At 36.9% G+C, this 397,214-nt stretch carries 383 protein-coding genes, 6 tRNA genes and 1 other RNA gene (1 of these 390 running past the window's edge); 115 read left to right on the top strand and 275 right to left on the bottom strand.

Annotated elements, in window-relative coordinates; translation table 11 throughout:
- Positions 1–240: the final stretch of a phosphoribosyltransferase gene (locus ABMA78_RS04115; protein ID WP_392857314.1), read on the top strand. Its footprint begins 471 nt before the window's first position; the window shows 240 of its 711 coding nt (coding positions 472–711); the start codon falls outside the window, past its left edge; it ends in the stop codon at positions 238–240.
- A gap of 41 nt (positions 241–281) precedes the next feature.
- On the opposite strand, the gene ABMA78_RS04120 is transcribed toward ABMA78_RS04115, so the two are convergent.
- A complete protein-coding gene (locus ABMA78_RS04120; RefSeq protein WP_392857316.1) occupies positions 282–2,144 on the bottom strand; it encodes a CheR family methyltransferase in 1,863 nt (620 codons plus the stop codon).
- A 170-nt stretch (positions 2,145–2,314) separates the two neighbouring features.
- On the bottom strand, positions 2,315–2,947 hold the full coding sequence (locus ABMA78_RS04125) for an NAD(P)H-binding protein (protein ID WP_392857318.1): 633 nt from the start codon (positions 2,945–2,947) through the stop codon (positions 2,315–2,317).
- 92 nt (positions 2,948–3,039) lie between these two features.
- Between ABMA78_RS04125 and ABMA78_RS04130 the strand changes: the two genes are divergently transcribed.
- Entirely contained in the window at positions 3,040–5,874 is a 2,835-nt protein-coding gene (locus tag ABMA78_RS04130; RefSeq protein WP_392857319.1) for a hypothetical protein, read from the top strand.
- A 32-nt stretch (positions 5,875–5,906) separates the two neighbouring features.
- On the opposite strand, the gene ABMA78_RS04135 is transcribed toward ABMA78_RS04130, so the two are convergent.
- The gene (locus ABMA78_RS04135) at positions 5,907–7,286 is read right to left on the bottom strand and encodes a M48 family metallopeptidase (protein WP_392857321.1); all 1,380 of its coding nucleotides are present in this window, start codon (positions 7,284–7,286) and stop codon (positions 5,907–5,909) included.
- A gap of 178 nt (positions 7,287–7,464) precedes the next feature.
- On the opposite strand from ABMA78_RS04135, the gene ABMA78_RS04140 reads away from it, so the two are divergent.
- The 4 genes from ABMA78_RS04140 (at position 7,465) to ABMA78_RS04155 (ending at position 16,614) form a co-directional block, all read left to right on the top strand.
- Positions 7,465–7,938 (top strand): hypothetical protein, encoded by a 474-nt coding sequence (locus ABMA78_RS04140; protein ID WP_392857323.1) that lies wholly within the window; start codon positions 7,465–7,467, stop codon positions 7,936–7,938.
- Positions 7,938–8,735, top strand: a complete 798-nt coding sequence (locus ABMA78_RS04145) for a hypothetical protein (protein ID WP_392857324.1) — start codon at positions 7,938–7,940, stop codon at positions 8,733–8,735. Before ABMA78_RS04140 ends, ABMA78_RS04145 begins: the two co-directional genes overlap by 1 nt.
- A gap of 140 nt (positions 8,736–8,875) precedes the next feature.
- The gene (locus ABMA78_RS04150) at positions 8,876–13,042 is read left to right on the top strand and encodes a tail fiber domain-containing protein (protein ID WP_392857326.1); all 4,167 of its coding nucleotides are present in this window, start codon (positions 8,876–8,878) and stop codon (positions 13,040–13,042) included.
- A complete protein-coding gene (locus ABMA78_RS04155) occupies positions 13,039–16,614 on the top strand; it encodes a fibrinogen-like YCDxxxxGGGW domain-containing protein (protein WP_392857329.1) in 3,576 nt (1,191 codons plus the stop codon). Before ABMA78_RS04150 ends, ABMA78_RS04155 begins: the two co-directional genes overlap by 4 nt.
- 1 nt (position 16,615) lies before the next feature.
- Here the strand turns inward: ABMA78_RS04155 and ABMA78_RS04160 are convergent, their stop codons facing one another.
- Positions 16,616–17,359 carry an acyl-[acyl-carrier-protein] thioesterase gene (locus ABMA78_RS04160; protein ID WP_392857330.1) on the bottom strand — a complete coding sequence of 248 codons (744 nt, stop codon included), beginning with the start codon at positions 17,357–17,359 and terminating at the stop codon, positions 16,616–16,618.
- 144 nt (positions 17,360–17,503) lie between these two features.
- Between ABMA78_RS04160 and ABMA78_RS04165 the strand changes: the two genes are divergently transcribed.
- The 3 genes from ABMA78_RS04165 to recJ all read left to right on the top strand — a co-directional run bounded on the left by ABMA78_RS04165 (position 17,504) and on the right by recJ (position 21,014).
- Entirely contained in the window at positions 17,504–18,853 is a 1,350-nt protein-coding gene (locus ABMA78_RS04165) for a hypothetical protein (RefSeq protein WP_392857333.1), read from the top strand.
- 147 nt (positions 18,854–19,000) lie between these two features.
- Entirely contained in the window at positions 19,001–19,246 is a 246-nt protein-coding gene (locus ABMA78_RS04170) for a hypothetical protein (RefSeq protein ID WP_021265840.1), read from the top strand.
- A gap of 46 nt (positions 19,247–19,292) precedes the next feature.
- Positions 19,293–21,014, top strand: a complete 1,722-nt coding sequence (gene recJ / locus ABMA78_RS04175) for a single-stranded-DNA-specific exonuclease RecJ (RefSeq protein ID WP_392857336.1) — start codon at positions 19,293–19,295, stop codon at positions 21,012–21,014.
- 32 nt (positions 21,015–21,046) lie between these two features.
- On the opposite strand, the gene ABMA78_RS04180 is transcribed toward recJ, so the two are convergent.
- The 5 genes from ABMA78_RS04180 to rsgA all read right to left on the bottom strand — a co-directional run bounded on the left by ABMA78_RS04180 (position 21,047) and on the right by rsgA (position 25,071).
- A complete protein-coding gene (locus ABMA78_RS04180; protein WP_392857338.1) occupies positions 21,047–21,583 on the bottom strand; it encodes a peptidylprolyl isomerase in 537 nt (178 codons plus the stop codon).
- 9 nt (positions 21,584–21,592) lie between these two features.
- Positions 21,593–22,336 carry a hypothetical protein gene (locus ABMA78_RS04185; protein WP_392857340.1) on the bottom strand — a complete coding sequence of 248 codons (744 nt, stop codon included), beginning with the start codon at positions 22,334–22,336 and terminating at the stop codon, positions 21,593–21,595.
- A gap of 19 nt (positions 22,337–22,355) precedes the next feature.
- A complete protein-coding gene (locus ABMA78_RS04190) occupies positions 22,356–23,444 on the bottom strand; it encodes a hypothetical protein (RefSeq protein WP_392857342.1) in 1,089 nt (362 codons plus the stop codon).
- Positions 23,445–23,489: 45 nt separating this feature from the next.
- The gene (locus ABMA78_RS04195) at positions 23,490–23,951 is read right to left on the bottom strand and encodes a PilZ domain-containing protein (RefSeq protein ID WP_392857345.1); all 462 of its coding nucleotides are present in this window, start codon (positions 23,949–23,951) and stop codon (positions 23,490–23,492) included.
- A 133-nt stretch (positions 23,952–24,084) separates the two neighbouring features.
- Entirely contained in the window at positions 24,085–25,071 is a 987-nt protein-coding gene (gene rsgA, locus ABMA78_RS04200) for a ribosome small subunit-dependent GTPase A (RefSeq protein WP_392857346.1), read from the bottom strand.
- Between the two features lie 115 nt (positions 25,072–25,186).
- On the opposite strand from rsgA, the gene ABMA78_RS04205 reads away from it, so the two are divergent.
- The 3 genes from ABMA78_RS04205 (at position 25,187) to ABMA78_RS04215 (ending at position 26,374) form a co-directional block, all read left to right on the top strand.
- Positions 25,187–25,263 (top strand) — tRNA-Arg (locus tag ABMA78_RS04205).
- Positions 25,264–25,281: 18 nt separating this feature from the next.
- A complete protein-coding gene (locus tag ABMA78_RS04210; protein ID WP_392857349.1) occupies positions 25,282–25,920 on the top strand; it encodes a hypothetical protein in 639 nt (212 codons plus the stop codon).
- 82 nt (positions 25,921–26,002) lie between these two features.
- Positions 26,003–26,374 (top strand): hypothetical protein, encoded by a 372-nt coding sequence (locus tag ABMA78_RS04215; protein WP_392857351.1) that lies wholly within the window; start codon positions 26,003–26,005, stop codon positions 26,372–26,374.
- Between the two features lie 18 nt (positions 26,375–26,392).
- On the opposite strand, the gene ABMA78_RS04220 is transcribed toward ABMA78_RS04215, so the two are convergent.
- From ABMA78_RS04220 to ABMA78_RS04240, 5 genes are all read right to left on the bottom strand, one after another.
- Positions 26,393–28,696 carry a hypothetical protein gene (locus ABMA78_RS04220; RefSeq protein WP_392857353.1) on the bottom strand — a complete coding sequence of 768 codons (2,304 nt, stop codon included), beginning with the start codon at positions 28,694–28,696 and terminating at the stop codon, positions 26,393–26,395.
- Positions 28,697–28,823: 127 nt separating this feature from the next.
- On the bottom strand, positions 28,824–29,555 hold the full coding sequence (locus tag ABMA78_RS04225; RefSeq protein ID WP_392857356.1) for a tRNA-uridine aminocarboxypropyltransferase: 732 nt from the start codon (positions 29,553–29,555) through the stop codon (positions 28,824–28,826).
- A 3-nt stretch (positions 29,556–29,558) separates the two neighbouring features.
- The gene (locus ABMA78_RS04230) at positions 29,559–29,891 is read right to left on the bottom strand and encodes an arsenate reductase family protein (protein WP_392857359.1); all 333 of its coding nucleotides are present in this window, start codon (positions 29,889–29,891) and stop codon (positions 29,559–29,561) included.
- Positions 29,888–30,529 carry a class I SAM-dependent methyltransferase gene (locus ABMA78_RS04235; protein WP_392857360.1) on the bottom strand — a complete coding sequence of 214 codons (642 nt, stop codon included), beginning with the start codon at positions 30,527–30,529 and terminating at the stop codon, positions 29,888–29,890. The genes ABMA78_RS04230 and ABMA78_RS04235 overlap by 4 nt, the downstream gene beginning before the upstream one ends.
- A 12-nt stretch (positions 30,530–30,541) precedes the next feature.
- Positions 30,542–31,183, bottom strand: a complete 642-nt coding sequence (locus ABMA78_RS04240) for a YkgJ family cysteine cluster protein (protein WP_392857362.1) — start codon at positions 31,181–31,183, stop codon at positions 30,542–30,544.
- A gap of 268 nt (positions 31,184–31,451) precedes the next feature.
- Between ABMA78_RS04240 and ABMA78_RS04245 the strand changes: the two genes are divergently transcribed.
- From ABMA78_RS04245 to ABMA78_RS04260, 4 genes are read left to right on the top strand one after another with little or no spacing between them, the layout of a single operon-like run.
- Positions 31,452–32,936: a TolC family protein gene (locus ABMA78_RS04245; RefSeq protein WP_392857364.1), complete on the top strand. Its 1,485-nt coding sequence runs from the start codon at positions 31,452–31,454 to the stop codon at positions 32,934–32,936.
- The gene (locus ABMA78_RS04250; protein ID WP_392857367.1) at positions 32,933–36,130 is read left to right on the top strand and encodes an efflux RND transporter permease subunit; all 3,198 of its coding nucleotides are present in this window, start codon (positions 32,933–32,935) and stop codon (positions 36,128–36,130) included. The genes ABMA78_RS04245 and ABMA78_RS04250 overlap by 4 nt, the downstream gene beginning before the upstream one ends.
- Entirely contained in the window at positions 36,130–36,738 is a 609-nt protein-coding gene (locus ABMA78_RS04255) for a TetR/AcrR family transcriptional regulator (protein WP_392857369.1), read from the top strand. The genes ABMA78_RS04250 and ABMA78_RS04255 overlap by 1 nt, the downstream gene beginning before the upstream one ends.
- Before the next feature lie 32 nt (positions 36,739–36,770).
- A complete protein-coding gene (locus ABMA78_RS04260; RefSeq protein WP_392857371.1) occupies positions 36,771–37,619 on the top strand; it encodes a class II glutamine amidotransferase in 849 nt (282 codons plus the stop codon).
- Here ABMA78_RS04260 and ABMA78_RS04265 read toward each other — a convergent pair.
- Positions 37,612–39,042 carry a hypothetical protein gene (locus ABMA78_RS04265; protein WP_392857374.1) on the bottom strand — a complete coding sequence of 477 codons (1,431 nt, stop codon included), beginning with the start codon at positions 39,040–39,042 and terminating at the stop codon, positions 37,612–37,614. The two genes, ABMA78_RS04260 and ABMA78_RS04265, sit on opposite strands and share 8 nt — an antisense overlap.
- A complete protein-coding gene (locus ABMA78_RS04270) occupies positions 39,039–39,947 on the bottom strand; it encodes a YihY/virulence factor BrkB family protein (RefSeq protein WP_392857376.1) in 909 nt (302 codons plus the stop codon). Before ABMA78_RS04270 ends, ABMA78_RS04265 begins: the two co-directional genes overlap by 4 nt.
- 246 nt (positions 39,948–40,193) lie before the next feature.
- Here ABMA78_RS04270 and ABMA78_RS04275 point away from each other — a divergent pair, with 246 nt between their 5' ends.
- Positions 40,194–40,622, top strand: a complete 429-nt coding sequence (locus tag ABMA78_RS04275) for a hypothetical protein (RefSeq protein WP_392857379.1) — start codon at positions 40,194–40,196, stop codon at positions 40,620–40,622.
- Positions 40,623–40,645: 23 nt separating this feature from the next.
- Here the strand turns inward: ABMA78_RS04275 and ABMA78_RS04280 are convergent, their stop codons facing one another.
- Positions 40,646–41,290, bottom strand: coding sequence for a hypothetical protein (locus ABMA78_RS04280; protein WP_392857381.1), 645 nt, complete (start codon positions 41,288–41,290; stop codon positions 40,646–40,648).
- 163 nt (positions 41,291–41,453) lie between these two features.
- On the opposite strand from ABMA78_RS04280, the gene ABMA78_RS04285 reads away from it, so the two are divergent.
- Complete coding sequence (locus ABMA78_RS04285; protein ID WP_392857382.1) at positions 41,454–42,200, top strand: hypothetical protein; 747 nt, start codon at positions 41,454–41,456, stop codon at positions 42,198–42,200.
- Positions 42,201–42,227: 27 nt separating this feature from the next.
- Here ABMA78_RS04285 and ABMA78_RS04290 read toward each other — a convergent pair whose 3' ends face one another.
- The 4 genes from ABMA78_RS04290 to ABMA78_RS04305 all read right to left on the bottom strand — a co-directional run bounded on the left by ABMA78_RS04290 (position 42,228) and on the right by ABMA78_RS04305 (position 46,246).
- Positions 42,228–44,147, bottom strand: coding sequence for a serine/threonine protein kinase (locus ABMA78_RS04290; RefSeq protein WP_392857384.1), 1,920 nt, complete (start codon positions 44,145–44,147; stop codon positions 42,228–42,230).
- A 61-nt stretch (positions 44,148–44,208) separates the two neighbouring features.
- Complete coding sequence (locus ABMA78_RS04295; RefSeq protein ID WP_392857386.1) at positions 44,209–44,730, bottom strand: hypothetical protein; 522 nt, start codon at positions 44,728–44,730, stop codon at positions 44,209–44,211.
- Positions 44,720–45,448: an alpha/beta hydrolase gene (locus ABMA78_RS04300; protein WP_392857387.1), complete on the bottom strand. Its 729-nt coding sequence runs from the start codon at positions 45,446–45,448 to the stop codon at positions 44,720–44,722. The genes ABMA78_RS04295 and ABMA78_RS04300 overlap by 11 nt, the downstream gene beginning before the upstream one ends.
- Before the next feature lie 6 nt (positions 45,449–45,454).
- On the bottom strand, positions 45,455–46,246 hold the full coding sequence (locus tag ABMA78_RS04305) for a GYF domain-containing protein (RefSeq protein WP_392857390.1): 792 nt from the start codon (positions 46,244–46,246) through the stop codon (positions 45,455–45,457).
- Positions 46,247–46,410: 164 nt separating this feature from the next.
- Here ABMA78_RS04305 and ABMA78_RS04310 point away from each other — a divergent pair, with 164 nt between their 5' ends.
- Positions 46,411–48,021 carry a hypothetical protein gene (locus ABMA78_RS04310; protein ID WP_392857392.1) on the top strand — a complete coding sequence of 537 codons (1,611 nt, stop codon included), beginning with the start codon at positions 46,411–46,413 and terminating at the stop codon, positions 48,019–48,021.
- Here the strand turns inward: ABMA78_RS04310 and ABMA78_RS04315 are convergent.
- On the bottom strand, positions 48,018–49,082 hold the full coding sequence (locus tag ABMA78_RS04315; protein ID WP_392857395.1) for a Crp/Fnr family transcriptional regulator: 1,065 nt from the start codon (positions 49,080–49,082) through the stop codon (positions 48,018–48,020). The two genes, ABMA78_RS04310 and ABMA78_RS04315, sit on opposite strands and share 4 nt — an antisense overlap.
- 44 nt (positions 49,083–49,126) lie before the next feature.
- Positions 49,127–50,293 carry a thiolase family protein gene (locus tag ABMA78_RS04320; RefSeq protein ID WP_392857397.1) on the bottom strand — a complete coding sequence of 389 codons (1,167 nt, stop codon included), beginning with the start codon at positions 50,291–50,293 and terminating at the stop codon, positions 49,127–49,129.
- A 119-nt stretch (positions 50,294–50,412) separates the two neighbouring features.
- On the opposite strand from ABMA78_RS04320, the gene ABMA78_RS04325 reads away from it, so the two are divergent.
- Positions 50,413–50,847, top strand: coding sequence for a hypothetical protein (locus tag ABMA78_RS04325; protein ID WP_392857398.1), 435 nt, complete (start codon positions 50,413–50,415; stop codon positions 50,845–50,847).
- A gap of 94 nt (positions 50,848–50,941) precedes the next feature.
- Complete coding sequence (locus tag ABMA78_RS04330; protein ID WP_392857399.1) at positions 50,942–51,283, top strand: hypothetical protein; 342 nt, start codon at positions 50,942–50,944, stop codon at positions 51,281–51,283.
- Positions 51,284–51,320: 37 nt separating this feature from the next.
- Here ABMA78_RS04330 and aspA read toward each other — a convergent pair whose 3' ends face one another.
- The 26 genes from aspA to ABMA78_RS04460 form a co-directional block, all read right to left on the bottom strand.
- Positions 51,321–52,739, bottom strand: a complete 1,419-nt coding sequence (aspA, locus tag ABMA78_RS04335; protein WP_392857401.1) for an aspartate ammonia-lyase — start codon at positions 52,737–52,739, stop codon at positions 51,321–51,323.
- Between the two features lie 90 nt (positions 52,740–52,829).
- A complete protein-coding gene (locus ABMA78_RS04340; RefSeq protein WP_392857403.1) occupies positions 52,830–54,110 on the bottom strand; it encodes a flagellar hook protein FlgE in 1,281 nt (426 codons plus the stop codon).
- A 132-nt stretch (positions 54,111–54,242) separates the two neighbouring features.
- Entirely contained in the window at positions 54,243–54,710 is a 468-nt protein-coding gene (locus tag ABMA78_RS04345) for a TIGR02530 family flagellar biosynthesis protein (protein ID WP_392857404.1), read from the bottom strand.
- Positions 54,711–54,720: 10 nt separating this feature from the next.
- Entirely contained in the window at positions 54,721–55,584 is an 864-nt protein-coding gene (locus tag ABMA78_RS04350) for a flagellar hook assembly protein FlgD (protein ID WP_392857405.1), read from the bottom strand.
- Complete coding sequence (locus tag ABMA78_RS04355) at positions 55,584–57,140, bottom strand: hypothetical protein (protein WP_392857407.1); 1,557 nt, start codon at positions 57,138–57,140, stop codon at positions 55,584–55,586. The genes ABMA78_RS04350 and ABMA78_RS04355 overlap by 1 nt, the downstream gene beginning before the upstream one ends.
- A gap of 80 nt (positions 57,141–57,220) precedes the next feature.
- A complete protein-coding gene (locus ABMA78_RS04360) occupies positions 57,221–57,754 on the bottom strand; it encodes a hypothetical protein (protein ID WP_392857410.1) in 534 nt (177 codons plus the stop codon).
- A gap of 1 nt (position 57,755) precedes the next feature.
- Positions 57,756–58,214 (bottom strand): flagellar FliJ family protein, encoded by a 459-nt coding sequence (locus tag ABMA78_RS04365; RefSeq protein WP_392857411.1) that lies wholly within the window; start codon positions 58,212–58,214, stop codon positions 57,756–57,758.
- A 5-nt stretch (positions 58,215–58,219) separates the two neighbouring features.
- Positions 58,220–59,590 (bottom strand): FliI/YscN family ATPase, encoded by a 1,371-nt coding sequence (locus ABMA78_RS04370; RefSeq protein ID WP_392857413.1) that lies wholly within the window; start codon positions 59,588–59,590, stop codon positions 58,220–58,222.
- A complete protein-coding gene (locus tag ABMA78_RS04375; protein ID WP_392857414.1) occupies positions 59,577–60,392 on the bottom strand; it encodes a FliH/SctL family protein in 816 nt (271 codons plus the stop codon). The genes ABMA78_RS04370 and ABMA78_RS04375 overlap by 14 nt, the downstream gene beginning before the upstream one ends.
- Before the next feature lie 28 nt (positions 60,393–60,420).
- Positions 60,421–61,452, bottom strand: a complete 1,032-nt coding sequence (gene fliG, locus ABMA78_RS04380) for a flagellar motor switch protein FliG (RefSeq protein ID WP_021266524.1) — start codon at positions 61,450–61,452, stop codon at positions 60,421–60,423.
- Between the two features lie 42 nt (positions 61,453–61,494).
- Entirely contained in the window at positions 61,495–63,156 is a 1,662-nt protein-coding gene (gene fliF / locus ABMA78_RS04385; RefSeq protein ID WP_392857416.1) for a flagellar basal-body MS-ring/collar protein FliF, read from the bottom strand.
- A gap of 68 nt (positions 63,157–63,224) precedes the next feature.
- Positions 63,225–63,587 (bottom strand): flagellar hook-basal body complex protein FliE, encoded by a 363-nt coding sequence (fliE, locus tag ABMA78_RS04390; RefSeq protein WP_392857418.1) that lies wholly within the window; start codon positions 63,585–63,587, stop codon positions 63,225–63,227.
- 23 nt (positions 63,588–63,610) lie between these two features.
- The gene (flgC, locus tag ABMA78_RS04395; protein ID WP_021265925.1) at positions 63,611–64,054 is read right to left on the bottom strand and encodes a flagellar basal body rod protein FlgC; all 444 of its coding nucleotides are present in this window, start codon (positions 64,052–64,054) and stop codon (positions 63,611–63,613) included.
- Between the two features lie 14 nt (positions 64,055–64,068).
- A complete protein-coding gene (flgB, locus tag ABMA78_RS04400) occupies positions 64,069–64,476 on the bottom strand; it encodes a flagellar basal body rod protein FlgB (RefSeq protein ID WP_021266076.1) in 408 nt (135 codons plus the stop codon).
- A 9-nt stretch (positions 64,477–64,485) separates the two neighbouring features.
- Positions 64,486–65,418, bottom strand: coding sequence for a sigma-54-dependent transcriptional regulator (locus tag ABMA78_RS04405; protein ID WP_392857420.1), 933 nt, complete (start codon positions 65,416–65,418; stop codon positions 64,486–64,488).
- A gap of 40 nt (positions 65,419–65,458) precedes the next feature.
- Positions 65,459–68,134, bottom strand: coding sequence for a tol-pal system YbgF family protein (locus ABMA78_RS04410; protein ID WP_392857423.1), 2,676 nt, complete (start codon positions 68,132–68,134; stop codon positions 65,459–65,461).
- 237 nt (positions 68,135–68,371) lie between these two features.
- Positions 68,372–69,913 (bottom strand): sigma-54-dependent transcriptional regulator, encoded by a 1,542-nt coding sequence (locus tag ABMA78_RS04415; RefSeq protein WP_392857426.1) that lies wholly within the window; start codon positions 69,911–69,913, stop codon positions 68,372–68,374.
- 153 nt (positions 69,914–70,066) lie between these two features.
- Entirely contained in the window at positions 70,067–70,297 is a 231-nt protein-coding gene (locus tag ABMA78_RS04420; protein WP_392857429.1) for a hypothetical protein, read from the bottom strand.
- A 187-nt stretch (positions 70,298–70,484) separates the two neighbouring features.
- Positions 70,485–71,651, bottom strand: a complete 1,167-nt coding sequence (metK, locus tag ABMA78_RS04425; protein ID WP_392857430.1) for a methionine adenosyltransferase — start codon at positions 71,649–71,651, stop codon at positions 70,485–70,487.
- Positions 71,652–71,770: 119 nt separating this feature from the next.
- On the bottom strand, positions 71,771–73,465 hold the full coding sequence (locus ABMA78_RS04430) for a hypothetical protein (RefSeq protein ID WP_392857432.1): 1,695 nt from the start codon (positions 73,463–73,465) through the stop codon (positions 71,771–71,773).
- The gene (gene murC / locus ABMA78_RS04435; protein ID WP_392857434.1) at positions 73,449–74,873 is read right to left on the bottom strand and encodes a UDP-N-acetylmuramate--L-alanine ligase; all 1,425 of its coding nucleotides are present in this window, start codon (positions 74,871–74,873) and stop codon (positions 73,449–73,451) included. The genes ABMA78_RS04430 and murC overlap by 17 nt, the downstream gene beginning before the upstream one ends.
- Before the next feature lie 72 nt (positions 74,874–74,945).
- On the bottom strand, positions 74,946–78,782 hold the full coding sequence (locus ABMA78_RS04440) for a hypothetical protein (protein ID WP_392857435.1): 3,837 nt from the start codon (positions 78,780–78,782) through the stop codon (positions 74,946–74,948).
- A gap of 23 nt (positions 78,783–78,805) precedes the next feature.
- A complete protein-coding gene (locus ABMA78_RS04445) occupies positions 78,806–80,488 on the bottom strand; it encodes a hypothetical protein (protein WP_392857436.1) in 1,683 nt (560 codons plus the stop codon).
- Between the two features lie 86 nt (positions 80,489–80,574).
- Complete coding sequence (locus ABMA78_RS04450) at positions 80,575–81,462, bottom strand: hypothetical protein (RefSeq protein ID WP_392857437.1); 888 nt, start codon at positions 81,460–81,462, stop codon at positions 80,575–80,577.
- A complete protein-coding gene (ppdK, locus tag ABMA78_RS04455; RefSeq protein WP_392857440.1) occupies positions 81,462–84,113 on the bottom strand; it encodes a pyruvate, phosphate dikinase in 2,652 nt (883 codons plus the stop codon). Before ppdK ends, ABMA78_RS04450 begins: the two co-directional genes overlap by 1 nt.
- 63 nt (positions 84,114–84,176) lie before the next feature.
- Positions 84,177–85,496 (bottom strand): glycine--tRNA ligase, encoded by a 1,320-nt coding sequence (locus ABMA78_RS04460; RefSeq protein WP_392857442.1) that lies wholly within the window; start codon positions 85,494–85,496, stop codon positions 84,177–84,179.
- Positions 85,497–85,800: 304 nt separating this feature from the next.
- Between ABMA78_RS04460 and ABMA78_RS04465 the strand changes: the two genes are divergently transcribed.
- The 6 genes from ABMA78_RS04465 to ABMA78_RS04490 all read left to right on the top strand — a co-directional run bounded on the left by ABMA78_RS04465 (position 85,801) and on the right by ABMA78_RS04490 (position 90,789).
- On the top strand, positions 85,801–88,254 hold the full coding sequence (locus ABMA78_RS04465; RefSeq protein ID WP_392857444.1) for a DUF3656 domain-containing protein: 2,454 nt from the start codon (positions 85,801–85,803) through the stop codon (positions 88,252–88,254).
- On the top strand, positions 88,254–88,514 hold the full coding sequence (locus tag ABMA78_RS04470; RefSeq protein ID WP_392857446.1) for a GIY-YIG nuclease family protein: 261 nt from the start codon (positions 88,254–88,256) through the stop codon (positions 88,512–88,514). Before ABMA78_RS04465 ends, ABMA78_RS04470 begins: the two co-directional genes overlap by 1 nt.
- Before the next feature lie 64 nt (positions 88,515–88,578).
- Positions 88,579–89,100 carry a redoxin family protein gene (locus tag ABMA78_RS04475; protein ID WP_392857447.1) on the top strand — a complete coding sequence of 174 codons (522 nt, stop codon included), beginning with the start codon at positions 88,579–88,581 and terminating at the stop codon, positions 89,098–89,100.
- A gap of 2 nt (positions 89,101–89,102) precedes the next feature.
- Entirely contained in the window at positions 89,103–89,489 is a 387-nt protein-coding gene (locus tag ABMA78_RS04480; protein ID WP_392857449.1) for a hypothetical protein, read from the top strand.
- Positions 89,489–89,920: a FixH family protein gene (locus tag ABMA78_RS04485; RefSeq protein ID WP_392857451.1), complete on the top strand. Its 432-nt coding sequence runs from the start codon at positions 89,489–89,491 to the stop codon at positions 89,918–89,920. Before ABMA78_RS04480 ends, ABMA78_RS04485 begins: the two co-directional genes overlap by 1 nt.
- Complete coding sequence (locus tag ABMA78_RS04490) at positions 89,902–90,789, top strand: hypothetical protein (protein ID WP_392857453.1); 888 nt, start codon at positions 89,902–89,904, stop codon at positions 90,787–90,789. Before ABMA78_RS04485 ends, ABMA78_RS04490 begins: the two co-directional genes overlap by 19 nt.
- Here ABMA78_RS04490 and ABMA78_RS04495 read toward each other — a convergent pair.
- Together ABMA78_RS04495 and ABMA78_RS04500 are read right to left on the bottom strand one after the other, a co-directional pair.
- Positions 90,784–91,581, bottom strand: a complete 798-nt coding sequence (locus ABMA78_RS04495) for a DNA repair protein RecO (protein WP_392857455.1) — start codon at positions 91,579–91,581, stop codon at positions 90,784–90,786. The genes ABMA78_RS04490 and ABMA78_RS04495 overlap by 6 nt on opposite strands.
- Positions 91,569–92,513: a DEAD/DEAH box helicase gene (locus ABMA78_RS04500; RefSeq protein WP_392857457.1), complete on the bottom strand. Its 945-nt coding sequence runs from the start codon at positions 92,511–92,513 to the stop codon at positions 91,569–91,571. The genes ABMA78_RS04495 and ABMA78_RS04500 overlap by 13 nt, the downstream gene beginning before the upstream one ends.
- Positions 92,514–92,592: 79 nt before the next feature.
- Here ABMA78_RS04500 and ABMA78_RS04505 point away from each other — a divergent pair, with 79 nt between their 5' ends.
- Entirely contained in the window at positions 92,593–93,297 is a 705-nt protein-coding gene (locus ABMA78_RS04505; RefSeq protein WP_392857458.1) for an RsmE family RNA methyltransferase, read from the top strand.
- 1 nt (position 93,298) lies between these two features.
- Positions 93,299–93,553, top strand: coding sequence for a NifU family protein (locus ABMA78_RS04510; RefSeq protein ID WP_021266260.1), 255 nt, complete (start codon positions 93,299–93,301; stop codon positions 93,551–93,553).
- Here ABMA78_RS04510 and ABMA78_RS04515 read toward each other — a convergent pair whose 3' ends face one another.
- From ABMA78_RS04515 to ABMA78_RS04530, 4 genes are all read right to left on the bottom strand, one after another.
- Entirely contained in the window at positions 93,554–94,441 is an 888-nt protein-coding gene (locus ABMA78_RS04515) for an alpha/beta fold hydrolase (protein WP_392857461.1), read from the bottom strand. It lies immediately after the preceding gene.
- Positions 94,442–94,512: 71 nt separating this feature from the next.
- Positions 94,513–94,695, bottom strand: coding sequence for a hypothetical protein (locus ABMA78_RS04520; RefSeq protein WP_392857462.1), 183 nt, complete (start codon positions 94,693–94,695; stop codon positions 94,513–94,515).
- 96 nt (positions 94,696–94,791) lie between these two features.
- Positions 94,792–95,598, bottom strand: coding sequence for a nitrilase-related carbon-nitrogen hydrolase (locus ABMA78_RS04525; RefSeq protein WP_392857464.1), 807 nt, complete (start codon positions 95,596–95,598; stop codon positions 94,792–94,794).
- Positions 95,598–96,911: a UDP-glucose dehydrogenase family protein gene (locus ABMA78_RS04530; RefSeq protein ID WP_392857466.1), complete on the bottom strand. Its 1,314-nt coding sequence runs from the start codon at positions 96,909–96,911 to the stop codon at positions 95,598–95,600. Before ABMA78_RS04530 ends, ABMA78_RS04525 begins: the two co-directional genes overlap by 1 nt.
- 80 nt (positions 96,912–96,991) lie before the next feature.
- Between ABMA78_RS04530 and ABMA78_RS04535 the strand changes: the two genes are divergently transcribed.
- On the top strand, positions 96,992–97,987 hold the full coding sequence (locus ABMA78_RS04535; RefSeq protein WP_392857468.1) for a lysylphosphatidylglycerol synthase transmembrane domain-containing protein: 996 nt from the start codon (positions 96,992–96,994) through the stop codon (positions 97,985–97,987).
- A gap of 6 nt (positions 97,988–97,993) precedes the next feature.
- Here the strand turns inward: ABMA78_RS04535 and ABMA78_RS04540 are convergent, their stop codons facing one another.
- From ABMA78_RS04540 to ABMA78_RS04560, 5 genes are all read right to left on the bottom strand, one after another.
- Complete coding sequence (locus ABMA78_RS04540) at positions 97,994–98,614, bottom strand: hypothetical protein (RefSeq protein WP_392857471.1); 621 nt, start codon at positions 98,612–98,614, stop codon at positions 97,994–97,996.
- A 2-nt stretch (positions 98,615–98,616) separates the two neighbouring features.
- Entirely contained in the window at positions 98,617–100,440 is a 1,824-nt protein-coding gene (lepA, locus tag ABMA78_RS04545; protein ID WP_392857473.1) for a translation elongation factor 4, read from the bottom strand.
- A 155-nt stretch (positions 100,441–100,595) separates the two neighbouring features.
- Positions 100,596–101,828 (bottom strand): HAMP domain-containing protein, encoded by a 1,233-nt coding sequence (locus tag ABMA78_RS04550; protein ID WP_392857475.1) that lies wholly within the window; start codon positions 101,826–101,828, stop codon positions 100,596–100,598.
- Positions 101,829–101,858: 30 nt separating this feature from the next.
- Complete coding sequence (locus ABMA78_RS04555; RefSeq protein WP_021266154.1) at positions 101,859–102,554, bottom strand: TrkA family potassium uptake protein; 696 nt, start codon at positions 102,552–102,554, stop codon at positions 101,859–101,861.
- A 20-nt stretch (positions 102,555–102,574) separates the two neighbouring features.
- A complete protein-coding gene (locus ABMA78_RS04560; protein WP_392857476.1) occupies positions 102,575–104,305 on the bottom strand; it encodes a TrkH family potassium uptake protein in 1,731 nt (576 codons plus the stop codon).
- A gap of 65 nt (positions 104,306–104,370) precedes the next feature.
- Between ABMA78_RS04560 and ABMA78_RS04565 the strand changes: the two genes are divergently transcribed.
- The 3 genes from ABMA78_RS04565 to ABMA78_RS04575 all read left to right on the top strand — a co-directional run bounded on the left by ABMA78_RS04565 (position 104,371) and on the right by ABMA78_RS04575 (position 107,556).
- The gene (locus ABMA78_RS04565) at positions 104,371–105,519 is read left to right on the top strand and encodes a class I SAM-dependent RNA methyltransferase (RefSeq protein ID WP_392857479.1); all 1,149 of its coding nucleotides are present in this window, start codon (positions 104,371–104,373) and stop codon (positions 105,517–105,519) included.
- Between the two features lie 97 nt (positions 105,520–105,616).
- Positions 105,617–106,420: a tetratricopeptide repeat protein gene (locus ABMA78_RS04570; protein WP_392857481.1), complete on the top strand. Its 804-nt coding sequence runs from the start codon at positions 105,617–105,619 to the stop codon at positions 106,418–106,420.
- A 20-nt stretch (positions 106,421–106,440) separates the two neighbouring features.
- Complete coding sequence (locus tag ABMA78_RS04575) at positions 106,441–107,556, top strand: helix-turn-helix domain-containing protein (protein ID WP_392857482.1); 1,116 nt, start codon at positions 106,441–106,443, stop codon at positions 107,554–107,556.
- On the opposite strand, the gene ABMA78_RS04580 is transcribed toward ABMA78_RS04575, so the two are convergent.
- Entirely contained in the window at positions 107,553–108,734 is a 1,182-nt protein-coding gene (locus ABMA78_RS04580) for an LptF/LptG family permease (protein ID WP_392857484.1), read from the bottom strand. The two genes, ABMA78_RS04575 and ABMA78_RS04580, sit on opposite strands and share 4 nt — an antisense overlap.
- Before the next feature lie 101 nt (positions 108,735–108,835).
- On the opposite strand from ABMA78_RS04580, the gene ABMA78_RS04585 reads away from it, so the two are divergent.
- Positions 108,836–110,344, top strand: coding sequence for a leucyl aminopeptidase (locus tag ABMA78_RS04585; protein ID WP_392857486.1), 1,509 nt, complete (start codon positions 108,836–108,838; stop codon positions 110,342–110,344).
- Between the two features lie 12 nt (positions 110,345–110,356).
- A complete protein-coding gene (locus tag ABMA78_RS04590) occupies positions 110,357–110,833 on the top strand; it encodes a tRNA (cytidine(34)-2'-O)-methyltransferase (RefSeq protein ID WP_392857488.1) in 477 nt (158 codons plus the stop codon).
- Here the strand turns inward: ABMA78_RS04590 and ABMA78_RS04595 are convergent.
- From ABMA78_RS04595 to ABMA78_RS04640, 10 genes are all read right to left on the bottom strand, one after another.
- A complete protein-coding gene (locus tag ABMA78_RS04595; protein WP_392857489.1) occupies positions 110,830–111,816 on the bottom strand; it encodes a hypothetical protein in 987 nt (328 codons plus the stop codon). The two genes, ABMA78_RS04590 and ABMA78_RS04595, sit on opposite strands and share 4 nt — an antisense overlap.
- Positions 111,817–111,909: 93 nt before the next feature.
- The gene (locus ABMA78_RS04600) at positions 111,910–112,890 is read right to left on the bottom strand and encodes a hypothetical protein (protein ID WP_392857492.1); all 981 of its coding nucleotides are present in this window, start codon (positions 112,888–112,890) and stop codon (positions 111,910–111,912) included.
- Between the two features lie 62 nt (positions 112,891–112,952).
- Entirely contained in the window at positions 112,953–113,948 is a 996-nt protein-coding gene (locus ABMA78_RS04605; RefSeq protein ID WP_392857494.1) for a hypothetical protein, read from the bottom strand.
- Positions 113,949–114,050: 102 nt separating this feature from the next.
- Complete coding sequence (locus tag ABMA78_RS04610) at positions 114,051–115,013, bottom strand: hypothetical protein (protein WP_392857497.1); 963 nt, start codon at positions 115,011–115,013, stop codon at positions 114,051–114,053.
- Between the two features lie 161 nt (positions 115,014–115,174).
- On the bottom strand, positions 115,175–116,224 hold the full coding sequence (locus ABMA78_RS04615) for a hypothetical protein (protein ID WP_392857499.1): 1,050 nt from the start codon (positions 116,222–116,224) through the stop codon (positions 115,175–115,177).
- Positions 116,225–116,361: 137 nt separating this feature from the next.
- On the bottom strand, positions 116,362–117,312 hold the full coding sequence (locus ABMA78_RS04620) for a porin (RefSeq protein WP_392858014.1): 951 nt from the start codon (positions 117,310–117,312) through the stop codon (positions 116,362–116,364).
- 178 nt (positions 117,313–117,490) lie between these two features.
- Positions 117,491–118,672, bottom strand: a complete 1,182-nt coding sequence (locus ABMA78_RS04625; protein ID WP_392857500.1) for a hypothetical protein — start codon at positions 118,670–118,672, stop codon at positions 117,491–117,493.
- Positions 118,673–118,823: 151 nt separating this feature from the next.
- Complete coding sequence (locus ABMA78_RS04630; RefSeq protein WP_392857502.1) at positions 118,824–119,996, bottom strand: hypothetical protein; 1,173 nt, start codon at positions 119,994–119,996, stop codon at positions 118,824–118,826.
- A gap of 97 nt (positions 119,997–120,093) precedes the next feature.
- Positions 120,094–121,623, bottom strand: a complete 1,530-nt coding sequence (locus ABMA78_RS04635) for a transglycosylase SLT domain-containing protein (RefSeq protein WP_392857505.1) — start codon at positions 121,621–121,623, stop codon at positions 120,094–120,096.
- A 156-nt stretch (positions 121,624–121,779) separates the two neighbouring features.
- The gene (locus ABMA78_RS04640; protein WP_392857506.1) at positions 121,780–123,036 is read right to left on the bottom strand and encodes a dicarboxylate/amino acid:cation symporter; all 1,257 of its coding nucleotides are present in this window, start codon (positions 123,034–123,036) and stop codon (positions 121,780–121,782) included.
- Between the two features lie 47 nt (positions 123,037–123,083).
- Here ABMA78_RS04640 and ABMA78_RS04645 point away from each other — a divergent pair, with 47 nt between their 5' ends.
- Complete coding sequence (locus ABMA78_RS04645; protein WP_392857508.1) at positions 123,084–123,626, top strand: hypothetical protein; 543 nt, start codon at positions 123,084–123,086, stop codon at positions 123,624–123,626.
- Here the strand turns inward: ABMA78_RS04645 and ABMA78_RS04650 are convergent.
- Positions 123,623–124,432, bottom strand: a complete 810-nt coding sequence (locus tag ABMA78_RS04650; RefSeq protein ID WP_392857511.1) for a hypothetical protein — start codon at positions 124,430–124,432, stop codon at positions 123,623–123,625. The genes ABMA78_RS04645 and ABMA78_RS04650 overlap by 4 nt on opposite strands.
- Before the next feature lie 244 nt (positions 124,433–124,676).
- Between ABMA78_RS04650 and rplU the strand changes: the two genes are divergently transcribed.
- The 5 genes from rplU (at position 124,677) to ABMA78_RS04675 (ending at position 127,296) form a co-directional block, all read left to right on the top strand.
- Positions 124,677–124,982, top strand: a complete 306-nt coding sequence (gene rplU, locus ABMA78_RS04655; protein ID WP_021266313.1) for a 50S ribosomal protein L21 — start codon at positions 124,677–124,679, stop codon at positions 124,980–124,982.
- Positions 124,983–125,008: 26 nt separating this feature from the next.
- A complete protein-coding gene (gene rpmA / locus ABMA78_RS04660; RefSeq protein ID WP_021266471.1) occupies positions 125,009–125,263 on the top strand; it encodes a 50S ribosomal protein L27 in 255 nt (84 codons plus the stop codon).
- Between the two features lie 89 nt (positions 125,264–125,352).
- Entirely contained in the window at positions 125,353–126,354 is a 1,002-nt protein-coding gene (gene obgE / locus ABMA78_RS04665) for a GTPase ObgE (RefSeq protein WP_392857512.1), read from the top strand.
- Between the two features lie 3 nt (positions 126,355–126,357).
- Complete coding sequence (gene rsfS, locus ABMA78_RS04670; protein ID WP_392857514.1) at positions 126,358–126,822, top strand: ribosome silencing factor; 465 nt, start codon at positions 126,358–126,360, stop codon at positions 126,820–126,822.
- A 6-nt stretch (positions 126,823–126,828) separates the two neighbouring features.
- Complete coding sequence (locus ABMA78_RS04675; protein WP_392857515.1) at positions 126,829–127,296, top strand: 23S rRNA (pseudouridine(1915)-N(3))-methyltransferase RlmH; 468 nt, start codon at positions 126,829–126,831, stop codon at positions 127,294–127,296.
- A 6-nt stretch (positions 127,297–127,302) separates the two neighbouring features.
- Here the strand turns inward: ABMA78_RS04675 and ABMA78_RS04680 are convergent, their stop codons facing one another.
- Together ABMA78_RS04680 and ABMA78_RS04685 are read right to left on the bottom strand one after the other, a co-directional pair.
- Positions 127,303–128,310: a tryptophan--tRNA ligase gene (locus ABMA78_RS04680; RefSeq protein ID WP_392858015.1), complete on the bottom strand. Its 1,008-nt coding sequence runs from the start codon at positions 128,308–128,310 to the stop codon at positions 127,303–127,305.
- A gap of 111 nt (positions 128,311–128,421) precedes the next feature.
- Positions 128,422–128,724 (bottom strand): hypothetical protein, encoded by a 303-nt coding sequence (locus ABMA78_RS04685; protein ID WP_392857517.1) that lies wholly within the window; start codon positions 128,722–128,724, stop codon positions 128,422–128,424.
- Between the two features lie 143 nt (positions 128,725–128,867).
- On the opposite strand from ABMA78_RS04685, the gene ABMA78_RS04690 reads away from it, so the two are divergent.
- From ABMA78_RS04690 to ABMA78_RS04700, 3 genes are all read left to right on the top strand, one after another.
- A tRNA-Met gene (locus ABMA78_RS04690) sits at positions 128,868–128,943 on the top strand.
- A 193-nt stretch (positions 128,944–129,136) separates the two neighbouring features.
- The gene (locus ABMA78_RS04695; RefSeq protein ID WP_392857519.1) at positions 129,137–130,348 is read left to right on the top strand and encodes a sensor histidine kinase; all 1,212 of its coding nucleotides are present in this window, start codon (positions 129,137–129,139) and stop codon (positions 130,346–130,348) included.
- 52 nt (positions 130,349–130,400) lie between these two features.
- Positions 130,401–131,627 (top strand): sensor histidine kinase, encoded by a 1,227-nt coding sequence (locus ABMA78_RS04700; protein ID WP_392857521.1) that lies wholly within the window; start codon positions 130,401–130,403, stop codon positions 131,625–131,627.
- Here ABMA78_RS04700 and ABMA78_RS04705 read toward each other — a convergent pair.
- The 3 genes from ABMA78_RS04705 to alaS all read right to left on the bottom strand — a co-directional run bounded on the left by ABMA78_RS04705 (position 131,624) and on the right by alaS (position 135,049).
- Entirely contained in the window at positions 131,624–131,923 is a 300-nt protein-coding gene (locus tag ABMA78_RS04705; RefSeq protein ID WP_392857523.1) for a hypothetical protein, read from the bottom strand. The genes ABMA78_RS04700 and ABMA78_RS04705 overlap by 4 nt on opposite strands.
- Positions 131,924–131,988: 65 nt before the next feature.
- Positions 131,989–132,342 carry a hypothetical protein gene (locus tag ABMA78_RS04710; RefSeq protein WP_392857525.1) on the bottom strand — a complete coding sequence of 118 codons (354 nt, stop codon included), beginning with the start codon at positions 132,340–132,342 and terminating at the stop codon, positions 131,989–131,991.
- A gap of 136 nt (positions 132,343–132,478) precedes the next feature.
- Positions 132,479–135,049: an alanine--tRNA ligase gene (gene alaS / locus ABMA78_RS04715; RefSeq protein ID WP_392857527.1), complete on the bottom strand. Its 2,571-nt coding sequence runs from the start codon at positions 135,047–135,049 to the stop codon at positions 132,479–132,481.
- Between the two features lie 231 nt (positions 135,050–135,280).
- On the opposite strand from alaS, the gene ABMA78_RS04720 reads away from it, so the two are divergent.
- The 8 genes from ABMA78_RS04720 to ABMA78_RS04755 all read left to right on the top strand — a co-directional run bounded on the left by ABMA78_RS04720 (position 135,281) and on the right by ABMA78_RS04755 (position 143,496).
- Positions 135,281–136,864, top strand: a complete 1,584-nt coding sequence (locus ABMA78_RS04720; RefSeq protein ID WP_392857529.1) for a phosphoenolpyruvate carboxykinase (ATP) — start codon at positions 135,281–135,283, stop codon at positions 136,862–136,864.
- Positions 136,864–137,400, top strand: a complete 537-nt coding sequence (locus ABMA78_RS04725; RefSeq protein ID WP_392857531.1) for a CopD family protein — start codon at positions 136,864–136,866, stop codon at positions 137,398–137,400. Before ABMA78_RS04720 ends, ABMA78_RS04725 begins: the two co-directional genes overlap by 1 nt.
- Positions 137,400–137,645, top strand: a complete 246-nt coding sequence (locus ABMA78_RS04730) for a DUF1653 domain-containing protein (protein WP_392857533.1) — start codon at positions 137,400–137,402, stop codon at positions 137,643–137,645. Before ABMA78_RS04725 ends, ABMA78_RS04730 begins: the two co-directional genes overlap by 1 nt.
- Positions 137,642–138,436 carry a 2-oxo acid dehydrogenase subunit E2 gene (locus tag ABMA78_RS04735; protein ID WP_392857536.1) on the top strand — a complete coding sequence of 265 codons (795 nt, stop codon included), beginning with the start codon at positions 137,642–137,644 and terminating at the stop codon, positions 138,434–138,436. The genes ABMA78_RS04730 and ABMA78_RS04735 overlap by 4 nt, the downstream gene beginning before the upstream one ends.
- Before the next feature lie 83 nt (positions 138,437–138,519).
- Entirely contained in the window at positions 138,520–140,355 is a 1,836-nt protein-coding gene (locus tag ABMA78_RS04740) for a phosphatidylserine/phosphatidylglycerophosphate/cardiolipin synthase family protein (protein WP_392857537.1), read from the top strand.
- A 40-nt stretch (positions 140,356–140,395) separates the two neighbouring features.
- Positions 140,396–140,950, top strand: a complete 555-nt coding sequence (locus ABMA78_RS04745) for a hypothetical protein (RefSeq protein ID WP_392857539.1) — start codon at positions 140,396–140,398, stop codon at positions 140,948–140,950.
- 94 nt (positions 140,951–141,044) lie between these two features.
- The gene (locus tag ABMA78_RS04750) at positions 141,045–142,130 is read left to right on the top strand and encodes a hypothetical protein (RefSeq protein ID WP_392857541.1); all 1,086 of its coding nucleotides are present in this window, start codon (positions 141,045–141,047) and stop codon (positions 142,128–142,130) included.
- A gap of 1 nt (position 142,131) precedes the next feature.
- Complete coding sequence (locus tag ABMA78_RS04755; protein ID WP_392857543.1) at positions 142,132–143,496, top strand: hypothetical protein; 1,365 nt, start codon at positions 142,132–142,134, stop codon at positions 143,494–143,496.
- On the opposite strand, the gene ABMA78_RS04760 is transcribed toward ABMA78_RS04755, so the two are convergent.
- Positions 143,497–145,233: an ABC-F family ATP-binding cassette domain-containing protein gene (locus ABMA78_RS04760; RefSeq protein WP_392857545.1), complete on the bottom strand. Its 1,737-nt coding sequence runs from the start codon at positions 145,231–145,233 to the stop codon at positions 143,497–143,499. It lies immediately after the preceding gene.
- 64 nt (positions 145,234–145,297) lie between these two features.
- Between ABMA78_RS04760 and typA the strand changes: the two genes are divergently transcribed.
- Together typA and ABMA78_RS04770 are read left to right on the top strand one after the other, a co-directional pair.
- Positions 145,298–147,139 (top strand): translational GTPase TypA, encoded by a 1,842-nt coding sequence (gene typA / locus ABMA78_RS04765; protein WP_392857548.1) that lies wholly within the window; start codon positions 145,298–145,300, stop codon positions 147,137–147,139.
- Between the two features lie 233 nt (positions 147,140–147,372).
- Entirely contained in the window at positions 147,373–148,074 is a 702-nt protein-coding gene (locus ABMA78_RS04770; protein WP_392857551.1) for a response regulator transcription factor, read from the top strand.
- Here the strand turns inward: ABMA78_RS04770 and ABMA78_RS04775 are convergent.
- From ABMA78_RS04775 to ABMA78_RS04855, 17 genes are all read right to left on the bottom strand, one after another.
- Entirely contained in the window at positions 148,063–149,130 is a 1,068-nt protein-coding gene (locus tag ABMA78_RS04775) for a glycosyltransferase (RefSeq protein ID WP_392857554.1), read from the bottom strand. The two genes, ABMA78_RS04770 and ABMA78_RS04775, sit on opposite strands and share 12 nt — an antisense overlap.
- A gap of 7 nt (positions 149,131–149,137) precedes the next feature.
- The gene (locus tag ABMA78_RS04780; protein ID WP_392857556.1) at positions 149,138–150,295 is read right to left on the bottom strand and encodes an NAD(P)/FAD-dependent oxidoreductase; all 1,158 of its coding nucleotides are present in this window, start codon (positions 150,293–150,295) and stop codon (positions 149,138–149,140) included.
- Positions 150,296–150,299: 4 nt separating this feature from the next.
- The gene (locus ABMA78_RS04785; RefSeq protein WP_392857558.1) at positions 150,300–152,090 is read right to left on the bottom strand and encodes a DEAD/DEAH box helicase; all 1,791 of its coding nucleotides are present in this window, start codon (positions 152,088–152,090) and stop codon (positions 150,300–150,302) included.
- Between the two features lie 169 nt (positions 152,091–152,259).
- Positions 152,260–152,952: a hypothetical protein gene (locus ABMA78_RS04790; protein WP_392857560.1), complete on the bottom strand. Its 693-nt coding sequence runs from the start codon at positions 152,950–152,952 to the stop codon at positions 152,260–152,262.
- Positions 152,953–153,014: 62 nt separating this feature from the next.
- Entirely contained in the window at positions 153,015–153,404 is a 390-nt protein-coding gene (locus tag ABMA78_RS04795) for a hypothetical protein (protein ID WP_392857562.1), read from the bottom strand.
- 160 nt (positions 153,405–153,564) lie between these two features.
- Entirely contained in the window at positions 153,565–153,954 is a 390-nt protein-coding gene (locus ABMA78_RS04800) for a hypothetical protein (protein ID WP_392857564.1), read from the bottom strand.
- Positions 153,955–154,081: 127 nt separating this feature from the next.
- Positions 154,082–154,945, bottom strand: coding sequence for a hypothetical protein (locus ABMA78_RS04805; RefSeq protein WP_392857566.1), 864 nt, complete (start codon positions 154,943–154,945; stop codon positions 154,082–154,084).
- Positions 154,887–155,606 (bottom strand): hypothetical protein, encoded by a 720-nt coding sequence (locus ABMA78_RS04810; protein ID WP_392857567.1) that lies wholly within the window; start codon positions 155,604–155,606, stop codon positions 154,887–154,889. The genes ABMA78_RS04805 and ABMA78_RS04810 overlap by 59 nt, the downstream gene beginning before the upstream one ends.
- Before the next feature lie 48 nt (positions 155,607–155,654).
- Positions 155,655–156,704, bottom strand: a complete 1,050-nt coding sequence (locus ABMA78_RS04815) for a hypothetical protein (protein ID WP_392857568.1) — start codon at positions 156,702–156,704, stop codon at positions 155,655–155,657.
- 205 nt (positions 156,705–156,909) lie between these two features.
- Positions 156,910–156,993 (bottom strand) — tRNA-Leu (locus ABMA78_RS04820).
- An 83-nt stretch (positions 156,994–157,076) separates the two neighbouring features.
- Entirely contained in the window at positions 157,077–159,122 is a 2,046-nt protein-coding gene (locus ABMA78_RS04825) for a hypothetical protein (protein ID WP_392857570.1), read from the bottom strand.
- On the bottom strand, positions 159,123–159,953 hold the full coding sequence (locus ABMA78_RS04830) for a hypothetical protein (RefSeq protein ID WP_392857573.1): 831 nt from the start codon (positions 159,951–159,953) through the stop codon (positions 159,123–159,125).
- 108 nt (positions 159,954–160,061) lie between these two features.
- Positions 160,062–160,934, bottom strand: coding sequence for an ABC transporter permease (locus ABMA78_RS04835; RefSeq protein WP_392857575.1), 873 nt, complete (start codon positions 160,932–160,934; stop codon positions 160,062–160,064).
- An 8-nt stretch (positions 160,935–160,942) separates the two neighbouring features.
- Complete coding sequence (locus tag ABMA78_RS04840) at positions 160,943–161,884, bottom strand: ABC transporter permease (protein WP_392857578.1); 942 nt, start codon at positions 161,882–161,884, stop codon at positions 160,943–160,945.
- 114 nt (positions 161,885–161,998) lie between these two features.
- On the bottom strand, positions 161,999–163,762 hold the full coding sequence (locus tag ABMA78_RS04845; protein ID WP_392857581.1) for an ABC transporter substrate-binding protein: 1,764 nt from the start codon (positions 163,760–163,762) through the stop codon (positions 161,999–162,001).
- A gap of 106 nt (positions 163,763–163,868) precedes the next feature.
- Positions 163,869–164,567 (bottom strand): hypothetical protein, encoded by a 699-nt coding sequence (locus ABMA78_RS04850; RefSeq protein ID WP_392858022.1) that lies wholly within the window; start codon positions 164,565–164,567, stop codon positions 163,869–163,871.
- A complete protein-coding gene (locus tag ABMA78_RS04855; protein ID WP_392857583.1) occupies positions 164,486–166,357 on the bottom strand; it encodes a tetratricopeptide repeat protein in 1,872 nt (623 codons plus the stop codon). The genes ABMA78_RS04850 and ABMA78_RS04855 overlap by 82 nt, the downstream gene beginning before the upstream one ends.
- A gap of 492 nt (positions 166,358–166,849) precedes the next feature.
- Here ABMA78_RS04855 and ABMA78_RS04860 point away from each other — a divergent pair, with 492 nt between their 5' ends.
- Genes ABMA78_RS04860 through ABMA78_RS04885 form a run of 6 tightly spaced genes read left to right on the top strand, consistent with a single transcriptional unit; the run spans position 166,850 to position 172,308 of the window.
- The gene (locus ABMA78_RS04860) at positions 166,850–167,239 is read left to right on the top strand and encodes a polyhydroxyalkanoate synthesis regulator DNA-binding domain-containing protein (protein ID WP_021265786.1); all 390 of its coding nucleotides are present in this window, start codon (positions 166,850–166,852) and stop codon (positions 167,237–167,239) included.
- Between the two features lie 45 nt (positions 167,240–167,284).
- Complete coding sequence (locus tag ABMA78_RS04865) at positions 167,285–167,941, top strand: outer membrane protein (protein WP_392857586.1); 657 nt, start codon at positions 167,285–167,287, stop codon at positions 167,939–167,941.
- Complete coding sequence (locus tag ABMA78_RS04870; RefSeq protein ID WP_392857587.1) at positions 167,941–168,753, top strand: ArsA-related P-loop ATPase; 813 nt, start codon at positions 167,941–167,943, stop codon at positions 168,751–168,753. Before ABMA78_RS04865 ends, ABMA78_RS04870 begins: the two co-directional genes overlap by 1 nt.
- 8 nt (positions 168,754–168,761) lie before the next feature.
- Complete coding sequence (locus ABMA78_RS04875; protein WP_392857589.1) at positions 168,762–169,763, top strand: ArsA family ATPase; 1,002 nt, start codon at positions 168,762–168,764, stop codon at positions 169,761–169,763.
- Positions 169,760–171,142 (top strand): pyridoxal-phosphate dependent enzyme, encoded by a 1,383-nt coding sequence (locus ABMA78_RS04880; RefSeq protein WP_021265745.1) that lies wholly within the window; start codon positions 169,760–169,762, stop codon positions 171,140–171,142. Before ABMA78_RS04875 ends, ABMA78_RS04880 begins: the two co-directional genes overlap by 4 nt.
- Positions 171,142–172,308 carry a trans-sulfuration enzyme family protein gene (locus tag ABMA78_RS04885; protein WP_392857592.1) on the top strand — a complete coding sequence of 389 codons (1,167 nt, stop codon included), beginning with the start codon at positions 171,142–171,144 and terminating at the stop codon, positions 172,306–172,308. Before ABMA78_RS04880 ends, ABMA78_RS04885 begins: the two co-directional genes overlap by 1 nt.
- Here the strand turns inward: ABMA78_RS04885 and ABMA78_RS04890 are convergent.
- Positions 172,305–172,967: a hypothetical protein gene (locus ABMA78_RS04890; protein ID WP_392857595.1), complete on the bottom strand. Its 663-nt coding sequence runs from the start codon at positions 172,965–172,967 to the stop codon at positions 172,305–172,307. The two genes, ABMA78_RS04885 and ABMA78_RS04890, sit on opposite strands and share 4 nt — an antisense overlap.
- Positions 172,948–174,018, bottom strand: a complete 1,071-nt coding sequence (locus ABMA78_RS04895) for a hypothetical protein (RefSeq protein ID WP_392857596.1) — start codon at positions 174,016–174,018, stop codon at positions 172,948–172,950. The genes ABMA78_RS04890 and ABMA78_RS04895 overlap by 20 nt, the downstream gene beginning before the upstream one ends.
- Positions 174,019–174,204: 186 nt before the next feature.
- Between ABMA78_RS04895 and ABMA78_RS04900 the strand changes: the two genes are divergently transcribed.
- Entirely contained in the window at positions 174,205–175,017 is an 813-nt protein-coding gene (locus tag ABMA78_RS04900; protein ID WP_392857599.1) for an HD-GYP domain-containing protein, read from the top strand.
- On the opposite strand, the gene ABMA78_RS04905 is transcribed toward ABMA78_RS04900, so the two are convergent.
- From ABMA78_RS04905 to ABMA78_RS04920, 4 genes are all read right to left on the bottom strand, one after another.
- Complete coding sequence (locus tag ABMA78_RS04905) at positions 175,014–176,441, bottom strand: hypothetical protein (RefSeq protein WP_392857601.1); 1,428 nt, start codon at positions 176,439–176,441, stop codon at positions 175,014–175,016. The genes ABMA78_RS04900 and ABMA78_RS04905 overlap by 4 nt on opposite strands.
- Positions 176,442–176,534: 93 nt before the next feature.
- Positions 176,535–177,425 (bottom strand): hypothetical protein, encoded by an 891-nt coding sequence (locus tag ABMA78_RS04910; RefSeq protein ID WP_392857602.1) that lies wholly within the window; start codon positions 177,423–177,425, stop codon positions 176,535–176,537.
- Complete coding sequence (locus ABMA78_RS04915) at positions 177,422–178,249, bottom strand: DUF455 family protein (protein WP_392857603.1); 828 nt, start codon at positions 178,247–178,249, stop codon at positions 177,422–177,424. The genes ABMA78_RS04910 and ABMA78_RS04915 overlap by 4 nt, the downstream gene beginning before the upstream one ends.
- A gap of 5 nt (positions 178,250–178,254) precedes the next feature.
- Complete coding sequence (locus tag ABMA78_RS04920; RefSeq protein ID WP_392857605.1) at positions 178,255–180,918, bottom strand: helicase-related protein; 2,664 nt, start codon at positions 180,916–180,918, stop codon at positions 178,255–178,257.
- A 106-nt stretch (positions 180,919–181,024) separates the two neighbouring features.
- On the opposite strand from ABMA78_RS04920, the gene ABMA78_RS04925 reads away from it, so the two are divergent.
- The 3 genes from ABMA78_RS04925 to ABMA78_RS04935 are packed head-to-tail and all read left to right on the top strand — an operon-like array spanning position 181,025 to position 184,344.
- Positions 181,025–182,011: an NAD(P)H-dependent flavin oxidoreductase gene (locus ABMA78_RS04925; RefSeq protein ID WP_392857608.1), complete on the top strand. Its 987-nt coding sequence runs from the start codon at positions 181,025–181,027 to the stop codon at positions 182,009–182,011.
- A 2-nt stretch (positions 182,012–182,013) separates the two neighbouring features.
- On the top strand, positions 182,014–183,261 hold the full coding sequence (locus ABMA78_RS04930) for an MFS transporter (protein WP_392857610.1): 1,248 nt from the start codon (positions 182,014–182,016) through the stop codon (positions 183,259–183,261).
- A gap of 21 nt (positions 183,262–183,282) precedes the next feature.
- A complete protein-coding gene (locus ABMA78_RS04935) occupies positions 183,283–184,344 on the top strand; it encodes a saccharopine dehydrogenase (RefSeq protein WP_392857612.1) in 1,062 nt (353 codons plus the stop codon).
- A 24-nt stretch (positions 184,345–184,368) separates the two neighbouring features.
- Here ABMA78_RS04935 and ABMA78_RS04940 read toward each other — a convergent pair whose 3' ends face one another.
- The 5 genes from ABMA78_RS04940 to ABMA78_RS04960 all read right to left on the bottom strand — a co-directional run bounded on the left by ABMA78_RS04940 (position 184,369) and on the right by ABMA78_RS04960 (position 189,112).
- Positions 184,369–184,620, bottom strand: a complete 252-nt coding sequence (locus ABMA78_RS04940) for a hypothetical protein (protein ID WP_392857613.1) — start codon at positions 184,618–184,620, stop codon at positions 184,369–184,371.
- Positions 184,621–184,707: 87 nt separating this feature from the next.
- A complete protein-coding gene (locus ABMA78_RS04945; RefSeq protein WP_392857614.1) occupies positions 184,708–186,741 on the bottom strand; it encodes a M3 family metallopeptidase in 2,034 nt (677 codons plus the stop codon).
- A gap of 31 nt (positions 186,742–186,772) precedes the next feature.
- Positions 186,773–187,990, bottom strand: coding sequence for an Npt1/Npt2 family nucleotide transporter (locus ABMA78_RS04950; protein WP_392857616.1), 1,218 nt, complete (start codon positions 187,988–187,990; stop codon positions 186,773–186,775).
- Positions 187,990–188,445 carry a hypothetical protein gene (locus ABMA78_RS04955; RefSeq protein WP_392857618.1) on the bottom strand — a complete coding sequence of 152 codons (456 nt, stop codon included), beginning with the start codon at positions 188,443–188,445 and terminating at the stop codon, positions 187,990–187,992. The genes ABMA78_RS04950 and ABMA78_RS04955 overlap by 1 nt, the downstream gene beginning before the upstream one ends.
- Before the next feature lie 94 nt (positions 188,446–188,539).
- On the bottom strand, positions 188,540–189,112 hold the full coding sequence (locus ABMA78_RS04960) for a metal-dependent transcriptional regulator (protein WP_392857620.1): 573 nt from the start codon (positions 189,110–189,112) through the stop codon (positions 188,540–188,542).
- A gap of 273 nt (positions 189,113–189,385) precedes the next feature.
- Between ABMA78_RS04960 and ABMA78_RS04965 the strand changes: the two genes are divergently transcribed.
- Together ABMA78_RS04965 and ABMA78_RS04970 are read left to right on the top strand one after the other, a co-directional pair.
- On the top strand, positions 189,386–191,095 hold the full coding sequence (locus ABMA78_RS04965) for a hypothetical protein (RefSeq protein WP_392857622.1): 1,710 nt from the start codon (positions 189,386–189,388) through the stop codon (positions 191,093–191,095).
- Positions 191,096–191,113: 18 nt separating this feature from the next.
- A complete protein-coding gene (locus ABMA78_RS04970; protein ID WP_392857624.1) occupies positions 191,114–191,500 on the top strand; it encodes a thiol-disulfide oxidoreductase DCC family protein in 387 nt (128 codons plus the stop codon).
- On the opposite strand, the gene ABMA78_RS04975 is transcribed toward ABMA78_RS04970, so the two are convergent.
- Genes ABMA78_RS04975 through ahcY form a run of 3 tightly spaced genes read right to left on the bottom strand, consistent with a single transcriptional unit; the run spans position 191,501 to position 193,976 of the window.
- The gene (locus ABMA78_RS04975; RefSeq protein ID WP_392857626.1) at positions 191,501–192,181 is read right to left on the bottom strand and encodes a hypothetical protein; all 681 of its coding nucleotides are present in this window, start codon (positions 192,179–192,181) and stop codon (positions 191,501–191,503) included.
- A 4-nt stretch (positions 192,182–192,185) separates the two neighbouring features.
- Entirely contained in the window at positions 192,186–192,626 is a 441-nt protein-coding gene (gene rpiB, locus ABMA78_RS04980) for a ribose 5-phosphate isomerase B (protein WP_392857629.1), read from the bottom strand.
- Between the two features lie 54 nt (positions 192,627–192,680).
- Complete coding sequence (gene ahcY / locus ABMA78_RS04985) at positions 192,681–193,976, bottom strand: adenosylhomocysteinase (RefSeq protein WP_392857631.1); 1,296 nt, start codon at positions 193,974–193,976, stop codon at positions 192,681–192,683.
- A 185-nt stretch (positions 193,977–194,161) separates the two neighbouring features.
- Here ahcY and ABMA78_RS04990 point away from each other — a divergent pair, with 185 nt between their 5' ends.
- Positions 194,162–195,397 (top strand): class I SAM-dependent RNA methyltransferase, encoded by a 1,236-nt coding sequence (locus tag ABMA78_RS04990; protein WP_392857634.1) that lies wholly within the window; start codon positions 194,162–194,164, stop codon positions 195,395–195,397.
- A 2-nt stretch (positions 195,398–195,399) separates the two neighbouring features.
- Here the strand turns inward: ABMA78_RS04990 and ABMA78_RS04995 are convergent, their stop codons facing one another.
- The 3 genes from ABMA78_RS04995 to ABMA78_RS05005 form a co-directional block, all read right to left on the bottom strand.
- Complete coding sequence (locus tag ABMA78_RS04995; RefSeq protein ID WP_392857635.1) at positions 195,400–196,212, bottom strand: hypothetical protein; 813 nt, start codon at positions 196,210–196,212, stop codon at positions 195,400–195,402.
- A gap of 30 nt (positions 196,213–196,242) precedes the next feature.
- Complete coding sequence (locus tag ABMA78_RS05000) at positions 196,243–197,967, bottom strand: acyl-CoA dehydrogenase (RefSeq protein ID WP_392857636.1); 1,725 nt, start codon at positions 197,965–197,967, stop codon at positions 196,243–196,245.
- 168 nt (positions 197,968–198,135) lie between these two features.
- Positions 198,136–198,900, bottom strand: coding sequence for a hypothetical protein (locus tag ABMA78_RS05005; RefSeq protein WP_392857638.1), 765 nt, complete (start codon positions 198,898–198,900; stop codon positions 198,136–198,138).
- Between the two features lie 202 nt (positions 198,901–199,102).
- Between ABMA78_RS05005 and gpmI the strand changes: the two genes are divergently transcribed.
- From gpmI to ABMA78_RS05020, 3 genes are read left to right on the top strand one after another with little or no spacing between them, the layout of a single operon-like run.
- The gene (gene gpmI / locus ABMA78_RS05010) at positions 199,103–200,626 is read left to right on the top strand and encodes a 2,3-bisphosphoglycerate-independent phosphoglycerate mutase (protein WP_392857640.1); all 1,524 of its coding nucleotides are present in this window, start codon (positions 199,103–199,105) and stop codon (positions 200,624–200,626) included.
- A 38-nt stretch (positions 200,627–200,664) separates the two neighbouring features.
- Positions 200,665–201,642, top strand: a complete 978-nt coding sequence (gene pfkA, locus ABMA78_RS05015) for a 6-phosphofructokinase (RefSeq protein ID WP_392858016.1) — start codon at positions 200,665–200,667, stop codon at positions 201,640–201,642.
- Between the two features lie 16 nt (positions 201,643–201,658).
- Positions 201,659–203,230 (top strand): ArnT family glycosyltransferase, encoded by a 1,572-nt coding sequence (locus ABMA78_RS05020; RefSeq protein WP_392857642.1) that lies wholly within the window; start codon positions 201,659–201,661, stop codon positions 203,228–203,230.
- On the opposite strand, the gene ABMA78_RS05025 is transcribed toward ABMA78_RS05020, so the two are convergent.
- The 11 genes from ABMA78_RS05025 to ABMA78_RS05075 all read right to left on the bottom strand — a co-directional run bounded on the left by ABMA78_RS05025 (position 203,212) and on the right by ABMA78_RS05075 (position 212,643).
- Entirely contained in the window at positions 203,212–203,964 is a 753-nt protein-coding gene (locus ABMA78_RS05025; RefSeq protein WP_392857644.1) for an alpha/beta fold hydrolase, read from the bottom strand. The genes ABMA78_RS05020 and ABMA78_RS05025 overlap by 19 nt on opposite strands.
- Positions 203,965–203,967: 3 nt before the next feature.
- On the bottom strand, positions 203,968–204,924 hold the full coding sequence (locus ABMA78_RS05030; RefSeq protein WP_392857645.1) for a DUF2817 domain-containing protein: 957 nt from the start codon (positions 204,922–204,924) through the stop codon (positions 203,968–203,970).
- Position 204,925: 1 nt separating this feature from the next.
- The gene (locus ABMA78_RS05035; protein WP_392857647.1) at positions 204,926–205,606 is read right to left on the bottom strand and encodes a hypothetical protein; all 681 of its coding nucleotides are present in this window, start codon (positions 205,604–205,606) and stop codon (positions 204,926–204,928) included.
- A gap of 74 nt (positions 205,607–205,680) precedes the next feature.
- Positions 205,681–206,952, bottom strand: coding sequence for a Y-family DNA polymerase (locus tag ABMA78_RS05040; RefSeq protein WP_392857649.1), 1,272 nt, complete (start codon positions 206,950–206,952; stop codon positions 205,681–205,683).
- 7 nt (positions 206,953–206,959) lie between these two features.
- The gene (locus ABMA78_RS05045) at positions 206,960–207,355 is read right to left on the bottom strand and encodes a LexA family protein (protein ID WP_392857652.1); all 396 of its coding nucleotides are present in this window, start codon (positions 207,353–207,355) and stop codon (positions 206,960–206,962) included.
- A gap of 78 nt (positions 207,356–207,433) precedes the next feature.
- On the bottom strand, positions 207,434–207,949 hold the full coding sequence (locus ABMA78_RS05050; RefSeq protein WP_392857653.1) for a hypothetical protein: 516 nt from the start codon (positions 207,947–207,949) through the stop codon (positions 207,434–207,436).
- A 47-nt stretch (positions 207,950–207,996) separates the two neighbouring features.
- On the bottom strand, positions 207,997–208,482 hold the full coding sequence (locus ABMA78_RS05055) for a hypothetical protein (protein ID WP_392857656.1): 486 nt from the start codon (positions 208,480–208,482) through the stop codon (positions 207,997–207,999).
- 53 nt (positions 208,483–208,535) lie between these two features.
- Positions 208,536–209,798, bottom strand: coding sequence for a Glu/Leu/Phe/Val dehydrogenase (locus ABMA78_RS05060; protein ID WP_392857658.1), 1,263 nt, complete (start codon positions 209,796–209,798; stop codon positions 208,536–208,538).
- Positions 209,799–209,911: 113 nt separating this feature from the next.
- Positions 209,912–210,730 (bottom strand): hypothetical protein, encoded by an 819-nt coding sequence (locus ABMA78_RS05065; RefSeq protein WP_392857660.1) that lies wholly within the window; start codon positions 210,728–210,730, stop codon positions 209,912–209,914.
- Between the two features lie 150 nt (positions 210,731–210,880).
- Positions 210,881–211,762 carry a ParB/RepB/Spo0J family partition protein gene (locus ABMA78_RS05070; RefSeq protein WP_392857661.1) on the bottom strand — a complete coding sequence of 294 codons (882 nt, stop codon included), beginning with the start codon at positions 211,760–211,762 and terminating at the stop codon, positions 210,881–210,883.
- Between the two features lie 107 nt (positions 211,763–211,869).
- A complete protein-coding gene (locus ABMA78_RS05075; RefSeq protein WP_392857663.1) occupies positions 211,870–212,643 on the bottom strand; it encodes a ParA family protein in 774 nt (257 codons plus the stop codon).
- Positions 212,644–212,852: 209 nt separating this feature from the next.
- On the opposite strand from ABMA78_RS05075, the gene ABMA78_RS05080 reads away from it, so the two are divergent.
- The 4 genes from ABMA78_RS05080 to ABMA78_RS05095 are packed head-to-tail and all read left to right on the top strand — an operon-like array spanning position 212,853 to position 216,571.
- A complete protein-coding gene (locus ABMA78_RS05080; RefSeq protein WP_392857665.1) occupies positions 212,853–213,170 on the top strand; it encodes a rhodanese-like domain-containing protein in 318 nt (105 codons plus the stop codon).
- A gap of 28 nt (positions 213,171–213,198) precedes the next feature.
- Positions 213,199–214,305, top strand: a complete 1,107-nt coding sequence (gene nadA, locus ABMA78_RS05085; protein ID WP_392857667.1) for a quinolinate synthase NadA — start codon at positions 213,199–213,201, stop codon at positions 214,303–214,305.
- A 37-nt stretch (positions 214,306–214,342) separates the two neighbouring features.
- A complete protein-coding gene (locus ABMA78_RS05090) occupies positions 214,343–215,491 on the top strand; it encodes a cysteine desulfurase family protein (RefSeq protein ID WP_392857668.1) in 1,149 nt (382 codons plus the stop codon).
- A gap of 51 nt (positions 215,492–215,542) precedes the next feature.
- Positions 215,543–216,571 carry a hypothetical protein gene (locus tag ABMA78_RS05095; RefSeq protein ID WP_392857670.1) on the top strand — a complete coding sequence of 343 codons (1,029 nt, stop codon included), beginning with the start codon at positions 215,543–215,545 and terminating at the stop codon, positions 216,569–216,571.
- On the opposite strand, the gene ABMA78_RS05100 is transcribed toward ABMA78_RS05095, so the two are convergent.
- The gene (locus ABMA78_RS05100; protein WP_392857673.1) at positions 216,566–217,357 is read right to left on the bottom strand and encodes a hypothetical protein; all 792 of its coding nucleotides are present in this window, start codon (positions 217,355–217,357) and stop codon (positions 216,566–216,568) included. The genes ABMA78_RS05095 and ABMA78_RS05100 overlap by 6 nt on opposite strands.
- Positions 217,357–218,526 (bottom strand): hypothetical protein, encoded by a 1,170-nt coding sequence (locus ABMA78_RS05105; RefSeq protein WP_392857674.1) that lies wholly within the window; start codon positions 218,524–218,526, stop codon positions 217,357–217,359. The genes ABMA78_RS05100 and ABMA78_RS05105 overlap by 1 nt, the downstream gene beginning before the upstream one ends.
- Before the next feature lie 81 nt (positions 218,527–218,607).
- Between ABMA78_RS05105 and ABMA78_RS05110 the strand changes: the two genes are divergently transcribed.
- Together ABMA78_RS05110 and ABMA78_RS05115 are read left to right on the top strand one after the other, a co-directional pair.
- On the top strand, positions 218,608–220,806 hold the full coding sequence (locus ABMA78_RS05110; RefSeq protein ID WP_392857676.1) for a hypothetical protein: 2,199 nt from the start codon (positions 218,608–218,610) through the stop codon (positions 220,804–220,806).
- Positions 220,807–220,889: 83 nt separating this feature from the next.
- On the top strand, positions 220,890–221,975 hold the full coding sequence (locus ABMA78_RS05115; protein WP_392857679.1) for an RluA family pseudouridine synthase: 1,086 nt from the start codon (positions 220,890–220,892) through the stop codon (positions 221,973–221,975).
- Here ABMA78_RS05115 and ABMA78_RS05120 read toward each other — a convergent pair.
- Together ABMA78_RS05120 and ABMA78_RS05125 are read right to left on the bottom strand one after the other, a co-directional pair.
- A complete protein-coding gene (locus tag ABMA78_RS05120) occupies positions 221,938–222,666 on the bottom strand; it encodes an HAD family hydrolase (RefSeq protein ID WP_392857681.1) in 729 nt (242 codons plus the stop codon). The genes ABMA78_RS05115 and ABMA78_RS05120 overlap by 38 nt on opposite strands.
- A gap of 70 nt (positions 222,667–222,736) precedes the next feature.
- The gene (locus ABMA78_RS05125; RefSeq protein WP_021266294.1) at positions 222,737–223,339 is read right to left on the bottom strand and encodes a hypothetical protein; all 603 of its coding nucleotides are present in this window, start codon (positions 223,337–223,339) and stop codon (positions 222,737–222,739) included.
- Between the two features lie 162 nt (positions 223,340–223,501).
- Between ABMA78_RS05125 and ABMA78_RS05130 the strand changes: the two genes are divergently transcribed.
- Positions 223,502–223,577: transfer RNA gene (locus ABMA78_RS05130), tRNA-His, on the top strand.
- A 153-nt stretch (positions 223,578–223,730) separates the two neighbouring features.
- Here the strand turns inward: ABMA78_RS05130 and ABMA78_RS05135 are convergent.
- From ABMA78_RS05135 to ABMA78_RS05150, 4 genes are all read right to left on the bottom strand, one after another.
- Positions 223,731–225,311, bottom strand: a complete 1,581-nt coding sequence (locus tag ABMA78_RS05135) for a hypothetical protein (protein ID WP_392857683.1) — start codon at positions 225,309–225,311, stop codon at positions 223,731–223,733.
- The gene (locus ABMA78_RS05140) at positions 225,304–226,050 is read right to left on the bottom strand and encodes a TIGR02147 family protein (protein WP_392857684.1); all 747 of its coding nucleotides are present in this window, start codon (positions 226,048–226,050) and stop codon (positions 225,304–225,306) included. Before ABMA78_RS05140 ends, ABMA78_RS05135 begins: the two co-directional genes overlap by 8 nt.
- A 483-nt stretch (positions 226,051–226,533) precedes the next feature.
- Positions 226,534–227,508, bottom strand: a complete 975-nt coding sequence (locus ABMA78_RS05145; protein ID WP_392857687.1) for a hypothetical protein — start codon at positions 227,506–227,508, stop codon at positions 226,534–226,536.
- Between the two features lie 174 nt (positions 227,509–227,682).
- On the bottom strand, positions 227,683–228,432 hold the full coding sequence (locus tag ABMA78_RS05150) for a hypothetical protein (protein WP_392857690.1): 750 nt from the start codon (positions 228,430–228,432) through the stop codon (positions 227,683–227,685).
- A gap of 325 nt (positions 228,433–228,757) precedes the next feature.
- Between ABMA78_RS05150 and ABMA78_RS05155 the strand changes: the two genes are divergently transcribed.
- Positions 228,758–229,177, top strand: a complete 420-nt coding sequence (locus ABMA78_RS05155) for a hypothetical protein (RefSeq protein WP_392857692.1) — start codon at positions 228,758–228,760, stop codon at positions 229,175–229,177.
- A gap of 68 nt (positions 229,178–229,245) precedes the next feature.
- Here ABMA78_RS05155 and ABMA78_RS05160 read toward each other — a convergent pair whose 3' ends face one another.
- Positions 229,246–231,228, bottom strand: coding sequence for a methyl-accepting chemotaxis protein (locus ABMA78_RS05160; protein ID WP_392857695.1), 1,983 nt, complete (start codon positions 231,226–231,228; stop codon positions 229,246–229,248).
- 279 nt (positions 231,229–231,507) lie between these two features.
- Between ABMA78_RS05160 and ABMA78_RS05165 the strand changes: the two genes are divergently transcribed.
- Positions 231,508–232,068 (top strand): hypothetical protein, encoded by a 561-nt coding sequence (locus ABMA78_RS05165; protein WP_392857697.1) that lies wholly within the window; start codon positions 231,508–231,510, stop codon positions 232,066–232,068.
- A 19-nt stretch (positions 232,069–232,087) separates the two neighbouring features.
- Positions 232,088–233,659 carry a flotillin family protein gene (locus tag ABMA78_RS05170; protein ID WP_392857700.1) on the top strand — a complete coding sequence of 524 codons (1,572 nt, stop codon included), beginning with the start codon at positions 232,088–232,090 and terminating at the stop codon, positions 233,657–233,659.
- 58 nt (positions 233,660–233,717) lie between these two features.
- Here the strand turns inward: ABMA78_RS05170 and ABMA78_RS05175 are convergent, their stop codons facing one another.
- From ABMA78_RS05175 to ABMA78_RS05210, 8 genes are all read right to left on the bottom strand, one after another.
- A complete protein-coding gene (locus tag ABMA78_RS05175; RefSeq protein WP_392857702.1) occupies positions 233,718–234,650 on the bottom strand; it encodes a hypothetical protein in 933 nt (310 codons plus the stop codon).
- A gap of 250 nt (positions 234,651–234,900) precedes the next feature.
- Complete coding sequence (locus ABMA78_RS05180; RefSeq protein ID WP_392857705.1) at positions 234,901–236,529, bottom strand: methyl-accepting chemotaxis protein; 1,629 nt, start codon at positions 236,527–236,529, stop codon at positions 234,901–234,903.
- Positions 236,530–236,748: 219 nt separating this feature from the next.
- Positions 236,749–237,708 (bottom strand): FAD:protein FMN transferase, encoded by a 960-nt coding sequence (locus tag ABMA78_RS05185; protein ID WP_392857707.1) that lies wholly within the window; start codon positions 237,706–237,708, stop codon positions 236,749–236,751.
- Position 237,709: 1 nt separating this feature from the next.
- Positions 237,710–238,147 (bottom strand): TlpA disulfide reductase family protein, encoded by a 438-nt coding sequence (locus tag ABMA78_RS05190; RefSeq protein ID WP_392857708.1) that lies wholly within the window; start codon positions 238,145–238,147, stop codon positions 237,710–237,712.
- A gap of 9 nt (positions 238,148–238,156) precedes the next feature.
- Complete coding sequence (locus tag ABMA78_RS05195) at positions 238,157–239,338, bottom strand: DUF3570 domain-containing protein (protein WP_392857711.1); 1,182 nt, start codon at positions 239,336–239,338, stop codon at positions 238,157–238,159.
- Positions 239,307–239,510: a DUF4266 domain-containing protein gene (locus ABMA78_RS05200; protein ID WP_392857713.1), complete on the bottom strand. Its 204-nt coding sequence runs from the start codon at positions 239,508–239,510 to the stop codon at positions 239,307–239,309. The genes ABMA78_RS05195 and ABMA78_RS05200 overlap by 32 nt, the downstream gene beginning before the upstream one ends.
- A gap of 33 nt (positions 239,511–239,543) precedes the next feature.
- A complete protein-coding gene (locus ABMA78_RS05205) occupies positions 239,544–240,893 on the bottom strand; it encodes a hypothetical protein (protein WP_392857716.1) in 1,350 nt (449 codons plus the stop codon).
- Between the two features lie 3 nt (positions 240,894–240,896).
- A complete protein-coding gene (locus tag ABMA78_RS05210; RefSeq protein ID WP_392857719.1) occupies positions 240,897–242,291 on the bottom strand; it encodes a hypothetical protein in 1,395 nt (464 codons plus the stop codon).
- 132 nt (positions 242,292–242,423) lie between these two features.
- Between ABMA78_RS05210 and ABMA78_RS05215 the strand changes: the two genes are divergently transcribed.
- The 3 genes from ABMA78_RS05215 to ABMA78_RS05225 all read left to right on the top strand — a co-directional run bounded on the left by ABMA78_RS05215 (position 242,424) and on the right by ABMA78_RS05225 (position 244,047).
- Positions 242,424–242,798, top strand: a complete 375-nt coding sequence (locus ABMA78_RS05215; RefSeq protein ID WP_392857721.1) for a VOC family protein — start codon at positions 242,424–242,426, stop codon at positions 242,796–242,798.
- A gap of 243 nt (positions 242,799–243,041) precedes the next feature.
- Complete coding sequence (locus ABMA78_RS05220; protein ID WP_392857724.1) at positions 243,042–243,794, top strand: hypothetical protein; 753 nt, start codon at positions 243,042–243,044, stop codon at positions 243,792–243,794.
- A gap of 10 nt (positions 243,795–243,804) precedes the next feature.
- Positions 243,805–244,047 carry a DUF6868 family protein gene (locus tag ABMA78_RS05225; protein ID WP_103218807.1) on the top strand — a complete coding sequence of 81 codons (243 nt, stop codon included), beginning with the start codon at positions 243,805–243,807 and terminating at the stop codon, positions 244,045–244,047.
- A gap of 5 nt (positions 244,048–244,052) precedes the next feature.
- On the opposite strand, the gene ABMA78_RS05230 is transcribed toward ABMA78_RS05225, so the two are convergent.
- The 7 genes from ABMA78_RS05230 to ABMA78_RS05260 form a co-directional block, all read right to left on the bottom strand.
- Entirely contained in the window at positions 244,053–244,796 is a 744-nt protein-coding gene (locus ABMA78_RS05230) for a hypothetical protein (protein WP_392857727.1), read from the bottom strand.
- 44 nt (positions 244,797–244,840) lie between these two features.
- Entirely contained in the window at positions 244,841–245,758 is a 918-nt protein-coding gene (locus tag ABMA78_RS05235; RefSeq protein ID WP_103218805.1) for a spore coat protein U domain-containing protein, read from the bottom strand.
- Position 245,759: 1 nt separating this feature from the next.
- A complete protein-coding gene (locus ABMA78_RS05240; RefSeq protein ID WP_392857729.1) occupies positions 245,760–248,174 on the bottom strand; it encodes a fimbria/pilus outer membrane usher protein in 2,415 nt (804 codons plus the stop codon).
- Positions 248,164–248,853 (bottom strand): fimbria/pilus periplasmic chaperone, encoded by a 690-nt coding sequence (locus ABMA78_RS05245; RefSeq protein WP_103218803.1) that lies wholly within the window; start codon positions 248,851–248,853, stop codon positions 248,164–248,166. The genes ABMA78_RS05240 and ABMA78_RS05245 overlap by 11 nt, the downstream gene beginning before the upstream one ends.
- Before the next feature lie 59 nt (positions 248,854–248,912).
- Positions 248,913–249,152 carry a hypothetical protein gene (locus ABMA78_RS05250; protein WP_392857733.1) on the bottom strand — a complete coding sequence of 80 codons (240 nt, stop codon included), beginning with the start codon at positions 249,150–249,152 and terminating at the stop codon, positions 248,913–248,915.
- A gap of 39 nt (positions 249,153–249,191) precedes the next feature.
- Positions 249,192–249,662 carry a fimbrial protein gene (locus ABMA78_RS05255; RefSeq protein ID WP_103218801.1) on the bottom strand — a complete coding sequence of 157 codons (471 nt, stop codon included), beginning with the start codon at positions 249,660–249,662 and terminating at the stop codon, positions 249,192–249,194.
- A gap of 241 nt (positions 249,663–249,903) precedes the next feature.
- Positions 249,904–250,101 (bottom strand): DUF1232 domain-containing protein, encoded by a 198-nt coding sequence (locus ABMA78_RS05260; RefSeq protein ID WP_103218800.1) that lies wholly within the window; start codon positions 250,099–250,101, stop codon positions 249,904–249,906.
- Between the two features lie 176 nt (positions 250,102–250,277).
- On the opposite strand from ABMA78_RS05260, the gene ABMA78_RS05265 reads away from it, so the two are divergent.
- The 3 genes from ABMA78_RS05265 to ABMA78_RS05275 all read left to right on the top strand — a co-directional run bounded on the left by ABMA78_RS05265 (position 250,278) and on the right by ABMA78_RS05275 (position 253,201).
- Positions 250,278–251,867, top strand: coding sequence for a cache domain-containing protein (locus ABMA78_RS05265; RefSeq protein ID WP_392857736.1), 1,590 nt, complete (start codon positions 250,278–250,280; stop codon positions 251,865–251,867).
- Positions 251,868–252,246: 379 nt separating this feature from the next.
- A complete protein-coding gene (locus ABMA78_RS05270) occupies positions 252,247–252,558 on the top strand; it encodes a hypothetical protein (RefSeq protein WP_392857739.1) in 312 nt (103 codons plus the stop codon).
- Positions 252,559–252,631: 73 nt separating this feature from the next.
- On the top strand, positions 252,632–253,201 hold the full coding sequence (locus ABMA78_RS05275; protein WP_392857741.1) for a hypothetical protein: 570 nt from the start codon (positions 252,632–252,634) through the stop codon (positions 253,199–253,201).
- On the opposite strand, the gene ABMA78_RS05280 is transcribed toward ABMA78_RS05275, so the two are convergent.
- Together ABMA78_RS05280 and ABMA78_RS05285 are read right to left on the bottom strand one after the other, a co-directional pair.
- Positions 253,183–253,788: a hypothetical protein gene (locus ABMA78_RS05280; protein WP_392857744.1), complete on the bottom strand. Its 606-nt coding sequence runs from the start codon at positions 253,786–253,788 to the stop codon at positions 253,183–253,185. The genes ABMA78_RS05275 and ABMA78_RS05280 overlap by 19 nt on opposite strands.
- On the bottom strand, positions 253,778–254,572 hold the full coding sequence (locus tag ABMA78_RS05285; RefSeq protein WP_392857746.1) for a transglycosylase domain-containing protein: 795 nt from the start codon (positions 254,570–254,572) through the stop codon (positions 253,778–253,780). The genes ABMA78_RS05280 and ABMA78_RS05285 overlap by 11 nt, the downstream gene beginning before the upstream one ends.
- Before the next feature lie 205 nt (positions 254,573–254,777).
- On the opposite strand from ABMA78_RS05285, the gene ABMA78_RS05290 reads away from it, so the two are divergent.
- A complete protein-coding gene (locus ABMA78_RS05290) occupies positions 254,778–255,620 on the top strand; it encodes a hypothetical protein (protein WP_392857748.1) in 843 nt (280 codons plus the stop codon).
- A gap of 16 nt (positions 255,621–255,636) precedes the next feature.
- Here the strand turns inward: ABMA78_RS05290 and ABMA78_RS05295 are convergent, their stop codons facing one another.
- From ABMA78_RS05295 to dapF, 4 genes are read right to left on the bottom strand one after another with little or no spacing between them, the layout of a single operon-like run.
- Positions 255,637–256,167, bottom strand: coding sequence for a TIGR00730 family Rossman fold protein (locus ABMA78_RS05295; protein ID WP_392857750.1), 531 nt, complete (start codon positions 256,165–256,167; stop codon positions 255,637–255,639).
- Between the two features lies 1 nt (position 256,168).
- A complete protein-coding gene (locus ABMA78_RS05300) occupies positions 256,169–256,954 on the bottom strand; it encodes a TlyA family RNA methyltransferase (protein ID WP_392857751.1) in 786 nt (261 codons plus the stop codon).
- Positions 256,954–257,343, bottom strand: coding sequence for a hypothetical protein (locus tag ABMA78_RS05305; RefSeq protein WP_392857753.1), 390 nt, complete (start codon positions 257,341–257,343; stop codon positions 256,954–256,956). The genes ABMA78_RS05300 and ABMA78_RS05305 overlap by 1 nt, the downstream gene beginning before the upstream one ends.
- Complete coding sequence (gene dapF / locus ABMA78_RS05310; protein ID WP_392857755.1) at positions 257,336–258,124, bottom strand: diaminopimelate epimerase; 789 nt, start codon at positions 258,122–258,124, stop codon at positions 257,336–257,338. The genes ABMA78_RS05305 and dapF overlap by 8 nt, the downstream gene beginning before the upstream one ends.
- Before the next feature lie 133 nt (positions 258,125–258,257).
- Between dapF and ABMA78_RS05315 the strand changes: the two genes are divergently transcribed.
- A tRNA-Ile gene (locus ABMA78_RS05315) sits at positions 258,258–258,334 on the top strand.
- 384 nt (positions 258,335–258,718) lie between these two features.
- Here ABMA78_RS05315 and ABMA78_RS05320 read toward each other — a convergent pair.
- Positions 258,719–259,318: a GNAT family N-acetyltransferase gene (locus ABMA78_RS05320; protein WP_392857757.1), complete on the bottom strand. Its 600-nt coding sequence runs from the start codon at positions 259,316–259,318 to the stop codon at positions 258,719–258,721.
- Positions 259,319–259,736: 418 nt separating this feature from the next.
- Here ABMA78_RS05320 and ABMA78_RS05325 point away from each other — a divergent pair, with 418 nt between their 5' ends.
- The gene (locus tag ABMA78_RS05325; protein WP_392857759.1) at positions 259,737–260,204 is read left to right on the top strand and encodes a GNAT family N-acetyltransferase; all 468 of its coding nucleotides are present in this window, start codon (positions 259,737–259,739) and stop codon (positions 260,202–260,204) included.
- Positions 260,205–260,431: 227 nt separating this feature from the next.
- Here ABMA78_RS05325 and ABMA78_RS05330 read toward each other — a convergent pair whose 3' ends face one another.
- Positions 260,432–261,091: an FMN-dependent NADH-azoreductase gene (locus tag ABMA78_RS05330; protein WP_392857761.1), complete on the bottom strand. Its 660-nt coding sequence runs from the start codon at positions 261,089–261,091 to the stop codon at positions 260,432–260,434.
- A 96-nt stretch (positions 261,092–261,187) separates the two neighbouring features.
- Between ABMA78_RS05330 and ABMA78_RS05335 the strand changes: the two genes are divergently transcribed.
- Positions 261,188–262,015 carry a LysR family transcriptional regulator gene (locus ABMA78_RS05335; RefSeq protein ID WP_392857762.1) on the top strand — a complete coding sequence of 276 codons (828 nt, stop codon included), beginning with the start codon at positions 261,188–261,190 and terminating at the stop codon, positions 262,013–262,015.
- Positions 262,016–262,114: 99 nt separating this feature from the next.
- Here the strand turns inward: ABMA78_RS05335 and ABMA78_RS05340 are convergent, their stop codons facing one another.
- The 5 genes from ABMA78_RS05340 to ABMA78_RS05360 all read right to left on the bottom strand — a co-directional run bounded on the left by ABMA78_RS05340 (position 262,115) and on the right by ABMA78_RS05360 (position 264,928).
- Positions 262,115–262,390: a DUF4242 domain-containing protein gene (locus ABMA78_RS05340; protein ID WP_392857765.1), complete on the bottom strand. Its 276-nt coding sequence runs from the start codon at positions 262,388–262,390 to the stop codon at positions 262,115–262,117.
- A 124-nt stretch (positions 262,391–262,514) separates the two neighbouring features.
- On the bottom strand, positions 262,515–262,943 hold the full coding sequence (locus ABMA78_RS05345; RefSeq protein WP_392857767.1) for a hypothetical protein: 429 nt from the start codon (positions 262,941–262,943) through the stop codon (positions 262,515–262,517).
- 34 nt (positions 262,944–262,977) lie between these two features.
- Positions 262,978–263,775 (bottom strand): hypothetical protein, encoded by a 798-nt coding sequence (locus tag ABMA78_RS05350; protein WP_392857769.1) that lies wholly within the window; start codon positions 263,773–263,775, stop codon positions 262,978–262,980.
- A 48-nt stretch (positions 263,776–263,823) separates the two neighbouring features.
- Positions 263,824–264,189: a cupin domain-containing protein gene (locus ABMA78_RS05355; protein ID WP_392857772.1), complete on the bottom strand. Its 366-nt coding sequence runs from the start codon at positions 264,187–264,189 to the stop codon at positions 263,824–263,826.
- Positions 264,190–264,229: 40 nt separating this feature from the next.
- Positions 264,230–264,928, bottom strand: a complete 699-nt coding sequence (locus ABMA78_RS05360; protein WP_392857774.1) for a type II CAAX prenyl endopeptidase Rce1 family protein — start codon at positions 264,926–264,928, stop codon at positions 264,230–264,232.
- A 342-nt stretch (positions 264,929–265,270) separates the two neighbouring features.
- Between ABMA78_RS05360 and ABMA78_RS05365 the strand changes: the two genes are divergently transcribed.
- The gene (locus ABMA78_RS05365; protein ID WP_392857776.1) at positions 265,271–266,128 is read left to right on the top strand and encodes a trypsin-like peptidase domain-containing protein; all 858 of its coding nucleotides are present in this window, start codon (positions 265,271–265,273) and stop codon (positions 266,126–266,128) included.
- Here the strand turns inward: ABMA78_RS05365 and ABMA78_RS05370 are convergent.
- Complete coding sequence (locus ABMA78_RS05370) at positions 266,125–266,409, bottom strand: hypothetical protein (protein ID WP_392857778.1); 285 nt, start codon at positions 266,407–266,409, stop codon at positions 266,125–266,127. The genes ABMA78_RS05365 and ABMA78_RS05370 overlap by 4 nt on opposite strands.
- Before the next feature lie 175 nt (positions 266,410–266,584).
- On the opposite strand from ABMA78_RS05370, the gene ABMA78_RS05375 reads away from it, so the two are divergent.
- A complete protein-coding gene (locus ABMA78_RS05375; protein ID WP_392857779.1) occupies positions 266,585–268,177 on the top strand; it encodes a GMC oxidoreductase in 1,593 nt (530 codons plus the stop codon).
- 25 nt (positions 268,178–268,202) lie between these two features.
- Here the strand turns inward: ABMA78_RS05375 and ABMA78_RS05380 are convergent, their stop codons facing one another.
- Entirely contained in the window at positions 268,203–269,747 is a 1,545-nt protein-coding gene (locus ABMA78_RS05380; protein WP_392857782.1) for a GNAT family N-acetyltransferase, read from the bottom strand.
- A 124-nt stretch (positions 269,748–269,871) separates the two neighbouring features.
- Here ABMA78_RS05380 and ABMA78_RS05385 point away from each other — a divergent pair, with 124 nt between their 5' ends.
- Positions 269,872–270,474, top strand: a complete 603-nt coding sequence (locus tag ABMA78_RS05385) for a radical SAM protein (RefSeq protein WP_392857783.1) — start codon at positions 269,872–269,874, stop codon at positions 270,472–270,474.
- Here ABMA78_RS05385 and ABMA78_RS05390 read toward each other — a convergent pair.
- Positions 270,471–271,667, bottom strand: a complete 1,197-nt coding sequence (locus tag ABMA78_RS05390; RefSeq protein ID WP_392857784.1) for a nucleotide sugar dehydrogenase — start codon at positions 271,665–271,667, stop codon at positions 270,471–270,473. The genes ABMA78_RS05385 and ABMA78_RS05390 overlap by 4 nt on opposite strands.
- A 4-nt stretch (positions 271,668–271,671) precedes the next feature.
- The gene (locus tag ABMA78_RS05395) at positions 271,672–273,252 is read right to left on the bottom strand and encodes a tail fiber domain-containing protein (protein WP_392857785.1); all 1,581 of its coding nucleotides are present in this window, start codon (positions 273,250–273,252) and stop codon (positions 271,672–271,674) included.
- A 117-nt stretch (positions 273,253–273,369) separates the two neighbouring features.
- Between ABMA78_RS05395 and ABMA78_RS05400 the strand changes: the two genes are divergently transcribed.
- Genes ABMA78_RS05400 through ABMA78_RS05415 form a run of 4 tightly spaced genes read left to right on the top strand, consistent with a single transcriptional unit; the run spans position 273,370 to position 276,448 of the window.
- Entirely contained in the window at positions 273,370–274,326 is a 957-nt protein-coding gene (locus tag ABMA78_RS05400) for an NAD-dependent epimerase/dehydratase family protein (protein WP_392857786.1), read from the top strand.
- Positions 274,319–274,888: a polysaccharide deacetylase family protein gene (locus ABMA78_RS05405; RefSeq protein WP_392857788.1), complete on the top strand. Its 570-nt coding sequence runs from the start codon at positions 274,319–274,321 to the stop codon at positions 274,886–274,888. Before ABMA78_RS05400 ends, ABMA78_RS05405 begins: the two co-directional genes overlap by 8 nt.
- Positions 274,878–275,789, top strand: coding sequence for a radical SAM protein (locus tag ABMA78_RS05410; RefSeq protein ID WP_392857791.1), 912 nt, complete (start codon positions 274,878–274,880; stop codon positions 275,787–275,789). The genes ABMA78_RS05405 and ABMA78_RS05410 overlap by 11 nt, the downstream gene beginning before the upstream one ends.
- Positions 275,786–276,448 (top strand): PIG-L deacetylase family protein, encoded by a 663-nt coding sequence (locus tag ABMA78_RS05415; RefSeq protein ID WP_392857793.1) that lies wholly within the window; start codon positions 275,786–275,788, stop codon positions 276,446–276,448. Before ABMA78_RS05410 ends, ABMA78_RS05415 begins: the two co-directional genes overlap by 4 nt.
- Here ABMA78_RS05415 and ABMA78_RS05420 read toward each other — a convergent pair.
- The 17 genes from ABMA78_RS05420 to ABMA78_RS05500 all read right to left on the bottom strand — a co-directional run bounded on the left by ABMA78_RS05420 (position 276,441) and on the right by ABMA78_RS05500 (position 290,707).
- The gene (locus ABMA78_RS05420) at positions 276,441–277,514 is read right to left on the bottom strand and encodes a DegT/DnrJ/EryC1/StrS family aminotransferase (RefSeq protein ID WP_392857794.1); all 1,074 of its coding nucleotides are present in this window, start codon (positions 277,512–277,514) and stop codon (positions 276,441–276,443) included. The genes ABMA78_RS05415 and ABMA78_RS05420 overlap by 8 nt on opposite strands.
- Complete coding sequence (locus tag ABMA78_RS05425) at positions 277,514–278,191, bottom strand: hypothetical protein (protein WP_392857797.1); 678 nt, start codon at positions 278,189–278,191, stop codon at positions 277,514–277,516. The genes ABMA78_RS05420 and ABMA78_RS05425 overlap by 1 nt, the downstream gene beginning before the upstream one ends.
- A complete protein-coding gene (locus tag ABMA78_RS05430) occupies positions 278,191–279,030 on the bottom strand; it encodes a hypothetical protein (protein ID WP_392857799.1) in 840 nt (279 codons plus the stop codon). The genes ABMA78_RS05425 and ABMA78_RS05430 overlap by 1 nt, the downstream gene beginning before the upstream one ends.
- Positions 279,031–279,035: 5 nt before the next feature.
- Complete coding sequence (locus ABMA78_RS05435) at positions 279,036–280,130, bottom strand: hypothetical protein (protein WP_392857800.1); 1,095 nt, start codon at positions 280,128–280,130, stop codon at positions 279,036–279,038.
- On the bottom strand, positions 280,127–281,032 hold the full coding sequence (locus ABMA78_RS05440; RefSeq protein ID WP_392857803.1) for a radical SAM protein: 906 nt from the start codon (positions 281,030–281,032) through the stop codon (positions 280,127–280,129). Before ABMA78_RS05440 ends, ABMA78_RS05435 begins: the two co-directional genes overlap by 4 nt.
- Positions 281,032–281,961, bottom strand: coding sequence for a radical SAM protein (locus tag ABMA78_RS05445; RefSeq protein WP_392857806.1), 930 nt, complete (start codon positions 281,959–281,961; stop codon positions 281,032–281,034). The genes ABMA78_RS05440 and ABMA78_RS05445 overlap by 1 nt, the downstream gene beginning before the upstream one ends.
- Positions 281,951–282,889: a radical SAM protein gene (locus ABMA78_RS05450; protein WP_392857808.1), complete on the bottom strand. Its 939-nt coding sequence runs from the start codon at positions 282,887–282,889 to the stop codon at positions 281,951–281,953. Before ABMA78_RS05450 ends, ABMA78_RS05445 begins: the two co-directional genes overlap by 11 nt.
- A complete protein-coding gene (locus tag ABMA78_RS05455; protein WP_392857810.1) occupies positions 282,889–283,830 on the bottom strand; it encodes a radical SAM protein in 942 nt (313 codons plus the stop codon). The genes ABMA78_RS05450 and ABMA78_RS05455 overlap by 1 nt, the downstream gene beginning before the upstream one ends.
- A gap of 7 nt (positions 283,831–283,837) precedes the next feature.
- On the bottom strand, positions 283,838–284,869 hold the full coding sequence (locus ABMA78_RS05460; RefSeq protein ID WP_392857811.1) for a radical SAM protein: 1,032 nt from the start codon (positions 284,867–284,869) through the stop codon (positions 283,838–283,840).
- The gene (locus tag ABMA78_RS05465; RefSeq protein WP_392857812.1) at positions 284,859–285,779 is read right to left on the bottom strand and encodes a hypothetical protein; all 921 of its coding nucleotides are present in this window, start codon (positions 285,777–285,779) and stop codon (positions 284,859–284,861) included. Before ABMA78_RS05465 ends, ABMA78_RS05460 begins: the two co-directional genes overlap by 11 nt.
- Before the next feature lies 1 nt (position 285,780).
- Positions 285,781–286,470, bottom strand: coding sequence for a hypothetical protein (locus tag ABMA78_RS05470; protein WP_392857815.1), 690 nt, complete (start codon positions 286,468–286,470; stop codon positions 285,781–285,783).
- A 97-nt stretch (positions 286,471–286,567) separates the two neighbouring features.
- Positions 286,568–287,176: a hypothetical protein gene (locus tag ABMA78_RS05475; protein ID WP_392857816.1), complete on the bottom strand. Its 609-nt coding sequence runs from the start codon at positions 287,174–287,176 to the stop codon at positions 286,568–286,570.
- 19 nt (positions 287,177–287,195) lie between these two features.
- Positions 287,196–287,747 (bottom strand): hypothetical protein, encoded by a 552-nt coding sequence (locus ABMA78_RS05480; protein WP_392857819.1) that lies wholly within the window; start codon positions 287,745–287,747, stop codon positions 287,196–287,198.
- A complete protein-coding gene (locus ABMA78_RS05485; RefSeq protein ID WP_392857822.1) occupies positions 287,737–288,960 on the bottom strand; it encodes a radical SAM protein in 1,224 nt (407 codons plus the stop codon). The genes ABMA78_RS05480 and ABMA78_RS05485 overlap by 11 nt, the downstream gene beginning before the upstream one ends.
- Positions 288,960–289,175, bottom strand: a complete 216-nt coding sequence (locus ABMA78_RS05490; RefSeq protein ID WP_392857824.1) for a hypothetical protein — start codon at positions 289,173–289,175, stop codon at positions 288,960–288,962. The genes ABMA78_RS05485 and ABMA78_RS05490 overlap by 1 nt, the downstream gene beginning before the upstream one ends.
- Complete coding sequence (locus ABMA78_RS05495; protein ID WP_392857826.1) at positions 289,165–290,169, bottom strand: radical SAM protein; 1,005 nt, start codon at positions 290,167–290,169, stop codon at positions 289,165–289,167. Before ABMA78_RS05495 ends, ABMA78_RS05490 begins: the two co-directional genes overlap by 11 nt.
- A gap of 13 nt (positions 290,170–290,182) precedes the next feature.
- The gene (locus ABMA78_RS05500; RefSeq protein ID WP_392857827.1) at positions 290,183–290,707 is read right to left on the bottom strand and encodes a hypothetical protein; all 525 of its coding nucleotides are present in this window, start codon (positions 290,705–290,707) and stop codon (positions 290,183–290,185) included.
- A 57-nt stretch (positions 290,708–290,764) separates the two neighbouring features.
- Between ABMA78_RS05500 and ABMA78_RS05505 the strand changes: the two genes are divergently transcribed.
- A complete protein-coding gene (locus tag ABMA78_RS05505) occupies positions 290,765–291,139 on the top strand; it encodes a hypothetical protein (RefSeq protein ID WP_392857829.1) in 375 nt (124 codons plus the stop codon).
- Here the strand turns inward: ABMA78_RS05505 and ABMA78_RS05510 are convergent.
- The 3 genes from ABMA78_RS05510 to aroC form a co-directional block, all read right to left on the bottom strand.
- A complete protein-coding gene (locus ABMA78_RS05510; RefSeq protein ID WP_392857830.1) occupies positions 291,090–291,854 on the bottom strand; it encodes a hypothetical protein in 765 nt (254 codons plus the stop codon). The genes ABMA78_RS05505 and ABMA78_RS05510 overlap by 50 nt on opposite strands.
- A 127-nt stretch (positions 291,855–291,981) precedes the next feature.
- On the bottom strand, positions 291,982–294,168 hold the full coding sequence (locus ABMA78_RS05515; RefSeq protein ID WP_392857833.1) for a hypothetical protein: 2,187 nt from the start codon (positions 294,166–294,168) through the stop codon (positions 291,982–291,984).
- Between the two features lies 1 nt (position 294,169).
- Positions 294,170–295,162: a chorismate synthase gene (gene aroC / locus ABMA78_RS05520; protein WP_392857835.1), complete on the bottom strand. Its 993-nt coding sequence runs from the start codon at positions 295,160–295,162 to the stop codon at positions 294,170–294,172.
- Between the two features lie 83 nt (positions 295,163–295,245).
- Between aroC and ABMA78_RS05525 the strand changes: the two genes are divergently transcribed.
- Entirely contained in the window at positions 295,246–295,959 is a 714-nt protein-coding gene (locus tag ABMA78_RS05525; protein WP_392857836.1) for a zinc ribbon domain-containing protein, read from the top strand.
- Positions 295,960–295,963: 4 nt separating this feature from the next.
- Here ABMA78_RS05525 and ABMA78_RS05530 read toward each other — a convergent pair whose 3' ends face one another.
- Positions 295,964–297,352 (bottom strand): TolC family protein, encoded by a 1,389-nt coding sequence (locus ABMA78_RS05530; RefSeq protein WP_392857838.1) that lies wholly within the window; start codon positions 297,350–297,352, stop codon positions 295,964–295,966.
- Between the two features lie 134 nt (positions 297,353–297,486).
- Here ABMA78_RS05530 and rnpB point away from each other — a divergent pair.
- Positions 297,487–297,849: RNase P RNA component class A (gene rnpB, locus ABMA78_RS05535), an RNA gene on the top strand.
- Between the two features lie 59 nt (positions 297,850–297,908).
- Complete coding sequence (locus tag ABMA78_RS05540; protein WP_392857839.1) at positions 297,909–299,927, top strand: S9 family peptidase; 2,019 nt, start codon at positions 297,909–297,911, stop codon at positions 299,925–299,927.
- Positions 299,928–299,930: 3 nt separating this feature from the next.
- Here the strand turns inward: ABMA78_RS05540 and ABMA78_RS05545 are convergent, their stop codons facing one another.
- The 4 genes from ABMA78_RS05545 to ABMA78_RS05560 are packed head-to-tail and all read right to left on the bottom strand — an operon-like array spanning position 299,931 to position 302,802.
- Complete coding sequence (locus ABMA78_RS05545) at positions 299,931–300,359, bottom strand: hypothetical protein (protein WP_392857841.1); 429 nt, start codon at positions 300,357–300,359, stop codon at positions 299,931–299,933.
- Positions 300,359–301,384, bottom strand: a complete 1,026-nt coding sequence (locus ABMA78_RS05550; protein WP_392857844.1) for a hypothetical protein — start codon at positions 301,382–301,384, stop codon at positions 300,359–300,361. Before ABMA78_RS05550 ends, ABMA78_RS05545 begins: the two co-directional genes overlap by 1 nt.
- 21 nt (positions 301,385–301,405) lie before the next feature.
- Positions 301,406–302,176, bottom strand: a complete 771-nt coding sequence (locus tag ABMA78_RS05555) for a hypothetical protein (RefSeq protein ID WP_392857845.1) — start codon at positions 302,174–302,176, stop codon at positions 301,406–301,408.
- The gene (locus tag ABMA78_RS05560) at positions 302,176–302,802 is read right to left on the bottom strand and encodes a helix-turn-helix domain-containing protein (RefSeq protein ID WP_392857848.1); all 627 of its coding nucleotides are present in this window, start codon (positions 302,800–302,802) and stop codon (positions 302,176–302,178) included. Before ABMA78_RS05560 ends, ABMA78_RS05555 begins: the two co-directional genes overlap by 1 nt.
- A gap of 221 nt (positions 302,803–303,023) precedes the next feature.
- Between ABMA78_RS05560 and ABMA78_RS05565 the strand changes: the two genes are divergently transcribed.
- Entirely contained in the window at positions 303,024–303,551 is a 528-nt protein-coding gene (locus ABMA78_RS05565) for a pentapeptide repeat-containing protein (protein ID WP_392857850.1), read from the top strand.
- 186 nt (positions 303,552–303,737) lie between these two features.
- Here ABMA78_RS05565 and nadB read toward each other — a convergent pair whose 3' ends face one another.
- A complete protein-coding gene (nadB, locus tag ABMA78_RS05570; protein WP_392857852.1) occupies positions 303,738–305,303 on the bottom strand; it encodes an L-aspartate oxidase in 1,566 nt (521 codons plus the stop codon).
- Positions 305,304–305,307: 4 nt separating this feature from the next.
- The gene (nadC, locus tag ABMA78_RS05575; protein WP_392857853.1) at positions 305,308–306,156 is read right to left on the bottom strand and encodes a carboxylating nicotinate-nucleotide diphosphorylase; all 849 of its coding nucleotides are present in this window, start codon (positions 306,154–306,156) and stop codon (positions 305,308–305,310) included.
- 42 nt (positions 306,157–306,198) lie between these two features.
- Here nadC and ABMA78_RS05580 point away from each other — a divergent pair, with 42 nt between their 5' ends.
- On the top strand, positions 306,199–307,227 hold the full coding sequence (locus tag ABMA78_RS05580) for a ComEC/Rec2 family competence protein (RefSeq protein ID WP_392857854.1): 1,029 nt from the start codon (positions 306,199–306,201) through the stop codon (positions 307,225–307,227).
- On the opposite strand, the gene ung is transcribed toward ABMA78_RS05580, so the two are convergent.
- The 5 genes from ung to ABMA78_RS05605 all read right to left on the bottom strand — a co-directional run bounded on the left by ung (position 307,162) and on the right by ABMA78_RS05605 (position 314,006).
- Positions 307,162–307,833, bottom strand: a complete 672-nt coding sequence (ung, locus tag ABMA78_RS05585) for a uracil-DNA glycosylase (RefSeq protein ID WP_392857856.1) — start codon at positions 307,831–307,833, stop codon at positions 307,162–307,164. The genes ABMA78_RS05580 and ung overlap by 66 nt on opposite strands.
- Positions 307,834–307,850: 17 nt before the next feature.
- Entirely contained in the window at positions 307,851–310,028 is a 2,178-nt protein-coding gene (locus ABMA78_RS05590; RefSeq protein WP_392857857.1) for a thiamine pyrophosphate-dependent enzyme, read from the bottom strand.
- Positions 310,029–310,144: 116 nt separating this feature from the next.
- Positions 310,145–311,236 carry a hypothetical protein gene (locus tag ABMA78_RS05595; protein ID WP_392857860.1) on the bottom strand — a complete coding sequence of 364 codons (1,092 nt, stop codon included), beginning with the start codon at positions 311,234–311,236 and terminating at the stop codon, positions 310,145–310,147.
- Positions 311,237–311,306: 70 nt separating this feature from the next.
- Positions 311,307–312,557, bottom strand: a complete 1,251-nt coding sequence (locus ABMA78_RS05600) for an alkaline phosphatase (protein WP_392857862.1) — start codon at positions 312,555–312,557, stop codon at positions 311,307–311,309.
- A gap of 342 nt (positions 312,558–312,899) precedes the next feature.
- Positions 312,900–314,006, bottom strand: coding sequence for a Glu/Leu/Phe/Val dehydrogenase dimerization domain-containing protein (locus ABMA78_RS05605; RefSeq protein WP_021265862.1), 1,107 nt, complete (start codon positions 314,004–314,006; stop codon positions 312,900–312,902).
- 117 nt (positions 314,007–314,123) lie between these two features.
- Between ABMA78_RS05605 and ABMA78_RS05610 the strand changes: the two genes are divergently transcribed.
- On the top strand, positions 314,124–314,432 hold the full coding sequence (locus ABMA78_RS05610; RefSeq protein ID WP_392857863.1) for a 2Fe-2S iron-sulfur cluster-binding protein: 309 nt from the start codon (positions 314,124–314,126) through the stop codon (positions 314,430–314,432).
- Here the strand turns inward: ABMA78_RS05610 and ABMA78_RS05615 are convergent.
- The 6 genes from ABMA78_RS05615 to ABMA78_RS05640 all read right to left on the bottom strand — a co-directional run bounded on the left by ABMA78_RS05615 (position 314,410) and on the right by ABMA78_RS05640 (position 319,649).
- A complete protein-coding gene (locus tag ABMA78_RS05615; protein WP_392857865.1) occupies positions 314,410–315,246 on the bottom strand; it encodes a hypothetical protein in 837 nt (278 codons plus the stop codon). The two genes, ABMA78_RS05610 and ABMA78_RS05615, sit on opposite strands and share 23 nt — an antisense overlap.
- An 86-nt stretch (positions 315,247–315,332) precedes the next feature.
- Positions 315,333–316,334, bottom strand: coding sequence for an NAD(P)/FAD-dependent oxidoreductase (locus tag ABMA78_RS05620; protein ID WP_392857868.1), 1,002 nt, complete (start codon positions 316,332–316,334; stop codon positions 315,333–315,335).
- 101 nt (positions 316,335–316,435) lie between these two features.
- Entirely contained in the window at positions 316,436–317,782 is a 1,347-nt protein-coding gene (locus ABMA78_RS05625; RefSeq protein WP_021266350.1) for a hemolysin family protein, read from the bottom strand.
- 208 nt (positions 317,783–317,990) lie between these two features.
- A complete protein-coding gene (locus ABMA78_RS05630) occupies positions 317,991–318,470 on the bottom strand; it encodes a hypothetical protein (protein WP_392857871.1) in 480 nt (159 codons plus the stop codon).
- Complete coding sequence (locus ABMA78_RS05635; protein WP_392857873.1) at positions 318,467–319,243, bottom strand: hypothetical protein; 777 nt, start codon at positions 319,241–319,243, stop codon at positions 318,467–318,469. Before ABMA78_RS05635 ends, ABMA78_RS05630 begins: the two co-directional genes overlap by 4 nt.
- Entirely contained in the window at positions 319,236–319,649 is a 414-nt protein-coding gene (locus ABMA78_RS05640) for an NUDIX domain-containing protein (RefSeq protein WP_392857876.1), read from the bottom strand. The genes ABMA78_RS05635 and ABMA78_RS05640 overlap by 8 nt, the downstream gene beginning before the upstream one ends.
- A gap of 81 nt (positions 319,650–319,730) precedes the next feature.
- Here ABMA78_RS05640 and ABMA78_RS05645 point away from each other — a divergent pair, with 81 nt between their 5' ends.
- On the top strand, positions 319,731–320,732 hold the full coding sequence (locus ABMA78_RS05645; RefSeq protein WP_392857877.1) for a tRNA dihydrouridine synthase: 1,002 nt from the start codon (positions 319,731–319,733) through the stop codon (positions 320,730–320,732).
- Here ABMA78_RS05645 and ABMA78_RS05650 read toward each other — a convergent pair.
- From ABMA78_RS05650 to ftsY, 5 genes are all read right to left on the bottom strand, one after another.
- Positions 320,650–321,114, bottom strand: coding sequence for a hypothetical protein (locus ABMA78_RS05650; RefSeq protein ID WP_392857879.1), 465 nt, complete (start codon positions 321,112–321,114; stop codon positions 320,650–320,652). The genes ABMA78_RS05645 and ABMA78_RS05650 overlap by 83 nt on opposite strands.
- 72 nt (positions 321,115–321,186) lie before the next feature.
- Positions 321,187–322,740, bottom strand: coding sequence for a ribonuclease Y (gene rny / locus ABMA78_RS05655; RefSeq protein WP_392858018.1), 1,554 nt, complete (start codon positions 322,738–322,740; stop codon positions 321,187–321,189).
- Positions 322,741–322,758: 18 nt separating this feature from the next.
- On the bottom strand, positions 322,759–323,361 hold the full coding sequence (locus ABMA78_RS05660; RefSeq protein ID WP_392857881.1) for a 5-formyltetrahydrofolate cyclo-ligase: 603 nt from the start codon (positions 323,359–323,361) through the stop codon (positions 322,759–322,761).
- Positions 323,333–323,638 carry a cell division protein ZapA gene (gene zapA, locus ABMA78_RS05665; RefSeq protein ID WP_392857883.1) on the bottom strand — a complete coding sequence of 102 codons (306 nt, stop codon included), beginning with the start codon at positions 323,636–323,638 and terminating at the stop codon, positions 323,333–323,335. Before zapA ends, ABMA78_RS05660 begins: the two co-directional genes overlap by 29 nt.
- A 42-nt stretch (positions 323,639–323,680) precedes the next feature.
- The gene (ftsY, locus tag ABMA78_RS05670) at positions 323,681–324,916 is read right to left on the bottom strand and encodes a signal recognition particle-docking protein FtsY (RefSeq protein WP_392857885.1); all 1,236 of its coding nucleotides are present in this window, start codon (positions 324,914–324,916) and stop codon (positions 323,681–323,683) included.
- Between the two features lie 82 nt (positions 324,917–324,998).
- On the opposite strand from ftsY, the gene epmA reads away from it, so the two are divergent.
- The gene (epmA, locus tag ABMA78_RS05675) at positions 324,999–325,961 is read left to right on the top strand and encodes an EF-P lysine aminoacylase EpmA (protein WP_392857886.1); all 963 of its coding nucleotides are present in this window, start codon (positions 324,999–325,001) and stop codon (positions 325,959–325,961) included.
- Here epmA and ABMA78_RS05680 read toward each other — a convergent pair whose 3' ends face one another.
- On the bottom strand, positions 325,962–326,738 hold the full coding sequence (locus ABMA78_RS05680; protein WP_392857887.1) for a hypothetical protein: 777 nt from the start codon (positions 326,736–326,738) through the stop codon (positions 325,962–325,964).
- A gap of 206 nt (positions 326,739–326,944) precedes the next feature.
- On the opposite strand from ABMA78_RS05680, the gene ABMA78_RS05685 reads away from it, so the two are divergent.
- Positions 326,945–330,736: a putative Ig domain-containing protein gene (locus ABMA78_RS05685; protein WP_392857888.1), complete on the top strand. Its 3,792-nt coding sequence runs from the start codon at positions 326,945–326,947 to the stop codon at positions 330,734–330,736.
- 5 nt (positions 330,737–330,741) lie between these two features.
- On the opposite strand, the gene rimO is transcribed toward ABMA78_RS05685, so the two are convergent.
- Positions 330,742–332,127 carry a 30S ribosomal protein S12 methylthiotransferase RimO gene (gene rimO, locus ABMA78_RS05690; protein WP_392857890.1) on the bottom strand — a complete coding sequence of 462 codons (1,386 nt, stop codon included), beginning with the start codon at positions 332,125–332,127 and terminating at the stop codon, positions 330,742–330,744.
- Positions 332,128–332,270: 143 nt separating this feature from the next.
- On the opposite strand from rimO, the gene ABMA78_RS05695 reads away from it, so the two are divergent.
- Positions 332,271–334,229, top strand: coding sequence for a transglycosylase SLT domain-containing protein (locus ABMA78_RS05695; RefSeq protein ID WP_392857893.1), 1,959 nt, complete (start codon positions 332,271–332,273; stop codon positions 334,227–334,229).
- Here the strand turns inward: ABMA78_RS05695 and ABMA78_RS05700 are convergent.
- Together ABMA78_RS05700 and smc are read right to left on the bottom strand one after the other, a co-directional pair.
- A complete protein-coding gene (locus tag ABMA78_RS05700) occupies positions 334,210–334,800 on the bottom strand; it encodes an outer membrane lipoprotein carrier protein LolA (RefSeq protein WP_392857895.1) in 591 nt (196 codons plus the stop codon). The two genes, ABMA78_RS05695 and ABMA78_RS05700, sit on opposite strands and share 20 nt — an antisense overlap.
- Positions 334,800–338,483 (bottom strand): chromosome segregation protein SMC, encoded by a 3,684-nt coding sequence (gene smc, locus ABMA78_RS05705; RefSeq protein ID WP_392857897.1) that lies wholly within the window; start codon positions 338,481–338,483, stop codon positions 334,800–334,802. The genes ABMA78_RS05700 and smc overlap by 1 nt, the downstream gene beginning before the upstream one ends.
- A 229-nt stretch (positions 338,484–338,712) precedes the next feature.
- On the opposite strand from smc, the gene ABMA78_RS05710 reads away from it, so the two are divergent.
- Positions 338,713–339,846 (top strand): HD-GYP domain-containing protein, encoded by a 1,134-nt coding sequence (locus ABMA78_RS05710; protein ID WP_392857898.1) that lies wholly within the window; start codon positions 338,713–338,715, stop codon positions 339,844–339,846.
- A gap of 26 nt (positions 339,847–339,872) precedes the next feature.
- Here the strand turns inward: ABMA78_RS05710 and ABMA78_RS05715 are convergent, their stop codons facing one another.
- Positions 339,873–340,466 carry a LysE family translocator gene (locus ABMA78_RS05715; protein ID WP_392857899.1) on the bottom strand — a complete coding sequence of 198 codons (594 nt, stop codon included), beginning with the start codon at positions 340,464–340,466 and terminating at the stop codon, positions 339,873–339,875.
- A gap of 74 nt (positions 340,467–340,540) precedes the next feature.
- Between ABMA78_RS05715 and ABMA78_RS05720 the strand changes: the two genes are divergently transcribed.
- Positions 340,541–340,993 carry an Lrp/AsnC family transcriptional regulator gene (locus tag ABMA78_RS05720; protein WP_392857901.1) on the top strand — a complete coding sequence of 151 codons (453 nt, stop codon included), beginning with the start codon at positions 340,541–340,543 and terminating at the stop codon, positions 340,991–340,993.
- Between the two features lie 16 nt (positions 340,994–341,009).
- Here ABMA78_RS05720 and ABMA78_RS05725 read toward each other — a convergent pair.
- The 3 genes from ABMA78_RS05725 to rph all read right to left on the bottom strand — a co-directional run bounded on the left by ABMA78_RS05725 (position 341,010) and on the right by rph (position 342,439).
- Positions 341,010–341,086: transfer RNA gene (locus tag ABMA78_RS05725), tRNA-Pro, on the bottom strand.
- A 70-nt stretch (positions 341,087–341,156) separates the two neighbouring features.
- Positions 341,157–341,732 (bottom strand): RdgB/HAM1 family non-canonical purine NTP pyrophosphatase, encoded by a 576-nt coding sequence (rdgB, locus tag ABMA78_RS05730; RefSeq protein ID WP_392857903.1) that lies wholly within the window; start codon positions 341,730–341,732, stop codon positions 341,157–341,159.
- Positions 341,732–342,439 carry a ribonuclease PH gene (gene rph / locus ABMA78_RS05735; protein WP_392857904.1) on the bottom strand — a complete coding sequence of 236 codons (708 nt, stop codon included), beginning with the start codon at positions 342,437–342,439 and terminating at the stop codon, positions 341,732–341,734. Before rph ends, rdgB begins: the two co-directional genes overlap by 1 nt.
- Positions 342,440–342,483: 44 nt before the next feature.
- On the opposite strand from rph, the gene ABMA78_RS05740 reads away from it, so the two are divergent.
- The gene (locus ABMA78_RS05740; protein ID WP_392857906.1) at positions 342,484–343,152 is read left to right on the top strand and encodes a biotin--[acetyl-CoA-carboxylase] ligase; all 669 of its coding nucleotides are present in this window, start codon (positions 342,484–342,486) and stop codon (positions 343,150–343,152) included.
- Here the strand turns inward: ABMA78_RS05740 and ABMA78_RS05745 are convergent, their stop codons facing one another.
- The 19 genes from ABMA78_RS05745 to ABMA78_RS05835 all read right to left on the bottom strand — a co-directional run bounded on the left by ABMA78_RS05745 (position 343,153) and on the right by ABMA78_RS05835 (position 365,516).
- A complete protein-coding gene (locus ABMA78_RS05745) occupies positions 343,153–344,466 on the bottom strand; it encodes a response regulator (protein ID WP_392857908.1) in 1,314 nt (437 codons plus the stop codon).
- 73 nt (positions 344,467–344,539) lie between these two features.
- Positions 344,540–345,283 carry a PP2C family protein-serine/threonine phosphatase gene (locus ABMA78_RS05750; RefSeq protein ID WP_392857910.1) on the bottom strand — a complete coding sequence of 248 codons (744 nt, stop codon included), beginning with the start codon at positions 345,281–345,283 and terminating at the stop codon, positions 344,540–344,542.
- Positions 345,280–347,535, bottom strand: coding sequence for an FHA domain-containing protein (locus ABMA78_RS05755; RefSeq protein WP_392857913.1), 2,256 nt, complete (start codon positions 347,533–347,535; stop codon positions 345,280–345,282). The genes ABMA78_RS05750 and ABMA78_RS05755 overlap by 4 nt, the downstream gene beginning before the upstream one ends.
- A complete protein-coding gene (locus tag ABMA78_RS05760) occupies positions 347,516–348,514 on the bottom strand; it encodes an FHA domain-containing protein (RefSeq protein WP_392857916.1) in 999 nt (332 codons plus the stop codon). Before ABMA78_RS05760 ends, ABMA78_RS05755 begins: the two co-directional genes overlap by 20 nt.
- Positions 348,515–348,520: 6 nt before the next feature.
- Positions 348,521–350,092, bottom strand: coding sequence for an FHA domain-containing protein (locus ABMA78_RS05765; RefSeq protein WP_392857918.1), 1,572 nt, complete (start codon positions 350,090–350,092; stop codon positions 348,521–348,523).
- The gene (locus ABMA78_RS05770) at positions 350,080–350,418 is read right to left on the bottom strand and encodes a DUF192 domain-containing protein (protein ID WP_392857920.1); all 339 of its coding nucleotides are present in this window, start codon (positions 350,416–350,418) and stop codon (positions 350,080–350,082) included. The genes ABMA78_RS05765 and ABMA78_RS05770 overlap by 13 nt, the downstream gene beginning before the upstream one ends.
- Positions 350,418–351,602 (bottom strand): type II secretion system F family protein, encoded by a 1,185-nt coding sequence (locus tag ABMA78_RS05775; RefSeq protein ID WP_392857922.1) that lies wholly within the window; start codon positions 351,600–351,602, stop codon positions 350,418–350,420. The genes ABMA78_RS05770 and ABMA78_RS05775 overlap by 1 nt, the downstream gene beginning before the upstream one ends.
- Positions 351,603–351,699: 97 nt before the next feature.
- Positions 351,700–352,761 carry a beta-N-acetylhexosaminidase gene (gene nagZ / locus ABMA78_RS05780; protein WP_392857923.1) on the bottom strand — a complete coding sequence of 354 codons (1,062 nt, stop codon included), beginning with the start codon at positions 352,759–352,761 and terminating at the stop codon, positions 351,700–351,702.
- A complete protein-coding gene (locus tag ABMA78_RS05785; protein WP_392857925.1) occupies positions 352,762–353,589 on the bottom strand; it encodes an ABC transporter permease in 828 nt (275 codons plus the stop codon).
- Entirely contained in the window at positions 353,589–354,485 is an 897-nt protein-coding gene (locus ABMA78_RS05790; RefSeq protein WP_392857928.1) for an ABC transporter permease, read from the bottom strand. The genes ABMA78_RS05785 and ABMA78_RS05790 overlap by 1 nt, the downstream gene beginning before the upstream one ends.
- Positions 354,482–355,237 (bottom strand): hypothetical protein, encoded by a 756-nt coding sequence (locus ABMA78_RS05795; RefSeq protein WP_392857930.1) that lies wholly within the window; start codon positions 355,235–355,237, stop codon positions 354,482–354,484. The genes ABMA78_RS05790 and ABMA78_RS05795 overlap by 4 nt, the downstream gene beginning before the upstream one ends.
- 3 nt (positions 355,238–355,240) lie before the next feature.
- Complete coding sequence (locus ABMA78_RS05800; protein WP_392857932.1) at positions 355,241–356,032, bottom strand: hypothetical protein; 792 nt, start codon at positions 356,030–356,032, stop codon at positions 355,241–355,243.
- Between the two features lie 19 nt (positions 356,033–356,051).
- Positions 356,052–357,092: a rod shape-determining protein gene (locus ABMA78_RS05805; RefSeq protein ID WP_392857934.1), complete on the bottom strand. Its 1,041-nt coding sequence runs from the start codon at positions 357,090–357,092 to the stop codon at positions 356,052–356,054.
- 21 nt (positions 357,093–357,113) lie between these two features.
- Positions 357,114–358,160 (bottom strand): AMP nucleosidase, encoded by a 1,047-nt coding sequence (locus ABMA78_RS05810; RefSeq protein WP_392857936.1) that lies wholly within the window; start codon positions 358,158–358,160, stop codon positions 357,114–357,116.
- A 318-nt stretch (positions 358,161–358,478) separates the two neighbouring features.
- Positions 358,479–360,482: an ABC transporter substrate-binding protein gene (locus ABMA78_RS05815; protein WP_392857937.1), complete on the bottom strand. Its 2,004-nt coding sequence runs from the start codon at positions 360,480–360,482 to the stop codon at positions 358,479–358,481.
- Positions 360,483–360,608: 126 nt separating this feature from the next.
- Complete coding sequence (dnaJ, locus tag ABMA78_RS05820; protein WP_392857939.1) at positions 360,609–361,751, bottom strand: molecular chaperone DnaJ; 1,143 nt, start codon at positions 361,749–361,751, stop codon at positions 360,609–360,611.
- A gap of 63 nt (positions 361,752–361,814) precedes the next feature.
- Positions 361,815–363,731, bottom strand: a complete 1,917-nt coding sequence (gene dnaK, locus ABMA78_RS05825; RefSeq protein WP_392857940.1) for a molecular chaperone DnaK — start codon at positions 363,729–363,731, stop codon at positions 361,815–361,817.
- 19 nt (positions 363,732–363,750) lie between these two features.
- Complete coding sequence (gene grpE, locus ABMA78_RS05830) at positions 363,751–364,308, bottom strand: nucleotide exchange factor GrpE (RefSeq protein WP_392857942.1); 558 nt, start codon at positions 364,306–364,308, stop codon at positions 363,751–363,753.
- Positions 364,309–364,415: 107 nt separating this feature from the next.
- Complete coding sequence (locus ABMA78_RS05835; RefSeq protein WP_392857944.1) at positions 364,416–365,516, bottom strand: coproporphyrinogen-III oxidase family protein; 1,101 nt, start codon at positions 365,514–365,516, stop codon at positions 364,416–364,418.
- Between the two features lie 60 nt (positions 365,517–365,576).
- Here ABMA78_RS05835 and ABMA78_RS05840 point away from each other — a divergent pair, with 60 nt between their 5' ends.
- Positions 365,577–368,162 carry a M16 family metallopeptidase gene (locus tag ABMA78_RS05840; RefSeq protein ID WP_392857946.1) on the top strand — a complete coding sequence of 862 codons (2,586 nt, stop codon included), beginning with the start codon at positions 365,577–365,579 and terminating at the stop codon, positions 368,160–368,162.
- Here the strand turns inward: ABMA78_RS05840 and ABMA78_RS05845 are convergent.
- On the bottom strand, positions 368,146–368,544 hold the full coding sequence (locus ABMA78_RS05845) for a hypothetical protein (RefSeq protein WP_392857948.1): 399 nt from the start codon (positions 368,542–368,544) through the stop codon (positions 368,146–368,148). The genes ABMA78_RS05840 and ABMA78_RS05845 overlap by 17 nt on opposite strands.
- A 223-nt stretch (positions 368,545–368,767) precedes the next feature.
- Between ABMA78_RS05845 and ABMA78_RS05850 the strand changes: the two genes are divergently transcribed.
- From ABMA78_RS05850 to meaB, 3 genes are read left to right on the top strand one after another with little or no spacing between them, the layout of a single operon-like run.
- Positions 368,768–369,415: an HAD family hydrolase gene (locus ABMA78_RS05850; RefSeq protein WP_392857949.1), complete on the top strand. Its 648-nt coding sequence runs from the start codon at positions 368,768–368,770 to the stop codon at positions 369,413–369,415.
- Positions 369,416–371,539 (top strand): methylmalonyl-CoA mutase, encoded by a 2,124-nt coding sequence (gene scpA / locus ABMA78_RS05855; RefSeq protein ID WP_392857952.1) that lies wholly within the window; start codon positions 369,416–369,418, stop codon positions 371,537–371,539.
- Positions 371,539–372,498 (top strand): methylmalonyl Co-A mutase-associated GTPase MeaB, encoded by a 960-nt coding sequence (meaB, locus tag ABMA78_RS05860; protein WP_392857954.1) that lies wholly within the window; start codon positions 371,539–371,541, stop codon positions 372,496–372,498. The genes scpA and meaB overlap by 1 nt, the downstream gene beginning before the upstream one ends.
- Here meaB and ABMA78_RS05865 read toward each other — a convergent pair.
- The 40 genes from ABMA78_RS05865 to ABMA78_RS06060 all read right to left on the bottom strand — a co-directional run.
- A complete protein-coding gene (locus ABMA78_RS05865; RefSeq protein WP_392857956.1) occupies positions 372,484–372,786 on the bottom strand; it encodes a hypothetical protein in 303 nt (100 codons plus the stop codon). The genes meaB and ABMA78_RS05865 overlap by 15 nt on opposite strands.
- A gap of 8 nt (positions 372,787–372,794) precedes the next feature.
- Complete coding sequence (locus ABMA78_RS05870) at positions 372,795–374,234, bottom strand: hypothetical protein (protein ID WP_392857958.1); 1,440 nt, start codon at positions 374,232–374,234, stop codon at positions 372,795–372,797.
- A 104-nt stretch (positions 374,235–374,338) separates the two neighbouring features.
- The gene (locus tag ABMA78_RS05875) at positions 374,339–374,965 is read right to left on the bottom strand and encodes an L-threonylcarbamoyladenylate synthase (RefSeq protein ID WP_392857959.1); all 627 of its coding nucleotides are present in this window, start codon (positions 374,963–374,965) and stop codon (positions 374,339–374,341) included.
- Between the two features lie 3 nt (positions 374,966–374,968).
- Entirely contained in the window at positions 374,969–375,910 is a 942-nt protein-coding gene (gene hflC, locus ABMA78_RS05880; protein ID WP_392857962.1) for a protease modulator HflC, read from the bottom strand.
- Entirely contained in the window at positions 375,907–376,899 is a 993-nt protein-coding gene (gene hflK / locus ABMA78_RS05885; RefSeq protein ID WP_021266388.1) for an FtsH protease activity modulator HflK, read from the bottom strand. Before hflK ends, hflC begins: the two co-directional genes overlap by 4 nt.
- 21 nt (positions 376,900–376,920) lie before the next feature.
- Positions 376,921–377,427, bottom strand: coding sequence for an acetyl-CoA carboxylase biotin carboxyl carrier protein subunit (locus ABMA78_RS05890; protein WP_392857963.1), 507 nt, complete (start codon positions 377,425–377,427; stop codon positions 376,921–376,923).
- A 1-nt stretch (position 377,428) separates the two neighbouring features.
- Positions 377,429–378,880: an acetyl/propionyl/methylcrotonyl-CoA carboxylase subunit alpha gene (locus ABMA78_RS05895; protein ID WP_392857966.1), complete on the bottom strand. Its 1,452-nt coding sequence runs from the start codon at positions 378,878–378,880 to the stop codon at positions 377,429–377,431.
- The gene (locus ABMA78_RS05900) at positions 378,877–380,451 is read right to left on the bottom strand and encodes an acyl-CoA carboxylase subunit beta (RefSeq protein WP_392857967.1); all 1,575 of its coding nucleotides are present in this window, start codon (positions 380,449–380,451) and stop codon (positions 378,877–378,879) included. Before ABMA78_RS05900 ends, ABMA78_RS05895 begins: the two co-directional genes overlap by 4 nt.
- Positions 380,452–380,648: 197 nt before the next feature.
- Entirely contained in the window at positions 380,649–382,220 is a 1,572-nt protein-coding gene (locus ABMA78_RS05905) for a sigma-54 interaction domain-containing protein (protein WP_392857968.1), read from the bottom strand.
- A 138-nt stretch (positions 382,221–382,358) separates the two neighbouring features.
- On the bottom strand, positions 382,359–382,916 hold the full coding sequence (locus ABMA78_RS05910) for a TlpA family protein disulfide reductase (RefSeq protein ID WP_392857969.1): 558 nt from the start codon (positions 382,914–382,916) through the stop codon (positions 382,359–382,361).
- An 82-nt stretch (positions 382,917–382,998) separates the two neighbouring features.
- Positions 382,999–383,355, bottom strand: coding sequence for a 50S ribosomal protein L17 (gene rplQ / locus ABMA78_RS05915; RefSeq protein WP_021266273.1), 357 nt, complete (start codon positions 383,353–383,355; stop codon positions 382,999–383,001).
- Between the two features lie 26 nt (positions 383,356–383,381).
- Complete coding sequence (locus ABMA78_RS05920) at positions 383,382–384,392, bottom strand: DNA-directed RNA polymerase subunit alpha (RefSeq protein ID WP_392857971.1); 1,011 nt, start codon at positions 384,390–384,392, stop codon at positions 383,382–383,384.
- 29 nt (positions 384,393–384,421) lie between these two features.
- Positions 384,422–384,808 carry a 30S ribosomal protein S11 gene (gene rpsK, locus ABMA78_RS05925; RefSeq protein ID WP_021266246.1) on the bottom strand — a complete coding sequence of 129 codons (387 nt, stop codon included), beginning with the start codon at positions 384,806–384,808 and terminating at the stop codon, positions 384,422–384,424.
- A 16-nt stretch (positions 384,809–384,824) separates the two neighbouring features.
- Positions 384,825–385,208, bottom strand: a complete 384-nt coding sequence (gene rpsM / locus ABMA78_RS05930) for a 30S ribosomal protein S13 (RefSeq protein ID WP_021265934.1) — start codon at positions 385,206–385,208, stop codon at positions 384,825–384,827.
- Positions 385,209–385,229: 21 nt separating this feature from the next.
- Entirely contained in the window at positions 385,230–385,343 is a 114-nt protein-coding gene (rpmJ, locus tag ABMA78_RS05935; RefSeq protein ID WP_021266475.1) for a 50S ribosomal protein L36, read from the bottom strand.
- 21 nt (positions 385,344–385,364) lie between these two features.
- Entirely contained in the window at positions 385,365–385,589 is a 225-nt protein-coding gene (infA, locus tag ABMA78_RS05940) for a translation initiation factor IF-1 (RefSeq protein WP_021266177.1), read from the bottom strand.
- Positions 385,590–385,662: 73 nt separating this feature from the next.
- Complete coding sequence (locus ABMA78_RS05945; RefSeq protein ID WP_392857976.1) at positions 385,663–386,298, bottom strand: adenylate kinase; 636 nt, start codon at positions 386,296–386,298, stop codon at positions 385,663–385,665.
- A 3-nt stretch (positions 386,299–386,301) separates the two neighbouring features.
- Positions 386,302–387,615, bottom strand: coding sequence for a preprotein translocase subunit SecY (gene secY / locus ABMA78_RS05950; protein WP_392857978.1), 1,314 nt, complete (start codon positions 387,613–387,615; stop codon positions 386,302–386,304).
- Positions 387,616–387,631: 16 nt separating this feature from the next.
- Positions 387,632–388,087, bottom strand: a complete 456-nt coding sequence (rplO, locus tag ABMA78_RS05955) for a 50S ribosomal protein L15 (protein WP_392857980.1) — start codon at positions 388,085–388,087, stop codon at positions 387,632–387,634.
- Between the two features lie 27 nt (positions 388,088–388,114).
- Positions 388,115–388,297 (bottom strand): 50S ribosomal protein L30, encoded by a 183-nt coding sequence (rpmD, locus tag ABMA78_RS05960; protein ID WP_021266070.1) that lies wholly within the window; start codon positions 388,295–388,297, stop codon positions 388,115–388,117.
- An 11-nt stretch (positions 388,298–388,308) separates the two neighbouring features.
- The gene (gene rpsE / locus ABMA78_RS05965; protein WP_040313879.1) at positions 388,309–388,797 is read right to left on the bottom strand and encodes a 30S ribosomal protein S5; all 489 of its coding nucleotides are present in this window, start codon (positions 388,795–388,797) and stop codon (positions 388,309–388,311) included.
- A gap of 111 nt (positions 388,798–388,908) precedes the next feature.
- The gene (gene rplR, locus ABMA78_RS05970; protein WP_392857982.1) at positions 388,909–389,286 is read right to left on the bottom strand and encodes a 50S ribosomal protein L18; all 378 of its coding nucleotides are present in this window, start codon (positions 389,284–389,286) and stop codon (positions 388,909–388,911) included.
- 54 nt (positions 389,287–389,340) lie between these two features.
- Positions 389,341–389,877 (bottom strand): 50S ribosomal protein L6, encoded by a 537-nt coding sequence (rplF, locus tag ABMA78_RS05975; RefSeq protein ID WP_392857984.1) that lies wholly within the window; start codon positions 389,875–389,877, stop codon positions 389,341–389,343.
- A gap of 13 nt (positions 389,878–389,890) precedes the next feature.
- Positions 389,891–390,271 (bottom strand): 30S ribosomal protein S8, encoded by a 381-nt coding sequence (rpsH, locus tag ABMA78_RS05980; RefSeq protein WP_040313878.1) that lies wholly within the window; start codon positions 390,269–390,271, stop codon positions 389,891–389,893.
- 22 nt (positions 390,272–390,293) lie between these two features.
- Positions 390,294–390,599, bottom strand: a complete 306-nt coding sequence (gene rpsN, locus ABMA78_RS05985) for a 30S ribosomal protein S14 (RefSeq protein ID WP_021266310.1) — start codon at positions 390,597–390,599, stop codon at positions 390,294–390,296.
- Between the two features lie 14 nt (positions 390,600–390,613).
- Complete coding sequence (gene rplE, locus ABMA78_RS05990; RefSeq protein ID WP_392857986.1) at positions 390,614–391,153, bottom strand: 50S ribosomal protein L5; 540 nt, start codon at positions 391,151–391,153, stop codon at positions 390,614–390,616.
- 14 nt (positions 391,154–391,167) lie between these two features.
- On the bottom strand, positions 391,168–391,479 hold the full coding sequence (gene rplX / locus ABMA78_RS05995) for a 50S ribosomal protein L24 (RefSeq protein ID WP_021265798.1): 312 nt from the start codon (positions 391,477–391,479) through the stop codon (positions 391,168–391,170).
- A gap of 22 nt (positions 391,480–391,501) precedes the next feature.
- A complete protein-coding gene (gene rplN / locus ABMA78_RS06000) occupies positions 391,502–391,870 on the bottom strand; it encodes a 50S ribosomal protein L14 (protein WP_021265914.1) in 369 nt (122 codons plus the stop codon).
- Positions 391,871–391,900: 30 nt separating this feature from the next.
- Positions 391,901–392,149 (bottom strand): 30S ribosomal protein S17, encoded by a 249-nt coding sequence (gene rpsQ / locus ABMA78_RS06005; protein WP_392857990.1) that lies wholly within the window; start codon positions 392,147–392,149, stop codon positions 391,901–391,903.
- 2 nt (positions 392,150–392,151) lie between these two features.
- Positions 392,152–392,349, bottom strand: a complete 198-nt coding sequence (gene rpmC, locus ABMA78_RS06010) for a 50S ribosomal protein L29 (protein WP_021266478.1) — start codon at positions 392,347–392,349, stop codon at positions 392,152–392,154.
- Positions 392,350–392,366: 17 nt separating this feature from the next.
- A complete protein-coding gene (rplP, locus tag ABMA78_RS06015) occupies positions 392,367–392,786 on the bottom strand; it encodes a 50S ribosomal protein L16 (protein ID WP_021266311.1) in 420 nt (139 codons plus the stop codon).
- Positions 392,787–392,825: 39 nt separating this feature from the next.
- Positions 392,826–393,455 (bottom strand): 30S ribosomal protein S3, encoded by a 630-nt coding sequence (gene rpsC, locus ABMA78_RS06020; RefSeq protein WP_021265986.1) that lies wholly within the window; start codon positions 393,453–393,455, stop codon positions 392,826–392,828.
- Positions 393,456–393,463: 8 nt separating this feature from the next.
- Positions 393,464–393,799, bottom strand: a complete 336-nt coding sequence (rplV, locus tag ABMA78_RS06025; protein WP_021266204.1) for a 50S ribosomal protein L22 — start codon at positions 393,797–393,799, stop codon at positions 393,464–393,466.
- A 31-nt stretch (positions 393,800–393,830) separates the two neighbouring features.
- Positions 393,831–394,115, bottom strand: a complete 285-nt coding sequence (gene rpsS / locus ABMA78_RS06030; protein ID WP_021266332.1) for a 30S ribosomal protein S19 — start codon at positions 394,113–394,115, stop codon at positions 393,831–393,833.
- Between the two features lie 12 nt (positions 394,116–394,127).
- Positions 394,128–394,952 carry a 50S ribosomal protein L2 gene (gene rplB, locus ABMA78_RS06035; RefSeq protein WP_392857994.1) on the bottom strand — a complete coding sequence of 275 codons (825 nt, stop codon included), beginning with the start codon at positions 394,950–394,952 and terminating at the stop codon, positions 394,128–394,130.
- A 19-nt stretch (positions 394,953–394,971) separates the two neighbouring features.
- Positions 394,972–395,262, bottom strand: a complete 291-nt coding sequence (gene rplW, locus ABMA78_RS06040) for a 50S ribosomal protein L23 (RefSeq protein ID WP_392857995.1) — start codon at positions 395,260–395,262, stop codon at positions 394,972–394,974.
- A gap of 3 nt (positions 395,263–395,265) precedes the next feature.
- Positions 395,266–395,883 carry a 50S ribosomal protein L4 gene (rplD, locus tag ABMA78_RS06045; RefSeq protein ID WP_392857997.1) on the bottom strand — a complete coding sequence of 206 codons (618 nt, stop codon included), beginning with the start codon at positions 395,881–395,883 and terminating at the stop codon, positions 395,266–395,268.
- A gap of 22 nt (positions 395,884–395,905) precedes the next feature.
- Positions 395,906–396,580: a 50S ribosomal protein L3 gene (gene rplC / locus ABMA78_RS06050; protein ID WP_392858000.1), complete on the bottom strand. Its 675-nt coding sequence runs from the start codon at positions 396,578–396,580 to the stop codon at positions 395,906–395,908.
- 72 nt (positions 396,581–396,652) lie between these two features.
- The gene (rpsJ, locus tag ABMA78_RS06055) at positions 396,653–396,961 is read right to left on the bottom strand and encodes a 30S ribosomal protein S10 (RefSeq protein ID WP_021265868.1); all 309 of its coding nucleotides are present in this window, start codon (positions 396,959–396,961) and stop codon (positions 396,653–396,655) included.
- Positions 396,962–397,128: 167 nt separating this feature from the next.
- Positions 397,129–397,214, bottom strand: an 86-nt coding sequence (locus ABMA78_RS06060; RefSeq protein WP_392858019.1) for a hypothetical protein, incomplete at its 5' end; no start/stop codon positions are given.

Here is a 397,214-nt window from a genome sequence, read left to right on the forward strand (position 1 = left end):
GCTCCAGTGTGTTCAAGAGAGGCATGGAGTAATATCACAAATTTAGTAGACGATATGCTTATACTTGAAACACCTCACAATTTTCTTTCAGTTGGTGAATTCTATCTAGAGTTTCCACAAGTAACCAATACACAAGCTCGAGAGTTCTTGAATGAGATTTACTCCTTAACTCAAGAGAAACGCAAACAAGAACAACTTGAAAGATTTGAAAATGAGGGTGGCCCAGCAAGAAAGGTATGAGAACGAACTATTTTTGGCCCACCTTAGTAGATTGAGATTATTTATTCATCGTCAGCAAGATATTCAGTTCCAAGGTGAGCAAAACTCGTCCATGGGAAAATATCTGAAGCGACCTCTTTAACACTTTCGTTAATACTTTCAGTATCTTCGATAAGAATTTGAGTATTCTTTAAATCAAAGAATGAATTCTCTACTTGTTTTGAAACGATACCAAATACCGATAAGCTTTTCTTTCTTGAAGATGTTTTTGAGTTAACAGCTGCAAAATGATTCTTGAAGTCGCAAATATAGACAGCGTTATTCACAACGGTAGTCAGTTGAGAAAAGACTTCAACATTTGGGACAGACTTAAACTCTTCACTAATCATCTCGAGGAAATTTCCATTACCTTCAAAGAATAAGAATGTTGGCGGTTGATTTCCTCTTAATTCATCAAGAGTTGCAACGATCTTCTTCTTATCACTAAAGCTACCAACAAAGAAGCGCGCCTTCGTGTCTGGTGACTTAATATCAAAGCTCTTTTGGAATGAGCGGTCAATGCGAGTCATCGCTGTTCCAGAGTTAAGGAATGACATTTTAATTTTGTTCTTAATCTCTTCCGCTCTTTCAGAAAGATTATTAAGAGCAGGTTTTTCAACAAAGTCACATGCACCATTGTTAAGAGTTTCTTGGGCGTAGCGAGTATCTTCTCGACTGGCACTTGAAACAACAATGACATTTGGGTGACCCATACGATAGTTCTTTTTAAGGTATTCAACACCATCCATCTCAGGCATGTGAATATCAAGCGTCATGGCATCGACCTTATTACTTCTAAGAAATTCTTGTGCCTCAACACCATTAGCGGCCGTTCCAACAACTTCAAAGTCCTCGTCTTTTTCAAAGATTTTTGTCAGTAGCTTCACAACTGAAGAACTATCATCCACAATTAGCATACGAATAGGCTTTGGAATGGATGAAAGAATTGAACTCGGTCTTGAAGTCGTTCTCGTAATTGGTGTACCACCATCTTTAACAAGGCTAAGAGTTCTCTCAGTTTTAGCTGGTACTGACGGATCAAGACAGTAAACACTAGGTGCTAATGTTTGAACTTTTAAGCTAGTCCCTTTAAGAGACTCGCTAATCCCCGTGACAAATAAAGCATCCTTATGAAGATACTTCTTAAAATTTACGACGATATTTTCAATTGATTTTTGGTCGAAATAGATAAAAACGTTGCGACAAAAAATCACATCAAATTTCTTACTTCCTAAGAACTTCTCAGGTGAAAGTAAATTCATAACACCAAATTGACAGTTATCCTTGATATTAGCGTTCACTTTTGCGAACTTTGAGATTTCACCAGAGCCACGCATCCAATTTCCAGTTAAGTATACTGTAGGAATTGATTTAATTTCACGGTAGCGATAGACACCATTCTTAGCAATCTTTACACTTTCCGGATCAATATCAGTTCCGATAATTTCAAAGCGCATACCTGGGTAATTCTTTAGGTGGTGATTGAAGAACATTCCAAGAGAATATACTTCTTGTCCACGACTACAAGCGGCCGAAAGAATTCGAATTGTTGAATCTCCACGCTTCTTAGCATTTGCAACAATGCTATCAATATTTTTTAGGAGATATTCAAAGTGTGAAAACTCTCTAAAGAAGTAAGTATGGTGAGTCGTCAGCATCGAAATGAGATGAGACGATTCCTTATTATAATTCTTCGTAAGGTAACTATAGTAATCTTCCGGAGTCGAACAACCTAAGGTCATCATTCTCTTTTTTAGACGACTTGTTACCATCGATTGTTGTGCTGGCCCTAAAATGTTTCCACTTTCTTTTGAAACAATTTCTGACACATAATTAGCAAGACTGATAATATCCCACTCAATACCTTTCTTAAAAGCTTCGCTCACATAGTTCTCCGAAATATAAAAAATCCCCATAGATGAAAAATCTATATCTCTACTTATCGACAACTATTACGATTTCTTAACAGTAATTTCAGATAGTTAAATTATAAAATGTAATCGGAACAAAATTTATATCAATCTCGAACTAAGATATTGAAAACTCATTTTTGAATTTAAGTTAACCTGTCAGATGTCATGATTTCAACTCCACATTTTCCCTCAATTGCGGCCATTAACATGGCATTTGCAATTGATGAAGCAGGGTTAATACGCAACTTTTTTGGTAAGACATAGTGTAGTGACTTTAAAATTATTTTCCCAAGAAGCTCACCAGGACGAAACTCTTTTCTCTCTCCACCAATGAGGCCAGGCCTTATGAGATAGAGAGATCTGAACTTTAATTCTTTTAAGGCATTTTCTATTCTCCCCTTAACTTGGTTATAGAAGAATCTTGAGTTTTCGTCTGCACCCATTGCTGAGTTTAAAACAAAGATTTCAACACCGGCCTCTTTTGCACATTTTGCAAATGAGAGAAGGTATTCATAATCGACTTTTGAAAAAGCTTCCCTACTCCCGGCCACTTTAATGGTTGTCCCAAGAGCACAAATGACTGCATCAATATTCCATTCCTTAAACATAGCTGTCGTTATATGATCAAAGTCGATAATAGGTGCACTTAGTTTAGTGTGTGAACCAATTTCTCGGCGTACGGGTGCAACCACTAAATCAACACTTTGGTTCTCTAATGCTTGTTTTAATATTTGGCCGCCAACCAGTCCTGTAGCACCTAAAAGAAGTATTCTCATAAACTATCCTTATCAGCATTTCGTTTACATATTCACGACAATAAAGTTTAATTTATATAAACAAAATTAGACTTAAACATAGCGAGACATTAATGCAAAGATTTGCGCTTTTAATTGCCTTTACATTATCAACATCTTTTCACACATTGGCCCAACATAATTGGGCAAATACTCAAAGCCCCCCTCAAAATTGGTCAACCGTAGAAAATGAGTTTGTTCAAGTTATCTATCCAACAGGCTTTAAAGATAATGCAATTTATATGGCAAATCTTATGGAGCACTACTCAAAATATGTTGGACTTTCATATGGCCTGCAAAAACCAAAGCAAGTTAGCTTAATTTATCGTCCACAGATGGGTGATCCAAATGGTTTTGTTACTCTTGCACCTAGAAGAACAGAGTGGTTCGATTCAACGAACTTTTTTGCTCACGTTAGTACAGTTGAATGGCACGAAAATTTATCCATTCATGAGTATCGCCACATTATCCAGCAAGATATTTTCAACAAGAAAACGGTTAAAGCTTTTGATGTACTGATGGGAGATTCTGGCCAAGCGATATTAAGTTATGTAGCTAGAAAACCATGGTATATGGAAGGTGACGCCGTTTACGCTGAAACAAAATATACTCAGTCAGGGCGTGGACGCTCTTCTCGCTTTATGGCAAGACTTAAAGCAATCCTCTTAAAAGGAGAAACACCAACATATGACCAATTTGTAAATGGTACATACAATGACCAACTCGTGAGTTGGTATATTTATGGTTATGTTCTTATTTCTCATGGTTACAAAAAGTACGGTGATAATTTTTGGGACGTTGTTATGGACAATGTGACAGCAAGGCCATATCCAAATGGTATTGTTGGTGCAATCGAAAACGCTTCTGGTGTCGACTTTTACGACTTCTACTACGAAGCATTTGAAGAACTTAGAAAGAAGTGGAAAAAAGATAGCTTTCCAGAATTAAAAACAACAGAATTTAAGATTAAGACTAACCAATTTAAAAATGGTGATGATTTATATTACTTAGAATATGACCTTAATAGCTTCTATCGTTTAATTAGAGAATCTAATGGGGAAAAAGAAGTTCTTACAGATATCCCCTACAGCGAAGATTTAACACGACTTGATTATAGTAAGACTCATGCTATTCAGTCTCACTTTTTACCACATTGGCGCTATGGATTTAAAAGCTATTCTGATTTAAGTCTTATCGATTTAAAAGATGGCAGCAAAAAATATATTACTTCAGGACAGCGATTATATAACCCTCATTTTAATAAAGCTGGAGATAAAATCACTGCGATTAATTTTGACTCAAAAAACAAGTGGCTTGTCCAAGAGATTGATCTTGCGGGAAATATGTTACGTCACATTAAAAATGAGAAGTATAAATTTCTTGAAGCAGTGGCCATTAACAGCAATGAAGTTATCGCTCTAGTAACAGTCGACACAGGTGGAAAGGGAATTGTAAAAGCAAATTTTGAAACACAACAAGTAACACCTTTAATACCAATTAGTTTTAACAATCTATACTGGCTACAATCAGATTTTAAAAATAATATTTTATTTGAAGGGCAATACAACGGTGCGGTAGAAGTTTTCAAATTCAATTTTGATACCAACTCATTAGCGAAGTGTACAACTTCTAAAATCGCGACCTACGCACCGACAATGACTAATGGTGAAATTCTATTTTCTGAACAAACAATCAATGGAAAAAGAATTAGTAAAGTGACAACAGATAATTGTCAGTCCATTCCTATTTCATACCTTACAGATCCCAATAAATACTACTCTAAAGATAGTCCTAGTGATCGTTTAAATAACTTTGAAAGAGTTGATTTTAAAGATCGTAAAGAAGTCGCAACTAAGAACTATGAACAATACAAAGAAAAAGATTACTCAGGATTTGATTGGAGGGCCTTCACACCTCACTCATGGAGCTTCTTTGTTGGACAAGGTTATGGCCTATCCCTGTGGGCAGACAACTATCTAAGAGACTTTGGTTGGAATGTTAACCTTGGCTATGAAGCTGCTGAGAATACACCTTATTCTTCACTACAAATAGACTTTAAGAGGTATTGGCCAATCTTTAGCTTACTTGCTGACTTAAGAGAAAGAGAAGTAAGTCGTCTCGGTACAGATAATGATGATTACGGTTGGGATGAGAATGCTGTTGGAGCTCAAGTACAACTCCCATTTGTTTCTCGCCATAACTTATACAATCTAAATATTACATTGGGTTACAGCGCAGAGTACGTGCAAACAAAAGACTATAACTCAAATGATATTGATATCAGTGGTGAGGCCGATTTAATTCGTCAAACGACATCGCTGAATATTGAACTTTATAAAGACTTCACTGCAAGATCAATTATTTCTCCATGGAGTTTCTCGCTACTAGGTATGTATCAAGATGCAAGCACGGATGATACGACTGGTCTTGTTGGAGATTATCGCTGGTTTGGTGATATCACACTAACAACGCCAGGCCTGTTTAGAAATAACGGATTTAAATTTTCAGTCACTGGGGAAGAATATGGAAATGGAACGAGTTATCGTTTCCAACCAACATCACAAGAGATTATGGGATATGTATTTTCTCGTGGATATGATTATTTCGCATCAAAGAGATATATTAAAACAAGTTCAAATTACCTATTCCCTCTTTTCTATCCGGACTATAATATTGCAGCTCTTATCTACTTTAAGCGTATCTATATGAATCTCTTCTATGATAATACGAAAGTCTATCCTATTTCAGCAGACAATGGATTTCATATCAGTAGCTATGGGGCAGAGCTTGTCTTTAATACGTCTATCTTCAGGGCAATCCCTGTCGACTTTGGTTATCGTTTTGTTAGAACACATGAAACTGAAGAAAGTATTAATGAAGTATTCTTAGGAATTGGACTTACATTCTAAAATAAAAAGGCCCTCTTTTGAGGGCCTCTTTTTTATCGCTCTTCTAATTTATGATTTAGTTTTAGCTTCTTACGTACACTCTTTTTAATACTTGATTCAACAAGGGCGCCCATCGAAACCATTAGTTGTCTAACAACATATGGTGGCATTGCCTGTAGTTCATCAATCGACTCTTTTGCTTTTTCGTACTCAGTACTTGTAACAACAAGAGAAGAGTCATATGGAATGTAGTTAAAGATTAATTCTTCAATTTTTTCAACACGAGTTGATGATTTTGGGTGACTCGAAGTAATTGCTTGAAAGAAAGTCTCATCATAATCAGGAACCGATGAGAAGTACTTTCCAAGCCCGTAAGGAGAATATCCTGCTTTATACGCATATTGAACACCTAGCTTGTCGGCCTCGAGTTCCTGAATACGGCTAAATCCCATAAGTGGAATATCTTCTAACTTGTCATAGACATAGTAAGTTGCAGCTCCACCAAGAATTCCGAAGTTTGCCCAAACAAAACCAGCTCCAACAAACTTAGTAGCAATTGACTTTAAGTTTCTTGTCACAGATTCTGTACCGTGTCTTTCAGTTACGTGCGCCCATTCGTGTCCTAAAACACCTGCAAGCTCTGCTTCTGTTTCTAGAGAATCAACGAGACCTCTAAAGACAAATACATAACCACCAGGAAGAGCAAAAGCATTTTCGATTGGTGCATTAATAAAGAAGACCTTTGGTTCAACTTCAGGCATATCTGATGCCTTAGCAATTTTTGTGATCATTGTTTTTAAGTATTCCGCCATTTCACCATCTTGATAAATATAGCGCGAAAAATTATTTACGATTTCATAAGCCGCTTCTTTCCCAAACTGAGAGTCAGTTGCAAACTTAAAGAAGTTTCGTCCAAAACCATTGTGTAGACGACCTTCTTCACCAATACGATTATAATTTTTGTACTTTCCTACAACTTTACAAGATGCAAGACTTTTGAATTTTGACATATCAACGATAAGCTCACTTCCATCAACTTTGAAATCAACTGTATTAGTACAATTTGTTAATTTTAGTTTATCACCTTGAAGTTTTACAGATCCTGCTTTTCTAAGATCTACACTTCCCTCTTCAGAATCGTAGTTACGTACTTCAAATTCCATATTAATTTCAGTTGCTGAAAGCTTATTAAGCTCAGGCCCATGATTATAGTCTAGCTTTAGCTTTAACTTTCTTGGATACATCGGCTTCACTTCAAATGACTCTTCAGCTGATCCAGATAGATTTAACTCTTGCCCGTTAATTTTCATTTCACCAGAAAGAGATTCCCCCTCTAGAGCATGGACAAATTTAACCTTTGATATTTTCTCGGCATTACATGACACAAGTAGTGCAAGTGTCATCAACGTCGCAATATTGACCATTTTTTTCATACGCTTCTCCCATTTTTGTAATAGTCATTACTACCAATGAAAGCCTGTATATGTCATAGAGTGTGTAATAATGAACACAATACTTAGGCCACATAATTATTGATGAGGAAATCTTGTCTCCTAAATGCCCTAACCCCTTATAAAATGGTATAATTCGAGTGGTAATAAGAGGACTAGTATGATTAAGATTTCAACTATAAGTATCTGTAAAGTGGTGGCGCTTTTAGCTCTTCCAACAATGGTAATGGCCGCTTCAGCAAATGACTTCATCTCCACGATGAAAAAGCACGTTGGTGAATACAAAACCCTAGTAAGAAACTCTGACTTTTGTGATGCTTCAGATATTCAATTTGTTGATGAAAAATCACCAAAGAAAGGTCTTAGAATTGGCCATCGAATTTTTATCGGTCCCCTTAAAGATAAGAAAGAAGTTGAGAAATCGGATTGTACCTACACTTCAACATTCGCTTATACAAAGACAAAAGTAACTCAAATTAGTGAAGTAAAGAACTGTAAAGTTTCTGCAAAACAGAAAGACTCAATCAGCACACAATCTATAGAAATCAAAAAAGATACGATCAACTATGAATCAAAAGAAAGTGGTATAAAGTGCGTCTATAAGAAAGTTCAAAAGAATAAGGAGGCAAAATAATGAAGTCTCTCATTCTTCTTTCGACTCTATTTTTAAATTTTAATTCTTATAGTAACGATCTCAATTCAAGAAAGACCGATTTCTTGAATGAACTCAATAGTGTTATCAATAGTGTCACGAACCCTCCCGATGGGAATTGCCACAATTGCCAGGTGGAAGACAATACAATCTCTCAAGGAGATCCTCTTCCTACTGAACACCGCAGAGATGGAAAGTACTTCAACAAGGGCTGTGAGATGTTCATTACTGAAGATGGTAATGAAGGTGTTTGGGGACAGATGATTACGGAATATATCGATAACGAAAAAGGTGCTTCAGAGATGTTTCTCTATGATGAAATCAAGGGAATGACTGCAAGGCCATATACGTGTCCAAATTGGTATAATCTTAATAAAGAACAAAGAAAGAGATTTTGGGTTTGGATGTTCGCTTCCATTGCCCAAGTAGAATCTTCATGTGATCCAACAAAAGTAAATACTGGACGAGTCCCAGATGCTACAGATCGCCCTACTGGCCTCTTCCAATTAAATCGAAAAAGAGATGCGCGTTATTGGCGCGGAAAGAATTGTCAATTTGCCTCAGGATATGAAACAACAATCGAGCCTATCAATCAAATTCGCTGCAGTATGGATATTATGTACAACATCCTTCTTGGTAAGAAAGGTATGTATAAGGCGAATGGTAAGATTTTTCCAACGAACTCTTATTGGGAAAAGCTAAGACCGAATCATAGCCAGACTGGTGGGCCTATTGGAGAGCTTGCTCGTATGTATCCACCATGTAATGCAACCCCTTAATAATTGGAGGGTAAGCCCAATATAATTGGCACCTCCAGGCCCTAAATTGGAAATATTGTCCACTTAACTACCTAAATTTCATTTCTTTAATGTTTCGTAATAATATGACGATATGCCACTGTAAACACAGGGGAACTTTGTTGTACGTTAGTAGAATCTTTACATTCATTTTAGCGTTTAGTTTAAGCTTCTTATCCTTAAACCTGCACGCTTCGACAAGTAAGCTCGGTTACTCGGGACGTCTTGTGCAAAGTAATGGAACTCCTATTACAGGAACTCCTAATCTTCAATTTGACCTCTTCTATTCAAATGATCTTTCTACAGTTGTTGCAACCCAAACGATTAATAACGTTCCACTCTCTAATGGAATTTATACCGTTGAATTAGATTTTGCCGGTATTGCAACAGTTATTAATACTATTCCTGTAGGAGAGACCTTAGTTATTCGTGTGACAGATACGACGAACTCAATCGTTTTTGATTATCAAAATATTCTTGCAAATCCAATTGCTATTTATGCAAATCACGCAGCCCTTGCCGAGACGATTGCAAATGATGCGATCACTCCTGATAGCGTTGATTTTACTGGCGCATGTTCGACTGGACAGGTCGTTTCTGTAAATGCATCAAATGAATTTGAATGTGTGGATCAAACGGCAGCAGTTAGCGTTGATTCGACTCTTGTTGATAATACGGGAGTTATTGGTCAAGCAAACATTGGGTCTGCCGGAACATACACATCGGTAACAGTTGATAACTTCGGACGTGTAACCAGCGGTTCAAGTCCAGAAATTGATTCAAGTGGAATCCAAGATGGCTCGATTATGGATGCAGATATTAATGCATCGGCAGCTATCAGTTGGTCAAAAATCAATGCACCAACAATTGATAAAACTTACGTAGGACTTGGTAATGTTGCCAATGTCGCGCAAATTCCAGCAAGTGATCTTGATAACTCAGGAACTTTAGATTCTGCAACTCAAGTTCCAAGTGAACTTGCAGTAAAAGGCTACGTCGATACGACGGCACAATCCATGGCCGATGCAAAAGTTGTTAACTCGATGGCAGGAACACAAACGGATACTGCTCCTTCTGTTGATTCAGTAAAAAATTATGTAACGGCCCAAACTGGTGCTATCACGTCATCTCAGTGGACAACTAGTGGCAGCGATATTTATTATTCGACAGGAGAAGTTGGTATCAATATCAACGCTCCAACATCGCAACTTCATATCAAAGAAGTTGATGATACTTGGGCGAGCTCTTTTAGAATGGATCGTTCATGGGATAGTACAACTGATTACTTTCAAATGATGTATGACTATCAAGGGCTAAAGATTAGAACAATGGCCAATGATGCTGATGAAGCACATATTATTTTCAAGCCACTAAACTCTGAGGCCATGAGAATAACTGAATCAGGAAATGTTGGTATTGGAATCGACACACCTACTGAAAAACTCGACGTTGCAGGAAAGGTAAAAGCAACAGAGCTTTGTATTGGGGCTGACTGTCGTGCCGCATGGCCAACAGGTAATGCTGGAACAGTTACTTCTATTACAGGTGGAACAGGACTAACAGGTGGAACGATCACGTCATCTGGAACTCTTGCAGTAGATATTGGAACAACTAATGGTAAAATTGCTCAAGTTGGAGCAGGAGATAAATTAGCAGATTCAATTATTAATTATAATCCTGCCATTGATGTTGCCTTAACAGGGTTTACAACAGGTGCAGCTTCAAGTGTACTTGCGACAGATACTGTCCTTCAAGCATTTCAAAAAGTTCAAGGTCAACTTAATTCTCATGCCTCAAACCTTGCAGCAATTTCTGCTTATGACACTGATGATATTCCAGAAGGTTCAACAAACCTCTATTATACTGACGCTAGAGTAAAAACAGCAGCAGTTGTGAATTCGACAGTAGGAAGTGAAACAGACCAAGCGCCTTCAGTTGCTGCTATTAAGTCATATGTTGATAATCGTGCAACTCAGTGGACGACAGCAGGAAGTGATATTCACTATCCGACAGGAAATATTGGAATTGGTGTAACAACACCTTATTCGCTTCTTGATATTAATGGTGTGGATAAAACCGTAAGCCTTGCAGCAGGAAGAGATTTTCCTGCGATGCTACGTTTAAACTCGACTGATCCAGCAATTGGCGCTGAAACTAATATTCTTTTTACATCTAACTACTCGGGATCTTCAAAAGTTGCCAACGCTTCCATTGCTTCAATCCAAGAAACTGATGGTGCGAATGCAAATTACGGACAAGCGGCCCTTGTCTTTAGAACGAGTGGGTCATTAATTGCAGATCTTAATAAAGAAAGAATGCGAATTGATGGTGCAGGTAATGTTGGGATTGGTGTTGCATCTCCAGGCCACAAGCTTACCGTAAATGGTGGTGCAAACTTTGCAACAGCATCTGGTACTCAACCATTCTATATTTCAAGAGCGGGTGCTACAGTAGAAGCCTTTTCTCTGACTGTTGGTGATACCGCATCTTTCTTTGATTTAATTGAAGATAATGGTGAACCTGACTTTCAAGATATGAATTTTCGCCTAATCTATGAAGGTGGTGATACTCATACATATCTTAGGACATTTGCCTCAGGACCTAATGCTGGTGATGTTGATGTTTATCTACAGTCTTCTGGTGGAAATGTTGCCATTGGAAATATCGCACCAACACAGAAGCTTACAGTTGATGGTGGGATGAATGTCACAACAGGCAATGATATCTGTATTGATGGTACAGGCTGTTTATCAACAGTTGTAGCAGCTAGTGGAGAACAAAACACGGCCTCAAGTGCAGCTGGGACTTCTCTTTATAAGACAAAGACTGGAACTGACTTAGTATTCAAAGGCCTAACAGCTTCTAGTGACCTAACGCTAACGGCGAACACTGATGATGTGAATATAGCTGTTAATACTTCAAATGGTGCCAATGAGCTTTTAAGACTTGATGGAAGTGGACGTGTACCAGCATCAAATGTGATGAGCACACCTCTTACAGGATATACCGTTGGAGCAAATTCGGTGCTAGCGCCTACGGATTCTATATTAAGTGCCTACGGTAAACTTCAGGCTCAAATCAATGCCAACTACACAGCAATTACAGGATTAGCAGACACTGATGACCTTGCGGAAGGTGCGACAAATTTATATTTTACAAATGGGCGTGCTCAAACAGCAGCAGTTGTTAACTCAACAGCTGGAACTCAAACAGTACAAGCTCCTTCAGTTAGTGCGATGAAAAGTTATGTAACGACTCAAATTGGTGGAGTTAATCAATCTCAATGGACAACAACAGGGAGTAATATCTATTATAACTCTGGTAACGTAGGAATAGGAACGACTACACCACAAAATCAACTACATGTAAGTGGAGCTCTTAATTCTTATATTTACCTAGAAGATCGTTCCGGTGGAGTCGATAACAAGATCTGGTCTTTCAATAATAACGATGGCTTCCTATATCTTGGCCAAAGAAATGATGATGCCTCTTATAAAAATACACATATGACAATTACCCCTGCTGGAAATGTCGGAATTGGAGATACAAGTCCAACCTCTAAGCTCACGATTAGAGGAAATGATGATGCAATTACTGGTCCAAATATAACTCTTTCAGGAGATGCAATTAATCAATTTGAAGGTGGACGAATTCGCTTTACTGAAGCGAATGGAACCTTCCAAGGTGGATTTATCCACTACGATGGAACAGGCCCAGATTATCTTCATATTGGAGTTCATGAAACTGCAGACTCAAATATCTTGAATGATGTAAATTCAATTAGTATTCGTCGTAATAATGGTAATGTTGGTATCGGTATCTCAGCTGCAACAGAAAAACTACATGTTGCTGGAAACGTTCTTGCAGCAGCTTACCTTTATACTTCAGATGAAAGATTTAAAGAAAACGTGGAAACGATTATTGATCCACTTCACAAGGTAAACTCTCTACGTGGGGTAACTTTTGATTGGAAAACGGATGAATTTCCAGAAAGAAATTTTCCAAAAGAAAAGACTGTAGGTTTTATCGCTCAGGAAGTTGAAAAAGTTCAACCAGAGTTAGTAAAGACAGGACAAGATGGATATAAATCTGTTCAGTACGGAAATATCACGGCACTTTTAGTCGAAGCAGTAAAATCAATTTCAAATAAAATTGATAAGCTCTTTAGTAGTGATGAAGAAGTTAAAAGAGAGATTGCTTCACTTAAAGAAGAAAACGAGCAACTTAAAGCAGATATGCAAGAGATGCGCAAAGCAATTAAAGAGTTACAAAAAGCAAATAAGAAATGAAAATTCAAATAGGTTTTCTATTTACTCTACTCTTCTCGCAAGCTGTTCTTGCGATCAATACTGTTGATACTGGTTTTAAACTAGCAACCAATGAACTTAAAACAATTGTGGCCCATAATACTTGTAAGAAAGTATGGAATACATCAACAACAAATGAACACTTTGTTTCAACAAAGACAAATCCAGAGTGGATGAATTTCTATGCCAATGCACCATCTGATATTGTCGTTCGCGACTGCCAGGTTTCATGCTCGACATTAAATAAAACTGGAACATATCCAAGTGGTCTTTACACAATTGATATAGATGGCGCAGGACCTCTTGCTGCCTTAAGTGTTTACTGTGATATGGATAATAATGGCGGTGGCTGGACGAGGATCTATAAACATGATGTCGCCGGTGGATTCTTCCCTACTACGAATTCAGCTCTACTCTATAATCAAGCAGCACCGACTGGTGACCTCTATTCTATCGTTCAGTATATTGATGAATTTGAAAATCTTAATCGCTTCACTTTTTGGATTAACTACCCAAATGAAGGTAAGAAAAATATTTGGTCACAATTTACAAATCCAATTTACGACACTCCTGTACGTGGCTATCGAGGAATTGATATTGAAATGAATAGTCAAAGATGGGGTGGCCTAGAGCTTGGGAATAATAGTTTTGGTTACTCAAATGGCGATGCTTCATTATTAGATGGCTCAGTTAATCATTCAAATTGGTACTTTGCAATCGGTTCAGATCAAGTTTATAAAACAGGAATTCCTTCAGATCATAATAATGACGTGGGGACACAATTAGTAGAGCTCTATCTTCATGATGAAGGGATGAGACCGATGTCATGCCAACATCTCGTTGAGCTTGGTGAGTCCAAAGGCTCAGGTCTCTATACAGTATACCCTGATCAAGTAACAGCTACTCAAGTTTACTGTGAAATGGATATTGATAATGGTGGCTGGACTCTTTTCTATGCCAACGCAGCAGATCCTACAATGACGACAAAAAAGTCATACAACACGATGAAAAACGAATTTGCTGGCATCAATATCAATAGTACAAATTATGCGGATATGAATACAATTGGTATGCATAATTTCTATAATTTCTCGGCAACCCAAATGATGGCCCGTGATATCGGTAACTGGGGAGCAACTGACTACTCGACAGTTGAGTTCTTTAACCCAGAGGACTTTAATCTTGTTGTTGATATTAAAGCAGGACCAAGTAGGACTACTCCAGGAGATTGTGACATGTTAACTGGTGGCTCACAATTTCGTTTTAGAAATAGCAATGGAACAAATTACTATTTAGATAGGCAAACGAATTGGGCCGGCGTTGGCTTTGGTTGGGGAGACTGTCTTCCTGCATATACTCAAACAGGAACATCTGACGTACACGATCAACCACGACACTATATATATCATACAAATGGTAGTGATGACCTTAACCGTGTTCGTGGCGTTGGAGGTTTCAACACAGGACAAGCAACTGTTAAGGCACGCTACTTTTTAAGAGAGAAATACGACCGACCAAAGAACTGTATGGATATTCTCTTAAGTGGTAAGTCACGTGGAAACGGTTCTTATACGATTTATCCAGAAGGAACGGCAGTTACAGTTGACTGTGATATGACGACAGAAGGTGGTGGCTGGACAAAAGTATGGCACGGCTACCCAACTCACGCTGCACGAGGAGAGACTTCAGCAGAAGTTTACTCAAAATCAAATTCAATTGCTTTTAATCAAATGCGCATCGAAAGCGTAAATACTGGTTTAAGTATTACAGATAACACTTGGGAGACAGCTTACCTCGATAAGACTATTCCAGATTATTTTCAACAAGTAATTTCACAGGCAGATGCGACAAGTCCTCAAGTTAAATTTGCAGATATGGATGGTACAGAAGATGTAGAACTTGTTGGGAAGTATTTCTTCCATGGTTACGGAAACAACTGGCGTGTCTTTTATTCATGTGTAAATGTGGATCCAAATACTACAGACAGAATCTTCATTGGTGGAGGTTACGGAAAGAGATGTACACCTAGAGACTCAATGGTTCGAAGTGATTTTTCTACTTGTACTTCTACCGCTAATAGCTATTGTACGAATGCTTATAATAGTACAGAAGTTGAATCAGGCCTTGGGCTTACTCTTAAACAATATCAAGAGACACGTGTTTGGGTACGCTCACTTCCTTCCATGAAGTCATGTCGAGAAATTCTTGATCGTGGCTATTCAAGTGGAACGGGTATTTACATAATTGATCCAGATAGCCCACTTGGCGCAACTCCTCCTTTTCCAACAATATGCGATATGACAACTCACGGTGGAGGATGGACTCTTGTTTGGGGAAATACTCGAGAGGGAACAAATAAGCCAACGACAAATCTTACATATGCTGATTCAATTAATACGACTCCGCGTTGTTCATATGATCGATCAGCATCAAATGACTTCACGGGAAAATGTTCACCAATCTCTAGGCCAGGAATGCCAGAGGCACAGACAATAAATTATTACTTAGAATATTTCAATTACTTCGTAGGTCTAAAACACTGGGATTCGATCTCTGGAAATAATGACTTTCAACTCCTCTACTCTTGGTCACCTGATTACGAACAACCGATTTCACAACAGGCCATGATGACAGTAAAAAATTTTGATCCAGCTGATAGTTACCGATTAAATATCGAATCCTACACTCAATTAATAGGAACAGTGAATGCTGCAATTGCTACAAGTCATGATGGGATGATGTGGTCGACTTCAGATCAAGACAATGATAATCACACAGGAGTTTGTGCTACCTTCTACACTGATACTCCGTTTTGGTATGCAAATTGTTGGAATGGAAAAATAAATGGTGGTGGTGAAGGAACTGAAGGTGGCTATTTTAACGGTGCCTACTGGAATGGAACGGCCAAACAATGGGCAACAGATCCAGCGACAGCAATTGGTGCAGGGAACGGTTGGTTTATGATTCGTGAATCAAACTCATACGGAAATTATAAATCTTCTTGTAAGCAAATCCTTGAAGAAAATCCAAATGCTCCTTCAGGAAATTACACGATCAACTTCTACCCTGGACAAAATGCCCTACGTACAGTCTATTGTGATATGACAACAGATGGTGGTGGCTGGACTTTAGTCGTCCGCTCAAGTGGTGTTACTGATCTTGATAACTCAATCATGGTAAGTACTATTGCTGATAACCTTATAACTGAAAGAACTCTTCCTGCAACTAGAGCTTCAATTAATCCTGAATACTTCTCACGTGCCAATGGAACAACTGATGCCATGTTCATTTCACCTTCATACAATGCAGGTGCTCCAATAATTGAAAATGGCAATGGAACTTGGGATTATGACTATGTGGACTGTACAGGGAATCTGCGCCATACAAGCCGAACAGCAGGATGTTCAGGCCAGAATGCCAATGATAACTATAATGGTGTTGATGCCTATAATATAACATTCAATGGTGGTAACGAAGGTGTCGTGCCAGCTTATGGAACAGAAGTCTGCTATTCAGGAAAAGGTGCATGTAGCTTTGAGTTCTACCTACGTTAATTTAGTCTGCTAAAAGCTTTGCTAAGAAACAGGTCTTGCCATCTGATTCCCTAATACCTTTATAGACAATATCGTGAGTAACCTCACCTTCCTCATTACGTGCTCGTAAGATATCAATTTTATCACCAAGGTGTGTTTCGGCCATAAAGTTAATTTCAAAGTCATTTAACTTTGCAGTTTTATGAAGCTCTATTGGAATTGAATCAAGAATCCACTGAGAATACTTCGTATTATTAACGTGCATATTTAAATCCAGATCACTATTTCGTACTGTAATGGTATTAACTTTTTCAAAGTTATCCCTCACCTCAACTTTATGAGCGATATAATCAAGATGATAATCTGTACGAGGATTAATTCTCTCCATTGGGAAATCAGGCTTTTTAACCTTTCTTGTCACACCGTCTAAAATCATCCATACAGTTGAGCAATCTCCAATCTTTTCACCATCAAGGAAAATCTCAAATTCGCGAAAGGCATACATACCTTCTGGCGGTCTCGACCACGTCTTAATCTCAATAATTTCGTTCCAATGAGGAAACCTGTCCATGCGAAGTTTTTGTCTAACTAGAACCCAAAATGATTGATCTCGAATCATATCTTCTAAACCAAAGCCCATCTCTTCGGCATGAACTGTTGCAATATCTTGCAGATAACCTAGCATTCCAAAGAGTCCAAGACGCTTGTTGATATTCACATTATTGATACTGACCTGATAAGTCTTTTGATAGATTGAATTTTTCATAGAGATATTAAAGCAAAAGCGCATTGGTTTTGGCCAGTGTCTAAAATATGAACAGTATCCATGGCATTTTTGCATGGTTTTTGGCCTTTTTCTTGGCATAGCAGTTGCATCTAATAAATTGAATCAAATTCTTGGGAGGAATTTATGAAAGCTTGTTACAAAAAGCTATTTATTATGAGTGCATTATTTCTATCGAGCACTTACGTGCAAAATGAAATGTCTATCACTGATAGCTCATATCAAAATGGCCATTACCGCGAGATAGCTGGAGAAAAGCAAGTCTCTGTAACATCTTATCAAGTCCACCAAAAAGGTATTTTTGATCTTTGGTTTGATACTGCTAAGCTATTTGGCAAGGTTGAAAATATTGTTAAAATTGAAATTAAAGACGTCGATGAAAAGCTTGTTAAAGACTTCAAAGACTTATCAAAAAGATATGAGGACCTACAAGGTAAATCTGACACTCTATCACAAGAGCTTGCAAAAAGCAGTGAAGAGATCTCTAGCCTAAAATCAAAATTAGCAAACGTACAATCATCTGATCCAGTTGATGATAATATTCGCCAAGAAAAAATTAAGGCACTCGAAGAATTAATCGAGCAAAGAACGGCCGAACTTGATACGGCAAAAGAGGCAATTTCTAAATTTGATGAAACAAGAGAAAAGCTTCAAGAGATTAGTGAGAAACTCTCAACACTAGAATTAGAGAATGAAGAATTAAAGAAAGAGAATGCGATCTTAGTTTGTGAACTGGAGAATGCAAAATCAAAAGTCGATACTGATGAAATTAAAAAGCTTCAAGAAGAACTAGCAAAGATTACGGCAGAACTTGAAGACTACAAGAATGATTCAGCTGATTTAGAAGAAAAGGAAGTTATCGCTGAAGCAGATAGCAAAGAAATTGATAAAGATAAGCTAAAAGCAAAGAAGAAAGATAAGAAAGAAGATAAAAAAGAAGACGACGAACTATCAGAAGCTGAGCTGGCCCTAGTTGAATATATCAGAGAAATGAAGGAGCAAGCTGAGTACCAACGCCAACAACAGCAAGAGGCCATGGCCATGCAACAATTTGTTAGCATGCTTACTTCTCAGTTTACGCAACCACAGGTGAATTCATACTTTGGTACATACGATGCTCTTAACCAGAGACAAGAGAGCTTCTCAAATATGGTGCGCGATTTTAGAGAGCAATCTTATATGATGCAAGATATGAATCGTCTCAATAATTGGAACTATAGTTACAATGATTACTACGGAGCGAATGCACCAATGCTGAGAGTAAGTGAATCAATGCCTTGGGGTAACTACTACACTCCAGAGCAATCAATTCAGGTACAAAATTTTGATTACTCTCGACATGGTTATAATTGGAGTAGCGATATTCCAAATCAGAACTTTAATATGGGAATCAATACTGCAAACAGTAACCCAATTCTTAATAATTACACGACTGCTTTAGACGCTACTAATAGCGCTAATATAAAGCTTTTTTAATACCCCTCCCCCCCTTTTATTTGATGACAAAGGCCGAGTTACATACTCGGCCTTTACTTTTTTTCGGTAATTATTGCCGATTTCTCTAAACTTATTCACCTATCTTTCGAAGAGGTATGTACTACATCTAAAGGAATTAAGGTTAGAATGATGAAAGAAATTAATATGGAAGTTGCTAAAAAAAGAATTATTAAAAAGTGTCATGTTTGTGGCCACGTGCACGATACGGCAACAGAAGTTCAAAAATGCCAAAGCTGCAAGAAATCATTCTTACCAACAAAATACTTTGATAAGGTCCACGCAAAGAACTCTTCTGACTTTAAGCTACTGTTTTCAGATGTTAACGAGCTGCACGAAGAAGATATTATTAAGGGTATTACCGTACTTTGGTAAGACTTTATTAATTCTCGATCAAGTTCCAACGTGATATCGTTCTCTAATGGAGAACACAACACACGCAACTCAGAATTTTAATTTACATCCAGTCGTTCAAAGACTCTTTCACAAAAGAGGAATGGGCGTTGAAGAAATCCAAGAGTTTCTTTCTTGGGATCTAAAAGCATTGCCAAATTTTGGTGAGCTCATCGATATTGATATTGCCGCAGATGAAATCATCAAGGCCATCGATAATAATGAAAAGATCGCTATCTATGGAGACTACGATGTAGATGGAACGACGTCTTGTGCTCTCTTCTACCAATTCTTTCAAAAGCTAAATTTAGAAGTTGATCTTATTCAACCTTCTCGCTTTGTCGAAGGATATGGCCTTCACAATTGTTCAATTGATCGTGCTATTGAAGAAGGCATTGATCTAATGATTACAGTTGACTGTGGTATTTCAAATGTTGAAGCTGCAGCTTATGCAAAAGAGAAAGGCCTAAAGCTTATTATCACAGACCACCATAAGGATGGACGTGAGACGATGCCAGAAGCGGTTGCCGTAGTTAACCCTTCTCGTCGCGATGAGCCTGTTGACTCTGAAATGAAACCTCTTGCAGGTGTTGGAGTTGCCTTTGCTATTTGTGTGGAAATTAGAAAGAAATTATTAGCGCGTGGACAAGAGATTCCATCTGTTTACGATCTCCTTCAATATGTCGCCATTGGTACAATTTGTGACCTTGCACCACTTAGTCCTATGAACTTAAAACTCGTTCGTCATGGAATGAGACTGATTAAGAATACCCAATATGAAGGGATTAAGGCCTTCTTTGACCCTACAGATCGTGGAAAAGATATTATTCCAAGTGAGAAATTATCTTTTAATGTTGGGCCACTAATTAACTCAAAAGGTCGACTTGACCACCCTGAGGTGGCACTAAAACTTCTCATCTCTAAAGATTATAACGAAGCTCGTGAATACTACCACCAGCTTGTTAACTGTAATACTGAACGCAAGGCCATTCAAAGAGAAGTTTTTGAAGAGGCCAAAGAACAAGTCATTGATGAACTTAAAAGAGATGGTGAGTTAGATATTGCTATTGTCTATGCTCCACACTTTCATGAGGGTGTAATTGGTATTGTCGCTTCAAAACTTGTTGAAACTTTTAAAGTTCCGGCCATCGTATTTAGTGACGCTGAGGACGAAGGTGTAATTAAGGCATCTGCTAGATCTGCAGGCGAGCTTGATATTTATAAACTCCTAGATGAGCACCGTGAACTTTTCTTAAAGTTTGGTGGCCACAAGGCTGCGGCCGGTCTTTCAATGCCAGTTGAAAACCTTGAGACATTCAAGGCCTCAATGAATGAAAAGCTTCAGGCCATTCCATTAATTGAAAGAACTGTGCAAGATTTCTATGATCTTGAAATCACACCAGATGAAATTGATCCAAATCTTCTTAGAGGACTTGATGCTCTTGAACCTTTTGGAATGGGTAATGCGAAGCCTATCTTTAAATTAAAAGGTGCAAAACTTAAGAGCTTTGATCTTTTAAAAGATGTTCACGTAAGATGGAATTTTACTTCGATGACAAATCAGAAAATTAATCTGAAAGGGATTAGTTTTAACTATATGTCTAAGTGGGGAGCGCTTACACCAAATGAAATCTTTGAGCGCCAAAATGATCCAAGTGTTGAAATGGATGTTTTCTTCACGCTTGCTCTAAACTACTTCAATGGAAATAAGTATATTCAACTCATGGTTGAAAGAGTGGACCTTAACTAAGGTCCACTTTAGATTATTTCTTATCTTTCGAATTATCTTTCAATCGTCACTTTTTCCATAACGATGTCGTGCATTGGACGATCGTGCATTCCAGTGCGAACTTCACCGATCTTCTCAACAACATCCATACCTTCAATAACTTTACCAAAAACAGTGTGGCGTCCATCTAAGTGTGGTGTTGCACCAAGAGTGATAAAGAATTGAGATCCATTTGTTCCTGGCCCAGCATTTGCCATTGAAAGAATCCCTGCACCGTCGTGACGAAGATCTGGACGACACTCATCTTCAAATTTATAACCTGGTCCACCCATTCCTGTTCCATCAGGGCATCCACCTTGAATAACAAAACCAGCAATAACTCTGTGAAAAATTAAACCATCGTAGTATGGCCCTTCTTTCGCTGGAGTCTTTTGTCTACCTTCAATAAGGTTGGCAAAATTCCATACTGTTTCTGGACATTCTTTTGCATAAAGTTCTACTTTGAAATTCCCCATATTTGTTTCAAAGTTTGCGTATAGGCGATCTAGATCCTCTTTGTGGGCATCTTTCTTAGTTCCAAAACCGAACATAATTACTCCTTAATAATTGATATATTTAAAGCGTCCCTTTATAAAGTCTGGGCGTTTTTTATGAGAATAGACACGACGTCTTTTTACACCTGAGCTTAGATATTGATCTAAGTAGAAATTCTCTTCTGAAGACAACTCTCCTTTAGGTGTATAATAAGTTAAATAGCGATAGTCGACAAAGTAAGCACCTTCAAAATTAACACTGGCCTCTTTAAGCGCAGCTTTTACTTCATTGTCTTTAAGACATAGAGAAACAAATACAGGCCTTCCTTCTAGCATTGATTGTGAAGACATGAGTTTCTTCAGTTGGGCCATATTATCGCGGTAGCTATCAAACCAAATGATATTAACTTGCGAAAACTTTGGTTGTTTTAAATAACCACCAGTGGCGGTAACAAAGTCGTTAGCACTAAAGAAGATTTGCTCAACTTCTTTTAAAGTTGGACTTCTCTCCATATTTTGAGCACGCTCTAAGTACAAGCGATTAAAAGCAAATTGAATTTGAGAAGCACTTTGGTGATCAATTGAGAAGCTATCCATAAGGTTTAAAATATTCAAATACCTCATGTCACTTGTGCGTTTACACTGCCCTTCACCTGAGAAATTTCTCCACTCAGGAAGAATTGGAAGCATATAAACAGCGGCACCAGAATCGCGGTAGTACTCATCTGTTTGCACTCTTTTGTACTCGCGATCAACGGCCGTCGTACAAGAAAGAAGTGCTAATATGAATACGATATAAAGTAGTCTCAATATAAAACCTAGTTTTCAATTATTGCTTAGAAAAATATTTTAACATATTTTCTTTAATTTCTTCTAACGCCATCTCATGAAGAGAATAGAATCCCTCTTCATCACTCGTTAGACCTTTTACCTTACTAGACTCAACACTCACGCCTTGATCGACGCAAATACGGTCGCAGGCAAGAGTTTTAAGCTGTTCAGCACCACCCAGTAGATCACTTCCCTCGATCGTTACAAATAAACCTTTACGATCTAAGAGCTTATCGACAGATGAAACAACAGCGCTGTTATAAATCATAAGCCTTGGCTTCGGCTCAGCAGGCGTCGGAGTCTTTGCCTTAATATGTGGCTCAAGAGCTCTCCACTGCATAATCTTTTCTTCGAATTCTCTTTTCTCATCGTCAAATTGCTGGCGATCCTTCGCTAAAAGGTCACTAAATTGAGAAATTTCATCTTTATATTCTTTAACTTGTGCTGAAGTTAGGTTTCCAAATGGAACTTCTTCAGAAGTGATAATCTGTAGGGTCTTAGTTAGATCTTCAAGATAGTCTTCTTTTATTAAACTTAGAAGCTTAAGGTTTTCAACTCCTGTTCCTACTAAGCACAGGTTTCTCGCGGCCTTAATAGCAGAAAGAGATGCTTCGTGCTCACTGTGATAAGTGATTCTTTCATCATCAGCAAGAGCAAGTTCATTTAAAGCATGAACTTGAGCGGCACCCATTGGGTTTGCCATCGTTAATTCGTTTGAATAGCAAATGAAGTCAAAGTCCTCAAAAGACTCAATTGAATTCTTAAGGGAATCAAGAACATCCTTACCAAGCTTTTCAAAGATCTCAGGGTTCTCTAGTTTTTGGCGCTCAATTTCAGGTGTTGCATCTACCTTAAACACAACACGAAAAGTATCGGCCACGCGAGAGCGATTTTCTAAAACAGAAGATGGTGCAAGGAAGCGTTTATGAACACGAATTACCTCCACATTACGATGGGCAATTTCTCGAAATCCCTCAAGGGATTCACTTGGAATTTGACCAATAATCTTAACGTGGACACCTAAGTCTTCAAAAAAACGATAAGCGGCAAGGGCCTGCTTATCACTACCTAAAATCGCGATTTTCATGGCCCGATCTTATAAGCTTAAAGGCTTAATGACAATTAGATACCATTAAATAAAAAGAGATTTCATCTCTCCATTATCCACTACTGAGTACTCAGAGAATGTATAAATGAAGTTGATAAATTGCTCCATGGCCTTGAATGAGTGCATCGACTTATCGAACTCACAACCATATTGCATATAAGTGACACCGTCGGCACCTTCAACTAGTGCACTGTGACGAATATTAACGATAACAGGGATATATGATCCTTTTGTGAAGTAGAATTTAAGCTTTAGCTCATCCCCTTCCTTAAGCTTTGCATCTGTCTTATCTGTCCACGGAACATTAAATGATAGTCCATCGTGAGAGATATCAACCATATTGATTGCATAAGAATATCCATCTGACTCAATTACCGAGTAAGCTCCCATAAAGTTATTAAAGCAAATACGCTCAAAGCTTCTACGCTTCTTCTCGATATTCTCTTCTCTCTTTGCTTGGAAGTTAATTACTTTGTTATCAGACATTATTACCCCTTATTACAGATATTTTAGCTGTCTGACTTATCGTCAAAAGAGCAGAAATCATGAGGTAAATAAGAGATAAATCTCGCGCTAGGCAAGAAGGTCCAAATGTTAAAAACTAAATAAAATTGAACACTTAGCGGTATTTCTTCTTTTTCTGCCAAAATGGCGTCGAAGAAATTTCAGAGTGAATAAGCTGATAGCTTTCAAGCCTTGAGTGAACCATGAGCCCCTCTTCAGTCTCTGGATCGTATTCCTCAGAATAGAAGGCACAACCTCGGTTCTCTGGCTCGTGGTTACAATTTGAAAATTGGCAGTGGCGAGCAATCTCTTCAAGATCAGGAAAAAGCTCCAACAAGTCGTCTGGATCAATATCATCAAGAGAGAACGAACGAATTCCTGGAGAATCAATAAGATAGAAGTCACCAAGATCGACAATTTCTGACCAAGTTGTCGTATGTGAACCTTTACCTACTTTTCCAACCTGCTTCGTCTTAAGCTCGACTTCTCCCTCTGAGAGACATGAAATCGTTTGCGACTTTCCTACCCCAGACTGGCCAACGAAAAGAGCTGTCTTCCCCTTAAGGGCCTCTCTGAACTCACTCATTCCACCCTTTAGGTATTGAGTCTCGTAATCTTTATCCAGAGCGCAGATCTCAAAATACTTAACCCCTAGCTCTTTAAGGCGTAGAACTTCGTATTGAATATCAAATTCATCAGGATCGTATTGATCCATTTTATTGAAAACAACAATGGGTTCCACTCCCCACTGGAAGGCACGCACAAGAAAGCGATCAATAATCCCACGCTTAAACCTAGGCCTTGCAGCTGATGAGAGGATCACAAGGTAGTCACAATTAGCGGCCGTTACCTTGCGTTTTGAAGTTCTCACTAGAATTCGAAAGATTTCATTGTGGCGAGGCATGGCCTCCTTGATGATAAATTCCCCTGTTTCAGCTATCGTATCTAAATAAACATTATCGCCAACGACCAGAGTTTCCCCCTTCTTAAGAAGATTCCCAAGCGCCGTAGCCTTGACTACTTCCTTAGTTTCGTCGATGAGGCAATCGAAGTCGCGTTGGTGCGAGCGAATAATTTTAGCTTTTAGTACGTTATCTGACATAGAATTCCACTGTGTAAACTTTCTATAAACTTTACCATCTCTTCAACATTTTTACATCTTATATTGACAAATGTGGCGTGTGCCATTATTTTAACTGAACACAAAGTCCAAGTACGCACTCGTAGCTCAGCTGGATAGAGCATCCGCCTTCTAAGCGGACGGTCTCAGGTTCGAATCCTGACGAGTGCGCCATTTTCTCAACGACTTTCTATGAAACAACAATCTCTTAAATTTACAATTATCGTGGGCAGCTTCTGGATGCTTATCATGGGTATTATAAACCTTGTGTTTAAGCCTTATGGAATTGATTATAATTCAGGCTGGGCCCCGACATCAGCTTTCTTCATTGCCAGTGCTCTGATCTTTAATTACATCACAAGTTCAATAAAAATATCTAAAGAGCATATAAGGTCTTACTTAGCTGTGTGTATCACCTTTTTAGCAATGGCCGTTTCAATTAATTACTTATTTCCTATTTCATTGATTAAGAAATTTGAAATTATTAATTCAGAAATTCTCTTTCCACTTTTTAATTGGAATGTTTTTATTTCGAAGTCTGCGGATATTATCTTTCAACAGCTACTAATTAATATTTTAATTGAACACTATCTGAAAATTTATAACCGAAGAGATAGTGTGAAATACTTTGGGATTTTTTTCGCTATCATTCACTTTCCTCTATTTTATATTTTTGGAATGAATGCCCTTTACTTCATCCTGCCATCAATTGCAGGAGGACTGCTCTTTGCTTACCTCATTTCTTATTTCTATCGTGGCTACCTTCTATCCCTTGGTTTTCACTTCGCATTTTATTTAGCCTTAGGTCTATTTTTAAGATATTTAAATTAATTTAATCGTCTAAACTATTTAATTTACTTAAATAAAACTTTGACAGTTAAAGGAATTTTCATGAGCTGACGATAAGTAGGACATGAAACGAATCACTCTAGCGCTACTTTCAATTTCCTTCCTGGCCTCGTGCTCACCTAGCTATCACGTAGCATATGATGTGGATACATGTGTGAAGGAAGTGGATAATCGCTATGCCGGGACAAACCGTTCCCCAAGTTCAATCTACAGAGTTGATGACGTGACAATAAATCAAAAGAGCAAAGAGCCAGAGATCAAGGTAAGCTCGTGGTCTCACTCCCAATGGTTTTACCAAGGTAAGAAACCACACTACTTTTTCAAAGATACAAAATTATTTTCTTATCAGGAAGTTGATTGTCCAAAGAGATTCGGTGAAGAATATCGTAAGAAGAATCTTGGTATAGATAAGCGAATCAAAAAGATCGACCTGTAGTCGACCTTTTTAAAATCCTTATTCAATTCGTTTTAATAATCTATCGTATGCTGTTTTCTTATAACGAACAGAGATTGCTTTCCAAATATCAACATTTGAATCTTCAATAATCTCACCTTCGCCTTCTTCATCCATTGCTGCAACAGCATCTGCATTTGCTGCAAATTCTGAATTCTTTTGAAGCGCGTATTGATCAGCACCACTCTCACCAAAGTCAAACTTAAATCCACCATTCTTAGCACCAGATGCATCAAGACCTTCTCCACCTTTAGCATCAACAGCTAGGCCATCTTGTAATTCCTCTTCATCTTCATTCTCATCAAAGCTTGAACCTTGATTTGGTTGAGAAAGATATGGCAGAGCTGACATAAGTCCACTTGAACCACCAGCTCTCTTGTTTAAGTTTCCAAACTTCCTACCAAATGAAGCAAGTAAACTCTTAGCTACAGGTTTCTTCTTATTTGCCTTTTGTGCGCGCTCAAGTGTTTTCTTCATAACAGCATTTGCTTTCTTATTAAGAGCATTAGCAGATGAACCAAGAGCATCGAATGCCTCTTGCGTTGTTGGTGAAACAGAAGTTGTATCTTGAATACCATTAGCTGCATTAACAAGTGATCCCACTAAACTATCTGGCATCTTAAATCCAGCAGCGTTTAATTTATCAGTTCCACTTACAATATACTTCTTCGCATTTGGACACGCTTTAGAACCATTATTTGTCGCAATCTTAGGAAGGCCACCAATACACTCAAACTTCTCACCAATTTGTTGAGGCGTATAAGCACTTAACATTGTCGTCTTCTTCTGCATTGTTTTTGCTTGGGCACTTGTTACAGAATCAGCAGATCTAAACTTCGCTAAAATTGCATCAATCTTATCGATATTTTTTTGAATCGCATCTGCTTCCTTATCCATTGCTTTCGATGAAGCTAAAGAAGTCCCACTCATTGCAAGCCATAGAGTTCCTCTTTTCATACTTGAAAGCATAAACGTATCCATTGCTGTTCCAACAGGTAGTTTATAAGCAGCAATCAATCCACCAAGGGCGCCTATAAGGCTTCCATAACCAGCGTGAGCTTTATTAATAAGCAGTTTAAGAATAGATGCATAGAAACCAGCTTTAGTACTTGGTTTTATTTCTGATACCTTATCAATCCCTTTCGATTGACCTGAATTTTTTACTGTTTCTTTTGTATGCATTAAACATGCAGACTCAAGAGTTGCCTTCGTACCAACAAGTGCTCCATTAGCTGTTTGAATTGTTGCATAGGCAGCTTTTAACTTAACAAGAAGTGCTGCAGCAGCTGCGGCGCCAGGCCCTGTTGCAGCGGCTGCTTTAGCAGTAGCCTTAATCTTAGCTTCACACTCTTTTATTTGAGTAGCGGCGTAAGTATCTCCACCTAAAGTACATGTTTGTTTACTTGATTCTTTCGTCGTAATCAGCTCCGTTAAGAGAGTATATTGAGTAGCTGATTCTCCTGGCTGTAATTTTAAAGCCTCAATACTTTCGGTTGTTACTGCAGTAGCCTCACATGCTACCATTGGAGCTTTAGCACCTGCCGCCGTTGAATTGAAACACGCGGCTGCACCACCTTCTAGGGCCATAATTGTTTTCGCTCTAGCGTTTACGGCCGCAGCACATGCTTGTGCCTGAATTTGCTCGCCATTGCCTTGAACAAATGCGATCCCAGAAGCTACAGCAAATGCCGCGGCAGCTGCCTTTTGATATTTTGACTTATCTTCGGCCGTTCCTTTAATTTCTTCTAGAGCAGCTTTTTCTTCTTCAAGCATCTGCTTTTGAGAAACATCAATTTGCCCGTCTTCATCAAGACCTTCATATTCAATTCGATCCTTACGATCTTTAAGTGACTCGTTTTGCTTAAAGGCACTCATCACTTCATTTAGTAATAAGATACCTGCACCTAGAGCTGCTGCATATACGTCATAAGGCTTACTTGGTTTAAAGAAAAGCCAGATCTTTGCAACTAAGAAAGCAATTGTAAGCATAATAAGAGGTGCAAAAAGTTGATTACTGAAGATTCCAAGTAGTCCCCCTCCACCTTCTTCCTTAGTGTAGGTCCCACTATTTTGCTGACGCTTACGGGCCATACTATCGCTATCAGATTCTTGAGCATTCTTTAACTTGAATGAGCCATCCCCTGACATCGAACGATCTTCTTTAGGAAGTGTACTTTGTGCCATGGCCTGCTGGCCTGTGATATTAAAACGCGCTTGCTCGATATTGATGGCAATATTGAGGTTGATCATCGTGAAGATGATGGTCGCCGTTAATAATTTATTGAGTACGTTTAAGCTTCTCATAAGAATCCCTCTTTAATAATTTATATTTTATTATAGGGCCTTAAGAGTTCCTAAAAAAGCCGGAACTTAAGTGCATTCTCTTTAATATTAAACACTTAGCTATATCTATTGATGCCAAAAAAATGGGTTATTTGAGAATAAAAGAGCGGTTTTTCTTCTCTCTTACCAGAGCGACTCTCTGCTTATCCATTTTTCGTCCACGATATGTCGGAACATTGGGATCTGAGGCGATATCGATTTGTTTTTGAACCATGGCCTTAAACGCATCAATCATCGAATCTTCATTGCCATCGAGATCTTCAACTCCATATTTCCCGAGTTCTTTGATTAACACATGAACAGACTCAACAGTTGAAAGGGCCTGCTTATGAGGTTGGTGCTTAATGAGAAACGCTGATTCCTTGTCAGATGAAAATGAAATTCGAGGAAGTTCGTTAATATTTGTCGATAACTTCATCATCTTCTTAGCACACGGCCAAGTTCCATCAATGACAAAAATCAAAGGGACTTTATTCTTTAGTAATTCCACTTCGTCACTTGAAGGAGCAGAAATATTAAGTGCGTCTTCACCTGGGTAAAGAACCATTGGATAGTATCTTTCATCATTTAAAAGATCATTTACCTTCTTATCATTAGTAAAATCAATTCCCATGATTAATTCACTATTTGCTAATCCAGTATGAGTAATTCGACCTGTTCCGAGTTTCTCTTTCTTCGCTTCCATTGGATGAATCAGAATCACAATCTTTGAACGAATTTGAGAAGTCTTAATTAGGCTGCATACACAAAGTGTTTTGGGCCTAGAGCAGCCCATACACTTTATGCGATATGAATTTGTATCTTTTAAATCTTTAAGCATAAATTAGAATAACTGATCCCACTCTTCTTGTGTGAATCCTCTAAGAGTTTTCTTACCTTTTTCAAGAATAGGTCTTTTGATTGCAGATGAGTTTTCAATTAAAAGAGAAATTTGTTTTGCTTTTGTAGCACCTTCAAATTCTTCTTTAATCTTTCTAAAAGTTGGACCGCGCTTATTTGCAGGAAGCTCACCAAACGCCTCATCCCATCTCTTTAGATCATCTTTTGTTGGAGGTGTTTTCTTATAATCAATGAACTCATAAGTTGCACCTTTTGCTTCAAGGTACTTAAGAGCTTTTTTTACAGTATCACAATTTTTAATTCCGTAAATTTTCATGATAAATCCTTTTTTAAAATAACAACTTGGCGACTCAAGATCTCTAAGCTCGCCCCTAGTTCCTTAGCAATATAGCTAAAGACTGCTTCGTTGTAAAAACCTACATGAGTCTCATCACGCAGATACCACCAGTTTGAAAACTTCTCTTTATCTTCAGGGATAAAGTAAGTCATCACTCCGAGGTGTCCACCAGGTTTCACGAGATCCCAGCACTTCTTAATATCTTTTGCTGGTTCGTAGAAATGTTCCCAAACTTCTGTTGAAGTAACAAAGTCGTACTGCTTTTCTAATAACTCAGGTTTGTTGGCGTAATAAATATCGTAGTCTTCAACATGATGACCACGCTTCTTCATTTCTTTAGAAATTGTAGGCCCTGGGCCACAACCAAAATCTAGGCCATAACTATTTTCAGATAGTCTTTCACTCAACGGTAAAATAAGTCGATTTAAGAAATCAACGTATCCCTGATCTTCACTATTATTCTCATGAGTATCATAGCGAGATTTTTCAATATCACTTGAAAGTAATTTAGTGCGATCCTTAAAAACATAAGAGCAGTTCTTACATTCAAAGTAGTCACTACCTAAAGTATTGGCATACAGATGAATTGAGTTACTATGACATAATGGACAGTGCATGAAGTATTTTTATTACATCGCACTACTAATGAAAAGCTCTTTTAGCCTTTTAAAGCTATTCTTTTTGAAGTTCTTCTTCATTGATTTAGATAATTTTTGTTCCCCTAATTTATTTAGAGACTCGACAAGCATTAAAGGTAATGCCCCACCCTTAGAGCTTAGATTAAAGGCGGCCATTGTCACAAAGTCGGCCTTACTTGTTTTTAATATTCTAATGGTCTTGTACTCACCATTTGACGTATCACAATGTCTAGCATCACTTACAACATAATTTGAACGACAAACACTTGGACGGTCAGAATAAACTCGACATGCACCCTTATCATCTAAGAAGACACAGCCTCTTTGTTCATATGGAATTGCAAACCATGCAGCAGAGTCATTACCAGCAGCAAATTGTGTTGCCAATGAATCGATATCAATCCTTATTCCATCTTCTAAGATACGAGTTGCCAAAAGCTCCGCCTCGTCTTGATTTACCGACACCTGAGTATGGCAGCAGGCCGAACACCCTTTGCGACATGAAATCATGGATTCAGCAGTAGGATCTGACTTAGCTTCATTAGTAAATTGATCAACTAGTTCATGAGATAGTTGTGCCCTTTCAACAGGATTTGCCCTTTTCTGAAGACGATTGTAGAGAGCAAGATACAACTCTCTAAACTCATTTAATTGTGAGTATTTCTTAAAAGTTTCAAGTGCTCTTTGTGGATAATTCAGCTCGACCTCCGGTCACGGCTTACTCTCAAATACCATTATATCTCACTCTCAAACTATATCTTGGCGATAGGCAACAATGTTCATTTATAAAGAGAAACCGTTCGGCCATAAAAATGTTTGGCACATAAACCAAACTGTAGTAAATTTCAAACAAGCGTTTGAATCAAACAATCGTTTGAACATATAAGGGAGTAATTTAATTATGAACAAGTACTTACGCCACGGACTTAAATTCTCTGTCCTCATGGTACTAATCACTGGCACTTCGTATAGTTGGGCCAATTCCCTTCCCGTCATGCTCAATGAAGATCAACTCATTCAGTGGGCCGAGGAAGAAAACTTTAACCAGTTAAGAATCTCTTTAGAGGAGCTTGCTAAGAAGCAAGAAAGAGCAATGTATGATGAAAACTTTGGTTTCAAATTAGATGCTCAAGCTAATTACCAAGAAACCAAAGAGAAATCTTTTGCACAATTCATTCCTGTAACCTCCCCTCTAGCAGACTTCCAAATGAAATTAAGTAAGAATTCTAAATACGGACTTTCTTACGGAGTCATGGTTAATTCAAACCAGTACTCAAATAATTTCGTTAAGGATGGAACGACTTCTTCTGCTGGGGCCTTTCTAGCTCTAGATATCTACAAAGACTTCCTTGGTTCGACTTCAAGAGCACAGGATGCAAGCCTTATGGTGCAAGAAGAAATTGCTAAGAGACAAAGAACTATTTCTTCTCATGCCTTTGTTCAAGAAGTAAGAAAGCTATATTGGAAGATCGTTGCTAATAATGAATCGACTAAGATTGCCAAGGCCCTTTTAAAAACAACAAAGGAGCTACAAAAAGATACAAGAAAGCGTTACCGCAGCAATATTGCAGACAAGGGTGATCTTTCACGTATTAGCTCTCAAGTAGAGGCCAGAAATGGGCAGCTTTATCTTTTAGAATTTGAAAGAAATGAGCTTTTAAAAACACTAAAGTCTCTGTTCCCACAAAAGCTTGGTGGAAAAACTGTTCAACTAGCAGCGTATAACCTCGATCGTACAGTTGATGATGTAATGGGATGCACACAAACAATTGCACAACACTCATCATCACTACCACTTGAGTACACAGAATATGATGAAGTATTAGGACTTCTTCAAAAAGACTTAGAGCTTTCTCAAAAAGTTAATAATAACTATGATAAGTCGGATCTAAAACTAACAACTCAATTCGAAGTTGTTGGAAAAGAGTATAGCTATTCAAACAGCTTCCAAGAGCTGACTGATAATGGAGACAATCGCTTCTCAGTTGGTATTCAATGGACAATGCCGATTGGTGGAGAAAAAGATAAGACTAGAGAGATCCAAGACCAGATCATCAAACGTCAAAATCTTGCACAAGCTCAAGAAGTAAAAGGTAAGCTTGATGCCTTCCATGCCCAAACTCTTAGATCAGTTCTAACTCTACAAAATGTTATTAGAGCACAAAAGAGAAACGAAGTTCATTTAAGAGATACTTTAAAAGATTCAAAGAGAAAATTTAAACAAGCACGTGTGACGTCACAAGACCTACTTATTGATGAGAACCAGCTTCTAAACTCAAATCTTGATGAAATCAGCACAAAGTATCAAGTAATAGAAACTATTATTAATTACTTCACAGTTTTTAACCAAACACCGTGTAAGTTAAATAGAAGAGCGAAACTATGAATCAATTATCGAAATTCTTTATAGAGAATCATAAGTTTACAATTGTTGTAACGTTTTTCCTTTTAATCTATGGATTAATGGGACTTAATAAAATGACGTCTGAGTCATACCCTACCGTTTCATTTGCAACAGCTGTTGTAACAACTGTATACGACGGTGCTTCGGCAAATGATATCGAGATTAAAATTACCAAGCCAATAGAAGATGAAATTAGAACTGTTTCAGGTGTGAAAGATGTTAAGTCAACTTCACAAGCAGGGCTTTCAAAAATTATCATTCGTGTCGATATGGATAATGTCGACAGTGTTGATGATGTTATGAGTGATCTTCAAAAAGCAGTTGACCGAGTATCAGATCTTCCACAAGACCTTCAAGATGCTCCACTTTTCCAAGAGATTAACTCGGATGAAATTCCAGTATATCAAATTGCACTAGTTGGCCCTAATACGATTCGTGAAAGAGATGAAGTTGCAGATATCTTAAAAGAAGATATTGAAGACATTAAGGCCGTAAAAGGTGTTACTCTTGATGGTTTTGCTAAGAGAAAGTTTGAGATTATTCTCGATTTACAAAAACTTGAAAGACAGCATATTGGTATTGACGAGGTATTAAATAAGCTACGCCTTAGAAATGTAAACGTTCCTGGTGGAACTTTAAAAACTGTTGATGATCAAAAGCTTGTTCGTATTGAAGCGAAAGTTAGAGATGTTCAAGAACTTAAGAATATTCTAATCCGTTCAAACTTTTCAGGAGCTAATATCTTCCTAGAAGACGTTGCTCAAGTAATTGATGGGAAAGAAGAGAAGAAAGTCATCACATCATATAATGGTGAAGAAGCAACACTCATTACGATCTCTAAAAAATCAGGTGAAGACACTATTGCCATGGTTGAAGAGATTAAAGCTCACATGGAGAAGTTTGAAAAACGTTATCCAGAGTATAAATTCTACGTCTACAATAACGAAGAACTTAAAGTTGTTAACAAACTAGAAGTCCTAGCTTCAAACGCTGTATCAGGACTACTTCTTGTTATTTTCTTCTTATTCATCTTCCTACCAGGACGTATTGGACTACTTGCTAGTATGTCGCTACCACTTGCAGTATTTGGAACACTTGGTTTCATGCCAGACTATGGACTTACACTGAATGCCATGACTGTTCTAGCTCTTGTAATTGCGCTAGGTATGCTTGTTGATAATAGTGTTGTTATCAGTGAGAACTTCACACGTCTAATGAATGAAGAAGGATATAGTGCAAAAGAAGCTGCCCTTTCAAGTGTTAAGTCTCTGTGGCTTCCAATTACTGGTACGGCAATGACGACAATTGCGGCCTTTATTCCGATGCTTGTAACAAAAGGAATCATGGGGCAATTCATCATGGCCATTCCTATTATTGTGACAATGTCCCTTATTCTTTCTCTAGTTGAATCATTCTTCCTATTACCAATGAGACTTGCAAAGTACTCAGGTTCAGCGAAGAAAACTGGAGCAGAGAAGAAGGCCGATTGGTTTACAAAATTTCAAACGAAGTTTGAATCTCTTATGAGAGTTGCGATTAGACATCGTTATATCTCTGCATTTTTCTTCACAAGTATTATCATTGGTTCTCTTGTTTTCATGGCCGTTGGTAATAAGTTCATCCTCTTCCCAGCTGACCAAACAGAAATCTATCTTTCTCGTTTTGAAGCAAAGAGAGGAACACCAGTTGAGATGACAGAAGAGTATATGCTTGAAGTAAGTCGCAAGATCAAAGAAAAGATTGGAGACCAAGCTAAGCATATCGTAGGATTTGCCGGAAAGGCCGCCATTGGTTTCTCTGACCCTAAAGACAAAGAAGGTAATAACGTTGGCCTTCTATTCATTTACGTAAACGATTACGCTAAGTTTAATATTGCTGAAACGCAAATGCTTAAGAAGCTACGTGAGATTAAAATCCCAGAGCTTAAGTCGTTAACATTCGAATCTCAAGTTAACGGCCCGCCTGTTGGTGAAGATATTCAAGGTACTTTTAGAGCAAATAGCTTTGATCAGCTTGATGCTATTATCGGAGAGATTTCAGCAGAGCTTGGAAAGATCGATGGTATTCTCGATCTTAAGACAGACGATGTTTATGGAGACGAAGAAGTTTACGTTGATATCGACTACGTTCGTGCAGATCAATTAGGTGTTTCAGCATCACAAATTGGTACGGCCATTAGGGCAGCTATTGCAGGTAGTATTGCAAGTACAGTGACACTAGATAATAAGGACGTTGACCTAGAAGTGCGTTTTAAGAAAGCACTAAGAGGAAAGCCAAATGATATCCTTAATATTCAAGTCATGGATAATCGTGGAAACCTTATTCCATTGAAGTCACTTGCTAAGATTCGTAAAGAAAATGGGACACCAAATGTAAAACGTTATGACTTCAAAAGGTCTAAAACATTAATTGGTTCTGTTGATAATATTAACGCTACATCTGCCATGGCCAACTTTAAGCTTAAGCAAATCTTTGACAAGGTATCTTCTAAGTACCCAGGTGTTTCACTTCGTTTTGGTGGGGCCGCAGAGAGTACGAAAGAGTCTCTTGAATCACTAGCACAAGCAGGGGTCCTAGCGGTTATTGCAATCTTTGCAATTCTCGTATTCCTATTTAAGAGTTTTCTACGTCCAATGATTATTATGATGACAATTCCTCTTGGGTTCATCGGTTTCTCAATTGCCTTTGCAACACCGATTCTAAGTGGTTATCCAGATCGTTCACGTCCGATCAGCTTCCTTGCCCTAATTGGGATTATTGGTCTAGCTGGTATCATCGTAAACTCTGGTATTGTCCTTATCAGCTTCATTGATGAGCTTAGAGCAGAAGGGAAACTTAGTTTAAATGAGATCCTTGTAAAAGCTTCAGGACTAAGGCTAAGAGCCGTACTTGTAACATCTCTTACAACAGTATCAGGACTTCTACCTACTGCTTACGGAATTGGTGGATCAGATGCCATGCTTGTTCCAATGACAATGTCGATGGCCTGGGGCCTTACATCAGGGACAATAATGACTCTGATCTTTATTCCTTGTGCCTATGCGATTATCGAGGATTTCGTTGAGTTCACAGATAAGATTGCAAATAAAATCTTTAAAAGAGATGCTGCTAGTGCTTCAAATAATGAAGATGAAGCACCTACTGAGATCGTGGAAACGAAAGAGGTAGAAGCATAATGAGCAAAACAACAAGAGATTTAATATTAGCAACTGCGAGTCGGCTATTTGCCGACCGCGGTTATGATAATACCTCAATTCGTGACATCGCCAAGGAAGCAGATGCGAATGTTTCGGCCATCAATTACCACTTTAAGTCGAAGGCCGGGCTTTATGCAGAAGTATTAAATGAAAATGTTTTACGTATGCGTGAAAAGTTAGACGAGATTAAAGGTAAGATTACTTCAACAGAAGACCTGGCCATTGAAATCTACAAGTACTTCATGGATGAAAGTAATACCTTCTTTAATTCCATGAAACTCTTTCTTATGAATACACTACCGCTCGATGAAGCAATTATGCCTCCAACGTGTCTTGAGGAACCAATGGGCCCTCCTGGGACGCATGTTTTAATGGAGCTCATTCAGAAAGAAATTGATTACACTGGTGATGAAGAGAAGCTTATTTGGGCCGCCAGAAATATCATGCATAATATCATTATTATTTCTCTTGTTGCCCAGTCTTCTTTTATAAAACTCATGAAAGAAAAGGTTTGCAACTTCTCTGAAGAGGAAAAAATTGAGTCTATCAAAAGAAATGTTCGTTCAACTTTAAATTTTATTAGATAAAACCGATCAGACACATAGAAGGAATATTTTCTATGTGTCGATTATTTGGATTTAGATCAGTTATATTAAGTCAAGTTCACCAAAGCCTTGTTCAAGCAGACAATGCCCTTGAGGTTCAAAGCCGAGAGCACCCACATGGTTGGGGTGTTGCCTATTATGTGAGAAACTCTCCCCATATCATTAAATCGACTTGTGCAGCCCTTGAGGATAAGATCTTTAAAAAAGTATCAGGTGTTGTCTCATCGCAAACTGTCCTTGGGCATATCCGTAAAGCGACGGTTGGGGAAACAAATATCCTAAACACTCACCCATTTCAGTATGGCCATTGGACTTTTGCACACAATGGAAATATTAAAAACTTTGATGAATGTCGTGATAAGATCCTAGAGCATATCCCTGAATATTTTCAGAAATTTATTCTAGGAACAACTGACAGTGAAGTTCTCTTCTACTTTCTCCTTTCAAAGATCTCAAAAGAGATCAATTTAAGTGAAGAAGAAATTGATATCGAATTTGTCACAAATATTATCAACAGTGCGATTAATGAGCTCATTGAAATTATTGGAGATCTCAACTTTGATCCCAAAGCACCACCAACAGATAATTTTATTTCATTTATCCTAACAAATGGGAACCTAATGCTGGCCTTTAATGGCGGTAAAAAGCTCTTTTATTCAACTTACAAGAATAAATGTCTCGATCGCGATACTTGTAGTAGCTTCTCTCCAGAGTGTGAGGCGCCAACACAAACAGGATTCGTCAATCACCTGATCTTTTCAAGTGAGCCACTATCGGGAGATAATATCTGGATTGATCTAAAACCAATGGAGATCATGGGAGTTGATTTTAAGATGAGATTATTTAATAAGAATCTTAAATAGCTCGATAGAACTTACCTGAGTTTAGATACTCATGGTAATCATCCATTTTATAGACTTTCATTTTACAGATTGAATAATCATAAATAACAGATTGAAGCATTTGTGGGTTTAGACGAGATGAAGCAAACGCTTCCCACAATGCCTTATACTCATTTCCGTCAATAGTTTCATCGGCAAAAAGGATATGACAAATGGCCAAGTATTTTAGCTTTGAGTCCTCCTTCTTTATCCCTTTAAAAACTCTTTCAATATAGTTCTTATTTAAGAAACCATTTATTTTTTCAAGATCATAGCGATCGTTTAGAACGAGGTTGATGATCAGAAGAATCTCCTCCTCAACAACTTTTCCAGATAAGATCTCATCAATACCTTCAACGATCTCTTTTTTTCGTCCAGATTTAATAAAGTCCGCAAATGTTGTTAACCTATTCTCATCTAACCTTAGAAAGTGTTTGGCAAATGTTAAAAATAACATATTGGCCATATCATAGAGCGGCTTTTGATCATGCCACACTTTACGAATGAATGAACGATTCTTCTTAAAGACAGTTGGGACTTGAATTAAGACACTGAATAACCAAAAGACTTGCTCAATATTATTAACAATAAAATTTTCATCGTAGTGTTCAAAGAACCACTTCTCTTCTTTTTCCGTTAACTCGTGATCTGCAAGTAGGACAATGAGAGAGATAAATGGTGAAACAACTTCCCAGCTGTCATCATGAAACTCTCCAAGGTGCATCTTCTTAACAACTGATTTCACAGCTGCAATTTCTTTCTTATTTACCTCTCCATCAGATTTCACGGCCTCCACAACCTCACTTCTCATTTTTAGAATTTCTTCCTTTGAGTAAGCGTTTACGGCCAAGACATTTTTTATATCAAATGAATGGATCGGAACCTTCGGCATATGTCCGCTAATGTGACGTAAGATCTTTCTTAAGCTTTCAAACTCGGCTTGATCGAGAATACCGTCATTTGAATATGAGATCATTAATGAAAACAAAAGCGCATTAGAATAATCTCTTAGGCCCGCTTGATTAAAATATTGAGTGCGATAAAAGCTATCTCTAATATATTCAAGATCAGACTCTTCGATCTCTAGATGTTCATAGGCTTCACGTAAAATATGAGGTGCCTTCTTATTTCTTATCTTAGTGCTAAAGATATCAAATAGACGAAAGAAGACCTGCTTCTTTTCTTCATAGCTAAACTTAGCATTCATATACTTAAATGAACTCTTCCAACGATTAAAAAATGATTGATCATTATCGATATCGCTAATAAGTTTTTCTACTTGATTATATGAACTAAAAGACCATGAGTAGAAATAAGCAAAGAAGTTCTTACGAAGTACCTTATCAATATGTAAGTCTTCACATATCTCATGGCACATCAATAGGATGACATCTTCTTTAATCAACGCTTACCTCTTTTCTTTCCGTTGAAAATCTTTATCTTCGGAACATACGTATAACAGGCCCCTAAATAAAAGGAACATATAATATAATAAACCCAAATCATCGCCACGAGTAGGTTATAAAAACTTCCGTAATCACTAACTAAATCATCTTTAAAATACTTAAGATAAACCCAATAAGTCGACTTCCCAATGAAGAAGCACATAACGAAGACACATGCTCCACAAAGAGCATCTTTATAACTTACCTTGATTTGCGCTGAAACCTTATAGACAAGAGCAAAGGTTGTGATGGTAAAAGGTAGTAAAAGTAATTCGATAAGGTAATAGAGTTCATTAGAATGATTGGTTATATTTGATAATAGGCCAACGATGACATTCTTTTCCATAAGAAAAGACACCACTAGAAAAAAGAGAGCTAAAACGATGCCAAAAATAGCAGACCTAAGATCGTCTTGAATCATCCCACCGTCGATATCGACTTTTGAAAGAGTGTTAATTCCAAAAATAAATGAGGTGCTAATTCCTAGACAGGCAAAGAACCAGAGTCCTAGTTGGTGCCAATCGACAAATGAGCCCTTCACCTGCTCTTCAACCAAATGCTTAATTGCATTTAAAACAGACGTATCGATTTGTGGAAAATTAGAGAAGATCATAGAGATAATATGTTCTTTGGCCGTATCACTATCACCTAAGTAAGCACCAATAATAGAAATTAAGATCATGATGGCCGGGCCAAAACTTAAGATGGTAAAGAACGTTGTCGCCCCAGCAAGAACCTCGCCCTTTCTCTTCTTAAATAAGAAAATAGAAGCAATTAAGCGAAGTACGAATGTCTTACAAAATTCAAGAAAGTCTTTTTCAATTTTGTCAGGATCGAGCCTAACGGCGTTCATATACTTTTTCATTTTCTATTCAGGTACGAATACCCGACTCCCCATCTCTACTTTTCATCGATTCCTATATATATTCATCGGTTATAAATCCCTGAATTTTAGTCTGTTCATTCTTTTTTTTAGCGCAATTTTAAGTACCTATGAAAATCAGCCGATAAGTAAGATTAGCTGATGGTCAAAGATTACCATCTCAAACTGCCTTTAAAATGGTGGTAAAATACTAAGGTGGCCATCGCCACTTCTAGGATGGAGAAAATAATGGGTAAGTTAGTAATCGCAATTTCATTAATGTATTTATCGTCACAATTTTCTTTTGCAAGAAAGCCAGCGGTAGAAGATACATACTCTTCTTCAATTGAAGAATATAAAGAAGTTGAACCTTCAAAAGCTAAGGGTTACGATTTTTCTCCAACAAGGAAGCCTTCGACAGCAAAGACTGAAAGAGTCCATAGCCCAGAACTTTTAAAAGTAGAAAGCTATACAGAAAGTAATGCTTCAGAAAGTCTACTCTACCTTTTCTTTATTCTTCTTCCTATTGCTGTTAGTGCCTATACATTCTTTAGAGCGAATAAAGACTCTTACGCAAATAGTTTAAAACGTGAAGAGTCAACTGATCACTCTAATGTAACTCACCTATCAGATAAGAGAAGCTCTAAAGAATCTGATGAAGTTAAGAAAGCTTCATAAGAATCATTCCAAAGATTTCAATTTTATTTTTTATATGTTTGAGACCACTTACTCCCATTAATATGGGAGTAAGCTTTATAGACTGAACCACTAGAGATAACGACATCCAGTTGTCCATCTTTGTTAACATCCATGAAGTTTACGAGATGTGCTCGTTTATAAAGGCCATAATTATCTTTATTCTCTTGCCAGATTTGGCCAAAATTATGAATTTTAATATTATCTAGCTGACCATCTTCAACAACAATTCCCCATAAATTAGATGAGCCATAAGTATTGATATAATTAGTGCTGCCGTTGAATTGATAAAAGAGTGTTGCTGTCTTATTATCAGCAATCTTTCTTTTTTTGATTCGATAGAGATGAGAGTTAAATCCTGAGATTGGAAATTTATAACTAAAGATAAGTCGCTTCTGTACGTCATAGATCTGAAGAGTTGGTATTCCATCAACAATTGATGTCCCAATATACTCTCTTACGATATCCCCATTAATATCAACTTGATATAAGGCCGAATCTTTCTTGTAATGTACCTTCTCTTTTTTCTGCTCAACTTCCTTAGTCCCTTGAGTATAGAAATCATCGAGAAGCCAAGCATCCTGAGCAATACTATTTGTTGAAAATAATAAGATCGGGCAAAGGCCAATCATCCACTTTAATGACAACATATGTTAATTATAACATTGAGTTCAAATATCCACAGCACTATGCTCTTTTATTCCCCTATTTAACCAAAAACAGCTACAAACCTTGTTCCTGCGGGCATACAGCATTGACGTATGCTCGACTAATTCGATAATATTTTGCAATAGGACACACAGAGGGGACATAATGCAACGCCAGATTGGTTTTATTAAAAATCAGAATCAAATTATTATCAGAGATCTAAACAGCACGACTAAGAGCAAAATTGCTGATGTATCAGAAGTGTCTGAAGAGAACTTTGACTGTATTTTCTATTCTCCTGAATTATTAGAAGAAGAGAGCGTCCACAACTTTCTAAAGAAAGAATCAAAATATACTCCCCTTCATGAACTCGGTACGTTCTTTGAAAACTCTGAACAATTTGAAGCGGAGTCAAATGAGAAGCTTGAACAAGTATTTAATAAGATCTCAAGTAATTGGATCCTTCAAAATAATATCGTTCTCTTAGAAGAACTTTTTGAAGTTGTTGATCACCTTAAAGCTTTATGGCCAAATGATAGAACTGCTTTCTTTGAAGAGCTATGGCATATCTTTAAAATCAACCTTGGTGCTAACAAGTTAAAGCTTATTTATAATGATATTGAAGACGTTTCAAAAAATAGCGACAAGAAAGCATTAGTTCACATCACGATCGATGGTGACAAGAAGCCAAATCCTGTCAAAGGTAAAGATTTTGAAGCAAAGCTTATGAAACACTTTGAAGAAGAATTCGTGAATGCTTTCCAAATAGTCGAGTATAACGAAGATAAGGGTGAGCTAACAATTTGCGGAAATATTCTAAAAAGCCCTTTTATTATCATGGCAAATATCGGCCAAATTACAAAGCTTCAAGAGTCAGTTCTTGCAACACTAATCAAAGCATTATCAAGATAAAAAAAAGGCCCGTTTAACGGGCCTTTTTTATAATAATTTACAAAGATCAACAACTTTAGAATTCTGAATCTCAAAGCTCACCTTGTGTGGCACAGAGCTCTTTGAGTCTTTAATGACGACTTCATACTCTTTTGGAACACTATCACCTTGCGAGTTCATACCTGTCGCAAAAGGAATTCCCGGAACAAAGCGAATTGGTAATTTTTCTTCTCTTTGCTCTCCAAATAATTCAAAGCTAATCGATCCACGGATACATGCAGAGCTTGTCTGTAGGTAACCATAATATGCCTTGGCCATCGACTCAACTTGAATATTGCGAGACTCGCCTTCCTGAACAGAAATATCTTGTGCAATAAAGTGCTCACGTCCTGTCTTTTCAACTCGAATTGTCAGTAGTTCATTTGCACGAACTTTTAATCGGTTTAGAACATCAACACTTTGTTCAACACCATTGATATATAACTTATCTTTATTTCTACTGAAGTTTTTAAGCGTAATCGTTCCATTTTGATTACTTGTTGGAGCGCGCTTAGTTTTCGCTTTTTCACCTGGCGCCTCTACAACCTCTGTCGGAGCTGACGACGAGTCTTTTAAGAATGGAATATGATCCTTAGCGAAGTAAACTCCTGCTGCAATCGCTGCAATAGAAGCAACATGAATGAAGTAATTCTTCTTCTTTGTTTCAACTTTCTTCTTTTTCTTTATACGCTTAATTTTTGTACTCGCACTTGTTTTATTAGAACGAATATCAATCTTATTAATCTTTGTTTTTGCCGATCTTGATGCCATATCAAGCTTAGGTATTGAACCTTCAACTTGGATATCTGTTTGTTCATCAATATCAAGCTCAAAAAGGGCCTCTTTCTCTTTTCTCTTCTTAGCATCAGAAGATTGAGTTGCATCAACGCTAGCATTTGAAGTAGGCTTGCCTTCTGTTTCATTCTTATAGTCTCTAATATATGGGCCTAGTTCAATTTGACCAAACTCATACATTCTTTCGCGATCTACTTTAATCTCGTCTTTAAATAGTTCTTTCGCGAAGTACGAAAGATCTGAAGAGTTAAAGTCTGGATACGTTGAGTATAGGAACTTATTAAGAGCGCGAGCAAACTCTTCAAGGGATTGATAGCGCTTATTACGATCTTTATGAAGTGCTTTTAAAATGATCTTATCAAGTTCTTTTGGAACCATTGGATTGATTGAAGAAGGAACTGGAATTTTACATTCCTGAATCTTCTTTAAAACAGCTAGATCATTTGAAGCTTTAAATAATTTTCTTGAGCACAGCATTTCCCAAAGAGTAATTGCCGTTGCAAATAAGTCATAACGTGGATCAAGGTCTAATCCATCTAAGTATTCAGGAGCAAGGTAAGATAACTTCCCTTTGATTGTTCCCGCTTGAGTCGCTTCAGAGTTTGTTTCAGACTTTGCAATACCAAAGTCAATAACCTTAACAGAGCCATCAAAAGTTAACATGATATTGTGAGGTGAAATATCACGGTGAATGATATTAGCAGGCTTCCCTGTCAGCTTGTCTGTAAATGTGTGAGCATAGTGAAGACCTTGAGCGGCCTGAATCGTAATGAAAGACGAAATTTCTACTGGAAAAACATAATTATGTTCCTTCAGTTTATCGATATATTGTTTTAGGTTTCTCCCATCACAATATTCCATTGCAACGAAAAGCTGGCCATTATGAAAACCATAGTCATAGGTCTGAACAATATTTGGATGTAGTAAACCAAAGGTCGTTTTAATTTCATCCATAAACATTGTCTGAAATGCTTCATCAGATGAGAATTGTGGTTGAACCATTTTAATGGCAACAATTTTATCGGCCTGCTCCCCCAGAAAGCGCGCTCGACAAATCTTGGCCATACCACCATCAACTAAGTGATCTAGAATAAGGTATCGACCAAATCTTTCAAATTTCTTTTCTTCACTCATTACTAAAGCTCCTCGCATTTTTATCGGAGCTTTTAAGTTCAAACTTTAGATAAGTTTTTGACTAAAAATGCAGAGTTCTCGTTCTGAAATTAGGAAATTTGATCTCTAAATCACCGATATCAGATGTCGCACAGAGTGTTTTACTCTTGTATAAAGACAAAAAGAATTTATTGAAGTCAGGATGATTAGCAATGGCCAAATCAAAGTCATTTGTTACGACTGGCTGAAGCTCTTTCGATAAAACTTGATTATAAAACATTGCATGTGAAATTCGGTCAGAGTCTAAACTAAATGTAATGGAAACATAGACCGCTTTACACTCTTTTAGACGTCTTGATTCACTTTCAGAAAACCACTGCCAAAATGGAGAGCTTGGTTCCATTTTTGTTAAGAAAACATCATACATAAGATTTAGTTCTGAGTACCAAGATAGACGTTGAAATGTTAGTGCTTCATTCCAAGGCTTAGCGCCAGCAGTACCACCCTTGATAATTGATTCACCACTTTTGACAAAGTTCTTTGTCATATTTCCGCATGAAGTTAATAAAAACAGGGCAAAAAGAGCTAAAATTTTAGTTTTCATGTATCCAATTATAAGTTTCTTTGAAAATAATGTCTTGTTTTTTTATGGTCTTTACAGAATTAAACTCTGGGATCTCTATTTCATCTCTAAACTCACTCATAATCGTCTCAAAGATAATACTATCCTTATTACTACTAAAGATTAAGTTTCTACATTCCATGAAATAGACGTCTAATTGAACTTTTTTCAAGATTTGGTTAAGAACGATTAAGGTTCTCTTTGTAACAAAGTTATTAGCTGTTAAATCATTACTCTGCTTTGATAACTTAATATGAGAACGTGACAGAAAGTTTGGTTGCCAAGGTATTTTGGAAATCAATTCATTTTTAAGATTCTTATTAAACTCTGTGCGAATCTTTGGATTTAAAAAGATATTACCTTTTACATTATCGAATAAAGTAGAAAAAAGTAATGATATCAATGCCCCCTGATTAACGGACAAAGTATAGACCTCATCGCCTTGAGCAAGTTTACTATGGTGATAAAGTTCATTTAAAAAGTTCTTAACTTGATTGATACTTTCAAAGTGTCCACGTGTCCCAGAGCTTAGTCCATGGCCAAGATAATCAAAGGAAACAACATTAACTCCTTCTTCGACAAGCAAAGGAATCAAACTATCATAGGTATAGTGGCCACCACCAATATCATGAAAAAGAATGAGGGTTTTAGCACCCTCTTTATCACAGCGATACTCACGAATATAGATCGAAGTATCCATCTGAGATTAACCGATATAGCTTTTGATCGAGCTTTCTGCTTCATCAGATAAATTAACAAAGCGTAGAGCAAAACCTTGGTTTTCATTTAAGTGACGAACCACAAGTCCAGAAGCAATAAAGTGGTAATCAGTATTTTCAGGGTGAACATTTAACGTTACTTCATCCCCTACATTGAATGGAAAGTTTGAAACAAGAACTTGCATTCCACCAATTGAGATATCGCGACAAACACCTTCAAATACTTGTTGAGAATCATGGAAGAACATACGTGCCACAAATGGCTTGCGTTGATTAAGTCTTCTTTCATCGTCAGTAATTAAAGGAGGAACAGAGCCCATGACTCTTTTTGCGATTGGAGTTTCTGCAAGGAAAACCCATTCATTCTCACCTGGAATATAAGCGAGAGTTTTTTCATTGATACGATTTTGTTGATAGGCCTTTTGTAAATCAATCACACTAAATGGGCCATACTCTACTTCATCTGTACCGCGATCAAGTCCAATTTTTATGGTAATGATTTTTTCATCATCTTTGATATCGTCCCATGAATAGAGAACAACATGCTGATCATCAATAACAGGAGGCATATCAAGCTCAGGAGGTAGCTCATCGACTACTCTTTTATTTAACAAGTGTCCTAGCTCAGTGGCCTCAGAAATTAACTTCCAATTATCAAAACCCTTTGTCCAAACATAGCTATCAGGTGTGAGCTTCCCCTTTCCAAATAGAACTTCAACCTCTTCCAATTCGACAGGTCCTACTCTTTCACCTTTTTCAACGTAATACCATTGTGCCATATTCTTCTCCGTTTGCTTTGACCTTCCTATTTTAACCTGTTGATATCATTAACAAAATTAATGAAAAATATTGCCCCTAAGAAGCATCAAATGGGAATAATACTTTAGTAAAAAAGGCCGAATTATATTTAAGTTTTATTTTTTCTTAACCGAAGAGTTAATTGATGAAAAAGATCTTAATCGTTTTGACATTATTATTTATGGCCTCATGTGCGAAAGAAGAATTTGCGACTCGCAAGAATTCAGACTCATTTGGGACAGATCCTACTCAAACAGTTAACAGTGAAATGTGTTCTAGATTTACCTATATTAGGCCACCTGTTGATCTTCTCTTTGTATGGGATAATTCAAAAAGTACGAGCTTTATTAGCAACCAAACGAAGACTGCATTAAATAATGTTGTTAATGATATTGCGGATCGATTCGACTACCAAGTTCTTATGGCGCCACTTATCGGTTCGGGCAATAGTGAAACCTACTTCTTTTCTCGTGAAGGAATTAGTCCTTCAGGGGTGACGACAGTTTCTCGCTATGCCGCTTCAAATGTTATCTCAAATTTCAGTCCGGGATCAGGGACTCGTGAAGGTGGACTGTCACGAATTAATGAGTTGGTAAAACTTAATCAATTAAATGGTGCTCTTAGAAAGAATGCCCATACAATTATTGTCATCATGTCTAACGAAGATGATAACTCTTGGAACACAACAGGAACAAATTTATCAAATAATCACGCACTCGCTGTTAAGTATCGTAAGGCCATGGCCCACGACCTTCTTTGTATGCGTGGTAATTATAATGGAGCGCTATACTCTCAGTCTCTTTACTCGAGTTTTGACAAGCAAATGCTAGGAACAACTCGCAATACAGCGGCAACTTTTAATGAGTCATGTAGTAATGTCGGAAGCTATGAGCTTAACTCATCAATGCTAAGACTTATCTCACTTGCACCATCTGTTGACCCAGAGTCTTATAGCTGTCCACAGATCTCTAAAGGTGAGAAGAACTTTAATTATCATGGTGCTAGTGACCTGATCTATAATCAGCCTTATGAAAACTTAAGTGGAAGTAATCCATATCCATTCCCACGTTCTAATAATTCATACAATGGCTTTGGTTACAACGATAATGTCGATGTTTGTACTCAAAAAACAAGCTTCAATAATGTTTTTGACCATGTCTATAACTCAATTCAAGATGCAATCTTACACCATAAGTATAACTACTGGAAAGTTGCTGAACCAGGAGCTCGTATTGATACGAACTCTCTTATTATTACAAAGTATGTAAGAGGGAGCTCTCAAGCTGGAACACCAATTCTTGAAGGTACAAGTAATGGCTATACATATATTGGAGAGAGAGGAAATTTTGCGACGAGATACTCTCCTTCAGTTGGAGAGGAGCATTCTGGTCACTTCATTCGTCTTAATGGGAATGCCATTGTGGAACATCCAGAATGTTTAGTTGTCAGTTACCAAACACCACAAAACTTCTATGGATATGTGAAGCTTAATAGTAAGCCTGTTGAAAGCTCGATTACACTTAAGATTAATGGCCAGACTATTAATAAGAGTTCAACGAATGGTTGGCAGTTAATGAAGTCAGGATCAAATCCTGCTTACTACTCTAACTTCAATATTAAGATTACAAGTCCGACAGATGACACACCAGCAATTCCAGTCATGAATGAGACAGGATATTTCCTAAAACTTTTTGGAAATGCTGTTTACAGTGATGGAGCAAACGTTGAAGTAAACTTCTATCCAACAGGAAATTAATAACTATTGCCGGCCTTTTCTTCATTGATACGTTGCCAAGCAACTTGAAAGATTAGGCCCGGTAGAGTTTTAATTAACTTATCGATATCTACCATATTCGTCATATTACCTTTATCATCCACAAAAATATCTTCCACAATTCCAGTAAGGATAGCGGGACGAATATCTTCAGGACTGACAATGGCCTCACCTTCTTTTAGCTCAGCTATAATTGCAGTTAAGTCGGCAGATGCTTTTCCTTTAGTAATACCTTTAGCAAGGAGTTGATTCTTCATTCGAGAAAGAATGAGATTACATTTCTTTGATGTTTTTGTTTTCTTATCATCTGTTTTTATTTTTTCTGCATTAACAAAAGCAACAATACTTCGAAGATTTTCTAAGTTAGGAATCTTAACAAGTTTTGGTTGTCCATCCTTATCATCTTCCATGCTAATTAAGCCTTCTCTTTTTAGAAGTTCAATCATCTCTTCAAACTTGATTTCTGAAACACCAAAAATATCGAATAAGTAATAACGAATAGAGCTGATATGAATGCGGTGGGCACCGTCCTCACCTTTTTGAGCGTGTACTTTTGATGAAAGATAAATTCCTGCAAGAATTCTTAGTACATCAGTTGTATGAAAGAAAACATACTCACCAACTTTACCATCTTTACCAAAACCAACAGAGTTGGTCTCAAGTGCTTTTACACGATCATTCGTCTTCCTCAAGCGTTCAGCAAGAGTATTAACGATTGTTTTAAACCACGGATTAAGTCCCTGCATCGTCTTATCGAACGCAGAAAATGTGACACGAACAACATCTGTAGGAACAATGGCCGCAGCAGAACAACTTCTTCTTGAACCTTTATTATCAAAATAGGCCATCTCACCAATTACTTCACCGGCGCGAAGAATAGCGATTTCAACAAAGCCCTGCCCTTTTGGGATATAGAGTCTAATTTGTCCTTTTTGAATAATATAGAGAGAATCTGCTGGATCGTTTTGGTTGAAAAGAACTTCACCCGCCTTGAAACGTACGATACCAGATTTATGTTGTTTTTGTGTTTGAGCTTGGGCCATCCATAGTCCTACTTAAAAAGCAGGACTACGAAAGTCCTGCTTATTTATTTAATTTTTTCTAATATCAATGATAACGCTTCACCGCCACCGATGCAAATAGAGGCCAAACCGTACTTTGCATTTTGGTTTTTCATGGCAGTCATAAGAGTTACAACAATACGAGTCCCTGAAGTTCCGATTGGGTGACCAAGAGATACACCTGAACCGTAGATATTAAGTTTTGCGTGATCAATTCCCATCTCTTCCATTGCGGCCATTGGCACAGCTGCGAAAGCTTCGTTGATTTCAAAAACATCAATATCTGAAAGTTTTAGTCCAGTTTTCTCTAAGTTCTTTTTCATTGCTTCGATTGGAGCAGTCGTAAACCAAGTTGGCGCTTGAGCGTGTGATGCCCAACCAACGATTTTAAAATCTGCTTGGTCTTTATACTCTTCACCAGCAAGAACAACAGCAGCTGCTCCATCATTAATTGTTGAAGCGTTAGCAGCAGTGATTGTTCCATCTTTTTTGAAAGCTGGTCTTAGACCTGGAATCTTATCAAATTTTGCTTTGAATGGTCCTTCGTCTTCAGAAACAACAGTGTCACCTTTACGGCCTTTGATTGTTACTGGAGCAATTTCATCTTTAAAGATCCCTGCTTCAATTGCAGCTTGAGCTCTTTTAAAAGACTCAATTGAGTATGCATCTTGTGCTTCACGAGTAAGGTTATATTTTTCAGTACACTCTTCTGCACAATTTCCCATTGCTTGGTCAGAGTAAACATCCCATAGTCCATCCCATTGCATAGCATCTTTAACTTCTGCTGCACCAAATTTTGCAACACCAGTTCTAGAATTCATTAGTAAGTGTGGAGCTTGTGACATATTTTCCATACCACCAGCAACAACAACTTGGTTGTCTCCTGTCATAATTGACTGAGCACCAGAGATGATTGTTTTCATTCCTGATCCACAAACTTTATTAATTGTTGTACATGGAGTTGCTTCACTTAGACCTGCAAAAATCGCAGCTTGGCGAGCTGGAGCTTGTCCAACACCGGCCTGAACAACGTTACCCATAAATACTTCATCAACTTTATCTTTAGCGATTCCTGCTTTTTCAACAGCAGCTTCGATTGCAGTTGCACCTAAACGAGTTGCTCCAACTTGAGAAAGTGAGCTTAGAAAACTTCCACTTGGTGTTCTTGCACCTGATAAAATATAAACGCTCATTATTTACTCCTTTTATTTAGTCTTAATTAAAGTCCAGATATATTGACACACAAACGGTGGCTTGTTAATTATCTTCTACTTCTATATAGATTTTCACAGCGTTAAAAAGGATATTGCGAATGCTTTCAAGAACAAACGGGCCATTTTTAATTGATCTTCCAAACGAGTGGGCAGATTCGGTACTTGAACTTCTTCAAGATACATATCGCAACGAGTTATTTGACGCAAATAAAGTGTTCGAGATCTATGGAAGACTCTATAAAGGTGAAGTTCTTGTTATGGCCTCTCTTGTTGATACATCAAACGATGCAGCCGCAGCAACAACTTACTTCGCATCAATGGACCTTGAAGAAAATGGGGACCACACAAAGCTTCTTGAAGGCCTAGTAGACTCAATCGGTGCTTTCTTCGATCAATTCTTTGCAGACGAAAACTGGGACGACTACCAGGACATGTGGAAGGAAGAAACTTTCAAGGGAACAACTCTATACTGCAAAGTGACAAGAGAGAATGTTGGCCTCACAATCCAGGCCGATAGACTTCTCAATCAATAACACACAGCACCCACAGCTTAACTCACGTTAACTTGCCAGAGCCACTTATCTCTAATAGCATTTTTATATAAATATTCATTAGAGAGGGATTTTTATGAAGAAGCTACTTTGTTTAGCGCTGCTACTTTTTCTAACTCAAAAGATTTGGGCACAAGAAGAAAGACACCGCACAGTGGAAGGTCAAATTAACTGGGGACCTTTTGTTAATTGTGAGATCTACAATAACTCACATCGACGTATGACAGTTCTTGATTATCAATACACGATTACATACACAAATGGATTTCAAAGAACTTTTAATTACCTTTGCCAGCATGGCTGCAACGTAAGAAGTTTTGATTTCACAAGGTTCTCAGGGCCAACGAATCATCCAAATATCATGGCCGCAACTTGCCGTGCCCATGTTTTTAAAGAAAGAAGAAATCGTCGTCATTAAAATAACGAAAAAGAAAGCCTCCATAATGGAGGCTTTTTTATTTATATAATTTTGCTCTGTACTTAGGCTTAATTAAGTTTTCAACAGATAAGACTTCATCAAGCTCTTCTTCAGATAGTAGCTTCTTCTCAAGAACTAACTCACGAATCGACTTTCCAGTTTTAACCGCTTCCTTTCCAATAACATCACCCATATGGTGACCAATAAATGGATTTAAATACGTAATGATCCCAACTGAGTTAAGAACCATATTTGTCGTATGTTCTTCATTGGCAGTAATCCCCTCGATACATTTCTCTTTTAACGTCGTGGCCGCATGGCTTAGAAGATCAACTGATTCAAAAAGAGACTGAGCAATTACTGGCTCCATTACATTTAGCTGAAGTTGTCCGGCTTCAGCTGCCATCGTTATTGTCATATCATTTCCAATGACCTTGAAACAAACTTGATTAACAACTTCAGGAATAACTGGATTTACCTTTGCTGGCATAATTGAAGAACCGGCCTGAAGCTCAGGAAGATTGATTTCATTTAAACCACAACGAGGTCCAGAAGATAGAAGTCTTAGGTCATTACAAATTTTTGAAAGCTTAACGGCTGTTCTTTTAAGTGAGCCCGAAATCATGACATAAGCTCCACAATCTGAAGTCGCTTCAATAAGGTTTTCAGATTTTACGAAATTTCCATCTGTAAATTCGGAAAGAAAACCAATGGCCAAGTCAGAATAACGATCGTGAGCATTGAGTCCTGTACCAATTGCAGTTGCTCCCAGATTAACTTCAAGAACTAAGTCACGACAACGAGATAGTGATCTTACCTCTTCTCGAAGGTTAACCGCCCATGAGTGAAATTCATCACCTAGAGACATTGGAACAGCATCTTGAAGTTGTGTTCGTCCCATCTTTAGAACCTTTTCAAATTCAATACCTTTCTTTTCAAAGCTATCTGAAAGTCCTTGGATGCGCTCAATTACTTTAGTCATATAAAAGTAAACTGCGACACGAAAACCTGTTGGGTAAGCATCATTAGTTGATTGTGACTTATTGACGTGATCATTTGGATTTAGAACGCCATATTCACCACGCTTATGTCCATTCATCTCAAGTGCTACGTTAGCAATAACTTCATTAGTATTCATATTTACTGAAGTACCTGCTCCCCCTTGAAAGACATCAGTTGGGAAATATTTAAGATAATTATCTAAGTTGGCAAGGATCTCATCACAAGCGGCAATAATCATGTCGCACTTATCATCTTCCATTGTACCAATTTCTTTATTAGCAGCGGCCGCAGCCTTCTTAGTAAGTACCATTCCCTTAACAAAGTTAGGATAGTCCCCAATTTTAGCATTTGATATTTGAAAATTATTTAGGGCCCTTTGAGTGTGAATCCCGTAGAGCATTTCGTTATTTATTTCTAATTGTCCTAGTAAATCTTCTTCGATTCGATTCTTCATATAAATCTCCTATAGGAGTATTTAAACACAAGAACATAAAAAAGGCCCTCAAAAGAGGGCCTTCAAAAGCATAGGAGTATGAGTTATTTATTAACCCTTAATTCTGAAAATCTCTTGCATCATTTTATCTGCTGTAGAGATCGTCTTAGCATTAGCTTGGAAGTTTCTTTGAGACGTCATTAGATTAACGAACTCACTTGCGATATCAACGTTTGAAAGCTCGATCGATTTAGAAAGAACTTGTCCACGTCCCGCTTCACCTGGTTTCCCCATTGCTGGTTGACCAGAGTTTTTAGATTCTTTGAAAAGGTTTTTCCCCATTTTGAAAAGACCTTCGTTATTATCGAATTTTGCAATAGCGATTTGAGCGATATCTCTTGTCTCACCATTGTCATATACTGCTGTAAGGATACCATCATCATTGAATGATAGAGATCCAAGAGTTGCGGCAGAAGCACCATCTTGAGTGTGTCTAGCAACTGCAGAACCTGAACCATACTGAGTTGAAGCATCAGTACCATCTCCACCTTCAGAGATTGATTCACCCCAAGAGAACTCAATTTTTTGACCTTGTTGTGCACCTTTATTGAAGTTGAAAGAGTTTGAAGACTCGATCTCTTCTTGAAGTTGACCCTTATCGTTGAAGACAAGTTGACCTTGTGCCATTTCAACCATCTTACCAGCTTCACCACCTTGAGCATCAGCACCATCGGCCATGATTCTATAAGTCCAGTTATTATCAGCTGTTTTGTTATAGTATGCAGTTACAAGACGAGCCGTACCTACGTTGTCATATACTGTAATTGAAGAAGAAAAGTTTGAAGTTTCTTCTGGATTATTTGGATCGAATTGTTTTACAGAAACTCTTGAGTCAAGGTTCATTGAAAGCTTAACTTTTTCAGTTGCTTGAGCTGGAATTGTCGTGTTCCCTAGCTTAATTTCACCTTCTTTATTAGTAAGTGTTCCATCTTCATTTGATTTGAAACCAATTACTTTATATCCGTCACCGTTAACAAGCTCACCGTCTTTGTTAAAGTGCATTGAACCATCTCTCGAATATCCATTTCCGAATGGAGCTTTTACTTTGAAGAAACCATCACCTTGAATTGCAAGGTCAGTGATTGATTCAGTTCTTGCAACATCACCTTGAGTCATGATCGGCTTAATGTGAGCTAGTTTTGTACCAGCACCGAATTGATCCCCACCTTCGATCCCTTTTAGAGAGACTGCAAGTACATCTTGGAATTCTGCTCTTGAAGCTTTAAAACCGTTAGTTCCAGCATTTGAAATGTTATCTGAAACAACGTTCATTCCCGCTCCTGAAGCGCTTAAACCAGATACACCAATGTTAAATGATCGTAAAATACTCATTCGTCCCTCCTAGACTAAAACCAAATCTAAATTTTTAGATCTAAAAACGACTAAATGGAATAAGGATTTTAAAAGGTGTGTTTACAACGACAGGCAAACACAAAGCTTCCGTTAGGACCAGCTAATTAAATCTTAAACCAATACAGTCGAATCAATTTTTGTAAAAACGTTACTCTCTATACTTCCCTTATCTATGGCCGTAACCACCTTCTTGGCCGGCACGTCCACGATATAGGCTGCTTTATCTGTAATCACTAAAGAATCTCTTCCCCCCTTACTTTGAAGTTTCTGGAAAGCATCCTTTAGCTTAAAAAATTCATTACTATCAATATCAATATTTCTCTCTTGCAGCCTCTTCGCCGCATGAGTCGAAAGTTGAATTCCGTGTTCTCTTTGAGTTTGCGCTAACTGATCTAAGTGATGCGCTTTATTGATCTTCTCATTCGAGATCTGATCATTCAGAAGATTCTTAAATTCTGACTGAGCAGCTTCATTACCACCACTAACGTTACCAAGACGATTACGAAGATCAACTTTCTTCGAACCAGGAACCTGGCTTACATTTGGAATATGAAAATTTGAAATATCTTTAGTTCCCATTTATTTCCAATTATTGGTTAGCGGAATTGTTAATATTATTATAGTTTTGAGCCGCCCTCTTTTGCAATGCGGCAATATTTTTATCGTTCATTTCTGAACCACCATTAGAAGCTTGTTTGAAGCTATCAACGTCACGAAGAAAAACTTTTTTTCCATTTTCTAGTGTGAAAATTGTTTCTCCATTATCAAAATCAACAGCGTTAACAACACCTGTCGACTTTGTTTCACCCTTAAATTTATTCATGTCCTTATCAAAGGCCCAAACCTCAAGAGTGTAATCACCTTTTGCAGCTCTGGTATTATCAAGTTGACGTCCATTCCAAGTAAGAGTGTGTTGTCCTCTTCCTAGGTTTTCAGCTTCAACCTTACCAATTAGTTGGCGATTTTTATCATAGATATTAACCATAACATTCTTAGCTTCTTTATCTAAGAAGAATGGAACATCTTTTCTGAAAGATTGACCATCATAAGTAACTGATGAACCTTTCGTTAAAATTTCTTTTCCTAAGAAACTTGCACCAAAAAACTTTAATTCTTGTGGGTCATTCTTCCCCATATTTTCAAGTTTTTGATTCATATTTGTCATCTGCTCTAATTGAGAAAATTGAGCTAGATCTGCAGAAAGTTGCTTTTGATCCATTGGCTTCATTGGATCTTGATGTGTAAGTTGGTGAGAAAGAAGTTTTAGGAAACCTTCTTGTCCCATTTTATTATGATCTTTAGCATCAACGAATTTTTGATCAGCGATATTATTACCAGCAATACGGTTTAGTTCTTCACCAACTGAACCTTTTCCATTCCCCTTCGTCTGGCGAGGGGCCATACCGATTTGTGAAAATGAATTTCTCTGTTGTGGTTTTCCGATTCCTGGCATTATGCACCTATGCGTTCGCTATATTCTTGCCATCTTCTTTGACGGCCCTCTCTTGCATCTTGAAAACTATCAAATGCAAAAGAATCTTCATTATCTAATTGTCTCGCATAATCAGAATCATTTCCAGTCATTTTTGAAGTGGAGATTTTGTCCGATTGTCTTTCACTATTACGCTTTTCATTTTTGAAGCTCTCAGACTGAGATGCCGTATCACTCATTTGACCAGATGTTGCCGTATGAATTTTAAAGTCAGCAACTCTAACACCTTTCATATCAAGGTTCTTTAATAACTTAACTTCGTTTTCTTTAAAGAACTCTTTTGCTTCAATCGTTGTCGCTTCGATATTTAGTGCGATCATACCATTAGCATCTTTATTGGCAGTAACATTAAAATGTCCTAGCTCATTATGCTTAACTAGTACTTGTAAAGACTTACCGTTTTCAATACGATTCATCTCAATATAGTTAGTTACTTCTTTGATCATTTGATCTGCATTAGATACATTTGAAAGATCGAGAACTTCTGGAGCTTTGCCTAAATTGATTTCTGCTTTGAAGTCATTTGTTGCATTAGTATTTCCAAGAGCACCAATTAAATTATTTTGAACTTGCGGAGCTCTTCTATCGCCTTTTGTCGCAATATCAGATGAGAAGTCCTCAACTTTTGGTTCACTCTTCATACGAATAATTGAGTTATTCTTATGAGATGCTTCCTTGGCAAACTTATTCATATGAAGACTATTTGAAGTTTTCATATCATTTGCAACTTGGTTATTTAAAACTTGGCGATTTGCCAAGAAGTCTGCACCACTTGCAAGATTTTTATTATTTGTAGCAACTGACTTCTTACCTTTAAACAGGTTTGTCGAGGCCATTCTTAAAAGATTATTATCCTTCGTCCCCTCAACAGTTTTTTCAGGTGTCGCCTGTGCTGAATCAATAATAGCTTGAGTATTCTTTCCTAAAAGAGCATTTGTCTTAACACCCTCTGCAGCAAGTTTTGGAGCTTGTTTACTCTCAAAAGTTGACTCAAGTTTAGAATTAGCAAGCGATGTCTTCGCTTTTTGTAATTCAACAATATTCTTAGTCCCAAGAATATTATCAATATCACTATGCTTACCTACTGGAGTTTTTTCTGCTGAACTTAGAGTTGATATTAAAGAAGTCGGCGCTGTGTGCTTGGCCATGGCCTTTGCCATCTTTGGACTATGTGATTCTTTAATAAGGGTATTTGTATTTGCTTTTCCCTCTTTAAGAAGATCTCTAACTTCTTGATGAGAGATCTTTTCGTTAACTGGGTTTTTAAGGTTTTGCTTATCTTGCTTAAGTAACTTTGAATTTGACTTTGACAATAATCCCTCGGCCACATTCGTAGTCTGAAGTGATTTTTGTCCTTTGGACTCCCCACCTAGAAGTAGTTTACTAAACTCTTCCTTTTGTCCTTTTGAAAGCTTCTTATTGGCATGACTTGTAAGTAGGTTATCAACAGAGCTAGCTTTGGCCTGCTCTTTTGTCCCCTTTGCTTTTAAGTTATGTCCAATTAAGTTTTTAAGCATTACTCTTTGTCCCTTTCTTTAACGCCTTGCAATATCTTTACATAAATTTACAAAAAAATTAACCATGGAAAAGTTTACCTCTACTTCTTCATCGTCATATATTGCTTTTGTAAGCGTGCTGAGATCTCTTTATCCATCATATTAAAGATCTTTGAAACCTTTACTGGATCGAGCTCTCCAAGAATCTTAATCGAGATTGATGGGTCCTGTTGAGATAATAAGTTTGCTGCTGTTTGTGGCCTCATATTGGAAACGACGTCAACCATATGAATGACGCGTTTTTGTTCATCAGAGTCTTTCTTATCAAGACATGATAGAAAATTCGTTTGATAGGCCTTAAATTCTTTAATTCGCCCCTCAAGTTCCTGTTGGTTAACAACAACTTGTTCTTGTTGATTCTTTAAGGCCTTTTCACGAGTGGCCAGCTCCTCTTCTTTTTTAAGAAGTTCTTTTGAGAACTCAATCAACTTTGAGCGGCCTACTTTCTTCATCTTCTTTTCAAGGGCCACTTCAAGTGCCTTATCAAATTCTTCTTGCGAATAAATCTTCTTCTCTTCTGCTGTGGCAGTTAGTGAAGATGATAATATTAATACTAAAAGAAATAACCTTTTCATTTTAAGCTTCCCCGGCCAATTTTCGAGCATGCCTCTTTGCCATCATTAATTCATCAATAGCTTCCTGGCGCTTCTTTTCAATGACCCTATTTTGTTCTGTTTCAAATTCATTTTTTAAATTATCAATTACTTTCACTTCACCTTTAGCAACAGAAAGTTCTTTGACCTTCTCTTGATATTGTCTCTCAACTGCATGTAATTGATTTTCTAAGACCTTAATTTCGTCTCTTTTAGATTGAATAAACATTGGAAAGAATTGAGCATTTCTTCCTGACGTATATGTATCAAAGAAGGCTTCTTGTGCCTTATATGTTTCTTCAATATCTTGGTGACACTTGGCAATTGCTTCGTTCAAACGGCCTTTTTCGATATTAATCTGCCCGAGTTCAAGTTTCACTTTTTGTTCTTTGAACTCTCTTAACTTTAATAGGCCTTGTAGTTTAAACTTTTCTCTACGCAATTATATTACTCCTCATATGAGTTATATGCTTCTTCTGCATACTTTGCGAGGCCAACCATTGAATCATATAGTTCATCAATCGTTTGGTAATGGTCCTCACCTTGCATTTGCTTTAATAAGTCGTTTAGTTGATCGATAATGATCATGGCCTTATCAACCTTAGGGTTCGAACCTTTAGAGTAAGCACCGACATTAATAAGATCTTCGTTATCACGATAAGCAGACATAAGATCACGCATATGTCCTGCAACAACTCGATGTTCGCTAGAAACAACTTTATTCATTACCCTCGATAGTGATTGTAGAACATCAATCGCAGGGAATTGGTTCTTTGAAGCAAGAGCACGAGATAAAATAATGTGTCCATCACTAATCCCCCTTACGGCATCAGCAATCGGCTCATCCATATCTCCCCCTTCAACAAGAACAGTATAAATACCTGTAATGGAACCAGCGTCAGCCTTTGTTCCCGCGCGCTCCATTAATTTTGGAAGCTGTGCAAATACAGTTGGTGTATAACCTTTTTGGCCTGGAGGATCTCCAGCACTTAATGAGATCTCACGAGATGCCATGGCAAAACGTGTAATTGAATCCATCATTAAGAGTACATCATTATTCTGATCTCTAAAGTATTCAGCAAATGTTGTGGCCACATAAGCGGCCTTCATACGAATAAGGGCGGAAGTATCGGAAGTTGCAACCACAACTATTGATTTCTTTAAACCTTCCTCACCAAGGTCGTGTTCAATAAATTCACGAACCTCACGTCCACGCTCTCCAATTAGAGCAATAATATTAACGTCAGCAGATGACTTCTGTGCAACCATCCCAAGCGTTACAGACTTACCAACACCAGAACCGGCCATAATAGCAAGACGCTGTCCCTTTCCTGCTGTCATAAAGGCATTAATAGCATTAACACCAGTATCAAGCATTTCACAAATCGGTGGACGCTCTAGTGGGTTGATTGGTTCTCCAAAGATTGATCGAACTTCATTTGATCTTTTAATTGGCCCCTTGCCATCAATTGGATTTCCTTGGAAATCGATAACACGTCCAAGGTATTGCTCACCAACATTGACTTTTGTGACAAGCTCTTTTAGAAATACTTTTGTTTCTGAATTGATTCCCGCTATCTCTGAATAAGGCATTGTTAAACACTTTGGCCCATCAATAGCAACAACTTCACCTAGACAACGATCACCAAACTCCGTTAAGAATTCAACATTAGAACCAATAACTGCGCGAGAAAGGTTTACTTCATAAAGCATCCCTTTTGAGGCACATACCTTCCCTACTTTTTGGTAAGGAGTGGCGTATTCATATGCCTTATGAATTGCTTCTAGATCTAATGTAGAGAAATTATTGTGATTCATCCGAGTCGTCCTCTGAACTTGCTAATCCTACTGCTTCAAATAACTTATCAAGACTATCGAGTTGCGTCTTTAAGCTACCATTGACAATACCGTTTTGAGATTCAACGACAATACCTGGTGCTTCTATATCATAGTCAATTTCAACACGAGTGTTAGTAAGTTCCCCAAGTTTACCTTGAACAACTTCTAAGACTTCAGGCATTTGTTCAAAATGCTTCTCATTGACACGAATTAGAAGGTTTTCTTTTGTTTGCGCTTCCACAATAAGCTTTTCAAGAAGACGAATAATATATTCACCATCATCTTTAAGCTCTTTAAGAACAATCCATTTTGCAATTGTTCTAAGCAGTGTATATGTTTGCATTTTTTGAGCAGAAAGAAGTCCTACTTGAGTACTTAAAACTTCTGAAACCATATCGTTTAAAAGAAGTATCTTCTCTTCCGCAGCTCCAGCAAGCTCAACCTTTACTTCTTCTCTTCCCTGCTCGCGTCCTAACTCAAGTCCTTCACGGTATGCATCTTCTTTGATTGCTTCAATTTGACGTGCAACCTCTTCATGGACAGCTTGAGTAAAGTCGCTCTCTTCTTGTGCACGTACACCTCTGTGTTCGTGTACGATAGGGTTTAGATCAAAACCAGTATCTTTGGCCATTTCTCTTTCAACGCGAATAATCTTCTGCTTCTCTTCAATTTCACGAATCGACATACCTTCGAAATCTTGAAACTCAAATTCCTCAACACTAGAGTTAAGTGGTTTTTGAGAGAAAGAGTGAAATTCATATTCTTTTACATCACGAGTCATACTACGGCCATCAACCTATTATTAAATATTAAACAAGGGCATCGCCATCTCCACCACGAGAGATAAACGCCTTACCTTGTTGTTCAAGTTCTTTACACTTATGCACAATTTCAGCTTGAGCTTTTTCAACATCAGAAAGTTTTGTTGGCCCAAGAGCATCAAGGTCTTCCTGTAGAAGAGTTGCTGCACGATTTGACATATTTCTAAATAGCTTCGCTTTAATCTCTTCAGGTGCTGTCTTAAGAGCAATAACAAGCTTCTGTTGATCAACTTCCTTAAGAAGTGCCTGGATACCACGATCATCAACATAAACAAGGTCTTCGAAAACGAACATAAGCTTACGAATTTCTTCTGCAAGTTCAGGATCTTTTTCCTCAACTCGCCCCATAATATTCTTCTCAGAATTCTTATCCATAAGGTTAAGCATATCTGCGATTGGCTCAACACCACCAAGTTGGTTTGTATCGATAGTTCCAAGAGTTGAAAGCTCAGTCTTAAGAACATCATCAAGTTGCGCGATAAGCTCAGGAGATACGAAGTCAAGGTTTGCTACCCTTAGAACAACTTCGGCCTGAAGACCTTCCGGAAGACGTCTAAGAACATCAACCTTACGCTCTGCTGATAAGTGCGCAATGATAAGCGCGATTGTTTGAGGGTGCTCGTTAATTAGGAAGTTTGCAAGTGTTCTGGTATCAACTAGCTCCAGTGACTCTAGTGTCTGGTTGGCACCAACATCAATAATTTGACCAAGAAGTTGCTTAGCTCGATCTTCCCCTAGAGCGTTTACAATAAAGTCTCTTGATGAGTTATCAGAGAAAAGTAGATCATTTTCTTCGTTAAGTTCAGAATAGAATTCTTCAAGAACACGCTTGATCATCCAAATTGGCGCTTTCTTAACATTAGACATCGCATTGATAAGACGCTTTACGTCGTTATCGCGCATATGTGCGAATATAAGTTGTGTCGTACTCACACCAAGAGAACTAAGCAGAAGTGCTGCTTTGTCTTGTCCTGATAGTAGCGAGTATTCTACATCTGGGTCTAATGATTGATCGGCCACTTTTCTCTCCTCTTCCTTAAAGGGCTCTATTACTTATTATCATTACGCAATCTGCTTATCAGATTCCGTACTATGAATCATATCATGCACAATCTGTGCCGCTTTTGCAGGGTTTCCTTCAACCAGTGAGATGATCTTCTCACGTAGCATATTCCCTTCAATTTTCTCTGGATTAAGTTTCTCTTCAATCTGTGGAAGAGCATCCTCAAGTCCAGGTAGCTTTTGATTTGCTTGTACTTTTTCAAGTTCTTCAAGAGTTCTAGGTAAGAAGTCTTCTACTGTCTCTACCGCGTTGTCTGTTACCCATTGAATAAACGGACGAACAACAACGAAGAAGAATAGAGAAATCGTTAAACCAATTGCAAGATACTTAAAGATATTCTTGATCAGCTCTCTATTTTCACGCTCACGCATAAGAGCATCAATAGCTTCAAGATCTTCTTGTTGGAACTCCATATTCTTAATTGTGATAACATCACCACGACGGTTATCAATTCCAAGAGTTGAAGCAACGATCGCTTGAAAATTAGCGATATCAGCTTCTGACCATGGCTCATACTTAGTTACCGTCTTACCATCTACAGTCTGAGTCACATGCTTACCATCGACCATAACTGCTGCTGAAATCTTTCTCACTGATGCAGTCGGAGACTTTGAGCGAGTCACTTTCTTTGGTACGTTATAGTTTCGAGTTGCTAGCTCTTTCTTAACATCATTTCTTGTTTCAGGTACACCTGGTTGAGGTTGCTCTCCAGGTAAATTTGAACGTGCCCCAGGAATTCCTTGCGGAGAAGGACGTGATCCCTGTAGGTTTTGAGTATTTGTTACTTCAGAAAGAACAGCTTTGTTTTCAGAATCATAAGTTGTTTGAGTTGATACACTTTCAGTAAAGTCCATATCAACCGAAACCTTGGCGATAACTTTTCCTGCCCCAACTACTCTCGTTAAGATATCTTCGATTTGCTTTTCATACTTTCTATTAAGCTTTGACTCAAGAGCAAGACGATTTGCCGTATTGGCTGTCATTGCATCACCAATATTCTCAGAAAGTTTCTTCCCTCTGTGATCAAGGATAACAACACCCTCACCTCTCATTCCTTCAACAGATGAAGCAACAAGTGAAGAGATCCCTTTAATTTCTTGCTCAGTAAGAGTTACACCACGGTTAAGCTCAAGAACAACTGATGCTGTTGGTGGTTTCTTTTCAGAAACAAATGGTGAAGACTCAGGGATATTTAAGTGAACTCGAGCTCTTTTAACACCTCTTAGGTGCTTAATTGTTTTAATGAGCTCGCCTTCGAGTGCTCTTTGCTTATTTACCTTTTGAACAAAAGAAGTTGTTCCAAAAGATTGATTATCAAAAACTTCATAACCTACAGTTCCAGAAAATGAGAAACCTGAAGTCATCATTTTAAGACGTACAGTTTCAATCATATCCTCAGGGATACTAATTGTTTTCCCATCTGCAGAAGTTTTCTTCTCGACGTTATTCTGACTTAAGAAGACCTCAACCTTTGTCATATCTTCTTTATTAAGATCAGAATAAAGAACTTTATAATTAGTGTGAGTGGCCCAAAGGACAACACCTAGTAGGAAGACTAGAATAACCCCAGTAACAGCAAAGAGAGAAATCTTCTTTCCTGCATCAAGTTCTCCATAGAACTCTTTGAAGTTTCTAAGCATTTTATCGAAAAAATCTTTCACGTATCCTCCTGACACCTGAAACTCTTAATTCATCCTAAATTAAGAGATCATTAACAACTAGTTATTAACTAGACTTGCATTCTCATTACTTCTTTATAAGCGTCAATTACTTTGTTACGAACTTGGTTCATTGTCTTAAAAGCAATTTCAGCTCTTTCAACAGCTAACATAGTTTCGTGGATATTCTTACTCTCACCACTAACTAACTTCTCAATAGCTGTGTTAGCTTCTTTTTGTAAATTGTTAACATCCATAATCTGATTTGCTAAAAGTTCAGAAAACGACTGACTCTTCTCAGATGGTGCTACTTTAGAGAGCTCATCAAAGCCTTCTAACTTAAATTCTTCCGCGCCACCAGTTGGACTAGTCCACTCGCGCATTTTATGTGAGTTAAAGACGTCATTCATTGTAGTAATATTATTGATCGCCATGATTTAACCCCTTTCCTTTATTCTTAGTTTCCACTTCCAATTTCAAGCGCTTTCATCGCCATACTCTTAGTTGTATTCATTACGTTAATATTCGCTTCATAACTTCTTGAAGCTGAAATCATATCTGCCATCTCTTCCATTACATTGATATTTGGATAGGCAACATACCCTTGCTCATTTGCATCAGGGTGATTTGGTTCATACTTTAGGATTGGTGGTTTATCGCTTGATACAACTTCTGTTGCATGAACAGATTGAGCAACCTCACCCATCTCACCTTCTAAAATATCCGAAAAGCTTTCACGAGCAGGCTCGCTTCCAAAAGCAACTTCTTTCTTACGATATGGACCACCTTCGGCCGTTCTTGTCGTCTGAGCATTTGCAATATTTGAAGAAATCGCTGCCATGCGCTTCTTATTTGCTGCAACACCTGATGAACTAATTTTTAAACTCGTTAGTAAATCCATTATCTCCCCCTACTCTATTTTTCAGAGTTAATTGTATATTTAAGCATCCCTAGTTTCTTATTTAGTAACTTTACCGATGCATCATACAAAATTTTATTTTCTGCCATTTTGGCCATTTCAGCGTCTCTGTCGACAGTATTCCCATCTTCAGAGACGATGCCATTTGGATCATCATAAATTTCAGGTTGAAGATTTTCAAAACCACCATTGCCAACGTCAAAGTGTTTCTCTTCAGAGGTCAACATTTCAAGATTCCCATCGACGTCTAAAGCTCTTGCAAGTGCTTCTTCAAAGTCAACTCGCTTGGCCTTATAACCAGGTGTATCTGCATTAGCGATATTTGAAGTTAAGACCTCATGTCGGATCTGTCTTAAATTCAAAGATGCAGCTAGTGCTTTTAATGTCTTATCCTCAACCCTCATGATGAAACCTTATCTTAAGTTAACAAAGTATGAGTTTCCGTCTCCACGGTACTCATTGATTTTGTTTCTTAGTGTTCTAATTGATACACCAAGAATCTTTGCTGCTTGAGTTCTATTTTCAGAAGTATGGATAAGTGCCTTCTTGATAAGTAGCTTCTCAGCTTCTTTAAGAGACATTAATCTAATTCCTTCTGAATCATCTTCAGAGATAACATTTACTGCTTTCTTCTCACCGATCTCAAGGTGCTCAGCTGAAACTTCATTTCCTTCAAAGTTAGCTAGTGCATTTTCGATAACTGCCTTAAGTTCTTTTACATTGTGAGTCCAGTAGTGAGAAAGAATCTTATTCATTGCTTCTTCTTGAACAGAAACTTCAGCACCACCAAGAGTTGTCTTGATAATATTTTTTGCGATGTACTCTAGGTCACCAACTCTTTCTCTTAGTGGAGTTAGAGTGATTGAGTTAGATGAAATGAAAGTATATAGGCCACGGTAAAAACGACCAGCTCCAACAAGCTTAGAAAGGTTCTTAGTTGTTGTTGCAACCATTCTTACATCAATTTCATAGTCAGTTAGTTCACCAAGGATTTTGTGAAGCTTTTTTTGAAAAGTATCTTCTAGTCCATCTACGTTTACTAGAACAACAGTACCACCATTTGCGTTTTCGAATGCACCTTTAATGAAACGTCCTGTTTCTGGGTCTCTATAACCTAAGATCTCATTCTCAACTTGGTTTGCGTCTGCTGCACAGTCTACAGTTACAAATGGTTTTCCCTGTCTTGTTGAATTTTCATGGATAAAACCAGCTAGTGTCTTCTTACCAACACCTGCTTCACCAACAATAAGAACTGGTGCTTTTGTAACAGCAACGTTGTTTGCAACTTTAAGTGCCTTAACTATTTTAGGATCCTGTCCAAAAATTTCCGCTGTAAACGTATTCATCTGACCTCCTGTCTGTCGTTTGCCCGATCCGTGGGCTAAATTATAGTGTACGTTTTTTTAAGTTAACTAGTGTTAGCTCTGTCCTGGCCAACTCTTTCAGATAATCCTTTGCTTCGCTATCTGAAAGTATTTCATTTAATAACTTTTCACCTGTTGTGAAATCGTTTTGTCTTAGGCTTTCCTTTCCTAATAAAAACTTCACGCGGTTCTTATAAAGTGATTTTTCATAATCGTTTAAGAATGCTCTTGCTTCATCTGATGCAATTTTATTTGCTTTCTTAAATAAGATTTCAATTCTTTGGTAGTTAACTCTTTCTCTTAATCCTTCAACAACAGTATCAGCGATTTGGAATGAGCTTGCGTCTTTTAGAAGAGCTGTTGATACTTTTAAGTACTTATCAAATTTCTTACTCTCATAAATTGACTCAAGGTAAAATTGGATTGAATCAACAAGATCTTTAGCATCAATTGAGTTCGCATTTGCATCACTTGCATAGAATTTTTCGTACTCTTTTTCGGCCTTTGTAAACTCTCCTCTCTTATAGTGAGCAAGAGCTTTGTAAAATGTGATTTTTTCAAATCCTGGGTAGTCTTTTTTTGTACTCGCGATGATGCGATCTACTGAAGTGTAATTTTTTAGCTTTAGATTTCTTAGAATTTGTAGCTCGTTCTTATACAAGTCCAACTTCTTAACTTCCTTGCGAGAAACCCATAAAGGGAAAGTATGAGCAGTTTCCTTTTTGCTCGCTATCATTTTCTCATACATTTTCTGAAATCCGTCCCACAGTGTAAGATTTATATACGATTTCGCGATAATAAACTGAATTTCAGGATCAGCACCGATCTTTGCAAAATAAGTATCTTTGTAAATTTCCCAAGCGCGGATAGCACGGGCAAACTTACCTTCTTCAAAGTTTGTCTTGATAATTCCGTAAACAATTTCGGCTCCATCAGCTTCAAAAACCTTCTTTTCACTAATTTTCATGGCCGCAATTGGTAGTGCAGTCAAGAATGTTAGGGCCTCTTCATATTGCCCATCAACAATGAATGTTCTTAAACGAGTTTGCCACAGAAGCATTTCAAGATCTTTGTTTAGCTTCTTATCAGTTCCCTTATCAAGGAAAACTCTTGTTTCAATATCTTTTGTATCTGGCTTAATCTTTCTAATAGTACGAACACCAACATAACGGATACGTGCCTCTAGACTCACCTCTTGATTCTGAGCTCTGTTGATTGCATTCTTATAAAGCTCTAACACTTCATTCTTTGGACGATCCTGAAGATCAGCAATTAGCGCCATACGTAGTCTTGCCTGAGCAGATTCACTTACGTAAGAGTACTTAGAAATAAAAGTATCATAAATTCTGAATGCTTTCTCATATTGTGATGTTCTAAAGTATGCTTCTGCAGCATTGTAGTAGATCGATGGAAGGTACTCACCTTTAGTCGTTTTAGCGAATGCCTCGTAAGCACCGATCACTTTTTCTTCATCATTTTGTCTTAGATAAGTATACATTTCATAGGCCTTAAGCTTTTGCTTAGAAATGATCTTAACTAAAGTCTTATCTTTGATTAGGTTTTCAACCTTCTCTACTTGATTTAAGTTTGCAAGAGATGAAAGGATATACTCACCCATATACTCTAGTTCTTCGTAATCAAAATTCTCTTTTGCATCACTAAAAAATCTCTTGGCATATTTAAGGGCCTTAACAAAGTCTTTCTTTTCACGGTAGAACTGAACGAGGTATTTGTAGATACCTTTTCTTAGGTCATAAATATCAGTTCTCTCAAGGATATTCGTATACATTGAAACGGCCGTATCAACTGGCTTGATATCACCTTTTTCAAGAGTTTCTCTTAAAAGAGCATTGGCCTTCATGTAGTCATTGTAAGGATTGTAAGACTGTGAAAATTTCTTCTCATAAAGCTTAATCGACTTATACATAAGTCCCCACTTACCTTTTCTATAAAGATTAAGAGTAAGTTGCATATGAGCTTCTTTTTCATTCTTATTGTAATCAAAATTCTTAATTGGAAAGAAGTACTCTGCTGTCTTTCTATTCGTTAGAATTTGTGTTTTTAACTCTGGTGCAAGTGCTTGGTAGTCCCAGATAAAAGAGGCTCCATATCTAAAATCACGATATGGATTCGCTTTCTTAGCAGGAGCCTTTTTAACAACATTTTTTCTAACTATCTTTGGAGCTGGTTTAACAGCTTTAGACTTTTTTACAAACTTTGGTGTCGACTGTTGCGCTGATGCTTCATTCTTCTTTACCAGAGTTGAAATATCTTTGATCGCTGCTTGCTTATTTGTTACTGCACCATCTTTCCAGAAGTCGACAAAGTAAGCACGGTCACGATTCTTATAGAATGAGAAAACTTCTACATTCTTTTTAAGCATTAAAGAGATTGTGAAAACATTATTTCCAGACGTTGGCTCAGTATAAGAGATTCTCTTAATATACTTTGATGAAGAGAAATTCTTCAGCCCATCTTTTACCTTTGAGTAAATATCACCATCTAAAGTCGAGAATGATACCTCTGAGTTAGATTTTGTTACATTAACTAGTTTCTTATCAATAAAGAACTTAACACGTAAGAAGTCATTGTGAGCTTCGGGTGTAACAATTGATGCTGATGCAATATTTAGGAAGGCAGTACTAAAAATAAGTACGATAAAAGATAATAAATTTTTTGAATTAAAATCTATCTTCATTTGGTAGAAACTTCCTGTTTCAAATTTAATAACGTCAATTATTTGGCAATTTCTTCGTCCTAAAGCATGCCGTGAATCTATTTTACAATATTTTGAAATATTTCAAAGGAAAATTTTTCTCATGGGACGTTTTTTCCATGTCAAAGTTTTTACACAACAGGATATTAGGCATTTAAAAAGCCGACTGTGAAAGTCGGCTTAAGTATTGGTGTCATATTGGCTATGTTAAGAAGAAATTTATTGTTGAATATTAACGTCTAAATTTCTCTTCTTCATTTTTTCAATAAGCGTTGTACGATTCATCTGTAGCAGCTTTGAAGCTTGGTTCTTATTACCATTCGTTTTAATAAGGGCCTGCTTAATTAAAGACTCTTCTACTTCATTCATAAAATCTTTTAAATTGATACCATTATCTGGAAGACTGACAAGATCATCAGTATCAATTGTCGAGCGATTAGTAAGAGCTAAAATCTTTGGTGGCAGATCCTGAGGTCTAATTTTATTTCCACCTCTTAAGATAACAAGTCTTTCAATTAAATTTTCTAGTTCACGAACGTTACCAGGCCATTCATAAGACATAAGAATTTCAAAAGTCTCATCATCTAATTCAATATCATTTCTTCCATCGGCACTTACAAAGCGCGATAGGAAGTATGAAATTAAAAGTGGTATATCCTCTCTGCGATCTTTTAATGCAGGAATCTTTATCGGAATAACATTAAGTCTATAGTAAAGGTCTTCTCTGAAGTTACCTTGCTGAACAGAGTCTTCAAGATTTCTGTGTGTTGCTGTAATGATACGTACATCAACTGGAGTTGTTGTTGAAGAACCAACGCGCTCAATTTCTCTTTGTTGGAGAACTCTAAGAAGTTTAACTTGTAAAAGTAGTGGCATATCACCAATTTCATCTAAGAAGATTGATCCACCATCAGCAGCTTCAAAACGTCCCATTCGACTTGATACAGCGCCAGTAAAGGCTCCCTTCTCATGTCCAAAGAGTTCACTTTCTAGAAGCTCACCAGGGATGGCACCACAATTTACATTAACAATTTTATTATGATTACGATTTGAAGATAAGTGAATTGCCTTTGCTACAAGCTCCTTCCCCGTTCCAGAAGGGCCTCCAATTAAGATCGTTGAACTCGAAGCTGCAACTTTCTTTATGCGCTCAAAGATTTTTCTCATTGGCTTAGAGCGGCCGATCATCCCACAAAACATATCATCTTCAGTAGGCATCTCTAGCTTATACTTAGTTCCAAACGAGCGCTTATCACTGGCAGAACTTGTTCCAGCATTAATCTCAAGGCTTTCTCGATATTCAAGCTTATGAACAAGGGCCCTAACCACAAGGTCTTTAAGAGCTTCAAGTTCGAAAGGCTTAGTTAGATAGTGAAAAACACCTTTCTTAGTTGCCGCAATTGCTGTTTCAATAGAGGCAAAGCCTGTCATAGCAATAGAGCTAAAAGTTAGGCCACGCTCTTTTAATAAGTCGATTAGATAGAGTCCATCAGACGAGTTATCTTCAAAGCTAATGTCTGTAATTAAACAAAAGCGATCAACTTGATTCTTAGTAATATGCTCGATTGCAGGTGTTGGAGAAGAGAAACTAATAACTTCTAGATTTATCTTCTTACTTAGATACTTCGTTATCATTGCGGAAAGAGTTTGATCATCTTCCACGACAATAATCACTGGTTTTCTTCCTTGATCGATTTTTACTTCATTTTCTGATTCATCATTTGAGAATGTATCAGTTAGAAAATTAAAATCATTCTTCATGTGTTGTTGCCTCTCATCGTGTGAGGTTAAAAATTGTCCCACTAAAATGGTATCGAATAAATCGTGGACGTGTCAATTTTTTAACACCATGATAAAACTTCCGAAACTAGCATAAATAGCTAATATCACAGGTTTATATATAAATATTAGTGTCTAAAAGTTTCTTACAATATCTAAGAAATAATGAACAACTTTGTCTGGCCCACCGGCCATTATCCAAATAAAGAGGAAGAAGCTTGAGATAGCTGAGCAAAGAGCAAAGAAGATTGGAGGAAGAGTGTAGCCTCTTAACCAATAGTAGTACGCAAAGCGGCCACCAATGATCATAATTGGAATTGACCAGAATGGTGTGTAGCGTAATGTGAACATGAGGAATTCATTCATAGGATAAGTATAGTCGCATTTGAAAAAAAAGAAAGGCTCCTATTACTTTCAATGACTTTCCCATTGGCCTTGAAACAACAAAGCCGGGCTTGAACCCGGCTTGTTGAATATATTCTTTAATTTCATTGCGAAGTGGCCTAGCACCGCAAACAATAGCCCGCCTTAGGGCGGCCAATTTCGCGGATGCTTATAAGCAAAGAGCTTTTAACTTCTCTACGTAAGAAAGCTCTTCCCAAGGGAAGAAACCATCTTTAGTTCTACCAAAGTGCCCGTAAGCAGCAGTTGGAGAATAGATTGGTCTAAGTAGATCAAGTCTTTCGATGATAGCCGCTGGCTTCATATCAAAGATTTGGTTAACAGCATTGTTAATCTTAGCAACGTCTACTTTCTCTGTACCAAAAGTATCAACAAGAAGTGACATTGGCTCAGCAACACCAATTGCATATGCAACTTGTACTAGAGCTTTATCAGCAAGACCTGCAGCAACGATGTGCTTAGCAATTTGTCTTGTTGCATAAGCTGCTGAACGGTCTACCTTAGTTGGATCTTTACCAGAGAATGCTCCACCACCGTGAGCACCGTGACCACCGTAAGTATCAACGATAATCTTTCTACCAGTTAGACCACAGTCCCCCATTGGTCCACCGATAACAAATTTACCAGTTGGGTTAATGAAGTATTTCGTGTTGTTATCAACAAGTGATGCTGGAACAACTTTATTAACAACTTCTTCTCTCACTGCTTCTTGAACTTGTGAAAGAGTCATATTGTCAGAGTGTTGAGTAGAAACAACAATTGCATCGATACGAGATAGCTTACCATCTTCGTACTGTGCAGAAACTTGTGTTTTACCGTCAGCTCTAAGCTCACCTAGAGTTCCATTCTTTCTAACTTCTGAAAGTCTTTCAGCAAGTCTGTGTGAAAGATCAATTGTCATTGGCATGTAGTTATCAGTTTCGTTACAAGCGTAACCAAACATTAGACCCTGGTCACCAGCACCTAATTCTGTATATGTACCTTCACCAACGTTTACACCTTGAGCAATATCTGGTGATTGCTTATCAAGAGCAACCATCACACCACAAGTATTAGCATCAAAACCTTTATCAGAGTGATCGTATCCAATCTCTCTAATTTTATTTCTTACTGTTTCTTGGAAATCGATATTAGCTGTAGAAGTAATCTCACCTGCAAGAACAACTAGACCTGTTGTGATCATAGTTTCACAAGCAACACGAGATTTTGGATCTTGTTCTAACATCGCATCAAGTACCGCATCACTGATTTGATCCGCAATTTTATCAGGGTGCCCTTCTGTTACTGATTCAGAAGTGAATGTAAAATCTTTTAGCACTGCCTCATCTCCTAGCTATAAATAATTAATACACTAATAATTGTATGAATATACTGCTATTAGCGCGTTTTAACAACTAGTTTCAACTACTATTTTCAATAGCTTATACTCAATAAAAATTAGTAATCATCGTTCTTTACGAAGTATTTGAAATAATGAGGATTACGGTATTGATAGAACTTACCGCTTTTGGCCGAATGTACATAAACTTTATTTTTATAGCGATATACATCGTAATTATGTTCACCACTATCTTTAAAAGAATATAAGTAGTTCAAGTTCTTTCGAGTAAGCAATGTTTTTAATCGCTTCGTATTGTGAATCAAAGGCCCCGGACGCTCTTCCATACTAGAGTACTCATCCCACAAAGAAGACATATCCATTCTTCCAAGCATTGAAGCTCTTGAGAAGTAACGTGTTGCCTTGAAGTCTTTATCTGGATTATGTAATTCATCCAAAATCATTTTTAAGTTCTTACGCATTAACTTTCGTGCAGACTTTGATTGGTCAGGACAAAAGATTCCCTTCGAAGCAGGAATAAAAAAGTATGTAAATGAAAACTGGCCTCTTTTAAAGAGTACATTAAGCCACGGATACTTTTCAGTATTCTTTACACCTGCTTTAACAAGAGATTGATAGAATGGTTCATCACTTTCAATCGTATTATAGCCAGGATTTGTCACTCGATTAATTACAACCTTGGCCACATCTCTTCTTTCACTTCCATAGTTATCATCGAGGCGTCCAACTTCATGAATCAAAATCGTTTCAAGTGCATATAGCTTGCGATAAATCTCTTTTTGTCTTTTCCAAAATTTATAAACCAAGGCCTCTTTGTCATAGATATACTGGCTTAAGGCGTAGCGGGCCTGATTCTTATCTTCGAAGATTTTCTTTAAGATATCATCTTTTGTTTTACTCTTATTAAGTAGGTCAACGTAATAGTCTTCACGTTCAATGATCTTTTTTTGCCAGTACTTTGTTCTTGCATAAGTCTTCTTATGACCTTTCCTTAAGACCCCATCAAGACGAGAAATTAAATCAGAAATATCATAACGAAGATCTTCAGTTAAGAATGGTTGGTCAAAGCCAACAATACGTAAGTAGACAGAGTCAATCAGAGAGCGAAGACTTAAATCAGAGCGGCCTTTTTTTGGATCAACACTTCCGTCTTCAACAATTTTTCTCAGTAAGTATGCAGAGTTTGACTTCTGTTTTCCTTCTGCTGTTTCTAGGTCCTTAACCTTGTCGTACTCACTTCTTAAATGTAGGTGATCAACAGGGAAGTTAAAAGACTGTAAGAAAAAAAGGCTATTTAGATATCTTTCAAGATCTTTGAGAAATTGTTTGATCTCTTTTTTTGATTCAAGGGCCACGTGAGACTTAGCCTTTAGATCCTTGAAATAGCGATACTTATAATTGTGACGCATGGCCTTTTCAAATTGACTTTGGATCTGACGATTGCGGGCCAGGACATTTCTAAAAGAGCGCATTTTAGAAAGGCGTTCATTAACACCTTTAATCCACTCTCTCTTCTTTTTCATTAAAGGAACGTATTCTTTGATTGTTCCTTCATCGAGATCTCCACTTAATTGAAAAGGAATAAAGATTCCATTCCCTAAGAAATTCTTATAAAGCTTTTGAGACTCGTTATAAATTTTCATCGAGCACGTCGTTTTATACTGCTTGCGATGAAGCTTCATATACTCATTGATCACTTGTGCATCTGATAAGTTCTTTGCGTGAGCAAACTGCCCAGAGAAACTTGTAAAAGCGATGAAGAATGGAAGAGTTGTCTTAAAGTGTTTTAACAAACTCGCTACTCCATAAACCTAGACAAGAACTATTACTCATAACAAGCTGAACACTCTGCTCACTGCTATTTTCTTTTATTAACGTAATCAAAGGTTCTAACTCTGTTACAATATTAGTTCTTATTCCACTTTTTTCTAAGTCAGACTTTAGTTTATCAACATCAAGATCACCTTGGCCCTTTGCCGTTGTAGGACGTGATGGTTTGATAATTGTTGCACTGGCCGCGCCTTTTAAAGAGTCCGCAAATCTTTCTTGGAAAAGATCACTTCGTGCAGTTGCTGAGCCTGGTTCAAGATAAGCATGTATTTTCTTTCCTGGATATTTCAAAGAAATTGCATGCAAAGTTTCTTGGACGGCAGTTGGATGGTGAGCAAAGTCATCAATAATAGGCGAAGAATTGAACTCACCTTTTACTTCCTGCCTTCTTTGCACCATTCTAAGATCTAAGATGCCGGCCTGAATTTCTTCTGGAGTCTTTCCAGCTTTTAAAGCGACAATAATAACTGACGCTAAATTAAGAATATTATGATGGCCCATTAGGTTTGTTTTAAACTCATGCTCACCAACTGAACATTTCATTGAAAACGAAGTCAGGCCATTATCGACATTAATGATTTTTACATTTTCACGATCATACTCTGACCAAGACTTATCCGTGACCTTTAGATCATTGATACTTTGCCACTCTGAGCAAGCTATCACTTCGTCGACACTTGGAAGAATTGCTTTAAACTCATTTTTAATATCTTCAATTGACTCAAAAATATCAGCATGGTCAAACTCAAGTGATGTGATAATTAATTTATTGATATAGTAAGAGCGAAACTTTGAGAATTTTTCAAAGTATGCAGAATCGTATTCGTCAGATTCAATAAAGAAGTAATCACCTTTTCCCACTCTAGCAGGTGGACGCTCATCCATTACCCCACCAATTAGATAACCAGGTTCCATTCCTAGTTTTTCAAAAAGTTGAACACCAAAGTATGTTGTTGTTGTCTTTCCATGAGTTCCAGAAATACCAACAACGGTTTTATCTTTTAAAACTAAGGCTCCTATTGCCGCCGGAAATGAACAAAATGGAAGGCCACTTTCTTCAATAAATTTTGCATCATCAGAATTTCTTGCGACGACATTTCCTACAACGATTAAATCGTAGTCTTTAATAATCTCTTCAATATTGTGTTCTTCAAATTTATAAACATCAATACCCGAGTTATCTAGATAGGTACTCATTGGTGGATAGAACATGCGATCCGCACCAGCGACCTCAAACCCAGCTTCCTTAAGAAGGCATGCAGCCGCTCCCATTCCCGTCCCGCAAATACGGTAAAAGAACACCTTTTTAAATTTATTTGATTCTTTCAATGCAGATAGTGCATTTATATCTTTGTAATTTTCTAAATTCATAACTTACCCTTTATCCGTCAATTTTAACCGTTTTTCGGACAAAGGGTAAGGGTAAATATTATGATCAACTAATTACTGTTGAGATAAGAACATCTTAATTACATCCTTACAAGTCTTGGTAGAATTTGTTGGCGTGATACCGGTTGGATCAATTTGTTTCCACCACTCAAGCGTTGCTCTAACTTTGTAATCACTATCGGCCTGCACCGCTGATCTTTCAAGCTCTGTTTCTTTAAGAAGACGTCCTATTTTTTCTTCTACTGAATCCTGAATTGCTTCAATATCTCCTGCTGGTTCAATTGAAATAATCTCATCAGGGAAGACGATCAGTGGGATCATTTCTTCTAGTTCATTATAATTTGAAACAAGATTTAATAAGCTTCTATTTTGAGACATCTTTAATGCCGCTATTTTTTGGCCGTGGTATTCACTAGCAAAATTATCCGCAACAGAAAGAACTGATCCCGATAAATAAGGAGAACCTAATGGCTCAACACTATGCCCTTTGAAAACACCAGCAAGAGACTGAAACTCAACTGGCATATGTACACCTGCTTTCTTGCTAATTTTCTTATCAAAGTAGGTTTTTAACGAACGCAGTCTTCTCGTGTAACTCCCCTGGTTCTTTGTTAGAAGCTTGGCCATTAAGAAGTGGCCACCATCATTGGACTCACGAACAAGGTCATCTCCTAAGCCTCTAAAGCTCACAAAGAAGTCATCACTAGGATTTTCAATTTCCTTTACCCATCTTTGCCATGCTGCAATCTCAGTTGGCTCCATTTGTTCCCATGGCATATACGCTTCAATTAACTCGGCCACTTTTTTGCGATTATTAGAAGCAATATAATCATCTAGTTTGAGATCTTGCGCCTCAAGCGCCTTATGAAGAGCTTTCCATTGTTTAGCTAAACCATTACGAATCGTTTTTTCAGCACGTACCTTCTTCTTAAGATTATTTGCAATCTTTGCTGCATGTGCCTTTCTAATTTCTGCATATTGTTCAATTTTACTAAGTGCTGCATCTGCATTTCCGGCAAATTTACTTCTCATTAGATTAGATAATTTATCCATTGCATCCACTTCTGCTCGTGCTAAGAACTCACGAGAACGCATTGATCCATGTTTTGCATTTAAAGCGGCTTCGGCCCAAAAAACGGGATGCTTTAAAAAGTCATCTCCACGTGTAATTTGATTCACGTGAATGGCCTCTTCTAAGAGGACAAGTGGATTATTATACCCTTCTTCCGTAAGGCGCACCTTTACAAGAAGTCCCTTCTCAGGATCAATATCTGGAACAATTTCAGCAAGCTTTCCATCTTCAAGAGTCGCATTCTTTTCAACAACAACTTCAAAGCTATAATTTGTTTGTGTAATTTGATTTGCCCTTTTAATCATTTCATTGAACATCTCAACTGGATCTTTATTAAATTGTGCTTTGAATTTTGTGTGTGAGTCAAAATCAACTAATAAGTCTTTTGTCGCCTGATCCGGTTTAAAGAATGAAAGATGGCAGAATTTTTCATCAACACAAACATCTGAGTTATTAACAGTTGGTAAGAAATTAAATTTTAAATTACCGTTATAAGTAACTTGGGCATCAAGACCAGCTTGTTTAAATGCTGATTGTGAATAAAGATTTACAAGGAAGTCACTATCAAGACCTACGTATTTTGGAATTGTAACATATTCCTCAGAAGGAGGTCCTCTTATGAAATTGATTTCACAAAATTTAGAAACCTTTGCAATTTCATTTTCAAAATCTTTAGCAGCTTCTTTATACTGATCCACTAATTCTTGTGTGTCAGCATGAATATTAATAATAATCTTATCAGTTTTTGGGTGCCACTTTCCGTCGACAAATTCTTTATCAACAGAAATCTTAGGCATATGCCCAAATTCTTCTAATTTCCTTAGAACATAACTCGAGACCTCAGAAGACTCTGTAATTCTCTTTGTAAAATAGTTGTCGCTAAAATTATCAACAGAATCTACTGCCGCTTGAATCTCCGCCTCAGAGACATTCTTACTATCCTTTAGCATAGAGAAAATATAGTATTTTAGAGTGTTGGCCTTATTTCCAAGTACTTTATCGATTGTACTTCTTAGAATTCCAATATGGTTATCAGCAGTATTTACACCTTGTGGAATCCCAACCTTATCTCTATCAAGCATTGCATAGAGAAGTTTATTAAGAGAGTTTCTTCTTTTAGCTCCAGTTGCAGAAGCAAGAGTCTCACCTTCAGACTTAAGAACATCTGATATTAGTAGATAGGCTTGAAGATCGTCATCTTGGCCATTTAATATTTTTCTTAAGTGACTTACTTCAACTTCGACAAAATCAGAATGACTTGAACTTTCTTCTAACCACTCATTTGTTTCAATAAATGGAGAATATACATGATCAACAGTACCACCAACTTTGGCACCATCAATATCCATAATTGTTCCACGAAGCTTCTTACTCTCACCATCTAAACGCGTATGTGAAGGGATAACAAGATCACCTACACTATACCCTTTCTCTGGGAATGCTCCAGCTGTTCCAATATATGTAATATTCTTATGACCTGTATTTTTCAGTGCCTTTGCAAGTGGCGAAATTTCATCTCCCCAACTATTTGCAACAACACGCCATACAACGTCTTCTCCTTCAGAGTTTTTAAAGACAATGTCTGACATCGAAATAACATAATTATCATAGTCATATTTCTTAAACTCAAAGGGCTCAATTCCTTTGCCCTTGATTGTCTTTTCTAGCTTCGTAAAGGCCGTTTCAATATCTTTTTTATTTTTGAAAATATCGTATTTCTTGATATCTCCATCGGCCATGAGATCTTTAAAAGAATCTTTTAACTTATCTGAGATGTGAGATAGAACCAAGTCTGGCTCGTCATCGTATAGGTTTTTAAGAGCACGAACTTTCCACAGCGTTTCAAAAGTTCTCTCAATAGCACCTTTCTGTCCGATAATGACTCTTTCAGACTTTGGTAGGTGTCTAAAAATTCCAGAGAGCTCATCTTCCATCATCTTATGAGTGTCATCAAGATCACCAAAGATACGAACCTTATTTGTTACTGTATGTCCTCTCTTAGATAGACCAAATTGTAGCATTAGGTGATTTAGTCGATCTTTTCCACCGATTGCTGTAATCGCATAACGATAAGTAGACTCACCAGGGTATTGAACGGCATAGATTTTATTGTAATTATTTGCAAATGGACGAATTTCTTTAAGTATCTGACCACCATTGGCCTGTAGATTCTTTAAGAACTCTCTAGAGTTTTCAAGGTGAAATTCAACATCACGATTACTTTCAACTGCTTCCCAGAAAACAGCACGTGTCGTACGATTTGAAATATAGTGATCAGCATCTAATGTCAGCTCACCATTTTTAATTCCTTGATCAGGAAGAGTAAACTCAGACCTTGGTTCTACTTTAGTAATAGCAGAGTCATCTTTTGGTTTTATTTTAGAATCAAGAAGAGTAAAACCTTCATTTAATTTATTTTTAAAGAAGTTATAACCCCACTCATAACTAGCCTTTGTCCCAGAAGGCTTCTTACCTAGACGATCTTTTAAGATATCATAAATAATTGCATCGTATTTCTTTGCATCAAAAATTCGAGAGTCAGTTGAGTACTTATCAATAATATAATCAAGCTCAACTTTCTTAAGTTCTCCTAGTGCTTCATCATCAATCTTCTTACCAAAATTATTGATATATTCACCGATATAGTAATCGAGTTTATCAACAGCTAGTAACGTCTCTAAACGTTCCATATCAGCAACGGAAGCAGGTGCTCGAGTGCTGAAGTATGAATACTCAGAACGATCTACTTGCGAATACTGTGTAAGAACAGTAAGTGTTAGAAGTAAGACGGAAAGTAAACCAAATGCTTTCTTATGCATGAATTCCTCTTTTATTGCCTCTTTTACTGTAAGAAGCTCTTAATAGCGTATAAACAATTATTAATTTTAGGCATTTCATCGATCACTTTAACTTTCCCCTTACTAGAAGAAGAAAACTTATTCTTTAAATTACTAAAGAAGTTACTAATCTTCTTTGCAATTCCGACATTCTCATTAGTTGCCCCAGTTAAGTTTGTTTTTAATTTTGGAACAAGATATGCCTTTTCATAATCATTAAATTCACTTGAACGAGAAAGGATTTCATCAGCGATTCCCGGACCTTGTGCATCTCCATAAATCCTAACCATTTCTTTCTTAAGGCCATCATGAAGTGCATCTTTGATTGCTGAACGATTAACCTTTTCCATATAGTCTTCATCATAGAAGCCGACCATTTCATCAGGAAACGTAATTAATGGTGCTAAGTATTCCATCTCAGATTTAAACCCAGACATTTGATTAAACATCAGAAGTTCTGGATCAATTAAGAATGCCCCCATGGCCCCTTTAGCGTCGGCAACTGTTTTGTCATCCGCTATTGAAAATCCAAAGGTATAACCTGTATCAAAGTTTGAAGTGAACGAAAGGAATGGACTTCCCTGCGCTTCAATAGAGTGTTGCCTAAGCATTGTTGTTAGGCGTGCAGTTTCAACAAATTTAGAATCTGTATTACTTGGATTAGAAGCAATTTTCTTTCCATACATTGTTTGAAGAGAGCGAAGTCTACGATTATAAGTTCCTTGATTTCGAGTTAAGATAGTAGACATCGAACCAAGGTTTGCTTTCTTTACAGCATCTTCATACTCAAGCTCTTGGCCATCAACAATCTGAGGAAATAAGCGGTCACCGTATGTTCCACGGTAAACCAGAACCTTATCTTTTGCAGGAATTGGGTTTCTCATGCGCTTAAGAATATGATTCCAATATGAATCTTCAATTGGAGTCATCTGTTCCCAAGGAAGATATTTCTCTAAAAGATCTGCAACACCTTTGCGATCATTATTTTGAATTAATACCTTTAACTGATGATTCTCAGCAGCTTTATCAAGTGTGGCCATTGCACTCTTACGAGCTGTTTCTTTGGCCTTCATTTCTTTTTTTACAACCTTAAAATCGCTTTCTAGTTCAGAGATACCTTCTTCAATAATTTTGCGATCTTCATCATAAATTGCAGAATCACCTAATGCCTTCATCTTTAAATTTTCTAAGGCAATCTTTGCACGAAGATCACCTGCTTTAGCATTGTGAGCAATTTCAAAGAATGAATAGATATTTACAATATTCTTCCTTTCATTAATTTCAGAAAGAAAGTTGAAGAGTAAACTTTTAGATGACTTAGTCATGGCCTCATCATTTGTCGAACGAATAACTTTTAAGACATGAACACCATTACCTTCAATTGTTGTATCAATTGCAAAAGCCTGTCCCTCTGGAAGCTCCATTGACTCTAGCGAGATCATAACTGCCCTCGTTTCACTCGAGTCATAAGCTCGTTTTTGAAGATTAACATTATAATGTGCAACTAACTCTTCGAGATTTCGGTCAAATAGATCAGGTGCTTCTGTAATCGTATTCAAATAAAGCGCCGGTTGATTATCAACCTGGTCTTCGATACTAGAAATTGATCTTTTCGTTTGCTGGCAAGAAACCAGTAAGAACGAAAGTACTAAAAATAATAATTGAAATCGCTTAAGGACGAGTCCCATTTTTCATCTCCGATAAAATACTTGATATTTATCGGCAATTATTAACAATTTCTTAATTTAAGGTGTAAGACAAAGAGTAAAATCAATCACTTACAAAAGAAAGTATTTGCAATTTCCTTTCGTATTTCGCTCAATTTCTTTCGATCATACCAATATTTAATGACCTCATTTGCTAGAATCACGACACCTTTTTGTGAATGGGGCTCGATCCAAATTGATGTCCCAGTAAAACCAAGATGACCAAAAGTATCTTTATTGGAACACTTACCAGCAAGAGAAGTTTCAGGGTTTGTCACGCTATCCCAACCATTAATAAATCGCTGATCGCTTTCACGCTTCGTTTTACTAATTAACTGGTATTCACCATTTGCTTTTAAGAGTGTTTTACAAACACCATCAATTGTTCCAAAAAGTCCTGCATGAGAAACTTTCTCAGCGATAACAAAGGCGTTATCATCGTGCACTTCTCCATCGATGATCTCTCTATTTCTACGGCCAGTAGGAACACAAACCTCATCTTCAATATCTAGCCAGTGCTTAATCTCTTCATCCCACATTGGTGAGACAAGATCATAGAGCCCATGCTTCTTTTCAATTTCAAGCTGAAGCCTTAGAGCACTGAAGTCAGAATAAAGAGTCTCACTTTCTTTAACTGGATAAGAAAGAATTTGTTCTCGCCAATTATCGAAAGAAAGCCTTCCCCAAGAGTTTAATCCACCTCGATGATTTAAAAGAAGCTTCATCTCTTCAGAAAATATTTCAGGTTTATTTAAATAGGCAAAACCAAGTGTTAACGGCTTTGTCAGAGAAGCAAGATCAAAGTAAACTCTTTGACCTTTTAAAAAAGGATTTTCAAAAAATGAAAATGATTCATAAGATTCATTTTTAAAATCAATATAGGCAAAAGCAAGGCAGTTAAAATTATAACTGCCAAACTCTGCTTTTATTTTTTTTGTTAATTCTTCTATCGACATTACTTGTTACGAATTACGGCCTGAGCAGCTGCCAGACGAGCGATAGGCACTCGATAAGGCGAACAAGATACATAGTCTAATCCAATTCGATGACAGAAGTCGATTGACTGAGGCTCACCTCCGTGCTCACCACAAATTCCAACGTGAATTTCTTTGTTAGCACTTCGTCCTTGCTCAGTTGCAAACTTAACAAGATAACCAACACCTTCTTGATCAAGTGAAACAAATGGATCATTTGGAAGAACTGATTTTGAAATATACTCAGTTAAGAAACGTCCAGCATCATCACGAGAAAGACCAAAAGTTGTCTGAGTTAAGTCATTTGTTCCAAACGAGAAGAAGTCTGCATGATCAGCAATCTCTGCAGCAGTAATCGCTGCACGTGGAAGCTCAATCATTGTTCCTAGCTTGTACTTAAATTCCTTATCACCTTTTGTCTTATCAATTGTTGCCTCTAAGATTTCTCTAAGAATTGATAATTCTTTAGCTGTTGCTACAAGAGGAACCATAATCTCAGGTCTCACATCAATGCCTTCGGCAAGAGATTCTAGAGCAGCTTGAGTAATAGCAGTAACCTGCATTGTATAGATCTCAGGATAAGTGATACCTAAACGACAACCACGGTGACCAAGCATTGGATTGAACTCGTGAAGTCTTTCACATCCATCTTCAATAGTTTTTACTTCTACATCAATATACTCAGCAAGTTCTTTTTTCTCTTCATCAGAATGAGGTAAGAACTCGTGTAAAGGCGGATCAAGAAGTCTGATATTAACAGGCATACCATCAAGGGCCTTAAAGATTCCCTTAAAGTCTTCTTTCTGATACGGAAGAAGTTTTGCAAGTGCCTTTTCTCTTTGAATCGTTGAATCAGCAAAGATCATCTCACGAACAGCAAGGATTCTTTCTGGCTCAAAGAACATATGTTCTGTACGACAAAGACCAATACCTTCTGCACCAAACTTTACGGCCGTTTCACTATCTTCAGGGTTATCAGCATTAGTACGAACTTTTAGCGTTCTAATCTCATCTGCCCAAGACATGAACTCAGCAAAGTCAGCATTGATTTCAGCATCAAGAGTTGGTACTTCACCTTCAATAACTTCACCTGTTCCACCATCAAGTGTAATGAAGTCACCTTCAACATATTTTTTATCGCCAACAATCATTGTACGATTTTTACTATCAACTAAAATTTCAGAACATCCTGCAACACATGGTTTCCCCATTCCACGAGCAACAACGGCCGCGTGAGAGGTCATCCCACCACGTGCAGTTAGAATCGCTTGAGCTGCTGCCATTCCCGCAATATCTTCAGGAGAAGTTTCCTGGCGAACAAGAATAACTTTCACCCCATTTTCATGCATACTAGTTGCATCGTCTGAGTGGAAAACAATTTTCCCAGCACCTGCACCAGGAGAAGCTGGAAGACCTTTAGCGATAATATTCTTCGTTGCATCTGGATCAAGTCTTGGGTGAAGAAGTTGATTTAGTGCTTCAGGATCGATTTGCATAATTGCTTCTTCCTTCGTCACAATCCCTTCTTTCTCAAGATCAACAGCAATCTTTAAAGCGGCAGCTGCTGTTCTCTTTCCATTACGAGTTTGTAGTAGATAAAGCTTATCTGCTTCAATCGTAAACTCGATATCTTGCATATCTTTGTAATGTTTCTCTAGTTGCTGATAAAGATCTGTAAGTTCAGCAAATGCCTTAGGCATATATTCTTCAAGAGTTTTTTCATTTCTATTTGAATCATTCTTTGAACATTCATTAATTGGTGCCGGTGTTCTAATCCCTGCAACAACGTCTTCACCTTGAGCATTAACAAGATACTCACCAAAGAATTTCTTATCTCCAGTCGATGGATCACGAGTGAAACAAACACCTGTTGCACAGTCATCACCCATATTACCAAAAACCATGGCCTGTACATTTACTGCAGTTCCCCAGTCTCCAGGAATATTATTCAGCTGACGATATTTAATTGCTCGTGGGTTATTCCAAGAACCAAAGACGGCCTCAATTGCTAGCCATAATTGTTCCATTGGATCAGTAGGAAATTGCTTTCCAGTTTCTTGAGCAATAATTTGCTTATAAACCTTAACTAAGTTTTTAAAGTCTTTTGCATCTAATTTTGTATCAGAATCAACGCCCTTTGCTTCTTTTAAGTCTTCTAGAGTTGACTCAAGAAGAGAGTGGCTCATTCCCATAACAACATTGGCATACATCTGAATGAATCTTCTATATGAATCCCAAGCAAATCTTTCATTATCAGATTTCTTTGCAAGGGCCTCTACTGTTTCATCATTTAAACCTAAGTTAAGAACAGTATCCATCATCCCAGGCATTGAGACTCTTGCTCCAGAACGAACAGAGAAAAGAAGTGGATTCTCTCCACCACCAAATGTTTTCTCAGTTGATGACTCGACTAGTTTTAAGGCCTCAACAACTTGTGACTTAATTTCTTCATTTATAGTGTTTGCTTTTTGATAATCGATACAGGCTTCAGTTGTTACTGTAAAACCTGGAGGGACTGGTAATCCAAGAGCAGACATTTCAGCTAGGTTGGCACCTTTACCACCTAGAAGATTTTTCATGCTTCTATTACCTTCAGTTTTTTCTTTTGAAAACGAGTAAACCCATTTACTCATAACTGCGCTCCTTGCTTAGTATAGAAAAAAGGCCACGAATCTGTGGCCTTTCAAAAAAATATTTTAAATGTAGATTCTATCTCTTAAATAGTTTTTAACTTGATCGAGGGCGATACGCTCTTGATTCATGGAATCTCTGTCACGAATTGTAACAGCGTTATCATCTAATGAATCGAAGTCAAAAGTGATACAGAACGGAGTTCCAATCTCATCTTGACGACGGTAGCGCTTACCAATTGATCCTGCTACATCGTATTCAGCAGCAAATTCTTGCTGAAGTTCATTAAATAGTTTTGTTGCTGGCTCATTTAACTTCTTTGTTAATGGAAGAACAGCAACTTTAACAGGAGCAAGAGATGGGTGGAACTTCATTACCACTCTTTCATTCTCTTTATCACCTTCGTTTTCAATTCTAAAAGCATCACACATAATTGCTAGAAGTGAACGATCACAACCAACAGATGTTTCTAGAACGTATGGAAGGAATTTTTTATTCCCATCCTGTAGATCAGTATACTTTAAGTTCTTCCCTGAGAACTCTTCGTGTTGACGTAGATCGAAGTCTGTTCTTGAGTGGATCCCTTCCATCTCATCCCAACCATGTGGAAATTTATACTCAATATCTTCCGCAGCATCAGCGTAGTGAGCAAGCTCATCTCCTAAGTGTGGATGCCATCTTAAGTTTTCAGGACGTAGTCCATTTGATAAGTGCCAATTCCAACGAATCTCTTTCCACTGCTCCATGGCCTCCATTTGAGTACCTGGCTTAATGAAATATTGCATTTCCATTTGTTCAAATTCACGAGTTCTAAAAATAAAGTTACCTGGAGTAATTTCATTTCTAAACGCTTTACCAATTTGAGCAATACCAAATGGTAGCTTCTTTCTCATTGTTGATTGTACATTTAGGAAGTTTACGAAGATCCCCTGAGCTGTTTCAGGTCTTAGGTAAACTTTAGCTGATGAGTCTTCTACTGGACCCATTTGCGTATTAAACATTAGGTTAAAGTCACGTGGTTCAGTGAACTCACCTACTGCTCCACAGTTTTGACATGGAGCTGATGTATCAATTTTATCTTCGCGGAAACGTGACTTACATTGCTTACAATCAACCATAGGATCATTGAAGCCATCAACGTGACCTGAAGCTTTCCAAACTTGTGGGTGCATGAAGATCGAAGCATCAACACCAACGATATCTGAACGTAAAGTCATGGCCTTCCACCACTTATTCTTTAAGTTTCTTTTTAACTCAATTCCGTATGGGCCGTAATCCCAACAAGAAGATAGACCGCCATAAATTTCCGAACTTTGGAAAATAAATCCACGGCGTTTAGCTAGACTAACAATTTGCTGCATGTCCTTAATATTACTTTCTGACACAATGCCCCCTACTATGGTAAATAATTGCACAAAGTATACCTTTTGAAATGCCGAACGGCTAATTATTTTCCCATTAAGGTACGCGCCACCTTTTTGTAATATTACTAACTTATGCGTCAATTTTTATTGAAATTAATAGAAATTCGACTAGTTTATAAGTACTGCCTAATAACGAAACTCGACTTGGATAAGTAGTCTTTATAATTGCGAAGAATTTGCATGAATTTACTTATTTTCTATATATAAATTACTGAAATCACGATTTGGTATCGCGTACCTTTTGCTCTCGTGCTAAAAGCAGGTCATGAAAAAATCAGAAATTCTCGCCCCTGTGGGCAATATGCAAATGTGCCTAGCGGCAATTCACGGTGGTGCGGATGCCATCTATGTTGGAATGCCAGGATTCAATGCTCGTGGGAGAACTCACGATCACTCCGTTAATGAATTAAAAGAGATTATCGACATGTGCCATCTCTATGGAGTTAAGGTGCACGTCGCATTTAATATTCTCATCTTTGAAGAAGAAATTTCTGATGCTATTGAAAGATTAAACGAAGTTGTGGCCCTAGGCCCTGATGCCCTAATCATTCAAGATATCGGACTAGCAAATATCGTCCGACAATTATATCCAGAGCAAGTTATTCACGGCTCGACTCAAATGACAGTGACCAATCACGATCATATTACATTTCTTGAAGACCTTGATATCAAGCGATTTGTACTAGGACGTGAAAACTCAATTCCAGAAATTAAAGAGATCAGATCAAATACGCAGCGTGAGCTTGAAGTCTTCACTCACGGAGCTTTATGTGTCGCCTACTCTGGCCAATGCTTTACTTCAGAAAGTATTGGAGGGCGTTCTGCGAATCGTGGTCAATGTGCCCAAAGTTGTCGCTTCTCTTACGAGATGTTTGTGGATGGAGAAAAACAAGACCTCACAAAACACGGACGAAAGATGAGCTACCTAGTTTCGCCACAAGACCTTTGCGGAATCGAAGAAGTCAATGAGCTTCAAGACATGGGAATTGATTCTTTTAAAATTGAAGGACGTCTTAAAGGGCCGGCCTATGTTTCGACTGCGGCAAGTGCATTTAAAGCAAAACTTGAAGGAAAGAAAGTTGGCCAAAAAGAGCTCGACAATATGGCCCTTACATATTCACGAGGACTCTTTTCAGGATGGCTTCACGGTGTTGACCACCAACAACTTGTTAAAGGTCACTACGGCGCTCACCGAGGAATAGAACTTGGAAAAGTAAAAAAAGTTTCTCCTCCATTTTTAGAAATCGACACTGATCGTGAATTAGAGAATGGAATGGGTGTTGCAATATGCGACGACAATAAGGGCCTTGAGGTTGGATCTTCAATCTTTGGTGTAAAAAGAAAAGGAAAGCGCGTAAGCCTTTCACTTGCTCACGATTTTAAGTGGAAGCAAGTTCGCCCAGGTATGGATATCTATTTGAACTCGGATCCAAAAGTTGCAAAAGAGAGCGAGTCCTTAATTAGTGATATCAACAAACAAAAGCGTATTCCAATCCAAGTAACACTTATTGCAAATGTTGGAGAGAAGCTCACATATAAAATTAGCGATGGTTTTAACCAAGTTATAATTGAAAGCGAAGACTTAGTTGAAGAAGCAAGAAAGCCAGCAGATTTAGAAAAAGTTGAAAAAGATGCATGTGCCCTATCTCGTACAATCTATGCTGTTTCAAATTTTGAATTGATAACAAATGAGAAGTCTCCCTTCATTCACTCGAAATCATTAAAGAAGTTGAGACAAGAAGCCGTCGAAGAATTAAATAACAAGCGAGTCTTTGTTAAGGCCCCTCAGACCCAATCTTTTAATCTTTCAAAGAAAGAAGTTTCTGAAAACGATATTACTCTAAACTTCCTACTTAGAGATATAGATCAAGTAAAAGAAGCATTTGAAGTTTTAAAAAGCTGTGAATACGAAAGACTATTAATTACATTAGACTTTGAATTTGGTAAGGACTACAAGCCTTCACTAGAGCTTTTAAAACAACTTCCAAAGTGCCAAGTTGGTATTGCTACGAATAGAATTTTGAAACCAAAAGAATATCATCACTTAAATGTTCTAACTCGATTAGAGCCTGATTTTATTCTTTGTCGTAACCTTGGTTCTTACCAATACTTAAGGTCTAAATGTGACATTCCACTTAAAGGTGACTTTTCTTTAAACGTCGCAAATTCACAAACGGCCAATTACTTACTAGATAAAGGTTTTGAAACCTTAACATCATCATATGATTTAAATGCAAAGCAATTGGAAAACCTTCTTGCAAGTACTGATGCTGGGAGAATTGAAGTAAATATCCACCAATATATGCCAAGCTTTCATATGGAGCATTGTGTGTATGCTGCCTTCTTATCGGAAGGATCATCATTTAAAGACTGTGGGAAGCCATGTGAAAAGCATCATGTGGAACTTAAAGACCAATTTGGAAATATGCACTTTATTAAGGCCGATCAAGAATGTCGAAATACAATGTTTAATGCTATTGCACAGAGTTCGACAGACTTAATTGACGAATTAATTGCAAAAGGTGTTTCTCAGTTTAGAGTCGAACTTTTAAACGAACACGGAGAGAAGCTCAAGAGTAAACTTGAAAGTTACCTTAACTTCTTTAATGGAAAGATTTCCACGAATGAGTTAAAGTCTATGTTAGGCACTCAAGAGAAGTACGGAATTGGTACAGGAATGCTTATGAAAGAAGACACATATCAAGCGAGAAAGAATTAATGGCAAAGGCCGACAAGTGGTTTGTCTACATTATCGAAACAAAGAATGGGAAGCTCTACACAGGAATTACAACTGATGTAGAGCGAAGATTTGAAGAACATAAGAATGATCCTAAAGGTGCAAAGTTCACCAAGGCCAATCCACCTAAAAAAATTCGTTTTACAGAAGAGCATCCAGATCGCTCAAGCGCAAGTAAGCGAGAAGCTCAAATAAAGAAGCTTACTCGTCCTCAAAAGCTGACTTTAATCAAGGAGTCGTAAAAATTAATACCTACTAGGGTATTGATTTCTTGTGCTTCAATTAGAGATTTTATAAATAACACCTATGAAATTACTAATTGCACTCCTCATCACAAGCGCAACGTTTGGGGCATTTACTGAAATACGCTACGATTTATCAACTCATCAAGAGAAACAAATTTCTGTTACTAAAAAGAAGAAAGTTCTTATTTTCCTTTCGCCTAGTTGTCCTTGTTCACAAAAACAATTCGACTATATTAACTCTCTTGCAAAGAAGTTTAGCAATATTGAATTCATTGGTTTTAGCTCGAACAAACATATCAGCAAGAAGAAGGCTCTTGAGTACTTTGACCAATTCAAAATCAACTTTCCTATCTTCATTGATAAAGACTTAAAGTACGCAAATAAAATGAATGCCCTAAAGACTCCTCATGTCTTCTTATTAAATGATAAAGAGGAAGTTATTTACCAAGGGGCCGTAACAAATAAGAGAAGCCCTGAGCTATCTTCAAAATTCTATTTAAATGACGTGCTTACAGCACTACAAAATAATAAAGAACTGCCATATAAAGAATCAAAGGCACTTGGGTGCTATATCGCGAGGTAAATATGTTAAATACATTTAAAACATTAATTGTACTAGTTATCACTGCTTCTGTAATGGCGTGTCCATTTCAAATCGAATCACAAAATCTATGCGTTGATATGGAGTGGACTAACGGGCCATTTGATGGAAAGCCTTCAACATTTGAAGCAATTGTTTATGACAAAGACTCAGGAGAAAGAGTCTCTCCGAAAGAGCTTAAAGTTTATGTATGGATGATGATGGCAAACGGTCACCAACACGGTGGACCAGCTATTTCTTGGTCATATGATGAAGATCAGATCATCAATGGGAATGCAAAATTCTTTATGGGACATATGAAAGGTTACTGGCAAGTTCGTTTTGAACTAGATGGTGACATTGCTGCAATTGATGTGGAGCTTAAGAAGTAATGAAGTTATTATCACTGACACTTTTATTCTTATTATTCACAAGTTGTGGAAAATCTCCATTCTCTGGCGACCTAAAAGAATTAGTTGGTGGACGTGATAATATAACAAATCAATTAGAATTTAATACAGAGGCCCTGACAATTTCTCGTCAATGGGAAAAAGGGCCACTGCTCTACGATAGCTCAACGATCACGATCACATTTAAAGATTCAGCAGATAACCTAAAAGATCCAATTGGTGATTTTTCGGCCTATATCTGGATGCCAGATATGGGGCATGGTTCCTATCCAATTACTGTCACGAAGGTTGCGACGGGAATCTATGAACTAACTGATATCTACTTCACAATGGGTGGTCTTTGGGACTTTCACTTACAATTAAAAGATAACGGAAACTTATACGACACTGTCTCATGGCCACTTACGCTCTAATTTTACTTACATTCTTCTTTTCACTAACGACTCAAGCATCTTCATGCTGCGGTGGTGGCGCAAATATTCCTAATATTATTTTAGGCGACCACCAGTGGGAAGCAAAAATCAACTATGCAAACTCTGCAGTAACAAGTGAAGCGGGGGTTGACGGCAAGATTCATAATATTAATTCTAAGAATGAAGTAACTGAGACTATCGCGTTTCAAGGTAGCTACCTCATTGACAGTTATTTTCAAATCGCCTTTGATATTCCAGTTAAAAAAAGAACAGTTGAGTCTTCAATAAAAGAAACAAGTACCACTGAAGTTGTCGATCCAAGCTTCCAACTGACATGGGAGTTTCTACCTGAGCTGACTTATAATCTTTTAAAGCCTCGTGGCTTTCTATTCTTTAAGCAACTAATCCCAAATGGTAATTCTATTTACAGCTATGACGATCCCCTCTTATCAGACTCACTAAGCCGAGGAGTCTACGAATCAACTCTAGGACTTGCCCTATTTAAGGTTGTTTACGACTACGACTACTCTGTGACATTAGAGGGACACTACGGTTTTAAAAGTACGATTGATAATAAAGAAGTTGAGCCAGGATTTGGATATTCGTCTTCTTTGGGCCTTGGTTACAATCCCAATGCGAAGATGCGCTTTGGTACTTCACTAACCTATTGGCAAGATAGTGCCGTTAAGATCGATGGTATTGAAGGTGAAAATAAGTACTATCTTTCAACAAGCTTTAACTACTCGTATATGTTTACTAGAAGTTCTCTCGTTTTAAATTATTCAGATGAGACCATCCTAAACGTAGCAAAGAATACAAATCTAGCAAAAGCCATCTCACTTACTTACAAAGTATTTGAAGACCTATAAGAGTAAGCTTAAGGACTTGTAGTGCTCACGTTGAACGTGCTGATGATAACAAATATAATTAACAAGTTGGTTTAGCTCAGATTTTTGAACCTGTGTTCCTACTTGATATTCTGAATACTTGCTTGCTGCAACCTTTAGCATTTCACTTCTAAGGTCCTTACCTTCTTGTCCATTTACTAATCTTTGCTCTTCTAAGCTTAGATGAGAGAAGTGAATAAACCCACCTTGCTCAATTGATAATGAAACAAAATCATTATCACCAATTTCAACCCCTGAGACAGCACAGGTTTCTGTTCGAGGAAAAATCCCAAGCTCAACCATTGCCTTCACAAGAAAAATGAAGAGTTCATGATTAGCATTAAAGTCACTCGCTAGAACTCGGCTTTCTAAGCGAAAGATAGCATTTGAAAGAAGGCGAAAAATTCCTTCATGACTTTTCTCACTTAAATCAAGATCGTCTTTATGTGTAATTTGTGGAGCAAACGACTGACAAAATTCACAGAAGAAACAAAGTAAGTAGAAGGCCATTGGACTGTGGGAAATATTCTTATGGCACCATTTTTCGACATGGTCCTTACTCGTTAGAATTTCAAAACTATTTTTAACTCGACCGAAACCGACTTTAAAAAGGTAACCAACTTGTAAGATAGAAGAAACTTTCTTCTTTCCTCCTCCTTGTCCACCATAGAACATCACAGAAATTTTATTTCCGTTTCTAAGGAGTAAGTTTCCAATCAAGTGCTTGTCTTGATATGGAATCTTGTTAATGAGAATGCCTTCTAATTCAACCATAATAATAAGTCCTGACTCATTATAAAGAGATAATTACATATCTTGTAGTGAATTCTTTCCCACCACTTCCTCCCTTTCTCTAAGACCCCAATATATTGAAATTCTTCTCCAAAGCGACCACCACGACCGATCATTTGAAAATTTGTGGACTCACTAGGTTTATAACTAATATAAATATTTTCAATTCCATGTAAATTAACTCCATGGCTCAAAGCACTAGTAGCAATGATCAGATTTGCAGGATTTAGATTCTCTCTGGCCACAAAGTCTTTAACTTGTCCTCCTACACAGTAATCACATGAAATGCCTAATCTTAGAAAGAACTTATGCCAGAAAAAGACTTCTTTTCGTGACGAACAAAAAAGAATGGTTCTTCCCCTTTCAAAGAGTAATTGTTCAAAGATAAGCTTTAGTAGAAGAAGTGGGCGAATCAACATACGCTTCTTCTTATACATATTCTTCTTTTGAAAGTTTCCAATATTAAGAAAACAGAAATGCCTAAAGTTATTTTCGACATCCCTTTCGATCACACGATATAGCTCATCTGTAATAGTTGCACTCAGTCCTATCACTTTGGTACTTTTAGAAGATGAGATTTGATAAAGGAAATCAAGTAATCTAGGACGAAAGGACTCTCCCCATTCATAAAAGAGATGAAATTCATCTAACACAAAAAGAGAGTTGGATTTTAAAGCAAAATCGAGATCATCTTTAGAAAGTGACTCCACAGTTGTTAAAAAGATTCCCTTGTCAGTAATATTATCCACAACACATTCCCTCTCCTTCAAATCTTCCAGAATTGAACGCAACGGAGAGACAATAATAATCCTTTCAAAGTCTTCTAATAATTGCCAAATAAGTCTTGTTTTCCCCCAGCCCATTGGTGCCATAAATAATGTGAATGAATGCTCTCTATTGACGATCTGTGACAAAGTTGCTTTAAAATCCATACCCAAGAGGTGCAAGAAGTGGTAAAAGAATTAAAGCTATAACTCATTAAAATTAAAGAAGATGAACTCTGTCATAATTAGAAAAGATCAAATTCGCGACTCAAAAGTTGTTCTCACGCAAGAGCAATCGAGACATTTACGTGAAGTTGTAAAGGTAAAGGTTGGTGATGAACTCAAGGGAACGATTCTTGAGCAAGGGCTAACGACTCTTAAGGTAAGCAGTATTATCGACGCAATTGTCGAAGTGGAAGTTGGCCTAACTCGCCCGGGACTTCACTACCCTATCGAGCTAATTATTGCGGCATCAAGGCCACCTACGATGAAGAAAGTTTTCGAGCATTGTAGTGCAATGGGAGCGGACAGCTTTCATATCTTTAAGGCCATTCTAAGTGATAAGAGTTACCTCACTTCTAAAGTTTACGAGCGTTTTCAAGAACTATCTGAATTGGGTGTAAGCCAGTCAGCTGTTTTCTACAAGGCACCTAAGCTTAAGAAGACTTATCAATACGAAGACATGCAACCACAAGGTGTTCAAAGATTTATTCTCTCACCTTATGCCACAACCAAGTTAAAAGATGTTAAAATAGATATCGAAAGACCATTACAATTGGCCATTGGACCAGAACGAGGATGGACTAACCAAGAGATTAACGAATTTAAGAATCTTGGTTTTAAAGAGATAAGCATTGGCCCTTCAATCATGAGAGTGGAGAATGCTTCAATCGCAATCCTTGGCCATTTAAACCAATTAATGGATAGGAATTAATATGCTTAGAAAAATTGAAAAACTTTTTGATGAACAAGTAAGGCCAGCACTAGCTGCCCACGGTGGGAATATCGAATTAATTGATTACGATAATGATAAGCTCTACGTAAAGATGACTGGTGGTTGCCAAGGCTGTTCTGCTTCACAAGCAACTCTTACGGATGGTGTTGCAAGACTTGTAAAACAAAATTTTCCAGACATTGTTGAAGTTGTTGATGTAACAGATCACTCAAAGGGTGATAATCCATTTATGTAATTAGTGCTGTTTAAAGTACTCTATTACGATTTCAGCAACTTCATCTGGTTGCTCACTAGTTAGAGCATGCCCAGCATGCTCGACTTCTTTATAAGTTACCTGATCCTCAAGCTCTTTAGCTAATACCTTTCCGGCCAACTCGGGAGGAGCAATAAAATCTTCACTGGCCTGAACAATCAAAAATTTCTTTCCTGCTGCCATCTTGTATTTATTTGCATCAATGGTAGAGGTCGCATGAATTTGAGCGGCTGCAAGTTGTGGGAACCATCCATTTAACCAAATGGAAGCATCATTACCTTTTGCAAAGAATGCACAACTAATCATTTCTAATCGCTTATCTTTTTCTAGTCGCATATTAAAAGAATTCTTCAAACAATTCTGTGCTTCATTAGTCATTTGAAAATTGCCGCCAGCTGCAAGAAGAGCAAGCCCCTTAACATACTTAGGGTAATATGTTGTAAAGCTTCGTGCTAACCTATTTCCAAAAGCATGGCCCACAAGCCAAATCTCTTTAATTCCTAACTGATCAAGAGTATCCCTTATGTCATCAACAAGCTCTAGCATAGTCGTACTTTTTCCACTTAGCTTGCCAGTGCTTCTACCGATACCACGTGGCTGAATTAAAACAACTTGATAACCTGCCTCGACAAAACGATTTGTCAGAGTCGATTTATATTTCTCAGTGTAATCTTCAACCCCTCTGCCAAGCGAAGGTAGGATAACGAGGTACTCGCCAACTGATGCCTTTTCACTGAAAATTCTTACGTGATTTGAAGAATACTTATGTTTAATGATCGTTTCTTTTTGAAGGTATTTAACTGTTGGTGCTTGTGTCGTACTACTACAAGAAAATAGAACGAAATAAAGTAAGATAAAAACTAAACGCATTGAAACTCCTCGATAAGCTTTTTACTACTTATCGAGAAGTCTACTTATACAAGAACTTAATTAAGTTTAAATTATGCAACTTTAGTGTGTTCTTCTAGTTCTGACTCGCGCATACCATAGTCTTCATTGGCATGAGAAATTGACCTTCTTACCCTATCTTCAGTCTCCCAATAACTTAGTCCTGAAAGAATAATATTTCCGCTGGTGGCAAATGCCATGACTGTAGTCACGAGTATAATTTCTAGTAATTCCATATTTGCCTCCTAAATCTAATCATAAAGACTTATCGGCAGGTAATTATGAAATACCTCCAAATTCTACTCAATTTTCAATAAATTTAAACAGTTAGACTATAGGATAACTCGTGAACGTGTGTTAGAAATTTGCTCTTTATTGAGTCTTACAATCGAAATTCCCTCAGCATTCTTTTGATCAGAAAGAACTTCTCCCCATGGATTAATAACTAATGAGTGTCCATAAGTATGAATTCCTGGATTATTTTCTCCACACTGTGCACTGGCCACAACAAAGCACTGTCCTTCAATTGAACGTGCTCGTAATAAAGTATGCCAATGGGCCTGTCCTGTTGGAACAGTGAATGCCGAAGCAAAGGTGATCAGATCAACTTTATTATCGTAGTAATATTGGAGGAAGCTTGGGTAACGAAGATCAAAGCAAATTGCGATACCAATCTTCCAGCCAAGTACATCAATAATTAAAGGATCTTTTCCAGCGGTATAGATATCGGCTTCATTAATTTTTTTTCGTTTCGTTTGCCCTTGTTCATCTACAGTTGTGATGTCACAAGAAAATAGATGGCACTTGTCGTAGCTACCAATAACACGACCTTGAGGATCCAAGTTAATGGCCTTATTAAGAATACCTGTATCAGTTTTAAAAGCAACAGAGCCCCCAATAAGGAAGAGCCCAGAATCAACGGCCAATTGCCTGATGTTATCAAAGTGTTCATTGTCCCACTCCACAAGGTACGGGCTTGGCTCACGGCCATTAGAGATTGAATAAAAACATTCAGGCAAGAAGGCCACTTGGGCCCCCTCTCTTTTTGCCTGAGATAAGTATGTTTTAATTTTTTCTAGATTTGATTTGTAATCAAGAGATGAAGAAATCTGAATATTGGCGATAACCAATTCATTCATTAAATTTTCTTCCCAATCGCGTAGTAAGTGAAACCTTCACCTAAAACTTTTTCAGTCTTAAATAGGTTTCTCGCATCAAAGATTACCTTTTCATTTAAACGTGTAGCGATTTCTGCAAAGTCAGGAGTTGAAAACTCTCTCCACTCAGTTACAGTAACCATTGCATCACAACCACTTAAGCAATCGTACTTATTTGATACTTCTTCTAAAGATGCGTGATATTTTTCACCTACCGCTTTCATGAAGTTTGGCCCACCTTCAGGGTCAAAGAAACGAATTTTTGCACCAGCATCAATTAGATCTTTTGCCATATAGATCGCTGGAGACTCACGTACATCATCAGTATTAGCTTTAAATGCGACTCCCCAGAATGCAAAAGTTTTTCCACTTAAGTCTTCTCCGAAGTGCTTTTTTATTTTTGTTGCCATGTAAAGCTTTTGCTCATCATTCACATCTTCAGTTGCTTCAACAATTCTTAAAGAATGACCGTGCTCTTTGGCCGTATAAATTAAGGCCTTCACATCCTTTGGAAAGCAAGACCCACCATAGCCTGGCCCAGAATATAAGAAGTGAGAACCGATTCTTCTATCACTAGCGATCCCTTTACGTACTTCATTAATATCAGCACCTAAAGTGTCACACAGTCTTGCGATATCATTGATGAAAGAAATTTTTGTAGCAAGGAAACAATTTGATGCATACTTTGTCATCTCCGCTGACAAATTCGACATCATAAAGATAGGGTTTCCTTGTTTTAGTAATGGCTCATAAAGTTCTTCCATGGCCTGAGCAGCTTTTTCATTATTGTGTCCAATAACAACACGGTCTGGTCTCATAAAGTCTTCAATCGCCGAACCTTCTTTTAAAAACTCTGGGTTGTTAACGATATGAAATTTCTTATCAGTATTCTTAGCAACAATCTCTCTTACTTTTTCACAAGTTCCGATTGGTACAGTTGATTTAATAACGATGATTGCATCATCAGAGATATTCTTTGCCACATCTTCGGCAGCTTGAAATAAGTATGTAAGGTTAGCACTACCATCATCACCAGAAGGAGTTCCAACTGCTAGAAAAATTGACTTGGAATCTTTAACTGATTCAAGCCCCGTCGAAAAAGCTAGTCTTTCGGCCTTAATATTTCTTTTTAAGAGATCATTAAGTCCTGGTTCGAAAATTGGTGATTCACCACGTCTCATCATGGCCACCTTATTTTCGTCAATATCAACACAAGTTACCTTGTGACCAATTTCTGCAAAACAAGTTCCGCTCACTAAACCAACGTATCCCGTTCCAATTACTGTAATTTTCAAGCTTTTATCCTTTTTAAAAATTGGTACTAGATTAGCACCTTTTATGCTAAGTTTTAAGCCTAAATAAGGAATTTAACTATATGCACAAAGCGTCAATTCAGACAATTCTCAAGGTTATTTTTGCAGCTGCAATTCTCACATGGCTTGCAAAATCAGATAAACTTGACCTTAGTCTGATCGGACAGGTACTTGAGAATGGGCCTTGGGCCTTAATCTCACTTGCACTTTTAATATGCAGTTCATTTATTGCAGCATTTCGTTGGTCACTACTTCTTAAAACAAAGAGTGATAAAATTCATATTAAGAAAATCTACCCAATTAATTTAATAGGACAATTCTTTTCAACGTTTCTCCCAGGTATTGTCACGGGAGACTTTTTAAAACTTCTCTACGTTAGGGATTGTGACAAGAATTTAAAGAGATCTTTTCTCTTAAGTACCGCACTTATTGATCGTATTATTGGCCTTATCGGACTTCTCATTGTTGGTGGGCTATCTTCGATCTATTTTTATTCAGAGTTAACTATATTATCACCAAAGGTTAAGCCGCTTATCTCATTTAATATTATGTTGTTACTTGGTGCCCTTGGATTCGTTCTTGTGCTTTTTATGCCAGTAAGAATTAAGATACATGTGATTGAGCTAATTAAAATTCTTCCATTTGTTGGAGATAAGATTGCTAGCATCACTGAGACTTTTTGGAAAATTGGAGAAAGCAGAGCAGTTATCCTAAAGTCCATTGGCCTTTCAGTTATTGTCCACATCTTTGCCATCACGGCTTTTTGGAGTCTAGTTCACTCATTCCTTCATGCTAATATTGGAATCAAGCAGCTCTTTAGCATTATCCCAGTGGGGCTTATCTCAATAGCTATTCCTATCTCACCTGCTGGAGCAGGAGTTGGTCACCTTGTTTTTGAAGAGCTTTTTAAAGCGCTAGGCCAAGATAAGGGTGCTTCATTCTTTAATCTCTACTTCTTAGTAGCAATTTCAGTGAATCTTCTAGGTGTGATTCCATACGTTCTTTGGAAAAAGAAGCACACATTCAAAGAAGCTGAAGCACTGGAAGAAGTTCAGTAGTATTATTTAATTAAAAACAAAAATCTTTTTCGGATCGATATGACCGTATTGGCGCCACTTTGTTTTAAGGGCCTCAATTCTTAAAAGAAATTGCATATCTCTTTTGCGATCATTTAGTTTTCTGACTTTCTTTGATTCCTTAACGAGTGGCCCTCTTGCATCATATGGAAGAACAGAGATGTCATCAAGTAACATCGTCTTTCCCTCGTGGCTAATTGTGCGGGCAATGAATAAGTCATCCTTTACAAGTTGTAATGTAAACTCATTCTTAGGAATGTAGAATTTTGTATTGTGAAGAATGTCTTTAAAGACATGCTTTTTAAAAAGGTTTTGTCCACGGTACTCAAAAAGAGAATGGTTAATACTTAACATTGAATCTTTTTGATTTTCTTCAATTGAGATTTCATTAACAAATTTCTTAATTAACGGGCCATTATCATCGAAGTCACGTTGAGTGATATACCAATAGACGAAACCATTCATACGAGATTCGTAATCATCATCTTCTTCAGATAATTTTCCAGCAAGCTTGAAATACTCTTCTTTTGCTGACCTTAATTTGTCATAGTATTCATTTGATGAAAACTTCGTTACAGCATCATCTAAAATACTTCTCAATTCTTCCATGTTTATTTTTTCCCACCACTACTGTCTTCATCTACAGCAAGTACGGCCAAGAATGCTTCCTGTGGAACCTCAACAGATCCAACCATCTTCATTCTCTTCTTACCTTCTTTTTGTTTTTCAAGAAGCTTTCTCTTCCTTGAAACGTCACCACCATAACACTTGGCAAGTACGTTCTTACGAAGTGCCTTAACAGTTTCACGAGCAACAATTTTAGCACCAATTGCGGCCTGGATGGCAATATCAAATTGTTGACGGTCAATAATCTTTCTTAATCGTCCAACAAGATCACGTCCCTTATAATATGCATTATCAGTGTGACAAATAATTGATAGAGCATCAACTTTTTCACCGTTAAGTAAAACATCAACCTTAACTAACTTCGAAGGCTCGTAACCTTTAAAGTCATAGTCCATTGATGCATATCCTTTAGTGTAACTCTTTAACTTATCGTAGAAGTCAAAAACCATTTCACTAAGTGGAAGATCGTAAGTTACTTGTACACGCTCTTCCGTAATATATTTCATATCAGTTTGAATACCGCGTTTCTCTTCACAAAGACGAATGATCTTACCAACGTACTCATTTGGTACGTGAATAGAAATTGAAACGATTGGCTCAGTAATCTCTTCAAACTTACCAGGCTCTGGCATCGTAGAAGGGTTATCAACTTCAACAATCTCACCATCATTCATCTTAACTTTATAAGACACAGAAGGCGCTGTTGAAATTAAATTTAAACTAAATTCACGCTCAAGTCTTTCTTGAATAATATTCATGTGAAGAAGGCCAAGGAAACCACAACGGAAACCAAAACCTAGGGCCTGAGAAGTTTCAGGCTCATATGTAAATGAAGAATCGTTAAGAGCTAGTTTTTCTAGTGCATCTTTTAAAACTTCATAGTCGTTAGACTCAACAGGGAAGATACCACAGAAAACCATTGGCTTTACTTCTTCGTATCCACCTAAACTCGGTGTATCTTTCTTTTTGGCATTAATAACTGTATCCCCAACTTTTACGTCACGGATATTCTTAATCCCACAAATTACCATCCCTACTTCACCGGCACCTAGCTCTTTCACTTCAGTAAAGAACGGAGTATTAACCGCAAGCTTAAGAACTTCATACTCTTGATCAGAGTTCTTAAGATAGATCATATCTTTCTTTTTAATTGTACCTTCAACAACTCTCAGTAAGAAGATAACACCTTGATACGGGTCAAACCACGAGTCAAAGATTAGACCTTGAAGGTCCTTATTAGGATCACCTTTTGGGTGAGGAATTTTTTCGATAATTGATTCTAGAAGATCTTCAACTCCTAGACCTGACTTTGCAGAAACTTCATCAGCATCTAGTGCTTCAATCCCTACAACATCTTCAATCTCTTGCTTAACACGATCTGCGTCCGCATGAGGAAGATCGATCTTGTTCAGAACAGGCATAATCTCAAGATCATTTTCAATGGCCATATAAACGTTAGCAAGAGTCTGGGCCTCAACACCTTGAGAGGCATCAACTACAAGTAGTGCACCATCACAAGAAGCAAGAGATCTTGATACTTCATATGAGAAGTCAACGTGACCTGGAGTATCGATGATATTTAGGTAGTAAGTCTGTCCATCACGGGCCTTGTAATTCAAGCGTACAGTTTGGGCCTTAATTGTAATCCCACGCTCTTTTTCAAGTTCCATATTATCGAGAATACGATCAGATTTCTCACGATCAGTAATTGAACCTGTTTTTTCAATTAATCGATCCGCAAGTGTCGACTTCCCGTGGTCAATATGGGCAATAATGGAAAAATTTCGAATTAGTTTCCTATCAATCATTGTATCTATAACTCCGCTAAATTCCACGAATCATAGCACAGAAATCAATGGATAACTATAAGCTTCGACTGGTTCCAGCAGACTTTTACGTAAGCGATGCATCATTTCACAACGCTGCGCTTACGTAAAAGTCTGCTGGAACCTACTAAAAATCATTAAGATGCCTGAACTTCTTTTGACATTACCATCAAGTAATAATCGAGTGACGAATCGCGTCCACGAATTGGAATAACTGACGCGTAGCCTTCATAAATATATTCAACAACTTCTTCGGCCTCTTCATGCCCCTCGGCACCCTCATCACCTTCAATATCAACCTTTACAGAAATCTTATCTCCAACCTCTTTATCTGATTTAGTTGAGTCATCGCGCTTAGCGATTTTGATTTCCTGGTTTTCAATCTTTGAACGACGCTTAATGGCAAGTTCATATGTTTCAATGATGCACTGAGGAATAATTGAGTCTGTCATCACCTTACCAATCGTATCCTCAGACTGAACCTGAAGAAGTTGGTAAATCTGATTATTCATATACATCAGTTCACCCTTAGCATTCGTTAAGAGAACTGGCCTCTTAACCATATTGGCGAGTACATCAAATTTTCTATTTTCAACTACGATCTTATCCGCGCGCAGCTCTTCGAATTTCTTAAATGAGTGAATCATCTTATTCATCTCTTGAGCAATTTCACCAATCTCGTCATCTTGGGAGTAGTAGATGGAAACGTCGAAGTTACAATCTTGAAGCTCGCGAATCGCATCCTTAATTTTTTTAAACGGCAGGGCAATCTTTCCAGGGATAACTAAACCTAAGATTATTGTCCATAGAAAAGCGATAATAAGAGTGATCATCATCTTACGTTTTGTTTCGTTGATAATTCCCTTAATCTTCTCTTCTCTTTCAACATTTTGATAATACTGAATATCTTGAAACTCGGAGAAAGCATCAAGAATCTTATCCGCAAGTTCCCCAATGGAAGTCATTCCAATATTATTTCGATGAAATAAAGATGCCTTACTTAGGATAACTTTTAGAGAGTCGGTATAGGAGAGCATCTGCCCGATAATCTTTTTTACTTCCGGCTCATCGTAGTGAGTGTCGAGTCTTTGAAGTTGCGATGTGAATGATTCACAAAGATTTAGGATCCTTTCAACCATCTCAGGAGTAGGCTTCTTCGTTAAAATTCTTCTTTGGTTTTTAAGAATTGCAACCGCTGAAATCCTAACCTCATCTGTAATGAGAGTTACTTTATTAGAACGATCTGTAATCGACTCGATCTCTTTATTGAGATTATTTAAATGATAAAAAACGATGAACGCAAGTAGGATTACCACAGCTGCGGCAAACGAAAAACTCCATGCGACTCGGTTTCTTAGTGATAAATTCAAAGTTATTCCCCTTTATGCGACGTTAAAGACTTATGCATCCTCAAGATCAGCAAAAAGTTTATTAAAGTTTTTCTCACTTCCTACAAGAACAACGATGTCATCTGACTCGATAATATCCATCGGCATCGGACAATCATTAATCTCCATACGATAAGCGGACTTACCGTCTTCAGTGATATATGGAACCTTCTTTTGAAGGGCAACAATATTAAGTGAATAGTTTTGACGAATTTTACTCTCGACAAGAGTTTTACCTTCAAACTTCTTCCCAAGCTTTAGCTCGACAATTGAATAACCTGCTGCAAAGTTGTAGCGCTGGAGAACGTGTGGAGCGATGATCTTAGAAGCAACAATCTCCCCCATCTCCTCTTCAACTTTAATAATTTCAGAAGCACCAATTTCATGTAAAACGTGCTCGTGAAGCTTAGAAGTAGCACGGGCAATGACTCGACCAACCCCAAGCTTTCGAAGCATTGTTACGGCCATAATCGACATTTGGATATTATCCCCGATGGCCACAACTGCTGTATCAACGTCAGAAATATTTACTGATCGAAGTGATCTCTCATCTGTTACATCAAGAGCAACAGCGTGAGTTGTACGGTCTTTAATTTTATCAACGAGCTCATCATTCTTATCAATAGCAATTACCTCGGCACCTTTTTCGAAAAGTCCTACCGCAGTTTTTGCTCCAAATGTCCCTAGCCCGATAACAGCAACTAGCATATAAAATCCTTTATTTAATTTTAACCAATCATTATTCGTCCGTCAGGATAGTCTAATTTACCTGAGTATTTCTGTCTCTCTCCAATAGCTAAGATTAGTGTGAGAGGCCCAATACGTCCAATAAGCATTAGCATCGAAATTGCGATCTTTCCTGCGACAGTTAAAAATGGAGTAACTCCAAGTGTAAGCCCAACAGTCCCCCCGGCACTCAGCACTTCAAAGAAGAGAGGCAGGAAGTTTTGGTTTGGCTCTATTTTCATCATGACAAAAATAAATGATGTTGAAACAACAATAGAAATGAACATTAGGGCCGTTGCCTTAACAACTACAGGGCCTGCGATCTTGCGATCAAACATCATAACGTTCTTATCACCTTTAAGAGTTGAAATAATAGATTGAACTAAAATTGCCAGAGTTGTTGTCTTTACCCCACCGGCCGTCGAACCTGGAGACCCACCAATGAACATAAACATGGCCATCATATAAATCGTATATGAGTGGAGGTTTGTCAGAGGAATCGTATTAAACCCGGCCGTTCTTAAAGTAATGGACTGGAAGACAGATATTTGAATTTTCTCCCAAAGGTTATAGCCATCAAGAGCACCTAAGAACTCTCCAAAGAAGATGAAAATTGCTCCACCAACAGTTAGTGCAAGTGAAGTAATAAGAACAACTTTAGTGTGCATTCCAAGTCGTACGATAGTCTTTTCTCTTGTGACAACTTCCTTTAATTCCTTAAGGGCAATAAATCCAATCCCACCAAGAGAGATTAGAATGGCAATCGTTCCGTGAATTAGTGGATTGGTTGCATAGTTTTCAAGAGAGTTATCAAAGAGAGCAAAACCTGCGTTACAAAAAGCAGAAACACTATGAAAGAATCCGTAGTACATTGCCTGACCAAATTCAAAGCCTTCAAAAGTAAAACCAATCGTTAGAATGATTGCACCCCAAAGTTCAATAATGAAAGTGTACTTAACAATATTGATAATCATGGCAAAGAGTTCTTCAAGTGATGAAACATCGAGAAGGTCTTGCATGATGATACGATCTTTCATCTTCATCGATCGCCCAAGAACGATGGCCATCGAAGAGTATAAAGTCATGATGGAAAGCCCACCAATTTGAATCAGTCCTAAAATAACAAGTTGGCCGACAATACTAAAACTTGTATTTGTTCCAAGTGTAGAAAGGCCGGTTACACATGTTGCGGAGGTTGCGGTAAAGAGAGCGTCCACAAAGCTAATACTAACTCCATCCGCAGCAGATAGAGGAAGCATAAGTAATAATGTTCCAGCTAAGATAACCCCACCGAATGTGAAGAGTACAAGCTGAGCAGAAGTTAATTTTATTTTACTAAAGAGCGTATCAAATCGGTTCTTATATTCCCGATTTGTTGTCTCTCCCCCATCATCATATAAAGACAAGATTGTTGAGAGTAAGTGAGCACTCGCTAGTAGATAAGTAAATTTTAAGTCACCCCAAGTAATAAGTGTCGGGATAAAGACTAATAACGAAAATGAATAGCGACGGAAAAAGTCTTCACCATTCTTTGCTTCAATCATGTTCTTAATAACCGTTAAAGCAATGGCAATTGGGACTACCCAAACCATTAAGTCTAGGGTATTCACGATAAACTTTTGATTCCAAGTGGCAGGTATCTTCTTATTATCAAAGAGAGTGAATAAGAGGATAAAACTACCGTTGAAAAAAAGTTCAAACAGGAATGACAATTTTTGTAATAATGATGCCATATTATTTAATAATATTACTAATTTAGCTAAGTTGATACTTATAGCAGATTGAGACATATTTTCCTATGACTAAAAAGAAGAAACCAAACAAACAGATCAAGTTTCCCCTAGATTTCCCAGTGGACTTCAAAGTCGAACACCTCGACTCTCTTGGTCAAGGCGTTTCAAAACTAAATGGAATTACCTTTATCCAAAAAACTCTCCCAGGAGAAGAAGGCAAGGCCCTTGTCTACAAGTCTAAGAAGAGCATTCAATTTGCAAGCTTAACTGAGTTAACTAAGAAGTCCCAATTACGTACCGATTCGAAATGCCCTTACTATAGTGAATGTGGTGGCTGCCATTTCCTGCATACTAGTTATGAGAATGAAATTGAATTTAAGAAGAAAGCTTATCTCGACAATTTCAATCGACAATTTAAAATTGATTTAAGTGATTCACTTATTATTCATAAAGCAAGTGATCGCTATCATTATCGAAATCGTATTCAGCTTCATTATAATAAGAAGGATAATTCACTTGGCTTCTTTAATGACTCTAATTCAAAAATCACTTCAATTAAAAATTGTTTAATGGCCAACGATGATATCAATAATGAATTAGCTAAGTTGCATGACAATTGGCAAGGTGAAGCAAAGAAGACAAAGGGACATGTTGAGTTATTCCAGCGTGATGCAACGATCTTAAAAACTTTTGACTCTTATTATTCCGCGGAGGGATTTCTACAAGTAAACCCACCAATGAATGAGCTTTTATTAAATCTAGTTAATGAAAAAATGAAAAGTGTCACAAATGACTCTTCAACAACAGTCGACCTTTTTGGAGGAAATGGGAATATCACAAAGGCCCTTTCTCATCGAACAATTGTTATGGATGCAACTCCGACAAAATATATCAAGTTACAAAATAAAGAGTATCAAGAATATAGTGAACTCGATATTTATGACCAATCGGCCATTAATAAACTTGAGGCCTTCAATATAAAAGATATCGACCTACTCGTTATTGATCCTCCTCGCAGCGGCCTGAAAAATATTGATGAATTTACTAAAGTACTTAATCCAAAATATATCGTCTATGTAAGCTGTAACAACCAAACACTGGCCCGAGATACTCATAAGATTCTTGAAGATTATCTCATTGAAGAAGCGCACATGTTCGACTTCTTCCCAGGTACCCGACATTTTGAATCGGTTATCTTCTTTAAACATAGGTAACGATTGTAAGCTCTTAGATTAACATTGTAATGGGCGCTGAAAGCCATTACAATTAAAGAGTATATTCTCTTTTTAATCTAACGTTTTTGGTGAAATGATGAAACGAACTACAGTTACTTTTCTATTTGCAACATTAATTGGAATCATGACAACTTCTTGTTCTTCAAGTCAGAAAACGGAGCAGTTGAGAAAAGCAGAACTCTTCTATACATATGGAACTCAAAAGATGATTGATAAGGATTACTCTCAAGCACTTGAGGCCTTAGAGAATGCCAATCAATTAAAGCCGAATGATACAAAGACGCTAAACAATCTTGGACTTGCTTATTATTTCAAAAACAGACCTGAAAAAGCTAAGTTCTATTTCAAGCAAGCAATCAAAGTTGATAATAAGAACTCTGATGCCAGAAATAATCTCGCTTCAATTTACTTCAAGGAAGGTGACTACAATAAGGCCGAAGAACAGTACAAAGTTGTTCTTAAAGATCTTATCTATCGCTACAACTACCGAGTAAAGTACAACCTATCTCTAATTGAACTGAAGAGAGGAAATAAAGATGCGGCCATCAAATATCTTCAACAAGTAACAGGCTACACTTTAGACTATTGCCCGGCCCCGTATCAACTGGCCATGATTTATAAGAAAGATGGAAATATTAAAGATGCCATTAAAAACTTAAATATTGCAACAAGTGGTGAGTGTAAAAAAGAAATTGCACCAAAATTTGAACTTGCTGAAATTTATCGCTCTCTTGGAGAAAGTAAAAAGGCACTACCTCTTTATAATCAGATCATTGAGCAGTTCCCAAGAACTGATTATGCAAAAAGAAGTTTAGTAATAAAAAATAACCTAATGAAGAACGTATATTATTCGAACAAGTTTGAAACTGATAATTTATAATTAATTAAAAAGGCGTAATAATGGAACAGGAAGTTGCAAAAGAAGCCCCAAACCTATCTCTAGGTCAGTACCTACAAAAGGCCAGAGATAAAAAAGATTTAAGTATCGAAGCAGTAAGCAGACATACAAGAATCAATCTTACCAATCTATCAGCACTTGAAGCAGATGATGTTAAAAGGCTTCCCAATATTGCATATGTCAGAGGGTTTGTTAAAACTCTTGCAAAGACTTACGATATCGATGCAGAGGAAGCGACAAGAAAGCTTGAAGAACTTTATGGTGCAGTCGCCCCCGAGAAGTCACAACCCCTTGAAGCAGATGACTTCCCTCAGGCAAATGTTGAAAAGAAACAAGACCTTGTAAAACAAGAAGTTCAGATTTCTGATTCATTAAAATACAAATTACTTGGCGTTGTAGCGGCCTTTTCAATAGGTATCTTTATTTACATAAATCTTGATAAATCAAAAGAAGTAGATACTGGAGAAGATACTAAAGAAGTTGTTGTTGAGGCCCAGGTGCTAGATGAAAGCACTCCTATGCAAGACACGGCCGAAGAAGAAACGACTAAAGAAGTAGTGGCCGAAGAAGCTCCTGCCCCAGTGGTTGAGGAAAAAAAGCCTGAAGTAGTCGTTGAGACAAAAAAAGAAGAAGAAAAGCCTGTTGAGGAAAAAAAGGAAGAGGAAGAGGAAAAAGAACTTAACTTCTACAACCTACCTTCCCCTCTCTTTGCCTTCAAAGATATCTCTGAAGAAGAGAAGAATGAAATCATTCCTGCAAATATCAGGGCCGCTTTTGAAGAAGGAAAACAAAACATTTTCCTTAAGGCAATGACTGGTGACTCTTGGATCGTTTATCAAAGTGATAATGACCCAATTAAGAAGTTCACACTAAAAGAAGGACGCTACCTACTAATTAAAGGCGACCAAGTTCTTCTTCGTCTTGGAAATATTGATGCCTTAAATGTTTTCTATAATGGGGAATTACTTGGAATGTCTTCACGCTCTGGCGTTAAAAGCTTAGTCTTCCCTGTTGAGATCGCAAAAGATCACAAACTGCCACTTTTCATTTTTGATAAAAATGGTGGCGTCCAAACTTCTAAGCAATACTTAGAAGAAAAAGAAAACTCTCAAAACTAAGAATTCCAATCTAATTTTTTATAATAACTAATTCCGATAGCTCCTGTAATTACCGCTGGTAAGAACAGGACTAGAGGGATTGGGATATTATTCTTCTTTGCTAAAGATACCCCTGAGAAATAGAGTGCGTAGTAGATAATCGTCACGAGAAGCGCCAGAGCACTTGTATTTCGAGTCGCACCACGTCCCTTCTTTACACCAAAGACAAAGCCTAGAAGTGCAAAAATAATACATTGAATTGGAATCGTATAACGTCCCCAATACTCAATACTCCCCTTTCTTATATCATCTTCGAGATTATCTTTAATTCTTTTCGTCTTAGCTTTCTTAACTTGCCCTTTTAATTTTCTAATATGCCTTCTAAGTTCATTAGATGACATCATGCTGGCCTTATTAACAGTTGAAAAACTTTGACTGGTTACAATTGGATACTCATATGTTTCAAAAAGAATCTTTTCTATCTCATGGCCTTCTTTATCAATTGAAATAATACTGCCATTAAAGAAGTCAAAACGAATATTGAGGCCGATGGAATCTCCGTCTACTTTCGGTTTATTTAAAACTCCTCTTTTTGCCATAATCACTTTATCAACATTATCTTTTGATGAAATCCTTAAGAATACATTTTCTAGAACTTTCCCTTCATCTTTTACATCTTCAGCAAATAGAATAACTCCTGGAATCTCAGTAAAGAATTGCTCCTTTTTAATGTCTGTAAGGATCCCCTTTGAACCAAGCTGCTTGAAAGTATTTCTAAAAATCTTCTTAGATGTCGGAATCATATTCGTATTCAAAGAGACAACCGAAGCTGCAATTAGAATTGAAATAATGAAAAATGGAGAAAAGATACGATGCTTATTGATCCCCATGGCCCTTAGGGCAACAATCTCAGAGTCTTCACTTAATTTATTTAGTGTATAAATCATGGCAAAGAGAATTGATAAGGGAGTCGCCATTGGGATGAAACTAATTGAAATATGGCCAAGTATTTCTAGGAATTGCAAAATTCCTACACCTTTTTTCGTCACAAGCCTCATGAATCTGAACAATTGTGTCGTTAAGAGGAAAGCAACAAAGAAAGTAAGACTCATCGTAAAGGGTACGATAAAATTTGACGCAAGGTATCTTTGAAATATCTTCGTTGGGATTAAATCTTTGATCTTTTTGACTGCGTCCATGAAAACCCTTGCCGACTTTTGTCATACTTTGTCTTTTTGTGTACTTACTGTTAGTTTATACCCTCTTAAATCACTTTGAAACCCCCTTTTAAGGAGCAAATATGAAATTCACTTTGAATTTAAATTCTAAAGAAAGTTCAAGTGCTGATTGCTATGTAATTGGTGCTTACTCGACAATGACAAAAAAAGGTAAAAAAGAAGTTGCAACTGTAGCACTTACAGGTTGGCCAAAAGAGCTTAAAGCTACTTTTGAATCAATGAGCAGCTCAGAAGACTACACTGGTGCGAAAGGAACAACTTACTCTTTCAACCACTACGGTAGCGATGTTCTAGTTGTTGGTCTTGGTGATAAGACTAAAGTAACAACTGAAGATATTAGAAAAGAGTTAGCAAAAGCTTACAAAACTGTTTCTAAGTACAAGAAAGTAGCAGTAGCTTTTGATACTTTCACTTACAAGTCAAAGAAAGAAGAGTCTCTAGCTGTTCTAGTTGAAGCTTTCGAAATGACTGCATACAAGTTTGATAAGTATCTTTCAGACTCAAAGCCAGCAAAGCTTAAAGAAGTAATCATCGATACTGCTGAAAAAGCAGCTAAGAAGAAAGATTTTGATAAAGCGATCAAGAACGCACAAATCGTTGCTGAGTCAGTAAACGTTGCACGTGACTTCGTAAACGAGCCACCAAACGTTCTACGTTCAACTGAATACGCTAAGCGTGTTAAGAAAGATGTTGAAGGTATGGCCGGTGTTAAGTGTAAGATTATGGGTAGAAAAGAACTTAAGAAAGAAAAAATGGATCTTTTCCTATCTGTTAACGACGGTTCTGCATTTGATGCTCAACTAGTTCACCTAACTTACACTCCTTCAAAAGCAACTAAGAATACTAAGCACATCGCTTTCGTAGGAAAGGGACTTGTTTTTGATACTGGTGGATACTCACTGAAGCCAGGTGGATCAATGATGAATATGAAGTTTGATATGGCCGGTTCTGCAACTGTTTACGCTGCATTTAGAGCTGCTGCTAAAATGAAACTTCCAGTTAAAATCACTTGTATCCTAGGTATGACTGATAACGCTGTTAACTCTAAAGCAACAATGCCAGATTCAATTGTTAAAGCTAGAAATGGTAAAACAGTTGAAATTCTAAACACTGATGCTGAAGGACGTTTAGTTCTTGCTGACTGTCTAGACTATGCTTGTGACCAAAAACCAGATGCAATCATCGACGCTGCAACTCTTACAGGAGCATGTCTAATGGCACTTGGTACTGAAGTTTGTGGTCTAATGTCAAATGACAAGAAACTTGCTTCTAGCCTACTAAAAGCTGCAGACTCTGCAGATGAGTATATGTGGGAACTTCCAATTATCCCTGAGTGGCAAAAAGATATGAAAGGTACTATTTCAGACCTTAAGAATATCGGTGGTTCACGTTGGGGTGGAACAGCTAAAGCAGCTGCATTCCTACAAGAATTCATTAAGAATGACATTGCTTGGGCACACCTTGATATCGCAGGTGTTGGTGATTCTCAATCTCACCTTCCATACTGTCCACCAAAAGGTGCTTCAGGAACTGTGATTAGATCTCTTGTTGAGTACTTAAAGCAAAACTAAGAAGTCATCCCAGTGAGTAGTAACGCAATTTTTAACATTGTTCTATATGCGCCAGATATTCCCGGAAATACCGGGAGTATTGGGCGTACTTGCATCGCTCTAGGTGCAAGACTTGTCCTTATTAAACCTTATGGCTTTGATCTTTCAGAGAAGGCCGTAAGACGAGCAGGTCTTGATTACTGGAAACACGTTGAAGTTGCCGAATATGAAAACTGGGAAGAGTTTCTTGAAAATGAAAGGCCACAAGAAGAAGATCTATTCTTCTACACTAAGACAGCTAAAGAAAATCACTTCTATGGACGTGGTTACACAAAGGGTTGTTACTTAGTCTTTGGCTCAGAAACGAAAGGGCTACCAAAGCATATCTTTGATAGCTACACTAATCGTTTATTTTGTCTTCCGATGTTTTCAGAACATGTGAGATCGTTAAATCTCTCAAATGTGGCCACGGCCGTGGCCTACGAAGCATTAAGAGTAATTCAATACTAGAATTGGTATCCCATTCCTAAAGTTACGCGATACTGATCAAGCTTAATATCTTGATTTGCAATCTCTAGATTTCCGTCTGCAAGATAATCGAATGCTAGTGTAATATCCATTCCTGCTTCACGATAACCAAAATCAACAGACGTATAAATTTGCTCAGATGAAGAGTTGTTAATCTCAAGATTTCTATATTCAATCCCTGGAGTTACGTATAGGTATTTTGTATAAAGAACTTCAAGATCAAAGTTAAACTTCATTCTCTTATAATCTCCAGTCTCGTAACCATTGTCTCCTGACTCATATTCAAAATCAGTATCAAATTCTAAGTTACTATACTTTCTCGTTCCACCAATAAAGAATTCTTTGCGAGTTCCGCGATTAAGCTCTTGGCTCTTCGTCTTAACACTTAACCCAGCTTCAGCAGAAAGAACCTCATCTAAGTATCCCCCAGCAAGAGTTAAGTCTGCATAGTAACCATGTCTTTGTGAGTTTGGTTTTACATACTTATAAGCACCACCAAAGCTTACGCGATTAATATTAAACATTGTTGAAGCTTCAACTTCAAAAGTATTAATATTCTTATTTTGCATATCTCTTTCAATATTGCGGTAACCGAAACCAAAAGAAACTAAATCAACAGGTCTAAACCCCATTAGAAGAACGGCCTCTCTATTATGACCAACTTCAGTAATGATTGGCCTAGTCTGTGCGAAACCAACATTGTCGTTATAAGAAAATTCCGCTGAAAAGACACGATTTCCAAAAGCACCATTGATATCAAAATCAGAGCTATCTAGAGTATCGATATCTTGAATCTCAGCACTCCCACCTTCGAATTGAGTATTAAAAAATTGTCTGCGGTCATTTGCCACGGCCATTGAAGAGCTGTGTCTCGTTTTACCATCTTTAGAAATTTCAGGCATAACTCGGTTTGCAAATGCAGTTGATGATAATAGTAGTGATAGTGCAAAAATTTGTTTTTTCATAATCCCTCTTAAATAATTTGATTTTATTCTAGAGGATATAAAAAGGGAGGTCAAAGCCTCCCTTCTTACAAATTATCAATTTCTATATATCAATTAGAAATTATAACCAACGTTTAGCTTAAATCCTAATCCATCGACATCAATACTTTGAAGTTCACCTGTCGAGTAACTAAGCCCAAATGTAGCATCAAGCTTATTAGCTCTATATCCAAAATCTGTTTTAGCAACAAATACACTAGTATCTGCATCGAAAGCATCAGGTAGCGTAATACTCATATATTCAAGTCCCGGTGTTATATAAAAAGTTTCTCCCATTAAGAATTCTGCATCCATCTCTAAGCTTAAAGAAGAGTAATCATTATCGCTTCCACCATTTTGTACATAATCACCGTACTCAAATGAGAATTTTCCATCTAATTCAATAGAGTTTACAATCGTTGTTCCATTAGCAAAAACACCTAAACGAGAATCAGTATTTACTGCATCATTTCCTTTAGTTGTATATTTAATTCCTGTTTCCCATGACAATGACTTATCTTGCTTACCAAATCCCATTGTTAGAACTGTATAATCACCTTCAACTAAGAAATCATTTAAAGTATGATGAGCAAGTGAAGCACCAAGAGTTGTCCCATTAACAACAATAGTTCCACCAGCTTCTATAATTGTATCGTCTAGAGTATCTGATAGTTCATTTACAGATAGACCAAGACCAAGGGTTAAACTTCCACCAGCTCTAATCCCCGCTAGTAGATCTACTCTTGCAAGTTCTTGATCAGAACCACCAGATTCAGTTTCTGATTTTTGATATGAACCTTCAAAAGAAAATGATTCATTTGAAAATGCTCCAAATAAACTAGGTACAGTAATATCAAGGTCAAATGAAGGAGTCGTATCTGTTTCAAGAGATTGAGAAATATATTGGCCAGCAATGAAGCTTCTCTTTTCTTGAGAAACAGCAAGTACTGATGTGTTTCTTGTTTTACCATCGCGTGAAATTTCTGGCATTAAGACATTAGCGTATGCTGATGTTGAAAGTGCTGCAAGCGCAACTGCACTAATTAACTTCTTCAAATCTTCCTCCTTGAAGCAATAAAAATAAATATTAAGATTTATTATACTTTAAATAGAATTAATTAAAACAAATATCCTACATTTAGTGACCAACCAAGGCCATCGTAGTCAATATCGTTTTCCTCACCGACAAAGATATAGCTCGCACCAATTGTTGCATCTAGTCTTTTTGTGCGATAACCGAAATCAGTCTTTATTCTAACGTCAGAAGTATCACTTGAAACACCCGGCGCGTTTTCGGCAGAATAATTAATTCCTGGAGTAATATAGAAGTTTGAACCTACGAGGAATTCTGCATCGAATTCAAAGTAAAGTGCATTATAGTTATTTCCATCTAGAGAATTACCTTCATCTTTTAGGTAATTTCCAAATTCATATGTGAAGCTACCATCAATCTCAATTCCATTAACAACTTTTGTCATACTACTAAAGAGAGTAAAACGCTTTCCAGTTGTTAAATCATCAGAACCTTCTGTCATTAACTGCACACCTGCTTCAACACTATTCTTTGCATCTTGCTGACCAAATCCTGCACTTAGAACAAAGAAGCCACCTTTTGTAGCAGAAGTTTTATTTTCAACATATTCAACAGAACCACCTAAAACCTTGTCATTAACTTTAAGACTTCCTCCCGCCGCAATGACGCTTTCGTCTGTTGAGATATCTAATTCAGACTTAGTGTAGCCAAGCCCTAAAGTTAGCTTCTTATTTATCTGGTATCCACCGAGAAATGAGAAGTTGGTTGCATGATTTTTTACCCCTTCCATATCATAAGTCGGTATTTCCATATTTAACTGGCCACTAAAGCTATTAGTCGAAAATCCACCAAAAATACCTGGAGAGCTTTGTTTGATTTCAACTGCTGGAGTCGTATCACTTTCAACACTTAAGTATTCATACTTAGCTGCCGCGAAATTTCTTTTTTCTTGTGAGACTGCGATGACAGATGTGTTTAAGGTTTTACCATCACGTGAAATTTCAGGAAGAATAAAATTTGCAGATACATTAGTACTAATAAGTGAAAGTGCACTTAGACATAAGATTTTTTTCGACTTCAACTCGAACTCCTAGGGCGTATGAATATTGTAATAGATTATACAAAGAGAAAAGGGAGATGAAAATCTCCCTTTTTATGACATTGATAAGTTTAAAATCAGTTTTTAAAATAAGTAAGCGACATTAACCTTCCAGGCCATTTCATCGTAATCGACAGTTCCAACTTCTCCAATAACTGCATAATCAACACCGAATGTCGCATCAATTCCGTTCATACGATATCTAAAGTCTGCAGAAAGATCGAGCTGTTTAGTGTCTGTTCCATCATTGTCTGTAAGAGTATATTCAATACCTGGAGCGATAAAGAACATTTTATGTAGCATGAATTCAGCATCAAAATTTAAGTGAAATTGAGAGTAGTCACCACCTGCTGTTGTAAAATCACCAGTTGTGTAGTCAATATCACCATCAAGTTCTGTGTTATTTAGTACCGTTGTCATACCTGCAAAGATTTTAGTACGACTTGGAGACTTAATATCATCATCTTTTTCTTCAAGATCAAATTGAAGGCCAGCTTCCCAAGACATATTATCCTTATTTGACCCTAGTCCAAGAATAATACGATTATGAGAACCATCAATTGTTCCGTTATCTTCATCCACAAGACTGAATGAACCACCAAAAATTAAGTCATTCATATTGAATGATGCCGCAAACTCTATTACAGAGTCCTCGCTATTTGGATCTGTATCAACCATCTGATAACCAAGGCCTAAGGCAAATTGTTTGGTTAATCTAAAACCGGCCTTAATATCATAAACTGTAAAGTCTGTATCTGTTGCACCAGTATCGACATTCCCAAAGTCTAAGTCCGCTTCAATCGAAACCATCTTATTTGACCAAGCACCGTAAAAGTCAAAGTTAGTTGTATCGATATCACCACCTGTGTCAGGCTCTACATTTGAAGAATTATACTCGGCCGCAACAAAGGTTCTCATTTCTTGTGTTACTGCTATTGTTGAATTGTTTTTGGTTTTACCGTCACGTGACGTTTCAGGAACTATCGTATTCGCAAACGCTGTTGTTGTGAGCCCAACTAGAGTTGCGGCCATAAAGATTTTATTCATTTCTTCCTCCATTAAATTTGTATATGCAAATTTTCAACTAAGAAGAAAAAAATAAAAACTTAATTTAATTTAAAAAAATGATGGCTTGAATGAGTTAGTTAGAAATAAAAAAGGGAGATCTAAGTCTCCCTTCACGTATATTCTAAATTTTAAAATTAAAATTAGAAGTTGTAAGCTACGTTAACTTTCCAAGCCATTTGGTCAGTATCATATGCGCCAGTACCATCTATATACTCACCTGATAATTGATAATCTACTCCTAAAGTAGCATCAAAACTATTTGCACGATAACCAAAATCAGCAGAAAGACCTAGCGAGTCTTCTTCAACTGGTCCAACAACACGATCATTATAATAAAGTCCAGGTGTTACATAGAACATTTTACCAATTAAAATTTCAGCATCAAGATTTACGTTTAATTTCTTATAGTCGTTACTACTTAAATTTGTTTCTACTAAGTTATCACCAGTTATATAAAATATATCTGCATCAAACTCTATATCGTTAATTACTTTAGTAATACCAGCAAATACTCCAAACTTTGAATCACGCTTTGTAGTATCAGAACTCGAATCTCCTTCAGCATTATATTCAATACCAGCTTCCCATGACATGTTATTTGCGTTTGAACCAACACCCAAACGATATCCATACCAATCACCTTCAGTTTCTCTAACTAAGCTAATTGACTTTATCGTAGTTTTTCTATCGCTTGAATGATGCGCAATTGATGCTCCAATAACTAAATTATTTAACTTATAAGATAAACCAAATTCTGTTTCAGGGAGTTGTGAGTCAGTATGAACGACTGCAGAGTCAATAGCTTCTTTGTCAACAGTATGAGCTAGACCTAATGAGAGTCTCTCATTTAAACGGTAGCCAATAGCGATATTATAATAATCATAATCATAATCAGCGACTTGATGATAGTCGCCTTTTCCATCTCTTAAATCAGCAGCAAACGTAAACATTGAATTTGACCATTCTCCATAAATATCAATACTATTTCTATCTAGCTCACTGTCAACGTTGTCCTTTTCAAAAGTTGAAGAATTATATTCAACAGAAACAAATTTTCTCTTTTCTTGTGAAGTAGCAATAACTGAAGAGTTTCTTGATTTACCATCTCTAGAAATTTCAGGAACTATAATATTTGCATATGTAGAAGATGAAAGCATAATTACGGCAACAGAACTTAATATTTTTTTCAATGTTTACTCCTTAAAAAACTAACTACACTAAACATTTTCCACATACAGCAATAAAAACACAAGCAAATATTTTCAATGTAAAAAAAAAGGGAGACCTAAGTCTCCCTTCACGTATATTCTAAATTTTAAAATTAAAATTAGAAGTTGTAAGCTACGTTAACTTTCCAAGCCATTGAATCAAAGTCAACATCGTTTTCTTCAGCCATTACAGCATAGTCAATACCAAAAGTTGCATCGATTTTGTTAGCTCTGTAACCAAAGTCAGCAGATAGATCAAGTTGGTTTGTTTCTGAACCAGCTTCATCTTCGCTTGAGTAGTTAAGACCTGGAGTGATGTAGAACATTTTCCCAACTAGGAATTCTGCATCAAAGTTAAGCTCTAGGTTAGTGTAGTCACCACCAGCTGAAGTTACATCACCAGTCTTGTATGAAAGATCTCCATCAAGTTCGATGTTGTTAACAACTTTAGTCATACCAGCAAATAGACCAATTTTTGATCCAACGTCTAGATCAGTATCTTCTTCCATATCGTAAGTAAGACCAGCTTCCCAAGACATGTTGTTTGCGTTTGAACCAACACCAACAGTTAGAGTGTTGTAAGAACCATCAGTTGTACCTTGCTCATAAGAGTTGATTGCAAATGAAGCACCAATTACTAGGTCATTCATATTGTATGAACCAGCAATTTCAAGAACTGACATATCTGTTTCTGGAGTTGTATCTTGAGACATCATTGTGTAACCAAGACCAAGAGCAAATTGCTTGTTGATTCTGTATGCAGCTTGTACACCGTAAGATTCGTTATCTGTATCAGCAAATTCACCCATGTTGATATCTGCTTCTACAGAGATCATTTTGTTTGACCATGCACCGTAAACATTCATGTTAGTTGTATCAACTTCTTGTGCACCAGCAGTATCAGCTTCTGTAGTTTTTGAGTTATACTCACCAGCTACGAAAGTTCTCATTTCACCAGTTGTAGCGATAACTGAAGCGTTCTTAGTTTTTCCATCACGTGAAGTTTCTGGAACGATTGTGTTTGCAAATGCTGCAGAAGAAAGTACTGCCATTGCGATAATACCTGTCATTTTTTTCAAAACTTACTCCTTGTTTTGTTTTATTTAAACTAGCGTTCTAGTTCGATTTTAAAAAATAATTTACTAAATTATACCCTTTTTGTTTTTGTGTGCAATTTTTTTTTACTTTTTTTTAAGAAAGGCCGTGGTTACGCTTCCACGGCCTTCTGTATATAATCAAAAATTTTAATTAGAAGTTGTACTTCATTGCAACTCTTGAATCAGTGTTTTCACCATCTGCACCAAAGTATAGATCTAGATCAACAGTTTTATAAGTAAGTGTTGCACCTAAGTTAACACGTGTAGTGTTTTCAAAAGAAGTCTCACCATCAGTCAGTGAACCGTGATAGCTTTCAACAACAGCAACAGCAAGTGGATCATTTCCAGCAGCTGTGTAAGCATTTAATCCTTTAGAATCTGCATTTGAGAATATAGATTGAGATACTGAACCTCTAAGAGTAAGCCATTCAGTTGCTTTCCCTTCAGCACCAATAACAACAGGTAGATTCATCGTTTCTAGTTTTGCTTTTCCAGCAGTAGCATCTACTTCAACATTGATTACTTGAAATGCAGTTCTGATGAATGCCATACCACCATCGATCTTATATTCTTTACCAACACCAAGATCTAGACGAGAAAGTTTTCCATCCTCATCGTTACCACCTCTAATTTGATCCCAAGTAAATGTTTTATAAGAAGCATAAGTTTTTAAGTCTTGATTGAATGTATAAGAACCACCAACTTGTACACCAAGCGTTCCGTCAAATTTATTTCCTGTATCTTTATTTTCAGACTCAGAGTTTAAAGAAATATTTGAATAAGCATCCCAATTGTCCTTGTTAACACCAAGTTTAACAGCCATTGCAGAATCTTCTGTTTCATATGATGCTACAGGAAGAGGAGCTGCTGTATTAACTCTTCTTTCCGATGAAGCATAAATGAAAGATGCACCCCAGTTAACACCGGCTTTTCCACCAATAAATAGGTCAATTTGGCTATCTGATGATGGTAAGTAACCTGTTGTAAAATCAGATGAAAGAATTCTTAGAGATGTAGAAATATTAGATTCGTTACCTAGGTAAGCACCATAAGTAAAATTCCCAACCTTCTTAAAGAATCCACCCATTGCTTTTGGGGCATCATCAGTATCTAAAGTTGTTGAATTTCCACCAACTCCTTCTGCACCATACTCAAGAACAACCATATCTCCGTAGTTGTTTACGAATGAAGCATTTGTGAAGATATAACGATCATCCATTGTGTAGTAGTTGTCTTCAACTTCATCACCTAGAGCAAGAAGTCTCGCTTTAGTAGCATAAGCACTTGTACTTAGTAGAGCTAAAGTAGCGGCACCTAAAAATACCTTTTTCATATTCGTCTCCTTGAACGAGTAAATCCTTGAGCTTAAAAATTAAACTCTTCTAAAAAATGTTAGTTCTTAAATTTTCAAAGGAGATGAGATGAATGTCAACACCCCGAAATTGCTAAAGAATTCGTAATTTCGGGGTATGTATAAGTATTTTTTATTTTATCTTTGCTTGGACGGCCATGCCACGTGCCAGGAATTTTGACGACATCCAGGAATCTACGAATGTAGTATTTTTTGTCGCCGCCTGCTTCAAAGGAGCGTTGAAACTAAAGAAGATTAGATGATCTTCATTTAAAGTTCCGTCTGCAATTGAAGAATCGTCAATATCTGGACAATAAGAATAATCTCTTAAAACCACGCGCTCCTTTGACTTATTCTCATCAAAAGCGTCAAAATTCTTAGCTAGGTTTTTCTTCAAAAGATTGATTTTTTTAGAAATATCTTCTTCTGTGCTCTCTTCTTTATCCACAAAAGTAACAAATTTCGCTGTTTGAGCATATCCTTCACTCTCAGAATCACAGATTTCACCGATAAAATGTCCCCAATCGTGAGTAAACGAAAGAGGAAAAAAGTAAGTCTGTTCTGCATCCTCATCCTTAGTAATCTTCTCTTCTAAGTCTAAGTGAACATATAAAGAACAAGGAGTTGTCGTGCTTTCACAGAATTCGATAAACTCACTAGAAAGAGTTTTCTTTTCTTGAAATAGCTCTAAGAATTTAGATGGAGACTCTCCCCAATAAAGATTTTCACATTCAATTATTAGCCCATTTGTCAGGCATACTTTCCAGAAGGCTTGATCAATTAACTCTTCAGGAGTTGTGCGGAAAATTTCTTTGATTCTTAGGCCATAACTATTTTCTTTAATTCGCTCGAGAAGCCCTTCTTTATTAAGAGATGGAAGAATTTCAGATGGTGACAATTGAATATGATTATCAATATAACTTTCTTCTCCCCAAAGTAGTGGCATTGGTTTTGTACGTGATCCAAAAGCGTGAAACTTTGAATCTTTATAAAAACAAGAGCTACTAATTTGAGCTTCTTCAACTAATCCAAGCTCTTTAAAAATTGAAATATTTTCTTCACCGCGAATTAATGATGGCCCCATCAGTTTGAAATTATCTTCAGTAATTTCTTCCTCTGAAAGGAGCTTTACACTTGTCGCATCTAAGTTATTTAAATGGTCAAATAAGTCGATCGCAAAGATATCATTTCCAACAATTAAGTTTTTAATAAATGTCTTCTCTTCTTGTTTAACTTCGACTTTTTTAAGCTTTAGAATATCGCTATAGGCCATGGTACCAAATTCCTTGTGTGTTGTGTTTGGCAATACAATAGCTTATTTTTTTTGGAATTTAAATAGCGAAACCACGCATTAAAGCGTGGTTTCAGGTATTTTCACTATTTTTTTCTTACATTTTTTTAGATTATTTAATGACGAGTCTGTCACCTGCTCTAATTTGTCTCTTCTTAATGATCTTTAAGTTAGAAACAATTAGAGTATCAAGACTAACTCCAGTTTTGCGTGATACCGACCATAAAGAGTCACCACGTTGTACTGTATAGTACTTCGTTGGGTTGTTAATTTTCTTTCCACGCTGTTTAGCTAGTCTAATACGATTGCGATACTTTCTCTTTCTCACAACTGACTTACGTGGCTTATCATAAAGGTCAGCATACATATTATCTTTCTTACTCTGACCAATTCTAAAAGGAAGAGTTACATATGACCCACGCTTAACTCTGGAACGATGTGATTTGAAATCATCGTTTAACCAAGTAAGAACTTCTTTATCTTTAATTTTGAACTTTCTTGCAACATCATCAAGGCGAGTTCTCTTTCCTCTTACGCGGTACTTTTGAAAAACTTCCTGGCTTGCAACGTAGTTCTTCTGTGTACAACAAGCTGCCCACTGCTCTCTTTTTCCAACAGGAACTCTTAATGTATAAGTCTTATGAGTCGGTGGCGTAAACCATCTTTGAATCTCAGGGTTCAAGTAGTGTAGATCATCAAATTCAACATTTAAGTCTTTTGCAATCTCAAATAAATCTGCTCCACCAGGAACAGAAATTTCTTGAAAGTCTAAAGGCTCATGCCAATCAATTTCTTCAAAACCAAATGACTTAAGGTTCTTCCCAATGATAGCAAGGGCCATAATTTTTGGAACATAATTTTTAGTCTCTGGCTTTAGGTAGCGACCTTTTCTAATTTTCCAAAAGTTCTTTGTACGATAGCGACGAATCGCTCGAGACATCTTTCCTTCACCAGCATTATATGAAGCAGCGGCAAGTTCCCAAGAACCAAATTGCTTAAATAACTTTCTTAAGTATTTCGATGCTGCATATGAAGACTTAATTGGGTCACGTCTTTCATCAACATACCAATTAACTTCAAGTCCATAACGACGTCCTGTGTACGGCATGAATTGCCAAGGACCAACAGCTTTTGCCCAAGACTTGGCCTTCGTTTGAAAACCTGACTCGGCCATTGCTAAGAAAATTAGATCCTGTGGAAGTCCGTTGTCTTTTAAGACTTTAGAAAGAATTGGTGCATATCTTCCAGCTCTCGCAGAGTATCTTTCAAAGAAGCCACGGCCACGAGTTGTAAAATACTTAATCCACTTCTTAACAGCAGCATTGTAAACAACAGGGATATCAAAATAATTATTTTCAAGATTTAAGTGCTCAGCTCCATATAAGAAGTAAGTCTTAAGTTCGTGAGATGTCGGATGCTCAATCTTTGCAGACCCAACAATTTGATCACTTGAGAACTCTGCACCGTGCTTAGCGCTACGTGCAATGATCTTTTCTTCTGAGAATTCCGCATCTGCTTCAATTTCAGCATCTGTCTCAACTATTTCAGAAATGTCCTTCGGGCTCGGGACATCTTTCTCAACAGAGATACATGAAAAGAGCAGTTGGGAGGCTACCAGTAAAATTAATCCATTAATTCTCATCGATCATCCTTAACTATATATGTGTATTCAGCGTTCATAAATATAAGAGAACCCTAAATTTAGGGTTCTCATATTTTTTCAAATTGTCGTGTCTGAGTCAACGAGGAAAAGATTTTTTCGGTTAAGTTCCGTACTAAAATCAATACTTTGTGTTGTTTATTCTTTATTTTTCAGCATAGAGTCAACAACAACTGTTCCCATGGCATCGCCAAATACGTTAACAGCAGTTCTGAACATGTCCAGAATTCTATCAACTGCTAGAATAAGACCGATCCCCTCAATAGGGAGACCTACTGCCGAAAGAACAATCGACATTGTAATGAGTCCAGCTCCAGGAATTGCTGCAGCACCAATGGCCGCAAGAGAAGCTGTCATAAAAATGATAATTTGTTGTGTAAGACCTAAGTCATAGCCATAAGCTTGTGCAATAAAGATGGCCGCTACTGATTCGTATAAAGCAGTTCCATCCATGTTAACAGTTGCACCAAGAGGAAGAACAAACTTTGCAGTGTCCTTATCAACTCCGAGATTTTCTTCAACATTCATCATTGTAATCGGTAGAGTTGCCGCTGAAGAAGCTGTTGAGAATGCTGTGATAATGGCCGGCCCAATACCTTTTAAAATTTCAAAAGGTGAAGTCTTGCTGCGAACACTTCCTACAATAAGAAGGAAAATACCGTGACAAATAAGACCTAAAATTACTGTAAGCATATATTTTGAAAGTGATACAATCGCACCAAATCCAGACTTAGCAAGTACACCTGTCATTAGAACAAAGATCCCATAAGGAGCTAAGCTCATTACACCCATTGTTAACTTATTTGAAAGGGCCTCAAGAGAGCCAACAACTTTAACAAATGGCTCACTATCTTTTGGAATAAATAATGCCGTCATTCCCATGAGAATTGAGAAGACAATTACTTGAAGGATATTTCCATCGGCCATTGAGCCAAATGGATTAGTAGGTATAGCACCTAGAAGAACTTCCTTAATTGAAGCAAATAGTGAAGCCCAACCGCCGGAGCTACTTGCAACTTTAGATTGCATCGCTTCTGATAAACCTTGTACACCGGCGGCCCCAAGATCAGCGCCAATACCAGGGTTGATTAGGTTTACAAAAATGATACCAAATAAAACCGCAATACATGTTGTTACAAAGTAGTATGCAACAGCTCTTACACCCATTCGACCTAAAGACTCAGGAGTACCTAAGTGATACATGGCCATAAAGATTGAAGAGAAAACAAGAGGAATGATTACCATTTTTAAAAGGGAGATAAAGGCATCTCCGACAGGAGAAATAAATTTTACGTATTCACCCTTTCCAAAATAATGTAACAGAAGACCCAAAATTAATCCGAGTACCATTGCAATACCAATCTTCTGCGCTTCCTTCTTTGCTGCTGGTTGCATTAAATTCCCCTTTTAACTATAAAAATTCAAATCGTTTAAAATAACGTATGGTTGAAAAAAATCTTAACAAAATTCTAACATGTTCATTTATTCTCTTATCATTTTGCATATTTATCAATCCGGCAAAAGCTAAGGTGGAAGAACCAAATTACGATTTTACCTTCGATAAATTCAGGCCATTTCACCCCGGACAAAAACTGTCGGATATAAAGAAAGAGTACAAAGCAATTAGGCTTATTAATGATAAGAAACCAGTGGCAACGTATGAAATTCAAATTCGCCACCAAAGCTACTTCTTTCCAGTTTTTATTCATGTACAAGATGAAATCGTATTAGACTTCTATGCAAGACTTCCAAATTATTTTCTTCACAATACTTTTCATCAATCACTTATCAATCGTTATGGTAAGCAAGATAAATTTATCAATAATGACGGCACATCTGTCTATATCTGGAACGATGAAGCCGGATTCGCCATAACATATTCAGGAGCATGTACAATTACATGCTTCCCGATATTCATTCATATGATTAAAAAAGATGATGTGAAAAATAAGGACTCTTTTCTCATTAAACTTTTAAAAAATTAACTTAACTCTTTTGCAATATCATTTACTGCAAACTTATAGCTCATAATATTCTTGGCAAGAGTGGCCACCGCTTGTCTTGTTGCCATTGGCATCCCATTGGCACCAAAATAGGCCGAATGAATTGCTAGAAATGCTTGAGCATCTTCAAATCTCATCTTTACTGGCCCTAATTTATGAAGGGCATCTTGTTTGATGAATATTTCTGATTTTCTAAGCTTATAAACTTCACTCATTGTAAATATATTTTGATTACGATAATCAATATAGATCACCTCACCTTTTACTTCGGCCATACGACCTAAGATAATTCCCTGCTTTGTCTTTCTTCCCCACAGGCCAATAATTCCCATTGGTGCCAGTGCCCATGTAAGAAAGCGATTAATCACCACACGACTTTCAAATTCTCTTTCAGTGTGACCAAGTTCTGGAAATGTTCCCATAAGCCACTCATTTGAAGCCAGAGAGAGAACAATCATGGCCATATTCTTATAGCGGTAAACATTGTAGCCAGGCTTTTGAACGATAGATTCTTTCCCGTACTTATCGTTATCAAAATTTGATCTGATTTGAGCAGCAACCATCGGTGTCGCCTCATCAATTGTCATAACCTTGGCCAGCTGATTAGACGCTAAATTTTGTTGGGCCAACTCACTTTCTTTTTCACCTAGTTCGGTAAAGTTCATGATTTGTAAAAATCCCGCGATCTCAGGATCAAACTCCGCAACGCGCAGTCTAATATAAACAGGTAGTGCCTGCTCTTTAGCATATTGATAATATGTGTATTTTTCAGTACTTACAGATTGCATTAGTGCCTCCATTCAACTTAATTTTTCGGTATTTTTTCCGACAAAATAAGCTCGGAAGCATTTCCGCTTAGCGCTAGGCAAAAAATCCTCAAATAAAGGAGTGTAATTGCGTCTTAGTCCTTGACAACAGGCCCAATTATTAATAAAAATCCTAGTTTCATAAAGTTAATTTCAGTCCGAGGGAAAAAAGAGTTCGCGATATAATATAGCAACCCCCAAAGACTGCCTTTCATTAGGAGAAAGTATGTACGGAGTAGTAGAGATCTCAGGTCACCAGTACAGAGTAGAAGCTGGTATGACTATTGATGTTCAGAAATTAGATCAAGAAGCTGGTTCAACAGTAGAATTCGATAAGGTTCTATTTGTTGGTGGTGAAAGCGCAAAAGTTGGTGCTCCAACTGTTGCAGGTGCTAAAGTTGTTGCTGAAGTAGTAAGACATGATCGTTCAAGAAAAGTTATCGTTTCTAAAAGAAAGCCAGGTAAGTACATCAAGAAGAACGGACACAGACAACACTTTACAACTTTAAAAATCAAAGAAGTTAAAGCTTAATTAATTATCAATTTTAGGAGTTAGATATGGCACACAAAAAAGCCGGTGGTTCAACAAGTAACGGTCGTGATTCAAACCCAAATATGTATGGTGTTAAGAAGTTTGGTGGTGAAGCAGTTGTTCCAGGAAACATCATTGTAAGACAAGCGGGATCTAAGTTCCACGCTGGTAAAAACGTAAAAGTTGGAAAAGACTTTACTCTATTCGCTACGAAAGAAGGTAAAGTACAATTTGGTTTCTATAACAAGAAGAAACAAATCGTTTCTGTTGTTGAAGCTTAATTAAAATTACCATTTTACGCTATTAATTAGTTGTAAATATTAAAGGGAGCCTATACATAGTGCTCCCTTTTTTTATATAAGACCTTATTATGAAATTTATCGATGAAGTTAAAATTACAGTAATTTCCGGAAACGGAGGAAACGGATGCGTAAGCTTTCGCCGCGAAAAGTATATCCCATTTGGTGGACCAGATGGTGGTGACGGTGGTGATGGTGGAAGTATCTACTTTGAAGCCGACGAAGGAATGAACACTCTTGTTAACTTCAGAGGGAAAAAGCACTACCGTGCTGAACACGGACAACAAGGTGGCGGCCGTCAAATGTGTGGAGCATTTGGTGATGACCTCACAATTAAAGTTCCTGTTGGAACGATTGTTCGTCATGCAGAAACAAATCAAGTTATCGCGGATCTAACTGATCACGGAATGAGATTGATGGTTGCCCAAGGTGGACGTGGTGGCCTTGGAAATATTCACTTCAAAACTGCAACTAATCAGGCGCCACGAAAAGCAACTGCCGGAAAAGAAGGTATTGAACTTGAAGTAGAACTTGAGCTTCGCCTACTTGCAGATATTGCACTAGTGGGACTACCAAATGCTGGTAAGTCGACACTTATCTCTTCTATCTCTGCGGCAAGACCAAAAATTGCAGATTATCCTTTTACGACTCTTGAGCCAAATCTAGGTGTTGTTACACTTGGTGAAGATGACTCATTTGTTGTTGCCGATATTCCAGGGCTAATTGAAGATGCCTCGGAAGGAAAAGGACTTGGGATTAAATTCCTTAAACATATTGAAAGAACAAAATCTCTTGTTCACTTAGTTGATGTTTCTTGGTGTCTTGATGAATACGAAGCATTTGAGCAATACGTAATTATTCGCCAAGAACTTGGTCGCTATAGTGAAGATCTTTTAAATAAGAAAGAGCTTATTTGTTTAACAAAAATTGATGCTATGACAGATGAAGAAATTAAGAAGTTCCAAGACTTCTTTGAAGCACAAGTTGATAGAAAGTGTCTTCCGATCTCTTCAGTATCTGGACTTAATATAGACTTACTTAAATCTTTAATGCTTAAAACGATAAAGGACTAACCAATGTCACAAAATGAATTTATCACAAAAAACGTAGATGAAATTACAGATAATTCAAAATTAGAATTCCCTCTAAATATCGCAATGGCCAGTGCTTGGATCCTAGGAAACTTTAAAGGTATCAACCTTAAAGTTCTTGATATGAGAAAGACGACTGCACTTGCTGATTACTTCATCCTTGCTTCGGCTACAAACTCTTCAATGGCAAATGCTATGTCTGATGAGATTGCAAAACAAATGAAGAGAAAGGGACAAACAGTCATCTCTAAAGAAGGTCTACACCAACAAACAGACTGGATTCTAATTGACCTTGGTGACATTATTGTTCATATCTTTGATGAGTCAGCTCGCGAAGCATACGATATTGATAATCTATGGTCAGTACCAACAGTTGAAATTCCAAATGAGTACTACTACTCTTCTGATGAAGCAGAAAGTTCTGCAGACTCAGACAAAGGTTACTTCTAGTAATCTATGAAAGACAATCACGTTATTGTCATTGGGAAGTTAAAAGATAAGCATCTTATCGCGCTTGAAAATGAATACTTAAAGCGCATTAACTTCCCAAAACTTCACATCCACGAATGTAAAGGTCATCAAGAAAATATCGACCTTGAACTCAAAGAACTTCTTAATAAAGTCGAATCCATTAAAGCAAAGTTTGGAAACCAACATATTGTTGCCATGACAGAACATGGAAAGACTTGTGACAGTGAAAAGCTAAGTCATTACATCTATAATGTTATTGAGAATCAGCAAAAGGGTGTTTGCTTTTTAATTGGTGGAGCAGCAGGCTTTCCTAAAGAATTCTTAAAGACAGTTGATTACCAACTCTCCCTGTCACCAATGACATTTCCACACAAAATTGCACGACTTGTTCTTATCGAACAAATATATCGTGCTCAGACGATCAAACAAGACCACCCTTATCATAAGAATTAAATAGAATTAATTAGAAACGCCAATGGCCTTTTTAATACGTCTTAGGTTCTCTTGAGCAATTGGACGAACCTTTGCAGCACCTTCAGCTAGAATCTTATCAATCTGAGATTTATCTGCCATAAGCGCATCGTATTTTTCACGAGCTTCTTTCATCTCACGATTTACGATTTCAAAAAGCTCAAGCTTTGCATAACCCCATCCAATTCCATCTTGATAGCGTTTTGCTAAGGCATCTTGCTCTTCTTTTGTGGCAAAGAATTTATAGATATCAAAAATAAGAGAATCATCAGGATTCTTTGGAGCTTCAGGAGGAGTTGAGTCTGTCGTGATTTTATTAATCATCTTCTTCAGTTTCTTCTCAGGAACAAAACAAGGAATATGATTATTATACGACTTACTCATTTTACGTCCATCAAGACCTGGAAGTAGCTTCACTTCTTCCTTGCTAACAATAGCTTCTGGAAGCGTTAGAAGATCACCATATTTGTGATTAAAGCTTGAAGCGATATCACGAGCAATCTCAATATGCTGAAGTTGATCCTCACCTACCGGAACATAATTAGTATTCATAAAAAGAATATCTGCGGCCATAAGAACTGGATACGAAAATAATCCCATATTAATACCAAAGTCCTCATCGCGATTTTCTTCAGCATTCTTATCTTTCTTAGCCTTGTATGCGTGAGCACGATTCATTAAACCTTTAGAAGCAAAACAAGAAATAATCCAGTTAAGTTCTGTAATCTCTGGAACGTCACTTTGCTTATAAAGAACGGCCTTTTCAGGATCAAGACCTGCCGCTAACCAAGTTGCAGCAACTTCGTAAATATCGTTACGAAGAGTCTCACCATCATGAACAGTGATTAATGAGTGGTAGTCTGCAATAAAGAAGTAGCCTTCCATTTCAGAATTATTAACATTATCAATTGCTGGTTTGATGGCGCCAATATAGTTTCCTAAATGTGGCATTCCTGTTGGTTTAACACCTGTAAGACAAATTTTCTTTTTACTTATGTCACTCATATTTCAAGCCTAATTCTTAAAGTTCACAGTCTTTTATAGCTAAATTTTGCACAAAAAAAAAGGGCCCAGTTAAGGCCCTTTTCTAACAAAATATCTACTCTCTTAATTATCGTATTTTACTACAGAAGATGATTCCATCAGCTCTGTTAATAACTCAATTGAAAACTCTAGTGCTTGATCACCATATGGAATCGATGAGTTGCCTTGGCAAAATTTTGACTGTTTAACTAGTGAAGCACAAATTCTCATAACTTCAGCAGTCCCATCAAAAAAATCCGCTTCATCTTCCGTCGTCACAATATGTGCCATAAGCATATTAATTGTTTTAATCGCGCGAAGTTGTGCAGGCGTAAGCTCTGAAGTGTCGATATCAATCGTTAACTTACTATGATTTTGCATTTCCATCTTCTAAACTCCAAAAATTTTATTTTTTAACATCCCTCATACAGAGTTCATATCGGAGCGTCTTCTAGAAATTTTAGTAATTTATGTCTGACAAATTTAATTTGACATAAGACCTTTCTGATAATATATTGATTTTACTTTGTCGCGGGGTGGAGCAGTTGGTAGCTCGTCGGGCTCATAACCCGAAGGTCGTTGGTTCGAATCCAGCCCCCGCAACCAATTCCTTACTTAAAAAACCCCAGTCATTTACCATACTTACCGTCATTTAAAAACTGGCGCTAACGCTTGTTTTAAAATTTTGCATATTAAGCTCCTCAGCGTCATAAAGCCAACCTTTGCACTTTTACATCTTCAAAACTAAATAAAAATTCGTCATAGCCGAGAAACTTTTATATATAAATATTTAATTATTATGAAAGATCGTCTCAATACAATTCTTATTCACTTTACTAATGTGATGGCAATGCTCTCACTGGTTAGCTACGCCTTTAGGCATCATGATTATATTAATGATGCTGTTTTACATTATTTTGTTCTGCCGATCTCGACTCTCTATCTGGCCTTCTATTATTTTGACTATAAAGGGCAACATCTCCTTAGAAACCTATCAAGTCTCTTTCCATCTTTTGCAATTACCTTAGTTCTAATTACTTCTTTTGGAGGAATTCATGCACCGGGAGTATTTTGGATAGCAGGTTTTCCGATTTTCTTTGCAATATTTTTTAGAAAGAGGGGTATGATCATTGGTATCTTACTCATGCTCGCTATCTACGCTGTTTACTACACATTTGAAGCTCAGATACTTTCGATGACAGTAGAAGTTCCACACGAGCTATATATGGCCGAGAAGAGAATGAATGTTATTCACTTCTCAATAGTTATTACCCTCTTCTTTCTCTACTACACTTGGCTGGAGCAAAGAACGCGAGATGAAATTGAAAATTCAAAGGAGCAGCTCGATACCCTTTTACACGTCGTACTCCACGACCTTTCAAATCCTATAACAATACTAAAACTTAAGCTTGAAAGTTTAAAAAGACGTTTTCATATAAAGGAAGTAGAAACAAGACAGATAAAGAAAGCTTTCACAAAGATCGAAGAAATTATTCAAAATGTTAGAAGCTTTCAATTAAGCTCCGAGGGCCTTCAAGAAGATAGAAAATTAATCAGCTCTTCAGAAGTGAGAACTTATTTAAGTGAGCAATTTAAAGAAATGAATAAGAAGCATCTAAAATTAGTTTTTAACGACTTAGGTGGGTTTTACATAAAGTTTTCACCATCTATCCTAAAAGACCATATCTTAAGTAACCTCCTTTCAAATGCAATTAAGTTTAGTCATATTGAAGGAGTCATTGAAGTTACATTTAAGACCCAAGATGATGCGGCCATCTTAAGTTTTCGCGATGAAGGGGTTGGCATACCTGAGGATATTATCGATGAAATCTTTGATTTTGATAAGAAGACATCGCGACTTGGTACAATTGGAGAAACTGGTACAGGTTATGGGCTACCAATTGTTCGCTACTTCACTGAGTTATCAGGGGCCAAAATATCTGTTCACTCACCTACAAGTGCTGGAAAAGGCACGGAATTTACTCTTAGTTTTCCATTAAAAAAACCATAAATAAATTTCACTTTGCTAGTATAAGATTTCATTTTGAACTAATGTGGCCCAAATGAAATTAAATTTTAAACGCGAATTCCTTATTCAGCGCTACCTGATTATTTTCACTCTGATTATGGTTTCGATAACAGTTTGTTATTACTACGTAGCATACCCACAGGTTCTCTTTCACAAAATCCCAAAAGAGTTCTTTTACACGTATACAACAAGTCAGGTCTTACTTTTCGTCGTTTCATGCTTCTTGGGTAAGCATAGACTGGCCAGGGCCATCTGTGTTCTTCCTTCAGTCTTTATCATGATCATCATTGTATTTACATTTGGAGGAGTTAAGTCACCAGGAATCCTCTGGATTACAGGAACACCAATTTTCTTTGGGGTCTTTTATAAGCGCTCAGGTCTTCTCTTTGGTGTACTTGTTATGATCTCAACGTTTGCATCTTTTTTTATGCTCGATCATACCATTAGCTCTCTTTCTTACCCTCTAACTTCTAAGCAGTACTACACGCTTTTAAAATTTAATATTGTCCAATTTTCAATTCTCACAACGATTTATTTCTTCTTCTACGTTTGGCTAGAATCGAATTCACGACTAAAATTAGCGCTTTCTAATAAGCAGCTCGATACACTACTACATGTTGTCTTACATGACCTTTCAAATCCTGTCACAATTCTAAAACTTAAGATTTCAAGCTTACTTAGAAAGAGTGTTATTGATGATTCTTCGTATACACAAATCAATAACTCCCTTAGGAAGGTACAGGAGATTATTTCAAACGTTAGAAGCTTTCAGCTGGACTCTGAGAGTCTTCTGACAGAAAAGAGTATGATTCATCCGCAACTAATTAAGGACTACTCTGAGCAACACTTTAAGCTTTTAAATGATAAAGACCTTAAACTCCATTTTGATATTCATACAAATAGTGGCTTCTTTTGCGAACAGAAAATTTTCTTCGATCATATACTTAGTAACTTAATTTCAAATGCCATTAAGTTTAGTTATGAAGGACAGGACATTCTCATTAAACTTTATGATGATGCTGGCCGTGTCTATATCGACATCGTTGATAAAGGGATAGGGATACCTAAAGATATCATTGAGGGCCTCTTTCACTTTGAAAGAAAAACTAGTCGCCTCGGAACCAAAGGTGAAATAGGTACAGGTTACGGACTTCCTATTGTTAAGTACTTCACAGACTTTTCAAATGGTAAAATTAATGTCAGTTCAGACGTCAACATCGGAACGAGGGTCTCTCTCTCATTTCAAGTCGCAAAGAATTAATGCATACTCTCATTTGGTAGCATTAGTAATTCGCTCCAAAAACTTAAATGCTCCTTGGCCTTATCATTTAAGCTAAAAGACTCTTGGCTAATGCTCTTATAGCACTCAACCCATACCTCACGTATTTTCTCAGCAATATCAACTGGTATAATATTGGCGTCAAGATAGGCCTTATCTAAGTGTTTTAGTGAAGAAAAGTAAAAGACATCGTTTACACGCGAGCGTTGTTCTCGCGTGTAGTGAATGGCCACAACCACCTTCTGTGCAAATGAAACTCTAGGATCATAATCTCTCATAATTTACTCCAAATCTCTCAAGATTATTTCGGAGCAAAGTTAACAAATACTTAATTATGAACAGGTTATGCAGAAATATTATTGAATCGGTGAACAACACCATCAAAACGATCTTTGATCACTTTTAGGCGTAATTCATTCTTTTGAGGAAAACGGCCAATTCCCTTACCTAGTAAGTTAATTTCGGCCTGAACGAAGCGTTTCTTTAAAGTTGTTTTTCTAACTCCCTTAAGTTTACCAAGGTAGTTTATATTTGATGAGGTCATATCACTCATCTTAAGAATAATGGACTTTTCAACAAGCTCTCTTTTCTCTTCGATTTCAGCAGCATCTAGATGATTCTCAATAATATCAAGTTGCATTGTTAAACGACGAAGCTCACGAGAAAGAGCATCTGTTGGTAAATTAGTTTTAATCACGTCTACACTCCATAAATTTAAGACAGATTCTTTATACACCAGAATTTGTTGCTAATGACTATGGAGTGAAATTAAGTATAGGGATGTTAGGAAATTAGACACAGGCTCTTTGAACCTGTGTCTATTATAAGAAGGATTACATTTTCTCAATAAATTCAAGCACTTGAGAACCTGAGTTTACATCAGGAGCTCCACCTTGAGCAAAGTTAGGGCGTCCACCACCACGGCCAGATACTGGCTCGAGGATCTTTTTAAGGAGGTCACCGGCCTTAACGTCTGAGTTAGACCATACAAATGACTTCATTCCTTTATCGTCTTTAGAAAGGAGACACACAATTTGTACCTCGCCCTTATTAATTAAGTTATCACCTAATTCTTTTACGGCCTTAGCATCTGCTTCAAGTGTTGCAGCTAGCATTTTAAAGCCTTCATAGTCGCGCTTAACTTCTTTTGTGAAGTTAGTTGAGCCACCTTTTGCGGCCTTCTCACTCGCCTCTTTAATCTTCTTCTTCATCTCTGAGCGAAGATCTTTAATACGCGCTGGAACATCTGAAGGCTTTGTACTTAGCTCTTTTGCAGCAGCATTTAAAAGCGCCGACCTTTCTTGCATAACTCTTACTGCGGCCGTTCCTGTTACGGCCTCAATACGACGAATTCCTTTTGCAACAGATGTCTCTGTTGTAATAACGAATAGTCCAATATCTCCAGTGCGGCCAACGTGAGTTCCTCCACAAAGCTCAACACTATCTTTTCCAAAAGCGATAACACGAACGTCACTATCATACTTTTCACCAAATAGTGCCATTGCTCCACTATCAATTGCTTCTTCATATGAGCAAAGCTTAGTCGTACGTGAGTCGTTTTGCATAATCCACTTATTAACAAGTGCTTCAACTTTGGCAAGTTCATCCGCAGATACAGCTTGTGGGTTTTGGAAGTCAAAACGTAAGCGCTCCGCCGTAACCATTGAACCTTTTTGGATTGCATGCTTGCCAATAACTTCGTGAAGAGCTGCATGTAGTAAGTGTGTTGCCGAGTGGTTTCTCATCGATGCCTTTCTATTTTCACCGTCAACGATTAATTCTATTTTCTCACCTGTCTCAATTTCACCAGAAATAATCTTAGCGATATGAACATGTGTATTCTTCACTTTCATTGTATCGATAATCTGAAGCTCACCAGTTGAAGTTCTGGCCGTTCCAATATCACCGGCCTGTCCACCTGACTCTCCGTAGAATGGAGTCTCTTTTGTTGCAAAGTAAACTTCATCTTCTGTACGGTAGATCTTTAGAATTTCACTATCTGTTTCTAGTGAGTCGTAACCAGTAAACTCAGTATCGGCAACTTCAATAAACTCAAGTTCAATTCTTTCTTGGTCAGCACCAACAGAGCTCTTACGAGAGATTACACGAGAAGCTTTTCTGTGAGCTTCATAACACTCGTTATATTCAATTTCTGCAAATTCAATATTCTTAGAAGCAAGCTCAGCTTTAATTACTTCCAAAGGAAGCCCATGAGTTGTTACAAGTTCAAAGGCTACATGCCCTGGGAATAATTCTTTTGATTTTGAATTTGAAGATAGTTCTTCTTCAATCTTCTTAAGTCCATTTTCAACGATTGGAACAAATTCATTAATCTCTTGTTCCATATTGTAGATAATTGCTTCACGTGCAGACTTAAGTTGAGGGTAAAAATCTCCAAGCATTTCAATAGTTTTTTGAATATGATTTTTAAAGTTTGGCTTAACACCTCTTGAAATACATGCAGCAACACACTTACGAATTAGACGACGAGGAATATACCCTTGCCCTTCATTTCCTGGCATTACACCTTCGGCAAGAATCATAATACTTGCACGCATGTGATCAGAGATCATACGCTCTGTTTGCACATCAGTATTTTTTCCTAGAAGTTCTTTTGAAAGTTTCATCAGTGGTGCCAGTAGATCTGTTTCATAAACAGAGTCACAACCATTCATCACCATTGCAAGTCTTTCAAGACCAGAACCAGTATCAACAGACTTAAGTGGAAGCGGTTCAAATGTTGCATCCTTCTTCTTATTAAGTTCCATGAAAACACCAGCATTCCAGATTTCAATGTAGCGACTTACATCATCAAAGTGTCCACCTGGTTTATACTCTGGCCCATACTCTGCTCCAGTATCATAGAATACTTCAGTACATGGCCCACATGGCCCATGATCTCCAGCTGGCCCCCAGAAGTTATCTTCACCTAGAACAACGATATGATCTTCAGGAACACCACACTTCTTCCATGCTTCAATTGATTCAGTATCTGGCTTGATACCTAAGTCTTCATTTCCACCATAAACTGTAAAATAAAGTCTTTTTGGATCAAAGTTTAACTCGTGAACAAGTAGGTCATAAGCAAGCTTACATGCTCTTTCCTTGTAATAGTCACCAATTGACCAAGAACCAAGCATTTCAAAAATTGTTAAGTGGTGGCGATCACCAACATCATCAATATCTTTTGTACGAATACACGGTTGGTAGTTTGCTAACCTTGGAGACGGAGGAGTCTCCTTCCCAAGAAAGTAATTCTTTAATGGGGCCATCCCAGAGTTGATAAAAAGTAGCGTCGGATCGTTTTGAGGAACGATTGAAGATGCACTAATTTTTAAGTGATCCATCTTTTCAAAGTAATCTAGGAATCTCTCTCTGATCTCGCGAGATGATAATGGCTGCATATTTTCTTCCTTATAATTCAAAGCACAACTAAGTGCATCATATCTATTGTGTATAAGTCTCCAAAATATACTATAAAATCGCTGTTCCGACTACTTCTAGCGTTAAAAAATATGAGCTGAATTAGAATAAAAATGGTTATCAATACAGTTTAAAAAGCATATATTTAGAGGCATAAAAAGAACTAAGAACAAGAACAATTATGGACTGTAAAATCGAACCGGAGATGATGTATGACGCAATTTTATACAGACATGGGAATTAACATGGAGCGACCAAATAATAAGATATTTGTAAACTCTGCAAGAAGTTTCTTAATCCAAGAAACAGTAGCTCGTGGCATTGGAAAACTAACGAAAGATGGTGCCCTAGTTGTTGAGACAGGAAAACATACGGGGCGCAGTGCCAATGACCGTTATATCGTCCGCGATGAAACAACTGAAAATACGATCTGGTGGGAAAATAACTTTAAATCAATGACACCAGAAACTTTTGCTAAGCTTAAGTCACATGTAACAAATTATCTAAATAAAGATCGTGATCTATTCATTACAGAAAGAAGTGTAGGAGCTGATGAAGTACACAACCTTGGAGCAAGGCTTGTGACAACAAACCCAAATCACGCACTTTTCTCAACTCACCTTTTCCGTGAGAAAGTAAGAGACTTTAACGAAAATGACTTCACAATCCTTCACGCGCCAGAGCTTTTACTTGATCCGGCGGAGTTTGACCTAAGATCAGAGACAGCAGTCGTTACTTGTCTTAAGTCTAAGATCACTATTATTGCAGGTACACTTTATGCGGGTGAAATCAAAAAGAGTATGTTTGCAGCAATGAACTATCTTTTACCTGAGTCGAATATTATGCCAACGCACTCTGGAGCATCTCGCCTAGATAACGGTGAAGTTTCAATCTTCTTTGGTCTTTCAGGAACCGGTAAGACAACACTATCAACTGATACGGGAACATTTCTAATTGGTGACGATGAGCACGGAATCAGTGAAGCGGGAACTTTCAACTTTGAAGGTGGATGTTACGCTAAGACATATAAACTTTCTAAAGAAGGTGAGCCTGAAATCTATGCAGCATCAAATCGTTTTGGAGCACTATTAGAGAACGTTGTTCTTGATGAGAGCTCAGGACGTGTTGATTTTTATGATAAGTCACTATCTGAAAATGGCCGTGCTTCATACCCTCTAGAGTTCATTGATGAGCTAGAAAAGACATCACGTGGAGATATTCCAAAGCATGTTTTCTTCTTATCAGCTGATGCCTTTGGAGTTCTTCCTCCAGTTGCAAAACTGACAAAAGAACAAGCAATGTTCTACTTTGTCCTAGGTTACACAGCAAAACTTGCTGGAACTGAAATTGGAGTAAAAGAGCCAACTGCGACCTTCTCTTCATGCTTTGGAGCGCCTTTCATGCTTCGCCACCCAAGCGAGTATGCGAAACTTCTTGGTGAATATATCGACAAGTTAGGATTTAACGTTTGGATGGTAAACACTGGTTGGACTGGTGGTGCTTACGGAACAGGTCAGCGCTTCCCTCTAAATATTACAAGACAAATCATTCGCAACATTCAAGCAAATAATCTTCAGAATGTTGAAACTGAACAAGATCCAATCTTTGGTCTAAATATCCCTAAAGTTGTGGGAGAAATTCCAAGCACAATTTTAAATCCACAAAAATCGTGGGAAGATCAAGATGCTTACACAGCTAAGGCACAAGAACTTGCAGTTAGCTTTCACAAGCAAATGAGCACATTCGGTAATTTCTATGAAGAAAATATCACTGGTGCTCCAACATTTGGAAAGTAATGAGTTACGAGTATTTAAAAGCATTACATTTAATTAGTATCGTTTGTTGGTTTGCTGGACTTTTCTATATTGTCCGTCTCTTTATTTACCATACAGAGGCCCAAGACAAGAGTGATAGTGAACGAGCTATTTTAAGTGCTCAATTTAAAATTATGTCTCGCAGGCTGTGGTATGGAATTACCTGGCCTGCGTGTATTGCCACAGTAATCTTCGGGGCCTCTTTAGTTTATACGACTTATTGGCCAATGAAAGGTCACTACTGGCTTCACCTTAAGTTAACTTTAGTTCTTCTATTGTTAGTGTATCAATTTATGTGTCATAAGATTTTTAAGGCACTTCAAAACGACACATTTCCTCACTCTGCAAAATTCTTACGAGTGTGGAATGAAGTTGCCACTCTCTTTCTTTTTGCCATTGTTTTTCTTGCAGTCATTAAAAGCTTAGAAGGAATCCTTTACGGAGTTGGTGGAATAATTGCTTTAGGAGTTATTCTTATGGCAGCAATCAAATTTTATCGTAAAGTAAGGAGAGACTAATGAGTAAGATCGTTAAAGGTGGACTATATCAACACTACAAAGGCATGAATTACATCGTTCATGATATCGTACGACACTCTGAAACTTTAGAAGAGTTAGTTTACTACGAATGCCTTTATGAAAATGAGCTTGGAAAGCTTTGGGTACGCCCTCTTGAGATGTTTCTTGAGACAGTTGTTATCGATGGTGTCGAAACACCTCGTTTTAAGTATATCGGTGATCAAAAGGCGAACTCTCGCTTATGAGACATATTAAACTTAAAAAGGTAAAACATCTTTCTTCTTGGCGTAAAGTTTCCATGAATACATGGAAAATGCCTGTTGATCCTTCAACATATGGACTCTTGAAATTTGATGCGACAAATTTTCAAGAATATACAAAAGAGAAAGGGGTTACACCGACTCACCTTTTCACAAAGATTATTGCACAAGTCTTTCACGAGAATCCTCAAATCAATCGAATGATTCGTGGTGCTCATCTTTATCAAAGAGAAAGCGTCGATATCTTCTTACAAGTTTCAGTAGATCATAGCGGCCGAGACCTTTCAGGAACAGTTATCAGAGATGCCGATAAGAAGAGTGTTTTTGAAATAAAAAAAGAACTCATGGATAGTGCAAAGAGCATAAGAAATGATAAGGACAAGTCTTTTAAGAAAGTAAAAAAGGTTGTTGCCCTTATTCCAAACTTTCTTGCCAGACCGGCCCTTGCACTCCTTGATATAGCTATGTACCGACTCAATTTCTACACGGGGCTCTTTAGTGTTAAACGTGACCCATTTGGTTCATGTATGATTACCAGTGTAGGAAATTTTGGAGCTGAATTTGCTTTTGCACCAATTCCAACAATCTCTCATGTTCCAATTGTCTTAAGTCTATTTAAGGTCAAGGAAGAGGCCATCGTTGAAAATGGTGAAATTCTTGCAAGGCCAACTCTAACAGTTGGAGCGACTCTGGATCATCGAATTATTGATGGAGTTTATGCGAGCAAGATCATTGCTGGGATAAAGAAGTACACAGAAAGCCCACAACTACTTTAAATTACATCTGTTTTCTTTTTAAACGGCCTAGTAGTTATTTCAAAATTCAATATTATTTCCTTAATTCGCTCTAGAATATGAGCATGTATGTAAAATCAATTCTCATATTCATCATGGCCACGAACGCCCTTGCGCTTCAGATTCCATTTTTAGATCGAGACTATGTTATTGATCAGGCAAACGAGGACAGAGCAACATACAGCTATAAAAAAGATGAATATGGCAGGCTTGAGAATACTAGGTGGTACGAGTTAACTTGGCACCTTTTACAAGATGACTACCGAACAGATTTTAAGGCCTATACTAATGAATACAGAGGGACGACCTTTAATGAGGCCAAGATTAACTACTACTCTCAATTTAACTTTTCTATTGAAGCCAGACACCACCTTATGGATGAATATCCACTAAAAGAGTGGGGCTTTTTAAACCACTCACCTATTAGAGAAAAGATTAATGATCTTTCTCTATTTTCTAAAGACTTTGAAAAAATTGATTTTAAAACAATCGAGCATCCTTATTTCTCAACAGACTTTCAAGTCAGAATGGATGAAGTATCCAAATCTCAACTGAGTTTTGGAAATAATATAAGAGTTCTAGAGAATCATCATTCTTATCAAAAAAAATTGAAATTAATTCGAGGAGCAAAATCAGAAATCCTAATGTCTTCGCTTAGCTTTGTTTGTGACAAATCGGTAAAGGTACTTGTAGATGAGCTAATAAATGCTCACCAAAGAGGTGTCAAAGTATATGTAATGGACGATAAGATGATGTCTAAGGCCCTAGGTCATAATGAATGTCCTAAGAAACTAAAAAAGAAGGGTGTACAATTTATAAGAGCAAATGACTTCTGGAAATATGAAGGACGTACCGTTTATCACCATAAGAAGCTTGTTGTCGACGGAAAGACTGCAATTATCGGTGGTCAAAATCAATTAAATGCAGACAATTTATCGCAAGATACAGATTTTAAGAATAAGGATATTGATGTCATTATCCAAGGTCCACTTGTTACTGATATTGCCATCGGTTTCTTAAAAGACTGGCAATATTTTAAAAAGAAGAATACTCGTATCATAAGAGGAAATAGAGGAAGTATTATCAGACGTACGGGGCAGCATATTGCAAACCTAGATAAAGAGCTTAACTTTTACAAAGCAAGACAAGAATGGGAAACAAAGAACGAGTTAAGGGGTCAGGCCCAATACCACAAGGTATTAAATAATAAAGAAGAGCGCATGAATGGTGTTTGTCGCTTTATTCAGCAATCCCCTTATGAGTATCAAAATAATATTGGAGACGCCTACCTATTGGCCCTTAACCATATTCAAAATTACCTGGGTATTATGGATCCGATTCGCTCTGACACTTATTACAACTCGGTTTTTAAAGATGCACCACTCATTGAGAAATTTGATACTTTTAAAATGTTCAACAAACTTCATTACAAGTTAAAAGGTCTCCAAGAAAGAGGTATCTCACTAGATTTCATTACAACAGGCACAGATATGACAGGTAATGAAATAATCGATATAAAAAATGAAGAGATTAAGGATCTCATTTTAACTGAAGGCATTAGCGATAAATTGCTTCGTAAGAAAATAGAGAAAAAACTTAAGAGCATAAAGAAGTGGAACGACCACTTTGGAGAGGCCCATTTTGCAAACTTAATCAAAGACTATTCAGGATTTGATAATACGCGTGTTTGGCTACACATTAGCTTTCTTCACTCAAAAGTTTTTTATTTTGATAGAATCTTATCAAGTATTGGTAGTTACAATTTCCAACACAATGCTACCGATCATTCATACGAAAACACCCTACTTTGTTTAGACAAGGAGCTTAATCGAGAGCTAGATGAAGTCTTTGTTAGAGATATGGCAAACTCGGTTCCACTAAAATTTAATAATTTAAAATAATTTCCGATGAGTACCTAGGAAACTATTCTTAGGTGGTAATATGAAGCTCAGTTATATCTTTAAAATTTCATTAATGACTATTTTTGCAATAGTAATTCAGGCTTCAGAAATGAAGATTAAGCTTAGCAAAAGCTTCTTTCCTAAGAAAGAAATTACTATTGATGCCGACTCACCTGATCGAATCGTCGTTGAGTACGATCTTATGTACTATATAAGCGATGGCTGTGCTGCTGATGTCATTACTTCTTATAAGCTTGGCGGTTGCCCACGCAAAAAATACAAGACCCTAAGAAAAGAAAGCAAGTACATCGTTGAACTTGGGGACTCAAGTGCACGAAAAGGCAAAGGGCCACAAACGATTAGGCTTTCTGTGAAACAAGAAAAGAAAGACTCTTACGATATCGTACCAGTGATCACAATCTTAGATGGTAATGAAGATCAAATTAAAATTGAAGATCCTTGGTTTAGTGCAACGAAAGTTACTCTAGAATCACGCGATCGTGTCATTAACCAGTCGCAAGCTAATCAAAAAGGTGGCGAGCACAAAGGCCAACGAAACCATAAAGACAACAAAGTGAAATCTCACAACCAATAGAGATTTTAAACACTTAGAAAAGAACACATTTACTCAAGTATTTCACCCATCTCTCCGATAAGAATAAAGTAATGAGAGAAAGGGAATTATCGTAATGATTTATTCAAAGAAAAAGATTTTAAAACTATGTGGACTCATAGCTCCACTACTCTTCTCAACACCTTTGTTTGCAAATGACGACAAGGTTGTGGATCAAATCATTGAAGGGCATGAGTTCTATGAAGCAAGTGTTCATGGTTCAAAGATTAATATTCTAGAGTCAGATGCCTACAAAACTGCATTTGCAGCACATTTAAAAGCAAGACTTACAGAAGTTATTATGGAAAAGGCCGAGCCTCTTTTACAAGAGGAAAAGGCATTATTAGATAAGATTGCCAATGGAGATACATCGACAAGTACCCGCGATATTCTTAGTAATGTTCGTGCAAAACTCGATGTATATCGCGATAGAGAGGAAGTAAGAAAGCTCTACCGAGAGGTCAAAGAAGAGGAAGTGAATAAAGAAAGTAATTACTGCTATGATAATTCACAAACGACTCTTAGAATCGTCTCAAATGGAGAGATGACTATTCGTTGTATTCAAAATGAAAGTGTTCGCAATATTGTAAAGGTCGCCCAACTAAATCCAAAGGATCGTAGTGACCTTGAAGTAAAAACAACTTCGGCCACTAGGCCAGAGCCAGTTGAGGAACAAACTCCAGAAATTGAGAGAAGGTATTACTTCTGTTACGAGAGAACAAAGAATATCTTAGCAAAAGAGAATAATTGTCGACCAAAGAGATTAGAGCTTTCTGAGGAAGAACTTGAAAAAGTTGGACGAAGTAATTGTTATCCAATCGATCAAAGTTATAAGTACGACCCTAAAGATGGCTTCACACCAACCGCGAAGCTATACGGAAAGTGTCGTGATGAGATCTGTACAAATCAAAGTGAACAAATTGATTTTGCAAGTTTTGAACTGATCTCTTTCTCACAAGAAGATCCAAAGCAATGTATCGATGATAACTCAAAGTCTCGAGTGTGTGCTCAAACCTACAAGTGTAAGAATCAAACTTACCAAATTACTTGTGAGTTCAATGATGAGGAGACTGTTGACGAAAATCCATGTCACGTAAAAACAATTCTTAATTCAACGATTGAGAACAAGTGTAGTGTTATTGAACTAGGAACGGAGGTATAAGATGAAGTTTTTAATTTCTGTTCTATTTTCAATTACTTCAATTTTTAATACGTACGCATTTACGGTTCCGACTGTATATAATACGGGAAAATTAATTAATGTTACGAAAGAACACTACTTAATTCAAACGAAGTCGAAGAAATATATTAAGGTTAAACCATTTTTAAAGAACCCAAAAATAGGGATTCAAGTAACCTACCCTATTTCAACAACAGATGTTGCAGTTTCAGATAATTATATTTATCAGAAAGCTTTAACGATGCTTCCACAAAGTGAATATACTTCAGATATTATCGAAGCTTATCTGAAAACTCTTGCCGAAGTATCACGTAATGGACTTTATAAAGTTGAAAGTACAAATGGTGGCAGGTATTCATTTAACTTTGTCATGGATATGCTAATTCCTACGGCCTGTGCCGAAGGACAAGATTGCAATAATATGTGTTACTTTGGAGGATGGGCATCCACAAGAAAAGGGAGTTATTGCCAAGCACCTTGGAAGGTTTCGGGACTTGATAAAGTTAAGAGTGTCGACTCAGAAGTTTATACTAATAACTATAGCTGTGGTGGAAAAAACCTATTCCGTTGTAACCCAAAAATATTCGGAGCCTACGACTCTAGTCTAGACCCAGTACAATTTGTTGCGACAAGAAACTCAAAGAGAAATAGTGAAGCTGGTATTTGTATCAAGGTCTCACCTTCTTATGCTCATGCGACAGCGCAATGTCTTGAGGCTTCTGCAAAAGTTCCTAACTTTAAAGAATCTCTAAAGGAACGCTACAACAATAACAAAGAAACATTTGAAAAGATCATTGATAATGTGAATTGTTTTTGTGAATCAAAGAGTACACCTAAGAAGGCCTTCAGCTGTAACGCTCTAAAAGAGAGACTTGCAACGATTTTTGAAAAGCCAGAAACACCAGAGGTTCCAGTTGTTCAAGAACCAGTTGAGGAACCGACACCTCCACAGGTCAAAGAAAAAGAACCAGTGGCAATTCCGGAATCAATTCCACGTGAAGCAGATGGTGGAGACGAAGAAAAATTTGTTCCTATTCAAGAAGAGATTGAACAAGAAGAAGAACTTCTTCCTGACGATTTAATCTATTACAATTGTAACTTTGACTCGGATGAAAAATTATTTGAAGGAAAGAATGCTAATTGTTCGAATAAGGGAGTATGTCTTAAGAAGCTAATTTGTGAAGCACACTCTGAAAAACAGAAGAAATTTGATATCAAGTCAAAACTTCTGGCCTACTGCCCTTGTGATGAAAACGATGCCACACAATGTGCTAATGCCAAAGCAGATAAGGCCATTCGAACAGGAACACCTGACTCATCAAATTCAACATCTGTACAAGAACAGTAATTATAGTAACTCTAATAATTCATCAATTTTTGCATTAACTAGTTCAAGCTCATGGCCTGCGCTAGTTATTGCATCGGTGTCACCGGCCGCTGAAGCATTCTGAATTTTTTCTTCAAGAACAGATTGATACTTTTCTAAAGTTTCAATCTGGGCCATAACCTCTTCCTCTTTGTATTTATTTCCAGATACTTTAGGCTCTTCTTTCTTAGCTGGTTCCACTTTTACAGGCGCAGGCTTTTCTTTTGCTGGTTTAACATCTTCTTCCCAGCCAATCTTTTCAAGGAATTCATCATAAGTTCCTTCAAAAAACTCAGCGCCATCTTTTCTAAAGATCACAAGCTTATTAACACAAGACCTTAGAAGGTCTTCATTGTGGGTAACAATGAGGCATGCCCCTTCGTATTCGTTTATGGCCTCACCAAGAGACTCAATGCTCTCCATATCTAAGTGGTTTGTCGGCTCATCTAGGAAAAGTAGGTTCGTTTTTTTTGCCAGAATCTTTCCAAGCATAACTCTTGCTTTCTCACCACCTGACAGCACAGAGATTCTCTTATCAGAATCTTCACCAGTAAAGAGCATTGTCCCAGCAATGGCCTTTACTCTTGTAATAGGAAGTTCTGTATTAACTTCTTGAATCTCTTGAGCAATTGTATTTTCCGCATGAAGGCGTTTCACATTAGTCTGGCCAAAGTGACCAAGAGCAAGACTTGGGTGTTCCCAAATCTCTCCAGTCCCTTGCTTAAGTTCATGGGAGAGAACATTGAGAAGAGTCGACTTCCCCTTTCCGTTTTTTCCAATAATCCCAATTCGATCTTCGCGGTCGACTTCAAAACTAACTCCTGAAAATAAGTCTTCATCACCATAGCCAAAGCTTAGGTCATGAACTTTCATAATTTGTTTCCCAGGACAAGGAATATGATTGAATGAGAAGTCTAAGTCAGCAATCTTTTCAAGTTGCTTCATATCCTGCATTTTCTCAATCGCCTTAAGACGTGACTGAGCTTGCGATGCACCCCTGGCACTTACACGGTACTTATCCACGTAGTCCATCATGTGCTTTATTTTCTTTTCTTGATTCACACGAGTTTGTTCATAGATAATTTCATCTTGCTCAAGTTGCTCGTAGTACTTCTTTGTCGGCCCTTTTATTTTTCTAAGCTTTCCACGGTGAACACCCATAGTATGAGTTGTCACTGAGTCCATAAAGGAGCGGTCGTGAGTAATGATAATGACTTCACCTTGAAATGTTCTTAAAAATGAACGAAGCCATTGAAGTGAGACAATATCAAGATAATTTGTTGGCTCATCTAATAATAGGCAGTTCGGCTCAGTCAAAAGAGTTTTGACGAGATTAATTCGAATCTGATATCCACCAGAAAAACTTTGGGGGCTTTTTAAAAAATCTTCATCAGAAAAGCCTAGTCCAGTTAAGAGTTTTTCCGCACGATAAGTCTCATATTCAAATTCAGGCCCAAGGGCCGACATGCATTCAGCAAGTACAGTCTCATGTGTGAAGTGGATATGTTGATCTAACGTACCGATTTTATAAGATTTTGGTATCTTCACCTCACCACTATCATGGGACTCGACACCAGTAATAACCTTAAACAAAGTCGATTTACCAGTTCCGTTACGTCCGACTAGGCCTATTCTTTCACCCGTATTGAGGGAGAACGTCACTTCTTCAAAAAGCGTTCGGCCACCAAAAGATTTAGTTACATTTACAAGCTGAATCATATATATTGTGTAGCAAATAAATTCATTAATAGAAAGCAGATAAGACAGACAAGAAAGGGGCACAATGAGTCAATTCGAGAAATTAAAAAACATCGCAGTAGTTGCGCACGTTGACCACGGTAAAACAACCATGGTTGATGAAATCCTAAAGCAATCAAACACTTTTGACGAACGCGCTGAAGTTGAAGAGAGAGTAATGGACTCTGGCGAGATCGAAAAAGAACGCGGGATTACAATTACAGCTAAAAACTGTTCTTTCTTTTACAAAGACACAAAGATCAACCTACTTGATACTCCAGGCCACGCGGACTTTGGTGGAGAAGTAGAAAGATCTCTAATGATGGTCGATGGTGTACTACTTCTAGTAGACGCTTCAGAAGGTCCTCTTCCACAAACTCGTTTTGTACTTAGAAAGGCACTTTCACGTGGACTTAAGGTTGCCGTTATTATCAATAAGGTTGACCGTCCAGACCAAAGAATTGACGAAGTTAAAGGTGAATGTGAAGACCTACTTCTTGAAATTGCGACTGAACTTGAAGTTGAAGATTTCGATATTGATATCCCTTTCATCTATGCTTCAGCTAAGAATGGTTGGGCCGCAATGGAGCCAGGTGTAGTTAGAGAAGACATGATTCCAGTTCTAGACTTTATGGTATCTGACTACTTCCCAGAGCCAGAAAGAGATATTGAATCTCCACTACAACTTCTAGTATCGAACCTTACATACTCAAAATTCCTAGGACAACAGTTTGTAGGTCGTATCCACAAAGGTACAATTGTTAAAAATCAACAATTCACTTGTATCGGTGATGGTAAAACTAAAAACTTTAAAGTTTCAAATATTCAAACTTACTCAGGTCTTCAAACTGTTGAAGTTAACGAAGCTCACGCTGGTGAGATCGTAATCTGTGCAGGTATTGAAGAAGTTCATATTGGAGATACAATCACTCCAACGACAGCTCAAAACCCACTAGAAAGAATTGAAGTTGAACCGCCAACTGTTGCAGTTAACGTATCGGTTTCAACATCTCCAATGAGTGGTCAAGAAGGTGAATACCTAACTTCAAGAAAGCTTGAAGAATTCTTACAAGATGCTTGTCGTCTAAACGTTGCTCTTAAGTATGAAGCAACTGATGATGCAAAAGTATATAAGCTTAAGGGCCGTGGTGAGCTTCAAATCGCTATCGTATTCGAAGAGCTAAGACGTAAAGGTTTTGAGCTAATGGTTTCAAGACCAGAAGTTCTTTTCCAAGAAATCGACGGCCAGAGACAAGAGCCATATGAGCTAGCAGTTCTTGATGTTCCTGATGATTTCACAGGAGTTGTAACAGAGAAGCTTTCAATCAGAAAAGGGATCATGTCTTCAATGATGCCAATTGGTGAAGGCCGTACAAGAATTGAATTTGAAATTCCATCACGTGGTCTAATTGGTTACCGTGGTGCTTTCATGACTGATACTCGTGGTGAAGGGATCCTTTCAACTGAATTCTTAGGTTACCGTCCATACGCAGGAGATATGCTTGCTCGTCAAAACGGTGCTATTATCTCGGATAGAGCTGGTAAAGTTACAGGGTACGCTGTCTTTAACCTTCTTAACAACGGTGAATTCTTTGTTGAACCAGGTGATATGGTTTATGAAGGTATGGTTATCGGTGAAAGTAAGAAAGAGAACGATGCCAACGTAAATATCTGTCGTGGTAAGCAGCTGACTTCAGTTCGTACTGCTGGTAAAGATGAAAATATCATCCTTCCACCAGTAAGACCAAGAACTCTTGAGTGGGCACTAGACTGGATTGATAACGATGAGTGGGTTGAAGTAACTCCACAAAATATCCGTATCAGAAAGAAAGAGCTTGCTGCTAATAAACGTTCAGTAGTTAGAAAAGAAAAAAAGAGTAAAGATTAGGCAAAATTGTCGGCATTAAAAATTTTTAAAGCTACGAATATAGGCCCCTAGAGAGAAACTAGGGGCTTTTTTTTATCAAGATTACAGCTCCTTAAGTACCTATAATTAAAGAAATTCTATAAATTATTCCCCAAAGACGCGGTGAACATATATTTATCTTATTGACGACCATATGAACCAACCTTTAAAATCAATACGTTATAGTTCAAAACTAAAGAACGAGAAGTTGAATCATGTCAAAATCTTTAAAGGCACATAAGCCACACGTAACAATCGTTGACGACGACAGCGATAACTTAGAAAACTATCAAGATCTTCTTGAGGATGATTTTGATTTGGAGTTAATTCAGAACCCTCTAGAGTTACTAAGTTTCTTAAACACTAATAAAACAGACATCATGGTACTGGATCTTCACATGCCTGAAGTGAATGGTTTCGAACTATTCAGCAAGGCCAGAGAACTAGCTCCTCGTACACCTGTTATCTTCTTAACGGGAGACCCTTCTGAAGAAGCTTGTGTAAAAGGGCTTGAGATTGGTGCACAAGACTTTATTGTTAAGCCAGTTACTATCAATGAACTAGTTGCTCGTATTAAGAATAAAGTTGAAGCTAAGAAGAGTAAGCACCGTCGTAAAAAGAAGAATGAGATTAATTTTGAAGATCATAATTTTTCAATCAACCTTGATCAGCAAAATGTCACTCTTGAAGGTAAAGAGATTAAGCTTACGACAACTGAGTATAAGATCATCACGCTATTAGCTTCAAACCCTAACAAAATCTTTTCAAGAGATCATATCTCTCAAGTAGTTTGGGCCGACAGTGATGTGAACTCACAAAATATTGATACTCACCTATCAAATCTAAGAAGAAAGATTAAGCCTTTCTCAAACTACATCAAGACGATTAAGTCTCGTGGTGTCCTACTAAGACTGTAGAATTTCTTTTAATATAATCTCACTCGCATGCTCCCTATCTTGAGGGGTAGCATGTGATGGGATCTTTTTAATTTCTTCAAGTAAATCACAATTCCCAAATTCATCTTCAGTAATAACAACCGATCCCAAAAGACGATTTGCTTCCATTGCATTATGATACTGTTCATTTTTTTGAGCGATCTTCAGGGGAATATAAAGACTTGGTTTTCCAATTGCAATTAACTCCGCCACCGTTCCCGCACCAGAGCGAGAGATAATATACTTTGCGGCCTTCATTAGATCTGGCATTTCATCACCAAGGAAAGCAACTGGATAGTAACGACTGCTTTCAAGAGAGCTATATTCATCAATATACTGGCTCCCCACTTGGTGGATAACAACAAATTGCTTCGTTAGCGAATCCAAGTTCTCTTTAATTTTATCATTTAAAAGTTTTGAGCCATTTCCCCCACCAGTGATAAAGAAAATAGGTGCTTCGGAGTCTTTTAATTCAATACCTTTGAAAGTACGAGTTTTTAACTGAGTTGTTTTAAACTCATCTCGTACCGGGTAACCAGAGTAACGAACTATCTTTTGAGGAAAGTATTTTAATGAATCTCTAAAACTTACAAATACACGGTGAGCAAAAAGTGAAGCAATCTTATTTGCAAGTCCTACACGAGAAGTCTGTTCATGAACAATAATTTTATAACCGAGGAGTTTTCCTGCAATAACAGTAGGAACACTAACAAAGCCCCCCATTGATACAATTGTATTTGCTCTCATTCGAATATGGGCAAGATAGTAAAAGCATTGGACTAGCCCAATCATTAAGCGAAAAATATCTGTCACATTTTGCCAGTCTAAGTATCTTCTAAGCTTACCGGTTGAAACACCAATATAGCGATTAACCTTATCCTGAGTGAGCTTAGACTCAATTCCCGTATATGAGCCGATATAGTAAATCCTTACTCCATCCTGCTTTAATTTTTCAATTAAAGTAAGGGCAGGAACAACGTGTCCACCACTTCCACCACCAGTAAATACGACTGCTTTTTCTTTTCTCTTATTTCTCATAGAGAAATTATACATATTTTGCAGCTACATAGCCAGAGGACCAGGCCCATTGGAAGTTATATCCTCCTAGAAGTCCTGTAACATCAAGAACTTCACCTACAAAGTAAAGATTCTTTTGCAATCGACTCTCCATTGATTTAGAGCTTACTTGATTTGTATCGACACCACCTCTCGTAACTTCGGCCTTGCGGTAACCTTCAGTTCCACTTGGTACAAAAGTCCAATGGTGCATAACTTCGATAAGTTTTTCTTTTTGCGCCCCAGACAATTCAGCACAATTTCTATTTAAAGGAAGCTCATGTTGAGCAAGCCAAAGCTCTACAAAGCGTGTTGGTAGATGTCCCTTTAAAGCATTCACTAGATTCTTTTTCTTATGTTCTTTTAAGATTTCATAAAGATCAGATTTAGGAAGAAAATTAATCTTCACTTCATCTTTCTTATTCCAATATAACGATGCTTTTAGGATCGATGGGCCACTTAGTCCCTTGTGAGTCCATAGAATATTTTCTAGAAATTTCTTATTCCCTACTTTTACTTCCGACTCAATTGCAATACCTGCCAGGTTCGCATTAACCTTATCTAGCGTAAACGGAACAAGTGCAGGTGTCGTCTCGATTAATTTATGACCAAATTTCTTGGCCACACGATAACCGATATCCGTTGCTCCAAGCCCAGGAAAAGAAAGACCACCAGTTGCAAGAACAAGTGTCTCACTTGAGAAGGTTGTCCCATCACTTAAAGAAACCACATACTCTTCTTCGTGTTCCACGTCGATAACTCGACTATTTACTCTCAATTCACAGTTACTTGGAATAGACTTTTGTAGCGCCTCGAGAATTCCACGAGACTTTTGATCACAAAAGAGCTGCCCTAGAGTCTTTTCTGTATACGTTAGATTGTGTTCAGAAATAAAAGAAATAAAGTCCCAATTCGTATACTGGCTTAAGGCCGACTTACAAAAATGAGGATTACTTGAAACATAGAAATTAGGAGTGACATCAAGATTAGTGAAGTTACAACGGCCTCCACCAGAGACAAGAATTTTCTTTCCAGGACCTTTGGCACCTTCAAGGATTAAAACGCTTCTTCCTCTCTTGGCAGCATGAATGCCGCAGAATAAACCTGCGGCACCAGCACCAATGATTATGACATCATATTTTTTCATTTAATTAGAATGAGTTGCGAGAGTTTCCTCTATTACCGTTTGAACGTCCAGAGTTGCGACGGTTACCAAAACCACCACGACCGCCACGATCACCACCGCGTCCACCGCGATCGCCACCACGACCAAAACGTCCACCACGACCACCATCGCGTCCACCATCACGTGAGCGCTCTTTTGTCGCTTCAAATCTTAGCTTTTTATTACCGATAAATACTTGTTCTTCACCGTTAATAAGTAGCTTTCCACTTTCGATAGGAATATCGATGAAAGAGAATTTATCTTTTAACTGAACGTTACGGATCTTTCTCTGGTCAATATTAAGCTCACCTGCAATTGCGTCTAGGAAAGACTTAATTTGAGCTCCATCATCACGTCCGTAGTTTACGAAACAACGGATATTTCCACGGTTGTCAGCTCTAACTTCACCACGAGCACCACGCTCTCCTCTCTCACCTCTTTGTCTTGGCTCCATATCAATGATTGGATTCATTTCAAAACGCTTTAAGTTATCAGAGAAAAGTGACATGTACATCGCTCTTAGTACTTGCTCTTTTTCTAGGTGATCAAAGTTTTCAGCGAAAATATTGAAGCTTTCATCAAGGTTGTCATCACCTTCAAGTTCTTCAAAGATTTCATCAAAGTGATTAAGTTTACGACGAACCATTGCACCTTTAAGAGTATCAACAGTTGGAATTCTTTCTCTTTCGATCTTTGCTTTTGTTAGTCTTTCAAGAGCAGAGATCTTTCTAATTTCACTTGGTGAAACAACTGAAAGAGCTAAACCTTTTTGACCTGCACGTCCAGTACGACCAATACGGTGTACGTAAGACTCTAGATCTTGTGGAAGGCCATAGTTAAAAACGTGAGTTAAGTGATCAACGTCAATCCCACGAGCAGCAACATCAGTACATACAAGAAGTTTAACTTTCTTGTTCTTGAATTTCTTCATTGTTACATCACGATGCTTCTGGTCCATATCTCCGTGAAGAGAATCTGCAAGATAACCTCTTAGGTTTAGTTCATCACAAAGAGAGCTTGCTTCAAGCTTTGTCTTTGTGAAGATAATCCCGTAGTAGTCTTCAACAGCATCAAGAAGACGACAAACCGCTTCTCTCATGTTTTGATCTCGTACTAGGTAGAACTTCTGAGTGATATTATCATTTGAAAGAGTCTTCTTTTGAACTCTTACGATCTCAGGGTTATCAAGGTAGTTTTTGATTAAATCAAGAATTGCAGGTGGCATCGTTGCAGAGAACATCCACGTCTTCTTATTTTCTGCTTGAGCAAGAATTTCCTTAACATCATCAAGGAATCCCATATCAAGCATTTCATCAGCTTCATCTAGAACTGCATACTTAACATTTTCAAGTTTAAGTACACCACGATCGATAAGGTCAAGAACACGTCCTGGAGTACCTACAACGATTTGTGGTCTAATCTTTTTTAGATTTCTAATTTGATTATCAATTGGTGTACCACCATAAACCGACATCGTTTTAACTGTTTCAAAAGTTGAGAATTTCTTAATCTCTTCATTGATTTGGTTAGCAAGCTCTCTCGTTGGAGAAAGGATAATTGCTTGGATATTTTTCTCATTTCCATCAATACGGTGAAGTAGTGGTAGAGAGAAAGCCGCAGTCTTACCTGTCCCAGTTTGGGCCTGACCAACAAAGTCAGTGTCTTTTTCAATTAGTAATGGGATAGCATTAGACTGGATATCTGTAGCTGTTTCGAACCCTCTATCTTCGAGTGCACGAAGCAGCGATTCCTTAAGTGGAATTTCGTTAAAATTCAATTTTGACTCCTTAAACGCAAGCCTAGAATGCTGGCCACGGATTTTTTGCTCGACAAGAGCGGGATAATGACTAAGTGACCGTCATTTTTAATAGGCGTAATTTCTTAATTTCCGGGACTCTAACACGCTAGACGCTGTGTTTCAAGGGCCGTGGAAATAATACAATTGTTCAATTATTAATTGTATTAAACTCTGATCGTAAATTTTTGGCCATGTTGCTAAAAAATGTTGAGACCGTGATGGATTTATTAAGTAACCAATGGTCAGTGCTACAAGTAAATGTGTATGTATAGCGAGTTTTGCCACCGGAGGCAGGCATTATATAGTAAACCCCACCAGAGGTTTGCATCACACTGTTATTACTAAGAGGAGAAGAGATATAGGCCTTAGATTGCTTATCATTCAACATCTCCATCGTGATCTTGAAACCATCCATATATCGATAGACACGAATAAGGTCATTATATGTATAAAGACCGCGATTATATGACCTGCGCTTTACGACAAAACGCTTAATTTCATTCTTATCCAGTTTTTTAACTTTAAGATTTTTAATGATTACTGATTCGATTAGTGAATCACTCGAGAATGGACATGAGATATTTTTAGCAGAAAGCGTACGCTTATCCCTGTACTCGTTATTACAACGCTTATCAAAGGCAAGAACTGTTTCTAGAACCTTATCAACAGGCTGAGCAATCGTATCGCTAATTGTTCCCTGATAGAAGCGAATGCCCTTCTTTTTTCCAGAAAGCATTGAGACATCAAATTCCTTTGATTTTTCACGGTAGTCTATTTCAAATTTTTTGATATTGATTGCATATGATGAAATCGCCGCAAATACTAAAATAAGAGTCTTCATGCCATCTATTTACCACCATTTGAAAATTTGGGCAAAGACAATAGGCTCTAAATAAAACTATATTACTCTCTATTGTCTTTGTGATCGTTGAAGAAGCGATTAATGGCATCTTCTCCGTCTTCCGCGCTAACTTCTAGTAATGTATTCATCGCATCGAGAATACGATCTTCTTCATCAGCAGAATAGTCATTATGAGCAAGGCGATCTTCTAAGTTTCTTATAACATGTTGTAATGCCGTCTCTTCTGCTAAAATCTGCCTTTTTAAAAGAAGACTATCAAGGGCCTTTTGCCTTTTTATAATTGAAATATTAAGAGCAGTACTCTCTTGCTCATGATGATAAATTTCTTCTTTGATTGTATTTAGCTTCTTCTCTAACTCAAGATCAAGATCACCAGCAAATGAGCTAGCTGAAATCAATAGAGTAAAGAATGCGATTGATAATGCCTTCATGATCATTTCCTTTAATTTTAAAATTGAACTAAAGTAAGATTATCATCAACAAAGAATATTTCACTCAATCTTGAAAGCATTACAAGTGCTGTACAAAAGGTACACACGAACTTATCGAGGCCCTTTGAATACTAAAAGGCCTCAAGTAGCTGAAATTGTTTTAGAAGTCGCGAAATACTTCGTCTTCGATGAATTCAGAAGTTTCAAAATTCTTAAACCACAGCCTCGCAGAGATAGTCTTAATGATCTCACCCGTTTTTACATCTTTTATTCCGATATCAAGATTGGCAATGTCACCAGCGATCTCATAACACTCTTCCATCGTTGTATTATCAATAATGCGCTTTTTGGCCCACTCATGAAAGACACGACTCATTTTTATTCTAACTGGTAAGTTGTCACCAAAGTTTCCCTGTACCATACAAGCAGTACTAAGTGGTACTGGCATTGGCTCAGTTGTTTGGTCACTATCCGTTTGATCATTTGCAAATGAATTAAGCCCCGTTAGAAGCACAAGTAAACACAGTAATCCCTTTAACATTTTAGGCATAAATCCTCCCTCTCAATAGAATTCACATTTTGATATGGGAAAACCTATCAACATCTAAGAGGCTCGACAAACCAAGTTCATACAAATTGAGAAAGATTAAGAAAATATTAACCTTGTTCTAATACCGTTAGAAATTTGTCATTGGAGATATGGGAAAAATAACTTCAGAAGTAGCGGAATATTGAGAACGGCCGCCCCAGTAATCGATATACTTATAGCGAAAGTAATAGCGTCCATCTCGGGTGCTACGCCAACAGAATTCAGACCTATCAGACCAGAGTTCCCTAACAATTCGCTTCATCTTACTATCGCGATAAATTTCAATATAGTACTTCTTTGCAGTCTTATAATCAGGAAGATCGACTCGGTAGCACTTATCTTTTGAATTATACTTCATCACATACTTATTCATCTGCTTCGGCTTACTATTTTCAGGGGGAGTAAGAATGAAATTCTTTTCGCCAAATGAAACGAGTTGATCATTTTCAAAATGAGAAATTTTAATTTTATAATGGCCGGTTTGGTTTTCTTTGAAGTCATATGAACGTTGATTAACGATCTCTCTATTTATTACTTCATCTTTGCTATTGAGAACTTCTACAACGTATTTACCAGATTTAGATAATTGATTTAGCGACGTCCAACTAAAGGATTCGGTAATCATATCTTTCTTATTTTTAGGAGATCCTCTTTCAATCACAATCTGCTGAATTTCGACCTTCTCAACAACCTTGATTTCTTCAACCACTTCAGCCACTTCAGCCACTTCAGCCACTTCAACTTCAGTAGGCTTCTCTTTTGTTTTGGTAACTTTTGGAACAGGGAGAATAGGAATGACAGCTTTATCCTTAGAAGGATTTATAAAAGCTGAAGCAATGACCACTCCCACAACGATCAAGGAGATTAAAATAATTTGATTAGTTCTATTTTTCTTACTTTTTAATAATTTTTTCAGAACTGATCTCTCTTCTTTTCGGGTTTGAAAAATCATACTTTTTTCTTACCGCATGATACTCCATTTGAACTGTCTCAAAGTCTTTGTAGTATAGAGTAAACCCAGGAAAGATAAGATCATAGTCGTCAATGATCTCTTTATTATTATCCCAAATATTAATCCAGAAACGACTATTGCCTTCATACACTCCCTGTGAAATTTTTCCCAGAGTATCATCCTTCTTAATTAAATATGGCTCGCCTTCAGGTCTTATATATTCCAACTCTTCAGGAATTCTTGGAACCTTAATTGTTTGTCCAACATGCATATCAACTGTTCCATTTAATTCTCTGATCTCTTTCCACTTACGAATATCTTTGTAGAGATAGAAAGCAATTTTCATGGCCGTATCAAATTCTTGAACGACATATAGGTCATATTCCATACTTGAAGACGCTGGAGCACGATGACCTTTTAAAGAGATTTCTTTTTCAATGATATTTCTTTTTGGAATATCTTCGTAAATAGTATCCGATCGCAAGAGATCACTCTTCTCACTAACAGTACCAAGGTTAAAAACGAGATCATCCTGAGTTAGAACGAGAGTATCCCCTTCAACTACTGAATCGTCATCTGCAATAAACTTGGAAGCATCAAATGAACAAGATTGAAAAATAAGAGCAATAAATAAAACTGAAATTAAATTATACTTTTTCACATACACCTCAATATATATTGTCGGTATTAGTGAATAAAAGTTTAAATTTTATAAAATATAGCCAAAACCTAGTCCCACTCTTAGTGTCGTGATATCTGATGGGCCATTCATCCAATGATATTTAATTAAACTGTGAGCAAAGAAATTATTCCCGACGTTTTTAAACAGGTATAAGAGAATTTTGCTACCAGTAAAGCTTTGTGTATTCTCTGCGTTAGCTAAACTTATGCTTCTTTGAGATGATAGCGACTGTGAATAGCTTAATTTAGTAAAAATCCTATGTCCTAGTACCTCTATTGAGCGAGAGGCCCCTACTGTGAGGTAGAGCACTTCATTTGTATCGAAAGTAACAAGGTCGTTCTTCTGTAAATTTTCAAGATTGAAAGTATTAAACTTTTCAAAATCGAAGCCTGCATACAATGAGATGGCAGGAGACTGTAAGCGATATGAGAAATAGACGTTACCACCAATTTCTGGATCCACCTTAACTTCATCACTAGTATAGTTGTCAATCTCAGCAGTCGTTAGATAAGAGTAATAAAGACTACCAGAAATATTATATGAACTATCCTTTGGATAATAAGCAGAGCTTAGACCTAATGAGACTGGTGAGTTTTGTAAAAAGCTAACATCTGCATAAGATGGATTAGCTTGCGAAAACTTACCATAAGAGGCCATATAAAAAACTGAAGAACGAAAGGACTTTTGGCCAAGCTGCTCCTTTATCCTATTCATACTTTTTTGACTTATTTGTTCTGTCTTATTAAGCCTATGCTGGAAAACTGAGAATTTATTATAATCGAGTAAATCGACAGAAATATAAAGTTGGAGAATTGTATCCTTTTGTAATTTTGAAAAGTCTAATTGATTGGCCTTCATTGTTCGCTTAACCATTTCGTGGTTAATGCTGACGACTGCTTCATCAATAATAAATTTCTTATATATTTCAGATAGTCGTTCTCCATCAAAAGCTATCCGATATGGAAATTTTATGAAATCGACATTCTTATTTCTTACTACTTCTTTAAAATCAATTGGCTCTGCACGCACAGAGAAGAAACAAAAGAGAGTTATTAGTATTACTTTTATAATTTTCACTTAAATCCGATTTTTAACTACAAATTGTATTTAATTATAACAAATGATTGATTTGAAGCAACCGCCTTCGTGCAGAGTGGAATATAGGATCGTTTAAACAAGTAATACGATCAATTCATCTTACGAAGTTGAGAGCTAAATAATGACAAAATTAAAGTTGAAGAAAGGCAAAAAAAAAGACCGCGAAAGCGATCTACCAAAAAGATGGTGCCCAGAAGAGGACTTGAACCTCCACGCCAAAGGCACTAGATCCTAAGTCTAGCGTGTCTACCAATTTCACCATCTGGGCACAATTAAAAATTTTTCAAAAATTTCATTGGTAAGGCGTGAGAATATTTATAAGGGACTTCATTCAAAATGGCAAGAAAAAAATTAAGCTGCTGATTTATTTTTATTATTAAGCTTTCTCTCTAAGTCTTTAATTTTATTTGAAAGGATTTTATTTTCCTGATTTATTTTATGATTATCTTTTTTTAGAGAAGAAATTTCTGTCTCCATCTTCGATTTAATCTTATTTTGTTTATCCATTAGCTTCTCAAGATGGGCAATTTTCTTATTATTTACTCCGCCACTAGCAGCTGCCTTCTTTGCCTTCTCTAGTGTTTGTATTTGAGACTGAGCAAATTTAAGCCTTTGCTTGTACATCTTGATTTCAATGTTAGCATCCTTAAGTTTTGTCTCCAGATCTTCACCTGAACCAGCACCACCAGATGCACCTCCATTAAACTTTGATAATTCTTTTTCTAGGTCTTCAACCTTTAAAATCTCTTCCTTTAGCTTTTGTTGGGCAAGCGAAAGCTCTTGCTTATCTTCTGCCGCAGATAAATTGGCGGCATCAACCTTTTGGCTCATCACTTCGATGGAGTCATTTTTGATTTCAAGCTCTTTTGAAAGTTGCTTAACCTTATCCTCAAGGTCTTGCATTGCTCGCTGCTCTCCCATAGACCCTAAAGGAGACTCACTATCCCCCTCGCTTACAGGAGCGGCATTATTAGGTGATTGCTTGGCCTGCTCTAACTTTGCCTGCATTTGCTCAAATAAGTGGCTCATACGAGCAACTTTCTCTTTCATGGCAAAGTATTCTGACTCTCTTATAAATTGCTCTACAGACTTGCCACTTTTCTCCAACACTTCTTCAGCAAGACTTCCCTCAACATCTTCTTTAACTGTTTCAAAGTCTTCTTTTGGAACGTTATAATTTTCTTCGACATAGCCCTGAACTGAATTAATGTATTCATTATAGGTTTCAGGCCCTTTTTCATTTAGAATTTTAGATTTTATTTCTTCTTTTAGAGCATCGTTATCAATTGGCCAATTTTCGGCTTTAACAAGATCTTTTAAAGTTTGTCTATCCACCTTATTAAAGAAGTTTTCGTTAAACTCTTCCCTACTTTGTTCCTCAAAGCTATTAACTACTGTTAATCTAATCGCTTCTTTTAAGCTCTCTGTTCTTTCTTTATTAAGTGCAGATTTTTTTATAAAATCAATATCATCATCAGCAAGAACTTTTAGAATTTGCTTATCAGGATAGGCTTCTAGGTGATCGAGAAATTCATCATTTGTTACTTCTCTTTTTGATAGAAAATCAATAATTCGCTTTAACTCTTTAAGAGTTACCTTCTTTACGATTGGGTCATGGTAGTTGGTGTGATCAACAATTTTTTCACTGGCATTTGCTACAGTTTCACTATTAGAGATGATCCTAGAAGCTCCCACTTCATAATCAAAACGCGCAATATACGATTTTTTCTTCTGAAGAGAGAATCTTAAATCCATCTTTCCTTGCTTACGATTTATTCTTAGGCAAAGGTACGAAAAATCATTCGAAACAAAACGATAAATTTCATTAATTAACTCATCGTCTACAAAGATCGATGAGACATTCATATTAATGAGCAGCTCTTCATCACTAAAAAGCATCTCCATTTCAACAGGAGCACATTGTCTTTTTAAAACAATGCCATTTAAAACTCCTTGTAAGCTTGTCGAAAGCTTTTCAATATCAAATCCATTCTCATGGGCCTTAAGATTTGCAAGATCACAATAGTAACCGACACTAAAGCGAGAAAGAATTTTGTACTGCTTAACCTTTGTAAATTGAGGAAATGTACGGTTTTTAGGTGTTTGTAAAACACCGAAGTAATTTTCAAGTTCATTTAAAATAAATGAATTCTCTGTATACATAGCATCAGGAGTAAGGCTGACTTCACCGATTTTGACTTCTTCGCTAATATAGACAACTTTCCCCATTGGGTTAGTATTCTTATAGCTGACGTCATCAACAATAATATTTTTCTTATCCGCTAGCTCTGTAATATTTTCGACTTGAATAAAACTTAAGTCTTCACACATTAATTCACCTAGCTTATCAAAAAGCTCTTGTGCAATAAATGTGTAAACTTCAATTCTATTAGTCATCTAAGCACTCCTCCCAATATCTTCTTGAGAGAAAATTTCATTGAAGTAGCGATAGTCTTTTACATTTTCTAAAATGGATTTAAAGATGACTTCAATATCATTAGAGTCAAATTCTAACTCTAAGGCGAACACCTGGTCATGAATCTTATGCCATAGGTTACTAATATCGTCGTCCAAGTTATAGTCGAGCTCAAAAAAGTCCTTACTTAAACTCTTTAGATACTTAATATTCCCATAAGACTCCTCCAGGCTTGCTAGCCTATCTGTTACGCTTGTTCCATTGCGGCAAACATATGAGAAGTAAGTCATTAGGACTGTATTAAAAACTTCCTTTAAAAAGTTAAAGTCGAGATAACCAGATACTAGTGACAAGTAAACAACAGAAGAAGCGATAACTTGTGCCTTCTTAAAAGTGATAGCACTTGTTTTAATAAATTCTTCTTCAAGGTTTATCTTATCATTGTTGAACTCATAGAAAGTTTCATGACAAATAAAAACGAAGTCTAGTGTTGAAGACTTTTCACCTTCATTTAAGGCGCGATAGAAGTCCACTAAAATAAGATTACGATAACGTAGCTTAACCTCTTCTAACTGGGCTTTTTGAAGATCCATAAAGTGGTCAACGACCTTAGAGACGCGCTCTTCATCGATGATTATTTTTTGAAAGAATTGATCGTTTTGTTGAGAAAGTTTTTCTACTAACTCGAGATTTGCAAACTCTCCAGCACGGCCTATAAGAAGGCGTCTGCCACTTGGACGTGACCAATACAACTCTCCCTTAAGTAGAGGATTGTTTTGTATTTGATGGAGGCTTAAGTTTATCTCTCTCATAATCCCGTAAGTTAATAAAATTAGGGCCTATTTCTAGGCCCTCTTAACAATATTTATCGGAATGTTGAGTAAATAAATTAAGCTATTTTTTAATAGTAGAGCGTTTTCCTACGCTTTACCTTTAAGCTTTGGATCTAGAGAGTCACGAAGAGCATCTCCAAGAAGGTTTAGTGCTAGAACAAGCACAAACATCGCTAGTGTTGCCGCAGAAAGTTGCCACCAAACACCACGAGCAAGTTCAAGTTTTGAATCATCAATCATTGTTCCCCAAGATGGCTGTCCTTGAACACCAAGTCCTAAATAAGAAAGGATAACCTCAGACTTAATCGCCTGTTGAAATCTTAGAGAGAATTGAATGATAACAATGTGGAAGATATTTGGAAGAATATGCTTAAACATTCTTCTCATATTACCTGCACCAAGAGCTGCCGCTGCTTGGACATACTCTCTTTCCTTGTGACGAAGAACTTCACCACGCACAAGACGACATAGACCTACCCAAGAAGTTACCCCAAGAGCTAAGAATAATGACGACGTTCCTTTTCCTAGTACCATTGTTACGGCAAAAAGAAGCATGATATATGGAATCGATGCAAGTGACGTGTAAAACCAAACAATGATTTCATCGACTTTTCCACCAAAGTATCCGGCCATAAGACCTAGAGTCACACCAATTACAGTTGAGATCATTGCTGTTGAGAAACCAATCCCAATTGCCATCTCTGCACCTTTTAGAGTTTTATAAACAACAGAGCGTCCGAAAATGTCTGTTCCAAATAAAGCATCGGCACTTGGTGGCATATAAGATGCACCAATTTCTTTTGACCATTCACCTGCAATTACACCAAAGAATGTAAGTGCAGCTAGTAATACATATAATCCAATAACAACCATACTGAAGACTGCGGCTTTATCTTTTTTAAGCTCAGTCCAAGCATGTCCCCATAGTGATTTTGATTCGCTTGATAAATTTGCTGACATGACAACTCCTACTTTAACCTTACTCTTGGATCAACGATTGTATATAGAATATCCGTAATTACTGTGAAGATGATATAGGCCATTGCCGAAAGAATCGTCATTGCCTTAATAACTGGAAAGTCATTATCAAATACAGCTTTTACAGTTAATCCACCTAGCCCTGGAATTGAGAAGAAACTCTCAAGAAGTAGAGCACCTAAAATAAGGAAAGGGATTTGAATAACTACATATGTAATAATTGGAATTAATGAATTTTTTAAAACGTGCTTTAATAGAACGACTCTTTCACTAAGACCTTTTGCACGAGCTGTACGAACATAGTCTTGGTAAATATCATCTAGAATAACTGTTCTAAAGTAACGAAGGTCAGGACCTAAGTTTAATACGACCATAATAATAACTGGAAGAATTACGTAAGGAATAAAGTAAGGGAATCCATGTTCGTAACCTGAAATTTCAAACCATCCTAGCTCATATGCAAAAAACTTTTGGAAGAAAAGAATATATGCAAGAGATGGGATACTCATTAAAGAAACACTTACAATAACTAACGTGCGGTCGATTGCTTTACCTCTAAAGAACGAAACAACGATTGCTAGTAAGATTGATAGAATAGTCGAGATTAAGAAAGCTGGAAGAGTTAAAGTTAGTGATGGTACAGCACCTTCTTTAATCATTTCAATAATACTTTGCTTAGTTGCCCATGAACGACCAAAGTCGAATGTAAACGCAGACTTTACGATACCAATATATTGTTCAACAAGAGGACGATCTAAACCTAGCTCGTGTCTTACCTCTGCAATTTGCTTCGCGCTTGCGTGCTTACCTAATAGAAGTTGGGCAGGATCATACCCAGAAAGGTTAAAGATTGCGAAAATAATTAAACATACCCCAAGAATAATAGGGATCGTATAAAGTAATCTTCTTAAAATATATGACCAAGTATTCACAAAAACAGCTCCTTAGCTCTTACTTAATTAAAGCGTTTCGCTTATTTAAAAAAGCAACCATTTCGATTGCTTCATTAAATAAGCGCCGGAGAAAACTCCAGCGCTATAAATCAATTATAATTTTGATTGCATATTCTTTTTAGCTTCAAGATCAATATCTAGGTATTGAGCTTGACCAGCTTCAAAGTCAGTTGTGATGTAGTTCCTTAACCAGCTATGCTTGATTAGGTATGACTGACGGTGAACACCGTATAGCCATGGAACTTCTTCAGCTGCCATCTTATTAAGCTGCTCATAAATTGCAGTTCTCTCTGGAGAATCTTGCATGATTGAAGCTTTTGCGAAAAGTTCATTGAACTTAGGATTGTTGTAACCTGATCCGTTAGCACCTGGTGAACGATTTGGTCCGTAAAGAAGCTGTAGGAAGTTTTCAGCATCTGGGTAATCTGCACCCCATGCGATTCCGTAAAGCATTACCTGGCGAGCTGTGATTTTCTTTTGTAGCTCTGGCCATGAGTTTTGAACAACTTTGATATTTACACCAATTTCGGCCATTTGTTTCTTGAATAGTTCACCAATTTGTCTTGAAGTTGAAGAACTTGGACAGTCATAAGTAATTTCTGGAAGACCTTTACCTTCAGGGTAACCAGCTTTTGCAAGAAGTGCTTTAGCTTTTTCAAGGTCACGGCTTCTGTATGGACTTACGTAATCTGGCATATTACCAGCGATCCCTGGAGGAACAACTGATTGTGCCGGAAGAGCTGTATCATTATAGAATAGCTTATTAAATTCTTTAACATTGTAAGCTAGAGCAAGAGCTCTTCTTAGGTCAACATTGTGAAATAGTTTTAGATCATGATTGAATGCTGTGTAAGTAACATCTAGAGATGGTGAAACTGAAAGCTCAATTCCTTTCTTAGCGAACTCATCACCAAGTCCCTTACCTGGAGTAACAGCTGATTCAAAGTTATCTTTTGGGATACCAATATAATCGACTCTACCCTTTAGGAAGTTTAGCCATCTTGGTTGATCTTCTTTGATAATATTAACTTCGATTTTTTTTACGAAAGGAACTTGTTTACCTGCGTACTTAAGCATGTGCTTAAATTCATCACTTGCTTCAGTTGGGAAAAGTTTCTTTCTAAAGTTAGGGTTTACCTCGTAAGTAAATTTCTTTGCAGACTGACGGAACTCCTTAAGCATAAATGGCCCTGTACCAACTGGGTGGTTAAGGAATTCTTTCCCGTAGTGATCTACAACTTCCTTAGCAACAACAAATGTAAATGGCATTGCAAGAGAGTATAGGAATTGTGGGAATTGCTTCTTTAGTTTGAACTGAAGAGTATACTTATCAAGAGTCTTTAGTCCCTCAACAACTTCTGTGTAATCAACAGTGTCTTTTTTAGAGTTTTTCTCACGCCACTCATCAAGACCTACAATTTTGTCTTGAAGTAGCCACCAACCAAGCCCCTGAAGCTTTGGATCAGCAAGTCTTTTAATTGAGTATACGAAATCTTGTGCAACTAGCTCACGACCTTTACCATCTTTAAAAGCAGCATCATCGTGAAATAGAACACCTTGTTTAATTTTGAAAGTATAAGTTAGTCCATCTTCAGAAACTTCTGGAAGAGATTCTGCAAGGTTTGGCACAAGCGTGTATGGTCTTTTTAGGTAATGATACTCTAGTAGACCTTCATAAACACGACCAACTTCATTTGAAGAGTACTTGTCGTTTGAGTAAATTGGATCCATTCCCTTCACTTCTGAAGTAACGGCCAGGTGTAGAACTTTCTCACTAAGATCTACTTTTTTTGTACATGAAACAGTTAAAGTTAAAAGTCCCATGATTAAAAATGAAACAAGATTCCTTGATTTCATAAACCATCCTTTGTTCAAAAAATTATTGCATAGAATAATACTAGAGTAATTTATACAAGAGATAAGATAAATTTACTAGAATTTATTAGGAATCGGTGTTGCGCTGCTAGATAGATTCACAGCTATCGACGATTAAATCTAAGGCCAAAATTCTCTGCTCTTTCTGTGGATTCTTTGTGTGCCTAATGCCTTCGAGTCTAATGAATTTATATTCGTTGGCCTCGAGCTGGCTGAAGCTTGCGTGATACTCATACTTTCCAAGCATCTTTCTCTCGAAGTCTACATTGCCATTGCTGTAATGTGTAAGCTTCCCTTCAAGACACCCACTGTCACAATAATTGCTGTCGACATTTTTCAAGTCACTGAAGAAGAGACGATTTTTAAGTAAAAAATCATCCAAAATTTTTAATGAAGTATAACGCCCTGCCTTCACTAACTCAGTTGAAATTTTCTTATAAAGAGTTCCTTCAACTGGTCTCGTTGCGTCGAGTGGAAGAATAAGTGTTTCTTGTCCTTTAAAGGGTACATCAATGGCCAAGCTAAAAGTCTTTTTATTTAAAATGGCATTGTATGTAAATCGGTCCTGACTTTTGCCAAACTTTAAGCGGCCTCGGCCCTTAAACTCTTTACATAGTCCACTACTAAGAAGCTTATGGGCCACAACTTTATCAGTTGAGCCCTTAGCATTTATGTCTTCTTTAATTGGATTTGTTGTACAGGATATTAACGAGATGCCGGCAAGCGCACAGAGTCCAGCTTTTCGATATAATTTAGAATTTCTTCGCGTTCGTTTACTTTCGTACAATTTTTAAGTGCCTCGACATAGTATTGACGAGCCTTTTCCGGCTTCTTTAATGAAGTATATATGAGCCCTAAGTGCTTTGCAATGACCACATCATCACTAACAAGAGCGAATGCCTTCTTAATTTCGCGGTATGCTTTTTGATACTCACCAGTTTTATAATAGTACCAACCTAAAGAGTCTCGGATATACCCATCTTGTGGATTAAGCTGAACAGCTCTTTTAATATAAGCATAGGCCTTATCCATATGAACACCTTGCTCTAAGTATGTATAGCCTAGAAAGTTTAGTGCATGAGAATTATTAGGATCACGCTTTAAGATATCGAGCATGATCTTTTCTGCTTTTGTGAAGGCCTTATCTTTTTCATATAAAGACGCAAGGTAGTATGCGTGGCCATCAGTATAGCTATCGTGCTCAATTTGAGATTCCATTAAAGCAATCGCTCTTCCAAGGTCTTTTCTATTTTCATAGTAGCCCGCAAGAATAACTTCTAGTTCAAAGCGTAACTCTTTCGATGCTTTTGAACGCTCTTTCACGAATTCAACAAAACGCTTTTCTTGAGAACGATCTTTTTGAGCATAGGTATTTAAAATATTGGCAATCTGAATATTAGACTCATGAAAGAGAGAGCTGTCTTCTTTAATACGTGAGAAATAAGTTACAGCTAAGTCACCCTCATTAGACTTCTGATATAGACTTGCTAGGTAGTACAGAACCTTATCAGAATCTGGTATTACAGAAAGGATCTCTTTAAAGATACCTTTTGCATCTTCAATTCTTTCTGTCTCAGTATAAATAACCCCAAGTCTCACTTTCAAATTTAAGTTCTCAGGATCAAGGGCCAAAAGCTTCTCTAAGTATGGAACAACCTTCTCATACTCTCCATCCGAGAATAATAAATTCACGTACTTTCCAAGAGCTGTATAATTACTTGGTTCATACTTTAAGAACTTATGATAAAGAAGTTTCGCAGAGTTGAAGTTTCCTTCTTGCTCATAGATCATACCTAGAAGGATCGTACTCTGCTGATTTGTTGGATCTAGTTTTAAAGAGTTATTAAAGTACTTCTTTGCATTCTTGTAATCAGACTTTTCAAAATAAATCTTACCTTTATGAAAGGCATAATCACTTCGATTATCACGATCTTTTTTAGAGCAGTAACTTAATGTTCCAACTGCTTTTTTAAACTTCTTTGCATCAACATATGCCTTCGATAAGTAAATACAAGCTTCACTAAGAATTGGCTTAGTTTTATAGACTAGTTGACGGTATAGCTTAATTGATTTCTTTGAACTACCTAGGGCCCCATACACCCCTGCAAGTAGCAATTTGGCCTTCACCTTAATTTCTTTATCTGCATGTTTAATAAGGTACTCAAGTTCCTTCTTTCCATCTTCTAGTTGGCTCGACTTGATTAGCTCAACAGCATACTTTTTTCTAAGGTAAATATCTTTAGGTTTTAACTCAACAACGTGCTTTAAAATTAGAGAAGCTGAAACAGAGTCACCACTTAATGAAGCATCTGCGGCTTTTAGAAACAGGTCACTTGCAATAAAGTTCACTGTTGCCTCACCCTTTGTCTTTGCTTCCTCTACAATTTCCGAAAGAGACTGATCAACGAACTCTTGGGCCCGCCTTGCCTTCTCAATATCAGTAATCGTACTTGAAAGCTGAGATTCTTCATTTATCTTAGAATCAGAATCATCTTTAACACTGCTAGTCGTCGCACAACCAACAAGTGTTACTAAAGCTACGGTGCAGAGTGAATTTTTAATGAAAATTTTAAACATTTAATATCCTTGGCCTTACTGCCTCAATCACTCATCGTCCTAAATAGATATTTCTTAAAGAAAATTAATCCTTAATTTCGTAGGGGCAACATAAGTAAGTACTCAAGAATCAACAACTTGCATTAGCTCGACCTAATGCATGATAAATAGTTGAAATCATGGCAAATAAATGGATTCTCTTTGAATTTAGATAAAATTAAGAAGCCTATCCCTTGACAGTTACTGTCATAGACTGTTACTTCTCTGATGCAAATTTCAAAACGCTCAGCAATAGACACAGCGGGAAATCAATAAAATCTATGAACACCAACCTGTCTTTTGTAATAAGTTGAACTTGTAAGTATTTAATTTTACTTAATATGTCTTAACGGTGAAATTTATACAAAAAGCTTAACTATTAGAAAGCGTCGTGTTAATTATTAACTCGTTTTAGCTCAAGAGAATTCTAAAATTAAACTTGAGATATATTCGTAAACCAATAGGGGTAGTAGAATGAATGATGTAAGAATTATTAAAAGGTACCAAAACAGAAAACTTTATGACACACACCAAAGTTGCTATGTAACACTTGAAGAGATCGCTCAAATCATCAGAGAAGGTCACGAGATTCAAGTTATTGATAACAAGACTAAAAACGACATCACTTACATGACTCAAATTCAACTTCTTTTTGATCAAGAGAAAAAGTCAACTAAGCCAGGTGACGTAGAACTTCTTAAGAGAGTTATCCGTGGTGAAGAAGGTACATTCACTGGATATATTAGAGGTCTAGAAGGTATTGAAGCTCCAGTAGTTGAAGAAGCTCCAGCTCAAACTTTCAACGCTTTCAACAGTGCAGCAAACCTAAACTCTTCTGTTGAAACTACGACTACTTTAAACTAATATAAGGCAGTTATTACTGCATATATATTTAGTTTAGAGGGTGAAATGATTTCTAAAATTTCAAAATCTATATTAAGGCCTGCAGTTATTCTAGCAGGCCTTTTTATTTTTGGTGTTCAAACACAAACACAAGCACAAACAGTTAAACAACTGACTTCTTCAAAATCAGCGAAGAAGAATTCAGATGCTGCAGCAGCGGCGGCCCTACTTAGTGGTCAAGAGCTTCACATTCACTCAGTTGGGATCGGAATTGGTCAAACACTTCTAATGAGTGATCTAAAAGACAACGGTGAAGATAAGATTACGGCCGAATTATTCTACAATTATAAGGCTTCTTACTCATTTGATTTTTACGCCAATCTACATTATTCAAAACATGAATATGAAGGCACTTATTCAAAAACTGCAGGACTTCTTTTTGGAGCGAAAGGAAAGCTATTTCATTACGATGCTTTCCAACCATTCCTTGCAGCAGGTCTTGGATTTTTTAGACCTCAGATTAAGACTGAAACGTATAAGTCAGATGCGAAGACAGTATTTGGTTATCAACTTGGCGCAGGTGCAGACTTTGATTTAAATAGAAAAATCTCTGTTGGTGCTATGGCCACATTCAACGATCCGTTTGATGTAGATCAAGAGAATCGCTCAGATGTTGAGGGATACTACTTTAAAGTTCTACTTACGGTCTTCTACAAATTCTAATGAAGTTTAAAGACTTATATATCGTCACGGGAAAAGGAGGCGTTGGAAAAAGCCTCACTTCCCTGGCGCTTACTAAGTCGATTTCTGAACTTAATCATAATAAGAATGTCTATTATTTCTCGTTTGAACAAAATGAGGATAAAGAACTTATCAAGTCTCTTGATATCAATACCGTTGAACTAACTCACCTAAGCTCAGTCCAAGAATATATTGCTCGAAAGCTCAATTCTAAAACAATTGCAAAGTGGATTGTTTCAACTTCTTTCTTTAAGGCCCTCTTTGATATGGTGCCAAGCTTTGGCCAACTCATTTTTCTAGGGCACATTATTGATCTTGCAAAAGACGAAGAGAATATTGTGATAGTAGATGCACCAGCATCTGGTCACCTACTTTCAACAATTCACTCACCTAAGGTCTTTAAAGATATTTTTAAGATTGGGCCAATAGCAAACGATATCGATAAGATGCATAACTTCTTAACGAATAAAGAACACACTCAATGTGTCGTGGTTAGTATTCCAACAGAGCTTGCTGTTGAAGAGGGAGTTGAGTTAAGAGCTGAACTCACTGACGAATACAATTTATCGACAATTGAAGTTCTCAACTGTGACTTAACTTTGAATAAGTTCCCTGAAGATGATACTCCAGACTTTATTAAGGTAAAGATTGAGAATCAAAAACAATTACAGAAGAAGTTTCAGGTAAAATATGATCTCCACTTCCCGCTAATTATTGCTCAAAATCAAGAGCAACAAGTGGAGGCGTTGAGTGATTTAATTATAGAAAAAATGGATATCTTTAAATCCAAATAGGCTTGCTAGTGAAGGACTTTAAAAAAATAGAAATTTTTTGTGGAACAGGAGGCGTTGGAAAAACAACGATCTCAGCATCCCGCGCCTTCTCATTAGCCGCTGATAATAAGAAAGTTCTACTAATCACAATTGATCCGGCCAAGCGCCTAAGACAGCTTTTAAATTTAAAAGACCAATCTGAAATCGTTGAATTTAAAAGTGAAGAGATTTCTTTTGATGTTCTTCTATTAGATTGTAAGTCATCTTTTGAAAAGATTCTTGGTTCTAAAGTTGATAATAAAATTTTAGAAAATCTAACCAGTTCAAGAGGTGGTCTCAATGAGATTCTTGCAGTTCTTGAAATTCAGACACAAATTAATCGCAATATCTATGATGCAATTGTTGTAGACACAGCACCAGGAAAAAACTTTTTAGACTTCCTAAATTCATCAAAGAAGATCAATCGCTTTTTCAATAAGACTTTTGCAGAAGCTTTTAACTATATAACAAATCAGAATAAGCCAGGACGTTTTTTCAATCGCATTATTTCAACAGGAATTGAAAAGTTTCTAAGCTACTTAGAAAGCGTCACAGGACAGGGCTTTATTAACGACTTCCTTGAGGCCATTTCAATCCTCTATGGAAATCGTGAGAAATTTATCGATGGTTTAAGTGTAGAAAAGACATTAAATGATCCAGCTCACTCTAGGTGGTACTTAGTAACCTCGGCCGAACATATGAAGGAAGTTGAAACAAAGCAAATCTTTGACTCAATTCAGGCCCAAATGGACACCGAACGTTACCTCATTATCAATAAATCATGGTATAACAACCTCTCATCATGGCAGCCAAAAACGGCGAAGATGAAAGAGTTTAAGAAAACAATAATTAAACAAGAAGAAATAAAAACTTCCATTTCGAAAAAGTCTAATATCGAAACTCTAACGTTTCCAGATCTTGTGACTTTTGATCCTATAGAGCAATTAAGGGCCCTACAGAAAAATTGGAAGCAAACGGAGAAAGAAGTATGATGAAAGGTGCTAAGGCAAACGTTGTTGAAGCAATTGGTAATACGCCAATCGTAAAATTAAATAGTATCGGAAAAGATACAAATTGTGAGTTCTACGTAAAATTAGAATATATGAATCCTGGTGGATCAACGAAAGATCGTATCGGTGCTTATATGCTTGATCGTGCCGTTGAAGAAGGCGTTCTTAAACCAGGTGGAACAATTATTGAAGGAACATCTGGAAACACAGGTGTTGGTCTTGCAATGTGGGCAGCAGTTCACGGTTACAAATGTATTTTCGTACTAGCTGACAAGCAATCAAAAGAGAAAATTGATAACCTAAGAGCATTCGGTGCAAAGGTTGTTGTCTGTCCAACAAATGTTGAACCTGAAGATCCACGCTCTTACTACTCTGTTTCTAAAAAACTTTCGGAAACAATTCCAAATTCATTTTATGTAAATCAATACGATAACCTACATAACAGAAATACTCACTACACTTGGACTGCTCCAGAAATGTATGAGCAAACGCAAGGTGACTTTGATGTTTTCATGGCAGCAGTTGGTACAGGTGGAACAATCAGTGGATGTGGCCGTTACTTCAAAGAAAAAATGGATAAGGTAGAAGTCGTTGGTGTTGACTGTGTTGGTTCAATCATCGCCGGTTACCACAAAACAGGAGAGATGGGTCAAGCTCACTCATATGTTCTAGAGGGTGTTGGTGAAGACTTTATTCCTGAAAACTACGACTTTGATCTAATTGACGACTTTGAAGTTGTTAATGATAAAGAATCATTTCTTATGACAAGAAAACTTCTTAAAGAAGAAGGTATTTATGCTGGTGGTTCTGCTGGTGCCGTAATTGAAGGTGCTTTAAAGTACGCAGCTAAACAAACTGAACCAAAGAAGATCCTAATTCTTCTTCACGATTCAGGAAACCGTTACGCTTCAAAAATCTATAATGATGATTGGATGAGTGATGGTGGTTACCTTGATTCATCATTTAATGTTCAAATCTCTGAAGTATTAAATACTCTAGGTAAGGACGGAAATATTATTACAGTACAAGACACGACAACAATTGGTGAGGCCATTACGCTAATGGAAGAGAAAAACATCTCTCAAGTTCCTGTTCTAAACAAGGACGGTGATGTACTTGGTCTATGTACTGAAAGAAGTCTTATTAAACCTGTTATCATGGGCGAGTTCCAAAAAGATGATAATATTTCACTAGCGATCACAAATAAATACCGTGTTGTTGATTGTAATGAACTACTTGAGACTGTAGCTGATGCTCTTCTTAAGAAGGAAGTTGCAGTGATCACGAAAGGTGGAAAAGTTTCAGATCTACTTTCTGAAATTGATGTTCTTCAATACATGTCTGAAAAAGGCTCAAACTAATGAAGAAGCGCACACTGAAGTCTGCAGGTAAGTCATCAGTGTGCGTACATGCTGGTGGTCATCCAGATAAAGAAACAGGGGCAGTTATGCCTCCAATTTATCAGACGACCACCTATGCTCAAACAAGTCCGGGAATTCATCAAGGCTATGAATACTCTCGTTGCCACAACCCTACTCGCAGCAGACTCGAAGAATCACTTGCAGCTCTTGAAAATGCAAAGTATGCACTAGCAACCTCAAGTGGTGTCTCAATTGAAATGCTTATTATGCACGCACTATCAGTAGGTTCAACCATCCTATGTGGTGATGATGTCTATGGTGGTACGTACCGACTTTTTACAACAGTCTTTAATAAAATTCATAATTACATTTTTGTCGATACGACAGATATTAAGAAAGTTGAAGCGGCCTTAAAAGAGCATAAGCCTAAACTTGTATGGGTTGAAACTCCAACTAACCCACTCTTAAAAATTTCAGATATTGAAAAGATATCAAAGCTAGCAAAAAAGCATAAGGCCATGACTGTTGTTGATAACACATTTATGAGTCCATACTTCCAAAACCCACTTAATTTAGGTGCCGATATTGTCATGCACTCAATGACAAAGTATATCAATGGCCACTCTGATGTTGTTGGAGGTGCTTGTATGTTAAATAACAAAAAATTCTATGAGAAGTTATGGACATTACAAAAGTCTCTTGGCCCAACACAATCACCATTTGATTCTTGGCTTGTTCTAAGAGGAATAAAAACTCTCGCGATACGAATGGAAGCTCATGCAAAGAATGCTATGAAAGTGGCAAAGTACCTAGAGTCCCATCCAAAAGTCGAAAAAGTCTCATATCCTGGCCTTAAGTCTCACCCACAACACAAACTTGCAAAAAAACAAATGTCAGGCTTTGGTGGAATGATCACTTTCTTCTTGAAAGGTGATATTAAGAAGTCTAAAAAGTTTTTACAAAAAGTAGAGATCTTCTCGCTTGCTGAGAGTCTTGGTGGAGTTGAAAGCTTAATCGAGCATCCGGCCATTATGACTCATGCTTCTGTTCCAAAAAATGTTCGTGAAAGTATTGGTCTGACAGATAACCTTATTCGATTATCTGTCGGTATTGAAGATGTCGATGATTTAATCGACGACCTTGAGTCGGCCTTTAAATCGATCTAGAAACTACCAGGTCCAGCATTCTCATCAATTTGAAAATCACCAGAAGATTCAGTTGTTGAATCTACCTGAGTACTCTCTTCTTTTGTTTCAGCTTTTTCTTTGGCCGCCTTAAATTCAGCTCTCTTTCTTTTGAGATCTTCTGGAATTCTTGCAATTGGCTTTTTTATCATTAGGTAATCATAATTACCGTTACGGCCAAAGACTGTATTAGCATTTAAATACTCTTCAACTAAAAGCTTTGCACAAAATACACGGCCATGATCATCATTAAGACTATTCTTTGCACCTGAAGCGAAGATTAGGCCATCATCCTCAATAATCTTTTTAATCGTTTTATACTCATCACAAAACTCATTTGAAGTCGCGTGACACTCACCTTGTTTGCGATAAACATCAACAGAATTAGAAGTCGATTTCACGTGGATTGGATCACGACAAATATCAATAAGCCAATTACGATTCATGTACTTATACTGGTTATGAGCTATCTCTATTTCACACTCTTTCTTGCTAATAGTAATTGTCTTATTCAAAAGACCAAATGGCGCCGATTTATGTTTTACAGAAACATCAAATGTCGATTGAAAACACTCTGTTCCAGTAAAGGCCATGGCCCCAGTTGTGACAAGAATAATGATACTAGATTTTAGAAATTGCATTTTTATCTACCTCTACCATTAAGATGGTTTGATCATTTGGTAAGAAATCATCTTCATTATATCCCTTTTTACTCTGAAATGTTAATTCACTAATTAGCTCGACCGGAGACGACCAATTTTTCTTAATAAAAGAAATATATTCTTCACCATTTACGATATGGTCATTATTTTTAAAATATCCAGGAGATAGTAAAAGAACTCCTTTTCCTTTTTCTAATTGTATACTTTCTTTTTTAATTTCATATGAGTTAGGGAAGCTAAATTCATTAGACTTAATAAGAATATCATTATGAGAGAGAATTTCATGGCCGCCAATATTAACACTCTCAAGTGTGAGATCGGCCAGAGTTAATTTCGCAACAAGAATAGAAGCTTCTCCAAATTCAGAAAAATCTTCTTGGCGACTTTCTAGATGATTGAGAATCTTATCCATAGAAAGAGTGCCTTCTGCCTTCCATCCTTCAATCATTGTTAAGAAATTTCCAATTAACATATATGAGGAAGCGTGAAGAGAGATAATCCACACATCTCCACCAACCTTAAAGAAGTCAAAGAATTCACCGCCATTAGATGTTCCAGCACAAAAACGAGAAGTGATTCCAACACCACGGATCTTTTCACTTCTAAACGGTGCCATATTCTTATGCATCTCTTTGATGCTTTCTACTTGCCCAACAAGTCCTTCCATAACACTATTCATTTTATAAAGAAGTTTCTTTTGTAATTCCATGGCCTTTAGCCCTTCAACAGCATTCTTCATGTTGAGCAGGTTCTCTTCTACTGTTTTATCAGCAAAAAATACTCCTAGGCACATTTCATTTTCTAAAATAGATTTGTCGATCTGATCTCCATCATTGAATACAATAATGAAATACTCGTCGTTTGATACATCGACTTGTGATTTGGTAAAGGCAACTTGACTTGCTGCTGACTCGTTATTTTCTTCTGAAATTTCTTTATTAAGATCTGAAAGCTCTAACAATTCTAGTAGATTATTGAGCTTACCTACGGCAATTTTATCGAGATTCGTCTCGACGATTCTAATACGCATAACTCTTCCTAAGTATTTAAAATTAAATAGCGATGACACGAATTTTTGGCATCTTGAAAATCCATTTTAGCATATTAAGCGACCAATATCATATAAATGAGCCGATTAAATTAAAGATTCCTTAAGAATGACCCGAAGAATTATTAGAATATGGGTATAACCCGACTGTAACACTAGGTCTTATAAATGAAGAAGAGTAAAATCGTAAATTTGGGAGAGAGACGCAAGAAAGCTAGTACGCGCAAAAGCACGTCAGCAAAGAAGACTCACTCCAAAACAATCTCTGGAAAAACCGTAGTTAACGCTAAGGGTGCAACTGATGATCCTACACAGAGATTAGAAGCTGAAAATAAAGCATTAAAGCTTGAGCAGAAAAAGATTTGCGAAATGGCCGCAAGAACAATTCTTCATGCGCTAGATTGTAAAGACCATTATACTTACGGACACAGTACACGTGTTGCCTATTTTAGTTTAACTCTTGGGAAAGAAATCGGACTGAACGAAGATGAATTATATGATCTAGAACTTTCGGCCCTATTCCATGATATTGGTAAAATTGGTGTACCAGACGAGGTATTAAATAAGCCTTCAAGACTTACAGAAGATGAATTTCTTCAAATGAAAAGTCATCCAGAAAAATCATTTGAAATCCTTCAAGGATTTACTCACTTTGAAAAAGTTGCAACATTTGCAAAATATCACCATGAAAGATGGGATGGGCGTGGATACCCAGACGGACTTAAGGGTGAAGATATTCCATTATTTTCTCGAATTATTCTAATTGCCGATACTTTCGATGCTATGACATCAACTCGAGTTTATCGTAAGGGACTTGATTATGAAGTTGCTTATGCTGAGCTAGAAGAGTTCTCTGGATCACAATTTGACCCAGAGTTAGCAAAGGCATTTGTAAGAGCGATGAAAAAAGAAGAAGTGAAACAAGAAAAGACTTTCACTCTTACAATCATCGACGGCCTATTTAAGAAAGACGCCGCTTAATTACAATTTGGCGTTTCAGCAACAGTATTAATATAGTACATCTGTAGAGTTCGACAGTCGTATTCTGATGCTAAAATCTTAGAAGTTGCGCACTCATTAGGCTTTCCTTCTTGCTTGGCCCAGTTCATATTACCTTCACATTTAATATAGGCTTCGCGATCAACACATGCCCAGTGCTTTCCTTTACAGTTATAAACTAAACCTTGGCCAAACTCCGTATACTTTGGAGGAGCTACATAATCTAATTTCTTAACAACTTCTTCTTTCTCTTCCTCTAATTTATCAACAATTTTATCTAATTGATTATCGAGGGTATCGGCCTTTTCTTCGTCTTTATCATCTTGTTCTCCAAAACTGATATTAGAATCAACTGGAGTTGATGGGATAATGACTGGCTCAGGAGCAGGCTCAGTATTCTTTTCACCAAGATTCAAACTAGGTTCAGGTTGTTTTTCTTCTACCTGAGGTTCACTAGGAACCACTGCTGGTTCTTGCACTTGAACTTCAGGTTCTTGTACTGGTTGAACTTCAGGAGCAGGCTCAGGTTGAACTTCTTTAGTCGGCTCAGGCTGAACTTCAACTTGTTGTTGTGCTGGTTGCTCGACTTGAGGTTCAGCTTGTTCCACGGCCTTTGGTGACTCTTTTGTTTCAGTGACCTTCTTTGGTTTCTTCTTACGAGGTTTTTTCTGTCTTTTGACAGGTGGGACTTCCGGTACCTCATTATCACTTTCATCAGTTAAAACAAATTGATCGATCGCTAAAAGAACAACTGCAACGATAAGAACGATTTTAATTAGCTTACTTTTATCTTTGGCCTTTTTATCATCATCCTCATCTTCGTCATCGTCTTCATCATCATATTCGTCACTATCTTCGTCTTCTTCATCTTCATCGTCTTTTTCTTTAGACGCTTTTTTCTTTAAAAGCTTAGCAAGGAATGGAAGCTGTTTTTCAAGGAAGGACTTATCTTCGTCATCATCCTCGTCTTCATCATCTTCATCATCCTCTTCACTTTCAAGATCCTCATCGTCCTCATCTTCATTATCAGATGATTTTTTCTTAAAAAGCTTTGCTAGAGATGGGAAGTACTTTTCAACGAAAGATTCATCTTCTTCGTCTTCATCATCATCGTCTTCCTCGTCATACTCTTCGTCTTCCTCTTCATCATCTTCATCCAAGACTTCCTCTTGAGATTGTGGAGGAATAACATCAGCTGCATCGAAGTCATCTTCAAGTTCAGTATCTTCTAATTCTTGGGCACTAGGAATTTTAACATCTGTTGATGTTGCATCATCAAAATCAGAATCAGAATCATCCTCATCAGATTCAAATTCATCTTCTTCAAATTCTTCGAGTAGCTCTTCATCTTCTTCAGACTTCTTTAGCTTCCCTTTCATCTTGTCAAAAAAACCTTTCTTGGCCACAAATACTCCTAATCTAAACCAAAGAACTCTTCCATTTTACTGTATAATTGAGAATCCTCGAAGGAATATTATCTATTTAGCATTCTTGTCCAACTACTTAACTCGGTTATAGTAGCAAATATTTTTTACGAAAGGTGGTGATAGAATGACAGAATCTTTATTAAGATACTGTTTATCACCAAAGTGAAGTGTTCCCTCACCTAGAGTTTTTGTTACATTGAAAATAACTTCACCCATGGTGCGACGATAATTTAACTCAACAAGTGGGCAAAGTTTTAACTCTCCACTCTCATCTTCATAAATCATATTATCGAATTGAATTTTTTGTATTGATTTATTTGGTAAGTTCTCTTTGATTAAATTGATAGTAGAGTTGAGGTCGAATTCCAATCCAAGCTCATCTAAATCGATCAGACATCCACCCTTAAACTGTCCATTTGGACCAGTTAAATTTTCTACAACAAAGAAGTCATCAGTTTTTAAATCGTAAGTAACCCCAAATGTTTTTATAACCTTAACATATTTAGACAGAACACCAGGTAAGTTCACACGCTCTAAATCCGCATGATTCTTAATAATCTTATTACCAATTCCGGAAAAGCTTTGATCAGGACGGTAGAAACGCCTACCATGAATTTCAACACTATCACCTTTATTGATAATTAGATCTTCTAAAGGCTTATACCAACTGGCCAGCCAACACTTGGAGTTTAAAAGCTGGGCATTGTTAAAGTCTCTAAGATCACCCCACCAATTAAAATAATTACTCAAGTCTGTTGTTACTGTCCCTGTTATAAAACCAAAATGACCTAAGCTATCCAAGTACTCTTGTGAATAACTTAATTTTGTACAAAGAGTATTTTCACTAGAGTCATTAACTAAGAAGAAGATATACTCCAGCTCTGTTAAGTACTTATCAATTTTAATTTTTGGATTATTAGCAGCAAGTGCAGCATCAAAGTCGAGATTAACACGATACTTCACTTCCACTCCTTGCGATTTGTGACGATAAATTCATCTTTAAAATTCTCAATACGAGAAATAAAGTCGTCATCCATACCTGTTCTTACTCGCCCCTCACGATCAAAGATCATTCCCTTTGCACGTGCAGGAGAAAGTAAATCTGGTAGAGACTGCACATAGAATTCCCATAAATTGCTTTGATTACGCCACTTATTTAACCAGTGCACACCAAAGCCAACATGAGAAATCTCATCTTCGTAAACAACATTTAAAATTGCTGCTGACTTTTTGTCATCAACACCTTGAAAAATATCACGATAGAATTTTGCAAAATCTAAGTTGGCCGCTTCAAAAGTTAAGGCCATCACAGCAAAGTACTCTTCAAAGCTTGTGATTTTTTGCATCTGTCGCCAAAAGAAATCGTTAACAGGTAGATCTCCAAAATCAATCCCAAAGTCATTCATTCTTTTGCGATAAAGATTAAAATGTTTAATCTCATCATCAATAGTTTGTAGCAATCCTGAGGCGATCCTCTTGTATTGCGACTTATCTTCTATTGGAATATACATCAAAGCAGTGGCCATCATTTCGATTGCCAAAAGCTCATGATTTGCAAAGAAGTGAAGGGCCATGGCCTTCTTTTCATCTAAATGAAAACTACCTCTTTTTGGAAATTTTAGTTGTTCGCAAGAGAATATGATTTTCCCCTCTCTCGCTGGACGAAGATCTTTTATTCCATCTTGTGTTTTATGGTAATTTAGATCCGTAACAACATCAGATGTTGTCAGCTTATCTTCAAGAAATGGAGATTCTAGCAATAGCCTTGCGTACTCGAAAGTATTCATTATCTCTAAGGTTTAGAAGTAGTATTTTTTCTCTTACGACTTACATTTCTTTTTCGACTCTGTCCAGGACGCCCTTTACCTTTGAAGTTTCTTCCTGTTGATCCTTTAGAGGCTCCACCCTTCCCAGGTTTACCTTTAAATCGTCCTCCACCAGGTTTACGACGATTGGCCTTACGCTTCTCAAAACACTCTTCACAGATAGGAAAACGAGAGTCTTCTGGCAGCTTAACACTACATGAAGAACATCTAGCAATAATCTTTTGTGAAAGAAGTTCATTTAGTTGATCGATAGCAAGCTGCTTATTATTTAAGAGCTCAACTTCAGAATAGACAAAGTTTTTATTATTAAAGTGTCTTGAAAGCCATTGATATAGCTCAACACATTTAATCGAAGTTTCAAGATAATCAATATCATTTGAACCGTGTTCAATCGGTTCACAAGGAATCCCTTCCATATTAACGTATTTATGAAGGATCCAATTATAGAATTGAACATGATCCATTAGGCCCAGGTTTACTGGAGCACAAGCAAATCCGAAGATTTCAGCATCAGTAAGAATACCATTTGAATCAGCATCCTCTACCATCTCTGCTAACTCAATCATCTCCTTCATATCAACACAATAGAAAGGAGCTTGGAAAGTCATCGTGTTAAATAGACGTAGAAATTCTGAAAGCTTTAGCTTTGGTAAATTATTATCAATTAGTGCTTTGTTAACTTGGTTGAAGATATCAAGGTCAGGACCAACCATACACTGATCACTTTGTTCAAGTGTCGCACTCAATGCTTCATTGATTGACTCAATTCCGTCTTCGACCTTTCTTAGACAAGTTACTGTTCCGCGAGGAAATCTCTGGAAACGTCCAGCACGGCCACCGATCTGCTTTATCTCACTTACAGAAATATCATGTTGATGGCCATCAAAGAACTTAGAAAGAGTTGAGAAAACGACTCTTTTAATTGGTAAGTTCATACCCATCGCAATAGCATCAGTTGAAACGATAACGTCAGTTTCACCCTGATCAAATTTACGGGCCTGCTCTCGACGTACTTCAGGAGAAAGTCTTCCATAAACAATCGAAACTTTATAACCTAAACGCTCTAAGTCTCTTTTATGTCTTAGGGCATTCTTTCTTGAAAATACAATAAGGGCGTCGTTCTTTTGCATATCAGCTAGAACAATTGGATGCCTCTCAACTGATAGCTCAGTCATACGAGTGTATTCATTAATAATTAGTTCATCGCCACAAAGATCAACAATCACTTTAACAAGATCAAGAGCAGAAGCATCACCACAAAGGTGAACCTCATCGGCCATAATATTAACAAGTGCTCTCGTCCATGCCCAACCACGTGAAGGATCAGTAATCATTTGAATCTCATCAATTACACAACAGTCAAAGACTTCTTGTAATCGCGCCATTTCAATAGTTGACGAGTAGTGTGTTGAACCTTCTCTCTCAATAACTTCTTCACCAGTAAGCAGAGTTGTGACAGCACCTTTTGAATTTAGTGTATCGTAAAGCTCTGCGGCCAGAAGTCTTAGAGGGGCCAAGTAGCAACCTTTAGGGACACTCGATAACTTTTCAATTGCGTGATAAGTTTTTCCAGAGTTAGTAGGTCCCATATGGTAGACGATCTTTCTCTTCATTTGCCTGGCATTTGAATGTGTCCAGAACTCTCCAAGATACTCTTGAAGAATTGTCGACGAGACGTCTTTCTTCTTTAGAATGATAATTGATTTTACGAATTTCTTAAATTCACGCTCTAGGTATCTTTCATTTCTCCAGTAATGAGTTGAAAGAGAGCGGTAGAATTTGTCATACTCCGCATCCGTAATTAGATCAGTACTTAGCTCATTTGCTTCTAAGTATTGATCAAATAACATACTTACATTTCTTCGGTGAAGAGAAGCAAGTTCTGATGGATAAGCAAACTCTGATTTAAAATATTGCTTAACCTGATTCTCTAACCTATTTAGAGAAGATCTTTTAATAGTATTTCTTAATTTGTAGAAATTCTTATCGAGAGTTTTTTGAAGATTGAATACGATATCTGAAACAACATGAATTCCATTATCAATCTCTTCTCTAATTTGCTCTTTCGTTGATTCAATGATTTCAACACAACTTTCATAGACTGAGTCTCTAAGAAGTGCTCTAAAGTCATTTACACACTTAATACACTGACACTTCAGCTCACTGATTTTATGTTTTGTTAAATCAACATCTGAACGAATAAAGGTTTGAGTCTCATTATGCTGATTTACAACCTTTTGTCCCCACTCATAGAATGTTTTCTCGTGAAGAGAGAGGATATTTTGAGACAGCCCACCATCTTGACCAAAGAAGATTGCTTCCTTTTCTGGAATCATACAATCATCAATAAAAATCAAATCAAGGATATTATCTTGTTTAATTAATAAATTAAAATTGGTGAAGTCTTTGTTAAAGAAATAAACTAAAGATGGATTCTCATCAAAAACTGTCCATAACTTAGTTAGCGTTGACTCAAGAAAGCCAAGAACGACAAGAGCATCTTCACTTGCTCTAACATAACTATCATCATCGGAAAAATTATTGACCTTAATAATCGTTTTACGTTCTGTTTCTATATTTTCTCGAATTGCGGAGAAGTCAGGTAGCTTATTTATTTCTTGTGAGCTCATTCTTTAAGAGTACGTTGAGGGAAGAAATTGTGCAAGTAATCTTAGGTGTTAAATACAAAAAAATACATTATAATTAAGCAATAAACATATAGAGAATGGATTGCATATGATGAAAACATGGCTAACTGAAACTTTTAATATTAAATACCCTATTATTATGGCACCGATGTTTCTTGTGACTAGTATTGATATGCTAGTAGAAGCTTCTAAAGCAGGTATTATGGGTTGTATACCGGCACTTAACTGGCGAACTCCAGAAGAATTTGAAGAAGGCCTAAAGGAATTAAAAGAAAGATGTGAAGGTCCATTTGGAATCAATATCATTGTAAACCAGTCAAACATTCACATGCACAAACAAATTGATCTTTGTGCTAAGTATGCACCAGACTTCATCATCACTTCACTTGGAAACCCGAAAGAAGTTATCGAAAAATGTCGTCCACAAGGAACTAAGATCATCTGTGACGTTGTTGATTTAAAATATGCTCAAAAGGTACAAGATCAGGGAGCCGATGCGGTTATCGCTGTAAACTCAGGAGCTGGCGGGCACGCAGGTCCAACACCTGCAAGCATCCTTGTTCCCCTACTTAAGAAGAACTTAGATATTCCAGTTATCTCGGCAGGTGGGATTGCAACAGGATCAGGCCTATTTAGTATCATGGCGCTAGGATGTGAAGGAGTCTCTATTGGGTCACCTTTTATTGCCACTAAAGAATCAATTGTATCTGATGCATATAAAGAAGCCGTTGTTCAATACGGAGCTAAAGATATTGTGATGTCGAATAAGATTTCAGGTACACCTTGTACAGTTATCAATACTCCTTATGTTCAAAAAATCGGAACTGAACAAAATATTGTTGAAAAGGCCATGAGCAAGAATAAGAAGCTAAAAAAATATGCAAAGATGCTTACTGGTTACAAGGGAATGAAGGCCGTTGAAAATGCAGCTTTCGGAGCCACATATAAAACAGTATGGGTTGCCGGTCCTTCTATTGAGTTCATTGAAAAGATTGAAACAGTAAAAGAGATTGTCGATAGAATTGTTTCAGAATTCGATACTTCCGTTGATGAATTCTTAGCTAAAAGATCCTAATTATGTTCAAGCTTCCTAAGGTTTTACGTTATCAAAATTTTAGAAGGCTCTATATTGCAGGTCTGACATCTGAGCTTGGCTCATTTGTTTCAGAAACAGCGCTAATGCTCTTAGTATTTGAGTTATCAAATCATAATAAGAGCTATCTTGGTGCCGCACGTGCAGTATTCCTCTTCTTTCTAACAATCGGAAACTTAATTGGTGGGGTCATCGGCGAGAAATATAATCGCAAGAATGTCCTTCTGTTTACGAACTATATTCGTATCCCAATTATTTTCACAATTATCTTTGCTAAAACTCCTGAAGTGGTCATTCTATGTGACGGCCTAATCGCCCTTTTTACAGGGATGTACAACCCCACTAGACAGGCAATGGTAAATGACATTGTTCCCCAAAAAGATATGAATCGTGCCAATGCACTATTTGGCTCGGCATTTGCTGTTCTACACATGATTGGGCCATTTCTTGGTGCAACAATGTTTACGGCGTTTGGTGGTATTAAGGAAGTCGTCGCCCTCGATTTTCTAACTTACATTGTTGGAATCTACTTTATTATGAGCTTAACCTATAACCCGCCAAAACAAGAGGGGAACAGTGAGAGCTTCTTATCTGAAATAAAGAACGGTATTAAATATGCCCGAACACAAAAAGAGCTCTTTGCCGTCATTTCAAATGTCATCATTGAAGGTTTAGTACTTGGGTTTATGTTTCCCCTGATTCTTCCATATCTTACTGAGACCCTCGGGGCCACAAAGCAAGATTACGGGATAGCCTTAGCGCTCTTTGGCCTTGGTGGCCTATTTGGTGGTTGGGCCAGTTCTACAATTTTCAAAGATAAACCTGTTGGAAAATTAATTATTACGACACTCTATTTAGAACCTGTTCTCATGGCAATATGGCTATACACGGCTTCTTATACTGCAACATTAATGATTTTCTTTGTTTGGGGATTTGTTGTATTCGTTCGTATTACAAATCAACTAAATTATGTTTCCCTTAAAGTCGAAACAAAGTACCTAGCGAGGATATTTGCCCTACTAGATCTTGGCTTCGTTGTCCCAAATATATTAGGTGGGATTATCCTTACATTTATTGGAAATCAATATGCTACAGAAGAGATCCTTATTGTCGTCTGTATTGCATTCTGTGCACTTATTTTCCCGAGAATGTTATTTTCAGATATGAAAGCATTATTTAACTTAAACAATGAAACCGTCGATAGGGATACATCAATACAGGATAAAATCTAATTAAAGACAAGGTTATTAAATATGACAACAGTATGGTTAAGAGATGAAGATAAGGCATTTGAAAAAAGAACTCCTCTAACACCAGAAAATGCAAAAAAGTTAATCGATGCAGGCTATAAAGTAGTCGTCGAAAAATCAAATGATCGAATTTTTCCAATCGAAGAATATGAAAATATTGGCTGTGAAATAAAAGAAAGCCATGCTTGGGTTACTGAAGCACCAGTTGGTGACGATATTTTTATTCTAGGCTTAAAAGAACTAAAAGAAACGGATGAATTTCCACTAAAACACAATCATATTTACTTTGCCCATATTTACAAGGGCCAAAACGGATCTCAAAAAGTCTTTGATCGCTATCGAAAAGGTGAAGGAACCCTATTCGATCTCGAATTTCTACTAAACGAAGATAAAAGACGTGTTGCCGCTTTTGGTTACTGGGCAGGCTATGTTGGGGCTGCACTTAGTATCGAGAACTTCTTCTCAAATTCCCCAGCTACCCTGAGGCATTACTCTTCTAAAGATGAGTGGCTTAAGATTATCAATGAGAAAAGAAACGGAAAACAAAACCCTTCGACTTTTATTATTGGTGCCCTTGGACGTTGTGGAAGTGGGGCACGAGAACTTCTTACAGACCTAGAGCTTGAATCAATTAACTGGGACGTTCAAGAAACGAAAGTTGGTGGCCCATTTAATGAAATTCTTAAGGCCGACATTTTTATTAATACAGTTCTCATGACAACGAAGATTCCTCCATTTCTAGATAAATCACTTATGGAGAAGAATCAAAAACTATCATATATCTGTGATGTTAGTTGTGATCCTAATAGTGACCTCAACCCTATCCCGGTTTACGATGTTCATACAACTTGGGACAGGCCACTTCATAAAATTGAAAGTTCGATTGATCATGAATGTAATATTATTGCGATTGATAATCTTCCTTCAGCGCTGCCGAAAGAGAGCTCGATTGATTACTCGAATCAGTTGATTCCTCACCTACTTGAGCTTAAGAATGCGAAGGATTACTTTACATGGTCACATGCTAAAGAAATCTTTGAGACGAAAAAATCTGCTAATAAGTAAGCTCTATTGCTAACTTTAGCAAAGCTAAAGTATCGCTTCTTCTTTGCGATGGCTTTCCCATTGCTCCAGAGAGACATCCTGCGGCAAAAGTGCCCAGCGGGCAGTTTTGAAGCTGAGATGAATGTGATTTAAGGAAGCTAGCCGTAGGCGCGGCTTTCGGTTATTTGCCACAATCGAAAACTTTCCCATTGCTCCTGAGACAACAAAGCCGACATAAACGTCGGCTTGTTGAAATAATTTTTTAGCTAAAGACTGGGGAGCTAGCGCCGCAAACAATAGACTGGCCTTTATGGTTACGATGACCGGTATGTCAGCGAGAGGCAGGAGCCGAAGCTGACGAGGGCGGCCAATTTTGCGGAGCGCTTAAATCAGACCACCACGTCTAAGTAGTGCATCAACCTCTGGCTCACGTCCACGGAACTTCTTGTAAAGATCCATTGGATGTTCTGAACCACCTTTTTCAAGGATATTTTCTCTGAAACGATCTGCAATTGTTGTATTAAAGATCCCTTCTTCTAGAAATAACTCAAATGCATCTGCATCTAGAACTTCGGCCCATTTGTACGAGTAGTAACCAGCAGAATATCCACCTGCGAAGATGTGACCAAATGAAGTTGAAACCATTGTTCCAGCAACTTTAGGAAGTAGTTGAACATCTTGAGTTGCAAGATTTTCAAATTCTTCTACATTTGTAATATTTGATGGATCACCTGAGTGCCATGCCATATCAAGTAGACCTAGGCTTAGTTGACGAATAGTGTGACGACCCTCTCCAAAGTTTGAACTATCTTTTAGCTTTTGTACTAATTCAGCTGGAATTAACTCTCCAGTTTCATAGTGCTTAGCAAATAGGTCTAAGCATTCTTTTTCAAATGCCCAGTTTTCCATAATTTGTGATGGAAGCTCAACAAAGTCCCAGAATACATTTGGACCAGACAGCATACGGTACTGACACTTAGTTAGGATACCGTGAAGCGCGTGACCAAATTCGTGGAATAGCGTTGTCACTTCATTGAAAGTAAGAAGTGATGGCTTCGTTGTTGTTGGCTTTGTAAAGTTACAAACATTTGCAATGTGAGGACGGATATCTTCACCGTTAAGAACATATTGTTCTCTAAATGCTGTCATCCATGCTCCACCACGCTTAGATGCACGAGGGAAGTAATCACCGTAGAATAGTGAAATGAAATTTCCATCACGATCAGTAATTTCATAAGTCATTACATCTTGGTGATACTTTGGAACATTAGATACTTCTTTAAAGTTTAGTCCATAAAGCTTAGTTGCAACTTCAAAAACACCATTAAGAACATTTTCTAACTTAAAGTATGGTTTTAGCATTTCATCATCAATGCTATATCTTTCTTTCTTTAACTTCTCATAGTAGTACATATAGTCCCATGAAGAGAAGTCTTCCACTCCGTCTTGCTCTTTAGCATAGGCTTTAACTTCATCCATATGCTCAATTGCAGCAGGCATTGCTTTTTCTTTTAAGTTATTTAGAAGATCAAAAACATTTTGTGCACTCATGGCCATACGTTCTTCTAAGATATAATCAGCGTGGCTCTTGTATCCAAGAATACCAGCTCTTTCAAAACGAAGCTGAGCAATTCTTTTTACGTTTTCTTGATTATCAAGTTCATCACCTTTAGCACACTTAGTCCCAGAAGCGATTGTCATCTTCTTACGTAATTCACGATTTTGAGCATAAGTAATGAATGGCCCAAAGCTTGGGTAATCTAGAGTGAAAACCCACTTACCTTCGTGACCCTTTTCAGTTGCTGTCATTGCAGCAGCTTCAATAAGTCCTTCTGGAAGTCCTGCAAGATCTTCTTTGTTATCTAGAACCATTTCAAATTTATTAGTCTCTTTTAAAAGGTTGTCAGAAAACTCCAGACCTAGTTTTGAAAGTTCTTCATCAATCTTTCTTACTTTGTTCTTATCTTCTTCACTTAGAAGAGCACCATTTCTTACGAATCCTTTATAGATCTTTGTAAGAAGAGTCATCTGCTCAGCATTTAAGTCTTCATTTTCTTTGTTATCGAAAACAACTTTAACTTTTGCAAAAAGATCAGCATCAAGGTTAACGTCGTTACCATGAGCAGTTAATAATGGAGAGAATTCTTTTGCGATTTCATTCATCTCATCATTTGTGTTTGCTGACTTTAGGTTAAAGAAGATCATTGAAATATCTTCAATTGCACTTCCTGAGTTTGCATATGGCTCAATGATATTTACAAATGTAAGTTCACCATCAAAGTTTTTAATCGCTTCGATTTCTTCTTTGTGAATCTTAATTGCTTCGCGAATTGCTGGCATGTAATGCTCGTTTTTGATTGTATCAAATGGTCTTGCACCATGTGGATTTGTGAATTTTTCTAATAATGGATTAGACATATAAACTCCTAAATGAATCTTATTAAAGACATTACTCCGAGCGAAATTTAATGGCCATAAAGGCCGCTAGAACTAGCCAGAGTAACACTGATATTATTAGCATATTTTGAGTAAAAGCCAAACTTGTAAACACTAATAGTAGAGCTGAAATACCCATTTTTGACGCACGGTAGACAACCATATCCACGATATACTTGGCCCCGTACTTTTGTTCTTTGCTCAAAGGGAAATATAGCATCTCCTTAGCTGCCGAAAAGATCGAATAATCTAAACCTTTAAAGCCTACAAATAAAATTGCTGTTCCGAGTAATCCCAAGTATTCCATGCGATCCAAAATAATCAGGATAAAGAAAACAAATGGAATAAAGATATGGACTGATGAAACTTTAAAATATTTAAATGCAATTGGAATAATAACAATTTGAACAATTAGTGAAATGGCATTAATCGATGAATAAATATTGCCAAGATAGGCACCCTTCTCATTAGCATCTTTAAATACTTCAAGTCCTAGATTAAATTTATAATTTGCCAAGTTAATTACCACTTGGGAAAGAATAATTAGTCCACAAATAAAGAAGACATAAAGCTTCTTATCTGCGAGTGAAGAGATTGGAGACTTTTCTTTGAGTGCTAAGAATTGCTTTTGGGTAAAACTAAAAATAATAATGACTAGAGCAAGAATGAGTAGGCCACAAGAAGCAGCATAGAATACTCCCATCCCCTTCATTAGCTTTGTCGTAAGGAGTCCTCCAAAGATTCCTCCAAGAGAACCCAAGGCCCCTAGTGGACCATAGACGAGTTTTGCGACTCTAAAGTCAATCACAGAGTTAAGATACCCCAATGATAAATGGACGACTAAAATAATATAAACTTCCTTCCAAACGGCAAAGACAGCGCTTCCGTAAGCAACTCCATTTCCAAGTGCAATTAGAGCGCCTCCCATAAGGGCCAGCGATATTGCCACAATCCCATTAAAGATTATCGCAATGGAGAAGTACTTTTGTAGTTCATTGATGATGCTAACGCTGAGACCAAGAAACATTACCGAAGATAACCAAATCCACGGTGTACTCTTAGCGCCAAAATTCTGAATAAAGAGAGCAGTTGAGCTCGAACGAATCATTGGGTATGAGAAGAATGCTAGAAAGAGTGTAAATGTAACTAAGAGAATATTTCTTCTCTCATTTTGAGATAGCCCAAAAAGACCAGCATTGATCTCCTTAACGGCCGTAATAATATTTTTCATTATTCAATCACCATAAGAGAGTATTCTTTATTTTCAAGCTTAGTCAGTGAAGTTAAGTCGACCCATTTTCCTAAACTAAAAGTTAAAGTCGTTAAATGGTCCTTATTCTTCTTACTTCTTAAATCGAGAAGATAAATACTCCCCTTCTTCTTACAAATTACATGATAGACTTCACCGCCGAAGTCCATTTCAAAACTATTGCCTTGAGAACTAATAATGTCCGAGAGCTGCTCGTTGACCTTATCATTAAGCTTTGTCACTTCTTTCATTTTGAATTTACACATCTCTTGAGTGAAATGAGACACAGAGCTTTTCTCTAACTCATTTGGAAAGTATTTATTTACTAATTTTCGAAATAATTCTTGGCGATATGATTTAACTTCTAAGTTTAAGCAATTCTTATGAGAATCAATTTTGATTTTTTCACCATCAATAACGTATTTCAACAGATCCATACGAATGGTATGAATTGGCCGTTTACGATTAAAACAATACTCAGTTGCTGATGCAGTTGATAGTGATATGCCCAGAATTAAAAGAAATAAGAATTTAAGCGTCTTTCTCTTCCTGTAAGTACGTATCACCCTTTTGACCTTCCATAAATTCTTCAGCGGACTTGTAGTCACAAAGACTTAAAGTTGTCTGAAAATTAAAACCTTTAGGAAGTTTACCACTTTTTGCAAGATCGTCACATGAGCAAGAAAGTGTCTTCATGAATTCAAAGAATTTTGTACTAGTTTCCTCACTTAAAAGGTGCTCAATCATACAAGAGTCTTTTTCAGCGACTGTTTCTGAAACACCAACAAAGTCTTTTAGGAAGTAATAGAGAAGAGTACGAGAAGTTAAAGTCTTGTGAACTTCATCGTGACCGTCATCAGTTAAGAGAAGAAATTTTGTATCATCTTCCTCTTTAACTAGATTACGTTTTTTAAGATTATTAAGGGCCGTTGAAACTGATCCCTTAGTTAAACCTAAGTCTTTGGCAATATCTGTAACTCGAGCATAACCCTTGTCTTCTTTTAGCTTATGAATTGCTAAAAGATAGTGAACCATTGAATGAGATAACTCAGCTTCACGCGGTTTTTTGTCATTAGTATTAGCTTTTGTTGATGTATTTGCCATGATATTTCTCACAAATTAGGTTATGCCTTTAATCTAGCAATTTCAGGTATTTTTGGCAACTAATGGCCCCTAGAAGATGCCCCAAATTATGTGCATCGTTTTTTCAGATTTCTAAAGCAACCACCCGCATAACCCATTGAATTTACATGGTTTTTAATGAGGCATATATTACAGACCTCCCGAGTAGCACCACAGCGTGTTAAAATCAAAAAGAATCTAAATAATTGGGGTTAGCTAATGTTGAGGCCAAAATCAAAAATATTCACCACTCTCGTGACGTTATTTTTAGTAACGAGTTCAATATTGTCTTATGGACAAAATAGCAACTACGAAGCTCCTTCGGAAGCCGATGTTGAGTCTGGAAATATTACGGACAGAGATAAGCATACAATGGAGAATTATACGCACGCCGGTTATCAGCAAAGAGAAGCTGATGAAAAGTGGGCCGAGGAATGTGGGACTTCTCAAGAGTGTGAAAGTATAAGAAAGGGTGGCGATGCAACTGACGGTGAGAAATTCATGGGAATGTCACCTTCAATGTTTAAGGCCGTAGGACAAGCCTACTCTATTATTATGCCGGCCATGTCTCAAGCTGGAGGCGGTGGTAAATTCAATCAAATCGATGTTGTGACTAAGAAAGATGTTGCTGCCAAGTACAGTGATAAGGGGATTAGTTTTAACCAAGAAGGTAAGGCCGAGGCCATGGCCGACTCTAGTGCTACACCTGAAGATCTAAAGGAAGCGCAATCAGAACATGACAAAGCAAGCGAGAAAGAAGGTACTGATTATTGCCAGTATATCCCGATGGGGGCAGAGGTTATTGCACGTGTGACTCAGCAAAAGAGTGATGAGTTTGCGCTTGCTACTGAACCAGATGTTGAAAATGCTCAAAGCCAGGCGCTTTATAAGCAAGCACGTTCACACCGTGATCGTCAAAAGTCTGTTGATATCCAGAGGAAAGGATGGGGAGCGACGACTGTTTGTTATATTGCCTCGATGGCCACACAAGGTGGATTCACAAGTGGCTGGAGTAACTGGGTAAAGCTAGGTGCTTCAACTCTTATGACGAGCTACTATATGTGGGAACACAAGATGCATGGTGATGCTGCTGACAAGTTAAATAACGTTGCCAATAAATTAAGTGGTAAAGGTAAATGTAATCCTGTTTCAGATCGTGATTGCTATTGTAGCCAGCCTGAAACAATGAATGATGTTAAGTATTGTTATCCGCAAATTAGACAAAGAACTGCTCAGAATAATAACTGGCAAGTTACTTGTGTCGACAATAATGTGAAAGAAGACCTTAACTGTACTTGTCGCCAAACAAATTCATGTCTCGATTCAAGAATCTCATCAAAGATTGGAGGAATGTATATTCCGGGTGGACTTGGAACAAGTCTAGATGACTTCTATAAAATGACAAACGGTATATCGACTCCAGGAGATAGCTCAAATAGCTTCAAATCGACGTCAGGAAAGATTTTTGCGATGGCCAACGATAAACTAAAAGAAGGGCTTAACAAAATCAATCTACCAGATAATTATAAGAAGAAAGATGCAAAAATCGCAGAAGGCTTAAGACAACTTGGATTTGATGGTGCCGTTGCAAATGCGATTTCTGCAACTCCTGAGACGAATGAAAGCAAGTCAGCTGAAGCAAAACTTAAATCTCGTGCTTCAGGGCTTAGAGGAAAGTCTGCTAAGTATACTGCTTCTTATAAACCAAAAAATAATGGACTCTACTTTAGAGGTGGTAGCGGTTTAGACAATAAAAAGAAGAAAAAGAAAAAGGCCGTAAATCCATACGCTCACCTACTAAAGAAGAAAAAGAAAGATAATGCAAATGCTAGTGCAGAAATTTTAGACTTCTCACAAAGAGCACAAAGAAATGCAGGAATTACAAAAGATAAATCTAGTAATATTTTTGAGATCATATCAAGAAGATATCGTTACTCAGCGACTAAGAAATTAGGAGCACAATAAAAATAAAAGGTTGTTTTCATGGAAGAAAATTACAAATTACCAATTCTCATTTTCGATGATGAATGTCCACTATGTGTCAGATTCAAGGATTCTCTAGCACGCTTAGAAGAGGCCAAGTCTGTTAACTTTGTAAGTGTTAACGATGAAAAGCTCTATCAAGCTTATCCCGAACTAAATAAAGAAGAATGCCAAGAAGTTGTTCACTACATCACAAGTGATAAGAAAGTTTTAAAGGGTGACGAAGTGATCACTCATCTTGCTAAGCTATACCCACTTGTAAATAAGTTTAGCTGGCTAATTGAAAGTAATATGGGCCAAAAGGCTACAAGCTACTTTCACAAGACAACTAGTGCTTACAGAAGAATGCTAAAAAGAAAATGTCCAAGCTGTATAAAGCACGCTTAACTAGCGAACAAGACTTCGACGAGAAAACATACTGCGGTTAAATGGCTCTAGTGTTAGGGCCGTTAAAACCCAAGTCAAACAAAACTCAGCAAATTGCACTTTATTATCACTAGGAATAAAAAGTGTAATCACAAGAAGAATCATGAAACTTATAATATGAGTTGCCTTTGGAACAGGCAGTGCAAATTTATCAATGAATTGCTTTGCCTTTTCAACTTTAAGATATGAAATAGGAACAGCAAAAAGATAAATAAATAGAATAACTCTTAGAAAGAGGTTCCAAGACTCATGAGAAACTCCACGAGCAATTAACCAATTTTGAAAATTTGTTTCGAGAAGAACACTATTGATATCCCTAAACATTTCAGGGGAATTCCAATCAAAGATACGTTGTCCCCAACTCACCTCTTCCAAGGCACAGATAACATAGAACACACCTTGAATAACGAGCATAAGAAGAAATTTTGAATCTCTAAATTTTGCGAGAACTCTGCGTCTGTAAAAATAACCAAATGAAATGAGACATAGGCCAACAAAAGTAAACCATTCGAGTAGTCCATTTTGTGCGCTAAGTACTTTATCAAAATAAGCTAAATCAGTTCTTGATATATATAGGCTATAGATACCAATAACTAAGATAACAAAGAATGAGATATATTCAGTCCATTTAACTTTAAACATAAGATTAATTTTCACCGAGGTCAGTGAACATGTCAATGCGAGTCTGATGTCTGCCGCCTTCAAACTCAGTCGATAGCCATACCTTAGTCATGGCCAAAACTTCTTCACTAGTTGAAATACGGCCACCAAAGCAAATTACATTTGCGTTGTTGTGCTCACGAGAAAGCCTTGCTAGATCGACGCTATGACAAAGAGCTGCTCTAATTCCTTTAAACTTATTGGCAACCATGCATACTCCAATTCCCGACCCACAAAGAAGGATACCTTTCCCCTCTTTTTGCACGGCCTTTGCTAAAGCGATTGCATACTCAGGGTAGTGACATGAATCTGTCGAATGCGTCCCAAGATCCTCTACTTCATAACCTTCTTCAATTAAGAATTTCTTAACTGCTTCTTTTTGTTCGAAAGCACCGTGATCTGTTGCTAGGAAAATTTTCTTACTCATTATTTGGACCTAAAAGTAAAAAGCCTCCCGAAGGAGGCTTGAGTATTTGTTAAATTAATAACGGTAGTGTTCTGGCTTGAATGGACCTTCAACTGGTACGCTGATGTATTCAGCTTGTTGAGGAGAAAGAGTATCGATTTCAACATTGATTCTCTCAAGGTGAAGACGAGCAACTTTTTCATCAAGGTGCTTAGGTAGCATATAAACTTTGTTCTCATACTTACCAGCATTATCCCAAAGTTCCATTTGAGCAATTACTTGGTTACAGAATGAGTTCGACATAACAAATGAAGGGTGCCCAGTTGCACAACCAAGGTTTACTAGACGACCTTGAGCAAGAAGGATGATTCTCTTACCATCTTTTCCTGTGTATAGATCAACTTGTGGCTTGATATTATCTTCTTCAAAGTTATTGTGAAGGTGCTTAATATCGATTTCATTATCAAAGTGACCAATGTTACAAACGATTGCACCATCTCTCATATTATCAAGGTGAGATGCATTGATTACGTGGTAGTTACCAGTTGTTGTAACGAAGATATCACCTTCAAGAGCTGCTTTATCCATTTTCATTACTTCGAAACCTTCCATTGCTGCTTGAAGAGCACAAATTGGATCGATTTCAGTAACGATAACTCTAGCTCCAAGACCTTTGAAAGATTGAGCTGAACCTTTACCAACATCACCGTAACCAACAACAACACAAGTCTTACCTGCGATCATAACGTCAGTTGCACGCTTGATACCGTCAACAAGAGACTCTCTACATCCGTAAAGGTTATCAAATTTAGACTTTGTTACAGAGTCATTGATATTGATTGCTGGCATCTTAAGAGTTCCGGCCTTAACTCTTTCATATAGTCTGTGAACACCTGTAGTTGTTTCTTCAGAAAGACCTTTGATTCCTTCGATTAACTCAGGATACTTGTCGTGAACCATATTTGTAAGGTCACCACCATCATCAAGGATCATATTAAGTGCTGATCCATCTGCCCACTTAAGAGTTTGCTCGATACACCAGTCAAATTCCTCTTCGTTCATACCTTTCCAAGCAAAAACAGGAATTCCAGCAGCAGCGATAGCCGCAGCAGCTTGATCTTGAGTTGAATAAATATTACATGAAGACCATCTTACTTCAGCACCTAGCTCAACAAGAGTTTCGATAAGTACAGCTGTTTGAATAGTCATGTGAAGACAACCAGCGATCTTTGCACCTTTAAGTGGCTTTGACGCTCCAAACTCTTTTCTTAGAGACATTAGTCCCGGCATTTCAGTTTCAGCGATTTTAATTTCTTTTCTTCCCCAGTCAGCTAGAGAGATGTCTGCTACTTTGTAATCTGTAAAGCTCATGTTTCCTCACTTTATGTATGAATAAATCTTAATATATTTTATGTCCGAAACTATAACAGTATATCCGTCAAGTTTGAAGCCTATACAGAGGAATTTAGCCTATTTTATTGAGGAAAATGAACGAATTTTTACCAACTTAAGGCTTTTTCTTTGACACATACCTAAATAAAGCATAAATCTCGCCTATGGAAAATTATAAGAAGTCGAACAAAGTCATTAATGACAAAAGTTTTTATTTTGCCTCATGCCCGAGAGGTTGTGAACAATACCTAGTAAATGAGCTACGTGCCAACGGAATCGAGGCCAAGGCCGGCCGTGGTGGAGCTGCATTTAAGGCCCGCAACAAGGCAACTATTGAATATATTTTCAATGCTAGAATTGCTTCTCGTGTTTTTAAGGAAGTTGGCTTCTTCTATATCCGCAACGAAAAACAAATCTACAAGAGAGCAAGTGAGCTTCCTTGGGAAGATTATATTACTCCAGAGCAAACTTTTAAAATCAATACTCTTTTAGATGGAGAAAGTAAGGAGCTTTTCAGAAGTTCAATTTTCTTATCTCAAACTCTAAAAGACTCTCTTGTTGATTATATGAGAGAGAAATTTAATAAGCGTCCAAATGTTGAGACTAATGAACCAAATGTGAGCTTTCTTCAACGTGTTGAAAAAGTTAAAGAAGGTTGCAAAGTTATCATCTATGCTGACATGGTTGGAACTTCTCTTGATAAACGTGGGTACCGTGAAAGTGGTCACCGCGCACCTCTAAGAGAAAACTTAGCCGCTTCCCTTGTCGCTGAAACAAAATGGGATTGCCAAGGGCCTTTCTACGACCCAATGGCGGGTTCTGGAACGATTCTTATTGAAGCAATCTTCTACTACTTAAAATTATCGCCGGCCTTCCTAAGGCTTAAGCAAAATACAACGCCATATTCATTTACTGGGCAACCATGGTTTCACGATTCAAACCTAGTTGATTGGTACTTTGATAAAGTTCACGAAATTATGAAGGACTCTCAGGAAAGAATTGATTCAATTCCAAGTGATAAGTTCTATTGTAATGATGCCGATGTTGAAAACTTCAAGCTAATGAGAACTCACCTTCTCAACTGCTTTGGCCGTGTTGACTTCGTAAACTTTGGTTGTGAAAACTTCATTGGCTCTCAAGCGCCAGCAGGCTTTGAAAGAGGTATGATGCTATTTAACCCTCCATACGGAGAACGTATTCAGGCCATTGGTGGACTAGAGATTAATGACTTCTACTTTGAGATGGGTGAAACTCTTAAGAATAACTTCAAGGGTTCAACTGCATTCATTCTTACGGCTCATGGGCCACTTAGAAAGAATATTCGTTTGAAAACAAGTAAGAAAACTGAGTTTTTAAATGGCGACATTGAATGCCGCCTTTTAAAATATGAATTAGTTTAAACTTAGCTTTCTAAGAATTCAGTTAGATTCATCGCAAGCTTAGGAAGGGCGTATTTAAGAAGAGCATTCTTATTTACGACTTTATCCTTATGCTTTGTCGACTTAGAAAAGAAGTATGTTCCAATATCAGAATCTTTTAAGAATAAGGTATGTCCTTTTCCTGCAAACTTTCTAAGAACGTAATCTGAGTCCAAGAGACAAATATCTCTAATCATAAAATTACGTGCAAGATAAATGATAATTACACTTGCAGAGAGATCACAAAGTGACTTTCTAACCTTTACACCTTTTGGTGAAGTTTGATCACCCCAGTGAACGACAACCTCAATTCTTTTTTCACCAACGTAGAAATCAAAGCCACGTTGAGAAGTCGACTTCTTCTGCATTAGTCCAAAGATACACTTTGCGTACCACTCACCTAACTGTACAGGGAGCTTCTTACCATTGAAGATAATACGTTCATCACGAAGGATGTCATAAACCTTATTAACTGTTTCAATGGCATCAAAAATTCTTTTATTATCTGGTAAGTGAATAATTAGAACTTGCTTAGCATGAGTTCTCTTCATCTTGCGAGAGAATTGCTTTTCATACCATTCTAAAAATTCTTTATCACCTACAAGCTCTAAGGAGTCATAGATAAAACCACGGCTCAGTAAGCCTTCCTCATCAAAGCCTTCAACTTTCTTCTTCATGAAGCTTAAAGGAGCATACTCTCCTTTTTTCTTCATAATATAAACATTGTCTTTGTAGTAGTCTGTACTACCACGAGTCGCCTCATTAAATAGGTCGACACCTTTTTCCATTATTTCCATCTCTCACATACCCTTGTGCTTAATCTTTAATTAAACATTAATCGAAGTTAAATCTTCCTCGAAGTTTAAAACACTATGTGCGAGTCCAATATTTCTAGTTAATTGGTACTGACAGAAAACTTTAAAATCATCGATTTTAGACTGATAATATTTCTTCTCTTCTTCACTTGTTGCTGTCTTTAACTCGTTTTGAGCAATACAAGCGTGTTCAAGAAGTAACCATGAAACAACAAGGTTTCCACAATAGCTTAAGAAATCAGTTGCATGTGCAAGTACTGCACTCTGATTGTTTGCTGCCATGAAAGAACCAAATTTCTTCACAACTTCTTCACTCATTTCCATTGATTTTCCAATCATTGAAACTTCGTGTGGATAAGCCTTCGCTTCTTCTCTATTCATTGTTGCGTGAATCTTCTTACCAACATTAAAGAATGTTTCACCCTTATCCATTAGGATTTTCCTCATGACAAAGTCGATGGCCTGAATTCCATTTGTTCCTTCATAGATTGTCGCAATTTTTGTATCGCGCATAAACTGTTCAATTCCATACTCTGTACAATAACCATAACCACCGTGAACCTGAACACCATCGCTGGCGATATTCACACCCTCATCTGTACAGAACCCTTTACAGATTGGAGTGAATAGAGCGATTTCTTTATCCGCTTCTTCATCACCCTTTTCGGCCTTATCAAATAGATTTGCCGTATAAAGAGACAATGCCCTAAGCCCGCGTCCAGTTGATCTCATTTTAAGAAGCATTCTCTTAACATCTGGCATATTAATAATCTCAGTACCAAATTGAGAGCGCTCTTTTGCATATTGCTCAGTTAATTCAAAACAAAGATTTGACTGTGCTTCACCTTGAAGTCCGCAAAGAAGTCTTGCTTCATTCATCATGATGAACATATTCTTCATTCCATCAAACTCTTTCCCAATTAGTTCACCAACACACTCACCATCTTGCCCAAATGTAAGCTCACAAGTTGCTTGTGCATGGATTCCCATTTTGTGCTCAAGCTTCGTACACTTAACATTATTTGACTCACCAGTTTCAACGTTAAAGCGTGGGACGATAAATAGAGAAAGTCCCTTTGTTCCTTCTGGTGCACCTGGAGTTCTTGCAAGTACGAGGTGAATATTATTTTCGTAAAGATCACTCTCCCCAGAAGAAATGAAGATCTTTACACCATTAATTGTATATTTTCCGTTATCAAGAGGCTTTGCCGTCGTGTTTGCATTTCCAACATCAGACCCCGCACCAGGCTCAGTAAGACACATCGTGCCTCCCCATTCTCCAGTCATCATTTTGGTAACGAAAAGATCTTTTTGCTCTTGAGAGCCAACCTTAAGAATTACATTCATGGCACCTTGAGACAGTCCGTAGTACATCGACCACGCAACATTTGAACCAATTGCCATTGAAGTACATGCAACTTTCATTGCGTGAGGAGCTGGCATTCCACCAACCTCTTCAGGATAACCAAGTGCATACCAACCATTCTCATAGAAGGCCTTATTTGCTTGGTGAAAAACTTCTGGAACAATAACTTTTCCATCAACGTGCTTTACGCCAATCTCATCACTGATCTGACGAGTTGGATAAATTTCATTTTCAACGAATTTATCAAATTGAGTTAGGATATCTTTTAAATCAGCTTCACCATACCCAAGCTCGCTTGCTTCGTCTTGAATTTTGCACGCTTTAAATAGATTGAAATTCACATCCATTAAATCTGTACGATACTTTGCCATATAATAGTCCTTTTTTAATACTAAAACAGTTCTATTATAATGGATGTTCAGATTTCATGCACGTGTAGACACAAAATAGCCGGAGTAAATTAGGTTAAATTTAATAAAAAAGCGCAGACATTGCCGCGCTTTTTTGTCAGGTATAAATTTAAAGTCGTTTTTTATTGATTAGTAAGCAGAAACTCCAACGCTTGTAGCTCTTAGAACAGGTTGTTGCGCAAGTGGTGCATTCATATTGATAAGCATTCTTTTTCCATTAATTGTCACAATCCACTCTACTGAATAAGTTTGAGCAACTTGCTGACAAAACTGAATATATCCACCATAGTAGTTTCTAACCCAATTATAGTCGTTACACATTCCATCTTTATATGGTGCATATCCATTTCCGTAACGTTTAAAAAGTGTACCATTTGCATCTGACTCTTGTACTTTATTAGCTAAGAAGCTTGCCAACTCAGAAATAGTTGATCCAAATGCTCCATCTAAAGAATCATTACTACGTGCAAGTCTTCCATCTCTATATAATCCGCGATAACCACCTATAGTATAATTCAACGAAGAAGAAGAAGATGATGATGAAGTACAGATAGTTCCTAAACTCATTCCAAATATTTCAAAGTCGTCACAATCTCCAGAATTGTTTGATCCAGATAAGTTATCAAAACTAGAGATTGTATAAATTGGATACTCAGTATCGCCAGTGCTTCTATTTGCAAAATTATTATTCACAATTGCTTGAGATAGTTCATCAGCACTACTAAGGCTACTTGGTAGACCTCTTGCTGTATCAACATATTCACTTGCTGAGCCTGCAGGGAAATTTCCATAGTTGAGGTTACCTCCAGCGCCACCTCCACTATCAGATCCACAGCTGACAAGCGAAGCTAGAACAATAACTGAAAGTATTGTGTTCTTAAGGTTAAGTTTCATAGTAATCTCCAATATTCTCTGTGTTTGTGTGTGTTTAAAGTATTTGCCTATATATATACAAGTTGTGTGCCAAGTTTTAAGATGAGATTACAGTCCTTTAGAAAGTCGTGGTGTTTAAAAAGTGAACACGATAGAGTATTTTGTCTAATCTTTGGGTAGTATTAGAATAAGGACTGAACAAGCTTTTAACGGGAAAATATTTATGTCGATCAAAAATATTAGTGAAAAGGCCCTTCTAATCATCTTAGATGGCTTTGGAATCAGTGAAAACACAGAAAAGAACGCGATTCGAGATGCAAAAACTCCAGTTTTGGACGGACTGTTTAAAGATTATCCATATACAACAATCCAAGCAGGTGGGGTTTTAGTTGGTCTACCAAAGGGAGTTGTTGGTAACTCTGAAGTTGGCCATATGAATCTTGGAGCTGGTCGAGCAATTCGCCAGGACCTTGTCCGTATTAATGAGTCAATTAAGAATCATACTTTTGGTGAACTACCTAAACTAAAGGAGCTCATCGACGTTGCAAAGAAGAATAACAATCGCATCCACTTAATGGGACTTTTATCTGATGGTGGGATTCACTCACATATTGAACATACAAAAGAAATCATTAAGTGCCTTAGGAAAGAAGGCATTGAAGTTTTCTTACATGCTTTTATGGATGGACGAGATACACCACCGGCATGTGGAGAGATGTATCTAAAAGAGATCGTAGATTTTGAAGGATCACACTTTGCTTCTATGCAAGGGCGCTCAATTGGAATGGACCGCGATCGCCGTTGGGAAAAAATTAAGAAAGCATACGATATGTTCCTAGGCCATGGTGAAGTAACAGACTTATCACCTCTTGATTACCTTAATAGTGAATATGAAGCTGGCCGCACAGATGAGTTCGTGGCACCAGCTCTCTTTAGTAAGAACTATGCTATTAAAGAAGGAGACTGCGTCTTCTTTACTAATTATAGACCAGATCGCGCCATTCAGTTAACAATGGCATTTAACTATCCAGAGTTTACTGAATTTGAAAGGCCATTCTTTCCGGCCATGTTTCTTTGTATGACACCATTCATTCCTGATGAAATGGAGCTTCCAATTTTATTTGATAAAGAGAAACTTCAGGGAACAATGACTGAATACTTAAGTAGCATAGGAAAGAAGCAGTTAAAGATTGCTGAAACAGAGAAGTATGCACACGTCACATTCTTCTTTAATGGTGGAGAGAAGAAGCCATTTCCAAATGAGGAGCATTTTCTTATTCCTTCTCCTAAAGAAGTTTCGACTTATGATGAAAAACCACAAATGAGTGCGCCAGAAGTAACAGAGCAATTAATTGCAAAATTAAGTGACTTTGACTTTAGTGTTGTAAACTTTGCGAACTCAGATATGGTTGGTCACACAGGAAAGTATGAAGCGGCAGTTAAGGCCATTGAAACATTGGATGAATGTGTTGGGAAATTAGTCGAGAAGTGCCTTGCGGAAAATATCACAATTGTTATCACAGCCGATCACGGTAATAGTGATCAAATGACACATAAAGATGGAACGCCACATACTGCACACACAGGAGCACCTGTACCATTTTGTGTTGTTAATAGCGCATTAAAAGATAAAGCTTTTACAATTGCACCAGGAGACCATTCACTAATGGATGTTTCTCCAACGTGTCTTTATATTATGGGGATTGATCGTCCAGCGAGTTTTACTGGCCATCATATTTTTGAATAGGAATATTTATGAGCGAAGTTGAAAAAGATGTAAAGTCGATTAAAACAATTGCTGTCCTTTGCAGCGGGGGCGACAGCCCAGGAATGAACTGTGCGATTAGGGCAGTTGTTCGTACTTGTATTGCAAATGATATTGAGATTTATGGAATTCGTCGTGGTTTTGCAGGTCTACTCGAAGGATCGCAACACAAAATGGATGCCGCAAGTGTTGGTAACATTCTTCAAAAAGGTGGAACAATTCTTCAAACTTCTCGTTGTCCTGAATTTATGCAACCAGAGATAAGAAGAGAAGCTGCCCACATTCTTAAAAGAAAGAATATTGATGCACTAGTTGTAATCGGTGGAAATGGATCATTTAATGGAGCTTGGGAGCTTCACAAGGAACATGGTGTTCCAGTCGTTGGAATCCCAGGAACAATTGATAATGATATCGAAGGAACAGACTATTCCATCGGTTTTGATACAGCTGTACAAACGGCAATCGAAGCAGTGGATAAGATTCGTGATACGGCCCACTCTCATGATCGTACTTTTATTGTCGAAGTAATGGGACGTAAGTCACCGGCCATTGCTCTACACGTCGGTCTTTGTACTGGTGCTGAAAATATCATCTTCCCTATTCAAGATGAGAGTAATGTTGATGTTGATACAATTGCTGCAGATATTAAACGTGGACTTAAACGTGGAAAAGGATCTTCAATCATTATCGCTGCCGAAGGTGAGACTGAAGGTCTTTCACACTATGTTCACAACAAACTGTTAGAAGATCATAAAATTGATTCTCGTGTTTGTATCCTTGGGCACATCCAGCGTGGAGGTAACCCAACGGGGCGTGACCGCTTTATTGCAACTCAAATGGGACACCTTGCAGTTAAATCGCTACTTGAAGGAAAGACTGCAATTGTAACTGCTGAACAAAATGGTCAAGTTGTTATCGAGGACTTAGAGAAGTGTCTTGGTAAGAAATTTGAAGTGGAAGAAAAATACGTAGACATGGTAAGAACCCTGTCAAAATAAAACGAAGTTTAAAAGTATGACAAATATTTCAAACAAAAAATTATTTATTATTTTCACATTCCTTTTTTCAATTCTCTACTTCTGGGATATTGGAAATATCAGTGCTCCAAGGCAAGGAACTGAATCATTATATGTTCAGATCTCACAAGAGATGTATGACACAAATAATATAATGACTCCTCACTACCGCGGAGAAAGACATTGGTCGAAACCACCAGTTCACTTCTGGCTTCCGTTTCCGATTTATGTACTAATGGGAGAATCGTCTCTAACAGGCGCTCGTGCTTCTATGGCATTTTTAACAATCGCCCTGGGAATTTTAGCGGCAGTTTGGTTAAAGAGAAGATTTAGTGTTGAACCACTCTTGTCACTTGCCTTCTTCTTAGGAAGTTATGGTGCAATCAAGTTTGGCCGAACATTTATGATGGAGACATCACTATCGCTTCTTCCATTTATTAGTTCACTCTTTCTTTTTGACTACTTAAAAACAAAAGCAAAGAAATACTTTATCTGGGCAGTTCTCTTTGGAGCAGCAGCTGCGCTAATAAAAGGGCCTGTTACAATTGTCATGAGCTTTCTTGCCATGTCACTTTATCAAGTCTTCTTATTCAAGAAAGAAAAGCGCTTTATCATTAAAGAGTGCTTTTTCTACTTTCTTTCAATTACAGTCCTAAGTTGTCTTTGGTACTACATTAGTTATTTAAACTATGGAGAAGAGTTCTTTAATTACTTCTTTGTAAGAGAAAATGTTGGGAAATTTGATCAAAAGCCAATGCCAATGATTAAGGTATTCCAGGGCCTTATTCTATATGCACTACCATGGCTACTTGTTCTTCCATTTGCTTGGAAAAAAGTTAGAGAGAATTTCAAAGTCCTAAATGATGAAACATATTTCTTCTTTGTCCATTTTCTATGTTTCTTTATCACTTGGTTAATTCCATCACAAAGATCGCATCACTATGCAATCCCATCGATTCCATTTTTAATGGCGTTTATGCTATTACAAATTGACCTAGAGACCATTAGAGAGAAGGCAAAAGGTATTCTTTTAATCTTCTTACCAATCAACCTACTCTTCTTGGCCGTTGGTTTTCTCCTACTGTATTTTTCGGATGGAGTAACAATCGTTGCTAACTTACTATTTGTTTCTCTTATTATTGTGACAAATATTTTTATTTTCAAAAAGAAAATGCTTATTGCTTTCAATACAATGGGACTTTATTTAATTTTTCTTTGGTCAGTTGTTGCTTCACAATTCTATATTTTACCAGTTCCACAAGCCGCTCATGGCCTTTTTAAAGATAAGACAGTGGCACTAGTTGATCGTCGTTCTTATTTTCATGAACAAACATTAGAGATGAATGTCGAGCCGATTAAATATAGTCAAATTGCAACTTTCTTAGAAAAGAAGAATGCTGTTGTGATTACTGCTGAATCAAAAACTCCACTTGAATATCGCAAGGATCTTAGAACTCTTGCAAAGTGGCAAAAATGGAAAAGAAGAGTAAAGTGGCCTCATATTAAGGCGGCCCTTAAAGCACGCTCTTATGAACCATTAAAAGAAGAAGTTTACTTACTATCAAAGTAATGTTCTTCAATCTTCTTTATGATCCACTCTGGATCATCAATAGGTAAATCGTGTCCCGCTTGTTCGTGAAGTTCAAGCGTGGCACCAAGCCTTTTTGAAATTTCAACACTACATTTATAATTTGCCAGCTTGTCTTGTTTTCCTGCAAGCAATAAAACATCGGCCTTTATTTTCTTTGGAAGACGATAGTGAGACGCCGCAATTAATTGTCTAACAAAGTTAACTCGATTAAGTGGCCTCTCTTCAAAGTAAGCTGCATAAGCATCAAGTAAGTCATCAGATAACTCTTTCATTTTAACTGTTAATGAAAGGGCCTTTCGTTCACGCTCGCGGTGATCTTTATTAAAAACAAGTTTTGAAAACGTTCTCATGGCCTCAATAGACATACGGTGATAGATCTTTCCAGAATCACTCGTTGAAGTATTTAAAAGAACCGCATGCTCAAAGTCATCGGCGTGGCGCTCACACCAATCGAGGGCCATCATTCCCCCCATTGAAATACCAATAACACTCCATGGGCCCTCATTTTCTTCTTTAAGCTTGAGCCATTCATCTCTCATATCTTCCACATAATCAGAAATTTTTAAAGGAGACTTCTCTTCGTTCTTGCTACCAACACCTAAGTAATCAATGGCAAAGACCTTTTGTGTGCCCTTCATTTTTTCCACATATTCTGGAAATTCATACCAGTGACGACTATCTCTTGCTAAGCCCCTAAGAAGTAACCAATTCATAACTTACCTTTTCACCCATGCCTTTGAACTTCCAACAGCTCGAAAGAGAAATTTGATTAACATAATATGCCTTCTCATCGTTCGATCATAACGATGAGATTTGAGAGGATTAAATAAACCTCCTCTTCTAAAAATCTGTAATGGATTCTTTTTAACCCAAATCCAACTTCCCATCTCAAGGGTTAACGGAAGATAAACTCCGTCTGGATTCTTCGCTATATACTCATCATATAGGTAATCCCAAGCATCACCCTGAATCGTATAGCTCTCAGAAGTCGGCTCAACTCGGTAAATATGATGAGGATGAGTTTCATTTAATAGGTACTCTAGATTCTCCATTTCCGTTATATGCTTAAATGGCGTAAGCGTTCGAGCATACGGATACCAAAGACGGTCTCTAAGACCAAAGCCTGAGTGAAAGTCCACGGAGATGGCACGTTGAGAAGAGAAGATATGCTCTCTTACATAGTCCACAAGGGTTTGAAGTTCATGCTCCATTTGCTCGCTATTTCCCTGATACCAAGGAAGCTTCTCTGAGAGTTTATGACCAGAAAGTAGAAATTTAGTCTTCTCATGAGTTCGTGATGGTGAGTTTCTCATGAGATCAACATTATTGGGATTAGAGCGACGGTGGTGATACATCCCCCATGGATTGATCAGAGGAATGGATACAATTCTAAATTTCTCTAGACTTCGTCTTAATTCTTCATCCCAAGAAAGCTGCTTAAATAGTGAAGAAAGATATGTCACGACAACTTGAGTACCGACTTTTTCAAGACCGTGAATACCACCAAATAAACCTAGAACAGGAGCACTAGTATCAGTGCTGCCAATTTCAAAGCTATGAATTGGGTAGCTATCACCTTCGTGACTGATTCGGGTAATTTCTCGACAACGAATTAGAGGATCTTCGATATTAGTTAACTCGCTTATGGCATTTAACTCATCGAAGTCCTTCATCTTACGACCTCTGGAAAGTCTTGTCGTTATAAGGGAATAAGAAGATAACGAAGAACATTGCACATCCTACAAGCTCTCCAACTTCACCTTTTTTACCATGATCAATTAGACTTACTAAGATAAACATTAGTAGGTAAAAGAATGAGTGCATTAACTTTGGAACAGGAACGGCAAAGTCATCAACGAGGTATTGAATAAATCCAATTGCTCTATATAAGAACGGAAGAATTAATACATAAACCCCAACGATAATTCCAATGATAAGACCAAAGATAATTTTATTAACTTTAAAGTCACCAAACTTTAAGTTGTGAAGTGTAATATCATTTTGCGTATTGTACTGCTGAAAGAACTCAGGTGCTGCAACATTGAAAATTCTCTGTCCCCAAGCAATCTCTTCTCCAAACCCAAAGAAGAAAAGGGCAGCAAATCCAAGAAGTGCAAAAGAGAATAACTTTGGCTTCGTACCTTTTAACTTAAAGTAGCGCCATAGACAGACAAATGAAACAAGTAATAAATAGATGGCCTGCTGTACTTCTAAGAATCCATCCTCAACGGTATAGACACCCGAAAACCACTCAGGGTTTGCACTTGCAAAATACATCCCAAAAATTACCATATGGGCGATTGATGTTAACACTACTGCTTCAAATATATTAATCTTGTCTTTAAATATGCTCATTTCGCCATTATAGTCACCTCTTCGACCAAAGGCAATAATAGTCACAATTAACGCCATGCACTCTTTTAAAACAACTATGAGCACTTTGGTAGTTGGGCCCAACCCGTCACATATCTTTGCGAAACCATCTCTCGTCTCATCTTCCAAGCTTGATTGTCGACTCCACATGCCATGGACCTAACCATGCCGCTGCCTTCTCGTCGGTTTATCTTATCAATAACTTCCATTAGTTTCACACTTCGTGGATCATCCAATTCCTCAAAGAGACTTTGTTGAACAATCTCTGAATCAGAAAACTCTCCTAACTTAACCCCGGCCTTCTTAAAGCAGACTCCCATACGAAAGAGATCATCAAGGGCCGCCCATGCGTATTTAATAATTTTTCTTGTGTCACTTGTTGGGCCAAGAAGCTTTACCTTATCTCTTCCATAGTAAGGAGTTTGATCAACCTTATGTGGATCGCTTAAGCAAAACACTTCAATTGTTGAGCATAGGCTTTGCTGGTTACGCATCTTCTCACTAGCATTTGTGACATAATTTGCTACTGACTCTCGTAAACTTTTTAAGTCCACAACACTTGAGCTAAAACTTCGAGAACAAAGAATTTCCTTCTTCTTAGGCTGGGCCTCTTCTAGCTCAAAGCAAGTAATTCCTCGCAGTTCATCTTGGGTCATACGCCCTAATTTTGTTAGAAGCTTTTGGATAACATGAGTATTTTTAAATTTCTTAAAATCATATGCTGTTTTCACACCAATACTTTTAAGCTTAATACTATTCTTTCTTCCGACTCCCCAAACGTCTTCAATCGGTGTGCGCTGAAGAGCAATATCCTGCAACTTCTCATCTAAAATACAAACGACACCTTGGGCCTTCTGTGACTTTTTGCCAATATGATTGGCCACCTTCGCAAGAGTCTTAGTTGGTGCAACACCAATACTAACGGGAATCCCAGTCCACTGAAAAACTGTTTGGCGAATACGCTGACAGTATTCGTTTAAATCTCCGCTTACACCAGTTAAATCAATAAAGGCTTCATCAACAGAGTAGATCTCAATCGATGGAGCGAAGGTTGCGAGAACGTGCATTACCCGATCACTGATATTTGTATACAGAGAAAAATTAGAAGAAAAAACATGAACATTGTGTGACTCACAAAGCCTCCTTACTTTAAAGTATGGGTCCCCCATTTTTACTCCCAAGGCCTTAAGCTCAGGAGTGCGAGAGACAAAGCACCCATCATTATTTGATAAGACACCAACAGGTTTATTTCTTAATCCAGGTCGAAATAATCTTTCACAAGAGCAGAAGAAGGAATTACAGTCCACCAGCGCATACACTTTTTCCATAAAGGCCTCACAACTCTTTCATGTCACGGGCCACGGCCACAATTGGCCCCCACACCAAGAAGTCCATCTCTTCAGAGATGATAATGTCTCGATGCAGAGGATTGTGTGAGCGCAAAATGGTTTCCCCATCTTGTCTAATGAATCTCTTGCACAAGAACTCTCCGTCCAGATAAACCACGGCAACTCGACCACTCCTTACTTCTAAAGAACGATCGATAACCAGGACGTCACCGGGCATAATCAGTGGCTCCATCGAGTCACCTTGTGCTTCAAAGAAAAATGTCGCAGAACGATTCTGTACAAAACGATCATCTAAAGATTGATAATTTTGTATGTGATCCTCACTGATTCCAAAGAGTCCACAATTTGCAATCGGTAGTTTTGCTCTAATTTTCTTTTCCATGAAAGTTAGTATAACTTACGCATAACTTACGCACAAGAAAAAGAATTACTTTCCGACATGGCAAATAATTACAATAACTTACGAAGCATCTGGAAACTTTATGATCTCATCAAGAGGAATAAAGTACGTAAGTCCTCGAAGATCCTGAGTGTAGCTTGCAATTACTTTTAAGCTCATAGCATCTAATCTTTCTAAGAAGGCCTGTGATGTTTCATCAAATCGAAATGGCTCGATCTTTCCCCGTGTTGAGATTCTTCCTGCACAAAGACAGTCATTTAAGTTTTGTATAGGAAGGACCCCGGCCATCGACCAGTAAAGAATTAAAAGTGGCAATTCAAGCCAGCGATAGAGTTCTTCTTTAGAACTTAAAGAGGCCAAAACCATATTATCATCAATGCAAAGAACATAGCGCTTCGGTGAGATCTTTAAGTTGTACTTCTTAGAGAGAAAAATAAATTTTTCTTTAATAGACTTCCCCTTTGGCCCAAGACCTACGATTTCAAGACCAGGTACTCCCTTTGAAGCATAACCATAAAGTTCTGTTAAATGTCCCTTACCTCCAAGAGGTAGAAGACCTAGCATTTGCTTGTGCATAATCCCTCCTATCACTAGAAGTGCAAGAGGTGTGAAAGAATTAGAAATTATAAATTACTAGAATTAGGGATCTTAGCTTTTGACTGGTAAAAACATTTTAAATGAGGTGGGTAAATTTCTAGAATCATCGCTGAAGAAACTTCTAGAGAGTGAGCGAAGTCTTTCTTTAGGTTCTCACATGAACCTTTAGCATCCTTACAAAACTTCTCATACTTGTCCTTGCAAACCAACTCGAGGATAACAGTATCAGAAAAGTGACAAGATACTTTCCCATCAACAAGATCAAAGCGTGCTTTTGTATAGTTTAATTTTTTTGAAAACTTGGACTCGCAGAATTTTACAATTTCAAATTCTTTGCCCATGCAATCAATCTTAGTTGAGGAAGATTTACTCATTAACATTGCATCTTTTACACCAAAGAATTCGCACACCTTTGCGTAGCTGAAAACTTTACGATCAGCGCCCGTAACAAGCTCACTAGTGACACTAGCAAGACAACAGAATGTAAAAAGAAGTGTTGCAATATATTTCATAATAAAAAAAAAGCGCGCCCTACAAGGACGCGCCTATAATTGTCATATAAATATTAACCTGGGAAAAGACCTCTAAGTCTCATTGCTCTCTCTAGTCTTCTTAGAGCGGCAACGAAAGCGGCCTTCTTCATATCGATTTCATATTTCTGGTGAGCTTCGTAAACATTCTCGAAAGCATCTTTTAGGATGTCGTGAAGTTTCTTATTGATCTCTGAAAGATCCCAGAAGAAGTTCTGTAGACCTTGTACCCACTCAAAGTAAGAAACGATAACACCACCAGCGTTACAAAGAATATCTGGAACTAGGAATGAACCATTCTTAGTAACAATATCAATTGCTGCTTTATTAAGTGGACCGTTTGCACCTTCTGCAATGATCTTAGCTTTTACATTGTGAGCATTCTTTTCAGTGATAACACCATCGATTGCAGCTGGAATTAGAATATCAACATCAAGAGCAAAAAGTTCTTCGTTAGAAATCTTTTCAACACCTTCCATATCAGCAAGAAGGCCACCATTTTTGGCCCAATTAACTGCTTTTTCAATATCTAAACCATTTGGATCATAGATTGCACCTGAAACATCAGATACAGAAACGATCTTTGCACCTTGAGCGCTTAGGTCTTGTGCTGCAGGAACAGCAACTTTACCCCAACCGTGAATTGCAACAGTTGTATTCGTATCGATATTCATTCCAAGTTTCTTTGCAGCAAAGTTTACACAGAATGCAACACCTTTACCTGTAGCTTCACTACGTCCAAGAGAACCACCAACAGTAATTGGCTTACCTGTAACAACACCTGGTACAGTATAACCTTTTAGCTGTGAGTATGTATCAAGCATCCACGCCATTGTTTGTCCGTCAGTTCCAATATCTGGAGCTGGGATATCAATCGTTGGACCGATAATCATATTAATTTCAGTTGTGTATCTTCTCGTTAAACCTTGAAGTTCTTGACGAGAAAGTTTTGTTGGATCAACACAGATCCCACCTTTTGCTCCACCAAGTGGTAGACCAACAAGGGCACATTTAAAAGTCATAAGCATCGCAAGAGCTGCTGTTTCTGCTAGGTCTACACCTGGGTGAAAACGTACCCCACCTTTTCCAGGTCCAAGAGTCATGTTGTGCTGAACTCTGAATCCTTGAAAAGTCTTAACAGTACCGTCATCTAGACGAATAGGAACTGCAACTTGAAGTGCTCTTTTTGGGTGTTTAAGTCTGTCAGCAACGTTTGGGTCTAGTCCCATAATCGCTGAAGATTCTTCTAATTGCGCAATGGCATCCTGGTATAGTGGATTATCTAGAAGATTGCTCATTTTTTAATAACTCCGTTAAGCGTGTAAAATAATGACTAATTTACTTCAAATATAACGGATGAGCCAGCTTTTGGTTGAGGCAAAAGCTGACTTTTTTTGGCTAATTCGGTTAATTAGAAATTGAATGGTGCATGATAATTGACGCGAAACACATGATCAGCGTTACTTCCCCCAACCATATCGATTGAAGACGCTCTGGCCCTTAAGTTATTTGTAATGGCCTGTTCAACATATAATTCTACCGTCGTCCCAGCAGGGTTATAATCAATCGAAGCAATCGTGCGATTATCATTGAACTTTTTCTGTAATTGCATTGTCACGCCATCAGATAGAGAAAGGTGTGTGTTTGCATCGAGATATGGATTTACAAATTTAATCGTTGCAAGGCCTTTTAAAACCTTTGCTCTAAACTTAACTTTAAAATTTGGAAGTAGCTCAGCTTCTGAACTTGGGGAAAGTGTGTCTTTCATATTTCCAACAGCGGCCATTGTTGAGCCTTTCTTTGCGGCCTTAATCGAACCTGAAATTCTCTTGTCGATATACTTTAAAAATTGCTTATTAAAGTAGCGCTTTCTCTCATCCATTGTTGAAAGACGATACATAGTTGTCGTAGAAAGATCCCAATTCTTTACATATTCATCACGCTCTTGCAGCTGTTGATAGTGATTAGACATTCGCTGAAGAACACCAGCTCTATCGTAAACAAAGACGTAATCGAGAAAAGTCTTATATTCTTCAGGCTTTGGCGTATAATCCACATCTGCATAAAAGCTCTGCGGTGTACGGGCCTTGGCCTGGGCGACCTTAACTCTTGGGTTGAATGACTTAAAAAGTGAAATATCACTTGCGGATGCCTGAATTGTGAACACTAACAAGCCAAATTGGATAAATTTTGAACAGTGTGTGTAGATTTTAGCCTTGTTTACCATCATAAGTCCCTTAAATTACGTTAAGTAATGTCTCTTCTGTATTATAACTTGCAATGGTGATGCCAAGAGTCAAACTTAGGCTAAGAAAATATAAAAGAAGAGCGAGGACTATGCCTCGCTCTCTTACTTTTTATTAAATTTAAAATCTATTAACTACATATCGACGATATTTTGAGTTTCTTTTAGAAGTTGGTTTAGAAGTGCTTGTGTTTCTTTATCAAGCTTTTTCGTTTTTGCCTGTGACTTAAGTGTTTTGATGAAAGCATTTGCCGTTAGTCCCTTAGGAACTTTAGGAGCCTTTTTAACTTTACCAGCTTTTAGTACACCACCATCTTTAATGGCCTTCTTAAGTTCAGCTCTCTTAGTTAGTTCGCCTTTATAAAGCATCTTAGTCAGTTTAGTTTTTAGAGCACCTTTTTCAAGAGCATCAAGCTCAAGAAGAACATACTTTTCAATATTAAATGCTTTTGCCGCTTCCTTTATTTTCTTGCCCATTTTAGCAATCATTAGAGAACGGTGTACTTCTGATTTTGAAATACCAAGTGCAGCTTGGATCTTTCTTTCACTTGCTTTCGTTGCCTTTTGGTAATTTAAAATACCATCAGCTTTATCAATATAGTGAAGCGCTTCTCTTGAAGAGTTTTCAGAGAATTGAATTGCCATTAACTCTTGTTCAGACTTCTTATCAAGAATGAAACAAGGACACTTCTCTTTATTAATAAGTGTCATGGCACGATAACGTCTCTCACCACAGATTAGAACAAGTCTACCAAGTTTATCCTTGTGAAGAACAAGCGGTTGAATTAGACCGTTTTGTTTAATATTTTCCGAAAGCTCTTTTAAAGAACTATCATTAAACTTTGTTCTTACCTGTTCTTTAACAACGATTTCTTTTAGAAAAACCTCATCAAGTTTTGCGCCCTGAAGAAGGCGGTCACCTGATAGTCTTTCAACTACTTTACTATCGAGACCTTCAGTTAGATCGATTGTCTTTCTTTTTCTTTTAGAAACTCTTGGAGCAAAGTCTTTTGCCATAAATTCCTCTTCCCTATGTTGAGACTGTTTTCCTTTAAAGAGGGCCAGTCACACACACATGGCCCCTTTAAAAGCGAAACACATCCATGTGTCTCAAAAATTATAGATTATAGATTTAATGATTCCCAAAGTGCCGTGTAGTCACCATGACCACGAGACTTTTTCCCCATCTTACAGATAGGTTTTCTTAACGAAATTGATTCTTGCATTTGAACAAGATTTCTAATTGGTGGCGTAATATTGAAAGACTGAGCAAGTTCTTCAAGTCTTTGTCTTTCAATTTTTCTTCTAGTATTAACCATTGATGGAATAATTGAAAATTCCAGTGATGGATTTTCAGTTTCTTTAATAATTTCAAAAGTATCCATTAACTCTTCTAGGCCATCAATTGAGTAGTCCTGTGCTTGCGTTGGGATAAGAATTCTATTAGAAGCAACTAGTGCCATAATAAGTTCATCACCAAGCATTGGAGGAGTATCAATTACAACGTAATCAAACATTCCTTGAGCTTGCTCAAGTCTAAGTCTCATAAGCCTTTCCTTACGACCAGCTTCCTTTCTAATCTCACCTTCTGAAAGGATTAGTAGTTTAGAAAGATTGGCCATATGACGGCTTGATGGAATAACAGTGATATTCTTATGAAATTTTCCCTTACCTTCTGATGGAACCATAACGTCTTCAATTGTAACGTCACCGATTAACCACTCAGGAATAAGAGTTCTGTGAATTTGTAGATTAAAAGTTGAACTTAGATTGGCCTGTGAATCTAGGTCAATAACAAGTACTTTGTTCCCTTTATTAGCTAAGTGTGTCGCTAATTGGTAGCACTGCATTGTTTTTCCAACACCACCCTTGTTATTTGCAACCGTAATAACTTCCATGTAAGCTCCCTCGGTCATCCCTTTGACCGTAATAAAAGACTATCTATATAAAATGTTAAGAAAACTATCACGCAACGTCAAATACCTGATAAAACATTTTTTTTAACTTAGCGCAACACGAACTGGAATCAATTTTAAGGATGTTCAGGTGACAGGTTGGCCAGAATGTTTTAAATTCCAAAACGTCAATTATATAAGGAGATGACACAATGATTAACTTTATGGAAGTTGGTGAATTAAAAGATTTAATGGACAAGAATACAGACCTAATCTTAGTAGATTGTCGCGAACAAGATGAGTGGGATGCTGGCCATATTGATGGTGCAATCTTTATTCCTCTATCTGATTTCGCAAATCAATTTGGAAGTCACCTATCTGATAAGTCAAAAAAGATCGTTGTTCAATGCCGCAGTGGAAAGAGAAGCTTAACAGCATGTCAATTTCTACTAGAGGAAGGTTTTGAAGACCTATACAACCTTGAAGGCGGAATCCTTGCTTGGGGCGAAAGTGGTTACCCAATCAAATAACTTATTTTAAAATCGAGAAGGAAGAAAAATGTTAGATCTATTCGGAAAAGAAGAAGTTCACCGTCCGATAATTTCTCAAGAGGAGTTATCAGATGAAGAAGTACTAGTTGAGTTAAGAAAGATCAAAGAAGAACTTAAGGATCAAGTTGTGGTTCTTGGTCACCACTATCAACAAGATGATGTTATTGAATTTGCAGACTATAAAGGTGACTCGCTTAAGCTTGCCCAAGATGCTGCTAAACTTGATAAAGACTATATTATTTTTTGTGGCGTCCACTTTATGGCCGAAACAGCTGATATGCTAACTTCTGAAGATCAACATGTAATCCTTCCTGATATGCAAGCCGGATGTTCAATGGCCGACATGGCAAATCGTGAAGAGATCGATAAAGCATGGGCCTTCATGCAACGATCAACTAACGATAAGATCATCCCAATCACTTATATCAACTGTGCTGCAACTCTTAAGTCATTTGTTGGTGAAAATGATGGAACAATTTGTACTTCATCAAATGCACATAACATTATTAAGTGGTCATTTGATCAAGGACAAAAGCTTCTTTTCTTCCCTGATCAACACCTAGGTCGTAACACTTGTTTTGATCTTGGAATTCCACTAGAAGATATGGTTGTTTACAACCCAAATATGCTTAATGGTGGACTGACTGCTGAGCAAATCGATAATGCAAAAGTCATTCTATGGTACGGATTCTGTTCTGTTCACCAAGGCTTTACTGCAACTCAAGTTGAACAAATTAAAAAAGATAAGCCTGATACAACTGTTATCGTTCACCCTGAATGTAACTTTGATGTTGTACAAGCAGCACACGATAACGGATCGACTGCTTACATCATTAATAAGATTAAGGATGCGCCGACCGGTTCTAAGTTTGCCGTTGGTACTGAAATCAACCTTGTAAACAGATTAGCGAACGATTTCCCTGATAAAGAAATTACTTCACTGTCACCTTACCAGTGTTTGTGTACAACAATGTATCGAGTTAGACCTCGTTGGCTACTTGCCAGCTTTAGAGCAATTAAGGAAAATAAACCTATAAACATTATTAAGGTAGATGAAAAAACAAAAGAGTACTCATTAAAAGCACTTAATAAGATGCTTGAACTGAGTAAGTAATAGGTTTAATACACAAGAAAAGAAGAAGAGGGACAACATGCAAGAGATTTACGCTGATTACAATGGAAGTGCTCCAATTTGTAATGAAGTTAAAGAGTATATTATCAACCGACTTAATAAGGGGCCATTTGCTAACCCAAATGCCACTCACCACGTCGGCACTCGCGTAAAAGTTGCTATGGAGAATGCTCGTTCAGTTTGTGCCAAGCTTTTAGGTGCGCACATGAGTCAGCTAGTTTTTAACTCTGGTTCAACTGAAGGGATCTCTACTGTTTTTCAGTCTATTCTTTTAAATAATACAAAAAAGAAAATTATCATCTCAGGAATTGAGCACTCAGCGGTAAGCAACAATGCTCAATTCTATGCTGAGAATTTTGGTTGTGAAGTTTACACACTTCAAACAAAGCCAAATGGTATCGTTGATATTGAAGACCTTATCAATCATATCGACGACAATACTGCACTTGTTGCAGTTATGGCCGCCAATAATGAAACTGGTGTTATCCAGCCTTATAATGACATTGCAAAAATCTGCCAAGAACAAGGAGTCGCTTACCTTTGTGACACGACTCAATTTATAGGAAAAACTTGTTTTAACTTTGAAGAGTCAGGTATTGATTATGCAGTCGTAGCTGGTCACAAAATTGGTGGAATGACTGGTTCAGGTATTCTAATTGCAAAAGACCCAACGACTTTAAAGCCACTTATCATTGGTGGCGGTCAAGAGAAAGGTCTACGTGGTGGAACGCAGAACTACCTAGGTAATGAAACTCTTGCAGTAGCACTTACTTATTCGATGAATAACCTACAAAAGCACGATGCTATTAATAGCAAACGTGAAGAGTTTGAAAAAAATATAAAAGCTAAATTTCCACAAGTTGTTATCATTGGTGAAGAAGCGCCAAGACTTTCTTCAACAACATATCTTTCATATCCAGGAATCCACGGACAAGCTGTTCAGATGGAGCTTGAGTCAGAAGGAATTTATGTAACAACTTCATCAGCATGTTCTGACAATAATCCTCAGACATCTAAAGTTCTTAAGGCCATGGGAGTAACTGACGATATTGGTCGTGGCGTGGTGAGAATTTCTTTAGGGCTATGTAACGAACCGGCCCTCTATGATAGAATTGAAAATGCACTTACAATTGCATATGAAAAACTATCAAAAATTAAAAGCTACTAAGGCTTGAGAAGTTACTAGAACTTGAAAAAAAACAAACTACTAATATCTATATTGATACTTATCGGAGTTATCACTTCTTGTAGTGATAGCTCTCGAAAGTATAGCTATATGAAAGCTGAAAAGAGCTTTCTGTCTAAAAAAGACTCAGACACTATCTACTTTGCTTATACTTCTAACTTAAATTCAAAAGTTGAGTCTCATAATGATGAATTGATTGTTTCTTCAAAGATTCAATTCGGTGGAGATGCACTTCTTTATAAGTTCATTTCGGCCCTTAGAGAGAAGCTTAGTAACCTTATTTTAATTGATGGTGGTCAGATTCTAGAAAAAGAATATGACCTGGCCGGTGAGTTAATCCTTAACCAAATGGCCAACTTTAATTACGATGCAATTTTATTATCTGATCATGAGTTAATTAATTTAAAAAATAATCTACTTCCAAGAGAGCTTCCATTTGTGAACTCTAACCTTATCTCCCTCGATACGAACTCGACTTTTACTCAATATGGAAACCAAGAATATATCATTAAGGAAGTCGGTGGAATTAAAGTAGGAATCATTGGACTTACACCTTATAAGCCAAAACTAAAGAAAGAAGATGGCCTAGAAGGTATCCTTTTTGACGATATTGTCGCTAGAGTTATTGAAATCAAAAAACAGCTTCGAGGAAAAACCGATCTTAATATTGCGCTCCTACACTCTCACACAGAGTGCAGCGATAAGATTGATTACAAGTTTAAGAATTGCTCTCTAGATAAGGAAGCAACCGAGAAGATACTTAAGCGACTCCCACCAGATACATTTGATTTAATTTTTACAGGAAATAGTTTTGAGCCTCATATGCAAGTATCGGGCTATCCTATTATCTCAAACCTTGGACACGGTGAATTTATCACTCTCGTTATGTTTAATAAGAAGACTAAAGAAGTAAAAGCAGAACAAATTAGAGTTTGCTCTCATTTCTACCAGGCCGTTGATAGCTGCTATATTGATCCAGAAGATATTGATGCTATTAAGAATGTTAGAAAGTCTCGTCTAAAGCTTAAGCCTGCTACTGTCTTTGGCAAAGAAATCTTATAGGCAAATTAGAATTCCCTCATCATTACAAAATGTACTTAGTCCCGGTGAGCAAAATCCCGCTGGAGAACCATTGAAGCATAAAGACGGCAGCTTCGTATCAAGAACCTTATAGCCTCGAGGACAAGCTGGTTGGTTCTTCGTCCCACACTTATCCTTTCCACAATACTTACTTCCACCTTGCGCACAATTGAAGTCGACAACTTCGTAACTTCCTTCCTCACAAAGATCACACTTATACTTCACCACATCCTTACATTCGATATTTACACCATGGCAAAGGGTTCCACTTTTTAGTGTTTTAGTTTTTAAGTAATCCAAACCACCATTAACGTAGACATTACCAAAGAATGATTTCTTTAGCTGGTTATTAAAAGGAGCAAATTTTTTTGAGACAGAATGATTAAGTAGAGGATAATTAAAACTTTCTCCATCAATGATAAGACTAAGCTTTATCTTTTCTTGGACATGAAGATTCATTTTAAAGTCTTTAATTCCCTCTTTCGAATAAATTGCATCATCGCTAAAGCTACACTTCCCTGCTTGTCTTTTTGTGATTCGAGACTCTCCAAGAGATTTGTTAAATGGGGTTTTATAGAAGTAGCAATACTTATTAAAGGTAAAAAGAAGAAGCCACGTATTCTTTGGTTCATAAACTCCCTTACTACCTTGATAGAGTTCATTCATTTCAAAATTTGTTGTAAAGGCCAGCTCATTTGCAAAGTCAAACTTCTCTTGCTGACACGACAAAAGGCCAAAAAGAAGAAATATACTTAGAATAATCTTCATTACAATGTCCTCATACAACGAAAAGCAATCTTATACTCAGGGCCAATCTCTCTAGAGGTAAAGGGATCAAATGCAATATTATTAAGGCCAAAACCTTCTCCATCCCAATAGCCTCGCATCCCCGTTTGATGAGCTTTTTGATGCCAGCTAAAGTAGAATGAGGCCAATTTGATATTTTCACTAGGATGAATAATATTTCTTAAATACTCCAGTGGACCACCAAAGACTTCATAAACACCGGCCCAAGAAACATTTCTGCTATCTTTTTGAATATAGTTTTGATCAAGGCATTCGCTTGAATAATCTTTTTCACAAAGCTTAAGCCTTTCTTCTTTTGTGATCTCATCGATATGAAACTCTTTCATGCGTTGAATTTCATTTAGAAGAGTTTTGGTGTTCTTTCTCTCCCATGGATAGAAAGGAGCTCTTAAGTATTTTGTTGTCGTATCATTAAGATCTTCAGGATGAATTGAAACAGCATCAAAGACACGGGCACTTAAAATTGATTTTCCTTGAAAAGAACAATAGGCTTCCATTTCATCAATTGATAGGCCGTAGGCATAAGAGTACTTATTTCTCTCTTTTATTTTCTCGGCCGCTTGCTGGGCCAGTTTATGCTTAGAAGCCTTCGCCCAATTTAGAACTTCCCAATTTTGAACATGGTACTTATCAACAAAAATATTGCGATTGAAGTTATCCCATGAAATTGTCACATCCCTCTTATTGGCCAAGAATGGATAATATCTTTGTGGTACGTAAACTTCCTGACAGCTATCCACGAAGCTAAGCTTAAGATCTTCACTAAAGCCTTCGGCCTTGACTGTATAGTCGTAGTAGCGATAACTAGGCATCTGATGGTAGCGGTAACTCCCTTTCATCGTAATTGGTACTAATTTCTTATTAATATGGACATTAACGAGCTTCTTTTCGAGTAAGCAGGCCATATACTCAGGAAAGCATTGATAGTACTGGTCATCGACATAGCTAAGTTTCTTACACATCCCCTCTTTATCAAGGTGTGCATTCTCCCATTCAAACTTCAATGTTTTAACAATTTCGATAATTTCTTCGTTTGAAAGCTTAGGTCCTAAGTTTTTCTTCGTAAAAAACCAATACCCGAGTCCAACACTCAGAATAAGAATGGAAGTAAAGATTATTTTTTTAAACATTTCTCACTTATATGTAACACCCAATCAATGGTAAAATTATAACTAGAAATCCCTTATGTTAAAAGGATTCAAAGGAAGATTATGGATTGGTTAGATAGTTTAAATGATTTAGAAGTTAACGGAAATGAAACAATGTCATTTTTTGACTACTACGAACTCTTTAAAAAATTTCCAGACAGAGAATTAAGACCAACTTCGGCCTATCTTCAGGACATGGTGGATTACTTTGGGCGTGATGATCAGGGACATCTTAATGTTTTTCAAAAAGATGACCAAGATGCCCCAGCAGTTTTTGGCCAATACAAAATCGAAGAAAAAATAATTGAGCAATTAAGAAACTTCGCGGAAGAAGGATTCAATAACAAATTCCTTCTACTCGTTGGCCCAAATGGATCTTCAAAAAGCTCACTTGTTAAGCGTCTAATGAAAGGTGCTGAAGACTATTCGAAAACTGATGAAGGCGCCCTTTACACTTTTAGCTGGATCTTCCCAATCAACACTGTCGTAAAAGGAAACCTTGGGCTAAACCAATCTCACGCTTCAGTTAACTTAAATTCATATGCTTTATTAGAAGACAAAGATATCTCGGCCATCTTGGCCTCTGAGCTTAAGGATCACCCACTTCTTCTTATTCCAAAAGAAGTGAGAAAGGATCTTATTCACTCAGCGTTTAATGATCAGCCAGAGAAATTAGAAGAGATTGAAAAGTCGTATCTAGTACGTGGCGATCTCTCAAAAAGAAATCGTATGATCTATGATGCTCTTTTAAAAAATTATAAAGGAAAGCACGAAGAAGTTCTAAAGCATATTCGCGTTGAGCGTTATACAGTTTCTCGTCGCTACTCTCGTAGTGCAGTGACAATTGAGCCACAACTACATGTTGATGCAAAGATGCAGCAGATTACAATGGATCAAAGGCTGGCATCTTTACCTCCATCACTACAGTCATTAAACCTCTTTCAAATGTCAGGTGAAACGATTCATGCAAACCGCGGAATTCTAGAATACTCTGATCTACTAAAGAGACCACTTGATACTTTCAAGTACCTTCTTATGACAATGGAATCCGGTTCAATCAATCTTGGTGGGATTCTAACAGAGCTTGATATCTTCTTTATTGGAACATCAAATGAAGTTCACTTAACAGCTTTTAAACAACACCCTGACTTTAATTCATTTAAAGGACGTTTTACATTTATTCGCGTCCCTTATCTACTCGACTATAAGTGCGAAATGGATATCTATAAGAAACAAATTGATAGTATCAAAGACCGTACCCGCTTTGAGCCAGGATCACTTTCGGCCATCGCAAAATTTTCAGTCATGACAAGGATTCGCTCATGTATGAGTAAGCACTATGAGGACAATAAGAAGTTATCTGCGATTGTGACGACTCTTAATCCTCTTGAGAAATGTGCACTTTACTCAAGTGATCGCCAGCTTCCAGCGCACCTTAATGTTGAAGAGGCCCAACTTCTAAAACACAATATTTCGAAGGTTGAATCTGAATTTGAATTCGATAATCTGTATGAAGGTAAATTTGGTATCTCACCTCGCGATATTAAAAATATGATCTATCGCCTGGCCGATTTAAATAAAGATATTACATTTATTGAAGTTCTTGATTACTTTAAAAGAATTATTAATAAGAAGTCTGAGTATGATTTCTTAAATATGTCTGCTCATGGTGACTATCACAACCCTCAGAAATTTATTGAATTAATTAATGAAGACTGCCTTGATCAATTTGATCGTCAGTTAAGAGGATGTCTAGGTCTTGTTGATGATCGTTCATACGAAGATTATTTAAAGAAATATATCCAAAATATCAATGCGCTTATTAAGGGCGAAAAGATCAAGAATGAAGTAACTGGTAAATATGAAGAAGGTGACACTTACCAAATTAAAGAATTTGAAAACAATATTTCTTTAAAAGAAGACCCTGCAACATTCCGTTCACATCTTATCTCTAAACTGGGAGCTTGGTACTTGGACAACCCAGGACAGCAAGTTGATTATCTAAAGATCTTTCCTGATGTTGTGGATCGTCTCAAAGAATCATTTAGACAAGAGCAAGAGAAGGTTATTAAGAATATTTCTAAGAACTTAGTCTTCTTTGAAGCTGAAAAGAGTGGCAAAGACGTACAAGGTCATATTCCACTAAAAGAAGATATCAAGAAAGAGATTCAACAAATCCTAGATAATCTTCAAACAACTTATGGTTATTCACAGAATGGATCATTTGCGCTAATAAAGTATCTAATTAAAGAACGTTACTAGAAGGTTCCAGCAGACTTTTACGTAAGCAATGCGTTAATCTTAATGCTATGCTTACGTAAAAGTCTGCTGGAACCTAAGAAATTATGGCCATTCTCAATAAGAAATTTACAACGCAAGTATATGAAGTCACATACTATGTTGAGGAAACTCAGCATGGTATGAGACTGGATCAATATTTGCAGATCTATCTTGAGACTTGGTCACGCCAAGAAGTAAAGAAACGTATCAAGGCCGGCGATGTGAAAATCATTGGCCGTCCAGGAAAACATCGACCTTCAACAACTCTCCACTACAAAGAAAGAATCTTCTTCAAGATCGAAAGAACGACACAAGAGGATGAGTACTGGCGTGGTGAACTAATTGAACTCGATGAGAGGCCAGAGATTATCTTTGAAGACAAAGAGCTTATTGTGATGAATAAGCCTCCTTATATGGCCTGCCACCCTACTGGCCGCCACCTCTTCTACTGTGCAACAGTTATGTTTGAAGAGAAGTATGAAAAGACCATTCACTCGATTCACAGACTTGATCGCGAAACGTCAGGGGTTATGATGCTTGGAAAGGAGCCTCAGATTGCAAATCTTATGGGCGAGGAATTCATCCATGATCGTGTAAAGAAATGCTACTTCTTTATTGCCAAGGCAAATGAAGATTACAAAGGTGAGATCGAATTCTTTTCAGACGAGCGTCTTGGAGCTTCAGAGGAAGGACTTAAAAGAGTTTATATCGACTCTTACCCTGAAGATTCCCATGAAGGTAAACACGCCTACACAGACTTTAAGGTTTTATTTAAAGAAGGCGACTATGTCATTGGTCTGGCCTTTCCTCAAACAGGACGCCAGCACCAAATTCGTGTTCACGCCATGCTTAGAGGCCTACCACTTGTTGGTGATAAACTTTATCTTGGTTCATTTGAAATGTTCCAACGCTTTAAAGACAATCTTGCGAGTCCTGAAGAATATGATCAGATGGAGCATAACCGCCACTGCCTTCACGCGATTGGACTTAAGCTTCATTACAAGGGTGAAGATCGCATGTATATCTCCTCTCTACCAAAAGACTTCATTCCTTTAATTAAAGAGAGATTTTCAACTCCTGTTGAAGAAATTGAATCGACGATAAAAGACGCTGCTAAAGATTATTTTTCAGGTAGCTTAAAACCCCGCTAGGCCCTGCATTCTCACTTCCTTCAAGAATTACATGAGGCTTAACTGCAAGCTTATCGAGTACTGATTTAATATTTGAAACACCGATTGATGTCTTCACTTTATCAAACATTGATTGGTCATTAAGACTATCGCCAAAGTAGATTGCATCTTCGGCCATATTTAAATTTGGGTAGAATTTGTTGAAGAGAACCTTTGTTGCATTTGCCTTTGAAAGATTTCCACACCAAAAGTTTAAGTGCACATTTGATGTTGAGTAGTTAATTCCCTCTTCATCCATAAGATGGCAAATTTCATTTTTAAATTTATCATCTTCAAGATCACATAACTCAATAGCACGATCAGCAACTCTTCCAAGTGAATCACTTGTTAAATAAAGGTTAGGATATTTTTCTTTAAGCTTTATACAAAAGGCTTCAAGCTTTGCTAATTCACTTTCAGGTACAAGAAATTCATTTTGAATAAGCCCTGCTTTATCACGCCAACTAATTGCTCCCCCACCTTCTGAGATAACAATAGGAAGTGAAGTAAAGTGAGTGATAAGAAAGTGTGCCCAAGAAATTGAGCGGCCAGTAACAATGACAAAAGGAACTTTCTTCTCATCTGCTAATTTTAAAATATCGAAAAGCTCACTACTCATCTCAGTATGGTGAGTAAGTGTTCCATCAAAATCAGAGAGAATAATTTTTGTCATTGGATAGTCCTGTTAATTAAAAAGGCGACTCTAGGCCGCCTTCTTAGTTATATATAATTTCTGAAAGATATTATAGTGGAAACGATACACCAGCAAGGAATGCAGTGAATGAATCCTTAAGTCCAACTTGAACTTCCATTGTTCCGTTTAGGTGCTTGAAACCTTCGATTGGAAGTTGGCCGTTGATACCAGTGTTAAGACTGATTGTTGTATCATAAGTTTTAGTGTCACCATTTAGTGAAAGTCCAACTGGTAGTGAAGCATATGGATAAGCTTCTTTACCCCAGAAAGAGAATCCCTTAGTAACAGTTGGTGCCATTGAGATTTTTGTGATCCCTTGGTCAAACTCAGTTGAACGCTCAAGAATCCCTTTCACAGAAACTCTTGGTTGTTGCATATAATCTGGATAGATTTCATAGTCAGCACCAACAAATAGTCTTTGTGAACGCTCACCACCTGAGATACCAATCCCACCGTCAACGATTAATTTTTCATCTAGTTTTTGAGTGTAACGAACTTGCATACCCATTCCGCCTTTATCAGACGTAATTCCAGTAAGTTCCGTTGCAATTTGCTTGCTTCCGCTAAGCATTGGCATTGTTGATTGACCAATCCCGTAAGCAAAAATTGAAGCTTGTGAAAGCATCATTAGTGATAGAAATACCTTTTTCATATATCCTTCCTAGTTTTTTGGTAACTTCACTAATCATTTTAATGCCTTGGGGCATTTATATGCAAGATATTCCTAGGACGCTTCGCACAAACCTTACACATTATGCAATTAAGTGTTGACTCATAAGGCCCAAGCATTTATAAATAATTCCACATTCTTATGGTGACCGTAGTTCAGTTGGTAGAGCGCCAGATTGTGATTCTGGTTGTCGTGGGTTCGAGCCCCATCGGTCACCCCATAAAAAAAAGCCCCTTCGAAAGAAGGGGCTTTTTTTTTATATGTGGAGAATGATTGGGTTTTGTAGCAACGACAAAGTCGTGGGTGGCCCTCACGATGAGGGTCCCCCGCGAGGCCACGATGGCCGCAAAGCGGGGTCACCAGCTCTGCATACCTAGTAACAACCTTCAATAAAATTCTCATTCTCATTAAGACAAAACCTGTAATATGGTTTCCAATTGATTGTTCGGCCATCCACCATCTTGAAGTTAAATGAATTATAGTTTTCATGGATAGCTGACGCTATTTTACCATTATCATGAAACTTAATTTCACCATCCAAAACAATTTCCTTCCCTTGTAAGACAGTTTCCATGCTATCAATGCGTCCACTTATTAAATTACCTAGATCATTGAACTCTACTTGACCAGTAAACTCAAACGATCTATCTGCTAAACCTACATTTACAGAGGACTCTGTTTTCACTAACTTTGCAATCTCACCCTCGTGAAAAGTAACCTCACTTAAGGTTTCAAATGAAATGCCATTAAACTCAAGATCTCTAGCTTCTCCAAAATTTATTTTTTTAAAACCAAGGTTTGTCTTTAAGCTAAATGAATTAACAGGGTTCCATTTATTTTGAAAAAACAAGAGCCCACCAGCCCTATCAGAAGGAGATGAACAAGTGAAATCAACGACCTTCCCCATTGAGATTTTCAGCTTCATTTCTCTTTTTCCAGAACATATTAGATTAGTTGACGATAAATTTAAATTAACTTCACCATCTGTATCAATATTTTTTAAGTTACCATTTTCATTAAATACAATTCTCCAAATGTCTCCATTCAGTATTACCAAACCAAGATCATTTAATTTAAACTTCAATGGGTTATTTACAGAAAAGTATCCCACTTCCTTTATCTGTGAATTCTTGTAGAATGAGATCGTCTGTGCAGGAAAGTCTATCTCATTACTTCCAATCTTTATTTTTTGATTTTCTTTGTAAGACTCTGCATACCCACTTTTTAACTTGAAATCATTATAAAATGTTAAACCATTTTCTCTTCTAGTACCGTTCCTCCAAGAAAAGAGCGAGAAAGTTACCCCATGTGCATCGAAGTGACGAAAGTCAATTGACTTAATTAACTCAACGTAATCTCTCAGTGATTGGGATGAGAAACTATTCGTACTCAAACGAGCGTTTAAATACCTCGCAGAAATAGAGTTTGTGTGACCAGAAATGTTTACAGCTTCTCGAAGAATTAGCTCATGCAAGATTGCTGAAGCCTTAGAGGTATTATCCATCAAGTCCCATAATTTTTTATCTATGGTATACCTTTTTTGGCCTGGAAACCTTGGAGTCCTCTGAACAATAACTTGCTCCAAAGAACATGAAGCAGGTATTCGACCATCAATAGTGTCAGGAACATCAATTAAGTTATCTAAAGTAAATTCGGTTTCAGAGTAAAATGAGTTGAACCAATTTCTGTACAATTTTTTTCGGCTCGGGTTTATATCTTCAAGTCGATTTATTGCTAGCTCAACTTTTCTTTCTACATTTAATGTCTCGGCTCCAAGATCAATATTTAATCCATAAACAGCTTTAGCCTCATATAGGTCATAGAATTGCACATAGGTCTTTCCATCTGCCTTAGTGCACAGTACACCATCTCCACCATTTCCTGTCTCATGCCCTGCATACACCGCTCTTGATGTGATAATAAACAAAAATAACAATAAAACCTTTCTATTCATTTTCGATCTCCTTACGCTTCCTACTTAAAGGGAATAATTGAACTGACAATTTATAAACTTCTTTTTTACTTCCAGTTTCGAGTTTCTTAGACAATCGCTTTCTAAACGACTTAATCATCTTTTTTGCTTCATCGATTTTAGAGGGGTCGATGGCCATTGTAACAGTTGAAAAATCCCTCTCTTCAATTGGATCATTGAGAACGGAATTCATAGCGAGTTCTAGAGTTTGAACTGTATGATTCTTTAATGAAACATTTAAGATATCTGTAGGTGTTTTATATTGGATGCCTGATGCTTCATAGCTTCCATCTTTGTTTTCCACTAACATCTCAAGTTTTATAAGCCTATCTAGAGCGAGCTTTGCTTCTCTCCGTGAAATATTTAATCTCTTCGATATCCATTCAGGCTGTGCTTTAAAATTTGGAATTTCGGCCAAAGATAGAATCGCAAAGTAATACCAATCAGAAATGGCCTTAAAATAGTCCAATGACAAATTAGGTTCTTCTTTAGCATTCGAACCTGACAATATTTTCTCCGACTCGATAGGATTAACTCCAAGACCAGACAAAATTTTTTGTCCCATTTTTTTTGTAATAGCTCTTTTTCCATTCAATATCTCAGATAAAGCTGAAACTTGAATGCCTAACCTATTAGAATATGCCCTCAGCGAATAAGATGGATTCTTTGCCCTTGCATTTGCAAATTCATTTGAAAGTCTTTCTATTATCTCGTTTTGCATAAGAAGATTTTTGCAGATAAAAAATAGAACCACAACAGATTTTAGAACAAAGTGTTCTGTTTAGCTTTTAGAACACAGAAATATTGTTCAATCATTTTCCATTACGTATTATTTTTTGCCACAGCCGGATGTGACGCTACGATAGCCGCAAATCAGGTCACCAACTCTGCATGTCCACTATAATGTTCAAATATACTAACGCTTACTTTAAGTATCTAATTAGAGGGTATTTTCAGATCTAAACGTATCTTTCAATGCGTTCCATTTTCGTAATCAAAAGAAGTGGTATTATATTTTAATCTCTGTTTTCATAACTGTAATAATCGGAAACATTAGCTACTATTGCTTTACTATGGTTACAAATAATTAATGGTGTTTATTGAAAAGATAAGTATGAATGAGATATCTCTGCGGTACCATGTAATTAAAACATTATATAAATTGGAAACTTTATTAGATGGCCTGGTTATTAATCTAAAAAATCTACCTAAATTTATGTATCTTCTCCATAAACATATTCGATACCTTCGCTATATTGGATTCTTCTATAAATGAATTACAACAAAAGAACTCCTCGAGTCCCTCTTTCTTTATAATTTCGAGAAAGTCCTTTTGATCAACTTTAAAGTCAACAAATGAATAGTCTTCTTTTAGTGCTAACATAGCCCAAGGACTAAGAATAAATTCGCTAACCTGTCCATCACTTAAAGTGAATAAGCCTAAAAGCTTATGAGGGTACATTCCTCCCGCAAGTATATATTCATTATGATGGTCATTGTACCAATTAACCTCAAAACAATCTTTTAATTCTGACTGTAGCTCTACTCCTGTCTTAAACTGGTGACTCTTTTCCTTTAGGGGCATAATATATACATAGACTACACCATTTTTACCATTCTCTGAGCTTGCGAATGATATAGATGTTTTTATTTCAGAAGATAATGAAATAAAAGAAGATGTATCTTTAAAACCTATATTATCATTTCCTTTATTATGTAAAAATAATAACAAAAGCATTCTAAGAGAATTTTTCTGAACTGTATCCAAAGAGGCGAACCTACACTTATCAATTTTGAATGTTCCAGAAACTGGATGACTCAATCTAGATTTCATCTTAATCACGTCTTCTGATTTTTTTAATAAATCCTTCAATTCCTTATCTATATTTTCTTTATCAAAGGGGCGAAACTTATCTTTAGTCCCTCTTAAGAAACTTTCTGCTTTTTTACCAACACAAAAAATATATCCCAACTTATTTTGTATAATCTCCTTCATTTCATCATTATCAAAAGGCTCTCCTCTAAAGGTAAGAAGATAGTCCTCAATAGCTTCGACATGTTCTAAAAGGCTTAATAACTTTTGTATCTCTTTGTATTCCATGAGCTCATAATTACTATATCCATCTTTCGTAAGTGGGAATCTAATGGGAATTTTTTTTAAAATCTCTTTAAGTATCATCTTCAACCTCTATACAAACGCTTACCGATCATGAATTAACATACTAACTAACAATTTTTGTATGTCATCGTCACTTTCTAGTTTTGTAGGAAATTTCATCATATTTAGAACTTTGATAACTTGTTGATAAGATGGTTTATGAAAAGCTAAGATTCAAACTACCATTATTCAACTTTATTGATAGATACTTTTAATATCAGTGACCGGAATTGAGACGACATCCTCAGGATTATCTATGTCAAAAATATCAACACGACTCCCATCAGGAGATAGAGCAATTTCACCATCAAAGTTTTCACCAGTCTTTAGCTCTACTGTGACAAATTCGCCCTCAAATAATTTTACGTCTTGTCGTATTTTTTTGGTTTCCTTAGCAGGGTCAATGATCGAGACATCGTAGATTTTCTCATAAGCAAAAGTCATTTTTCTGCCATCTTTAACTGATGTAAAGTTTAGAGTCTTCTCACCTATTTCAAAATCAGAACCAACGATATTAGAAAAGTCATAACCGTTATGATAGTGGATATTAGCTTGCTGCCCTTGTATTTTACTAATATCATCTTCGAGAAGCTTCTTATAGATTTCTATTTCACTCAGAACATCGTTATTTATTTTTTCGACCTCAGAATAGCTAATAAGGTAGTTCCCTTCTTTTGAATTAACTTGAAATCCACCACGAGAGTAAGTAGCTATTTTACCTTCTATATTACGGCCATCTGTCATTAGAATACTGACATCACGTCCTACTTTGACATCATAATTTTTCAATAGCCCCTTTAAAGCATGAAAGCAATTACCGATAGGATTAAATGATGCCGTTGAACGTGATACATTAGAACTTTGATTAGAGGCATACCAAACAGCACTAAAAGAAATTGCAATAGCAATAAAACTTCGAATAAGTTTAGCGTTTTCTGATTTCATACAAAACTTATCGGATACTTGGGCCTAGAACTTTAAAGTATAAGAGACTGATATTATGAAAAAAATCCTCGTCATCGGAACATCAGGAAGTGGAAAAACCATTCTTTCAACTTGAGCGAGAAGATGCAAGATCAAGAATATAAGCATCTAAGCTTTCATCATTTAAAGAGTAGAAAAGAGATAAGAAAATTCTTCTTAAGATTTTAATAAACTCAGCCACAAAATCAACGCACAACACAAAAAAGACATCCAATAAAAATTACACTAACCATTCACCGACCTACTCCAGAGTGCTAGAAACCGAAAAAACAAAAAGGGAGAAGGTATGAAAAATTTATTTTTAGCACTGGCGATTTTATTATCGTCATCATCAGTCTTTGCAATGAAATGCTCTAACGGAGACTATGGTATTAAAATCAACTATGGCTTATTTAAGCTAGGTCAACGAATCAAATTTTACGAGAATGGAGACAAAGTTCTTAGTGAAAGATTTAAAGAACGTTATGGTGAAAGAAATGGTTCACTTGCTGAAGATGTGGCCTATGAGAAATTTCCATATTCAAGTCGTGACTATATGACCGTCTTAGAAACTAAGAATAGTGTTCTTGTTTATAGTGTTGTTGGAAACGATGATGCTAATCAAGCTGGTGAGCGAGATACAATTATCTTTCAATTTAAAGATAGCAATGAAGTTGTTATGTTTGATATGAACGATGACTGCGAGCTTGCAAAGCCAATTTTCTAGTAAATCCAAAAACACACAACTTGCTAATTTTAAAAGCAAGTTGTGTGAATATATCTTTTAATTAATTTCTACGCTGCTTCTGACTTAGAAAATACCTCTGAAACTCTTTTACTTTCTGCAAGGATATCTTCATCAATAACTTGCTTAATCTTTCCAGGAATAATTTTACCTTCACCTTCAATTAGCTTTACTGTTAATTGTGAAAGTTCATGTAATCTAGAGGCCAATGAGTTTACTTCTTGAGCTTTATTATATGCTTCCTGAGTGACAATACTATTTTCATTTGCTGATTGACTCAGTTGAGTTACAGCTGAAGTAATCTCATTCACTCCTTGAGACTGCTCAGTAGAAGAACTTGAGATTTGTTTTACTGACTGATTTACATTATCAAAGCTATTTAAAATATCATTTAGAATAACTTCGCATTCCTGTGCAGCCTTAACTCCTTCATCAACAGAAACCTTTCCTTTTTCTACAGATCTTAAAATCATCTCTTTAGATTTATCTACTGTACTTCGAACTTGAGTGATACTTCCAGAAAGAAGCTGAGAGATCTCTTCTGCAGCTTCACCACTCATGGCCGCTAGCTGACCGACTTCGTGTGCAACGACAGCAAATCCATCCCCATGCTCTCCAGCTCTTGCCGCTTCAACAGAAGCATTAAAAGAAAGAAGTTTCGTTTGAAAAACGATATCATTAATGACAGTTGTTTTTTCTGCAATTCTATTAATGACGTCGATTAGTCCTTCAATTTCGCGGTTACTGTTTTCAATATTCTTAACAAGTTCTTCATTATTTGATTGGATATCATCCATTTTATTTCTAACAGTATTTACCGAGTCCTTTCCTTCGTTTGCAAAGTTCTTACTTTCTTCAGAAAGAGATGCCGTTTCCTGAGCATTTTGCGTATTGTTGGCAACCATACAAGAGATTTCGTGAATCGAAGAAGATGTTTCTTGTAGAGCAGCCGATTGCTGTTGATTAGCACTCGATAATTTATTTGCAGAATCATTTAATGAATTTGAAACACTATTTAAGTCTTTAGAACTATTTTGGATTCCTTCATTAATTATAGCGATTGTTTTTGATAGATATGAAACAAAGAACACAGCTAAGGCAATCCCTGTAATCAGAGCAATAATAGAAATAATAACAATGACAGTCTTTGCTTCAGTAAGATGATCTTTAAGCCTCGGTCCAAATTTATCCTGAACTGATTTAATATCAAGCTTTACCTCTTCTATATTACTCGCAATTCTAGGACCTAATACATCTAGCTTCTCTGTAATAATATTGTTTCTCTTATTAATAATCGTAACTAGTTTTTGAAAATCAGATGAATAAGACTTCTCTATTGCTAAAATCTGGCGTAGTAATTTACGGCGTTCAGAATTTTGTAAGTTTTTCTCTAGTACACTGATATCTTTTTCAAACTCTCTTAGTTCGTGAACAACTTTATTTACAGAGTCTCTATCATTTGTATCAAAAAACCTTGTAACATATAGTCTTGCAAGAAGTAAGTTTCTCATGGCAATACCAGCGTTATATGCGGCCACCATGTCTCTGTCCCTTCTAGCTGTAAAAAGGATTCGAGAAAGCTTTTCTTCCATTAATTTACCATTAATATTAAGTTTTTCTGTGACAAGCCTATCTCGTTCGCTCATAAGGCCTACAACTTCATTAAAATGACTTTGGTACTCTTTTAAATTTTGACTTGTAGCTTGAAGAATCTTAGCACGACTTGGCTTTTGAATATCAACTAATGCTTGATCCATCTTCTTAGTTGTCACATCAAAGTATTCATTAAATTGTTTAATATCTTTTTCTGAAGATGAAATAATAAAGTCTTTCACATTCATTCTAACCATTAACATATTGGACTGAACTTCACTTGATAAGTTTGAATCCATGGCCATCTCTCGATATGAGAAGAACTCAGAGGCCAAAGTAGAAAAGTTATAAGTAGCATAAATTGATATTAGCGTTATCAAACTGATCATCGTTATAAAACTACTATATACCTTAAACTTTAAACTAAACCTGTTTAACATTACTCTCTCCCTAAATATATTTGATATGCAGACATCTCGGTAAACAATTGTTTATTGTTAGGATTTTTTATTGTTTATTTAATCATAATTTGGCATTAACCAACCCTCAAATATACAAAAAATAATTTCAACAACTTAGGCTTGTAATCTATATTTAACATAAAGAACAAAAACACTCAAAAAGCCCTAATAGAGCGTCTCTAGACATTTTTACCCACTAACCACTTATTTTTTTATCCATATACTAAAAACTGAACATTATTTATTTTCGGAGATTAGATGAAAGAGATATTTTCTCAAAACCCTGTTTACGCGGTTATGGCCTTTGCAGGAACACTTTTATTTGTATTAAAGATGCTTCTTCTTTTTGTAACGGGTGATGGAGACACAGACTTCGATGGTGATATGGATATCGAACATGCTGATGGTGGTGATGCTTTTACCCTTGTCTCGATACAGTCGATACTAGCTTTCTTTATGGGCGCTGGCTGGATTGGCCTAGCAGCAAAACAAGAGTGGGAATTATCTGATGTTAATGGTGTTATAGCGGCCGGTGTCTTTGGTTTTGTCATGATGCTCTTTAGTTCATTCATCACGTTTCAAATTAAGAAATTTAACAATATTCCAAAAGTAAATATCAAAGAAGCAATTGGAAGAACAGGCCGTGCATATACAAATATTCCTGCTAAGGGTGAAGGTATTGGCCAAGTTGAAATCACAATTGGAAATAAGCAACAGATTCTACAAGCAAGTAGCAAGGGTGAAGCGATCAAAGCATTTGAGAGCATCAAAGTTCACTATGTTGATGACTCAGGAAATTTAATCGTTAAGAAAGCATAATACTTAAGGGAGATTATTCATGCTATTTAGTACTTTTGGAATTATGGGAATTATTGTTGTTCCTGTTTTAATTCTACTTTTTGCGGCCATCTTTTTATCAAAACAATATAAGAGATGTCCTTCAAACCAGATTCTTGTTATCTACGGAAGTGTTGGTAGTGGCCAGTCTGCCAAGTGTATTCACGGTGGTGGTTCATTTGTCATTCCACTACTTCAAGATTACACATATCTTTCACTAGAGCCACTGACAATTGAAATTGATTTGAGAAGTGCACTTTCTAAAAAGAATATTCGAGTAAATGTTCCTTCCACATTTACGGTTGGTATTTCGACAACTGCAAATATTATGACGAATGCAGCTGAGCGTCTTCTTGGCCTATCGACAGCGGAAGTATCAAACCAGGCCCAGGATATTATTCTAGGTCAAATGCGTCTTGTAATTGCAACTCTAGCAATTGAAGAGATTAACCAGGATAGAGAAAAGTTCTTAGACCTAGTTAATAAGAACGTAAACCTTGAGCTTAATAAAATTGGTCTTGATGTGATTAACGTTAACATTCGAGATATTACAGATGAGTCAGGATATATTGAAGCAATTGGTAAAAAAGCTGCAGCAGAAGCGATTAACAAAGCAAAGGTTGAAGTAGCAGAACAAGACAAAGATGGTGCCATTGGTGAAGCAAATGCTAACAAAGAAAAAGAAGTTCAAGTTGCTAATCAAGTTGCTGAATCAGAAGCTGGTCAAAAAGAAGCCGAAAGAAATAAAAGAATTCGTATTGCAAAATACGAAGCAGAAGGTATTACAGGAGAGGCCGCTGCTTTAAGAGAGCAGGAAGTGGCCCAAGCAAAACAAAGGGCCATTACAGAACAAGGAAAGAAAGAGGCCTTAAAAGAGCAGAGAGTCTTCGTTGCCATTCAAGAGGCAGAGTCTGTAAAAGGTGAAAATGAGTCGAAGGCAAGTATTGCTGAATACGATGCTACTCTAAAAGAGAAGCAAGCAGATGCAGCCAAGCGAGGGGAAGTTGCCCTGGCACAAGCGCAAAAGGCAGTTCTTGAAGCACAGAAGCTAGAAGAGATTGCGAGGCTTGAGAAAACAGAACTAGCACAAGAAGAGATTAATAAGAGAAAAGTTGAAATTACTGCAGAGGCAGAAGCAGAAAGACAAAGAAGAATTGCAAAAGGTGAAGCAGATGCAATTCTAGCGAAGTATGAAGCTGAAGCACAAGGTATTCAAAAAGTACTCGAGGCCAAGGCCCAAGGTTACAACAAGCTTGTTGAAATTGTTGGGGATGATAAGAGACTTGTCCCTACACTACTTATGGTTGAACAATTACCAGAAATTATTGCTCAGCAAGTTAAGGCCGTACAAGACCTTAAAATTGATAAGGTTACTGTATGGGACGGTGGCGGAAATAGTCACAATGGAAAGAGTGCAACGTCAAACTTTCTTAGTGGGCTAATCAATTCCCTACCTGCTGTGCACGATCTTGCAAAACAGGCCGGTGTTGAACTTCCTGAATTTCTTGGACAGCTAACACCACCAGAAAATAATGCCATTGATAGTGTCCCTCCAACAAGTCACAATCAATAAAATATGGGCCCTCTTAAATAAACGAAGAGGGCCATCTTTCAGATATTGATTCTTAAAATTAATTTATACAGACAAAATTCTCATAGCGCACAGGTTTGCGGCCATTAGATAAAGCAGTTTTATAAGAGCTTAGGTTTGAGTGATCAATTGTTCCCCAAACAAAATCTGTCTCATTAGTATTTTCAGCAACAAATTTTCTCTGAATTGCTTTAGCTAGTCCCTTACCTTTCCAATTCTTATCGATGAAAATCTCATGAAAATAGATACCATCATGGCCTAGAAACGCAGAACGTTCAGCAGCGATTAGACCAATTTGTTGTCCACCTAAGAAAACAAGTTGTAAAAGTCCTTGCTCCATTGAGCCTTCCATCGATTCATGAGAATTTGCCACTACTCTTTTAGAGAGCTCGGGAACCTCACGATTAAAATCCTCATACCCCTTCTTATACCAAGCGTGATAAGAGTCATCTCTAATGATCTTAAAGCTTAACTTTTCTTCATAAGGCCAAGCGTTAAGTTTTTTAATCTCTCGAGAAGAAGTGACCATGTGAGTTGCAGCAATCATATCAACATCTTCTAATTCCACCGATGAGTGGAAACAGATATAAAGAGGGTTAAACTTAGTAAACTGAGGTTTTACACTTTCGTATAATTCTAATGCCTCCTTAGTCGTTAAGCTAAAGTTGGCAAGAAGTTGAACAAACGGAATATCGATATTTCCACTCATGTGGCGAATCCCATAGACTAGTTTCTTATCACTTTCTAGTTCTATGATTCTTTCAGCGTAATCTTCAACAAGAACTCCCGATACACAAAAGTGAGAATGCCTTGCCTGCATTACCTCGATAGAATTTAGCTCTTCAAATTCCTCTTCGATTTCAACACTAATACTTCTAAGTGCTAATTCCTTAGCTATTTCTAATTCACTAAGATTAAAAGTATTTAATTGTGCCTGTGCAAATGAACACACGTCATTTTTATTTAAATTCATTTATTTACCCTTTGTAAAATTTGATCATTTAAAGGGCATAATTGAAATCTATTTTTGTCTGACTCGCAGAGATAGATTCAAGGTCGCCCAACAGTTTTTCAATGAATTATTTTTCATACTGGCCTCCTTGATATTTAGATATTGATGGTGATGCGGCAAAATAGAACGTTGAAGAATTAATGTCAAGAGATTGGTTTTGAAAGGTGCACTTAAGCTTAAACTCATAAGCTTAAGTGCGAGTTTGGGTTATTTAAGCAGTCATCTTTTCAGAAATATTTCCAGAAGACGACTTCGAGGTCTCAGGATCACCAAGAATTAGTTTTTGAATATTAATAATTGAGCCATTAACAGATCCGACTTGCTGTTGAAGCTGTTGTGCAATTCCAGATGTTTCACGAGCAATTCCAGTATTTGATTTAGAAAGCACATCGACTCTTGAGATTGAGCTTTGTAATTGAGAAATACCACTAGACTGCTCTTGCGTAGCAGATGATATTTCAGCAATTGAAGATGAAACACCTGCAACACTTGTGACAATATTCTCGAGAATGTCTTCACACTCTTTAGCGATATTTGTCCCACTCGTTACATTATCTCTTGCTGATTCGACAACGGCCGTAATTCGTTCTTGGGACTCACTGACGATTTCATTTACCTGATTAACACTTGAAGACAGCATGTCTGTAATTTCGACTGCAGCGACACCACTCATTTGAGCAAGCTTTCCTACTTCTTCGGCAACGACTGCAAAGCCCTTTCCGGCCTCACCTGCTCGTGCAGCTTCGACAGAGGCATTGAAAGATAAAAGCTTTGTTTGAAACACAATATCATTAATGACCTGTGTTTTTTCATCAATACTATTAATCAGAGTTGCAATTTCTTTCATCTTTTCATTATTAATATCTAATTCGTTAACAATTGTGTCGATACTTCCATTAATCGAGTCCATAGAAATATTCATATCACTTACAATGTCTTTTCCTTTCGAAGCCTTATCTAAACTCTCTGTCGCTAGTTCATTGGACTTCTTCGCATTCTCTGCTGTCATTCTAACCATCGAACTAATCTCTTCTAAAGAAGAGCTAGATTCGTGTAGAGAAGAATCTTGATTTTCACTAGAAGCAGAAAGCTTTTGTGATGAAGCCGTAATATTATCTGCGCTCGTTGTAAGAAAAGTAGAACTATTAGATAAAATTTCTAACGTGTTTCTAATTGATGAAGAGATCTTATTCGCAAAAATTATCCCAATGATAAGACAACTAGAGATCCCAGATATTGTTAAGAAGATGAGTAATTTATTAATAAAGGCAATTGTTTTTGATGTTTCCTCAGAAAGTTTGGCCGCTTTATCAATTTCATCACGAATACTTTGATTATACTTATCAAGTGCTTCTTGAAAGTCTGAGGCCGCTTTTGGACAATGAACTAAGAATATATCTAAAAGCTTAGCGCGTGATTTAGTATCATATACCTTTGCCAGCTCAATGGCATCGACACCTACTTGCTTAAAGTTCGCCCACTGCTCTCCCAATTGATTAAATATTTTAAGCTCTTCTTTTGTTTTGATCATCGCCTTAAGTTCAGATGATGCCTTCTCATATTCACCAACAACTTTTAATGCACCATCGATGGCCGCATAGCGATCCTCTTCACTAAGATTATCAAGTCCTAGAGTTCGAACTTCGATTCTTGTTTTTTGATAGTTTACATCCATTTTATTTAAGAGAGTTGTTCTTGGAATAACACTTTGGTTAACCTCGTCCGAAACCTCAATAAATTTTTTGAAACCAAATAAAGCAACACTTCCAATAATTAAACTTACTGATGACATGAAAAAGCACAGCAACAATAACTTCTTTTTAAAACTCGCTCTAAACATAATTTATCTCCGATGAAATACTTTACGCCCCTCTTTCAAATTAAGCTCAACGCAAGAAATTTACGAAGAAAATTTGTCGAAATTTGTAAGTAACCAATAAAACTTCGGTATATCTTGAAATTTTATTTAGAAAATAAATAAAAAAACTTACGGGGATGCCCACAAAAAATTGCTACAAGAACTCATTTTATGTAAAAACAGATAGTTAATTAATTTTATTCATAGACCAAAAGAGCGAATTGCGGCCGCTGAGAGATGGGTTTTTCCTTCAGAGTCGACGACAAAACCAATAAATTCTCTTGAATCCAAATAGCTTATTGCTTGCGAAACATTCATATTCATCAAGATAGTTGCTGTTGTATCGGCGCTCACAGTATTGTCTGCAATAACTGTCGTCGCAAGAATAGCGTCATTACTCATGCCACTCTTAGGGTTTACAATATGGTGGTCACTAAATCCTTCAGAATTAGGATTATAATGAATATAGCCTCCAGAAGAAGCAACGCTACCTGTGGCAAGTTGAATCACGCCAATCGATTTTGAGCTGTCTTTAGATAATGGGTTTCTTATACCGATGCGCCAGGGCCTAGGAGCATTAGGAAGAGAGTGTACACGAATATCACCTGAGCCATTTATATAGAAATTATGAAGTCCTTCCTTAAGTAGGAGCTCATACACTCTATCAACAGCGTAGCCCTTGCCAATTCCTCCTAAACCTATACGCATTTGTTCAAAAGGAAGATAGACACTCTTTGTAAAACGGTTGAATTTTATCTTACGATAATCAATATACCTTTGAACCTGTGAACGCTCTAGAAAACTAAGAGTGCGACCTTCATTTTTTGCTTTTCTCCACAGGTGACCAATCGTTGCAAATGAAATATCAAAAATACCATTAGATTCTTTCGAAATTTTATTTGCTCTTTGAATAATATCCCAAATTTCCTCATCGACTTTAACAGGTCTAATTCCAGCATGTTTATTAATTTCATTGAATGGGCCATCTTCAAAATCTGTAAATTTACTTTGAATCCGATTAACCTCTTCCTCTGCTTTTAAAAAGATCTTATAGACATCGTCCCTAGAAAGGAAACTTTGTGGAAAACACATAATTTGAAATTCTCCACCCATAGCGCAGAATTTATACTCACATGTAATATCATTTCCCTTCGCAAACAATTTATAAATCCTTTGGAGGTTTATCAGAGCTGTAAAGAATATTACCTTTCTTATCAATAATAATAGAGCGAGGAAGCTCTGTTACACCTAGCTTCCTTGAAAGCTCACGGTCACTATCTTCAAGAATTAAATAACTAAAACTGCGTTTCTTTAAGAAGCGTTTAATCTTCTTTTTCTTTTCTCCAGCGTTAATTGCAACAAAGAGAATATTTTTATTTGCATACTTAATCTTTAAAGCTTCCAACTCATCCATTTCTTGAATACAAGCGGTACACCAAGATGCCCAAAAATTAAGATAAACCTTATCGTATTTAATAAGGCTATCGCTTAATTTAAATATTTCAGACTTATTATAAATTGGCAGGTTAAAATCTTCTACTTTCTGTGCAGATATATTGAATGAAAATAGTAAAAAGATTACTAAAAATACTTTTCTCATCTATCACTCCTAAAACTGAAAACCAACTGAAGATTGAATATATGCATATACAAGTCCATTTGAACGTTTGGCGGCCGTAACACCATTATTCCATACGAAGTCTTCAAATTCGAAACCATAAATATTCTTCGATTCATAATTACTAGAAAGAAGCGCACTTAACTCATATGATGAAAAGTCAGCTAAATCAGAGTCACTAGTCATATACTCTTTAGCGACAGAAAAAGAGTCCTGATAATACTTAACACTTGATTGATTATGATAACGAAGAGCAACCTCAATAAAGTCTTCATCATCATTAATCTCTTTCAAAAATGCTAGTCTTAACGTATGAGCATCTAAATCCCACTGATCAAAGTAATATCGGTATGACATATTCATGGCCATCTCTTCATTGAACCCATGAACCCATTTTGAAGAGATAGCATATCGACTTCGAGTATCGGGTAAGACTTCTGACTGTCTTATCCCACCCACTGAAACCGTACTGGCAGTCGACTCCAAATTTTTGCTTGCTTGCACGAATGTTAAATCAAATTGAATAATATCTTGTCTTGTAAGGATCTGGGATGCTGTTAGACTAACCGCGAAGATATCACGGGGAAGAAAGTCAGATATTTTTGCAGTTGCTGGATTACTCAAATCCTCGAATAATTTTACTTTATCCTTGTAGTATTGAACATTAAGTCCAAGTGTAAAATTATCTTTTGCCATTGAACGTTGAATTCCAAGGCTCCCATTAAATGAGCGGTAGTCATACTCAGATGAAAAACCGATTGATGCACTAGTTTCCCAATCTCCAACTTCTTTTCGTACACCGACATTTCCAGAAAGACGTGACTGACCTTTTCTACCAGGTCCACTTGCACCTGTTGCACCATCTAACTTTGTATCAGATGCGGCCGTCCAAAAATCGAAAACAAAGTGTGCATTAACTGCAGTATTTTCAGTTATTTGATGCTCTACGAAGAGCATTGGTTCAATAACATTAGCTTCCTCTTTTCCTGAATCATCATAAACTTGTTTACCGTCATCACTATTTTGATGATAGATATTGAATAGAAGCTTAAACTTTGTCTTTCCATCGGCCATCATCTCTGCGAATGAATTTTTAGTAGAAATAAGAATGAGAAGAAAACTAAAAAGTATTCTTTTATACCTAGTTACAACCACATCCACCTCCAACAGCATTTGTGCCTCCAACAGCACCTTCCCTGAAAGCTCGTACTTCATTTTGGAACATACTTTCTTCAGGATGAGGGTCGAGTTGCATAATTTTTTTTGATAATAGGCCACGATCAATTTGATCAACATTGGCACAAGAAACAAATAATAGTAAGAAAAGAAAGAAGTGAATTTTCATGTGATATCCTTTTGTAAAACTTTATCACATTAATTACTTTGGTGTCAGAGGACAAAGAGCATCTAAAATTAAAGATGGCGACTTAGTAAACTCATCAAACCATTTACACTCAACTAACTCACGGTAATGATTTAAAAGAAAAGTTTGTCCATTCAATCTTTTGTTACAAAGTAAAACAGAGTTCTCTTCTCCACTTTGTAAGTTGGCCAACTTGTCTTGTAAGCTCTTTAGTGCTTCTTCAGTTAAAACTTGATAGATCGTGGCCAGAGCAATTCCTGCACCATCTGTATCAAGATGATTAACGAATAACTTTTTCTCATTTCCACGTAGTGGCCAGTCCCTTAACATTTGATTACGACAGACTTCAAATCGCCCAACGATATCTGATTCATAAGCAATAGCGTCACTCATTAGTCTTGCTATTTCCATGTTTTGATAAAAGTTAAACCACTGAGCTCTATTTGGTTCAGAAGGAATCGGTTCCTTACTATTTCGAACAAGAAAGTCATAAAAAGATTTTTGAAAAACATCATTATAACCCCAAGGAGTATATTCCAAGGCCATATAAAGGCCAGCATCTGACGCTAGCATGGCAGACTTAATTCTTGTAATTAAGGATCTAAATTCCGCTATATCTCTAAGATTTTGAATAGGTATAGTTAAAGGATTCACTCCTCTAAATTCGGCATAAAGAACCGCTGCACGATTAGCAAGTTCTCTATTTAATTGTGCCCTTATCTTTGGTTCTGCAGTTGAATCAAATAAACGAATATAAGCTTCAAGGAGATTTGTGAAAACAGAATCATCACTATCTGCACTTCGATTAAATACAATAGTAAACCATGCTCCTGCGTATTTATTAAAAGAGTTCACATAACCACTTCCACATAATTCACTAAATTTAAAAAAATCACCATTTGTTATCAGTTGATTATAACGTGAATTAATATCAACATACTCAGTATCTCGCTCTCGTGCATATGTTGTTTTATGTATTGCAATCTGTATTGTATTTGTAATCTTTTGATCTTGGGCCCTAAGAATTTTATCAACATGACTACTGTAGACATTATTATAGTACTTACTAAAGAAAGGGTTATAGAGATTTGTACCAATAACCTTCTGATGAAAATCTAACTGAATATTAGATTGTTGTGTCCCTTTGAAGTCCTGTAGATCGAAACACGTATTTGATTGTTTAAACAATTTCCTTGAGAAACCATCTAATAATTTCAGATGTCCATTTAGCTGTGTAACGCGTGGGTCATCAATATACAAAGAAGAATGAAAATTCTCTTCATTAATTGTGTTTTGTAGAGGCAGGGCCACTGCTTTGGCCCCACCTAGGAAAATTATTAAAAGTATATAAGCTATATTTTTCATAAATTATGCATCATCAGGAATAATGACTCTTGCCAACTCTGGCATACAATAGTTATCTAAAAGAGGAGACACTGGCACCCCCGTTAATCTGGCATCGACACACGCAGGAATATTTCTAAAGTGTACCTGATCGATACCTTGTTCATGAATCGATTTAATACAAGCTAGCGCACCTGTTTCCGGTTCAGGAGTTGGTTCAGGCTGTCCATAATTAAATATATAATTTGCGATCAGATATTCTTCGACCTTTTCAGTAGAAAGAACAGCATCAAACGCTTCCAGTGAAATCTCAGAGCTCTGACTATTTGGTTGAGATAAGTTTGAGAAGAATGTATTCTCGGGTTCATATCCTCCACCAAAGTCATCATCAATATTTAAATATTCATCTTCAAGAATTCGGCGACAATTACTTGCCTTAAAGTATTGATCCACTTGTGCTCTATCAATTCGATCAAGCTCGCTTATAATTTCAGCATTGGCCTCTAGATTCTTTTTCTTTTCAAATAGTAATTTTTCTTCTTCATCTTCTAACTCTAAAAGATCTTGAAATTGAGTATTTTCAATCCAAGGAGCGACTTCCATTGTTGTAATACGACCAGCATTTGGATCTTGCATCGTTTTTACAACATCACGTACTGAGTCTTTAAAGCTATCAATATCTGTAGGGATAATATCTGCAAGTTCACCTTTACCAAGTCCGTAGGCCCAGATATTAATCTCTAGTCTCTTGGTCTGTGTTTCGGTTCTAAACTCTGTTGAAATTGTTGTATCAGTTGAACCACCAGAGAAGAAACCACGCATCTTCGATTTAAGTTCGAGTTCAAAATTCACATCTCTTTCAGCTGATGTTGTTCGATAACGTAGTAAACCTAGGAAGCTTGAGTGACGACCGATTGAACGTACATAATAGGGACCACAAGAATCAAAGAAACCAACAACGTCCCCTTTAGTTAAGAGACTTGCGGCACTCTCACTCAAATCACTATTTCCTTCTGAAAGTGAATGATAGTAACTATCAACGTCAATATCGGCAAAGATATAGTGATAGTGATATGTTGTATTACCCTCTACTTCTGAAAAAACATTTACATTATTTTTTAAGAATAGAAATTTAAATGTATTCTTTGTTTCAAAAGAACGTCTATACTGAGTCTCCCAATCTTGTTCAATTTCAATATATCGATATTTTAAATCATAAGATGGCTGAGTCGTTTCAATTTTACCCAAACATGTACTTTGATAAGTATTGGTCGCTATCGAGTAGCCTCGTCCTAAGACAGGTGAAATTCCTAAATCTTTTAAACGGTTGTCACGAATTACTCTCGATGAAGCAGAAACAGACGTTGCAACCGTAGAAAGTACGGCCAGAGCAACTGCCATTTTTGTTAACTTTTTCACATATCCTCCTATGATATTGTTCAGTCCCGATAAAAAATGTATCTTTAATAAAAGCCACAGGGCAAATCATGTCAATTTAAGCTGTGGTTAAAACAAGACAACAAAAACTAAATCTAAGAATAAGGAGTCACTATGAGTGTAAGCGCGATTGGGATTGCTTGTAAGAATATTGAAAAAACTATTCAATTTTACAACTTATTAAACTTTGATTTTGAAGAATATGGAAAGGGCCATTATGAGGCCACGCAAGAAAATGGACTACGAATCATGCTCGATTCATTCGATTTGCTTAAAGAGATTAATAACGATTGGAAAGAGCCTATAAATTCTGGAATCACTCTATGTTTTCAACAAACAACTCCTAGTGAAGTAGATAAGCTATTCCAACGTATCGTCGACGCTGGTTTTGAAATCGAAAAATCACCATGGGATGTTTTTTGGGGACAAAGATACGCTTCAGTTAGAGACCCAAATGGAAATCAAGTTGACCTCTTTGCTCAGATTTAAGACCTTACAAAAAAAGGCCCTCGCCAAATGCGAGGACCTCTTTTCTTGCCCACAGACAGAAGCTGCGAGCTGAGCAGTCCTCCCGAAGGATTCCTACCATCTTCATAATAGCATCAAAACAGGTTCATACATTTAATTTCATCTTAATTTTTCATAATGATAACTACGTAAAATCTAACCTATTGTTAAGTGGGTCGTGCTCTAATAAAATGGTTTTAGCTTAACTAGAGACTGGAGAAATAGATGTTAAAGTTTATCGTGCTTTTAAGCACACTACTAATTACTTCATGTGCAACAAAAGTACATGGCCTAAGGAAGACGGCCGATTTCACATATACAAATGTTCAAGCAGAACGATTAACAATTGCAGGGATAGTCCATACTGGAGAGAACTGGGATTATAAGAAGCAAATAAGTACAGCAAATCAATTTCGTGTCGAATTACAAGAAAAAAGAAGAGACTTACTCGTTGATAATGCATCACCACTGATCAAAAAAATTGGTCGAGGACTCTATCGTGAGATACTACGTGAAATTGAAGAAGATGGAATTCTCAGTGAGAAATCCCTTACGATATTAGGACAAAATATAACGAAACGTCGCTACCTTGTCTTTGCCAGAATTGAAAGTGACATAATTGAAAATGATAGAACAGAATCGGCTATAACAAACGCAGAAGGAAAAGAAACCGGCGATCGTAATTTAACAACGACGACAAAAAGAAGTATGGATATTAACTTCTCTGTCTATGATATTAGAAATAAATACCTTGCCTGGAATGGTATAATAAAGAAATCAGATCGTAATGACTTAGAATACACAATTAGAAAAAGAGACGGTGTAGACAAGATCATTGATCTAGTCTCGGCCTTTTCATCTAAGAAGAACACTGAAAGTATGAATAAGAAATACCCATTCCCTAAAACACCAGTTGATCGTGATATCTTAGCCTATGCGTTTAGAGGCTTTGCCGAAAACTTACCAAGTAAGGACTAATGGAGATTAAATGAAGACAGAATTGATGACATCTTTCTTAGGTTATTGTGCAGTTATAAATATGGGTTTTTTATTACTTTCAACAGTAATGATTCTCATATTCAAAAAACAAGTAATTGAGATTCACGCTAGTATGTTTGGAATTAAAGAAAAGAAGTTCCCTAAGATGTATTTTAAATACCTAGCGAACTTCAAGTTACTTGTGATTGTGTTTAATATAACACCTTATCTCGTTTTTAAATTTATTCTATAGAGTCATTACTGTATGACTAATTCAATCTCATCAAGAGGGATTTGCACGACTTCAGTTTCGTCATGAACGCTTGTAAGTTCTGCAAATTTCCTATCAGCAGATAGAACAATTACACCATCTTCAACGTCACCATTAGTCAAACGAACCGATACAAACTCACCTTCAAATGTTTGTACTTCTTTTCTTGCAACATCAACTGGATCGATAGCAGAGAAGTGATAAATCTCATCAAGTGGAATCTTATATTTTACACCTTGCTGATCTTGAAAACTAATTGTTACCCCATCTGTTTTGAAGTTATGACCTTTTATATCTTCAAACTCAATATTATTCAGGACACGCACCTGGATTTGATCAGAATTTGTTTTTCCAATTTCAGCAGCTAGAAGTAAACGATAAATTTCAACCGAGCTTAGTTCTTTGCCATTAATTGTTGAGATCTCATTATAAGAAACTAACTGATGGTTACCGTAACCTCTAATTTCAAAACCACTTCGAGTATAGCCTACAATCTTACCATTAACCTTGCGTGCATTTTCTTTTAGCACAAGATTAACCTTTGCAAATGGCTCAATTTTCTTAGGTCCTAAGAATGATCCAACAGCATCAAGACAGTTGTTGGCAACAGCTTCACTAGCGATGGTTCGTTTAGCTTGCCTAGAGTCTGCAATATAGTTTTCAGTAAAGTAAAAAGTAGTCGCACCAATTGCGAGTACGGCAACACCGTACTTTAGGTCTTTTATATTCATGGAGTTCTTATCGACAACTTGAGCAATTTACTTAAGTAATATTTTTACCAAGCTTTAACTGTGACTGTAATGACATCCTCATAATCACCAGTCGATGCATTTGTTGGAACATTCCCTAATTTCACATAGATAGGATAGCTCTCAGCATTGATTGAAGTGGCATTATTACGCTGAAACATGAAGGTCTCTTGTCCAGCATTTGAAAGAGATGCGTAATTGTTTGGTCCCACCTTAACTTGATAAGGAACACTACTTGCTGCATTCTTTAACAAAGAGCCATTCTGTGAAGTCATATAAACACCGAAGCCTACATTACCCTTCACATTCAGAGTTGCACTCTTTACATCCTGACTCGTTAAATTTCCAAAATTCATTATATATTGAGTAGAGTTAGGGTCATGAGGAGAACCCAAAGGAACTAAGCTTAGCTCAGCATATCTTGGAACAACTAACTGCAGATAAAAATACGCAGTCGTTTCATACTCAAGCTGGCCGTTGTTTTTAATACTATAGAAACTAATTTGAATATTATCGCCAAAGTAACCAGAGCCACTTGAAAAGACAGTATCGAGATCAACCTGCTTAATATAAAAATTCGACTGATAAGAGTTGTATCTCACTGGTAAATTAATCACACTATACTCACCAGCTTGAGTTGCATCCGACACATCTTTAAGAACTGTAGCCATATTACTGTCACTATATAAGTTATAAGGAATCGAATTATTAGAAGTCGATGCCATACGATTATAGTTCCCAGCTCCACCAGTACTATAGAAGGCCCTAATGACTTCACATTGAGCTGCGTTTCTAGAACGTGAAATTGTAATAGGGTGGGAAACAGCTTGAACGCTTGAAGATATTGTCCCAACAAAATTATTTACGCTAACATTTAAGTCGCATTTTGCCGCTAAAACAGATGAGACACAGAATGTAGCTACTAAAGCTTTAAACAATGTCATATTAATTCCCCTCTATCTCAATCGTACCAATATCAATGATCCCACGGGATTCTTGATTTATCGAAATATTTTTAACTTCCTTACCACTTATTTTAAGTAAACTTGTTTCATTATCAACACCATCCACAAAGAAGTAACCTTCTCGATCAGTGAAGAAGACCTTCTCCCCTAACTGACAGATCTCCAGTGAAACCGGTCTTCCATTACGTGTAATTTTCCCCTTAAGACTTAGAAGGCCATTGTCACTAATATTGATAAGATGTCCTGATTGATAAGTCGGATAGAGAACAAACTTTTCTTTCTCCAGTGTTGTTCCATAATCGAGAGCAGTTGGGTCTAGTTGTACTTCACGGTATTGATATGGAACCATATCAGTTATTGCAAGCTCCCCAAAGAGCGGAGTTTGAGTGTCTGCATGAACTGATGTTGATTTAATAATAAGCTTTTGATCTTTTAAAGATTCTTTAGTTTTAAAGAGGGCAAAACTATTAGTATTAGAACGAGATTGAGCGTAAGCAAGGCCATTATCATACGCGAATAATGAAGTCGTCGATATCCCGAATCCTATCTGATTATAATCTTCACCATTCTTTTCATGAGCATAAGATGCCTTGAAAAAGTAATCGGCCATAGGCGTTGGCATACTAGCACTTAAATTTAAGCGACTATTAACTTCATCGTCATCTGCGGAAACTGTATATCTCGGCTTATATAGCTCATTACTATTATCTTTTGTGTAAGACATTCGACTTGATTTATTTTCAAAATCTCTAAACATTGAAACATAGCTATTATGAGAAGGAAAAGACCATGTTAAAAAAGCAGAAACAGAGTGATCAGTCGGATTATTTAAATCTTTTGTGCTAGCAGCATAAAGATTTATATTTAGGTTATTAATTGGATTAATATTCAACGAGGTACGGATGAAATTTCGAGAACCATTTCCAGAGTCACGATATTCTTCATGGCCGGCCCCTAGATTTATCGAGCTATGAGAGAAAATAGGAAATGATAAATTAAGTTGATAATTATTTTTAATCGAAGGCCCATTATAGTCGGCCGTAGCCCTAAAGTCTCCACCGAAAACTTCATAGCGCGCTGTAAATGATAGGTTTTCAAGCAAGTATCCTGCGATATCCTGAAATTGCCAAGTCAAAGAAGTTGCATAGCCACTTATATTAAAATTCTTATAATCAGAATAAGCATTCCCCAGAAAGAAGTTTCCAAACTCTGTAGCAATACCATTATAAAGACCAGTTAATTGAAATTTGTCATCTTTTTGATAATAGGCACCTGTTGAAAATAGGTCAGTAAAACCATATTGAACAAGGCCACTATAAAACTCATTATTATCGACATAACTGCGGGTTTTTCCAGAATCATCAGACTTTCTTCCCACACTTAACGAATAATCAAACTCACCTCTTTTTAAAATCGATAGTGATGTTGGGATATTAAATTCTAATAACTGCTTAACACCACTTCCATCATCAATTTCTACACGTACATTATTAATGCCATTAACAAGTGGAAGATTTGATAAACGATAATTACCAGCAGGTAGGATTTCTTTTTTTACAAGAGTCCCGTTAACATAAGTACTAACATTAGATCGTCTAACAATTTGAAACTCTTTCTCACCTTGCGTATAAGGTGTCTCATAAGGATTAATTGAAAACTGTTTCCTTAAATTAAAACCACCTATTGCTTTTGATTGCATAAAGCCTAAGCGGCCCGTTGTAGTATCCCCTAACCTCGTTCGAAGGCGTGAGGATTCAAAATCCTTTGTTAAACTAAAGTCTCTTCGCGTCCAATAAGGATCGCTACTATCTTCATCATCAACATAGAATCCATTCAACTGCAAAACATAGGTTTTTATATTTAAGAAGGAGTTAATATTCAAAGTTAGAGAATCACCACCAAGATACGAATCACCGAAGTTCTTATCAAGAAGATAATTAATCGAACCAGCAAATGGGGCAGCCTCAATAGTTTGACCAGCGTATTTAATTTTTGGGTTTTCTTCTAACGAATAGAAAACAGATTTTAGACTCTCTACAGGTATATCTAATACCACCTGTAATGCCTTAGAATCATAACTTAGAGTATAAGGAATTGTTGAAGTAGCAACCCACTTCTTAGAAGTGTCGACTAATTTATATTTTTCATCCTTAACGATGCCTCTAATCTTTTCATTTAGTATGACACTATCAATATACTTTAACTGGCTTCCTTGAAGTTTTACTGGAATATCCCCAAGAGATTTCCCATGAAGAATAAGTTCTAATTGTGCTTCATAATTAACTTCACCAAAGACACTACGAAATAGCTCAGTTTCAGACTGAGCATAAGCAGTTAAAGGACTCAATTGAGACAGGAATGCAACAAATAGAATTGGTCTATAATTACTTATCAAAAGACGCTCTTAACTCATATCCATTTTTTAGGTTAATTGTATTATTAAATTCAAAGTATCGTGTCGTATTGGCCAAAATATTTTGTCCATTAAGCTTTGAGAGCTCTTTAGCTGGGATCGATAACTTCTGATCACCTTTTACAAATTCAAACCTTACGTTCTTTAGGTATTGATGAGAATTTCCCTTATTAGCAATATAAACTCGAATCTTTTTTCCAACATTATAATGACTCGCTTCAAGTTTAGGTTTAAATTCCTTCTTCGTTACATATAGAACATTCATATACTTGAGCAGCATCTTAATACCACCACGATTCTTATTATTAGTACTTCCACGCTTTAAAGGGACTTGCTCAGCAACAATTCGATAAACTTTTTCAGAAGAGATATTCGTATCTCCCTTCCAATCCACACGAATAGTTTTTCGATCCCCTGGCGAGATTATAAGTTGAGGAGGGAAAACACTCACATCATTTGTCTTAGGAAGGGACTCGCTTCCGTCTTCTTTTTGTATTCGTTCAAAGACATTTACCGTTACAGGAATCATTTCAGATGACGTATTTTCGATTTGAAATTGAGTAGCCTTTTGCCCATTGCTTAGATCAATTGTTTGACTAGTAGGCCTGAAAGTAAAAGACATTAAAAGTGGGAAAAGTGCTAATAAAATAAGTAACTTCAAGCTTCCTCCATGACAGCTTAGACCCTATTTATTATACACAAATTTTAATTGAAGATGAATTAATGAAAGGAAATTTCAATCATTGGATGGCCATTCTTCTCAGACTTTTTAACATCATAAGAATTCTTATCAAGATTAGACTTAATAGCATCATTTGGCTCTTTAGTACCGACCTCATCAACGACTACAACAGACGCTGGAACTCTTCCTCTCAAGTGTAATTCTTTGGCCTCACTCCCGTAAACACTGAGTGAAAGAAGGGAGGTGACAAATAAAAAAGGCAGAGTACAGTATTTCATCACTCTGCCTATCGGATATCTGACTAAAAAACTTAAGTATTAATTAGCTGCAATCGTTAAAGTAACCGTATCAGCGTATTCACCTTGAATAAGGTTTTGGTGATCGACACCAGTATAAGAAATTGCTAAATCCTTATCGACATTCACACTTGCCGCAGATGAGAATGTGAATACATCAGTAGTTGATAAATCAACAGCATTTCCGTCATAGCTTAATGCATAGTCGATTGACGATGAAGTAACTGAATTGTGAACTAGCTTTCCTTGGTTTGCTGAACTAAAAGAAACAGTATAACCACTATTTGAGTTTGAAACCTCATTTACAGTAGCAACTTTAGAGTCCACTTGAGTAGTGTCTAGAGGAAGAGCAGATGCAACGGCCTCTGGTGTAACACTAATTGACAATAGTGCAGGAACTTGCCCTTTTAAAACAAGAGTTCCAGTTGTTGCCGCGTAAGCAGTTGAAACCATAACGAGTGAAGAGATGAATAAACCTTTAACAATTTTCATAATTTGCTCCTATATATTAATTAGAGATTAACTCTTAAACATACTGAAATTACTGCAACAATCATGCCACCAGTAGTCACAAGATTTCGATTAGATACATCTCCATTATCTGCCTATAAATTAATCAAGTGTCATTTTTTGATCAATTTTAGGTACAAAAGTGTAAAGATCTTTGTCTAATTACAAAGATGTTCACATTATAATTTTACCTTTGATTTTGCTGATTAGGAAACTAAGAAAATTACTCTCTTTCTTTTTTGGCGCGAAGTATCTTTAAACAAGATAGAAACAGAATCACGGCACCCGCTTCATCGAGGTTACCAATATAGGGAATATTATCTGGAATTAATTCGATAATTCCAGCGGTCGGATTTAGAAGATAGATCCCAGAGACAACAAGGCCTATGAGAGGAAATATTTTAGTTGAAAGTAACTTCATTTATTTTCTCATCAAGATTAGTTTTGCTTAGATAAATTGTAACAAATTTCGTTTCAAACTTACAAAATTGTTAGCGAAACGAGCCTAAAAACTGATTAACATCACTAACAAATACATTTCTTTTACCGAAGTTATAGCAAGAATCTTTAGAAATTGTATAGAAACTCAGGAGAATTATGAAAGCGTTAGTGAAAAGTCTAAGTTTAAACACGAAGATAATTCTGATGGCCCTCATACCATTTGTTATCTTCACTTCAATCTTTATTGCCTACTCTTATAGCTCAACAAAGTCTGCGCTATTACAGGAAAAGAAAAATCAAATTGAGGATGTGACTAAAACCGCTTATCACTTCCTTGAGTCGATGAACGAAAAAGTGGAAGCTGGTGAGTATACATTAAAGGAAGCTAAAGAGATCACAAAACATTACATTGCAAGTATTCGCTATGGACGTGATATGGATGACTATGTTTGGATCAATGACCTTGAGCCAAGAATGATCGTTCACCCAAGTGATGGCCTTAGAGGAAAAAGTGTTAAGACATTTGTCGACAAGGCAGGAAAACCTCTCTTTAATGACGTTGTTGCTCTTGTAAAAAAACAGGACAAAGGTTTTGTTAACTACATCTGGAATAGTAAAGCTGATAGTAATGTATTTGTTGAGAAGTACTCTTACGTAGAGTTATTTAAGCCATGGGGATGGGTACTTGGTACAGGTATCTATGTTGACGATGTTAATGACTATATTTTTAGCGTCTTTCTAAACCAAGCAATGTTCGGTTTTATCGGCCTCATTGTTATTGGTGCATTATTTGCTGTCGTTTTAAAAACAAGTGTATCAAATCCTCTTCTAACAATGGCAAATCAACTTAAAGAAACTTCACTACAAGTAGCTAACGGTTCCAAAGTAACATATAACACATCAACTCAATTATCTGCTGCAACTAATGAGCAGGCTGCGTCTCTTCAAGAAACAGTTGCTTCAGTTGATGAAATATCTTCAATGATACGAAGAAATACTGAATTCGCTGAGGACTCTAAAAAGTCAGGTGAGCAGTCTGAGTACGAAGTACAAAACGGTAAACGCACTATCGATGAAATGCTTTACGCTATAGAGAATATTTCAAATAGCAACACAGATGCAATGAAGAAAATGGAAAGTAGTAATAACCAAGTTCAAGAGATCTTAAATATCATTAAGGAAATTGAAGATAAGACTAAAGTTATTAATGACATTGTTTTTCAAACGAAGCTTCTTTCTTTCAATGCTTCTGTTGAAGCTGCTAGATCAGGTGAAAGTGGAAAAGGTTTTGCTGTCGTTGCAGAAGAGATCGGATCTCTTGCATCAATGTCTGGAGCTGCATCTGATGAAATCAAAGTATTAATTGATGAATCAATCAAGAATGTCGAAGCAATTGTTTCAGGCACAACTGCAATGGTAAATGAAGTTATTCAAAGCAGTTCAAAAACTGTTGATGCTGGAAGACAGAAAGCCAGTCAGTGTAAAGAAGTTCTCGATAAAATCGTTTTCAATGTACAGAACGTAAATGGAAAAATTACTGAGATCGCAAGTGCATGTAACGAACAAACACAAGGTGTAAATGAAATTACAAATGCAATCAGACTCATCGATGAAACAACAATTCAAAATAATAACTCTGCCCAAGAAGCATCTCGCTCGGCCGCAAATCTAAAAGGCCAAGCAGATAATCTCGATGATATCGTCAAATTAGTTATCGACCTCGTCGGTGGTGATAAAGCTGCCTAACCATAAATAACCTTAGTGAGTAGGGCCAACGCCCTGCTCACCTCCCTTATTTCAATAATTTAAATTAAATCAAGCCTTGAAAGTTTTATTAGTCAAACTTTTATTTGACATCATCTACATTGCTGATATTATAGTTACAGATTTAGGATTTATATCGGTTAGATGATGTGTTTCAGTATACTTTTATTCACTTCTTCTTTCTTTTTTATAGCAATTCATTCTTATATTTCTTTTTGAACATTCCCAAAGACTTCATCTGACCGTATAAATTTCCTAATCTGATTCTTAACCAAATATCCCTGCCAATTTCTTTACTCTTCGTCTTTTAGCAAAGTAAAATATTTTTATGGAAAAAAAATTTGAAACATTATTTTATTTTATGAATGAAAATGTATCTGTTATTGAAGTAAAAAAGTTGGGATTAGCTGACGATGCTCCAAAGGCAGAAATCTATCACTGGTTCTTTATCTTGAATGAAGAGTTGTCTTTAGAGAAACTTAAGTTTGAATCTTCATTCGTAGATCACGTCAATGGTAATGAAATCAATGTGCGTACATTTGAGAATGCAGAGTTTCGTTTTGATGATAGCTTTGGTAAATTTCAAAACAAAGAAGGCGGCCACATTATCATGAAAGTTCCTAACAATATTCTTCCAAAACCGCTATCAGAGCTTATCTTAAACAACATATAAAGAACTTTTTTCTCTCTTAAATAAATTTTAATAATACTTAACAATGAATTTATTATTTATTTAAGGGAGAGGTATGAAGGTTTTATTTCCGATTTTAATTTTATTTTTTCTAACTTCATGTGCTGCAAAGTATGGAATTGTTGCTGGTGCGCAAATGCCGACTTATGAAGAAAAGACAACTATCGATAACCTGTTTTCTCCGGATGTCAGTCTTGGTCCGTATAAAACAGATGGTACGGGCTTTCATATTGGAATTTCAGAAGAAACGAATTGGCTGTTAACAAAAATTTCTTACTATCAAAACACTTATGACGAAGCGACATATGAATTAGAATCAAGCACAATCAAAACAGACTTGAAAGAAAGCGGTTTAATGGCAACTACGGCCTTTAAGCTCTGGTGGTTTCAGCCTCTATTTGGATTCAAGTACGTTAATCGCGAATATAGTAATAGTGATGTTTTAGAAGATGACTCTTACTTACTTTGGACTTTAGGAATGGATATTGAAATTCCAATGAGCAAACGCTTTTATATATATGGTGGTTATCACTATAGCTCAGGTTCTAATGTAAACTTTATCTACGATACCGACTTTACTGTTACAACAATGGTAATGGGATTACGTTATAATTTTTCGGAATAAACCTTTTTCCAAATTTCGAGTAGTTTAATTGGGATCGGTTCTTTTAATAGAGAAACTTTATATTGATCATATAAATATTTGTCTGCGAGATCTTCTGTTTTTTCAAATTGAAGATTTCGCTTTTCTTGAATATCTAAATCACTTTGACAATTTCCACCATCTTCTTGATTCGCCTCACATGGATTAAAGGCAATACAACCATAAGGTTTATGATCGACACCAAGTCCACAGCCAAAACTTGGATAAAAATAAAAAGGACACGTGTAGGACTTTCTAAAGTATTCACCTGGACCGATTTGAATATACTTATCAAGGCGAAATTCAGAAATACAATCTTCTAACCTTTTCTTAGTTTCATCGTTTAAGAGATCCTTTTCTTCAAGAACGGCCATTGCTTCAAGCGCTTCTATCGAAGTCATTTGCATTGAATTTGCTTCATATGTACAGCAGCGTCCTGTGCATTTAAGACAATCAAGACCAGAAGCTTCATTAGCAAACATTTGTTCAACAAGAAGTTCTCTGCGCTCTTTTGCTGGAGACAATTTTGTATTTGAATATACTTGTTCTAAGACATTTTTAAAGTTCAAAGAATTCCTCTTCTAGTATTAGCTTACGTCCACCTTCACTTCTTTTTACTTCTTCAAAAGAAAGGTGCTCTTTTTGAAAGGACAACATTTCTTCTTCCGTTATGGCCTTAGTTACCTTCATCTTTTTTAAAATAGAATTAACAGTTGTGGATGCATATTCTGTTAATTTTTTATCTCGAAATGATTGTGAGTAAACCTTTGGATTAGGCAGTAACATAGCTAGGAAAGCAGATTCTTTTGGATTTAGGTCAGCTGGACGCTTCTTAAAATAATACCAACTAGCATTCTTAATACCATAGAGTCCTTTCCCAAATTCAATGATATTTAAGTAAGTTTCAAGGATTCTGTCCTTTGTTAACTTCTCTTCTAAGTACATCGTCGTAAAAAGTTCGAAGACTTTACGCTCAAGGCTTCTTTCACTTTTTGTATAAAGATTCTTAGCTAGTTGTTGCGAGATAGTACTCGCACCCCTTAACTTTTCTCCATTTAAGTGATCTTTCACGGCGTGATAAATTTGTCTAAAGTCCACTCCTTGATGATCGTAGAATGACCAGTCCTCACTAACGATGAAGGCGTAGTAAACATGCTTAGGCATAGTATTTAGATAGGCCCAATTTCGAGGCCTCTTAGTTGTTACCAAATACGAAGCAATTTCATCTTTTACAGAGGTCTTCACATAGCCTTGGGCCAGCTTATTAATATTAAGGACAGGCACACGCGATAGCACATAACCTGCTACGACAAATAGTGAGATGATAAATAGTAACGCAATTTTCTTGAACATTTAGCGCACTTTAGCACAAAAAGCCGACTCTTGAATAGTCTATCAAACCCAACAGCTATTACGTTCACCAACCTAAATTTAGACACTTACACCCCGCTAAAGCGGCATTATTTACCCTTTTTTATCAGATCAGCACAAAACCTACGTAAAGGATGACTTTAACCCGATTTTGTTTGTAACCACACACAATCAAACGGAGTTGTTTATGTTGAAGAAGTCATGTCAAATGATTGCGGCATCGTATTGCCTAATGTTCACAAATATTTCCACGGCCCACGCCAATGAGCTTAACGAAAAACCAGCTTTTCCAATTGGAAAGATCAATCAATTAAATGCAAACTACACAAGCCCTAAAGGAACGGGAACAAGTAAGGAGATTGCAATTGAAGGTTTTGGAGAATTTATCAATCCAACACTCGAAGTAGAAAATTACGGTGGAACGCTTATCTTTTCAGTAGATAATGAGTCATTTGAACTCGATCTTTCAACTCTCCAAATTAATGATGCTGATAGAATTGGAATTTCAAATCTCAATTATAATAATGGCGACACTAATATTGGACTTAATCTAAATCAAGTTCAAGCAAGTGGTGAAGGTTTCTCAACACGTCTTTCTGGAACGCGCCTAGAGTGCCAAAAGCAAAGTCGTGAAGGTAATGAATATGAGCAGCTTCTTCAAAATTGTTTTAATTTTCTAAGCTTAAATGTTGGAAGTGCCTATTTTAAAAGTAGCGAAAGAAGTTTCTATAACTTAACAAATGAATATGAAACGCTTGGTAGCGCAGTTGAAATTGATGATCTAAAGCTTAATATCCGCGGTGGTAAATTTAGTGGTCACCTTAAAGGAAATGTTTCAAAAGGTGTTAAAGTTAAGTTTGAAGGACGCTCTTCTTATGACCTTGCTAACAAGATTATCAATATTAGAATTGATAAGGCAAAGGCGGGGCTATTTAATGTTCGTCGTACCATTTTCAAAGAGCTTGAAAGATTTGAAAATGATAAAATTGAAATCGACGAACCAAATATTTATATAATTCTACAAGATTAATAAAACCGAGAGGATCTTAGTTGATCCTCTCCATTAACTCTTCATTTGAATTTAAAATCGTAATTAACTCAAAGTGCTCTTTCGAGATAAATCCCTCAGCAACTGAATTTTCAATATGCTTAATTAAGTGATCAAAGTAACCATTTACATTAACTAAGTAGACTGGCTTCTTATGATATTGAAGTTGTGCCCAAGTTGTAATTTCAAATAACTCATCAAGAGTTCCAAATCCACCTGGATAAGTAACGAAGACATCTGAAAGCTCATACATTCTCTCTTTACGAGTATGCATTGTATCGACTTCAATAAACTCAGTTAGACCTTGATGTCCAACTTCCCAGTCAATAAGTGATTTTGGCATAACACCAATAACATGGCCGTCTTTAGCAAGCATCGTATCTGCGATCTTTCCCATCACACCAATTGAGGCTCCACCATACACGAGATAGTGCCCATTACTAACAAGCTTCTCACCTAGGTCTTTGGCATAATTTAAATAAGCTTCACCTTTTCCACTTGATGACCCACAAAATACACATACTCTCATTTTATTCTCCAACTTCTTTATTCAATTCTTCTAGCGAAAGAAGAGATTTAGCGTTCTTCTTTAAATATAAAAAGTACTCTTGGTTTCCACTCTTGCGTCCTTTTATTACACAAGGTTTAAATCCAAGAATCCCAAGTCCCATGGCCTCACATTGAATCTTCATTTCTTCAACTGCCCTTAGGACATAACTATTATCTTTTACAATTCCCTTCTTACCAATACCATCTCTTCCAACTTCAAACTGAGGTTTAAAAAGAACGATCATTTCAGCATCGTCTTTACTGATATCAACTAAATTTTTCCAAATTAAGTTCAGGGAAATAAATGAAAGGTCTACAACACAGAGATCTACGGCCTCGTCTAATTTATGAAGCTCTCTAACATTTGTTCCTTCAAGGTTTACCACTCTTCTATCACTGACTAGGCTTGGTGCAAGTTGCCCATGACCAACATCAATGGCAAAGACTTTAGAGGCTTTGTGGTTTAGGCAAAATTGAGTAAAACCACCTGTACTGGCGCCAACATCTGCAACGAGTCTATTTTCAATGACAACATCAAATGCTTCGAGTGCGCCGGCAATTTTATGAAAGCCACGGCCAACTTCTTCACTACTCTCATTTAGTTGAATGTCATCACTACTTGTAACTTTATATGATGTTTTGGTAATTACTTTTCCAGCAACACTAACTTTACCATCACCTATTACCTGTTGGGCACGACTGCGAGTCGCAACAAGGCCAAGCTCAACGAGTTTTTTATCTAATCTTTCAAAATTTTCTTCAGACATTAATGAACTACTGGTTTGATTTTAATTTTTGTTTTCTGTCCAAGCTCAGGCTCACTGAAAACAACATCTCCTTCAGTCCCCAATTTTAGATTTAGCTCAAAGCTTTTTGAGAGAGTTTTTGATAGGACTCTCCCCTCAATTTTTACCATGGCACCCGGGCCATAAATCTCTTCGCTATCAACAAATTGACCACTTAAGAGAAGATCAATTTTACTCTTCATTACGAATCGACTCATCTTTTCTGGCTGAATATTTTCAATGAAGTGAAGTTCACTCATAAGAATGGTTTGACCCTCAAAGTCCTTTTCGTGAGTCATCACAACTTCCACAAAAATTGTGGCATATGTGTTTAGACATAGAAGGAGAAGTACTAAAAACTTTTTAATCATTAAATTCACCAGTATAGACAAGTTTTGTCTGGCCACCAAGGTAGATGAAGCCATCGACTCTTTTGACGAATAGTATACCACCATTTGTTAGAAATTCTATTTCGTCTCTATGTTCATATTCCTTATCCCACAGCATACAGGCTGCGGCGACATTTCCAGTCCCGCAAGCGAAGGTCTCAGCCTCGACCCCGCGCTCATATGTTCGTATACGCCACTCTCCTTCATCAACTTGATTAATGAAGTTAGCGTTCGAGCCACGAGGAAAGTCCTCATCAAAGCGAACACGTCTTCCAACGGCATCGACATCTACTTCCTGAGCGTCATAGACCATAAATACACTGTGTTCAACACCAGTATTAATATAGTACGAATCTTGAGCGTCTTCATATTTGTTCGAGAGGTCATATAGATCAGCGTCTTTAATGACGGCCATGTGAACCCAGATGACATCACCTTCTATACCTGAAGAGTAGAGCCCACTTCCCGTGGTAAATTTAAAGTCAGTATTCTTTGTTTGCGTCGTACGGCGATAGAAGTCAGTGATAGCACGAGTTGCGTTTCCACACATACTCTCTTCATTGCCATCAGCATTTAGGTAGCGCATATGAAAGTCATACTTGTCACTACTTTCCAGAAAAACCACTCCATCGGCACCGATACCAAAGCAGCGCTGACATAGTTGTTGCCACTTTTGTGTATTGCTGACTTCTTGGGCCCCATCGCGATTATCGATGAGAATGAAGTCATTTCCATTAGAGCTATACTTACTAAAGTTTGTCATGAGAGTATCATTTCATTGTTTTGCGTATTTGACTACTCTCGCCAATTACACATCGCACCACTGCCACATAGCAAAATTTTGTAGCCAGATTACCAAATCTTAGCTAAATTTATATTTCAAATTACCAACTTATGGGACATTAGCTCAGTTGGTTAGAGCCCCCGGCTCATAACCGGGTGGTCACAAGTTCAAGTCTTGTATGTCCCACCAAATATAAAAACCACCCTTGCGGTGGTTTTTTTATTTGTGCGATATTCAAGATTTTCAAGTTTTGATCATGGAACAAGTTGTTGAGGCGGCAAATGCCACGATGGCATTTGAAGCCGAGCATCGCTGACGAGCGAACACGAAGTGAGCGAGAGAGTGCCCCTCGCATAGCATGATATATTCTTGAACACAGGGACCCCCCGAAGGGGGGTTACACTGGAGCGAAAAAATATGCCCAAAGGCATATTTTTATATCGTATATACTAAGTAAAAAAAGATTTTGGTCTAAGTGAGTTCGCGACAGCAAGTCTTGTATGCCGGAAAGCCGCACTTCGCTAGCTCTTCTTCAATCACATCCATCTATGCATCAAAAAAGTGAATCTAAAGCTATTTCAACTCTATTAAATAATGCTCAGATCCCCACCACTTTCCATCGACAAAAGTAAGATTCTCTCTTCTTCCAATAAGTTTAAACCCCATTTTTATAAGGTTTGCTCTTATGGCCTCGTTGAAATCAAAGATACCAGCCTCAACATGAGTGCACCCTTCACGAATTGCTAGTTTTCTGATTTCAGAAAATATATGCTTCGATAACCCCTTTCCACGATGAGATGATTTCCCAATGGCTAAACTTGGCCAACAAACACGTCCCTCTTTATGCATTCCAACAGGATGATTTATGAAAAATGATCCGTATCCAAAATAGTCATAATCATCTTTAATTATAAAAGCGATTTTATCCTCTTTAGAAAATGCTTTCTTAAACTCATCTACAGAAAAGGAAACGGTGAAGTCTTCATCATCATTTTGAAGGAACCAATTATTTACGACTAATTCATCTGCAAGCCATGAGCAATAAGCTTCTGCCTGTAGTTCATTATTTGGATCAATTTTTTCAATCGTAATATTCATAATTTCTTTCTCTACTCTATTTAGACTAATCAATTCAGGCACATAGATACGACTAAGAATATCTTCCATTTGCATACAAAAAAGCCCCTGTTAAACAGAGGCTGATTTCTACTGCTAATAGAGCCCTTACTCGGGAAGGGGTAGAAGAATTATAACATGAATAAAGTTTCAATAAAAAGTCCTTTCTCCTGCTCAATGACGAGCATCCATAGGGAGAAATCATGGAGGATTTTTTATTGCTAATAGAGTTAGTAATCTGCTTACTTAATCTATTGATTATACTGAGCAAGTTCTAACTCGGGAAGGGCGAGGAATCGCCCTTCTTTTTTATGGACGCTATAAATCTATATTCCAACTTATTTGAAATTTGAATTTATTTAATAACTTAGGGATTATGGACACATAGTTCATAAAGTGACATCAATGTCCCACCACAGATTTTTTGGACGAACATTTCCCACTAAGTTATGAAAAACTCTGATAAGCTTCCTGTATGAAATTAAGAGAAGCTACTATATCTGAAATGAATGAAGTTTATATGATGGGATTTGATGCATGGTCAGATAATATGAATAAAGAGTCCTATCTTGAATCTTGTGCTAATTCACCTAAATATAAAAAAGGGACTTGGTGGTTACTAGAAAACAATCAATCCGAACTACTTTGCTCACTTATTGTATACCAATTTGAAAGTTTCAATTTTGGAATCGGCTCTATAGCAACTCCAGTGAGTTTACGAGGTAATGGATATGCCTCTGACTTAGTTAGTAAAATTTGTACTCACCTAGAACAAATAAATAAGGCAAAGGCGATATATTTATATTCAGACATAAAACCTGAGTTTTACGAAAATCTAGGCTTTGTCAAAGTGAAAAAAAACTTACAACTTTATAGCTCATCTACTTGTATGATCCGTAGCTCTATTTCATCTGATAAATTTAAAGTTCCAAAATATTTTTAAAATCGAGTGGAGGTACGCGATACCCTATAATAATTAGAATAACTTACAAGGCTGTCGTTTCGTATTATTGTAAATTTCCGTTGAATTTCAAAAAACATATTAAGTGTACTTAATAAAGCCTTATTAATATTTTAGCATAAACTTATAATACAGCTAAAATTCACAAAACAAGCCGTCAAAAGACTGTAAACGCCTGTAATAACCACAGGGTATCGCGTACCCCATATTTATATAGTCTTACCTAATTGAGTAGCATACTCTAAGGCAGACTCAAGAGATTTTTTATGGCGTTTATCGCCAAATTCTTGATACTCAGACTTGATTTCAAAGAAGTAATCAACACCTAAATACTTACTCATTGTTTTCACGTGAGGCCCCAGATGGTTCATCATTTCTCTCATTCCGCCTGGCTCAAATCCAAATTCTCCACTAGAAGTACAAAGAATTAGCTTCTTTCCAGAAAGAATAGGTTCTAAAGGAAAGTCTCCTCTAGAGAGGTCAAAAGTGAAAGTCTCGTTAATTCTAATAATCTGATCAAACCATGCTTTTAGTATAGCCGGTAGCCCATAATTGTACATTGGTGAAGACAGAACAATAATATCGGCATCTCGAACTTCTTTAATATACAAATCAGATTCAGCAAGTAAGTCAATTTGAGATTGAGAGCGTTTATCATTTGGTGTAAACACCGCTGCTATCCAATCATTAGTAATAAAACTCGGTGGGCAATCTGCCAAGTTCCTATAAATGAATATAAACTCATCATCAACTCGTTCTTTAATACTGTCGACAATATTTCTTGCGAGTCTTCTTGAGATAGAGTTCCAACCTGAATTTTCATTATCTAACCGTCTCGGGCTAGAGTCTACATGTAATACTGTTTTCATAAACACTCCTTTATTTGTATTATGAAGAGTAAGACTATTTTTACAAATGAAAGCTTATAAGCTATGAAAGAATCTAATTCATCCATAAGGTGTAAAATGATTAATAATTTAAACAGTATAAAAGTTTTCTACCACGTTGCTAAAAACTTAAGTTTCAAGGATGCAGCTAACGAGCTAGCACTAACACCAACGGCGGTATCTCACCAAATCAAAAACCTAGAAAATGACCTTGGAATAAAACTATTTATTAGAAAAACAAGAATGATAGAACTTACAAAAGAAGGAGAAATTCTTTTTAAAGGAGCAGAAAAATCTCTCCAAGCAATCGATCAATCTCTAGGAGAAATAAATAAGAGAAAAAATGTCATTTCAATTTCAACAACAATGGCATTCGCAAGTCACTGCTTAATCCCCTATCTCGACAGTTTCGAAATAGAGAATCCTCAATATGAGATCGAAATTTACTCATCAAATAAATTAGAAAGCTCAAATATGAGAGGTGATATTGATCTCTTTATTCGCTTTGGTCCAATTCTAGACAAAGACGTCATTATTTTAAAAAAAGAAAAATTAAGATTTTTTATTTCAAATCACGCATATGAAAAAGCTTTAAAAAGTAAATGCATCTTGCAAGTGGAGTGGGAAAATAAAAGTTTAGAAGTACAACAGACACCATCACTAAAAGGCTTTAATAAAGTTAAGAAGTTTCGCAGCGAGGAACATGCACTCAAGGCAGCGATTAATGGCCAGGGTGTCTTATTTTGTAGTGAAACAATTTGTCAAAATGACTTAGAAAATAACATTTTAAAGTATTTCAATACAAAGAAACATCTTGAAACCGATTATTATTACTACCTCACCACTAAGAAAAAGGGTAGAAAAATTGAAGACTTTAAAAGGTGGATCTCAGGTATATTGAACTAAAATTAAGTTAAGGTACGCGATACTAATCACAAAGAGACATCCATTCCCCACCATAAAAAAAGCCTTCTACAGAGAAGGCCTTTATTTTTTAAAATAAATTTAAGACTCAGCTGTGGTGGGATCAATAATAGTTCCAACCTTAGCAATACTAGTAATAGGAAAATCACCCTTATGTGCGTGTTCCTTAATAAGATCTTCATTAGGAGCAATGTACTCACAATAGATCTTATCATTTGTTACATAGCTTTGTACCCACTGAATACTTGGTCCCATTTCCTCTAAAACATCACAAGATTTCTGAGAGAGACCTTGTAGATCCTGTTGCGATAATTTACCAGCACCAGGAAGCTCCCTTTCAATGATGTATTTTGGCATGATAACTCCTTAGTTTAGATTATGTACAATGACTCTACACCTAAAGTGTTAACCAACTATCAAAATTAATAGTAGAAAGTATAATAGTGTTTAAACCATTTAGATCAACAACACCGAGGAAAAGTTATTTTGAAAAAATACTAATTATTCTCAACTCTGATTTTTTATTGAAATTATTCACCCAAATTTCCCCTCTTCCATACATAAGCCCCGTTGACTTACAGAAAAAGGAATCTTGATCTTGTTTTAGAATTATTCTTTTAATTTTTTTATTAATAATAGAATCGTAATTTTGTATAAATTCACTTTTGCTTTTCACAACTTTTTTCTCAGAAAGCCTCAGAGGATAGTTAATCATACTGGCGAGTTCTGTTTTTTTATCTTCTTTGATATGGCCAACTAAATTGCTGTGAAATTTCAAAAAGTCTTTTTTATCTTCAAGTCCGAGAGAATGCTTAACATTACAACCAGAACTTTCTTTTGTAGCTGGAGTCAAAATTGGATTATTTGCAAAAGCACTCAAGCTTATTAAAGTTATAATTAAATTTTTCATACATTTATCATCTCTTATTTTAAACAGTATTTCCTTACTTAATTTCAGATATTTTCTTATAAGAGGTCTCAAAAGAAGAAAATAACTCCTCGCATCTATCAATAGCGTTATTTTCAGAAATAGTTGTCTCTGAACACTCTTTTCGAACAACATTATAAGAGTCTAAACTTCGAGCAGCAGATCGTCGTAGTTCCTTAAACTCATCACTTGTCGTTCTCTTAAAGAAAGACTTTAGAGAGAGCATCTCTTTTTGAATCTTAAGTGAAGCAGAAATATTATCGAGTATGCCTCTCTCATGGTCATGAGCAACTTCGATAACAATATCCATAAGACCAGGAGGTAACATATTTGAAAAGAGAGCTAATCCTAGGGCCTTCTCAATTCCAATGGAATCATTTAAGACACTGCTTGGATTAGTATTAAGGTATTGTGCAAATAATGTTGGTGAAATTTTCTTATAATTACTTTGAGAGCAAATATTAGAACAGAAAGACTTTATCGAGTTAGCTTTTAAAAGATCATCGACAATAATTCGTGCGCTAGTAGCGGCATTTGTCATCTCTCGCATTTTCTCTACTCGCGAGACCTCTTTATTATCCTTCTCATTATTTTTATCGTTTGATTCTTCAATAGCAGCATTAGGGATCACATTCTCTTCATCAGAATTATGTAATTCTTTATTATCATGCTTATTAGATTTCTTATTATTAACTTCAATTACTTGGGGGTCTGCGACTTTAATGCCCTTAACAACATAGACTGTCGTTCCTAAGAAAAACATATAGCTTACGATGACAATAGCTATGATTGCGATAATAAAAACCTTTATCAATTTTTTGAATAATTTTATAACTCTCTCCACGAATTAGTCTGTCTTTAGTTAATGGTGTGAATCTTCAGGTACCCAATAGGGTGCTGTAATTATCAAATAAATAAATTCGTCATTACCATCATTTATAAAGGCATGCTTTTCATTCGGTTTCGTATAGACCAAACTTCCGGCCTTAATATGATTCTCGACTCCATTAATAATTGCCCTTCCTGTACCGCTAATTACAAAGTATGACTCTTCTCTTTCTTTATGATAATGCTCGTCTGACTTTGTACCTGCAGGAAGTTTTACAATTGCAACAGTATGGTGCTCACTTGCACCTGTTGAGTCATGCCTTCCAACAAGTACACTGAACATATCTCCACCTGGAAAAGTTCTAAAATTAACATCTTTTACTGAGTCGATAATTTTCATCAAATCTCCAATAATTTATAAGGTGGCGCGTACCTTTTTCTTAAACTTTTAGAATCGTATCTAAGACCATATCTGATACTTGATGTGATGACCAAGATGAAACTAAATTAGATGTTCTGATATAAACATAACTAAAAAAACAAGACCCTAAGAACACAAGACATTTAAACTCAAATGGATATTGAGTATGTGTACTAACCATAATCAATGATGGAATAACTATCGCAATCCATTTATTGCGGAATAGTGCTAGAGTAACACCAACAAGTAGGGCCCTATAACTTATTTCTTCATAATAATTAGAGAAAATATTCCCAAGAATACTTTGAGAGTTAATTAGAAATTGAAAATCATATCCGCGAATTAACCAATAAATAATAAAAAGCACAGATAAAGCAAGAGCACTTACGATACCATATAAGAGGGCGATCTTTATATTAACTAAATACTTTGGGAGTCTTATTACGCCTAATTTGTAAGCAATAAAAATCATAATATATGAGCAAATCGCGCTAAATATTGATCCATAAATAAGTAAGTGACTAAAAAAAAGCTTTGGTTTTAAAACTCCATTTTTAATATAACCATAGAAAAGATTCATTAAGATATCTTTCCCATAGTACCAACTTACATAATAAATAGTTATGGCCATGATAAATACGGCCAATCTTTTTAAAAGCTCGCAATCTCCATAATATAATTTTTCATTTAAATTAGAATTCATAACCTCTACTATCATTTATTCTCATCATTGGTGCAAAAATCATTTTCTCTATAATATCTATACGGTACGCGCCACCTTTTCGAGATTTTCGGTATTTAAACGCCCTAAGATACTTATACATATGAAAAAGAATTGAAATTCAAACACAATATAAATAAAGCTAATAAATTAATACATGCTAAATTAGGAGTAACTAATACGAAGTCTATTATTTTCAAACCAGAAAAGAATTAGCTCTGTAACTTGCTTAATTCACGAAAAGGTGGCGCGTACCCCATAACTAAATTCTTTTTAACAAATTACGATAAGTGCTTAAGAAGTTAAGGCTTTGTTGTCTTTGAGGATATTTGGGAAAATATGAAAAGCTTACTAAGGATTCTAGTAATCCTTTCCTTAACATTTATGACTTACGCTGAAGAATGTGACTACAATAATAGTATCTCACCAGACTTAGAAAAGGTCCTTAAGCTAGCAGGCCAAGTTGAAGATATTGTCAGATATATCCACGATACTCCTCATGAAGGAGATGACCGCAAGGAAAGAACAGCAAGCTCACCAAAGTGGCTAGCAGCCGTTGGAAAACTTAATAATCACTGCTCGGCAAATATCATTGGAAATGATCTCGACGAAAATTCAAGAGTAGTCTCGACGGCCTTTCACTGTATTGATGAGTATATTGAAAGTGGACGGCCAATTAAAATAACATTCATAACAAACGATGGAAGAACAATTCAGCGAGTAGCAAAAATTCATAAGAAAGGTGATCTCTACGAAGATAGAGCAATCCTTATTCTAGATGAGCTTATTTCTTACAAAGATATCCCTCCACTAGTAATTGGTGACGGTAGCATGATAAACGAAGATGATACTAAGTTAACAATTGCTGGCTACAGTGCAGACACAGGACTTGGTGCGCAAGGTAAAAAGCTTACTTATGATGCAGATTGTGTATTTGGAGGAAAGGGATCAGATAAAACAGAAAATCACATCTACTTCGATGATTGTTCTGCTTACGGCGGAGCCTCAGGAGGAGCCGCTGTTTTAGAGGTTGATGAAGACGGAGAGAAAGTTCCTTATCTTATCGGACATATTGACGAGAGTACAAAGAAAGGTGTCGCCGTAGCATATGGTTATTATGACACCTATTATTCTGAAGATAACTTTTTAAATGAATTATATGATGCAGTTGATGAGTTTAATACCTACGATGACTAGCTACATGTAGGATCAATATCCACATCACAAATTCCACACATTTCTTTCTTATCAGCATACTGTGTGTTTTCACAGTAGCCAGCGTAGTCTCCGTGATCTAAGTGATCTTGGACAGAATTCTTATTGATTGTAATTTCCTTGGCCTTATCTGGATTTCCTGGAGGCACGTGACAGATAATAACTTTATTACCTTGCTTAGGGCATCTAAGAAGTGGTCTTCCCTTGGCAAAGACAGAAGACGTCGTCATGGCCAGTACTAAGAATGTGATTGTTGCTTTCATAATTCCTCCAAAATCTTCTCTATTATACCACCTTACTAGGCCCACACGACATTTACTAAGCTATTAATAAAACAAGAATTTTCAAGATAACTCTAATCAATAATTAATATTCAATAACTCAACATATTGAAATCCTTATGTATAATTGTGAGTATTCAAAAGATTTGAGGGATATATGCCAAATACAAAAATCAAGGAAAGTTACGATTATATTATTATTGGATCAGGTTTCGGCGGTTCGGTTTCAGCACTTAGACTTGCAGAAAAAGGCTACAGCGTTTTAGTCGTTGAAAAAGGGAAAGACTTCTCTGATACAACGAAGTTTCCAAAAACGAATTGGAATCTTCCAAGGTGGATGTGGCTACCTCAATTGAAGTTTTTTGGAATCCAGCAGCTGACTTTCTTTAAGCATATCTCTGTTTTAAGTGGCGTTGGTGTCGGCGGAGGGTCACTTGTCTACGCAAATACGCTTCCAAAACCTAAGTCACAATTTTTTAATCATGGCCCATGGAAAAACTTAAATAATTGGGAAGAAGAATTATCTCCTTATTACGATCTTGCCTGGAAAATGCTTGGAGCGCAAAAGACAAGACATCACGGCGATGCAGATCACACAATGCTTGAACTTGCAAAAAATATTGGACGAGAAGATTACTTTGATTCAACAAAAGTCTCTGTCTACTTTGGAGAGGAAGGTAAAGAAGGTATAGAGGTAGCTGATCCGTATTTTGATGGAAAGGGACCGACTCGATCTGGTTGCATTTCATGTGGAGCGTGTATGACAGGTTGCCGCTACAATGCAAAGAATACTCTCGATAAGAATTACCTTTATCTTGCACGACAACTTGGTGTTGATATTCTGGCCGAAAATAAAGTAATAAATGTTTCTCCATTAGATGGTTCTAACGGAAAAACTGGTTACGAAGTCACATTAAAAGAATCGACAAGGTACTTTGGAAAAACAAGAATATTAAAGGCCAATGGTATTATTTTTAGTGCCGGAGTTTTGGGTACGATTAACTTACTTCTTGATCTTAAGAAGACAACGCTTCCTAATTTATCACCAGCTCTTGGTGATACCATCAGAACGAATAATGAAGCGCTTATTTTAAATACAACTTATAAGAAAGATATTGATATGACTAAGGGAGTTGCCATCGGTTCGATTATTGATATTGATGAGCACTCACATCTTGAGCCAACTCGTTACGGTAAGGGATCGGGTTTCTGGCGTGTACTTATGGTTCCAATGATCTCAGAACCTAATTTCTTTTTAAGAATGATTAAACTGGCGATAGAGCCATTAAGAGATCCAATTAAGTGGTTTAAAGTTTTAACGGTAAAAGACTTTGCAAAGCAGACAAATATTCATCTCTTTATGCAACATCTTGATAGCACTCTAAAGTTTAAGAAGGGCATCTTTGGCATGAGGTCAGTTCTTTCAAAAGGTGCTGCACCGACGGCCTTTATTAAGACGGCCCATCAAATGGCAAAAGAATATTGTAAAATCATTGATGGTAAGCCAATGGTTATGTTTACAGAAACCCTAACAGGAATTCCTTCCACTGCACATATTCTAGGTGGTGCCTGTATGGGAGAAAGTGAGAAAGAGGGTGTCATCAACAAAGACAATAAAGTTTTTAATTACGAAAATATGTATGTCTTTGATGGTTCAATGATCTCAGCAAATCCGGGAGTAAATCCTTCATTATCAATTACTGCAATTACTGAATATGGAATGAGTAAAATCCCAGCTAAGAGTAATTAAGATATTGGTGGCCACTTAAGGCCACCTACTTCCCATGCCATACAACTGAGTAAAGGTCATGTCTGCGATCTTTTAAATTTTTCACGGCCCCATTTTGTCTTGCTTCTAAAAGCGTATCAATTCTTAAATCAGCAATTGCAACCATTTCAACATTTGGTGTTGTGTCCGCCGCTATTCCATCTTTTGCAAAAGGAAAGTCACAAGGGGTTAGGATACAACTTTGGGCATATTGAATATCGACATTATTGACACGTGGTAGATTTCCAACATTTCCGGCCATGGCGACATAGATTTGATTTTCAATGGCACGGGCCTGGCAACAAAACTTCACTCGACAGTATGCTTGTCGGTTATCAGTTAAGAATGGAACAAAGAGAATGTTGATCCCTTGATTAGCAAGGTGTCTTGTGAGCTCTGGAAACTCACTATCGTAACAGATTAAAACACCAATCGGGCCACAGTCAGTATCGATAACTTTAACCTCATCTCCGCCTTCAATATTCCACCAATACTGTTCGTCTGGAGTTGGGTGAATTTTTGCTTGTTCGTGAATTTGTCCATCACGCAGACAAATATAGCTAATATTGTGGACGCGATCCCCTACTTTCGTTGGATGTGAGCCAGCAATAATATTGACGTTATACTTTACCGCCAGACGCTGAAAGAGTGCTTTTACATCTTCGGTGTAAGCGGTCATATGTTCAATTGCAACATTGGCCTCAACTTCTTCGTTTTTAATTGATAATAGCTGCATCGTAAATAATTCAGGAAAGAGGACGAAATCAGCACGATAGTCTGCTGTTACATCAACATAGTACTCCACGAGATCTTCAAACTCTTTGAAGCTAGAGATACCTCGTTGTTGATATTGGACACTAACAACACGGACAGAGTTCTGTTGAACAGGGCGATCCTTCTTGCTCTCTTGTGCTTGGTATTCAGGGTTATTCCAAATTAAATGGACTCCATAACCCATAGACTCTTTATCACCAGGTAAGTATTTTTCAAGTACACCTAAGACTTCAAATCCATTACGCAGCTGAAAGCCAAGAGTGGTATCTCTAATTTTCTTTTCTTTTACTTTTTCAATATAGTCTTCAACACTTTCAACTTGCTTGATTCGACGACGTAAACTCGGAATACGCCCAACAAAGACAATACCTTTTAAGCGCTCGTATTTAACAAGCCTTTTCCTAGCATTATATAAACGCTGGCCAATACGATGACCACGAATAGATGGGTCAACACAAGTTTCATATCCATAGAGATAGTCACCATCTTCATCATGAGTGGAACCATAACCTCGTCCAGTGATACTGGCCCATGTATGTTTTTTAAAAACTTTCTTTTCAGACAGAAGAATACTTGCAGAGTAGCCGACAATTTCTCCGTTTAATGTAGCGACAAAATTACCTTCAGGATAATTTGTAATCTGCCCACGAATCATTCCCTTTGTGTAATCATCGGGAAAACCAGTATAGGAGCGAGCAACTAACTCATGAATACCATCTATATCTTTTAAGTTTGAAAGCCTTACTTCAAGCTTCACATCTTTTGTTTTATTCGTCATTTGATCATCCTTGATATAACTATTTTAGCAGTAAAATTGTCCCTTACAAGACTCACTTAAGTGTCTAAAATCGTTAGGAAAAATAAAGCTTTTTTACAATTTTGGACCATGTTACAATTAACAAATGACGGCAAAACGTGATGAATTCACAATCATTACTACATTCAACTGCAACTGGGACTGCACTTACTGCATCATCGATACGCATGAGCGCAATAAGAAGAATCCTATCAGCAAAGAAATGCTTCTTGATAAAGTCTATTCTGTGACAGAAGGGGCACAAGTAAGCTTAAGTGGTGGTGAGCCTGGCCTAATTGATCCTAAGACAATGGAAAAAGTCTTTGATCATCTCGTAAAATTAAATTGTACAATTGATGTTTTCACCAATGGACTCTTTATCAAAAGGTATGGTGAAAAATACCTTAAGCATATCGATGAAGTTCTCTATCACTGTGTGGAATACTTAGATCACGATATTGAATTTCCAGACTTAGATGAAGAGCAAGTCACTTACGTCATTATCGTAACAAATGATAATCACCATCAGGTAGACGACTTCCTTGATCGCTACCCGCATATCTCATTCAAATTAGCTTGTAACTCGAAACACGGTCAAACTCTAAACCGTGGTGACGCCTTTAAGCTCTTTATGAGAAATAAGCACAGAATCAGTGAAGATAGCTTTGAAACGCTCTTCCGCTACCACTGTGATTGTAACTTGATCTAATAATAAACCTTGAATTGATTTTCGAGACCCTTGGGAGTGACTTGAGCAAAGTCTAAAATCACGGCCTTTGGTTTAAGAATTTCAGTCCACTCTTCTTTTCGTAGCTGCGCAAACTCATCATGTGCAACTAAACTAACAATCAAGTCGTATTCTCTGTAGTCTGTTAACTTCTTGGCCTTATCTGTGTATGGATCAAAAGATTCAACAATTCGATCAGTATGATTCTTTAGCTCTTCGTACAAAAGGAGAGCTCTAGAATTTCGAGTGTCATTACAATTTCTTTTGTAAGTTTTCCCAAGAAGTAAAATCTTATCACCACTTTTACTGATCTCTAAAATTCTCTCCTTCAAAGAACTAACCATCAAATCATTCACTCGACGAGCTTTCAGAATTATTGAATCTTCCTTAGATTCTAAGAAGGCCGACAAGTAATGTGGATCGATACTAATACAATGTCCACCGACTAGACCTTTATCAACATTAGGAAAATTCCACTTACTCCTAGCGAGCCTAAGGGCTTCTTTAAAATCAATCCCCTTCTTCAATGCGCCCTGATAAAACTCATTCATCATAGCAATACTGATATCTCGAGATGTGTTTTCTAGAAGTTTAGAAAACTCACTTGCCTCAATGTCTTGACTCAATTCAACTCTTCTAAATATTTTATTATAAATAAATTCTAAATCTCTTAGTTTATCTTTTGAGTCACAAGAAACAACCTTCACAATATCTTCAAATTTAATAAAATTGTCATTAGGGCTTACACGCTCAGGCGAAAAGGCGAAATATATGTCATCTCTACCAATAAGTTCTCTAATAGATTTTGTTGTTCCAGGCATGACAGTAGATTCAACAACAATAGTGTCCCCTGGAGACAGGTAGTCTCTAAGGCCTTCAACGGCTTCAAGAACACGACTTTGATCTGGCTTATGATAAATGTCTAACGGCGTAGGGACGGTTATAAGATAGTAATTTGCATCCGCTATAATCTCGATATTCGAGGTGAATAAACATCCGCTGTTAGAGATCTCCTCAGTTGAGAATTGTTCAGATAAGTCGATTCCCTTCTTCAAGGAATTAATCTTTTCAAAATCAATGTCAAAGGCAATAGTTTTAAAGAATTGTGGGAACCTAACGGCCAAGTTGATTCCCACATATCCGACGCCAATGATGGCGAGAGTTGTATTTTTCATTTCATTATTCTAAAGGCGCTACAGGAATTGAGCAAACCTCTTCATACTTATGTGCATCTTCACCGTTGCAAAGAGCATTCATAAGTAGATTTACTCTAAACTTAAGCTCATCATTCTCACGTTTAAGTTCCTTAATTGCAGCAGTGTTTACAGCTGGCATCTTTGTATATTGTACGCTCTTCATTCCCTTCTCATCTGTTGAGACAACCTCTGGGAAAACCTTTTCAATCTCTTGAGCGATATAACCAATATCTCGTCTATTATTAGCATTCCAAACAAATTCGACACCTCTAATTTCATCGAACTTTTCTAATACACTTTCAAGCTCCACGATATCATGCTTATATCTTCTATCTGAAGCAAAGTTCATATATGAAGTTCCTTGGAAATTGATATAAGAGCTTCCATCCATTCTTATATTCGCTCCTGTTTGAACAGTAAAAGTCCTACTCGCACTCAGGGTCATTCCCTGTCTAAAGAAGGTATTCACGTGATCAAAATAAACCGTATTATTAAAATCTGCTAATTGATTGAAGTTTGCAACTCCATTGTGATTAGTAACATTATTAAAATTTGTAACACCGGTATGGTTTGTTGTCCCAGAGATATTAGTCGTTCCAGAAATATTATTCGTCCCAGTGATATTATTTGTACCCGTTCTTAAGTTAGTTGTTGCCCCAGAGTTACCTAGTTCTAAATTTTGTCCAAATTGGTTTAAATAAAGAGGATTTCCTCTCGTTTGAATAGCATCACTATCTAATGACATATACTGACTTGCTAAATCTAATTTAATCCTTAAAGGAGCATTTCTTCCTTCATCATTAGTAATATTTGCAGAGAATGCGTCACCTATAGTTGCAGCATTTGTATCGGCAGTTGCAGTTGCGGTCTTAAGAGTTCTAAGTTGTACGTCCTTACATTCTCCATCTGTTCCATCGATTGTACCACCTAAGTTTCGACAAGCACTATCTAAGAACTCATCAGCAGTACTGTAACAAGATTGAATCTGTCCAGCCGCATTAATAACAACCATCATTCCAATTCGTTTAGTAATATCAACACCACCAACAGAACTCTTTTTAATCATATCATCCGTGGTACCAACTGAACCTTTACGAAAAGTAACCATTAACTGTGCTTCCATTTTTGTGAATGGAACACCACCTACAGTATAATTTTCGATTGTTCCATATGCTCCAGTCTTAGGATAGAAAAGACGCCTAACCTGCATTCTATTAACATTAACAGTATCAGCACCTGACCCAAGTTCTTTACCAATAGTATAAACATCATTATCATCAGCATCCTTGATAATAGGAACATTAGCCGTAACGGTATACCCAGGAGCGTTACCGATATCTATCCCTTGGAGGGTATTTTTACAAGCATCACCATTCGATAGAATACTTGTTATTCGCTGAGTTTCTTGTTGTACGTTAAAAACTTGAGATGCTCGTTTAGAAGTTCTATTAATATTACTCATCATATTTACAACCGCGAGCGATAGTACGCCGATAAGTCCTGCCGCGACCATTACCTCGGCAAGAGTAAAACCAAATTGATTTGAATTATTTTTCTTCTTCATTGAGACACCTCATAAACATGCAATATGTTATAATTATAAGTGTAATTAAAATTTGATGCATTATTATTAACTAAATAATTTTACCAATAGATAAAATTACTGCAAGTGGCTGAATTTATGACCAGACAAAAAATGTTAGTGAGTGGTGGACTTGGCTTCCTAGGAAGTGAAATCGCCAAGAATTTCTTTCAGGAATTCGACATCACTATAATCGATAATTTATCAACAAACGTCGTCTCAATAGACGATTTGCAAGCTAATTGTGGTGAAATATCATACAGAAAAATGGACTTGGCCAAGATGAGCAACGAAGATATCGACTGGCTTAATACTGAACTAAAAGACACCACAATTTTCTGTCACTTTGCCGCAGCTGTTGGCGTAAAAAAAATTGATCAATCACCAAGAGAGGCCATTATTAATGAGAATAGGATCAATCATGATCTACTCCCTCTTCTTGCGAAATATAAAACAAAAACAATATTTGCTTCGAGCTCTGAGGTTTATGGTAATCAAGAAAATTGTCGAGAAGATCAGGGCCTACAAATTGGTTCTCCAGATATTTTAAGATGGGGTTATGCCTGTAATAAACTGATGACTGAATTTCTCCTCAAGAGTTATCAAATACCACATATCATTCTTAGGCTATTTAATGTAACTGGCCCAGAGCAATCCCCTAAATACGGTATGGTTATGCCGAAGATGATTCGTGATGCAAAGAAAATAGGTAAGATAACAATCTATGGAGATGGTTCTCAAACAAGGTCATTTTGCCATATTAGTGATTTAATCAATTCGTTGAGGTATTTGATAGAAAGAGATAGCTTTCTCAATCAAACTATCAACATAGGAAATGACAAGAACCGAGTCACGATAGAAGAGCTTGCACATCTAATCAAAGACACATTGGCCCTTAATATTAAAATTGAAAAAATCGCTTTCAATGATGAATATAGTAGTCACTCAAAAGATATTTTAAAAAGATCACCAAATATCGAAAAGCTGAAACAATTTTATCGCCCAAAAATAGCGCTAAGAACAATTATTGAGGATATCGCAAAGAAATATGAATGATTTTAATAAGCCTATATTGATGATTCATGAAGTATACGAATGGATGCTAGAGCTTGATCTATCAGATTATACTATCACCTTTGACGATGGCCTATACTCACAATATAAACACCTAAATCATTTTTTAAAATTTGATACACCAAAAATATTCTTTGTTTCGACGAATATAATTTCACCAGAAGCAGAAAAACAAAATGAGATAACAATTCCGTGTGCTAAGGCCCATGAATCTTATTTCAAAACAGGCAATACAACTAATTATATGAAATGGAGCCAAATCAAAGAAATAGCTTCCACTAAGGATTGCTATATTGGCGGTCATTCACATCAACATAGAGACTTAAGGAGTGGCCTGAACCTAAAAGAGCTACATGATCACCTTAAAGATGATACTGATAAGATGTTAAATGAGTTTGCAAAACAAGGACTAGACATTAAAGACTTTTGCTTTCCATATAATTACGAAGCACCTTTATATAAAGAGATTTTAAAACAGCGTGGAATTGAAAATATATTTGGTCAGGAACGAGTTGCAATAGAGGACCTTAGAAATGCAATATGAAAACGAAAATATTATTGCTATCGGTGAAGGCTCCCCACTTAATATAAATTGGGAGATGGTTTCTCATTGTCAATTTGATTGTAGCTATTGTTATTATAGGCCATTTAATAGTAATACCGAATACACAACTCTAAGTAAGATTATCATAAAGAAACTTAAGGCCATTGAAGAAAACTTTATCATTAACTTAATTGGTGGGGAACCGAGCCTCCATCCAAATTTCATAACAATTATTGAAGAACTTGAAAGTATTCAAAACTTAAAAGAAATAAGAATCGTCACAAATTTTGTTAAACCTGAAAGCTTCTGGCATAAGCTTCCAGAAAGTAACAAAATTAAAATTACCGCAAGCTTTCATCCAGAGTACCCAAATAAAGGCTTTGTCGAAAAGATTGATCTCTTATCTAAGAGATATCGAATGGATGTAGCTTTTCTCTTTACGAATAAATTAGAGGAATTTGAAAGATATAAGAATATATTTGAAAGCCTCTATAATTTAGCACAAGAAAAAAAGCTTACCTTAAATTGTATCAGACTACATAACGATACAAATGACTCCGTTTCGTACGAAAATTATCAAGACGAAATAGAAGAGTTTATAAAGAATTGTGAGCTAAGGGTTACACAACTTGAAAACAAAGAAACGACATTAATTAAAACGGCCAAAGAACAAAAATATATTTCCAAATCTGATTTTTTAAATAATGGCTATAATCAACTAAAGGGTTGGAAATGTGACATTAGAGCCTTTATTATACACTATGATGCTCAAGTTTCTTATGCTTGCAAGAATACAAAAAAACACATTCTAACTTGTGACTTTAAAACAACATCAATCGTCTGCCCATTTAAGTTATGTGAATGCGATGATTATTGGAGTTTTGAAAAGGTGGCACCATGAACAACAAAGTTTTAGTAATCGTTGCACATGCTGATGATGAAGTATTAGGTTGTGGAGCAACAATACATAAGCATATTCTAGAAGATGATGATGTCTATATTTTGGTCCTTACTGATAGTACTTCGGCCCAGGGCAAAGATATCCAAAACCGTCACCAAGAATACTTAAAAGCGCTTAAAATACTTGGGGTAGAAAACCACAAGAAATTATCTTTAAGAGATAATAGACTCGATAGTTATAACCTTATCGACATCATTCAAGAAATTGAAGAAGTAAAAGCTGAATTTGAGCCTAATATTATCTATACTCATTCTTACAATGATTTAAATATTGACCATCAAATTACAAACAAAGCAGTCCTTACAGCTTTTAGATCAACTCCTAGTAACACTACGACAGAAATCTACACCTTTGATATACCTTCAAGTATTGAATATCAGTCTTCACAATTTATACAAGCAAGAAAGAATTATTTTAGTACAATTTCTAAGCAGAACTTGAAGGCCAAAATTCAGGCCATGTGTGCCTACGAAAGTGAATTACATCCATTCCCACATCCTCGATCAATTGAGAATCTCGAAATCCTTGCAAAATCAGAAGGAACAAAATGTGGAAAGGAATTAGCAGAGTCTTTTTATGTTGAAAGAATTATTAGATAGAGTAAAACTTTTTTATAAGAGATATAACACAGTTCAATTCGTCTTCTTTTAACATTTCAAAAAAAGGAAGAGAAAGTGTAGAAGAGTAGTATTCCTCAGCACCTGGGAATTCTAACTCTTCCTGATTCCAATACGAATGTAAATGAAGTGGCCTAAAGTGGATCGATGTTTGAACACCATTATCCTCTAAAAAAGACTTCAACTCATTGCGCTTTCTAGCATGAATGACAAAAAGCGAAGGTATTATATTATTTTCAAGTGCTAGGACTTTAACGTCAGAAATCTCTTCGAGCAATTGAGCATACGATTGGTAAATGGCCAAGCGTTTTGAGATTTTATCTGATAAAGAAGATATTTGATCCTTTAAGAACACAGCATCAATATTTGTCATATTCGCTTTACGTCCAAGAAATTCAATATCATATTCACATCTTGTTTTCCGACAAATACCATGCAATCGACGCTTCTTTGCCTGATTCACTAAAGAAAACTCAGATACGATTAAACCACCACCATCAGGAGAGGAAAGAATTTTATTTGGGTAGAAACTAAAGAATGCGGCATCCACTTCCAAGTCGAAGCATTCAGGGTAAATAAGTTGGGCCAGATCTTCGACAACTCTGAAACCATATTCATTCTTTAACTTCTTCATCGCATCTCTGTCGTAAAGGTGTCCTCCAATGGAAACAGGAACGACACAATCAACTTTTTGAGATTTAAGGATTTGTTCTAACGATGTAATATCAATCATTCCAGAAACTGAGTCAACGTCACAAAAAACTATCTTATGACCTAATCTCTTTGGAACTTCCGCCGTTGTCGCAAAAGTATTTATTGGAACGACAATTGTTGCCTTAACATCTGAAAAGTACATATCTAAAATAATTTCAAATGCTGACGTGGCACTACTAGTACATATAAAATTTGGAAATTTGAATTTTTTAACTAAAAGGCTTTCAACCTCTGCGACCTCTATTCCACCAGTCCACTCACCACTACTTATAACACGCTTAAGCTGTGCTTCTAAATCAGGACTTGAATATGGTCGAAATAAAGGTATCTGCATTACTTATATAAAATTTTCTCTTGGGCCTCTAATACCGGATACTCACGGGCCAAGATATCCTTTACCTTAAAGAATGGATTATAATTTTTTTCAAAATAAAAAATTGTATTAATATTATAATCGCAGATATACATGAATATTGGTCTACGTTTTTGAATCTCAACATATTTTAAGTCGACAATCTTAATTTCACCGGTATTAATATTTTTATAAACTTTAGAATAGAGTTGATTATAAAAAGGAAAAAGAACATCTTTATCATTCCCCCAAAGATTCTTGGTTAATGTAACGACTGTCTCACAATCACCTTTTTTAAGATCATCCATCTTAAACCAGCCATCTTCTTCGTTATAATATTCAAAAACCAAAAAACTCTCAGACTCTTCCAGTAACGTAGGGAGAATTGTTTCTTTATTCATAACCTTACGATATTTTTTTAATAAATCTTCAAATGTAAAATTAAGTTTACGATCGATATCCGGAGAATCAGTAACAAGAAATTTCAAAGCTGGTTTAAAGACATATTTACGTTTACCAACAGGAATAAAGTAAAAGCTCTTACTTTTTCCAAATCCTGAACCGACAGGGACATCAATATCAAACTCTTCTTTTAATTTCTCTTGAGCAGCGTAGAGAAACTCAATCTTTTTTTCTCTAAATATATGTTCAATATCCATCACAGCTCCTTCATTCTCTTAAAGTACGCGATTCTCTCTCTTACTTTATCATATTTAGAGTTTGGATATAGGTGTTCATGCCAAAAGTAAATTCCTCCTAGCTTATCTTTTGGAAAAGTTGTCACAGAAGCATATCCCTCTCCTACCTGATAATACTGTACAGGATGCACGTTAAGACGACCTTCATTGAAAGCTTTTTCAATGACATACTCTTCAAGAAAGTATTTCTCTACATTTTGACAGTACTTCTGCCATCTTTCATCACCATTTGTCTTATATAGGGCCATGAGTTCTTCAAAGAAGAATTTGTAAAAACCACTGTCTCGGCGAGAAATAATAAAACCAGTATCAAGCGGATTACCCCAATCCTCTCCAATAAAGCGTTGATCCTTTTTTGAAATATCATCATATTGGCCAACGACTATCTTGCCTTCGTTATATGCAATCTCTAATAATTTGGGATCCAAAGGTTTAATAAGATTCATATCAAGGTCGATATGAATAAAGAGATCTTCAGTTAACTCTTCTTCAAGAAGCATTCCACAAAATGGAACATTCACAAAACCAGACTCAAATTCCTCTGTTTCATTGTGATATCTTTCAATATATGTAACACCTAATTCTTTAAATTTTACTTTCGTTTTTTCGCTAACGATATGCTTTGAAGGACAATAGGTATAAATGGGAATATCTTTCAAATCCCCTGCATTCTTACGCCAATTCTCAAAACAGAGAATGGCCTCATCTTCATAATGTCTTTGATTTTCAAATGTAATGCCCTTGTCATCATTAGTGCTTCGGCCATTACTTTCAATCATTGTAATAAGTGCAATCTTCATACGTACTACTTTGTATAATCGATATATTCATCATCTCTATTTGTATCTAGCGTTGAGCAGTGTATCCCTCCGCCAAAAATTTCACAATTTTCTAATCTTACAGGGTGAGGAGTAAAGCCATGCTTATCGAGTAATTCAATAACATTGGCCGCACTTTCACTAACTAGAATATTTTTTTCATCAACGCTAACAATATTAATATCCATTCCTCTTGTACTTGCAAGTTGAATATCGATATCAGTTTTCCCTGATTCAATCACAGGTTCTGCTTTATAATCGTCTGGAAATAAACAATCCCAGTTTTTAAACTTTTGCGGTAAAAAATCCTTTATATTACGATACTTAGGATTCACAAGAAAGGTTCCAGGCTTGAGACAGACTAAAACACCATCGATATGATTATCAGCAACATTAACAATATGAAAATCACTTTCGGGAAAGAATGACTTAACCCACTCAAGACCAAGGTAGTGGTTATATGAGTTTACGTTTACAATAACATCTTTACCGATCCTCAAAAAATGAGCACCATCTATGGCCATCGTATATTTTGAACGATCAAAATTCTTATAGTCACGCTCTGAATTCCATGGACTTAAGTCCATTGTTTCTTCTACTAATTTATTGTGTGGAGATCTAACCCATTTTCCACCTCGGCCACCATCAAATAGCTGATTATAAACATTATAAAGCAGGGTGTTTTCAAAGAAGCGATTTCGAACATAAGTAGGTGTTTCAATAATATAATCTCGATAAACGAGAGAAACGTCACGAACATTACTTGCACTTGAAAGCTCTGTTTTGTAATCAGGAGTCTTGATTGTGACAACTTGCCCAAGTCGATCTGGGCGAAAAACCTCGACACCAAGGTTTTCAAATGTCGCAGCTAAATTATCTAATTGTTCATTACGCTTTAAAAGCAGTTCGTGATTAACATAGTACTCTTGGCCACCATGTTCGAGTCGATCATAAACAGCATGAGTTAAATTCTCACCATAAAAGTGCTGAAAAGTGAAGTCAGCAATTCTCTTACTAATCTCTAGCTCTCGTCCAACGATAATAGAATTGAGTTTACCAAAAGATGTATTACTTTTAATCACGATATATCCTTAATACTTTCTAAATTATCATATTCAAAATCATTCATATAGAAATCACAATTGAGCTTACATTGAGTTGTATTTCCAAGAGCTTGATAACATCGACAAAATTCTCTTGAGAACTTCACAAAATCAGTAAAGAACTCAAAAGTACTTTCATATGAATAAATACTAATTGGTTTACTAGAAACTCTTGCATAAATAAAAGATACACAAGGGTAGCAATTCCCATCAGAATTTATATATATTCTTTTAAACCATGGTGTTACTGGCAAGGAATATTCTTTCTTATACAAGAAATCCATATTTCCCCTGCTACTTCTATTCTTAGGAGGTTTGATTTTACTTGTGACAAGAGTTGTGTCACGAAATAGTAATTCTAAATCAAACTTCTCTTTAACGAGCTCCGCTGTCGCAATTGCAAATTCTTCATTTAATTCATGACGAGAGAAAATAGGCTCAACTTTTAGAATCCCTCTTACTTTTTCAATATTAGAAAAGACAGTATCGAGACTACTACCACCACGAGTTAGCTCATGAACCTCTTGACTTGGTCCATCGATGGCCACCTGAAAGACCATATTCTTATATTTTTTTAATTTTTCCACATCAAGGTTCATTAAGTTTTCCCCATTCGTTGCAATCAGAATATCTTGAGAAAAATTTTCACCTAAAGCGACAAGAATATTATTAATATCACTATGCTCCAATGGTTCACCATCATTACCACAGATAAAGACTTCTTTTGGGTTGAATTCTTTAATAATAGGAAGAACTCTTGAGAAATCTAACTCTCTTTTATTATTGTGATCTGGATTTAGGCTTGGACAACCCTGGCACTGTAATTGACAGCTATTATTTAAACTAAGTTCTATAAATTCAACAAATTTATTATATTGCATTATAGAATCTCAAGCTCCCACATATCCATCAATCGCTTACAGTTCTTTTCACAAATTTGACAACATTCGTAGTCGAAATTTTGAATCTTCTTATAATCCAAATCCCACTTCTCTAAACGACTCTCTTCAAGCCAGACATAGCATGGGAATACAGTACCGTGCTGATCGATATGAATACTTTTATTATGGTAAGAACGACAATCGATATCATAATCCTTACTACCACTAACCTTTTCACCCCACTTCTTTTTAGCAGAGTTAATAATAACGTCATATTTTCTCTTAAGCTCTGGAGTAACTAACATTTTATCTAAGTTAAAGGGATTCTTATAAACCTCAGTATCACGACGATAGAGAGTTTGCGTTAGGTTGATATTACTGAACTCTTTTAAAAGCTCATCCATACTACCATCTTCTAAATCCTCGGCATTATAATCAAAGAGAATATGCTGAATATAATCGATACCATAAGGATTGGATTCACGAAATGCTTTCGCATTGGCCCTAATATTAGCGAGACTTGTGTTAACACGATAAATTTCATGAAGCTCTTGTGTGGAACCACATACTGTGAAATAAACACTATCATCAGGTCCTAATATTGTTCCTAGCTCGGCCCACCAATCAGGGTCATGAGTATCGCCATTTGTACAAATTTCAATTGCGATATCTCTTTTGCGAAGATAGCGACAGAGGTCAAAAATAGATCGATAAAGTGTTGGCTCTGAAAAAGCTCCAACTAGGTGAACAAATTTCGCATTAGGAAATTGATCTAGTTGTTCTGTGATTTCATTTAAATGTCTTTCATTATATTTAACTTCTATATGCTTATAGTTTCGTGCACACAAAGGGCACTTTGCATTACAAGTTCCAGTGAGATCTAATTCTATTCTCTCACTACGAATAAGGGCATCATTACTAGCAGACAAAATCTAACTCCATGACATCAATTAACTTCTGAATACGTCTTTCACATTTAAAACAATCTTTAAATTTAAAACTAAGTACTTCACCATAATCGAATACTTCACCAGAGAAGTGTCCTGGTCCTTCATACTCTGCATGACCGTAACAAGGAGATATTTGGCCAAACTGATCAATATAAATTTTTCGATCTCTAAGGCTCATACATTTTATTTCAATATCAGTACTCTCGCCTGGTGTTGGCTTAATATTAAAAAGTGCATCGATGGCCCTTTTCCTCTCATCTTCTGGACGAATTAAGTCCTTATCAAATGACTTCACATATTCATTAAAAGTACGTTGGCCTTCTGTATCGACATTAAATGTTTTACTAAAACGTGCAATAATATTTTGCATTGCCTCGCTTTCATAGTCTTCACGATTATATTTGAACATAATATGTTGAATATGATCGATTCCTTCTTTATTCGTCGAGAGAAACCCTTGATGGTTATCTAAAATATCTTGAAGCTTACTTCCAACACGGTATTTCTCATGGAGCTCTTGAGTTGAGCCGCAAATCGTAAAGTAGATACGATCATTAGAAGATAAAATCTCACCAAGTTCTGCCCACCACTTTGGATTGTGGGTACTACCATTTGTAAATAACTCAATAGCAACACCACGTTCCACTAGATAGCGACAAATATCCTTAACTTCAGGATGAAGCGTTGGCTCAGAAATATTTCCGGCCATATAAAAAACTTCAAGATTAGTGAAGCTATCTAACTGTTTTTTGATTTCTTCGAAGCTTCGCACATTACGCTTTAACAGGTGCCCAGCATGAGCATAATTTCTAGTGCACAAAGGACAACGCAGGTTACACGTGCCAGTAAGATCCATCTCTAATTCTAAGATCTCACTACGATGTAATGTCGTTTGCTTACAACTCATTACCCCATCCTCTCAAGGCCAATATCATCAAGCATCTTAGTGGTCATGGCCTCGCACTCATAGCAGAAGTCATACTTAAATTGATTTATCTTTGAGTAGTCGAGGTTAAACTTTTCACCGACATTATAGATTCGATAAAGAAAGCATGGAAAGATCTCTCCCCACTGATCAATAGCAACGAATTTCTCTTCAAGACTCTTGCAACGCATCTGACATTTTATTTCACCAGACTTATTGCGTTCATAACGTCTCTTGGCATGACGAGAGATAAGATTATAACTCTTGGCCAAATCTGCCGTTAGGGCAATGTCATTATCCTCATCTTTAATAAAACCAAATCTTTCATTATATGGAAGAGTATTAATATTATACTCGCGACTAAATCGAGATCTAATCTCCTTCATTGCCTCACTTTCAAAGTCTTTAGCATTATATTCAAATTTAATATGTTGGAGATAATCGATATCATACTCACACCCTTCTTTGAATGCAGTGTGATTATCTAAGACTTGTTGAAGATTAGAACGAACACGATACTTCTCATGTAACTCTTGTGTTGATCCACAGATCGTAAAGAAGACATGATCTCGAGGGCTCATCATTGCGCCTAGCTTTCGCCACCAATCAGTCGAATGGAGAGAAGCATTTGAGTAAAGTTCAACTTCAATTTCACGGCCTATCAGATATTCCATGATCGTAAAAAATTCTTTATGAAGGGTCGGCTCAGAAATCATACCGGCCATACAACACATTTTTATATTAGGATACTCGTCTAATTGAGCAATAATCTCACTTGCAGGTCTTTCGTTATACTTAACCAAGTGCTTGGCGTTTGAATAACTTCGTGAGCAAAGAGGACAATCGAGATTACACGTTCCTGTTAACTCGAGCTCAATTTCGAGAATATCTTCTTTAGCTAATGAATTTGGTAATTTTTCCATAATTTACCTACTTATAATCACACTCAGGATAGTGACCTCGACGATAATGTAGAACATCATCAATCTTCTCCCCTTCAACCGGGTAGACATCCTGAACATTTGATATTTTCTTTTCTACACCATCACAAACGAAGAAGTACTTACAGTTAAAACACTCCTTACCTTTGGTGTAAGTATGCTTTCTCTTTTGAGCAGCAACTTCAAAGTACTCTTTTGTATCAAGAACTTTTTCTTCAATTTTTTCAACATCGTAAGCATAGATATTCCAATCATTACGATCGTAAATATGCTGATAGACCCCAACAACATATTTTTCATATCCTTGCATAAAACAAAAAGGGATATAGCGAACATTAATTTGAATTTCTTGATTAAGATTATCAATGGCAAGCTTTATATGCTTACTTAAATGCTCATAGCTTTGAGACTCAAGTCGATCTGCATCCTCCCAATAATTGAGTGGGAGAAAATTTAGTTGATAAGGTTTTATCTTATTAATCAACTCAACATATTCGCCAAGCAGTTCAGCATTCTTATCCGTTACCGTACAATTAATGCGAACCTTAATACCGATTTCTTGGCAATTAGAAATGGCCTTTAACATTTTACGAAAGGCACCTTTTCTTCCAACAATCGAGTCATGATTTTCTTCATTAACTCCATGAAGGCTAAAGAGTAATTCAGTTAGGCCGTGCTCTTGAGACTTTTTGCAAAATTCTAGATTTGCAAATTTAGCACCATTAGTAAGTGCAGAAATATTTGTAAAACCAACTTCATGGCAGTAGTCGAGAATTGCAAACCAGTCACGATGAACAGAACTCTCGCCACCACTTAGATCTATTTCTCGCATTCCACAATTATAGATTTTCTTTGCTCTATTCTTTATTGTCTCCAGAGGTGTGACCTTATCGAGGTCTTCAAGATAATAGCAGAAGTAACATTCATAATTACAGAATGTTCCAGTATCGAGCTTTGCTCTCTTATTGAATTTGTCATTTAATAGCGTCAAACCAGAGTGGCTAAAAATATTATAATCCAATATGTTCTCCCAAGATTTCTAGTATGGGATCTCCCTCTTTTAAGAATATTGAATCAAAGTCATTATCAATATCCCACTTTCTCCAGTAGAGGCCTTTATCTTCATCCCAGTAGTCTATATTATAATACACAACCTCTTTTTCAAAAAACTTGCATTCTGCGATCATACGGGGACTACAGTCAAATTTGCGTGGAACCGGTGTATAGATATATCTATCAAATTTTTCAAAAAGGTCTGCAATAGGCATCTCTGGGAAATCAAAGCGATCTGAGAGCCCATCTAAGCGTCCAGCTGGTCTATTTTCCTTATTCGTTAGGCACATAAACTTCCCATCATACTTATCGAGGAGGTCTAGGTACATTTGGTCAGGGATATTTCGACAATTTTTTGTGCCATAGAGCAGATTACAACGAGTTGATTTTGTCGGCTTCTTTAAACGTTCAAAATTAATTCGTTTTTTATAGTCAATTGCATTTTTACAGTCACGATATATACGCGCATCTTGGAGAATAAAGACATTATCTTTATCATTGTCCTGCAGTTCTTTATCACCGCAAGCGAAGTGAAAAATCTTTTGGGCCAAAATATGTTTACCCATTAATGACTTCGCACCACCATCAGTAAAAAGAATATTATTCGCATGTACTAAATTAGGACGATTTACAAAGAGAGTATCTTTTTCAAGTTGCACCAACTCTTCATCAGAAATAATATATTTTCCAACAACAGAGTCACGAAATGTAGGCCAATCAATATCTTCGCACAGAAGAATACCAACTCGCATATGCTCTTTTAGAAACAGATAGTAGTCAATAACCTCATATGTGTGTCCACATAGGCCATGATTATTAGCGCTCCAGCTATAAGTAAGCCAGAGATCATAATTTTCTTTATCGAGTCTTAGAATCATATTAATCCAAAAATTCTTGAATTAACTTATCTTCATCCGTTAAGTGATAAGCTTCAAATCCGTTTAATAAGATATCATTATAACGTATATTTACGGAGTCTTGAATAACACTCTTAAAGATTTCAACCTTCTTCTTATAATAGAGACTTTCGGGAACTAGACGATTATTAGTATCAACTTTTCCCGATTGATAATATAGCATCGTATCAAACTTTTCGTGTAAGTTTTCGTGGTGCTTATTTGCTATTTTATAAATAAGCTTTCTCTGTTTGTAGTGCTCGGGAATTACAACATTTGTATAGTCGAGTGATGGAGTATTCACGAAGACATAGTCATCCACGGCCTCAAGCTCTTTATAATTTCCAAATGAGAACTTTAAAAGCTCCTGCTCATCAAAGTTTTGATATTCGTAGAAGCCAAAATACTTGACCTTTTTCATCCCGTAGCGACGCATTTCATGGCCTTCATTTGAGAAAACGACGAGGTCACATGGAATTGTTTCTCCAAGAAGTTTAAGCGTATGAATATCAAGAATCATACAGCGTTTAGGCTTTAATTTAAAAATTTCATAAACACTATTAGTAACGAGAAAGTCAGAAGTATATTCATCCGGAAAATGATATCTTTCTTTGAAAACACTAATCCAATTGATTCTTTCTTCTTGGGTGCAATTATAGAGGACAAATTTCACATCACTGCTTCGAGCTCTCGAGAAGAGAAAATACTCGAAGCAGTAAAATAATGTTCCATTTACTTTACGATGATCTTTTTGTGAATAGAGAATAATTCTAGAAGAATGTTGAATAATAATCCTCTAAGAACTTATTCGTAAGCTCCTCGATCTTATCAGTACACTCTTCTTCATTAACGATTTTTCTAAAATGATCAAATTTCTTATTAAGAGCACTGATTCTTTCGATCTGATCGCGCATATTCAGGTAATCTTCTAGCTTTTGAATAAGGTCTTCATTACCTGTTTCTAAGATTTCTAAATATTTTGACTCACGATTTTCGGCCGTAATGAAATAACCCTTATCGCAAAGTTCATTATTTAAACACATATAGCTATAGAACGTATAACCACTAACCGAAGCAAGATCTTGCGTAACAACCATTCGGGCCTTTTTAATGGCCGATTCTCTCGCAAAATTATAATCACTTGAATCACCACTAATAAGCTTAATTTCGTGTGGCATGACTTCGTTATATTCTATTGGTTTAACAATTCTAACTTCGATACCTTCTGTTAAGGCATGCTTAATAATTGATGCAGACACAGCGGAAAGATTTAAAAGCTTTTCCTGTCTTTCAATTGGATCTAGTGTATGAGGAAAAACATTTGTCACATACCAGTGTGACCCACGATCCTCAACTGAAGCAACATCATATAATAACATAATTAAATCCTTTTAATATTTAGTAGTGACAACCACAATTGTTATGGCAAGAACAAACGGCGTTACAGTTACAGTCAGAGTTACAAATACAGTCAGCTCTAATTGTATTATAGTAATTTAAAACTTCTTGTAAGTGAGTTCTTGTTAAATACTGTCCTCGCTTACTCCAGCTTCTAGCTCCTGACGAACCTCCAGCTGTTCCATCATCAGCTCCCTTTGGCCTATTGTCAGCAGGAGAAGGGTTTGCGCCACTCCAAGCAGTATCATTTGCAGGAGAAAGCTGATTTATTCGAGCAGTCATATTACTGACAACACCATTTGATATTGTCGCACCCCTAGCGTAAGAGTCCGTTGGATTTGCAGGGTTGTACATTGAGTGACTACGGTAACGTGTTAATTCAGCGGCAATAACATTTCTCAAAGCCCTAACATGGCTACCGTAAACAATACCACCACTAACAATACCAGAGCTTAATCCATAGGTTCTATTTGCAGAACAAACACCACGGTGTCCAGAACAAGTCGCTTGTCCCGTATTATGATAAGAGCAGTGTCCACCACTACACGCCATTTGTTACCTCCTTGTCCATATACTCTTCTCTAGTCATCGCATTTGCAGAGAATATATGTTTTTGAACGGCCCTGTCGATTTCACCAAATGTTTTAAAGAAACCACAAAGCTCGTTAACCCAATTATCTGTCCACTTCTCGAAGAAGTCTGTCTTTTCACTTTTCTCATGACTTGCTACAGGACAAATCATACAAGTTGTAGCGACACAGTCCTGGCAGTCTTTGTGAATTTTCTTAAGTGGTTCTTCAAATTTTTGAGTATATGCACTAATTTTTTCAACGAACGCATCATCATTGATATCACTATAAGCCAACTCTTCCTTATGTTTCGAATAAATGGCCCCGTGACAAGCATAGAGATTTCCACGTTGATCAATTGCCGCCATATTATATCCAGCAGAACAGTGTTTACGGTTATCTTCTCCACCAAACCATGAACAAAGGTAGCGTCCATTTTCATTATAGAATTCAATTTCTCTCTTAGCGATTTTTAGAAATTCTGCTCTAAAGATCTTTATCGCATCCTTTTTCTCATCAAGTGAAAACTTTGTAATATAATCAATCGTTGGTGAGTAACTAATATTAATATCTTTTGAAACTTTCCAAAGAAGTTTTTGAATATCGTAATAATCTTCCCAACAAGAATAAAGGCTTTCCATACTATCAATAGGAAGAGTCGCCTTCATACTTACATTGATCCCAAGACCAGCAAGTTCATAAAGATTGTTAATGACATGATTACTTGAAGGTTTTTTATTCTTCATTAATCGATAACTATCGTTAACAGCACGGCCATCATATGACACCTGAACATGTAGCTTACTTGTATCAACATTCTCAATAATCTTTCTCATATTATGAATATTGAAAGCGTTAGTGTATAAGTGGAAATCAACATTTTCGTGATCACGATACTTATTCATTAACTCGATAATAAAGTTTGGATTGAGAGTAGGCTCTCCTCCCCAAAGTGAAATATTCAAACCATCATACTTACTTTGAAACCAATTCTTATCTGCAAGAATACTATCGATTCTTTTAAAGATAACTGGTAGCTCATTATCGAGACGGGCCTTATCAACCTTCTCTCCTTCAAAGCAGTAAGTACAATTTAAATCACATAACGCTGAGGTTGTGATTTCTAGAGTAAAGTATTTCTTTGCGACGCGTTTTTGAGACGCTTTCGCAGGATTTTCAAAATTATAGGCGACCATTAATCTATCTCCACGTTGAGAATCTCATCTAAAATATCATCTAACTTTTCATCCGAAACTTTTTCTTCTTCTGGCTTAATCATTGATAATATTTCATCAGCTTCGAGCATAAGCTTTTCTCCATACTCAGGAGCAATTGGCAACATATGCTTTCCAGCTTCAAATAAATGTTCAGCTGCTAAGTACATGCTTCGATTTAATGCTTTAAGATTCATAAACTTCTCTTTTCAAGATTCTAGTAAAATATTTATTTGACCTTATTTCAGAAATCATGCGTTGTACTTCCTTATAAAAATGGCGATACATTATGCATATATTCTCAATAGGTCCTTCGTTCTTAATGTTCTCATATAAACAACCTTTTCTACAGAATTTTTTTACACTGCAGCTCTCACAAGCGGCCATATTCTTATATTCTGGAATTTGTAGATAAAGGTCGTCATCTTTAAAGCGATTACAGGCAATTAGCTTATCTTCTGAAAAAGATAAATGCGTATCTCCTGCTCCGCAATAATCAATTGTTATATCTTTTGCTGTGTAACGTAGAATATGTCTTAGGTAAGTGAGAATTATTTGTGGCATCTCTACTTCATCGACATTTTCAATATACCAGTCTACTAATTCACTAAAGCCTTCATTAACAGCAATTGCACTTTCCTCACTCCAGACATCCACATCTCTGATAAGAGTAAGGTCAGGATTCAGATTAAGTACCTTTTTAATATAGAGGTGATTTTCAAGAAGATTGCTATTGCCAGCATAAATCATCGAGTGGCAAGTAAGGTCATTAAGTTGTTTTATAATTGGAAGTTTCTTTTCGTATAAGTAATTTGTTCCACGGCTATCGTGCTGCTTGCGATTCATATCCTGCCAAAGGCCATCGTAGGACAAAGAGACTCGAATATTATTTTCGTTTAGAAAATTAACCTTTTCCTGATCAAGCAGTAAACCATTTGTCGGCATATAGAATTGAACATTTTCTTCGTCTTTTAATTCATTTGTGACAAAGACAATCTTATCCCAGTGAAGAAGAGGCTCTCCACCATAGAAATCCACTTGAATTAGCTCATCAGGTTTCTGTGCACGAACCTTTTTATATGATTCAAGAAATAGATCTGTATTTATTGATTTCTTCGAAAGCTTATCAACATTGCAATAACTACAATCTAGGTTACAAGCTTCCGAGAAAGCTATTGATAAGACTATCATAATAGACCTTTTATTACTTTACTTTCACCCAGTGACGGCCATCGACAACAATTTGATGATTCTTATCGCCAAATGAATCCTTAAGCTCAGGCTTCTTATAAATAGCAACAAGCCTTTCAGGGTAGTCACGTTTTTCTTCTAATGTCATCTCAGTCAAGTTTCCGTGCTCATCATTTGTTAGAGGAGTACCCGGATCATAGTCTTTGTCGACATAGGCAAGTACCCAACCACCAATTGCAATTGGCACTTCAAGGCCTGCATTTCCTTGTCCAACACCAAATCCAAAAGTATCTGAAGCAATACCAATGACGCTTTTCTGGCATCTTTCACTACAGATTCTAGCACCTTCGATTGTGTCGAAATAACATTTTCCAGGCTTTAATTCATCATTTAGAAGCTGGAAGTCTGCAATATCATTCCAGACAGAATTCCATACTTTAGAAGCCTTGAATTGATTTGAGAAATATAAATCAGCACCTGTATTTACAGAGTGCGCTCCAGTACTTGAGTTTATTGATGCTCTTCTTAGAGTTGACATAGATATTCCTCCATTTTTTATTTCTTCAAATATATGGATATAGTATATAATAAGTTTATGAAACGAAGAAATTTTATTTTCACAACCATATTCTCTTTATTTACGTATAAAGCGTTTGCTCACAGCTTTTTTAGAGTGAAAAGAAAATCTGGCAATAACTTTCTTATTTCAAGTGCTGATAATACTTGCGTAACGCTTAAAAGCGGGATGACATACAAACTTCCAGAAAATCCTACTGATATTGATTCGATTATCAATTTTCGAGTTCAAAAATCAAAGTGGAGTCAGTCTCCAGTAATTGATCCTACTAATCGTCGAATTGCCTCAAAAAATGGTCTTTTTGACGTTGAAAAGAACGTAAACCTAGATGAATCTCGTAACTTCACTCTTCAGTACATTTGCGAAGATATGGGCTGGATTGTTCTTTCTTAGTATTTAGTAAATCAGCAAATACCAAACTAATAAGCACAACATTTCCGACAAATTCAATTTTCATGAAGACAACAGTCATCATATGAAAAACAATCATCACTTGAGCCCAGTACTTTAGATAGTACTTATTTTTAAAATAAAGAACTAAACCAGATAACTCAATTAAGAGAACAAATAGGCCAACAATAAAAAAGCAAATTGTAGGAATGTCGACAACCCACTCTGCTGGATTACTTTTTATGACAATACTCTTTAGGCCAGAAAAGTTTAGATAAGAATTAAGGCCATCAGAAAATAGCCCAATTACTCCATAGTACAACTTCCAAAAACCAGACATAAAATATGCAAGAGTAATTAATAGCTTTGAAGTATTCAAAATATTTTTATCTGGAATAAATGCAATAACAACGGATACATAGAGCCAAAGAAATAGATCATGATCAAAGTCTGCTCCATTCATTAATGCGATTAAGACCAAGAGAACAAGACTATATGCAATTCTAAAATACTTTGTTTTAAAATCGTTTATACAACCTATGGTTACCGGTATTAAGACAAGAGATGGAATCAAAATCGTTTTAAAAGGATAGAACCAAAGAATTAGAGATTTGAGCCAATTTTCATTTGAACTAACTGGTGTTAAGTCATAGAGAAAATAACTAATAAACGAAAAAGTTAGTAAGTAGAATACTTTAATAATTAATTGCTGACTCACTTAACTCTCTCATAGCTAAAAAGTTGCCAACTGAAGAATGGATATATATTTCCACGATAACCAAAGATTTCGCAGAAGATTGAAATCGTAATAAATACTGAAACTATTATGACTTCAACCTTCTTCACTAGGCGATAACCTCAAAAAAGTCAGGAAATGATTTTTCAACACAATCTCTATTCTCTAAATTCCCACCACCATTAACTAATTGATAAAGGTAAGAAACCATTACCATACGGTGATCTCGGGGTGGAACGATGTCAACCGATCTTCCATCAGGCTTTCTTCCGATAATTTCGAGATAGTCTTCTTCCTCGTGATAGTGATGTTCAATATCATAGAGCTTCATTAAGTCCATAACAGCATTCAAGCGATCAGACTCTTTGTGAATTAGAACTTCAACACTTCTAATTATTGTTGCACCAGATGCATATGAAGCCAAAAAGCATAGTGTTGGAATTAGATCCGGACAATCACGACAATCAATCTCAAATCCATTTAAGTTATCCATACCATTGAATAGTAAGCCGTTGGCAGTAAAGTCAAACTGTCCACCTAATTCTTCAAGCAGCCCAATGAACTTACTATCAGCTTGAAAACGATCGATTCCCTTACAATTCTCGACTAACACAGGACCCGTCAAACAAGCATAGGCCAGCGGATATCCAAGAGAACTAAAGTCAACAGGAACCTCAAAAACTTGTTCCCCATTTTTAAAACGTTCAATTAGGTTTAATGTCATATCCCAATATGGACGACTCGTTGTTAAATTAACAGTCTCGACATCAATATCACGTGGCGACAGGGCCATTGCAAGACCAGTTGCAAATTGTGTTGAGCGGCTACAATCAACCTCGTACACACCTCTAGAGATACTCACTGGTCCTTGAACTTGAAACCATGTATTTTCATCTCTTGTTACAACAGCATCAAGGTCATCAAGTACATTAGCGAGTTCATCCATTGGTCTTTCGAACATCTTTTCACTAGGAATCAAATTATACTTATTTTTACCTAGAGCAAGTAGCGGAATGATAAATCGATTTGTCGTTCCACCATCACCTGTATAAAGTTCGATAACATCATCTGTTTCAATCTCACATTCAGGGAATGAGCCACGAATAATAATTCCATCATCGGCTTTTTCAATTGTAAGACCAATACTGTCAAGGCAACTAAGCATATTAACAACATCAGTTGATTCAGGCATATTCATAAGCTGCACGTCTTGTGGGTAGATTGCAGCGAGGATTAGTGCACGATTGGCAAACGACTTAGATGAAGGAACTTTTATTTTCTTAATAAAGTCCTTTGTTGCTCCCTTACCGTTAGCGTAATCAAGTAAGTGCTGTCTAATATCATCAAGCGAAACTGTCTGAATCGTCGGTGCTCCAATCCCATTTGGCAGAATCACTTCGATTGCATTACGACTAATGATCTTCTTATCTTTTGCAATATAATCCATCATCTCTTCAACAGGTAGAGAATCTTCCCAAGGACACATTAGAGCGTCTAGGCCAAAGATACCTGAGAATTGATTTAAGAATTCACTTTCTTCATCTCGATGAAAAATATTAAAGATTAATTTGAGTCCCCAGTAGACTGCAACACCGTGTGGAAGCTCGTATACTTTTTCAATTGCGTGACCAAGAGTATGACCAAGGTTAAGTACCTTTCGAATGCCACCTTCTTTAAAGTCTTGCTCAACAACTTCTTGCTTATACTTAGCACAACGAAGAGTGATTTCATCAAAGCTTGCTTCGTTATTTATTAAATTGAATACCTGCTCATCAAGGAAGTAATACTTCGCCAACTCACCTAGACCAGAGATAAAGTCTTCTTCTGCTAGCGTTTCTAAAAACTTTGCACAAATATAAATTTTTTCTGGAAGGTGGAATGCTCCAATTAAGTTCTTACCGAATTTTGAGTTAACAGCAACCTTACCACCAATACTTGCATCGATCATTGAAAGAAGTGTTGTTGGAATAACACTCCACTTAATTCCTCTGAGTAGGAGCGAGGCCACAAGACCTGCAAAGTCTGAACATGCTCCTCCACCGATAGCGACCAGATGTGCTCCACGGTGTACTCCTTTTTCTATAAAGAATTCACATGCTCTTTCAACTTCAGAGATATTTTTACAATCTTCACCAGCTGGGGCGATATAGATCTCAAGACCTTCCCTTACATCGATAAGATCGAGATAGAGACTATTAATATTAGAGTCTAAAATAACGAGGATTCGATCAGAGTCAATCTCGTTTAATATTTTGTTTACGTCATTAATTTCTTCAAATAGTTTAATTTCAGACAAATTATACCTCGTATGCTTTCTGTCTTAGAAAGTGATCCGCCAATACTACCCTAACCATTGACTCAACGACAACAACGGCCCTTGGTAGGATACATGGGTCATGACGGCCTTCTTTTGCGTTTGCTCCAACTGTTGAAGTTGGTTTGAAAGTTAGATCAAGATTAATTGTTTCGCCATTACTAATGCCACCTTCAATTCCACCAAAATTAGCGCTATCTGCACTTACCTCTTGCCCACTCATATCGGCCATCTTTGATCCTGCACCAAAAGAAAAAGCAACACATGCTCCAATTGATAGAACGGCCTTTGCAAGATCGGCCTTTAATTTATCAAAGGCAGGCTCTCCTAACCCAACTGGACAATTTTCGATATTAACAGAAATGCGACCACCAATCGAATCGCCTTTGGCCTTAAGATCGATAAGATACTTTTCAATTTCATCATCTTTAGTTGGATCACCAAAGTTATATGTTCCAAGATTTTGTGGAAAACTCTTAATTATATTTTCACATTCAAACGGCCCAAGCTTAGAAATAAAAGTATTAACTTTTACTTTAGGAAGAACCAAACTCGCGAAGTAGCCAGCCACAACACGCGAAACCGTTTCTCTTCCACTACTGCGTCCACCACCACGATGATCTCGAATACCGTACTTTAGATCATAAGTTCGATCAGCGTGTCCAGGACGATAATTATCCTTTAATTTATCGTAGTCTTTACTTCTTTGATTAGTATTACGAATAATAACTGCGATTGGAGTTCCCAATGTTTTCCCTTCAAAAACTCCAGAAAGGACTTCGGCTTGATCAGGCTCTTTTCTTGCTGTTACACCCTTAGAACGCCCAGGGGCCCTCTTATCTAACATTGCCTGTAGATCTTCTAAATTAAAATCAAGTCCACTAGGGACACCATCTAAAACAACACCCAAGGCAGGGCCATGTGACTCACCAAAGGTAGTCATTGAAAACATTTTTCCGAATATACTTCCGCGCATTATAACTCCTATCTCCCTATTATCACCTTAAATAAACAAATATTCCAATCGCGACTGCTAGGTAAATATGTTATTAATTACAAATGGAAAACTTAAAATATCTAAAAGATGTCATGGATTTAGAAAAGGTCATCGACGGCCTAGAGAACGCAACAGACGAAGAGTTGAAGCGAATCGATTTTTTAAACAAACAATTAAGCAACAAGACTGAGTCAATCGATCAACTTAATCTACAACTCACTGAAACTAAAGCGAGTTTAAATTCTCTTGAGAAGGAACTCTTTGATACAGATAAGAAGCTCGAACAAGCGAGACAAAATTTGAATTCTGTATCGAGTGGCCAACAAGAAGAGGCCATACAAAAAACGATCAATTTATTAGAAGAAGATTCAAATCTAAAACAAGATACGATATTAGAGCTACTTGAAAAGGTAGAGGAAATTGAAGCGACAGTTTCTGAAGCGCAAGAATTTGTGAAGGGAATCAATGAGACAATCTCTGAAATCAATGAAGAGGTAGCACAAATTAAATCAAATAATGATACTAAAATCGATAATCTCAATACTCAAATTGATGGCCTGCTCGATGAAGTGGGTGCACATGTAAAAGCACTATATTTAAAGGCTAAAGTAAAAAACCATCACACTGCAGCTACATTTCTCCAAGGAAATAGCTGTGGCAGCTGTCGTCTAACATATTCTGCTGGTGAATGTGCTGAGTTTAATAATGGGAAGGATTTAATTCTATGCCGAGGGTGTGGAAGATTAATTCTCCCAAGCACCCTACGAACACTTTAAATTTTTATTGAAAGTGGTTACCAAGCTTTCCGTAGATATCAAGTAAGCTGAAGTATAGTTTTTGGCGTCGGCTGATATATTCAACGAATTTATTTTCAGTACTAATAAGCCTTTCTTCTGCTGAAATTACATTATCAAAGTCTGCACGACCACGAGAGTATAGCTTGTTATATTCTGCAACTGAAAGAGTTGCTAACTTATGTCTTTTAAGAACAAGATCGATCGTCTTATCAATTAGACGAATTGTATTCTTAAGTGCATCTAATTGATTCTTAGTTCTAATCTTGGCAAGACGATGCTGATACTCAGTATTAAGCTTATTAATTTTTGCTTCTTTTAAGTTATTCTTCTCAACTGTCATACCAAGAGGGATAACAATTTGTAGACCGACTTCAGTCGCATCATTATCAGATCCAAATGTACCATCACTAAAAACATTCCCGCTTCCCGCAACTGTATAACTATTGGTCTTATATGCACCACTTAATTCAATAGTTGGGAATACAGAATTGTCATATTTCTCGATTGCTGTATTTAATGATTCAAGCTTCTTATTTAATGCTTGAATAGTAAGATTGGAATCGATTTCACCATCTGTGATTGTTTCCATTTTAATTTTTTCAATTTTATATAAATCAATATCATTAAATGAGTGGGATCTTTCTAACTTACTCTCTAGTGATTTCTTATAAGTTTCAAGCTGAGACTCTAATTCTGCATGCTCCTCACCTACAGAATTAACAGACGCTTGAGCAGAGTAGAGATCAACTCTTTCCTTTAGGCCATCTCTAACTTGCTTTTGAACAAATTTAAGTCTTTTTTCAGCACGCTTCATCGCTTCATCTTTAAGCTGAATAAGTGTCTTTGTTTTTTTGTAGTTATAATATGTTTCGATAAATTCGAGGACATTTTGAGAAACTTCAGCATCAAAAGCATACTTAGATGAGTAGACATTCTTTTCTGCAATTTTGATGTCAGCATCGTCATTACGACCAAAGAAGTTCTTTCCTAGGTCCTGAGTGTATGAGACCTCTTGGTTATAACCTTCGTACTCAGTTCCACCACTAAAATCAATATAAGATCCTGTGATCGAAAACTTTCCACCCCAAACATTTTCTTTAGATAATTCAACACCTGAGTTGAATGCCTTGTATGTATTTACTAAGTTTGGATTATTTGGATTTGAAATAAGGCCAACATCATCATGTTGAGCAAGAACACCTAACGTCCAAGGTCTTTTGTCCCCAGACTCAAGTTCAAGAGTAAGTTTTGAAAGCTCAAAATTGTAACTCGCTTCTTTTACTTCTGTTGAATCTTTTAAATATTCACGAACATAATTCTTAAGATTTGCACTTGCTGAAAATGACACAAGAGCCAATAAAATATATTTCATCAATTCTCCATGGCGAATGGCTTTAAAACTTATACGAATATAATTAAAAAAAGTTTTACCATACTCAAATAAAGCATGACTAGTTAGTGTGTAAACCTTTGACATTCAATGTGACATAGGGCATAAATTCGCAAAGAGTTAAGGAGACTATCGCTGGTTTATTATGCTTCGGTGTAATAGACGGGAGGAAAGTCCGGGCACCATATGGCAGCTTAGCGGGTAACGCCCGTCGGTCGTGAGACTAGGACAAGTGCAACAGAAAGGAAGTACAGGGGTTTGAACTCGATTGGGGTAGCTTTGGCCGGCCAATCAGTGAGAGATTCGTCTCACCTGCTGTAGTGAAAACAGGTAAACTCTAGGCGGTGCAAGCTTGAATAGGTCGACTCATGGGGTAGCCAGCCCTTGTTGACGGGTTAAGCGCTCGAGCCAGTGGGTAACTGCTGGCCTAGACGAATGATAGTCCAATACAGGACCCGGCTTATACCTTAACTCTTTATGGGAGTGTATTGCTAACGCAATTCACTCCCTTCCTTACATTTCAAACACGGAGGACAAGATGAAATACCCTCAACCCAAAAAAATCCCACACGAAACAAAGATTCACGATCAGATTTTAACTGACGACTATTTCTGGATGAGAAATCGCGAAGAAGATAGTGATGTTATGAAATTTCTTAATGAAGAAAATGAACTCTTCAAAAACTATCTTAGTGACTCTGAAGAACTTAAGAATACAATTTTTGAAGAATTAAAATCTCGTGAACTTCAAACATATGAAACATGCCCATACCCACATGATGAGTATGAGTACTTTGAAAGATATGAAGAAGGGAAAGATTACCCTATTCATTTTCGTCGTCACATTGGCACAGATGAGAGACAAGTCTGTCTCGATGAAAATGAATTAGCAAAAGGACGAGACTTTCTTGATGTTGGAACATTTGAAATCTCACCTTGTCATCGTTATCTAATCTATACAATTGATGACAATGGCGATGAGCTTTACGATCTTTATATTAAAGACTTATCAACAAATGAGATCATTCTTGAAGGCCCTAAGAAAATCAATGGCGGCCCTGTTTGGTTTAATGATTCAAAACACTATGCCTATATTGAAATGGATGAAAATATGCGTCCATTTAAAGTTCACGTAACAGATATGACAAATTCTTTTGATAAAGTTATTTATACAGAAGAGTCTGGCGAGTATTTTCTAACAATCGAAGAAACAATGGATCACAGGTACTTGCTTATCAATGCTGGTGGTTCTGCAAATAATTCAATTTCATACCTTAAAGCTGATGCTAGCGATTTAAATCCAATTGAAATTTTCCCTAAAGAAGACAAAATTGAATACACGGTAGAAACAGATGGTAATGACTTCTTAGTTCTAACAAATAAGTTTAGCGAGAACTTCTCTATCTTAAGAACACCGATTGCAAGGCCAGATTATGCTTCAGCAACGGTTGAGGTAGAAGGTAGCAGTGAAAGATACCTTACAAACTTGAATGTTTTTAAAGACTTTAAAGTTGTAAGCTTCCGTGAAAAAGGACTTAATCACTTTCTTGTAATCAAAAGCGATGAAAGAAAAGAAATTACTTTTCCTGAAGATGCCTATCATGTAGGTGGTGGTAATAACGCAAACTTTGATACTAAAGTTTATCGTTATAACTATAGCTCTCCAACAACTCCGAGTACAACATATGACTATAATGTAGAAACAGGAGAATCAACACGTATCCATCAAGTTGAAGTTCCAGGCTTTGATCAGCATAAGTATGTCGTTGAAAGAAAATTTATTCCATCACATGATGGTGTTATGGTTCCAATGACAATCATTAGAGCAAAGACAACAAAGATCGGAGATCCTAACAAGTGTCTTCTTTATGGTTATGGTTCTTATTCGATTTCAATTCATCCATGGTTTAATCGAAATAATATCTCACTTCTTGATCGTGGCTTTGTTTATGCTATCGGACATATTCGTGGAAGTTCTACAATGGGACGCTCATGGTATGAGAATGGAAAATTTTTAAAGAAACAAAATACTTTCAAAGATTTCTACGCCTGTGCCAAGTACCTAATCAATGAAGGTTATACTGCCAAAGGTAAAATCGGGATCATGGGCGGAAGTGCCGGTGGTATGCTTGTTGGAGCAACAATCAATCTAGACACTGAAAATCTGATTGGTGCCGCTTGCGCAGATGTTCCGTTTGTCGACGTTCTAAACACAATGCTTGATGATAGTCTTCCCCTAACTCAGCTTGAGTATGAAGAGTGGGGAAATCCAAATGATAAGGAATACTTTGATTATATCAAATCATATTGTCCGTATTCAAATGTACAAAAGAGAGATTATCCAGCAGTTCTTGCCATTGCAGGTTTAAACGATCCTCGTGTTACTTATTGGGAACCAATGAAGTGGACTTATAAACTTCGCGATAATGCAACAGACTCTCGAGTTAAACTTCTATGGACAAATATGGATGCCGGACACGCTGGTGCTTCAGGACGCTTTGAAACATTCAAAGAAGTTGCCGATATCTACACTTTCTTTATTAAAGAATTAGAATAAAACTTAAAGTATTTTAGGTAAGTCTTGGGGAGAAATCCCCAGGACTTTTGTCATCTTGGTCTTCTTAACTTCCTTAGACCAAATAAATCCAAGAATTTCATCACCATCTAGAATTAACTTCATCTCCCCTTCACCAAGTCCAGGTCGAGAACATATTTCATTTGAATGGGGTTGCTTTGAGTAATCGTAAACCTTGATCCAACCATCAGTTAGAATTTCACGAATAATTGCGATATGACCAGTGTCACCACTACTAGGAATAACCTTTTTACGCCAAAGAATTAGATCCCCAACGGCTAACTCACTTAGACGATGCTTAATAAAGGCTTCATTTTCAATAGAGTCGAAGAATTCATAAACACGTCCATGGGGAATATTAATGCCTTCTTTATTGAGTAAATCTTTAATGGCCGTGAAACAATTTACTTTCATTAGATTTTATCAAGGGCCTTAGTTGTTGCCGTTGAGATATTCAATTTTTCATTGAGCTTATACTTTCTAAAAGCACCAGTGTAACTCTTTTTAAATTCAGCATGTGAAATTTCAAGAATATAATTTGTGATTTTATACTTTGTTATAGCTGTCTTATATTTCTTTAACTTCTTATAAGAAAGCTTTGAGTCTAACTCAGGGTATTGTTTAAGCTTCTTGTCTTCACTCTTTAAAATAAATGTTGGGCATTCAATTTGACCTGAAAGCCATTGATCATCGGCCTTGCGATATCCTAGAATTGAATCTTTTTCTTTCACAATAACTCTAAGAAGATCAAGTTCATAGGTTTTAGCAATCTTCTTAACAGGAATTTCTGGGTACTCAAGGGCATCTTTAGAATTTCCTGCAACACAGTCTTTATAAACAGGGCAACCCACACAATTTGCACTTCGGGCCTGACAATAGATACGCCCAAGATCCATTAAGGCCTCGTTAATATCACGTCCCTTGAACTTTGCAATTTCAGGAAATTCTCCATCTTCAAATTTTTTCTTAATTAACTTTTGAAGCTTTGGCCCTTTGGCCCCTTGAATACCATAAATACGACTGACAACTCTTTCAATATTGGCATCAATTGAAAGTGCGCTCTTATTTTGTCCAATACTTAAAATAGCATTGGCCGTGTACTCTCCAATTCCAGTAATAGAGATCAGGTCTTCGTACTTTGTTGGAATTTTACCATTGAAGTTTTCAACGATATCAATTGCGGCCTTTCTAAGGTTTCGTGCACGTCGATAGTAACCAAGACCCTTCCAGGCAACACAAATTTCTTCTTCAGTTGAAGAGGCCAAAGTTTCAATATCGGGATAGATTAAAAGAAATCTTTCAAAGTGGTTTTGAACTGTACCGACCGTTGTTTGTTGCAACATAATTTCTGAAACAAGTGTCTTGTAAACAGTTCTATTTCTTCGCCAAGGAAGCTCTGTATAAGTGTCTTTCGACCATTTTAGAAGTTTTTTAAACATGATTATTTGTAGCTATTTCTACTATTTTTGACAAGATGCTTTTAGCGTATCTGCTAATTTCAATAGATCTTCTGGATAAAAACCCTTGCTTCCGACACCATGAATCGTTGCACCAATATTACTTAGGAAGTCCATAAGCTCTCCCTTTGCTTCATCAATGTCAGTGAGGACAAATAGATGCTTTGCATCTGAATTCTTCACCCAACGAATAATCTTTTGCGTATTATTCCCGCCTTTTGTTTGGCAAAGGTAGAGGTCATTTTTAATTTCTCTAATTGAAGAATCAAAAGCCTTGATTGTCACAGGACAGCCATAGGTTAGGCGGCTAACGAAACTTCTACGATAACAAGTGTCTCCACTCTTAGACCAGTCAGAGTTTCTTAGCGATGCGCTTGTATCAATCCAGATTTCATACTTAGGTGCTTTTTTCTTTTCAACCTTCTTGGCCTTGCCACAGAAAATATCAAAGTATGCTCCAGTACAGCGAATCATATCTGAATCAATTGTATTTTCGACAGCAACATCCTTATCAGGAGTTCCATATTCTTGATCGACATAGTCTTTTCCAGACTTTCCAACCATATAACCTGTTTGTGGATCAAAGCAACCATCGCCCATCTCGACACAATGATCATCATTTTGAGCAATTTTACGAGAGATATTTTTATAAAGAATTTGTTCTAAAAGAGTTTGCTTAGGAGCTGCAGATAAAAAGACAAATTCCACCGTTTGCGGAAGTGCTACTACCGCAGATGAAATTAAGAATGCAAGGAGTGCCTTTTTAATATGCATTAAGCAATCATTCCCCTTTGTCTAAAGTATCTAAATAAGTCATTTCCAAGATCGACAATTAAATCTCTAGCGTCGATATCAAGACTTAAAAAGTCAGCAACGTAAGCCTTTTGTCTTGGTGTTAATTGGGCCATACGCTCTTTTAAAACATCTTCGTTACTCGTATCAGTAACAAATGGCATTGTTCTCGTTTTTCCACCAATCTTCATCGTTGGATTAGCGTTAACTTGAGCATTTCCAGCTGTGCCACTTTTAATCGTGTCGACAAGTGCATCTTCAAAGCCACCACCTGCCGCCGCATTCTGTTGTGGCGCTGCCTGTTGAGTCGGCTGCTCTTTCTTTTCATCACCTTTATAGAATTTAACAAGTCTTATAAAGTGATCCGCAAAGTGCTCTTCGACAAAATCGATCATTTCATGAAGTGGAATATCTAATTCAGCTGTAATTTTAGCGACTACCTGAGGATTAATCTCTGTTGTCTTCATTGATAGGAAGCGAGAAACAGTAGAAACCCCAAGCCCAGTTGACTCAGCAAGATCTTTTTGAGTCATTGGCCCTCTCACCTGCATGTACTTTCTAATAATTCCTAAATAATCGTCTAATTTCTCTTTGTTAAATTCAGACATATTCTTCTCCTTGCAAATTGAAATACCTGCAACTTACTGATATTTCATTGTGGTGCAATTGCGGCCTGAAATTTTATGCCCCAAAAGTCCCTAATATCATTATCGGTTTTAATTTTTATTTCTTGATGCAATTTTATTGCTTGACGCAACTAGTCAAGAATGGTTATGATTCAAGTGTGGATGAACTAATCCACAAATTAAGCAAGGCTTGGAGGGATCACATGGCCACTTTAACAAACTTCATTATGACTGAGACATTATCTGACTTCACAAATGGACAGTATGAAGTAATTGAAAAAGAGCTAGTAAAATCAAGTGATTTAAGTAACTTAACCATATCTGGTTCTCTCTTCTCTCAAACCACTTTTATCGCTGTTAACTTCAAGTCTTGCATTTTCTTTGGTTCAAAAATGAGAGAGTGTAAATTTATCAACTGTACGTTTGAAAATTGCAGCTTCGAATTTTCACATATTGAAGATTGCAATTTTGATGGATGTAAGATCGTAGGGAATGCATGGAAGCATTCCACTTTAAAGAATTCAATCATTGAAGATTGTGAACTGGATCTTGAAGTCTATAAGGTTATCAAAGATGGTGACCAGAATAAATTCGATCTTTATGAGGAAACTCAAGATATCGAAGAAATTAAAGAAGAAGTTGAAGAAGTTCTTAGTTTTGAAGCAGCTCTTATAGCTTCACCAAACCAATGGGGAACGAGCTTACTCAACTTCATTAAATCTGCAGCTTAAATTTGAAACGCCTGGCAATCGTGTTTACGTCACTAGTCTCAAGGATAATACGGCCAGATACAAATCTTTTTTAGAGACGATATATCATACCTAGTCTTCTTCTACTGGATGTAGATAAGCAGGAAATCTCGCAACTCATACTTGCTCTCGGGCCAGCTCTCTCAAGGGTGTTGGCCTTCTTTTTTTTTACATCTTACGAAAAAAACAACCAATCGATTCTTTATTTCTCATCGAAGACTTAACGATCATCGTTGATACCTCGATGGCATTTCTTAATCCGATCAAGCTATCATCAAGTTTACAACTACGATAGAAGCGAGAGACTTCGTCATTGATTTCGTTAAACATTGCAAGCGCTCGCTTAAGACGATTTGTCGTTCTTGAAAGGCCAACATAATTCCACATCGTAAGCTTTAAAGTCATCCAGTCTTGTTGAACAAGGGCCTTATCAATTGAAGCGTACTCTTCTTGCCAATTCTTAATTTGCAGATGAGAGTAAAGAGTTTCCTCGTCCACAGTCTCTGAAATATCAATGGCCGCAAGGTAGCCCCATGTTAAGCCTTCAAGCAGAGAAGTTGAAGCCAAGCGGTTAGCACCATGTAGTCCAGAGCAAGATACTTCACCTACAGCGTAGAGATTCTTAATTGAAGTTTGTCCCTTCATATCAATCTTCACTCCACCGCATGTATAGTGTGCAGCAGGTACAACAGGAATAGGCTCCTTAGTCATATCAATGCCGTACTCTAGGCAGTGTTTATAAATTGTAGGAAAGCGCTCTTTAATCCACTCTCCGTCTTTATGTGAAATATCGAGATAAACACACTCGTGTCTAGTCTCAATTGTTTCTTCCATTATTGAGCGAGCAACAACATCACGAGGAGCAAGCTCCATCTCTGGATGGTATTTGCCCATGAATCTCTCACCATTACAGTTAACGAGAACACCACCTTCACCGCGCACCGCTTCTGAAACTAAGAAGCGACCATGAGAAGATGAATCATAGAATGTCGTTGGGTGGAATTGAATGAATTCCATATCGATAATATCTGCACCTGCTCTTTTTGCCATGGCAATACCATCACCACGACTTGCACCAGAGTTTGAGTGGTGAAGATAAAGCGCACCGACTCCACCAGTGGCAAGAACAGTCTTCTTTGCCATGGCCTTTACAACATTGCCCTTTTCTTGATTTAAAAGATAGGCACCAAGAATCTTTCTTTCTTCATAACGTTGAGAAATTGAAATCCCATGGTGAGAGGCCGTAATTAAATCAATGGCCGTGTGTGCTTCTAAGAAATGTACTGTTGGATAGCTCTTTTGATCTTTAAGTAAATTTAAAAGACTAATTTGAATTTCCTTACCAGTGTAATCACCACGGTAGAGAATTCGCTCAATCGAGTGAGCCGCTTCCTTTGTATATTTTAATGAGTTATTCTCATCCCTTTCAAAATTTGCATTCGCTTTTTCTAGTAAGAGCTCATCGATCGCTAATTTTCCAAAATTCTTTAGCGTTTCAATCGCTTGCGGATTTGAAGTATTTGACGAGGCAACTTGAATATCCTTTCCTAGAGCATCATCACTTGCATTTGGATAAATAATCCCTCCCTGGGCCCAAAACGTATTTGAAACCTGAGGATCTTTTGCACGCGTAACAATTCCTACTTTTAAATTACTTTCAGCAAGTTTTGCTGCAGTAGCAAGACCAGCAATTCCACAACCTAAAATCAGAACATCAAAGTCGTAACTATTCAACTCTTTACCCTCTTGCGTACTTTAGTGATAAGTCCACTGCTGGAGCATCATAAGTAAGGGCACCAATACTAATGGCATCAACACCTTCAATTAAGTAGCTCTCTAATGTATTTAAACGAACTCCACCAGAAACTTCAAAAGTAACACCTTCTGGCTTCTGTTTTACCGCTTCTTTAATCTCTTCAGGAGAGAAGTTATCAAGCATGATATGTCTCACACCTTCACCAAGTGCAATATGTAATTCATTAAGATCGTGAATCTCAACTTCAATTGGTGTGTAGAAAGAGTTCTTTGACTTAAAGAAGTCGATTGCTTCTTTTACACCACCAAAGAATGACTTATGATTATCTTTAACCATCCACATATCACTTTGACCAAAGCGGTGGTTATTTCCTCCACCCGTGACAACAGCGTATTTTTCAAGAGCACGATAACCAGGAAGAGTCTTTCTTGTATCAAGAATTTTGACTCCACTATCGAGAGCAAGAGTTGCAAATTTATTTGTATATGTTGCAATTGATGATGCTCTTTGAATTAAGTTAAGAGCAATACGCTCACCAGTTAACGCAATTGAAAAAGGAAGCTTAAATTCAATTTCGGCCATTTCATCTTTAGTGTATTTTTGACCTTCAAATTTTTTGAAGTCTTCGTAATTTAAGTTAGCACCTAGATAGTTAAAGGACTCCACAAAGTAAGGTAGGCCACATAAGACCATGTCATCTTTAATCTTTAACTTACAGTGAACTTCATCATTAGGAAGAGACTGAATATAGTTCAGGTTACGACTTAAATCATCTTCTTTAAAATAAGTTTCAATCGAATCCTGTAGTGCTTTATTTACCAATAAATTCATTTTGTCATTACTCCGTTTAGATGTTTTTTCTACCATTTTCAAATGAGAAAAAAAACTCCCGAAACCTTCAAAAATCCTGTTAATTACTCAAATTTGACTTATAAAGCTGCAATGCGTTTCAATATTATCTTTCTTCTAGCATTTTTACTCATTAACCCCCTATTTCAGGGGAATGACAATAGGCAGTATGCACGCCCACCAAAGCTAAAGCTACCGGTAAAAACCAAGGCCAGCTTTGATAATAGATCCGAATTCTATTTCTATCGTTCAGTTTTGACCGGACAAAAGTGGGGACTCGATAAAGAACTTAAAAGAAAACTTGCTCACTTAAACCTACTTCACCTGATGACTCCATCTGGGCTACATCTAAGCTCACTCTTTCTTATCTTCTATTTCCTAAGAAGAAGATATCCAAGATTTTCAAACCTAGTGGAGCTCACTCTATGCTTAGGATTTTACTTCTTTCTTCCTGGCTATTATTCATTTAGACGGGTGGCCCTCATTCGAAGCTTTTTTATTTTAAACAAAGTAAGAGAGACTAATTATTCTAAGATGCAGATATTTCTCTTCTTTTTAACAACAGACTTTTTTTTTGGTACCTATCGCTACTCACCCCTATCGTTTTATTTGAGTACTCTATTTCTTGGTTTAATTTTTTCAATAAAAGAATATCGAATCTATAAGATGTACCTTCTATTCTTTGTTGCTCAGCTTTTTATTGCACATAAATTTACGGGGGTTATTTATCCAGCAACAATCATTCTCTCGCCACTGTTGACGAGTATCTTCACTCTCATCTATCCCATTCTATTCTTTAATCTCTTCTTTATTGAATATTTTAATTACGCTCAATGGTTCATTACAGCTTACACGGCATTGATAGAGATAAGTTATGATTTAGCGCAAGCACTCGGCTTTATACATGTAAATTTTCTTATTTTAATTGGTGTGATTATTTACTCACAAAGAACAAGGAAGCATGCTTTAGCACTAATAACAATTGGCCTAGTTAGTGATCTGCCAAGAGATAGCTTCACGATTATGCTCAATGAGATAGGCATTCGCTTGTGAAAAAGGTTTTGAACCAAAGAAGCCACGATACGATGAAAGTGGAGAAGGATGCGGGGACTTAATCACCAAGTGCTTTGTCTCATCGATATTCTTACCTTTCTTTTGAGCAGGACCACCCCAAAGAATAAAGACAACATTTTCACAATGCTCATTGATGATATCAATAATCTTTGCCGTAAACTTCTCCCATCCTTTTTTGTGATGAGAACCGGCCTGTGCCTTACGAACTGTCAGACAATTATTTAAGAGAAGAACACCCTGCTTGGCCCATTCTTCTAAATATCCATGTTCAGGAATATCTAGGCCAAGATCTCCATTTAGCTCTTTATAGATATTTCTAAGAGAAGGTGGGATCTTAACACCTTTCTTCACGGAAAAGCTTAGGCCATGAGCTTGTCCTTCGCCGTGATAAGGGTCCTGTCCAAGAATAACAACCTTTACATTCTCTAGTGGCGTAAGATTCAAAGCCGCAAAGAACTCTTCAGGCCTTGGATAAATGACTTCCTCTTCTGAATCAAGAAATTCAGATAGAGAAATCATATAATCTTTTTGGAATTCGCCCTTAAGAAAATTAAGCCAGCCCTTATCATTTAAGTATTCAATCATAAGAGCTGGCCTTGGTATTAGTAATTTAGAAGTTTGTTAAGTTGCTCGTACACGTCTGAAACTTGTGGAAGAATATAATCTTCTGAAGTTGGACAGTAAGCAACGTGTGAGTCTTTTGCAGCAACACGAAGGATTGGAGCATCAAGTGCCTCAAAACATTCTTCGTTAACACATGCAGCGATCTCACCAGCAAAACCAGAAGTCTTCGTTTCTTCGTGACAAATTAGAAGACGATTTGTTTTCTCAAGTGACTTCTTAATTGAGTCCATATCAAATGGTGCAAGAGTTCTAAGGTCGATAACTTCAACAGTCTTACCTGTTTCCGCTTCGATTTTCTTAGCAGCATCAATTGATTTTTGAACAAGTGCTCCCCAAGCAACTACAGTTGCATCAGCACCTTGTTTTGCAATACGAGCTTTACCAAATGGAATCATATATTCTTCACCTGGATCTGCTGTACGGTTATAACCTTGGTAGTAAAGGTGCTTGTGCTCTAGGAACATAACTGGATCATCTGATCTAATTGCAGTTCTTAGAAGGCCAGCAGCGTCTGCCGCATTTGATGGGAAGACAACTCTAATACCTGGAACGTGAGTAAATAGCGACTCTCCACATTGAGAGTGGTAAATCGATCCACCTCTTAGGTATCCACCGATTGGAACACGAACAACCATTGGACACTTAAAGTCTCCACCTGAACGGTAGCGAGTCGTCGCCATCTCGTTCTTAAGTTGCATATATGCAGTCCAGATATAGTCAAAGAATTGAATCTCAACAACTGGCTTAAGCCCTCTCATCGCCATACCAATTGCACGACCGATGATATTTGCTTCCGCTAGTGGTGAGTTAAATACTTGTCCTTCTAAAGATGCTCTTTGAACACCTGAAGAAACTTTAAATACACCACCCTTACCTTTTAGGTCAGGGTTATTAAGTCTTTCAAGGTCTGAGAAGTCTGCAACGTCTTCACCAAACATTCTTAGTAATGGGTTCTTAGAGAACTCAGAACGAAGAACAGCGTTGATTGCTGATGCCATTGGAACATCATCTTTTCCTTCGAAAGTACCTTGAGTTTCAAAGTCTGAAGAAGTTGGATCAATATCGTGAGAGTATAAGTGATCAAGTGCTGATTCAGGAGCTGGCCATTCAGTATCAACCGCTTCCTTCATTGCACGTCTTACTTCAAGAGAAACTTCTTCAAGTAGATCATTAACTTCCTTTTCGCTCATTACACCAAGTGCGATAAGAGTTTTTGGATATGAGTTAAATACATCAATTTGCTTTTCTTGCGCTAGCTCGTCTTTCGTACGATACATTGATTGATCATCAGAAAGAGAGTGAGAGTATGGACGAGTTACATGAGAGTGAAGAAGAACAGGTCCTTTTCCTTCTCTAATATGCTTAGCTGCTTTTTCAGCTGCTTTATATGATTCAATTGGACAGTTACCATCACATTCAATGATTTTTAATCCTGGGAATTCATCAAGAGCTTTTGAAATCGATCCACCAGGAGTTTGCATTGAAGTAATTGTTGAAATGGCATAACCATTATCTTCAACGTGGAAAAGAACTGGAAGCTTATTTGCACAAGCAGTTGTAAGTCCTTCCCAGAACTCACCTTGAGCAATTGTTCCATCACCACATGAAGTATAAACTACTTCAGCATCTTCAACTAAGAATTTTGAAGTATCAAATTTATGCTTTTCTTTTAATTCTTTAAGAGAAAGTCCAGCTTCAGCAACACCACATGCTTGAAGGAATTGAGTTCCTGTACATGATGATTTTTGAACGATATTTAATTTTACGTTACCCCAGTGAGCTGGCATCTGACGGCCGTGAGTTGCAGTGTCTCCAATATTTCCATTTGCTTGGCAAAGCATTTCATATGGAGTTACACCAAGACCAGTACATAGTGCTCTGTCACGGTAGTATGGAATAAACCAATCGTGAGCAGGCTTAAGAACTTTTGCAAGAGCAGATAAAACACCTTCGTGTCCTGCACCAGAAATTTGGAAGAACGCAGTTGATTGCTTCTTCATTGTGATCTCAGCATCATCAAGCTTTCTTGAAACGAAAACGTTACGAAGCATCCAAATAAGATCTTCTTTTGAAAGATTATATTTTTTAATGATCTCTTTTTTCTTATCTAAGTTGGTAGAACCCACATTTGATCCTTTTGCAGTTTTATCAAGCATTTAACGCCCCTTTTTAAGTGGAGCTAGCTTACCAATTTTAGTGCAAAAGGTGCACATGCTGTGCATTAAATTTTAAAATAATATTTGACGGATTTCAGGTATTTAGAAGGGTTTGGCTAGAAGCCACTCGAAATTCCTAAGACATAGCGACGATCTTCCTCACCTCTGAAGTCAGAATCAGTTGTGTCAACAGCGTAAGTTGAGAGATCGAACTCCATTTTTCGAGTGCGAATCCCAATTCCCCCAGAACCAAAGCCATCTCCGTAACCTAGACGAAAAAAGAAAATACGACGCAGATCAAACTCAAGTCCAAGTCCAAGCTTCCTTTTAAAATCTACATCCTCATGGGCATTTAAGAAATCTTTATAATCCAACTCGAGGTGAACGCGAATAGTTCTACCCAGTTGAGGTGTAATTGAAAGTCCTAGATCATAGCTTTGCTTAATTTTTTCAGGAGCACCTGCTCCGGCCAATTTCTTAAAACTACCTCCAGTTGTATTATGACTAACAATTGCAAGAGTTGGAATGAAGGCATAAGGAAGAGTTATCCTCATCCCAGATGTTAAATATAACATCCTTCCGCGATTATAATCTTCGTCCGCAAGCGCTAAGGCCGTACTAGGGTCAGCTTCACCGATCGCTTCTTTGCGAAATAGATAAGTTGCAGAAACACCGAATTTAAAAATTCCCCCAAAGAGTGAGAAGTTAAAAGCAGCGTATGGACCAGTGTCTGTTCTTTGCGCGTATTCAAATTGATCCCCTACCTGATCACCAATGAAAGCTCGTTGTTGAACAGAGTACATATAACCAATTGTGAAATATCTCGTGGCGAAATTTGGCATCATTTGAAAACGACTATGGGCAACTGTTCCCTTATTTTGATCAAGTAATTTTCTAGCGCCTTCAAGAGAGAGTGCTTCAAATAAGTCACCTGCATTCCCCGTGACGTCACCTCCAAAGAGAGTCTCCATCCAGCCTTTGTTAGTTTCGAAATGAAAGTTTGAAAGATGAAAGTGGCGACCGCGATATGTACCAAGTCCGGCAGGATTATAGAATGCTGCCGAGGCATCATCCACTTTACCAATGAAGGCATTTCCCATGGCCAAGGCACGCGAAGACGTGATGAGTTCCGGAAAAACTGCATCCTCAAATTGTATTGCAAAAATACTTGAGTGAATTAATAGGCAAAATAAAATCAACTTCTTCACAAGCTAATTTTACAATACTTAAGTCGTCTTTTTAACACGAGGCACTATATTCCCGTCAATAACGTCGATATCAGCGCTTTTTGATAAGATCAATTATGATTCTGCCAATCTCGTTATTTTGGCGTTTACCAATAAATAGCTCTTTGGCCGGCCCATCAGCAAAAACTTCGACATCAACACCGTTATGACTCCAAGTTGTCCAACCCGTATAACTTTTGGCAGACACTCTTCTCGCAAAGGACTTGTAAAATTCTTTCTCACCTTTAGCTTGGGCCTTTTCTAGACGCTTAATATCATCACTGTCAAAGTCTATTGAATATGACTTGAATAATTTACGAGTTAGCTTCTTCTTAAAAACATCCTCAGCAATATCTTTTAAAAGCGTATCAATTTTTCTGAAGTTCTCAGGTAGCCACTTCTTAGACTTACCGTGGCCAATTGAAAGCCCACCAGTTGAGTGATCTGCTGTTACTACAATTAGCGTGTTCTTTGATTTTTTTACAAATTCATGAACAAGTTTTAAAGAGCCTTCAAAGTCTTCCATCTCTCGCATGGCACAGGCAATATCATTTAAATGCCCACACTTATCAATATGACTTGCTTCAATCATTAGAATAAAGCCATCCTTGGCATTCTGATTCATCAGCTGCAGAGACTTCCTTGTCATTTTTGTTAGTCTTTTATCATCAGTATTAATTTCAAAATCCATTTGTCCTTCATCAAAAAGAGCAATAACTGGAAGTTTATTATTTTTTTCAAAATCCGCTAATGTTTCGAGATAGCGATAACCTTTTAGCTTATTGATATACTTCTTAGTAATTACCTCACGTCCCCCACCTGCGATAAGATCGACAATAGGACGCTTAAAGCTTTGGTTGAAGACGAGATCTTTAACAATATCTTCGTGATCGTTGCGATTTAAAGCTGTTGCATAAAAGCATGCAGGAGTTGCGTGATAAACTTCAGAGGTTACCACAACACCAGTCTGCATGCCCTTGTCTTTAGCATACTCAAAGAGGACCTTGAGATTCTTTTTATTTATATCGACAGAGATTGCACCATTATAAGATTTTTCACCTGTTGAATATGCGGTAGCACCTGCAGCGCTATCAGTGATAAAGCTATCACTGGCCTTCGTAATAGATGAGCCCACAATTAATTTATCAAAGAGAGTTTCTCGATCAACATAGTTACGATAGGCCGTTGTATAAGCCGGCCCCATACCATCACCAATCATGATTATGATATTCTTCGGCGTTTGTGCAAAAGATGAAAAAGTAACTAATGATACAAGTGAAAATTTCTTAAATATTTTTTTCATGCCAAAAGAATAGCACTTATTTAAGCTTTGAAAATAGGAAGAGGAAATCTTAATTAAAACCAAAAAAAAAGCCTCTCAACTTAGAGCATCGTGCGATTCAAAGGTTGCCCAAAGGCAAGCTTTGGCGCGCAGATAGAAGTGACTCAAGAAACAAAGAGCGTAGCTTGCGTGTTTTGGTCATTTGAGAAAGTATGTTGCTAACTTTCACTTCGCAGAAACTTTCCCATTGCTCCAGAAGCAACAAAGCCTGCATAGATGCAGGCTTGTTGAATATATATTTCATTTCATTGCGATGGGAGCTAGCGTAGCGTCCAATAGACTGGCCTTAGCCAGTCAATGACGCTAGCGCTTTTTTCTACCAGGGAATCTGTGTCCAACGTGACCTAGGAATTTCCCTTGGATATTCTTGATTGACTCAATTCTAGATTCAGCAAGGATATCTGTCGCTTGGTAAACTGGAATATCTTGTTCTTCAGAAATATTAAAAACTTCAAGAGTTGTATCATAGATAGAATCAACCATTCTGATTGCCTTATCTTCTGACCAACCTTCAAATTCGATCGAAACGTTCATAACACCACCAGCATTGATTAGGTAATCTGGAGCGTATAGAACACCTCTTTCCTTAAGAATTTTACCGTGACGGTTTTCTGCAAGTTGGTTATTTGCAGCACCTGCTACGATTTTACACTGTAGACGATCGATTGTGTCATCATTGATTGTTGCACCAAGTGCACATGGAGCATAGATATCCATTTTAACGTCGTAGATTTCATCAATCCCAACAACTTTTGCATTTGGTACTTTTTCCTTGAATAGCTCAAGGTTCTTTTCATTGATATCACATACGTAAACTTCCGCACCTTCATTGTATAGGTACTCACCTAGGTAGCGTCCTACTGAACCAGCACCTTGAAGTGCAACTACTTTACCTTTTGGTGAACGGTTTCCATAAACCTTCATACATGCTGCTTCAATACCTCTGAAAACACCACGTGCTGTCCATGGAGATGGGTTACCTGAACCACCGTGGATCTCAGCAACACCTGCTACGTTATTTGTTTCAGTAAATACGTGCTCAATATCATCAACACTGATATTTACGTCTTCTGCAGTAATGTAACGACCATTTAAAGACTCCATGAAACGTCCGTATGAACGGAATAGAGCTTCTGACTTATCTTTTTCTGGATCACCGATGATAACAGCTTTACCACCACCAAGGTTAAGTCCAGCAACAGCATTCTTATATGTCATACCTCTCGAAAGTCTAAGTACATCGTTAAGTGCTTCTTCTTCTGATTCATATGGCCACATTCTTGTCCCACCTAAAGCTGGACCAAGTACTGTGTTGTGAATCGCTACGATTGCCTTAAGGTTACAACTTGGATCACTAAAAAAGATAACTTCTTCGTGTCCGTCTTTGTATAATCTCTCAAAACTAGGCATTGTTTTTTCTCCTTAGAAAGTTTGCAATAATTACCTGAATTTACGCAGGAATTAATGATGCTAAAATAGTGCTATTAGAGCTGAAAAGAACAATAAACTTTCAAGGATGAAAACTGTATGCACAGAGTGTCACTAATTGAAAATGATGAGCAAGTAACTGAATTTACAATAGAAGAAGGTCAGACAATCTTTGACGCAATCCAAGATCAGGGGCTAACTCTCCCCCATGGTTGCCTAAGTGGCTCGTGCGGTTCATGTCGTATTCAAATTATCGAAGGTAAGGACAACCTACAAAAGCCAGGAATTATCGAAGAAAATACCATTGAGGCCATTGCTCCTGAGCACACAGAAGTCGCTGAAGGAAATATCCGCCTGGCCTGCCGTGCAAAAGTCACAGGTGATATTAAATTTTCGATTCTAAAATAAGTTGAATAATTGCACGAAAGTGTTGCTTGCGGTCAAAATTCCAAGACTCATTTTCACCTTTTAGAAAATCCATATTCTTCTGATCAAGAACAGTTGTCAGGTGATCCACATCGTTGATGACAACATGGCGATATGGTTTAAGTAGTGAAGACTGAAGATCTACCATTCCATCATTTCTTCCTACTCTCTTGTAAATATAGTTTCGACTAATCTCTAGAGATGTTTCTCGGCCCTGTTGCTCATTGATGAATGTAATAAATTGAAGAAGGTTAATATTTTCTAGTGCCTTTTCAATCTTAGTAGCATTGGCCTGCATATAATCAGAACGCATTTTTGTTCCTACAGATTCCATACCAGTCACATCACCACCAAGTACGGCAAAAATCCATCCCATAACTGTTTTCTTGATTGAACCTTGGATAAAGTAATCGGCCAAAACAGAACCGTGATAAGGAGACTGCATTGAAACCCAGCCCACAACTCTCTTCGACACCTGCGGATTATTAATCAGTACATCTAAGAACTCGAGGCCACCCTTTGAATGACTTATAATGAGCAAAGGTCCCTTGATTTTATCAAGTTCACTTTTAATATATTTTGAATTTTTACTAACTGGATCTTCTGATTCGACGATAATTCTTTCAAATTTTACATTATGATCTTCTAGTAGCTCCATATAGTCACGAAAGTAATCCCCTGTAAAATACGAAAGGTTCACAATTTGACCAGATCCTTCAATTGCCGACTGAGACAAAATTCCTGGTAGAAAAACAACTGTTAAACTTGAAAGGCTTTTTACTTCGGTTTGAGTCAAACCTTGCTTTGATTGATAAAGACTACGGTATTGAGTTGTCTTATTTTGTGCCCTGGCTACAACAGTGGCCAGGACAAGTAAAAATATTAAGCTAAACCTTGTGAAGTTAATAATGCCGCCCTTTTCTTTCTTCTGATCTTAGCATTGATATCATCAAGTGAATCAACTGCCATATCCCAGGCCGTATAAATCTGCTTCTTTTTATTGGCCCTTAAGTCACCTGCTACATAAAAGTTTTCAATATTTGTTTCACCTTTTTCATTAGCAAGTACATAGCCTCTACCATCAATTTCAGCACCAATGGCCTTGGCAAGTTCATTATAAACGATAGTTCCAAGCGAAACAAAAGAAAATGCTGACTCTAGTGTTCTACCACTAGCAAACTTGTAACCCTTGATAATCCCATCCTTACGCTCTCCAAGAACATCGACAATGGCCTCAGTGAACACTTCTATCTTATAGGCTTTAATTAATTTTTGAGTTTCTTCATCAAATTGTGGAGTTTCACCATTTGTGAGGATTGACATCGAAGGCGTGTTGTAGCGTTCTTTAAGCATGACAGCAACCCAAACGGCACCAGATGTATGGCCAATAATTGAAGTGTGCTTGTCGTAAACATGGTGCCCATCACATCTTAAACAGTAATCAACTGTTTGAGCGTTAGCGAAAGGAAGAATTGGTTTAATACTATCGTTGAAGTGTGGCTGAACATCCATAATACCTGTACAGAGAACAACATATTCCGCTTGGTACTTTTCACCATCACTATCAATTAATTCAAAGCTTCCATCACTTAGCTTCGTTACCTCTGTAACACCTTTGCCCTTAACGAAAGTTAGATTATCGTTGAATTCCGACTCTTGAATCCACTCGAGAGTTTCCTTATTTGGTTCTTCAATTCCTTTCTTGTACTTATGAGTCCCAGGCATATTTTCAACTTTATAAACCCACTTCTCACGAGAGCGCTTCTTGTCTCTTGGCGTACCAGGAAAAAGAACAACTGTATCATTATTTAAAACACCACGTAGTGTGGCCATCATACCGGCCGCGCCACCACCGATTACTGCAATTTGAAATTTGTTAGACATAACTACTCCATGACTAGTTCATATTTAGTATAGTCTATCAGAAAGAGGGAATCTAATAGATTCCCTCTATGTAAGCTTTAGCAAAATTTATTTAAATTTGATTATTTAACAGGAACTTCTAATAGATCATCAGAAGTTTCAGTGGCCTCTTTGGCCTCTTTCTTTGAGAAGAAGTGCTTTTCCCCATCAACATCTTTAATCTTAACTTGCTTGATTTCGTAGTCAAAGACCTCAGTAAGCTCAAAGCTATAGCCTTCCCAAATAATGATCTGTCCAGCTTCAGGAAAGTTATTTCCAAGCATATCAAGTAAGAAGCCAGCAAGAGTTGAGTAATTATCATTAAGAGGAATCTTAATATCATAATCGTGATCAAGATCTCTTAAATTTGTCGCACCATCAATATCCGCACCTTCAATAAGGTCACTTTCCTGATAGTCTTTAGTAATCTCATCAATATCATCATCGTGCTCATCTTGAATTTCACCAAGAATTTCTTCAATAATATCTTCAAGAGTAATGATACCAACGATTAAACCATTCTCATCTTTAACAAGCGCCATGTGAACTTTCTTGCGATTCATATGATCGAAAACCGCTTGAATCTTCATATGTTCATAAACAAAGAACGGGTCTCTTAAATGATTTACCATTGTGAAATTATCACGTTCGGCCCTTTTTAAGAATGCGAGTTCCTTAACGTGAAGAAAGCCCTCGATATTATCAATTTCACCATCAACAACTGGGTAACGAGAGTGAATTGACTCTTCAATCTCACTGATAACTTCTTTATATGTACTGCTAACTTGAATAGACTTGATCTCTTTACGTGGGATCATAATGTCTTTAACTTTAATCTTAGGAAATTCTAGAATCGAGTTAAAGAGATCGATTTGCTTGTGATCAATTGTATTTTCTTTCTCTGCTTTTTGAATCATAAACTCAAGGTCATCCTTCGTTACAATTCTTCCCGTCAGTTGCGCATTCTCACCAAGAACTGTGTGGATAAGCCAAACCATAATTTTAATAACAGGGTAAAGTAGATAGTAGAAGATTTGTAGAACACGAATAACAAAAAGAGATAAACTTTCTGCGTGCGTTCGAGCAAAAGTCTTAGGGATAATCTCACCAAAAATTAGAATAACAAACGTTGTCGCCCCAACAGCAATTCCAATTGCATCATCCGCAAACAAGCGGGTTGCAAGTACTGTCGTTAAAGATGAAGCAAAGATATTGACGACGTTATTTCCAACGAGAATAGTTGTTAGGATCTCACTTGGGCGATCAATCATGAAAGCAATTGCTCTTCCCTTTGCACCACCTTCTTGAATTAGTTGGCTAGCACGATCGTGAGGAATCGAAAGGAGGACAGCTTCTGAACCAGAGAAAAATCCCGAGCCGATAAAGCAGATTAACAATAGGACAATCTCAAGGCTGCTTACATCAGTCATTGCCTTGTCCTTGTTTACTAAATTTTGTTGAGAGTTTTTTTAAGAAGTAACAACAATAAAGCGGAGGTTCTATAAGGAGTTTCCTTGTTACGGGTAAGACTCTCTATTGAGCTACCCCTTCGTTTAGATATAAATATTTTATCAGTATTTCTGATATGATTCAATACATCATAAACCAACAAATTTCAAGGATTTGAAGCACAAACCCCTAGTGATGATCGAGTTGTTCGCCTTTAAAGTCATGATCTGAGTAAACAATACGATCATTCATTTCATGGTTGAAATCATATATCTCACTGATATTACTAACCTTTCTGAAGATTGTATGACACTTGTAGCAAATAACAACAGGTGGAAGCCTCTTGAATAACGCAAAATCAAATACATACAAAATAATAAAAGGAGCAACTGAATATGGAGCGTATTGAGTTGTTGCCATATAAAGAGTTGCCAAAGCAGCAACAACAAAAAGCATGACACCAATCTTACGATTAAAGTCTTTTTGCTTATAAAAGTCCTTTCTTTCACAACAAGGACAATCTCTAAGGATTCCCTGCTCGTGTTCTTCATTCATTTTCACAGGAGCTTTTGTATGGCAAATTTGACACTCAACTTCACTCACCTCTTTATTAGGGTGAAAAGAAACAGCTGAACCACATTCTTCACAAGTTAAAGTAATTTCCATCATAGTAGTAACCCATATGTATAAAATAAGTAAATCGCAATCATTTCACCAATAAAGACAAAGATTGTCATGGCATAGAAGATCCCAGTTGCACTTTGAATACTTCTCATACTAACAAGCTTCCATCCAAAGATACTCATTCCAAGAATAACAAGGTATCCCCAAACATCTCTCATAATAACCATTAGCCAGTTAAAAGCATAACCGCCACCAAGTTCAGTTCCTGCAGCGAGGTATGGCCCAAGTTTTGTATGCTCAAACCCAGACCAAATAAGCTTAACAAAAAGCAATGCCCACGTAACAAGTGTTGCCTTCTTAAGAGGAACTTCCGAAAGCTTTGGTGTGACAAGATACCAGTGACCAAGGATCATAGCGTATGTAATGGCCCCAAGATAATAAACTGATGAGCCAATGTATAAGTAGTTAACTAAGTTCTTATCTTGAAAAAGATAAAGAGCATAAAAGCCAATTAGAGTTGGAATCGCATAAAGAATCCAAAGGGCCACATTCTTTTCATCGTAGTGATTGTGAAGTTGATGATGAAAAAGAATGCAAATCGTACTGATATAAAGAAGAATCGCTTCAAGATCAGTTGCACTATTTCCAGTTACAATATGAGCAATAGCGGCCATGAATAAACTCACAAGACAAGTTGTCGATAGAAGCTTTTGAAAACCTCCCCCTGTCATTTTAGAATTTGCCACTGGTGCAAAAGTAAAAACTCCAAAGCCCAGGGCCAGGAAGAAGTACTTTGCCATTTCAAATGTATTACTCATTCAAATTACTCTCTCGTAAAAAATGCTCAACTAAGCGCATGATGATGATTTTATTTGCTGCTGGAATATTAAGGTTTTCTACATCATTTTGAGCGTTTTCAAAAGGTATCTTTTGACTGATCAGACTCATTTCTTTTGTATATTCAACAACATAGACATATAAAAAGACGCTTCGATCTGAATAATCGTGCTTAAGCTGAGTGAAGAGACTAATTTTATTTAATTCGTGGCCCACTTCTTCTTTAAACTCACGACGTGCTGCCTGCTCAATGCCTTCACCTGGTTCAATCTTGCCACCAGGGAACTCGATCATACCATCAAGAGGGCCATCTTCTTTTCTCACTTGTCCCCAAAGAACAAGTCCATCACTTTCAAGTGAATACGGGATTACGATTGCGATTTCCATAAATAAACTTTTACCCTAAAAATTTTGAAATGTTAAAAAAGCAGCGTAGCTTTTTGCGCCTTTATTGTTTATAAACCAAGTGTGAGTACATTACCTTTTAAACAAAATTCAATCATATTTGCACCGATGGAAGGTGTGACGGAAGGCCCATATCGCGAGGTCATTCAAAGAATTTTTGGAGACTGGGATTATTACTACACAGACTTTTACCGAATCCCATCAGTTGGTAACGTAAATGCAAAGACATTGATCAAACACTTTGGTGAAACATACTTACAAAAAAAGGCCCATACAGAACAAACGGCCTACCAGTTTCTAACTTCAGAAATTGCTCAAACCGAACAGGCCATCTCACTTATTAGTGAAATGAATTACCATCATATCGATCTAAATCTTGGTTGCCCTTCAAAGAAGGTTAATTCAAATAAAGGTGGCGCGTACCTTTTATCAGATTTAAAAGCACTCGAAAAAATTATTAAACAAATTCGAGAAGGTTTTAAAAACACTTTTACTGTAAAGATTAGAATTGGTTATAGCGATGATAGTCTTTATCTTGATCTCTTAAAACTCTTTGAGGATTGTGGTGTCGATGGGATTACGATTCATGCACGAACTCGTGACCAACTCTATAAAGGTGTCGCAGATTGGAGCTACATCGAAAAGGCCGTCAAAGTTTCAAATCTCCCAATCATTGCCAATGGAGATATCTGGACAATAGAGGATATCAATAGAATCTTTGATCAGTGTAACCCGTATGCAGTTATGTGTGGCCGAAGTGCACTTAAGACTCCATGGCTGGCCTCAATTTATAAAGAGTATCAAGGAAACTTGGATTTTATCAGTGATGAATTTCTTCTGAAAGTTCGTGCTGAAAACTTAGATCTTTACTTCTATGAGCTTGATAAAGAGTATCGAAAGAATGGCCTTGTTGACTCAACAATACTTAAAAGATTTAAAGCATTTTGCCGTTATCTATTTGATGACTATGAAAACTTTGAAACTATTCGTGGCCGTTTTCTTCGTGCCCAGAACATTCATGAGTTTCGTGCTCATCTAGATCAATTTGTGGCGAATTATTCTTAATAAAGAAATAAAAAGTAATTTCAAAAAGAAGTACACCAACAATATAGACGATTCGCGCCTGAGTTGAAATTCCAACAAGTCCTACTAATAAGAAAAAGAGAAAACCTGGAAGGTGTCTTAAAACCACATTCCCCCAAGTATTATCAGGTATACGGTCCTCTAAAATTGTATAGAAATTCATCACCGCATTGGCAAAATTAAAACGGCTTGTTCGCCCCTCGAAGTACTCATCACGATTAGGGTGACAGTAGAGACCGGCAAATGAAATCGCTGTAAAGAAGCAAATATACTCTTCAGTTGAAAAGTGAAGAAGTGCCGAAGCAATGAAGAAAATCACTAACGAGGGTAGAAAATATAAGTAGTAGCGAATTCCAATTTTCATGCTGCCTCCAGAAAGCCCAAAAAAGAAAGGCACCCAAAAGGTGCCTTTCTCATATTATAAATGGAAGTTATTTTACTTAGCAACTCCAACTGCTTTTGTCTCACGAACAACTGTAATTTTAATTGTTCCAGGGTAAGACATTTGCTCCTCGATTTGCTTAGCAATATTACGAGATAGCATAACAGTTTCTTCATCTCCAACCTTATCGTTTTCAACAAAGACACGAACTTCACGTCCACCTGAGATCGCGTAAGACTTGCTAACACCTTCAAATGAGTTAACAATTTCTTCAATATCTGTAAGACGAGAAACATAAGACTCAGTAAGTGCCTTACGAGCACCTGGTCTTGCACCTGAGATCGCATCCGCTGCTGCAACAATGTGAGCAAGGATAGACTCTGGTTTTTCATCATCGTGGTGAGCACGGATTGCGTGAACAACGTCCGCAGACTCTCCATATTTTCTAGCAAAGTCAGCACCGATAACAGCGTGTGAACCTTCAGCAGATGCATCAAGAACTTTACCGATATCATGTAGTAGACCTGCACGACGAGCTTGCTTAATATTCAGCCCCATCTCAGCGGCCATTGATCCAGCAATAAATGCTGCTTCAATTGCGTGCTGGTATTGGTTTTGAGTGTAAGAAGTTCTAAAGTTTAGAGCACCAACAAGTTTTAGGATCTCAGGGTGAATACCGTGAACACCAATTTCCATTTGTGCCTTCTCACCTAGAGCAAGAAGCTTCTTCTCAAATTCAGCTTTTGACTTATCGTGGAATTCTTCAATTTTTGCTGGGTGAATACGACCGTCAGCAATTAGCTTTTCAATTGTATCTTTAGCAATCTCACGTCTTACAACGTTGAATGAAGAAATAACAACAATCTCAGGAGTATCATCGATAATTAGGTCAACACCACAAATCTGCTCGAAAGCTCGAATATTACGACCTTCACGACCGATTAGACGACCTTTAACATCATCAGATGGTAGATCTACAGTTGAGATCGTCTTTTCACCAACGTGCTCTCCTGCGTATCTTTGAATTGCTATTCCAACAATTCTCTTCGCACGGTTTTCAGCTTCTTCTTTAGCTTCCTCTTCCATACGAGTAATCATCTTAGAAAAATCAACTTGAGCTTCTTCTTTCATCGTATCAAGTAGCTCATCTTTTGCTTGTTCTTTTGTCATAGCAGCAACTTCAGATAACTTCGATGCATACTCTTCTTGGCGAACAACAAATTTTTCTTTTTCTTTTAGAGCATCTAACTCTTTTTCTTTTACGTCTTCTTCGCGCTTTTCGACTTTCTTAGTCTTCTCATCAAGTTCATCCATTTTCGATTCAAGCTTTGCTTGTCTCTTATTAAGATCTTTTTCCTGATCGTTTAGTTCGCGCTTCACACGTTCGGCATACTTGTCAGCTTCCTTCTTTTCTTCTTGAGCTGCCTCTTTCGCCTCTTTTCTCGCTTTATAGCTAATGTCTTTTGCCTGTGTTTTGGCCTTTTCAATAATTTCGTCACCTTTAGCTTCTCTTTCAAGCACTTCTTTCTTTGCTTGAAGATTGCGTATAACAAAACCTACTGCTAGTCCAACAACAAGGAAAAGAAGTGAAGCTAAGATTAAATCCATACTCATTTCTCTCTCCTATTAATTAACTTTAATCACTTCCCTATCAGTTACGATATAATTCATTGCTTGATCATGATCTTCAAAGGCAACTTCACTAACCAACTGTTGATTAAAGCAAACTCCAATTTTTATAACTTTCTTCTTATCAATATTAATCAATTTATCGAGGTAAATATCGTAATAACCCTTACCTCTTCCCAAGCGATGCCCCTTCTTATCAAAGGCAACTCCAGGAACTAAAATAACTTCAGGAAAAACTATTGGGTCACCATTCTTAGGAACCTTAAACTCTTTTCCAAAAGCCTGAACTTTTTCAAGTTCATTTATCGGCGTACTTCGAAAGCACATCTGCAACGAGTCTTCGCCAAACGAAGGAAAACTAAAATTAGTTTTCGTCTTCAAAATTAAACAATTAACTTCACCTGGAATTGGAAAGAAAACCCCTAGGTGCTTAGGATTTAAGTTTTCGGATTTTAAAAGAGAATCGATATTTGAACAGACTTTCTCAGACAGTTGTCTTTGATCATCTAAGCTTAAACTAGCTAATTCTTCTAATATCTTTTTTCGAAGCTCTTTCTTTTCAAGACTCATTTTAGTGAGTTTTTGGAAGTGCTTCTTCAATCAATTTTAGTGCATTATCAGAAAGAGACTTAACTTCATTAATCTCACTTCTGTATTCCCTTTCTAAAGATAGCTTTTCTTTTGCTAACTCAAGTGCAACGAGAGCTGCTAACTGAGAGTCAGAAATTGAAGGCGCCTTTTGGCGAATATTGCTTGCGATTGATTCAACATACTCAACAATTTCAGTTGCTGAAACAACCTCATCTTCATTAGACTCTTTGAGTCTAAAGTTATGACCTAAAATTTGATATTCTTTTACTTCCGTACTTATATCCATAGTTATTTAATTGTAGTCCTACAAAGGATTTCAGTCAATCAATCAATTACCGACCAGTGCGTCAAGATATTCATCTAAATTAAACACACTCAGGTCTTCGACATTTTCTCCAACACCAATATAGGTAATTGGAATTTGCAGACTATCAACAATGGAAATTGCGCTTCCCGCTTTTGAAGAACCGTCACATTTTGTAAATACAAGACCAGTTAGATCAAGTGCCTTGTGAAACTCTTCAGCTTGGCGGATTGCGTTTTGACCAGTAATTGCATCAATTACTAATAATGTATGATGAGGTGCATCCTCCATCAGTTTCTTTAATACAGTCTTACTCTTCGATAACTCTTCCATTAGGTTACCAGCAGTGTGAAGGCGACCGGCCGTATCAAGAATACAGTAATCGGCCTTTTCATTAATTGCAGTTTGCAGAGCGTCGTAACCTACACCACTTGGGTTGGCCCCTTCTTTTGCGCGAATCATTGTTGCGCCTGCTCTCTCACACCATACTTGAAGCTGATCTACGGCCGCGGCCCTAAAAGTATCACAAGCTCCAACAACTACTTTCGCACCTTGTTGCGTCAGTTTCGTTGCTAGCTTTCCAATTGTTGTCGTTTTTCCTGCGCCATTTACACCAACAACCATAATGACTTTTGGCATACCAATGCTATTGCCAGAGAATTCAAATAAGTCACCTTCGTTTCTTGATTGAACATCGGCCATTTTATTTTTTAAGAACTCTTTAATATACGCTTTAAATTGTGCCTCATCGAAGTCAGAGCTTTTTGCTTTTTCTTCAAGTGATTCAATTAGCTCACCTGTTGCCTTAGGCCCAAGATCTGCTCCGTAGAGAAGCTCTTCTACTTCTTCCAGGGCATCATCATCAAGTCCACCGCCAGAAAAAAGACTTCCAATCTTACCCCAAACACCATCACGAGAACGGCTTAGACCTTTTGTAAGACGATCCTTCCATGATTTTTCTGGAACTGGAGCTGGTGTAGGTTCAACCCTTGGAGCTTCTTGCACAACTTCAGCTTCAATTTCTTTAGCTTCTGCCTCAGGAGTTTCAACAACTTCAGTAGTAACCTCTTCCTTAGTTTCAGTAACTTCAGGTAGTTTCGGCTGGGCCTTAGGTTTTAGAAGATAGAAAACACCAGTGAATCCACTGATACCAAGTGCAGAGCATAGTGCGATAAATGCATATGCCATTTCGACAGTGATTGTCATATTTAGCTGGGCCTGATCCGCCCAAGACTGTAAAAGAGCAACGAGTTGCAACATAATATATTCTCCATTTTGTGTGTTTAAGAGATATGATATGTAGGCATAAAAATCAATATTTAAGGCGAAAATTGGCGTGAAAATGACAAATAAGATCGAACTATTTCATCTACAACAAGCAATTCGAAATTTTTTCAATAAAGATGGCTTTATGGATGTGCTGACACCGCCAATTGTGGAAAATCCGGGCATGGAAGTTCACATTCATCCCTTTGCAATCCACTCAGTGCATCAAAACAAGAATCACGAGCTCTACCTTCATACATCACCAGAATTTCATATGAAGGAATTGCTTCAAGAAGGCCTCGAAAAAATATTTACCTTGAGTTATTGTTTTCGCGACGAGCCAAACAGCTCCACTCACAGAAAGCAATTCATCATGCTTGAATGGTACCGAGCTAGAGAGAACTATGAAAAGATCATGGAGGACACAATCAACCTCTACCAATTTTGTCATGCCTACTTAAGGTCAAAAGGAATCAGAGTTATTGATCTCGATGACAAGATAAAGAAAGTGACAGTTCAGGAGATATTTTTAGAAGTTCTAAATATCGATATTCTTGAACTCATGGATCGCGATGAGCTCTATAATTTAATTGATCAAAAATTTTCAAGAATTAATCTTTCAGGAAATAGAGATGATTATGCATGGGACGATCTCTTCTTTCTACTGATGTATAATTATATTGAGCCAGAAATGGAGAAGCATCCTTTTCTTCTTCTCTATGAATTTCCTGCGCCTCTACGCGCACTTTCAACAATTAAAGAAAATGATCCTAGAGTATGTGAACGATTTGAGGTCTATTGCCGTGGAATCGAAATTTGTAATTGTTTCAATGAACTTACTGACTCAAGCGAACAAAGTTCTCGTTTTGAAAAAGATGCAAAATTAAAAAAAGAGCTTTATGGCTACAGTCTGCCTTGGCCTAAGAGATTTTTAAATCAGCTGGAGAAAGGATTGCCAAAGAGTGCGGGGATCGCACTAGGAGTAGAGCGCCTTCTTATGTCCTTAACGGGCATGGAAGAAGACGCCTTCTATGATTAATTATTGTTTCTTTTGAAGTCGATTAAATAATAAGTGAGTCTTCAAGATAAATTCAGATTTTACAACATCCGGAGTCATCTTCATCGCCCAACGATAGTGCACTCCACTCTCTTTTGCAGAACGTAGTTTACTATTCCAAATAGGGAATGCATTTGCTAATTCTGCTGAATAAACCGCATACCAACGAGCAAACTCATCTTGAGATTTTGCTAGTAGAGCATCTTGAACATCAATTGAGTTCTCCACTAAAATTCTCTTCACTGAATAGATATTTAATTGATCAAGTTTTTTAATATCGAGATCTTTATTAAGATACTTTTTAAAAATTGTAACTGTAACTTCTTTGGCGGCCTTCGAAGTTTGCTGGTTATAATTTTCTAGACGCTGGTAGTATTGAGAAAGGACTAGTGAACGATAAACACCTTCACGTGTTCCCCCTTGCTCAAGAGTTGCGTACCATTTTGATAACTCATCTCTGTTAGCGTCAAGCTCGCGCGTGGCCTTAATAAGCTCATTGATAAATGATAGATTGTACTGAGACATCTGCTCTTTAGTAAAAGGTGACTTATATTCTTTCTTTGAATAAACACTTAAGTCTTTTGCATCTTTCTTAACGATAGGAATTGCAGGAAGCTCCACTTCATCTTTTTCTCCCCAAATCTTATCGGCCAACGATGTCGAAATATTCTTTTCCACAAAAGGTCTTAGCTCTTGTAGAAATGTTATCTGTGCAAATGCAGAAGTTGAAATCAAACAAATTAAGACGAATCTCTTCACAACTCTCTCCCGAATAATCAAGTATTTATCAATATAAACACTATTATAATGGTGCTTCGAATTTTTAGGAAGTTAGCAATTTTTAGCCAACAAAATTTGTCAATTTTGTGTCTAGGTTCTAGGCAATTAATACCTCTAACTGCTGACAAATACTGGCCTAATGAATTTAGGTAAAGATTGTTTAAGAATCATTCGATAATGAAACTATGAAAACGTTAAAAGGTAAACCGTCTCTACATTTAATATTAATCCTTCTGCTCATCGCAACTTCATGTGTGCCAGATAGCTTAACGAAGTTTAAAGAAGATGGCGCAAGCAGTGATGATGCATCAAGCTCTGTTGGAGAAGTGGTTAATCCACCGAGTGACTTTATCGATGAAAATGGTAATGAGATTGATGGAGATAAAATTACAGACCCAACTTCTGTTTTTTACGACAATGCGAGCAATTATATTTTTATCACTGGTGACTCTAGCTTAGCCAATTCAACAGGGGGTAAAAACGTTGTTGAATTCATAACACCAGATGGTGAGTTTGGTGATTACAATATCAAAGAAAATGAAGGTGTATTTACTCTATCTAATGCATCTAAAAATAATTTTTTAGATCCAATTTCAAACCCTGGTTTTAACTTTGGTTCTGATATCATGACAACTTATGCTGCTCATTTTACGGCCAGTAATCAAACTGGTCTTATTAAAATAACAAATAGTGCAGTTTCACCTCTTAGAAGCTTCACACTTGCACCAATTAATTTCAATTTTTACAGCCCTTCAACGGAAACGGCCCTAACATTAACAACAACTTCACAACCAAGAGTTACAATTCAAGCTCCTATTCCTGAAAGACTTACTTTTGAGACGCAACAGTCTTTCAACTGTACTGGTACAGGTATTGGAACGACTCCTCCAGCGACTCCAACTATTGGAGACGTTTATCTAAATGCTGGAACATGCTATTATAATTACGATGGAACAAATACAAATACTGTTGCATTTCCTTTTATAGGTCCTGTTTTTGTCGGGTTTAAGCTAGATGATAATAGCGGATTTCTCACAAACGGATTAACAAGTGAAACATTTACAACTGAAAACGGTGCAACAGGAACAATCACATACAAAGATGCTAGTAACAATATTTACGGTACTCTTACTTCTGGCTCTCTATACCCTGGAGATCTAATTGATAATGCTTTCCCATTTTCAAATAGCGAAGGGGTAATCAGTAAGGTAAAATACTTTTTCCAACCCGATTCAAATATCAATTTAAGATTGATTAACGATACAACTGAAGCTGCAGCTGAACATATTGGTTATATAAACAGTACTGATATTTCAATTACACCAGACTTGCCTTCGACATTAAGACTTGTAAAAAATGTAGATAGCCCGTTATTTGGATATATTATTGATACTTCTGGTGGGACAGATCATAGTTACCAATCACCAATTGAATACACTGTTACAGTTAAAAATGATATTTCGACAAGAACGTTTAAAATTGATATTGGCATAATCAATCCCCCAGAAGATTTATCTTACTCTCAACTTGTTGCGTTTAAAGTAAAAAATCTTGTTCAAACAACTTCGAATTTTACTGAAGGACAAGAAATTTCTGCAGCAACACTTCCGCCACTTAGCAATGGCGCAAAAGGTATTATCAAAAGAATTTTGAATATTGATGGAAATGAGAAATACCTAATTGTTCAAGTTATCAGTGGTGAGTTTGTAAAAGATATCTCAGTTGATAATTATAAGAACTTTTTAGATGAAGAAGCTGTTATACAAACAACTCCAGTATCTCTTACTCACATTATGTCTTTAAACTCCACTGCTGCCTTTACTCCGACTTACCTAGAAACAAGACCAGCTCTGTGTATGAGATTTCCAGCTGCACCAACAGATAAATTTGCTCGCGCAGTTGTTACTGGAAATCCAACAGATGCAGGACTTGCTAATATCATCTTTGTTAACCAAACGAAGAACATTAACGACACTAACTCTAGTGAAGACTTTATTGCATCTAATAATGCACTTGAAGATTGTAGTAACGCAACGGCATACATACTTAATGAGGTTTGGACTCCAGTAATGAGAGCAACATTTACTGACGTATCTTCACTTGTTAGTGGAATGGATATTCTCACGAATACGGGTCGAGCAAATCTCGTTGCATCGCAAATCAATAGTAGTGACAATACAGCTCTTTTACAAAGTACAAACGGTGTACCGATCACGATGACACTTCCAGGAGAAGCTTTCTCATCTGTAAGACCATACAGTGCAAATGGAGCGACAATCAGTGATTTTCAAACACTAACGACATTTGAACTACATCGTGGCATTGATTCAGTAATTAAATCCACACTTCCAAAGGGAGAAGATATTGCATATAGCGTAAGCCCAGAACTTCCTCCAGGTTTATCTTTAGATGAAGAGACAGGTGATATTATCGGTACTCCTGAAATTGCAGCTTCGTCTAAGACATATACTGTAACTGCACAAAATATCCTTGGTAGTTTCTCAGCATCATTCGATCTGTTAATCGAAGATTATTTTGAAGTTGCTGTTGAAGTAGAAAACACACCAAAATTTTTCACTCATAAGGATGGTGAAGATAACTTCTTTAATAAGTGTCGCATTAAGAAAAGAGATATTATCAGTAACCCAAGGGCCCTAGCATCAGATGTTGAAGATGTTATTGATATTGATTGTTTTGTCGATATTGGTGAGAACAATATTTACTTTAGAGAACTTAAACTACAAGCAAATGTAGGCCCAGGTATTTGTCATAGTATTCGCTATAAGCCGTTTTACTTTTACAAAAAAAGACCAATGATGACTCGTAGTTCAACTTCAGACATTGCTTACAGTGCAGCTGCTCGCTATATTGTACAAGTAGTAACAGGAACCTCTACAGATGCAGCGGGTGTAGCTCCAGCCGACAATACAGCTACTGATGGACTAGGAGGAGCAACACCTGCAAGTACTTACTATGCAGATGGAATCTATATCAATGGTGTTCCGTTCGGAGGAGAACTTGATGACCTATGTTCAGGTAAGTATCATGATTTAAATTGTGACAATGGTTCTTTCGAATATGCAGAGCTTGTTTATACTTACACAGAAGCAAACGCTGACACAGGCGATCCAGCATATTATAGAAATACTGTCGAAGTTTTAGAACATCAGTGTGAAGGGAATGCATTCTTATGTAGAAAAGGTGCTATTGAGGATGTATTTAACACTGAAGAACTCGCAGACGGTTTTAGTTCAACTGTTATCCAGGCATTTAGTGGAGCAAATTATGAAAGTGTTTTAAAAACTCCTCAAAAACGAGGTGCTAGATCAAACCGATCAATTGCTTCATTTGCACATGAAAACTCTTGTTATAACTCAGTAAATAACACCGAATACTATTCAGAGGGTATAAAGCGTCACGCGGAAAGTGCAAGCCTTTCAAGTGATCCGAACCAAATTCTTGATCCATTTATGGGGGCACAGCCTTACTATACTTTCTCTTGTCTCGATGAATTCTCAGTTACTCAGGCTAGAATCAACTTACACATTAGAGATTGGGATAATAACTATGAGATGAATAATCTTGATAAAGTTACTATTGCGAGCATGGATGAAGGAACAAACATGGATGTCTTTGATGAACCACTAAATGAGTTTAGTGACTGGGATGATTACACTAACTCAACAAACTACTCTGCTTGTACAGATGCTTCTGCACCAACCTTAGGAAACTCATATACTGCTATTACGACAGGAAATGGCTCAGTTGGTTCACTCTACTTCTATACAGTATCATCAAGTCAACTCTACTCTGGTATGAATGTTATTATTGGTGGACAAACTTATATCGTAAAAAGAGTTTACTCAAATGCTGTTCAGCTCACACGTCCGCTTCACGCAACCTTTGGAGCAGGAACGGCAATTACTGGACGTCAGCTAATACCATTTCCTTACAACGACTGGGAAGAAGAGCCTTAGTAAGGCTAAATCACACGTCCAACTAAATCAAAATCTAATACGTCGGTGATCTCAACTTTAACGAGGTCACCGATTTTTAAATCTCTCTCATTTAAGTCATTGATAATTACCTTACCGTCGATATCAGGAGCCTGACCAAAGTGGCGACCTACGATCAGTAGATCTGTATCTTCGTGTGTACCTTCAACGAGAACTTCTACCGTTTGTCCTAAGAATTCTTGATTAAGCTCTCTTGCAATTTCTTTTTGAACTTCATAAAGACGATCAAAACGCTCATCGATAACTTCTTGTGAATTCTTATCTTTTAGACGGTAAGCTGGTGTTCCTTCTTCATCTGAGTATCTAAAGATACCAAGGTGATTGAAGCGAGCTTGCTTAATACCTTCAAGCAGTTTTTCAAAATCCTCTTCAGACTCACCAGGGAATCCAACGATGATTGAAGTTCTAAGAACGATTCCAGGGATTCTTTCACGAAGCTTTGTGATACGCTCCATAATTTTTTCACCAGTAATCTTTCTGTTCATACGCTTTAGAACGTAGTCCGAGAAGTGTTGAACTGGCATGTCAAGATACTTACAAACTTTTGAAGATGTTGCCATTTTTTCAATAACTTCATCAGTAAGTTCGTCTGGGTAGAAATAAAATAGACGTACCCAATCAACCCCATCAACAGTCTCAAGACCTGATAGGAGTTCGAATAGGTTATTTTCATCACTAAGATCAACACCGTAATCAGATAGATCTTGTGAAATTAGATTTAACTCTCTAACACCTGTAGAAGAAAGGTGTTTTGCTTCTTCAACAAGAGACTCAACGGTACGTGATCTAAGACGTCCACGAAGAGTTGGAATAATACAGAAAGTACAATTTCTATTACAGCCTTCAGAGATCTTTAGCCATGCTGTATAGAATGGAGAAGTGTTTAGCCTTGGATCAAATTCCGTGTGAATGAACCTTGGAACTTCAACAAATGACTTCTTCTCTAGCTTATTATTTTCAAGTGCAGTTAAAAGAGGAACAATCTTATTGTACTCACCTGTACCAATAAACATATCAACTTCTGGTAGACTCTTTTCAAGTTCATCTGAATATCTCTGGGCCATACAACCAGAAACAACCAGTGCCTTACAATTACCAACTTCCTCATCTTTATAGTCTGCAAGATCAAGAATCATCTCAATAGATTCTTGCTTAGCAGCTTCAATAAATGAGCAAGTATTAACAACAATAACCTCAGAATCTTGAGGCTCTGTTACAACTTTAAAACCATTAAGTCCCATATGCCCGAGCATAACCTGTGCATCAACGAGGTTCTTTGAACACCCTAGTGAAGTAAAATAAACCGTGCGGTCATTAAATTTTTGGTTAACTTGAGATGAAATCTCAGACATATAATTCTCCATGTATAGCTAAAGTAGCTACTTATAGTGTTAAACCGACGTTTTTTCAATGCCTTATGTAATTTTTTTAGGAACAGAAATGCCTATTTTCAGACACTTGAAGGAAGTTACTTAAAGGCCTATCCTAGTAGTTAATGAGATTTACCTTACTAACTACATTTATTTTGGCCTTGTCTTGTACAAATTTAACAAGACCTCCTAAAACCAAACCACAAGATGGTGCTCTAACGAATTTACTTTCTAAAATTAGTAAGAATAATTCCGTTAGTTGTGATGAGTACCAAAGGTTTCTTCATACGCAATTCCCTCTCGCTCCATGGTTACGTTCCAATTATCACAAGAATTGTACAAAGAGCATTCAGGAGTTAAGTGAAGAGTATAAAAATACTGAAGCCTATCCCTACTGGGCAAGAGAAGAGCTAATTGATGCAATTATTTCAAAAACTTACTACACAGATGTCTATGCTAGTGCTGTCTTAAATAAAGTCGACTATCTAAATACAAAGGGTGAAGTTGAGAGGCTCTTACTTGATGCCATGAAAAAATTTGAAGATGGTAGTCAGCAGCAAGAACGCATCTATCAAAAACTCATTGATGTTTCACCTCGCTATATGAAAGAGCCACAGCGTGAAAACTACTTAGATGTGGCCAAAAGCTTTGAACAAGATCGCCAATTCGTTAAGGCCCGTGAATTCTACCGAAAAATTATTCGCGATAAAGACACTCTTAAAGAGGATAAGGTCGAGGCGTGGTTTAGATTGGCAAACTCTTACAAAAGAGAAAGAAAGAACGACAGCTTTAGAGATAATATCAGAGGCCTTGTTCTCTACTTACAAAAGAATCGAGAAAGCCAAGAGCTAAAAGAAAGACATGCCGAGTACACAATTAGACTTGCGCGAATTTATTGGACGGAAGACAAGCTTCAAAGAGCAGTACGTGTTTTAAGAAATCTCTTATTATTTAAAGAGGTTCCAAAAGAGTATGTCGTTACGACTTATTATACGATAGGTGGAATTTTTGAAGATCTTAGAAAATATGATCGTTCGATTAAGTTCTACAAGAAAGCCTATGCTGCAGTAGAAGGGAAGCATGAGCACCTTGAAAGTATTGTCTGGAACGTTGCTTGGACAAATTACAAGGCCGGTAATTATGAAGAGATGATAAAGTGGTTTGATCGCTTTGAAGAAAAAAATAGCGATGAACCGAACTATCGTTTTCTCTACTGGAAGTTTGTTGGCCTAAAAAAGTTAAATCGTTTTGATGAAGCACAAAAACTACTTCTCAGAATTCAAAAAGAAGATCAGTTTGGTTACTATGGGCAGATAGCACATATGAATCATACTAAGCTTAAGCATATTGATTATCGAGAAAAGTTCGATATCTCAATTGATGAACTCGCTTGGGCAGTTTATCTAGGAAACACGGACCTCGCTAAAAAGATTATTGATAGTAATGACAAAGTCAGCTTTAGTGATCTTTATGCTGCTAAATACTACAATATTATGATCTTTAAATTCTTTAGAGAGGACTCGAAGATACAAGAGAAGATCTTAAAAGAGGATCCACAATTTGCCTTTCCTTTGGCATTTAAAAAAGAATTTTTAGAAAACAATCGCTCTAAAACGGTAACAACTCCACTACTTATGAGTATTGCACGTCAAGAATCAGCATTTAACCAATATGCACGCTCTCCAGCTGATGCATTTGGACTGCTTCAACTAATTCCAGAGCAAGGAAAGAGACTTTCTCGTCGCTATAAAATTCCATACGAAGGATATGAAGATTTATATAATCCTAATATCAACATTACCTTCTCTAGCCTTTTATTAAATGAGCTTATGAAGAGAAGAAATAATAATTTTATCGATTTTGTCGCAAGCTACAATGCAGGCGGAACACCAATTCGTCGTTGGCGAAGTCGTATTATCCTTCCGGACTTAGAGTTTATTGAAGAGATTCCTTATAAAGAAACGAGAAAGTATGTAAAACTAGTCGCTAGAAACTACCTTATTTACTCTCGTCTTCTAAGTAATGAGCCGTTAACGTTGAAAGAAAACTTCTTCCGTGGCGGTTTTATTGATATGACACATTAGCATTCTTTGGAACGTTAAGGATGAAGTGCTTTGTCTTAAAGCTTTCATTCTTAACGTTGCTAAGCTCAAGCTTAACAACCTTCCCATCAGCGTAATTAATATCAATTGAAGCTATATTAGAGAATTCTTTCTTTCCCTTAAAAGTTAGCTTTGTTTCAACAACACCAGTTGATTTTACAGAAGTCTCAGTAAAGATAAGAACACTATAACTTGCTCCATCTTTAACTTTATAATTCTTATTTGATTTTAGGCCACTCTTTAAAAGGTCAAAGAAATTAGATAGGCCTTTATCGCTACCCTTATGAATAATTACTTCTGCTGGATCTCCTGGCATGAAGCCATCTCTTTTGATCCAAGTTGTTTTCTCATTTGTGACATAAACAAGTGCATCTGATCCCTTTTGTTCAAGCCTAAGCTTACCAGGGTACTCATAATCAAATTTTCCAGTCGACTCTTTTGGAGTTCCTGTCAGTTGATTTTTTACAATTTGCTTATACTCAGTCGAAAAAGACCTTGGGACAAAACCCAAGGCCATATTAGAAATCATTAAAAGTGGTAGTAGTTTTTTCATTACTGTAATTGTACCGAAACTGCCTTCGAAACACCAGGCTCCTGCATTGTTACACCATATAGTGTATCATTTAGCTCCATTGTTTTCTTATTATGTGTAATAAGAATAAACTGTGATTCAGCACTCATTTCACGAAGAAGTTCATTAAAACGTCCAACGTTGGCATCATCAAGAGGAGCATCAACCTCATCCAGTAGACAGAATGGTGATGGCTTAACTAGGAAGATCGAGAAGATTAGAGAAACCGCAGTCATGGCCTTTTCACCACCAGACATTAGGTTAATATTCTGCATTTTCTTCCCTGGCGGCTTAGCGATAATATCAACTCCACATTCAGCATCATCAATATCACCAACGATTTCAAGACGAGCTTCCCCTCCACCAAAGATAATTGGGAAAACTTTTCTAAATCTCGTATCAACTTCTTCAAAAGCAACTTTAAATCTTTCTTTTGATTTCTCATCGATGTGATTGATTGCATTCTGAAGATCCTCAAGAGACTTTCTTAATTCAACTTCTTGAACTTTTAGGAAGTCATAACGAAGCTTTTGTCTATCGTAGTCTTCAATCGCTTGCCAGTTGATTTCACCTAGGCGACCAAATTCAGACTTATAGTTCTTAAGCTTAAAGCCTTGATCCTTAAGGTCTTGGCCGTACTTGCGAACAAATTCATATGATTCTTTTTCAATTTCTTTTGGACCATTCTCTGTTTCCATAAAGTACATTGTTGAAACATCATTAAGCTTTTCAAAATCTGTTTCAGCGTACTCAAGGTAGCGTCCAATCGATTCGCGAAGATCAACACGATACTTCTCAAAGATATTACGAACGTTTTCTTCTTCTTCGTTCAGGCATCTTTCAAGACGTACTTCTTTTTCAGCAACTTCTTTATCTGCCTTATTGATATTCTTAGATAGTTCCTTAACTTGGTCTTCTCTTTCTTGCATTGCAAGTAGAAGCTCAGAGAACTCATCCTTCATTATGCTTAGAACTTCATCTTTACTTGCAAGGATATCTGCTTTTTCATTATTTGAAATTTCAAGCTCTTCAATCTCAACTTGCATATTCTCAAGCTCACCTTCTAACTTAGTGATAAGCTCTGTATTTGATTCTTTACGAAGGTTTTGTTTTTCGATTTGCTTTTCAATATCTTCAGATTGAGAGCGTAGTGAAGTCACTCGCTGTTCAAAAGTTTTTGCTTCAACTTGTTTTGAAACATATACTTCACGATCAGCTTCATAAACTTCATTCATTTCATTATAGCTATCGCGTAGGTCTTGAACTCTTTCACTAATATCAGCAATGGCCTCTTCAACTTCCGACTTGTCCTTATTGAATGACTCTTCTTTTTCAAGAATTGCTAGTCTAAGCTTAGATGTCTCATCTTTACGGTTCTTTAAGATATCAAGTCTTGTATTTCCCGACTCCATTGAAGCAAGTTTAGACTCAAGTGCAGAGTTCTTAGCTGCATAATCAGCACGAGCTTCACTTAGAGAAAGGCGTGAATCTTCAAGTTCAGCAACTTTATTTCTTAGTAACTCATTTGAAGCTGTAACCTCTTCTTCAAGATTAGCAACTTTTTCATTAAGGCTTACTAATTCATTTTCAAGTGCTTCAATTGTATTATTTCTCTCAATTGCACTCTGTCCCTGCTCACCAGATCCTTTAACATGAAGGACTGTTGCATTTTGACGATTACGTACTTGAATATTTCCACTAATATCCGAGATTCCACCAAATGAGATTGAGCTCTCAAGTGAAACAACTTTATCAACATCAAGAGTCTCAACAATAAATAGACTCGATAAATATGGAGTTAGTTTAGCTTTATACTCTTCAGGAAGTTCAATAATATCACTTAGAGTAATTAGCTCTGAACCAAGTTTAACTTGAATTCTTTCACGTGCTTCAGCAGAGATAATATCTGCAGACTTATCAGCAAGTAAGATTTCAAGAGCATTTTCATCATTCTCAGTTACCCAATTTTTAAGAAGTGATAAATCACTCTCTGAAGTAACAAGAGATTCGAGGAACTCTCCTAATAGAGCTGTTACAGCTTTTGTATACTTGTCATCACACTTAATAATATTACCAAGAACAGTGTACTTATCAGAATCTACTTCACTTAGAAACTTAGAAACACCTTCCTTCGCACCCTCAAGAGAAGAGCGAATTTCTTTTAGTGAAGAAAGTCTTGATTGCTTAGTAATTTGTTCTTTTGTTAAGTTCTTAAGTTCAGATTCAAGGTCACGATCTTTTTGTGTAAGTTCGTTAACTGTCTCCTTAAGAGTTAATTCAGACTCCGTTAATTCCTCCACTAAATTCTTAGCGGCCATAACATCATCTCTTTCCTTTGCAAGTTCACTTGAAACACCTGAGTATTGCTTCTCGATTGCTTCAATTTCTGTTGCAAGGTCTTGAAGAGTTGCAGCGTATTCTTCAAGTTTAGAATTATTTTGGAAAGCTTGTTGATCCATTTTCACAAGCTCTTCTTTCTTAATTGATAGTTCTTCTTCAAGCTCACTAATTTGAGCTTGTCTATCTTCTAGCTCAGACTTAAGCGTTTCAAGCTTCTCACTTGCTGCTTCATAGTCATAATCTTCTTTTGAAGAAGTGATGACATCGTTGATCTCAGTTTCAATTTCTTCTTTCTTAAGAAGTCTCTCTTCGATCTCTTGGGCCAATTCATCAATTTCTTTCTGTCTTTGCTCTAGTTGCTCTTCTTTATCAGTTAAAGACTTACAAAGTGCATTCAGCCTTTCTTCAGCAGCAGCTAATTTATTTGATACTTCATTTCTTTCTTTTTGAGACTCATCGATTCTTGCAGTTTTCTCTTCTCTTTCAAAACGCTCTTCTTCAAGAGAGATTTCAAGAGAGTCTTTCTTCATACTCCACTCTTCAAGATTGGACTTCTTTTCAAGAAGCTCAGTGCTTCCATCGCGAAGTTCGCGAAGATCTTCAAATACTTTATGTGCAACAACAGAGATTTCAGTGCGTTTGATTCTATCCTTAAGCGTACGAGCTCTTTCGGCCTTCTCAGCTTGTTTTTGTAGAGATTTTAAATTCTTTTCAATTTCAATCGTAAGATCATTCAGACGATTAAGGTTTTGCTCAGTAGCATCAATTTTTCTCATTGATTCTTTCTTACGAACTTTAAATTTCGTAATACCAGCAACCTCTTCAATCATAGTACGGCGCTCAACTGGCTTTGCTTGAACAAGCCTGTTGATCTCACCCTGTGCGATAATTGAATATGATTTTGCACCAGCACCTGTATCCATAAATACTTCTTGAATATCTTTCAGACGAGCTGGTTCTCCGTTGATACGATATTCTGTATCACCGTTTCTATATAGCTTTCTTGTTAGTTGAATCTCAGAAGGGTTAGCAACTTTCCCACCAATATGAATATGCTTTCCATTTGTGTTTTCAAGAACGAGTGTTGCTTCTGCCCATGCAGCAGGATTATATTTTGAAGAACCAGCAAAGATAAGGTCCTTCATTGAATTCCCTCTTAGGTGTTTAGCTGATTGCTCGCCCATAATCCAAAATAAGGCATCAACAATATTCGATTTACCACATCCGTTTGGCCCAACGATCCCCGTAATACCATCGTCAAAGTTAATAATTGTACGATCTTTAAAGGATTTAAAGCCCTGGATAATTAGTCTTTTCAGTTGCACTTTGATTCACTCCGTCAATTTATCTCTATAATGTGTGTTGTGTAGGCCTTAATGTACCATTTTAAGCACCTAATCGTACACTTTTAAAATTTCAGTTCCGCTAAATAAGAAATGTGAAATCAACAACTTACCTTGTGTAAATCCTAACAAGAACTAACACAATATATTTACTTGTACGTATTTCGTACCAGCACTTTACCTGAACACCAATTATGCCGATAAATGTGCAATGGATAGCAACTCAAAAACAGTTTATTTTACGATCGACTTTCACCTCGTTGTGCGAGAAAAGCCGCTTCTATACAATATCTACATCAACTCTTCCACGGTCAAAGGAAAGGATCACTACGTCAAAATAGTACGCCCCGGTGAAGTGCTTAACGATGAAGATATTGAAGGTTTTAAAAAGTATCAGAGGATCCATGTTCTCGAATCAGAACGAGGACTTTATCTAAAGTCACTGGCCGAAGATGAAAGCATAGAATCTATTGATAAGGTATCTGTTATCAAAGATTCTGCGGTCAAACATCTAGATGATATTTTTAACCCTGGGAAAGAATTCAATACAGAAATTCTTGGCGAAGCACTCGATGGTTGCCATGACTCAATGAAGGCCATGGTCGATGTAATTAAGGATTATGATATCAATAGTCTAAAAAAACTTATTGGGGATTTATCTTTTCACGACTTCTATACGTATGACCACTCTATTAATGTGAGTATGTACAGTGTTCTTATTTATAAACAACTAAAACCTAAGGCCAGTGAAGCGGACCTTGTTGCGATTGGACTTGGCGGACTTCTTCACGATCTTGGTAAGACAAAAATTTCCACAGAAATTTTAAATAAGACAGGTAATCTTACAGATGAAGAATTTGCTGAAATTAAAAAACATCCAGAACTCGGTGTTGAATTATTTCGAGAAGCAAACCCAGAGTTCCCAGGCCTTAAGAAAGAGACGATAGAAAAAGTTATCGTGGAACATCATGAAAATATTGATGGCTCAGGTTATCCAAAAGGAATCAAAGGCGAAGATCATCATATCTTTTCAAAAGTTGTTTCTATCGCAGATTTCTTCGACGCTATCACAACGAAACGATCTTATTCACAGGCACTTCCAATTGAAGATGCCCTAGAGATAATGAAAAGAACCGTTGGAAAAAAGATTGATTCAGAAATTTTTGACTTCTTTGTAAAGAAAGTTTCAAAGGTTCTACTCACAGGTAAGACAATGATTGAACTTCCAGAAGACTTCAACACTGAGATTGCTCATGCTGAACTTCCAGTTCAAAAAGTTCAACCTAAAAAGCTTGGTGAAAACTTTACTAAGGCTTCTGATAATCCAAATAAAATTTCAAAATAAGAAGTAGAGGAATTTATTCCTCTACCTTATTTCAAAACTAAGACTGGAAAAAGAGAACCAAATAAAAGTAAGGCCAAGATAATATTAAAGATGGCCAAACGATATCCTTTTTCAAGAAACGACTTAAGCCTTAATCCAGCAAATACCCAAACAGAGATCGCAGGAATATCAACAAGGCTATAAGCAAGAATGACGGCAACAACACCTAATGTATTGCCATTTGTATAAATGGCCACTGCTGAAAGTGCCATCGTCCACGCCTTTGGATTAATCCATTGAAACATTGCCGCTTCAATAAAAGACATGGGTTTTTTAATTTGGGCCTCTTCTTTAGCAAATGAACTAAATGCAATTTTAAAAGCTAATAATGCTAAGTAAGTCCCGCATGCCATTTGCATAATTTTTTGAATTCCTGGGTAGGTTTCAAAAATATCAGCGACTCCAAAACCGATGACAGCGATCATAAAGATAAAACCAAAATAAACCCCAAGCATATGAGGGATGGTTTTTCTAAAACCGTGATTGGCCCCAGAAGACATTAAGAGAATATTATTTGGTCCCGGTGTAATAGCGGAAACAAAGGCAAAGGCTAATAGAGGATATAGATTTGTCGTGCTCATGGAGCACAGTTTACTCTATTTTCAGAATAAATTTATTGCAAAGAACCATACAATTAAGCGATAATTTGCAATATATGAAGAAAATAGACACGATTGACGAAAGAATATTGCAAGAATTAGAAAATGACGGAAGAATCAGTAATTCTGATTTAGCTGAAATTGTAGGCCTTTCACCTTCGGCCTGCCTTAGACGAGTTCAAGAACTTGAGAAGTCAAAGGTCATCACGGGTTATCGCGCAAGAATTAACCGCGCCAAACTTGGGACAAGTTTTACGGCCTATATAACTGTTGGCCTCTCCGTTCACACAAAGAAGTCACAAAAAGATTTTGAGATGGCCATTGCTGAGTCACCAGAAGTCATCGAATGCCACAACGTTACAGGAAGCTTTGAATATATTTTAAGAATTGAGACAACTGACCTTGTTTCTTATAAGACCTTTCACACAGAAGTTCTTGGAACACTTCCACAAGTAAATTCAATATCAACATACGTTGTTCTTGAGTCACCGAAAGATAAAAGAAAATAGAAAGGGATTTTAAAAATGGTCGGAGTAGCAGGATTTGAACCTGCGACCCCTTGCTCCCAAAGCAAGTGCGCTACCAAACTGCGCTATACTCCGACATTGAAATTTTGGGTAGGCTATTTATAAGTGATCTTAACCTTTTTGGCAACCCAGAAATTAAACCTTTTTAAAGTTCTTGAAAAAACTTTATAGCAGCTGAGACGGCCTTGGCCCTGTGAGAATTTTCATTCTTCCACTCTTCTAATTGCGCTACAGTCTGATCAGGAAAGGCTTTTGGGCAAAACACAGGGTCATAACCAAAGCCACCTTCGCCAATGTAACTATCTGAAATCTCGCCTTCCATGCGCCCCTCAAAAAAATATATTTCCTCTGGGGATAAATAAAAACACAGGACACAAGTAAAGTAAGCATTTCGGTTTTGTTCACCTTTTAGCTTCTCCAATAGCAACTCGGCCCTTTGACGATCAGCTAGGCCTTCCCCGCCAAAACGTGCAGAATAGATTCCTAGTTCCTGAGGAAGCGCTTCAACAGTGATCCCTGAATCATCTGCGACGACAGGAATTTTAAACTCATCGTAGTAAGCTTGTGCTTTTTTAAGAGCATTCTCTTGAAAAGTATTTCCATCTTCCACAACATCTAATTTTGCAGCTGCTGCATTAATTGTAAGATTGGTTTCTTTGAATAAAACAGCAAACTCTTGCGCCTTATGGGCGTTTCCAGTTGCTAAGATAAATTCTTTCATTATTGTCCTAACGCTTCTTTTTGTTTTTCAAAAACAACTTTTAAAGACTCGGCCGCACAATCCATTAGTGCATCCATTTGGTCTCTTGAGAAAGCTTGTCCTTCTGCCGTTCCTTGAACTTCAATAAACTTTCCAGACTCAGTCATTACAATATTCATATCTGTATGACAGCTTGAATCTTCTTCGTAGTTTAAATCAGCAATGATTTTTCCTTCATCATTAATTCCACAGCTTATTGCCGCCAGAGGCTCTATAATTGGACTTTCAGTAAGCTCACCACTTGCAATTAAGCTTTGAACAGCAAGCTCTAAAGCGATAAAACTTCCAGAGATTGAAGTTGTTCTCGTTCCACCGTCAGCAACCATAACATCACAATCAAGAGTGATCATACGCTCACCTAATTTTTCAAGATCAACGATTGCTCTTAAGCTACGTCCAATTAAGCGTTGAATTTCTTGTGTACGGCCACCAATTTTAGAACGTTCTCTTCTTGATCTTGTATGAGTTGAACTTGGTAGCATTGAGTATTCGGCCGTTACCCATCCTTTCCCACTTCCTTTCATCCATCTTGGAACACTTTCTTCAATTGAAGCTGTGATATGAACCTTAGTATTACCAAATTCAGCTAGAACAGAGCCTGCTGCATATGGATTGATATTAATAGAAAATTTAACTTCTCTTGGAGTAGAACGTTCGATAAGTGACATATTGAATACCTCTGAATTTATTAGTATTGTTCGATAATAACATAATGAGAAAATCTATGAAACACCTACATTTTGAAGAAATTCCATCGACCCAAACAATTGCCATTGAAGAAGCACACCATTATGACCAATTACTTGTCAGTGCTAAACGACAAACTTCCGCAAGAGGTCGTCGACATAATAAATGGGAAGATCTTCAACATAGTCTTTGTTTCTCTTGTAAATTAGAAGCACAGGAGAAGCCAACTCTATTGGCGCTTGAGGTTGCTGTAATGCTTAGTAACTATTTTAATGAGCACAAGCTACTTCTCAAATGGCCAAATGATATCTTCAATGAAGAGAGTCAAAAAATTATGGGGATCTTAGTTAATAAAGATGATGACAACTATATAGTCGGTATTGGAATTAACTATGGAGGACTTCCTCATGAAACATATGGAGTGTTAAAACCCGAAAAAGAGTTAAGTGATATCGATTTTAAAGAGTTACCACTTGAAATCTATCATTACTTTTTAAATAACCGACTTACGGAAGAAGAGATTATCAATCAATGGAATGAAAGATGTTACCACCTCAACAAAGAAGTTAAGATTATTGACGAAGACTCAGTAATAGAGGGTATTTTTAAAGGTATTGGGAGTTTTGGAGAAGCATTGATTGAAGTGCAGGGAAAAATAGAGAAAGCCTATACAGGCTCTCTCATTATTAAATAACTATTCTGAAATTGAAGTTAAAACTTGCTTACTAATATTTTTAAGCTCTTTCTTAATAAGATTTTCAGCAAGATCAGGAACGATTTCCCAAATAATTTTTTCAATATTTTGCTCACAATATTCACGAGCATATTTTTCAATAATTGGAGCAACTTCATTTCTAAGTTCAGCTTTTAGCTCTTCAACATCTACGGCCGGTGATGCTGTCGCTGGAGCTGCTGAAGTTGAAGTATTGATTGATGCAGTCGTCGAAGTACCAAACGAGAAGTCATCATTCATTTGTGTGACTGATGAAAGATTAATTTCATGCTCATCTTCTTCTGGTGATGAAAATATCTCAGTAGACTCTGCATCTGCATCCCATAGGTTCTCATCAGAAATTTCTTCAAAGTCTTGGTCGTCGTCATTAGTCGAAGCTTCAAAGAAGTTATCTTCTTCAGCTTCTTCTTCGATTTCACCTTCGATCTCGTCTTCGATATCGTCTTCGATATCATTTGAGACTTCAGGTGCGTCAAAAGAAACCTCTTCAGACTCCTCTTCATCTACTCCTGGAAGATCAAAATCATCTCCCAATTCATCGTCTAAGTTTCCAAAATAATTACTTACGTCCAACACAGAAGAAGATGCTTCTTCTTGCTTGGCTTCTGGAAGCCCCTCAATGACAGGTGGAAGTGTATCAAATTCTTTCGTTACATCACTTCCCTTTAGATTTGTTGGATCAAAGCCCCAGCCATCTAATTCAGACTGTAAGTTATTATCTAAGTCTTCAGAGTCACCATCAAATGTATTATTAGCAGTAAGATCAAACTCTTGTGTTTTATCTTCTTCAGATTGAGCAATTGAGCTATCAACGTCCCAGCCAGAAAAATTATCTTCTTCTAGGTCATTGCTCTCAAAACTATCTTGAATTTCTTCTTGGTCATCTTCAAAAGTTTCATTTGATGTTTCCGATTCAGAGACACCACTTTCTATTAGCTCATTACAAAGAGAAATAAATTTCTCCGTCTCAAATGGCTTAACAACTTTATCTGAATAACCACTAGAGCGTAATTTGTTCTCGTCAACGATATCAAATGTACCTAGCATTGCTAACACAGGCGTTGTTGGAAATTTCTTACGAGTCTCTTCTCCTAATTTATAGCCATCATCAGAGAGACCAAAGTCGAGAAGGATAAGATCGAAATCATCACTTTTTGAAAATAATTCTGACTCATCAAGAGCTGAAACAATTTCAAAATCTTGATTTGCGAATGTAATATTTATTACTTTTTGGATTGTCTGACTGTCGTCAGCAACTAATACCTTTTTACTCATATAAAACCTCAATATATTGTTACGCAAAAAATCCAGCTAAGCAAGAGACAGTTTTAATGATTACGGTATGTTTCTAGATGATTGAATAGATAATAGCTGACTGATTATCTAGATTACCTCGACGATTGGCCCCATCAAAAAGATTATCAATCTGAATAACTTCATCTTGAGAAGACTCTTGAATGATTCTCTTAATATCGTGAAGACTCAGGCTCCCGTAGACACCATCGCTCAAGACTATAATACGATCATTTGGTTCGACATTTAGCTCCCAAATCTTTGGAGCGATATCCTCATATAAACCCAATGCAACTAGTGGGAAGGTACTCTTTTGATGTGAATTATCTGAGATTGAAATTTGTGTAACACAATCTGGAGTATTAACAAGCGACAGGTCTCCATCACGATACATGAGAACTAAACAATTACCACATGAAACGATTGATAGAATATTTTCAGACAACATTGTTAATGCAGCTGAAACTCCCCCCTTATCATTGAGAGGCTTAGTCTTATTGATATCGAGAAGATTCTTATGTGCAATAAACATTGCGTTCACTAAGGCATTAGTCTCTAACACATACTGCGGTGAATAGAAATACGGCATGGTCGCATTCGGATCACCTGATAATTTTGAAAAGTATGAGTCAATTGACCTCTTGGCACTTTCTAAGTTTCGGTCTGATATACCCGAACCGCCAAAGCCATCAAAAACTCCAAAAATCTTTTGTTTAAGATTAATGAAAGTATTGTCCTCATTCAGATTTAAATAAGGGCCCTGATGTGTTCTTGCAAAGAAGCTTTGAATTTCTCTCATAGATTTTTCAGCCTTTCACTGGCCTTAAGGTAGTATTCGTTATCAATTGGTGAAATTTGTTGCACCTCTTGAAACTTCTCACGAGCATCTTCAAAAGAGCCAAGAGACTCTGAAATTAGACCCTGTCGATACACCTTTCTCGCCCTTCTCGTTAATGTATCATTAATATCATCTAGTTCACTTTGGGCATCCAGTTCATTAGGATTATAGCGCAAGACTTCTTTAAAAACTTCATAAGAAGCCTTAAGATCTTCGGCCTCTTTTAGTGAACGGGCCTTACCGAGTAATGGCCCAGTAATATTCTTTAGATTATGACGAGACTTCTTAAGCATATCCACTGCTTTCTTCATGAGGTCTTCATCCATCGACTTTTCACTTATGAATAACTCTAAAGCGCCAATGGCCTTAAACCACTCTTCTTGAAGAAAGAGTGTTTCTCCTGGTTTGAGTGCATCAACCATGCGCTGTCTTTCTGCTTTCTTTTGAGCTTCTTCAAGTTCTTTTCGATTCTTTTCTTTGATATAAGAATCTAACTCTAATTCAAGATTAGCAACATCATAATTATTTGGATCAAGTTCCTTAATTTGTTGAAATAACCCACGTGATAAAGTGACATTACGCTCTTTAACTGCCTCTGTTGCTTTATCGAGTAGATTCTTTACCTTAGCTTGAATGAGCTTTCTCTTTTCTTCAGCACGTCTTTCAAGCTCAGCCTTTTCAAGCTCTGCATACTTATCCTTGGCAAGCTGATAAAACGTTTGAGCCTGTTTATAATCTTTAGTTATCAAGAATAATCTTTCAAACTCAGTGATTGCTTCTGCAACATTTCCCTCATTGGCATAACGAGTTGCTAACTGATAGAGGGCCTCTGCTTTTTCCTGCTGTTCTTTGGTTAGCTTCTTATCGACAGAAGTTACAACCTGTTTCTTCTTTTGCTCTTTTGCCTGTTTATCTTTAGCTGTTGCTTTTGGCTTCTCTCCACTATCTGGAAATAAGAACATATAGACGCCAAGTAATACGACAGTATAAATTAATACTTTCTTGCGTTTTTCTGGGTCATTAAGAATTCTCTTTATGATAGATTTTTCTTCACTGGCCGTTGGAATATCAGATATTTCGAGATCATCGAAATCTTCATCATCTTCTGATACTTCAACCACTTCTTCGACTTCAATAACTTGGTTATCTTCAACAGGCATCAGCATATCTTGCTGACTTTTTATAAAGTCACTTGCAATTTTAACTGTAAAAGTTGTCGAACCTATAATGAACTCATCACCATTTGTGATTTCTTTTTGATTAATTCTCTTACCGTTAAGAATAGTCCCATTGGCAGATTGTAAATCTTCTAAAACACATGTGATCTTATTTTTTCTGAGGACAGCATGAACAGAAGATACCTCAGGGTCGGATAAAACAATCTGACACTTACTTGGATCACGTCCAATATAAGTCTCCGGCAACTCAAGGTTAAAATGATCATAAGGAACATCTTCACCAAAGAGCTCAAGAACAAAATTAGCAAAGCCCGAGAAGACTTGTGTCTTATCGCCTACATCATCATCTAATGTATCAATATCGTATGATTCATCACCATAGTTGTCGTCATAGCCACCATCGTAATTCTCATCATAGTTTTCGTCGTAATTTTCATCGAAACCTTCAGAAAAAGCATCTTCTTGCTGACCGAATTCATCCAGGCCACCTTCTTGGGTTTCTATATTTTCAGATGCACCGAATTCATCTTGTGCTTCATCACTAGAGTCTTGCGCCGGAGCATCAAAGGCCTGAGTCTCTTCTTCAAAATCAGATGAGTTCTCGACAGGGCCATCAATAATAGCAGTCTCTTCCTCTACTAGTGAATCTTCTGGTTCCACACTTTCAAAATTATCTTCCGGTAATTCTGGTTCAAGACTATCTTGAGCGACCTGCTCTTCGACTTCAAGGCTTTCAAATAAAACCTTATAGTCATTACAAACAAGATAGTAGCCGCTTGAGACAGGAATCTCTTCAAGAAACATGGGAGCATTATTAACTAAGACAGTATCGTAAGTTGATAATTTGTTGAGTGTCCAACTTACACCGTTAAAATTTAGACTAGCGAGTCTTCGTGAAATCTGAGGATCATCTAAATGAACGTGGGCCTCATCAGATCGACCAATTAGGAAACTAGAGCTCTGCCCCATGATCACTTGATCATTAATCTCAATACGATTAAGAATCGTTCCATGTTTAGAAACAGTAATTATCACTCTTTTTCATCCCTAATTTATCGGCCATATCTTCAACGTTTTTCTTAGCTTCGATAAAGCGTTCATCTGTCTTATATTCAATTAAAAGCTTATAGATCGCACAGTACGTTCCCAACGCTCTATTATACTTCAAAGAATCTTTATTCTTAGTAGCTTGATCAAACATATCTTTAATTTTTTCATCAAGTCGTTGTTTTGCAATATTTAAGTGATAGGCAGCATTCCCATCATTTGGATCGAGCGTTAATGCTAAGTTAAACTCTTGCATAGCTCTAAAGTAATTACCTTCTCGCGCCTCACGTCTACCACGGTGAATATAGGCTTCTACTTTCTCTCGTGTTTCGAAGTCCTCTACATACTTACGACCGGTATTACTATTTGAAGAATCGATAATTGTACTACCTTCTTTTTTTACACTGGCCTTCTTGGTCTTAGTTTCGTCCCCGTCCATAAAAAAGAGTAATCCCATGACAGCAACTGCTATATAGATCAACTTCTTTCGTTTCTCTTCAGGAGTAGCAGGGCCTTTCTTTTTCTTAGGCTTTGCTTTCTTCTTTACTTCCTCTTCTTCTTCCTCGTCTTCTTCATCCTCTTCAGGGTCTTCATATTCAACGAGGGCCTTCTCTTCTTTCACTTCGATAAAAGAATATTTGAAAACAGTCGAGCCAACGATAATTTTATCTCCAGACTTAAGCTTGTGTTGAGTAACCTTCAGGTCATTCACCATCACACCATTTTGTGACTTAAGATCTGTTAGCGTGTATTCATTATTTACACGTGTTAATTCAATATGCTCACGAGAAGCTTGAGTATCAAGAATTTGAATATCGTTTGAGCTTAAGCGACCAAGAACGATTCGATTACCATTTAAGTAATAACAAATACCTTTATTCTTACCAGTCATACAAATAATACGATGGTATTGCCCAGAAGACTCTGGGGAAGATAAATTCTTTGTCATTCTAATTGCGGCAACCATTTATATTTAGTCCTCTTTAATTAGTGTAACATAGAACGCTTTAGCAAAATTATCTCGCCCTATTAAACTCGTAACAAAAATATTATAAAAATGCCCAGAGAGTTCATATTCACCCTTCTGAGACGTTCCTCCGTTATCTGCAGAGGCATCACATAATTCAATAATAGTAGCTGCAAATCCTTTTTCACGTGCCACATCTAAGAGGCTCATTCCCTCAGAAGAACTCCCTCTGATTGCCGTGATATCCTCTGCAAGCGTATTGATATGAGATAGATTCTTTTGTGAATCTAAAACAAGGACTGCCCCTTGGGCCCCTTGCATGAACTCGTATAAGCTGGAAACGTAAGATTCATCACTTTCCATTTCATCAAAGCTCATTTCATCATCAGTCTTTTGTAACTCTCTAATTCGTTGAATCATGGAGTTTATCGATGACCTTAAAGGATCAATTTCAGACCAAAGGTATTCACTATCAACATTCTTTCGATTTCCTCTTAGGGCCTCTTCAATTTGAAATTTCATTTCATCAAGGTGTCTAATCGTCATATAATAGACAATGGCAAAGAAGACGATAGAAGCAATGAATGAAGTAATAAGTGCTTCGAGATAGGCCACTCTACTCTTCGAGGCTTCATCAGCAATTGATGAAGGCTTAAACCTAATTGCAATTACACCGACAACATCAAGCTGTCCTGTTTTAACATTAGTTGCTTTAATCTTTTGTCCAATCCCAATTTCACCATTTGATAAACGACTTACCATTGGACGATCATCAGAATTTTTCATGGTCCTTTCCGCCCACTCTCTTACTTGGACAGAAAAAGGATCATCAATATACATATTTAGTTTTGTGAGAGGCCTTACAATTCGACCATCGATATCAAATAGGTCATAAGAAACAACGCCGTTGTTTCCTTGTTCCATAAACTTCGTATCGACACGATCAAGATCTTTCCTCGCCAGTGCGCCTCTATTTTGTCTTTTAATTTCATCAGCATAGTGAGCTCCACGCTTAGCAACTTCTAAAAGAAGTAAACTTTGAGAGGTCTTCATAACTGGGAAAATTGTAAGTGTTACGGTAACGACAACGAAGATTGCCAGTAAAATACCAGTTAACACACGCCACTCATATTCTTCATTTATCCCATGAACAAGTGGCATTAAACGATATTTGAAAAGCCAGATGATCTTACCAAAGATATTCTCTGGCATTTCACCACCAGTGATATATGTTGGTTCATCATCTTCTTCTACGGCCTCGATCCTTTTCTTAATAATCTTCTTTTTCTCTTTAACGAAGACCACTTGAAGAATTGAATCTGGAAGCGCTATTTTATCACCATTTTTAACAGTGGCCCTCTTAACAGCTTTACCATTAACAAAAGTTCCATTTGAACTGCCAAGATCTTTAACAAAGGCAACATCTTGAGTAACTGTCACTGATAAGTGTTTTTTTGAAACACCATTTACAGGAAAGTGAACACTACATTCTTCTGAGCGTCCTAGGGTATTTTCCCCTTCCTCTAATATATACTCTTGTCCACGTAGCTTACCAGCTACAACAACTAATTTATACATAACTCTAGAGTATCCCCTTCCTTAATCTCTTGAGGCAACTGTCCTTCGGCCAACTCTAGTACACGACTAGCACTGAAAACAATTTGCGTATGTCTCCATGGTTTTAATCCACGGTATATTTTCTTTATTTCGTTCTTGCTATTAAAGAACACAACATCGATTTTATAATTCATAAAGCATGTATGAATTGCATTTGTTCCATAGAAAATCATGCCATCAAATCCGTCCATGCTTTCCGAAAACATTAGTCCTTTTAACTTTTTATAAAAAGAGTCTGCGACAATCGCTTGTTTACAGATATCAATTCCATTACAAGTTATTTTCATTATTTCCCGCCTACAAGCTCAACAACAAGAGGAGCAAAAATCATCAATAGAACAGATGGAACAATAAAGGCCATCATCGGAAATAAAATCTTCGTGGCAGCAGTGGCACCTTCTTTTTCAATTTGAGCTGATTTCTTTTGTCTGATCTCAATCGATAATGCTTTTAGAATTGGTCCAATCGAAGCACCAACAGAGTCAGCAGCAATTAAAGTCGCACAAAATGAAGATATTTGAATTAAGTCCACTCGCCAGGCCATATTTCTTAATGCCTCAGCACGACTTGCACCGATTTTAATTTCTTTAAGAAGAATTTCGAACTCTTGAGTTAACGGACCTGGCTTCGCCTTATCCACAACTTTAGTCATGGCAGCAATAAAATCCAGTCCAGCTTCAACAGAAAGGGCCAACATATCAACAGAGAATGGCATCCCATTAATAATATCTTTTTGTCGTTGTTCAATTTTCCCTTTAATCCAAATATCAGGATATAAGAATCCAACCAGGGCCATGACAGGAATTAACGAAAGCTTCCAATCAGCTTCAGTAAATTCTCTTACTGCTAAGAACATAATTGGAAAACCAATGATGAGAAATAACTTAAAGGCAAAGAAGTCTTCAGGTGTCATGTCCTCTGTTAGTCCAGCACTTGCTAACTTTCTTTTATACTTCTCTTTAATCTTCTTCTTGCTCTTCATCGAAGAAACAATTGGTGAGATATAGCGTTTAAAGAAAGGTCTAGAATATTGGAGAACAAAACCATGCTTCTTAACGTTATCGGCTTTCTTAGAGCCACCTTCTTCTAGTTTTTGTGCCGCTTGAAATGATTCGTTATCTTGAAACATCATTTGCGTCACAATGTAGACGGCAATCCCTATAAGAATAATTCCGGCCCACATTAGAAGCTGTGAACTCTCAAATAACTCAGCACCCTTTCTATAATCACAAGCATTCTGCTCACCATTATCACAGGCACTAGTAATTAACTTCTTCCCTTCGGCAGCGTAGTTTATACCATCTTGTTTAAAGCTCTTATCAGTAAACGTTTGGTAAAGAAGACCTTGCTCAAAACAACTTGATTGGTTTCCTTTTTTACAAGATTCATCAAGTAAGTTTGCATGGTCACGTTTTGAATAATTGGCATAGCTCTGCGCATTTGCATCGAATGCCACGAGCAACGTAAACATGTAAAACAATAAAGAAGTTATGAGACCTTTAGTCATAACATAAGAATATCAAAAATAATTGATTTCAAGCAGTTAGAGGCAATATTGGCCCTATGTGCTAACCTTGATTAACCTGCTCAACAATAGATAAGTTCTCTTTGGTTCCCACCTTACCTGCGACGTCAGGAATATAAGTAGGCGAGTAATTTGATAGGTATTTTTTCTTAAGCTCTAAAACTCGTTCATATTTTTGTGAGATATCCACTTTATCAATATCTCCGGCCTCAAGGGCCTGCTTCACATAATTATATGCTTCTCGACAAGCATCAAATGAACGATATTCAATAACATCGGCACCGGCACTAAGAGCTTTCAGTGCTGCTTCCCCAATTGTAATTTCGTCAGAGATGGCCTTCATTTCCATATCATCAGAAATAATTACTTTCTTAAAGCGCAACTCCTCACGAATTAATTCATAGGCCTTTTTAGAGAATGTACAAATATTATCTGGATCAATTGCATCCACTTTCAAATGGGCCATCATAACAAAATCAACCCTTGCTTTAACAGCTTTTACAAACGGAATAAATTCATTTTCCCTAAGTTCTTCAAGAGACTTATTAACGACTGGAAGTTTAAAGTGTGAATCTTCTAACGTGTCTCCATGTCCAGGAAAGTGTTTCGCACATGACATAATCCCACTAGTTTGTTGGCCACGAATAATCGCAGAAACAAATTTCGTTACATCATCAGCATTATCTCCGAATGCACGATCACCGATAACTGTATTTTTTGGGTTTGTGAAAATATCACAAACAGGCCCTAGGTTTATATTCACTCCACAACTTAAAAGCTCATTAGACATCAATTGCGAAATTTCAAAGCATAGCTTTGGTGAATCAGTTTTAGCAACGTCTAACATCGGAGGAATTACAGTAAAGCCTTCACGAAATCTTTGTACTCGTCCACCCTCATGATCTGTTGCGATGAAAAGTGGATAGTTATCACGAAGCGATTGAATATTATTAATCAACTCTGCTAGTTGAGCAGGAGATTCATAGTTTTGTTTAAAAAGAATAACTCCACCAATATTTTCTTTTTGAATAAAGTTTTCTTCTTCTGTCGTTAATTGCGTACCACTGATACCAGTAATAAATAATTGACCTAATATATTATTCATTTATTTGCCTTTACCTTTAAGTTTTGGGTCTAAGTAATCTCTAAGGCCATCACCAAAGAGATTTAAAGAGATAATTAAACCTGTCATGAGTAAGCTTGTCACGATTACAACATGAGGTGCTTCTAAAAGCACTAGTTTTGCCATTGCAAGGATTGCTCCCCATGAGTATTCACTTGCTCCCAATCCAAGGAATCCTAAACTAGCTTCACTAATTATAACTCCACTTATTCCAAGAACAAAGTGAATGGAAATAACTGGCACAATACTTGGTAAAATTGACTTATAGAATAAACGAAATTCACTTACACCAATTGCTCTTGCACTTTCAACATATCCTAAATTTAGGACACGCATTGTCTCTCCTCGAGCAATACGAGCGTAGCCAGGCCATGATGTAAAAATAAGACATAGTACTAATCCCGTAAAAGATTGTCCTGAAAAGGACATAACTAAAATGGCGAGCAAAATACTAGGAAAAATAAAGATTAAGTTAGTAAACATATCCATTACTTCAGAAACAAACTTAATTTTTATTGCAGATAGATAACCTATAACGATCCCAATGACACATGCACTACTACTAATTAAAAGAGAAATCCCGACTGTATAAATAAGCCCAACGCTAAGAACCTTAAATAAGCTCCTTCCATTGATGTCTGTACCTAAAAAATAATCTTGTGAGAAAGGGGCAAACAATTCATGAGAGATAATACTTGAAGGTGTGTAATTAAAACCATTCATAAATAACCAAAGCAAGGCCCATACAATATAAATTGAAAGGATGACGCCACCGAAGATCATTTCATTATTTATTTTCTTCTTTCTCACTAACCTATCCTTGGATCAATTTTTTCATTTAAGTAATCAACTAATACATAAACAAGCATATAAATAACTGTTGAATAAGCGATTATCCCTTGAACGAGCGGGTAGTCACGATTGTTAATGGCCTCAAATAAAAGAGAGCCTAGTCCTGGAATATCAAAAATAGTTTCAGTAATAACAGTACCGGCCAGGACAACAGAGAGTTGAATTGCGACGACATTTAAAATCGTCGGCATACAAATCTTTACCAAGCGATAAACAATGGCCGAGTTTGAAAGTCCTTTTGCATTTAACACTAAAACCCATAGCTGTGATTCTTCTTCAAGATACTTATTTCTCATTACTCTTACGATTACAGATGATAAAGGAAGAACTAATGTCGTCACCGGAATTACCATATGCATGAAAGATTCCCACTGAGAAACAGGAAAAATTCCAAGCTTAATTGAGAAAACTAAAACAAGCAGCGGTGCCAAAGAGAAAATTGGAAATGACAACAGAGTCAATGTAATTACACGTATGGCAGTATCTGGTAATTGCGACTTCTTAATTGCAGAAATAACACCGATACCAATTCCAATTGGTGTTGATATTAAAATTGAAATTAAGGCCAACACAAGCGTTGGTGGTAAGTTTTGTTTAATAAGAGTAACGACAGATTCTTTTTTAAAAAATGACTTTCCTAGATCAAGAGTGATGATTCCTTTTGCAAAGTCTACATATTGCTCAACCAGTCCTTTATCAAGTCCAAGCTCAGCACGATACTTTTGAATCTCTTCTACCTTGGCCTCAGGCCCAAGTAATCTTTCGACAGGATCGCCAGGAGTTAATCTCAAGGCAAAAAATATCGTTGTGATTGCAAAAAACAATGTAAAAAAAGATTTTAAGAATAGCTTCATTTAACCAACTCTTTTGATAGGCCCTGGGATGCCCAGTAGTGACCAACAACATCTAAGTTTTTATTTAATATATACACTTGCTCCTGGCCGCCAGCAGCTAAAAGAAAGCGATAATTTCCTTTTTTATCAAATTCATCAAAACTCAATCTTGCTTCAGAAAGGATTTCTTTAGGAATATTTAAGTATTGTTCTTGGAAATATGGAAAACTCTCCCAAAGAATATGAAAATTCATGTCACCATTTTTTTTCTCTATGGCCTTCTTAATAAATCCTGATACCTTTGCACATTCAATAATCGATGAATAAAAACAAATTGCTTTTACTCCTTGAGGTACAGCGTACTCACGTTGTCCCAACCATTTATACTCAGGCGAATTTAGATTATAGAGAATCTTTCTTCTTTTTAAGTCAACCTGTCCACTTACAGTGTAGACATCATTATTTAAGTAAAATGTTGATTCGTACTTAATTGGTACTAAGAAGAAAAGATCATTAGAGATCTTCTTTCTTTTAGATATGACAATAGTCTTTTCATAGACCTTGCTTCTATTAACTGGAGAGATGATTTGTGTCTTTCTAACATATTCATGATTTTTATTAAAACCAGACATTGTATCAACAAGATACTCGCCACTTACTTCTAATTGCTTATATTGATTAGTTGATGCCGTTAGCTGATCGTTTAAATCCTCGTTTAGCACACTACATGAAGCAATTAAGAATAGAAAAAGCACACCAAGAGGTCGCAACATAAACTACTCCTCTATTTTTTGATTAATATACTTATTAAATTCCTCATCAAGTGAAGTTAAAATTATTGATTTATCATCAAGCTCTTGTAGATATGACTCTAGCTCGCCATTACTCTCAAACTTAATACCAATTTTCTTCATTGGAATATTATCGAGCCTAAAGTTTACATAATCGATATCGTAAACTTTTTGGATATTAGAGATATCATACGAATTCTTTTCTAAAACTAAAGTCCCCATTGAGAACTTCTTATTTGAAAAGTTTTTGAAATCTTGAAGAGACATAACAAAGGAAGCACCATTACTTGAAATATCAATTAACTTAGCACCTCTTAATTCAGGAAAGTCACTCATCGATGTAGAGAAATCTTTAATGAATGAATCTTCTTTATTTTTTGATTTATTGAAGTGAAGAACGTTATCTGCAGAAGGCAGATCTTCTTCAACGGCATCAAAGTAGAGATATGAAGATGTCATATACGAAACATTGAATCTCATATCTGCTCTTCTTTCACTTCGATATACTTTACCATCGATTTTTAATTTACCACCATCAACGATACCCTTAAAAAAGTAGCTCATATAGCGAAGACTAAAGTTCGCCATCACAACACCATCAAGAGAGTGATTATCATCAATAATTAGAGTATCTTCTTCAATTGCATAAATCTCAACAGAAGCAACTTGCTGTGAGTTAGTCCAAATTTTTAATTTACTCTTAGTGGCAATGAGCTCCCTGATTTTTAATTTTATATCAGAGAGCTCTAATTCGATAAAAAGATTTTTAGAATTCAATTGTAAACCTATCTTCGACTTATGATAGAGTCGCTACTTGTTTTAAAAGATCGATTGACTCTAGTGCCTTACCACATCCACGAACAACACAAGTAAGTGGATCTTCAGCAAGAGCTACAGGAAGACCAGTTCTTTCTTTAATTAAAACATCTAGGTTCGCTAGAAGTGAACCACCACCAGCTAGAATAATTCCGTTATCAACGATATCGGCAGCTAGCTCAGGAGGTGTCTTTTCTAATGAAGTTTTAATTGCTTCGACAACTTCTGCAATTGGATCAGAAAGAGCATCTCTGATTTCGTCAGAAGTAACTTCGATAATCTTAGGTGCACCTGCTACAAGGTCACGTCCCTTAACTTCATATGTTCTTACTTCATCATCAAATGGATATGCATTACCAATCGACATTTTGATTTGCTCTGCAGTTCTTTCACCAATTAATAATGAGTATTTTTTCTTAATGTATGAAGCAATTGCTTCATCAAATTTATCACCGGCCACTCTTTCAGATTGAGAGTAAACGATACCACCAAGTGAAATGACTGCAACTTCAGTCGTTCCACCACCAATATCAACGATCATATTTCCAGAAGGCTCAGTAATTGGAAGTCCAGCACCGATTGCTGCGGCCATTGGCTCTTCAATTAAATATACTTCACGCGCACCTGCTTGCTCAGCAGATTCTTTAACTGCACGTTTTTCAACCTGAGTAATTCCAAAAGGAATACAAATAATGATTCTTGGCTTAACAAGCTTCGAACCTGATAGTGATTTTTGGATGAAGTACTTAAGCATCGCACCTGTCACTTCAAAGTCAGCGATTACTCCATCTCTCATAGGACGAATAGCTTGAATAGATCCAGGTGTACGACCAAGCATTTGCTTTGCTTCAGAACCAACAGCAAGAACTTTTGATCCAGTTCCTTTATACCCTTGGTGAACAGCAACAACAGAAGGTTCATTAACAATGATCCCTCTATCTTTAGCGTAAACAAGAATATTTGCCGTACCTAAATCGATCGCAAGATCGTTTGAGAAGAAATTAAAAAATTGCTTTAACATTTCATATTCCTTTATAAAATTTTACCAATGATAGTGTCTGATATTCTCACCACGGTCAGCAATGTCTGCCATTGCCTCAATTCCTAGCTCGATGTGAATATCTGTATATTTCTTGAAGACCGACTTAGCAGACTTCTTCGTTTTAATACCATCCTTAGTCATTGGACAATCAGAGATTAATAGTAATGCTCCAATATTTACCTTACTTACAAAACACGAAACAAATAGAGCGGCCGTTTCCATTTCAACAGCTAAAACTCTTTGCTCAATTAAGCGTTCTTTAAAACGATCATCAAACTCCCAGAATCGATAATCTGTAGAGTGGATCGTTCCAGTACGGTAATCGTGCCCATGTTCTAATAATATTTGAGAAACGAATTTTTGTACTTTAAATGTTGGAAGGGCAGGAACTTCCCTAGGAAGAAAGTGCTCAGTAACACCTTCAGCTCTAATCGAAGCGATAGGAAGTACGAAGTCACCAACTTTCAGAGAAGGGTGAACAGCACCTGCAAGACCTAAGAATAGAACGGCCTTCGGGTGGATAACTGAAATAAGCTCTCCAATAAGAGCGGCCATTGCAGCACCTACACCAAATTCAATAATCGTTACTTTTGCTTTCTTAGAACTTGAAGCCTTAAAAGCTGAACCTTGTGTATAAACATGGTCATCAAGAAGAGCATTGAATCTTTCAACGTAGTAGTGAAAATTTGTTAAGATAATTTGTTGTTGGAAGTCTCTAAAGTCATGACCTGTGTAGCGCTCAAGCATATCAATTGCGATCTTGCGCTTATCTTCGTTCCAGTGAATACGACGTGCTCTAAGAGCAGCCTTTTTCATTTCTAGGTTAGCACCTAGTTCTGGAGACTTCGCCTTTGTATTAAGAGAAAGTTCATCAACAAATGCAGTTGATAAGCTAGCTTGTGTAGGAGAACTTGCTTTACGTGAAGAAGTTTTCTTTACAGCTTTTTTCTTTGTAGCTTTCTTTTTAGCAACTTTTTTAGTCGTTTTTTTCGTCGTTTTGCTCGCAGCTTTTTTCTTAGCTGCTACTTTTTTCTTTGCAGCGCACATTCCGTTATACCTTTTGATTAGCAATCCGTTTGCTTATATATGTAAAATGTACCATTTAGGTCATTTTATTGACAACCATTAATAACAAGTTTAGCACCGCGCATTCCTATAAAAATGACTTGGCCCTTGTCAAAATCGATATTTTTTTTTAGTATAACCAGACTATTTTCTAACACTACGCAAAAGGAAAGATTATGGGTGCAGGTAGAAAGAAAACTATTGCTAAAATGAGCAAGAAAAAAGCTCAACTTAAGAAAAAAGCAAGAATTTTACGCAGAATCAACGCTGCTAAGAAGTAATATAACTGGCGCATTAGCGTCAGTTACTTACTTCCTCTTCAATTGATTTTTCAACCGATTTTTCAATAGCCAAATTCACTTTATTTAAACGACCACGGTATAGGCTCATGAGACTCATGTCCTTCATCCACACGTCATCTTCAAGCCTCCAAGAACCTGTTATTCCAGCAACCTTCTTCGCATTAACCAGCGTTCTTTCAAGTTCATCACGGCTTGTAAAGTCACCTAACGATAGTACATTAGCAGCAAGTGCCATCCCCTCAAAGCCTAGGATTTCAACAACACCAGGACGTTGTCCATAGCGCGATTGATAACTAGAAACGAAGCCAGAGTCTCCCTGAGGCACTTCAGAATCCACAAAGAATAGCTTACCTAGCTTAGAAGTCTCCCTTGAGATTCTTCTTGATCTCCAGTTTGGACCTCCTACTAAATTTACATTAAATGCATCGTAGTAGTTAAAAGATGGAATTAGTTGAAGGGCATCATTTGGAGCTGCAGGCAGTAGAACCCAATCAAAGTCCACAATTGGGCCAAGTGTCTGGACACGTCTAATTGATGTATTACCTTCTAGTTTATGAACAGACTTTAGAAGTTCAAATTCTTCTTGTCTTTCGCGTGTAAAGTATAGACCTAGGATCTTAGCAACAGTTGATCTGTGGTCTGTCTGATTAGTATCAAATGATTGAATACTAACAATTTCAGCACCGGCCTTCTCGGCCATCTTCCATGCAGAATCAACATATGAATAACCAGTATCTGTATTTGGATAAATAATTGATACCTTATTTCCAAATTTTGAAAGATATTTCTCAGAGAATAATAATGATACTTGAGACTCAACTGAACCTGGTACTTCAATTAGCAAGTGTCCTTTATCATCTTTGCTTGTATAAATTTGAGATAGCGAAATAAAGAATGCTCCATACTTTCTAGCGGCTTCATATTGCGCCTTTGCTTCATCTTTCAAGAGTCCACCGATAATAATTGAAGAGTTCTCTCTTTCAATCATTTCACGAACTTTCTCTTTTCCGACAATCGCACTTCCCATACTATCAAAGATTTTAATCTGGATTGGTTGAAAGTTTGGCTTCGTTGAATTCTGTTCATTATATTTGCGGACAGCGTGATCAATACCAGCAAGCGCTCTCTTTCCAAACTTACTCTTGTCACCCGTAAGTGGAAGAACAACTCCAATTGATCGAAGATTAATTTTGCTATACTTCTTCAAATTTTCAAAACGAGCCGTAACTAGGGCAATGACCTCAGGATACATACTATATTGAGACTTAACCCAATCCCCTACTTCTTGTGCCTTACCTTTATTTCCTTGATTAATTAACTGCTCAATTTCTAAGTACGAAAGATAGGCACAAACAAAGTCCTTCCCCTCTTTAAAATCTTGCACTAATCGTACACGTTCCGCTTGATCAACAATGAAGTACTGAGTAACAAGTTGCCCATAGAACTTCTTCTCTTTTAATTCATCAACAGTATTGGCACCAGAGTTTAACCAAAGTAGTGAATCCAGCGCAACCGCTTGAAAATCAAGTTCTTTTGAAACACGGTAGCGTAATTTATGAAAATTTTCTAAGTCTCGGTTTAGAAGCCATCTTGAGTCCGTTCCATCAAGTGTTTTGAAAGTATTCTCTAGATCACCAAGCTTATAATAACTGCTCGCAAGATTAAGTTTAATCTGAGCATTAAGTTGACCATCTTCACCTGAACTATTTAAAGCTAGGTTAAATTGAAAGATTGCTTGTTCATAGTTTTGGTTTGAGTAATTGATAACACCAATTAAATTTGTCTTAGTAGCAAGTTCAGCTGGTCTTAACTTAGCATCTTGAATTGCATTAAGTTGACCTAGTGCTAATTCCTTATTTCCATCAACGAAACTCTTCTTAGCTACATCAAAATCTTTTAAAAACTTTTCAGTATAAAGATGTGAAGTGTCTCGGTTGATCATTTGGATACCACCGCAACTCACAAGAAGTGTGATTAAAATTAGAGAAATATACTTAAACATAGTCGACCTTTTTTAATTTTGTATGGTCTATTTTATTTGAAATATAGATAGATGAAAACAGGAGAAATATTAGGATTTTATAAACATGGGAGACTAATTCACTCAGTCTCCCGTGCATATATTGAATTAACTAAATAATTCTTTAACTTTATCGATGAAACCAGTACTCATTGGATGACACTGCTTTCCTTCTAGCTTAGCAAGTTGCTCAAGTAATTCCTTGTGCTCCTTAGATAGCTTAGTCGGTGTCTCAACATGAACAGTTAGAATTGCATCACCTGTTCCATATCCACCAAGCTTTTGGATCCCCTTCCCCTTAAGTCTCATTTTCTTTCCAGACTGAGTACCAGGAGGAAGATCAACAACAACCTTACCATCTAAAGTTGGGACTTCTACCTCTGCACCAAGGGCCGCTTGTGAGAAGCTAATTGGTACAGTATAGAGAACATTGAAACCTTCACGCTTAAAGATTTCGTGCTCTTTAACATCCACAACAATATAAAGATCTCCGTTTGGTCCACCTTGAGCACCTGCATCACCTTCACCAGAAAGTTTTAGGCGCTGCCCATGATCAATACCTGCAGGAATTGTTACTTCAAGTTCAACTTTTTTCTTCTTACGGCCCTGGCCGTGGCAAGTTCCACAAGGATCTTTGATCATTGTTCCTGAACCCTGACACTTAGGACAAGTTGAAGCAACAGTGAAGAAACCTTGTTGGCGACGAACCTCACCAGCTCCGTGACACATATCACATGTTGTTGGTTCTGAGCCTGCTTTAGCACCAGACCCCGAACAAGTTTCACAAGTTGTTTCTTTGTTGATTGAAACTTTCTTTTTAGCGCCAAATGCTGCTTCTTCAAATGAAACACTAACAGTCATTTGAAGGTCATTACCAGGAACGCCTGTGCGACGTCTTCCACGACGGCCACGGCCACCACCGCCCATCATGTCACCAAAGATATCTCCAAAGATATCACCTAGATCACCGAAATCACCAAATCCACCTTGGAAGCCACCGCCACCGAAGCCACCAGCTTGGCCATTTACACCAGCGTGTCCAAATTGGTCATAGCGCTGACGTTTTCCATCATCTAGTAAAACCTCTGCTGCTTCAGAAGCTTCTTTAAATTTAGCTTCAGCTTCTTTGTTATCAGGGTTACGGTCAGGGTGATACTTCATGGCCATCTTGCGATAAGCCTTCTTAATCTCAGCTTTATCAGCGCCTTTTGCGACACCTAGAATATCGTAATAATCTCTTTTATCACTCATATTTTTAATTCTCTATTAACGAACAAAGGGAGCACAGGGCTCCCTTCAATTCTATATTTCTAATTAAACTTCTTTAAAGTCAGCATCAACAACATCGTCGTCTTGCTTATTTGATCCTGCATTTGCACCTGCATCTGCTTCTGGACCAGCTTGCTGAGCACCAGCTTCAGCACCTGGTTGTTGGTACATTTGCTGAGCGATTGCATGTGAAGCGTTCGTTAGAGCTTCTTGAGCTGCTTTTAACTCATCAAGGTTCTCAGACTGAAGCTTACCTTTAGCTTCATTGATTGCTGCTTCTAACTTAGACTTATCGTCTTCAGAGATTTTATCAGCACTGTCTTTGATCATTTTTTCACAGCTTAGGATAAGTGCATCTAGATTGTTTCTAGTATCAACAATCTCACGTGCCTTCTTATCTGCTTCTTTGTTAGCTTCTGCTTCTTGTACCATTCTTTCGATTTCTTCATCTGAAAGACCTGAACCAGCAGTAATCTTAATCTCTTGAGATTTACCAGTTGCTTTGTCTACAGCAGAAACGTGTACGATACCGTTAGCATCAATATCAAAAGTAACTTCGATCTGTGGAACACCTCTTGGAGCCGGTGCAATACCACTTAGGTCGAAACGTCCTAGTGACTTATTATCTTTAGCAAACTCACGCTCACCTTGGCATACGTGAATTGTAACAGCTGGTTGGTTATCAACAGCAGTTGAGAAAGTTTGTGACTTCTTCGATGGAATAGTCGTGTTCTTCTCAATTAGTGGAGTCATAACACCACCTAGAGTTTCGATCCCTAGAGTTAGTGGAGTTACGTCTAGTAGTAGAACGTCTTTTACGTCACCAGCTAGTACACCACCTTGGATTGCAGCACCTGCAGCTACAACTTCATCAGGGTTAACACCTTTAGAAGCTTCTTTACCAAAGATTTCTTTAACTCTCTCTTGAACAGCTGGGATACGAGTTGAACCACCAACAAGAATTACCTCATCGATTTCGCTCTTCTCAAGACCAGAGTCTTCAAGACAAGTTAGACATGGCTTAGCAAGAGCAGTTAAATGATCACCGATTAGAGATTCAAACTTAGCTCTTGAAAGGTTTACGTTTAAGTGTTTTGGACCTGAAGCATCTGCAGTGATGAATGGAAGGTTAACATCTGTCGAGTTAACATTCGATAGCTCATGCTTAGCTTTTTCAGCAGCTTCTTTTAGTCTTTGAAGTGCCATTTGGTCTTTTCTTAAATCGATTCCGTCAGACTTTAGGAACTCTTCAGCAAGGAAGTTAATGATTTTTTCATCAAAGTTCTCACCACCAAGGAATGTATCACCATTAGTTGCTTTTACTTCGAATACACCGTCTGAAGTGATCTCAAGAATTGAGATATCAAAAGTACCACCACCAAGGTCAAATACTGCAATGTTTTTATCTTGCTTAGACTCTAGTCCATAAGCAAGTGCCGCAGCAGTTGGCTCGTTGATAATTCTTTTTACTTCAAGACCTGCAATCTTACCTGCATCTTTAGTTGCTTGTCTTTGAGAGTCATTAAAATATGCTGGAACTGTAATTACAGCTTCAGTAACTGTTTCACCTAAGTAATCTTCTGCCGCTTTCTTAAGCTTTTGAAGAACTTTTGCAGAGATTTCTTGAGGAGACATTGCTTTCCCATCAACTTTTACCCATGCATCACCATTGTCATTTGCAAAAATTTCAAATGGAGCAACGTCAGCAAATGACTTTGCTTCTGGTGTATTAAATTTACGACCAATAAGTCTCTTAATCCCATAAAGAGTTTTTGAAGGGTTCGTTACAGCTTGTCTTTTTGCAACTTGACCTACAAGAGTTTCACCATTGTTTGCGAAACCAATAACAGATGGAGTTGTATTGTGTCCCTCTGCGTTTGCTACGATTTTGTATTTTCCATTCTCAAGAACAGAAACACATGAATTAGTTGTACCTAAGTCGATTCCAATAATTTTTCCCATTATAATCTCCTTTATATAATTAGTTTTTTGCTACTACTACTTTTGCTGCTCTAATCACTCTACCGTTTAGTGAGTAACCGTTTTGATATGTTTGTACGATCTCTTGATCTTCTTTTCCTTCTGCTGGCATTTGTGCCATTGCTTCGTGAAAATGTGGATCAAAAATCTTACCTTCTGTTTCAATTTTTTCTAAACCATTCGACTTAAGTGTTTCAAGAAACTGGTTTTTAACCATATCTACACCAGTGTAAATATTTTTAACCTTATCATCTTCATCACTTTCAATCGCCTGAAGAGTTCTTTCTAAGTTATCAACAACATCTAAAAGACCCATCATCACTTTTTCAGTACCAAACTTAATCTGATCCTGTAGTTGCTTTTCATGGCGTCTTTTAAGATTTTCCATCTCAGCTGCTACATAATAGAACTTGTCTTTAAATTCCATTAACTCTTTCATTTCTTCTGAAACTTCATTTTCAGTTTCTGTATCTTCTACTTGAGAAGTTTCCTGAGTTTCTTCATTAGTTTCAGGCCCTAGTTCTTTTTCATTTTCTTCATTAACTTGAGTTTCAGACATTTCAACTACCTCTTTAAATTTATCTCTATCCTAAAGATGGTATTCTTTGGCCCAGTGTCAACGTTGTGCAATGATTTTTTTTCGATATACTTTACAACTAACTGAAATCACTTAGAAATTTTAAATATTTCATCAATAATTGAGTCGAGGATAAGAAAGCCGCGGGACGTCAAATAAAAATGATCGCGTCCGGCCATGGCCAATCCACGAGATTTAAGTGACTGAACGAGCTCACTAAGGTCACCCCAGTAAGAATCTTTAACAGGAAAACCAACACTCGAGCGTAAATTCATATAAAGTCGCTCAATCTGAAACTCGTCTTCATTAAGATTTTCTTCGACTACATCGGCCCCTTTAGTTTTCCACTTATAGCGATAGCGATTATTTTTGATATAACCAGTAGCAGAAGGGCCAATCGCTGCAACAGATTCCATCTTCCAGTAATTTAAATTATGAATTGATACTTTATCCGCTTTAGCAAAATTTGAAACTTCGTAGTGCTTGAAACCATTGATAGCGAGGAAGTTAGAGACTTTAATATATTCATCACTTATCCACTCTTCGTCAGGCAATTCATCGTAGTGCTTATAATGTTTTGGTACAGTCAGAATATAAAGACTTATATGACTTGGGTTATATGTAAGAATTTCAGTTAGCTCAGCAATAATATCGCGGTTGTACTTTTTAGAAAATGGCAGGCCAATCATAAAGTCTACAGAGAAATTATAATTTCCTTTATTAAAATATTTTAATGTTTCATGAACATCATCAATATTGTGGACCCGATCGATAATTTTTAAGAAGTTCGGGTTTAGAGATTGGACCCCTAAAGAATAGCGATTCGCTCCAATACTTCGCCAACTACTCAAAGTCTCTTCCGTCCATGCCCCAGGATTTACCTCAAGAGTAAATTCACAATCCTCTTTCAAAGAAATCTTATTGTCAGACAACCAATCTCTTAAGAAGTAGGCTCCACGACTTCCCCATAAACTCGGTGTTCCTCCACCAATATAGAGAGACTCTAACTCTTTAAGAGTAGCGCCATGACTATCTAGAATCGACTTATGCTTTGTAGACATATCTGCAAAGAGTCTTTCGAAATCATCGAGTTGCCCATCGTTCTCTTTAATTGACTTAAAAAAGTCACAATAATTACAAAGGTGACGACAGAACGGGAAATGGATATATAACGACTTTATTTCTTCCATATTATTTTTTTGTAACCCAGACTATAATTAACAAATACCTAAAATTAAAAGGCAATGTAAATGAAATATGAAATAGAAAAGTTAAATAATGGTTTGGAAGTCATTTTTGTTGATGTTCCAGGAAATACAAGTGCATCTGTACAAATTTGGTTTCGAGCAGGCTCAACTCTAGAAGATGAATCAAATTTTGGTATCGCTCACTTCCTAGAGCATATGTTTTTTAAGGGAACACAGAAAAGACCAGGAGCTAAAATAGCCCATGATGTAGAATCATTTGGTGGTGAAGTAAATGCCTTCACTTCTTTTGACTACACTTGCTACTATATTAACTCACCTATTGCTTACTTTAATACATCAATTGATATCATCATGGATATGGTTTCTAATCCAATGTTCAATCAAGAAGATCTGATTCCAGAAAGAGAAGTCGTTTTCGAAGAGTATCGACGTAGCCAAGATAACCCTGGCCAATTTTCTTTCCAAAGAATTCAAGAAATGTCTTTTAACGGTGGCTATGCACACCCAATTCTTGGAAATGAACAAACAATCAAAAATTTCACACAAAAGCAGTTAATTGATTTCAGAAATAACCACTACAATAATGCTAACGCATTCTTAGTAGTCGCAGGGGATTTAAAGAATAAAAAGAAATATATTAAAACAATAGAGGGTTACGAACTTCCAAAAGGGAAGCGTTCAGAGAGACCTTCTTTTTCACTCCATAAGAAGTCTACAATTGAAATACATAAAAAAGACGTTCGTATGTGCCAACTGACAATGGCCATTGAATGTCCTCCAATGAAGTCAGATGGTGCAGCAGGAGAAGATCTCGCATATAATGCCCTTGGATACGGAGAGACATCGCCACTATATAAGAATCTTGTCTTAAATAATACGATTGCCAATAACTGTACTTCTTCTTCGATGTTCTTCGCAGATGGTGGGATACATTTTTTAAGAATCAATTTCCCAAAAGAAAATTACCAAAAAGTTATGCATGAACTAGAGAAGACAATCTCAGAAGCAACAACTGTTGGCCTTAAAGAAAATGATATTAAAAAAATTAAAAATCAATATGTAGCAGCTAAGATTTATGAGAAAGAATCCTTAGAGTCCTACGCCTTCTCTTTAGGAAGTAGTTATGCAGGAGCCAAGGACCTTGAAATCGAGCAAGAGTTTATTAGCAAGATCAAAAAAACTAGCCTAAAAGAAGTTAATAAAAAATACTCAGATATTTTTGGACGCTCACTTCACTTAAGTTTACAAATCCCAAATGAATTAAGGCCACAAGACTTTAAACCAAAGCTAGTGGAGTTTAAGAATAAAATTGCAAAGCTTAAGAAGAATAAAAAAGAACAAGCGATTAAGGCCACAAAATCTAAGAATGACCCGGCAACTCAAATTGTTGAAATCAAACCAGGAATCAAACTACTTTATCGCTATAATGCTATTACACCTACATTTGTAATGCACGCGTACTTAAAAGGTGGGCTTGTTGATGAGTCGACTAAAACAAATGGTATCTATAGTCTTATGAGCTCTCAGCTAACAAAGGGTTACAAAGGCCTTAGCTATGAAAAGCTGAAACTAGACCTCGACAATAAATCGACAATGTTTAATAGCTTTTCAGGAAAGAACGCTTACGGAATGACAATGCACGGTCAAAGTGAATACTTCTCTGACCTTTCAAAACATTTTTTCAAATCACTGATTCATCCAACATTTCAAGCAAAATTCATTGCTCATGAAAAGAAATTGATCTTTAGAACTATTGAGGCAAATAAGTCAGACCCGACAAGACACTGCTTTAACGAAGCAACGAACCTACTTTTTAAAGGTCACCCTTATGCTCTTTCAACTATTGGAACCGAAAAATCAGTTAAGGCCATAAAGAAAGAAGACCTTGCAAAGCTTCATGAAAGAAACTTAAAAACAAAAGAGATGCTTATCACTTTCTGTGGAGATCTCTCTCTCGATGAAGTAAAGGAAAAAGTAGAGTTCTACTTTGAAGGGCTAAAACCAAGAAAAGGAAAGAAGAAAGAAGCGAAGAAAGTTGTTCCAATTAAAACGGTTGAAAAACATATTGATTTTGATCGTGAACAAACTCAAATCCTAATTGCAACGCAAACAAAAAAACTTACGGCGAAGGAAAATGTTGTTTTTAAGATGTTAACAACACACCTATCTGGCCAGTCATCAGAACTCTTTGTTGATGTTAGAGATCGTAAAGGACTTTGCTATGTTGCCCAGCCAATTCATATGAATGCTCTTGAAGCTGGGTACTGGGGGATCTACATGGCCAGCGGTCATGATAAAACAGTTGAAGCAATCAATGCTATCAACACCATCTTATCTAAACTTCAAAAGGAAGGTCTTTCTAAATCAAACTTTGATCGCATTAAAATGATGATTGATGGACAAAATCAACTTAACCTACAAGTTAATGATGATTATGCAAATGTCTACTCTGTTCCGGCCCTTCACGGCCTTGGCGTTGATTACTTCTATAAATCAAACGAAGAAATTAGAAACTTTAAATATGAAGACTTTCAAAAAATCATCAAAAAGGTTCTAAAACAAAATTGGATAACAATTACAGTTGGAAAAACTATCGATAATAGTATTCCAACTACGATACATCCTTAGTAAAGAGCAAGTACTGCTCTTCATTTAAGTTGCAATCGCTTTGTAGTAAGCTCATCAAATTAGTGATGTCATAAAACTGCGAAGCGAGCTCCTTAAAGAAGCCATTAAAATCGTAAAATGTGTTTTGATAACAGTCGAGTTTTTGATATGCAGTTTTACCAATCTCACAGTAGTATCCTAAATCAATAATCTTCTCATTAACTGAATTAGAAAAGTATCCACATAGAAATAATGCTGTATCTGCAATATCACGCAATTCTCTTTTCTTTTCTCGTTCACTTAAGTGCTCGGTTTGTAAGAGTTTTAACCCAAGTGTCTTCTCTTTTAATCTTCCATCTTTTTGCTCTTCGAAATAATGTTGAGAAAGTCCAAACTTATCCATGACTAAGGAAGAGTAAAATATAGATAACTGAGGTAAAGGATTTTGCCTTTTAAGATTTATACGATGCAGTTCATCATAGAAATATGCCTGCAGTGAAGGTTCAAGAGAAATGTTGGTCGTATGCTTTTTCACAATCTCCTCCGTGTCTATAAATTATAACTTAATCTCATGACGCAAAACAACAACGAAACAAATTCCTAGGTTTTTATGGTATAAAGTTGGAATGAATTCGATCGGAAAAAAGCTTAATAATTTCAGTGTTTTAGATAGCACTGTTATTGATGAAATTTTGGTCATTGCAAAAACAAGACCTTATATCTTCTTTGATATGGATGGAACAATCTTAGATAGTGAGCCACTTCATTATGAAGTTGTTAAAAATCTATGCAATGGAAAGAAAATTCCAACAATGGAAGAAACCTATGGCATGTCTGATGGCGAGGTTTTTCCAATGATTAAAGAAGCACTAGGCCTTAATAGCTTAGAAGAATATCTCGTAAGGAAAAATGAAGCATTGGTCGAACTCATTGGCCAGTCCGACGCAAGTAATATAAGACATAGAAATATTCACGAACTACTAAATCGCCTAAGAGATAGTGGTACTCGACTTGCACTTGTGACAGCAAGTCAATATGAAGTGACACATCCAATCTTAAAGCATTGTGAATTAGATAGTTACTTTGAAAAAATTATTACAGAAAGAGAAGTAGATTATACAAAGCCTAATCCTGCTCCATATTTATTGGCCCAGGATTTTTTTAAAGCTCAAACACATGAATGTCTAATTTTTGAAGACTCACCTACTGGAATCGAAGCTGCCCAAAGAGCTGGCATTGATCACGTCGTAGTAAAATGGTTTGAAGGAGAATAAATGAGTAAGTTAGATACTTGGAAAGAACTAGCAGAAAAAGAATCAAGAGGAAAAGGGATTAAAGTAACTCAAACTCCAGAAGGAATTGAGATGAAGGCCCTTTATACGAAAGCAGATATTGAAAATAATGACCTTACAGACACTATGCCTGGAATGGACCCATTTATCAGAGGTCCAAGAGCAACGATGTATACAGGTCGTCCGTGGACGATTCGACAATACGCTGGATTTTCAACAGCTAAAGAATCAAATGACTTTTACAAGAAAGCACTGGCCGCTGGTGGACAAGGTGTTTCTGTTGCCTTCGATCTTGCAACTCACAGAGGTTACGATTCAGATCACCCTCGAGTAAAAGGCGATGTTGGGAAAGCTGGTGTGGCCATTGATACTGTTGAAGATATGAAAGTTCTCTTCGATGGAATCCCACTAGATAAAGTATCGGTATCGATGACAATGAACGGTGCCGTTCTTCCGGTACTCGCAGGATATATCGTTGCTGCAAAAGAGCAAGGAGTATCACTTGATCAACTTTCAGGAACTATCCAAAACGATATTCTAAAAGAGTTTATGGTAAGAAATACTTATATCTTCCCTCCGGCTCCTTCGATGAAAGTTATCGCAGATATTTTCGAATATACTTCGAACAATATGCCAAAATTTAACTCAATCTCAATTTCTGGTTACCACATTCAAGAAGCTGGTGCTGACGCTGCCCTAGAGCTTGCCTATACACTTGCAGATGGGAAAGAGTATATCGATACAGCAATTAAAGCAGGGATGCAGATTGATCAATTTGCTCCAAGACTTTCATTCTTCTTTGGTATTGGGATGAACTTCTACATGGAAATTGCAAAGCTTCGTGCCGCAAGACTTCTATGGTCTGAAATCGTTGAAGAGTATGAACCAAAGAATATTAAATCAAAGATGTTACGTACTCACTGTCAGACTTCTGGTTGGTCTCTAACGGAACAAGATCCATATAATAATATTATTCGTACAACTATTGAAGCAATGGCCGCAGTATTCGGTGGAACTCAATCTCTTCACACAAACTCATTTGATGAAGCAATTGCCCTTCCGACAGAATTCTCAGCTCGTATTGCAAGAAATACTCAAATCATCCTTCAAGAAGAAACTGGTATTACTAATACAGTTGATCCATGGGGTGGCTCATACATGATGGAAACTCTAACAAAAGAGATTGCAGATAAAGCACGTGGTCTTATCAAGGAAATTCAAGAAGCTGGTGGCATGGCCAAGGCAATCGAAACAGGACTTCCTAAACTTAAGATTGAAGAATCTGCGGCGCTAAAGCAAGCACGTATTGATCGCGGCGAAGATGTAATTGTAGGTGTTAACAAATATAAGCCAACAAAAGAAGACCATGTTGAAGTTCTTGAAATCGATAATGTTCAAGTACTTAATGAACAAATCAAAAGACTTGAAGAAATTCGTGAGTCACGAGATGAAGCAAAAGTTAGTGAGTGCATGGCCAAGCTTGAATACTATGCCAAGACTGGAAATGGAAACGGCCTAGAGCTTGCGGTTGAAGCAATGGAAGCTCGTTGTAGTGTTGGTGAAATCACTTACGCACTCGAGAAAGAGTGGGGACGCTACAATGCAAATACTAAAACTGTTTCAGGTGTTTACGGTAAATCATTTGAAAGTGATGAGGAATGGATGAGCATTAAGAATGAAATTGATCAATTCGAAAAAGATTTTGGACGTCGTCCAAGAATCTTAGTTGCTAAAATGGGACAAGATGGACATGACCGAGGAGCAAAAGTTGTAGCAACGGCCTATGCTGATGTAGGTTTCGATGTCGACCTTTCTCCACTATTCTCAACTCCTGAAGAAGTCGCAAAGCAAGCAGTGGAAAATGATGTACACGTTGTTGGAGCATCTTCACTTGCGGCCGGACATAAGACTCTTATCCCAGAACTAATTGCAGAACTTAAAAAACTTGATGCTGAAGATATCATCGTTGTTGCTGGAGGAGTAATCCCTAGAAAAGACTATGACTTCTTATATGAAGCAGGTGTTAAAGGTATCTACGGGCCAGGAACAACAATTGCAGAAGCCGCAAAAGATGTAATTACAAAAATCAAAGAGGCTCAAAAGTAATGCAAATAGATATCCAGAAATTAAAAAGTGGAAATATTAGATCACTTTCTAAATTCATCACTTTAATCGAAAGTAAGAAGGCCGAGCACCAAAAAGAAGCTCAGTCACTCTTAAACGAAATTCTTCCCTTAACAGGAAAATCAATTCGTATCGGTATTTCTGGAACACCAGGGGTTGGTAAATCGACATTTATCGAATCCCTGGGACTTCACTTAATTAATAAGGGCCTAAAGGTTGCAGTCCTAGCAATTGATCCTAGCTCCCCTTTAAGTGGAGGAAGCCTTCTTGGCGACAAGACTCGAATGGAGAAGCTGGCCCAAGAAAAAAATGCTTTTATTCGCCCTACTCCTTCATCTGGAAACCTAGGTGGAGTTGCTCTGAAGACAAGAGAAGTTATGCTGGCCTGTGAAGCTGCAGGCTATGATGTTGTTCTTATTGAGACAGTTGGTGTCGGTCAGTCCGAATACGATGTTGCAAATATTGTGGACTTATTCACAGTACTTCTACTTCCAGGAGGAGGAGATGAACTTCAAGGGATAAAAAAGGGAATCATTGAACTCTGTGACAATATCGTTATCAATAAAGCAGATGGTGATAATAAACAAAAAGCACACGATACAATGGTTCAATACAAGTCAGCTCTTGGCGTGATTAAAACAGAACAAAAAATCGGTGCAAATGTAATGATGGCCTCCGCCTTAGAGAATAAAGGCGTAACTGAATATTGGGAATTAATTGAAAAAATCTACCAAGAAAACCAAGAAAAAATTCAGCTAAAGCGAAAAAGACAAAATCAAGACTGGCTTAAGAAACTATTTAATGAATTGCTTGAAAATAAGGTTAAGGCCAATCCATCTCTTCAATCAGAATGGACAAAGTTAAATGATAATATTTTAAATGAAGTTGAAACGCCCCTAAGTGCTGCAAATAAATTAATTCATATATTATTTAACAACTAAGCATTTCATTTTCTTCGTTATACTTTTAGGGCCAACAAGCTTTAACTCTCCTTCATTTCCTTTCAAAATAAAACGGAAACCGAGGAATCCCTCTGCCTTAAGAACTCCTGTATAATTAGACCCCGATTGCTTTACGGAAACATCATAAGTGGATTCTAGAGTTTTAATGATGGCCTTATTTTCGTTAACATTAAAAGAGTATCCACCACCTTGGCAGTTAATATTTGTCGAATTTGCAAAAGCAAATGATGCAACAAAAGAAATAACAAATAATTTAATAAACTTCATTCAATCTCCTAGATCGAAATATAGAACTTACCATCATCATAGGTAACATTACTCCCTACGATAGCATTCTTAATAATTTTCTCAATTAACCAAATCCACTTAACTTTGATAAAACCAAATGGAACAACAACATCTGTAACATCCAAAATAATTTGAGAATCCTTTTCATAAAAAGAAACACTTGCCGTCAGATCAACATCAAAATTCTTCTTCAAAAGAACGTTCTTATATGCATGTGCCTTAACTTTAGCGACACCATTAGTAATCTTAATTGAAATATCTGAAAGGTTAGATTTATCCAAGCTTAGATTTGCTAATGGCCTATAAGTATCTATTTCTAAGTTCTTATAACGATTCGAAATTATCTGCCTAGATACGACACGTCCACGTGGGTCCGTTACTATCTTAACATCCTCACTCGTTTTCAACTTATCAATTTCAATAGAGCCATCAATTAAACATTCTTTAATCATTGAAGGTATATCTAATAAGTCTGACTGAATTAATTTTTGGCACTTAACATCAAGGTCTTTTACTGTGACAGACTTCTTAGTATCTATAAATTGAAAGATATCTGAATGAAAATTTAATCTTTCACTTTTCACATTTAATGTATCGATATCAAAATAAAATTTTGTCTTTTCTTTTGAGTTAGAAACTAAAATCTTTGGAACATTTAAGGCCGCAGTATTTTCACAACCACTCATAAGAGTATCTGAATCGATTTCGACAAGATCCTCATCTTTTTCACATTTAAGATCAACAGACTTTGCCTGTACATCATATTGCTTATAATCCATAACAAGTAGTGGTGAAGCAACTTGTAAAAACCTGGCCGCTTGTAATTGCATCGTACCGATATCACCACTTGCCGTAAACGTGGCCCCATCTTCCAACTTCTTCTTAAAGATAAAGTTCACAGGCTTTTTATATGACTTAGGCGTAATATTAAGTTCAGTCATACATCCTTTAACAATCCCATCTCCGGTTGCCATATCATATTCTGGGTCATTAGTTGTACAGAAAACAAAGAAGTTATTTGCGTTTAACTCTAGACCCTCTCTATCCATATAGAAACTAGAACCATTTATATTAAAATAAGTAGCATTTATAGCTGTTTCAGCATTACTTATTTTTAATTTATCTAATGTATTTAAAAATGTATTACCACTCATATCAAATTGAGCAGTCATCATTCCATTATCAAGTTTTAACTGATTATTTTTAAAATAAACCTCAGCACTTGATTTACTTTTATTTCGATCAGAGATATTAAACGAAAGAGTGTCACGAGAAATAATAGCACTCTCGTATTCCATGTAGCCTAATCTTCCAAAGATATCATCTTGCTTCGAAACATTGAGATCATGAACCTTAACTTCGATAAAGTTATTGGCCATGGCCAAATAAGGCAGGAAAGATAGGAGGAGTATTTTCTTCTTTAACATAGATTGTAATATAGAAGAAAAAGGTACCAAGATACTGAAAATTGAAAAATTTCAGTACCTTGTCTATTTAATTAACATTAGAAAAATACGATAAAGGCCTGAAATTACTTAAGAATTCCAGCACCTTGTCTTATGACATCAGCTTCACCATTAGTGAAGTCAACAATAGTTGATGAGCCTACAAACTCATGCTCTCCTGGATCAACAATAAGAGACACAACTCCCGCTAATGATTCCTCAATCATATAAGAATATAATTCATCATAAGAAGAGAGAGCAGGTGTAAACTTATCCAAATCTACATTACTCGATAAAACCGGTTCTCCATGTATATCCAGTAAGCGAGTAATTAGTGTCGACGGAACAAAACGAATCCCTACTTCATGATCAGTTTTATTTGCGGCAACGGCCTTCGTGATTTTCTTATTTGCATTGAAAATAAACGTATAATGACCTGGAATGATTCGCTTAATATAGCGAAAAACACCATCATCAATATTGGCAACATCTGAGGCCATCGAAATCGAGTCACACAGAAGTGAAAAAGCCTTTAGCTTTGGAGCATTCTTATATTTATAGATTCTTTCAATCCCTTTCTTATTAAAAGGGGAAGCGATAACGACCCAACTCGTATCAGTTGGTAAGCACACAAGCTCTCCATTATTAAGAGCTTGTGAGACTTTTTGTAATACGCGATCATCTGGATTTTCTGCAATTACATATTCAATCAATGCTTACCTCAAGTATTTTAAAAATTCGTTATCATTAGAGATTATAAACTTAGTTTTACCTTTAATTGATGTTTTATATGCTTCTAGAGATCTTACAAACTCGAAAAAGCTTGGGTCTTGAGAAAATGCCTTCGCATAAACTGCTGATGCCTTAGCTTCAGCACGACCTTTAATCAATTGTGACTTCTTGTAACCTTCTGATTGAATTGTTTGTAAATCTTTTACCAAACGACCTTCAATCTTGGCCTTTTCACCTTCACCAATTGATCTAATCTTTTGCGCAATTCTTTGACGTTCTGAAATCATTCTCTCGTAAACTTTACGCTCTACTGACTTCTCATATGAAATACGTCTTAATTGTACATCAATTAATTGAATACCAAATTGTTCTAACTCTCCATCGGCTTTGCTTACGATTAGTTGAGATAATTTTTCTCTACCAACGCTTACATCTTCGATATCACCAGTTATTTCTTCTTCAATTTCGTTAACATCTACTTTAGTTGCATTTAACTTTTCAATAATAGCATTAGAGTTACGTACGGCCTCTACAAGATCATGAGATGAAATTACATTTCTTGTTGCTGAGTCTAAGATTGTATCAATTCTCTTTTTCGCACCTTCTGTATTACGTACAGTTTGGATAAATTTAAGAGCATCGATAATTTTAAATCTTGCCGTAGTATCCACTTTAATGAATTTCTTATCTTTTGTAGGGATCTGATTTGGAAAACCATCCCAGCTAAGAATACGTTTATCAACAAAACGAACATCTTGAACAAAAGGTTTCTTGAAGTGTAAACCTGCATTTGTAATTGGCTTTCCAACAGGTTTACCAAATTCAGTGATAATTGCTTGTCTTCCTTCACTAACGATAAATAGTGACTGCTTTCCTAGAATTAAACCAATAAATACAACAACAATAAGAGTTACTACTTTATTCATTTCTTAGCTCCTTGGTTGTAAATCGGCAGAAGCCCCTTAACCTTAGGGTCAATAATCGTAAGATTATCGTACTTCTTATAAAGCCCTTCCATTGCTTCAATATAAAGGCGTTTCTTTGTAATTTTTGGAGCACGACGATATTCTTTAAGAATTTCCTTAAATTTCGCAACATCCCCTTCTGCACGGTTCACAAGAGCAGCAGCATAACCTTCAGCTTCAGAAACCATCTTCTCTGCCTTACCACGTGCTTCAGGAATAACCTTGTTATAAGCACCCTCGGCTTCGTTGATGGCCTTTTCTTGTTCTTGTTTCGCTTCGTTAACTTCATTAAATGAAGCCTTAACAACCTGAGGTGGATTAACGTCTTGAAGTTTTACCGAAATAATTGAAACTCCCATGTCGTACTTATCAATCACTTCTTGCATTAAAACTTTTGCATCAGCTTCAATCTCAACCTTTCCAACAGTTAGTACATCAGTAACCGATCTATCCCCAACGACTCTTCTCATAATCGATTCAGAGATGTCTCGAATATTTCTTACTGGTTCACTTGTTTGAAAAATAAACTTAAACGGATCCCTTACTTGATACTGAACCGCCCACTCAACAGAAGCGACATTTAAGTCACCTGTTAGCATGAGGGACTCATTATCAAAGTTGTCACCTGAATAAGATGAACGACGAGATCTCGTACTCTTTGTTCTAAATCCAAATTCTTCTTGAAGAACTGTTTTAACCTTAACCTTGATAACTTCATCAATTCCAAATGGAATTTTAAAATGAAGACCTGGAGTATTCGTATTAATATACTTCCCCAGACGGATTACCACGGCCTCTTCATCAGGCTCAACAGTGTAAAAAGATGTGTACCCGAAAATAACTAAAACAATAAATACAAAAAAGGGGCCAAGTAACTTGAGCCCCTTATCTAAATCTTGTTTCATTTTTTCGAAGTCATTCCTTGGTGCTTGTCCATTATTAAAAGACATTTGCTCTCCTTGACTTGCGTCCTATGCTTCTACTTCTAACATGAGGACGTTTTCTTCTAAGGCGTCCCCTTCCTTAACGTGAATTGCTTTAACAGTTCCGTCGATTCCACTCTTAATCTCATTCTCCATTTTCATGGCCTCAAGAATAATTAGAGTTTCACCGGCCTTAACTGCTTGACCAACTTCAACATTGATCTTAACAACCTTACCTGGCATTTTAGTAAGAAGCTCACCAGCGTCAGCTCCACCTAAACCAGATGGCTTGTACCCTCTAAATAGAGAGTAAACCTTATCAACGTTCACAACTCTTGATGGAAGATCTTGTCTTGGGATCTTCTTCCAAGTTTTATTATCTCTAGAGATAAAATATTGGCCACAAAGCTTTCTTAACCACATTGTTTCGTGAAGGCTTCTTTCACCTTCTTTTAATGTAGAAAAATCAAACTCAACTAAGCTGTGATCGTGAACTTTAGTTCTTGTTAAATCAACAATTACTTCTTCATTATCATTAATTAAATATGTTCTCATCTTAGATACCCATCCTACGTGCTTCAGAACCAGCAATGATCGTATAAAGCTTAATATGATCTAGGTCTGTCTTCACGTTGTTCTGAGGTGCTACTTCACCAATGTAAGCTGTTGAGTAGTGACCTTCAACAAAGTTCTTCTCTGTCATAATTTCTTTTAGAAGAGGAAGATTTGTTTTTAGTCCTTCAATGAATAGTCCATCAAGAGCTGCATTCATTTTTCTAACTGCAACGTCACGAACGATTCCCTTACAAACTAACTTACCAACCATAGGGTCAAAGTCAGGAGTTACTTCAAGTCCTTTGTATAGACAGTGATCAAAACGAGTTCCTTGTGGGAAGTTTGTTTCAAAACCTGTTACAAGACCTGGAGCTGGAAGCATTGTAATTGGATCTTCAGCACAAATACGACACTCAATCGCATGTCCTGATCTTCTGATGAATTCTTGAGAAGGAATTCCTAGCTCATCACCAAATGCAGCTTGAATCATACAAACGATTAGATCCATACCAGTGATTTCTTCAGTGATTGGGTGCTCAACCTGAATACGAGTATTCATCTCAAGGAAGTAAAATTGCTTATCTTCACCCATGATGAATTCAACAGTTCCTGCTGAGTCATAGTCTACAGCTTTTGCAAGCTTAACAGCCGTCTCACAAACGTTTTGACGAAGCTCTTCATCTGTTCCAATAAATGGAGATGGTGCTTCTTCAATAATTTTCTGATGTCTTCTTTGTACAGAACATTCTCTTTCATAGAAGTGAAAAGTATTACCTTTCTTATCTGCAAGAATTTGAACTTCAATGTGACGTGGATTAACAATTAGTTTCTCAACTAAAAGGTCCCCGTTATTAAAAGCTGCCATCGACTCACGTCCAACAGCTTCAAATTGAGCACGAACTTCTGCTTCGTCTTTACATGCACGCATACCACGTCCACCACCACCGGCAACAGCTTTTAGAAGAACTGGATAACCAATTCTACCTGCAATTTCAACTGCTTCATCAACAGTTGGAACAGCGTGATCTGTACCAGGAACAGTAGGAACACCAGCATCGTTTGCTAGTTTCTTAGATGTTGCCTTATCACCCATAACTCTAATGGCCTCAACGTGTGGACCAATAAAAGTAATCCCTGCATCAGATAGAGCATTTGCGAAATCTCTATTCTCAGAAAGGAAACCGTAACCTGGGTGTACACCGTCGGCCTTAACTTCCTTAGCAAGAGCAACAAGCTTTTCAACATTTAGATATGTCTCAGCGTTTGTATTTCCCGGAAGGTATACCCACTCATCACAAAATTGTAAGTGAGTTCCTTGTGGTTCATTATCTGTGTAAATACCAATTGCAGTATGCCCAAGCTCACGACAAGCTTTTGCAACACGTGAAGCAATCTCACCACGGTTAGCAATTAGTACTCTTCTTTCCATGTTCTTTGGCTGTCTGATCATCATAATTGAATATTCCCGTGTTTACGTTTTGGACGGTCAACGTTCTTATCTTTTAGAACTACTAGGTATTCATATAGACGCTTTCTAGTTTCTTCTGGAAGAATAACAGCATCAATATATCCTCTTTCAGCTGCAACATATGGATTAGCGAAGTTATTCTCATAGTTTGCAACTAGCTCAGCTTTCTTCTTATCAAAAGCTTCACCTTCAAGGCCTTGAAGTTCTTTTCTAAATACAATATTTACTGCACCTTCTGCACCCATAACTGCAATTTCACCAGTTGGGTAAGCAAGGTTTACGTCTGAACGAATATGCTTAGATGCCATAACGTCATAAGCTCCACCGTAAGACTTTCTTGTAATAAGAGTAATTAATGGAACAGTCGCTTCTGCGTATGCGTATAGAAGTTTTGATCCGTGCTTAATGATCCCACCGTACTCTTGAACTGTACCTGGTAAGAAACCTGGAACGTCTACAAGTGAAACAATAGGAATATCGAAAGCATCACAGAATCTAATAAAACGAGCTGCTTTACAAGATGAATCGATATCAAGAACACCAGCAAGAACTTCTGGTTGGTTTGCTACGATACCAATTTTAATTCCACCAATTGATGCGAAACCAACGATGATATTTCTTGCATAATCTTTATGAACTTCTAAGAAGTGACCATCATCAACGATATCAAGAATTACTTCTTTCATATCATATGGCTTCTTAGGATTACCTGGAACAACTTCTTTTAATTTAGAGTTATCTCTATATACCGGATCTGAAGTATATTTAGGCGCTTGTTTCTTGAAGTTAGAAGCTGGGATATAGCTCATTAACTCTCTTACTCTCTCAAATGTTTCGTCTTCGTCTTTACACTTAAACTGACATACACCTGATTTTTCTGAGTGAGCTGTTGCACCACCAAGATCTTCTTTTGTTACTTCTTCGTGAGTTACAGTCTTGATAACATCTGGACCAGTAACAAACATGTAAGAAGACTTATCAACCATGAAGATAAAGTCAGTTACAGCTGGAGAATAAACAGCTCCACCTGCTGAAGGTCCCATGATTAATGAAATCTGAGGAATAACACCAGAGGCCTTAACGTTTCTGTAGAAAATTTCTGCATATCCACCAAGTGCATCAACACCTTCTTGGATACGTGCTCCACCTGAATCCTGAATACCAATTACTGGAATTCTGTTATCAAGAGCAAAGTCCATAATCTTACAGATCTTTCTTGCGTGAGCTTCACCAAGTGCTCCACCCCAACAAGTAAAGTCTTGAGAATAAACTGCAATCTTTTGTCCGTTAATCTCTGCGATACCTGTAACAACACCATCTCCGTAAAACTTCTTATTTTCCATTCCGAAGTTTACACAACGATGTGTAACAAATTTATCAAACTCAATGAAAGTACCTGGATCAACAAGTCTTTCAATTCTTTCTCTTGCAGTATACTTACCTTGCTCATGTTGCTTAGCGATTCTTGCTTCACCACCACCAAGCTCGGCCTGCATTCTTCTGTCTACTAAAAGAGCTCTTTTTTGCTCTAATATATTTTCACTGGTTGTTGACATACATCCCCTCCACCAATTTCTCTTTCGAGATTCTATGTAATTAATTATCCGAGCATATTACACCCTTAAAAGGTAATTTGCCCAATCACATTGCGTTATTTTCGAGGGGTTAAGTATCTGAAATTATGGAAATATAAATAAAAAGGCCCTCGCAGAGGGCCTAAAAGTGTCTATCTTTTTATTTTAAAGCAATTATTCTATTCGTTACCTGCTTTCGCGCGCTTATCTAGTCCGTACTTATCTACTTTCATAATAAGACTGGCCCTAGACATCCCTAGCTCTTTGGCAAGCTTTGACTTGTTGAAGTTACATCTCTTAAGACCTTCACGAATCATAATGATCTCTAGCTCCATTAGTGCATCCTTAAGCTTACCTGATGTATTAACTCCTCTAGTTGACTCAACAGGAGCTGCACCATGATCAAGAATCTGTGGACTTAAGTTATCTGGCGTAATTGATTTATCATCACCAGCAAGTACAACAAGCCTCTCAACTTCGTTTTCTAGCTGACGTACGTTACCAGGCCATGGGTAATCTAACATTTTCTCCATACACTTTTTAGAATATGACTTCATCGGCATCCCCGACTCGTCACATTTCTTCTTAAGAAAGTGCTCCATTAGTACAGGAATATCTTCTTTTCTATCTCTTAATGGAGGAAGGTTTACGTTTAGAACGTTAATTCTATAATAAAGGTCTTCTCTAAACTCACCCTTTGCCATCATTGTTTTAAGGTCTTTGTTTGTTGCCGCGATAATACGAACATCAGTCCTTCTAGGTGAATCTGCACCTACCGGAAGATAGGTACCTTCTTGTAGAACACGAAGTAGTTTTACCTGCATTGAAAGTGAAGTATCACCAATTTCATCAAGAAATAATGTTCCACCATTTGCTAGTTCAAATAAACCAGATTTCTCTTTATGTGCTCCTGTAAATGATCCTTTAACGTGACCAAATAATTCAGAGTCTAATAAGTTTTCGTTGAATGCTGAACAGTTCACAGCTAGGAACTGAGCATCTTTACGTGGAGAAGCAAAGTGTACGGCCTTAGCAACAAGTTCCTTACCAGTCCCGTTTTCACCTTGAATAAGAACTGATGATTCACTCGTAGAAATACGCTCTAGTAGTGAATAAATCTTTTGCATTTGCTTAGATTTACCAATCATATTGTGATAGCGAAACTTTTCACCCAGCTCAGAATTAAGCATATGAATTCTTTCTTCACGCTTAGAGATTTCATGGTGAAATGTTGAGATTTCACCGGCCACTAGCTCTACTAACTCTTTTAAATATTCAATTTCTCTCGGGAATAATCTTCTTGTTTCATTAACACATTCTTGTGCTGCTTCTGGAGATGCACCATGCTCAATTAGTGCCGTCACAAGTTCTTTTTCTTCTGTTTCAGTAAAAGTACTTTTTAAGAAAGGAAAAGCAAATACAGTTCCGTGATACTCACCTTCAATTTCAATCTTAGTACCCATCATCTTAACACCTGGGAAGTAAGAATCGAAGATCATAACAACTTCACCAGACTGGCTAAGCTCATCACTAAATCTTTCAACATCGGCCGTTACAAAATCATAACCATGTGGAAGTGACATTTGTGTCTCAAAGAAAAGGTTCTTAAAATTATAGTCCTTATCTGTGTGTGAACTTCTAATCTTAAAATGGTTATCTGCATAGAAAACCTCTACACCAAACCACTTATGAATTACTTCTTCGAGCTTAGAAATAACATGAAGTCCTTTTAGTTCATTCCAGTTGATCATTTTTATTCTCCGATGTTTAATTCTTTGGCACAAAAAACGATAGGCCAAAGCAAAGTCTGTAAAACTTTTCGGCAGAATTTAATAAAACTTAACTATGAATGATAAAAAAATAGACGAATTTAAAGAAATATTATTAATTTACTTCACGCCTAAGTAGCTAAGAACACGTACAAAATATGAATCCATTTTCCAATCCTGAGGACCTTTAAACATAATTCTGTGCTCTAGTTTAGAATTGAAGACAAAAGTCTCCGGAACCTTTACAACACCTAATTTACTCATAGAGATACCAGCTTGATCATGAATCACAAGAGAATTAGATGGTAAGTTATTGAATCTTTTTAGAAATTTCTTAATTTTCATGTCATCATCTTTAACGGCCATGAAAACAACTTTTACATTTTTCTCTTCCAATTTGCGTGCAAATTCAACAAATTCAGGAAATTCGGCTTCACAAGGAGCACACCAAGTTCCCCAAAAATGCACAACTAAACCATTAGAGTTTCTAGCCAAATCCTGAAGTTCAACTTCAGCATTATCAGCAAAATTATCAAGCTTAACACTTGGAAGTGACTTAAGAATATAATCACGACTTTCGTCCACGTAAGAATCTATTTTACCTTTATGATAAATAGAATAACCAAGTGTAATAGCAACAATAATGAAAATAATAGAAACTTTAGATGATGTGCTCATAGATATATTGGAAAAGTTTTAAATAAAAAAACCCATCATACGCAAATATGATGGGTTTATTCTATCTCATTCGAATTAAAAATTAATCAACAAATGCGATGTATGCCATTTTAGAGTTATCACCAACTCTATTCTCAGAAAGTCTCATGATTCTAGTGTAACCACCGTTTCTTTCTTTGAATTTTGGCCCAAGCTCAGTAAAAAGCTTGTTTACAGCATTCTTATCATTAAGTTTTTTGAATGCAAGTCTTCTGTTAGCAACTGTATCATTTTTAGAAAGAGTTACTAATTTTTCAACTACTGGTTTGATTGCTTTAGCTCTTGTAAGAGTAGTTTTAATCATACCGTGATCGATAACTTCAGAAGCAAGGTTTTTAACCATTGCAACTCTGTGTGAAGGACTTACACCTAGTTTATACTTATGTTTTTGATGTCTCATATCTCTACCTCAACTTATAACAACTTTTATTCTTCTTTTAGATCTTGCATGATGCTATCAACTTTCATACCTAGACCAAGTCCCATTTGAGAAAGTACTTCTTTAATCTCATTTAGTGACTTACGTCCAAAGTTTTTAGTTCTTAGCATCTCACCTTCAGTCTTAGAAACTAGCTCATAGATATACTTAATATCTGCGTTCTGCAAGCAGTTTGCAGATCTTACAGACAGCTCAAGCTCAGAAACTGGCTTTAATAGAGCTGCATTAGCAGTATTTTGTTGTTTCTTAGGCTTAGTTTCCATTCTTGTGATTTCTTCTTCATCTTCGAAGCTAAGGAATACAGCAAGTTGGTCTCTTAGGATCTTCGCTGAGTAAGCTACTGCATCCGAAGGCTCAACACCTGCGTTAGTCCAAACTTCAAGAGTAAGCTTATCAAAATCTGTTCTCTTACCAACACGTGAGTTTGTAACTGTATAGTTAACACGTGCAACAGGTGAGAAAAGAGAATCAAGACAAATCCAACCGATTGGAAGATCAAAAGACTCTTTATTATCAAGAGCTGTTACGTATCCTTTTCCTCTAGCAACAAGCAGTTCCATTTTAATAGATCCACCAGTTGATAGGTTACAGATAGCGTGCTCTGGATTTAAAACTTCAACATTTGCAGACTCAGAAATGTCACCAGCAGTAACAACACCCTCTACAGATTTCTCAAGAGTAAGAGTTACCTGCTCTTTATCTTTAATCTTAAAGTGAACTTCTTTAAGGTTAAGAATAATCTCAGAAACTTCTTCTTTTACGTTGTTGATTGTACCAAACTCATGCTCAACTCCATCAATTCTGATTGCAACGATAGCTGCACCCTGAAGTGAAGATAGAAGTACACGACGTAAAGAGTTTCCAAGAGTTTGTCCATAACCTCTTTCTAGTGGCTTAGCAACGAACTTACCATAAGTGTTAGTTAGCTTATCGTTATCCATTTCCAAAGCTACTGGTCTTATCATTCCTGTCCAATTTTTTGCTGTAAATGTGTCCACAGACAACTCCTTAATATAAATCTATATAATTATACTCTTCTTCTTTTCGGTGCACGACATCCATTGTGTGGAATTGGTGACCTATCAGCAACAGAAGTGATTTTAAGGCCCGCAGCGATGAATGCTCTAACAGCATTTTCTCTACCTGCACCCGGACCTTTAACTCTTACTTCAACAGTAGATAGTCCGTGCTCCATAGCCTTTTTAGCTGCTTCCATAGAAGCCATCTGTGCCGCGAATGGAGTCGATTTCTTAGACCCTCTGAATCCTAATTGACCAGCAGATGCCCATGAAATAGCGTTACCGTTCATATCAGTGAACGTAACGATTGTATTATTGAAAGAGCATTGAATATGAGCAATACCTCTCGAAATATTCTTTTTTACTTTTTTCTTTGAAGCTGTTTTCTTAACCATCATTAACTCCTAACAATTACTTCATTGACTTAATAGACTTCTTACCTGCGATTGCAACAGCTGGCCCCTTACGAGTACGAGCATTTGTAGAAGTTCTTTGACCTCTTACAGGAAGACCTTTTCTATGTCTGATCCCTCTGTAACAACCTAAGTCTTTTAGTCGTTTAATGTTAAGACCAACTTCTCTACGTAAGTCACCTTCTACAGTGTACTCACTTTCTAGAAGAAGTCTGATTTCATTTGCTTCTTCTTCAGTTAGTTCGTTTGAATTTTTGTTTAAATCGATGTTTGTTTTTTCTAATACTTCCTTAGCAACTTTCGGTCCTACACCGTAAATTGATTGAAGGGCAATTTTCATTACCTTATTTCTAGGAATATCAACACCAAGAATTCTCGCCATAGCTACACTCCTTTCCTATGATTAACCTTGTCTTTGTTTGTGCTTAGGTTGCTTACATACAACTCTAAGTACGCCTCTTCTTTTAATAACTTTACAATCTTTGCACATCGGCTTTACAGATGCTCTAACTTTCATAACAACCTCGTAAATTCTACACTAGCGTTTTTTACTTCTATATGTAATTCGGCCCTTCGTTAAGTCATACTTGCTAATCTCAACAAGTACCTTATCTCCAGGTAAAATTTTAATAAAGTGCATTCTCATTTTTCCACTAATGTGGGCAATAACAGAATGTCCATTAGGTAATTTAACCTTAAATTTTGTGTTTGGAAGAAGTTCAGTAACTTCCCCTTCAACTTCAATCGTTTCCTGATTACTCATATATTAAAACCTAAAGTAATTGCTTATATATGACTCAGGGCCATATTGCAAGACGAATTACTTATATAATAAATTAATTAACTACTTTTTTTATTTCTTCAAAAATCTCATCAAGCCCGTTAGTAGCGTCAACTCTAACTAATCGACCTTGAGACTCATAGTACTCAAGAACTGGCTCGATATTGTCTGTAAAAACCTTCATTCTTGTTCTTACAGTATCCTCATTATCATCCTTACGATGCACAAGGTCTTCACCTGAAACGTCGCACTTACCTTCAATCTTAGGTGGCTTTGTCTTTAAATTGTAGATCTCACCGCTTCCAGGAGCCACACGTCTATTAACAATTCGCTCAACCAAAGTATCAAGTGCAATATCAAAGTAAATTGCTTTAGAGTCAACTCCACCAAGTAGAGCGCTATCTAAATCCTTTGCTTGAACTAGGTTTCTAGGATAACCATCAAAAATATATGTCGACTTCTCAACAGCGCAATTCGCCTTGAGAAGGTCCAATACTAACTCGTCACTTACTAGTTCACCAGAGTCCATAACAGCTTTAATCTTGCGACCAAGCTCAGAACCTTTAGCTACTTCTGCTCTAAGTAAGTCCCCAGTAGAAACATGCTTGTACCCAAGCTCAGAAACAATATTCTTAGCTTGAGTACCTTTTCCTGATCCAGGAGCTCCAATTAAAATAAGTTGTGGTGCCATGGACTAGAACCTTCTATTGTTTCCGTTATATTTACCTTTCGACTTGTAAGACATTTCATACTTGTCAGCAAACATAAACGATTGAACATTCATCATAACTCTAACTGATACAGAAACTAAGATAAGCATTGATGTACCACCAAATCTAGTTTGTGCACCTGTAATTAATGAAGGAACAATACAAACCACGATTAAGAAAAGAGCACCAAAGAATGATAAACGATTTAATAATGTATCCAAATATTCTTTAGTTTTATCACCTGGTCTAATGCCTGGGATAAAAGCATTATTCTTTTGTAGCATCTCTGAGATCTTCTTCGTTTTGAATTGGATCGGTGCATAGAAGTAAGTCATATACACAATAAGAGTTGCAAAAAGAATATTAAATAAAAGTTGTCCTGGAGCTAAACTTTGTTGAATCGTATCAAAGTAAGGCTTAAAAGCACTGTCTGCAGGTACAAATGTAGCAAAAGTTGCAGGAGCTGCTAATAGAGAAGAAGCTAAGATTGGAGGCATAACTCCACCTGTATCAACTCTCATTGGAAGAGTTTGGTTGCCACCATAAACTCTATTATTAACAACACGTTTTGCATATTGTACCGGAACAGCTCTAAAGGCTCTTTCGATAAATGCAACTACAAAGAATGCAACAATAATAACGGCCACAAAAGTAAGAAGCTCAAGTCCTCCCATTTCACCGTTTCTAAAAAGTGTAATTTTTTGAATAACTTCTGATGGTAGCTCTACAGCAATACCAGCAAAGATAATCAGAGAAACACCATTCTCTAAACCAAATTCCGTAATACGCTCACCAAGCCAAAGTAAGAACATTGTTCCCGCAGCTAGAGTGATCATAGTTACAATTCTAAAAAGCATACCTGGTTCAGGGATAACTCTAGCACCACCTGGTGAAACAAATGTTTCGAATACAGCGGCCATTGAGTAACCTTGTATGCAACAGAGAATTACTGTTGCATACCTAGTCCACTTTTGAATTTTTTTGTTACCTTCTGAGTCTTCTTGTAGCTCTTGGATTTGAGGGATAACCTCTCCTAAAAGAGAAAAGATGATTGAAGTAGTAATGTACGGCATAATCCCCAGTGCTAAAACTGAGAAACGCTTGAAGGCACCACCACTAAAAGTGTTGATTAGGTCAAAAAGACTTCCTCCACCAGCTTCCGCAAAATAAGAAGAGATTGCCTGCGCATCAACTCCTGGTACAGGAATTTGCGCAACCAATCTATATACTACTAATAATAAAAAAGTAAAAAAGACTTTTTTCTTAAGCTCTTCAAGTTTTCCTTGAGCGTTTGACATCAGACGATCCTTTTATCTATTTTGTTGCTATTTTTCCACCAGCTTTCTCGATTGCTTCTTGAGCACCCTTAGAAAACTTTTCAATATTAACAAAATTTAACGATTTTGAAAGCTCTCCGTTAGCAAGAATTTTCACTGGACGTCTTTTGTCTGCACCCTTAAGGATACCTTTCTCAATTAGTGCTTCTTTTGTAACGTCTCCGCCATCAAATTTAGCTTCTAATGTAGATAGAGAAACCTCAGCATACACAGTTTTAAATGGTGCGTTAGAGAAACCTCTTTTTGGAAGACGCATGTAAAGTGGCATTGCTCCACCTTCGAAACCAGTTCTTACACCGCCACCAGCACGAGCCTTTTGACCCTTGTGTCCTTTACCAGCTTGAGTACCTTGACCTGAACCTTGTCCACGACCAATTCTCTTAATGTTTTTATGTGCACCTTTTGGACTTTTTAAGTTATTTAAAGTTAACATATTTACCTCTTAATCAACTAATACTGCTTATTCTTGAATGTCTAAAAGGTGAATTACCTTTTTGATCATTCCTCTAACAGCAGAAGTGTTTTCTAAAGTTTTTGAAGTTCCAGTTTTTCTTAGACCAAGTCCTCTTACTGTAGCTTTCTGCTTCTCAGTACATTTAATAGTACTTTTCTTTAATGTTACTGTAATTGTTTTCGCTGTCATATCAACCTCAATTAACCTTTAATTCTTAAGCCTTTAGCTTCTTTTCCACGTACTTTAGCTACTTCTTCTACAGATCTTAGTTGTTTAAGAGCGTCAAAAGTTGCCTTAACGATGTTATGTGGGTTGTTACCTCTAAGAGACTTAGTAAGTACGTCTTTAACACCTGCAAGTTCTAGGATTGAACGACATGCACCAGCAGCCTTAACCCCTGTACCTTCCGCAGCAGGCTTAAATAGAATCTTACCAGCATCAAATTCACCAAGTACTGTATGAGGAATAGTTCCTGCATCAACTGGTACTGAAATCATGCTTTTTTGAGCAGCTTGTGTAGCTTTTCTGATTGCTTCAGGTACTTCCTTAGCTTTACCAAGACCGTAACCTACACGACCATTCTTATCACCAACGATCATTAGAGCACTGAAAGAAAATCTTCTACCACCCTTCATAACCTTAGCAACTCTATTTACAGCAACAACTCTTTCTTCTAATTCAACATCCATAGAGTTAGCTTGACGCTTTTTCGCTGGAGCTCTCTTAGAAGCTTGTCTTTTCTTCGGTTCTGCTTTTACTGTTTTTTCAACGCTTTTATTTTCTTCAGTCATCACTTACTCCTAAATTTGAATTCCATTTTCTCTAGCAGCTTCAACAACAGCCTTGATTACACCGTGGTATCTAAGTCCGTTTCTGTCGAATACAGCAGTTGAAATATTGTTAGACTTTAGGTTTTCAGCAAGTTTTGTACCAACTAGCGTTGCACCAGCAACATTGCTTTTTCCTTCAACAGCATTTTTACCATAAGTTTGAACACTGAAAAGTGTCTTGTTAGCAACATCATCAATTACTTGAACTGTAATGTGCTTGTTTGTACGGTTAACTGATAGACGTGGTCTTTCAGCAGTTCCGTTAACTTTCTTACGGATAGCAAGTTTTCTTCTAATTTTTCTAGCTGCACTTGCTTTACCAGCTTTACCATAAGGCTTTCTAATCATTTTTAACTCCTCACCCTAGGCCCTCACTGCGGGCCATTCTCAGGCTACTATTTATTACTTACCGCCAGATTTACCAGCTTTTCTTACGATTGTCTCTTCAGCGTATTTAACACCTTTACCTTTGTATGGCTCTGGTGGTCTGAATGAACGGATCTTTGCAGCAGCAAATCCAACTAGTTCTTTGTTCGATCCAGTAAGTTCGATTTCTTTACCAGCAACTTTTGCTGCTACACCTTCTGGAAGAACATAGTCAATCGGGTGAGAGTAACCAAGGTTAAGAGTTAGTGTATTTCCACTAACAGCAGCCTTGTAACCAACACCGTTGAACTCTAGCTTTCTAACAAATCCATCAGTAACACCAGTTACCATGTTGAAAACGATTTGTCTTGCTGTACCCCACATTGCACGAGACTTTTTAGACTCATCAACTGGATTAACTTTAATTTCATTACCTTCTTGTGCAAAAGTCACTCTATCATTGAAAGTGTACTCTAGCTCACCTTTAGGTCCTTTAACTGATACAGAAGTACCATTTATTGTAACCTGAACTTTCTCAGGAACTACTACCGGGTTTTTTCCTACACGTGACATTACTCGCTCCCTACTACCAAATATTACAGATTACTTCACCACCAACTTTAGTCGCTCTCGCTTCTCTATCAGAAATAATTCCTTTAGAAGTTGATAGGATTGAAGTACCTAGACCACTAATAACTCTAGAGATATCTTTGTAACCACGGTACTGTCTAAGACCTGGTTTAGAAACTCTCTCAAGACCTACGATAGCGTCGTCTTTAAGTAATACTTTGATTCTAATATCTGATTGGCTCTTTGCAATAATTTTGAATGAACGAATATAACCTTCGTCTTTCATAACTTTACAAACACCTGCTTTCATTTTCGAAGCTGGAAATTCCACTCTATCGTGTCCAGCATTAATTGCATTTCTAATTCTTGTTAACATATCTGCAATAGGATCAGTCATCATAATTTCGTCTCCTCAACCATTACCAGCTTGACTTAGTTACACCAGGGATCATTCCTCTAAGTGCTAACTCTCTAAATTGAATTCTTGATAGTCTGAACTTTCTATAGAAAGCACGTGGACGCCCAGTTAATTCACATCTATTTCTAACTCTAATTGCAGCTGAATTTCTTGGTAGTTTCTGTAGCTTGATCATCGCTTCGAATCTTTCTTCGTCAGAAAGATTTTCATTGATAATAGCAGCTTTAAGTTCTTTTCTTAAAGTACCGTATTTTTCAGCAAGCTTAGCTCTTTTCTTGTTACTTTCAATTTTCGCTTTTCTAGCCATTACATTATCCTCAATTACTTGTTAAAAGGCATACCAAAAAGGTTTAGAAGCTCTCTACCTTCTTCGTTGTTTCCAGCAGTAGTTACGATTGAGATCCCTAGACCTCTTACTTTATCAATTTGATCGTAAGAAATTTCTGGGAAAATAATCTGCTCTTTTAAACCTAAAGTGTAGTTACCTTTTCCATCAAAACCTTTAGAAGAAACACCTCTAAAGTCACGAACTCTTGGAAGAGTGATGTTAACAAGTCTATCTAGGAATTCGTACATTCTATCACCACGAAGAGTAACGTTTGCACCTAAAGGCATACCTTCTCTTACTTTGAATCCAGCAACAGATTTTCTAGCTTTAGCTACAACTGGCTTTTGACCAGTAATAGTACCAAGATCGTTAACAATCGACTGAACAACTTTAGAGTTAGTTACTGCGTCTCTTGTACAACAGTTAACTACTATCTTTTCTAGCTTAGGAATTTGGTTAACATTCTTATAACCAAACTTCTCAGTCATTTTATTTTTAATTTCGTCATTATATAGTTTTCTGAATCTGCTCATTTTTGCCTCTATCCTTAACTCAGTACTGATCCACAAGACACAGCGACTCTAACCTTCTTACCATCTTTTTCTTCAATTCTTACTCTTGTAGCCTTTTTAGTTTTTGGGCTAACAACAGCAACATTTGAGATGTTAAGAGGTGCTTCGATGTCTACGATACCACCAGCTGGGTTCTCTTGAGTTGGTTTAATTGCTTTTTTTACTAGATTAACACCACCAACATAAACAACTTTGGTCTTGAAGTTGATTTTCTTAACTTCACCAGTTTTGCCTCTGTCTTTACCTGTTAAAACTACAACATTATCATTAACTTTTAGCTTTTGCATAACTTCCTCACTGAACCTTTGATTAAAGAACTTCTGGCGCTAAAGAACAGATCTTCGTAAAGCTCTTGTTTCTTAACTCTCTCGCAACAGGACCAAAAATACGTGTCCCTACTGGTTCATTGTTATTATTTAGTATTACAACGCTGTTCTTATCAAATCTGATGTATGAACCATCGTCTCTTCTAATAGGGTACTTCGTTCTAACGATAACCGCTTTCTTAACGTCACCCTTTTTAATTTTTCCACCTGGTAGTGCTTGCTGAACTGCTACAACAATAATGTCACCAAGATTTGCGTTCATTCTTTTTGAACCACCAAGAACCTTGATACACTTTACTTCTTTAGCTCCAGAGTTATCAGCAACTTCTAACTTAGTTTGCATTTGGATCATTACTAACTCCTAAAATAGGCTTATTAAGCCCTACTTATTTACCTTTAACAGTTCCCACTTTTTGAGTTTTGAATAAGGTTTACTTTCAATAATTGTTACATTGTCACCTAGATTCGCTTCTAAACTTACGTTATGAGCGTGGTACTTTTTAGTTTTTGTAACGAATTTGCTGTAAACAGGGTGCTTGAAACGTCTAGCAACATTCACAACAACTGTGTTTTGATTCTTTACAGAAACAACTACACCATCTAGCTTTCTCTTAAACGTATTTGTACTCATGGTTACTCACCTTTAGCATTTTTTGCTGTTAATAATTTAGCAATATTCTTTTTTGCAAGTTTTAGCTCATGAGGCTTCTCGATTCCACTTGTCGTTTTAGACATGTTGATATCAAAGATAGCTCTTCTCATTTCAACTACTTTTGCATCAATTTCTTTACCGCTTAAACCGCTTATATCTTTGTACTCTAACTTTTGCATAACTTCCTCTTAACGATTTAAAGTTCCTGCTGTTCTCTAGAAATAATTCTAGTCTTTACAGGTAGTTTATACATTGCAAGCTTAAGTGCTTGTTTACTTAGCTCAGGATCGATGTGCTTGATTTCAAACATTACTCTTCCTGGTTTTACTACTGCAACCCAAGAATCTGGAGAACCTTTACCTTTCCCCATACGAACTTCAGCTGGTTTCTTAGTAAGGACCTTATCTGGGAAGATCTTGATCCAAACGTTACCACCTCTTTTGATCTTTCTTGTCATTGCAATACGGGCAGCTTCAATTTGACGGTTAGTTATATACCCACATGATAGGGCTTGTATAGCAAATTCACCGAACGTGATAGTATTTCCACGGTTCGCCTTACCCTTCATTCTTCCTTTCTGCTGCTTACGCCACTTTACTTTCTTTGGACTTAACATATTTACCTCAATAAAATAAATTCACTAACGAATTTCCGACTACTTATAGATCTCACCTTTGTAAACCCAAACTTTTACACCGATAACACCGTATGTAGTGTGAGCTTCAGCAGTATTGTAATCAATGTCTGCTCTAAGAGTATGTAGTGGAACTTTTCTTTCTGTATAACCTTCAGCTCTTGCCATCTCAGCTCCGCCAAGACGTCCTGCTGTTCTAACACGGATACCTTTTACACCAGCTCTGAATGCTGACTGCATAACTTTCTTCATTGCTCTTCTGAAAGCTACACGTTTTTCAAGCTGACCTGCAATGTTTTCCGCGATTAACTTAGCTTCTGCATCTGGTCTCTTAACTTCTGCGATATTGAAGATTAGTGTACCTTTAGTAAGTTTCTTAAGGTCGTTTCTAATTTTCTCAATTCCTGCACCTTTTTTACCAATAGCAACACCTGGCTTAGCTGTATAAACAGTAACCTTAACCTGGTTTGAAGTTCTTGATAATTCGATATTAGCTACAGAAGCATTTTTCATGTTCTTTTCAATGTAGTTTCTAATCGCTAGATCTTCGTGAAGAGTCTCACCGTATTCTCTATCGTTAGCAAACCAGTTTGAATGCCATGACTTAATATAACCTAATCTAAAACCGTATGGATGTACTTTTTGTCCCATAATTTATCCTATGCTTCTTTTAGTTCTACTGTTATGTGACTAGTTCTTTTTCTAATTCTGAACGCACGACCTTGAGCTCTTGGCTGAATACGCTTTAAAGTTGGACCTTCGTCAGCTTTAATCGTACCGATAACTAGGTTATCTAAGTCATACTTTTCAGAATCAGCTGCGATAGCTAATCCACTATTAATTAATTTTGTTAAAACAAGTGCAATTTCTTTCTTCTCTTGGAAGCGTAAGATTCTAAGCGCCTCAGAAGCTTTCTTCTTTCTGATTAGATCGCAAACCTGTCTTACTTTTCTTGGTGCGATACCAACTCTACTGTTTCTAACTGTAATGGCCATCTGACCTTCTCCTTATTCAACTCTAACTTAACTATCTTTTCTTAGCTTTCTTATCTGCACCGTGACCAAAGTATGTTCTAGTTAGTGCAAATTCACCTAATTTATGTCCAATCATGTTATCTGTAACATAAACCGGTATGAATTTCTTACCGTTGTGTACGGCAAAAGTAAGTCCGATAAACTCAGGAACAATAGTTGATCTTCTAGACCAAGTCTTGATCACTTTGTTACCTTTGTTACCTTCTTCTTGCATTTGTAGAGCTTTTTTCATTAAGCTAATATCAACAAATGGACCTTTTTTTAATGAACGGGCCATATTAATCTCCTACTACTTTCTTCTCTTAACGATGAACTTATCAGTTCTCTTATTAGTTCTTGTCTTGTAACCCTTAGCAGGTGTTCCCCATGGTGACACTGGATGACGTCCACCTGAAGTTCTACCTTCACCACCACCGTGTGGGTGATCAACTGGGTTCATAGCAACACCACGTACAGTTGGTCTAAATCCAAGCTTTCTCTTACGTCCAGCTTTACCAATGTTACGTTTTTCGTGATCAAGATTACCAACTTGACCGATTGTCGCTACACAATCAACTTCAACTTTTCTAAGCTCACCTGATGGCATTCTAAGAAGAGCAAATTTACCTTCTTTCGCCATAATTTGAACGTAAGAACCAGCAGAACGTGCTAGCTGACCACCAGCTCCTGGATACATTTCAACATTGTGTACAAGTGTACCAACTGGAATGTCCTTAAGCTTCTTAGCATTTCCTACTTTAATATCTGCATCTGCAGAAGCGATAATCTTATCACCAACTTTTAGACCAAGTGGAGCTAGGATGTAGCTCTTCTCACCGTCTAAGTATGCGATAAGTGCAATATTACATGTTCTGTTCGGATCGTAAGAGATCGCTTGAACAGTTGCAGGGATATCTGTTTTATTTCTTTTGAAATCAATAATTCTGTATCTTCTCTTAACACCGCCACCTCTGTGTCTAACAGTGATGCGACCAGCGTTGTTTCTACCTGCAAAATTTTTCTTAACAGCTGTAAGGCCTTTAACTGGCTTTACACCTTTTGTTAACTCATCACTATTTACGACTTGCATCTTTCTTAGTGAAGGAGTTGTTGGTTTAAATCTTTTAATACCCATAATTTCCTCAGCTAACTAGTTAAACACCTTTAAAAAATTCAATCTTTTGACCTTCCGCTAATTGAACGAAAGCTTTCTTGAATTTACTAGTCTTTTTAACACCTTTACCAGCTCTTTTAACTTTACCTGGAGTGATGTTTGTCTTTACATTTAAAACTTTCACATCGTATAGAGCTTCAACAGCATTCTTGATTTGATGCTTGTTTGCCTTTAGATCAACTACAAAACCAAAACGGTTTTCGCTATCTGTAGCAACTGAAGTCTTTTCAGTGATAAGTGGTTTCTTTAATACATTTTCTAACGTCGCCATAATCTACACCAACTTATTTAATAGGGTTTCTAATGCACTCTTTTCGATAACTAGGTTTTCAAATTTTACTGCTTCGTATACAGAGAAACCTTCAACGGCCATCCCTTTACCCCACTGTAAGTTCTTCACTGCTCTAAGAGCTGGTGAGTTTTTATCAGCAGTTACTACTAAAGCAGGAAGTAAACCCTTACCATTTAATAGAGCGTACATTTCTTTAGTTTTTCCAGTTGATTCAATTGTATCTACTACTGTCAACTTTCCAGCTTGGAGTTTGTCAGCAAGTACAGATTGAATTGCAACCTTTGCCATTTTCTTATTTACTTTTTGTACGTAGCTTCTTGGGCTTGGACCGTGAACAGTTCCACCGCCTACCATAAGAGACGATCTTGTTGAACCTTGTCTAGCTCTACCTGTACCTTTTTGCTTGAATGGTTTTGCACCACCACCGCTAACATCTGAACGACCTTTAACACAAGCATTACCTTGTCTTCTTCCCGCTAGAGTAGCTTTAACAACTTGGTGAACAGCCGCTACATTAATATCTTCAGCAGTTAAGCTTACTGGAGCAGTAAGTGTTCCTGCATTTTCTAATTTCGAATTTAATACTGTTACATCACTCATAACTTATTACCTCAGCCTACAATTACTTCTTAAGTGCTTTTGCAATTCTTACAAAACCGTTTTTAGAACCAGGTACTGATCCCTTAAGTAGCATGTATCCTTTATCTTGATTAACTTCAACAACCTTGATGTTTTGAATTGTTTTTGTTTCACAACCCATGTGACCAGGCATTCTTTTGTTCTTCCAAACCTTACCAGGAGTCGCTCTGTTACCGATCGAACCACCACGTCTGTGGAATTTCGAACCGTGAGTAGCAGGTCCACCTTTGAAGTTGTGACGCTTCATTTGACCTTGGAACCCTTTACCTTTTGATGTACCAGTTACATCAACGTATGTAGAAGCTTCAAATGACTCTAGAGATAGATCTTTACCTAAGTTAGCAGCATCAACGCTCTCTGTTCTAACTTCTGCAAATTTTACAAAGTTATTTTCAACGTTAGCAGCTTTAAGGTGACCTTGAGTTGGCTTATTAACAAGCTTTTCTCTTTTTTCGTAGTAACCTACTTGGTAAGCTTCGTAACCGTCTTTGTCTAAAGTTTTAACTTGTGTAACTTTGTTAGGGATTAGTTTGATAACTGTTACTGGAACGTGGTTTCCAGCTTCATCAAAGATTCTTGTCATACCAGCTTTCACACCATAGATAGTGTTAAGCGATACAGTAGCAGTAGTCTCAACTGCTTGAGTTTCTTCTGTCATTTTGCCTCCACAGCATCACTCTTCTCCAAGAGATGCATGCATGGTTAATAATAAAAATTTTTTTCGTTTATACTAGTACTTGATCTCTACGTCAACACCAGCTGATAGATCTAACTTCATTAGGCTATCAACAGTTTGTTGAGTTGGATCAACAATATCAATTAATCTCTTATGTGTTCTCATTTCGAACTGCTCACGAGATTTTTTATCTTTGTGAGGTCCTCTAAGAACTGTAAACTTGTTAATTTCAGTTGGTAATGGGATTGGACCCGCTACTCTTGCGCCTGTCTCTTTAGCTGTTTGTACGATCTCATCAACTGAGCTATCTAGAAGCTTGTGATCATATGCGCGTAATTTAATTCTTAACTTAGAAGCTTTCATACTCATCCTATTATCAATTTTAAAAGTTGAACCTGACTTTTACTGTTTTTTTGGGCCTGTTGTCAAATTATTTTTACGCTAGGCCATATATTTTTTACGCGTCAACTTAAAATATTGAGCGTAAAAAAGGGGTGATCAAAAAATCACCCCAAAATTTAAGCAAAAATTTAGTCTAAAATTTCAGATACTGTACCAGCACCGATTGTTCTACCACCCTCACGGATTGCGAACTTAAGACCTTTTTCCATCGCGA

Source organism: Halobacteriovorax sp. RZ-2 (genome assembly GCF_043196685.1).
Taxonomy (GTDB): Bacteria; Bdellovibrionota; Bacteriovoracia; order Bacteriovoracales; family Bacteriovoracaceae; genus Halobacteriovorax_A.

Coding starts and splice junctions, on each gene's coding strand:
- ABMA78_RS04270 (WP_392857376.1), bottom strand. CDS start 39,947: ATGAAAAAGTATATGAACGCCGTTAGGCTCGATCCTGACAAAATTGAA.
- ABMA78_RS04195 (WP_392857345.1), bottom strand. CDS start 23,951: ATGTCTGATAACAAAGTAATTAACTTCCAAGCAAAGAGAGAAGAGAAT.
- rplC (WP_392858000.1), bottom strand. CDS start 396,580: ATGACAGAAGAAACTCAAGCAGTTGAGACTACTGCTACTGTATCGCTT.
- ABMA78_RS04705 (WP_392857523.1), bottom strand. CDS start 131,923: ATGAGAGATTATGATCCTAGAGTTTCATTTGCACAGAAGGTGGTTGTG.
- rny (WP_392858018.1), bottom strand. CDS start 322,740: ATGGATTTAATCTTAGCTTCACTTCTTTTCCTTGTTGTTGGACTAGCA.
- ABMA78_RS04415 (WP_392857426.1), bottom strand. CDS start 69,913: ATGAAGAATGATTTTAATTTTCTAACTGATACATTCTCAAATGATGAA.
- ABMA78_RS05425 (WP_392857797.1), bottom strand. CDS start 278,191: ATGGATATTGAACATATATTTAGAGAAAAAAAGATTGAGTTTCTCTAC.
- ABMA78_RS04890 (WP_392857595.1), bottom strand. CDS start 172,967: ATGCAATTTCTAAAATCTAGTATCATTATTCTTGTCACAACTGGGGCC.
- ABMA78_RS04865 (WP_392857586.1), top strand. CDS start 167,285: ATGATTTCTAAAATTTCAAAATCTATATTAAGGCCTGCAGTTATTCTA.
- ABMA78_RS05270 (WP_392857739.1), top strand. CDS start 252,247: ATGAATGAAAATGTATCTGTTATTGAAGTAAAAAAGTTGGGATTAGCT.
- ABMA78_RS05695 (WP_392857893.1), top strand. CDS start 332,271: ATGAGATTTACCTTACTAACTACATTTATTTTGGCCTTGTCTTGTACA.
- ABMA78_RS05415 (WP_392857793.1), top strand. CDS start 275,786: ATGAACAACAAAGTTTTAGTAATCGTTGCACATGCTGATGATGAAGTA.
- rplE (WP_392857986.1), bottom strand. CDS start 391,153: ATGAGCAGATTCAGAAAACTATATAATGACGAAATTAAAAATAAAATG.
- ABMA78_RS04165 (WP_392857333.1), top strand. CDS start 17,504: ATGAAAGCTTGTTACAAAAAGCTATTTATTATGAGTGCATTATTTCTA.
- ABMA78_RS05195 (WP_392857711.1), bottom strand. CDS start 239,338: ATGCTGTTGGAGGTGGATGTGGTTGTAACTAGGTATAAAAGAATACTT.
- ABMA78_RS05590 (WP_392857857.1), bottom strand. CDS start 310,028: ATGCTTGATAAAACTGCAAAAGGATCAAATGTGGGTTCTACCAACTTA.
- ABMA78_RS05335 (WP_392857762.1), top strand. CDS start 261,188: ATGATTAATAATTTAAACAGTATAAAAGTTTTCTACCACGTTGCTAAA.
- ABMA78_RS05480 (WP_392857819.1), bottom strand. CDS start 287,747: ATGGCGTGTAGTGGTGGACACTGCTCTTATCATAATACGGGACAAGCG.
- ABMA78_RS05490 (WP_392857824.1), bottom strand. CDS start 289,175: ATGAATCTTAAAGCATTAAATCGAAGCATGTACTTAGCAGCTGAACAT.
- ABMA78_RS04145 (WP_392857324.1), top strand. CDS start 7,938: ATGAAGTCTCTCATTCTTCTTTCGACTCTATTTTTAAATTTTAATTCT.
- ABMA78_RS04645 (WP_392857508.1), top strand. CDS start 123,084: ATGGTTGAAAAAAATCTTAACAAAATTCTAACATGTTCATTTATTCTC.
- ABMA78_RS04930 (WP_392857610.1), top strand. CDS start 182,014: ATGTTCAAGCTTCCTAAGGTTTTACGTTATCAAAATTTTAGAAGGCTC.
- ABMA78_RS05370 (WP_392857778.1), bottom strand. CDS start 266,409: ATGAAAGCAACAATCACATTCTTAGTACTGGCCATGACGACGTCTTCT.
- ABMA78_RS05215 (WP_392857721.1), top strand. CDS start 242,424: ATGAGTGTAAGCGCGATTGGGATTGCTTGTAAGAATATTGAAAAAACT.
- rplV (WP_021266204.1), bottom strand. CDS start 393,799: ATGGCCATTACAGTTAGAAACAGTAGAGTTGGTATCGCACCAAGAAAA.
- ABMA78_RS05845 (WP_392857948.1), bottom strand. CDS start 368,544: ATGGATAAGTTTGGACTTTCTCAACATTATTTCGAAGAGCAAAAAGAT.
- rplQ (WP_021266273.1), bottom strand. CDS start 383,355: ATGAGACATCAAAAACATAAGTATAAACTAGGTGTAAGTCCTTCACAC.
- ABMA78_RS05340 (WP_392857765.1), bottom strand. CDS start 262,390: ATGCCAAAATACATCATTGAAAGGGAGCTTCCTGGTGCTGGTAAATTA.
- ABMA78_RS04995 (WP_392857635.1), bottom strand. CDS start 196,212: ATGGAAATAATGGAAAAAGGTGTCGACCTATTTAATGAGGCGACTCGT.
- ABMA78_RS04535 (WP_392857468.1), top strand. CDS start 96,992: ATGCACAAAGCGTCAATTCAGACAATTCTCAAGGTTATTTTTGCAGCT.
- secY (WP_392857978.1), bottom strand. CDS start 387,615: ATGTCAAACGCTCAAGGAAAACTTGAAGAGCTTAAGAAAAAAGTCTTT.
- rpmA (WP_021266471.1), top strand. CDS start 125,009: ATGGCACACAAAAAAGCCGGTGGTTCAACAAGTAACGGTCGTGATTCA.
- ABMA78_RS05025 (WP_392857644.1), bottom strand. CDS start 203,964: ATGAATTGGTTACTTCTTAGGGGCTTAGCAAGAGATAGTCGTCACTGG.
- ABMA78_RS05900 (WP_392857967.1), bottom strand. CDS start 380,451: ATGTCAACAACCAGTGAAAATATATTAGAGCAAAAAAGAGCTCTTTTA.
- ABMA78_RS04855 (WP_392857583.1), bottom strand. CDS start 166,357: ATGTTTAAAATTTTCATTAAAAATTCACTCTGCACCGTAGCTTTAGTA.
- ABMA78_RS05405 (WP_392857788.1), top strand. CDS start 274,319: ATGAATGATTTTAATAAGCCTATATTGATGATTCATGAAGTATACGAA.
- ABMA78_RS05385 (WP_392857783.1), top strand. CDS start 269,872: ATGACGGCAAAACGTGATGAATTCACAATCATTACTACATTCAACTGC.
- grpE (WP_392857942.1), bottom strand. CDS start 364,308: ATGTCTGAAACTCAAGTTAATGAAGAAAATGAAAAAGAACTAGGGCCT.
- ABMA78_RS05745 (WP_392857908.1), bottom strand. CDS start 344,466: ATGAGTAAAAAGGTATTAGTTGCTGACGACAGTCAGACAATCCAAAAA.
- ABMA78_RS05180 (WP_392857705.1), bottom strand. CDS start 236,529: ATGTTTAGAGCGAGTTTTAAAAAGAAGTTATTGTTGCTGTGCTTTTTC.
- rpsQ (WP_392857990.1), bottom strand. CDS start 392,149: ATGAGTACAAATACGTTTAAGAGAAAGCTAGATGGTGTAGTTGTTTCT.
- ABMA78_RS04220 (WP_392857353.1), bottom strand. CDS start 28,696: ATGAGAAGCTTAAACGTACTCAATAAATTATTAACGGCGACCATCATC.
- aroC (WP_392857835.1), bottom strand. CDS start 295,162: ATGCGCGGAAGTATATTCGGAAAAATGTTTTCAATGACTACCTTTGGT.
- ABMA78_RS05775 (WP_392857922.1), bottom strand. CDS start 351,602: ATGTTTACGTTGCTCGTGGCATTCGATGCAAATGCGCAGAGCTATGCC.
- ABMA78_RS05525 (WP_392857836.1), top strand. CDS start 295,246: ATGGAAAACTTAAAATATCTAAAAGATGTCATGGATTTAGAAAAGGTC.
- ABMA78_RS04835 (WP_392857575.1), bottom strand. CDS start 160,934: ATGTCAGCAAATTTATCAAGCGAATCAAAATCACTATGGGGACATGCT.
- ABMA78_RS04570 (WP_392857481.1), top strand. CDS start 105,617: ATGAAACGAACTACAGTTACTTTTCTATTTGCAACATTAATTGGAATC.
- rsfS (WP_392857514.1), top strand. CDS start 126,358: ATGTCACAAAATGAATTTATCACAAAAAACGTAGATGAAATTACAGAT.
- ABMA78_RS04275 (WP_392857379.1), top strand. CDS start 40,194: ATGGGTAAGTTAGTAATCGCAATTTCATTAATGTATTTATCGTCACAA.
- ABMA78_RS05065 (WP_392857660.1), bottom strand. CDS start 210,730: ATGATGGTAAACAAGGCTAAAATCTACACACACTGTTCAAAATTTATC.
- ABMA78_RS05170 (WP_392857700.1), top strand. CDS start 232,088: ATGCTATTTAGTACTTTTGGAATTATGGGAATTATTGTTGTTCCTGTT.
- ABMA78_RS04525 (WP_392857464.1), bottom strand. CDS start 95,598: ATGAATGAATTGGTTATCGCCAATATTCAGATTTCTTCATCTCTTGAT.
- rplX (WP_021265798.1), bottom strand. CDS start 391,479: ATGCAAAAGCTAAAAGTTAATGATAATGTTGTAGTTTTAACAGGTAAA.
- rpsC (WP_021265986.1), bottom strand. CDS start 393,455: ATGGGACAAAAAGTACATCCATACGGTTTTAGATTAGGTTATATTAAG.
- ABMA78_RS05550 (WP_392857844.1), bottom strand. CDS start 301,384: ATGTTTAAAAAACTTCTAAAATGGTCGAAAGACACTTATACAGAGCTT.
- ABMA78_RS05375 (WP_392857779.1), top strand. CDS start 266,585: ATGCCAAATACAAAAATCAAGGAAAGTTACGATTATATTATTATTGGA.
- ABMA78_RS05500 (WP_392857827.1), bottom strand. CDS start 290,707: ATGTCAACTCTAAGAAGAGCATCAATAAACTCAAGTACTGGAGCGCAC.
- alaS (WP_392857527.1), bottom strand. CDS start 135,049: ATGCAGCCATTATCATCTCGCGAGATCAGAGAGAGATTCCTAGATTAC.
- ABMA78_RS04375 (WP_392857414.1), bottom strand. CDS start 60,392: ATGACTCGTGATGTAAAAGAATATGAATTTCACTCTTTCTCTCAAAAA.
- ABMA78_RS05455 (WP_392857810.1), bottom strand. CDS start 283,830: ATGGAAAAATTACCAAATTCATTAGCTAAAGAAGATATTCTCGAAATT.
- ABMA78_RS05110 (WP_392857676.1), top strand. CDS start 218,608: ATGGATTGGTTAGATAGTTTAAATGATTTAGAAGTTAACGGAAATGAA.
- ABMA78_RS04560 (WP_392857476.1), bottom strand. CDS start 104,305: ATGGCATCATTATTACAAAAATTGTCATTCCTGTTTGAACTTTTTTTC.
- nadC (WP_392857853.1), bottom strand. CDS start 306,156: ATGAATTTATTGGTAAATAAAGCACTACAGGATTCGATTGAAACTTAT.
- ABMA78_RS04485 (WP_392857451.1), top strand. CDS start 89,489: ATGAAGTTATTATCACTGACACTTTTATTCTTATTATTCACAAGTTGT.
- rpmC (WP_021266478.1), bottom strand. CDS start 392,349: ATGCAAAAGTTAGAGTACAAAGATATAAGCGGTTTAAGCGGTAAAGAA.
- ppdK (WP_392857440.1), bottom strand. CDS start 84,113: ATGAGTAAATGGGTTTACTCGTTTTCAAAAGAAAAAACTGAAGGTAAT.
- ABMA78_RS05035 (WP_392857647.1), bottom strand. CDS start 205,606: ATGAGCATATTTAAAGACAAGATTAATATATTTGAAGCAGTAGTGTTA.
- ABMA78_RS04990 (WP_392857634.1), top strand. CDS start 194,162: ATGGAAAATTATAAGAAGTCGAACAAAGTCATTAATGACAAAAGTTTT.
- ABMA78_RS04845 (WP_392857581.1), bottom strand. CDS start 163,762: ATGAAATCAAGGAATCTTGTTTCATTTTTAATCATGGGACTTTTAACT.
- ABMA78_RS05610 (WP_392857863.1), top strand. CDS start 314,124: ATGCACAGAGTGTCACTAATTGAAAATGATGAGCAAGTAACTGAATTT.
- ABMA78_RS04140 (WP_392857323.1), top strand. CDS start 7,465: ATGATTAAGATTTCAACTATAAGTATCTGTAAAGTGGTGGCGCTTTTA.
- ABMA78_RS05345 (WP_392857767.1), bottom strand. CDS start 262,943: ATGAAAAATTTAATTATAACTTTAATAAGCTTGAGTGCTTTTGCAAAT.
- ABMA78_RS05115 (WP_392857679.1), top strand. CDS start 220,890: ATGGCCATTCTCAATAAGAAATTTACAACGCAAGTATATGAAGTCACA.
- ABMA78_RS04405 (WP_392857420.1), bottom strand. CDS start 65,418: ATGAATACGTTTACAGCGGAAATTTTTGGACAGGATCCTAAAATAGTT.
- ABMA78_RS05045 (WP_392857652.1), bottom strand. CDS start 207,355: ATGGAAAAGAAAATTAGAGCAAAACTACCGATTGCAAATTGTGGACTC.
- rplU (WP_021266313.1), top strand. CDS start 124,677: ATGTACGGAGTAGTAGAGATCTCAGGTCACCAGTACAGAGTAGAAGCT.
- ABMA78_RS04775 (WP_392857554.1), bottom strand. CDS start 149,130: ATGAGAAATAAGAGAAAAGAAAAAGCAGTCGTATTTACTGGTGGTGGA.
- ABMA78_RS04720 (WP_392857529.1), top strand. CDS start 135,281: ATGACGCAATTTTATACAGACATGGGAATTAACATGGAGCGACCAAAT.
- ABMA78_RS04580 (WP_392857484.1), bottom strand. CDS start 108,734: ATGGACGCAGTCAAAAAGATCAAAGATTTAATCCCAACGAAGATATTT.
- ABMA78_RS04350 (WP_392857405.1), bottom strand. CDS start 55,584: ATGCCAGGAATCGGAAAACCACAACAGAGAAATTCATTTTCACAAATC.
- ABMA78_RS04780 (WP_392857556.1), bottom strand. CDS start 150,295: ATGAAAAAATATGATGTCATAATCATTGGTGCTGGTGCCGCAGGTTTA.
- ABMA78_RS04305 (WP_392857390.1), bottom strand. CDS start 46,246: ATGGCACAATGGTATTACGTTGAAAAAGGTGAAAGAGTAGGACCTGTC.
- ABMA78_RS04215 (WP_392857351.1), top strand. CDS start 26,003: ATGAAACGAATCACTCTAGCGCTACTTTCAATTTCCTTCCTGGCCTCG.
- ABMA78_RS05225 (WP_103218807.1), top strand. CDS start 243,805: ATGAAGACAGAATTGATGACATCTTTCTTAGGTTATTGTGCAGTTATA.
- ABMA78_RS05530 (WP_392857838.1), bottom strand. CDS start 297,352: ATGAAATATATTTTATTGGCTCTTGTGTCATTTTCAGCAAGTGCAAAT.
- ABMA78_RS05055 (WP_392857656.1), bottom strand. CDS start 208,482: ATGAAATATATTGCAACACTTCTTTTTACATTCTGTTGTCTTGCTAGT.
- ABMA78_RS04540 (WP_392857471.1), bottom strand. CDS start 98,614: ATGGAAGAATTGAGAAGTATTTTAGATGATGCTGTAACGAAGTTTTCA.
- ABMA78_RS04885 (WP_392857592.1), top strand. CDS start 171,142: ATGAAGAAGCGCACACTGAAGTCTGCAGGTAAGTCATCAGTGTGCGTA.
- ABMA78_RS04235 (WP_392857360.1), bottom strand. CDS start 30,529: ATGCACTGTCCATTATGTCATAGTAACTCAATTCATCTGTATGCCAAT.
- ABMA78_RS05790 (WP_392857928.1), bottom strand. CDS start 354,485: ATGAAGCTATTCTTAAAATCTTTTTTTACATTGTTTTTTGCAATCACA.
- ABMA78_RS05325 (WP_392857759.1), top strand. CDS start 259,737: ATGAAATTAAGAGAAGCTACTATATCTGAAATGAATGAAGTTTATATG.
- ABMA78_RS04620 (WP_392858014.1), bottom strand. CDS start 117,312: ATGACAGGTATTATCGCAATGGCAGTACTTTCTTCTGCAGCATTTGCA.
- ABMA78_RS04325 (WP_392857398.1), top strand. CDS start 50,413: ATGCTTTCAAGAACAAACGGGCCATTTTTAATTGATCTTCCAAACGAG.
- ABMA78_RS04360 (WP_392857410.1), bottom strand. CDS start 57,754: ATGAAAAGGTTATTTCTTTTAGTATTAATATTATCATCTTCACTAACT.
- ABMA78_RS05620 (WP_392857868.1), bottom strand. CDS start 316,334: ATGTCTAACAAATTTCAAATTGCAGTAATCGGTGGTGGCGCGGCCGGT.
- ABMA78_RS05560 (WP_392857848.1), bottom strand. CDS start 302,802: ATGTCTGAATTTAACAAAGAGAAATTAGACGATTATTTAGGAATTATT.
- rpsS (WP_021266332.1), bottom strand. CDS start 394,115: ATGGCCCGTTCATTAAAAAAAGGTCCATTTGTTGATATTAGCTTAATG.
- flgB (WP_021266076.1), bottom strand. CDS start 64,476: ATGAGGGTTGAGGATAAGACATTAAAAGCACTAGCTGCATCTTTGAAT.
- ABMA78_RS05080 (WP_392857665.1), top strand. CDS start 212,853: ATGATTAACTTTATGGAAGTTGGTGAATTAAAAGATTTAATGGACAAG.
- ABMA78_RS05190 (WP_392857708.1), bottom strand. CDS start 238,147: ATGAGAAAAGTATTTTTAGTAATCTTTTTACTATTTTCATTCAATATA.
- ABMA78_RS04675 (WP_392857515.1), top strand. CDS start 126,829: ATGAAAGACAATCACGTTATTGTCATTGGGAAGTTAAAAGATAAGCAT.
- ahcY (WP_392857631.1), bottom strand. CDS start 193,976: ATGAGCTTTACAGATTACAAAGTAGCAGACATCTCTCTAGCTGACTGG.
- ABMA78_RS04860 (WP_021265786.1), top strand. CDS start 166,850: ATGAATGATGTAAGAATTATTAAAAGGTACCAAAACAGAAAACTTTAT.
- ABMA78_RS04250 (WP_392857367.1), top strand. CDS start 32,933: ATGAATCAATTATCGAAATTCTTTATAGAGAATCATAAGTTTACAATT.
- ABMA78_RS04160 (WP_392857330.1), bottom strand. CDS start 17,359: ATGAAAAATTCAATCTATCAAAAGACTTATCAGGTCAGTATCAATAAT.
- ABMA78_RS04355 (WP_392857407.1), bottom strand. CDS start 57,140: ATGCTTAAAAACTTAATTGGACATAACTTAAAAGCAAAGGGGACAAAA.
- ABMA78_RS04735 (WP_392857536.1), top strand. CDS start 137,642: ATGAGACATATTAAACTTAAAAAGGTAAAACATCTTTCTTCTTGGCGT.
- ABMA78_RS05555 (WP_392857845.1), bottom strand. CDS start 302,176: ATGCATATTAAAAAGGCACTCCTTGCATTCTTAATTTCATCTGCGGTA.
- ABMA78_RS05145 (WP_392857687.1), bottom strand. CDS start 227,508: ATGATACTTAAAGAGATTTTAAAAAAAATTCCCATTAGATTCCCACTT.
- ABMA78_RS04925 (WP_392857608.1), top strand. CDS start 181,025: ATGATGAAAACATGGCTAACTGAAACTTTTAATATTAAATACCCTATT.
- ABMA78_RS05120 (WP_392857681.1), bottom strand. CDS start 222,666: ATGACAAAAATTATTCTCTCTGATTTTGATGGAACACTTACTCACCAT.
- gpmI (WP_392857640.1), top strand. CDS start 199,103: ATGTCGATCAAAAATATTAGTGAAAAGGCCCTTCTAATCATCTTAGAT.
- ABMA78_RS05030 (WP_392857645.1), bottom strand. CDS start 204,924: ATGAAGGACTTCGATGAGTTAAATGCCATAAGCGAGTTAACTAATATC.
- ABMA78_RS04370 (WP_392857413.1), bottom strand. CDS start 59,590: ATGAATCACAATAATTTCTCTACATTAGATCTAGAAGCAATTCATAAG.
- ABMA78_RS04520 (WP_392857462.1), bottom strand. CDS start 94,695: ATGGAATTACTAGAAATTATACTCGTGACTACAGTCATGGCATTTGCC.
- nagZ (WP_392857923.1), bottom strand. CDS start 352,761: ATGAATAATATATTAGGTCAATTATTTATTACTGGTATCAGTGGTACG.
- ABMA78_RS05850 (WP_392857949.1), top strand. CDS start 368,768: ATGAATTCGATCGGAAAAAAGCTTAATAATTTCAGTGTTTTAGATAGC.
- ABMA78_RS05160 (WP_392857695.1), bottom strand. CDS start 231,228: ATGTTAAACAGGTTTAGTTTAAAGTTTAAGGTATATAGTAGTTTTATA.
- ABMA78_RS05810 (WP_392857936.1), bottom strand. CDS start 358,160: ATGTGCGCTGCAAAGAAAAAAGTAGCAGCTAAGAAAAAAGCTGCGAGC.
- ABMA78_RS05640 (WP_392857876.1), bottom strand. CDS start 319,649: ATGGAAATCGCAATCGTAATCCCGTATTCACTTGAAAGTGATGGACTT.
- ABMA78_RS04950 (WP_392857616.1), bottom strand. CDS start 187,990: ATGAAAAATATTATTACGGCCGTTAAGGAGATCAATGCTGGTCTTTTT.
- ABMA78_RS04225 (WP_392857356.1), bottom strand. CDS start 29,555: ATGCTTAAAGATTTAAAAGATACAAATTCATATCGCATAAAGTGTATG.
- ABMA78_RS04830 (WP_392857573.1), bottom strand. CDS start 159,953: ATGAGAGAGATAAACTTAAGCCTCCATCAAATACAAAACAATCCTCTA.
- ABMA78_RS05105 (WP_392857674.1), bottom strand. CDS start 218,526: ATGTTTAAAAAAATAATCTTTACTTCCATTCTTATTCTGAGTGTTGGA.
- ABMA78_RS04575 (WP_392857482.1), top strand. CDS start 106,441: ATGGAACAGGAAGTTGCAAAAGAAGCCCCAAACCTATCTCTAGGTCAG.
- ABMA78_RS04255 (WP_392857369.1), top strand. CDS start 36,130: ATGAGCAAAACAACAAGAGATTTAATATTAGCAACTGCGAGTCGGCTA.
- ABMA78_RS04880 (WP_021265745.1), top strand. CDS start 169,760: ATGATGAAAGGTGCTAAGGCAAACGTTGTTGAAGCAATTGGTAATACG.
- ABMA78_RS04825 (WP_392857570.1), bottom strand. CDS start 159,122: ATGACTAATAGAATTGAAGTTTACACATTTATTGCACAAGAGCTTTTT.
- ABMA78_RS05420 (WP_392857794.1), bottom strand. CDS start 277,514: ATGCAGATACCTTTATTTCGACCATATTCAAGTCCTGATTTAGAAGCA.
- rplP (WP_021266311.1), bottom strand. CDS start 392,786: ATGTTAAGTCCAAAGAAAGTAAAGTGGCGTAAGCAGCAGAAAGGAAGA.
- ABMA78_RS05075 (WP_392857663.1), bottom strand. CDS start 212,643: ATGGAAGTTATTACGGTTGCAAATAACAAGGGTGGTGTTGGAAAAACA.
- recJ (WP_392857336.1), top strand. CDS start 19,293: ATGGAGAACACAACACACGCAACTCAGAATTTTAATTTACATCCAGTC.
- ABMA78_RS05365 (WP_392857776.1), top strand. CDS start 265,271: ATGAAAAGCTTACTAAGGATTCTAGTAATCCTTTCCTTAACATTTATG.
- ABMA78_RS04260 (WP_392857371.1), top strand. CDS start 36,771: ATGTGTCGATTATTTGGATTTAGATCAGTTATATTAAGTCAAGTTCAC.
- ABMA78_RS04450 (WP_392857437.1), bottom strand. CDS start 81,462: ATGTCGATAGAAGAATTAACAAAAAAAATAAAAGCAGAGTTTGGCAGT.
- rpmD (WP_021266070.1), bottom strand. CDS start 388,297: ATGACAGCGAAAACAATTACAGTAACATTAAAGAAAAGTACTATTAAA.
- ABMA78_RS05750 (WP_392857910.1), bottom strand. CDS start 345,283: ATGAGAGAAATTCAAAGCTTCTTTGCAAGAACACATCAGGGCCCTTAT.
- ABMA78_RS05050 (WP_392857653.1), bottom strand. CDS start 207,949: ATGCACAAGCAAATGCTAGGTCTTCTACCTCTTGGAGGTAAGGGACAT.
- ABMA78_RS04295 (WP_392857386.1), bottom strand. CDS start 44,730: ATGAAAACTAAAATTTTAGCTCTTTTTGCCCTGTTTTTATTAACTTCA.
- ABMA78_RS04960 (WP_392857620.1), bottom strand. CDS start 189,112: ATGGCAAATACATCAACAAAAGCTAATACTAATGACAAAAAACCGCGT.
- ABMA78_RS05910 (WP_392857969.1), bottom strand. CDS start 382,916: ATGAGCACATCATCTAAAGTTTCTATTATTTTCATTATTGTTGCTATT.
- ABMA78_RS04230 (WP_392857359.1), bottom strand. CDS start 29,891: ATGAAAATTTACGGAATTAAAAATTGTGATACTGTAAAAAAAGCTCTT.
- ABMA78_RS05360 (WP_392857774.1), bottom strand. CDS start 264,928: ATGATAGTAGAGGTTATGAATTCTAATTTAAATGAAAAATTATATTAT.
- ABMA78_RS04290 (WP_392857384.1), bottom strand. CDS start 44,147: ATGAGTGAAGAAAAGAAATTTGAAAGATTTGGTCGATACCTTATTCTA.
- ABMA78_RS05320 (WP_392857757.1), bottom strand. CDS start 259,318: ATGCAAATGGAAGATATTCTTAGTCGTATCTATGTGCCTGAATTGATT.
- ABMA78_RS04445 (WP_392857436.1), bottom strand. CDS start 80,488: ATGGGACTCGTCCTTAAGCGATTTCAATTATTATTTTTAGTACTTTCG.
- ABMA78_RS05355 (WP_392857772.1), bottom strand. CDS start 264,189: ATGAAAATTATCGACTCAGTAAAAGATGTTAATTTTAGAACTTTTCCA.
- ABMA78_RS05835 (WP_392857944.1), bottom strand. CDS start 365,516: ATGGAAGAAATAAAGTCGTTATATATCCATTTCCCGTTCTGTCGTCAC.
- ABMA78_RS05795 (WP_392857930.1), bottom strand. CDS start 355,237: ATGTTGCGACCTCTTGGTGTGCTTTTTCTATTCTTAATTGCTTCATGT.
- ABMA78_RS04330 (WP_392857399.1), top strand. CDS start 50,942: ATGAAGAAGCTACTTTGTTTAGCGCTGCTACTTTTTCTAACTCAAAAG.
- rplO (WP_392857980.1), bottom strand. CDS start 388,087: ATGTTAACTTTAAATAACTTAAAAAGTCCAAAAGGTGCACATAAAAAC.
- ABMA78_RS05295 (WP_392857750.1), bottom strand. CDS start 256,167: ATGAGAGTATGTGTATTTTGTGGGTCATCAAGTGGAAAAGGTGAAGCT.
- ABMA78_RS05395 (WP_392857785.1), bottom strand. CDS start 273,252: ATGAAGAAGAAAAATAATTCAAATCAATTTGGTTTTACTCTTGCCGAG.
- ABMA78_RS04935 (WP_392857612.1), top strand. CDS start 183,283: ATGACAACAGTATGGTTAAGAGATGAAGATAAGGCATTTGAAAAAAGA.
- ABMA78_RS04300 (WP_392857387.1), bottom strand. CDS start 45,448: ATGGATACTTCGATCTATATTCGTGAGTATCGCTGTGATAAAGAGGGT.
- ABMA78_RS04510 (WP_021266260.1), top strand. CDS start 93,299: ATGCTTAGAAAAATTGAAAAACTTTTTGATGAACAAGTAAGGCCAGCA.
- ABMA78_RS05805 (WP_392857934.1), bottom strand. CDS start 357,092: ATGTTAAAGCAATTTTTTAATTTCTTCTCAAACGATCTTGCGATCGAT.
- ABMA78_RS04470 (WP_392857446.1), top strand. CDS start 88,254: ATGGCAAAGGCCGACAAGTGGTTTGTCTACATTATCGAAACAAAGAAT.
- ABMA78_RS05890 (WP_392857963.1), bottom strand. CDS start 377,427: ATGAGAACATATTTAATTAATGATAATGAAGAAGTAATTGTTGATTTA.
- ABMA78_RS05895 (WP_392857966.1), bottom strand. CDS start 378,880: ATGATGATCAGACAGCCAAAGAACATGGAAAGAAGAGTACTAATTGCT.
- dapF (WP_392857755.1), bottom strand. CDS start 258,124: ATGACAAACTTTAGTAAGTATAGCTCTAATGGAAATGACTTCATTCTC.
- rdgB (WP_392857903.1), bottom strand. CDS start 341,732: ATGAAAGAATTTATCTTAGCAACTGGAAACGCCCATAAGGCGCAAGAG.
- ABMA78_RS05630 (WP_392857871.1), bottom strand. CDS start 318,470: ATGATGGAAATTACTTTAACTTGTGAAGAATGTGGTTCAGCTGTTTCT.
- ABMA78_RS05205 (WP_392857716.1), bottom strand. CDS start 240,893: ATGAAAAATATAGCTTATATACTTTTAATAATTTTCCTAGGTGGGGCC.
- ABMA78_RS05440 (WP_392857803.1), bottom strand. CDS start 281,032: ATGCAATATAATAAATTTGTTGAATTTATAGAACTTAGTTTAAATAAT.
- ABMA78_RS05220 (WP_392857724.1), top strand. CDS start 243,042: ATGTTAAAGTTTATCGTGCTTTTAAGCACACTACTAATTACTTCATGT.
- ABMA78_RS05545 (WP_392857841.1), bottom strand. CDS start 300,359: ATGAAAGTAAATTGTTTCACGGCCATTAAAGATTTACTCAATAAAGAA.
- ABMA78_RS05430 (WP_392857799.1), bottom strand. CDS start 279,030: ATGAAGATTGCACTTATTACAATGATTGAAAGTAATGGCCGAAGCACT.
- ABMA78_RS04795 (WP_392857562.1), bottom strand. CDS start 153,404: ATGAAGGCATTATCAATCGCATTCTTTACTCTATTGATTTCAGCTAGC.
- ABMA78_RS04970 (WP_392857624.1), top strand. CDS start 191,114: ATGGAAGAAAATTACAAATTACCAATTCTCATTTTCGATGATGAATGT.
- ABMA78_RS04760 (WP_392857545.1), bottom strand. CDS start 145,233: ATGATTCAGCTTGTAAATGTAACTAAATCTTTTGGTGGCCGAACGCTT.
- ABMA78_RS04245 (WP_392857364.1), top strand. CDS start 31,452: ATGAACAAGTACTTACGCCACGGACTTAAATTCTCTGTCCTCATGGTA.
- ABMA78_RS04625 (WP_392857500.1), bottom strand. CDS start 118,672: ATGAAAAAGGTATTTTTAGGTGCCGCTACTTTAGCTCTACTAAGTACA.
- ABMA78_RS04900 (WP_392857599.1), top strand. CDS start 174,205: ATGAAGAAGAGTAAAATCGTAAATTTGGGAGAGAGACGCAAGAAAGCT.
- ABMA78_RS04725 (WP_392857531.1), top strand. CDS start 136,864: ATGAGTTACGAGTATTTAAAAGCATTACATTTAATTAGTATCGTTTGT.
- ABMA78_RS04555 (WP_021266154.1), bottom strand. CDS start 102,554: ATGCTAGTTGCTGTTATCGGGCTAGGGACATTTGGAGCAAAAACTGCG.
- ABMA78_RS05715 (WP_392857899.1), bottom strand. CDS start 340,466: ATGAGCACGACAAATCTATATCCTCTATTAGCCTTTGCCTTTGTTTCC.
- nadA (WP_392857667.1), top strand. CDS start 213,199: ATGTTAGATCTATTCGGAAAAGAAGAAGTTCACCGTCCGATAATTTCT.
- ABMA78_RS04125 (WP_392857318.1), bottom strand. CDS start 2,947: ATGAGAATACTTCTTTTAGGTGCTACAGGACTGGTTGGCGGCCAAATA.
- rpsN (WP_021266310.1), bottom strand. CDS start 390,599: ATGGCTAGAAAAGCGAAAATTGAAAGTAACAAGAAAAGAGCTAAGCTT.
- ABMA78_RS04975 (WP_392857626.1), bottom strand. CDS start 192,181: ATGTTTAAAGTTAAATGGACTGAATATATCTCATTCTTTGTTATCTTA.
- ABMA78_RS04695 (WP_392857519.1), top strand. CDS start 129,137: ATGAAAGATCGTCTCAATACAATTCTTATTCACTTTACTAATGTGATG.
- ABMA78_RS05290 (WP_392857748.1), top strand. CDS start 254,778: ATGTTGAAGAAGTCATGTCAAATGATTGCGGCATCGTATTGCCTAATG.
- ABMA78_RS05635 (WP_392857873.1), bottom strand. CDS start 319,243: ATGAGTAATACATTTGAAATGGCAAAGTACTTCTTCCTGGCCCTGGGC.
- ABMA78_RS05740 (WP_392857906.1), top strand. CDS start 342,484: ATGAGAAAATCTATGAAACACCTACATTTTGAAGAAATTCCATCGACC.
- scpA (WP_392857952.1), top strand. CDS start 369,416: ATGAGTAAGTTAGATACTTGGAAAGAACTAGCAGAAAAAGAATCAAGA.
- ABMA78_RS04685 (WP_392857517.1), bottom strand. CDS start 128,724: ATGGAAATGCAAAATCATAGTAAGTTAACGATTGATATCGACACTTCA.
- ABMA78_RS04730 (WP_392857533.1), top strand. CDS start 137,400: ATGAGTAAGATCGTTAAAGGTGGACTATATCAACACTACAAAGGCATG.
- ABMA78_RS05125 (WP_021266294.1), bottom strand. CDS start 223,339: ATGAAAAAGGTATTTCTATCACTAATGATGCTTTCACAAGCTTCAATT.
- ABMA78_RS05250 (WP_392857733.1), bottom strand. CDS start 249,152: ATGAAATACTGTACTCTGCCTTTTTTATTTGTCACCTCCCTTCTTTCA.
- ABMA78_RS04315 (WP_392857395.1), bottom strand. CDS start 49,082: ATGGCCCAAGCTCAAACACAAAAACAACATAAATCTGGTATCGTACGT.
- ABMA78_RS05135 (WP_392857683.1), bottom strand. CDS start 225,311: ATGAATAGAAAGGTTTTATTGTTATTTTTGTTTATTATCACATCAAGA.
- ABMA78_RS04190 (WP_392857342.1), bottom strand. CDS start 23,444: ATGAAAATCGCGATTTTAGGTAGTGATAAGCAGGCCCTTGCCGCTTAT.
- ABMA78_RS05580 (WP_392857854.1), top strand. CDS start 306,199: ATGAGAAAAAAAACTCCCGAAACCTTCAAAAATCCTGTTAATTACTCA.
- ABMA78_RS05625 (WP_021266350.1), bottom strand. CDS start 317,782: ATGACTGATGTAAGCAGCCTTGAGATTGTCCTATTGTTAATCTGCTTT.
- ABMA78_RS04440 (WP_392857435.1), bottom strand. CDS start 78,782: ATGCATAAGAAAGCATTTGGTTTACTTTCCGTCTTACTTCTAACACTT.
- ABMA78_RS05265 (WP_392857736.1), top strand. CDS start 250,278: ATGAAAGCGTTAGTGAAAAGTCTAAGTTTAAACACGAAGATAATTCTG.
- ABMA78_RS05870 (WP_392857958.1), bottom strand. CDS start 374,234: ATGTTAAAGAAGAAAATACTCCTCCTATCTTTCCTGCCTTATTTGGCC.
- ABMA78_RS04595 (WP_392857489.1), bottom strand. CDS start 111,816: ATGAAAAAACAAATTTTTGCACTATCACTACTATTATCATCAACTGCA.
- rpsE (WP_040313879.1), bottom strand. CDS start 388,797: ATGGATGTTGAATTAGAAGAAAGAGTTGTTGCTGTAAATAGAGTTGCT.
- ABMA78_RS05330 (WP_392857761.1), bottom strand. CDS start 261,091: ATGAAAACAGTATTACATGTAGACTCTAGCCCGAGACGGTTAGATAAT.
- epmA (WP_392857886.1), top strand. CDS start 324,999: ATGACAAATAAGATCGAACTATTTCATCTACAACAAGCAATTCGAAAT.
- rplR (WP_392857982.1), bottom strand. CDS start 389,286: ATGATTAGAAAGCCTTATGGTAAAGCTGGTAAAGCAAGTGCAGCTAGA.
- lepA (WP_392857473.1), bottom strand. CDS start 100,440: ATGATTGATAGGAAACTAATTCGAAATTTTTCCATTATTGCCCATATT.
- ABMA78_RS04155 (WP_392857329.1), top strand. CDS start 13,039: ATGAAAATTCAAATAGGTTTTCTATTTACTCTACTCTTCTCGCAAGCT.
- rplD (WP_392857997.1), bottom strand. CDS start 395,883: ATGAGTGATGTAACAGTATTAAATTCGAAATTAGAAAATGCAGGAACA.
- ABMA78_RS05840 (WP_392857946.1), top strand. CDS start 365,577: ATGAAATATGAAATAGAAAAGTTAAATAATGGTTTGGAAGTCATTTTT.
- ABMA78_RS04585 (WP_392857486.1), top strand. CDS start 108,836: ATGAAATTCACTTTGAATTTAAATTCTAAAGAAAGTTCAAGTGCTGAT.
- ABMA78_RS05605 (WP_021265862.1), bottom strand. CDS start 314,006: ATGCCTAGTTTTGAGAGATTATACAAAGACGGACACGAAGAAGTTATC.
- ABMA78_RS04280 (WP_392857381.1), bottom strand. CDS start 41,290: ATGTTGTCATTAAAGTGGATGATTGGCCTTTGCCCGATCTTATTATTT.
- zapA (WP_392857883.1), bottom strand. CDS start 323,638: ATGGATATAAGTACGGAAGTAAAAGAATATCAAATTTTAGGTCATAAC.
- ABMA78_RS04640 (WP_392857506.1), bottom strand. CDS start 123,036: ATGCAACCAGCAGCAAAGAAGGAAGCGCAGAAGATTGGTATTGCAATG.
- ABMA78_RS05200 (WP_392857713.1), bottom strand. CDS start 239,510: ATGAAAATTCACTTCTTTCTTTTCTTACTATTATTTGTTTCTTGTGCC.
- rpiB (WP_392857629.1), bottom strand. CDS start 192,626: ATGAGTAAGAAAATTTTCCTAGCAACAGATCACGGTGCTTTCGAACAA.
- ABMA78_RS04285 (WP_392857382.1), top strand. CDS start 41,454: ATGCAACGCCAGATTGGTTTTATTAAAAATCAGAATCAAATTATTATC.
- ABMA78_RS05175 (WP_392857702.1), bottom strand. CDS start 234,650: ATGAATTTAAATAAAAATGACGTGTGTTCATTTGCACAGGCACAATTA.
- rpsJ (WP_021265868.1), bottom strand. CDS start 396,961: ATGAAAGCTTCTAAGTTAAGAATTAAATTACGCGCATATGATCACAAG.
- dnaK (WP_392857940.1), bottom strand. CDS start 363,731: ATGGGAAAAATTATTGGAATCGACTTAGGTACAACTAATTCATGTGTT.
- rph (WP_392857904.1), bottom strand. CDS start 342,439: ATGTCACTTATCGAACGTTCTACTCCAAGAGAAGTTAAATTTTCTATT.
- ABMA78_RS04790 (WP_392857560.1), bottom strand. CDS start 152,952: ATGAAGACTCTTATTTTAGTATTTGCGGCGATTTCATCATATGCAATC.
- ABMA78_RS04610 (WP_392857497.1), bottom strand. CDS start 115,013: ATGAATAAAATCTTTATGGCCGCAACTCTAGTTGGGCTCACAACAACA.
- ABMA78_RS05700 (WP_392857895.1), bottom strand. CDS start 334,800: ATGAAAAAACTACTACCACTTTTAATGATTTCTAATATGGCCTTGGGT.
- ABMA78_RS04480 (WP_392857449.1), top strand. CDS start 89,103: ATGTTAAATACATTTAAAACATTAATTGTACTAGTTATCACTGCTTCT.
- ABMA78_RS04420 (WP_392857429.1), bottom strand. CDS start 70,297: ATGAATGAATTCCTCATGTTCACATTACGCTACACACCATTCTGGTCA.
- ABMA78_RS05040 (WP_392857649.1), bottom strand. CDS start 206,952: ATGGAAAAAGTGTATGCGCTGGTGGACTGTAATTCCTTCTTCTGCTCT.
- ABMA78_RS05100 (WP_392857673.1), bottom strand. CDS start 217,357: ATGAAGATTATTCTAAGTATATTTCTTCTTTTTGGCCTTTTGTCGTGT.
- ABMA78_RS05380 (WP_392857782.1), bottom strand. CDS start 269,747: ATGACGAATAAAACAAAAGATGTGAAGCTTGAAGTAAGGCTTTCAAAC.
- ABMA78_RS05410 (WP_392857791.1), top strand. CDS start 274,878: ATGCAATATGAAAACGAAAATATTATTGCTATCGGTGAAGGCTCCCCA.
- ABMA78_RS04505 (WP_392857458.1), top strand. CDS start 92,593: ATGAACTCTGTCATAATTAGAAAAGATCAAATTCGCGACTCAAAAGTT.
- ABMA78_RS05765 (WP_392857918.1), bottom strand. CDS start 350,092: ATGTATAAATTAGTTGTTGTAGCTGGTAAGCTACGTGGACAAGAGTAT.
- rplB (WP_392857994.1), bottom strand. CDS start 394,952: ATGGGTATTAAAAGATTTAAACCAACAACTCCTTCACTAAGAAAGATG.
- ABMA78_RS04650 (WP_392857511.1), bottom strand. CDS start 124,432: ATGCAATCTGTAAGTACTGAAAAATACACATATTATCAATATGCTAAA.
- ABMA78_RS05275 (WP_392857741.1), top strand. CDS start 252,632: ATGAAGGTTTTATTTCCGATTTTAATTTTATTTTTTCTAACTTCATGT.
- rplW (WP_392857995.1), bottom strand. CDS start 395,262: ATGGCGACGTTAGAAAATGTATTAAAGAAACCACTTATCACTGAAAAG.
- ABMA78_RS05000 (WP_392857636.1), bottom strand. CDS start 197,967: ATGGCAAAGTATCGTACAGATTTAATGGATGTGAATTTCAATCTATTT.
- ABMA78_RS05020 (WP_392857642.1), top strand. CDS start 201,659: ATGACAAATATTTCAAACAAAAAATTATTTATTATTTTCACATTCCTT.
- ABMA78_RS05305 (WP_392857753.1), bottom strand. CDS start 257,343: ATGATTAAAAAGTTTTTAGTACTTCTCCTTCTATGTCTAAACACATAT.
- ABMA78_RS05255 (WP_103218801.1), bottom strand. CDS start 249,662: ATGAAAATTGTTAAAGGTTTATTCATCTCTTCACTCGTTATGGTTTCA.
- ABMA78_RS05465 (WP_392857812.1), bottom strand. CDS start 285,779: ATGATTCTAAGACTCGATAAAGAAAATTATGATCTCTGGCTTACTTAT.
- ABMA78_RS04740 (WP_392857537.1), top strand. CDS start 138,520: ATGTATGTAAAATCAATTCTCATATTCATCATGGCCACGAACGCCCTT.
- ABMA78_RS04635 (WP_392857505.1), bottom strand. CDS start 121,623: ATGAGAATTAATGGATTAATTTTACTGGTAGCCTCCCAACTGCTCTTT.
- ABMA78_RS04700 (WP_392857521.1), top strand. CDS start 130,401: ATGAAATTAAATTTTAAACGCGAATTCCTTATTCAGCGCTACCTGATT.
- ABMA78_RS04895 (WP_392857596.1), bottom strand. CDS start 174,018: ATGCGTATTAGAATCGTCGAGACGAATCTCGATAAAATTGCCGTAGGT.
- ABMA78_RS04180 (WP_392857338.1), bottom strand. CDS start 21,583: ATGTTCGGTTTTGGAACTAAGAAAGATGCCCACAAAGAGGATCTAGAT.
- ABMA78_RS05505 (WP_392857829.1), top strand. CDS start 290,765: ATGAAACGAAGAAATTTTATTTTCACAACCATATTCTCTTTATTTACG.
- ABMA78_RS05285 (WP_392857746.1), bottom strand. CDS start 254,572: ATGTTCAAGAAAATTGCGTTACTATTTATCATCTCACTATTTGTCGTA.
- ABMA78_RS05140 (WP_392857684.1), bottom strand. CDS start 226,050: ATGCAAAACGAGATAATAGAAAGACTTTCAAATGAATTTGCAAATGCA.
- ABMA78_RS05400 (WP_392857786.1), top strand. CDS start 273,370: ATGACCAGACAAAAAATGTTAGTGAGTGGTGGACTTGGCTTCCTAGGA.
- ABMA78_RS04410 (WP_392857423.1), bottom strand. CDS start 68,134: ATGAAGATAGATTTTAATTCAAAAAATTTATTATCTTTTATCGTACTT.
- ABMA78_RS05685 (WP_392857888.1), top strand. CDS start 326,945: ATGAAAACGTTAAAAGGTAAACCGTCTCTACATTTAATATTAATCCTT.
- rplF (WP_392857984.1), bottom strand. CDS start 389,877: ATGTCACGTGTAGGAAAAAACCCGGTAGTAGTTCCTGAGAAAGTTCAG.
- ABMA78_RS04805 (WP_392857566.1), bottom strand. CDS start 154,945: ATGATTTTTCAAACCCGAAAAGAAGAGAGATCAGTTCTGAAAAAATTA.
- ABMA78_RS05155 (WP_392857692.1), top strand. CDS start 228,758: ATGAAAAATTTATTTTTAGCACTGGCGATTTTATTATCGTCATCATCA.
- ABMA78_RS04870 (WP_392857587.1), top strand. CDS start 167,941: ATGAAGTTTAAAGACTTATATATCGTCACGGGAAAAGGAGGCGTTGGA.
- ABMA78_RS04130 (WP_392857319.1), top strand. CDS start 3,040: ATGCAAAGATTTGCGCTTTTAATTGCCTTTACATTATCAACATCTTTT.
- ABMA78_RS04135 (WP_392857321.1), bottom strand. CDS start 7,286: ATGAAAAAAATGGTCAATATTGCGACGTTGATGACACTTGCACTACTT.
- ABMA78_RS04955 (WP_392857618.1), bottom strand. CDS start 188,445: ATGGATCTGTTGAAATACGTTATTGATGGTGAAAAAATCAAAATTGAT.
- murC (WP_392857434.1), bottom strand. CDS start 74,873: ATGAATTTAGAAAATTACAAAGATATAAATGCACTATCTGCATTGAAA.
- ABMA78_RS04475 (WP_392857447.1), top strand. CDS start 88,579: ATGAAATTACTAATTGCACTCCTCATCACAAGCGCAACGTTTGGGGCA.
- ABMA78_RS04745 (WP_392857539.1), top strand. CDS start 140,396: ATGAAGCTCAGTTATATCTTTAAAATTTCATTAATGACTATTTTTGCA.
- ABMA78_RS05005 (WP_392857638.1), bottom strand. CDS start 198,900: ATGAAACTTAACCTTAAGAACACAATACTTTCAGTTATTGTTCTAGCT.
- ABMA78_RS04490 (WP_392857453.1), top strand. CDS start 89,902: ATGGCCACTTACGCTCTAATTTTACTTACATTCTTCTTTTCACTAACG.
- ABMA78_RS04770 (WP_392857551.1), top strand. CDS start 147,373: ATGTCAAAATCTTTAAAGGCACATAAGCCACACGTAACAATCGTTGAC.
- ABMA78_RS05485 (WP_392857822.1), bottom strand. CDS start 288,960: ATGGTCGCCTATAATTTTGAAAATCCTGCGAAAGCGTCTCAAAAACGC.
- ABMA78_RS05905 (WP_392857968.1), bottom strand. CDS start 382,220: ATGATCAACTGGAATGAACTAAAAGGACTTCATGTTATTTCTAAGCTC.
- ABMA78_RS05710 (WP_392857898.1), top strand. CDS start 338,713: ATGGATAGCAACTCAAAAACAGTTTATTTTACGATCGACTTTCACCTC.
- flgC (WP_021265925.1), bottom strand. CDS start 64,054: ATGGATTTACTAACGAGTTTAAAAATTAGTTCATCAGGTGTTGCAGCA.
- rimO (WP_392857890.1), bottom strand. CDS start 332,127: ATGTCTGAGATTTCATCTCAAGTTAACCAAAAATTTAATGACCGCACG.
- rplN (WP_021265914.1), bottom strand. CDS start 391,870: ATGATCCAAATGCAAACTAAGTTAGAAGTTGCTGATAACTCTGGAGCT.
- ABMA78_RS05760 (WP_392857916.1), bottom strand. CDS start 348,514: ATGGTTGCCGCAATTAGAATGACAAAGAATTTATCTTCCCCAGAGTCT.
- rsgA (WP_392857346.1), bottom strand. CDS start 25,071: ATGTCAGATAACGTACTAAAAGCTAAAATTATTCGCTCGCACCAACGC.
- ABMA78_RS04565 (WP_392857479.1), top strand. CDS start 104,371: ATGACTAAAAAGAAGAAACCAAACAAACAGATCAAGTTTCCCCTAGAT.
- dnaJ (WP_392857939.1), bottom strand. CDS start 361,751: ATGAGTGATAAAAGAGATTATTACGATATTCTAGGTGTCGCAAAAGGC.
- ABMA78_RS05495 (WP_392857826.1), bottom strand. CDS start 290,169: ATGATAGTCTTATCAATAGCTTTCTCGGAAGCTTGTAACCTAGATTGT.
- ABMA78_RS05815 (WP_392857937.1), bottom strand. CDS start 360,482: ATGTTTAAGTATATTTCTCTAATTTTAATCACACTTCTTGTGAGTTGC.
- fliE (WP_392857418.1), bottom strand. CDS start 63,587: ATGGCGATCAATAATATTACTACAATGAATGACGTCTTTAACTCACAT.
- ABMA78_RS05060 (WP_392857658.1), bottom strand. CDS start 209,798: ATGAGCAATCTTCTAGATAATCCACTATACCAGGATGCCATTGCGCAA.
- meaB (WP_392857954.1), top strand. CDS start 371,539: ATGCAAATAGATATCCAGAAATTAAAAAGTGGAAATATTAGATCACTT.
- typA (WP_392857548.1), top strand. CDS start 145,298: ATGAGTCAATTCGAGAAATTAAAAAACATCGCAGTAGTTGCGCACGTT.
- ABMA78_RS05090 (WP_392857668.1), top strand. CDS start 214,343: ATGCAAGAGATTTACGCTGATTACAATGGAAGTGCTCCAATTTGTAAT.
- ABMA78_RS04755 (WP_392857543.1), top strand. CDS start 142,132: ATGAAGTTTTTAATTTCTGTTCTATTTTCAATTACTTCAATTTTTAAT.
- ABMA78_RS04210 (WP_392857349.1), top strand. CDS start 25,282: ATGAAACAACAATCTCTTAAATTTACAATTATCGTGGGCAGCTTCTGG.
- ABMA78_RS05600 (WP_392857862.1), bottom strand. CDS start 312,557: ATGAAAAAAATATTTAAGAAATTTTCACTTGTATCATTAGTTACTTTT.
- ABMA78_RS05770 (WP_392857920.1), bottom strand. CDS start 350,418: ATGAAAATAACTTGTAATGGAATTGATATCTGTAAACAAGCGATTGTC.
- ABMA78_RS05070 (WP_392857661.1), bottom strand. CDS start 211,762: ATGGCAAAAGACTTTGCTCCAAGAGTTTCTAAAAGAAAAAGAAAGACA.
- ABMA78_RS04340 (WP_392857403.1), bottom strand. CDS start 54,110: ATGAGTATTTTACGATCATTTAACATTGGTGTATCTGGTTTAAGCGCT.
- ABMA78_RS05945 (WP_392857976.1), bottom strand. CDS start 386,298: ATGGCACCACAACTTATTTTAATTGGAGCTCCTGGATCAGGAAAAGGT.
- infA (WP_021266177.1), bottom strand. CDS start 385,589: ATGAGTAATCAGGAAACGATTGAAGTTGAAGGGGAAGTTACTGAACTT.
- ABMA78_RS05565 (WP_392857850.1), top strand. CDS start 303,024: ATGGCCACTTTAACAAACTTCATTATGACTGAGACATTATCTGACTTC.
- ABMA78_RS05720 (WP_392857901.1), top strand. CDS start 340,541: ATGAAGAAAATAGACACGATTGACGAAAGAATATTGCAAGAATTAGAA.
- ABMA78_RS05865 (WP_392857956.1), bottom strand. CDS start 372,786: ATGAAGTTTATTAAATTATTTGTTATTTCTTTTGTTGCATCATTTGCT.
- rpsM (WP_021265934.1), bottom strand. CDS start 385,208: ATGGCGAGAATTCTTGGTGTTGATATTCCTAGAAATAAGGTAATGAAA.
- obgE (WP_392857512.1), top strand. CDS start 125,353: ATGAAATTTATCGATGAAGTTAAAATTACAGTAATTTCCGGAAACGGA.
- rpmJ (WP_021266475.1), bottom strand. CDS start 385,343: ATGAAAGTTAGAGCATCTGTAAAGCCGATGTGCAAAGATTGTAAAGTT.
- ABMA78_RS05260 (WP_103218800.1), bottom strand. CDS start 250,101: ATGAAGTTACTTTCAACTAAAATATTTCCTCTCATAGGCCTTGTTGTC.
- rpsK (WP_021266246.1), bottom strand. CDS start 384,808: ATGGTTAAGAAAACAGCTTCAAAGAAAAAAGTAAAAAAGAATATTTCG.
- ftsY (WP_392857885.1), bottom strand. CDS start 324,916: ATGTTGCAACTCGTTGCTCTTTTACAGTCTTGGGCGGATCAGGCCCAG.
- ABMA78_RS04750 (WP_392857541.1), top strand. CDS start 141,045: ATGATTTATTCAAAGAAAAAGATTTTAAAACTATGTGGACTCATAGCT.
- ABMA78_RS04310 (WP_392857392.1), top strand. CDS start 46,411: ATGAAAAAGATCTTAATCGTTTTGACATTATTATTTATGGCCTCATGT.
- ABMA78_RS05450 (WP_392857808.1), bottom strand. CDS start 282,889: ATGAGTTGTAAGCAAACGACATTACATCGTAGTGAGATCTTAGAATTA.
- ABMA78_RS05235 (WP_103218805.1), bottom strand. CDS start 245,758: ATGACATTGTTTAAAGCTTTAGTAGCTACATTCTGTGTCTCATCTGTT.
- ABMA78_RS04915 (WP_392857603.1), bottom strand. CDS start 178,249: ATGAATACTTTCGAGTACGCAAGGCTATTGCTAGAATCTCCATTTCTT.
- ABMA78_RS05475 (WP_392857816.1), bottom strand. CDS start 287,176: ATGTTATTATATGATGTTGCTTCAGTTGAGGATCGTGGGTCACACTGG.
- ABMA78_RS04920 (WP_392857605.1), bottom strand. CDS start 180,918: ATGAGCTCACAAGAAATAAATAAGCTACCTGACTTCTCCGCAATTCGA.
- ABMA78_RS05300 (WP_392857751.1), bottom strand. CDS start 256,954: ATGTCTGAAGAAAATTTTGAAAGATTAGATAAAAAACTCGTTGAGCTT.
- rpsH (WP_040313878.1), bottom strand. CDS start 390,271: ATGACTGATCCTATTGCAGATATGTTAACAAGAATTAGAAATGCAATT.
- ABMA78_RS04945 (WP_392857614.1), bottom strand. CDS start 186,741: ATGTCTAATCCATTATTAGAAAAATTCACAAATCCACATGGTGCAAGA.
- ABMA78_RS05540 (WP_392857839.1), top strand. CDS start 297,909: ATGAAATACCCTCAACCCAAAAAAATCCCACACGAAACAAAGATTCAC.
- hflC (WP_392857962.1), bottom strand. CDS start 375,910: ATGAATAAAGTAGTAACTCTTATTGTTGTTGTATTTATTGGTTTAATT.
- hflK (WP_021266388.1), bottom strand. CDS start 376,899: ATGTCTTTTAATAATGGACAAGCACCAAGGAATGACTTCGAAAAAATG.
- ABMA78_RS04515 (WP_392857461.1), bottom strand. CDS start 94,441: ATGCGTTTAGTTTTTATCTTACTTTATTTCGTTCTATTTTCTTGTAGT.
- ABMA78_RS05650 (WP_392857879.1), bottom strand. CDS start 321,114: ATGAAAATTGGAATTCGCTACTACTTATATTTTCTACCCTCGTTAGTG.
- ABMA78_RS04465 (WP_392857444.1), top strand. CDS start 85,801: ATGAAAAAATCAGAAATTCTCGCCCCTGTGGGCAATATGCAAATGTGC.
- ung (WP_392857856.1), bottom strand. CDS start 307,833: ATGATTGAATACTTAAATGATAAGGGCTGGCTTAATTTTCTTAAGGGC.
- aspA (WP_392857401.1), bottom strand. CDS start 52,739: ATGAAGAATCGAATCGAAGAAGATTTACTAGGACAATTAGAAATAAAT.
- ABMA78_RS04495 (WP_392857455.1), bottom strand. CDS start 91,581: ATGGTTGAATTAGAAGGCATTCTCATTAACAAGATTCCATATCAAGAC.
- ABMA78_RS04320 (WP_392857397.1), bottom strand. CDS start 50,293: ATGAGCGTTTATATTTTATCAGGTGCAAGAACACCAAGTGGAAGTTTT.
- ABMA78_RS05390 (WP_392857784.1), bottom strand. CDS start 271,667: ATGAAAAATACAACTCTCGCCATCATTGGCGTCGGATATGTGGGAATC.
- ABMA78_RS05230 (WP_392857727.1), bottom strand. CDS start 244,796: ATGAATATAAAAGACCTAAAGTACGGTGTTGCCGTACTCGCAATTGGT.
- ABMA78_RS04800 (WP_392857564.1), bottom strand. CDS start 153,954: ATGCCTAAAATGTTAAAGGGATTACTGTGTTTACTTGTGCTTCTAACG.
- ABMA78_RS05165 (WP_392857697.1), top strand. CDS start 231,508: ATGAAAGAGATATTTTCTCAAAACCCTGTTTACGCGGTTATGGCCTTT.
- ABMA78_RS04345 (WP_392857404.1), bottom strand. CDS start 54,710: ATGGGAACTAAAGATATTTCAAATTTTCATATTCCAAATGTAAGCCAG.
- ABMA78_RS04170 (WP_021265840.1), top strand. CDS start 19,001: ATGATGAAAGAAATTAATATGGAAGTTGCTAAAAAAAGAATTATTAAA.
- ABMA78_RS05150 (WP_392857690.1), bottom strand. CDS start 228,432: ATGAAATCAGAAAACGCTAAACTTATTCGAAGTTTTATTGCTATTGCA.